This is a genomic window from Janibacter alkaliphilus (assembly GCF_013408565.1).
GTDB lineage: Bacteria > Actinomycetota > Actinomycetes > Actinomycetales > Dermatophilaceae > Janibacter > Janibacter alkaliphilus.
On the sequence record NZ_JACBZX010000001.1, the window covers coordinates 2,184,277 to 2,640,300 of the forward strand.

Sequence of the window (456,024 nt, forward strand, 5' to 3'; positions counted from 1 at the left end):
ATCCCCAGCCGGCTGGCCTACGACACCGGGGTGGCGATGGCCGAGTCGCTGCTGCAGCGCTACCGCGAGGAGGAGGGCGAGCTGCCGCGCAGCGTCGGCCTCTCCGCGTGGGGCACCTCGGCGATGCGCACCTCCGGCGACGACATCGGCGAGATCCTCGCGCTGCTCGGGGTCCGCCCGGTCTGGGACGAGCAGTCCCGCCGGGTCACCGGCCTGGAGCCGGTCGACCTCGCCGAGCTGGGTCGCCCGCGGATCGACGTCACGGTGCGCATCTCCGGCTTCTTCCGCGACGCCTTCCCGCACGTCATCGCGATGATCGACGACGCGGTGGCGCTGGTCGCCGGGCTGGACGAGCGCGACGAGGACAACTACGTGCGCGCCCACGCCCGGGCCGACGAGGCCGAGCACGGCGACGAGCGCCGCGCCCGCACCCGGATCTTCGGGTCCAAGCCGGGCAGCTACGGGGCCGGGCTTATCCAGCTCGTGGAGTCCGGCGGCTGGCGCGGCGACGAGGACCTGGCCGAGGTCTACACCGCCTGGGGCGGCTACGCCTACGGCCGCGACCTCGACGGCGCCCCCGCCCGGGAGGACATGGAGCGCTCCTACCGGCGCATCCAGGTCGCCGCGAAGAACATCGACAACCGCGAGAGCGACATCCTCGACGCCGACGACTACTACCAGTACCACGGCGGCATGGTGGCCACGGTGCGCTCGCTCACCGGGTCCGCGCCGAAGGCCTATGTCGGCGACTCCTCGACCCCGGACGAGGTGCGTACCCGCACCCTGCAGGAGGAGACCAACCGGGTCTTCCGCGCCCGCGTGGTCAACCCGCGGTGGATCGCGGCGATGCAGCGGCACGGTTACAAGGGAGCCTTCGAGCTGGCCGCGACCGTCGACTACGTCTTCGGCTTCGACGCCACCGCCGGGGTGGTGCCGGACTGGATGTACGAGACCCTGGCGAAGGAGTACGTGCTCGACCCGACCAACCAGGAGTTCCTGCGCCGGGCCAACCCGTGGGCGATGCACAGCATCATCGAGAAGCTGCACGAGGCCGCCGACCGTGGCCTGTGGGAGCAGCCCGACCCGGAGCTCATGGCGGCGATGCAGCAGGTGCACCTCGACGTCGAAGGGGAGCTCGAGGAGTGAGCGGGTCCGGCGCGGACGACGCCTCGCCCCGCTACGCCCGGCCGGTGCCGAGCGTCGGCGACGCCAGCAGCGCCGCCGAGCGTCGGGCCGACCCGGCCGGCTGGGCGATGGGCGCCGACGTCGTCGCCGCCCTGGACCAGGTCGTCGGCGGGCGCCGGGACATCCGCCGCTACCGTCCCGACCCGGTGCCCGAGGAGCTGCTGCGGCAGGTGCTCGAGGCCGGGCACGCCGCGCCCAGCGTCGGGCACTCCCAGCCGTGGCGCTTCGTCGTCGTCACCGACCCGCTCACCCGCGACCGGGCCGCGGCGATGGCCGACCGCTGCCGCCTCGACCAGGCGCACCTGCTCACCGACGACCGGGCAGCACGGATGCTCGACCTCAAGCTCGAGGGGCTGCGCGAGGCGCCGGTCGGGGTCGTCGTCGCCTGCGACCGGCGCACCCCGGCGAGCGGGGTGCTGGGCCGGGCCACCTTCCACGACGCCGACCTGTGGTCCTGCGCCGCCGCGGTGGAGAACATGTGGCTGGCCGCCCGCGCCCGTGGGCTCGGGATGGGCTGGGTCACCCTCTTCGAGCCGGCCGCGCTGGCCGATCTGCTCGGGCTGCCGGAGGGCGTCGAGACGCTGGGCTGGATGTGCCTGGGCTGGCCGGACGAGCGTCCGCCGGAGCCGGGTCTGCAGCGGGCGGCGTGGAGCCGGAAGGTGCCGCTGGACGAGGTGATCGTCCGCGAGCGGTGGAGCGAGGGCGCGGGCCCGGCGCCGGCGCGGTCCTACCTGGCCGCGCCCTCGGCGGACCAGCTGGTCTCGGCCACCGACGCGGCCGACGAGCTGCTCTCGCCGCCGGAGTCCCTCGGGGTGCTCGACCGGGCGATCTCCCGGGTGGTCGCCTGCGCCGGCGACGCGGTGGCGGGCGGGACGCTCGTGCTCGCCGCCGCCGACCAGCCGGTGACCGCGCACGGGGTGAGCGCCTACCCGGCCTCGACCACCCGCGACATCCTCGCCGCGAGCCTGGCCGGCACGTCGCTGGGTGCGACCACCGCCTCGGCCGGGGGGCTCGGCGTGGTCGTCGTCGACGCTGGCGTCGACGACGGCACCGACGGTGAAGTCGATACCGATGCCGACGACCCGGTCGAGGTGATCCACGCCGGGGAAGGGGGCGCGCATCACCTCGACCGCGAGGTGTCGTCGCTGCGGGACGCGCGGCCGCGGGACGCCCGGGGCGATCTCGTCGGCGCGGACGCGATGACCCGGGCCGACGTCGACCGGCTGCTGGCTCGTGGGAGGGAGATCGGCGCCGGGGCGGCATCCGACGGGCTGGTCTGTCTCGGCGAGGCGGGTGTCGGCAACACGACCACGGCGGCGGCGCTGGCGTGCGCGCTGCTCGGGCTGGAGCCGCAGGACGCGGTCGGTCTCGGTGCCGGCTCGGACGCGGAGATCGTCGCGCGCAAGCGCGAGGTCGTCGCCGCCGCGCTGGCCCGGACGGCGGGGCAGCGCGGACCGGGACACGGCGGTGCCCAGAGCGCGGAGACCGCGGGCGAGGACGCGCTGCAGGCGCTGGCCGCGGTGGGCGGGCCGGAGATGGCGGTGCTCACCGGTGTCGTGCTCGGTGCGGTGGAGCAGGGCGCGGCGGTCGTCCTCGACGGGCTCGCCGGCTCGCTGCCCGCGCTCGTCGCGGCACGGATCGAACCGGGCGTGCAGGCTCACCTCGTCGCCGGGCACGTCAGCCGGGAGCGCGCCCACGCGCTGGTGCTGCGCGAGCTCGGGCTGGAGCCGCTGCTCGCCCTTCGCCTGCGGGCCGGCGAAGGGGTCGGGGCCTGCCTGGCCGCCTCGATGCTGCTGCAGGGCCTGGCCGCGCGCCGGGCCACCGCCCGCACCCGCTGACGGTCGGGCCACCGCCCCACCCGCTGACCTCAGGAGAGGGTGTAGACGTCCATCACCCAGCCGTGCTGCGCGCGCAGCTCGGCACGCAGCGCGACGATCTCGTCGATGACGTCGGCCAGCCGCCCGGCGCGCAGCTCCTGCTGCGGCATCCCGACGTAGGCGCCCCACCGGATCGTCAGGTCCGGGTCCGAGCCCACCAGGTCCTGGCAGGCCAGGTGCCCGTCGAGCATGACGACCACGGTGCCGAGCGCGACCCCGGCCGCCCGTGCGGCGCGCCACTGCTCCACCAGTCGGCGCCCGGTGGTCACGTGCACCGGCTCACCGACCCGGTGCAGCACCACCTGGTGCTCGGCGGCCAGCGCCTGGAAGGCGCTGATCCCCGGCACCACGGTCACCTCGGTCGGCAGCCGCTCGCCGATCGCGTCGACGACGCGGATCGTGCTGTCGTAGAAGGCGGGATCGCCCCACACGAGGAAGCCGACGACGGCGTCCTCGGGCAGCTCCTCGATGACCCGCACGTAGGCGTCGGTGCGGGCCGCGTGCCAGTCCCGCACAGCCTGCGCGTAGCCGGTCGCGTCCCGCTCGGCGTCCGGGCCGCGACGGGGGTCGGGCACGGCGACGACCTCGGGCAGCCGCCCGTCCGCGCAGACCTCCCTGAGGATCGCCTCGCGCAGCGCCCGCAGCTCGTCCACCCGCTCGCCCTTGTCGGCGACGAGCACGACGTCGACCTCACGGATCGCGGCGGCTGCCTGCGCGGTGAGGTGCCCGGGAGACCCGGCGCCGATCCCGACGACGTGGATGCGCCGGCTCTGTTCCTGCGCAGCGCTCACCGCGCACCTCCGGCGGTGAGGGCGAGCAGGGCGTCGAGGTCGAGGTGGCCCTCGATCGCGTCGGCGAGGTCGTCGATCATCCGTTCCCTCCGGTCGGCGAAGGCGGGAGCGTCGACGCGGGCCCGCCACGTGGAGCCCGCGGCCGCGGCCGCGTCGGCGAGCAGCGCCCGCCGGAAGTCGTCGCTCTCCAGCGTGCCGTGCCAGATCGACCCGCGCACCGGCCCGACGCCGTGCCCCCCGGGGAAGTCCTCGCCGCCGTCAGGGGTGACGACGCCGTGGTGGATCTCGTAGCCCTCGACCGGGTTACCCCGCCAGGAGCCGTGCGGGCGGGCCAGCACCTTCTCCTCGTGGAAGTCCACCCGCCCGGGGAGCAGGCCGAGCCCGGGCACGGTGCCGGCGCCCCCTTCGTGCTCGTCGTGGATCTCCGCCAGCAGCATCTGGTAGCCGCCGCAGATCCCGAGCACCGGGGCGCCGCGGGCGGCGCGCTCGCGCACCACCGCGTCGAGACCCCGGGCCCGCAGCCAGGCGAGGTCCGAGGTGGTCGCGCGCGTGCCGGGCAGCACGAGCAGGTCCGCCTCGCGGGCGACGTCGGCGTCCCGGGTGACCCGCACCCGCACGCCGGGCTCGGCGGCCAGCGCGTCGACGTCGGTGGCGTTGGAGGTGCGCGGCAGCCGGATCACCGCGACCTCGAGCAGACCGCCCTCGGCGTCCTCGGTCGCGTCGTCGTGCCGCCAGGCGCCCACCGAGAGGGCGTCCTCGGAGTCGATCCACACGTCCTCGAGCCAGGGCAGCACGCCGAGGCCGGGCATCCCGGTGCGGGCGGTGATCTCGTCCAGGCCGGGGGCGAGCACCGCCGGGTCCCCCCGGAACTTGTTGATGACGAAGGCGCGCAGCAGCGCCCGGTCGTCCTCGTCGAGCAGCGCCCAGGTGCCGTAGAGCGCGGCCAGGACGCCGCCGCGGTCGATGTCGCCGACGAGCACGACCGGCAGCGAGAAGCGTTGCGCCAGGCCGAGGTTGACGTAGTCGCCGGCGCGAAGGTTGATCTCGGCGGGAGAGCCGGCGCCCTCGCAGACGACGAGGTCGACCTCGTCGGCCAGCTCGGCGTAGGCGGCGAAGGCGGCCTCGGCCAGGTGCCGTCGGCCGGTGGCGTACTCCCCGGCGGCGAGCTCCCCGGCGGGTCGGCCGCGGAGGACGACGTGGGCACGCCGGTCGCTGCCCGGCTTGAGCAGCACCGGGTTCATCGCCGACGTCGCGGTCACCCGCGCGGCCTGCGCCTGGAGATGCTGGGCGCGACCGATCTCGGCGCCGTCCTGGGTGACCATCGAGTGGTTGGACATGTTCTGCGCCTTGAAGGGGGCGACCCGCAGACCGCGGCGGGCCAGCGCCCGGCACAGGCCGGTGACGACGAGAGACTTCCCCGCGTCCGAGCTCGTCCCGGTCACCAGCAGGCCAGTCACGTCGGCGAGTCTACGGAGGCGGGCGTCGAGACCTGGCGGGGGCTGCGAGACCGGGGCTGGGGATAGCGTGCTGCCCGTGACCCAGGTGCATCTCGTCCGGCACGGTCGGACGACGTGGCAGGAGGCCGGTCGCGTCCAGGGCTCCTTCGCCGGGGAGGGAGAGCCGGTGCTCACAGACACCGGGCGGGAGCAGGTCCATGACGCGGCGGGTCACCTGCTGCGCTCCCTCGGCCGCGGTGAGGTACGCCTCGTCACCAGCGACCTGGCCCGTGCCGTGGAGAGCGCGACGATCATCGCCGAGGTGCTGGCGGAGGCGCGCACCGGGGATCGGGTGAACGAACCGCAGATCGAGCCCTGGGTCGATCGCCGATGGCGAGAGCAGCACCTCGGCACGATGGAGGGGCTCCGCCGCGACGAGCTGGCCCCGGAGCCGACACCCGAGGGTGCCGACGTGAGCGAGATCCGCTGGGCTGCAGGGGAGTCGCTGCGCGACGTCCACGACCGCCTTCGTCCGGCGCTCGTCGCGCTGGAGGCCACGCCTGCGGACGTCACCGATGTCGTCGTGGTCAGCCACGAGCACACGATCCGGGTCGCGCTCGCCGCGCTGCGGGGGCACCGGCACCCGTGGCGGAGGGTCGACTGGTCCGAGCCGCTGCCGCCTGGGTCGGTCCGCTCGCTGAGCCTCCCGGTGCTCGGCTGAGGGGGCCGCTCGGGGGTGCGCCGCCGCGGACGGTGACGCACCCCCAGACCTCCCCCCGGGGGCCAGTCGGAGCGCACGGCTCCGACGGGTCTCCACGCGATCCGTGCGTCGCGCTGAGGCCTGCCGCTGATCAGACCAACGCCGCTGATCCGGGTCAAACGGAGCGCAGAGCAGCAGCGCCAACTGTGAAATCGACAGGTGGTGAAGTTGAACGTCGACCGCCGTGACGCTCGTCGTGAGACGCCTTCTGCGGCCGTGGACACCCCCGATGGTGTCGGCTCCCATGGGGTATCTGTGAAAATTCCAACAATCACAGGGGAGGAGGGCCCGTGTCCGGAGACGTCGTGCGCGCTCGCGAGCTGAGCGAGCTGCTGCGCACCGGGCCCTTCCACCATGCCCTGCGCGCCGCGGTGGGCAACAGCGGGCTGACCCTGGAGCGTCTGCACCAGCGGCTGGCCCGGCGCGGCGTCCACGTGAGCATCACCAGCCTCAGCTACTGGCAGGCCGGGCGCAGCCGCCCCGAGCGCAGCGAGTCGCTGCGGGCGATCCGGGCGATCGAGAACATCACCGGGGTGCCGCCCCACTCGCTCACCGGTCTCCTCGGCCCGCCACGACCCCGCGGCGTGCGGGCGACGGTCAAGCCCGACCCGCGCAGCTACGACGGGCTGCTCGAGCCGGCCGACTCGGTCGCCGAGACCCTGACCGACCTCATCGGGCCGTGGGACGGGCAGCTGCGCCCCCAGGTCGTGGACGAGTCCCTCGTCCTGGACTCCGCCGGCGTGGTCAGCGAGCTGCGGGTCCGGGTGCTGGAGCGGGCGATCGCCCCGGCCCCCGACCGGCACCTGGCCGTCTTCGTCGGCGAGCCGGGCTCGGCGCCGGGGCAGATGCGGATCGAGCCGCTGGAGAACTGCCGCCTCGGGCGGGTCCGCCACCACCGCACGCAGCCGGTGATCGCCGCCGAGCTCCTCTTCGACCGGTCGCTGCAGGCCAGGGAGACCCACCTGCTGGAGTATCGGCTCATCGACGACAGCGCTGGGACCGCGAGCACCGAGTACCGGCGGGCCTTCCGCTACCCGGCCGACCTCTTCGTCCTCAGCGTCGCCTTCGACGACGGCCGGCTGCCCTCGCGCTGCCGGGGGATCGTGGAGGTACGTGACGACCCCGACGCCACCGTGGAGATGGAGCTGGGGCTGTCCGCCTCCCGGATCGCTCACCTCGCCCGGGAGGACGTCGACCCGGGCGCGGTGACCATCGCCTGGGAGTGGGAGTAGCCGGCAGCGCTCAGCCCGAGGCGGGCCCGAGCAGCCACAGCGCGGCGTGCGGCGGCAGCCACACCTGGTCGTCGCCGCCCCACGGCAGCGGCTCGCCGGTGAGCTCGTCGATCGACCCCTCGACGCCCAGGGCGCGGGCGCGATGGCCCGGCCAGGGACGCCAGCCGTCGGTGACGTTGTAGAGCTGGACCAGGGTGCCGAGGTGGTGGTGCCGGCTGAGCACGAGCACCCCGGGGTCGTCGACCGGCTCGACGAGGGTCTCCACCGAGCCGTGCATCGGCGCCAGCCGGGCACGGGTGCTCGTCAGCCGCTGCAGGTCGGTGAAGACCCGGCCGGCCACCGTGCCCGGGTCGTCGCGGTCGGCGGCCCGCTCCCAGTCCAGCCGCGGCCGGCCGGCCCACCGGTTGTCGTCGGCGTGGCCGGGCTCGTCCGCCCAGGTCGGGTCGTCCGGCTGACCGAGCTCGTCGCCGCTCCAGATCACCGGCACCCCGCCCCAGCCGACGACCAGCGCGTGCGCCAGCCGCAGCCGGTCGCAGGCCCGGGCGACCGCCGGGTCGCTGACCGGGGCGCCGCTCCCTTCGGCCGCCTGCAGACCGACCAGGGCCGCGGCGTTACCGCTGGTGCGCCGGTCGTTGGTGGCCGGGTTCTCCTGGAAGGTCAGCCCCCGCCCGTCCGAGCCGGGGAAGGCGCCGGTGTACCAGTCGGCGAGGAACGAGCGGTGCAGGCCGCCGGACAGCCCGACGGCGGCCGCGTCCGCGTCGCTGATCGCCCAGCCGACGTCGTCGTGCCCGCGCAGGTAGCTCACCCAGGTGGCGCTGGCCGGCTTCGGCGGCAGCTGGGCGAGCGCGTGCGCGGTCAGGCGCACGTCGCCGGTGGCCAGCAGCGACCAGGCCTGGACCATGAGCGAGTTGTGGTAGGCGAGGTCGCTGATCTTGCCTCTGTGCCGGCCGCGGCCGAGGTAGGCCACGAGCTCCTCGGGGGCGACGATCGCCTCGGCCTTGAAGGCCAGCGCCGGGCAGGCGATCCGGGCCAGCGCGCGCAGGATCTCGGTGAGCAGGTGCACCTCGGGCTCGCCCTGGCTGGTCGTGCCCAGCCGCTTCCAGATGAAGGCGATGGCGTCCAGCCGGAGCACCTCCACCCCGCGGTTGGCGAGGTCGAGGACGACCCTCGCCATCTCCAGCAGCACCTCGGGGTTGCTCCAGCGCAGGTCCCACTGGAAGGAGTTGAAGGTGGTCCACACCCAGGCGTCGGCCTCCTCGTCCCAGGTGAAGGAGCCGGGAGCGAAGTCGGGGAAGACCTCGGGCAGCGTCGCCTCGTAGGCGTCGGGCATCTCGCGGTCGGGGTAGAGGTGGAAGTAGTCGCGGTAGCGCTGGTCCCCGGCGCGGGCCGCCCGCGCCCAGGCGTGCTCGCGGGCCACATGGTTGAGCACGAGGTCGACCACCAGGCTGATCCCGCGCGAGCGCAGGTCGCCGGCCAGCGCCTCGAGGTCGTCCATCGTGCCGAGGTCGGAGCGCACCTCGGTGTAGTCGGCGACCGCGTAGCCACCGTCGTTGTCGCCGTCGCGCGGCTGCAGCAGCGGCATGAGGTGCAGGTAGCGCACGCCCAGGGCCTCGAGGTGGTCGATGCGCTCGCCCAGCCCGGTGAGGGTGCCGGCGAAGCGGTCGGTGTAGCAGGCGTAGCCGATCATGCTCGGGTCCTGCAGCCAGTCCGGGCGCAGCGTCCGGTCGAGGTCGAGCCGGTGCAGCTCGTCGCTGCGCTCCGCGTTGGCCTCGACGGCGAGGTCGAGCAGGCGCTGGACGACCCCCTCGGTGTCCTCGCCGTAGACCTCGCGGACGCCCTCGGCCAGGGTGGGCAGCCAGCGGCGCATCCGCGCGGCGACGATCTCGCGACGGTCGGCGGGCAGACGGTCCAGGTCCGGGGCGACGGAGGGCATGGCCGTCATCCTGCCAAGCCCGGGCTCAGCGCAGCGCCTCGGCCAGCGCCTCGGGGGTGGTCACCGGCGCCTCGCAGACGAAGCCTCGGCAGACGTAGGCGGTGGGCGCGCCGGCGACGGTGGGCCGGTCGGCCAGCAGCGGCTGCCCCAGGGCGTCCGTCCGGCCGTGGGCGAGGACCAGGCCGGGGGAGCCGCTGCGCCGGGCGACGTCGAGGAAGGGGGCGGCGCCCCCTTCGTCCTCGGTGTTGTCCTCGGTGACCACGGCGACCTGCAGCGGTCCGGCGACGGCGGCCTCGGCGACGGCCAGGGTCCAGCCGGCGAAGCGGGGCTCGGCCCGGGCGATCTGACCGGGCTGAGCCAGGGCGGTCAGCGCCGCCTCGCGCAGATCGGTGCGACCGGTGAGCGCGGCCGCGGTGAGCAGCGCGCCGGCGACGGCCGAGACCCCGGCGGGCTCGGCGTTGTCGGTCTCCGTGCGCGGGCGGGTCATCAGGGTCTCGGCGTCGTGCGCGGTGTCGTGCCAGGTGCCCGCCTCGTCACGGAAGCGGTCGAGGGCCTGCTCCAGCAGGTCCACCGCGGCCTCCAGCCAGCGCACGTCGCCGTCGGCCTGGTGCAGCGCGAGCAGACCCTCGGCGAGGTCGCCGTGGTCGTCGAGCTGCCCGTCGGCGCTGCTGGTCCGGCCGGCGATGCTCGTGCGGCGCAGCCGTCCGTCGACGAGGTGGGTGGCCAGCACGTGCTCGGCGCAGCGGGTGGCGGCCGCGAGCAGCTCGGGGCGCTGGAGCAGCGCGGCGGCCTCGGCGAGGGCGGCGATCGCCAGCCCGTTCCACGAGGTGACGACCTTGTCGTCGCGGGCCGGCTGCGGTCGTGCGGCGCGCGCGGCCAGCAGCCGCTGCCGGACGTCGTCCCACCACTGCTCGTCGGGATCGGCGAGCATCTGCAGGGTGGAGGTGCCGCGCTCGAAGGTGCCCGGCTCGCTCACGCCGAGCAGCTCGGCGGCCCGGGCGCCGTCGTCGGCGCCGAGCACGTCGGCGAGCTGCTGCGGGGTCCACACGTAGGTGGCGCCCTCTGTCGGCATCCAGGCCAGGTCGGTGCCGGCGACCGGGGTGTCCGCGTCGAGCGCGGAGGCGAAGGCGCCCTGGTCGGTGCCCAGGTCGCGCAGCAGGACGTCGGCGATCCCGTCGGCCACCCGGCGGGCGGTCGGTGCGCCGGTGGCGGCGTGCCAGCGGGCGTAGACCCGCAGCAGCTGGGCGTTGTCGTAGAGCATCTTCTCGAAGTGCGGGACCACCCAGGCGGCGTCGACGCTGTAGCGGGCGAGGCCCCCGGCCAGCTGGTCGTGCAGGCCGCCGCGAGCCATCGCCTCGCAGGTCTCCTCGACCATCGCCAGGGCGGACGTGGAGCCGGTGCGCGCGTGGTGGCGCAGCAGCCACTGCAGCACCATCGACGGCGGGAACTTCGGGGCGCCGCCGAAGCCGCCGTGGGCCGGGTCGCGGGCGGCGGTCAGCTGCTCGACGGCGCGCGCCAGGTCGTCCTCGCCGAGCGGCGAGGGGTTGCTCGTGGCGGTCATCTCGCGCAGCCGGGCGGCGATGGTGCCCGCCGAGGTGGTCAGCTCGTCGCGGCGGGTCCGCCAGGCGTCGCCAGCGGCGTCGAGCAGGCGCAGCAGGTCCCCCTTCGGCAGGTAGGTGCCGGCGAAGAAGGGGTCGCCCTCCGGGGTGAGCAGGACGGTCATCGGCCAGCCGCCGTGCCCGGTGAGGGCCTGGGTGGCCTGCATGTAGACCGCGTCGATGTCCGGGCGTTCCTCGCGGTCGACCTTGATGCTGATCCAGCCATCGTCGAGGGCGGCCGCGACCTGCTCGTCCTCGAAGGACTCGTGGGCCATGACGTGGCACCAGTGGCAGGCGGCGTAGCCCACGGAGAGGAAGATCGGCCGGTCCTGCGCCCGCGCGGTGGCGAGCGCCTCGGGGGACCATTCCCACCAGTCGACGGGGTTGTCCGCGTGCTGACGCAGGTAGGGGGAGAGGCTGTCGGCGAGCCGGTTGGCCATGCCCCCACCCTCGCACGCCCCCCTTCGCCCCGACCCACCGCTGCCCCTGATGCCGGCTACCACGCAGTACGTGCTGTGATCGCGACACTTACTGCGTGGTAGCCCGCGGGGTAGGGGGCGCGAAGGGGGGAAGGGGAGGGGAGAGGGGTCAGTCGCCGAGGGCCTTGACGATCGTCATCGCCAGCGACACCCGCGCGTCGTCGCCGTCGGCCAGCGCCCAGGAGGCGTTGACGACCTCCCGCACGACCGACCAGTCCCGGGCGTCGTCCCAGGCGAGCGCGCCAGCCTCGCAGAGCACCTCGACCCGGCGCCGCAGCAGGTAGCGGAAGGCGGGCCCGGTGCCCATCTCCTCGGTCCTGTTCCACAGCATCGACGCGACCTCGAAGGCGGGATGCCCGGCCATCGGCTTCGGGTCGATGGCCACCCACTCCGTCCCGTCGGAGAGCACGTTGGCGTAGTGCAGGTCGCCGTGCACCAGCGTCGCGTCGCACGCCGGGTCGGCGACCAGCCGGGCCGCCAGCGACCGGGCCCGGGTCGCCAGCGCCCGCGGCAGCCGCGGGTGCAGGTCGGCCACCTGCTGCTCGGTCCACGCCGACAGCCGGGGCAGCTGCGGCAGCGCCGGGAGGTGCAGCTCCCGGTAGAGCCCGCCGACCACCCGGCACGCCTCCTCGTCCCACATCTCGCCGAGGTCCTCGATGGTCAGCCGCTCCAGCAGCAGCACCCAGCGGCCCGGGTCGGCGCGCAGCAGGCGCACCGCGCCACGACCGTCCCAGGCACGCAGCGCGAGGTGCTCGGCACGGGCCTCCGGGTGCGGCCAGACCACCTTCAGCGCGGCCGGCCCGACGTCGCCGCGCACCGGCACCACGAGCGCGGTCTGCCCCCACGCGGGGCTGCCGTCGACGCTCAGGCCCCACTCGTCGAGGATCCCGGCGAGCAGCCGGGGCAGCTCGGCCAGCCAGTCCGCGCCCGAGGGGCCACCCTCCGGATCGTGCCGCGAGATCTGCTCGGCGAAGGGGGAGGGGACCAGCGCCGCGGCCTCCTCGGCGCGCACGCTCAGACCTGCATGCCGGGCAGCACCTGGTCGTCCACGCCCCAGGTCCGGGCCCGCCGCTGCACGGTGGCCACCCAGCCGACGACCGCCGACGCGGACTCGCGCTCGGCGCTGAGCCGGGGCAGCAGCCGGACGTACCGGTCGCCCAGCCGGGTCAGGGTCTGCTGGGCCAGGCGGGTGGCCTCGGCGCGCCCGTCGACCGGGTCGACGTCGTAGCCCAGCGCGGTCGAGGTGCCGTCGTCGTCGGCGGCCTCGGCCTGCACCAGGACGAGGTCGGCGAGCACCCGCCGGGTGCTGCGGGTGCGCTCGCCCAGCGCCTCGCCGCCGCGGGCCTCGACGAGGGTCATCGCGTAGTCGGCGGCCTCGGTCGCGGCCAGCGCCTCGGCCGCCACCGCCGTGGCCCCGAAGCTGCCATCCGCCGGCGCGCTCCAGCTGCTCACCGGGATGTCCCCGTCGAGCATGCGGCCAGCCATGAGCGAGCCCATCAGCGTCAGCATCGACGCCGGGCACCCGCCGACCGCCGCCTCGTAGGCGATGACCTGCTCGCCGCGGGCGACCGGGACCGCGGTCCGCGCGGCGTCGAGGTCCTCGGCCGGCACGTCGGCCGAGGCCAGGGCCTCCTGCAGGGCATCGGCGCGCACCGCGTCGTGCTCCTGGTCGCCGGTGGCCAGCGCGGTGAGCACGGTCAGCAGCGCGGACTCCGCGGGGATCGGCTCCCGGCGGGGCACCAGCGGCACCTCCGGCGCATCGTCCTCGAGGCGGATGCCGCACCCGGTCAGGGCGAGCACGCCGAGGGCGAGACCGCCGCCGAGCACGGCGCGACGAGGATGAGGAGCAGGCACCCGCCGATCATGACACGGCGCGCGCGACCCTCCGAGCGCTGCTGGCCGAGGCCGGGTCTGGGCCGCGGGCGGCTACACTCTTGCCGCCCGGTGACCTTCGCACCGACCCAGAGAACTCCACACTTCAAGGACGACCATGAGCCTCGAGCAGGACCTCCGCACGCTGCTGTCGGAGTCGCTCGGAGCGGGCGTCGACGTCGACTCGGTGGTGGTCACTCCCGCCGGCCGGCGACGTGTGGCCCGGGTCGTCGTCGAGCGGCCGCTGCCCGAGGAGACCGGCGACAGCCCCGTCGAGCCGCTCACCCTCGACGAGATCGGCGAGATCACCCGCCAGGTCAGCGAGACCCTCGACGAGACCGACCTCATGGGCGCCCAGCCGTACACCCTCGAGGTCACCACGCCGGGCACCGACCGTCCGCTGACGACGCCGGCCCACTTCCGCCGCAACGTCTCCCGGCTGGTCACCCTCACCACCGCCGACGGCGAGGTCACCGGGAGGATCGTGTCCGTCTCCGGTGACGGCGTGAGCATCGAGACCCCGGCCACGAAGAAGGCCCCGGCCCAGCGGCGGGAGATCCCCTTCGCCGACATCACGAAGGGGGCGGTGCAGGTCGAGTTCAACCGCCCCACCGACCCGACGACGCAGGAGAGCTGAGACGTGGACATCGACATCCAGGCCCTGAAGATGCTCGAGCGCGAGCGCGAGATCCCCTTCGACGTGCTCGTCGAGGCGATCGAGGCGGCCCTGCTCGGCGCCTACCACCGCACCGAGGGCGCCTACCGCAACGCCCATGTGGAGCTGGACCGCAAGCAGGGGCACGTCGTCGTCTGGGCCCGTGAGGAGAGCGTCGTCGAGGAGCCCGACCCGGAGGGCGCCACGGACGAGGACGGTGAGCCGGTGGTCCGTCGCCGCCGCGAGCTCGGCCCGGAGTTCGACGACACCCCCAGCGGCTTCGGCCGGGTCGCCGCCTCCACCGCCCGCCAGGTGATCCATCAGCGGATGCGCGACCTCGAGGACGAGGCGGTGCTCGGCGACTTCCGCGGCAAGGAGGGCGACATCGTCGCCGGGGTCATCCAGCAGAGCCCCAACCCGCGGCACGTCACCGTCGACTTCGGCACCGTCGAGGGCATCCTGCCGCTGGCCGAGCAGGTCCCCGGGGAGCGCTACCCGCACGGCGAGCGGCTGCGCTGCTACGTGGTCAGCGCCCGCCGCGGCATGCGTGGCCCGGAGATCACGCTCTCGCGCACCCACCCCAACCTCGTGCGCAAGCTCTTCGCCCTGGAGGTCCCGGAGATCGCCGACGGCAGCGTGGAGATCGCCGCGCTGGCCCGCGAGGCCGGGCACCGCACCAAGATCGCGGTCCGCTCCACCGTCCCCGGGCTGGGCGCGAAGGGGGCCTGCATCGGCCCGATGGGTCAGCGGGTGCGCGCGGTGATGGAGCACCTGCAGGGGGAGAAGATCGACATCGTCGACCACTCCGAGGTGCCGCAGGAGTTCATCGCGGCGGCGCTCTCGCCGTCCAAGGTGCAGTCGGTGACCGTCACCGACCCCAAGCTGCGGGCCGCCCGCGTCGTCGTGCCCGACTACCAGCTCTCGCTGGCGATCGGCAAGGAGGGGCAGAACGCCCGCCTGGCCGCCAAGCTCACCGGCTGGCGCATCGACATCCGGCCCGACACCCCCGGCGAGGCGCCGGCCGGGTCCGGCGACCCCGCTGACCAGACGGGGTGAGCGAACAGTCCCGGTCAGGCGGTAGACTGGTGCAGCACGACCGGTCTGGACTCCAGGCGGCTGCACCGCACGCAGGTCCGATCAGGACCTGCATCGGGTGCCGCAGCCGGGATAGCCGGTCGGACCTGCTGCGGATCGTCGCGGTGACGGACGACGGTGGCGCCACCACCGCCGTGCCCGACCCGGGCGCTCGCCTGCCGGGGCGTGGAGCCTGGCTCCATCCCGACATCGGCTGCTTCGAGCTCGCGGTACGGCGACGGGCCTTCCCGCGCGCGCTGCGGCGCGAGCTGAGGTCGCTCGAGGCCGTCCGGGAGTGGCTGGAGACGCTGCGCAGCACGCACGACTGACGACCACCGGTCGTCATGACCGTCCGAACCAACACCGAGAGCGGGTTTGACGCTGATGAGCACCCGATGAGTACTCAGCGATGAGCACCCACCTGCACTGACGACGGTCCGCGCCCTTCTCTCACGGCACGGACCAGAGAAGGAGAAACGTGGCCAAGGTCCGTGTCCACGAGCTCGCCAAGGAGCTCGGGGTTTCCAGCAAGTCCCTGCTCGCCCACCTGGGCGACATGGGGGAGTTCGTGAAGTCGGCGAGCTCGACGATCGAGGCGCCCGTGGTGCGCCGCGTCAAGGACAACCCCCCGACGCCCGAGAAGGCGACGAAGAAGGCGGCCGCCAAGAAGCCCGCCACCCCCACCTCTGAGGCTCCGGCCCAGGCGAGCCCGACCCCGGGTCCCGCATCGGCCGCGCCCACCCCCGGTCCGACCCCGGCGAAGCCGGCCCCCGGCCCCCGGCCGGGTCCGGCCGCCCCGTCGGCCCAGCCCGCCGCGGCACCGGAGCCTGCTCCGGCGTCGGAGGCTCCGGCGACGCCGGCACCGGCAGTTGAGGCCCCCCAGGCCCCGGCCCCGGAGCGTCCGGCTGCCGCCGCCCCGAGCCAGGACGGCCCGACCCCGTCGGCGCCCACCCCGGCCGAGGCGTCCGCGCCGCGTCCGGCGGCCCCCAGCCCCGGCCCGAAGCCGGGCGGTGCCCGCCCGGGCCCGCGTCCGGGGAACAACCCCTTCGCCTCGAACCAGGGCATGGGCACCCGCCGCGAGGGCGGCGGGGGCGCCGGCCCGCGTCCGGGCAACAACCCCTACGCCTCCAACCAGGGCATGCCGCGTCCGGCCCGCCCGGGCGGTCAGCAGCGCTCCGGCGCCCCGGCCGCCCGTCAGGGTGGCGCGGCCGGCACCGGCGGCCCGCGTCCCTCGCCCGGCATGATGCCGGCGAACAGCGCGGTGGCCCGTCCCGGTGAGCGTCCCGGCGGCCGTGGTGGCCCCGGCGGCGGTCGCGGTCGTGGCCCGGCCGGCGGTCGTGGCCCCGGCGGCGGACCCGGTGGGTACCGCGGCGGCCCCGGCGGCCGTGGCGGCACCCAGGGTGCCTTCGGTCGTGGCGGCGGCAAGCGAAAGCAGCGCAAGAGCAAGCGCGCGAAGCGGGCCGAGTTCGAGCAGATGCAGGCGCCGTCGATCGGCGGCGTCGTCGTCCCCCGCGGCGACGGCTCCACCCCGGTGCGGGTCCGCCAGGGCGCCTCGCTGACCGACTTCGCCGAGAAGATCGACGCCAACCCGGCGTCGCTGGTCACCGTGCTCTTCAACCTCGGTGAGATGGCCACGGCCACGCAGAGCCTGGACGAGGACACCTTCGCCCTGCTCGGCGCCGAGCTCGGCTACGACATCAGCATGGTCTCCCCGGAGGAGGAGGAGCGCGAGCTCTTCGACTCCTTCAACATCGACCTGGACATCGGTGTCGAGGACGAGGACGAGGACGACCTGCAGGCGCGCCCGCCGGTGGTCACCGTCATGGGTCACGTCGACCACGGCAAGACCCGTCTGCTGGACGCGATCCGGCAGGCGGACGTGGCCGAGGGCGAGGCCGGCGGCATCACCCAGCACATCGGTGCCTACCAGATCCACCGTGAGCACGAGGGCCAGGACCGGGCGCTGACCTTCATCGACACCCCGGGTCACGAGGCGTTCACCGCCATGCGTGCCCGTGGTGCCAAGGTCACCGACATCGCGATCCTCGTGGTCGCGGCCGACGACGGCGTCATGCCGCAGACCATCGAGGCGCTCAACCACGCCCAGGCTGCGGACGTCCCGATCGTCGTCGCGGTCAACAAGGTCGACGTCGAGGGCGCGGACCCGAACAAGGTGCGCGGCCAGCTGACCGAGTACAACCTCATCGCCGAGGAGTTCGGCGGCGACACGATGTTCGTCGACGTCTCGGCCAAGCAGGGTCTGCACATCGACGACCTGCTCGAGGCGGTGCTGCTCACCGCGGACGCCGCCCTCGACCTGCGGGCCAACCCCGACCGGGACGCCCGCGGCGTCGCGATCGAGGCCAACCTCGACAAGGGCCGTGGCGCCACCGCCACCGTGCTCGTCCAGTCCGGCACGCTGCAGGTCGGTGACTCGATCGTCACCGGCTCGGCCTTCGGCCGCGTGCGCGCCATGCTCGACGAGAACGGTGACAACGTCGAGGAGGCCGGTCCCTCGCGGCCGGTGCAGGTGCTCGGTCTGTCCAGCGTGCCGCGCGCCGGCGACACCTTCGTCGCCGCGCCGGACGACCGGACCGCCCGGCAGATCGCCGAGAAGCGGGAGGCGGCCGACCGGCAGGCGTCGCTGGCCAAGGCCCGCAAGCGGATCAGCCTCGAGGACCTGGACAAGGTCATCGCCGAGGGCAAGATCGACACCCTCAACCTCATCCTCAAGGGTGACGTCTCGGGTTCGGTCGAGGCCCTGGAGGACGCGCTGCTGCAGATCGACGTCGGCGACGACGTGGACCTGCGGATCATCGACCGTGGTGTCGGCGCGATCACGCTGAACAACATCAACCTGGCGATGGCCTCCGACGCGATCATCATCGGCTTCAACGTGCGGGCCGAGGGGCAGAACGCCGAGGTGGCCGAGCGCGAGGGCGTGGAGATCCGGTACTACTCGGTGATCTACCAGGCCATCGAGGAGATCGAGCAGGCGCTCAAGGGCATGCTCAAGCCGGAGTACGAAGAGGTCGAGCTCGGCACCGCCGAGATCCGCGAGGTCTTCCGCTCCAGCAAGTTCGGCAACATCGCCGGCTCGATCGTGCGCAGCGGCGAGATCCGCCGCGGGGCACGGTCGCGGATCACCCGCGACGGGGTCGTCATCTCCGAGAACGTCGAGGTCGCCGGCCTGCGACGCTTCAAGGACGACGTCACCGAGGTTCGTGAGGGCTACGAGTGCGGTATCAACCTCGGCAGCTTCAACGACCTGCGCGAGGGTGACCTCATCGCCACCTACGAGATGCGCGAGAAGCCCCGGGTCTGACCCGCGGCGCTGACGACGACGGGCGGTCTCCCCTCCGGGAGGCCGCCCGTCGGCGCTGACGACGACGGGCGGGTCTCCCCTCCGGGAGGCCGCCCGTCGCGCTGTCCGGGCTCCGGGGGCCGGCGAAGGGGGAGTGCTCCCCGCCCGTCGTGGCAGGTCGCGGCAGCCGCGGCGGTTAGGGTTGCCCGGACCACGCACCTTCGCGATCTCAGGGGAACCACACGTGACCACGCCTCCTCCTCCGCCCGGAAGCGGCTCCGGCAGCAACCAGCCGTACGACCCGACCGGGTCCAGCCCGTACCCGTCCGGCTCCGGCTCGACCGGCGGCGCCGGCGACGCCGCCGGCTCGAACGACGGCAGCTCCAGCGGTGGCGGGTCGAGCGCCTACTCGCCCTCCGGTGACAGCGGCTCCTTGGCCAGCGATCCGTCGCCCTACGGCGGGCAGGGGCAGCCGGCCCAGGACCCGTACGGTGCGCAGCCCGGGCAGAGCCCGTACGGCTCGCCGCAGGGGCAGGACCCCTACGGTGCCCAGGGGCAGAACCCCTACGGCAGCCAGCCCGGCCAGGACCCCTACGGCCAGCAGGCCGCGCAGAGCCCCTACGCGGCCCAGGGGCAGAACCCCTACGGCGCTGCGCCCGCGCCGCAGCCGGGCTACGGGCAGCCGCCGGCCAACCAGGGGCAGGGGCGCACCCTGAGCATCATCGCGCTGGTCACCGGGATCCTCTCGATCCCGCTGGCGTGCTGCTACGGCGGCGGTGCGCTCATCGGTATCGCCGCGATCGTCACCGGATACCTCGGCAAGAAGCAGTCCGACGAGATCGGGGACAACCAGAGCAGCCAGTTCGGGCTGGTCGGCCTCGTCCTGGGCATCGTCTCGCTCGTCGTCGCGGTCGCCCTGTGGGTGCTCCTCGCCATCGGGCTGAGCATGGACGACACGTACAACTACTGATCGACGTCGCGGCGCCTGCGTGTGCCCCGGTCCCACGTGGGACCGGGGCACACGCGTCTTCGGGCGAGTCGTCCCATCGCGCCGGGGATGCCCGCTAGGGTTCCGTCCGACAGCCGCACCACCTACCTCAGGGGAATCACATGACCACGCCTCCTCCCGCCAGCCCGCCGCCCGCTCCGGGTCCGCCCCCCGGCGGCGCCGGACCCGTCGACCACCCGGACGGCACCAAGATCCTCGTCCTGGGGATCCTCGGCCTGGTCTGCTGCAGCTTCCTCGGCCCCTTCGCCTGGGTGATGGGCAACCGCGTCATGGCCGAGATCGACGCCTCTCCGGGTCGCTACAGCAACCGCCAGACCGTCAACATCGGGCGCATCCTCGGGATCATCGCCACCGTGCTGCTGGTCATCGGTGTCATCTTCGGCATCATCACGGCCGTGACCGGCGGCTTCTCCGCCGAGGTCAGCACCTGATCGACGGCTGACGAAGGAGAGCATCGATGAGCAGCGTCCCGCCGCCCCCGCCCGACGGGGCCCGTGAGCCCTTCGACCCGACCGGGTCGAGCCCCTACCCCTCCGAGAGCTCCGGCCGGAGCGAAGAGCCGGTGACGGGTTCCGACGACAACCTCGGTCGTGACGCGACGGCGCCGGAGAGCTCGCCGGCCTCGGAGGTCTCAGCCTCGGAGTCCTCAGCCTCGGAGCCCCCGGCCACGGAGTCCACGGTCCCTGGATCCACGGACGGAGGCGACCAGTCTCCCGGCAGCACCGCCGCAGGCGACGCCACGCCGCCGCCTGCCGCGCCCTACCCGGGCTACGGCTCGGCGCCGACGATGTCTCCCGGGTACGCGACCGGGGCCCAGGCCGAGCACCCCCAGGGCACCACGGTGCTGGTCCTGGGCATCCTCGGGCTGGTCTGCTGCAGCCTCCTGGCACCGGTCGCCTGGTACATGGGGCAGAAGACCCTCAACGAGATCGACGCCTCGCCGACGACGTACACCAACCGGCAGACGGTGAACATCGGTCGGATCCTCGGCATCATCGGCACCGTCCTGGTGATCGCCGTGGCTGTGCTCTACCTCTTCATCGGCGTCCTGGCCGTGGGTGTCTCCAGCAGCACCTGAGCCTGACGCAGTCTCGGCAGTCATCGGCCGGGGACGGGCAGCCGCCCGTCCCCGGCCGATCTGTCTCTCCCGCCTCCCTGCCCGTCCACCCCTTCGCCCTCCCTGTCCCGCAACTGCCCGGGCAAATCACTGACGGAGGCGCAACTGCCCGGGCAAATCACCGACGGTGGCGCAACTGCCCGGGCAAATCACTGACGGTGGCGCAACTGCCCGGGCAAATCACTGACGGAGGCGTAACTGCCCGGGCAAATTCGGTGGGTCGTGCGCAACTGCCCGGGCAGATCACTGACGGTGGCGTAACTGCCCGGGCAGATCACTGACGGTGGCGCAACTGCCCGGGCAGATCACTGACGGTGGCGCAACTGCCCGGGCAGATCACTGACGGTGGCGCAACTGCCCGGGCAGATCACTGACGGTGGCGCAACTGCCCGGGCAGATCACCGACGGTGGCGCAACTGCCCGGGCAGCTGCGGAGCTTCCGGGCGTGCGTCGGTGGCCGAGCGTGACCGCTGGTCGTGACCTACGGTGTGCCGCAACGGGTTCCCGCCTGGGGGCGGAGGGACCGGACCGCGACGAAGGGGAGATCCATGACCGCAGCAGGACCAGGGCCGCACGACGAAGGCACCCCTGGCGGACCGGGCGAGGGCTGGGTCGGCGCCGCGCCGCAGCGCAGCGAGCGGATCCCCGGCCACCCGCGCGGCTGGGCGCCCGGCGATCCGCCGGTGGAGCACCCCGAGGGCACCTCCACGCTCGTGCTGGGCATCCTCGGCCTGGTCTGCTGCTCTGTGTTCGGACCGCTGGCCTGGGCCCAGGGACGGATGGCCCTGCGGGAGATCGACGCCCACCCCGGCGCGTACACCAACCGGCAGACGATCAACGTCGGCCGGATCATCGGCATGGTGGTCACCTGCCTGCTCGGTGCTGTGGTGGGCGGCTACGCGATCTTCTCCGTCGTCATGATCATCGTCACCGGCTGACGGGTCCGAGGTGCCGGGTCGCGGCGCCGACGGATACCGTGTGGTCCCCGTCGTCCCGCAGGAGGTGCGCCATGGCTGACCCGGCCCGGGCCCGCAAGATCGCCGACCGCATCAAGGAGCTCATCGCCGCCAACCTCACCCAGGTGGTCAAGGACCCCGACCTGGGCTTCGTGACCATCACCGACGTGCGGGTCACCGGCGACCTGCAGCACGCCTCGGTCTTCTACACCGTCTTCGGCGACGACGACCAGCGCGAGCGCAGCACCGAGGTGATGAGCGCGCACACCAAGAAGCTGCGGGCCTTCGTCGGGCAGCGCCTCGGCATCCGGCTCACCCCGACGCTGGAGCTCATCCCCGACGCGCTGCCGGAGTCGGCCTCGCACATCGACGACCTGCTGCGCGACGCGCGCGCCCGCGACGAGGAGCTCGCCCGCGGGGCCGCCGGTGCCCGGCCGGCCGGAGAGGCCGACCCCTACCGGGCCCCGCGCGACGAGGCCACCGACGACGTCGACGCCCGGTGAGCGGCCGCGTCGGCCTCGTCGTCGTCGACAAGCCCGCCGGCTGGACCAGCCACGACGTCGTCGGCCGCTGCCGGCGCCTCTACGGCACCCGCAAGGTCGGGCACGCCGGGACCCTCGACCCGATGGCCACCGGTGTCCTCGTGCTCGGCGTCGGGCGGGCCACCCGGCTGCTCACCTTCCTCGTCGGCTGCGACAAGGCCTACGACGCGACGATCCGGCTCGGGCAGACCAGCCTCACCGACGACGCCGAAGGGGAGATCACCGCCCGCACCGACCCCGCCGCCCTGGCCGCGGCCGACGAGGAGAGTCTCACCTCGGCGGTCGCCGGGCTCACCGGCGAGATCTCCCAGGTGCCCAGCGCGGTGAGCGCCATCAAGATCAAGGGGGAGCGCTCCTACGCCCGGGTCCGGGCCGGCGAGGACGTCGAGCTGGCGGCCCGACCGGTCAGCGTGCACCGCTTCGACGTCCACGACCAGCGCCGCGCCGAGGCCGACGACGGCACCCCGGTGCTCGACCTCGACGTCACCGTCGAGGTCTCCTCCGGCACCTACGTGCGCGCCGTGGCCCGCGACCTCGGCGCCGCCCTCGGGACCGGCGGCCACCTCACCGCGCTGCGGCGCACCCGGGTGGGTGGACTGACCCTCGACGTCGCGCAGCCGCTGACTCACCTGAGCGAGCTCGTCGAGCGCGGCGAGCAGCCGCCGCTGGTGCCCCTCGGCGAGGCCGCCGCGGCCGCCCTGACCACGCGGGAGATCACCGACGAGCAGGCCCGGGCGCTCGGCTACGGCCAGCGCATCGAGAGCGCCGAGCCGGGCCGCGAGGAGCCGGTGGCGGCGCTCACCGCGGACGGCACCCTGGTCGCCGTCCTCGACGAGACGCGCCGCCAGGCCCGTCCCCACGTCGTCTTCGCGCCGGCGAGTTCGTAGAGTGCTCCCCGTGCACCGTTGGAGCGACCCGGACGCGACCCCCGCGCAGCTACGTCCCTGCGTCGCCACCTTCGGCAACTTCGACGGGGTGCACCGCGGGCACCGGGCGATCCTCGCGGCGCTCGCCGAGACCGCCGAGCGGCACGCGCTGCCGCAGGTGGCGGTGACCTTCGACCCGCACCCGGTGCAGGTGCTGCACCCCGAGCGGGCGCCGCGGCTCATCTCCCCGGGCGAGCTGCGGGACGAGCTGCTCGCCGACGCCGGCCTCGACGGCCTGCTCGTGCTGCCCTTCACCACCGACTTCGCGCAGACCGAGGCCGACGACTTCGTCGTGGACACCTTCGTCACCGGCCTGGGGATCCGCGCCCTGGTCGTCGGCGCGGACACCAAGGGGTACGGCCGCGGCTACACCGGGGACGTCGCCCTGCTCCAGCAGCTGGGGGAGCGGCACGGCTTCGAGGTGGTCGTCGTCGCCGACCAGGGAGAGCAGGGCCGCTGGTCCTCCTCGCAGGTGCGCGAGCTGCTCGGGACGGGCGACGTGGCCGCCGCGGCCACCGTCCTCGGGCGCGATCACCGGGTCGTCGGCACCGTCGTGCACGGCCACCACCGCGGGCGCGAGCTGGGCTACCCGACCGCCAACCTCGGCCCGGACAGCCTCGGCCTCATCCCCGAGGACGGGGTCTACGCCGGCTGGCTGGTGCGCCTCGACCTGCCCGAGGGGGCCCCCGACCGGCGCCTGCCGGCGGCGGTCTCGGTGGGCACCAACCCCACCTTCGAGGGCAGCACCGCCCGGGTCGTCGAGGCCTACGTCCTGGACCGGACCGACCTCGACCTCTACCACGAACGGGTGGCCGTCGACTTCGTCGAGCACATCCGCCCCACCCTGCGCTTCGAGTCCGTCGACGAGCTGCTCGTCGCGATGGCCGATGACGTCCAGCGGACCCGGGCTGCGCTCGGCGCCCGCTGAGCGGGCCCTGCCCCGACCCCGACCGCGGCGTCGGGGCCTGGACTGGGCGACCCTGGCCCGGGCCGACCTCGTCCTCGTCGCCACCGCGCTCGCCGCCTCCGCGCTGGGCGCCGTGCTGGTGCACTCGGCCACCCGCGCCGAGGCCGGCGACGCCTACCTCGTGCGGCACCTGATCAACCTCGCCGTCGGCGTGCTCATCGCCCTGGTCGTGCTGCGCCTCGACCGGTCCGCGCTGCGCACCCTGGCGCCGCTGCTCTACGCGGCCGGGGTGGTCGGCCTCGTGCTCGTGCTCACCCCGGTGGGCTCGATGATCAACGGCTCCCGCTCCTGGATCCAGCTGCCCGGCGGCTTCTCGATCCAGCCCAGCGAGCTGGCGAAGGTGGCGCTGTGCGTCGCCCTGCCGATGCTGCTGGCCCCGGCCGCGGAGCGGCGCCAACGGCCCAGCCCCCGGGAGATCCTGCTGGCCGGGGTGCTCACCGCGATCCCGGTCGGCCTCGTCATGCTGCAGCCCGACCTCGGCTCCGCCCTGGTCCTGGTGGCCCTGGCCCTGGGCGTGCTCGTCGTCTCCGGGGCGGCCTGGCCGTGGCTGCTCGGCATCCTCGTCGCCGGCGCCGGGTGCGTGCTGGCCGCCTTCACCACCCCGCTGCTCAGCGGCTACCAGCGCGACCGGCTCACCGCCTTCCTCGACCCGGGCGCCGACCCGCTGGGGATCGGCTACCAGACTCAGCAGGTGCGCGCGGCGATCGCCTCGGGCGGCTGGTCCGGGCAGGGGCTGTACGCCGGCGAACGCACCCAGGCGGGGGTGATCCCCTTCCAGGAGACCGACTTCGTCTACTCGGTGGCCGGGGAGGAGCTGGGGTTCCTCGGGGCCGCCTTCGTCGTCGTCCTGCTCGGGCTGCTCGTCGCCCGGGTGGCCCTGGCCGGGATGCGCACCCCGGACGCCTTCGCCCGGCTGGTCTGCTGGGGGGTGGCGACGTGGTTCGCGGCCCAGGCCGTGGAGAACATCGGGATGAACCTCGGGGTGCTGCCGGTGACCGGGCTGCCGCTGCCCTTCGTCTCCTACGGCGGGTCCTCGATGTTCGCCTGCTGGATCGCCGTCGCGCTGGTCCTGGTGAGCACCACCGAGCCCTATCGCCGACGCCGGGCCGCGGCGGCAGGCAACAGCCCGATCACTGTGTGGGAGAGGGGCTGACATCGGGCGACGGACGTGTAAGGGTTCGCCCCAGCCGGTGTCGACGAGGACACCGCCCGATGCCAGGAGAGATCGTGACCGCGCCCACCCGCGTCAACCTTCCCGCCGACGAGCCCTACGACGAGCAGGTGCTGGCCGACCCGGCGCAGAGCGTCGCCCACCTGCTGCGTGACCGCGTCGCCGCCACCCCGGGCAACCGGGCCTTCAGCTATCCCGACCAGGGCGGCTGGACCGAGCTGACCTGGGCCCAGACGGGGGAGCGGGTCGCCCGCATCGCGGCCGGCCTGGTCGACCTCGGCGTGCAGCCCGAGGAGCGGGTGGCCATCGCCTCCAGCACGCGCATCGAGTGGGTGCTCGCCGACCTCGCGGTGATGGCCGCCGGCGCGGCGACGACGACGATCTACCCGACGACCATCGCCGGCGACGTCGCCTACATCCTCGACGACTCCGGGTCGGTCGCGGTCATCGCCGAGGACGCCGCTCAGGTCGCCAAGCTGCGCGAGGTCCGTGACGAGATCCCCGGGGTGCGCTCGGTGGTCGTCGTCGACCCGGCCGGCGCCGACCTCGACGACTGGGTGCTCAGCCTGGAGGACCTCGAGGCCCGCGGCAGCGCTTTGCTGGAGCGCGAGCCCGGCGCGGTCGACGAGCGCACCGACGCCATCACCCCCGACCAGCTGGCCACGATCATCTACACCTCGGGCACCACCGGCCGGCCGAAGGGGGTGCGCCTGCTGCACAGCACGTGGACCTACCAGGCGGCCTCGCAGATGTCGATGTCGATGCTCACCGTCGACGACGTGCAGTACCTGTGGCTGCCGCTGGCCCACGTCTTCGGCAAGCAGCTGGTCATTATCAGCGTGGCCAGCGGTATGACCACCGCCGTGGACGGCCGGGTGGACGCCATCGTGGAGAACCTCGGGGTGGTCCGCCCCACCTTCATGGCGGCGGCGCCGCGGATCTTCGAGAAGGTCTACGCCCGGGTCAGCCTCGGCATGGAGGCCGAGGGCGGGCTCAAGCTCAAGCTCTTCCGCTGGGCCAGCGCGCTGGGCCGGGAGAAGGCGGCCGCCGACGAGGAGGGCCGGGAGCTGCCACTGGCCAAGAAGCTGCAGATGGGCGTGGCCGACAAGCTCGTGCTCAGCAAGGTGCGGGAGCGCTTCGGCGGCCGGATCCGGTTCTTCATCTCAGGGTCGGCGGCGCTGAACACCGACGTCGCCCAGTGGTTCAACGGCGCCGGGCTGACCATCCTCGAGGGCTACGGCCTCACCGAGACCAGCGCGGCGACCACGGTCAACCGGCCCTACGCCAACCGCATCGGCGCCGTCGGCTGGCCGGTCAAGGGCACCGAGGTGAAGATCGCCGAGGACGGCGAGGTGCTGGTGCGCGGCCCGGGCGTCATGCAGGGCTACCACAACAAGCCCGAGGCGACCGCCGAGGTGCTCACCGAGGACGGCTGGTTCCACAGCGGCGACATCGGCGAGATCGACGACCGCGGGTTCGTGCGGATCACCGACCGCAAGAAGGACCTCTTCAAGACGAGCAACGGCAAGTACGTCGCGCCGAGCCTCATCGAGAGCACCTTCAAGGGGATGTGCCCCTACGTCGGGCAGCTGCTCGTGCACGGCGAGTCGCGCAGCTTCGTCACCGCGCTGGTCACCCTCGACCCGGAGGCGATCCAGCCGTGGGCCGAGGCGAACGGGCTGGAGGGCAAGAGCTACGAGGAGATCGTCGCCTCGCCGCAGGCCCGGGACATGGTCCAGTCCTACATCGACGAGCTCAACGCGGGCCTGAACCGGTGGGAGCAGATCAAGCGCTTCCACATCCTCGGGCGCGACCTCAGCGTCGAGGAGGGCGAGCTCACCCCGAGCCTGAAGCTGCGTCGCAAGGCGGTCGCGGAGAAGTTCGCCGGGGACATCGACGAGATGTACGTCGGCTGACCCTCCCGCTCCCTTCGCCCGCCCGCCCACCCCTTCCGAGCCCACTGACGCGAGCTACCACGCAGTAAGTGCTGTGATCACAGCACCTACTGCGTGGTAGCCGGGGGCGTAGGGCGAGGCGAAGGGGGTGGGTGCGGGGTCGTGGTGGGCTTGGGGCCCGGACGCGCGCTCGCCTACCCTGGGTGCCCATGCCCGGTGAGTCGATCTTCCCCGCGCTCGAGCCGCTGCTGGAGCAGGTGAGCAAGCCCATCCAGTACGTCGGCGGCGAGCTCAACTCGACGATCAAGGACTGGGACTGCGGCGGCCACGGCCCCGACGGCGAGGACCTCACCGTGCGCTGGGCGCTGATGTACCCGGACGCCTACGAGGTCGGCCTGCCCAACCAGGGCGTGATGATCCTCTACGAGGTGCTCAACGAGCGCGAGGACGCCCTCGCCGAGCGCACCTACGCGGTGTGGCCGGACATGGAGGAGCTGATGCGCGCCCAGGGCGTGCCGCAGTTCACCGTCGACAACCACCGCCCGGTCGGCGACTTCGACGTCCTCGGGGTCTCCTTCTCCACCGAGCTCGGCTACACCAACCTGCTCACCGCGCTCGACCTCGCCGGCATCCCGCTGCACGCCGCCGACCGCGACGAGAGCCACCCGGTGGTGCTCATCGGCGGGCACGCCGCCTTCAACCCTGAGCCGGTCGCCGACTTCATCGACGCCGCCGTCGTCGGTGACGGCGAGGAGGCGGTGCTCGCGGCCACCGACATCATCACCGCGTGGAAGGGCGCCGGCCGCCCCGGCGGTCGCGACGGCCTGCTACGCACCCTCGCCGAGACCGGCGGTGTCTACGTGCCCGGCCTCTTCGCCGTCGAGTACCTGCCCGACGGTCGGATCCGTCGGGTCGCGCCGAACGCCTCCGGCATCCCGTGGCGGGTCGACAAGCACACCGTCATGGACCTCGACGCCTGGCCGTACCCGAAGCAGCCGCTGGTGCCGCTGGCCGAGTCCGTGCACGAGCGGATGAGCGTCGAGATCTTCCGTGGCTGCACCCGCGGCTGCCGCTTCTGCCAGGCCGGGATGATCACCCGCCCGGTCCGTGAGCGCTCGATCACCGGGATCGGCGAGATGGTCGAGAAGGGGTTGGCCGCCACCGGCTTCGAGGAGGTCGGCCTGCTCTCGCTGAGCTCGGCGGACCACTCCGAGATCGGCGACGTGGCGAAGGGGTTGGCCGACCGCTACGAGGGCACCAACACCGGGCTGTCGCTGCCGAGCACCCGGGTGGACGCCTTCAACATCGACCTGGCCAACGAGCTGACCCGCAACGGCCGCCGGTCCGGGCTCACCTTCGCCCCCGAGGGCGGCAGCGAGCGGATCCGCAAGGTGATCAACAAGATGGTCACCGAGGAGGACCTCATCCGCACCGTCTCGGCCGCGTACGGCGCCGGCTGGCGGCAGGTGAAGCTCTACTTCATGTGCGGGCTGCCGACCGAGACCGACGAGGACGTGCTGCAGATCGCCGAGGTCGCCAAGCGGGTCATCGAGACCGGCCGGCAGGTGGCCGGGCACAACGACATCCGGTGCACCGTGAGCATCGGCGGCTTCGTGCCCAAGCCGCACACCCCCTTCCAGTGGGCCGCCCAGCTTGGCGCCGCGGAGACCGACGCCCGGCTGGGCAAGCTGCGCGAGGCGATCCGCTCGGACAAGCGCTACGGCCGCTCGATCGGCTTCCGGTACCACGACGGCAAGCCGGGCGTCGTCGAGGGGCTGCTCTCCCGCGGCGACCGCCGGGTCGGCCGGGTGATCGAGCAGGTCTGGCGCGACGGCGGCCGCTTCGACGGCTGGAGCGAGCACTTCTCCTACGAGCGGTGGATGGCTGCCGCGGAGCGCGGCTTCGAGGGCTCGGGCGTCGACGTCGGCTGGTACACCACCCGCGAGCGCGAGGAGAGCGAGGTCCTGCCCTGGGACCACATCGACTCCGGGCTCGACAAGGAGTGGCTCTGGCAGGACTGGCTCGACGCGCTCGACGAGACCGAGGTCGAGGACTGCCGGTGGACGCCGTGCTTCGACTGCGGGGTCTGCCCGCAGATGGGCACCGACATCGAGATCGGCCCGACCGGCAAGACGCTGCTGCCGCTGACCGTGCTGGGCGCGGGCAAGGAGTTGATGGTCCGGCGGGGGTGACGCGGGCGGCCCTCGAGGCGAGGGCAGCCCGACCCTGGTCAGCCAGCCCTATGGGGGCGTCCCGTCGCAGGTCTCGGCCGCGCGGAAGCTGATCGACGACGGTTCGCTGCGGTAGGTCGTGCCGGAGTCAGTCGTCCGATACACCACCTGCACGGCGTCGAAGGACGCCTCGCCCTGCGACCTCGTACGCAGATGGAGCGCCAGGGCGGGCTCATCAGCATCGTCCGAGACGGTCGAGGCCGGCTCGAGCGTCGCGCCAGGGATCGGGATCAGCGCACGCCGGGTCTGCGGGCTGACCCCCTCTCCGGGCCACCCGTCGAGGACGCCCATCTCCCCGCGGGCTGCCTCGGGAAGGACGAAGGCATCCGCCAGCCTCACGTGACGAGCGCCGAGGAGCCGGACCGAGACGACCTCGACCTCGTGGTTGCTGGTGTTGCTGATCGGCTCGATCGCGTAGCTGTGATCCGTCGATCCGGTCGGTACACACACCTCGCCACCCCCGGAGGAGGTGGACAGTCGGAGATGTTCGCCTGTCGGAGAGGCTTCGGGCTGAGGGGGAGAGGTAGTGGTGCAGCCAGCGACAGTCGCTGAACCTGCCACCGCCACCACGAGTAGAGCACGGAGGTGCACCATTCCTACGTCGTCCGTACGACGATGCGCTGCGGATAGTTGCCGGGATAGTTGTTGGTGCCACACAGTCTCACAGACCATCGATTGACATTGAAGTAGATCCGCGCCTTGGTTGTGTAGCCTGTTTCCGCGCTCAGGTTGACGCCAATTGGGCCACCCAGGTCAGCTCCGTAGTAGTTTCTCCAGGCGCGATTGCGGTTGAGTGTGAAACTAGAACCTTTTCTGTAGGGCTCGCACTTCCAGGCAGCAGGAGTTGCGGATGGCCTAATGTACGTCGCTCCGCCGCGGAAGGTCCCGGCCACGGCCCGATAAGTGCGACTGGCCAGCTGATGCTGGGTGCGGGTGCAGTCTCGACGGTACATGTTGTATTGCCAGTACGAGTAGTTGTGCTGATTCGACGTCCCAGAGGGGTACTTGGTCGTGGTGCTGCGGCTCCGGACAGCCTCCCCTGAGGTTCGGAAGGTACCGAACTTGCCCGTGGCCGAGACGCCAACGCCGAGGCGACTCGAGGCGCCAGTCTCCATGGTCGCAGTAGTTCGTGCTCCGGCACTCGTGGCGTAGTGCCCTGCGGTGAAGACTTTCCGCCGTCCCAGGGTTCGGATATACCGATCTCTGCAACTGGCTGCCGCAGTCGCGCTCCCTGAGGCGACGCGCTGGTCGTGGGACCTCGGCGCGGGGACGTGCATGAGGGGGACTTCTTCTGGCAGACCGTCCTGAGTGGCAGACGCCGAGGCGGATCGAGCAACGTTGTCTGCGCCGGGGGCCGTCACTTTCCTGGCGGCTCCGGCTGAGACCTGATCCATGATCAGGGTCCGACGCAGCGCGGGAGACTCCTTGGATCCGATGTCAACCACAACGTCGATAGGCTCAGCGTCCCCATTCTGTGTGGGGATGAGAACCACTGTGTTGACGAGGCCGTCGGGATTGGCATCCTTGGCAAGGTGCCCCAGGTCAGGGGAAGGAATCTTGTACGAACCGTTGCGGTCGATGGTGGCACTGGCAACACTGCTCCAAGTGCGTCCATCAGGTCCTGCGGCAAGAAGGTGTGCCGTGGCGCCTGGCTGCGCCTCGGCTGACCCTGTGACGATAACTGGTGTCGTGGGCGCAGCGGCAGGGGGGATGGCTCTTGCTGGAGTCGCTACCGACAAGGTGATCGCGGTGGCGGATGTAATAGCGAAAACTAGTTGTGACGCTGAATGGCGCATTCCCAATCCTTCCAATCTTCGGTTGTTGGCAGCAAAATAGCGCAACCGAGAGAGCATGTCGCGCCAGAACGATGTTCCGGGACCCGTCGATACGAGCCGCCGTGGGGATGCTCTCCAAACCGAGCGGCGGTGGTCGTGCAACTGCTGGCTCGTGAGTAGTGCCGGGGACTGCGCCAGAGCCGTACCCCCGGAACCGGGCGGGCAGCAGACGGGAGAGGATGGGGGCATGACCGCGCCCGCAGCCACGCCCGACGGGGAGGTCGGTGCCGCCGACCTCGTCGCGGCGCTGCGCCGAGCCGGCCTGGGCGACGTCCGCGACGACGACCTCAGCCGCGGTATCTACGCCGCCGACGCCTCGATCTACCGCGTCCCCCCGCGCGCGGTCGTCCTGCCCCGGGACACCGACGAGATCGCCGCGGCCCTCGCCGTCTGCCGCGACCTCGGGGTGCCCCTGACCGCTCGCGGCGCCGGCACCTCCTGCGCCGGCAACGCCATCGGCCCCGGCGTCGTCCTCGACACCTCCCGCTACCTCGACCAGGTGCTCGAGGTCGACCGGGAGAGCGGCACCGCCCTGGTCCAGCCGGGCACCGTGCACGCCACCCTGCAGCGCGCCGCGCAGGCCGAGGGGCTGCGGTTCGGACCCGACCCCTCCAGCCACACCCGCTGCGTCATCGGCGGGATGATCGGCAACAACGCCTGCGGCAACCGCGCCCTGGGCTACGGCCGCACCAGCGACAACGTCACCGCGATGAACCTGCTCACCGCCGACGGCGGCGCGCTGCAGGCGACCACCGGCGTGCCGGGCGTCCCCGGCGCCGCGGGAGCGCCGATCCTGGTCGGCGACGACGCGCTGGTGCAGCGGCTCACCGACCTCACCGACGCCCACCTGGCCGACATCCGCACCCACCTGGGCACCTTCGGCCGGCAGGTCTCCGGCTACGCCCTGGAGCACCTGCTGCCCGAGCGCGGCCGCGACGTCGGCCGGATGCTCGTCGGCTCCGAGGGCACCCTCGCGGTGGTGACGCAGGCCCGGGTCCGGCTGGTCACCGACCCGCCGGCCACCTGCCTGGTCGCGCTCGGCTTCGCCGACATCTACGCCGCCGGGGACGTCGCCGCCAGCCTCAAGGACCTCGGAGCCGTCGCCGCCGAGGGCATCGACTCCCGGATCGTCGGGGTCACCCGGCGCCGCCGCGGCCCGGCCCACGTCCCCGAGCTGCCCGGCGGCCAGGCCTGGCTCTTCGTCGAGGTCACCGGCGAGGACGCCGCCGCGGCCCGCGCCGCCGCCGAACGGGTCCGCCAGCAGGTCCCGGCGCTGGACGCCCGGGTGGTCACCGACCCGGTCGAGGCCCGGGCGCTGTGGCGGATCCGCGAGGACGGCGCCGGGCTCGCCGGGCGCAGCCCCCGGGACCGGCCGGCGCACGCCGGGTGGGAGGACGCCGCCGTGCCGCCGGCACGGATGGGCGACTACCTGCGCGACTTCGACGCCCTGCTGGCCGAGCACGACGTCACCGGGCTGCCCTACGGCCACTTCGCCGACGGCTGCCTGCACATCCGCCTCGACCTCGACCTGGACACCCCCGGCGCCGAAGGGCGCTACCGCGCCTTCGTCGAGGACGCCGCCGACCTCGTCGCCCGGCACGGCGGCTCCCTCTCCGGAGAGCACGGCGACGGCCGTGCCCGCAGCGCGCTGCTGCCGCGGATGTACCCGCAGCAGATCATCGACCTCTTCGCCCTGGTCAAGCGCGCCTTCGACCCCGACGGCCTGCTCAACCCCGGCGTGCTCGTCGACCCCGCCCCGGCCGAGGCCGACCTGCGCATCCCACGGGCGCGGCGGGTCACCACCAGCCTGCCGCTGGCCTTCTCCTACCCCGAGGACGACGGCAACCTCACCCAGGCGGTGCACCGCTGCACCGGCGTCGGCAAGTGCCGCGCCGCGGGTACCTCCAGCACCGTCATGTGCCCGAGCTACCTGGCGACGAAGGAGGAGAAGGACTCCACCCGCGGCCGGGCCCGGGCGCTGCAGGAGATGCTCGACGGCGGCACCGTCGGCGGCGGCTGGCGCGACCCGGCGGTGCACGAGGCGCTCGACCTGTGCCTGTCCTGCAAGGGCTGCGCCAGCGACTGCCCGACCGGCATCGACATGGCCACCTACAAGTCCGAGGTGCTGCACCAGAGCTACCGCGGGCGGCTGCGCCCGCGCAGCCACTACACCCTGGGCCGGCTGCCGCAGATGGCCCGGCTCGCCTCGCGGGCGCCTCGCCTGGTCAACGCCCTGACCTCGCTGCCCGGCGTCAAGCGGCTGACCCTGCCGCTCGGCGGCGTCGACCCGCGCCGCAGCATCCCCGCCTTCGCCCGGCAGACCTTCCGATCCTGGGCCACCGACGAGGGGCTGGTCCGCCCGGTCGCGCAGATGGCGCAGGTCGAGGGGGCGGTGGCGCTCTTCGTCGACTCCTTCACCGACAGCTTCTCGCCGCAGGTCGGCCACGCCGCCGTGTCCGTGCTGCGGCAGGCGGGGCTGACCCCCTTCGTCCCGCCGGAACGGCTCTGCTGCGGGCTCACCTTCATCTCCACCGGCCAGCTGGACGCCGCCGGGCGCACCCTCACCGAGGCGGCCGAGGTGCTGGCCCCGGTCGTCGACGCCGGCATCCCGGTCCTCGGGCTGGAGCCCAGCTGCACCGCGGCGCTGCGCCACGACCTGCCGCGCCTGGTGCCCGGCGAGGCCGCGCAGCGGGTGGCCTCCGGGGTGCGCACCCTCGCCGAGCTGCTCACCGCGCTGCCCGGCTGGACCCCGCCGGACCTGACCGGCACCACCGTCGTCGCGCAGCCGCACTGCCACCAGCACGCGGTGATGAGCTTCGCCGCCGACGAGCAGCTGCTGCGCGCCACCGGCGCCGAGGTCACCCGGATCGGCGGGTGCTGCGGGCTGGCCGGCAACTTCGGCGTCGAGCTCGGCCACTACGAGGTGAGCGTCGAGGTCGCCCGCCAGCAGCTGCTGCCGGCGATCGAGGCGATGCCGACGGGGGCGGTGCTGCTGGCCGACGGCTTCTCCTGCCAGACCCAGGTCGCCGATCTCACCGAGACCCGGGCGATCCACCTCGCCGAGCTGCTCGCCGACGCCTGATCCGACCCACGGACGACGCCGCCTACGCTGGTGCCCCATGGCCAGGCAGCGCACCCCCGACGGACCCCCACCGCCGCCACCGGTGCAGAAGCTGCGGGTGCAGTACGCGCGCCGCGGCCGGCTCCGCTTCTCCAGCACCCGCGACTTCGCCCGCGCCCTGGAGCGGGCGCTGCGCCGCTCCGGGGTGCCGATGGCCTTCTCCGCCGGCTTCCACCCGCACCCCAAGATCTCCTACGCCAACGGTGCCCCGACCGGCACCGCCAGCGAGGCCGAGTACTTCGAGATCTCGGTGACCGAGCAGGTCGACCCCGAGGCCGTGGCCAGGGCGCTGGACGCGGCGCTCCCGGACGGGATCGACGTGGTCACCGTCGTCGAGGCCCGCCCCGGGGCGCTGGCGGACCGTCTCGAGGCCAGCGCGTGGCGGCTGCGCTTCGACGGCGTCACGCCGGCCGAGCTGCAGACGGCCCTGGACGCCTTCCTCGCCGAGGAGACCGTCGAGGTCAGCCGCATGTTCAAGCGCGGGCCGCGCACCTTCGACGCCCGGCAGCCGGTGGCGCGGGCGGGTATCGCCCCGGCCGAGGACCCCTCGTGTGCGATACTCGAGATGGTCGTGCGGCACACCACACCTGCCGTACGCCCCGACGATGTCGTCAGCGCGATCACCGCTGTCAGCACGTTCGCACCGCCTCGGGCGCCGATGGTGACCCGGCTGGCGCAAGGGACGTGGCACAGCGACACCGCGACGATCGGCGACCCGCTCGCCGGCGACTGACCGACCTCGGCGGCCCGGAGGCTGACGCGCCCGGCGCGAACCCCTCACCGGGCAGCACGGACTTTGCTCGCGGCCCAGGAGGCCGCACAGCCGCACCGGCGGCCGGGCGACGCCCCCGAGAGGGCGTGGTGTGGGGTACCGGCGCGGTGCACGGAAGGTGCCAGATGGCTCCGAACGACGAGAACACCAGCAACGAACCGGGCACCGAGACCCCGCAGGCGGCAGCCGCCCCCGGTCTCGGCCTCCTCTTCCAGGCCCCGGAGCCGGTCGCCGCACCGCCGCGCCGCGCTCCCAAGGACGACGCTCCCGATCCGCAGGACCGGGACGACGAGCCCTCCTCGCGTGGCGAGCAGGACGACGACGGCGACGGGCAGGGCGGCGGACGCCGCCGCCGCCGCGGCGGGCGCGGCCGCAACAGGGGCGACGACGACGGTGGTCGCGACGACGGCGACCAGGACTCCGGCCAGGACCAGGGCGCTCGCGGCGGCTCGGCCAAGGGCGGTTCCGGCAAGGGCGCCTCGGGCAAGGGCGGTTCCGGCAAGGGCGGCTCTGCCCAGGACGCTGAGGAGGACAAGGGCGCGGACAGCTCGGGGTCCTCCAAGGGCGGTTCCGGCAAGGGCGGCAAGGGCAAGAAGAAGTCCGGTCAGGGATCCGGGGGCGGCGCGGCCGACCAGGGCTCCGCGGCGGACGACGCCGGCGACAGCGGCGACGACCAGCCCGCCGACGAGCAGGGCTCCGACTCCGGCGACGACGGGGACGGCGAGGGCGGCAGCCGCCGGCGTCGCCGGCGCCGCCGCGGCGGCGGTGGCGGTGGTGGCGGGCAGGACGACCCGCCCGGCACCGTGACCAAGGTCCGCGAGGGCCGCAAGGAGCGCGACGAGCCCAAGGCGATCAAGGGCAGCACCCGGCTGGAGGCGAAGAAGCAGCGTCGCCGCGAGGGTCGTGAGGCCGGGCGCCGGCGCACGATCATCACCGAGGCCGAGTTCCTCGCCCGGCGGGAGAGCGTCGAGCGGGTCATGGTGGTCCGCCAGCAGGAGGAGCGCACCCAGATCGGGGTGCTCGAGGACGACATCCTCGTCGAGCACTACGTCTCCCGGGAGACGACCTCGACCATGGTCGGCAACGTCTACCTCGGCCGGGTGCAGAACGTCCTGCCCAGCATGGAGGCCGCCTTCGTCGACATCGGCAAGGGCCGCAACGCGGTGCTCTACGCCGGTGAGGTGAACTGGGAGGCCCAGGGCGTCGGCAACGGCCAGGCCCGGCGCATCGAGAACGCGCTCAGCTCCGGCGACTCCGTCCTGGTCCAGGTGACCAAGGACCCGATCGGGCACAAGGGCGCCCGCCTGACCAGCCAGATCTCGCTGCCGGGCCGCTACCTCGTCTACGTGCCCGAGGGCAGCATGACCGGCATCTCCCGCAAGCTCCCGGACACCGAGCGGGCCCGGCTGAAGTCGATCCTCAAGGAGGTCGTCCCGGACAGCGCCGGGGTGATCGTGCGCACCGCCGCAGAGGGGGCCTCCGAGGAAGAGCTGCGCCGCGACGTCCAGCGCCTCACCAGCGCCTGGGACAAGCTCAGCGCGAAGGCGGAGCAGAAGAAGGAGAAGAAGGCCAGCGCCGGCGGGGCCCCGACCCTGCTGCACGCCGAGCCGGACATGACCGTCCGGGTCATCCGCGACATCTTCAACGAGGACTTCGCCTCCATGGTGGTCCAGGGCGAGACCGCCTGGCAGCAGATCAAGAGCTACGTCGGCGAGGTCGCGCCCGACCTGGCCGACCGGATCAGCCGGTTCACCGGCGAGGGCGACGTCTTCGCCGAGCACCGGATCGACGAGGCGATCGCCAAGGCGATGGACCGCAAGGTGTGGCTGCCCTCCGGCGGCTCCCTGGTCATCGACCGGACCGAGGCGATGACGGTCGTCGACGTCAACACCGGCAAGTTCACCGGCTCCGGGGGCAACCTCGAGGAGACGGTCACCAAGAACAACCTCGAGGCCGCCGAGGAGATCGTCCGCCAGCTGCGGCTGCGCGACATCGGCGGGATCATCGTCGTCGACTTCATCGACATGGTGCTGGAGTCCAACCGCGACCTCGTCGTGCGCCGTCTGCTGGAGTGCCTGGGCCGGGACCGGACCAAGCACCAGGTCGCCGAGGTCACCTCGCTCGGCCTGGTGCAGATGACCCGCAAGCGGGTCGGCTCCGGGCTCATCGAGGTCTTCTCCGAGCCGTGCGAGCACTGCGGCGGACGCGGCATCGTCGTGCACTCCGAGCCCGTCGAGCACCACCACTCCGGTGGTGGCAACGGCGGCAACGGTGGCGGCAGCAACAGCGGCGGCGGCCGGGGTCGAGGCGGCCGCAAGGGCGGCAGGAGCAAGGGCAACGACCAGGCCGAGGCGCCCGAGCCGAACGGCCCGAGCGCCGCCCAGATCGCCGCCGCGGCGCACGCCGCCGCGGTCAAGAGCATCGCCGGCGAGTCCAGCGAGGACGATGTCGCCGAGCTGCCCGCGGTGGCCGAGATCGACGGCGACGAGGACACCGCGGCGACCAGCGAGGTCGAGTCCCCGCAGGAGGAGACCGTCGCCGACGAGATCGCCTCGGACTCCGGCGAGGTCGACCTGGCGCCCGAGGACGCCGACGACGAGCCGGTGACCGCCGGCCAGGACGAGCAGCGGTCCGAGGAGCCGGCGGCGGCCGCGCAGCCCACCGCCGAGACGTCGCGGGCCCCCGAGCCCGCGTCGGCGCCGCGGCGTCGGGGAGGTCGCCGCGGCGCCTCCAGCTCGGGGACCGCGGTCTCGCTGCAGCCGGTCGACCTCACCGCCAGCACCTCCGGCGGTCAGACCCTGACCACCGTGGCCGCCGAGAGCGGCGACGCCGCCACGGCGCCCACCGCCGACCCCGAGCCGAGCGCGCCGGCCCGCCGCAAGCGCAAGCGGGTCACCGCCCAGGCCGGCCCGCCGAAGGCGGACGAGACCGACCAGGGCTGAGCACGACGATGCTGTCCTCGGTGCGCCTGTGACCCGGCGGCTGCTGCTGGCGCTGGCGCTGCTGACGATGCTGACCGCGGGATGCTCGGTCCAGGTCGGGGGAGAGGACGGGGCGACCAGCGGCAGCGGCGAGAACTCGTCCTTCACCGAGGCCGGGGTCGCCCGCATCGAGGACGAGGGCCGGGCGGTCCTCGACCTGCGCGAGGCCGGGCTGAGCGCGCAGGACCTCGGCGCCGCCGACGGGGAGCGCCTGCGGGACCTGGACGTGGAGGACGCCGCCGACCCCGTCACCCTCGTGGTCCGCGGCAGCCAGGGGGACCTCGAGGTCGAGGCCCGCAGCATCCGCTGCCTCGTCGGTCCGGAGGGCCAGATCGACTCGGTGGCGGTCTTCCACCGCGCGCCCGACCAGGAGGCCCTGCTGGCCGCGCTGGAGGAGATCGGCGGCACCGTCGGCGCCGACACCACCCGGGTCGACTCCTTCGCCGGGTCGGTGCGCTCGCAGCCCGAGCAGGAGCGGGACGTCTGGGGCAACGGCGCCGACGCGCTCGGCTTCGACGTCGGCCTGCACCCGGTCTACGCGCCGGACGCCGACGCCCAGGTGCTCGAGCTGCAGCTGACCCCGCCCCGGTGAGCGCGCCGCCCCGCGCGGCCGGCCGATCCCGGAGCACGCCGGTTTGGCCGGTCCCGCCGGGCCCGGTATCGTGGAGTGCTGGTGCGCCCACCGAGCGGATGCCCCGCGCCTCAGGACCCCGTCCTGAGCCGCAGGTCCTATCGGCCGGTCAGACAGAGCGAGCGCCCCAGGAACCGAAAGAGAGTCTCACCCGATGTACGCGATCGTTCGCGCCGGTGGCCGCCAGGAGAAGGTCTCCGTCGGCGACATCCTGCTCGTCAACAAGGTCAAGGGCGAGGCCGGTGACAGCCTCGAGCTGCAGCCGCTGCTCGTCGTCGACGGGTCCACCGTGACCAGCGACGCCGACAAGCTCGCCAAGGTCTCGGTCACCGCCGAGGTGGTCGGCCCCGCCAAGGGCCCGAAGATCACCATCATGAAGTACAAGAACAAGACCGGGTACAAGAAGCGCCAGGGCCACCGCCAGCCGCTCACCCAGATCAAGATCACCGCGATCGACGCCTGATCGCGACCGGACGAGAGACAAGGACGAACTGACATGGCATCCAAGAAGGGTGTGTCCTCGACCAAGAACGGTCGCGACTCCAACCCCCAGTACCTCGGCGTCAAGCGCTTCGGCGGCCAGGTCGTCGGCGCCGGCGAGATCCTCGTGCGCCAGCGCGGCACCCACTTCCACCCGGGCGAGAACGTCGGCCGGGGCGGCGACGACACCCTCTTCGCGCTCGCCGGCGGGTCCGTGGAGTTCGGCAGCAAGCGTGGCCGCAAGACGGTCAGCGTCGTCCCGTCGGACGTCGGCTGACCCCAGCACCCCACCGCGAAGGGGGCGGGTCAGCGTGTCGCTGACCCGCCCCCTTCGTCCGTCCCTCCCCGGCCCCGCGGGCCGGACGGGCACCGATCCCACCACCAGATCCGCCAGACAGGAGCGAGCATGACGACCTTCGTCGATCGTGTCGTGCTGCACGTCGAGGCCGGCAAGGGCGGCCACGGCGTGGCCTCCGTGCACCGCGAGAAGTTCAAGCCGCTCGGCGGCCCGGACGGCGGCAACGGGGGCAACGGCGGCGACGTCGTGCTCGTCGTCGACGACCAGAGCACCACCCTGCTGGACTACCACCGCAGCCCGCACCGCCGCGCCCAGAACGGCGCGCCCGGCGCCGGTGACGAGCGCGACGGGGCACGGGGCGACGACCTCGTCCTGGCGGTGCCCGAGGGCACCGTGGTGACGTCCCGCTCCGGACAGGTGCTCGCCGACCTCGTCGGCGCCGGCACCCGCTACGTCGCGGCCGAGGGCGGCCGCGGCGGCCTGGGCAACAAGGCGCTCTCCAGCCAGCGACGCAAGGCGCCCGGCTTCGCGCTGCTCGGCGAGCCGGGGGAGGCCCGGGACATCGTCCTGGAGCTGAAGTCGCTGGCCGACGTGGCCCTCATCGGCTTCCCCAGCGCCGGGAAGTCCTCGCTGGTCTCGGTGCTCTCCGCGGCGCGGCCGAAGATCGCCGACTACCCCTTCACCACCCTCGTGCCCAACCTCGGCGTGGTCACCGCCGGCGACCAGCGCTACACCGTCGCCGACGTGCCCGGCCTCATCCCCGGCGCCAGCGAGGGGCGCGGCCTGGGGCTGGAGTTCCTGCGGCACGTCGAGCGCTGCTCGGTGCTGGCGCACGTCGTCGACTGCGCCACCCTCGAGCCGGGACGGGACCCGCTGACCGACCTCGACGTCATCGAGGAGGAGCTGGCCGCCTACGTCGGCGACGACGCCCTCGGCGGGCGTCCGCTGGCCGAGCGCACCCGCGTGGTCGTGCTCAACAAGGCGGACGTGCCCGAGGCCGAGGAGCTGGCCGAGATGGTCCGGCCCGACCTGGAGGAGCGCGGCTACGAGGTGCACGTCGTCTCGGCGGTCGCCCGCACCGGGCTCAAGGAGCTCACCTTCGCCCTCGCCCGGCACGTCGCCGCCGCCCGCGCCGAGGCCGACGCCGAGGTCGTCCCGCAGCGGGTCGTGCTGCGGCCGAAGGGGGTCGACGACGCCGGCTTCGTCGTCCGTCGCGAGGGCAGCGGCGACGACGAGGCCTTCCGGGTGATCGGTCGGCGGGTCACCCGCTGGGTGCACCAGACCGACTTCGCCAACGACGAGGCGGTCGGCTACCTCGCCGACCGGCTGGCCCGCGCGGGCGTCGAGGAGGCGCTGGTGGAGGCAGGCGCCGTGGCCGGGTCGACCGTGCTCATCGGCGCCGAGGACGACGCGGTGGTCTTCGACTGGGAGCCGACCCTCGTCGGCGGCGCCGAGCTGCTCGGCGGGCGCGGCACCGACACCCGGCTCGACGAGCGCACCCGCCGCACCAGCGCCGAGCGCCGCGAGGAGTTCCACTCCCGCAAGGATGCCCAGACCGCTGCCCGCGAGGAGCTCGCCGCCGAGCGGGCCTCCGGCCGGTGGACCGACACCGACGAGGAGGGGTGAGCGCCGCGGTGGTGGCCTCCCCGCTGACCGACGAGCAGGCCCGCGGGCAGGTGGCCGCTTCCCGCCGGATCGTGGTGAAGGTGGGCTCGTCCTCGCTGACCTCTGCCGACGGCGGTCTGCTCGACCACGCCCGGCTGCACGCGCTGGTCAACGCGCTGGCCGCGCGCATCGCCGACGGCGTCCAGGTCGTGCTCGTCTCCTCCGGGGCCATCGCCGCCGGGATCGGGCCGCTGGGCCTGGCGCAGCGGCCGAACGACCTGGCCACCCAGCAGGCTGCCGCGAGCGTGGGGCAGGGCGCGCTGGTCGCCGCCTACGACGCCGGCTTCGGGCACCACGGGCTGACCGTCGGCCAGGTGCTGCTGACCGCCGACGACACCACCCGGCGCAGCCACTACACCAACGCCCGCCGCACCCTGGAGCGGCTGCTCGCGCTGGGCATCGTGCCGGTGATCAACGAGAACGACACGGTCGCCACCAGCGAGATCCGGTTCGGTGACAACGACCGGCTGGCGGCGCTGGTCGCGCACCTCATCGGCGCCGACACGCTGGTGCTGCTCACCGACGTCGACGCGCTGTACACCGACAAGCCGGACCGTCCGGGGGCGCGCCGGATCCCGGTGGTCCGCGGCGCCGACGAGCTGGCCGCGGTGGACGTCAGCGCCCGCGGCTCGCGGGTCGGCACCGGCGGGATGCAGACGAAGGTGGAGGCCGCCTCGATCGCCGGCGCCGCCGGGATCACCGCCGTGCTGGCCGCCGCCGGCGACGTCGCCGGGGTGCTCGCCGGTGAGGACGTCGGCACGGTCTTCCTGCCGTCCGGTCGTCGCCGGGCCTCGCGCACCTGGTGGCTGCAGCACGCCACCACCTCGCGCGGCGCGCTGGTCGTCGACGCCGGGGCGGTCACCGCGCTCACCGAGCGGGGCAAGTCGCTGCTCCCGGCGGGGATCACCGAGGTGCGCGGCACCTTCGCCGACGGAGACCCGGTCGACGTGATCGGGCCCGACGGGCAGGTGGTCGCGCGCGGGCTGACCAACTACTCCTCCGTGGAGCTGCCGCTCATGCTGGGCCGCTCCACCCGTGAGATCGCCGCCGACCTGGGCCCGGAGTACGAGCGCGAGGCCATCCACCGGGACCACCTGGCCGTCCACTGACACCCCCAACTGCGCAACTGCCCGGGCAGTTGCGGAGAGGGAGGGTGAATTGCCCGGGCAGTTGCGGGTGGCGGGGGTGATTTGCCCGGGCAGTTGCGGAGATTGGGTGAATTGCCCGGGCAGTTGCGGGTGGTGGGGCGAATTTGCCCGGGCAGTTGCGGGTGGTGGGGCGAATCTGCCCGGGTAGTTGCGGGTGGTGGGCCAGGGTCAGCGGACCTGGGTGACCTCGAACTGCATCCGCGGGCTGGCGTAGACCTCCTGGGACTGGACGAGCTGCAGCTCGCGCCGGCCAGAGTCGAGGGTGGTCTGCAGCAGGTCGAAGACGGCCGAGACCGTGCGCCCCAGGGCGTCGCCGAGCGAGCCGGTCTGCAGCCAGTGCGCGGTGAAGAGGGCCGCCGTCACGTCGCCGGAGCCGTTCGCCTTCAGCGGCAGGTGCGGGGTCTGCACGATCCACGCCTCGTCCTCGTGGCAGGCGAGCATCTCGATCGTGCCCTCCGGCCGGTCCGGGCGCAGCACCGAGGTCACCAGCACGGTGCTCGGCCCGATCTCACGGGCCGCGTCCACCGAGGCGAGGGTGTCCTCGAGCGTCTCCGGCTCGGTCCCGGTGAGGAAGCCCAGCTCGAACTGGTTCGGGGTGATGAGGTCCGCGGCGGGCACGACCTTGTCCCGCAGCAGCACAGGGATCGCCTCGTGCACGAAGCAGCCAGAGCTGGCGTTGCCCATCACCGGGTCGCAGGCGTAGATCGCAGCCGGGTTGGCCGCCTTCACCTGGGCCACCGCGTCGATGATGACGTCCCCGATGGCCTCCCCGCCCTGGTAGCCGGAGAGCACCGCGTCGACCTCGGCGAAGGCCTCCCGCTCACCGATGCCGGTGATGACGTCGCGCACGTCGGCGGGGTCCATCAGCGGTCCGCGCCAGGCGCCGTAGCCGGTGTGGTTGGAGAAGTTCACGGTGTTGACCGGCCACACCTCGACGCCGAGGCGCTGCATCGGGAAGACGCTGGCCGAGTTGCCGACGTGCCCGTAGGCGACCGCGGACTGGATCGAGAGGATCGTCGTCATCCCGTCAGTATCCCATCCGCACCCGTCCGACCGTCGGGTGCTGACGGATGGCGGCACACCCCCCGGGCGCACGGCCTGACCACGATCCGTCGGCGCGGGATGCACCGGCGCGGCGCCCCCTTCTACGCTGGTCTCATGACCGACACGCTCGAGACCACCGCCACCGCGGACGACGCTGCACCGACCGCCGCCGGGGACGAGCCGAGCGCCGCGGCCACCGTCCGCGACCTCGCCGGCCGGGCCCGGGTCGCCTCCCGCGACCTCGCGCTGCTCACCCGCGCGCAGAAGGACGCGGCCCTGCACGCCCTCGCCGACGCCGTGGTCGCCGCTACCGAGACCGTGGTCGCCGCCAACGCCGAGGACCTCGCCCGCGGGCGCGAGCAGGGGATGGCCGAGGGGCTGCAGGACCGGCTGCTCCTGGACGCCGACCGGGTCGCCGCGGTCGCCCAGGCGCTGCGCGACGTGGCCGGCCTGCCCGACCCGGTCGGCGAGGTGGTGCGCGGCTCCACCCTCGCCAACGGGCTGCAGATCCGCCAGGTGCGGGTGCCGATGGGCGTCGTCGGGATGATCTACGAGGCCCGGCCGAACGTCACCGTGGACGCCGCCGGCCTCGGCCTGAAGTCGGGCAACGCCGTGATCCTGCGCGGCGGCTCGGCCGCCGCCTCGACCAACCGGGCCCTCGTCGACGCCCTGCGCGAGGCCCTCGCCGCGCAGGGTCTGCCCGCCGACGCGGTACAGCTGCTCGAGGGCGGCCACGAGGCTGTCAAGGAGCTCATGCGCGCCCGCGGGCTGGTGGACCTGCTCATCCCGCGCGGCGGCGCCCAGCTCATCCAGACCGTGGTCACCGAGTCCACCGTGCCGGTCATCGAGACCGGCGTCGGCAACTGCCACGTCTACCTCGACGTCGGCGCCGACCCGCAGAAGGCGGTGGCGATCGCGGTCAACGCCAAGACCCACCGGCCGAGCGTGTGCAACGCCGCCGAGTCGCTGCTGGTGCACCGCGACGTCGCCGAGCAGCTGCTGCCGCGGCTGCTGCGCGAGCTGGCCGACGCCGGGGTCGACCTGCGGACCGACGAGCGGTCCGGCGCGGTCGCCGCGGCCGCCGGGGTGGCCAGCACGCCGGCCACCGAGGAGGACCACGCCACCGAGTTCCACGACCTGGCGATGTCGGTCGCGGTGGTCGACGACCTCGACGGGGCGCTGGAGCACGTGCGCCGGTACGGCACCGGGCACACCGAGGCGATCGTCACCGAGGACCGGGCGGCCGCCCGCCGCTGGGTGGCCGAGGTGGACGCCGCCGCGGTCATGGTCAACGCCAGCACCCGCTTCACCGACGGCGGGGAGTTCGGCTTCGGTGCCGAGATCGGCATCTCCACGCAGAAGCTGCACGCCCGCGGCCCGATGGCGCTGCCGGAGCTGACCAGCACCAAGTGGGTCGTCGAGGGCGACGGCCAGATCCGCTGACGGACGGCCAGTTCCGCTGACGGACGGTCAGATGTGCTGACCGTGCCTCAGGACGAGGCGTCCGCCAGCTGCTCCGGCGTCCACCAGGTCACCTCGCGGCCCCGGCTGTCCTTGAAGCCGGAGAGCACCTCGTCCGGGTCGACGACGACGACCTCGTAGCCCTCGTCGAGCAGCTTGGTCGTCATGTTCGAGGAGGTGCGCCGGGCCACGTCACGCACCTCGTCGACCCGGCTGAGGTCGAAGACGACCTGGCGGGTGCTCGGCGGGTCGCTGACCAGGCCGTCGACGATCATCTCGATGGTGCTCAGCTCCAGGTCGCCCTCGAGCACCAGCACCGTCGCGTCCTCCTCGCCGATCCTGCGGGTGTGTCGCGCCCGCACCGCCGTGCGCGCCGGGCGGCCGGGATCCATGAGGTGCAGGTCCATGTCCTCGGACAGCAGCTCCATCATCTTCACGCCCCGGGCGCTGTTGCCGTGCGCGTCCAGCCGCGGCGAGAAGACCGCCAGCCCCACCTGCCCGGGCAGGACGCCGATGATGCCCCCGGCCACGCCCGACTTCGCCGGGATCCCGACCGCGGTGAACCAGTCACCGGCCGCGTCGTACATCCCGCAGGAGGCCATGACGCTGAGCACCTGCCGGGTGGTGCGCCGCCCCAGCACCCGCTCCCCGGTGTTCGGCTGCACCCCGCCGTTGGCCAGGGTCGCCGCCATGAGCGCGAGGTCGCGGACGGTCACCGACGTCGAGCACTGCCGGATGTAGCCGGAGACGGCGTCCTGCGGCGGGCTGGCCAGCACCCCCTGGGCGTCGAGCAGGTAGGCCAGGCCGAGGTTGCGGCTGGCCTCGCTCTGCTCGGAGGCGGCGACCTTCTCGTCGACCTCCACGGGGCGCTCGACCATCGCGCCGATGAGCGTCAGCAGGCGATCGACCGGGTCGGTGGTGCACATCAGCGAGTGCGTGGTGATCGCCCCGGCGTTGATCATCGGGTTCAGCGGCCGCCCGTTCTCCGGGTCCAGGGACAGCTCGTTGAAGGCGTCACCGCTGGGCTCGACGCCGACGTGCTCGAGCACCTCGTCGAGGCCGCGCTGCTCGATCGCGAGGCCGTAGGCGAAGGGCTTGGACATCGACTGGATGGTGAAGAGGTCCTCGGCGTCGCCGACCGCGTAGACCGTCCCGGAGACGGTGCACATGGCGATCGCCACCCGGTCGGGATCGGCGGCCGCCAGCTCGGGGATGTAGTCGGCGGGGGCGCCGCCGGTGACCTCGGCGGTCTTCTCGATGATCTCGTCGAGGTAGTCGAGGATGGGGGAGCGCACGGGACCTGCCTTGTCGTCGTCCGCCGGTCTACGGCGACCGGCGCGTGGCCCGGCCAACCTAGCAACGTCCGCGGCCGTCCCGAGCTCTGCTGGGCCGTCTCGACGGCGGTCCTGACGCGGCGAGGGCCCCCCGGCGTACCCGGGGGGCCCTCGCGACGGGCGCGTCGCATGCCCTTCGGCCCCGCGGCGACAGCGGCACGAAGGGGGACCAGCCCCTCCAGGGCGACGCGTGGATCAGAAGGCCCCGCGCTCGCGTGGTCGCCGTGCCGCGGCGGCGCGTGGCCGATGCCGCAGCGGTGCGAGCGTCGTTATCCCTGTGATCCGGTTCGGCACGTGCCCGCCCCTGGCGTGGGCAGGCTCGCACCTCCTCTTGCGAGGACCGTTCTACGCTCCCGGCCGCCGGCTCTGCAACCGGTAGCCGCCCGCCCGCGGGGTGCTGTCGCTCAACGGCCCGTCAGCCACAGGTTCGTCCACAGCCGATGCCGGTCAGGACGGGCATCTGTCCGGATCCTGTGGACAGCACCGGTGGACAACCTGCCTCGATCCGGGCGGGTAGCATGCGGGTCATGCTGAGCATCCAGTCCCTGGTCGTCGCCGCGGCCGAGGCCGAGCACGTCGAGCTGCCGATCCCGGCCTTCGGCTTCGGCCTCATCGCCCTGGCCCTCTTCGCCGCCGGTCTGGTGGCGCTGTGGTCCTTCCGCAACACCGCCCACGGCGTGGAGCAGGCCCAGCAGCGGCGTGCCCAGGCCCAGGAGCTCGACGTCGCCCGCGGCCGGCACCGGGCGGAGGACCGGACCTGACCCGCCGCCGCGTGGGGGTCATGGGCGGCACCTTCGACCCCATCCACCACGGGCACCTGGTCGCGGCCAGCGAGGTCGGGGCCCGGCTGCAGCTCGACGAGGTCGTCTTCGTCCCCACCGGCCAGCCCTGGCAGAAGGTGGAGAAGCGGGTGAGTCCCGCCGAGCACCGCTACCTCATGACGGTGGTCGCCACCGCCTCCAACCCGCGCTTCACGGTCAGCCGGGTGGACATCGACCGGGACGGACCGACCTACACCATCGACACGCTGCGCGACCTGCGGCGGCAGCGCCCGGACGCCGAGCTGTTCTTCATCACCGGTGCCGACGCGCTGGCCCAGATCGTGTCCTGGAAGGACGTCGACGAGCTGTGGGAGCTGGCCCACTTCATCGGGGTCACCCGGCCCGGATACACGCTCAGCGAGTCCGGTCTGCCGCACGACGAGGTGACCCTGCAGGAGGTGCCCGCGATGGCCATCTCCTCGACCGACTGCCGCCAGCGGGTCGCCGACGGCGAACCGGTCTGGTACCTCGTGCCGGACGGCGTCGTGCAGTACATCAACAAGTACGCCCTCTACACGGAGGAGGAGAACCCCGCACCGTGACCGCCACCGACCAGGCCCTGGCCCTCGCCCGCACCGCGGCGACGGCAGCCGAGGACAAGATCGCCACCACCATCACCGGCCTCGACGTCTCCGGGCAGATGCCGCTGACCGACATCTTCGTCATCGTCTCCGCGGACAACGAGCGGCAGGTCGGCTCGCTCGTCGACGCCGTCGAGGACGCGCTGCGGGAGCAGCACGACGTCAAGCCGCTGCGCCGCGAGGGCGCCCGCGAGGGACGCTGGGTGCTGCTCGACTTCGGCGACATCGTCGTGCACGTCCAGCACGACGAGGAGAAGGACTTCTACGACCTCGAGCGGCTCTGGAAGGACTGCCCGCACCTCGACCTCGGTGCCGTCGGCACGCAGCAGCCGGGCGGCTCGCGCGGCACGGGCGACCTCCAGCCGTGAGCGATCAGCCGTGAGTGACGCAGAGACCGCTCGCCGCCGCCTCGTCGTGCTCCGGCACGGCGAGACCGACGCCAACGCCGCCGGGGTGTGGCAGGGCCAGCTGGACCACGAGCTCTCCGCCCGCGGGCACGCCCAGGCGAAGGCGGCCGCCCGGGTGCTCACCGCCCTCGCGCCCAGCCGGGTGGTCGCCTCCGACCTGCGGCGGGCGCACGTCACCGGCCAGGACGTGGCGCAGGCCTGCGGCGTGCCGATCAGCACCGACCCCCGGCTGCGCGAGATCCACGCCGGCGCCTGGCAGGGGCTGACCGGGGCCGAGGTGCGCGAGCAGTACCCCGAGGACATGGAGCGGCTGCTGCGCGGCGAGGACTTCGCCCGTGGCGGGGACGGCGAGTCGATCGCCGACGTCGCGACCCGGGTGCGTCCGCTGGTCGAGGAGACCGTCGCGGCGATGGCGCCGGGGGAGTGCGTGCTGCTGGCCACCCACGGGGTCACCGGCCGCACCCTGGCGGTCGACCTCGTCGGGCTCGACCAGCAGCTCTCCTGGCGCGCGCTGGGCGGGCTGCGAAACTGCCACTGGATCGTCCTCGAGGAGGGGCGCGCCGGCTGGCGGATCCTGGAGTGGAACGTCGGCGCGCTCGCCGACCCCGACCCGAGCGAGCTGGTCATCGCCTGAGCCGGACCCGATTTGGTGTCCGACCGGGGTACCTGGGTAAGATCGCCCGGTCCGCACGGACGCGGGGCTGTAGCGCAGTTGGTAGCGCACCTCCATGGCATGGAGGGGGTCAGGGGTTCGAATCCCCTCAGCTCCACCGCACCGCCAGCAGCGCCCCGAGCCACCACGGCTCGGGGCGCTGCGGCGTCCAGGGCCGAGCTCGGTCGAGGTGATCCACACCCGCTCCAGCGGCGCGGATCACCTCGACCGCGGCCAGCGGGCGGCTACCTTAGGGGGACCTCACCTCGACCGCGGAGGCACCCATTAACGCCGACCCGACGACCGGCGAGCAGCCGGGTCGCGACCTGACCTCGGTGGCCGACCTCGAGGAGGCGGTGGGCCGGCGGCCGGTCGGCTGGCACCTGAAGTCGATCGACGTGCTCGACGACCACTGCCTCGACTTCCTGGCGCGGGCGCCCTTCGCCGTCCTGTCCACCCGCGGCACCGACGGCCGGCAGAGCTGCCTCCCGCTGGGCGGGCCGCCCGGGGTGCTGCGGCCGCGCGGACGGGACCGGATCGCTCTGGAGACGGGCGGGAGCCTGGCCACGGCGCCGGTGGGCACCCCGGCAGGACTGGTGGCCCTGCTGCCGGGCTACCGCGAGACGTTGCGCGTCAACGGGCGCCTGCACGGCGACGAGCTGATCGTGCACGAGGCCTTCCTGCACTGCGCCAAGTGCATGATCCGCTCCCACCTGTGGGACGGCGAGGCGCCGGCCAGCACCGGTGACGAGGTGGTCGAGACCGACCTGGGCCACCCCGAGGTGGCCGACTTCCTCGCCCGGTCCCCCTTCGTCCTGGTCAGCAGCACCGACGCCGCCGGCGAGGCCGACGTCAGCCCGAAGGGCGACCCTCCTGGCTTCGTCCAGGTGGTGGGGCCGCAGACGCTGGCGATCCCGGACCGGCCCGGCAACCGCCGCACGGACACCTTCCACAACCTCATCGAGGACCCCGGCACCGCGGTCATGGCGCTGGTTCCGGGCGACGACCGGGCGCTGCACGCCCGCGGCCGCGCCCGGATCACCGACGACGCCGGGCTGCGCAGCCGCGCCGAGGTGAAGGGGCACCGCCCCGAGGTGATGATGGTCGTCGACATCGAGGAGGTCCGCCTGGAGCGCTGCCCGGAGCTGGCCGCCTCCCGGCTGTGGGACCCGGACGCGCGGGTCGCGACGGGGGAGATGCCCCGGGCCAGCCGGATCTGGACCGATCACGTCCACCAGAACACCGACCCCGGCGTCGCCGCCCGGGTCGCCCGGGCGGCCACCCCGGAGCGGCTGCTGCGCGCCGGCCTGGCCAAGGACTACCGGGACAACCTCTACTGACCCTGACGGCGCCGGCTCCTGCGTGTCCGGACCGCCACCGCGCGAGCTCGCCCACTGAGCCCCCTTCGGTCGAGGTGATCCACGCCGGCTTCGGCGGCGCGCGTCACCTCGACCCGTCGGGTCTGACGGGCGAAGGGGGTAGCGTCAGGAGCCAGCACGAGCTGTCACCGACGCGTCAGGAGAGCGGCATGAGCGGATGGACCGACGAGGAGCTGGAGCGGATCGGGCACGCCCGGGTGGTGCACGTCGCACCGCGCCGCCCCGACGGGGCGCTCGGCAACCGGGTCACCGTGCAGGCCGTGGCCGCCGACGGCGCGGTCTACATCCGCTCCGTGCACGGCCCGGGCGCCTCCTGGTTCCGCACCCTCCGCGAGGCGGGCGAGGGGCACATCCAGGCCGGTGGCGTGTCCCGGGACGTGGTCGTCGAGCCGGCCGTCGACCCGGGGCTGGACCTCGACTCGGCCTACCGCGAGACCTATGGCGGCGGGCGGCCGCTGCGCGCGATCACCGGCCCGCTGGCGGTGCGGGCCACCCTGAAGATCACCCCGTCCTGAGCCCGACCGGTCACGATCACCGTGCGCCGCCCGGCGTGGACCAACCGGCTGCTGCTGCCGCTGGCGGTCCTGCTCTTCTCCTTCCTCGTCCCCATCGGTGACGTCGACGCGCCGGTCGGTGTCCTCCTCGGTGTGGCCGTCGGTGTGGCCTGCGTCGCGGCGGTCGTCGCGGTGCTCGCCGACGAGGCCACCCGGCAGCCGCGTCGGCTCCGGCCGGTGCACCTGGTGCTGGCCCTGGAGATCGTCATCGTCGTCTTCTCCCTGGGCTACTACCTGCTCGCCACCCGGGACGCGGCCCAGTTCGAGGGCTGAGCACCCGGCTGGACGCGCTCTACTTCACGATGACGATGGTCTCCACGGTCGGCTTCGGCGACATCACCGCCACCGGCCAGCTGGCCCGGGTGCTGGTCACCCTGCAGATGGCCTTCAACCTCCTCTTCATCGCCGCGCTGGTCCGCCTCTTCCAGCAGACGCTGGAGGGCCGCCGGTCCCCGCGCCACGAGGACTGACCGGACCGGCGCCATGGCCTACCGCTTCCGGGAGTCGTCCTCGCCGCTGGTGTCGGTGCTGTGGTGGGTCGAGGTCGACCAGGACGCGAGCTACACCGACGCCGCCAACGAGTTCTGGGGTATCGCCTTCAACCGGCGGGCCGGGCGCGAGCAGGTCGGGGCCAGCCTCATCGGCCCAAGCACCACGCCGCGCACCCTGGAGATGCTCGCCGGCGACCTCGGCTGGGGCGTCGAGCTGCCGGCGCACGTCTTCCTGCGGCACGTGCCCAAGCTCTCCCGGCTCGGAGAGATGCGCGAGCTGCCGTGCGACGGCTCCTTCGTCGAGATCGGCGGGGTGCGTCTGCCGGTGCCGCCCTTCGGCGACGAGGCCGCGCTGGAGACGATGGTCCGCCGGCTGCACCAGCAGGGGGTGCTGGTCGCCGACGACGACCTGGCCGCGGCCCTGGCCGGCGAGGACCCCGCCTACTCGCAGCGGCAGCTGCGCCGGCGCTCCAGCTCGGCCGTCGGGCTCGGCCAGAAACAGCTGCAGCAGCTCACCCGCGCCCGCACCGCCTACCGGCTGCTGCACGAGGGGCGCAGCCTCGCCGAGGCCGCCGCCGAGGCCGGGTACAGCGACCAGGCCCACATGACCCGGTCGATGCGTGCCGTCGCCGGGATGAGCCCGGCGAAGATCCTCGCCGACGACGAGGACGCCTTCCGCAGCCGTCCCAGCTGACGCGGCGACCCGTCGACGCCCGCACCTCGCCGGCGACCCGTCGACGAGCCGACCGGTCGACGACGAGGCGCCTCGGGGACGGCCGATTTCTTCAATCCCGCACCAGGGGGTCTGCAGCAGGCTGGAGCCATCACCCGCACGGAGAGGACACCAGCGATGAGCACCACGACCCCGACCCCGACCAGCACCCCGACCATCCCCCAGGAGGTCCTCGACGACCTCGCCGAGCGCCTCGCCCGGACCCGCTACAGCGAGAACCCGCAAGCGGTGAAGGGGATGACCACCGGCCGCCTCCGTGAGCTCGTCGCGGCCTGGCAGGGCGCCGACTGGCGCTCGGTCGAGGCCTGGATGGACGAGCACGGCTCGACCACGACGACCACCCCGGACGGGCGGACCCTGCACCACCTGCACGTCCCCGGCTCGGACGCCGACGCCGTCCCGGTCGTGCTGCTGCACGGCTGGCCGGACTCGCCGCTGCTCTACCGGCGGATCATGCCCGCGATCATCGCCGCCGGTCACCCGGTCGTGGTCCCCTCGGCCGCCGGCTTCGGCTGGAGCCAGCAGCCCGACGGCGAGCTCAGCGCCGGTCTGGTCGCCGAGGACATGCACGCCCTGATGCGCTCGCTCGGCTACCCCCGCTACGTCGTGCACGGCACCGACTGGGGCGCCAGCGTCGGCACCGCGCTGGCCGAGGCGCACCCCGAGGCGGTCGCCGGGCTGCACCTGCTGCAGCCCCCGGTCGACCGGGTCTTCTCGATGGGCCGCGACGACCTCACCGAGGCCGAGACCGCCTTCTTCGTCGACGCCGACGCCTGGGCCGAGAACGCCGCCTACATCAGCGCGCACAGCCTCCAGGGCGACACCCTCGCCGCCGCCCTGGAGGACTCGCCGGCCGGGCTGCTCGCCTGGATCGGGGAGAAGTACGACGCCTGGTCCGGCCCGGACATCCAGGACGAGGACATCATCGACGCGGTCGCGATGCTGTGGCTCACCGGCACCTTCCGCTCCTCGATCCGCCTCTACTCCGAGCCCGAGGCCACCTGGCTGAGCGAGGAGGACGACGAGACCGGCGGCGCGGACGAGAGCGCCGGCTGGGGCGAGCAGGGTGATGGCGACAGCGACACCGGCGACGAGGACTGGGGCGGATGGGCGCCGGCCAGGATCGAGGTGCCCACCGCGATCGCCCTCTTCCCCCAGGACCTCATGCAGCCGCCGCGCGAGCTGTGCGAGCGCTTCTTCACCGTCGAGCGGTTCACCGTCCACGACCAGGGCGGTCACTGGGCGGCGCTGGAGGCGCCCGACGACGTCGCCGGCGACCTGCTCGCCTTCGCCGCCGACAAGGGCTGAGGCCCGACCTCCGGTCCGCGACGCGGCCCCGGGTAGGTGCCCCTACCCGGGGACCGGCCGGGGTCGTAGTCTCGCTCCATGACGGACGAGCAGACCCGCCGCGACGACCGCGCCCACGTCTTCCACTCCTGGTCGGCCCAGGCGCAGATCGACCCGCCGGTGATCGTGGAGGCCAGCGGCAGCCACGTCACCGACGACACCGGGCGGCGGTATCTCGACTTCTCCAGCCAGCTGGTGAACGTCAACATCGGGCACCAGCACCCGCGGATGATCGCCGCCATCCAGGAGCAGGCCGCGCGGCTGGCCACCATCGCCCCGGCCGCGGCGAACGACAAGCGCTCGCAGGCCGCCCGGATGATCGCCGAGCGCGCCCCCGGCGACCTGTCCAAGGTCTTCTTCACCAACGGCGGCGCCGAGGCCAACGAGAACGCGCTGCGGATGGCCCGGGTGCACACCGGCCGGCACAAGATCCTCGCCGCCTACCGCAGCTATCACGGGGCCACCGCCGGCGCGATCGCGCTCACCGGCGAGCCCCGCCGCTGGGCCTCCGAGCCGGGGATGCCCGGGGTGGTGCGCTTCTGGGGCCCCTACCTCTACCGCAGCTCCTTCCACGCCGAGACCGAGGAGCAGGAGTGCGAGCGCGCGCTGGCGCACCTGCGCGACACCGTCGCCGCCGAGGGCCCGGAGCACGTCGCCGCGATCGTCCTGGAGACCGTCGTCGGCACCAACGGGGTGATCCCGCCCCCGGACGGCTATCTCGCCGGCGTCCGCGAGATCTGCGACGAGCACGGCATCGTCATGATCGCCGACGAGGTCATGGCCGGCTTCGGCCGGTGCGGCGAGTGGTTCGCCATCGACCGCTGGGGTGTCGTCCCCGACCTCATCTCCTTCGCGAAGGGGGTCAACTCCGGCTACGTGCCCCTGGGCGGGGTGGTGATCTCCCCGGAGATCGCCGCCACCTTCGACGACCGTCCCTACCCCGGCGGGCTCACCTACTCCGGGCACCCGCTGGCCTGCGCCTCCGCGGTCGCCTCGATGGAGATCTTCGAGGACGAGGGCATCCTCGAGCACGTGCGCACCCTCGGCGCGGAGACGATCGAGCCCGCCCTGGAGAAGATCGCCGCCAAGCACCCCAGCGTCGGCGAGGTCCGCGGGCTCGGGGTCTTCTGGGCGATCGAGCTCGTCGCCGACCGGCAGACCCGGGAGCCGATCCCGGCGGCCGCGGTCGGCGCGGTCGCGGCCGCCTGCAAGGAGCGCGGGCTGTGGCCCTTCGTCGCCGCCAACCGGGTGCACGTCGTGCCGCCGTGCACGACCACCGCGGCCGAGGCGGAGGAGGGGCTGGCGATCCTCGACGAGGCGCTGGCCGCGGCCGACGCGCACGTCACCGCCTGACCCAGCCGGCCCGCGCACGACCGGCCGCACCAGCCGACCCGCGACACCCGATTTACAGCACACCTGCCGACCCGCCTGCCGACTCAGCGACGAGCACCAGGAGCACCCATGCAGCAGTACATCGACGGCCAGCGCACCGAGGCCACCTCCGGCCAGAGCCAGGACCTCACCGACCCCTCGACCGGCGAGGTGATCGGCACCGTCGACCTCGCCTCCACCGCCGACGTGGACGCGGCGGTCGCGGCCGCGGCGAGGGCCTTCCCGCAGTGGTCCCGGGCGCCGCACGTCGAGCGCGCCGAGGCGCTGACCAAGGCCGCGGCGATCCTCGACGGGATGGCCGAGGAGCTCGCCCAGGCGGAGAGCCGTCAGGGCGGCAAGCCGATCCGGCTGGCCCGCGAGTTCGACGTGCCCGGCTCGATCGACAACGTCTCCTTCTTCGCCGGCGCTGCCCGCAACCTCGAGGGGCGGGCCACCGCCGAGTACGACGGTGAGCACACCTCGAGCATCCGCCGCGAGCCGATCGGCGTCGTCGGCTCGATCTCGCCGTGGAACTACCCGCTGCAGATGGCCGCGTGGAAGGTGCTGCCGGCCATCGCCGCCGGCAACACCATCGTCCTCAAGCCCTCCGAGCTGACCCCGCTGACCTCGGTGATGTTCGCCGAGGCCTTCACCCGGGCCGGGGTGCCGGACGGCGTGGTCAACATCGTGACCGGCCGCGGCGACGAGGCCGGCGCGCACCTGCTGCGCCACCCCGACGTCGGCATGGTCTCCTTCACCGGCTCCACCCGGGTCGGTCGCACCGTGCTCGAGGCCGCCTCCGGGACGGCGAAGAGGGTGCATCTCGAGCTGGGCGGCAAGGCCCCCTTCGTCGTCTTCGACGACGCCGACCTCGAAGCGGCGATCCACGGCGCCGTCGCCGGCTCGCTGATCAACACCGGCCAGGACTGCACCGCGGCCACCCGGGCGATCGTGCACCGCTCGGTGCACGACGACTTCGTCGCCGGGGTCGCCGAGCTCTTCGAGAAGGTCGTGCTCGGCCCGGTCGCCGACGAGGCGACCGACCTCGGCTCGCTCATCTCCTTCGAGCACCGGGAACGGGTCGCCGGGATGGTCGAGCGGGCCCGCGGGTATGCCCGGATCGTCACCGGGGGAGCGGCACCCACCGACGGCGATCTGGCGAAGGGGGCCTACTACCGCCCGACGCTGGTGGCCGGCGCCCCGACCGACTCCGAGATCGTCCGCGACGAGGTCTTCGGCCCGGTGCTGGCGGTGGTCCCCTTCGACAGCGACGACGAGGCGATCGCGCTGGCCAACGACACCGTCTACGGGCTGGCCGCCTCGGCGTGGACCCGGGACGTCTTCCGCGCGCAGCGGGCCTCCCGCGAGATCGCCGCGGGGTGCGTGTGGATCAACGACCACATCCCGATCATCAGCGAGATGCCGCACGGCGGGTACAAGCAGTCCGGCTTCGGCAAGGACATGTCCGCCTACTCCTTCGACGACTACACCCAGGTCAAGCACGTGATGAGCGACATCACCGGGGTCGCTCGCAAGGAGTGGCACCGCACGATCTTCCGCACCCCCTGACCCCTTCGCCCCCACCCCCTCCCGACACACCCGCCCCCCTCGAGCCGCGCCCGCACCACCGCGACCTACCACGCAGTAAGTGCTGCGATCACAGCACTTACTGCGTGGTAGGTGGTGGCTTAGGGTGCGGGGCATGCCTGGATCTCCTCTGCGTCGCGGCGCGCTGTGGGCGCTGACCGCGGGTGCCTTCGTCGCCGACTGGGTGGCCGTGGCCACGAGCAACCGGCCGCTGGAGCTCGTCGCGAAGCCCGGGGCGATGGTGGCCCTCGGCGCGGCGAGCATCGGCTCCGGGCTGCTGCAGCGCCCGTGGGGCCGTGCGGTGACCACCGGGCTCGCGTTCGGCCTGATCGGTGACGTCTGCCTGCTCTGGGGCGAGCACGAGCCGGCCTTCCTCGCCGGGCTGAGCAGCTTCCTCGTCGGCCACCTCGCCTACGTCGTCGCCTTCCGCCAGATGGGCACCCACCGCACCTGGTGGGCGCTCGGCGGCGCCGCGGTCGTCGCCGGCTGCGCCTGGTGGAGCCGGGACGCCCTGCCGAACCTGCTCGCCGACGGCGGGGTCGCCGCGGCCGCGCCGGTGGCCGCCTACATGGGCGTCATCGCGGCGATGACCGTCAGCGCGTGGGCGACCAAGGATCCGCTGGTCGCGATCGGGTCGAGCATCTTCGTGCTCAGCGACACCGTCATCGCCGTCGACCAGTTCGTCGCCCCGGTGGAGCACTCCGGCCTGAAGATCATGGTCCCCTACCTGCTCGGGCAGGCCCTCGTGGCGATCGGTGCGGTGCGGCGAAGGGCGCCCGCGCTACCCTGATCCCGTGGCCCAGCACCGCCTCCGCCGACAGCCGCGCTGACCGCCCCCGGGCGGGCGCCGCGGCAGACCCCTCCTGGCCGAGGGGTCTTGTCATGTACCGAGGTCATGCACCCGACGGGTCGTGGCAGGTCAGGCAGGCACCGATGACGCAGGAAGAGACGACGAACCAGCGATGAGCGAGACCCCGCACCGCTACACCGCGGCGATGGCCGACACGATCGAGACCGCCTGGCAGGACCGCTGGGAGGAGCGCGGCGTCTTCCGCGCGCCCAACCCCGCCGGCCCGTGGGCCGACCCGGACGCGGTCGCCACCAAGAGCGCCGGCCACCTGCTCGTCCTCGACATGTTCCCCTACCCCTCCGGCGCCGGCCTGCACGTCGGCCACCCGCTGGGCTACATCGCCACCGACGTCTACTCCCGCTACCACCGGATGCTCGGGGTCAACGTGCTGCACGCCATGGGCTACGACGCCTTCGGGCTGCCGGCCGAGCAGTACGCGGTGCAGACCGGGCAGCACCCGCGGGTGACCACCGAGGAGAACATCGTCACCATGCGCCGCCAGCTGCGGCGCCTGGGCCTCGGCTTCGACGAGCGGCGCACCTTCGCCACCATCGACCCGGACTACTACCGGTGGACGCAGTGGATCTTCCTGCAGATCTACTCCGCCTGGTACGACGAGGACGCGGTCCGCGAGGACGGCGGCCGCGGCCGCGCCCGGCCGATCAGCGAGCTGGTGACCCTCTTCGAGACCGGCGAGCGGGCCACCCCGGACGGGCGCGCCTGGGCCGAGCTGAGCGACGCCGAGCAGGCCGAGGTGCTCTCCGGCTACCGCCTCGCCTACACCCACGAGGCCCCGGTGAACTGGGCCCCCGGCCTGGGCACCGTGCTGGCCAACGAGGAGGTCACCAACGAGGGACGCTCCGAGCGCGGCAACATGCCGGTCTTCACCAAGAACCTGCGGCAGTGGATGATGCGGATCACCGCCTACGCCGACCGGCTCGCCGAGGACCTGGACCGGGTGGACTGGCCGGAGAAGGTGAAGACCATGCAGCGCAACTGGATCGGGCGCAGCGAAGGGGCCCGGGTCCGCTTCGCCGTCACCGGCCGGGACAGCCAGATCGAGGTCTTCACCACCCGACCGGACACGATCTTCGGCACCACCTTCATGGTGCTCGCCCCCGAGCACCCGCTGGTCGCCGACCTCGTGCCCGACGCCTGGCCCGAGAGCACGAAGGGGGAGTGGACCGGCGGCGCCGCCACCCCCCGCGAGGCGGTCGACGCCTACGTCGCCGCGGCCGCCCGCAAGACCGACCTGGAGCGCCAGCAGGAGGGCAAGGACAAGACCGGCGTCTTCACCGGGTCCTTCGTCACCAACCCGGTCACCGGCGAGCAGGCCCCGGTCTTCGTCGCTGACTACGTGCTCATGGGATACGGCACCGGCGCGGTGATGGGCGTGCCCGGCGAGGACGAGCGCGACTGGGCCTTCGCCGAGCGCTTCGACCTGCCGGTGATCCGCACGGTGCAGCCGCCGGCGGACCACGACATGACGACGGCCTGGACCGGTCCTGGCCCGATCATCAACAGCAGCACCGAGGAGATCTCCCTCGACGGGATGGAGATCGACGAGGCCAAGGCGGCGATGACCCGGTGGCTCACCGAGCGGGGGATCGGTGAGGCCACGGTCACCTACAAGCTGCGCGACTGGCTCTTCTCCCGGCAGCGCTACTGGGGCGAGCCCTTCCCGATCGTCTTCGACGAGGACGGGGTCAGCCACGCCGTGCCGGAGTCGATGCTGCCGGTCGAGCTGCCGGACGTGCCGGACTACTCGCCCAAGACCTTCGACCCCGAGGACGACTCCTCCGAGCCGGAGCCGCCGCTGGGCCGGGTGCAGGACTGGGTCGAGGTCGAGCTGGACCTCGGCGACGGTCCGCGGCGCTACCGGCGCGAGACCAACACCATGCCGAACTGGGCCGGCTCCTGCTGGTACTACCTGCGCTACCTCGACCCGGCCAACGCCGAGGCGCTCGTCGACCCGGCCAACGAGGAGTACTGGGTCGGGCCCCGCCCCGAGACCGTCGCCGGTGCCCCGGCCGGGGCCGTCGACCCCGGCGGCGTCGACCTCTACATCGGCGGCGTCGAGCACGCGGTGCTGCACCTGCTCTACGCCCGCTTCTGGCACAAGGTGCTGCACGACCTCGGGCACGTCACCAGCGAGGAGCCCTTCCGCCGCTACTTCAGCCAGGGCTACATCCAGGCCCCGGCCTTCACCGACCGCCGCGGCCAGTACGTGCCGGCCGCCGAGGTCGAGGAGCACCTCGGCGACGACGGCGAGCTCTCCTTCAGCTGGCAGGGTCAGCCGGTGCAGCGCGAGTTCGGCAAGATCGGCAAGTCGCTGAAGAACATGGTCAGCCCCGACGACATGTACTCCCAGTACGGCGCGGACACCTTCCGGGTCTACGAGATGTCGCTCGGGCCGCTGGAGCAGAGCAAGCCCTGGGACACCCGCGCGGTCGTCGGCAGCCAGCGCTTCCTGCAGCGGGTCTGGCGCAACGTCGTCGACGAGGAGACCGGCGAGGTCACCGTCGCCGACGTCCCGGTGCCGGCGCAGGTGGAGCCGGTGCTGCACCGGACCATCGCCGCGGTCCGCGAGGACTACGCCACCCTGGGCTTCAACACCGCCATCGCCCGGCTCATCGAGCTGAACAACGCCCTCACCAAGCTCGACGAGGTGCCGCGCGAGGCCGCCGAGGCGCTGGTGCTGATGCTCGCGCCGGTGGCACCGCACCTCGCCGAGGAGCTGTGGTCGCGGCTGGGGCACGAGCAGTCGCTGGCCACCGCCGCCTTCCCCGAGGCGGACGCGAGCAAGCTCGTCGAGGACGCCGTCACCTGCGTCATCCAGATCAAGGGCAAGGTGCGCGACCGGGTCGAGGTGCCCTCGGACATCTCCGAGGCCGACCTCGAGGCGCTGGCGCTGGCCCGGGAGAAGGTGCAGGCGGCGACCGCGGACGGGGTGCGCACGGTGATCGTGCGCGCACCGAAGCTCGTCAACGTCGTGCCCGTGTAAGGATCGGGCATGCGCATCGCCGTCGTCACCGACTCCACGGCCTCGCTGCCGCCGGAGGACGTGGCGGCGGCCGGGCTGGTCGTCGTCCCGCTGCACGTGCACGTCGGCGGCCAGGACCACACCGAGGGCGAAGGGGTCGGCGGCATCTCGCCGGGCGAGGTCGCCGCCGCGCTGCGCGCCCGCGAGGAGGTCTCCACCTCCCGCCCGACGCCGGCCACCTTCGTCGAGGCCTACGAGCAGGCGGCAGCGAAGGGGGCCGAGGCGATCGTCTCGGTGCACCTGTCGGCGCAGCTGTCCGGCACCGCCTCCTCGGCCGAGTCGGCGGCCGGGGACAGCCCGGTCCCGGTGCACGTCGTGGACTCGGGGACCATCGGGATGGCGCTCGGCTTCGGCGCGCTCGGTGCCGCAGAGGACGCGGCCGCGGGACGGCCGGTCGAGGAGGTCGTGGAGCGGCTGCGGCGCCGGGTGGCGGCCTCCAGCATCCGCCTCTACGTGGACACCCTGGAGCACCTGCGCCGCGGCGGGCGGATCGGCGGCGCCCAGGCGCTGCTCGGCTCGGCCCTGGCGATCAAGCCGATCCTCGAGCTGCGCGACGGGGTGGTCGAGCCGCTGGAGCGGGTCCGCACCCGCGGCCGGGCGCTGGGCCGGCTGCGCGAGCTCGCCGAGGACGCCCTGGCCGACCTGCCCGGCTGGGCCGACGGGGCGGGCCTGGCCGTGCAGCACGTCGACGCCCGGGAGCGGGCCGACGCTCTGGCTGCCGACCTGCAGCCGCAGGTCGAGGAGGAGGTGCGGATCGTCGAGACCAGCGCGGTCATCGGCGCGCACGTCGGCCCGGGAACCGTCGGGGTCGTCGTCAGCCCACGCCCGCAGGACTGAGCCGGCGCTCCCTCAGGCGGCGTCCGGTCGGGTGTCGATGAGCCGCAGGGAGGCGGCGCCGCAGACCGGGCAGGGGTGCACCAGCGGCGCGTCCGCCTCCGGCCAGAGGATCCGGAAGATCTGGTCGCGCCGGCAGCGGTAGGCGACGAGGCGGCTGGGACGACGGCTGGGGCGGTGAGGTCTCATGCCGTGCAGGGTGCGCTGCGCGGGTTTCGCCGTCGTCGTCAGGAGGTTTCGACGACGTTGCGGCAGCGCGCGATCCGTCCACAGGGGCAGGCCGGGTCCGGGTGGTCTCCACCGGTCGGCCAGGGCCGCTGACCGGGTCGCCCGCCGGGCCTAGCGTCACCGGTCATGGACGGATCGGGACAGCACGACAGCGGCTCCGGGCGGCACGGCCAGGACCAGCGCGACCGGGTGCGGGCGCTGCTCGACGACGAGCGGGGCCCGCTGCTGCGCGCGCCCAGCTCGCTGCGCGAGGGTCGCTACGCCGTGGGTGGTCGCGCCGCCCGCGGGGTGGCGATCGTCGTCGTGCTCGCGCTGCTCGTCCTGGGCGGCCGCTATCTGCTCGCTGCTCACGCCTCGGAGTCGGCCGCCGCCCCCACGGATGGGGGCGAGGCGGTGGCGACGACCGGTGACCGGTCCGCCTTCGCCGACGCATCAGAGGGTGCCGCGGCGTCACCGGGCGGGGCGGCGTCACCGGGCGGGGCGGCGGCCTCGGGGCCGGCCTCGGCGGCACCGACCGCGGCGCCGACCGCGGGGGCCGTGCCCTCGGGTCAGGTGACGGTGCACGTCGTCGGCCAGGTGCGCTCGCCCGGCCTGGTCACCCTCGCCTCCGGTTCGCGGGTCGGCGACGCGCTGGAGGAGGCCGGCGGGGCGAGCAGCGGCGCTGACACCGGCGCGCTGAACCTCGCCCGCGTGCTCGTCGACGGAGAGCAGGTGCACGTGCCGAAGCCGGGGGAGACCCCGACCCCGGCCGCGGGGGCCCCGACGGCGGGTGCGGCACCGACGGGTGCGGCCACGCCTGGTGCGGGTGCGAGCGGTCCGGGTGCCGACGGAGCGATGGTGAACATCAACACCGCCGACCTGACCACCCTGGAGACGCTGCCGGGGATCGGGCCGGTGCTGGCCCAGGCGATCATCGACTGGCGTGAGGAGCACGGCGGCTTCACCGCGGTCGAGGAGCTCAACGAGGTCAGCGGCATCGGGGAGAAGACCTTCGCCGACCTCTCCGGGCAGGTCACGGTGTGAGCGGCGCGGCGGTCGCGGGCGCCGTGACCTCGGCCGCCGACCGGGAAGGGGACCGCCGCCAGCTCGACCTGCGACTGCTCGTGCCGGCGCTGCTCGCCTGGGCGATCGGTGCCTGGGCGCTGGGCTGGCCCATCCGGACCCGGCTGGTCGTCGCCGCCGTCGCCGCGCTCCTCGGGCTGCTGCTCGTCCTCGGCACCGTGCACCGGGCCCGGCACGCGGGTGGCGGCTGGCGGTCGCGGGCAAGTCGCGGGCGTCCGTTGCTCGCCCTGACCCTGCTCGCGCTCGCTCTGGTCCTCGGTGCCTCGTCCGGGCACGATGCCGCCCGTCGCGCCGGACCGGTGCCGGCGCTGGCCGACGAGCGGGCCAGCGTCACCGCAGAGGCGGTGGTGCTCACCGAGCCGGTCCGGGTCCGCTCCGGCTTCGGCGGGGAGCCCCGGGTGCGGCTGCGGGTACGGCTGGAGCAGGTCACCGCCCGCGGCGAGACCACCCCGGTCCGCGCACCGGTGCTGCTCATGGCGCCGGGGGAGTGGGCGCAGGTCGGCTGGCACGACCGGGTCCGGCTCAGCGGGCGGCTGGCCGCCGCCGAGCGCGGCGACGAGGTCGTCGCCCACCTGAGCCCGCGAGGGCCGCCCGAAGAGGTGGGCGACCGCTCGCCGGTGCGGGCGGTCGCCGAGCACATGCGCACCGAGCTGCGAGGCGCCGTCGAGCCGCTGCCCGCCGACGCCCAAGGACTGCTGCCGGCGCTGGTCATCGGGGACACCTCGCAGACCCCGGCGGAGCTCAGCGACGACATGCTGCTGGTCGGTATGAGCCACCTGTCCGCCGTCTCGGGCAGCAACGTCGCGGTGGTGCTGGCCGCGGTCATCGGTCTCACCCGGCTGGTCGCGCTGCCTCGGCGGTGGCGACCGTGGGCGGCCGGTGCGGCGCTCGCCTTCTTCGTCGTGCTCGCCCGGCCCGAGCCGAGCGTGCTGCGCGCGGCCACGATGGGCGCCATCGGGCTGCTCGGGCTGAGCGCCTCCCGCCGCGGCTCGGGCCCCGCGGCGCTGTGCGCGGCGATCCTGCTGCTGCTCAGCCTCGACCCCTGGCTGGCGCGCTCCTACGGCTTCGCCCTCTCCACGCTGGCCACCCTCGGGCTGCTGCTGCTCGCCGGGCCGTGGTCCCGGGCGATCAACGCCCACCTGCCGCGACGGCTGCACGTCATCGGCCCGGCGGTCGCCATCCCGCTGGCCGCACAGCTCGTCTGCGCGCCGGTCGTCGTGCTGCTGCAGGGCACCGTGAGCGTCGTCGCCGTGCTGGCCAACCTGCTGGCCGCCCCGCTCGTCGCGCCGGCGACCATCGCCGGGGTGCTCGCCGCGGTGGTGGCCGTCGTGCACACCGCGCCGGCGACGCTCATCGCCTGGTGCGGGGCTCCCTTCGCCCTCGGCATCGCCGCGATCGCCAGGCTCGCGGCCGACGCCCCTGGTGGTGGGGCGATCGGCTGGCCGGACGGGCCCCCCGGTGCGGTGCTGCTGGCGGCGCTGACCACGCTCGGGGTGCTCGGTGGGCCGTGGCTGCTCGCCCGTGCCCGAGCCAGCCCTGTCGTGGCCGGCTGCTGCGTCGCCGTCCTCGGGGTCGGGGTGCTGCCCGAGCGCACCTTCACCTGGCCGCCACCGGACTGGCGGCTCGTCGCCTGCGACGTCGGCCAGGGCGACGCGCTGGTGCTCGCCAGCGGGCCCGGTCGCGCGGTGCTCGTCGACGCCGGACCCGAGCCCGAGCTCGTCGACGGCTGCCTGGACCGGCTCGACGTCACCCGGCTCGACGCGATCGTGCTCACCCACCTGCACGCCGATCACGTCGACGGTCTCGCCGGGGCGCTCGACGGCCGCCGCGCCGACCGGCTCCTGCTCGGACCCGTGGACGACCCGCCCGAGCAGGCGCATGAGGTGCACCGCCTGGCCGATGCGGCCGGCGTACCGGTGACCCGGGTCGTCGCTGGTGACACGGTCGAGCTCGGCCAGGTGCGCGCCGAGGTGTGGTGGCCGGCGCGGAGGATCAGCGAGGGCTCCGCCTCCAACAACGGCAGCGTCGTGCTGCGCGCCGACGTCGGCGGCCTGGACACCCTGCTCCTCGGCGACGTCGAGCGGGAGGCGGGCCGGGCGATGCTGCTGGCCTCCCGCCGCCAGGCGTGGATGCAGCGCGACGGCCCGGACGTGCTGAAGATGCCGCACCACGGCTCGGCGAACCTCGACGAGGACTTCCTCGACAGCGTCGCCGCGCCCACCGCGATCATCAGCGTCGGCGCGGACAACACCTACGGCCACCCGTCGCCGAGCGCCCTGACCTGGCTCGCCGAGCACGGCACCCGCACCCTGCGCACCGACACCGACGGGGACGTCGCCGTGCGGGCAGACCGCTCGGTGCTCACCGCCCGGTGAGCGGCGAGCGGAGAGGAGGACGACGAGGGATGGGGGACGAGGCGCGAAGGGGGCGGCGCGGGCTCAGGCGGGGACGCCGGCCGCGGCCCGGGCGACCTCGCACAGCGCGTCCAGAGTCGCCGCCACCGTCGGTACTTTCGCCAGGTCCTCGGTGGTCACCACGTGGATGTGCCGGTGGCTCTGCGGGGCGAGCGGGCGGATGACGACGTCGTCGTTGCGGGTCGCCGCCCGGATGAGGTCCGGGATGAGGGCCACCCCGAGGCCGGCGGCGACGAAACCCTGCACCGCCACGTAGTCCTCGGTCTCGAAGGCGACCCGCGGCGCGAAGCCGGCGTCGTGGGCGAGCTGCAGCAGGTGGCCGCGGCAGCGCGGGCAGCCGGCGATCCAGTCCTCGTCGGTGAGGTCGGTCATCGAGACCACCTCCTGCTCGGCGAGCGGGTGGTCCACCGGCAGCGCCACCTGCACCTGCTCGTGCAGCAGCGGCCGCACCTCCAGCCCCTCGAGGTCTCCGGAGCGCTCCAGCGCGCCGCCCTCGTAGGAGAAGGCCACCGCCAGGTCGCACTCGCCGGCCCGCAGCGCCGCCAGCGACTCCGGGGGCTCGGCCTCGGTGAAGGTGACGGCGACGTCCGGGTAGCGCTCGCGCACCTTCGCCAGCGCGCGCGGCACGAGGGTCACCGACGAGGAGGGGAAGGCCATCAGCCGCACCCGGCCCGAGCGCAGCCCGGCGATCGCGGCGACCTCCTCCTCGGCGGCGTCGAGGGCCTGCAGCACCGGCTCGGCATGCCGGGCGAGCACGGCGCCGGCCTCGGTGAGCCGCACGCTGCGGCCCACCTTCTCCACGAGCACGGTCCCGGTGCGCTGCTCCAACCGCTTGACCATCTGCGAGACCGCGGGCTGGGAGTAGCCGAGCGCCAGCGCGGCCGCGGTGAAGCTGCCCTCCTCGGCGATGGCCCGCATCACGCGCAGCCCTGCGGCGTCGATCATGCCCCTCACGATATCCCGACGGGTCACCCGGCCCCCGGCGGCGCATAATGGTGGGCGATGTCCGCACTGCCCTCGACCGCCGCCGACGCCGTGCCGGATGCTGCGCTCGCCGACCAGCTCGACGCCGCGGCGGCGGTGCTGGCCGAGCGCCCCGCGCTGGTGCTCACCGGGGCGGGGATGAGCACCGACTCCGGGATCCCGGACTACCGCGGCCCGGACGGAACCCGCCGGGTGACGCCGATGCACCTGTCCGAGTTCGTCGCCAGCAGCCAGGCGCGGCAGCGCTACTGGGCGCGCAGCTACGTCGGCTGGCAGCGCTTCTCCGCGGCCCGGCCCAACGACGGGCACCGTCAGGTCACCGCGCTGCAGCGGCTCGGCGCGATCGGCTCGCTGATCACCCAGAACGTCGACGGCCTGCACCAGGCCGCCGGCACCACCGACGTCATCGACCTGCACGGCCGCCTGTCCCGGGTGGTGTGCATGAGCTGCGGCGACCTCAGCGCCCGCACGGACCTGGACGCCCGGATGCGGGCGCTCAACCCCGGCTACGAGGTGGACAGCGACGAGATCCGGCCGGACGGCGACATCCGCCTCGACGAGGTCGACGTCGAGCGCTTCGTGCCGCCGACCTGCCTGGTCTGCGGGTCGGACATGCTGCGCCCGGACGTCGTCTTCTTCGGCGGGGCGGTCCCCAAGCCGCTGGTGCAGGAGTGCTTCGCGCTCACCGACGCCGCACCGGCGCTGCTCGTGCTCGGGTCCTCGCTGCAGGTGATGTCCGGGCTGCGCTTCGTCCGCCGCGCCGCGGCCCGGGGGATCCCGGTGGTGATCCTCACCCGGGGGCCGACCCGCGGGGACGAGCTGGCCACGCTGCGGATCGACACGGAGCTGGCGCCGGCCCTGGCCGGGCTCGTCGAGCGCCTCGGCTGAGCCTGGTTACGGCCGGCTGATCCGGGCCGAGATCTCACCGACCGCGCGGGTCGGACCGCTCAGCGGGCGGGAGCACCGACCGCCGCGCGGACGATCTCGGGGTCCGGGTTGGTGTGCACCTGCCCGTCGATGACCACGGTCGGCACGACCTCGTCGCCGTCGTTGACCGAGCGGACGTAGGCGGCCGCGTCCGCGTCCGCCCAGATGCTCACCCAGGTGGCCTGCGAGCGGTACTTCCCCAGCGCCCCGCGCAGACGCAGGCAGTAGACGCACCCGGGCCGCCAGTAGACGACCACCCGGTGCGCCGCCGGGTCCGCGGTCACCGCCGCGTGCTTCGGGCCGAGCATGCCGTTGAGCGGGGAGACCCACCAGGCGAGCGCCAGACCGGCCAGGGCGAGCATGATGAAGCCGGGCTGGCCGTCGGCCACCGACCGGCCCACCAGCAGGCCGGTGCCGACGAGGATCGCCACCGGCGGGAGCCAACGCGTCATGACGGACAGCCTGCCAGGTCGCTCGAAGTCACTCAGACAGCAGGCCGCGTCACTCGGACAGGCCGCTCAGACCCGCCGCAGCACCGCCGTGACCTTGCCGAGGATGGTGGCGTGGTCGCCGTCGATCGGGTCGAAGGCGGGGTTGTGCGGCAGCAACCAGACGTGGCCGTCGGTGCGCTTGAAGGTCTTGACCGTCGCCTCGTTGTCGAGCATGGCGGCGACGATGTCGCCGTTGTCCGCCTGCGGCTGCTGGCGCACGACCACCCAGTCGCCGTCGCAGATCGCGGCGTCGACCATCGAGTCACCGACGACCTTGAGCAGGAAGAGCGAGCCCTCGCCGACGATCTGCTTCGGCAGCGGGAAGACGTCCTCGACGCTCTCCTCGGCCATGATCGGCACGCCGGCGGCGATCTGGCCGAGCACCGGCACGTAGCTGGCGTCCGGCCGGGCGTCGCCCTGGCCGGTCGGGTCGTGGTCATCGTCGTCCAGCGCAGCGCCGCCCCGAGGGCCGGCGATGTCGGCGGGCGGGGGAGCCGGGGCGCCGGCGTCGGGGTCGATGACCTCGATCGCGCGCGGCCGGTTCGGGTCGCGGCGCAGGTACCCCTTGCGCTCCAGCGAGGCCAGCTGGTGGGCCACCGAGCTGGGGGAGGTCAGGCCAACCGCCGTGCCGATCTCGCGCAGGCTCGGCGGGTACCCCTTCGCCGCGACCGCGCTGCGGATCACCTCCAGCACGCGCCGCTGGCGCACGGTAAGACCGTCACCGGTGTCCCGCTCCGGGAGGCGGTGGATGTTGTCGTCGCTCATCTCGACCCTTTCGCTGGTGGCTGCGCTCAAGCCTAGGCACCTCGAACACACATATCAAACATCTGTTCGAGCGTGTCGGGGCGTCTGACGCGGTCTCCGGGCCCCCGTGGCACGACGGTGCAGCGCTGGCAGACTCGGGCCCGACGCCGCCGACGCCCGGCGGCCCGGACCGTCCGAGGAGGCCGCCGATGAGCGCCACGCCCGAGACCACGCCCGAGTCCGACACCGGGATCCCGCGCAGCGAGTACGACCAGCGGCTGGCCCGGGTGCGGGCCAGGATGGCCGACCAGGGGCTGTCCGCGCTGCTGGTCACCGATCCGGCGAACCTCTACTACCTCACCGGCTACGACGCCTGGTCCTTCTACACCCCGCAGGTGCTCGTCGTCCCGGCCGAGGACGACATCGTCCTCTACGCGCGGCACATCGACGCCCAGGGCGCCCACCGCACCGCCTGGCTGCCGCTGGAGCAGATCGTCGGCTACCCGGAGAACCACATCCACCGGCCGCACTTCCACCCCTTCGACTGGGTCGCCTTCGACATGCGCCGGCGCGGCCTCGTCGGGCGGATCCACGGCGTGGTCGGGCTGGAGATGGACTCCCACTTCTTCTCGCCCAAGGCCTACCGGGCGCTGGTCGCGGCCATCCCGGAGTGGCGCTTCGTCGACTGCTTCGAGCTGGTGAACTGGGTGCGCGCGGTCAAGTCCGACCGGGAGATCCAGCTGATGCGCACCGCCGCCCGGGTGACGACGAAGGCGATGGAGGCCGCCCTGGGGAGCATCGGGGAGGGCGTCCCGCAGAACGTCGTGGCGGGCGAGATCATGCGTGCCCAGGCCCTCGGCGACGGCGACGCCTGGGGCGACTACCCCTCGATCGTGCCGCTGCTGCCGACCGGCGAGGCGGCCGACACCCCGCACCTGACCTGGACCGACCGCCGCTTCCGGGCCGGCGACGGTGTGCTGCTGGAGCTGGCCGGGGCGCACCGTCGCTACCACGTGCCGCTCACCCGGACCGTCGTGCTCGGCGAGCCCGCCCCTGAGGTGGTGGCGCTGGAGCAGGCCGTCGCCGACGGGCTGCAGCGGCTGCTGGACACCGCCCGCGCCGGGGTGCCGGCCTCGCGGCTGGCCGAGGCGTGGACCTTCGCCCTGGCCGAGCACGGCCTGACCAAGCCCTCGCGGCTGGGCTACTCCATCGGCATCGGCTACCCGCCGGACTGGGGGGAGCGGACGATGAGCATCCGCAGCGAGGAGTCCACGGTGCTCGAGCCGAACATGACCTTCCACGTCATCTGCAGCATGTGGATCTCCGGCGCTGGCTACGGCGTCTCTGAGTCGGTGCGGATCACCGAGACCGGCGTGGAGACCTTCACCAGCCTGCCGCGGGGGCTCATCCGGGTCTGAGGGCTCATCCTGCGGTCGCAGCTGCCCTGCGTCTGCGCAGGTCAGAGGGCTGTCGGTGGTCGATGGTCGACTTCAGGGCATGGACGCACCACGATCTCGGACCGGTCACGATCCGCACGTCTGTTCGACGTCGCGGTTGATCGGGTCGAACGTGCGTGCTACAACTCGTACACCTGTTCGCTCGAACGTCCGTTCGATGTCGGACGGTGCCGGACCACGCCACCTGGAGGAAGCCATGACCGCGACCGCGCTCAGCGCCAGCAGCCACAGCCTCGCCACCGCTCGCCCCGTGCCTGCCGGGCACCCCGCCGACCGGGCGGGGGTGCGGCGGCGCCACCTCGTCTCGCTGCCCACTGGGGAGCAGGTCACGCCCGCCGCGGCACCGACCGTGCGGGTGACCCGGCGCGGTCGCCTCGTCTTGACGTCGGCGGTGCTCGGCGTCGCCCTGGCCACCGGCGCCGTCGCCGCCTGGCCGGCCGGCGCGACCGCGACCCCGGAGGTCGTCACGGTGACGGAGGGGCAGACCCTCGGCGAGATCGCCCGCGCCGAGCTGCCGGACCTGCCGATGGCCGAGGCGGTCTCTGCCCTCGTCGTGGCTAACGACCTCGGCAGCGCCCACGTGCACGCCGGCCAGGAGCTCGTGATCCCGGCGGCCTGAGCCCGCGGCGCCGCCCTCGACCCGCGGCGCCGCGTCAGGTGCCCGGGTCCAGGCTGCCCGTGCGCCGCATGACAGGGGTCGGTCACCGGTCACGGTGACCGGCCCCTCGTCGTGCGTCGTGTCGTGCGTCACCGGCATCGGCGTGTCGCCCGGGATCCCGGGGGAGGCGCGCCTCCCCTTGCGCGAGGTGGGGTCGAAGGGTTCTAATGGTCCTACATCTTGTGGTTACACCGTTGTCATTCGTCCACATCTTGTGCACAACGCGGCAGCAGTTCTCCACAGTTCACACCGGGTCATCCCCAGACGTGTCCACCGATCGATCCACAGGAAGGGAGCTGGGAGGGTGCACTGCCCGTTCTGCCGCAACCCCGACTCCCGGGTCATCGACAGCCGCACCGCCGACGACGGCAGCACCATCCGCCGCCGTCGGGAGTGCCCGGTCTGCCAGCGCCGCTTCACCACGCTGGAGAGCGCCAGCCTCAACGTGACGAAGCGGTCCGGGGCGGCTGAGCCGTTCAGCCGGGCCAAGGTGCTCGTCGGGGTCCGCAAGGCCTGCCAGGGTCGACCGGTCTCCGAGGACGACCTGGCCCTGCTGGCCCAGCGCGTGGAGGAGTCCATCCGGGCGCGGGGCAGCGCCGAGATCGACGCCCACGAGGTCGGCATGGCCATCCTGGGGCCGCTGCGCGAGCTCGACGAGGTCGCCTACCTGCGCTTCGCCTCGGTGTACCAGTCGTTCGACTCCCTCGAGGACTTCCAGGCCGCGATCGCGGTGCTGCGGGCCGAGCGGGACGCGAGCGAGCACCCGACCACGGCCGAGGAGGCCGCCCCCTAGAGACCCCGGGCACCGGCGTGCGTCGGCTGTCGGTGCCCGGTGACAGGCTGTTCCTGGACGGGTCGCACCACCGCACGCGGCTACCAGGCGCCAGCAGCACCACGGACCAGCACCACGACCAGCACGAACCGAGACCGAGCAACCACCGAGATCAGCACATCGACATCGAGCAGATCGACACCGATGCCGAGTCAACGCCGAACGGCACGAGGAGAGGGACCATGACCGAGACCGCCGGTACGTCGCGCGCACGCCGCGGAGCCCGTCGCAAGGGCATCACCATCGAGCGGATCTTCACCACCGAGGGGGTCCACCCCTACGACGAGGTGACCTGGCAGAAGCGGGACGTCGTCCAGCAGAACTGGAAGACCGGCGAGACGATCTTCGAGCAGCGCGGGGTGGAGTTCCCCGACTTCTGGTCGATCAACGCGAGCACCATCGTCACGACCAAGTACTTCCGCGGCGCCGTGGGCACCCCGGCCCGCGAGACCGGTCTCAAGCAGCTCATCGACCGGGTCGTGCTCACCTACACCGCGGCCGGCAAGGAGCACGGCTACTTCGCCACCGACGCCGACGCCGAGATCTTCGAGCACGAGCTGACCTACGCGCTGCTGCACCAGATCTTCAGCTTCAACTCGCCGGTCTGGTTCAACGTCGGGACCCGCTCGCCGCAGCAGGTCAGCGCCTGCTTCATCCTCTCGGTCGACGACTCCATGGACTCGATCCTCAACTGGTACAAGGAGGAGGGCTTCATCTTCAAGGGCGGCTCTGGCGCCGGCCTGAACCTCTCCCGGATCCGCTCCTCCAAGGAGCTGCTCTCCTCCGGCGGCACCGCCTCCGGCCCGGTCTCCTTCATGCGCGGCGCCGACGCCTCCGCCGGCACCATCAAGTCCGGCGGGGCCACCCGGCGGGCCGCGAAGATGGTCGTCCTGGACGTCGACCACCCGGACATCGAGGAGTTCGTCGACACCAAGGCGCGCGAGGAGGACAAGATCCGCGCGCTGCGCGACGCCGGCTTCGACATGGACCTCGGCGGCTCGGACATCCACTCGGTGCAGTACCAGAACGCCAACAACTCGGTCCGGGTCAGCGACGACTTCATGCGCGCGGTCGAGGAGGGCTCCGAGTTCGGGCTCACCTCCCGCGAGGACGGCTCGGTCATCGACACCGTCGACGCCCAGCGGCTCTTCTCCAAGATCGCCAAGGCGGCCTGGGAGTGCGCCGACCCGGGCATCCAGTACGACGACACGATCAACGACTGGCACACCAACCCCGAGTCCGGCCGGATCACCGCGTCCAACCCGTGCAGCGAGTACATGTCCCTGGACAACTCCAGCTGCAACCTGGCCTCGCTGAACCTGCTGAAGTTCCTCCGCGACGACGACACCTTCGACGCGGCCACCTTCCAGAAGGTCGCCGAGCTGGTCATCACCGCGATGGACATCTCCATCTGCTTCGCCGACTTCCCGACGGACCCGATCGGGGAGACCACCCGCGACTACCGCCAGCTGGGCATCGGCTACGCCAACCTGGGCGCCCTGCTCATGGCCACCGGTCACGGCTACGACAGCGACGGCGGCCGCTCGCTGGCCGCCTCGATCACCTCGCTGCTCACCGGTGCCGCCTACAAGCGCTCGGCCGAGCTGGCCGGGGTCGTCGGCCCCTACGCCGGCTACGCCCGCAACAGCGACGCCCACGACCGGGTGATGCGCAAGCACCAGGCCGCCAACGACCAGATCCGGACCATGCACACCATGGACAAGGACATCCACGCCCACGCCACCAAGGCGTGGGAGGCCGTGGTCAAGACCGGTGAGAAGAACGGCTTCCGCAACGCCCAGGCGTCGGTGCTCGCCCCCACCGGGACGATCGGCTTCATGATGGACTGCGACACCACCGGGGTGGAGCCGGACTTCTCCCTGGTGAAGTTCAAGAAGCTCGTCGGCGGCGGCTCGATGCAGATCGTCAACCTGACGATCCCGCGCGCGCTGCACCGGCTCGGCTATGCCGAGGAGACCGTCGAGGCGATCGTCGAGTACATCGCTGACAAGGGTCACGTCATCGACGCCCCCGGCCTGAAGCCGGAGCACTACGAGGTCTTCGACACCGCCATGGGCGCCCGGGCGATCAGCCCGATGGGTCACGTGCGGATGATGGCCGCGGTCCAGCCCTTCCTCTCCGGCGCGATCAGCAAGACGGTCAACCTGCCGGAGTCGGCCACCGTCGAGGAGATCGAGGACGTCTACCTGCAGGGGTGGAAGCTGGGCCTGAAGGCGCTGGCGGTCTACCGCGACAACTGCAAGGTGGGCCAGCCGCTCTCCGACGGCGGGTCGAAGGGCGAGGAGGCCACCACCGAGGCCGCGCCGGAGAAGACGGTCGAGTACCGCCCGATGCGGCGCCGGCTGCCCAAGCGGCGCACCTCGCAGACGACGAGCTTCGCCGTCGGCGGGGCCGAGGGGTACCTCACCGCGGGCACCTACGACGACGGCGAGCTGGGCGAGATCTTCCTGAAGTTCGGCAAGCAGGGCTCGACCCTGGCCGGTCTCATGGACGCCTTCTCGATCGCCATCTCGATCGCGCTGCAGCACGGGGTGCCGCTGGACACCTACGTGGAGAAGTTCACCAACCTGCGCTTCGAGCCGGCCGGCATGACCGACGACCCGGACGTGCGGATGGCGCAGTCGATCATGGACTACGTCTTCCGTCGCCTGGCGCTGGATTACCTCGACTTCGACACCCGCTCGTTCATGGGCATCCACACCGCCGAGGAGCGGGCCCGTCAGCTCGAGACCGGCTCCTACGAGGCCAGCTCCTCCAGCGACGACTCCGACGACGACTACGAGGGCGAGCTGGAGTCCTTCAGCCAGTCGGCGGCCACCCGCGCCGAGCGCGCGGAGGCCAAGCAGGAAGAGCACGCCGACGAGGTGACCTCGGGCGCCGGCGCCGCCTCGGCCCGGGAGACCTCCACCGACGTGCACTCCTCGGCCGAGCTGCTGGAGAAGTTCCAGGGCAAGACCGCGGACGCGCCGATGTGCATGACCTGCGGGACGAAGATGCGCCCCGCCGGCTCCTGCTACGTCTGCGAGGGCTGCGGCTCCACCAGCGGCTGCAGCTGAGCTGAGCAGCGACGACGATGCCCGCCGCACCCCACGGGGTGCGGCGGGCATCGTCGTGCGTCGGGGAGGGGTCGGCGATGGTGTCGGAGCACCACCCGGCGGCGTGGCGCGATCGGTCCACGCCCTCGGTCCCTGTCCTCAGGACGGGCGCTCAGTCCACCAGGGGAGCGGCGTAGGCGATCGGTTCGACGACGACCGGTGAGCCCGGCCCGCCGTCCCACCGAGCGGGCAGCCCGGCCGCGACCAGCTGGTCGACGACGTCCCGCCCCAGGGTCGCCGCCTGAGCCTGGATCGGCCCGCCACCCAGGGCGGAGGCCAGCTGCGCCCCGACGGCGCTGTGCTCGTCCTCCTCGAGCGCGGCCACCCCGAGCTCGAGCCGCCCCAGCAGCACCATGTCCTCGACCGCGGCCCGTGAGGCGTAGACGCAGCCGGTGATGATCGCGCCACCTGCCCGGGCCGCGGCGGCGCGGCGCAGCGCCGCCTCGCGCGCCAGGGTCTCGTCCTCCTCGTCGCCGAGCGCCACGAGCAGCCCGATCGTGGTCAGCCCGCGGGCCGCCGACACCAGCGCCTGGGCATCCGCCGACGGTCCCGGTTGCTGCTCCCGGTACTGCGCCGCCACCCGGGCGACCAGCTCCTCGAGCTCCCCACGGCCCAGGAGCTCGTCACCAGCCTGTAGACCACTGGCCCGCTCGTCACCGGCTCGCTCGTCACCGCGTCGCTCGGCGCTCTCCCGGCCGGCGCTCTCCCAGTCGGCGTCGGGCAGCCGGTCCCCGGCCGCACCGGCGAGCAACGCCTCGACGATCTCGCCGCTGGAGCGCAACCCGCTGGCCATCTGCAGCCTGATCCACCCGGTGAGGTCAGCCTCCCCCCGGCGTCCCGCCGATCCGTCGGCGGTCTCGTCCTTCTCCATCCCTGCGTCCTCCCTGCGTGCGGCGCCGACCCCGCCGGTCGGCAGCACCAGCATGGTGCACCCGCAGGCGCCGGCCGAGCCCGGGCCGTCCGAGCCCGGGCCGCACGACCCGCCGCGCGACCTCACGTCCTGCGCGGCTGCGCCCGAGGCGCGGGTTAGGGTGCGTCTCGAGCGGCCACCCGTCGGCCGCGAGCGACGCGAGACCAGACGCAGGGGAGACGACACGATGGCCGACCAGTCGCCGTACCCACCGTCCGAGGGCCAACCGCCCTACCGGCCACCTGACCAGCCGCCGTACCCGTCGGCCGCGGGTCAGCCACCCCCCGGCCAGCCGCCGTACCCGCCGGCCGGGCAGCTCCCCCCGCCCTACCCGCCGCCGGGACGGCTGCCACCGCCGATGCCCCACCCGGTGCAGCCACGCAAGGAGCCGTTGCTCTCGCTGCTCATCTCCTTCCTCGTACCCGGGGTCGGGTCGATGATCAACGGGGACGTCAGCGCCGGCGTCGGGATCCTCGTCGGCTACGGCCTGAGCATCGTCTTCATGGTCTGCTTCTCCTGGTTCTTCTTCATCGGCTTCCTGGCCCTCCCGGTGATGCTCGGCTTCTGGGGATACGGCATGTACGACGCCTACCAGGGGGCGGTCCGGGCCAACCAGCGGGCCGGCTACCCCTTCTGAGCCCGGGGCACCCGCACCTCTGCTGACCTGGGGACTTCTCCCCATCGGCTCCTGGCGCGACGCCCGGTAGGGTTGCCCGACGCATGCACCGACTTCACCTTCGACGAGGGGGACCCTCAGATGAGCGACTGGGCGGCCGGCTGGTACCCGGACCCTGAGCAGGACGGACAGATCCGCTACTGGGACGGCGGCTCGTGGACCGAGCACCGTCAGCCGACCCCCGAGGGCTTCGGGGTCGAGCAGCCGGGGGCGGGCGCGTCCTCGGGTGACGCCGGTGACTCGGGCGTCGACGAGGCGACCCGGGTGCGCCCCAGCAGCGAGCGGGCTCCCGAGACCCAGGCCATGCCGGCGTCGGAGTCCTCGCCCGCCGAGGGCAGCCAGCCGCCGAGCTACGGCGGCGGCGAGACCGGGTCGTCGTCCTACGGCCAGTCCTCGTACGGTCAGCAGGACTCCGGCTACGGCCAGTCCTCCTACGGTCAGCAGGAGTCCGGCTACGGGCAGGGTGGCTACGGCCAGTCCTCCTACGATCAGCAGGAGTCCGGCTACGGGCAGGGTGGCTACGGCCAGTCCTCCTACGGTCAGCAGGACTCCGGCTACGGCCAGGGTGGCTACGGCCAGTCCTCCTACGGTCAGCAGGACTCCGGCTACGGCCAGGGCGGCTACGGCCAGTCCTCCTACGGCGCGGGTCAGCAGGGCCAGCCGGGGCAGGAGGCGCAGTCCGAGGACGGGAAGAAGCGCAACCTCACACTGCCGATCATCGCCGCGGTGGTGGTCCTGGTGCTCGCCATCGCGCTGTGCGTCGGCGGCATCTTCTTCTTCACCGGGGACGACGAGAGCGAGGGCACCGGCTCCTCCTCGAGCAGCAGCTCCAGCTCCACGAGCGAGAGCTCGAGCAGCTCCAGCTCGAGCGACCCGACCTCGTCGAGCTCGTCCTCCTCCAGCAGCAGCTCCGCGACGCCGACCGGCTCGAGCAGCACCGGCAGCGACGGGGTGCGTTCGGCGGAGTTCGACAAGACCTACAGCGGCAGCGGCGCCGAGGTGATCAAGGTGCCGCCGGGTGACGGTCCGGGGCTGGTCGAGGTCGAGTACACCGGCGAGAGCAACTTCGTCGTCAAGGGTCAGGACACCAACGGCTCGGACACCGGCGACCTGGTCTTCAACACCATCGGCGACACCACCGGGACGGGCGCCTACAACCTCACCAGCTACGGGGGCGGCACCAACCGCCTGGCGATCGAGGGCGACGGCGACTGGAAGATCACCTACAAGAAGATCGAGAGCGCCCCGACCTTCGGCTCCAGCGAGAGCGGCAGCGGGTCCAAGGTCTTCAAGTGGGAGGGCGGCAGCGCGGACATCGAGTCCACCTTCACCGCCCCGTCGGACAGCTTCCTCGGCGACTTCGTCGTCACCGCGGTCGGCGGCGACTCCCCGGACCGGCTGGTCAGCGAGTTCGAGGACTTCGAGGGCACGACGACGGTGCAGGACGGCACGGAGTACCTCGTCATCGAGGCCAGCGGCGACTGGGAGATCACCAAGAAGTGACCTGAGCAGGTCGTCGACGTCGGCGGGCGCACCCTCACCAGGGGGCGCCCGCCGACGCGCGTCAGCACTCGATGACTCAGCACTCGATGACGTTGACCGCCACGACATTCAGGGCCAGCCCGCCCCGGGCGGTCTCCTTGTACTTCACCTTCATGTCGCGCCCGGTGTCCCGCATCGTCGCGACGACCTTGTCCAGCGAGACCACGTGGCTGCCGTCCCCGCGCAGCGCGGTCCGGGCGGCGGTGATGGCCTTGACCGCGGCGACCGCGTTGCGCTCGATGCACGGGATCTGCACCAGACCGCCGACCGGGTCGCAGGTCAGCCCGAGGTTGTGCTCCATGCCGATCTCGGCGGCGTTCTCCACCTGGGCCGGGGTGCCGCCGAGCACCGCGGCCATCGCCCCGGCCGCCATCGAGCAGGCCGAGCCCACCTCTCCCTGGCAGCCCACCTCGGCCCCGCTGATCGACGCGTTCTCCTTGTAGATCACCCCGATCGCCCCGGCCGTCAGCAGGAAGCGCACGATCCCGTCCTCGTCGGCGCCGGGCACGTGCTCGACGTAGTAGCGCAGCACCGCCGGGATGATCCCGGCCGCGCCGTTGGTCGGGGCGGTCACCACCCGGCCCCCGGCGGCGTTCTCCTCGTTGACCGCCAGCGCGTAGAGGGTCAGCCAGTCCATCCCGCGAAGGGGGTCGGCGCCCGCCTCCTCGCGGCCCGCCTCCTCCACCAGCCGGCGATGCAGGTCGGGCGCGCGCCGGCGCACCCGCAGGCCCCCGGGCAGCACCCCTTCGGTGCTCAGCCCGTTGTCGATGCACTCGCGCATCACCGACCAGATGTGCAGCAGCCCGGAGCGCACCTGCTCCTCGTCGCGCCACGACCGCTCGTTCTCCAGCATCAGCCGGTCGATGGACAGCCCCGTGTCGGCGCAGCGCGCCAGCAGCGCGTCCCCGGTGGTGAAGGGGTGCGCCACCGGGGTGCGGTCCTCGACGATCCGGGTCGAGCCGGAGGCGTCCTCGCCGACGACGAACCCGCCGCCGACCGAGTAGTAGGTGTGCGTGGCCAGCGCGGCGCCGTCCTCGTCCAGCGCGGCGAACCGCATCCCGTTGGGGTGCAACGGCAGGCTGGCGCGGCGGTGCAGCACGACGTCGCGATCCGGGTCCAGCGCGATCTCGTGCCGACCCAGCAGGCTGATCCGCCCGGTCCGGCCGATCTCCTCGAGGCGGTCGGCGACCGCCCGGGGGTCGCAGGTCTCCGGTCGCTCGCCACCGAGCCCGAGCAGCACCGCGGAGTAGGAGCCGTGACCGTGGCCGGTGGCGCCGAGGGAGCCGAAGAGCTCGCACCGTACCCCGTCGACGGCGTCGAGCAGGCCGTCCTGCTCCAGCTGCTCGACGAAGAGGACGGCCGCCCGCATCGGACCGACCGTGTGCGAGCTGGAGGGGCCGATGCCCACCGAGAAGAGGTCGAAGACGCTCAGTGCCACGCCGGTCACCCTACTGCCGCTGTCTCAGCATGTGGTCACATCGACGTCACGGCGCGCCTCGTCCGGGGCTGTGGAGAACTCCGCGGCCGATCTGGCCGAAGCCGCCATGCTGCGGGCATGAGCTTCCACGACCTGCCGAAGGGCTGGCCCTCCCGGTCCCTGGAGGACCCGGTGCTGGCCGCCGACGTCGTCGACCTCGTCGTGCGCGACAGCGAGCGCGCGGTCGGCAGCCTCAGCCTGCTGCTCTGCGACGGCACCGGCCGGATGATCCAGCCGGTGACCATCGAGGACGTGCCGCACGGCTGCACCGAGGAGGAGCGCGAACGCGTCTTCGACGCCTTCGTCGGTCACCTCGGCGGAGCGCTCGGCGGACTGGTGCTGGCCCTCGGCCGGCCCCGCGGCAGAGTCCCGGAGGACCCGGAGCGGGCCTGGCACGAGACGGCGATCCGGGCCTGCGACGCCGGCGGGGTCCGGCTGCTCGGGTGCTACCTGGCCACCGAGGACGGCGTGGTGGCGATGCCGCGATGGACCGAGCCGCGGCTGGCCGGCTGACCCGTCGACCTGAGCAGGTCAGCCCTCGTCGAGCTGGAGCTGCACCTGCCGGGCGATCTCGGCGCCGACGGCGGCGGCGAAGCCCTCCGGGTCCTCGTGCGCCGCCGGCCGCTCCGGCACGACGACGTCGACCACCCCGTCGGCGAGCATCTGGGCCGAGCCGACCCGCTGCCGCGTGGCCAGCAGCGCGGCGTGCTCGGTGTCCTTGTAGACGATGGCGCTGGCCCCCTCCGGCGGCAGCGGGCTCAGCCAGCCGTGCTCGGCGGCGATCACCCGACGTGCCGGCAGCAGCGCCAGCGCGCCGCCCCCGGTGCCCTGGCCGAGCAGCACCGACACGCTGGGCACCCCCAGGGTGGTCATGTCCGCCAGCGACCGGGCGATCTCGCCGGCCAGCGCGCCCTCCTCGGCGTGCCGGGACAGGTCCGCCCCCGGGGTGTCGATGACCGTGACCAGCGGCAGGCCGAGCTGGTCGGCCATGGCCATGCCCCGGCGCGCCTCGCGCAGCGCCGCCGGGCCCATCGACTGCTCCACCTGGTAGCGGCGGTCCTGACCGGCCAGCACGCAGGGCCGCCCGCCGAAGGAGGCCAGCGCCAGCATGACGCCCTGGTCGGACTCGCCGTGCCCGGTGCCGTTGAGCGGGATCACGTCGTCGGCGGCGTGCCGCAGCAGCTCGCGCACCCCGGGCCGGTCCGCCCGGCGGGTGGTGGTCACCGAGGCCCACACCCGCGCGATCTCCTCGTCGGAGGGCTCGGGGTGGCTGGCGTACCCGCCCAGGGCCACACCCGCCGGGGGCGCGGCCTCGACCGGCGCGACCACGTCGGGTGCCGGCGTGCTGCGGGTGGAGAGCAGGCGCAGCGCCCGCGCGGCGACCGGTGCCAGCTCCTCGGTCGGCACAGCCGCGTCGATGATCCCGTTGGCCACGAGGTTCTCCGAGACCTGCACCCCGGCCGGGAAGGGCTCGCCGTGCAGCGTCTCGTAGACCACGGGGCCGAGGAAGCCGACCAGGGCGCCCGGCTCGGCGATCGTCATGTGCCCCAGCGACCCCCACGAGGCGAAGACCCCGCCGGTGGTCGGGTGCCGCAGGTAGACCAGGTAGGGCAGCCCGGCGGCCTTGTGCGCCACCACCGCCGCGGAGATGTCCACCATCGTGACGAAGGCGGGCGTGCCCTCCTGCATCCGGGTGCCGCCGCTGGCGGTGGCCGCGACCAGCGGCAGCCGCTCGGCGGTCGCCCGGCGCACGGCGGCGACGATCCGCCCGGCGGCGGCCCGGCCGATCGACCCACCGAGGAAGGCGAACTCGCCGACGACCAGGGCGACGTCGTGCCCCTCGATCCGGGCCCGGCCGGTGATCACCGACTCGTCGGTGCCGGCCCGCGCCGCGGCGGCGTCCAGGGCCTGCCGGTAGCCCTCGTCCAGCCCGTCCCGGGAGATCGGCTCGTCCCAGGAGACGAAGCTGGCCTCGTCGACGACCTGGTCGACGAGCTCGTGGGCACCGGGGCGTCGTGGCATGGCCCGCATCGTGCCAGCCGGCGCGCTGGGTACCCTGGCGCCGTGCTTGTGCCCTTGACCACGATCGTCATCGCGTCGGTGGTCGTGCTCGCGGCGCTCGCCGCGATCTACCTCGTCATCGACCGGATCGTCGACGACGCCCTGCTGCTGGTCACCGCGGTGGTCGAGCTGCTGCTGCTCGCGCTCGCGGTCGTCGTGGTGCTGGTGCACCGGGACGTCGGGGACTCCTCGGAGGGAGCGACGATGCTGGCCTACGCCCTCACCCTGCCGGTGGTGCCGCCGGCGGTCGTCTTCCTCGCGCTGAAGGAGAAGACCCGGTGGACCATGGGGGTGGTCATCGCCGGGGCGCTCACCGTCGCGGTGATGGCCTACCGCATCCTGCAGATCTGGTGGACCGGTGCCTGAGCGGCGGCCCGCGCCCGAGCGCGCCGGGCACGGGCCGTGGGTGCTCGTCGTCGCCGCCTACGGGGTGCTGGCGCTGGCGGCCACCGGCCGCTCGATCCTGCAGATCGTCGAGTACTTCGAGCGGGCCCCGCTGGCCTACGTCCTCTCCGCGGTCGCCGCGGTGCTCTACCTGCTGGCGACGATCGCCCTGGGCAAGGGGATGAGCCGGCTGGCCGCGGTCACGGTGAGCGTCGAGGCGGTCGGGGTCCTCGTCGTGGGCACGCTGTCGTACGCGGCGCCGGAGCTCTTCCCGGACCAGACGGTGTGGTCGCACTTCGGCTCGGGCTACGGCTACCTGCCGCTGGTGCTGCCCTTCGTCGGGCTGTGGTGGCTCAGCCGGCAGGCTCGAGCAGGAAGAGCGGGATGAGCCGCTCGGCCCGCTCCTGGTACTCCGCGTAGGGCGGGAAGGCGGCCACGCAGCGCTCCCACCAGGCGTCCCGCTCCGGCCCCGGGGCCAGCTCGCGCACCGTCACCTGCAGGCTCTCCCGGCCGTCCAGGAGCTCGATCTGCGGGTTGGCGCGCAGGTTGTGCACCCAGTGCGGGTCCTTCTCCTGGCCGCCAGCGCTGCCGACGGCGGCGTAGGCGCCGTCGTGCTCGACCCGCATCAGCGGGACGTGGCGCACCTGCCCCGAGCGCGCGCCGATGGTGTGCAGCAGCACCACCGAGCGGTCCATGATGTCGACCACCGCGGTGTCGCCGGCCTCGAGGATCTGGGCGGCCTGGTCGTGGGCCCAGGAGAACTTGTGGGTGCTCATGGACCCAGCCTCGCCCCGGCACCGACCCCCGTCAATCGGGGGTGGCCCGGGCCACGGCCGGGAGGGTTGTCAGCGGCGGGGGAGCGCGTCTAGGTTGAGCCCAGGTCTTGAGCGCCAGCGCGAAGCCCCGGCTCGCTGGCCGGCAACCCTCCACCCGCGGTGGGGTGCCCCGGGAGACGACCTGGACCGGCCGGCAATCCCGCCGACGGTCAAGCGCGAGCACGTCCCGCAGGCGCCCGGCGCCCAGGACCACGTCGCTCACCGAGCACGAGGAGCACCCATGTCCACCGATCCCGCCAGCTGGGCCTTCGAGACCCGTCAGGTGCACGCCGGCCAGCAGCCCGACCCGACCACCGGGGCCCGGGCGCTACCGATCTACCAGACGACGAGCTACCAGTTCGAGAGCACCGAGCAGGCCGCGAACCGGTTCGCGCTGAGTGAGCTCGGCCCGATCTACACCCGGATCACCAACCCGACGACGGACGCCGTGGAGCAGCGGATCGCCTCCCTCGAGGGCGGTGTCGGCGGGCTGCTGCTGGCCTCCGGGCAGGCAGCGACCACCTTCGCCATCCTCAACATCGCCGAGGCCGGCGACCACGTCGTCGCCTCGCCGGCGCTCTACGGGGGCACCTACAACCTGCTCGGCTCCACCCTCACCCGCTACGGCATCGAGGTCACCTTCGTCGAGGACAGCCGCGACCTGCAACAGTGGCGGGACGCGATCCGGCCGAGCACCAAGCTGCTCTTCGGAGAGAGCATCAGCAACCCGCGCTCGGAGATCCTCGACATCGCCGGGCTGGCCGAGGTCGCGCACACCGCCGGGATCCCGCTGGTCGTCGACAACACCGTGGCCACCCCCTACGTGCTGCGCCCGATCGAGCACGGCGCCGACGTCGTCGTGCACTCGGCGACGAAGTACCTCGGCGGGCACGGCACGGCCATCGCCGGCGCGCTCGTCGACGCCGGCACCTTCGACTTCGCCGCCGACCCGGAGCGCTTCCCCGCCTACAACCAGCCGGACGAGAGCTACCACGGGCTGCGCTACGGCCCCGACCTCGGCGTCGGCTCGCCGCTGGGCGCGAACCTCGCCTTCATCCTCAAGGCCCGGGTGCAGCTGCTGCGCGACCTCGGCTCGGCGGCCTCGCCGTTCAACGCCTTCCTCGTCGCCCAGGGCTTGGAGACGCTCAGCCTGCGGGTCGAGCGGCACCTGGAGAACGCCCGCGCCGTCGCCGAGCACCTGCACGGGCACGCCCAGGTGACCTCGGTGCGCTGGGCCTCGCTGCCGGACGACCCCTTCCACGACCTCGCCCAGAAGTACACGCCGAAGGGGGCCGGCGCCGTGCTCTCCTTCGAGATCGACGGCGGCGAGGAGGCCGGGCGACGCTTCGTCGAGGGGCTGAGCCTGCACAGCCACGTCGCCAACATCGGCGACGTGCGCTCGCTGGCCATCCACCCGTGGTCGACCACGCACAGCCAGGGCGCCGACGAGGGTCGTTACGCAGCCGGGGTCACCCCGGGCCTGGTGCGCCTGGCCGTGGGCATCGAGCACATCGACGACATCCTCGCCGACCTCGAGCAGGGCTTCGCCGCGGCCGCCGGCTGACCCGGCGGCGGTCGCGGCGGCAGCGCCACGGAGGAGCGCGGAGTGAGACCAGCGCCTCGTGGTGCACCGAAGGGAGCGGGGCGGCGCGCCACGTAAGGTGTTCCGGTGCGCGTCGCCCTGCTCTCCTACCGGTCCAAGCCGCACGGCGGCGGGCAGGGGATCTACGTGCGTCACCTCTCCCGGGCACTGGTCCGGCTCGGTCACGAGGTCACCGTCTTCTCCGGCCAGCCGTACCCCGAGCTCGACGACGGGGTCGCCCTGGTGAAGGTGCCCAGCCTCGACCTGTACCGCGAGCCGGACCCCTTCCGCACCCCGCGGCCCTCGGAGTTCCGGGACCGGATCGACGTGCTCGAGTACCTGGCCATGCTCACCGCGGCCTTCCCCGAGCCGCTGACCTTCACCCTGCGGATGGCCCGGCAGGTCGAGCGGCTGGCCGCCGACTTCGACGTCGTCCACGACAACCAGTCCCTGGGCTGGGGGCTGCTCGCGCTGCAGCGGCGGGTGCCGCTGGTGACGACCATCCACCACCCGATCTCGATGGACCGCCGGGTCGACCTGGCCGCCGCACCCTCCCCGTGGCGCCGGGTCACCCTGCGCCGCTGGTACGGCTTCGTGCGGATGCAGCAGGCGGTCGCCCGCCGGCTGCACCACGTGCTGACCGTCTCCACCTCCTCCGCGCTGGACATCGCCCGCGACTTCGGCGTCGACCCGGCCCGGATCACCGTCGTGCCGCTCGGGGTCCAGCCCGAGGTCTTCGCGCCGACCGGTGCCCGGGTGCCCGGCCGGATCGTCGCCACCGCCAGCGCCGACACCCCGCTGAAGGGGATCGACACCCTGCTGCACGCCGTGGCCTGGCTGCGCGAGCAGCGCCCGGTCGAGCTCGTGCTGGTCACCCGGCCGATCCCGGGCGGAGCCACCGAGCGGCTGGTCGCCTCCCTCGGGCTCACCGACGTCGTGAGCTTCCGCTCCGGGCTGAGCACCACCGAGCTCGCCGAGACGATGGCCTCGGCCGAGATCTGCTGCGTCCCCTCCCGGTACGAGGGCTTCTCGCTGCCCACCCTGGAGGCGATGTCCTGCGGCACCCCGCTGGTCGTCTCCGACGCCGGCGCGCTGCCGGAGGTCGTCGGCCCGCCCGGGGAGTGCGCCGACGTCGTCCCGCCCGGCGACCCCGCGGCGCTCGCCGACGCCCTCGGCAGCCTGCTGGACGACCCGCAGCGGCGGGAGCGGATGGGCGCCGCCGGCCGGGAGCGGGCCAGCACCGGCTACTCCTGGGAGGTCGTCGCCCGGGCCACCGCCGCCGCCTACCAGCGGGCCGCGGACGCCTACGCCCGCTCCCGCGGCGCCGACGCCCGCCCGCGCGGAGCCGAGGACGACCCGGCACCCCGCCCGACCCCTGGCAGCGACCCTGTCCTGCCCCGTTCCTGAGGAGACCTGCACCCGTGCTCACCGTCGACTTCGCGCGCCTCGGCCTCGCCCCTGGCGAGAGCGCCCTGGACATGGGCTGCGGCGCCGGCCGTCACTCCTTCGAGATGTACCGGCGCGGGGCCAGGGTCACCGCCTTCGACCTGGACCAGGACGAGCTGGCCCAGGTCGGCGGGATGCTGGAGGCGATGGCCGTCGAGGGTGAGGCGCCCGAGGGGGCCAGCGCCCGCACCGTGCACGGGGACGCGCTGCGGATGCCCTTCGCCGACGGGGAGTTCGACCGGGTCGTCGCCTCCGAGGTGCTCGAGCACATCCCCGACGCCCAGCCGGCGATCAGCGAGCTGGTCCGGGTGCTGCGCCCCGGTGGGACGATCGCCGTCACCGTGCCCCGGTGGGGCCCGGAGAAGGTGTGCTGGGCGCTGTCCGAGGAGTACCACGCCAACGAGGGCGGGCACGTGCGCATCTTCCGCGGCGACCGGCTCGTCGCCCGGCTGGAGGCGGCCGGTCTGGAGGCGCTGGGCACCGCGCACGCGCACGCCCTGCACGCGCCGTACTGGTGGCTGAAGTGCGCCGTCGGGGTGGATCGCGAGGACCACCCGCTGGTGCGCGCCTACCACCGGCTGCTGGTGTGGGACATGATGTCCCGCCCGGCGCTGACCCGGGTCGCGGAGCGGCTGCTCGACCCGCTCATCGGCAAGTCCTTCGTCGTCTACCTGCGCAAGCCGGCGTGAGCCTGCCGGCCGAGGCCGACTACCCGGGCCGCGGGCAGGGCTACCCCAGCTGGCCGCAGCTGGTGGCGACCGGCGGCTACCTCGCCGGGGTGCAGCAGCCGGACGGGTCGATCCCGTGGGAGCCGGGACGGCACACCGACGTGTGGGACCACGTGGAGTGCGCCATGGCGCTCACCGCGACCGGCCACCGGGAGGCGGCCGACGCCGCCTTCGCCTGGATGGCCGCGGCCCAGCGGCCTGACGGCACCTGGCCGATCGAGACCGTCGGCGCGCAGGTCACCGACGACGGCTACGACACCAACCACTGCGCCTATGTCGCGGTCGGCGTCTGGCACCACTGGCTGGTGACCGGGGACCGGGCCGCGGCGGGGGCGATGCTGCCGGTGGTCACCGCCGCCCTGGACACCGTGGTCGCCCAGCAGCTGCCCGGCGGCGGCTTCGCCTGGGCGGTGGATGCCCGCGGCGCCGCCTTCGACACCGGGCTGCTGGCCGGGACCAGCTCGATCTGGCACGCCCTCGACTGCGGGATCCGGCTGGCCCACCTGCTGGACCAGGACGCCGACCGCTGGGTCGTCGCCCGGGACCGGGCCGGGGCGGCGGTCCGCTCCGGGGAGGGGCTGGCGGCCAAGCGCCGCTGGAGCATGGACTGGTACTACCCGGTGCTCACCGGCGCGCTGCGCGGGCCGGCGGGGGAGCGCCGGATCGACGCCCGCTGGGAGGACTTCGTCGTGCCCGGCCTCGGCGCCCGCTGCGTCGACGACCGCCCGTGGGTGACCGGCGCCGAGACCTGCGAGCTGGCGCTCGCCCTGGACGCGCTCGGACGCACCGACGAGGCCCGCCGCCTGGTCAGCGCCGTGCAGCACCTGCGCGAGCGGGACGCCAGCTATCACACCGGGCTGGTCTACGCCGACGCCACCCGCTGGCCGATCGAGCGCTCCACGTGGACCGCCGCCGCGGTGGTGCTGGCCGTGGACGCCATCGACCGGGTCACCCCGGGCTCGGGGATCTTCCGGGACAGCGGGAGCCCGCTCAGCTGACCGGGTCCCCGGCCGTGCCGCCGACCCGGCGCAGCACCCGAATCGAGCCCCGCTCACCGACCTGCTCCCAGTCCCCGCCGGCCAGCGCCCGCCGGTAGCAGCGCCACGGGGCCTGGCCGCCGTCCTCGGGATCGGCGAAGACGTCGTGCAGGACCATCACCCCGCCGGGCACCACCCACCGGCCGAAGCCCTCGTAGTCGTTGGTGACGTGCTCGTCGGTGTGCCCGCCGTCGACGAAGAGCAGCGCCAGCGGCGTGCGCCAGTGCCGGGCCACGGTCGGCGCCCGGCCGATCACGGCGACCACCTCCTCCTCCAGGCCGGCCCGGGTCATCGCCGTCCGGAAGAAGGGGAGGGTGTCGATCCGCCCCGCGGCCGGGTCGACGAGGCTCGGGTCGTGGTACTCCCAGCCGGGCTGGTTCTCCTCCGAGCCGCGGTGGTGGTCGAGGGTGAAGACCACCGGGTCGCTGCCCGGCACCCGCTCCCGGGCCAGCCGCGCCGCGGCCCCGAGGTAGGTCGCGGTCTTGCCCTGCCAGGTGCCGATCTCCAGCACCGGCCCGGCGGTCAGCGCCGCGGCGGCGGTCTCGAAGAGCAGCATCCCCTCGTCGTCGGGCATGAAGCCCGCCTGGTCGCGGGCCAGGTCGAGCAGGCGGGAGACGTCGTCGGAGAAGGGGGCGCTCACCCGGCCACCGTAGGCGAGGGCCTGTGGAGAACTCGGCGGCGGTCGGCGCCGGTCTGGCTAGCGTGAGCGCCATGACACGGCTGCGGATCAGTGCCCAGGACATCGCGGCGCTGGGGGACCAGATCGCCCACGCCCAGGACTACATGCAGTCGCGGGCGGTGCGCGCCGCTGCCGCGCCCTTCCCCGACTACGGCTTCCTCGACGCCGGCGGCGAGGCCTACCGGCGGGTGCTCGGGGACTTCGAGGAGCAGCGGATCTCGGTGGGCAGCGAGATGCTCCGGCTGCGCGACCGCTCCCGCAGCGCCAGCGGCGCCTACCTCGACGTGGAGGCGCTGAACCGGGACACCCTGCGCCCATGAGCGGCGCCGATCCGATGGCCTGCGACCCCCAGGGGGTCTACGCCGGCGACCCGGACGCGCTGCTCGCCCAGGCCGACGAGCTGTCGCTGGTCGCCGAGAACCTGATGACCGTGCGCCGCTGCCTCTACGACCTGGCGGTGCACGCCGTGTGGGACTCTCCGGCCGGCTCGGCCTTCCAGGACCAGCTCGGTCGGGTGCCCGCCTTCCTCGAGACGGTGGCCGAGCGCTACCGGGAGAGCGCCGAGGTCATCGTGCCGTACGCCGACCGGCTGCGCACCGACCTGGACGACCTGCGCGAGCGGGAGGACACCCACACCGACCTGACCATCAGCTACGAGCGGGCACGCTCGCGGGTGCACGCCAGCGACCTCGGCAGCCCGGAGCGCGCGGAGCTGGTCCGTGAGCGCGACGAGCTCGCCGAGCGCCTGCAGGAGACGGCGCGCGGCTTCGCGACGCTCGTCGAGGACATCCAGCGCCGCGACCGCGACGTGGGCCGCGAGCTGGACGCGATCGCCGAGGTCGGCGACGACTCGTGGATCTACGACACCCTGGAGTGGTCCAGCCGCACCGGGGACGGGGCCCGGGAGAACATCGTCACCGACGTGATGAGCGTCCCGATCATCGGGGCGCCCGGCGACGTCGGTCGCAAGATCGCCTACGACGAGGGCGACTGGGGCGACCTGGGCTCCGACTACGGCTGGCAGGTGGCCGCGCTCGCGACGAAACCGCTGAGCGCCCCGGTCAAGGCGATCAGCAAGGTGCCCTGGCTGAACACGGGCCGCACCGCCTCGACCCGCCGGCGCCCGCGCGGGTCCGGGGCGATGGACTTCGGCACCACCCCGACGGTCAAGGACAACCCGCTGGCGCAGAGCTCGCTGGCCGACGCCGGCCGCGCCCTCGGCCGACGGGCCCGCAAGAAGACCAAGCAGCGCGCCATCGCCGGGCCGGTCGAGGACTCCGTCATGAGCTGGGCCTCCGTCGTCGGCACCAACAAGGTCGCCGAGGCGGCCTCGCGCAGCTACGCCGTCGCCCGGGCGACCACCGCCGGCGGTGCCTCGACGACCAGCCAGTGGAACCGGGTCGACGCCGTGGACCGCCGGCTCTCCGGTCGCTCCAGCGACGTCACCGAGGAACGCGCCCGGATGGCCGCCCGGGGCGCGCCCGTCACCCGTCCCCAGGCACCTGCGCCGCAGCGCCCGGACGCACTGGGGCACCCGGCGCGCCCGGTGGCGGTGGGGGAGCCGGCCCACCCGGACCCGGCGGGGACGCCGGCGCGCGAGGAGGCTCCGCGGGCGGACCGGGCTCCGGAAGGAGGTCGCGACCGACCTCGCTGATCGCCATCGGTGCCGACAGGTGCGCGAAGGTGGCCACCGCCAGCACCGCGACCGCACCGAGCACGGCCAGCACCACCGCGGCATCGAGGAAGCCGGCCCAGCCGCCACCGGGACGCACCCCGGCGGCCAGCAGCAGCGCCGAGGCGACGACCACGCCGAGCAGCGAGAAGAGTCGGTGCCGGGCCGGGCCGCTGCGCGGCACCCCGCCGCGCAGCACGCTCCAGCAGGCGATCACCAGGCAGCCCCAGGCCAGGCACACCAGCACCGCACCGAGGACGTCCGAGGGCCGGTGCCAGCTGGCCACCAGGGTGGCCCCACCGGTCACCGTGACCGCCGCCGTCCCGAGCAGCGAGACCGTGGCGCGCACCGCCTGCGGGGTCACCAGCAGCGCCGCCATGACAAGCGAGGTGACCACCGTGGCGTGGCCGCTGGGGAAGCTGGGTACGACGAGATAGCCGAAGTCCGGGCGCTCGGTGACCGCCTTGAGCAGCTGGGTCAGCAGGTTGGCGCCGCCGACGAGCACCACCGCGGCGACCGCTGCCGAGACCCGCCGGCGCAGCAGCGCCACGACGACCAGGCCGGCGACCACCACCCCGATGGAGACCACGGACACGGTGCCGAGCAGGCCCACCAGCCGCCGGGTGGTCGACTCGTCGCCGACCACCCGGTCCATCCCGACCTCGTCCAGGGCCTGGCCCAGCCAGGTCTGCTGGCTGCGGCTGCGCAGCCACAGCAGGGCCACCGTGGCGAGCGCCGAGACCGTCAGGCAGGCGATGGTGCTGACCCAGCGCTCCCACCAGCGGCGCAGGGTGACTACCCACGGGGTCGGCCCGGGGTGCGGCGGCCCGGAGCCGGGGGTCTGCGTCATGGCGCCATCGTCTCAGCCGCAGCGACCTCGGACCCGGCCGGACGGCGGGAGACCATCCGAGGCCCATCCTCTGGCCGCGCCGCGACCTGACCCTGCAGACCGTGCCCGGCACTGCTCTGCGACAGTGGGCCCCGATGTCGCTCTGGTACGCCTCCTACGGCTCCAACCTGGACCACGACCGCTTCGCCGTCTACCTGCGCGGCGGCCGGGCGGCCGGGGCGACGCGGGACTCGCCGGGGTGCCGCGACCGGACCCCGCCGGACCAGGAGCGGCTGCTGCACATGCCCGGGGGGCTGCGCTTCGCCTGGCGCTCGCAGACCTGGGGCGGCGGGGTCGCCTTCTACGACCCGGACGCCGACCGTGAGGTGCTGGCCCGGGCCTACCGGATCACCGTGGGTCAGCTCAGCGACCTCACCGCCCAGGAGATGTGGCGCCAGCCCGGCCGGGATCTCGACCTCGCCGAGGTGCTGCAGACCGGGCGGCAGAGCATCGGTCCCGGCCACTACGAGACGCTGCACCGGGTCGGGACGATCGACGGGTCGCCGGTGCCCACCTTCACCGCGCCGGAGCCGACCGACCTGTCGCTCAACGCCCCCGCCCCGGCCTACCTGCGCACCATGCTGCGCGGGCTGCTGCAGGGGCACGAGCTGGACGTCGCCGCGGCCGCCGACTACCTCACCTCCTGGCCCGGGGCCGAGGGGTGGGGCGCGGCCGAGGTGGGCGCCCTGCTCACCGGCACCGATAATCCGCTGGCGAACGGCCCCGCGCGCTGACAGGCTCGCCTCGATGAGCACCCCCGACGACGCCCCGGTGACGGATGCCCCGGTGACAGGCGACCCGGTGACCGTGCGACCGGCCCGCCCCGACGAGGCTCCCTCGCTGGTCGACCTCGACGACCTCGTCTGGGCGGAGAGCGAGCGGCTGCCCCGCGAGGTCCGGCTGCGTTCGGTCCCCACCCGCACCGTCCTCGTGGCGACCCGCGAGGGCGAGACCGCCGGGGTCACCGGCGCCTGGGACGTCGAGGTCGGCGTGCCCGACGGCCGGGGCCGCGCCCGGCTGGTGCCCGCCGACGGAGTGACCTGGGTCGGGGTGCACCCCGACCACACCCGGCGCGGGGTGCTCACCGCGCTGATCGGCAGCCAGCTGCCCGCGACCCGCGAAGCGGGGCGGGCGCTGTCTGTGCTCAAGGCCTCCGACAGCGGGATCTACGGCCGCTTCGGGTACGGCACGGCGAGCACGGTGCTGCGCGCCTCGTTCGCCGGCGGCACCACCTTCGCCGCGCCACCGGAGATCCAGGAGCTCGCCGACGCCACCCGCACCCGGCTGCAGACCGCCGGGCCAGATCTGGCGCCCCGGCTGCACGCCGCCTGGCGGCGCGCCGCCACCGACCGCGCCGGCGAGGTGGTGCGCACCGAGGCGGACCTGACGCGCAACCTCACCGACGTCCCCGAGCACCGGGGCGACCGCGAGCCGAACCGGGTGCTCGTCGCGACCCGCGACGACGAGGTCGTCGGCTTCGCGGTGGTGCGCCGCACGGTCACCGAGGAGGGCTCCGTCCTCGGCGGCCGCGCCGACGTCCCGATCGTCACCACCGCCGACGCAGCAGCCCGGCTGGCCCTGGCCCAGCGGCTGACCCGACTCGACCTGGTCACCCGCACCGACTGGTGGGTCCCGGCCGACGACCCGCTGGTGCTGTGGCAGCCGGGCTGGCCGCGCTCGCTCGCCGACGGGGTGGTCGACTCGCTGTGGCTGCGGCTGGTCGACCTGCCGGCGGCGGTCGCTCTGCGCGGCACCGCCGCCGACCTCGACGTCGTCGTCGAGGTCGCCGACCCGGTGCTCCCGGAGAACGCCGGCACCTGGCGATGGACCGCGCGCTCCGGCGAGGGCCGGCTCGAGCGCAGCGGCGAGCAGGCACAGCTGAGCGTGGATGTCGGCGACCTGGCCTCGGTCTGGCTCGGTGGGCGCAGCCTCGGCGCGCTCGCCGTCGCGGGGCGGGTGCGCGAGCACGCCCCCGGGGCGGTGGCCCGGCTCGACGCCGCGCTGCGCACCCCGGTCCTGCCCGCGCAGTCGGTGGACTTCTGAGGCGCGGCGCCCGGCACCACGCCCCGCACGACGCGAGCCCCGCAGCACGGGGGAGCGCCCGTGCCGGACGTGGCGCGGCGCGCCCGTATCCTGGCGGCCATGCCTGAGCCCGAGCCGACCCCGGCCACCTCGCCGGGTCGTCGCTCCCGCTCCCGGCGACGCGGGCGCGGGCGAGGGCGCGGCCAGGGCGGGACGAGCGGTCCGCCCGCGGCACCCGTGCCACCCCCCGTGACCCGCGACCCGGTGCCGCCCGAGCGGCTCGGCTACCCCGAGCAGCTGCCCGTCGTCGCCCGCAAGGACGACATCGCCGCGGCGCTGCGCGAGCACCAGGTGGTCGTCGTCGCCGGGGAGACCGGCTCCGGCAAGACCACCCAGCTGCCGAAGATCGCCCTCGAGATCGGTCGCGGCACCCACGGCCAGATCGGGCACACCCAGCCGCGACGGATCGCCGCCCGCAGCGTCGCCGAGCGGATCGCCCAGGAGATGGGCGTCGAGACCGGCGACCTCGTCGGCTACCAGGTGCGCTTCACCGACCGCAGCAGCACCGCCACCGCGGTGAAGGTGATGACCGACGGGATCCTGCTCAACGAGATGCAGCGGGACCGCGAGCTGCGCCGCTACGACACCCTGATCATCGACGAGGCCCACGAGCGCAGCCTCAACATCGACTTCATCCTCGGCTACCTCAAGCAGCTGCTGCCGCGCCGGCCCGACCTCAAGGTGATCATCACCTCGGCGACGATCGACCCGGAGCGCTTCGCCGCCCACTTCGCCGACGCCGACGGCCGGCCGGCGCCGATCATCGAGGTCTCCGGGCGCACCTACCCGGTCGAGGTCCGCTACCGCCCGCTGAGCCCCGACCCCCGCGACGGGCAGGACGAGGGAGACGACGGCGACGACGGCAGAGGCGCCAGCGGCGAGGACGCCGAGGAGGTCGACCAGACCACCGGCATCTGCCGCGCGGTCGAGGAGCTGTGGACCGAGCCGGAGAGCGGCGGCCCGCGAGACGTGCTCGTCTTCCTCTCCGGGGAGCGCGAGATCCGCGACGCCGCCGACGCCCTCACCGGGATGAACCTGCCGGGCACCGAGGTGCTGCCGCTCTACGCCCGGCTCTCCTCGGCCGAGCAGCACCGGGTCTTCACCAGCCATCCCGGACGCCGGATCGTGCTGGCCACCAACGTCGCCGAGACCTCGCTCACCGTCCCGGGCATCCGCTACGTCATCGACACCGGCACCGCCCGGATCTCCCGCTACAGCCAGCGCACCAAGGTGCAGCGGCTGCCGATCGAGCGGATCTCGCAGGCCTCCGCCGCCCAGCGCGCCGGCCGCTGCGGGCGCCTGGCCGACGGCGTGTGCATCCGCCTCTACAGCGAGCGCGACCACGACAGCCGACCCGAGTTCACCGACCCGGAGATCCTGCGCACCAGCCTGGCCAGCGTCATCCTGCAGATGACCTCGCTCGGCCTCGGCGACGTCTCCCGCTTCCCCTTCGTCGAGCCCCCGGACGCCCGCCAGGTGGCCGACGGGGTCCGCCTGCTCGAGGAGCTGCACGCCCTCGAGGACCGGCGGCTGACCCGCACCGGTCGATCGCTGGCGCGGCTGCCGATCGACCCCCGGCTGGGCCGGATGCTCATCGAGGCGGACCGGCTCGGCTGCACCGCCGAGGTGCTCGTCATCGTCGCCGGCCTGTCCATCCAGGACCCCCGCGAGCGGCCCGCCGAGAAGCAGGCCCAGGCCGACCAGCAGCACGCCCGCTTCCGCCGGCCCGGCTCCGACTTCGCCTCCTGGTGGAGCCTGTGGACCTATCTGCGGGAGCGGCAGGACGAGCTCTCCGGCAGCGCCTTCCGCCGGGCCTGCACCCGCGAGTTCCTGCACTACCTGCGGATCCGCGAGTGGCAGGACCTGCACGCCCAGCTGCGGCGGGCGGCCAAGGAGCAGGGCCTCGACCCCGGCCGCCGGACCAGCGCGACGGGGGCGGAGCCGGACTGGGACACGGTGCACCGGGCGCTGCTGACCGGGCTGCTCAGCCACGTCGGGGTGCGTGACGCCGATCGTCGCGACTACCTTGGCGCCCGCGGCGCCCGCTTCTCCATCCAGCCCGGCTCCGGCCTCTTCCGCAAGCAGCCCGACGTCGTCATGGCCGGCGAGCTCGTCGAGACCACCCGGCTGTGGGCCCGGACCAACGCCGCCATCGACCCCCGCTGGGCCGAGGAGGCCGGCGCCCACCTCGTGCGGCGCAGCTACTCCGAGCCGCGCTGGTCGAAGAAGGCGGCCGCCGCGCAGGCCACCGAGCGGGTCACCCTCTACGGGGTGCCCCTGGTCGCCGGGCGCACCGTCGCCTACGGCCGGATCGACCCGGAGGTCAGCCGGGACCTCTTCATCCGGGAGGCTCTCGTCGGCGGCGACTGGGACACCGACCACGAGGTGCTCGCCCGCAACCGGCGCCTGGTGCGGCGGCTGTCCGAGCTCGAGGAGCGGGCCCGGCGCCGCGACCTGCTCGTCGACGAGGAGGACATCGTCGCCTTCTACGACGCCCGGGTCCCCGCCGAGGTGGTCTCCGGGCGTCACTTCGACAGCTGGTGGAAGACGGCCCGCGTCGAGACCCCCGACCTGCTCACCCTCACCGAGGCCGACCTCACCCGGGACGACGCGACCGCGATCAGCAGCGAGGACTACCCGCGCCGCTGGCGCCAGGGCGACCTCGACCTCGCCGTGACGTACCAGTTCGAGCCCGGGGCCGCCGCCGACGGGGTCTCGGTGCACGTGCCCGTCGGGATCCTCAACCAGGTCGACCCGGCCGGTTTCGACTGGCAGGTGCCCGGCCTGCGCGCCGAGGTGGTCACCGCGATGGTGCGGGCGCTGCCCAAGGCGCTGCGCCGCCACCTCGTGCCGGCGCCGGACCACGCCGCGGCCGCGGTCGCCGAGCTCGCTGGCACCGCCGACGACCTGCCGGCGGGGACCCCGCTGGTGCAGGCCCTGGCGCCCGTGCTGGCCCGGCGCGCCGGGGTGCCGGTGGGCCCGGAGGACATCGACCTGGAGCGGGTGCCGGACCACCTGCGGATCACCTTTGTCGTCGAGGACCACAAGCGCCGGGTGCTCGGCCAGGGCAAGGATCTCGAGGTGCTGCGCGAGCAGCTGGCCGGGCACCTGCAGCAGCGGATGTCCCGGGCCGGCTCCGACCTCGAGCGCAGCGGCCTGACCGGCTGGGACCTCGGCACGCTGCCGGAGACGGTCACCCAGCGCAGCGGACGGCACACCGTCATCGGCTACCCGACCCTCGTCGACGAGGGCGACAGCGTCGCGCTGCGGGTGGTCGCCGACCCCGCCGAGGCCGAGGCGGCCCGACGCACCGGGGTGCGCCGGCTGCTGCTGCTGGGCACCACGCCGCCGTGGAAGCGGGTGCTGGCCCGGCTGACCAACGCCCAGAAGCTGGCGCTCGCGGACAACCCGCACGGCTCGGTGCCGGCGCTGCTGGAGGACTGCCTGGCCGCCGCGGTGGACGACATCGTCGCGGCGCACGTCCCCGGGACCGTCCGTGACGCCGAGAGCTTCGAGACCGCGCTGGCCGCGGTGCGCACCCACGTCGCCCAGCGGGTGCTCACCGTCGTCGGCGAGGTCGAGCCGGTGCTCGCCCGGCACGCCGAGGTGCAGCGGATGCTCACCCGGGTCGACGTGCCCGACCTGCGGATGACCGTCGCCGACGTGCGCGCCCAGGTCGGGGGACTGGTCCGCCCCGGCTTCGTCGCCGACGTCGGCCTGGCCCGGCTGCCGGACCTGCGGCGCTACCTGCGGGCGGTGCTGGTGCGCCTGGAGCGGGCCGCCGAGGACCCCCGCCGGGACGCCCGCCAGCAGGAGGGCATCGACCAGGTGGAGGCCGCCTACGCCGACCTGCTGGACGCGCTGCCGCCGTTGCGCCGCGGCGCCGACGACGTCACCGCCATCGGGTGGATGATCGAGGAGCTGCGGGTCTCGCTCTTCGCCCAGGCCCTGGGCACGCCCGGCCCGGTCTCCGCCAAGCGGGTGCGCACCGCCATCGCCGCCGTGCGGGACGGGTGACCGCAGGGAATGGCCCGGCCCACCCCTTCGTTGACCAGAGCAGATCACGACCCGACCGACAGGAGTGCCTCGTGACCGACCCCCGAGCCTTCCGCGACGACGCCGCGTCCAGCCTCTACCGCTTCGAGGTGGACGCCGATCTCGCCCGGCTGCAGCCCGGGCCGATGATCGTCGCCCTCGACGGCTTCATCGACGCCGGCCACACCCAGCGGCTGCTCGTCGACCACCTGCTGGACAGCGGTGAGCCCGAGGTGGTGGCCTCCTTCGACGTCGACTCCCTCATCGACTACCGCGGCCGCCGCCCGGCGATGGTCTTCGACGCCACCCGGTACAGCCCCTACGACGACCCGTCGCTGCTGCTCTACCGGCTGCACGACCGGGACGGCCAGACCTACTACGTGCTCAGCGGACCCGAGCCGGACTTCCGCTGGGAGGCGGTGATCGCCGCGGTGCAGCAGATCATGGACCGGCTCGGCATCACCCTGGCGGTCACCGCGCACGGCATCCCGATGGCGGTGCCGCACACCCGGCCGATCGGGATGACCGCGCACGCCACGGACGAGCGGCTCATCGACGAGCGCAAGCCGGTCTTCGGCACCGTGCAGGTGCCGGCCGGGCTGCTCTCGCTGCTCGAGCTCCGGCTGGGGGAGTCCGACCGCGACGCCGTCGGCTTCTCCATCCACGTGCCGCACTACCTGGCGCAGTCGCCCTTCCACGACGCGGCCCTGACCGGGCTCAACGCCATCGTCGACGTCACCGGGCTCAGCCTGCCCAACGACGCCCTGGCCGACGCCGCCGGCGAGAACCGGGCCGAGATCGCCCGGGAGGTCGGTGAGAACGCCGAGATCGGCGAGGCCGTCTCCGCCCTGGAGCGCCAGTACGACGTGCACCTGCGCGGTCTGGAGCGGCCCAGCCTGCTCGTCGGGGAGAGCAGCGAGCTGCCCTCGGCCGACGAGCTGGGCGCCGAGTTCGAGGACTTCCTGCGCACCGTCGATGACCCCGAGGCCTGACCGGGTCGGCCGGACGCGGCTCAGTCCACGTCCGACCAGCGCTGCACCACCTGGAGGTCGGCGACGAAGCGGACCGCGTCGTCGCCGACCCACCAGCGGGCCGCGTCCTGCAGCGAGCCCTCCACCACCGTCACCGCGGCCTGCGCGTGCTGCCGCGGGACGTGCACGATGAGCTCGTCGTGCAGGCACAGCACGATCCGGGCGTCCAGCGCGCGCAGGCCGACCCGTGCGGTGACCGCCCACACCTTGAAGAGCTCGGCCGCCGATCCCTGGATGATCGCGTTCCGCGCGAACCGGCCTCGGGCGGCGTCCCGCCAGCGCTCCTGGTCGGCGTCCGCCGCCGCTGACCGGCTGCCGGAGCCGTCCTCGACCTCGCGCGGCGCCTCGCCCGGTCCGAGCTGGGCGCGCAGCACCCGCTCGCCCAGGGAGAGGTCGGTGCGCACGGTCCGACCGCCGAAGGTGCGTACCGGCTCGCCCCGGGCGCCGGTCTCCGCCGCCGCCTGCAGCGCGCGCATCGCCACCGGGTAGGCACGCTCCAGCCCGCGCAGCGCCTCGCCCGCCGAGCCGCTGCGCTGGCCGTACATCGCGGCGAGCACCGCCACCTTCGCCACCGCCCGCTCCACGCCCAGCCGCTCGGCGACCGGGGCGTAGAGGTCGGGCTCGCGGGTGGCCGCGGCCAGGGCGCCGTCGCTGGCGACCGCCGCCAGCACCCGCGGCTCGATCTGGCCGAGGTCGGCCCGCACCAGCACGTGACCGGGCGCGGCCGCCACCGCCGGACGCAGCTCGGCGGGCAGGTTGTGCAGCCCGGCCTGGGCGGTCATCCGGCCGGCCGCCCCGTCGGCCGCGCTCCACGCGCCGCGCAACCGGTCGTCGGCGCCGACGTGCTCGCGCCGCCAGCGCCACCCGTAGGTGGTGGCCACCCGCTCGGCCTTGCGCCAGGCGAGGATCGCCGGCACCACCGGATGGGCCTCGCGGTGCGCCTCGAGCACCCACTTGCGGGTGCTGCTCACCTCCACCCCGGCCAGCGAGAGCAGCCGACGGACCCCGGCCGGGTTGCGCAGATCGATCCGCCCGGCACCGGGCACCGCCGCCAGCACCGGCGCGTCGCGGGCCTGCCGCGCGGACAGCTCGTCCTCCACCGACCGCGGCTCCGGTCCGGCCGCTGCGGTGAGCAGCCGGTCCAGCGCAGGCCGGTCGATCGGCAGCCCGGTGCGCTCCAGCTCGACGCACAGCACCGCGGCCGCCGACTCCGAGCAGGCCGTCAGCAGCGCCCGCCGGCCGCGCTCGGCGACCTGGGCGTGCTGCCACCGAGCGACCTGCAGGCCGGCCCGGGCCAGGGCCGCGCACCTCTCGTCGGTGTCCGCCCAGGCGAGGACGGACGGACGCAGGTGGCCGTCCGGGAGAACCAGCAGGTCCGCGTCCGGCTCCTCGGCGAGCAGGTCGAAGAGATCGCCGCTCGGGGCGACCGGCAGACCGGCCGTGTCGAGGTCGTGCGCCGCGGCCCAGACCCGGCCGGGCTCGGCCGCCGAGCCACCGTGCAGCAGCCGGTGCACCTCGGCGAGGTCCCAGGTGCGATCGAGCGCCGCCGTCGGTGCCGGCCCGTCGAGCAGCGCGGAGACCGAGCGCGCCGTCCACACCACCCAGCGGCCGCCGCGCCCCGCACCGGCGAGATGGCCGGCCACGTCCTCCCGCGCGGCCAGGAGCCCTCCCTCGGCGTCGACGAGCGCGGCCGCACCGTCCCGGCCGAGCACCAGCGCGCCGCCGAAGGTCACCGGCGGCGAGAGGCGCTGGCTCGTCGTCACGCCAGCGGACGCTACCGGGCGACGGTGACAGCGGCGCTGACCTGGTGCGTCACCACCCCCGGGAGGCCGAGCCGCATGGCAGGATGCCAGCGCAGCGGCGCACCGCGCCGCCACCAGACGGTGATGACGAAGGAGATGCTGTGGGTTTCATCAGCTCGATGCTGGGCCGCGACGACGAGCCGACCGGCGAGCCGGAGCCGCGCCGCAGCGCCCTGGAGCAGGCCGACGACCCCGAGCAGCAGAAGGGGCTCAACGGCGCCGCGATCAAGCTGGTCCGACAGCTGCTCGACACCGGCATCGACGGCCGTGGCCCCTTCGACCCCGCAGCCACCGTGGCCGACGCCGCGCTCGCCAAGCACTCCGGCGACGTCGAGAAGGCGGTCGACGAGGTGCTGCGCGACCACCTGCGGCTGGCCGCCGCCAACGGCTTCGTCACCAACCTCGGCGGGTTCGTCACCCTGCCCGTGGCGCTGCCGGCCAACGTGCTCGGCTTCTACGTGCTGGCCACCCGGATGGCCGCCTCGGTGGCCGCGCTGCGCGGCCACGACCTCGCCGACGACCGGATCCGCACCGCGATCCTGCTCAGCCTCGTCGGCGCCGACGCCCAGGAGGTCCTGGCCCGGGCCGGCATGGTCGCCCCGACCGGGCGGATGACGCACCTGGCCACGCAGCGGCTCCCCGGTCCCGCGCTGATGGTGATCAACAAGGGGGTCGGCTTCCGGCTGCTCGCCAGCGCCGGCCGCTCCACCTTCGCCCGCTTCGGGCGGGCCATCCCGGTGGTCGGCGGAGCCGTCGGCGCCGGTCTCGACACCTGGCTGATGAAGCAGCTCGCCGACCACGTCCGCGAGGAGTTCCCCGCGGCCGGGGAGCAGGTCGGGGCCCTCGCCCCGACTGACCGCGAGGCGCCCGGCATCGAGGGGTCCGCCGCCGGCCCGGAGCAGCCGGGGGAACACCCCTGACCTCGGGCACGTTGACCAGGGCGAGAACCTGACGGCGCCCGGGACGCGCCCAGACCTGCAGGAGGACCCATGGCCGCTCGTCGCCGTGCCCGTGCCGCCGCCACCTTCGCCCACGCCGTCGGCGAGGCGTCCGCGCCGGGCTCGCCGAGCCTGTGGCGCCGGCTGCGGGCCGTGCCGCGCCTGGTGCGCGCAGTGCGCTCGGGGGAGTACACCGGGGTGTCCTCGGCCCGGCTGATGCTGCTGCTCGCCGGGGTGGGCTACGTGGTCTCCCCGATCGACGTCGTGCCCGAGGGGCTGCTGCTCGTGCTCGGTCTGGCCGACGACGCCCTCGTCCTCGGCTGGGTCGCGCTGACCCTGGTGCAGGAGACCGAGGCCTTCCTCGCCTGGGAGCAGGCGGTGCCCTCGCACGTCGTGCGCTGAGGCGCCCTCGGTCGCCGAGCTCGCGTCGTGCACAGGCGACAGCGCGCTCCGACGCTCGTCCACAGCGGGACGGCACGCGCTGGCGCCCCGGCCGGGCCTGCTCGACGGTGGCTGCATGACCGCCATCGTTCGCGCCCGTACCCCCGCCGACCTGCTCGTGCTGCTGCCCTACCAGCTCGGCTACCACCCGCTGCGCTCCGTCGTGGTCGTCATGCTGCACGGCCGTCGGCTCGGCCTCGTGCAGCGCCTCGACCTCACCCGCGGCGAGGAGATCAGCCGGGCCGCCGCCGACGTCCTGCTCGACGTCGCCGAGCGGGAGCGGCCGGACTCGGTCGTCGTGGCCGGCTTCGAGGACCACGAGGGGGACTCCGACGACCTGCGCGCCGCGGTCGTGGGCGAGGCCCGACGACGCGGCGTCCGGGTCGCCGAGCACCTCGTCGTCCGCGACGGCCGGTGGTACGCCCCCGACTGCGACGAGGCCTGCTGCCCGACCGGTGGCGAGCCGCTGCCCGCCCCCGACGGGGTCCCGGGGGTGGCCGAGTACGTCCGTCGCGGGATCGCCCCGCTGCCCAGCCGCGACCACGTGCTCGAGAGCCTGGTCCCGATCCAGGAGGCGGAGTCCGCCGCAGCCACCGCCGCGGCCCTGGCCCGACGCCACGACCAGCCGGGCTGGCCGTCGACGGTCAGCACCACCCGGGTCTGGCGGACGATCCTCGACCTCGATCCGGCCGCGAGGCCGGTGACCGCGCTGCCGCCGGAGGCGGTGGCCGTCGCGCTGGCCTCGCTGCGCCAGATCGGCTGGCGGGACGCGCTGCTCGGCGTGCTCTGCCCCGGCGCGGTCCCCACCGAGGCCCTGGAGCAGGACGCGGTGTCTCGCGCCAGGGAGGCAGCCGCCGCCTGCCCGTGGGTCCAGGCCGAGCCGTCGCCGCCGGCGAGCGACCAGCCCGCCGACCGGGGGACGGGCCAGCCCGCCGACCGTGCGGCGGGCGACGACCTCGCCATGGTGCTGCGGCACCGGCTGGCCGACCTGCTCCGGCTGACCCCGGAGGCCGAGAGCGCGCCCCTGCTCACGGTGCTGGCGCACGTCGCCTGGTGGCAGGGAGACGGCACGGTGGCCGGTGCCTGCCTCGACGAGGCCCTCGCCGTGGAGCCGGAGCACCGGCTGGCCGGGCTCATGCTGCGGCTGCTGCAGCACGGGCTGCGACCACCGGGCTGGTCGAGCGGGTCGACCGGTCCCGACGAGGGCGGGTGAGCCTCGCGGGTCGGCCGGGAGCGGCTCGCCCACGCTCGTGCTGCCCGGGCGCACCCGCTACAGTGGCGGGCAGGTCATGAGTTCCAGCGACAAGCCCCGGCTGGCTGGACGGCAACCCTCCTCGCGATGGGGTGCCCCGGGTGATGACCGGGCCGTATCGCAGCGGTACGGCAAGGCGAGCCCGAGGGAGACCTCCCATGAGCATCACCCACCAGCCACCGGCCACCGGCGCCGCCTGCTGGCGTGACGGCGACGACCCCGGCGACCGGCTCTTCGCCCACCTGGGGGAGCTGACGCTGGAGTCCGGGGTGCGGCTGCCCGAGGTGACCCTGGCCTACGAGACCTGGGGCCGGCTCTCGCCCTCCGGCGACAACGCGGTGCTCGTCGAGCACGCCCTCACCGGGGACAGCCACGTCGCCGGCGGCGTCGGTCCTGGCCACCCGACGCCGGGATGGTGGACCGACCTCGTCGGCCCCGGGCTGCCGCTGGACACCGACCGCTGGTTCGTCGTCGCCCCGAACGTCCTCGGCGGGTGCCAGGGCAGCACCGGACCCAGCTCGCCGGCGCCGGACGGCCGACCGTGGGGCAGCCGCTTCCCGCAGGTGACCGTCCGTGACCAGGTCGCCGCCGAGGCCCGCCTCGCCGAGCAGCTCGGCCTGCGACGGTGGCGCGCCGTGCTCGGCGGATCGATGGGCGGGATGCGCTCGCTGGAGTGGGTCACCAGCCACCCCGACCGGGTCCAGGCCGCTCTCGTGCTGGCCAGCACGGGGTACGCCAGCGCCGAGCAGATCGGCTGGTCGCAGGCGCAGATCCTGGCGATCCGCAACGATCCCGACTTCGCCGACGGCGACTACTACGGCACCGGTCGGTCCCCGGAGGCCGGGCTGGCGATCGCCCGCCAGATCGCGCACGTGACCTACCGCAGCGAGCTGGAGCTGCACGAGCGCTTCGGGCGGGACGAGCAGCCCGGGGGAGCGGGGCGGCGGTTCGCCGTGGAGAGCTACCTGGACCACCACGGCGCCAAGCTCGCGGCCCGCTTCGACGCCAACTCCTACATCGCGCTCTCCGAGGCGATGAACTCCCACGACGTCGGCCGCGGGCGCGGCGGGCTGCAGGCCGCGCTGGCCCCCTTCGCCGGCCGTCTGGTCGTCGCGCCGATCGACTCCGACCGGCTCTACCCGCCGCGGCTGTCCGAGGAGATCGTCGCGGCCAGCCCGAGCGCCGAGCTGCGTCCGGTGCGCTCGCTGGTCGGGCACGACGCCTTCCTCACCGAGAGCGACCAGGTGGGTCGGATCATCCGCGACCTCCTGGGGTGAGCGCCTCGCCACGGGCAGGTGCGGACGCGGCTGCCGGGAGCAGCCGCGCAGGCTTGCGCCGGGTGTAGCGTCAGGCCTGCAACGACTGCCGCGGGAGCGAGGAGAGATCAGATGACCGTCGTGGTGGGCTACGTCTCGACCAACGAGGGCCGGGCGGCCCTGGACCGCGCGCTCGAGGAGTGCCGGCTGCGCGGTGACAACCTCGTCGTCATCCACTCCGACCGCGGCGGCCCCTCGCTGTCCCGCGAGTCGGCGCAGAAGAGCGACAGCCAGCTCGAGGAGCTGCGCGGCGAGCTCGCCGGCAGCGGCGTCGAGGTGGACGTGCGCGGCCTCGTCCGCGGCAACGAGCCGGCCGAAGACCTCATCGCGGTGGCCGAGGAGGTCGGCGCCGAGCTGATCGTCATCGGTCTGCGCCGCCGTACCCCGGTGGGCAAGCTCATCCTCGGCTCCAACGCGCAGCGGGTGCTGCTGGACGCGCCGTGCGCCGTCCTGGCGGTCAAGGCGACCGCCTGACCTGCAGCGACGCCCCTGTCACGGGGAGCGGGCATAACGCGTCGCGGTCCGTCGTTTTATAATGGTGTCCGAGCACTTCCGGACATCAGATCCGGGGACCGGGACGCAGGGGTCGGGGAGGCCCGACGCGGCCGGTTCACATCATCCGTGACGAAAGGTTGTCGGTGTCCGCTGCCCCCACGCGTCCGAACCAGGAGCAGGGCGCACTGCCCCGCGAGTTCAGCCATCCGGCCCTGCAGCAGCTGGTCCGGCAGGGCCGGACGACCGGGTCCATCACCGGCGACCAGCTGCAGTCCGCATTCACCGAGGCCGGCGTGACGCCGTCCCGCGGCAAGGCCGTCCTCCGCGCGCTGGACGACCAGGGAATCGAGGTACAGGTGACACCGACCAAGCGTTCCACCACCAAGAAGGCGTCCGCGAAGAAGACGCCCGCCAAGAAGGCGCCGGCCACGAAGAAGGCCGCCAGCTCCGGCACCAGGGCGTCGGCGACGAAGAAGTCTGCGACCGCCCCGGCCGAGGAGGAGACCAGCACCGGCAGCGCCCCGGCGAAGAAGACCGCCAAGGCCGCCACGACGAAGAAGGCGGCCGCCTCGGCCACCGCGAAGAAGGCCACGGCGAAGAAGACCACGGCGAAGAAGGCGGCCGCCAAGAAGGCGGCCGCGAAGGCCACCTCGGGTGCTGCGGAGGCCGGCGCGGACAGCGACGAGGTCACCGAGACCGAGGACGTCGACGGGGAGCCCACCGACGAGGACGTCAGCGCCGAGGCGGAGACGCCCGACACCGACGGTGACGCCGAGGCCAGCACCGACACCGACAGCGAGGACGACTCCGGGGACGGCGAGACCACCGACGCCGGGGCCGAGGTCGCCAAGACCGAAGAGGCCGTCGCGGCCGGAGGTCCGACCCGGGCCGCGCCCGAGGAGGCCGGTGGCTTCACCCTCTCCAACGACGATGACGAGGACGCCCCCGCCCAGCAGGTCGTCACCGCCGGTGCCACCGCGGACCCGGTCAAGGACTACCTCAAGCAGATCGGCAAGGTCGCCCTGCTCAACGCCGAGCAGGAGGTCGAGCTCGCCAAGCGGATCGAGGCCGGCCTCTTCGCCGAGGAGAAGCTCGCCGGCGACGACAAGATCGACATGAAGCTCAAGCGTGAGCTGTGGTGGATCTCCCAGGACGGCAAGAACGCCAAGAACCACCTGCTCGAGGCCAACCTGCGCCTCGTGGTGTCGCTGGCCAAGCGGTACACCGGTCGCGGGATGCTCTTCCTCGACCTCATCCAGGAGGGCAACCTCGGCCTGATCCGCGCGGTCGAGAAGTTCGACTACACCAAGGGCTACAAGTTCTCCACGTACGCCACCTGGTGGATCCGGCAGGCGATCACCCGGGCGATGGCCGACCAGGCCCGCACCATCCGCATCCCGGTGCACATGGTCGAGGTCATCAACAAGCTGGCCCGCGTGCAGCGCCAGATGCTCCAGGACCTGGGCCGCGAGCCCACCCCGGAGGAGCTGGCCAAGGAGCTCGACATGACCCCGGAGAAGGTCGTCGAGGTGCAGAAGTACGGCCGCGAGCCGATCTCCCTGCACACCCCGCTGGGTGAGGACGGCGACTCCGAGTTCGGCGACCTCATCGAGGACTCCGAGGCGGTCGTGCCCTCCGACGCGGTCAGCTTCACGCTGCTGCAGGAGCAGCTGCACTCGGTGCTGGACACCCTCTCCGAGCGCGAGGCCGGCGTCGTCTCGATGCGCTTCGGGCTGACCGACGGCCAGCCGAAGACGCTGGACGAGATCGGCAAGGTCTACGGGGTCACCCGTGAGCGGATCCGGCAGATCGAGTCCAAGACGATGAGCAAGCTGCGCCACCCCAGCCGCAGCCAGGTGCTGCGCGACTACCTCGACTGAGCGGCGTCGCCGACGACGACGGGGGCCGACCAGGAGATCCTGGGTCGGCCCCTTCGTCATGTCCGGTGGGTGGATCGCTCGGTGCGGCGCGGTGGAGGTATCCCGCCGGTGGAGGTATCTCGTCGAGCCGGGGCGCGTGGTATCACCTCCACCCGGCGGAAGGCGCGGAACTCGGGTGCCGCCGGCTATTCCACGGCTACGGTGGCGCCATGCGAGCACTGGCGGCGTGCCTTCCGATCCTGGTCCTGCTCATGTCGGCGTGCAGCGGGGAGCCCGAACCAGCTCCCACCGTGACCTCGACGTCGACCGCCACCACCACGGCGCCCCCCACGACCACGACCCGCACTGCCACGGAGACCGCGACCGAGACGGAGACCGCGACCGCGACCGAGACGGCCACGGTCACCGCGACCGTGACCGCGAGCGCCGCAGCCGAACCCTCGGCACCCACCGGCGAGGGGGAGGTGGTCCTGGACGCGGAGGGCAATCCGTGGGAGATCCCGCAGACCGACGAAGGTCTGGAGGGTTGGTGCAGCGACCAGTCCATCCCCCAAGAGGTCAAGAACATGCCGTGCTTCGGCTCCGCCACTCCACCGACGTACTGACCCACGACCCTTCGCCATGTCCGGTGGGTGGATGATCCAGTCGGCGTGGGTGGAGGTATCTCGTCGCGCTGGGGCGCGTTGGTTCACCTCCACCGGGCTGCTTCACCTCCACCCGTTCACCTCCACCCGAGAAGGGGGAGGGCGGGTCAGCGCCCGGCGAAGGGGAGCCGGTCGGTGAGCCGGCGCCAGCCGTCGCTCCAGGCGCGACGACCCTCGACCGGCCACAGCAGCGCCCGGGCTCGTCGCCCGGTGGTACGGGAGCGCCGGGCCCGCCCGAGGATCGCGTCGACGTCGTCGCCGATATCCGGCAGGACCGCCGGGTCCGGCGCGTAGCGGGCGCGTTCCAGGGTGGTCACGACCCGGTCGACCTGGTCCGTCGCGGCCGGATCGCCCGGCACCCGCCGCTGCACCCACGCCCCGGTCTGACGCGGGGTCGCTCCGTCCGGGGGCGACATGCCCAGATCGCCGAGCCGGACGACCAGCCCCTGCCACTCCTGCTCCACCCGGGCCGCGTCGTCCTCCGGGCGCCGACGCCGCACGAGGATCGCGGTGACCGGCAGCACCGCCAGCGCGAGCACCAGCCCGAGCAGCAGCACCAGCGGCCACCGCCACCACGGCGCCGTGTCGTCGGTCGGGGCTCCGTCGGTCGCCCCGGCCGCGATGTCCTCCTGCGCCGACGGGGCCGCCGAGCTGCTGGCGCTGGTGCTCGTGCTGCTGGTCTCCTCGCTGCTCCCAGAGCTCCCGTCCGCCTCGTCCACCCCCGGCAGCGAGTAGCCCGGCGTGGAGGCGGCGTCGGAGCCGGGGGTCGGCTCGAAGCGCACCCAGCCCACCCCGTCGAACCACAGCTCCGGCCAGGCGTGGGCGTCGGAGGCGCGGACGATCCGCTCGTCCCCTTCGCTCGTGCCCGGCAGGAAGCCGACCCCGACCCGGGCCGGGATCCCGCGGGCGCGCGCCATCAGGGCCATCGTCGTCGCGAACTGCTGGCAGTAGCCGGTCCGGGTGCGCAGGAAGTGCAGCACCGCGTCCTCGCCGTCCTCGGCCGGCTCGAGCTCGAGGTTGTAGGTGTACGCGCTGCTGCGCAGGTGGGCCTGGATCTGCCGGGCGGCCTGCAGTGGCCCGGCGCCCTCGGAGACGACCTGCCCGGTCAGCTCCCGGACCGCCTGCTGCGAGGCCGGGTCGAGGGCCAGCAGGTCCGCCCCGGACCGCGGTCCGGCACCCTCGAGGCTCGGCGGGAAGTCCTCCTCGGTCGGCTCGATCTCCTGGGTGACCGCGGTGTACTCATCGGGCGCCTCGGTGACCGTGACGGTGCCGGCGGCATCCACGGTGTAGCTGGTCCCGCCCAGGTCGAGCACGTCCAGGCCCGCCGGGACCGGCAGCTGGGGCGCGGCGACACCGTTCTCCAGCACGCTCATCTTGCGCTCGCGGCGGGGCACGTCCTGGTCGGCCTCGGGCCGCGGGTCGCCCTCCAGACCGCCGGGCGGCTGCGGGCCGGGCTCGCTCATCCGGACCCGGCCGTCGGCGATCTGGTCGACGACGGCCACCCTCAGCGGCTCGGGCGTCGGGTCGTCGGTGCGGTAGGTGAGCACCGGCTCGGTGCTGGGGGAGCGCAGGCTGCGTCGCAGGTCCAGCTCGGTGGACAGCCGGACGGTCTCGCCCGGACCGCCCCCGACCCCGCCGCGGCCCAGCCCGTCGAGCAGGTAGCGCTGGGGCAGGTGGGGGAGCAGAGCGGGCAGCACCACGGCGGCGGCCAGCGCGAGCACCCCGACCTGCATCGCCTGACGCCCCAGCATGCGGTGCGCGCTGTCGGCGTCCTGGCCGCCGCGCTCCCCGGCGACCACGGTGGTCCAGCGCTCCGTCGAGTCCCGCGCCTGGTAGCCGAGCATCGCCAGCCACAGCAGCGCCGCGGCGACGAACCAGCCCCAGTGCAGGCCGTCGTCGGAGTTGGCCGTGGAGACCAGGAAGAGCGAGAAGAGGGGGAGCCCGGCGATCGCCGGGCTGTCCGCGGTCGCCGCGGCGAGGTCCACGGCCAGGGCCACCAGCACGACGATCCCGCCGAGCATGGCCGCCACGCCCGGGGTCAGCGGGGCCGGCGCCGCGTACTCGGTGATGGTCTGCTGGGCGTCGGTCACCAGATCCCCGACGGCGCCGATCGTCGCCGCGGTGGGCAGGCCGAAGGTGGTGGTCTCCCCGACGTAGGTGTGCAGCAGGTAGCCCCCGGAGGCCAGCGCCTGGCCACCGACGACGAGCACGGCCCGCGAGGTGAGCCAGCGCAGGGCCAGGCCGCTGAGCAGCACGACGAGCACGCCGAGGACGGCGTCCGCCACCCAGGCGTCGTCCTCGAAGAGCGGGCGCACCGGCAGCGTCAGCAGCACCGTGGCCGCCGCGCCCAGCGTGGCCGGCACCGCCTGCAGCATCCTCACGTGGTCACCCCCGACGGGACGACCTGGGCCCAGGCGTCGGCCACCCGCACCCCGGGCCGGACCCGCACGGTGCGCCAGCCGGCGGCGCCGAGCCGGGCCAGGGTGCGCGCGGTCGCCTCGTCGGTCTCGCCGCCACGACCGCGGTAGCCGGCTCGGTCGAGCACCATCGCGACGCACGACCCGCCGCGCCCGCCGAGCTGGTCGCAGGCCTCGTCGGGCAGGGGCCCGAGCACGGCGACGACGAGTCCGCTGCCGCTGGCGTGGAAGTCGCCGACGGCTCCGACCAGACCGGTGGGCAGCGAGCTGCTCACCGGCTGCAGGTCGGCCAGCACGTCGAGGGCGTGGTCGATCGTCTCCATCGGGGCGGCCGCCCCGCTCGGGCCGGTGCTCGTGGCCAGGTGCACCTCGTGCTGCTCGGCGAAGAGCCGGTGGACCACCGAGGCCGTCGCCGAGACGGCCCACTCGAAGGACCCGCCGGACCCGGCGCCGGCGTGCGCGCCGGCCCGGTCGTCGATGACCACCAGGGCCCGGCGGTGACCGGGCTCCTCGTCCTGACGGACCATCATCTCGCCGGTCCGCGCCGTGGAGGGCCAGTGGATCCGGCGCAGGTCGTCCCCGACGCGGTACTCCCGCACCGAGGGATCCTCCTCACCGACCAGCGAGATCCGTCGCGAGAGGGTCGCCTCCCCGCCGGCCCCGGCGCGGCTGCTCGGCCCGCCGACCAGCGGCTCGATCCGTGGCAGGACGGTCAGCTCGGCGGCGCCGGGATGGACCGCCGAGCGCTCGGCGAGGCCGAAGGGGTCGGCCACCCGCACGGTCAGCGGCCCCAGCCGGTGGCGTCCCCGCACGTGCGAGCGCACCCGGTAGGTCAGCCCGGTGGCCTCGTGCGGGCGCAGCCGCGGCAGCACCATCCGGGGCCGGTCGCCGAGGGCGTAGGCCAGCTCCTCCTCGGCCCGGAGCACCGGGGTGCGTCGCTCACCGACGTTGCGCAGCTCGAGGGTCACGTCGGAGGGCTGGTCGACGGGCACGCGCCGCGGCAGCACGCTGCGGGTGATCTGCAGCTCGGGTCGTCGGGTCGCCAGCAGCAGCGCCGCCAGCGGCAGCACCACCAGCAGGGCGCCGACCGAGGTGAGGCTGCGCAGGCCGACCGTCATGCCGCCGCCGGCGACCACCAGCCCGGCGAGGACGAAGAGACGTCCGCGTGCGGTGAGCGTGCCCATGTCGTCAGCGTGCCCGTCTCGCCTGTGCGCCGCGGCCTCAGCGTGCCGTGCGCGGCGTCGCCGCCCCGGGCACCCGGGTGCGCTGCAGGATCTCCGAGACCAGCGTGCTCGGGGACTGCCGCGCCATCTGCGCCTCGGAGGTCAGCAGCAGACGGTGCGCCAGCACCGTCCCGGCGACCGCCTGGACGTCGTCGGGGAGCACGTGGTCGCGCCGGTTCAGCGCGGCCCGGGCGCGGGAGGCGCGCAGCAGGTGCAGCGTCGCCCGGGGCGAGGCGCCCAGCCGGATCTGCGGGTGCCGTCGGGTGGCGGTGGCGAGGTCGACGACGTACTGGCGGACCGCCTCGGCGGCGTGCACCCGGCGCACCGCCGCGATCACCCGGGCCATCCGGGCCGCGTCGGTGACCGGCTGCAGGTCCTCCAGCGGCGAGCTCGCGCCGTGCTGGTCGAGCATGGCCACCTCGCTGGCCGGCTCCGGGTAGCCGACGCTCACCCGAGCCATGAAGCGGTCGCGCTGCGCCTCCGGCAGCGGGTAGGTGCCCTCCATCTCCACCGGGTTCTGGGTGGCCATGATGATGAAGGGGTCCGGCAGCGGGTAGGTCTGCCCGTCGACGGTGACCTGCCGCTCCTCCATGGACTCCAGCAGCGCCGACTGCGCCTTCGGCGAGGCCCGGTTGATCTCGTCGCCGACGACGACGTTGGCGAAGATCGCCCCCGGGCGGAACTCGAACCGGCGCTGGTCCTGGTTGAAGATGCTCACGCCGGTGATGTCGCTGGGCAGCAGGTCCGGGGTGAACTGGATCCGGTGCACCGAGGCGTCGATGCTGCGGGCCAGCGCCTTGGCCAGCATCGTCTTGCCCACCCCGGGGACGTCCTCGATGAGCAGGTGCCCCTCGGCGAGCAGCACGATGATGCTGGTCCGCACCACCTCCGGCTTGCCCTGGAGGACCCCGTTCATCGCCGCCGCCAGCTGCCCGCCGGTGCGCACCACCTGCTCCAGGTCGTCCTCGACCTGACCGGCGGCCGGGGCCGTCCGGGTCGTCGCGTCCTGAGTCACGGTCTGCCGACCTCCTGATCGCCGGTGGCGGTCTCGCACCGTGCCACTTCGCTCCACGTCACTGCGCGCCAGCCTACGTGCTGGGCGCGCGCCGCCGCCGGGCTCGTCGTCGGTGCGCCCGTCCGGACGTCACCGCCGTCCTGCGGGAGTCATGGGCGCAGATCCTCCCCACTTCGCTCCACCCTTGATATGTCAGGGAAAAAGTAGGTATCTGACCGAGGAATCATGCGGCTAGAGGGTGCTTGAGCGAGCAAGGTGGAGTAAAGTGGGGGATGTAGGGAACGGGCGGAGCGCCGAGGGTCGAGCCGAAGGGGAGGTGGTGCCGCGATGTTCCTGGGCACCCACACCCCCCGGCTGGACGACAAGGGCCGGCTCTTCCTCCCCGCGAAGTTCCGGGAGAAGCTCGCCGGCGGGCTGGTGATGACCCGTGGGCAGGAGCGCTGCCTCTACGTCTTCCCGATGGACGAGTTCGTCCGGATCACCGAGCGCTTCCAGGAGGCCCCCACCTCCTCCAAGGCGGCCCGCGACTACATGCGCGTCTTCCTCAGCGGCGCCAGCGACGAGATCCCGGACAAGCAGGGGCGGGTCACCGTCCCGGCCACGCTGCGCCAGTACGCCGGTCTGGACCGCGACTGCACGGTCATCGGCGCCGGCAGCCGGGTCGAGGTGTGGGACTCCACCGCCTGGGCCGGCTACCTGGACAGCACCGAGCAGGCCTTCTCCGACCAGACGGAGGAGGTGATCCCGGGACTGATGTGACCCGGCAGCTGCCGCCCGGCCTCCAGCCGAGACGGCACCGACGCGACTTCCCCCGCGCCGGAACGTCCCGGATGGGGACCAGGTGGCAGCAGCCGGACCGCGCCAGCACGGGATCGAGCGACGATGATGACCACGCACCAGCCGCCCGCCGACGAGACCACCGGCCGGCACCTGCCGGTGATGCCGGCCGAGGTGGCCGAGCACCTCGCCCCGGCGCTGACCGCCGACGGGGCGGTGCACGTCGACGGCACCCTCGGCCTCGGCGGGCACGCCGAGGCGGTGCTCTCCGCGCACCCCGGCGTCCGCCTCGTCGGCATCGACCGCGACCCCCAGGCGCTCGCCCTGGCCGAGCAGCGGCTCGCCCCCTTCGCCGACCGGGTGGACCTGGTGCACGCGGTCAACGACGAGCTCGGCGAGGTGCTCGACGACCTGGGCCTGGCCACGGTCGACTCGATCTTCTTCGACCTCGGGGTCAGCTCGCTGCAGCTCGACGAGAGCGAGCGCGGCTTCGCCTACGCCCAGGACGCCCCCCTGGACATGCGGATGGACCCCACCGTCGGGATCACCGCGGCCGAGGTGCTCAACACCTACCCGCAGGACCGGCTGGCCCGGGTGCTCGCCGAGCTGGGCGAGGAGCGCTTCGCCCGGCGGATCGCCGCCGCGGTGGTGCGCGAGCGCGAGCGGGCCCCCTTCGAGCGCTCGGCCCGGCTCGTCGAGCTGCTCCGCGAGAGCATCCCGGCCGCCTCCCAGCGGGCCGGCGGGCACCCCGGCAAGCGGACCTTCCAGGCGCTGCGGATCGAGGTCAACGCCGAGCTGGTCACCTGGCAGCGCGCGCTGCCGGTCGCCCTGCAGCGGCTCGCCGTCGGCGGCCGGATCGCGGTGCTGTCCTTCCACTCGCTCGAGGACCGGATCACCAAGCGGGCGCTGACCGCGGCGGCCCGCAGCAGCGCCCCGGTGGACCTGCCGGTCGAGCTGCCCGAGCACGCCCCCGAGCTGCGTCTGCTCACCCGCGGGGCGCAGACCCCGACCGCGGCCGAGCTGGCCGAGAACCCCCGATCTGCCTCGGTGCGCCTGCGCGCGGCCGAGCGCATCCGTCCGCCCCGCCGACCGGAAGGCACCGCCCGATGAGCCAGATGATGACCAGCCTGCTGGCCCGCGACCCCGAGCGGGGGAGCCGACCCGCCGACCGTCGTCGCCTCGCGGTGGTCTCGCCGCAGGACACCTCCGGGTCGGTCCGCTTCCCGGTGCTCTGCCTCAGCCTGCTGCTGGCCGGTCTCGGCGCGGTCCTCGGGCTGAACACCGCGATGGCCCAGGACTCCTTCGAGGTGCAGCGGCTCGAGGGGCGCTCCGCCGCGCTCAGCGACACCCAGGAGTCGCTGACCCACGACATCGACGAGCGCTCCGCCCCGCAGGCGCTCGCCGACCGGGCCGACGAGCTCGGCATGGTGCCCGCCGACAGCGCCGCCTTCGTCGACCTGGAGAAGGGCGCCGTGCTCGGCGTGGCGGAGCCGGCCACCCGACCCGAGGGTCTTACCGTGGACGCGGCGACGGACGCGACCGCCTCCGAGGGCGCCAGCAGCGAGAAGGAGAGCGGCTCGGGCTCGTCGTCGGCCTCGTCCGAGAAGGGCGAGGAGAGCGAGAAGGAGTCGGCCTCGGCCAGCTCGACGCAGGAGGAGTCGTCCTCGTCCGCGCAGGAGTCCGCGGACGAGAGCAGCGACTGAGCAGACCCGCCGGCGCGACCGGCACGGACGAGGTGAAGGAGAGCCCGTTGACCCAGCGTCGACCCGCTCGCGGGCGAACGACCCCGCAGGGCGCGACGCGCGGATCCGCGGCCCGGCCCTCGTCCTCGGGGACGCCGGCACGGGCGACGTCTGCCCAGCCGAAGCGCCCGCAGCGCAAGCCCGCGAGACCGCAGCCCGGGCAGGCCAGGAAGCCCGCCGCCAAGCCCTCCGCGAACCGGGCCGCCTCGGTGCCGGCGAAGGGCACCCGGCCGGCCGGCCACTCCGGTCCCGCCCGCAGAGGCCCGGCCCGCTCCGGTCCCGGGAGCACGCCCCCGCGTCGGCCACGGCGAGGATCGGGCGGTCCCGGCGGTCCGGGCGGACGCGGCCCGCGCCGCCCCGGCGGCTCCGGGCGTCCCGCCCCCCGCCCGGGCAACCCGCGCACCCGGATGCTCGCCCTCACCATGGGCATGCTCATGGTGCTCAGCCTCTTCGCCGCCCAGCTGCTGCGGATCCAGGGCTTCGACAGCGACGCCGTGGCCGCCGAGGCGCTGGCCGCGCGCAGCCAGACCGAGGCCATCCCGGCCACCCGCGGCACGATCTACGACGCCGAGGGCACCGTGCTGGCGACCAGCCGCGAGCGCCGCACCGTCGTCATCGACCAGACCGCCGTCCCCTCGTACGAGAAGCGGGTCTCCGGCCAGACCACCACGGTCGGCGTCGAGGGGGCCGCGCAGGACCTGGCGCCGCTGCTGGGCACCACCGCGGACGAGCTCGCCCCGCAGCTCACCGGCGACCGGCGCTACCGGGTGATCGCCAAGAACGTCTCGCCACAGACCTGGCGGACCATCAACGACCTCGGTATCCCGGGCGTCTACTCCGAGCCGACCACCCAGCGCAGCTACCCGCAGTCGACCACCGTGGCCTCCCTCGTCGGCTTCGTCCAGGAGGACCAGTCGGCCGGCGGCGGGCTGGAGCTCATGCTCGACGACGAGCTGGCCGGCGACGCCGGCACGGCCACCTACGAGATCGCCCAGGACGGCTCGCGGCTGCCCAACGCCGACACCGAGATCAGCTCGGCCACCGACGGCACCGACGTGCGGCTGACCATCGACAACGACGTGCAGTGGTACGCCCAGAACGCGCTCGCCGCCAAGGTCAAGGAGACCAAGGCCGAGTCCGGGACGGTCGTGGTGCAGGAGGCCGACACCGGCCAGCTCGTCGCCCTGGCCAGCTACCCGACCTTCGACCCCAACGACATCGGCGACCAGGACAACGTCTTCGCCAACCTCGCCTTCAGCGACGTCTTCGAGCCGGGGTCCACCGCCAAGGTGATGACCGTGGCCGCCGCCCTGGAGGAGGACGCGGTCGAGCCGGACACCCCGATGGTCATCCCGGACAGCCTCACCCGCTACGACCGGACGATCACCGACTCGCACCCGCACCCCACCCAGTACCGCACGGTCTCCGGGGCGCTGGCCGAGTCCAGCAACACCGGGATGATGCTGATCAGCGAGCGGATGGAGCCGCAGACCCTCGAGGAGTACTTCCGCGCCTTCGGCCTGGGCAGCAAGACCGGCATCGGCTTCCCCGGCGAGTCCTCCGGGCTGCTCGCCCCGGCCGAGGACTGGGACCCGGTCCAGGCCTACACGGTCACCTACGGGCAGGGCGTGAGCACCACCGCGGTGCAGACCGCCAGCGTCTTCCAGACGATCGCCAACGGCGGCACCCGGCTCAGCCCGAGCCTGGTCGAGGAGACCAAGGCCGCCGACGCGGGGGAGGACGGCTGGGAGGCCTCCGCGGAGCCGGAGAGCTCCCGGGTGATCTCCGAGACCACCGCGGAGCAGATCAGCCTCATGCTCGAAGGGGTCGTCAGCGAGGACGGCACGGCGCCGCAGGCCCGCATCCCCGGCTACCGCGTCGCCGGCAAGACCGGTACCGCCGACCGGCCCGACCCGGACGGCAACGGCTACAAGGGCAAGACCGCCAGCTTCATCGGCTTCGCGCCCGCCGACGACCCCGAGCTGGTCGTCTCGGTGATCCTGCAGGACCCGACCAACGGCTACTACGGCGGCACCGTGGCGGCTCCGGTCTTCAAGGACGTCATGACCTACGCCCTGCAGGACCAGCAGGTCCCGCCCACGGCCAGCGGGGAGAAGAGCCCGAAGGTCGAGATCGAGATCGACGAGCCCGCCGACGACGCGCCCGGTGTCATCAGGGACCAGGGCCTGCCCGAGGGCCGGTAGGCTGCCCGCTCGTGCCTCTCCCACGCCCCGACGGCCTCCCGGCCGTGCCGCTCGGCGACCTCGCCGAGGTCGCCGGACCGGACGCGAACGTCACCGGGGACCGCGCCACCTCCGTCACCGGGATCTCCCTGGCCACCTCCACGGTGCGCCCCGGCGACCTCTGGGCGGCGCTGCAGGGCGCCAACGTGCACGGCGCCCGCTACGCCGAGCAGGCGGCTGCCGCCGGCGCGGTCGCGGTGCTCACCGACGAGGCGGGCGAGGCGCTGGTGCGCGAGAGCGGGGTCGACCTGCCGGTGGTGGTCTGCACCGACCCGCGCGGCCGGCTGGGCCGGGTGAGCGCCGCGCTCTACGGCACCACCGACCCCGGGCTGCGGCTCTTCGGGATCACCGGCACCAACGGCAAGACCACCACGGCCTACCTGCTGGACTCGGCGCTGCGAGCCCTCGGCCGGGCCACCGGGCTGATCGGCACCATCGAGACCCGGATCGGCGACGAGCGGGTGGCCTCGGCGCGCACCACCCCCGAGACCACCGACCTGCACGCGCTGCTGGCAGTGATGGCCCAGCGCGGCACCGACGACTGCGTCATGGAGGTCAGCAGCCACGCCCTGGAGCTGCACCGGGTGGACGCGGTCGTCTACGACGTCGCGATCTTCACCAACCTCTCCCAGGACCACCTCGACTTCCACGGCACGATGGAGGCCTACTTCGCCGCCAAGGCCCGGCTCTTCACCCCGGAGCGCTCCCGCGCCGGGGTGGTCTGCGTCGACGACGCCTGGGGCCGGCGGCTGGCCGAGCAGGCCGGCGTGCCGGTGACCACCGTCTCCAGCCACGAGGACGTGCCCGCCGACTGGCGGATCGGCGGCGACCCGGCCGGCCACGACCTCACCCTCACCTCCGCCGACGGGGCCAGCCTCGCGCTGCGCTCGGCGCTGCCCGGCGACTTCAACCGGGTCAACACCGCGCTGGCCGCGCTCGCCCTGATCGTCGCCGGGCACCCCCGGGACGAGGTGGTCGAGGCAGTGCTCGCGCCGCCGAGCGTCCCCGGCCGGATGGAGCTGGTCAGCACCGACGACCCCGACGCCCCGCAGGGCGTCGTCGACTACGCGCACACCCCGGACGCGGTGGCCGCCGCCCTGGCCGCGCTGCGCCCGCAGACCGCCGGCACCCTGGTCGCCGTGCTCGGCGCCGGAGGCGCCCGCGACCAGGGCAAGCGACCCGGCATGGGCCGTGCCGCGGCCACCCACGCCGACGTCGTCCTGGTCACCGACGACAACCCCCGCGACGAGGACCCGGCGCTCATCCGGGAGGCCGTGGCCTCCGGCGCCGACGGGGGGCCGGCCACCGTCGAGGTCGTCCCCGGCCGGGACGCGGCGATCGCCCGGGCGGTCGCCCTGGCCGCCGCGGGCGGCCCCGGCGGCACCGTCGCGCTGCTCGGCAAGGGCCACGAGCAGGGCCAGGAGATCGCCGGGCAGGTTCGCCCGCACGACGACCGCGACGCGCTGCGGCAGGCCCTCGCCGCGACCGTCGCCGGAGGCACCCGATGATCCCGCTGACCCTGGCCGAGATCCACCGGGTGACCGGTGGGCAGCTGCACGGCACCGACGCCGCCGCCGCGGCGCGGATCGTCGTGGACGGACCGGTGGTCACCGACTCCCGCGAGGCCGGCCCCGGCAGCCTCTACGTCGCCCGGATCGGGGAGCAGGCCGACGGTCACCGCTACCTGCCGGCCGCGGCCGACCTGGGCGCGGTCGCCGCGCTGACCACCCGCCCCACCGACGGCCTGGCGCAGATCGTCGTCCCCGACGAGCAGGCCGCCTTCGTCGCCCTGGCCCGGCACCTCGTCGACGCGCTTCCCCGGATGCTCGTCGTCGGGATCACCGGGTCCTCGGGCAAGACCAGCACCAAGGACCTGCTCGGCGCGGTGCTGGCCACGGCCGGGGAGACCGTCGCCCCGCAGGGCTCCTACAACTCCGAGGTCGGGGTGCCGCTGACCGTCTGCCGGGTGACCCCGCGCACCGAGCACCTCGTCGTCGAGATGGGCGCCCGCGGCCGCGGGCACATCGCCTACCTCACCGAGATCGCGCCGCCGCGGATCGGGGTGGTGCTCAACGTCGGGCACGCCCACGTCGGCGAGTTCGGCTCGCTGGACGCCGTCGCCGAGGCGAAGGGCGAGCTGCCCGAGGCGCTCCCGGCGGACGGGGTGGCCGTGCTCAACGCCGACGACCCGCGGGTGCTGGCGATGGCGGCCCGCACCCGCGCCGAGGTGGTCCTCGTCGGCGAGTCGCCGCAGGCCCAGGTGCGCGCCGAGCAGGTCGCCCTCGACGAGGGCGGCCGGGCCCGCTTCACCCTGGTCACCCCGCAGGGCAGCGCCCCGGTGGCGCTCGGGCTGGTCGGCCGGCACCACGTCGGCAACGCCCTGGCCGTGGTCGCCGTCGCCCTCGCCGCCGGCCTGCCCCTGGAGCAGGTGGTCGCCGCGCTGGCCGCCGCCCGCCCGGAGAGCCGCTGGCGGATGGAGGTCACCACCCGCGCCGACGGGGTGACGATCGTCAACGACGCCTACAACGCCAACCCGGACTCGATGGCCGCCGCCCTGCAGGGCGTGGCCGCGATGCACGCCACCGGCCGGCGCTGGGCGGTGCTCGGCGCGATGCTCGAGCTGGGCCCGGAGAGCCGCGCGCTGCACGAGCAGGTGGGGGCCCGGGCCGTGACCGAGGGCTTCGACGAGCTGCTCGCCGTCGGCGAGCTCGGCGAAGGCATCGCCGCCGGCGCCGAGGCCGCGCAGGCGGCTCCGGCCGCGCAGGCTGCTCCGGCCGCGCAGGCTGCGCAGAACGGCCAGCCCGCTGCAGGCCGGTCGACCCGGGTGCGGCACCTGCCCGACCCCGAGGCCGCCGAGGCGGTGCTGGCCGACGAGCTGGCACCCGGCGACGTGGTCGTCTTCAAGTCCAGCCGCGACGCCGGACTACGGTGGCTCGGAGACAGGTCGAGCCAGATGGAGGTCCCCTCGTGAAAGCGGTGCTGATCGCCGCCAGCGTGTCGCTCGTCGTGGCCCTCTTCGGGACCCCGATGTTCATCCGGCTGCTCGTCAAGCAGGGCTACGGGCAGTTCATCCGCGACGACGGCCCGACCTCGCACCACACCAAGCGCGGCACCCCGACGATGGGTGGCGCGGTGATCATCGGCGCCACCGTGCTGGCCTACCTGGTCGCCCACCTGGTGCTCTGGTACCCGCCCAGCTGGAGCGGCATCCTCGTCCTCTTCCTCATGGTCGGGCTCGGGCTGGTCGGCTTCGCCGACGACTACATCAAGATCAGCAAGCAGCGCAGCCTCGGCCTGCGGTCCTGGGAGAAGCTGCTCGGCCAGACCGCGGTGGCGGTCGCCTTCGCCGTGCTCGCCCTGCAGTTCCCCAACGACGCCGACCTCACCCCGGCCTCGACCCGGATCTCCTTCGTGCGGGACACCGCCTTCGACCTCGCCTTCGCCGGACCGCTGGTGGGCACCGCCCTCTTCATCGTCTGGGCGAACCTCATGATCGCCGGCACCTCGAACGGGGTGAACCTCACCGACGGCCTGGACGGCCTGGCCACCGGTGCCAGCGTGATGGTCTTCGCGGCCTACCTCGTCGTCGGGGTGTGGCAGTTCAACCAGGCCTGCGGGCTGGCGCCGAGCACCAAGTGCTACGAGGTGCGCGACCCGCTCGACCTCGCGGTGGTGGCCGCGGCCGGGATGGGGGCCTGCTTCGGCTTCCTGTGGTGGAACGGCTCGCCGGCGAAGATCTTCATGGGCGACACCGGCTCGCTGGCCCTCGGCGGCGCGCTGGCCGGCCTGGCGATCACCTCCCGCACCGAGCTGCTCATCGTCATCCTCGGCGGCCTCTTCGTCACCATCACCCTCTCGGTGATCATCCAGGTGGCCTCCTTCAAGGCCACCGGCAAACGGGTCTTCCGGATGGCGCCGCTGCAGCACCACTTCGAGCTGCTCGGCTGGCAAGAGGTGACGATCGTCATCCGCTTCTGGATCATCGCCGGGCTCTTCGTCGCCCTGGGGCTGGGCCTCTTCTACGCCGAGTGGGTCGTGGGCGCGCCGTGAGCGCCCCGCTGAGCGAGCTCACCCACCGCGAGGCGGACTGGAGCGGCCTGCGGGTCGTCGTCACCGGCCTCGGGGTCTCCGGCTTCGCCGCGGCGGACGCGCTGCTGGAGCGCGGCGCCGTGGTCACCGTCGTCGACGCCACGGCCCCGGAGGAGGGCGGCGCGCTGGCCGAGCGCTCCACGATCCTGGACATCCTCGGTGCCCGGCTGCTGCTCGGGCCCGGCCACGAGCAGCGGCTGCCCGACCCGGCCGAGGAGATCGACCTCGTCGTCACCTCGCCCGGGTGGTCGCCGACCCAGCCGCTGCTCGCCGCGGCCGCCGACGCCGGCGTCGAGATCTGGGGCGAGGTCGAGCTGGCCTGGCGGATGCGCCCGCGCGAGGGGGCCGCGCCGTGGCTGGTGCTCACCGGCACCAACGGCAAGACCACCACCGTGCAGATGCTCACCGAGATGCTCCGCGCCGCCGGGCTGCGGGCGGTCTCGGCCGGCAACGTCGGCACCCCGATCCTCGAGGCGGTCCAGGACCCGGAGCCCTACGACGTCATCGCCGTCGAGCTGAGCAGCTTCCAGCTGCACTGGAGCCGCACCCTGGCACCGCGGGCCTCGGCGGTGCTCAACCTCGCGCCGGACCACGTGGACTGGCACGGCTCCTACGAGGAGTACGTCGCGGCGAAGGGGAAGATCTACCAGGGGACCGAGATCGCCTGCGTCTACAACGTCGCCGACCCGGCCACCGAGCGGCTGGTGGAGCAGGCCGAGGTGCGCGAGGGCTGCCGGGCGATCGGCTTCACCACCGGCGTGCCCGGGCTGTCCATGGTCGGGGTCGTCGAGGACGTGCTCGCCGACCGTGCCTTCGTGCCGGACCGGGCGACCAGCGCGGCCGAGTTCGGCACCCTCGACGACCTGCGCGGCGACGCCCCCGAGGTGCCCGCGCACGTGCTCGCCAACGCGCTGGCGGCGGCCGCCCTGGCCCGCGCCCACGGGGTGCCCGCCGCGGCGGTGCGCGACGGTCTGCGGGCGTGGCGCCCCGAGCCGCACCGGATCGCCGAGGTGCCCACCGGCGGCGAGGTCCGCTGGATCGACGACTCCAAGGCGACCAACCCGCACGCCGCGGCGGCCTCGCTGCAGGCCTACGAGCACGTCGTCTGGGTGGCCGGCGGGCTGCTCAAGGGGGCCGACGTCGACGACCTCGTCGCCACGGCCGCGCCGCGGCTGCGCGGGGTGGTGCTCATCGGCCGCGACCGGGCCCGGATCGCCGAGGCCGTCGCGCGACACGCGCCCGATGTCCCGGTCATCGACATCGCCGAGACCGACACTGGAGCCATGGACCTCGTCGTCCGCCGGGCCCACGACCTCGCCCGGCCGGGGGACGTGGTGCTGCTGGCGCCCGCGGCGGCGTCGATGGACATGTTCACCAGCTACGCGGCCCGTGGTGACGCCTTCGTCGAGGCGGTGCAGCGGCACGCACGTCAGGAGTAGGCCATGAGCAGCACCACGGCCGGTGGCTCGGGCCGCACCGGGCTGCGCTGGCCGGCCAGGGTCCAGGCCTGGCGGGAGAGCCTGGAGTCGCCGCTGACGACCTACTACCTGCTGCTCGGCGTGGTCAGCCTGCTCGTCGGCTTCGGGCTGGTCATGGTGCTGTCCGCCTCGATGATCGTCTCGCTGCGCGAGAACGACAGCTCCTTCGCGATCTTCCTCAAGCAGGCCGGCTTCGCCGCCGTCGGCGCCCTGGCGATGTGGTGGGCCGCCCGTCGCTCGGTGACCTTCTGGCGCCGGGTGGCCGTGCCCGCCTTCGTCGTCTCGCTGGTGCTGCTGGCCCTCGTGCTCACCCCGCTGGGCTTCGGCTTCCAGGGCAACCGCAACTGGCTCGGCCTCGGCCCGGTGAGCATCCAGCCCAGCGAGATCGCCAAGATCGGCCTGGTGCTCGGCGGCGCCCTGTTCCTCGAGCGCAAGCGCGAGCTGCTCGGCTCGCTGATGCACGCCGTCGTCCCCTTCCTCGTGCCCGGGGTGGCGGTCGTGCTGCTGCTGGTCATGCTGGGCCACGACCTCGGCACCGCCATGGTGATCTGCGGGCTGGCGGTGGCCATGCTCTTCGCGGCCGGGGTGCGGCTGCGCTGGTTCGCCCTGGGCATCGGCGCCCTCGTCGGGCTCGGGCTGCTCGCTGCCCAGCTGAGCGCCAACCGGATGCAGCGCATCGGGATCTGGCTCAGCCCGGAGCAGTGCGCCCCCGGCAGCCAGCTCTACTACGACATCTGCCGCCAGCCGATGCACGGGCGGTACGCCCTGGCCGACGGCGGCTGGTTCGGGGTCAGCCTGGGCGGCAGCCGGGAGAAGTGGGGCTGGCTCTCCGAGCCGTACAACGACTTCATCTTCGCCATCATCGGCGAGGAGCTGGGCCTGCTGGGCACCTTCGCCATCCTCGGTCTGCTGGCCGGCTTCGCCCTGGCCGGGATGCGCCTGGTCAACCGGATCGACGACTTCTTCGTCCGGGTGGCCACCGCCGGCATCGTCGCCTGGATCCTGCTCCAGGCGACCATCAACATCGGCGCGGTCATCGGCATGCTGCCGGTCATCGGGGTGCCGCTGCCCTTCGTCTCGGCCGGCGGCAGCTCGCTGGTCACCACCATGGTGGCCGTCGGCATCCTGCTCAGCTTCGCCCGGCACGAGCCGGGGGCGGCCGAGCTCGCCGCGTCCCGTCCCTCCCGGCTGGCCGGCATGGCCCGCCGGCTGCCGCTGAGGAGGAGCTCCAGCTCATGACCCCCGACCGCCCGCGACGCGTGCTGCTGGCCGGAGGCGGGACGGCGGGTCACGTCTCGCCGCTGCTCGCCCTCGCCGACTGCCTGGTCCGACGCGACCCCGACACCCAGGTGCTCGCCCTGGGCACCAGCGAAGGGCTGGAGGCCCGGCTGGTGCCCGAGCGCGGCTACCCCCTCGCCACCGTCCCCAAGGTGCCCTTCCCCCGGAGGCCGAGCGCCGACCTGCTCCGGCTGCCGGGCAACCTCTCCCGGGCGGTCGCCGCCGCCGGCCGGGCGATCGACGAGCACGACGCCCAGGTGGTCGTCGGCTTCGGCGGCTACGTCTCCACCCCGGCCTACCTGGCCGCCCGCCGTCGCCGGGTGCCGATCGTCGTCCACGAGCAGAACGCCCGCCCCGGGCTGGCCAACCGCATCGGCGCCCGGCTCAGCCGGCATGTCGCCCTCACCTTCGGCCAGACCGAGCTCGCCCACGGGCAGGTGCTCGGCATGCCGCTGCGGCGCGAGATCAGCACCCTCGACCGGTCGGCCCGTCGGGCCGAGGCCCGGGCCGAGCTGGGGCTGCGCGAGGACCTGCCGGCGGTGCTCGTGACCGGCGGCTCGCTCGGGGCCAAGCGGCTCAACGAGGCCTTCGCCGGGGCTGTCGCCGGGCTGCGCGACGCCGGGGTCCAGGTGCTGCACGCGGCCGGCGCCGGCAAGGCCTTCGTGCCGGCCGGCGGCGACCTGCAGGTGCCCTACGTGGTCACCGAGTACCTCGACCGGATGGACCTGGCCTACGCCGCCGTGGACGCGGCGGTGTGCCGGGCCGGGGCGAGCACCGTGTGCGAGATGACCGCGGTCGGGCTGCCCGCCCTCTACGTGCCGCTGCCGATCGGCAACGGGGAGCAGCGCCTCAACGCCACCGAGGTCGTCGCGGCCGGTGGCGGGCTGCTCGTCGACGACGCCGTGGTCGACCCGGGCTGGGTCGAGCGCACCCTGGTCCCGCTGCTCACCGACCCGCAGCGGCTGGCCGAGATGTCGGCCGCGGCCGCGGCCATCGGCCACCCCGAGGCGGACGACGCCCTGGCCGACCTGGTCGACCGGGCGTGGCAGCAGGGCGGCGCCCGTGCCTGACCCGGACGCGCCGCTGCCCGAGGTGCCGCGCAACCCGCGCTTCGACGTGCGGGCCCCGCTGGTGCCGGTGACCGACCTGGGCCGGGTGCACGTGCTGGCCGCCGGCGGCGCCGGGATGTCCGCGGTGGTCCGGCTGCTGCTCGCCTCGGGCGTGCCGGTGCAGGGCAGCGACGCCAAGGACTCGCCGCTGCTGCACCGCCTGGAGCAGGCCGGGGCCCAGGTCTGGGTCGGTCACGACCCGGCGCACCTGGCGGGTGTGGACACCGTGGTGGTCTCCTCGGCCATCCGCGAGGACAACCCCGAGCTCGCCGCGGCCCGGGCCGGCGGCCTGCGGGTGCTGCACCGCAGTCAGGCGCTGGCGGCCACCATGGCGACCTCGCGGCGGGTCGCGGTGGCCGGCGCCAACGGCAAGACGACCACCTCCTCGATGCTCACGGTCGCCCTGCAGGAGGCGGGGGAGCGTCCCTCCTTCGCCCTCGGCGGCGAGCTGACCACCCAGGGGACCAACGCCGCCCTGGGCGAGGGCGACGCCTTCGTGGCCGAGGCCGACGAGTCCGACGGCTCCTTCGTCGCCTACCACCCGCACGTCGCGGTGGTGACCAACGTCCAGCCCGACCACCTCGACTTCTACGGCGACTACCCGACGGTGGAGGCGGCCTACCTGGAGTTCGCGCAGACCCTGACCGACGACGGTCTGCTCATCGTCTGCAGCGACGACCCCGGCGCGCGGCGGCTCGCTGCCCGCGCCCGCCGGGCCGGGCTGCGGGTGCTCGGCTACGGCTTCGACGAGGGCGCCGACCTGCGGCTGGCCGAGCCGGTGCTCGACGGCACCACCGCCTCGGCCGGGCTCTCCGGGCCCGGGGGAGGGCAGACGCTGCGGATCGCCGTGCCGGGGCGGCACAACCTGCTCAACGCGGCCGCCGCCTACCTCGCGGCCACGGCCGGCCTGGGTGTGCCGGCGGATGCGGTGCTGGCGGGGCTGGCCGCCTTCGGCGGGACCCGGCGCCGGTTCGAGACGAAGGGGGTCGTCGGCGGGGTGACCGTCGTCGACGACTACGCCCACAACCCCGGCAAGGTCGAGGCGGTGGTGCGCACCGCCCGGGAGATCGCCGGGGAGCACCGGCTGCTGGTGGTCTTCCAGCCGCACCTGTACTCCCGCACCCGGGACTTCGCCGCCGAGTTCGCCGCCGGTCTGGCCCCGGCCGACGAGGTGGTGCTGCTGGAGGTCTACGGCGCCCGTGAGGACCCGCTGCCGGGGGTGAGCTCCGCCCTCGTCGCCGATCCGCTGCGCGCCGCCGGGACCGCCTCCCAGGTGCTCGGCCGCGAGGCGGCGGTGCGTCACGTGGCCGCGCTGGCCGGCCCGGGCGACCTCGTGCTCACCGTCGGCGCCGGCGACGTCACCGAGCTCGGGCCGGACCTGCTGCGGGCACTGGCCCGATGAGCTCGCGCACCTCGGGCCGCGCCCGCGACCCCCGTGCCGGGGCCCCCGACGAGCGGGCCACCCGGGAGCGCTTCGCCCAGCGAGCCACCGACGCCCGCCGCCAGGTGCGCCGTCGCCGGCTGCTGGCGGCGCTGGCGGTCGTGATCGTCGGCGCCCTGGTCTGGCTGCTCGGGTTCTCCTCGCTGCTGGCCGTCGGCGACGTCGAGGTGACCGGCGCGGCCGACCCGGACGTCACGGCGGTGGAGGACGTCGCGCTCGAGGAGAGCGGGACACCGCTGGCGCGGGTGGACACCGACGAGCTGGCCGACCGGCTGCGCGAGCAGGTGCGCGGGGTGGCGCACGCCGACGTCAGCCGGGGCTGGCCGCAGACGCTGACGGTCGAGATCACGCCTCGCGAGCCGGCCCTCGCGGTGACCGGCGAGGACGGCGCCATCGGCCTCATGGATCTCGAGGGGGTCACCTTCCGCAGCGTCGACAGCGTGCCGGAGGGCGTCCCCGAGGTCACCGCCGAGGACGGCGCCGAGGTCACCTCGGACGGGGTGGCCGCGGCCCGCGAGATGCTGGCGGCCCTGCCCGACGGCCTGCGCGGGCGGGTGGCCGACATCCGGGTCGACGAGGCCGACCAGGTCTCCTTCGCGGTGGGGGAGACCCGCGTCGTGTGGGGCGACAAGTCTGAGTCTGAACGTAAGGTTGAGCTCGTGCAGGTGCTCCTCGAGGAGGATCCGGCGACGATCGACGTGTCCGCGCCGGACACCCCGGTCACCCGGGACGGCGAGAGCTCGGGCGAGCCGCAGGGCTGAGGTTGAGGTCGAGACCAGGCTGGTGCAGGTGTGGCTGCTGTGACTCGTGTGACGACGGGTTCCGAGCCGCCTGCGCCTCATCCGCGCGACACGCCCAGACAGGCCCGTTGAGGTTGCCCGAGGGGGCTCGCGGGGCATACCGTCTGCCCACATATCGCGGGAGCTCAGCCTGCACCTTGAGTTCACCTTGAGACATTCGCCCGCCGATCACCGCAGCACACCAGGAGAGAACCCCGTGGCTTCTGCCCAGAACTACTTGGCCGTCATCAAGGTCGTCGGCATCGGCGGTGGCGGCGTCAACGCCGTCAACCGGATGATCGAGGTCGGCCTCAAGGGCGTCGAGTTCATCGCCATCAACACCGACGCGCAGGCGCTGCTCATGTCGGACGCCGATGTCAAGCTCGACGTCGGGCGCGAGCTCACCCGGGGCCTGGGCGCCGGCGCCGACCCCGAGGTCGGGATGAAGGCGGCCGAGGACCACGCGCAGGAGATCGAGGAGGTCCTCAAGGGGGCCGACATGGTCTTCGTCACCGCCGGCGAGGGTGGCGGCACCGGCACCGGCGGCGCCCCGGTCGTCGCCAAGATCGCCAAGGGCCTGGGCGCGCTCACCGTCGGCGTGGTCACCCGCCCGTTCACCTTCGAGGGTCGTCGTCGGGCGAACCAGGCCGAGTCCGGCATCGGCGCGCTGCGCGACGAGGTCGACACCCTCATCGTCATCCCGAACGACCGGCTGCTGTCGATCAGCGACCGCGCGGTGAGCATGCTCGACGCCTTCCGCAGCGCCGACCAGGTGCTGCTCTCCGGTGTCCAGGGGATCACCGACCTCATCACCACCCCCGGCCTGATCAACCTCGACTTCGCCGACGTCAAGTCGGTCATGCAGGGGGCCGGGTCGGCGCTGATGGGCATCGGCTCGGCCCGCGGCGAGGACCGGGCCGTGCAGGCGGCCGAGCTGGCGATCTCCTCGCCGCTGCTCGAGGCGAGCATCGACGGCGCCCACGGGGTGCTGCTCTCCATCCAGGGCGGCAGCGACCTCGGCCTCTTCGAGATCAACGAGGCCGCGCGGCTGGTGCAGGAGGCCGCGCACCCGGAGGCCAACGTCATCTTCGGGACGGTCATCGACGACGCGCTCGGCGACGAGGTGCGGGTCACCGTCATCGCTGCAGGCTTCGACGGCGGCACCCCGCAGCACCGCCCCGACGAGCGGGCTCTGGGCACCGTCCAGGCCGGCGGCGCGGGCCAGGGCAACGGGCAGGGGGCCCAGCCCCAGGCCACCCCGGCCGCGCAGCCCGCCGGCACCCCGCCGCGGCAGCAGCCGGCCGCTCCCGCCGAGCAGCCGCCCGCGGGCCCCCAGCCGGTCGCGGCCGAGCCGGTCGAGGACGAGGGCCCGGCGGACGAGCCGGAGCCCCCGCAGCAGTCGCAGCCGGGCCAGCCGCGCGGCGGCCAGCCGACCCCGCCGCGGCAGGTCACCTTCGACGACGGCGACGACCTCGACGTCCCGGACTTCCTCAAGTAGTCCGCACGCAGGTCGAGGAGCAGCCCGCCCGTGCTCGCCTGGTCCGGCACCGAGGACGGCCTCGTCCGGGCCTTCACCGACCGCTCGGGCGGGGTGAGCCAGGGCGTCTACGACGGGCTGAACCTCGGCGGGCACGTCGGTGACGACCCGGAGCGGGTGCGGGCCAACCGCGAGCTGGTCGAGCAGGCCACCGGGCTGCGCCTCGTCCTGGCCGACCAGGTGCACGGCGCCGAGGTGCTGCACGTCACCGACGAGGTGCTACGGCGCGAGCCCAGCCCCACCGGCGGGGTGGGCACCGCCGACGCCATGGTCACCGACCTGCCCGGCCTCGGCCTCGGGGTGCTGGTCGCCGACTGCACCCCGGTGCTGCTGCACGACCTCGACGTGCCGCTGGTCGGGGTCGCGCACGCCGGTCGGCCCGGCATGCTCGCCGGCGTCGTCCCGGCCCTCGTCGCCGCGATGCGCGACCTGGGCGCCGGACGGCTCGAAGCCACCGTCGGACCCTCGGTCTGCGGGCGCTGCTACGAGGTGCCCGCCCAGATGCGCGACCAGGCGGCCGACGCGGCTCCGGCCGCGGTCGCGGTCAGCTGGACCGGCACCCCGGCCATCGACGTCGCCGCCGGCGTGGTCGCGCAGCTCACCGCGGCGCAGGTGCCGCTCACCTGGGTGCCCGGCTGCGCCCGCGAGGACCGCCGCTGGTACTCCCACCGCCGTGACGGGGTGACCGGCCGGTTCGCCGGGGTCGTCGGACGCGCCCCGACGGCCCGCGCGGTGGCCGCGAGCGACGTGTGACGACGACGAGCGACGACGACGAGCGACGACGATGAGTGACGACATGGACCCCGAGCGGCGACGGGCCGAGCTGGCCGAGCGGCTCGAGGAGGTGCGCGCACGGATCGCCGCCGCCACCGCGGACGCCGGCCGGGACGAGCCGCCGACCCTGGTGGTGATCACCAAGCACTTCCCCCGCGCCGACCTCGACCACCTCGTCGACCTCGGCGTCCGCGACGTCGGGGAGAACCGGGAGCAGGAGGCCTCGGCCAAGCTCGCCGAGGCCGGCGGACCGCCGCCCGGCGTGCGCACCCACTTCGTCGGCCAGCTGCAGTCGAAGAAGACCGGCGCGGTGGCCCGGTGGGCCGACGTGGTGCACTCGGTGGACCGCGGCAAGCTCGTCGGCGGGCTGGCCCGCGGCGCCGAGGCCGCGGGGCGCGAGCTGACCGTGCTGCTCCAGGTGAACCTCGACGAGCCGGGTCACCTCGGCGCCGCCGGCGCCGTCGAGGTGTCCGGTGCCTCCGGGGCGACGCGCGGGGGAGCCGCCCCCGAGGACCTGCCGGATCTCGCCGCCCAGGTGGCCCGCTCGCCGCTGCGCCTGGGCGGGCTCATGGCCGTCGCGCCCCGCGACGGCGACCCGGACGAGGCCTTCGCCCGGCTCGCCGAGCTGTCCGCCCGGCTGCAGCAGGAGCACCCGGAGGCCACGTGGATCTCCGCCGGGATGAGCGGCGACCTCGAGGCCGCGGTACGCCACGGGGCGACACACCTGCGTGTCGGCACGGCAATCCTCGGATCTCGTCCGCCCCAGCGGTAACTTCGGTCGCGACCGACGACGGCCCGCCGACCGGGGCAAAGGATGAGGAAGCGATGACGGCACTGCGCACTGCGATGGTCTACCTGGGGCTCGCCGAGGAGGACCGTCGCCAGTACGACCACGACGAGTACTACGCCGACGAGTACGACGAGGGCCACGACTACGTCGACGAGGACAGCCGCACCGCCGAGGTCACCCCGCTGCACCGGGTCCCCGCCTCGGCCGTGCGCGAGGTGGAGGTCACCGAGATGAACCGGATCACGACGATCCACCCCCGTACCTACAACGACGCCCGGTCGATCGGCGAGAGCTTCCGCAGCAGCACCCCGGTCATCATGAACCTCAGCGACATGGACGACGCCGACGCCAAGCGGCTCGTCGACTTCGCCGCCGGCCTCGTCTTCGGTCTGCACGGCTCGATCGAGCGGGTCACCAACAAGGTCTTCCTGCTCAGCCCGGAGCACATCGAGGTCGACGCCGAGGGCGCCGAGGGCGCGCAGCCGCGGGCGCTCTTCAACCAGAGCTGACCGCCCCGGTCAGCACCCCCGTCCCGCAGCCAGGAGGTACCCGTGGAGTCGGTGCGCGCCGTCATCTACCTGGTGCTCTACCTCTATTTCCTCGTCCTCATCGGTCGGCTGGTGCTGGAGTGGGTCCAGGTCTTCGCCCGGGAGTGGCGCCCGCGCGGCGCCGTGCTCGTCATCGCCGAGCTCATCTACACCCTCACCGACCCGCCGCTGAAGGCGCTGCGGCGGGTGATCCCGCCGCTGCGCCTGGGGTCGATCTCGCTGGACCTCGCCTTCCTCGTGCTCATCCTCGGTGTCTCCCTGCTGCTGAGCATCGTCTAGGCTGGGGCAGAGGTAGCCTGCGGGTGAGAACCCCCCGCGGCCAGGCCGAAGACCACCCCACCCAGGAGGAAAGATGGCGCTGACGCCCGAGGACGTCCTCAACAAGACCTTCACCCAGACGCAGTTCCGACGCGGCTACGACGAGCGCGAGGTGGACGACTTCCTCGACGAGGTCGTCGCCGAGATGCGTCGTCTGGTCAAGGACTCCGACGACCTGCGTGCGCAGGTCGAGGACGGTCCCACCAGCGGCGCCGCGTCCACCGGCTCCAGCAGCGCGGCGGCCGCGACCTCCATCCCCGGTGACGAGGACGGCGACAGCGCCGCGACCTCCGCCGAGCGCGACGAGCTCAGCGGACGGGTGGCCGAGCTGGAGGCCCGGCTGCAGGAGGAGACGACCGCCCGCGAGGAGGCCGAGCGTCGCCTCGCCGAGGCCGACGACGCCGCGGCCGGTGCGGACGCCGAGCGGGCCGAGGGCGACGAGACCGCCCGGGCCGCCGAGGTCGACGCCGACGAGCGCGTGGCCGCGGCGCAGGCACGGGCCGAGGAGGCCGAGCGCGCCGCCCAGGAGCGCATCGAGAAGGCCGCCGCCGACGCCGATCAGGCCGAGGCGGACGCCAGCGCCCGGGGCGAGGCCGCGGCTGCGACCTCCGGCAGCGACCAGATGACCGCGGCGGCGTCCGGCGAGGGCGCCTCGGCGAGCAGCCTCATCGCGCTCGCCCAGCGGCTGCACGACGAGCACGTGGCCGAGGGTCAGAGCCAGCACGACAAGCTGCTGGCCGAGGGCCAGAGCCAGCACGACGACCTGCTCGCGCAGGCCCAGACCCGCCACGACGAGCTCGTCGGCGAGGGCACCAGCGAGCGGGACCGGATGATCGGCGAGGCCGAGGAGCAGCGCTCCCGGGTGCTGGAGGACCTCAACAGCCAGAAGGCCTCGATCGAGCAGAGCATCGCCGAGCTCAACGCCTTCGAGAAGGACTACCGCAGCCGGCTCAAGGAGTACATCACCGGCCAGCTGAGCACCCTGGAGAGCACCGGGGTGGAGGTCGGCACCTCGCAGCAGGGCTGACCCACGACGACGGGCGGTCCCGGGGGCTCACCCCCGGGGCCGCCCTCGTCGTCCCCCGCCGCCCCGCGCGGCGCGCCGTGCAGGTACCCTGCGGTCAACCTCGGACCCGGGCGGTGCACGGGTCCCCCTTCCTGCGAGGACGGACACCTAGTGGCGACGAAGAAGAGCACGGCCAAGACGGCGGCGAAGGCTGCCTCGGGCGGCGCGGCGAAGAAGGCCACGACGAAGGCCGCGAAGGGCACCGGCACGAAGACCTCGAAGACCACGAAGGCCGCAGGCAAGAAGGCGTCGTCCACGGGGTCGGCGACGAAGGCCACCAAGGGCGCGACGACGACGGCGAAGAAGACCACGGCGACGAAGGCCACCACGAAGAAGTCCGCCACGAAGAAGTCCACCACGAAGACCGCCACGAAGAAGTCGACGACGACGAAGACCTCCGCGGCCAGCCTCGTCGTCCGCGAGGACGAGTCGCCGTGGACCGCGGCCGAGCTGGCCGAGGTGCGCGCCGAGCTCGAGGCCGACGTCACCCGGCTGCGCGAGGAGATCCAGCTCGCCGAGAGCGACCTCGTCGACCTCATGAGCGACCCGCTGGACGGGGCCGGGGACGACCAGGCCGACGCCGGGGCCAAGAGCTACGAGCGTGACCAGGAGATCACCCTGACCAACAACGCCCGCGCGGTGCTGCTGCAGAACCTGCACGCCCTGGAGCGCATCGACGACGGCAGCTACGGGGTGTGCGAGTCCTGCGGTAACCCGATCGGCAAGCTGCGGCTGCAGGCCTACCCGCGGGCCAGCCTGTGCGTCAGCTGTAAGAGCCAGCAGGAGCGTCGCTGATCACCGACCGGACCGAGCCCGACCCGACGGACCAGCACGAGCCGCCCGCCGCCCCCCGACGGCCGGTAATCGCCTGGTTCGTCGGCGCCGCCCTGCTCACCCTCGTGCTCGACCAGCTGACCAAGCTGTGGGCGCTGGCCACGCTGGACGACGGCCGCACGATCGAGCTGCTCGGCGACTGGCTCGGGCTGCGGCTGCTGCGCAACTCCGGAGCCGCCTTCTCCCTCGGTGGCTCGATGACCTGGGTGATGACCCTCGTCGCGGTGGTGGTGACCATCGGGATCGTCGTCGTCGCCCGCCGGCTCGGGTCCGCCCGCTGGGGTCTCGCGCTGGGCATGGTGCTCGGCGGCTCGCTGGGCAACCTCGTCGACCGGTTCTTCCGGGAGCCGGGCGGGGGCAGCGGGCACGTCATCGACTTCATCGACTACCTCGACCTCTTCGTCGGCAACGTCGCCGACATCGGCATCGTGCTGGGCGCCGGTCTGGCGCTGTGGCTCAGCCTGCGCGACGTCGCCCTCGACGGTCGCCCGGTGCGGCACGCGGCCGACCGGGGGGCCGAGCGAGAGGCCGAGCGGGGCGAGCACGATGGGTGACCGTCGCACGCTGCTCGTCCCGGACGGGCTGCAGGGGGAGCGGGTCGACGCCGCCGTGGCCCGCCTCTTCGGTCTCTCCCGCACCCGCGCCGCCGACCTCGCCGGCCAGGGCCGGATCGTCCTCGACGGGTCCCCGGCGGCGAAGTCGGCGCGGGTGAGCGGCGACCAGATGATCGAGGTCGACCTGCCCTCGGCCCAGGAGAGCCCCAGCCTGCAGGTGGTCGCCGAACCGGTCCCCGGGATGCGGATCGTCCACGACGACGACGACATCGTCGTGGTGGACAAGCCGGTCGGGGTGGCCGCGCACCCCAGCGTCGGCTGGACCGGGCCCACGGTGCTCGGCGGGCTCGCCGCGGCCGGGTACCGGATCAGCACCAGCGGCGCCAGCGAGCGTCAGGGGATCGTCTCCCGGCTGGACGTGGGGACCTCTGGCCTCATGGTCGTCTGCAAGAGCGAGTACGCCTACTCGGTGCTCAAGCGCGCCTTCAAGGAGCGTACCGTCGACAAGACGTACCACGCGCTCGTGCAGGGCCTGCCGGACCCGCTCGTGGGGACCGTGGACGCCCCCATCGGCCGCCACCCGGGGCACGAGTACAAGTTCGCCGTCATGGACTCCGGCAAGGCCGCGGTCACCCACTACGAGCTGCTCGAGGCCTTCCGGCACGCCTCGCTGCTCGAGGTGCACCTGGAGACCGGGCGCACCCACCAGATCCGGGTGCACATGGCCGCCCTGCGCCACCCCTGCGTCGGCGACCCGCTCTACGGCGCCGACCCGGGTCTGGCGGCGCGCCTGGGGCTGGAGCGGCAGTGGCTGCACGCCATGGGTCTCGGCTTCACCCACCCGGGCACGGGGGAGCAGGTGCACTACGAGAGCACCTACCCCGAGGACCTGCAGCAGGCGCTGCAGCGCCTGGGCGACCTCTCCTGAGGCGAAGAAGGCGACAGGCCAGGGCGGGGTCAGCGGCCGCGCACGGTGAAGAGCTCGCCGGGGGAGCACCCGAGCGCGTCGCAGAGGGCGGTGAGGGTGGAGAAGCGGACCGCCTTCCCGCGGTTGTTCTTCAGCGCCGAGAGGTTGGCGTGGGTGATCCCGATCGTCCGGCTCAGCTCGGTGAGGGTCATCCCGCGCTCGGCGAGCAGCGCGTCCAGGTGGCAGACGACGCGGTGGTCCTCCGGCGGCATCAGATGAGCCCTTCCTGGTCCTCGTGCATCCGCGCGCCGCGGTGCAGCACCAGCGCCAGGAAGGACAGCGTCATCATCCCGACGTAGAGGTACCAGAACTGCTCGCCGACGAGGTCCGCCCGCCAGCGGTCCGGGTCCGGCACGGTCTGCAGCGCCCAGTTCGTCGCGCCGAGGCGCAGCATGCTCGGGACGATCAGCAGGGACGCGGTGGCCCAGGCGGCGGCGCTGGCCCAGCGCGCGGTGGAGCGGGTGAAGACCTCGCCGCGGACCAGGCGCAGCACGCAGGTCGTGAGCAGGACCAGCACGAGCGCGGTGAGCGCCCACTCGGTCACCGCGGCGGCGCGCAGGCTCACCAGGGCACCGTCGGCCAGCTCACCGGCGTCGAGCACGAGGCTCTGGCGCAGCCCCTCCGGCCGCGAGGTGACCTCGAGCACCACCTCGCCCGAGGGCCAGCCGTCGAGGACGGCCGAGACGGCGTGGGCGACCAGCGCCAGGCCGGCCACGGCGTAGGCGAAGACGGTGGCCAGCGCGTCGCGGCGGGTCCTGGTGATCGTGGTGGTGCTCATGGCTCGTCCCCTCGCTCCTGGTGCCTGACCGGTGATGCATCGACTATCGGTACATCGAACAACAATGCATCGAAAAGCAATGTAGCACGGTGGGGGACGGGCGTCAGAGGTCAGGGGTCGGGGACAGGGAGCGGGCGGCGGGCCCGGCCGGCCGCGCGGAGCTCAGCCCACCTGGCGGTCCCGCCCCTCCCAGTAGGGGGCGCGCAGCTTGAACTTCTGCAGCTTGCCGGTGGCGGTGCGGGCCAGCTCGTCGCGCACCTCGACCGAGGTGGGCGCCTTGTAGCCGGCGACCTTCGACTTGCACCAGGCGATGAGGTCGGCCTCGGTGGCCTCGGCGCCCTCCTCGAGGACGACCAGCGCCTTGATCGTCTCGCCCCACTTCTCGTCGGGCACGCCGATGACCGCGACCTCGACGACGTCCGGGTGGCTGAAGAGGGTGTCCTCGACCTCGATCGAGGAGACGTTCTCCCCGCCGGTGATGATCACGTCCTTCTTGCGGTCGCTGATGCTCAGGTAGCCCTCGTCGTCGAGGGTCCCGCCGTCGCCGGTGTGGAACCAGCCGCCCTCGAGGGTCGCCGCGGTCTCCTCGGGCAGCTCCCAGTAGCCGCGCATGACGTGGTTGGCCCGGGCCAGCACCTCGCCCATGTCGGAGACGGTGAGGTCCACCCCGAGCGCCGGGGCGCCGGCCCGGACCAGCCGGGCGGCACGCTCCTCGGGCGAGAGGTCGTCCCACTCGGCGCGGGTGCGGTTGACGGTCAGCAGCGGCGAGGTCTCGGTGAGCCCGTAGATCTGGATGAACTCCCAGCCCAGCTCGGTCTCCACCCGGGCCACCGTCTGGGTCGGTGGCGGGGCGCCGGCGACGATGATCCGCACCCGGTCCCGGCCGGGGATCTCGCCCTCCCAGGTGGCCGCGGCCTCGAGCACCGCGTTGACCACGGCCGGGGCGGCGCACATCACGGTGACCCCGTGCTGCTGCACCCGGCGCAGGATCTCGGCGCCGTCGATCTTGCGGATCACCACGTGCTGGGCGCCGACGCCGGTGACCGCGAAGGGCATGCCCCACCCGTTGGCGTGGAACATCGGCAGCGTGTGCAGGTAGACGTCCCGGTCGCTGAGGGTGACGTGCAGCCCGAAGGTGGTGGCGTTGGTCCAGATGTTGCGGTGGGTGATCTCCACCCCCTTCGGCCGGGCGGTGGTGCCGGAGGTGTAGTTGATCGTCGCCAGCGCGTCCTCGTCCGGCTCCCAGGTCACCGGCTCCGCGGTGGCCGGGTCGACGTCGCCGAAGAGGTGCTCGTCCTCGCCGAGGACGAAGGTGTGCTCGGCCGAGACCTCGTCGATGATCGAGCGCAGCTCGGGGTCGACGTAGAGCACCCGGGCGCCGGAGTGCTCGACGATGAAGGTGATCTCCTCCGGGCTGAGCCGGAAGTTGACCGGGACCAGCACGCGACCGGAGCCGGCCACCCCGAAGAAGCTGGTCAGCAGGCGCGCCGAGTTGTGCGAGACCACCGCCACCCGGTCGCCGACGGCGATGCCGAGGGCGTCCAGGTGCGCCGCCTGGGCGCGGGCCAGCTGGCGCAGCCGGGTGTAGGTGACCCCCTCCAGGGGCGCGGCCGGCTGCTGCGGCTCGTCCACGACGGCGACCCGGTCGCCGTAGACGACGGCGGCCCGGTCGAGGAAGTGGTTCACGGTCATCGGGACGAACAAGGCGACCTCCTGCGGCTGACGACGATGTCGTCCCGAGGTTATCGACTCCGGGGCAGCGTTGAGTACCGGTACCCATGCCCCGTGGCCTGCGGCTGCATAGCGTCGGGCTCACGCCGCGACGCCGGACGGGCCCCCCGTCACCGGCCGCCCGCCAGGGACCGCGGCGAGGAGGGGCCGCCAGGCAGGGGGTGGCGGCCCCTCCGCCGAGCCCGGGCGCTCGGTAGGGCTGTCGGGGGAGCGGACGTAGGATTCATCCGATGCCTCAGCCCCTGCCCCGCGAGAAGAACTTCGTCCACCTGCACAACCACACCGAGTACTCGATGCTCGACGGTGCAGCCCGGATCGAAGACATGTTCGCCAGCGCCCAGGAGATGGGCATGCCGGCGATCGCGATGACCGACCACGGCTACCTCTTCGGGGCCCACGAGTTCTGGAAGGCGGCCCAGAGCTACGACGTCAAGCCGATCATCGGGCTGGAGGCCTACGTCGCGCCGGGCACCCACCGCAGCGACAAGACCCGGGTGCGCTGGGGCGACGAGCGCACCGCCCGCGGCGACGACGTCTCCGGCGGCGGCGCCTACACCCACATGACGCTGCTGGCGCGGAACAACACCGGCATGCACAACCTCTTCACGATGGGCTCGCGGGCCTCGCTGGACGCGGTCTACGCCAAGTGGCCGCGGATCGACCGGGAGCTGCTGGAGCGCTACGGCGAGGGCCTCATCGCCACCACAGGCTGCCCCTCGGGGGAGATCCAGACCCGGCTGCGGCTGGGCCAGTACGACCTGGCCGCCCAGGCCGCCTCGGACATGCGCGACATCGTCGGCCGCGAGCACTACTTCCTTGAGCTCATGGACCACGGCAACCAGATCGAGCGGCGGGTCCGCGAGGACCTCATGCGCCTGGCCAAGGACCTCGGGCTGCCGCTGCTGGCGACCAACGACCTGCACTACGTCAAGAAGGACGACGCGGTCGCCCAGGACGCGCTGCTGTGCATCAACTCCGGCTCCACCCTGCTGGACCCGGACCGGTTCTCCTTCGAGGGCGACGGCTACTACCTCAAGTCCCCGGCGGAGATGCGCGAGCTGTGGCGCGAGCTGCCCGAGGCCTGCGACAACACCCTGCTCGTCGCCGAGATGTGCGAGGTCTCCTTCACCGAGGGCGAGGGGCGCTACATGCCCCGCTTCGACGTGCCCGAGGGCGAGGACGAGCGCTCCTGGTTCGTCAAGGAGGTCCAGACCGGGCTGGGGCAGCGCTTCCCCGGCGGCATCCCGGAGTACGCCCAGCAGCAGGCCGACTACGAGATCGACGTCATCGTCGGCAAGGGCTACCCGGGCTACTTCCTCGTCGTCGCCGACTTCATCATGTGGGCCAAGCGCAACGGGATCCGGGTCGGCCCCGGCCGCGGCTCCGGTGCCGGGTCGATGTGCGCCTACGCGATGGGCATCACCGACCTCGACCCGATCCCGCACGGGCTGATCTTCGAGCGCTTCCTCAACCCCGAGCGGCAGTCGATGCCCGACTTCGACGTCGACTTCGACGAGCGTCGGCGCAGCGAGGTCATCCGCTACGTCTCGGACAAGTACGGCGACGAGCGGGTGGCGATGATCGCCACCTACGGCACGATCAAGGCCAAGCAGGCGGTCAAGGACGCCGCCCGGGTGATGGGCCACCCCTTCTCCGTCGGCGAGCAGCTGACCAAGGCGATGCCCGCCGACGTCATGGGCAAGGGCGTGCCGCTGGCCAAGATGTACGACCCGGAGCACGAGCGCTACGGCGAGGGCCAGGAGTTCCGCCAGCTCGTGGAGTCCGAGAAGCACCTGCAGGAGGTCGTCGACACCGCCCGCGGGCTGGAGGGCCTCAAGCGCCAGTGGGGGGTGCACGCGGCCGGGGTGATCATGTCCAGCGAGCCGCTCATGGACGTCATCCCGATCATGCGCCGGCTGCAGGACGGGCAGGTGCTCACCCAGTTCGACTACCCGACGTGCGAGACGCTCGGGCTGGTTAAGATGGACTTCCTCGGGCTGCGCAACCTCACCATCCTCGACGACGCGCTGGACAACGTGCGGATGAACCGGGACGAGGAGCTCGACCTCGACGCGCTGAGCAAGGACATGACCGACCCGGGCACCTACCGGCTGCTCAGCCGCGGCGACACCCTCGGGGTCTTCCAGCTCGACGGCGGCGGCATGCGCACCCTGCTGCGGCTGATGCAGCCGGACAACTTCGAGGACATCTCCGCGGCGCTGGCGCTCTACCGGCCCGGCCCGATGGGGGTGAACGCGCACACCAACTTCGCCCTGCGCAAGAACGGCCGGCAGGAGATCGTGCCGCTCGATCCGCAGCTGAAGGGCAAGCTGCAGCCGGAGATGGTCGAGGCGCTCGACCCGATCCTGTCGATGACCTACGGGCTGGTGATCTACCAGGAGCAGGTCATGGAGATCGCCCAGAAGCTCGCCGGCTACACCCTCGGCAACGCCGACCTGCTGCGCCGGGCGATGGGCAAGAAGAAGAAGGAGGTGCTGGACAAGGAGTTCGAGCCGTTCAGCGCCGGGATGATCGCCAACGGCTACAACGAGGCCTCGGTCAAGGCGCTCTGGGACGTGCTCGTCCCCTTCTCCGACTACGCCTTCAACAAGGCGCACACCGCCGCCTACGGGCTGGTCTCCTACTGGACCGCCTACCTCAAGGCGAACTACCCGGCCGAGTACATGGCGGCGCTGCTGACCAGCGTCGGCGACGACAAGGACAAGTCGGCGCTCTACCTCGGCGAGTGCCGCCGGATGGGCATCAAGGTGCTGCCGCCGTCGGTGAACGAGTCGATCGCCACCTTCGCCGCGGTCGGCGAGGACATCCGCTTCGGCCTCGCCGCGATCCGCAACGTCGGGCGCAACGTCGTCGAGGGGATCATCTCCGCCCGCGAGGAGAAGGGGGCCTTCACCTCCTTCGAGGACTTCCTCGCCAAGTGCCCCGCGGTGGTGTGCAACAAGCGGACCATCGAGTCGCTCATCCTCGCCGGGGCCTTCGACGACCTGGGCCACCCGCGCCAGGGGCTGGTCATGGTGCACGAGGAGTACGTCGACGCCTACGTCGGGGTCAAGCGCCAGGAGGCGGTCGGCCAGGACAGCCTGTGGGACATGTTCGGCGGTGACGGTGACGCCGCCGCCGCCGGTGGCGCCGTCGACGGGATGGGGCTGCGCCCGGTCCCCGAGGTGGAGTGGGACAAGCGGGCCAAGCTGAGCAACGAGCGGGAGATGCTCGGGCTCTACGTCAGCGACCACCCGCTCTTCGGCGTCGAGCACGTGCTGCAGCGGGCCGCGGACACCTCGATCACCTCGCTCACCCAGGAGGGCGGGGCGAAGGAGGGCGGCTTCGTCACCATCGCCGGGCTGGTCACCGGGCTCTCGGTCAAGCGGACCAAGAAGGGCGACCTGTGGGCGATCGCCACGGTCGAGGACCTCGCCGGCTCGATCGAGTGCCTGTTCTTCCCCAAGACGTACATGACCGTGCAGACCATGCTCACCCAGGACATCGTCGCCGTGGTCCGGGGCCGGATCAACGTGCGCGACGAGCAGGTCTCGATCTACGCGGAGGACCTGAAGATCCCGGAGCTGACCGACGGGCCGCGCGGGCCGGTGGTGCTCACCCTGGACTACGCCCGGGCGACCAACGGGCGGATCGAGGAGGTCAAGCAGGTGCTCTCCCGGCACCCGGGCAGCACCGACGTGCGGATCAAGCTCGTCCAGCCGGGCCGGTCGGTGACGATGGCGGTCGCCGCGGACTACCGGGTGGAGCCGACCGAAGCGCTCATCGGCGACCTCAAGGTCATCCTCGGGGCGCGGGCGGTCAGCGGATGAGCAGCCCGGCAGGACCGCCGGTCGCCGCCACCGGGGAGCACGTGCGCACCCACCACGGGGACCGCGTCGAGGACCCCTACGAGTGGCTGCGCGACCCGCAGGACCCGTCGGTGCTGGCCCACCTCGAGGCGGAGAACGCCTGGACCGCCGAGCGCACCGCCCACCTGGAGCCGGTGCGCGAGGCGATCTTCACCGAGATCCGCTCCCGCACCCGGGAGACCGACCTCACCGTGCCGGTGCCGGCCGGGCCGTGGTGGTACTACACCCGCACCCGCGAGGGGCAGCAGTACCCCACCTACTGCCGGGCCCCGCTGCACGACCGGGCCGCGGTGCCCGAGCTCGACCCGGAGCGCCCGCTGCCGGGGGAGAGCGTGCTGCTGGACGCGAACGCCGCCGCCGACGGCTCGGAGTTCTTCGCCCTCGGCGCCTACGAGATCAGCCCCGACCACGGGCGCCTCGCCTGGTCGGCGGACGTCACCGGCGACGAGCGCTTCGACCTGCGGGTGGTCGACCTGGGCACCGGCGAGGTGCTCGACGACAGCGTCCGGGGGGTCGGCTACGGCGCGGTCTTCTCCCGGGACGGGCGGCACCTGCTCTACGTCCGGGTGGACGAGGCCTGGCGCCCCTTCGAGGTGTGGTGCCACGAGATCGGCGCCGACGTGGCCAGCGACGTGCTCGTGCACCGCGAGGAGGACGAGCGCTTCTGGCTGGGCATCGACCGGAGCCGGGACGACCGCTGGATCATCCTCGGGCTGGGCAGCCGCACCACCAGCGAGGTGCACCTGCTCGACGCCGACGACCCGACCGGGCCGCTGCGCTGCGTCTCGCCCCGCGAGCCCGGGGTGGAGTACGACGTCGAGCCGGCCGGGGACCACCTGCTCGTGGTGCACAACGCCCGGCAGCGCGAGTGGGACCTCGCCTGGGCGCCGCTCGAGGCGACCAGCCGAGAGCAGTGGCAGCCGCTGCTGGATGCGGGCGAGGGGGAGCGCTTCCTCGGGGTGGACGCCTACGACGACGTCGCCGTGCTCACTCTGCGCCGGGGCGGTGTGCCGTCGGCCCGGCTGCTGCCCCGGGTCACGCGCTCCGGCACGCCGTCGCCGCAGGACTACGGCCCGGCCCGCGAGGTGGTCGTCGGCGACGACCCGATGGCCACGGTCAGCGTGCTCGGCGCAGCCGACCCGGACACCGACCGGCTGCGGGTGAGCCACGAGTCCTGGGTGAGCCCTCGGGCGATCTACGACCTCGTGCTGGGCATGGACGTGTCCTCCGACGGCGCAGCCACCGACGAGCTGGTGCTGCTGCGCCGGCACCCGGTGGAGAACGTCGACCTCGACGACTACGAGCAGCGCCGCGAGTGGGTCACCGCCCGCGACGGCACCCAGGTGCCGGTCTCGCTGATCACCCGGCGGGGGACGGTCCCGGACGGCACCAGCCCGGGCCTGATCTACGGCTACGGCAGCTACGAGATCAGCATGGACCCGTACTTCTCGGTGGCACGGCTCTCGCTGCTCGACCGCGGCGTCGTCTACGCGGTCGCGCACGTGCGCGGCGGCGGCGAGATGGGCCGCGGCTGGTACGAGGACGGGCGGCTGCTGGACAAGCCGCACACCTTCACCGACTTCGTCGACTGCGCCGCCTGGCTGCACGAGAGCGGCTGGGTGGCCCCCGACCGGCTGGCCGCCGAGGGCGGCTCGGCCGGCGGGCTGCTCATGGGGGCGGTGACCAACCTCGCCCCGGACCGCTTCCGGGCGGTGCTGGCCGAGGTCCCCTTCGTCGACACCCTGACGACGATCCTGCGGCCCGAGCTGCCGCTGACCGTGGGGGAGTGGGACGAGTGGGGCAACCCGCTGGCCGACCCCGAGGTGTACCAGGTGATGCGCGGCTACAGCCCCTACGAGAACGTCGCCGCCCGGCAGTACCCGGCGATCCTCGCGACCACCTCGCTGCACGACACCCGGGTCTCCTTCACCGAGCCGGCGAAGTGGGTGGCTCGGCTGCGCGGCACCGTGACCAACGACCCGCTGGCCCGTCCCGTGCTGCTGCGCACCGAGATGTCCGCCGGGCACGGCGGCCGCTCCGGGCGCTACGACGCGTGGCGGGAGACCGCCGCGGACTGGTCCTTCGTGCTCGACCAGATCGGCGCCACCGAGCCGCTGCCGCGCGGCTGATCCCCCTGCCAGGCCCGCGCCACCGCCTCGGTAGCCCGACAGTCCTAGGACTGTCGCGCTCGCCCGCCTGCGCGCGCGGTCCTGGCGGACATGCGCGGTCCTGGCACACGCGATTCGCGCCAGCCCCCGCAGCTGCCCGGGCAAATTCGCATCGGCCCCCGCAGCTGCCCGGGCAATTCGCATCGGCCCCCGCAGCTGCCCGGGCAAATTCGCATCGGCCCCCGCAAATGCCCGGGCAGATCGCGCCGGGTCAGACCAGGGCGTCCGCCAGCAGCTCGAGGACGTGCCGGTAGCTCTCACCTGTCGCCCGGGTCATGCCCATCTCGCAGGTGCGGTTGACCGAGGCGTGCGCCGCCGAGCCCAGCGCGGCTACCTCGCGGGCCTCCTGCGCCGTGGCGGCGTCGGTGAGCTCGGGGTGCAGCATGCCGCGGTCCCCGGCGAAGGCGCAGCACCCCCAGGAGTCCGGGACGACCACCTCCTCGGACACGGCCTCGGCGACCGTCCGCAGGTGCGCGTCCAGCCCGAGCCGGGTCGAGGAGCACGTCGGGTGCAGGGTCAGCGACGGCAGCGTGCGGGCGATACGCCCCTGCGCGAGCAGCGTCGGCAGGACGCGCTCGGCGACGAAGGCCACGGCGTCGACCACGACGAGGTCCGGGGCGCCGTCGCCCACCCCGAGCAGCTCACGCAACCCTTCGGTGCATGAGCTGGCGTCGCTGAGCACCGGCAGCGCCCCGCCGTCGGTGGCCTCCCTCAGGGCGCCCAGGACCCGCGCACGCATCGCCTCGTGCCCGGCCCGCTGCCCCTTCGACTTCCACGGCGTCCCGCAGCACAGCCCACCGATCCCGTCAGGGGTGCGGATCCTGACCCCCGCTGCTGCGCAGATCCGCTGGACCGCGTCGGCCACCCCGCGGCCACCGTCGACAGGAGCGAAGAGGGTCGAGGTGCAGCTGGGGAACCACACCGCCTCGGCGCCCGCGTCGGAGATCTCCGGGCGGGACCGACCGCCGGCTGGCAGGTCCGCCGAGTGCTGCGGCACCCGTTCGGCGCCCAGCACCCCACGGGCCAAGGTGCTCGCGCCGCCCGCCACGACCGACGGGAGCGCGGCGGCCGCGGTGAGCGCACCACCGCCGGCCCGGGTGACCAGACCCCAGTGCTGCGCTGCGCTGCGCCAGGCGCGCGACTCGGCACCGCCGGTCTCCTCGGCCCGCAGCCGGCGCACCAGGTCGCCGGTGTTGATGAGCACCGGGCACGAGGTCTGGCACATCCCGTCGACCGCACAGGTCTGCACACCGTCGTAGGCGTACTCCGCGCGCAGCGCCGCGGCCAGCGCGTCGTCGCCGTCGGCCTCGGCGCGGGTCAGCTCGCGCCGCAGCACGATCCGCTCGCGGGGGGTGAGGGTGAGGTCGCGGCTGGGGCAGACCGGCTCGCAGTAGCCGCACTCCACGCACCGGTCCACCTCGTCCTCGACCGGCGGCGCGGTCTTGAGGTGGCGCAGGTGGGCGTGCGGGTCGTCGGTGATGAGCACTCCCGGCCCGAGGACGCCTCCCGGGTCGACGAGGGCCTTGACCTGCTGCATCACCCGGTAGAGGTTGTCGCCGACCTGCCGGCGGACGAAGGGGGCCATGATCCGCCCGGTGCCGTGCTCGGCCTTGAGCGTGCCGCCGCGGCGCAGCACGAGCTCGGCCATCTCCTCGGTGAAGTCGGCGTAGCGGCGCAGGTGCTCCAGCCCGGGCGGCACCGGCGCAGTCATGGGAGCCGTCCCCGGCGCTGCCGCGGGAGCCGTCCCCGGCGCTGTCATGGGCGCCGCCCTGTCGCCCCCTTCAACCGACAGCCTCCCGTCACCCGGATCATCCTCGTCACCGAAGTCCTCGGTGATCATGAAGTGGATGTTGCCGTCCTTGGCGTGCCCGAAGATCACCGCGTCCGCGTAGCCGTACCGGTCGAAGAGGGCGGTGAGCTCGGTGCAGGTGGGGCCCAGCTCGGGCACCGGGACGGCGATGTCCTCCAGCAGCGCGGTGGTGCCCGAGCGGCGGTTGCCGGCCACCGTGGTGAAGAGACCCTTGCGGGCGTGCCACAGCGCCGCCCGGCGTGTCGGGTCGCTGGTGAAGGTGGCCGCGTGCACCAGCGGCAGGCCGGCCCACAGTCCGTCGGTCTCGGCCAACCGGGCCTGCAGCGCCCCGTCGTCCGCCTCCTGCAGCTCCACCAGCAGCGCACAGTGCGCGGCGACGTCGAGCCCGGCGATCTCCTCGGGGCAGGCCGGGTCGCGCTGGGCGACGAGCAGGCTGCGGGCGTCGAGCAGCTCGACCGTCGCCGGGCCCGCGGCGACGATCTCCGGCAGGGCGCCGGTGGCCGAGGCCAGGTCGTCGAAGACGAGCAGCGCGGTCGCGGCGTGCGGGCGCACCGGCACGGTGCGGAAGGTGGCCTCGGCGACGAAGGCCAGCGTGCCCTCGCTGCCGATGACCAGGTGCTCGAGGATGCGCACCGGCGCGTCGTGGTCGACGAAGGCGTTCACCCCGTAGCCCATGGTGTTCTTGATCGCGTAGAGCGCGGCGATCCGCTCGGTCGCCGCCGGGTCGGCCCGGATCTCGTCCCGCAGCCGGGCCAGGCCGGCGTGCAGCGCGGGCTCGGCGCGGCGCAGCACCTCGTCCGCGTCGGGGGCCCCGGTGTCGACGACCGTGCCGCTGGGCAGCACGAGCACCGCCGACTCCAGGGTGCGGTAGGTGTTCGCGCTGGTCCCGCAGGCCATGCCGGAGGAGTTGTTGGCGACGACGCCGCCGATGGTGCAGGCGATCTCGCTGGCCGGGTCCGGCCCCAGCGCCGTGCCGTGCCGGCGCAGCCGGGCGTTGACGCTGCGCAGCACCGCACCCGGACCGCAGCGCACCCGGGCGCCGTCGTCGAGCACCTCGACGTCCCGGAATCCCTGCCGGGTGTCGGCGAGCACCCCGTCGGTGACCGACTGCCCGGACAGGCTGGTGCCCCCGGAGCGGAAGGTCACCGAGAACCCGTGCCGGTGGGCCGCCCGCAGCAGCGCGGCCACCTCCTCGACGTCGCCGGGGGTGACCACCGCCGACGGGGTGAGCAGGTAGTGCGAGGCGTCGTGCGCCGCGGCCAGCCGGTCGGTGGCCCGCAGACCGACCTGGTCGAGCGCCCCGCGCAGGGCGTCGGCCAGGCCGGCGTCGGTCTCCGGCAGCGGCGGCACGCTAGAGCTGCCGGGTGCTCAGCAGGTCGGCGATGTGCTCGGCCTGCCGGATCGCCAGCGCGACGATCGTCAGGGTCGGGTTCGCGGCGGCGCCGGTGGTGAAGACCGAGCCGTCGGAGACGAAGAGGTTCGGCACGTCGTGCGCCCGGCCCCAGCCGTCGACCACCCCGTCCTCGGGCCGCGCGCTCATCCGCGCCGTGCCGAGGTTGTGCGTCGAGGGGTAGGGCGGGGTGCGGTGGGTGCTGGTCGCCCCGACCGCGCCTAAGACCGTCTCCCCGGAGGCGTACCCGTGGTCGCGCAGCGCCACGTCGTTCGGGTGGTCGTCGAAGTGCACGTTCGGCACCGGCAGCCCGTGCTCGTCCTTGACCGTGGTGTTCAGCGAGACCCGGTTGCTCTCCTGGGGCATGTCCTCGCCGACGATCCACATCCCGGCGGTGCGCTGGTAGCGGTCGAGGAGGGCGGCGAAGTCGGGACCCCACGACCCCGGGTCGACGAAGGCGGCCATGAAGGCCGGGCCGAGCGAGATCGTCTCCATGTAGTACCCGCCGACGAACCCGCGGTCGGGGTCGTGGACCGACTCGTCGGCGATGAGCCCGGCCATGGTCTCGCCCCGGTACATCCGCACCGGCTGCTCGAAGTGCCCCCAGACGGTGCCGGTGGTGTGCCGCATGTAGTTGCGCCCCACCTGGCCGGAGGAGTTCGCCAGCCCCTGCGGGAAGCGCGGGGTGCCGGACAGCAGCAGCAGGCGCGGGGTCTCGATGGAGTTGGCGGCGACGCAGACCAGCCGCGCCGCCTGGCGGTGCAGGTTGCCCTCGGCGTCGAGGTAGAGCACGGCGTCGGCGCGGCCCTGGTCGTCGTGGGTGATCTGCACGGCCTGCGACTCGGGCCGCAGGTCGAGCCGTCCGGTGGCCGCGGCCCGCGGGATCTCCCGGACCAGGGTGGACCACTTCGAGCCGTTCTTGTCGCCCTGGAAGTTGAAGCCGTCCTGGATGGACGCGGGGCGGCCGTCGTACTCCTCGGCGTTCGTCGCGTACGGACCGGTGGCGTAGAAGCGGTAGCCCGCCTTCTCGGCGCCGTTGGCGAAGACCTTGTAGTTGTTGTTCGCCGGCAGCGGCGGGCGCCCGTGCACGTGGGTGGAGCCCATCGCCTGCTCGGCGCGGTCGTAGTAGGGCGCCAGGTCGTCGTAGGAGATCGGCCAGTCGAGCAGGTTCGCCCCGTCGACCCGGCCGTAGACGCTGCGGGCGCGCAGCTCGTGCGGCTTGAAGCGCGGGGTGGCCCCCGACCAGTGGGTGGTCGTCCCGCCGACCGCCTTGACGATCCACGCCGGCAGGTTGGGGAAGTCGCGGGCGATCCGCCACGAGCCCGAGGTGGTCCGCGGGTCCAACCAGGCCATCTGGTTGAAGGCCTCCCACTCGTCGTTGGTGTAGTCCTCGTGGGTCAGGTAGGGCCCGGCCTCGAGCACGACGACGGGGACCCCCTTCGCGGTGAGCTCGTGGGCCAGGGTGCCGCCGCCGGCGCCGGAGCCGACGATGACCACCGCCGGTTCGTCCTCCGGGACGGAGAAGCCGGTGACGCTGGTGCCGGGGGCCGGGGTCTGCTCGCTCGTCGTCACTTGGTGACCTCTTCCATGTCGGATGCCGTCGGTCCGGGCTGGTTCACCGGGTCGGCACCGCCGGCGGCCCCGGGCTGCGGCGCGGCGTGCGGGGGCGCGTCGGCGCCAGGGGCCATCTCGGGCGGGGTCTCGCCCTCGGGGAAGACGATCCGCGGGTCCGGCAGCCAGTCGAGGTCGTCGAAGCCGCGGTGCAGGTAGCCGCCCTGGTCGAAGGAGGGGCCCTCGTAGCCCAGCGCCTCCCACACCTCGGCGTCGTCGTAGAGGTTGAGCACGGCGGTGCGCCGGATGAAGCCGAAGAACTCGGTGCCCTCGACCCGGCGCAGCGCGCGCAGGGCGGCGTCGTCGTCGAGGTCGCGGAAGTCGCCGCCGGCCATCTGGTTGAGCGAGAGCAGCCCCTGGGCGAGCGCCATCCGGAACCACGTCTCGTTGCGGGCCTCGGTGAGGATCGTCTCGGCGGTCCGCTCGTAGGGGCCGTCCGGCACGCACTCGTGCGGGAAGGAGACCCGCAGCACCCGCACCAGGGTGGTCCGCGCCTCCTCGGTCAGCTCCACCGCGTTGAGCGAGGGGTACTTGGCAGGGAACACCATGGCGGTCTCCTTCGCGGGATCATCGTCGATCGGTGGCGCGACCGGAGCTCGTCGTCAGGTCGTGCCCGCTGGTCGCGAGGCTAGGTGAGCGACGGGGGTCGCCTCCATCGTCCTTCTCGCCCCATGAGAAGCCGCGCTTTGCCAGACTGTGGAACGGCGGTCGGCGCGGACGTCGGCGGTGGTCCGGCACGATCCCGGTCGGCGTGGACGGAGGAACCATGGCGAGCATCGCGGTGGTGCGACGCACCTTCGCCGTGCTGGAGGCGGTCGCGGCGCACGGCAGCGCGTCTGCGACGCAGATCGCCGACCGGCTGGAGATCCCGCTGCCGACCATCTACCGGCTGCTGCACGAGCTCGTCGAGACCGGCTACCTGGTGCACCTGCGGGAGGAGCGCAGCTTCGAGCTCGGGCCGAAGTGCTTCGACCTGGGGCTCTCCTTCCGGCAGCGGGTGGTGGCGCCCACCGCGATCCGGGAGGCGACCGACCAGCTGCACCGCAGCCTCGGCACCGCCGCCTACTTCGCCGTCTACCGCGGCGAGGACATCGTGCTGACCTACCTCTCGGACTGCGAGCAGCACCCGCGGTTGCGCCCGCTGCGCTTCGGCTTCCACGAGGCGGCGCACGCCACCGCCTTCGGCAAGATCCTGCTCGCCGGGATGCCGTCCGAGCAGCGTCTGGCCTACCTGGAGGCGCGCGGCACCCCGCGGCTGACCGCGGCGACGATGACCGACCGGGGCGCGATCGTCGCGCACCTCGACGAGGTGGCCTCGCGCGGGATCGCCTGGGAGCACGAGGAGTTCCTCGCCGGGCAGACGTGCGCCGCGGTCCCGGTGCGCAACAGCACCGGGCTGGAGGTCGCCTCGATGGCGATGAGCATGCCGTCGGCCCGGGCGGCCGGTCGGCACCGGCAGATCGAGAGCGCGCTGCGTGAGCTGGCCGGGCGCTGCTCGCGCTACCTGCGGATGAGCTGAGGCAGATCACGCGCGGTGCGTTCTCGCCCCGCGAGAGGGGTGGTTCTCCCGGTGGGCACCGGCTCAGCAGACTCGGCGGCACTCATCGTCGAGCACAGGAGAAGCCCATGAGCCAGCCACGAGTCGCCGTCGTCACCGGAGCCGCCCGAGGCATCGGCCGCGGGATCGCCGAGCGTCTGGGTGCCGACGGCCTGCACGTCGTCGTCGCCGACCTGCCCGCGATGAGGGACAGCAGCCAGGAGGTCGTCGACGCGATCTCGTCCGCCGGAGGCCAGGCCACCGCCGCCGACGTGGACGTCACCGACGAGGCCTCGGTCGAGGCGCTGGTCCAGGCCGCGGTCGCCGCCGGCGGGTCGCTGGACGTCTTCGTCGCCAACGCCGGCATCGCCCAGGTGGAGTACCTCGTCGAGTACTCCAAGGCCGACTTCGAGAAGATCCTCGACGTCAACGTCACCGGCGTCTTCCTCTGCTACCAGGCCGCCGCCCGGCAGATGATCGCCCAGGGCGGCGGCGGCAAGATCATCGGCGCCGCCTCGATCGTCGCCTTCCGCCCCTTCGCGCTGCTCTCGCCCTACTCGGCGTCGAAGTGGGCGGTGCGCGGGCTGACCCAGGGCGCGGCGATGGAGTGGGCGCGGCACGGGATCACCGTCAACGCCTACGGGCCCGGGATCGTCGGCACCGCGATGTGGGACCTCATCGACGAGAAGCTGGCCGCCGACGAGGGGCTGCAGAAGGGCGAGGCCATCGACAAGTACTCCCAGGAGATCCTGCTGGGCCGCGTCTCGGTGCCCGAGGACGTGGCCAACCTCGTCTCCTTCCTCGCCGGCCCCGACTCCGACTACGTCACCGGTCAGACGATGCTCGTCGACGGCGGCATGCAGTTCTCCTGACCCGACCTCGACCGACCCGCCCGACCCCAGACCCGTACCGCAGCACCCACCGAAGGAGCCGCAGCATGATCTTCATCGTCGTGAAGTTCCCCGTGAAGCCCGAGGCCGCCGAGCAGTGGCCGGAGCTCGTCCGGGGCTACACCGAGGCCACCCGCGCCGAGCCGGGCAACAAGTGGTTCGAGTGGTCGCGCAGCCTCGAGGACCCGAACGAGTACGTGCTCGTCGAGGCGTTCGAGGACGACGCCGCGGAGGCGCACGTGACCTCCGAGCACTTCCGGTGGGCGACCTCCGCCGACGGGCCGATGGTCCAGGCGCTGGCCGCGACACCACGGATCGTCTCCCGCCAGGTGGAGGGCGACGGCTGGGACGAGATGGGGGAGATGCGGGTCGGCTGAGCGCCACGTCCCCACCTGCGCAACTGCCCGGGCAATTCACCCCTGACCTGCGCAACTGCTCGGGCAATTTCGCCCCTGACGTGCGCAACTGCCCGGGCAATTTCGCCCCTGACGTGCGCAACTGCCCGGGCAATTCACCCCTGACGTGCGCAACTGCCCGGGCAATTCACCCCTGACCTGCGCAACTGCCCGGGCAATTCACCCCTGACCTGCGCAACTGCCCGGGCAGTTGCGCCTCGGAAGGAGCCGGGTTGGTCGGTCGGGCGGGTCAGGGGGCGGCGGGCGTCAGCGGCCCAGGGCCGCGGCGAGCTGGGTCGACCAGGCCCGCACCACGTGCGTCCGTCGTCGCGAGTCGTCGGTGAGCAGATCGCCCAGGCCGAGGCCGCGAGCCAGGTCGAGGGTGGCCTGCACCAGCGCCCGCTGCTGCGGGTCGGTGTCGTCGACCCCGAGCGCGGCCACCGCCATCGCGTGCGCCGAGCGGGCGAAGTGCCGTTCCAGCGGCAGCACGGTCTCGCGCAGCGCCGGGTCGGCGGCGGCCGCCGACCACACCTGCAGCGCCGCCCGGAAGTGCTCGCCGGTGTAGATCTCCACGAGGCGGACCACCACCGCGTGCACCCCGTCGGCGTCGGGCCGGCCGGCGTCGGTCTCTGTGGTGTCGCTCTCTGCGGGGTGGGTCTCGTCGGCGCCGGTGTCGTTCGTGCCGCTGCTCGTGCCGGCGCCCACGGTCGCGGTGAGCCGGTCGAGGTCGAGGCGACGCTCCTCGAAGATGTGCTCCAGGCCGGCGACGACGAGCGCCTCCCGGGTGGGGAAGTGGTGCTGCAGCGCCCCCCGGCTGATCCCGGCCTCGGCCGCGATCACCGCCATCGTCGAGGCCGCCCAGCCGCGCTCGGCGACGCAGCGCACGGTCGCCTCGAGCAGCCGCTGCCGGGTGACGCGGCTGCGGTCCTGCTTCGGCTCAGCCGCCCCACCGGTCGTCGGGGGCACCGCGGGACCGCCTTGCGATGTCCCCTCATCTCCGGGGGCCTCTGGGGATCCGGCTGACCCGTCGGCTGTGCCGGCGCTGGTGCCCGTCGGGCTCACCGCGCCCACCGCGGCGGGCGGCGCTCGAGGAAGGCGGTCATCCCTTCGCGGGCCTCGTCGCTCGAGAAGAGTCGCGAGGACTGCTCGGCCACCCGGTCCCGGTGGGTGTCCAGGTGGTCCACCAGCTCGTGGTTGAGCATCGTCTTGGTCTCCCGCAGCCCCTGGGGGGACGCGCCGGCGAATGCCTCGGTCAGCGCGGCGACCTCGTCGGCGACCTGCTGCTCGCTCTCGGCGGCCACCGTGACCAGGCCGCAGTTCCGCGCCTGCGCCGGGTCGAGGCGTTCCGCGGTGAGCAGGTAGCGGGAGGCCTCACGGGAGCCGATCCGGGGCAGCACGGTCAGCGAGATCACCGACGCCGCCAGGCCGAGGCGCACCTCGGTGAGCGCGAAGCTCGACGACGGCCCCGCCACGACGAGGTCGCAGGCAGCGACCAGGCCCATCCCGCCGGCCACGACGTGACCGTCGATCCGGCCGACCACCGGCTTGGGGTGGACGACGATCGCCCGCAGCAGATCGACGAGCTGGTCCGCCCGGGCGCGCGCCGGGTCACCGCCCTCGCCGCCGGTGGCCTCGCTGAGGTCGGCGCCGGCGCAGAACGTGCCGCCGGTGTGGGTGAGCACGACGCAGCGCACCGCGTCGTCCTCGGCCGCGGCCTGCAGCCCGGCGTGCAGCTCGCGCACCAGCTGGTCGGACAGGGCGTTGCGGTTGTGCGGGCTGTCCAGGGTGAGCACCGCCACCTGGCCGTCGACCGCTGACCGCACCCGTGGGTCGCTGCTCATGCCGGCTCGTCCTCCTGCTGCTCGTCGGTCTGCTGGTCGGTCTGCTCGTCGATGACGACGAGGGTGGCTCCCTGGTCCACGGTCTCGCCCGCGGCCGCGGAGAGCGCCTCGACCCTACCGGCGACGGTCGCGCTGACCGTGTGCTCCATCTTCATCGCCTCCAGGGTGAGCAGCGGCTGCCCGGCCACGACGTCGTCGCCGAGGGCGACGTGCACGGCGGCGACCGTGCCCGGCATCGGGGCGACCAGGGCCCCGGCCGGCGCCAGCCGAGACGGGTCGACGAAGCGGGGCACCTCGGCCAGCGTGCACGAGCCCTCGGCGCCGGTGACCGCGACCCGGGCGTGCGTGCTGCCGTCGGCCGAGGTGGCCCCGGCCAGCGGGTGCACCTGCAGCCGTCGTTGCACCCCGTCGACCTCGAGCATGACGAGCCCCGGCTCGGCCCGGACCAGCCGGGGGAGCGCTGCCGAGGCGCCCGTGCCCAACGTGGCCTCGGCCGTCTGCGTGCCGTCGACACTCTCGGTGCCCTGGGCACCCTCGTCATCGACCCGTGGCACCAGCACCCAGTCGTCCCGCTCCTGCCGGTAGGTCACTTCCAGCTCGCGCTCACCGATCCGGTAGCGCCGCCGCTGCGGCAGCGCGACGACGTTGCGGAAGCCGGTGCGCACCCCCGGCACCGGGGTCCGTCCGGCCTGGGCGGTGCGGGCGGCGTCGGCGGCCGCGGCGACCGCCGCGAGCCACGGGTCCAGCCCGGTGCCCCGAGTCAGCTCCGCCGGCGGGTTCCGGTCGTAGAAGCCGGTGTCGGCGGTCCCGGCCACCACCTCGGGGTGGGTCAGCGTGGCCACGAGCAGGTCCTGGTTCGTCGTCACCCCGTGCACCCTCGCCCGGCGCACCGCGGCGGCCAGCTCACGGACCGCCTCGGCGCGGGTCGGGGCGCGGGAGACCACCTTCGCCAGCATCGCGTCGTAGCGGGTGCCGACCACCGACCCGGTCTCCACACCGGAGTCCAGCCGGATCCCGTGCTCGGGCGGGACGGTGAAGCGGGTGTCGACGCCGGGGATGTCGACGAGCTCCAACGTCCCGGTCTGCGGGCGCCAGTCGTCCAGCGGGTCCTCGGCGTAGATCCGGGCCTCGACCGACCACCCGGTGGCGACCGGCTCGGGACCGGTGAGCCGCTCGCCCTGAGCCATCGCCAGCTGCAGGGCGACGAGGTCGGTGCCGGTGACGCACTCGGTGACCGGGTGCTCCACCTGCAGCCGGGTGTTCATCTCGAGGAAGGAGAAGTCCCCGTCCTCGGTGGCCAGCAGCTCGACGGTCCCGGCGCCGACGTAACCGACCGCGGCGGCCGCGGTACGGGCCGCGGCAAGGATCCGCTCGCGCATGTCTCCGCCGACCCGGGTCACCAGGGGGGACGGCGCCTCCTCGACGACCTTCTGGTGGCGGCGCTGCAGCGAGCACTCCCGCTCGCCGAGCGCCCACACCGTGCCGTGCTGGTCGGCCATGACCTGCACCTCGACGTGGTGGCCGGTCTCCAGGTAGCGCTCGCAGAAGACGGCCAGGTCGCCGAAGGCGGAGGCGGCCTCGCGGGAGGCCGAGGCGATCGCCTCGGGCAGGTCGGCCAGGGCGCGCACGATCCGCATGCCGCGCCCGCCGCCACCGGCGGAGGCCTTGACGAGCACCGGCAGCTGGCTCTCCTCGACGTGCTCCGGGTCGAGCCGGTCGAGCACCGGCACCCCGGCGGCGCGCATCGCCTCCTTCGAGGCGATCTTGCTGCCCATCACCTCGATCGCCTCCGGCGGCGGGCCGATCCAGGTCAGCCCGGCGGCGACCACCTCGCGGGCGAAGCCGGCGTCCTCGGAGAGGAAGCCGTAGCCGGGGTGGATCGCGTCCGCCCCGGCCCGGCGGGCGGCGGCGACGATCAGGTCCCCGCGCAGGTAGGTCTCGGCCGGTGCCTCGCCGGGCAGCCGCACCGCGGCGTCGGCCTCGGCGACGTGCGGGTCGTCGGCGTCGGCGTCGGAGAAGACGGCCACGGTGCCGAGGCCGCGGCGGGCGCAGGTGGCGATGACCCGGCGGGCGATCTCGCCGCGGTTGGCGACGAGCACGGTGCGCACGGGCCGCCCTGGGCCGAGATCGCGGGCGGTGGTGGCGCCGGGGGTGCGCCCGGCGTCGTGAGCAGTGTCCGGGGTGCTGTCAAGGGAGTCGGTCACGATCGGCCTCACATGCGGAAGACGCCGAAGCTCGAGGTGCCCTCGACCGGCGCGGAGTGGATGGCGGACAGCGCCAGCCCGAGCACGTCCCGGGTGTCGCGGGGGTCGATGATCCCGTCGTCGTAGACCATCCCGGAGAGCACCATCGGCATGGCCTCGAGGCTGATCTGCTGCTCGACGGCGTCCCGGATCATCCGGGCGCCCTCGTCGTCGAACGCCTTGCCCTGGGCCAGCGCGGACGCCTTGGACACCGAGTAGGTGACCTCGGCCAGCTGCTGCGCGCCCATCACCGAGGAGCGGGCCGAGGGCCAGGCGAAGACGAACCGCGGGTCGAAGGCCCGGCCGCACATGCCGTAGTGCCCGGCGCCGTAGGAGTTGCCGAGCAGCACCGACAGGTGCGGCACGGTGGAGTTGGAGACGGCGTTGATCATCATCGAGCCGTGCTTGATGATGCCGCCCTGCTCGTACTCCGCGCCGACCATGTAGCCGGTGGTGTTGTGCAGGAAGATCAGCGGGGTCTCGCTGCGGTTGGCCAGCTCGATGAACTGGGTCGCCTTCTGCGCCTCCTCGCTGAAGAGCACCCCGCGGGCGTTGGCCAGGATCCCCACCGGGTAGCCGTGCAGCCGCGCCCAGCCGGTGACCAGCGAGCTGCCGTAGAGCGGCTTCATCTCGTCGAGGTCGCTGTCGTCGACCACCCGGGCGATGACCTCACGGGGGTCGAAGGGGGTCTTGAGGTCCGGCGGCACGATGGAGAGCAGCTCCTCGGCGGGCAGCCGCGGCGGCAGCACCGGGCCGGGGTCGCGCCCGCCGCGGCGCCAGGCGAGCCGGGCGACGATGCGGCGGCCGATCCGGATCGCGTCCTGCTCGTCGAGGGCGTAGTGGTCGGCCAGCCCGGACACCTTGGCGTGCATCTCGGCGCCGCCGAGGGACTCGTCGTCGGACTCCTCGCCGGTGGCCGCCTTCACCAGCGGCGGCCCGCCGAGGAAGACCTTCGAGCGCTGCTCGATCATCACCACGTGGTCGCTCATCCCGGGCAGGTAGGCCCCGCCCGCGGTGGAGTTGCCGAAGACCAGCGCGATCGTCGGGATCCCCTCGCGGGAGAGCTGGGTGAGGTTGCGGAAGGTCGCCCCGCCGGGGATGAAGACGTCCTTCTGGGTGGGCAGGTCGGCGCCGCCGGACTCGACGAGCGAGATCACCGGGAGCCGGTTCTGCCGGGCGATGTCGTGCATCCGCAGCGTCTTGCGCAGCGACCACGGGTTGCTCGCGCCGCCCTTGACCGTGGGGTCGTTGGCGACGAGCAGGCAGTCCACCCCGCTGACCTGGCCGATGCCGGCGACCACGCTGCCGCCGACGGCGAAGTCGGAGCCGTAGCCGGCGAGCGTGGCCAGCTCGAGGAAGGGGGCGTCGGCGTCCAGCAGCAGCTCGATCCGCTCGCGGGCGGTGAGCTTGCCGCGGCCGTGGTGGCGGGCGACCGCCTTCTCCCCGCCCCCGGCGACCGCCCTCGCGGTCTCGGTGGCGATGTCCGCCAGCGAGGCGAGCATCGCCTCGCGGGCGGCGCCGGCCTCGGCGCTGCCGATCTCCAGCGTGCTGGTCAGGGTCGTCATGGCACCAGTCCCATCCGGGCGGCGGCCAGCTGGTCGAGCACCTCGACGGCGCCGCCGCCGATGCCGAGGATGCGCACGTCGCGGTACTGCCGTTCGATCTCGCTGCCGCGCATGTAGCCCGCGCCGCCGAAGAGCTGCAGCGCCTCGTGGGCGACGTGCTCGGCGGCCGCGGTGGCGGTGTTCTTGGCGAAGCAGACCGCCGGGACGAGGTCCTCCAGCGGCTCGCCGCGCTCGTGCCGGTCGACGACCGCGCGGGTGTAGGTGCGGGCCACCTCGGTGCGGCGGGTCATCTCGACGAGGGTCGCCTGCACCCGCTGCCGGGCGATGAGCGGCTCGCCGAAGGTGGTCCGCTCCCGGCACCAGGCGATGGCCAGGTCCAGGCAGCGGCGGGCCTGCCCGCAGGCCTGGGCGGCCATGGCGATCCGCTCGGTGAGGAAGGCGCTGCCGATGAGCGCGAAGCCGGCGTGCTCCGGGCCGACGAGGTTCTCCGCCGGGACCCGCACCCCGGTGAAGGCGAGCTCGGCGGTGTCCGAGGCGTGCCAGCCGAGCTTGTCCAGGCGGCGGGTCACCGTCACGCCGGGGGAGGAGGTGTCGATGACCAGCAGCGAGATGCCGAGCGAGCGGGGCCGGTCCTCGCCGCCGGTGCGCACCGCGGTGGTGAGGAAGTCGGCCCGCACCCCGGAGGTGATGTAGGTCTTCGCGCCGTCGACGACGAGCTCGTCGCCCTCGCGGCGGGCGCGGGTGCGCAGCCGGCCGACGTCGGAGCCGCCGTCCGGCTCGGTGACCGCGAGCGCCCCGATCTGCTCGCCGGCCAGGGTGGGGGTCACCCAGCGGGCGATCTGGTCGGGGTCGCCGGCGGTGACGATGTGCGGGCAGGCGATCCCGGCGGTGAAGAGCGAGGCGTAGACGCCGCCGGCGCCGCCGGCCTCGTGGAAGGCCTCGGTGACGGTGACCAGGGCGCGGGCTCCGCCGCCGCCCCCGCCGGCGTGCTCGGGGAAGGAGGCCCCGATGAGCCCGGCCCGTCCAGCGGTGGCGTGCAGGGCCCGCGGGATGAGCCCGTCGCGCTCCCAGTCGTCCTGGTGCCCGAGCACCTCGCGCTCGACGAAGGTCGTGGTGCTCGCCCGCAGCGCGACGAGCTCCCCGCTCGCCCACGGGTCGTGCTCGGGTGCGGCGGTGCCGTCGTGGGGTGCCGGTCCGGTGGCGGGTGTCACGGGCTCTCCTCGCTCGTCCTCGTCGCATCGTCCGGCGGGAGCAGGTGGGTGGGGATGTCGACCACCCTCGAGCGCAGCCACTCGCCGAGGCCCTTGGCCTGCGGGTCGAAGCGGGACTGCGAGGCGACCCCGTCACCGAGCAGGTCCTGCACGACGATGTTCACCGCGCGCAGCCGCGGCAGGTGGGTGACGGTCACCGGCAGGTCCGCGGTCTCCGGCAGCAGCCGGCGCACGGTCTCCGGGGTGAGCAGGCCGGAGAGCCACGGCCAGGCCGCGTCCTCGCGCACCCACACGCCGATGTTGGCGTGGCCGCCCTTGTCGCCGGAGCGGGCGCCGGCGATGGTGCCCAGCGGCACCCGCCGGGTGGGGCCGCCGATGGTCTCGCCGTGCGCAGGCTCGCCCGGGTGCGGCTGCGGTGCAACGGTGCGCTCCGGCGGGGGCACGGTCACGACGCTGCCGTCGTCGTGGACCACCTCGTGGGTGACCGCGTCCTGCGGCACGAACCCGGGGCGGTAGCTGCCGTAGGGCGCGCCGGCGCCGGGCGGGGCGAGGGTGTGGAAGCCGGGGTAGGAGCCGAGCGCGATCTCCACCGCGGCCGAGGAGAAGGCACGCCCGACGACCGCCGGGTCCGGGTCGCGCACCACGACGCTCAGCAGCGCCGAGGCCTCCTGCTCGGTGGCCGCGTCCGGGTGGTCGGTGCGGGCCAGGGTCCAGGTGGTGCTGGCCGGCGTCGTGGTCATCGAGGCCTCGAGCTGGCGGCGGACCAGCGCCGCCTTCGCCTCGACGTCGAGACCGGTGAGCACCATCGTCATCTCGTTGCGGTGACCGCCGAGCGAGACGCAGGAGACCTTGAGGTCCGGCGGGGGCGGCTCGCCGACGACCCCGGAGATGGCCACCCGGTCCGGGCCGTCCTGGCGCAGCGTCACGGTGTCCAGCCGGGTGGTGACGTCCGGTCCGAGGTAGCGGGCGTCGCCGATCTCGTAGAGCAGCTGGCCGGTGACGGTGTCGACGTCGACGGCGCCGCCGGTGCCGGGGTGCTTGGTGATGACGCTGCTGCCGTCCCGGTGGATCTCGGCGATCGGGAAGCCGGGGCGGAGCAGGTCGTCGATCTCGGTGAAGAAGGGGTGGTTGCCGCCGGTCGCCTGGGTGCCGCACTCGATGACGTGCCCGGCTGCGGTGGCTCCGGCGAGGGCGTCGAGGTCGTCGCGGCCCCAGCCGAAGCGGGCGATCGCCGGGCCGATGACCACGGAGGCGTCGGTGACCCGGCCGGTGACGACGACGTCGGCGCCACCGGCGACCGCGTCGGCGATGCCGAAGGCGCCGAGGTAGGCGTGCGCCGCCAGCGGCTCACCGAGCCCGAGCTCGCCGGCCCGTGCGGTGAGGTCGTCGCCGCGCACGTGCGCCACCCGGGGGTGCAGCCCCTGCTCGGCGGCGAGCTCGCGGATGGCGGTGACCAGGCCCGGGGTGTTCGCGCCGCCGGCGTTGGCGACGATCGTCACCCGCCGGTCCAGGGCCAGGCCGAGGCAGTCCCGCAGCTGGCGCACGAAGGTCTTGGCGTACCCGGTGCTCGGGTCCTTGGCGCGGTCCCGGCCGAGGATGAGCATGGTCAGCTCGGCGAGCCAGTCGCCGGTGAGCACGTCCAGGGGGCCGTCCTGCAGCATCTCGCGCATGGCGTCGAGCCGGTCGCCGTAGAAGGCGGAGCAGCTCCCCACCCGCAGCACGTCGGACCCGGAGCCGGTCCCGGCCCTGGGGCTGGTCACGGTGCTCGTCACGGCGCTGGTCATGGCGCTCGTCATCGGGCCCCCTTCGGAGCCCCGGCGAAGGCCTGGGCGAAGGTCAGCCACGCGGCCGCCTCCCCGGTGGCCCGCAGCCCGGTCTCCTGGACCGGGCGGCGCTGGGTGACGACGAGGCAGAAGTCGAGGGCGCTGCCGCGCACCGTGCCGGCCACCTCGTCGGTGTCGTCGTGCCAGGTCCACGTGCCGCCGCCGGGGGAGTCGAGCTCGACGGCGAAGGGCGCGGTCGGCGGGGTCCGGCCGTGCAGCCCGTAGGCGTAGTCGCGGGTGCGCACGCCGAGGTGGGCGACGTCGCGCAGCCGGTCGGTAGGGGTGCGCTCCACGCCCAGGGCGTCGGCGACGTCCTGGCCGTGCGCCCAGGTCTCCATGAGCCGGGCGGTGGCCATCGACCGGGGGCTCATCGGTGGCCCGAACCACGGGATGCGGGTGTCCGCGGGCGCCCCGTCGAGCGCCGCGGCCAGGGCGGACCTGGCCTCGCGCCACCGGGCGAGCAGCGCGGCGGGCCCCGCGGAGACCCCTTCCTCGGCCATCCGGTCCACGTGGTGCTCCGGGTCGGCCAGGGCGGCCTCGATCTGCGCGGCGAAGCCGTCGGGGTCGGTGGCGGCCACCAGCGCCACCTCGTCGGTCCAGGCGAGGTGGGCGATCTGGTGGGCGATGCTCCAGCCCGCCGCTGGGGTGGGGCGGGCCCACTCCGGCTCGGGCAGGTCGCGGACGAGGGCATCCAGATCGGCGGACTCGGCGGTGAGTGCGGCCACGGTCGAGGGCATGCCCGGCAGGCTGGCACGCGCTGATGACAAAAGCAAGCATGCTTGCTTTTTTTGCGACGGCGGGACTAGCGTGCCGTCATGCGGTTCACCGACGAGCACGCGGCCTTCCGTTCGAGCGTGCGCTCCTTCGTCTCCAGCGAGATCGACCCCCATGCCGACGCCTGGGAGGAGGCCGGCGTCTTCCCGGCGCACGACCTCTTCCCGAAGGCGGCCGCGCTCGGCCTGCTCGGCCTGGAGTACGACCCGCAGGACGGTGGGGAGGGCGCCGACCACTCCTTCCAGATGATCGCCGCCGAGGAGCTCGGCCGCAGCGCGTCCGCCGGCGTGGCGATGGCGATCGGTGTGCAGTCGATGATGGCCACCCCCTCGTTGGCGCGCTACGGCAGCGCCGAGCTGCGCCGCGACTACCTGGCCCCGGCGATCGCCGGCACCGCGGTCGCCTCGATCGCGGTCACCGAGCCGGACACCGGCTCGGACGTCGCCCGGCTGCGCACCAGGGCCCGCCGGGACGGTGACGACTGGGTGATCACCGGGCGGAAGTTCTACATCACCAACGGCACCCAGGCCGACTGGATCTGCCTGCTGGCGCGCACCTCGGACGAGGGCGGCTACCGCGGGATGTCCCAGATCGTCGTGCCCACCGACAGCCCGGGCTTCTCGGTCGCCCGCAGCCTGCGCAAGCTCGGCAACCACAGCAGCGACACCGCCGAGCTGGTCCTCGACGACGTGCGGGTGCCGGTGAGCAGCACCATCGGCGAGATCGGCCGCGGCTTCCAGCAGCAGATGGAGCAGTTCGTCATCGAGCGGATGTACGCCGCCTACTCCACCGTCGGCGCCTGCGACCTCGCGCTGGAGCGCACCCGTCGCTACGCCCTGGAGCGGGAGGTCTTCGGCACCCCGCTGGCCAGCAAGCAGTACATCGCCTTCCGGCTCACCGAGCTGGCCGCCCAGGTGGACCTGCTGCGCAGCCACAACACCGCGGTCTGCGAGGCCTACCTCGCCGGCGAGGACATCACCCGCAGCGCCAGCGTCGCCAAGCTCACCGCCGGGCGGCTCTTCCGCGACGTCGCCGACACCTGCCTGCAGGTGCACGGCGGGGCCGGCTACCTCGAGGAGACCTGGACCGCCCGCCTCTTCCGGGACGCCCGGCTCGGCTCGATCGGTGGCGGCGCCGACGAGGTGATGCTGCAGGTGCTCGCCCGGATGGACGGGCTGCCCGCCTGAGCGAAGGGGGCCGGCCCCTTCGCACCACGAACCGCCGTACCGGAGCACCCAGGCGAGGAACACGGGACCGACGAGCACCGCACGAGGACCCACCGCACGACGACCACCGCAGCCAGGAACGCACAGGAGGACGCACAGCATGAGTACGCCGAGCACGAGCACCGACCGCACCCTGCAGGGCCGCACCATCCTCATGTCCGGCGGCAGCCGGGGGATCGGGCTGGCCATCGCCCTTCGCGCCGCCCGGGACGGGGCCAACGTGGCCCTGCTGGCCAAGACCGACCAGCCGCACCCACGGCTGGAGGGCACCATCCACACCGCCGCCGCAGCCATCGAGGAGGCCGGCGGCCAGGCGCTGCCGGTGCTCGGCGACGTCCGCTCCGAGGAGTCGGTGGCCGAGGCGGTCGAGCGCACCGTGGAGCGCTTCGGCGGGATCGACGTCGTCGTCAACAACGCCAGCGCCATCGACCTCTCCGCCACGCCCGAGCTGTCGATGAAGTCCTACGACCTCATGCAGGACATCAACTGCCGCGGCTCCTTCCTGCTCGCCCGGACCGCCTTTCCGCACCTGCAGGCATCGGCGGCCGCGCACGTGCTCACCCTCTCGCCGCCGATCAACCTCGCGCCGCGCTGGGCCGGCGCGCACCTGGGCTACACCATCGCCAAGTACGGGATGAGCCTGGTCACGCTCGGGCTGGCGGAGGAGTGGCGCGAGCACGGGATCGCCGCCAACTCGCTGTGGCCGCGCACGACGATCGCCACCGCCGCGGTGGCCAACCTGCTCGGCGGCGATGCCGCGATCGCCCGCACCCGCAGCCCGGAGATCATGGCCGACGCCGCGCACGCCGTGCTCATCCGCGACCCGCGCGAGGCCACCGGCGGCTTCCTCATCGACGACGAGGTGCTCGCCGAGGAGGGGGTCACCGACCTCTCCGGCTACGGCGGCGACCCCGAGCAGCTGGACATCGACCTCTTCCTCGACGAGCGCCCCTGACCCGCCCACCAGCCGCACCGGAAGGACCCGCCATGAAGCCCGATCTCTCCCAGGTCGACCCGCTGGGCTACAACCTGGCCACCCGCACCAACCTCGGTGATGTCGTCGTCCGGACGGCGGCGCTCTTCCCGGACCGGGTCGCGGTGGTCGACCGCGGCGAGGAGATCACCTACGCGCGACTCGCCGAGACCGTCGACCGGCTCGGGCACGGGCTGCGCAGCCTCGGCCTGGAGCCGGGCACGCCGGTGGCGCTGACGATGATGAACTCCTGGCAGATGCTGGCGACCTACTACGCCTGCGCCCGGGCCGGGCTGGTCTGTATGCCGACGAACTTCCTGCTCAGCGCCGACGACCAGCGCTGGATCCTCGACGACGCCCGGCCGGCTGCGCTGGTCACCGACGCCGCCTTCCGCCCGCTGCACGAGCAGCTGCTGCCCGGGCTGGAGAGCGTCACCGCGGTGGTGATCACCGACGAGAGCGACCCGGAGCCGGTCGCCGGGCGGGACACCCGCTCCTGGCGGGGGCTGGTGGACCAGGCGCCGGACGGCCCGGTGGAGGTGATCGTCGAGGACCGGGACACCGTGCAGTGCCTCTACACCTCCGGCACCACCTCGAGGCCGAAGGGGGTGCTGGTCAGCCACGCGGCGGTGCACACCGCGCTGCTGTCCAACGCGCTGGCGATCCGGATGTCCTGGGGGCCGAACCCGCCGGTGATGCTCGTCGTGCTGCCGATGTTCCACGTCACGGCGCTGAACACGCTCTCCATGCCGGTGATCCTCATGGGCGGGACGGTGGTGCTCGTCGGTGCCGCCTTCGACCCGGCGCTCAGCCTGGACGCCATGGAGCAGCAGCGGGCCACGCACACGATGATGCTGCCGATGATGCACCAGGCGTGCGTGGCCGAGCAGCAGCGGCGGCAGCGCGACCTCAGCTCGGTGACCACGGCGATCTACGCGATGGCGCCGATGCCGGAGGAGCTGCTCGAGGAGGTGGACCGGCTCTACCCGCAGGCCGAAGTCATCCTCGGCTCCGGGCAGACCGAGGTGGTGCCGGCGACGACGATGCAGTGGCCCGAGCACCGGCGCACCGCGGCCGCCTCGTGGGGACCGCAGGCGGTCTCGGTGCTGACGAAGACGATGGGTCCGGACGGTCGCGTGCTCGGCCCGGGGGAGACCGGTGAGATCGTCTACCGCGCCCCGAACGTGTGCTCCGGCTACTGGAACAACCCCGGTGCCAACGCCGAGGCCTTCGCCCACGGCTGGTTCCACTCCGGCGACATCGGGCACCTCGACGAGGACGCGGTGATCTGGTTCACCGACCGGCTCAAGGACATCATCAAGTCCGGCGGGGAGAACGTCTCCTCGGTGGCCGTCGAGGCGGTCGTGCTCGGCGCCGAAGGGGTGGCCGAGGCTTCGGTAGTCGGGGTGCCGCACGAGCGCTGGGGTGAGGCGGTGTGCGCGGTGGTCGTCGCTGACGGGAGCGTCCCGGAGGCGGAGCTGGAGGAGCGGGTGGTCGCGCACGCCAAGCAGCGGCTCGCCGGCTTCCAGGTGCCCAAGTCGGTGGTGGTGGTCGCCGAGCTGCCGAAGACCGCAACCGGCAAGATCCTCAAGCAGCAGGTGCGCGAGGTGGTCCGCTGACGCGCGGCGAGGCCCGTGTGGGTGATCGCGCGCCGCACGTGCGCGCGCCATCACAGCAGGCCTACCTGTTCGCACGCTGCACCTGAGCGCGCCATCGAACCGCGCGCCGCACCCGACAAGCGCTCGGTTCCCGGGGAAGCCTTCTCCGGGGACCGAGCCTTTATCGGGTTACCCGATAAAGGCATCGGGGGCGGGACAAAGGCGAGCATCGGGTAAGGACTTCACCAACGAGAGGTGACGTCGGCCCTGTCCGGGGCGCGCGTGTGGCTCAATGACCTCGGTTCCACCTGGAGCCACCCCTGCCGAGACGCCACCCGCCCCCACCGAGGAGCAGCTCCCCATGACCTATCCCGCCCGTATCGGCCTCGGCCTGGCCGCCGCGGTGGCCCTGGCCGCCGCCACCACCGGCCCCAGCGCCGCCCAGACGACCACCGCCACCGACACCGAGGCAGCAGAGGCCCAGAGCGTGGCAGCGGCCACGTCGGCTGCCACCACCGCCCTCTCCTCGGCCGCCGCTGCGGCCGGCACCGCGGCCGCCGCCGACACCCAGGTCGCCGCCGCGCCGACCGCCGCCGAGACCACCACCGCGCCGGGGGACTGGGGCGACCGCTGGGCGAACGTCAACATCCTCTCCTTCAGCGACTTCCACGGTCACCTCGAGCCGACCGACCCGCCGCTGGACGAGCAGGTCGACCCGAGCCAGACCCCGGTCGGTGGCGCGGAGCACCTGGCCGGTCACATCGACAAGCGTCGGACCGCCAACTCCGTCGTCGTCTCGGCCGGCGACAACATCGGCGGCTCCACCTTCCTCTCCGGGCTCTTCCACGACGAGCCGACCATGGAGATCCTCGACTCGATGGGGGTCGCCGCCTCGGCGGTCGGCAACCACGAGTTCGACGAGGGCACCAACGAGCTGCTGCGCATGCAGCACGGCGGCGCCCACTGGAAGGACGGCACCTACGTGCCGGGCGAGCCCTACGCCGGCGCGGACATGCAGTACCTGGCCGCGAACGTCTACAACACCAAGAACGGTCGGCGCATCCTTCCCGGCACCAGCGTGCAGGAGGTCAACGGCGTCAAGGTCGGCTTCATCGGCCTGGTCACCCCGGAGACCACGAGCCTGGTCTCGCCGGGCGGGATCTCCTCGATCCGCTTCGACGAGATGGCCAAGCGGGCCAACTACGCCGCCAGCTGGCTGCGCCACGCCAAGGGGGTCGAGACGATCGTCGTGCTGGTCCACGAGGGCGGCGACCAGGACGGCGGGCTCAACGACTGCGACAACCTCTCCGGGCCGATCACCGAGCTCAACGACGGGATGAGCAGCCTCATCGACGGGGTCGTCACCGGGCACACCCACGCCTCCTTCAGCTGCACCCTCAAGGACTGGCGCGGCGGCGAGCGCCCGGTCGTCGCCAGCGGGGACTGGGGCCGCGCCTTCAACCAGATGAAGTTCATCGTCGACCGCCGCACCGGTGACGTCGTCAAGCGCTACAGCTCGGCCCGCAACTACCTCACCACCCGCGACGTCAGCGACGACGAGGTGGCCGGGATCGTGCAGAAGTGGTCCGACCTCGCCGGCGAGCGCCGCGCCGAGGTGGTCGGCACGGTGGCCGAGGACGTCACCGGTGACGCCAGCGGCGACCGCGGCATCGAGACCCCGATGGCGAACCTCGTCGCCGACTCGATCCTCTGGGGCACCCGTGACCCGGAGGACGGCGGCGCCGACGTGGCCTTCATGAACGTCGGCGGCGTGCGTTCGTCGTTCCTGCGCAGCCAGGTCAGCAACGGCGAGGAGGTCGGCGAGATCACCTACGAGGAGGCCTACCGGGTCGCCCCCTTCGGCAACCTGCTGGTGACCGTCGACATGACCGGCGCGCAGATCAAGGAGGTGCTCGAGCAGCAGTACGACCCCGAGCGGGGCCGCCAGTACCTCGCCCTCGGGGTCTCCGACGGCTTCACCTACACCTGGGACGACAGCCAGCCGCAGGGCTCGAAGGTCTCCGGCATGGAGCTGGACGGCCAGCCGGTCGAGGACGGCACCACCTACCGGGTGGCCACGCTGAGCTTCCTGCAGCAGGGCGGTGACTCCTTCACCGCCTTCGAGCAGGGCACCAACCTGCTCGGCGGCCCGGAGGACCTGGAGAACCTCATCGGCTACCTCAGCACCCACGAGCGGCTCACCCCGCCGGCGGACCGGGTCAGCGGTCTCTGAGCCGTCCCGTCGCCACCTCGGCCCGGCCCCGTCCTGGGGCCGGGCCGTCGTGCGTCCTGGCCGAGGTGCGTCCTGCCCGAGGTGCGTCCGGGACCGGTGCGGTCAGTCGGTCGGCACCGCGACGAAGCGGGGCCGGTAGAGCGTCGGGTTGGCGACGAGCTCGCCGAAGTCGAAGGTGTTGACGTTGTAGGAGACGAGCAGCTCGCCGTCGTCGCTGAGCTGCGGATGGGCGTGCGCGTTGTAGCTCACGTGCCGGCCCCGGCCGGACTCGGGGGTCTCGTAGACCGTGCTCGGCTCGCCCCACGGACCGGTCGGCGAGCACGCGGTCCAGGCGCGGATCTCCGGGCTGAAGATGCCGTCGCCCTGCTGGCTGATCAGCACGTAGCCGTCCTCGACCGGGCTGACGCTCAGCTCGTTGGCCACGCCGGTGGTGATGGTGGCCGCGGCGCTCTCCTGATCGGCCCAGCCGGAGCCGTCCCAGTAGCGCCACCGGTCCCGGTCGGTCAGCGCCCCCGCGGGCACCCGGGCCAGGTGCAGGGAGCGTCCGGTGGCGCCGTCGTCCCGGACCCCGTAGACGAAGGTGGTGCCCTCCTCCTGCAGCAGACCGGCACCCCAGGCGATCCCCCGGTCCGCCGGGGTGGCGGCGATCTCGAGGAGCTCCAGGTCGGGCAGCGACACCCGGGCGATCGCGCTGCCCGTCCAGGCGAACCCCTGGTCGGGCAGCGCCTGGGTGCGGGCCAGGGTGACGACGAGCTCGTCGCCGTCGACCACGCCGTCCTGCACCCAGTAGTAGTCCTGGTCCGAGGGGTCGGGGAAGAAGGCGTGCGGCCGGCCGTCGCGGGTGCTGGTGCGGGTGTCCAGGGTGCCGTCGTCGCGCTCCAGGACGAGCGCGTTGTGCACCATCGCCGTGTCCTGGGCCGGGGCGTCCCAGCGGTCCACGGTGCCGACGAAGCTGTCGCTGAAGAGCCACAGCGTGCGGCCGTCCGGCAGGGCGACGGAGTAGGCGCTGTCACCGGCGATCCAGCCCGGTCCGCGGGTCTCGAAGCGGACGTTCTCCTCGGGGGCGGCAGACGCGGGCCGGATCGTCCGCTGGCCGACGTCGCAGGTGGCGCCACCGGCGCTGCCGTCCGCGCCGCTGTCGCCCCCGCACCCGGCGAGCAGCCCCAGGCCGAGGACGGTCGCCGCGGCCGCGGCTCCGGTGCGTCCGGGGGCGCGGCCGGTGGTGCGCCGAGTCGTCGTGCGCGGGGTCGTCGTGCGCGGGGTCGCCGTGCGCGGAGTCGTCGTGCGGGTCGTCCCGGTCACCGGCCCTCCTGCTCCCCTCACGACGCTGCCGACGGGTCGGAGGCTCACGGGCGCTGCGCCAGGTCGTGACGTCTCTCCGGCCCCGTTCGGGCCTTCCCGGGGTTACCGTGCGGTCACCCTGTTGCCCGTCACCGTAGCCGGAATCCCCTGGGAGGCGCTCGTGCGTGCTCGACCCCGACAGTCCCTCGCCGCGATCGGGCTGGCCGTCCTGGTCGGCGGCGCGTCCCCGGCGGTCTCGTCGGCCGTCGCCGACGCGAGCGCCGACGAGCCACAGATCGTCCAGCTCGGCGACTCCTACTCCGCCGGCAACGGCGCGGGGGAGTACAGCGACACGACGTGCTACCGCTCGCCGCTGAACTACGGCCAGCGCGTGGCGACCGCGCTGGAGGGCGACTACACCAACGTCGCGTGCAGCGGTGGCGTCGTCGCCGACCTCACGTCGCCGCGCAGCGTCGGCGGCGAGACCCTGCCCGCCCAGGTGGAGGCGGTGACCCCGGAGACCGACCTCGTCTTCGTCACCATCGGCGGCAACGACATCGGCTTCACCGACATCGTCGCCCAGTGCATGGTGCTGCGCTCGCCGACCGGGTGCGAGGACCGGATCGACACCGCCACCAGCCTCCTGGAGACGCTGGAGGACGACGCGCTGGCCGTGCTGCTCGAGGTGGACCGGCGCTCCGAGGGCAACGCGCAGGTCTACCTGCTCGCCTACCCCTACCTCATGAACACCGACAGCTACGGCATCCCCGAGGGCGCCCCGACCTACGACGCCGGCGCGGCCCTGACCGAGCTGCAGGACCAGGGAGACGCCACTCAGCAGGCGATCATCGACGCCGCCAACGCCCAGACCGGCAGCGACCGGTTCGTCTTCGTCGACGACGTCAAGCAGGCCTGGGGCGGGTACGCGCACGGGCTGGACCCGCGCGCGGTCCCGGACAACAGCGACGCCTGGCTGGTGCCGGTCCTCGCCCCGGGGCGCGTGCAGAGCGAGTGGGTGCACCCGACGGTCGAGGGTTGGCAGGCGAGCGCCGACGCGTTGCTCGCCGCGGTGCAGGCCACCGCACCCGAGGAGCCGGAGCAGCCCACCGAGCCGGAAGAGCCGACCGAGCCGGAAGAGCCCGCCGAGCCCGAGGAGCCGACCGAGCCGGAGGAGCCCACCGAGCCCGGGGAGCCCGCTGAGCCGGCGCAGCCGGAGACGCCGAGCACCACCCCCGGCGACGGTTCTGGCGCAGGCCCGGACGCGGGCTCCGACGGCGGCTCGGGCGGGGCCGCCGGGCCGGGCACCGGGGAGCCGGTGCGGCCGGCGATCGTGCAGACCGGCTGACCCCAGCCTCGTCCGTCGGCGCCCGAGAGCTGCGCCTGAGGTCCGGCCCGAGCTCAGGAGCGGCGCGGCGCTCCCGACCTCGGCCGGCGCACCGCCAGCGGCAGCGTGACCAGCGCGAGCGCGGCGGTCACGAGCAGCGCCCCGGGGAAGTCCAGCCGGACCGCCAGCGCCCCGACGAGCACCGACCCCAGCCCGGTGCCGAGGTCGAAGCCGACGTTCCACACCGCGCTCGCCAGGCCGTAGCGGGTCCGGTCCACGGCGGCGAAGGCGACGACGAGGGTGAGGTTCTGCAGGCCGCCGTAGGCGATGCCCAGCAGCGCCGCGGAGACGAGGAAGAGCGGCGTGCTGCCGCGATCCACGGCCAGGGCGAGCAGCACCATCGACGCCACGGTCACGAGCACCAGCGGCCACAGGAAGCGCTCGGCGCCGAGCCGGTCGGCGATCGCGCCCATCCGCCAGCGGGACACCGCGGCGGTGGCACCCATGAGCGCGAGCGCCAGGGCGACCGCCAGCTCGCCGGGGAGCATCTGCGGGGTGAAGGTGAGTACCGCGCCGCCGGCGATCGTCACCCCGAGCAGCAGGGTCATCGGCCGCAGCAGCACGATCGTCGTCGCGCGGGTGCTCGATCGTCCGGAGCGCCCCAACCCGCCCGTGGTCGGACCCGCGGCCGCTGCCTCGCCGGCCGACGACCCGGCAGCCGGGTCGGTCGCGGACCGGGCGTGCGCGACGCCCTCGGCATCCGTGTCGGCGCGGGTAGCCAGCACCCGGCCCAGCGCCAGCGCCGGCACGGTGCCCAGCAGCGGGAGCGCGCCCAGGGCGAAGACGACGGCGTAGGAGACGTGCTCGGCCACCCAGGGCCCGAGCGGCAGCAGCACCACCTGAGGACCGGCGATGGCCAGCCCGTAGGCCCCCACCGCGGCGCCTCGCCGGGCCGGGTCGACCAGCTCGGCGACCGCGGCGCTGCCGGTCACGGTGAGCACCCCGAAGCCGACGCCCCGGACCGCGGACAGCACCAGCGTCGGGGCCAGCGCGTCCGAGGCCAGGTGGGCCAGCGCCGGCAGGCCCATGAGCACCAGCCCGGTGGCCAGCACCGGACCCCAGCCGAAGCGGCGCAGCAGCCCCGGGACGAAGAGCTGGGTGAGCACCGTGAAGAGCAGCAGCACCCCGTTGACGAGACCGGAGCCGGCCTCGTCCGCGCCGCCGCGCACCGCCCACAGCGGGGCCACCGGCAGCAGCACGGCGAAGCCGGAGAAGCCGGCCACCGTGGTCGTCAGCAGGGCGGGCATGCCCCGCGCGCGCCACACGCTCACCGGTCCTCCTTGTCTGCAGCGTCCGTCCAGCCGACCATCATGCCCCCTCGTCCCTGGTGACCCTGGCGGCGGGGCCGGGGAGGGGGCATCATCGATGATCAGGGTTCTCCTCGAGCAGGGAGCGGTGAGGCAGCGATGGACGCAGCGGTCGAGATCACGGTCGAGGGCATCGACCCCGGTCATCTGGACGGGGCGCGGATCCTTCTCGGCGACACCGAGCTCGGCAGGTTCGAGGGGCGTACCTCGGTGCGCTTCACGGTGCCGGCCGGGCGGCACGTGCTGCTGGTCAAGGACGGCTACGGGATGTCCGCGGCGAGCAAGTTCCACGTGCAGAGCCGGCAGTGCGCCCGGCTGATCCTGCGGCACGGCGGCGAGCCGGAGGGGTGGGGGCTGGTCTTCGGTGGGTTCCACGCGCTGCGCCGGGCCGGGACGGGGCCGTTGGACGAGGGCTGAGCGGCAGACCGGTCGGCGCCCGCTGCCGACCGCTCGACCGGCTCACCCCCTTCGGGTGACGACGTCACACGCGTCACACCGGTACCGTCCAGGCGGAAGCCACGACAGCGCCGTCGACGCGGAGGTCCGGACCCATGAACTCGCTGCTGCTCGCCCTCATCGGGGTCGCGATGATCCTCGCCGGCTACGTGCTCTACTCGCGCTACCTGGCGACCCGCATCTACGCCCTCGACGACTCCCGGCCCACCCCGGCGCACGAGCTCGAGGACGGCGTCGACTACGTACCGACGAACAAGTACGTGCTGTGGGGCCACCACTTCACCTCGGTGGCCGGTGCGGCGCCCATCGTCGGGCCGGCGGTCGCGGTCATCTGGGGCTGGCTGCCGGCCTTCCTCTGGGTGACCATCGGCACCGTCTTCTTCGCCGGCATGCACGACCTCGGGGCGCTGTGGGCCTCGATCCGCAACCGCGGGCAGTCCATCGGCGCGCTGTCCGGGCGCTACATCGGGGCGCGCGGGCGCAACCTCTTCCTCGTCGTCATCTTCCTGCTGCTGCTCATGGTCAACGCCGCCTTCGCGGTGGTCATCTCCAACCTGCTCGTGGCCACCCCGACCGCGGTCATCCCGACCTGGGGTGCGCTGGCCGTGGCGCTGCTCGTCGGCCAGGCGATCTACCGGCTGCGATGGAGCCTGCCGGTGGTCTCGGTGGTCGGCGTGGTCGCGCTCTACACGCTCATCTGGATCGGCAACGAGGTGCCGCTGGAGCTGCCGGAGACCGTGCTCGGGCTGCCGGCCGGCTCCTTCTGGATCATCGTGCTCTTCGTCTACGCCGGCATCGCCTCGATGCTGCCGGTGTGGATGCTGCTGCAGCCGCGCGACTACATCAACGGGCTGCAGCTCTTCATCGCCCTGGGCATCCTGTACGGCTCGGTGCTGCTGGCCCGACCCGAGATCGTCGCTCCGGCCTACAACGAGCAGGTGCCCGAGGGCACCCCGTCGCTGGTGCCGCTGCTCTTCGTCACCATCGCCTGCGGCGCCATCTCCGGCTTCCACGGGATGGTCAGCTCCGGCACCACCTCCAAGCAGCTGGAGAAGGAGAGCGACGCCCGCTTCGTCGGCTACTTCGGCGCGGTCGGCGAGGGGCTGCTGGCGCTCGGCGCGATCATCGCCACCACCGCCGGCTTCGCCACCCTGGCGGACTGGCGGGAGGTCTACCAGGCCTTCAACGACGGCGGGGTGGCCGCCTTCGTCCAGGGCGGCGGAGCGATCATCGAGTCCGGGCTGGGGCTGCCGCAGTCGCTGGCCGCGACCGTCATGGCGACGACGGCGATCCTCTTCGCCGCGACGACGATGGACACCGGGGTGCGCCTGCAGCGCTTCGTGGTCCAGGAGATCGGCGAGATCGCCGGGGTGCGCCTGACGAAGGGGGTGGCCACCGTGGTGGCCGTCGGGATCGCCCTGGCGCTCACCTTCGGCGCCGGCGCGGACGGGTCCGGCGGGATGCTCATCTGGCCGCTCTTCGGTACCACCAACCAGCTCATGGCGGCGCTGACCCTGTCGATCGTGGCGATCATGCTGCTGCGTCGGGGCCGCACCCCGGTGCCCGCGCTGATCCCGCTCGTGGTCGTCGGTGCGATGACCGTCTACGCGCTCTTCATCCAGCTCGGCACCTTCTGGGACGAGCAGAACTGGCTGCTGCTGGTCCTCGACATCGTCATCCTCGTCGCCGCGCTGTGGGTGATCGTCGAGGCGTTCGTGGCGATGCGCGCGGCCAAGGAGTTCGACGGGGACGACGACGAGCCGGTCAGCGTCGCGGCGCCCGACGGGGCCGGGCGGAGCGGGGTCGGAGGCGACGGTGCCGGGCGGCGGTGAGCCGAGCGGCGTGGACCCGAGCCGCGTCGACGTGAATCGCCTCGACACGCGCCGCGAGGATCCGAGCCCCGTCGATCGGAGCCGTGAGGATCCGGGCCCCGTCGATCGGAGCCGCGAGGATCCGGGCCCCGTCGATCGGAGCCGCGAGGATCCGGGCCGCGGAGCAGACGGGGGCGGGGCGCCGCACGCGGGCGCTCATGGCGCGAGGCGCTCGTGGGGCGAACGGGCGCGGGAGATCGCCGGGCTGCTGCGCGAGGGCTACGCCACGCCGTACCGCCGGACGATGGCCCGGGCCCAACGGGACGAGGACGACCTCTTCATGGTGATCGTCCTGGCCGAGGCGCTGGGCGTGCCGAACCCGGTGAGCTATCACACCGTCGAGCTGCTGCCGGTGGTCTACGACGAGGTGCACGACTGGCACCGACGGATGGGGATGGACCGCAGCCCGCTGGAGCACGTCTCGTGCTGCTGAGCCCGCTCACCCGCCTGGCCGAGGGGCGCACGGTCCTCTTCGTCGGCGGCAAGGGCGGGGTCGGCAAGACCAGCGTGGCCGCCGCGCTGGGCCTGGCGCTGGCCCGGGCCGGCCGCCCGGTGCTGCTGGTCTCCACCGACCCGGCGCACAACCTCGGTCACCTGTGGCAGCGGCCTGTCGGGGACCGGCCGGTCGAGCTGGCGCCGCTGCTGCGCGGGGTGGAGATCGATCCGGCCGGGACGACCGAGGCGCACCTGGCGGCGGTCGAGGCGACGATGACCCGGCTCATGCCCGATCACCTGCAGGGGGAGGTGCGGCGGCATCTCGAGCTCGCCCGGGACGCGCCGGGCACCCACGAGTCGGCGGTGCTGGAGCGGCTGGCCGAGGTGGTCGAGGCCCGGCAGCCGGAGGAGCTGGTGATCGTCGATACCGCGCCGTCCGGGCACACCGCGCGGCTGGTCGCGCTGCCCGAGCTGATGCAGGCGTGGACCGACGGGCTGCTGCGCCGCCAGGACCGTTCGGCGCGCTTCGGGGCGGCGCTGCGCGGGCTCGGCGGCCGCCGCCACGCGGCGGACCCTGCCGACGGTGTGGGGGCGGACGGACCGGGGGGTGGGCGCGGTCGCCAGGGTCGGGGTCTCGACGCGGGGGAGCGGGCCGCCGCGGACATCGTCGGCTCGGTTCCCGGCGCGCGCGGGTCAGGGGACCGCCGAGCGGCCCGGGACGCCGAGATCCGGGAGATCCTGGACCGCCGTCAGGCCCGCTTCGCCCGCCTGCGCGGGGTGCTGCAGGACCCGGCCCGGTCGGCCTTCGTCATCGTGCTCGCCGCCGAACGGCTGCCGGTGCGCGAGAGCGTCGAGCTGCACGCCCAGCTGCGCCGGGCCGGGATGAGCGTGGGGGCGCTCGTGGTCAACAAGCGCTCGCCGGACGACGCCGGTCCGCTGCTCGCGGGTCGTCGCGAGGTCGAAGCGGGGTACCTGAGCTCCCTGGCCGAGGAGCTGCCCGGGCTGCCGGTGGTGCAGGTCCCGCTGCTGCCTGGTGAGGTGCTGGGGGCGGAGGGCCTCGATCGGCTGGCTGCGTACCTGACCTGAGCCGCCGCGGATCGGTCGACGCGCAGGCGCGCACGTCGCGCGTCGGTCGACGAGCAGCTGCGGGCAGCGCCTCAGCCGTCGAACGGCTGCATGATCCAGATCGGTCGACGAGCCCGTACGGGAAGCGCGTCGGCCGGCGAGAAGGTGGAGCGCTCGTCAGGGGACGAGTGTGTCGAGCATCCGCGTCAGTCGAGCAGCAGGTGCAGGATGCGGGTCAGCTCGGCGCGGTCGGAGTCGCTGAGGTCGGCGAAGACGGCGTCCGCGGCGGCGCGCCGGGCACGCTCCAGCCGGCGGGACATCGACCGCCCTTCAGCCGTCACGGTGATGACCGTGGCTCGCCGGTCGCCGGGGTCCGGGCTGCGGGTGAGCAGGCTCGCGTCCTGGAGGTGGTCGACCACGTCGGTGACCGACCGGGGGGCGATGCGCAGGGTGCCCGCCAGGTCGCGCAGCCGCATCGGGCCGTCGCGCTCGATGACGCTCAGCGCCCGAGCGTGGTGCGGGGTCATGCCCAAGGGTTCCAGCGCGCCACGCACCTCGCGCCGCAGGCGGCGCGAGACCGCGGGCAGCAGGTCGCCCGGGGTGTCCCGGTGCGCGCGTCCGTCGTCCATGCAGGGAATGCTAGCGACGAGACGCGTGTTGGGCTCATAGTGAGTCAACCTCAGCAAGCGTGCACCGCCACCATCGACCCCTGCACTCGCCCGGACATCGCACCTCCGCCTCCACCCGGGCAACGCGACTAGTCAACTGCATCTACCGGGGAAGCTCCGGCCCCCTTCCCGAATTTGCCCGGGCAGTTGCGGCCCCCTTTGTGATTTGCCGGGCAGTTGCGGCCCCCCTTTGTGATTTGCCCGGGCAGTTGCGGGCACTGTTGCGAATTCGCCCGGGCAGTTGCGGGCCCTGTTGCGAACTTGCCCGGGCAGTTGCGGCCTCCTTCGCGAAGTTGCCGGGTGACGCGAAGGGGTGGCTGGGGCGGGTGGCGCGATCGCCCTTGCGGCCCATGACCTGAACGACGTGTGCGAGCACATGGACGACCTGCGACACAGACCTTCACGACCTTCGACACCTCGACAAGGAGGGTGCCCATGACCGACACCCAGATCACCAGCGGGCGCGCGAGCGCCCGCGCCACCGGCAGCGGGTCGGCTCCCGGCCGTGCTGCCCGCCCCGGAGGGGGCCAGGGTCCGGGCGGGCCCGGTGCCCCGCGCCGGATCGACCCGGCCGACCGCGCACAGCTGGAGCGCGCCCCGGTGCCTTTCGCCCGGGTTGCCCGCCTCTTCGCGCCCTACCGGCGCCAGCTGGTCCTCGTGACCCTCATCATCGTGGCGATCTCGATCGTCTCGATGGCCTCGCCCTTCCTCGTCCGCGAGGCGGTGGACGTGGCGATCCCCGAGCAGGACGTCCAGCTGCTGCTGCTCGTCGTCGCCGGGATGGTCGGAGTCGCGGTGATCACCTCGCTGCTCGGCGTGGTGCAGACCTGGATGTCCGCCGAGGTGGGCCAGCGGGTGATGCACACGCTGCGCACCCGCCTCTTCGGCCACCTGCAGGGGCAGTCGCTGGGCTTCTTCACCCGCTCCCGCGCCGGCGAGGTGCAGTCACGGCTCATCAACGACGTCGGCGGCATGCAGGCGGTCGTGACCACCTCGGCCACCTCGGTGGCCAGCAACCTCACCACGGCGATCGCGACGGCGGTAGCCATGCTGGCGCTGTCCTGGCGGCTGTCGCTGATCTCCCTGATCGTCGTGCCGCCGGCGATCTGGGTGACCCGCCGGGTCGCCTTGATGCGGCGGGAGATCACCGCAGCCCAGCAGGCGCGGCTCGCCGACCTGCACGTGCGGATCGAGGAAGGCCTGTCGGTCAGCGGGATCCGCCTGGCGAAGACGATGGGCACCACCCGTCGGGACGCGGTCCGCTTCGACGAGGTCAGCCACGACCTCATCGACCTCGAGATGCGCAGCCAGCTGGCCGGCCGGTGGCGGATGGCGACGATGCAGATCGTCTTCGCCGCGATCCCGGCGGCGATCTACCTCGCGGCCGGTCTCCCGGCGACCTCGGGCGGGATGACGATCGGGACGCTCATCGCCTTCACCACCCTGCAGGCGGGCATCTTCCGGCCGTTGATGGGGCTGCTCAACGTCGGGGCCCAGTGGGTGAGCTCGATGGCGCTCTTCAGCCGGGTCTTCGAGTACCTGGACCTGGAGCCGGACCTGATGCCGCCGAGCGACCCCGTGGACCTCGACCCGGCGCGCGTGCGCGGTGAGGTGACCCTGGACGAGGTCTCGTACCGCTACGACGGCGCCGAGCGCGACGCGCTCAGCGAGGTCTCGCTCGCGGTGCCCGCGGGTGGGTCGCTGGCGCTGGTCGGGCACACCGGCTCGGGCAAGTCGACCCTGGCCGCGCTGGTGGCGCGGCTGCACGACCCGACCGGAGGGGCGGTGCGGATCGACGGCGTGGACGTGCGGGACCTCGACCCCGAGGTGCTGGCGCAGATCGTCGGCGTGGTGAGCCAGGAGACCTACCTGGTGCACGCCAGCGTGCGGGACAACCTGCTGCTGGCTGCGCCGGAAGCGGACGACGCCCGGTTGTGGCGGGCGTTGGCGTCGGCCCAGGTAGCCGACCTCGTGGCGGCCCTCCCCGAGGGGTTGGACACGCTGGTCGGCTCGCGCGGGTACCGCTTCAGCGGCGGTGAGCAGCAGCGCATCGCGATCGCCCGGACGCTGCTGCGCGACCCGAAGGTGCTCGTCCTCGACGAGGCGACCTCGGCCCTCGACAACGAGACCGAACGGGCGCTGCAGCTGGCGATCGACACCGTGGCGAAGGGTCGGACGACGATCACCATCGCCCACCGGCTCTCGACGGTGCAGCAGGCGGACCAGATCGTCGTGCTCGACGACGGGCGCGTGGTCGAGCGGGGCAGCCACGGCGATCTGATCGCGGCTGACGGGGCGTACGCAGGTCTGGCGCTCGCCGCGTAAGGACCCGTTGCCAGGCACCCGGTGCCCGGCCGGCACCTCGTCGGCCGGGCCGGCGTCGACGACCGGGCCAGCTGAGCGTGGACGACCGGACCGGCCCAGCGGGGACGGCCGGTGGGGATGACGTCGACGATCGAGACTCCCCGTGCCAGACCGCGAAGCCGGTCTCAGGCGCCTCGACGAGACTGGTGCACCGCCGCGGAACATCAGGACACCGAGCGCGTCAGCTAGGTGCGTCGGTGGAACCTGATCGAGACCCGGCGGCGACCAGACCCGGTGGGGGAGCCAGGTATCGATTCCGGATGCCGGCTGTGCTGCCAGTCGGGGTGGTGGATGAGCCGATGGTGATGGCCGCAGAGCGGTATCGCGTTGTCGAGGTCGGTGGGCCCGCCGCGCTGCCACGGGGTGAGGTGGTGGATCTCGGTCCAGGCGAAGGGTCGGTCGCAGCCGTCGGTGGCACAGGAGTCGTAGCGCGTGGTGAGGGCGAGACGCTGGGCGTCGGTGAAGAGTCGGCGGGTGGTGCCGAGGTCGACGGGCTGGCTGTCGCCGTCGAGGACCGCAGGGACGATGCCCGCGCCGCAGGCCAGCCGACGGGTCTGGCCGGCGCTGATGTCCTCGCCGGCATCGGTGCGTCCGACCTTGGTGAGCTCGCCGCGCAGGTCGTCCAGGCGGGTGGTGACGAGCAGGGTGGCCGCGACCTTGTTGTGCAGGTGGTCGGTCGGGAGCCGGTGCAGCAGGTCGGTGAGGGCCAGGCCGCGGCGGTGCTGCCAGTCGAGCGCGGCTGTCTTGCGTTCCGCCCCGGTGCGGGCCCCGGCGCCCATCGGGCGGGCCGCGCCTGAGTCGAGGCCGCCGGGTGCGCCAGCCGGGTCGCTGGTGCCTCGTGTCGTCAGGTCGAGCGCGTCCGTGCCAGCAGCTGCGTGTGTGCCTGCGTCGGCGCGTGTGCCAGCGGCTGCGCCCGTGCCGGTGGTCGTCTGGCCGGTGCCGTGGTGCTGGCGCCGCGGGGCGGTCATGGCGTCGATGATCTTGCGGAGAGTGGCTCCTGCCGCGTAGGGCACCGTGAAGCGGCCCGTCATGGTGCCGTCGTGGTTGTCGGCGATCCAGAAGCTGGCCTGCTCCTCGGCGCGGTGCTCGTCGGCGGTGAGGACAGCGTCCTCGTGGGCGTCGACGAGGTCCTGAGGAGGTGGGGGAGCGCACTCGGTGAGGATGCGGCGCGCCTGTCGGCGCAGTCGGGCAGGGCTGAGGGTCGTCGCCAGCTGCAGCAGCCGATCCTGGCAGGTGGTGCGCTGGGTGGCGGTGGCGTGGTCGGGCAGCTCGTCGAGGGTGCGGGTGATGACGCGGGCATGCTCGAGGCTGATCTGCCCCTGCCGGAGCGCTGCGGTGACCGCACCGACCTGTCGGGTCCCCCTCGCGCCGATCTGGCCGCCGTCGCCTGCCGGTCCTTCGCTGCTGCCGTGATCGCCGCTGGGTGGCTGGTCTTCGGGGCGCGCCTCCCCGCTGCCGCTGCCACCGTCGTCGCCCGAGGTGCCGCTGCTCGTGGGGTGCTCCTCCGCAGGCGGCTCGGCGTCCAGGGCGATCGCGAGGGCGACGTCGCGGGCCTGGGTGGGGCGGTCGGCGTGGGTGGTGCTCGCGGCCCACGAGCCGGTGTCGGTGTGCCCGGTCCTGGCCGCGACGTCGGCGCGCTCGGCGGCGGCGAGCACGGCGAGCCGGACCGCGTCGACCCGTCTCCCGAGGCGTTCGACCTCGCCCAGTCGCGCCCGCAGCGACGCGCCACCCGCCTGAGGCGACGTCCGGCCTGGGGCGCCCCTCCCCGTTCGTCCCACGCCGCCCTGATCCACTGACCCTGCCCGCGTCTCGGCGGCGGCGACCGCAGCGAGCATCCGGTCCAGCACCGCGTGCGCCTCGCGGGTCACCTCGTCCAGAGTCTCGACCGGCAGCGCGTCGTCAACGGGCGGTCCACCAGCGGCGCCGTTCGCCGCACACGTCCGCGGCGCCAGCTCACCACGTCGCGCCCGCAGCACAGCCCGGAAGCTGTGCCGCTGCACCGACGGAGTGGGGATCGCTGTCATGCACCTACTGTACTCGAACATATGTACGAACGCAAGAGATGGTGCGGGCGGTGGATCAAGGTTCCTGCCACGAGGCTAGAGCCGACCACCGACAGCCCGGCACACTGGCGTCATGCGCGACACCGACCTTCGCACCTACCCCGTGAAGTCCCTCGCCGGCCAGTCCGTCGAGACCGCGGTGGTACACCGGTGGGGACTGGCCGGTGACCGCCGCTGGGGGCTGGTCGACGAGGCGGGGGAGAAGCTCAACGGCATCCGTCACCCCGCGCTGCTCGGGCTCGGCGCGCAGAGCCACGACGACGGCTCGGTGACGATCCGCGCAGGGAGCCAGACCCGCACCGTCTCCCCACCTGCAGAGGGTGCGCTCGCCCCCGTCGTCGGCAGCCCCGGGGCCCAGGTGCGGCACCTCGCCCCGAGCGAGAGTCACGCCGACGCCTGGCTCAGCGAGCGGGCCGGTCGGCCGGTGCGCCTGGTCTGGCAGCCGGACCCGACCTCACGACCCATCCCCAGCGAGCACGGCGGCCAGGTCGGCGATGCGCTCAACCTCTCTTGGTCCGGTCCGCTGCTGATGTGCTCCCGGGCCTCGCTCGACCAGCTGCAGACCTGGGCCGACGCCGAGGCGGCTGAGCGGGGCGAGGCGCGGACCGGGCTGAGCATGTGGCGGTTCCGCCCGAACGTCGTCGTCGACGGCGGGACGCCCTTCGCCGAGGAGACCTGGCAGGAGGTGCGGATCGGTGGTCAGGCCTACCGGGTCACCGAGCGCTGCGACCGCTGCGTGGTCACGACGATCGACCCCACCAGCCTGGCGAAGGGGGTGGAGCCTGTCCGCAGCCTCGCCCGGCACCGTCGCCGCGAGGGGAAGGTGTGGTTCGGCGTCCGGCTGGCACCGACGGGCGAAGGGCGGATCAGCGTCGGTGACGAGGTCGTGGCCTCCTGACGCGGGGCGAGGGCCGCGTCCCGTGCTATCTCTCGGAGCATGAGCGAGCACCTGCACCTGTGCGCCGGCGTGACCTTCCGCTTCCAGGGCAAGCGGCACACGGTCCGCGACAGCGACCTGACGAAGCTGCGTGCGATCCTCACCGTGCTGCGCCGCTGCGCCGGGGCACGCACCACCATCACGTACCAGCAGCTGATCGACCAGGCGAGGTTGACTGACACGCCGATCGGGCTCGGCCGGCCGCTGCACCTCGTCTTCCTCGAGTGCACGCTGGCCGACGAGCCGCCTCTCGATGCTCTGGTCGTCAACACGGCGACGAGCGAGGTGGGGGAGTCCCACCGCGGCGATGCCGTGGAGCAGCGTGAGCGGGTCTTCGCGCACCACGCCGGGTAGCCGCTCGCCAGGTCGCCGCTTCCCAGGTCGCCGCTGAGACCTGTTCTCGTCGGGTCCTCGAGCCGCCGCACCGTCCATCCCTCACTGCACCAGCGGCAGCAGCCCCAGCCCCGCGAAGATCCCGATGACGACGAGCATCACGAGCAGCATCCCCACCCACGCGAACCGGTGCGGCCGCGCATAGCGGTAGTGCATTCGCGGCCCCAACGGTGGGAGGATCTCGTTCGCCGCCGACCGCATGGTGACCCGGTAGCCGATCTCGGTGGCGAAGGGGGTGGCCACGAGGATCGTGCCGAACCACAGGGCGTCGAGCACGTCGTCGTCGAGGTCGAGCAGGCGACGGCCGACCCCTTCGATCCCCGTGCCGATGACGCAGGTGGTGATCAGCGCCAGGACGAGCGCGGTGAAGGCCGCGCTCAGCTGCCGCTGCAACAGCTCGGCCCGGGTGAGCAGTGCCGGCGGCTGGGTCGAGACGCGGCTGTCGTCGACGATCACACCCGCCTCCCAGAGCACCCCGACGAGCTCGGGGACCGACGACGTCGGCACGTCCAGCCGCGGCGGGTCGCGCCGGACGTGCCACAGCCCGCCGAGCACCCCGACCAGCGCCGCACCGGTCATCACCGCGCTCGGCACGCGCTGGGCGTAGACCTCCAGGACGAACCAGGGCGCCAGCAGAGCGGCCAGCCCGCAGAGCAGCCAGGTGGTCGCCACCGGCGGATCCGGCTCGGTGGTCACGGTGTGCAGCGCCGGGCCGGCGACGATGCTGCCCGGCGCCCGCGGCAGCTCGTGCAGGCTGAGCCGCTGCCGGCTGCGGCGCAGCCCCAGGAGATGGAGCGCGGGGTGCTGCACCCTGCGATGACGTCCCGGCAGGCTCTCGTCCGGTCGTCCCTGCTCGTCCACCGCGACGACGTCGAGCGCCTCGGGGGCGACCCGGACCTCGACCCCTTCGCTGCGCTGCCAGTCGCGCTGCCGATAGAGGAGCACCCGGTTCGGGTAGGGGTCGGTCGCCAGCTCGGGCGGGTGCGCGCGACCGGGCAGCAGCGGGTCGATCCCCGACCGCGGTGTCGCCTCGGCCTCCTCCTGCAGCCGCTACCGCCACGCTCGGTCGGCCTCCGCGTCGACGCCCTCGGTCCGCTCGGCGCTCACGGTGCGGGAGGTGTCCACGGCCGCTCCCTCCTCGCGCACCCGCACCCCGCCCCGCCGGTAGACCGCCACCCCCATCGACACACCGTCGACGCGGGCAGGTCGACCGGGCCGCATCAGGACGATGAGGGCCAGCGCGCACAGCAGCCCGGCACCGCCGGCGACCAGCGAGACGGCGCGGTCCGACTCGTAGCTCGCCACCGCCACCAGAGCGACCAGGGCGAGCAGCGCACCCAGCGACCAGCGCAGCAGCCGGTGCGCGGGCGGCTCGTCGACGAGGACCCGTCGGATGTCGCCGGGGGAGCCGCGGGTGCTGGCCGGGCGCTCATCCAGGCGCAACCTGTCACCGAGCAGCCCGCCTCCTCGGATCCCGGTCACCTCGACCGGACGATCGCGCTCGACCCTGCCGTCCGCGCGGACGAGCTCGACCCCGTCGGCGACCGCGCGGACCCCGACCCGCTCGTGCTCGAACGACCCCAGCCGCAGGTAGACGGTGCTCGTCCCGCGCAGGTGCGCCGGACGCTCGACCCACCGATCCGGCGGTACCGCTCTTCCGTCCCCGGCGTCCGCCGAGCCGTGGGGCGACTGCTGCCCCATGTCCCCCTGCCGCCGGATGGTTCGCGGCCCGAGTCTAGGCAGCCCGAAGTCGTGACGGCTCAGTCGTCGAGCCGCGCGGCTGCCGGCAGCCCGTCCGGGCTGGCCGCAGGCGCCGAGAGCGGGTCCGCCGGCAGGGCCGCGACCTGCTCGCGGCACCAGGGCGAGATCCCCCGGGAGCCGTCGAGGACTGACTCGCGGAAGGTGGCCCACGGTTCCCACACCGCCTCGGCGACCTCCTCGGGGGCAGGCCGCAGCCGACCGGTCGGCCGGGCCACGAAGACCGGGCACATCTCGTGCTCGACCACCCCGTGCAGCACCGCCCGGTAGCGGAAGCCCGGCAGCAGCAGCCGCAGCCCCTCGATGTCGACGCCCAGCTCCTGACGCACCCGACGGTGCACCGCCGTGGTCAGCGGCTCGTCCGGGGCCGGGTGCCCGCAGCAGCTGTTCGTCCACACCCCGGGCCAGGTCCGCTTGTGCAGCGCCCGACGGGTGACGAGCACCCGTCCGTCGCCGTCGAAGAGGTAGCACGAGAAGGCCAGGTGCAGCGGCGTGGCGTCGTGGTGCACGGTGGCCTTGTCCTGGGTCCCGGTGCGGTGCCCGTCCTCGTCGAGCAGGACCACCTGCTCGACCGGGCCGTCAGCACGACCCGTCGCGGCCCGGTTCCCGTGCTCGTCGGTCATGTCCCTCATCTCCTCGCCCCGTGGTCTGCGGTCGCGTCGTCTGTGGTCATCGGGTCTGGCGTCGCGTGGTCCGTGGTCACCAGGTTTGCGGTCACCGGATCTGCGGTCACCGGGTCGGCGGTCACGATGGTCCGGACGAGCAGGCGCTCCAGCCTGGCCCGGTTGTAGCGCTGCACGAGGATGAAGGGGAGGTTGGCCCCGATCCCGTACGCCACGAGCAGCCCGCCGGCCAGCGGCGGGTTCCACAGCACGAAGACGGGCCCGCAGGCCATCGCCCACCAGTGCGCCAGCTCGGCGCGACGTGTCTCGCGCACGAAGGTCTCCAGTCCCGCCCGGTCCGTCGCCGGCAGCCGGCGCTTGCTCACCCCGCCGTCGAAGAGCGCCCCCGCCTCCGGCAGCAGGTCCTTCCAGCGGTGGATGCGCAGCCGCTCCCGGTACCACCGCCCGCTCGTCTCGACGCCGCGCAGGCGCAGCACCACACCGTCCCGCTCCAGCCGGTGCTCGGGCAGGCGGTGGGCCAGATAGCCGGTGGCCGCGTGCGCGACCCCCCACGCCAGGACGTCCCAGGTGATGATCGCCCGCTCCGACCGCGTCGGGCCTCTCATCCGGACGTCCTGCCGGCTCGCCCGCTGCGCGTCAGGTCGACCGTGCGGCCGCGCCAGTCGACCGACCCGTGGACCAGGGAGCGGCACATCGACCGGGCGAAGACGAGGTCGAAGGCGAGGAGCGGGACGGGGAAGGCGGCCCAGGTCCACCAGCGGAAGGAGCCGGCGTGCCGCAGCGCCTGCCGCTGCTGCCGGGCGAGGACCACCCAGCCCAGCGCCCACACCACGTCGGAGGCGGCCGAGCCACCGATCGTGCCGCGGCCCCTGGTCTGTCCGCCTCGCACGTGCCGTGCTGCCCGGGCGCCGGAGACCACGGCGCCGCCCGCCACCAGGTGCTGCACCGCCAGCCAGAGCACCGTCGCGGCCACGGACCACGAGGGCGCCGCGCCCGACCCTGCAGCGATGTTCTTCTCCCAGCCCGAGGACAGGGCGCGCCAGCCACGCGGGTAGCTGCGCATCCGCAGCGATCTCCCCCCGACGAGGCAGGTGACCGCCAGACCGGACGCCCGGTAGGCGGCGGCCAGGTCGATGTCGTCCAGGACCGAGCCACGCACCGATGCGTGCCCGCCGACCCGCCGATGGTCGTCCCGGGAGACGAGCAGGCACGGTCCGTAGGCGACGCGCGCCCGGCCCGGACCGCCCGTGAAGGCGCCGCCGGCCAGGAGAGCGACGAGGTTGAAGCAGGCCGAGAGGTTCTCGACGGTCCGCGGCACCTCGTGGTGGGGCTGCACCGAGACGAGCCCGCCGTGCTCCTGGTGCACCTCCACCAGACCCGCCAGCGCGCCCGGTGCCGCGAGCCTGGTGTCCGCGTCGAGGAAGAGCAGCAGGTCTCCGCGGGCACGGTCCGCGCCGACCGCGCACGCCCACGCCTTGCCGGTCCACCCCTGCGGTGGCTCTCCGGGGTCGATCACCTGGGCGCCGTGCCGACGCGACACGACCGCCGTGGCGTCGCGGGAGCCGTCGTCGACGACGATGACCTCGGCGGGTGGCTGGTGCTGGCCGCGCAACGCCTCCAGCAACGCGGGGAGCGCCGCCGCCTCGTCCCGGGCCGGCACGATCACCGAGACCTCAGGTGCCGGACCGCGAGGTGCCGGACCGCGAGGTGACCGACGGTGTGGTGCGGACGTGCTCGGCAGCGTCCGCGCGTCCCGCAGCAGCACCGCAGGGACCAGCGCTGCGACGGCGACCGCGAGCCCCAGCAGCCGGCTGCTCACGGGGCATCCCGCCGCGCGCCGACGATCAGCGGCATGCCGCCGCGAGGCTGCACGGTCAGCCGCGGCAGCGGTTCGGGGCGGCACCATCCCGGCGTCAGCCCGACCCGGTGCGTGCGCAGCAGCCGGGCCAGCACCACCGCCATCTCGCCGAGCGCGAAGTCGCGCCCGATGCACAGGCGGGCACCCAGGCCGAAGGGGAGGTACCCCCGTCGCCCGGCCCCCTCCTGCAGGAAGCGCTCCGGCCGGAAGGCCTCGGGGTCCGGCCACAGGTCGGCCCGGCGGTGGATGAGCCACGGGCTGACGATGGCCAGGGTCCCGGCCGGCACCGGGACACCAGCGACGACGTCGTCGTGCTGGGCGCGCCGGGAGAGCACCCAGCCCGGCGGGTAGAGGCGCAGCGCCTCGTCGAGCACGGCACGGGTCCACGGCGCCCGTGACCGCGGATCATGCAGCCGCACCGGCGTGGGCAGGTCGGCCAGCTCGGCGTACGTCCGATCCTGGTGCTCCTCGTGCTCCGCGAGCAGCATCAGGGTCCAGGACAGCGAGCCGGCCACCGTCTCGTGACCGGCCACGACCATGGTCACCAGCTCGTCGTGGATCTGCTGGTCAGGCATCCCGCTCGCCAGCAGCAGCCCGAGCAGATCGTCACCGTACGACCCCGCCGCGCCGCCGGGCGCCGCGCCGCCCGGCGCTGCCGCGCCGAGCGAGCGGCGCTCGGCGATCACCTCGGCGGTGATCCGCTCCAGCCGCCGTCGCGTGCTGCGCAGCCGCACCCGGGCGGGCGTCGGCGCCCAGACGATGGCCGGCAGCATCGACCGGCCCAGTCGCACGACGAGATCGGCGGACCGGCTCGTCGCCTGCAGCAGCTCGGTCGCGTGCCCGGTCAGGTCCGCCGAGAAGAGGGCCCGCCCGACGGCGTCGAGAGCGATCCGGCTCATCAGCGCGGCCACGTCGACCACCCGGTCCGGCTCGCCCGGAGCAGGCAGCTCCGCGCGCACGGCCTCGTCCACCGCGGCCGTCACCTGCTCGCTCACCGCCGCCAGTCCCTGGTGGTGGAAGGCGGGTGCCGCGGCCCGCCGGTGCGTCAGCCAGCTCGGCTCGGCCGAGGCCAGCAGCCCCGGGCCGGTCACCTGGCGCAGCGCCGCGTACTGCACGGTCTGCTTGGTCCAGCCGCGGCCGGCGGTCTGCAGGACGTGACGCGCTCCCTCGGCGTCGCCGACCAGCAGCGTCGGCAGACCAGGGACAGGGAAGGAGACGAGGTCGCCGTACCGGCGCGAGACGTCGGTGAGGAAGGTCAGCGGGTCGCCGCGGACCGCACCGGCGTCTCGCGCCATCTCGCGCAGGCTGGGCCCGGCAACACCCAGAGGCACCGGCCTGACGGACCGCACCCGGTCGGTGACGCTCATCGTGCCGCCCCCTCACGGGACGGGTCGCGGCGACCGAGCCAGGTCCAGGCGACGCAGGTGCCGAGCACCAGGGCGAAGCCGAAGAGCAGGTCCTCGACCGGCGCGTAGACCAGCCGGCCGTCGCCGAAGACCCGGGGTCGCGCGCCGCCGATGATGACGTCGGGGTCGTACTGCACGATCTCCCGACCGGTCAGCCAGCCGTTCGTCAGCAGCTGGAAGGTGATGATGATCGTGTAGCTGAGCCACCAGGCGAGGGTGCTGGTCAGCCGGGTGCGCACGATCCACCGGTCGAGCGCGAGCACCACGACGACGGCCAGCACGGCGAGCATCGTGTAGCTCATCAGCGCCCCGCCTGCCGCCGTGCGGTCAGCCGCGCGAGCACGGTCGAGACACCCTCGAGGGTGATCACCGAGACCAGCGGGATGACGACGAAGAAGGCGATCTCCTCCAGCGGCAGCCCAGCCACCCGCCACGGCATCGTCTGCTGCTCGTCGAACCACCAGTGCCCGAGCTCGGTGACGACGACGTCCCACAGCAGGAAGGGGGTCCCGGCGAGCAGGACCGCCAGCAGCAGCCGCCCCGGCCGGCGCAGCAGGTCGAGGCGGAGCAGCGGCACCAGCGGCAGGGTGCAGGCGAGGCAGAAGCCGAGCATGGCCGCGTACGCCCACGGCGCGTCGCTCCCGGCAGCGGTCACGTCGTCGTCAGCCCGGTCGCCAGCGGCTGGGTCGTGCGGTCGCCGGTGATCCGCTTGAGCACCAGCTCTGCGCTGATGAGGCACATCGGCAGGCCCACCCCGGGCACGGTGCTGGACCCGGCGTAGAGCAGGCCGTCCACCTTCGTCGAGGTGTTGCCGGGGCGGAAGAAGGCGCTCTGCCGCAGGGTGTGCTCGAGCCCGAGCGCACCGCCGCGCCAGGCGTTGTACCGGCTGGCGAAGTCCTGCGGACCCACGCTGTGCCGCACCCGGATCCGGGCGCGCAGGTCCGGGATGCCGGCCCACCCGGCGATCTGGTCGATCGCGCGGTCGACCGCCTGCTCCACCGGCGGGCTCCCGGCGCCGTCGTCCCCGCCGGAGCCGATGGCGGTGTCCGCGGGTACCGGGACGAGGACGAAGAGGTTCTCGCAGCCCGGGGGAGCGACGTCCGGGTCGGTGCCCGAGGGCTTGCACACGTAGATGGATGCCGGGTCCGGGACCTGCGGCGCGTTCCCGAAGATGTCGCCGAAGTTCTGGTCCCAGTCGTCGGTGAAGAAGAGGGAGTGGTGCGCCAGCTGGGGCAGCCGCCCCTCGACGCCGAGCATGGCCAGCACCGCGCCCGGCCCGGGGGAGCGGTCGCGCCAGGCGCGCTCGGGATGGGTCTGCAGCTGCCGGGGCAGCAGCGCGGTCTCGAGGTGGTGCAGGTCGGCGGCGCCGACGACGAGGTCGGCGGGCAGCACCTCACGCTCTCCGTCCCGGAGCACCTCGACCCCGCAGGTGCGTGCTCGTCGGCCGCGTCCGTCGGTCTCGGTGAGGATGCGGGTGGCCGTGCTGCCGCACCGCAGCTCGGCCCCGTGCTCCTCGGCGAGCCCGGCGACCACCTCGATGAGCCGCGCGAAGCCGCCTTGCGGGTAGAGCACCCGGTCGCCCAGGTCCAGCCGGCTCATGAGGTGGTAGAGGCTGGGTGCCCGGTCCGGGGACGAGCCGAGGAAGACCGCGGGGTAGCCGAGGATCTGCCGCAGCCGACGGTCGCTGAAGCGGCTCGCCGCGAAGGACCCCAACGACCGGGTGAGCAGTGCGCCCAGCCGGGCTCCGCGACGCAGCACCTCGCTGTTGGCCACCGCGGCGGGAGCGTCCGGGTTGCCGTAGAGGAAGCGCCGCATCGCCAGGTCGTAGGTCTCCTCGGCGGAGCGCAGGTACTCATCGAGGCGCTCGCCCGCGCCGGGCTCCAGCGACTCGAAGAGCTCCCGGTTGTGCGCCACGTCCGGGCGGACGTCGACCGCCTCCTCCTGCGCGAAGAAGACGCGGTAGCTGGGATCGAGCGCGGTGAGGTCGAGCGCCTCGTCCGCCGAGGTGCCGAGCAGCGCGAAGAAGTGCTCGAAGACCTCCGGCATGAGGTACCACGAGGCGCCGGTGTCGAAGCGGAAGCCGTCGCGCTCCAGGCTGCCCACCCGGCCGCCGAGCTGGTCCTGCTGCTCCACCAGCTGCACCTGGTGGCCGCGCGAGGCCAGCAGCCCGGCGGTGGCCAGCCCGGCGATGCCGCCGCCGATGATGACGACCCGGCGCGGGGTGACGCCCTCGTCACGGTCGTCGCGGGACGCTCGTCGCATGATCATCCTCGTCCTCCGGTGGCAGCGCGGGCGGCCAGGCGGAGCTTGACCGGGGTGGGTACCCGGACCCGGGTACGTCGGATCTCCCGAGCCGGGGTCCGGCGCAGCCGGTCGTTCAGCTCGGCGAAGAGGGCGTGCGCGACCGCCACGGCCCGGCGGCTGCTCACTGGCAGCCGGGCCAGGGCCGCCGCGGCCTCGGTGAGGTCGTCGTCGATGTCGGCGACCAGACGGTCACGATCGGCGTCGTCGAAGCGGTCGGGGTCGATGCCGGGGAAGTACGTACGCCCCAGCGCGTCGTGGTCCTCGGCGAGGTCGCGCAGGAAGTTCACCTTCTGGAAGGCCGCGCCGAGGCGCTGCGCGCCCGGCCGCAGCTCCTCGTAGGTCGCCTCCGGGTCGCCGTCGGCGTCCGGCGCGGCGACGAAGGCGCGCAGGCACATCAGCCCGACCACCTCGGCGGAGCCGTGCACGTAGCGCGCGAAGCTCTCCGGGGTGTGCGTGGAGGCCGAGAGGTCCATCCGCATCGAGGCGAAGAAGGGGTCGAGCAGGTCTGCCCCGATGCCCACGGTCCGGGCGGTGCGGGCGAAGGCGTGCACGACGAGGTTGGCGCTCGATCCGGTGTGCAGGCTGACCGCCACGTCCTCCTCGAGCCGCTGCAGCATCGCGGCGCGCTCTGTCGAGGAGAGCGACCGGTCGGGGTCGTCGACGATCTCGTCGGCGACCCGGACCAGGGCGTAGACGGTGCGCACCTGCGAGCGGATCGGCTCGCGCAGCAGGCGGGAGGCCAGGCCGAAGGAGCTGGAGTACTCCTGGATGACGAGGGCGGCGGAGGCGTCGGCCACCCGGTCGTAGATCGCGGTAGGGGTCGTGCTGCGCCGGCGGCTCACGCCACCGCCCCGGGGTCGTCCTGCGGGAGCGCCGCGTCCCAGCCGGTGAGCGGGCCGAGGCCGGAGAGCGAGATCCCCAGCGGGTCGGTCACCGCACGGGCCGCGGCGAGCTCCTGGCGTGCGCGGTTGCGGACCCAGTCACGGGCGCCGCACGCGGTGAGCAGATCGCGCGCTGCCGCGAGCTCGCACGCGTCCAGGTCGCGTCCGAGGTAGTGGTCGATCTGCTGCCCGTCGTGGGTGCCGCGGGCGTAGACCACGAGCGGGGTCTGCTTGGCGGTGCGCAGGTCGCCGGTGCTGCTCTTGCCCGAGGCCGCGACGTCGCCGAAGACGCCGACGAGGTCGTCGACCAGCTGGAAGGCGGTCCCGAGCCGTCGACCTGCCTCGCCGAGCTCCGCGACGACGTCCTCGTCGGCTCCGGCCAGCACGGCCCCGGCCTGCAGCGGCAGCGAGAAGGAGTAGGCAGCGGTCTTCTGCTCGGCGACGCGCAGGCTCTCCTGGAGGCTCGCCGTGGCCAGCCCCAGGCCGTGCCGCACGTCGGCCAGCTCGCCGGCGGCGCTGACGTGCAGCGCCGTGTCGAGCAGGTCCAGCAGCCGGTGGGTGGTGGCGGTGTCCGCGCCGCAGGTGGCCACGGCACGGACGGCGCCGGCCAGCGCGAGGTCCCCGGCCAGGATCGCCGCGGCCTGACCGTAGCCGTCCGCGGTCGCGCCGTCGGCACCGCTGACCTCTGCGAGGCCGCGGTAGGTACCGCTGACGTTGGGCCGGCCGCGCCGCACGTGGTCGTCGTCGATGACGTCGTCGTGCACGACCAGCGCGGTGTGCAGCAGCTCGACCGCGGCGCCGACCTGGGCGGCCGCCTGGTGCTGATCGCCGTCGAGCGCGTCATGGGTGTCGGTCAGCAGCCGCGGTCGGAACCGCTTGCCGCCCTGGCTCGCCTCCTGCAGGACCTCCCACAGCAGGCCGTGCTCGGAGGAGACGTCACCAGCGCGCCGGCCCCCCTCGGACATCAGCGCCTGCAGGCGCGCACCAGCCGTCGGCCTGCGTCGGGGGCCAGCCACCGCACTCACCTCTCATCACACCGGGTCGATCCGACGACGCCCTCGGTCAGCGGCAGCGGACCCGGTCGAGGGCATGCGTCAGCCTAGTCGTTCGGTAAGCACTTCGGATCACCGGACGGTGCCGGATGCGTGACGTGCGTCACAGCAGGAGCCTCAGCCCACCGGCAGCTGCGCCCACCCTCGCAGGATCCGGGTCTCCCGCCGCTCGGCCCCGGGCAGCACCCGCAGCTCGGGCAGCCGCTCGTGCAGGGTGCGCAGCGCCACCTCGCCCTCCATCCGGGCCAGCGCCGCCCCGAGGCAGTAGTGCCGGCCGGAGGAGAAGGAGATGTGGTCGGCGGCGTTGGCTCGGGTCACGTCGAAGTGGTTCGGCTCGGCGAAGACCTCCGGGTCCCGGTTCGCGCCGGCCAGCATCGCCACCATCGGGGATCCCTCCCGCACCCTCGTGCCGGCGATCTCCGTGTCCCGCACCGCGGTCCGCGCGGTCAGCAGCACCGGAGGGTCGAAGCGCAGCGCCTCGTCGACAGCCGCCAGCCAGGGCACCTCGCCGACGACCAGCGCCTTGCGCTGCTCCGGGTGCTCGGCCAGCAGCGACACCGCGTTGCTGATGAGGTTGACGGTCGTCTCGAAGCCGGCCGCCAGCACCAGCCCGGCGGTCGCCTTGAGCTCGAGGTCGTCGAGCTGTCCGCCGTCGTCGTCGCGGGCGGCCACCAGCTGGCTGAAGAGGTCCTCGCCCGGGTCCTGACGCACCCGCTCGACGTGCGCCTCGAGCCACCGCTCGAAGTCGCGCAGCGCCGCCTCCACCTCGCGGAAGCGCTGCAGCGACAGCCCCAGGTCCAGGCTGGGCGCGGCCATGTCGCCGAAGTGGCGCACCCGCTCCCGGTCCTCCTCGGGGACCCCCAGGACCTCGCAGATGACGGTCACCGGCAGCGGAGCGGCGAGCGCCTCGACGAGGTTGACCGGCTCGTCCTTCTCCACCCGGCGCGCCAGCGGCTCGACGAGCTCGGCCGCCACCTCCTCGGTGCGCTCCCTCAGCCGCTCCACGGCACGCACCGAGAAGACCCGGGTGACGAGCTTGCGCATCCGGGTGTGGTCCGGCGGCTCGATGGCCAGCAGCGACGGCGGGGTCAGCGGTCCGGTCGGGACGCGGCGGTCGGCCCAGGCCGCCGGCCGGGCCAGCACACCGTCGGTGGCGGCGATCCGCCCGGCGGCGACGTCCGGGCTGGCCAGCACCTCCCGGACGACGTCGTGCCGCGAGGTGGCCAGCGCGAGACCGCCCCGGTAGAAGGGCCCCGCCTCGCGGATCGCGTCGAAGAGGTCCGTGGGCAGGTCGCCACCGCTGTTCGTGGCCCCCACCACGCGGGCCTGGAGGTCGCCGCGCCGGGCGCGGGCGCGGAAGGCCAGGGCCGGGACGGCGTGCCCGAGGGACCACCGGGTGAGCTGCTGGACGGGCGCGGTGAGGACCGTCATGACCCCACTCTACGGATGTTGATACCCGCGGGTAGGTGTTCGGAGGTCCCGGTTCTGCACGGTCCGGCCGTGCACCGTGAGCGCGAACCCCTTCGCCTCCCCGGGGCGCACCCACCGAGATGCGCGCGCTACCACGCAGGAAGTGTCGCGATCACAGCACTTCCTGCGTGGTAGCCCGCGTCGTAGGTCGGTGCGGACGGGGTCTTGTTCCTGAATCCGGGTTCACCTAGCGTGAGCGGCACTCACCGGCCTCAAGGAGGGCATGACGATGGCGTCTGTGCAGACCGTGCGCGGATCGATCGACTCGAGCGAGCTGGGGAGGACGCTCTGCCACGAGCACGTCTTCGTCCTCGGCGAGGAGCACCGCCTCAACTACGAGCAGTGGGACGAGGAGGCCCAGATCGCCGACGCCGTCTCCCAGCTCAACGAGCTCAAGGGCCTGGGGATGGACACGATCATGGATCCCACGGTCCTCGGCCTGGGCCGCTACATCCCCCGGATCCAGCGGATCGCCGAGCAGAGCGAGCTGAACATCGTCGTCGCCACCGGGATCTACACGTACAACGACGTCCCCTTCCAGTTCCACTACACCGGCCCTGGGCTGCTCTTCGACATGCCGGAGCCGATGGTCGAGCTTTTCACCAAGGACCTCACCGAGGGCATCGCGGACACCGGCGTCCGCGCGGCCTTCCTTAAGTGCGCCATCGAGGAGCAGGGGCTCACCCCGGGCGTGGAGCGGGTGATGCGCGCGGTCGGCCAGACCAGCGTGCAGACCGGCGCGCCGATCACCGTGCACACCAACGTGCACAACCAGTCCGGCCTGGTCGCCCAGCAGGTGCTCCGGGAGGAAGGGGTCGACCTGACGAAGGTGGTCATCGGCCACTCCGGCGACAGCACCGATCTGGACTACCTCACCGAGCTCGCCGACGCCGGCAGCCTGCTGGGGATGGACCGCTTCGGGCTGGACGTGCTGCTGCCCTTCGAGGACCGGGTCGAGACCGTCGCCGAGCTGTGCCGCCGCGGCTACGCCGAGAAGGTCGTCCTGGCCCACGACGCCTCGTGCACCATCGACTGGTTCCCCGCCGACGCCAAGCGCCAGGTGGTGCCGCGGTGGAACTACCGGCACATCAGCGAAGACGTGCTGCCTGCGCTGCAGGAGCGCGGGGTCACCGATGCCGACATCGAGCTCATGCTGGTCACCAACCCGCGGCGCTACTTCGAGTGAGCGGCAGCGGGAGGCGCGCTGCGAGCCCGTGGAGGCCCTCCGCTCCCTAGGGTGGGTGTCACCCGGTCGGACCCGGTCGGGACGTCGACGTGAGGATCCTCATGACCGAGAACAGCAGCTCCGAGGACGCGGTGCGCGCCGCCACCGAGGTGATGTCCAGCATGGACATCGCCATGCTCACCACCGTGGACGCTGGCTCGTCCACCGGCCGGCTGACCAGCCGCCCGCTGAGCACCCAGGTGCACGAGGACGACGGTGACGTCCTCTTCCTCGTGCGCCGGGACAGCGGGGTCGTCACCGACATCCGGGCCAACCTGCAGGTCAACGTGGCCTACTCCTCGATGAAGGCGTGGGTCTCGCTCGCCGGCACCGCCGAGGTGATCGACGACCGGGACACGGTCGCGCGGCTGTGGAGCTCCGGCGCGGACCGCTTCATGGAGGGCGGCCCCGAGGACCCGGACAACGTCGTCCTCAAGGTGCACGGCGACAGCGTCACCTACTGGGGCGGGGACTCGCTCGTGGGCACCGCCGTCGAGACCGCGAAGATGGTCGCTGGCAAGGACGAGGACGGCGACCGGGGCCCGACGCAGGTCGACCTGCCCTGAGGCCGTGATGCCCGGCACGGGCCGACGACTGCTCCCGTGCGGCGACCCGGGTCAGCCGCTCGGGCGGACGACCTCCACCCAGAGGACACCGGTGATCGCGAGGGTGGCCAGCAGCATCCAGGCGCCGCCGCTCGGACGCCGGGCGCGGTAGCGCTCCCACAGCCACGGACCGAGCGGCGGCTCGAGGGTGCGCGCCACGCGCCGCATCATCACCCGCCACAGCAGCTCGGCGAGCCACGGGACGAGCAGCAGCAGGACCATCGTCCGGGCGTAGTCGGCCGCCCGGGCACCCAGCAGCGCGTCGGTGAGCAGGTCGACCGGGAGCACGACGACGACCGAGGCGACCACCGCGGCGACGCAGGCCGTCGGGATCAGCACCGCCCCGACGACCCGGACGGGGCCGGGGATCTGCGGCGCACCCGAGGCCGGGTCCCCATGGACGGTCACCGCGCTGTCGTGGGCGGCGGCCGTGGCACCCCGTGGCCAGAGGCCCGGCGGCTCGGTCACGGCTGCCCCCTCGCCGGCATAGACGTCGAGGGCGGAGGCCGCCTCGTGCTCGGGCGGGCGGTGAGCCCGCTGGTGCGCGAAGAGCGCGAGCATCCCGAGCCCTACGAGCGCGCAGCACGACCCGAGGACGGCGGCGGTCACGCTCAGGCCCTCGCTGTCGAGGACGACGTAGGTGGTCATGGCGAGCACGAAGAGCAGCCCGGACAGGGCGACCGCGGCGACCCGCTGCCAGCGCGGCTGGTGGCTGAGCACCTCGTGCGTCGCCTGACCGGCGCCGCCATCGGCGGTCCGCGGGGCCACGCTCAGGGTGGCGCCGGCGAAGCCGGGACGGGGTGTGACCACGAGCGTGCGCGCCTCGTGCCGGGCCAGCACCTCGTCCCCGTGGAGCAGCTCGACGTGGCCACCGCGGGCCCGCACCACGACCGGGGTGCTGCGCAGCCAGCCGGTGTCCCGGTGGGCGCGCGCGCTCGTCGGTGCCGACATCGCTCCTCCTGACCGTTCTGCCGCCGCCGCGCGGGTGGGTGGGCGGATAGTCTGCCGGAGCATGAGCCGGATCTTCAGCACCGCCGTCGCCGACGTCTATCCGCACTACGTGACGAAGGTGGAGAAGAAGGGGCGCAGCCGGGACGAGGTCGACGAGGTGACCCGGTGGCTCACCGGCTTCGACCAGACGACGCTGCAGCGGCACCTCGACGAGGGGACCACCTTCACCGACTTCTTCGCCGCGGCCGAGATCAACCCCGGCGTCGAGCTCATCACCGGCTCGGTCTGCGGGGTGAAGGTCCAGGAGGTCGAGGACCCGCTGATGCAGCAGATCCGCTACCTCGACAAGCTCGTCGACGAGCTCGCCAAGGGCCGCCCGATGGAGAAGGTGCTGCGGTCATGAACCAGCCCGCGGACCAGGACCGCGCTGCCGCGCAGGCCTCCGACCTGACGCTGGAGGAGAAGGTGGCGCTGAGCATGGGCGCCGACTTCTGGCACACGGCCGCGGTGCCCCGGCTCGGGGTGCCCGCGGTGATGCTCTCCGACGGGCCGCACGGGCTGCGCGCGCAGGACGAGAGCGCGGACAACCTCGGGATCGGCGACAGCATCCCGGCGACCTGCTTCCCCACGGCCTCGGCCCTGGCCTCCAGCTGGAACCCGGGTCTGGCCGAGCGGGTCGGCCAGGCGCTCGGCCGGGAGGCGCGGGCGCAGGGGGTGGCTGTCGTCCTCGGGCCCGGGGTGAACATCAAGCGCTCGCCGCTGTGCGGGCGCAACTTCGAGTACTTCTCCGAGGACCCGCTGCTCGCCGGGGCGCTCGGCGCCGCCTGGGTCAGCGGGCTGCAGACCGAAGGGGTCGGCGCCTCGCTGAAGCACCTCGCGGTGAACAACCAGGAGACCGAACGCCTGCGGGTCAGCGCCGAGGTCGACGAGCGCACCCTGCGCGAGATCTACCTGCCCGCCTTCGAGCACGTCGTCACCCGCGCGCACCCGTGGACGGTGATGTGCTCCTACAACAAGATCAACGGCACCTGGGCCTCGGAGAACCACCGGCTGCTCACCGAGATCCTCCGCCAGGAGTGGGGCTTCGACGGTCTCGTCGTCTCCGACTGGGGCGCGGTCGTCGACCGGGCCCGGGCGCTGCGGGCCGGCCTCGACCTGGAGATGCCGCCGAACCACGGGGTCGCTGACGTCCGCCTGCTCGAGGCGACCCGCTCCGGCGAGGTGGACGAGGCCGACCTCGACGCCAGCACCGCCCGGGTGCTCGCGCTGGCCGCCCGCGCCCCCGCCGAGCCGGGTCCCGCCGTCGACCACGAGGCGCAGCACGACATCGCGCTGCAGGCCGCCCGGGAGTCGCTGGTGCTGCTGAAGAACGAGGCGCAGGCGCTGCCGCTCGGGCCGGAGGACCCGCCCGCCCAGGTCGCGGTCATCGGCGCGCTCGCCGAGACGCCTCGCTACCAGGGCGCCGGCAGCTCGCAGGTCAACGCCACCCGGGTGGAGACCCCGCTGGCGGCGCTGCGCGAGCTGGCGCCGCAGGGCGTCTCCGTGGGGGACGCCGCCGGCTACCGACTCGACGAGGGTGCCGGCGACGCGGGTTCGGACGACACCGCCCTGACCGACGAGGCGGTGGCCGCCGCCCGTGCGGCCGGCGCGGTCGTCGTCGTCCTCGGGCTCACGGCCGCCGAGGAGTCCGAGGGCTTCGACCGCACCCACCTCGACCTGCCCGCCGACCAGCTCGCCGTGCTCCGTGCGGTGGCGGCGGTCTGCGACCGGGTGGTCGTCGTCCTGGCGAACGGGGGCGTGGTGACGCTGGGGGAGGTCGAGCCGCACGCGCAGGCCATCCTCGAGGGCTGGCTGCCCGGGCAGGCCGGCGGCCGTGCCGTCGCCGAGGTGCTGTGGGGGTGGGTGGCGCCCTCCGGCCGCCTCGCCGAGACCATCCCGCTGCGGCTGCAGGATTCTCCGGCCTATCTCGGCTTCCCCGGGGAGCTGGGCACGGTCCGGTACGGCGAAGGGGTCTTCGTCGGCTACCGCGGGTACGACGCCCGGGACCAGGCCGTGGGCTACCCGTTCGGTCACGGGCTCGGGTACACCACGTTCGCCTACGACGAGCTGGCGCTGGAGCAGTCGGGGCAGCGCCGCCGACGGCGACCTCGGGGTGCTCGTCTCCTGCCGGATCACCAACTCCGGCAGCCGGGCCGGTGCCGAGGTCGTGCAGGTCTACCTCGGCGGACCGTCGGCGAGCGTGCTGCAGCGGCCGCCGCGCGAGCTCGGCGGCTTCGCCAAGGTGCACCTGGCGCCGGGGGAGTCGACCCGGGTGAGCGTCCGCCTCGACCAGCGGCGCTTCGCCGCCTGGCGACCCGGCCACGGCTGGTGGGTCGAGGCCGGCGAGCGGACCGTCGAGGTCGGCTCGTCCTCCCGGGACATCCGGCTGGCCGGCACCGTCACCGTGGACGCCAGCCCGCTGGAGCTCGACCTCGATCTGGGCTCCAGCCTGCAGGAGTGGCTCGACGACCCGGAGCTCGCCGCCGGTCTGGCCGACCTCGTGGCCGCGGCGCAGACCCCGGACCGCGGGGGTGGCGGAGGGGACGCGGGCGAAGGCGCCGGGTCGGCCCTGTTGAGCGACCCGGGCACGATCGCCCTCGTCGGGAACTTCCCGATGGACCGGATGGTTGCCATCTCAGGAGGCCTGCTCGACCGCGCCGCGCTGGAGCGGCTGGTCGCCCAGCGCCGCGAGCGCCACGGCGGGTCGACGACGCCCCGCTGAGCGCACCTTCTCCCGGTGCACCGACCTGGTGCGCCGACGACCTGCCCCGCCCGACCGACGAAGGACGCACCACATGCCTCAGGACGCACCCACCAAGACCATCGTCATCACCGGCGCCAGCGACGGCGTCGGCGCCGCGGCGGCCCGCCAGCTCACCGAGCGCGGCCACCAGGTCGTCGTCGTCGGCCGCTCCCCGGAGAAGACCCGTGCGGTCGCCGAGCCGCTCGGGGTGCCGCACCACCTCGCCGACTTCGCCGACCTCGCCCAGGTGCGCGCGCTCGCCGCCGAGCTGGCCGAGGCCTACCCGCGGATCGACGTGCTGGCCAACAACGCCGGCGGCATCATGGGCGAGCGCGAGATCACCGTCGACGGCTTCGAGAAGACCTTCCAGGTCAACCACCTCGCCGGCTTCCTGCTCACCCGCGAGCTCATGCCGACGCTCACCGCGAGTGACGCCTCGGTCATCCAGACCGCCAGCCAGGCGGCCCGCTTCTTCGCCCGCTTCGACATCGACGACCTGCAGAACGCCCAGCGCTACTCGCCGCGGATCGCCTACGGCAACGGCAAGCTGGAGAACATCCTCTTCACCCGCGAGCTGCAGCGGCGGCACGGCGACGAGGGCATCTCGGCGGTCGCCTTCCACCCCGGGGTGGTGGCCTCCAACTTCGCCAGCGAGACCAACCACGTGCTGCGGCTGGCCTATCGCACCCCGATCCGGCGGCTGGTGATGATCACCCCCGAGGACAGCGCCCGCCGTCTCGTCGCGCTCGCCGAGGGCACCCCGGGGACCGACTGGCAGCCGGGGGAGTACTACGAGAAGACGAAGATCGCCCGCACCGCCGCCGCCGGCCACGACCCGGAGATGGCGCGTCGGCTGTGGGAGCGCTCGGAAGAGCTGCTCGGCTGAGCGCCTCGTCCGGGCGCCGCATCCGGCGCCCTGACATGAGCCGTGCCTGACATGATCGAGGGCGTACCCGAGCGGTCAGGAGGGACGATGGAGTCCTACGCACGTGGCGAGAGCACCCCGGCGCTGCTGGAGGAGACGATCGGCGCCAACCTGGAGCGCACGGTCGCCCAGGGCGGCGACCGGGAGGCGCTGGTCGAGGTGGCGACCGGACGCCGGTGGAGCTGGACCGAGCTGGACGCCGCCGTCGACGAGATCGCCCGCGGCCTGCTGGCGGCCGGGATCGCCGCCGGCGACCGGGTCGGGATCTGGGCGCCGAACTGTGCCGAGTGGACGATCACCCAGTACGCCACGGCGAAGGTGGGCGCGGTCCTGGTGAACGTCAACCCGGCCTACCGGACCCACGAGCTCACCTTCGCCGTCAACCAGTCGGGGATGCGGATGCTCATCGCCTCCTCGGGCTTCAAGGGCAGCGACTACCGCGGGATGATCGAGGAGACCGCCGACGAGTGCCCGGCACTGGAGCGGGTGGTCTACCTCGACACCGACGACTGGGCGGCGCTGGTCGAGCAGGGCCGCGACGTGCCCGAGGGGGCGCTGGCCGAGCGTCAGGCGGGGCTGAGCCCGGACGACCCGATCAACATCCAGTACACCTCCGGCACCACCGGGAGGCCGAAGGGGGCGACCCTCAGCCACCGGAACATCCTCAACAACGGCTACCTCACCACCGAGCTCATCGCGCTCGGGCCGCAGGACCGGCTCTGCATCCCGGTGCCCTTCTACCACTGCTTCGGGATGGTCATGGCCAACCTCGGCTGCACCACCCACGGGACGACGATGGTCATCCCGGCGCCCGCCTTCGACCCCGAGGTCACGCTGCGCACCATCGCCGCCGAGCGGTGCACCGGGGTCTACGGGGTGCCGACGATGTTCATCGCCATGCAGCACCACGAGAGCTTCGCCGAGCACGACCTCAGCAGCCTGCGCACCGGGATCATGGCCGGCTCGATCTGCCCGGTGGAGGTGATGCGTCGCTGCGTCGACGAGATGCACATGAGCGAGGTGGCCATCGCCTACGGGATGACCGAGACCAGCCCGGTCAGCTGCCAGACCCGTGGCGCCGACGACCTGGAGCGGCGCACCGAGACCATCGGCCGGGTGCACCCGCACGTCGAGATCAAGGTCGTCGACCCGGCGACCGGCGAGACCGTCCCGCGCGGAGAGACCGGCGAGTACTGCACCCGTGGCTACTCGGTGATGCTCGGCTACTGGGACGAGCCGGAGAAGACCGCCGAGGCGATCGACGAGGACGGCTGGATGCACACCGGCGACCTCGCCCAGATGCGCGAGGACGGCTACTGCACGATCGTCGGCCGGATCAAGGACATGGTCATCCGCGGCGGGGAGAACATCTACCCCCGCGAGATCGAGGAGTTCCTCTACACCCACCCGGACATCGAGGACGTCCAGGTCGTCGGTGTCCCGGACGAGCGATACGGGGAGGAGCTGTGCGCGTGGATCCGGATGCGCTCCGGTGCCGAGCCGCTGGACGCGAACGCGGTGCGGGACTTCGCCACCGGGCAGCTGGCCCACTTCAAGATCCCGCGGTACGTGGTCGTCGTCGACGAGTTCCCGATGACGGTGACCGGGAAGGTGCGCAAGGCGGCCATGCGGGAGGAGTCGGCGCAGCGGCTCGGGCTGGGCTGAGCTGGCCGGGCGACGCCCCGAGCAGGACGCGGCGATACGGGCCGGACGCGACACGGCGCCGTCCTTCCGTGCGGTGGGCTGGCACCCCATGATGGGGAGGGTGACGAACGCCAACGACGCCCTTCGTGCCGCCCGTGACCAGCTGCGCGAGCTGCGCACCGACCTCGACCAGGCCCGGTCCGCCTTCGCCTGGCCCGACGTCGGTCCCACCTTCAACTTCGCCCACGACTGGTTCGACCCGGTCGCCCGCGGCAACGAGGCGCTGGCGCTGGTCATCGTCGAGGAGGACGGGACGCGGGCCGAGCACTCCTTCGACACGATGGCGCGGCGCTCCGACGAGGTGGCCGGGATGCTCGCCGACCACGGGGTCGGTCGCGGCGACAGCGTCGTGGTCATGCTCGGCAACCAGGTCGAGCTGTGGGAGACGATGCTCGCGGTGGTCCGGCTGGGCGCGGTGCTCATGCCGACGACCACCGCCGTGGGGACGAGCGACCTGCTGGACCGGATGGAGCGGGCGCGGCCCGGGCGGTGGTGTGCAACGCGGCGAGCGCGGCGAAGTTCGACGAGGTGCCCGGCGACTACGCCCGGATCGTCGTCGCCAGCGACGGCGAGGTGCCGCCCGGCTGGACCGGCTACGCGGAGGCGAGCGCGGCCGTCCGAGAGCCGCTGCCGCACCCGGGCAACGCCAGCGACGACCGGCTGCTGCTCTACTTCACCAGCGGCACGACGAGCCGACCGAAGCTCGTCGAGCACACCCACACCACCCATCCGGTGGGGCACCTGAGCACGATGTACTGGCTGGGGCTGCAGCCCGGGGACGTGCACCTGAACATCTCCAGCCCGGGCTGGGCCAAGCACGCCTGGTCGAACTTCTTCGCGCCGTGGCTGGCCGAGGCGACCGTGCTCGTCTACAACTACGCGCGCTTCGACGCGGCGGCGCTGCTGGGTCAGCTGCGCGCCGAGCGGGTGAGCACCTTCTGCGCGCCGCCGACGGTGTGGCGGATGCTCATCAACGCCGACCTCGCCGAGGTGCCCGGCGACCTGCGCGAGGCGATCGGCGCCGGAGAGCCGCTCAACCCCGAGGTCATCAGCCAGGTGGAGCGGCGCTGGGGGCTGACCATCCGCGACGGGTTCGGTCAGACCGAGACGACCGCGAGCATCGCCAACACCCCGGGTCAGCCGGTGCGGGCCGGGTCGATGGGTCGTCCGCTGCCGGGTGTGCCGGCGGTGCTCGTCGACCCGGCGACGGGGGAGCGGGTCGAGGGTTCCGGCGAAGGGGAGATCTGCCTCGACCTGTCCGCGGAGCCGTACACCCTGATGACCGGCTACCAGGGCGACCCGGAGCGCAACGCGCAGGCGATGGAGGGCGGCTACTACCACACCGGCGACGTCGCGGCCCGGGACGAGGACGGCTACATCACCTACGTCGGCCGCACCGACGACGTCTTCAAGGCCAGCGACTACAAGGTCAGCCCCTTCGAGCTGGAGTCGGTGCTCATCGAGCACCCGGCGGTCGCCGAGGCCGCGGTCGTGCCGGCGCCGGACGCGGTGCGGCTGGCCGTGCCGAAGGCCTACGTCGCGCTCGTCGAGGGCCACGAGCCGACCGCGGATACGGCGCGGTCGATCCTCGCTCACGCCCGCGAGCACCTGGCGCCCTACCTGCGGGTGCGGCGGCTGGAGTTCTATGAGCTGCCCAAGACGATCTCCGGCAAGATCCGGCGGGTCGAGCTGCGCCAGCGTGAGGAAGGGGTCGTCGACGACCGGCCGGCGGGGGAGTTCCGGGACAGCGACTTTCCCGACCTGCGCGGGTGAACGGCTCGTCGACCAGCACGTCTGATGGGGCGACCGGCACGGCTGATGAAGCCCTCGACCTGAGCGGTGGAGATGGGTGTCGCCCGGCGTGAGAGGGTGCGAGACATGAGCCCCGAGGCCTTCTACCTCCCTGTCGGCGACGGCACCTTCGAGTCGACCCCCGCGACGTCGAGCCCGTGGGACACCTCGCTGCAGCACGGTGGCCCGCCGGCGGCGCTGCTGGCCCGCAGCATCGCCCAGGTGCGCTCGGACGCGTCGCTGGCGATCGCCCGCTTCACCGCGAACATGCTCGGCGGCATCCCGCAGGGGCGGATGCGGGTGGAGGCGAACGTGGTGCGACCCGGACGGCGGGTGGAGATGATCGAGGCCTCGCTGTGGGCCGGGGATCAGCTGGCGGTCACCGCCAGCGCCTGGCTCATCCGGGCAACCCCGGATGCCACCCGCGAGCACTGGCAGCCGACCGAGGACGTGCCGCCGGTGCCGGCGGAGGGTGAGGAAGGCGCTCCCGACGGGGCCGGTCCCGACTTCGGCTACGGCCGGGCGATCGACTGGCGGTTCGTCGCCGGTGGGCACCACCCCGGGCCGGCGACCGTGTGGACCCGGCTGCGGATCCCGCTCGTCGCGGGGGAGGAGACCGCGCCGGTCGAGCGGCTGCTGCTCGTCGCCGACTCGACCAACGGGCTGTCCGGGACGCTGCCGATGGACGAGTGGTTCCTCATCCCGCCGACGATGACCGCGACGATCGAGCGGGAGCCGGCGGACGAGTGGATGCTGCTGGATGCGCGCTCCACCATCGGCCCGAACGGCATCGGCACCGCGCACGGCGTGATGTCCGACGCGCAGGGGCCGGTCGCGACGATCACCCAGCCCCTGATGGTGGCGCCGCGCTGAGTCAGCGGCGCGAGCCCTTCGGGCACGGTGAGGTCAGCGGCGACGAGGACCGATCCATCGAGGGACGCGGCTGCGGTAGCGCTCGTACTCGGCGCCGAAGGCATGCAGCAGCGCACGCTCCTCGGCCGGGATCTGCCGCCGGTCGATCCAGGTGACGAACGCCATCGTCGGCAGCACCGCGAGGGGAGAGCGGTGGTGCAGGGGGTGGACGCTGAGCAGCCCGACCATCGCCACATACATCGGGTTGCGGCTCCAGGCGTTGAGGCCGGTGGTGACCAGGCGCGCGGGCTCGGCCCCATCACGGGGGTCCACGGTCGTGCCTCGTCGCGCGAACTGGGCGACAGGGGCGAGAAGGGTCGCGGCGCTGAGCGCCGCCAGCCCAGCGGCGGCGACCCGGCTCACGGGGGTGGCGCGGCGCCCGGGCAGGGCACGTTGGGCGACGGCCCCGGCGACGACGAGGGCCAGAGGCGGGGGAGGCTGGCGGTGCCTGCTCACGGCATGAGCCTAGCCCGGGCGGGGTAGGGCTGACGGGTGCCGCGCTCAGCTAGCCGGTGGTCACCATGTCGTGGATGTAGAAGGTCAGACCGACACCGGCCACGGCCATGCCGGCCGTCAGCACCAGGCCGGCGAGCTGCAGATAGCGCACCCGCGAGGTGCTGCCCCAGCGCAGCGAGGCGTAGGCGAGCATGGTGACAACGCTGCTCATGAGCACGGCGGCGGACGCGGACATGATGGCGACGCTGGCGCCGGCGAAGGGTGCCCCGGCAACGGTGTCGGAGTCGCTGGCGTAGATCCGGAACGACCAGTAGAAGGCGAAGAGCGGGACGACGACGAAGCACACGATGCCGAGCAGCGCCGGGACGAGGTGCACCAACCCTCTGTCGCGGTAGACCCGGCGCGGTGGGCGGGGCGGCTGCGGCTGGGGGTGCTGCGGCCACGGGTGGTGGGGCCACGGGTGCTGGGCGCCGGGCTGCGGCCAGGCGTGCGGCACAGGGTGCTGCGGCGGAGCGTTCTGCGGGTGGGGCTGCGGATGCTGGGCCAGCAGCGACTGACCATGCTGCTGCAGGGCCTGCTGCGGATCCATGGGGGTATGAGAGCACACGCGCCCTGAACCTCGTGCATCGCACGACCGACGACCCGGCCCCGCAGGTGCAGGACCGGGCCGTCGGTCATGCCAGGGCGGACCCTCGGCTCAGATGTCGTAGTACATCTCGAACTCGTGCGGGTGCGGCCGCAGCTGCAGCGGGGCGACCTCGTTCTCGCGCTTCCAGTCGATCCAGGTCTCGATGAGGTCGGCGGTGAAGACGTCACCCTCGAGCAGGAACTCGTGGTCCGCCTCGAGCGCGGCGAGCACGCCCGGCAGGGTCGTCGGGACCTGCTCGATGGCCTCGTGCTCCTCCGGGGGCAGCTCGTAGAGGTCCTTGTCGATCGGCTCCGGCGGCTCGATGCGGTTGCGGATGCCGTCCAGGCCGGCCATCAGCTGCGCGGCGAAGCACAGGTAGGGGTTGCTCGACGGGTCCGGCACGCGGAACTCGACGCGCTTCGCCTTCGGGTTGTTGCCGGTGATCGGGATGCGGATGCAGGCCGAGCGGTTCCGGGCCGAGTAGACCAGGTTGACCGGGGCCTCGAAGCCGGGCACCAGGCGGTGGTAGCTGTTCGCCGTCGGGTTGGTGAAGGCGAGCAGCGCCGGGGCGTGCTTGAGCAGGCCGCCGATGTACCAGCGAGCGGTGTCGGACAGGCCGCCGTAGCCCTGCTCGTCGTAGAAGAGCGGCTCGCCGTCCTTCCACAGGCTCTGGTGGGTGTGCATGCCCGAGCCGTTGTCGCCGAAGATCGGCTTCGGCATGAAGGTGACGCTCTTGCCGAGCTCCCAGGCGGTGTTCTTGATGACGTACTTGAACTTCATGACGTCATCGCCCGCGCGGAGCATGGTGTTGAACTTGTAGTTGATCTCCTGCTGGCCCGCGGTGCCGACCTCGTGGTGGGCGCGCTCGACCTCGATGTCCACCTTCGCCAGGTTGACGCACATCTTGTCGCGGATGTCGGCGAAGTGGTCGACCGGCGGGACGGGGAAGTAGCCACCCTTGAAGCGGGTCTTGTACCCCTTGTTGCCGCCCTCCTCCTCCTTGCCGGAGTTCCAGGCGGCCTCGATGGAGTCGATGTGGTAGTACGCGCCCTGGGCGTCGGTCTTGAACCGGACGTCGTCGAAGGCGTAGAACTCGGCCTCGGCGCCGAAGAAGGCGGTGTCGGCGATGCCGGTGCTCTTGAGGTAGGCCTCGGCCTTCGCCGCGATGTTGCGCGGGTCGCGGCTGTAGGGCTCACCGGTGAAGGGGTCGACGATGGAGAAGTTCATGACCAGCGTCGACTCCTCCCGGAACGGGTCCAGGTAGGCGGTCTTGACGTCCGGGATGAGCTTCATGTCGGACTCGTGGATGGCCTGGAAGCCGCGGATGGACGAGCCGTCGAACATCTGGCCGTTGACGAAGAAGTCCTCGTCGACGGTGTCGGCCGGCACGTTGAAGTGCTGCATGATGCCGGGCAGGTCGCAGAACCTGATGTCGACGAACTTCACGTCGTTGTCCTTGATGTAGCCAAGGACCTCGTCGGCGGAGCTGAACAAACCATCCTCCTGGGGTGGTGGGCGGTGAGCTCGGGCAGTGCTCACCCTGGGTATGCGACGAACCTAGGACGCGGCCGTTTCTCGACCATGACCCGTATGTTTCGCCGGTGTTACGTGAGACCGCCGTCTCACGAGGTGGGCTACACCCTAGCGATGACGGGTCTGGTGGCGGGCAGGCGCTCGGGTGGTGGGCTGTGCGGGTGGGGTCGTCTCAGGGTTCGGGCAGGGGCGTTCGAGTCGTGGCGCGCTCGCGTGGCGAGGTGTCGGGTCCGGCTCTACTGTCGACGGTGATCGGTCCATCGGGTCGAGAAGCGCTCACTCGGTTGGCGGTGCAGACCACCGGGTCACCGTGCGCTCGGCGATCCGGCAGCGACAGCAGGGGGTAGAAGCGTGACTGAGGGCAGTACGGCCAGGCGGGTGGCGGCGATCGGTGCGGTGACGGTCGTCGTGCTGGTGCTCGCCTGCGGCCTGGGATGGTTCCTCGGCCGAGGCAGCGACGATCAGGCTCCGACGCAGACGGCTGCGTCGGAGGACCCAGCGCAGACGGCGTCGTCGGAGGCCTCGGCGAGCACCACCTCCGATGTGGAGGACGAAGAGACTGACGGCCAGTGCGGTCTGCCTGTCGGCAGCCAGGCGATCCCGGCCGAGGGGCCCGACGCAACCTGGGAGATCCACCGGTCGCTCACGGTTCCGTCCTCGGAGGAGTTCGGACCGGCCGAGGTCACCGACGAGGGGGACCGGCGGTGCTTCGCGCATAACCCGACCGGCGCGCTCTTCTTCTTCATCAACGTGCAGGCGCTGGAGCCCGAGCTGCAGGCGCGGCACGTCCTTGAGGGCGGCGACGATCTCGCGGGCCAGTCGAGCACGTCTACGCCGTCAACGATGCTCTTCCGGGTGCAGGGCTATCAGTTGCAGTCTCAAGGACCCGACGAGGTGCAGGTCACCGTGGTGTACCGGGTGAACCAGGACGAGTTCGCGTTGCGTACCACCGTCGTGTGGCGCGAGGGTGACTGGATGGTCGAGCGAAGGGATGACGGCTCTGGTCGCCTTGAAGTCAGTGAGATCGGGGACTACGTCGCCTGGGGCCAGTCGTAACCTCGGCGCGCTCGGCATCTCACCGACTGACCGATGCGGAACACACAGATCCCTAACTACTTCGTGAGGCGGTTCTTGGCCTGGACGACGGTGAGCGGGATGGCTGGTTCGTCCTGGAGGTCGGCGGTGGCGGCGAGGTCTTGCCAGGCGCCTCCGTTGACGCGGTAGTCGCCGGTGAGTCGGGCGTCGATGCGCACGTCGACCGTGCCGGTGTCGCTGTACTGGTGGGTGACGTCGCCGGTGGGGTAGGGCCCGCCGGTGCTGGTGGTGGCTCCGGAGGTCTGGCCGTCGCCGTAGTCGTAGGTGTAGTCCTGAGCGGCGATCCGGTACTCGATGTCCCAGGAGAGCAGGGTCACGGTGTCGCTGACCTCGCCGGGGACGAGGCAGGAGCCGTCGGGCCAGCTGGCGGTGTAGTAGGTGTCGAAGTTGATGAGTGTCTTGCCGCCCGGTGGGCTGATCGTCGGCTCGGGCATGCAGAAGGGGAGCTCACGGAAGGCCTCCTGGATCTGACCCAGGCTCGGTGTGGGTGGCGCCTCGACCACCTCCGCGTCCTCGGGAAGGTCAGGTGGCGCTCCGGCCTCACCGCTGCAGTTGGGTATGGCTGGCCCCCACTCGTCGGTCCCCTCAGCCCGCCAGTAGGTCGCGGTGGGGGTCTGACCGGGCTCGATGCACTCAGACCGGACCGCCCCACAAGCTTCGTCGGCGTTCGAGGCCGCGCACGGCACTGTCCTGGACTCCCACACCGTTACCTCGCTGGGTGCACCTGCGTCTTGGACGCTCGTGATATCCCGGCCTGAGGAGACAGAAGCAGCGGCATCGACCACGGTTCGTGTCTCGACGTGGGCATCAACCTGACTGTCTCCGAGGGTGATCTCAGGCTCGTCTCGTGCTCCCGCTGCCGCGAACTCGAGCGGCGCCACCATCACCAGAGCAGCGGTTAGTAGCAGGACCGACGATCGAGATGGGATCGGCTCGCTGTGTGAGGTCATGTGACATCGCCCCGGACAAGTACTGATTCTTCGACCAGCCACCCGTCCGACACTTGGGGCGACAGGGTCAGCACATACCGCGCCTCGTCACCATCAACTCTCCCCTGCGACTCACCGTCCTTGAGTCGACGGTAGGTCGTCCATGAGACCTCCAACGTCACATACTGCTTCCCCGCCTCCTCTCGGCTGGAGTCGACGGCGACGCTGTACGGATTGGTCGGCGCTACTCCGTATTGCTCAGCATCGCTCTCCATCTGGTCAGCGGTCTCTAGGCAGGCTTGACAACTCTGATCGGCGTACTCGCGGAGCACACTCCCTTCGCCGGTAGTCACTGCTTCACCTACCTGCTGCTCATACCACTCGGCGAAGGCCTCGGCGCCCGCCTGGGTGTTCTCCTGCGCCTCGGCCGGCGGCTCTGTCGACACGTCACCAGACGAGGTGGCCGAGCCCGACGAGCTGGACGAGGACGCCGCGCTCGACGAACCGTTCGAGCTGGGCACCCGCGGCGAGACCGTCGACGAGCTCGTCTCCTCGGGCTCGTCGACACCCCCGCAACCAGCCAAGGCCAGCGCGGACACACTCACCAGAGCCACCATGCGTGCGCGCATCCGTGGACCTCCCCACCATCAGCGGTCGCCTCTCGGACGACCCGTACCGCGCACCCACGGTAGCCAGATCCCAGCAGACCGCATCTCGAACGATCCACAGGCACCGCCAGTCAACCGGCCAGGCCCGGCGCCCCGCGCACCCTCCAGATACCCCGGCTGGTGTGCTCGGCACGCGCAGCCTGGACCGGATCGGGGCGGTCTGACGCGTGCTGTCGCCTTGAGCCTGAGCTCCCATGCGTCCACTCACGCGGCAACTCACCCTCGGCAGGGTGCGCCTACCGCGGGATGTCGGGCACGTGTGGTTGCGGTGCCCCCGAGATGCAGCGCGGCGAGACGGTCGCTCCCGCCGCGGGCTGGTGCCACCCAGCGCAGGGGTGCCTGTGGGGGCGCCAGCAGCTTGGCCAGCCAGCCGGCGCCCACGAGCAGACACGCATGAGCGCGCGTTGTCTCACGAGGTGACGCAGCGACGTAGGGGCGAACCAGGGGACGGGTCGGAGATGGGGAGCGGTGCGGCACAACCGGCCGCCCAGCCACTCAGCCGCTCAGCCGCGGACGATCGTCGTCCCGGCCGCGCGGTCGTGCAGCCCGCGCCCGTCGCTGCCGACGACCACCGGGGGGATGAAGAGGCACAGCAGCCCGGCACGGACCACCGCCTGCAGCGGACTGATCCACGGGCGCGCCACCGGCACCACCCGCAGGCCGAGCAGCCGGTGACCCAGCGTGAGGCCCGCGGTCCCGACCAGCACGAGGTGCTCGACGAAGAGCACGATCAGCGGCCCGAAGCTCTGCCAGAGCGGTGTCACGTCGATGAGCGGCGCGACGACGGCGTTGAAGATGAGCAGCGAGGCGATCCAGTCGATGGCCAGACCACCCAGCCGCCGACCGAAGGGCGCCACCTCCGGCAGCTCACCGGCCTGCCTGCGGGCGTCAGGGCCCACGCCGCGCGAGGTCACGCGAGGCAGCGCGGCTCGACGCCCACGCAGCGCGGTTCGGCGCCCGCGCCCCGCGGCTCAGCGGCCACGCAGCGCCTTGCGGTCCATCCGCGCCTTCATCGGGTCGACCCCGGGCGGCACGTTCTGGCGGATGCCGGGCAACGACTTCAGCCGCTTGTTGACCACCGACATCTCCTCCTTCGTCAGGGAGGGGCGCAGCCGGGTGAGGGTCGTGCGGATCTTTCGCGGCTCGAGCTCGCCCTCGCCGGAGCCGACGACGTAGGTGTGCACCTGCACGCCCGGGGCGACCCGGGCCACCTTCTTCGTCTCCTTGGCGAGCAGCTTGTTGACCCGACCCTTCGGGCCCTCGCCGAGCAGCACGATGCCCGGTCGGCCGAGAGCGCGGAAGACGACGGCGGCGTTCTGCAGGTCGCCCTGGCGCTGGGCGTCCGCGGCCACCGGCTCCTGCTCGATGTACCACCCGCGGCGGATCGCCGACAGGCCACCGAGCGCGGCCCCGCGCTGGCCCTCCATCTGGGCGAAGGCCGCCCGCTCACCTCGCCGGGAGAGCGTGATCATCGCGGCCAGCAGCGCCACCGGCAGGGCCACCAGCAGCGAGGCCCACACGTGCCCCATGAGCAGACCGATGAGCAGGCCCACGAGCAGCACCACGGCCGCCGCACCGAGCATCCACAGCCCGATCTTCGGGTCGAGCTGCTTGACCGTCCGGTAGACCGAGGCGATCTGCTTGAAGGGGTTGCGGCGGGGCTTCTTCGTCCCGTCCGAGTCGTTGCGCGCCATAGGGGACGATCCTACTGCGTCACGCCGGGTGCGCCGATCACGCCGAGGCGCGCTCGGCGCTCTTCGCCAGCAGCGAGGAGGCCTCCTGCCGGGCCGGGTCCGACGCGGCGTCGGCCAGGTGCGACAGGTGCTCCGGGATGGGCCGGCCCCACCGGTTCATCGCCTGCACCCACAGCCGACCGGCGCGGTAGGAGCTGCGCACCAGCGGCCCGGCCATGACGCCCTTGAAGCCGATCTCCTCGGCCCGCTCGCTCCAGTGCACGAACTCCTCGGGCTTGACCCACCGGTCGATCGGGTGGTGCAGCTTGCTCGGCCGCAGGTACTGGGTGATCGTGAGGATGTCGCAGCCCGCGTCGTGCAGGTCCTGCAGCGCCTGGTCGATCTCCTGCTCCTCCTCACCCATACCGAGGATGAGGTTGGACTTGGTGACCAGCTCGGCCTCGCGGGCCATGGAGAGCACCTTGAGCGACTTCTCGTAGGTGAAGGCGGGACGGATCTTGCGGAAGATCCGCGGCACCGTCTCGAGGTTGTGCGCGAAGACCTCGGGCCGGGCGTCGAAGACCTGGGAGACCAGCTCGGGCTTGGCGCCGAAGTCCGGCGGCAGGATCTCGACGCCGGTGTTCGGGTTCAGCGCGTGGATCTGACGGATCGTCTCGGCGTAGAGGCCGGCGGCGCCGTCGGGCAGGTCGTCGCGGGCGACGCCGGTCACGGTCGAGTAGCGCAGGCCCATCTGCTGGACCGACTCGGCGACGCGGCGGGGCTCGTCGAGGTCGAGCGCGGCCGGCCGACCGGAGGCGATGTCGCAGAAGTCGCAGCGGCGGGTGCAGACGTCACCGCCGATGAGGAAGGTCGCCTCGCGGTCCTCCCAGCACTCGAAGATGTTGGGACAGCCGGCCTCCTGGCACACCGTGTGCAGGCCGCCGGTCTTGACCATCGAGTGCAGCTCGCTGTACTCGGGGCCCATCTTCGCGGTGGTGCGGATCCACTCGGGCTTGCGCTCGATCGGGGTCTCGCTGTTGCGGGCCTCGACGCGCAGCAGCCGACGTCCTTCGGGTGCGACGGTCACGCGCCCTCCTTCTCGTGGCTCGGCGGGGTTCTCCCTCGGCACGTTCCAGCGTACGCCCCGGCGGTGACATTCCCGCGGCCCGGGCACGCCCCTCGCCGACGCCTCTCGTCGGTGCGCATCGCCGACCGCGCTACTACACTCAGTAGTACGCACCGAGACGCCGCGACGCGCGCCGCACCCCACCGGAGGAACCATGTCCGAGCCCGACATCGTCACCACCCTCGACGCCGACGCGTGCTGGCAGCTGCTGCACGACCACGAGCTCGGCCGGCTCGCCTTCCATCTCGCCGGCGAGGTGCACATCACCCCGATCAACTACGCCGTCGACGGCCGGACGCTGCTCTTCCGCACGGCCGAGGGCAACAAGCTGCTCGGGGTCGTCATGCACTCCGACGTCGCCTTCGAGATCGACGGGATGGACGACACCGAGGCTTGGAGCGTCGTGCTCCGCGGCCGTGCCCGGCTGCTCGAAGGGGACGAGGAGCACCGCGCCGAGCGGGTCCCGCTGCGGCCGTGGACGAGCACCGCCAAGTACAACGTCGTCGAGATCGCCCCCACCGAGGTCACCGGCCGACGCTTCGGCCTGCACAAGCCCTGGGAGCACATCCAGCAGTGACCTCGGCCGTGCGGTCCCGCTAGAGGTCCATGGGATCCGGAAGGGCGAGCGGCACGTACTCCGCGGCCCACAGCTCGTCCACGGGCCGGCCCAGGTACCGGGTGACCAGCGCGAGGTGGGCATCCTCCGGGTCGTCGTGCCCGGCCATCACCGCCTCCTCGGGCAGCGGCACGCCCTCGTCCACCTCGATGGCACCGGCGGCCTGGACCCGCCGCCGGTCCGGTCCGCCCAGCGCCTCGATGGTGTAGACGTCCGCGGTACCGCCGAGCGCGACGACGACCCCGGGCACCCCGAGCTCGCGCAGCGTCGGTCCGGCGAGCTCGCCGTAGAGCGCGTCCACGACCACCACGTCGTCCCCGAGCGCCGCCGCGTGGGCGACGTCGGGCTGGACCATCGCGAGGTCGAGACTGGTCGCCGGGCCGCCGGCCAGCGGGAGGCGGGAGAGGTCGGCGCCACGCAGGAGGCAGAAGCCGATGTCGTAGGACATGGCCCGACCGTAGCCGAGAGAGCGGCCTGCGGCAGCCCCGCGAGGGCACCGTCTGCGGCGTCGGCGACGGCATCGCGTCGGCGTCGGCTTGTCGGCACGTGCGGCTAGGTTCGTGCCCATGGAGGCGGCGACGATGCTGAGCGAGGTGGTGGCGACCTCGCGGGAGGTGGCGGCCACCCGCAGCCGCCTGGCCAAGACCGCGCTCGTCGCCGAGCTGCTCGTCGTGACCGACCCCGCGCAGGTCCGCACCGTCGCCTCGTGGTTGGCCGGTCGGCTGCCGCAGGGCCGGGTCGGCGTGGGCTGGCGCAGCCTGGGTGACCTGCCGGTGCCCGTGGCCGACCGGCCGTCCGCGTCCGAGGTGTCGTCCGCGCCGGACCCGCCGCCGAGCGCGCCCGAACCGCTGACCGTCGCCGACGTCGACACGGCGATGAGCGCCCTCGCCGCCACCAGCGGCCGCACCGCTCGCCACGAGATCCTCGTCGATCTCTACGCCCGGGCCACCGCGGACGAGCAGGACTACCTCTCCCGGCTGCTGCTCGGCGAGGTCCGACAGGGGTCGCTCGACGGCATGCTGCTCGCCGCCGGTGCGCGCGCCGCCGACGTCGACGAGGCGCTGCTCCGCCGCGCCGCGATGCTCGCCGGCGACCTCCCGCTCGCGGTGCACATCGCGCTCACCGACGGCGAGGACGGGCTGGCCGCGGTGCGCCTGCAGCCCGGACGCCCGATCCAGCCGATGCTCGCCGGCTCCGCCGCCGAGGTTGAGGAGGTCATCGAGCGACTGGCCGGCGACAAGGTGGCCCTGGACACCAAGGTCGACGGCATCCGCGTGCAGGTGCACCGGGACGAGCAGCGAGAGGTAAGGGTCTTCACCCGCAGCCTCGACGACATCACCACGCGCGTGCCTGAGGTGGTCGAGGTGGCCGCCGCGCTGCCCGGTGGACCGCTCGTGCTCGACGGCGAGGCGGTGGCGCTCACTCCCGAGGGGCGGGCGCGCCCCTTCCAGGAGACCGGGGCCCGGACCGCCTCGCAGGGGTCGGTGGCCGAGCTGCGGGCGAGCACCCCGCTGACCACCTACCTCTTCGACGTGCTGCACGTCGACGGGCGTGATCTCATCGACGAGCCCTACCGGGAGCGGCTGCAGGTGCTCACCGACCTCGTCCCCGAGTCAGCCCGGGTCCCCGGCCTGGTCACCGCCGACCCGGGCGCGGCCCGGGCCTTCTTCGACGAGGCGGTCGCCGCCGGGCACGAAGGGGTGGTGGCCAAGACCCTGGACGCGCCCTACGCCGCCGGCCGGCGCGGCAGCGCCTGGACCAAGGTCAAGCCGCGGCACACCCTCGACCTCGTCGTCCTCGCCGTGGAGTGGGGGAGCGGGCGACGGCGGGGGTGGCTGTCCAACATCCACCTCGGCGCCCGAGGCGAGGACGGCTCCTTCGTCATGGTGGGCAAGACCTTCAAGGGGATGACCGACGAGATCCTCGCCTGGCAGACCGAGCGCTTCCTGGAGCTGGAGACCTCCCGCGAGGGACACGTCGTGCACGTCGAGCCGGTGGTCGTCGTGGAGATCGCCCTCGACGGGGTGCAGACCTCGCGGCGCTACCCGGGCGGGGTGGCGCTGCGCTTCGCCCGGGTGCTCCGCTACCGCGAGGACAAGCCCGCCGCCGAGGCGGACACGCTCGCGACGGTGCAGGAGTTGCGCGGCTGAGCACCGGGTGAGGGTGTGTGCGTCTCAGGCCCGCCGCAGCACCGCGCACCCGTCGGCCGCCACGACAAGCTCTGGCCCGTCGCCGCGCGCCGCGACCTGCGCGTCCCACCCGGCCAGCAGCTCGCGCCCGGACGCGCCGCCGCGCCACTCCTGCGCGCCGAGGTTGACCACCACCTCGCACCCGCCGCGCTCGACCCGGATCACGTCCCCGTCGCGGCTCACCCGACCGGTGCGCAGGTCGGGGTCACCGAGGTCGGTCACCTCGAGCCGCAGCCGGATCAGCGTGCGGTACCAGTCGAGCAGCCGCGCGTGCCCGGGCTCGTCGAGCTCCGCCCAGCGCAGCGTCGAGTCGGCGGCGGTCTGCGGCGACTGCGGGTCGGGCACCCCGTCGCCCCAGCCGTGCTCGGCGAACTCCGCGGCACGCCCGGCCGACACCGCGGCCGCCAGGTCGGGATCGGTGTGGTCGGTGAAGTACTGCCAGGGCGTCGAGGCACCCCACTCCTCACCCATGAAGAGCATCGGCGTCCACGGCCCGGTGAGCAGCAGCGCTGCGCCACAGGCGAGCCGGCCCGGGCTGACGAGCTGGCTGAGCCGGTCGCCGCGGGCCCGGTTCCCGACCTGGTCGTGGGTCTGCAGCGAGGCGACGAAGCGCCACCCCGGGGTGGACGGCTCGACCGGCCGACCGTGGGTGCGCCCGCGAAAGCTGGAGTACGTGCCGTCGTGGAAGAAGGGCGTCGCCACCAGGGTGCGCAGCGCCTCCGGGGCGGCGAAGTCGGCGTAGTAGCCCTGGGTCTCGCCGGTGAGCAGCACGTGCAGGGTGTGGTGCACGTCGTCGGCCCACTGCCCGGTCAGCCCGAGCCCCCCGCTACCACCCTCGGCGCGCGGGGTGACCGTGGCCGGGTCGTTCCGGTCGGACTCGGCGACGAGGTGCAGCGGCCGACCCAGCTCGGCGGCCAGGGCGTCGGTCTCGGCGGCCAGCTGCTCCAGCAGGTGCAGCGCGCTGTCGTCGACCAGGGCGTGCACGGCGTCCAGCCGCAGCGCGTCCACGTGCAGCTCGCGGAACCAGAAGAGCGCGTGGTCGACGAGGTAGCGGCGCACCTCGTCGGCACCCGGGGCGTCGAGGTTGACCGCCGGCCCCCACGGGGTGCTGTGCGTGTCGGTGAAGTACGGCCCGAAGGGGATGAGCGTGTTGCCGCTCGGACCGAGGTGGTTGTGCACGACGTCCAGGCACACCCCGAGCCCGCGGGCGTGGCAGGCGTCGACGAAGCGGGCGAAGCCGGCCACCCCGCCGAGCGCCGGGTGCACCGCCCAGATGTCCACCCCGTCGTAGCCCCAGCCACGCTCCCCGGGGTAGGTCGCCACCGGCATGACCTCGACCAGGGTGACCCCGAGGTCGACGAGGTGGTCCAGCCGCGCGACCGCCGCGTCGAAGGTGCCCTCCTCGGTGAAGGTGCCGATGTGCAGCTCGTAGATCACCGCGCCACGCAGCGGCACCCCCGCCCAGCCGTCGTCGCTCCAGGAGAGGTCCGCCGTGTCGACGACCTCGGACAGCCCGAAGGGCCCGTCCGGCTGGCTCAGCGAGCGCGGGTCGGGCAGCGGCTCGCCGCCGTCCAGGGCGAAGCCGTAGCGGGTCCCGGCGAACCGCGGGGTCTCGCTGCGCCACCAGCCGGCGTGCCCGGGCGGGGCGTCGGTGACCCGGGTCATCGGCTCGCCGGTGGGGCCCCCTTCGCCGTCGATGACGAGGTCCACCCGCTGCGCGTCGGGCGCCCACACCGTGTACGGACCGAGGCTCATCGGGTCTCCTCCTCGCGGACCAGCAGCGCGACCGGGGCCTCGGCGAGCACCTCGCAGCAGGCGCGCTCGCCGCCCTCGTGCACCTGCGCCGACAGCACGTCTCGCCACCGGCCAGGTGGCAGCGTGATCGTGTCGTCGGCGCCCCAGCCGCCGGACCGGCGCAGCCGTCCGGGCGCCCGGGTGACGACGGTGGCGACCCGCCCGGAGCGCACGAACCCGGTGACGTGCTCGGTGCTCGCCGTCAGCGGCGCGTATCCGGCGGACTCGCCGAAGACCTCCGGCATCTCGCGGCGCAGCCGCAGCGCGGTCGCCGAGAGGTGCAGCTTCTCCAGGTGCAGGCTGGCCGGCGGATGCTCCTCGGAGGCGTCGAGCGCGTCCAGGTCGGCGAAGCGCCCGGCGAAGTCCACCGGGCGCCGGTTGTCCGGGTCGACGAGGGAGAGGTCGACGCCGGCGCAGCCCTGGTAGGTGTCCGGGACCCCGACGATCGTCAGCTGCAGCAGCTTGGCGGCGAGGGTCACCGCGCGGACGTCCTCGTCCAGCACGGCCAGCGCCTCGTCCAGCGCATGGCGCAGCGGACCGCCGGCCGACGCCGCGGTGGCGAAGGCGACGACCCGCGCCTCGTAGTCGGGGTCGCCGTCGACCCAGGCGGTGCGCTGCTTGCCCTCGCGCAGCGCCTTGGTGAGGTAGTCGGTCAGGCGCTCGTCGCTGACCTCGCCGACCCCGGCGAGGGTCTGCCAGACCAGGTGCGCGGTGGGCCGGTCCACGCCGGCGGCGTCGGCCTGCTCGGCGGCGACCTGCGAGAGCTGCCGCCACCGCTCGGGGTCACCGGCGATCGCCAGCACCCGGGCGCGCACGTCCTCGCTGCGCTTGGTGTCGTGGGTGGACAGGGTCGTCATCGTCCGCGGCCACCGGGTCTGGGCGTGCGCCGCCCAGTCGTGCATGACGTCCGGCGAGCTCCCGGCGACCAGGCCGGCGTCGCTGCCGACCTCGTTGAGCGCGACCAGCCGGTGCCACCGGTAGAAGGTGGTGTCTTCGATCCCCTTCGCCATCACCGGACCCCACGTCTGCTGCAGCCGGACCGCGAAGTCGGTGGCCGCCGCGTCGTCGTCGGCGGCCACGGTGAGCGGGCGCAGCGCCTGCAGCGCCACGGTCAGGTCGGCACGGGCCTGCTTGGCGACGGCGAAGGCCTCGCTGATCCGGGCCCGGTCCTCGGCGCGCAGCCGCACCGGCTCCTCGTGCGGGCGCACGTAGGCGCGGTAGACCTCGCCGGCGACGAGCAGCTCGACGATCGCCTCGCGCAGCTGCTCCGGGTCGTGCTCGGGCAGCGCCTCGCGGGCCCGGCGGGTGAGCCGCTCGACCTCAGGGCCGAGGGAGACGGTGACCACGTGCCGCTTCGCCGTCTCGACGGTGCGCTCGTAGTCCGGGTCGGCGCCGGTGGCCGCCCAGGTCTCGTCCAGGGTCTCGGCCGACGCCGGGTCGAGCAGGGCCGCCTGGATCGCTCGGAGCGCGTCGTAGCCGGTCGTGCCGGCGCAGGCCCAGTCCTCGGGCAGTCGCTCCTCGCCCTCGAGGATCTTCTCCACCCAGACCGGGGTGCCCGGGCGGCAGGCGGCGCTCAGCCGGCTGAGGTAGCCGGTCGGGTCGGCGAGCCCGTCCGGGTGGTCGATCCGGAAGCCGTCGATCACCCCGTCGTGGTGCAGCTCGAGCAGCAGCCGGTGGGTGGCGTCGAAGACCTCGGGCAGCTCGACGCGGACGGCGATGAGCTCGTCCACCTCGAAGAACCGGCGGTAGTTGAGCCAGTCCTCCTTCTCCCGCCAGTACGCCAGCCGGTAGTGCTGCCGGGAGAGCAGCTCCTCGAGGTCCTCGGTGTCCTCGCTGCCCAGGGCCAGCGGGTAGACGTGGTCGCCGTAGCGGACCACCGGTGCGCCGTCGAGGGTGTCCCGGGTGATCTGCCCGTCGGCGACGATCTCCGGCAGCGGGGCGCCGAGCACCGGCAGCCCGAGGCGGCCGCCACCGGCCTTCCAGTCGATGTCGAACCAGTCGGCGGTGGGCGCGTCGCGGCCCTCGGCGAGCACCTGCCACAGCGGCGCGTTGAGGTGCTCGGGGGCGACGAGGGCCATGTGGTTGGGCACGAGGTCGGCGATGATGCCCAGGCCGTGCTCGTGCGCGGTCGCCGCCAGCGCCGCCAGGCCCTCGCGCCCGCCGAGCTCGACGCTGATCCGGGTGTGGTCGACGACGTCGTAGCCGTGGGTGCTGCCAGGAGCGGCCTGCAGCACGGGTGAGAGGTAGAGGTGGGAGACGCCGAGGTCGGCCAGCTGCGGGACGAGCGCGGCCGCGTCGGCGAAGGTGAAGCCGGCGTGCAGCTGGAGGCGGTAGGTGCCGGTCGGCTCGGGCGGGGTGCGCATCGGGCGCGCGGTCACCGGGCCGCCGCCACGGGCGCGCCGGGCAGGGAGGAGACGGCCATCTCGGTCTCCAGCACCTCGGTGAGGTGACGCTCGACGAGCGGGACGATCTCGGCGACGGTGACGTGCCGTCCGGCCTCGCGGCTGAGCGTCGTGACATCGGCGTCGTCGATGCCGCAGGGGATGATCGACTCGGCCCAGGAGAGGGCGCAGTCGCAGTTCAGCGCGAAGCCGTGCATCGCCACGTCCCGGCTGACCCGGATCCCGATCTGGCCGATCTTGCGGTCCCGGGTGCCCCCTTCGCCCGGTGCGATCTCGCCGTCTGCCCCGGCGGTCGCGCCGTCGCCCGGGACCCAGATGCCGCTGCGCCCGGCGACCCGGGTCGCGGTCACCCCGACGTCTGCGGCGACCCGGATCATCATCTCCTCCAGCCGGCGCACGTGCGCGATGACGTCGAGCCGGCCGGGCAGCCGCACGATCGGGTAGCCGACGATCTGCCCCGGACCGTGCCAGGTGATCTTCCCGCCGCGGTCGACGTCGATGACCGGGGTGCCGTCGGTGGGGCGCTCGCGGTCCTCGGTGCGCTTGCCCGCGGTGTAGACCGCGGTGTGCTCCAGCAGCAGCGTGGTGTCCGGCTGCTCACCGGCGACGACGGCGGCGTGGACCCGCTTCTGCTCGTCCCAGGCGTCCAGGTAGTCCACGGTCTCGGGGGCGTAGCCGAGGTGCTCGAAACGCATGGCTCAACTCTAGTTCGCTCGCCGGCCTCCGGGCACCGGGGAGGCTAGGGTCGGCGACCATGACGAGCGAGGTGTGGTCGATGGTCCACCGCGAGCGCCAGGCGCTCATCGCCGACCTCGCCGAGCTCCCGGCGCAGGCCTGGGAGACACCGTCGCTGTGCCCGGGCTGGAGCGTCCACGACGTCGCCGCGCACCTCGTCGACAACGCCCGGACGACGACGCCGCGTCTGGTGCTGGCGATGATCCGCGCGCGTGGCGACTTCGACCGGCAGAACGACGCCGGGGTGACTCGGGAGCGCGGAGCGACGCCGGCGGTCACCGTGCAGCGACTGCGGGAGGTCGCGGGTCGCACCTCGGGTCCTCCGGTCTCCACGGACAGCCGGCTCGTCGAGGAGGTGGTGCACGGGGAGGACATCCGGCGCCCGCTGGGGATCGCGCGACGCTACCCGGGCGACGCGGTGAAGCCGGCCCTGCGCTACCAGGTGCGGACCTCGGTCGCGATGGGCGGCGGCCGTGACCGGGTCCAGGGCCTGGCCCTCGTCGCGACCGACCGCGAGCTGCGTCTCGGGGACGGCCCGGAGGTCGTGGGCCCGGTGCTCGCGCTGCTGCTCGCCGTCTCCGGCCGGACCGCCTTCCTGGACAAGCTCACCGGCCCGGGCATGGAGGTGCTGCGCGACCGCCTCGCCGGCTGACCCGCGTGCGTTCCGCTCCCGAGCCGACTCAGCCCGCGGTGAGGGGGTGGTCAGCCCGCGGTGAGCAGCCGGGTCGGCAGGCGTCGCTCGACCACCTCGCCGTCCGCCCCGCGGGTCACCACGTGGCCGGCGGCGCCGTCGACCTCGGTGACCGCCTCGACCAGCTCGGTCCCGCGGTAGACCAGGCCGGCGCCGTCGTCGGTGCAGTGCGTCTCGCCGAGCACCCCGTCGCGCACCAGCCGGTGCACCGTCGGCCGTCGCGCCGGCTCGGAGTCCAGGTGCACCCCGTTGTCGAAGGGGAGCAGCGCGAGCCCGTCGGTGACCGCCCGCAGCTCCGGACCGAAGGAGTCGGTGGTGCCGCCGCGGTACCAGCAGATCGACCCGGCGCTCACCCCGCCGAGCACCACCCCGGCCTGCCACACCCGTCGGAAGATCTGGTCCAGCCCGTGCACCCGCCAGACCGCGAGCAGGTTGGCCACCGAGCCGCCACCGACCCACACGACGTCCTGGGCCATGAGGGCGCCTCGAGGTCGGCGACGGTGGGCTGCGGGAAGAGTTTGAGGTGCTCCAGGCGGTACCCGGCGCGGTCGGCCGCCTCGGAGATCATCGCGTTGTGCCAGCGCTGGTCGCCCATGGCGGTGCCGAGGTAGGCGATCCGTGGCCGCCCGGCCGGTCGGGCCAGGTCGACGGCGTGCTGGACCAGCGGGGCGAAGGCGAGGTCACCGCGGGCGGGGCGGGTGACGCCGCCGGAGGTGGCGACGATGGTCGGGTCGGTGGCGGTCATGCCCCCTTCCTACCCTCCGACGCCTCGCCGACGATCCCCTCCCTCCGCAACTGCCCGGGCAGTTGCGCAGGTGGGGGTGATTTGCCCGGGCAGTTGCGCAGGTGGGGGGTGATTTGCCCGGGCAGTTGCGCAGGTGGGGGGTGATTTGCCCGGGCAGTTGCGCAGGTGGGGGCGGGCTGTGGAGAAGTCTGCGGCGAGTTCTGGCGAAGGGGGCACAGTGACGTGCATGGCTCCTGCCGCCCCTGCCGCACCGCACGTCCCCGGCTACCGGCTCACCCGACTCCTGGGTGCAGGCGGAAGCTCCCGCGTGTGGCGCGGGCGGCGGGAGTCCGACGAGTCCCTGGTGGCCATCAAGGTCGTCGACAGCGTGGCCGACGACGCGACGATCCACGAGTGGAGCCTGCTGCAGCACGTCGCCAGCGAGCACGTCGTCACGCTGCACGAGGTCCTCGACATCGACACCGAGGACGGCCCGGCGCTGGCCCTGGTGCTCGACCTGCTCGCCGGCGGCAGCCTGGGCACCGCCGTGGCCCAGCGCGGCCACCTCAGCCCGGGGGAGTGCGTCACCGTCCTCTCCCCGGTCGCCACCGCGCTGGACCGGCTGCACGAGCTGGGGATCGTGCACGGCGACGTGAGCCCGGGCAACGTGCTGCTCGACTCCACCGGCCGACCCGTGCTCGCCGACCTCGGCGTGGCCCGGCTGACCGGGGTCTCCACCGGTGACGTGCACGGCACCGACGGGTTCGTCGCGCCCGAGGTGCTCCTCGGCGACGAACCGGGCCGGGCCAGCGACATCTACGCGCTCGGGGCGATCGCCTGGCTCTGCCTCACCGGGGATCCGCCGGGCCATGTCGCTGGTCGTGGCGAGCTCGCCGACGGCGCGCCCGAGGCGCCCGCACCGCTCGTCGAGCTCGTCGAGGAGTGCCTGGCCCCCGACCCGGACGACCGGCCCGACGCCCAGGACGCCGCGGTGCGCTTCTTCGACGCGGCGCCGGCACAGGCGTTGCGGCTGACCAGCCCCGGCGACGTCGCCACCGGGCTGACCCGCCGCATCCGGGAGGCCGCCCAGGAGGACCCGACCGAGGCCGACCTGCCCTGGCAGCGCAGCACCGTGCTGGAGCCCATCGGCTGGCGCGAGCGACGCCGTCATCGGCGTGACGAACGGCGGGATCGTCGGGCGCGGCGGCGCGAGGCGGCGACCGCGCTGACGGCGAGCGGACGACACCGGGCCGAGGGACGCGGCACCGGGCGCTGGTTCGCCACCCTCGTCGCCGCGGCGGTGGCCGGGATCGCGCTCGCCGTCGCCGGGCCGGCGCTGAGCGGTGGCGCGGACAGCGATGAAGGGCGTCGCCTCGCCGACCAGAGCGCGAGCAGGGCCGACCAGGCCGGTCCGACCACCCCGAGCGCCAGCACCACCAGCAGCAGCGCGAGCACCGCAGGCACCAGTACCTCGAGCCCGGACGAGACCCGCACGACGCCCACCTCCAGCGCAGGAGGCAGCCAGTCCGGGTCCGCCGCCGAGCTCCTCGGCTCACGCAGCGCGCCACGCACCGACCCCGTGGCCGTGGTGCGCGCGCTCGGCGAGGTGCGTGCCGACCTGCTCGCGGCCGGCGAGCCCGACGGGGTGCCACGGCTGGACGTGCCGGGTTCGCCGGCCGCCGACGCCGACCGCGAGCACCTGACCGCGATGCAGCAGCGGGGTGAGACCTACCGGGGGGTCGAGCTCACGGTGCGTCGGGCGAGCACCCGCAGCAGCAGCGACGGGATCGCGGTCGTCCGGGCCACCGTCGACGAGGGTGCCTACGCGGTGCGCTCGGCCGACGGCGACCTGGAGCAGCGGCCCGCCCGCTCGGGGGAGCCCGTGGACCTGGTGCTGCGCTGGCACGAAGGGAGGTGGCGGATCAGCGAGGTCCGGGCGACCTGAGCCCGCCGCGTCTCGACCGGTCCCACCTGAGCACGCTGCGAGCCGGACCGCGTGCCGAGCAGGGTCGAGCCGAGCGGAGTCGCGCCGGTCAGTCGTCGCTGCTGTCGACGACCCAGCGCAGCGCCTGCTCCAGGTCGTCGTGCTCCCAGGTGAAGCCGGCCTCCACGAGCCGCTGCGGCAGCACCCGGTCCGAGGAGAGGATGACGTCGGCCATCTCACCGAGCGCCAGCCGGATCGCCACCGTCGGCGCCGGCAGCACGGCGGGCCGACCGAGCACCCGACCGATGGCGGCGGCGATGTCCCGCTGCCGGGCCGGCTCCGGCCCGACCACGTTGACCGGGCCGGTGATCTCGGGCTGCTCGACGAGCAGGCGCACCGTACCTACCCAGTCGGGGCGGGTGATCCACGGCATCCACTGCTGGCCGCCACCGATGAGCCCGCCGCCCAGCGGCCCGCCGAGACCGAGCCGGCCGAGCAGCAGCATCGGGGCGATCGCCCCGCCCCCGGGCGCGAGCACGACGCCGGTGCGCGCGTGCGCGACCGAGACCCCGGCATCCTCGGCCGGACGGGTCGCCTCCTCCCAGGCGCGGACCACCTCGCTGAGGAAGCCGTCACCGACGTCGGAGTCCTCGGTGAGCAGCTCGTCGCCGCGGTCGCCGTAGAACCCGATCGCCGAGCCGCTGACCAGCCGGGTGGGGCCTGCCCCCGCGGCCAGCACCCGGGCGATCGTCGTCGTCGAGTCGACCCGCGAGCGCAGCACGAGCCGCTTGCGCTGCGGCGACCAGCGCTTGTCCGCGATCCCGGCGCCGCTGAGGTTGACGACGACGTCGACCCCCTCGAGGTCGGCCGGGTCCAGCTCGCCCTGTGCCGGGTCCCACGACCGCTGGTCGGGGCCGTCCGCTTCGCCGCGGACGAAGGTGAGCACCTCGTGACCGGCATCGGTCAGAGACGCGCGCAGCGCGCCGCCCAGGAAGCCGGAGGCTCCCGTCAGGGCGACGCGCTGCGGCGTCGTGCTGTCCTCGCTCACGCCTCGAAGGCGCCCTCCTCCAGGCGCGCCTTCACCGTCCCGAGGAAGCGGGCGGCGTCCGCACCGTCGACGATCCGGTGGTCGTAGGACAGCGCCAGGTACATCATCGAGCGCACCGCGATCGTCTCGCCACCCTCGGTGTCGGTGACCACGACCGGACGGCGCACGATCGCGCCGGTGCCGAGCATCGCCACCTGGGGCTGGTTGAGGATCGGGGTGTCGAAGAGCGCCCCGCGGCTGCCGGTGTTGGTGATCGTGAAGGTCCCGCCGGACAGGTCGTCCGGGGTGATCTTGTTGTCCCGGGTGCGCTGCGCGACGTCGTCGATCGCCCGGGCCAGCCCGGCGATGTTGAGGTCGCCGGCGTTCTTCACGACCGGGGTGAGCAGACCACGCTCGGTGTCCACGGCGATCGCCAGGTTCTCCTGGCCGTGGTAGACGATCTCCTCGTCCTCGACGCTGGCGTTGATGACCGGGTGGTCCTTGAGCGCCTCGGCCGCGGCCAGGGCGATGAAGGGGAGGAAGGTGAGCTTGGTCCCCTCACGCCGCTGGAAGCCGGCCTTCTCCGCGTCGCGGACGCGGGCCACCTTCGACATGTCGACCTCGACCACGGTGGTCAGCTGAGCCGAGACCTGCAGCGACTCGACCATCCGCTGGGCGATGACCTTGCGCAGCCGGGACATCTTCTCCCGGGTGCCGCGCTTCTCCTTCGAGACGCTGCTCTCCATGGCCGCGGGCGCCGCGGACGGCTTCGCGGACGAGGAGGCCGCCGGAGCGCTCCTCTCGGCCTCGGCCGGCTGCTGGGCGGCCTGCTTCCTCTCCTCGGCGGCGGCGAGCACGTCCTGCTTGCGGATGCGCCCACCGATCCCGGTGCCGGTGAGGCTGGAGAGGTCGATGTCGTTGTCCGCGGCGAGCTTGCGCACCAGCGGGGTGACGTAGGCCGCGGCGTCCGAGGCGCTGTTGGAGGTCGCCGAGGGAGCCGGGGCGGTCGCCGTGTCCGGCTTGTCCGCCTCGCTCGGCTCGGGGGCGGAGTCGGTGGGGGACTCGGGAGTCTCCTCCTTCTCCTCCTTCGCCGGCTTCTCCTCCTTGGCGGGAGCCTCCTTCTCGGCGGGAGCCTCGTCCTTCGCCGGAGCCTCCTTCGGAGCCTCCTCCTTCTTCGGCTCCTCGGCCGAGCCGGAGCCACCGCCGGACCCGCCGACGATCGCCAGCTCGCCGCCGACCTCGACGGTCTCGTCCTCCTGGACGAGGATCTTGGTCAGGGTGCCGGCCACGGGGGAGGGGATCTCGGTGTCGACCTTGTCGGTGGAGACCTCGAGCAGCGGCTCGTCGACCTCGACCTCGTCGCCCTCGGACTTCAGCCACCGGGAGACGGTGCCCTCGGTGACCGACTCGCCGAGCGCCGGCATCGTGACGGTCTCGCCGTCTCCGGAACCACCGCCGGAGCCGCCGGACCCGGACGAGCTCTCCGCGGCGCTGTCGTCGGCCGAGTCGTCGGAGTCCTGCTCCGCGGCGTCACCCTCGTCCTCCGCGCCGTCGTCATCCGAGTCGTCGGAGTCGGCGCTGTCCTCGGCGCTGTCGTCAGTGGCCTCGTCGGAGCCGCCGCCGGAGGAGTCGCCGGCCTCGCCGTCGCCGACGACGGCCAGGTCCGCGCCGACCTCGACGGTCTCGTCCTCCTCGACGAGGATCTCCTGCAGGGTCCCGGCGACCGGGGAGGGGATCTCGGTGTCGACCTTGTCGGTCGAGACCTCGAGCAGCGGCTCGTCGACCTCGACGGAGTCACCGACGCTCTTCAGCCATCGCGTCACCGTGCCCTCGGTCACCGACTCGCCGAGCGCGGGCATCGTCACCCGTTCAGACATGCGCCTCATACTCCTTGTCGATCCTGGTGGTTCATGTCACAGACTCTCACGTCCGCGGCCCCCGGTGGTCCCGGGGTCGTCAGCCTAGATCGCCGGTCAGCGCCGCCTCACGGCTGCGCACCCGCTCGACCTGACGACGCCAGATGTCCTGGTGGTGGACGTACCCCGCATCCCACGGCTTCTGGGTGCCGGCCCAGTGGATGATCGCCGGATCGGTGACCGTCTCCTGGCTGGGGCGGGCGTTCCACCGTGGCGCCAGAGAGACCCGGTCGCCACCGACGTAGACGTTGAGGATGTGCTGGTCGTGCATCCCGAAGCTCGAGGCGTAGGGCAGGAAGCGCTGGCAGAACCGGTCCGCCCGCATCCGGTCGAGGTCGAGCACCAGGATCCCGGCGTTGAGACCGACGAAGTCGAAGGGGTGCCGCGCGCACTCCCGCCGGATGAGCTCAGCGCCCATCCCGGGATCGAGACCGGGCAGCGACGCCGGGACGAAGATGTTGGTGTAGCCGCTGCGCATCGTGCTCGCCTCGGAATCCCGCGCCGCCAGCGGCAACCCCTGCAGGTCGGTGGCATAGAGCTCGGCGACGTCACCGACCGGCAGCGCGTCGATGTCGTGGTAGACCACCCGGTCGACGTCGGCGAGCAGCTCCGGCAGCAGCAGCCGGTCCATCGTCGAGACGGTGATGTGCGGGATCATCCCGAGCACCTCCCCGTGGTCCACGCCGTCGCAGGGCAACCAGGTGACCGACACCGTGGGGAAGAGCCGGGCCACCCGGGCGTGGTCGTCGGCGTCGTGGTCTCGGCTGAGCACGGTGAGGTGGATCGGCCGGGTGGCGTGCTCGACCATGCCGTCGACGACGACGAGCATCTGCTCCTTGAGGTTGCCGTCCAGGGCGACGACCACCTCGATCGGCTCACCGTCCGGGCCCGGCTCGCTGGCCGGTACGTCCACCCGGCCGGCCTGCACGGTCGCCACGGCGGCATCGATGTCGACGACCTCGCGCAGCGGCACCTCGGCGGCGGACCGTGCCTGGGCGGCCTGCACCAGCGGCTCGGTGCGCTCGCTCCAGAGTGCCCGGACCTCGTCCTCGGGCCGCTGCGCGAGGATCGCGGTCATCACCGGCTCCAGCAGGTCGGCGATGCCGTCGCCCATCGCCGCGACCTCGTCGTCGGTGAGCGGGCTCAGCCCGGCGAAGCGGACGTCGCTGGGGTTGGTCGGGGAGAAGTCGACCCGGCAGCCCAGCGCCCGGGCCGGCAGGTAGGCGTGCAGCCGACGGGTGACCACCTCGCCGACCTCTGCGGCGTAGGTGTCCAGCACCTCGACCGCCTCGCGCAGGTTGGCCAGCAGGCCGGCGGTGACGACGTCCGGGCGCTCGTTGTGCACCCGACGTGCCCCCCGCGGGGCGGGCGCGTCCACCCACAGCGTCGGGGCGTCGGCGGGCCGCTCGGGGGTGCCGTCCGGACGCAGCTGGGTGACCGTCGTCGTGAGGCAGCCGGAGAAGAAGGCGGGCACGCCGAGGCCGAGCAGCACGTCCACGGTGGACCAGTCCCGGCAGCCGATCGGCGCGTGCGCGCGCAGGTGCTCGACCATCTCGGTCGTCAGCAGGTCGCGCTTGCTCACGTGGAAGGAGACGTAGAGCGGTCGGAGCCGGTCCGGCCACGGCAGGTCGTGGGCGATGCCGCCCAGCTTGTGCGCGTACCACCCGAAGGCGAGCAGCCACGTGCCGTCCGGCACGGCCGAGTAGCTGGCCGCGTCGCGGTCCACCTGGTGCAGCGAGACCTGTCGCGGCGGACCCTCCACCCGCCGGGCGGCCGGGACGCGTTCGGCGAGCCCGGCGGCGAAGCGCCCGAGCTCGGTGTCGTCGAAGCGGGCCCCGGTGTGACGGACCAGGTGCCCGAGCGAGGCGACGGTCTGGACGTAGTCGCCGATGTTGGAGGAGGTGTTGCGGCGGTCCGGCTGGTCGTAGCCCATGACGGCGATCGGGACCACCCCTTCGCCGCCGGGCAACGGCTCGGGCTCGCCCGCGGCCACCCGCGGCGCCCAGCGGGCCACCCACTCCCGGTCAGCCTGCAGCGTGGTGCGCGACGCCTCGTCGAGGGTGACACCGTCGAGCTCGCGTGCGGCCGCGGCGTCGAAGCGGCCCGCGAGCTCCTCGCACACATGGCCCATGCGCAGGCCCATCGCCCGGCGCAGCAGGTCCAGCCAGGTCCGCGAGGTGTGCTCGTCCTCATGGTCCAGCGCCTCACGGATGCCGCGCTCGCAGGCCTCCGGGTCGAAGCGTCCCGCGGACATGACGTACTCGCTGGCCGCGTGCGGCAGCCACACCTCGACCGGCAGCTGGGAGAGCCGCTCCCAGGCCAGCTCGGGCAGCCCCATCCGGTGAGCCACCAGGCCGGTCCCCAGCGCACCGGCCCGCCGGGTGGGCTCGTGGTCGTACAGCCACTGCGAGACCCGACGTGCCTCGGTCCCAGCCTCGATGCCGGTGGCCGCACGAACGTAGCCGGCCACCGCCCCCTCGAGCCCCTCGCCATCCGCCAGCCCGGAGACCAGCAGCCCCCGGCGAGCCAGGGCCGCCACCTCGGCCTCGTGCGTCGCCCGGTCCTGCTCGCTCACCCGCCCCGGGGCCCCACCAAGGCTGCTCGGGCGCACGCCCAGCGCGGCCGCGCGCAGCCCCCGGTAGGCGTACCCCAGGCCGCGCGCCCGCTCGGTGGACCGGTCCGCCGAGCGCCGCAGCTCGTCCCGCTCCTCGGTGAGCAGCTCCTGCTCGGCCCGCAGCTCCTCGACCCGGGCGCGCAGCTCGTCCCGCTGCGCCCGCGCCTGGTCGCGCTGCCGCGTGGCCGCGTCCCGGTCGCGCTCCGCGCGGCGCAGCCGGTCGCGGAGCCGACGCACCGGCGGGAGCTTCGTCGCGGCCTGCACCACGGGCTTCCGGGCCCGGGCGCGGGTCGAGGCGGCGGCGTCGTCGAGCGCGCGGCGCAGGTCATCAGGCACGGAGGTAGCTCCCTCGTCGTCGGCGGTGGCACCAACCTACGGGTGCGGTGCGCAGGGCCGCACCGGGACGCGCCGAGCGACCACCGCCACCAGGCCACCGGCCCCTGTCAGGGTCACCCGACCTCGCCCGCGCGACCTCGCCCGCGCGTGGAGGGCACCTCAGGCGTGCGCGTGGAGGGCACCTCAGGCGTGCGCGTGCAGCGGCCGCCCGGCGGCGAGCATCGCCGCCTCGCCGAGCGCCTCGCCCTGGGTGGGGTGGGCGTGCACCAGCGGCGCCACGTCCTCGGGGTGGGCCTCCCAGCCGACGACCACCTGGGCCTCGGCGATGAGCTCGCTGACCCCCAGGCCGATCATGTGCACCCCGACGACCGGGCCCTCCTTCGCCCGCAGCACGATCACCTGGCCGGAGGTGCCGCGGATGACGCTGCGCCCGTTGCCGCCGAGCGGGTAGGTCACCTGCTCGACCTCGACCCCGGCGGCGGTGGCCTGCTCGGTGGTCAGCCCGACGGAGGCGACCTCGGGGTCGGAGTAGGTGACCCGGGGGACCTGGGAGTCCTGGACCGGCTGCGGCTGCAGGCCGCCGATCTCCTCGGCGGCGAAGATGCCCTGGGCGAAGCCGCGGTGGGCCAGCTGCAGGCCGGGGACGATGTCGCCGACGGCCAGCACACCCGGCACGCTGGTGGCGCAGCGCTCGTCGGTGACGACGAAGCCCCGGTCGGTCTCGACGCCGACCTCCTCCAGGCCGATGCCCTCGGTGCGCGGCCCGCGACCCACCGCGACGAGCAGCAGCTCGGCCTCCAGCGGGTCGCCGCCCTCGATCTCGACGACCACCCGGTCCTCGTGCTCGGTGACCCCGGCCACCGAGACCGAGGTGCGCACGTCGCTGCCGCGCTTGCGGTAGGCCCGCTGCAGCTGGGTCGACAGGGCGGGCTCCTCGGCCGGCACCAGCCGGTCCAGCGCCTCGACGACGGTGACCTGGCTGCCGAAGGAGGCGAGCATCGAGGCGAACTCGACCCCGATGACACCGCCGCCGAGGACAATCGTGCGCTCCGGGATGCTCTCGATGCTTATCGCCTGGTCGCTGGTCATCACCCGCGGGCCGAGCGTGATCCCCGGCAGGGTGCGGGCGTAAGAGCCGGTGGCGAGCACGACGTGACGCCCGGCGACCTCGCGGGTGGCGCCGTCCGGCGCGGTCACCTCGACCGTGCCCGGACCGGTGAGCCGCCCGCGGCCGGCGACCACCTCGACCCCGGCCTGGGAGACCAGCCCGCTGACCCCCTTGTAGAGCTGGCCGACGACCGTGTCCTTGCGGGCGTGCAGCGCCGCCGTGTCGATGCCCTCGAAGGTCGAGCGCACCCCGAGATCGGCCCCGTGCCGGGCGTGGTCGGCGACCTCGGCGGCGTGCAGCAGCGCCTTGGTCGGGATGCACCCGCGGTGCAGGCAGGTGCCGCCGATCTTGTCCTCCTCGACCAGGGCCACGGTCAGGCCGAGCTGGCGGGCGCGCAGCGCGCAGGCGTAGCCGCCGCTGCCGGCGCCGAGGACGACGAGGTCGAAGGGGGTGTCGGACGAGCGGTCTGGGGTGGCGACCACGGCGATGCTCCTTTGCATCCGTTCTTCTGGTGGTCGGTCGAGGTGATGCGCCGAGATCGTCGGCGTGGATCACCTCGACCGAGGCTGAGGGGTCAGCGCTTCGTCGTCGGCTCCTGGGTGGCCAGCAGCTCGACGAGGGTGGTGACGGCGACGCCGGTGCCGCCCTTGCTCAGGTGCCCGGTGGCGCCGCCCTCGTTGAAGGAGGGGCCGGCGATGTCCAGGTGCGCCCACGGGACGGTCTCGCCGTCGGCGGTGCGGGCGAACTCCTGCAGGAAGAGCCCGGCGGTCAGCGCCCCGCCCCAGCGGTCGCCCTTGTGCGCGATGTCGGCGACCGAGGAGTCCAGGCCGCTGCGCAGGTCGGCCGGTAGCGGCAGCGGCCAGCTCGGCTCGTCGACGCGGGCCGAGGCGACGGCGATCTGCTCGCGCAGGTCGTCGTCGTTGCCCATGACCCCGAAGATCTTGGGGCCGAGGGCGACGACGCAGGCGCCGGTGAGGGTGGCGACGTCGATGACCCGGGTGGCGCCCTGCTCGACGGCCAGGCTCATCCCGTCGGCGAGCACCATCCGCCCTTCGGCGTCGGTGTCGATGATCTCTACGGTGGTGCCGTTGTGCATCGTCACGACGTCCCCGGGGCGCTGGGCGTTGCCGCCGGGCATGTTCTCGGCGAGGCAGAGGTAGCCGGTGACCGGGACCGGCAGGCCGAGCTCGGCGGCGGCGACGACGGTGGCGGCCACGGTGGCGGCGCCGGCCATGTCCGACTTCATCGTCGTCATCGAGGCCGGGGGCTTCAGGCACACCCCGCCGGTGTCGAAGGTGATGCCCTTGCCGACGAGCGCGACCGGGGGAGTCTTGCCGGAGCGGGCCGGCCGGTAGGCGAGCCGGACGATCCGCGGGGGACGGGTGCTGCCCTGGCCGACGCCGAGGATGCCGCCGAAGCCGCCGTCGGCCAGCGCCTCCTCGTCGAGCACGGTGACCTCGAGACGCCGCGAGGCGTCGGAGGCAGCGGCCACCTGCTGGACCTGCTCGGTGAAGGTCTGCGGGTAGAGCAGGTTGGGCGCGGTGTTGACCAGGTCGCGGGCCCAGGCGACCGCGCGACCGACCACCGCGGCGCGGGCGAGCACGTCCTGGGGCGAGTCCTTGCGCCCGAGCGAGGAGTAGACGGTGATCTCGCGCTCGTCCCCGTCGCCGTGCGTGTCGCTGCCCTTGCCCTTGCCCTTGCGCTTGCTCGAGCCCGTGCCCGCGTCCGCGCCCCCGGCGCTCTTGTGCGCGGTGAAGGTGTAGGCGCCGCCCAGGGCCCCCTCGGCGATCGCCGCCAGGCCGGCCCCGTCGGCGTGCGGCAGGGCGAGCGCCACCGAGCCGTCGCCGGCGGCCCGGGTGGCCGAGCCGGCGGCCCGGCGCAGCACCTCGGTCACCGGACGGTCGTCCTCCTCGCCGCCGAGCCCGACGAGCACGACCCGGCGGGCGGCGACCCCGGGGACCGCGGCCACCGTGGTGGTGCTGCCCACGGCGGTGCTGGGCTCCAGCGCGGCCAGCAGGCTGCCCAGGTGGCTCAGCGCCTTCTTCGGCAGGTCGGCGCCGACCAGCGTGGCCGGGTCGTCGCCGGCGCCGGGCGCGATGCCGAGCACGAGGGCGTCGCCGGCGAAGGTGGCGGCGGAGCGGGATCCGAGGGAGAGGAGGGACACGGGGTGCCTTTCTGCTCGGGGACGGCCACCTCGGCGGCGGCGCTCGGGGTTGCCCGCAGGCTATCTCGGATCCCGAGACGGTAGCGTCACCGGTATGAGCGACGCCTCCTCCCTGCGAACCTCCCCGCTGCACCAACGGCACGTCGACCTCGGCGCGAAGATGGCCGACTTCGGCGGCTGGGAGATGCCGATCGAGTATCCCGGCGGCGGGGTGGTCGCCGAGCACACCGCGGTCCGGGAGCGGGTCGGCATCTTCGACGTCTCCCACCTCGGCAAGGCGAGCGTGCGCGGCCCGGGGGCGGCCGCCTTCGTCAACGCGTGCCTGACCAACGACCTCGCCCGGATCGGGCCCGGCCAGGCGCAGTACACGCTGTGCTGCGACGACTCCGGCGGGGTCGTCGACGACCTCATCCTCTACCTCAGGTCGAGCGACGACGTCTTCCTCGTGCCCAACGCCGCCAACACCGCCCGGGTGGTGGCGATGCTCCAGGCCGAGGCGCCCGACGGCGTCGAGATCACCGACAAGCACGAGGAGCACGCGGTGATCGCCGTGCAGGGGCCGCGCAGCGACGAGGTGCTCGACGCCCTCGGGCTGCCGGTCGACCACGACTACATGTCCTTCGACACCGCCCGTTGGCAGGAGCAGGAGATCATCGTCTGCCGCACCGGCTACACCGGCGAGCGCGGCTACGAGCTGGTCGCGCCGGCCGAGGTCGCCCCGGCGCTGTGGGACGCGCTCGTCGAGGCGATGGCCGCGCACGAGGGGCTGCCCTGCGGGCTCGGCGCCCGGGACACCCTGCGCACCGAGATGGGCTACCCGCTGCACGGCAACGACCTGGGCCCGCAGATCACCCCGGTGATGGCCCGCTCGGCGTGGGCGGTCGGCTGGGAGAAGGAGCGCTTCTGGGGCAAGGAGGCGCTCGTCGCCCAGCGGCTGGCCAAGGACTCCCGCCTGCTGCGCGGTCTGCGGGTCACCGGCCGCGGCATCCCGCGCCCGCATTGCCCGGTCCGGCTGCCCGACGACGCCGGCGGGGTCTCCGGGGGCGAGGTCGGCGAGGTCACCTCGGGCACCTTCAGCCCGACCCTCAAGGTCGGTGTCGCGCTCGCCCTGCTGGATCGCTCGGTGGCCCTCGGCGACGAGGTGGTGATCGACGTCCGCGGCCGGGCCGTCCCCGCCGAGGTCGTCAAGCCCCCCTTCGTCGAGGTGCAGGTGAGGTCGTCGTGAGCGAGCAGTACACCTGGCGCTTCGAGGGCGCCGACGGCGCCGCCCCGGCCACCGGTCCGGAGCGCTCGGTCCCCTTCCCCACCCAGGCGGACGCCGAGGCGTGGTTCACCGAGAGCTGGCAGGACCTGGCCGCGGCCGGGGTCGCCCAGGTGACCCTGCTGCGCGAGGGCGTCGAGGTCTACGGACCGATGCCGCTGGATCCGGCCTGAGCGGACCGGCTCACGATCGGCTCAGCATGAGCCGGATCGGCGCAGCGGGCTGCCCGGGTCAGCGGGGCTGCTCGCCGCGCTTGATCATCGCCTTCGGCAGCCGGGTGCGGCGCATCTGGAAGGAGCGCATGCCCTGGTACATCCCCAGGCCCTTGGTCTCGGTGTCCTCGCCGAAGCGGGCCCAGATGGCGGCCCGGGTGCGGCGCCACAGCAGCACCGCGTCGAGCACGGCGAGGATGATGATGACGTAGACGGCGAGGAAGGCGTACGAGGCCACCGCCGGGGAGAGGAAGCTCAGCACGAGCACCGCGAGCATCAGCGGCAGCAGGATCTCGCCGGGGTTGAAGCGGGCGTCGACGACGTCGCGGACGAAGCGGCGCACCGGCCCCTTGTCCCGGGCCGGCATGTTCCGCTCGTCCCCGGTGACCATCGCCTCCCGGGTGCGCTGCGCGGCGGCCCGTCGCGCCTGCCGGTCGGCGGCGCGCGCCGACTTGCGGTCGTCCTGCACCAGCGGACGCTTGCGGGCGGCCTCCTGGTCGCGCCGCTTGGGGGTCGGCCGGTTCTTGGCACCCTCGCGCTCCGGGTGGTCCACCTCGGCCTGGGTGATGCCACCCTCCGACTTGTCCTTCTTGCGTCCGAACACGAGACCCAACTCTAGGTGCACCGGCCGCCGCCGCCCTCAGCCGGTAGCGTCGGGACGGTGAGCCAGCAGCAGAGCGACGACGTGATCAGCCCCGACGAGATCGAGGCGGTGCGCGCCCGGGTCCGCGACCTCATGCCCGGGGTGCGCGCCGACCTCGAGGCGCTGACCCGGATCCCCAGCGTCAGCCTCGGCTCCTTCGACCAGGCCCAGGTGCAGCGCAGCGCGGAGGCGACCGCGGAGCTGCTGCGCACCGAGGGGCTGGACGTCGAGATCGTCGCCGAAGGGGGCCGCCCCGCGGTCATCGGGCACGTGGACGGCCCGCCCGGCAGCCCGACCGTGCTGCTCTACGCCCACCACGACGTGCAGCCGCCCGGCGACCGCGCGGACTGGGACTCCGATCCCTTCGAGCCGGTGGAGCGCGACGGGCGGCTCTACGGCCGCGGCGCCGCCGACGACAAGGCCGGGGTGATGGCGCACGTCGCCGCGCTGCGCGCCCACGCCGGCGACCTGCCGTGCGGGGTCACCGTCTTCGTCGAAGGGGAGGAGGAGATCGCCAGCGAGTCGCTGCCGCTGATCCTCGCCCGGCACGGCGACCGGCTCGCCTGCGACGCGATCGTGCTGGCCGACTCGCTGAACTGGGCGATCGGCACGCCGGCGCTGACCACCAGCCTGCGCGGCCAGGTCCGGGTCGTCGCCACCGTGCGCACCCTCGACCACGGGGTGCACTCCGGCATGTTCGGCGGCGCCTGCCCGGACGCGATCACCGCGCTGTGCCGGCTCATGGCGACGCTGCACGACGACGCCGGGGACGTCGCCGTCGCCGGGCTGCGTCGCTCGGCCGCGCCGGAGATCGACTACGACGAGGCGCGGCTGCGCGAGGAGTCCGGGCTGCTGCCGGGAACCGAGCTCATCGGCACCGGCTCCATCCCCTCGCGGCTGTGGACCGCGCCGGCGGCCACGGTCATCGGCATCACCTGCCCCAGCGTCGAGGAGGCCGGCAACGTCCTCAACGCCACCGCCAGCGCGAAGATCAGCCTGCGGATCCACCCCGAGGAGGCCCCGCAGGACGCGGTCGCCGCGCTGCGCCAGCACCTGCTCGACCACGCCCCGTGGGGCGCGCAGGTCGAGGTCACCGTCGACGACGAGGGGTGGGGCTTCGCCGCCGACGCCGAGGGGCCGATCTATGACCAGGCCCGGGCCGCCTTCGCCGACGCCTGGGGCACTGACCCGGTCGACGTCGGGATCGGCGGCTCCATCCCCTTCGTCCAGGCCTTCGCCGAGAGCTTCCCGGAGGCGGCCATCCTCGTCACCGGCGTCGAGGACCCGGACACCCGCGCGCACGGGGCGAACGAGTCGTTGCACCTCGGCGAGTTCGAGCGGGTGTGCACCGCCGAGGCGCTGCTGCTCGCCCGGCTGGGCGCCATGCCGCGCAGCGCTTGACCAGGTGACCCGGTGATCGGCGCTGCTGCTCGCCCGGCTGGGCGCCATGCCGCGCAGCGCTTGACCAGGTGACCCGGTGATCGGCCGACCTGATGACCGCCTGGTCGGGCGACCGAGGCGCGGCAGGTGCTTGAAATCGATATCATCGGGGCATGGCCGACGGGACGTACGTGGAGCAGGAGTTCGTGCGGGACACGAACTACATCGCCGACCGGATCCTCGCCGATCCGGACCCGAGCAAGGCGCCCGGCGGCGACGCGCCCGTCGGGGCCCAGGAGTGGCCGGTCGAGCCGGGCCGCTACCGGCTCGCCGTGGCCCGGGCCTGCCCGTGGGCGAACCGTGCGATCATCGTCCGCCGGCTGCTCGGTCTCGAGGACGTCATCTCGATGGGGGTGGCCGGACCGACGCACGACGCCGACAGCTGGACCTTCGACAAGGACCCCGACGGGGTCGACCCGGTGCTCGGCATCCCGCGGCTCAAGGACGCCTACGAGGCGCGGTGGCCCGGCTACCCCCGCGGGATCACCGTGCCGGCGATGGTCGACGTGCCGACCGGCGCGGTGGTCACCAACGACTTCCCGAGCATCACCGAGGACCTCAGCACCCAGTGGCGCCCGTACCACCGGGAGGGTGCGCCCGACCTGTGGCCTGCCGAGCACCTCGAGGAGATGGCCGAGGTCAACCGTCGCGTCTACACCGAGGTGAACAACGGGGTCTACCGCTGCGGCTTCGCCGGCACGCAGCAGGCCTACGACGAGGCCTACGACCGGCTCTTCACCGCGCTGGACTGGCTGGAGGAGCGGCTGGCCGACCGCCGCTACCTCGTCGGTGACCACCTCACCGAGGCGGACGTGCGGCTCTTCACCACGCTGGCCCGCTTCGACGCCGCCTACCACGGCCACTTCAAGTGCAACCGCAGCAAGCTCACCGAGATGCCGGTGCTGTGGGCCTACGCCCGCGACCTGTGGACCACCCCGGGCTTCGGGGACACCACCGACGTCGTCGACATCAAGCGGCACTACTACGAGGTGCACCGGGACATCAACCCGACCGGGGTCGTCCCGCAGGGGCCGGAGCTCATGGGCTGGCTGGAGCCGCACGGCCGCGAGGCGCTCGGCGGATCGCCCTTCGGCGACGGCACCCCGCCCGGGCCGCCGCCCGAGGGGGAACGGGTCCCGGTGGCGCACAACCCCACGCTCGGCGAGGACGGGATGGTCCGCACCCGCTGATCTGCACCGCCCGTCGGCCTGTGTCAACTGTGTGTTGACGCCAGGCGTTGCGTCAACCTATCGTTGACGCCATGGCGCGCACCCTCGACCCCGGACCACGCCTCGGGCTGCTCCTCGTGCTCCTCGGGTTCCTCACCTACGGCGCGAGCCGCCTGATCGACGGCGGCTTCGTCGGCGGCATGTTCCAGGGGATGACCGTCGCGCTGATGATCGGCGGCGCCTGGCTCATCGGATCGCTCTGGCGCGATCGCGACCGGGACGACGACGGCGGTGACCAGATGTGGCTGCCGAGCCGGGGCGCCGGGGGAGAGGCCGGGAACGGCCGGCCGACCGGTCGCGAGGCGGCCGCCGATGACGCGTGACACCGGGGCGCTCGACGAGCCGCTGCAGGACCGGATCGCGCAGGCGGTGCTGGCGGCAGACAGCCCGGACCCGGTCGGCACGGGCGCGGACGTCACGGACCCGGACGTCACGGACCCGGTCGGTACGGGCGCGACGCCAGACGGCGGGTCGGCGCCGCTCGACCCGGAGGACCCGGCGAGCCACCTGATCATCGTGCGCCGGGCGGCGGAGGCCGAACGGATCTCGCGCGACCTGCTCCTGCAGGCCGTCGGCGCGGCCCGGGCCAGCGGGCACAGCTGGGCCGCCATCGGACGCGAGCTGGGGATGAGCCGGCAGGCGGCCCAGCAGCGCTTCGGCGGAGCGGACGCCGTCGACGCGGTCACCACGAGCGGTGCCGACGCCCCGGCAGCCGCGCCCGAGACGCGGCGGCTGGGGCCGATCACCGCGCTCGACGAGATGGCTGAGCTGGCGATCGCCGGTCGGCAGGGCTGGCGCACGGTCGGCGCCGGCATGTTCTACCATCTCGTGGAGCGCACCGAGACCCGGTGGGAGCACCGCCGGGTGGTCTGGGCGGGCCCGGCGCAGCGGTTCGAGCGGGACGGGTGGCAGGTGGCGCTGCGCGCCTTCCCGTGGATCTACCTGGTGCGCGACCTCGGCCTGCCGCCCGAGCAGCCCTGAGGCACGCGGCACCGCTCGGTCACGGCCGGCACTAGCCTGCGGGGGTGCACGTGCTCCTCGCCCCGGACTGCTTCACCGGCACCCTGACCGCCACCCAGGCGGCCGAGGCGATGGCCGCCGGCTGGCGGAGCAGCGCCCCCGACGACCTGCTCACCCTCCGCCCCCTCTCCGACGGCGGACCCGGCTTCCTCGACGTCGTCGAAGGGGCCCGCGGCGGCCGCTCGGTGGCGGTCACCGTCTCCGGCCCGCTCGGCGTGCCCACCCCGGCCGCCGTGCTGCTCACCGAGGACGGGGTGCGCACCGCGTGGATCGAGTCCGCCCAGGCGATCGGGCTGCACCTGCTGGAGGCCAGCGAGCGCGACCCCGGGCGCACCAGCACCCGTGGCCTGGGCGAGCTGATCGCCGCCGCAGCCGACGAGGGCGCCGAGCGGATCGTCGTCGGGCTCGGCGGCTCCGGGACGAACGACGCCGGAGCCGGGATGCTCGCGGCGCTCGGCGCCGGTCCCGGAGAGGTGCTCGGCGGCGGGGGAGCCGGCCTGGTCGCCGCCCGCGAGGGCGACCTGGCCGAGCTGGCCGCCGTGCGGCAGCGGCTGGCCGCGATCGACCTCGTCGTGGCCACCGACGTCGACGCCCCGCTGCTGGGGCTGCAGGGCGCCAGCGCCGTCTACGCCGAGCAGAAGGGCGCCACCCCCGAGCAGGGGCAGCTGCTCGAGGCCAGCCTCGGCCACTTCGCCGACCTTGTCCGTCGGGTGCTGCCCCCGGGCGAGGACCTGCTCACCGGGCGGCCGCGCCGCCTGGACCGGGCCCCCGGCGCCGGGGCGGCCGGCGGGGCGGGCTACGCGCTGCTCGTGCTTGGGGCGCGCCGGGTGAGCGGCGTGGCGACGGTCATCGAGGCGGTCGGGCTGGACGAGCTGGTCGCCGCGGCCGACCTCGTGGTCACCGGCGAGGGGCAGCTCGACTGGCAGAGCCTGCAGGGCAAGGTCGTCGCCGGGGTGTGCCAGGTGGCGGCCCCGCACGCGGTGCCGGTGGTGGCGATCGCCGGGCGCGCGATGATCGGCCGCCGGGAGGCCATGGCGATGGGCGCCAGCGGGGTCTACGCGGTCGCCGAGCGCCCTGACCAGGTGGAGGCGGCGATGGCCGACCCGGTCGGCACGCTCACCGCCCGCACGGCCCGGGTGGCCGCCACCTGGTCGCCGCGCCGCTGACCACCCCGACCAGTCGCCGCACGCCGCCGCGCCGTTGACCACCGCGCCGCCGACCGCCGGCGCGGTGACGTATCGTGGGTGACGTCGGGAAGCGATCCGCCACCGCGGGCGTTGCACCCGGTGAGCGACGCGGCAGCGCCGCCCGAGAGACCTGACCCCGAGACGATCCGAGGACTACCGCGATGAGCGTCCAGGACACCCAGCCCAGCACGCCGGCCACCGCCGAGGACACGCACGGCGTCATCCTCACCGACCTCGCCGCCGGCAAGGTGAAGTCCCTGCTCGAGCAGGAGGGCCGCGACGACCTGCGGCTGCGCGTCGGCGTGCAGCCCGGCGGCTGCTCCGGCCTGATCTACCAGCTGTACTTCGACGAGCGCAGCCTCGACGGCGACCTGGTCCGTGACTTCGGCGGCGTCGAGGTCGTCGTCGACCGGATGAGCTCGCCGTACCTGTCCGGCGCCACCATCGACTTCGCCGACACCATCGAGAAGCAGGGCTTCACCATCGACAACCCGAACGCGGGCAGCTCCTGCGCCTGCGGCGACTCCTTCAGCTGAGCCCCCGGCGGGGCCCCCTCCGGGCGGGCCCGCCGACGCGACGCACCTCACGACGAGGCCGCGGTCTCCCTCCCGGGACCGCGGCCTCGCCGTCTGTAGGGTGACCGGGTGCCTATCGCCATCGCCGGATCCATCGCCACCGACAACCTGATGACCTTCTCCGGGAGGTTCGCCGACTCGCTCGTGCCGGACCAGCTGGACAAGATCTCGGTCTCCTTCCTCGCCCACTCGCTCGAGGTCCGCCGCGGCGGGGTGGCCGCGAACATCAGCTTCGGCATGGCCAACCTCGGCCAGCGCCCGGTGCTCGTCGGCGCCGTCGGCGAGGACTTCGCCGACTACCGCTCCTGGCTGGAGCGGCACGGCGTCGACTGCGGCTCGGTGCTCACCTCGCAGACCCAGCACACCGCCCGCTTCGTGTGCACCACCGACGACGACATGGCCCAGATCGCCACCTTCTACGCCGGCGCGATGAGCGAGGCCCGGGAGATCGAGCTGGCGCCCATCGCCGAGCGCGTCGGCGGCCTCGACCTCGTGCTCGTCGGCCCGGACGACCCCGAGGCGATGCGCCGGCACACCCGCGAGTGCCTCTCCCGCGGCATCCCCTTCGTCGCCGACCCCAGCCAGCAGCTCGCCTTCAGCGACGGCGAGTTCATCCGCGAGCTCATCGACGGGGCCGAGTACCTCATCACCAACGAGTACGAGTCGCACCTGACCGAGCAGAAGACCGGCTGGAGCCAGCAGGAGATCGACTCCCGGGTCACCTACCGGGTCACCACCCTCGGCAAGGACGGGGTCCGGATCACCGGGAAGGGGATCGAGGAGCCGATCGAGGTCGGGGTGGCCCGCGAGGTGCGCAAGGCCGACCCCACCGGGGTCGGCGACGCCTTCCGCGCCGGCTTCCTCACCGGCGTCTCCGAGGGGCTGCCGCTGCGCGAGTCGGCCGAGCTCGGCTCGATGCTGGCGACCTACGTCATCGAGACCGTCGGCACCCAGGAGTACGAGCTGGGCCAGGCCCGCTTCCTGGAGCGGCTCGCCGAGGCCTACGGGCAGGAGAGCGCCGACCGGATCGCCGGCCACGTGCGCTGCCCCCGCCCCTGACCCGCGCGCAGCAGGCCTGACCGAGGACCCGGGCCGGTGACCTCGCCGCCCGTGCGGCCGCCCCACCCGCCGACGGAGCCGCCGCCGACCCGCTGGCGGCTGCCCGACCCCGCCGGGGCCGGGGAGGACGACCTGCTCGCCCTCGGCGCCGACCTCGAGCCCGGGACGATGCTGGCCGCCTACCGCGGCGGGCTCTTCCCGATGGGGGTGGGCGAGGGCGGCGGGCCGCCGCTGGGCTGGTGGTCCCCGCTGCGCCGCGGCGTGCTCGAGCCCGGCTCGGTCCGGGTGAGCCGGTCGCTGCGGCGCTCGCTGCCCACCTTCACCACGACCGTGGACCGCGCCTTCGACGCGGTCGTCGCCGGCTGCGCGGACCCGAGCCGCTCGGGGGCGTGGATCACCCCGGCCGTGGCCGCCGCCTACGGTCGGCTGCACCGGCTCGGGTGGGCGCACAGCATCGAGGTGTGGCGGGCCGGCGAGCTCGTCGGCGGCCTCTACGGCCTCGGCGTGCGCGGGCTCTTCGCCGGGGAGTCGATGTTCCACCGGGCCACCGACGCCTCGAAGGCGGCGCTGGTGCGCCTGGACGGGATCGTCGCCGGGGACGGGGACCCGCGCCGGATCATCGACGTGCAGTGGCGCACCGACCACCTGGCCACGCTGGGTGTCACCGAGATGGCCCGGACGGACTACCTGCTCCGGCTGAGCGCTGCGGCGGCCTGCCCCGAGATCGACTGGCGCGCAGCGGCGGACGATGCTGCCGGTGACGGCGGTACGGCGCCGGGCTGAGGCCTCACCGCACGCTCGACGCCGGGCACCCCTTGCGGCGTCAGGACAGGCCTGTGCGGTAGCGTGGCATCCGTCGTTTGGAACCATCTGATGAGTGGGTGTCTTGTGCCTGTGACTCGCCGTCCGGCCCGGTCGCGTTCGCGCCGCCGTCTCGCCGTCCTCGGTCTTGCCCTGAGCCCGCTGGTGCTCACCGCCTGCGGCGCCGTCGGGGTGCACGCCGACCCGGCGAACGGGTACCTGCCGAACGGCATCACCGAGGAGTCCAAGCAGGTCGAGGAGCTGTGGATGGGCTCCTGGATCGCCGCGCTGGCGGTCGGCGTGCTCGTCTGGGGCCTGATCCTCTGGTGCGTCGCGGCCTACCGGAAGCGCAAGGACGACAACACCCTCCCGGTGCAGTTCCAGTACAACGTGCCGCTGGAGATCCTCTACACGGTCGTGCCCATGCTCATGGTGGGCGTCCTCTTCTACTACTCCGAGGTCGCCACCCAGGACCTGCACGACACCAGCGCGGAGCCGGACGAGACGATCAACGTCGTCGCCAAGCAGTGGACCTGGGACTTCAACTACGTCGACGCCGACGTGCACGAGTCCGGTCAGATGGCCGAGCTGACCGGTGAGGAGGGCGTCGAGGAGACCCTGCCGACGCTCTACGTCCCGGTGGGGGAGACCGTGGAGCTGCAGCTGACGTCGCGCGACGTCGTCCACTCCTTCTGGGTGCCGGCCTTCCTCGAGAAGATGGACCTCAACCCCGGCGTGGTGAACGTCCTGCAGGTCACCCCGACCGAGGAGGGCACCTTCCAGGGCAAGTGCGCCGAGCTCTGCGGCGCCTACCACAGCCAGATGCTCTTCAACCTCGAGGTGGTCAGCCGCGAGGAGTACGACGCGCACATGGCCGAGCTCGAGGAGCAGGGCAACACCGGCCTGCTGCCGAACGACCTCAACCGCGACGAGATCATCGAGCGGGACCAGCCGCTCCTGGACGAGGAGGAGTCGAACTGATGTCCACCGTCAGCGGCGCCCTGAACCGCACCTCCGACGACTCCGTGCGCAACGAGCGGGTGGCCGCGCGACGGGCCCGGGCCGGCACCCAGTTCTTCCGGTACATCACGACGACCGACCACAAGGTCATCGGCAACCTCTACCTCATCACCAGCTTCCTCTGGTTCCTCGTCGGCGGCGTCATGGCCGTCGTCATCCGGCTCGAGCTGTGGGCCCCCGGCCTGCAGGTGGTGGACAACCCCGAGCAGTTCAACCAGATGTTCACCATGCACGGCACGATCATGCTGCTGCTCTTCGCGACGCCCTCCTTCGCCGGCTTCGCGAACGCGCTCATGCCGCTGCAGATCGGTGCGCCGGACGTGGCCTTCCCACGGCTGAACATGTTCGCCTTCTGGCTCTTCCTCTTCGGCGGGATCATCGCCGCGCTGGGGCTCTTCACCCCCGGCGGCGCCGCCTCCTTCGGCTGGACCGCCTACGCGCCGCTGTCCGACTCCGCCTTCAGCCCGGGGATCGGCGCCGACCTGTGGATCTGGGGCCTGGGCCTGAGCGGCTTCGGCACGATCCTCGGTGGCGTCAACTTCATCACGACGATCATCTGCATGCGGGCGCCCGGCATGACGATGTTCCGGATGCCGATCTTCACCTGGACGGTGCTGATCACCTCGGTGCTCATCCTCATGGCCTTCCCGGTGCTGGCCGCGGCGCTCATCGGCCTCGGCTTCGACCGGCGCTTCGGCGGGCACATCTTCGACCCGAGCAACGGCGGGGTGATGCTCTGGCAGCACCTCTTCTGGTTCTTCGGGCACCCCGAGGTCTACGTCCTCGCGCTGCCGTTCTTCGGCGTGATCTCCGAGGTCATCCCGACCTTCTCGCGCAAGCCGATCTTCGGCTACAAGACGCTGGTCTTCGCGACCATCGCCATCGCCGCGCTGTCGGTCTCGGTGTGGGCCCACCACATGTACGTCACCGGCCAGATCTTCCTGCCGTTCTTCGCGATCATGACGATGGCGATCGCGGTGCCCACCGGGGTGAAGTTCTTCAACTGGATCGGCACGATGTGGGGCGGCAAGATCGTCATGAGCGCGGCCATGCTGTGGGCCGTCGGCTTCCTCGTGACCTTCCTCTTCGGTGGTCTGACCGGGGTCATCCTGGCCAGCCCGGCCCTGGACTTCCAGGTCAGCGACACCTACTTCGTCGTGGCCCACTTCCACTACGTGCTCTTCGGCACGATCGTCTTCAGCTTCTTCGCGGCGCTCTTCTACTGGTGGCCGAAGTTCACCGGGAAGATGCTCGACGAGCGGCTCGGCAAGATCCAGTTCTGGCTGCTCTTCGTCGGCTTCCACACGACCTTCCTCATCCAGCACTGGCTGGGCGCGAACAACATGCCCCGCCGCTACGCCGACTACCTGCCCGAGGACGGCCTGCAGCTGGGCAACCAGATCTCCACGGTCGGCTCGCTCATCCTCGCGGTGAGCTTCCTGCCCTTCTTCTACAACGTCTGGAAGACCCAGACGAAGGGGGAGAAGGTCGAGGTCGACGACCCGTGGGAGTACAGCTCCAGCCTGGAGTGGGCGACCTCCTGCCCGCCGCCGCGGCACAACTTCACGTCGATCCCGCGGATCCGCTCCGAGCGGCCCGCCTTCGACCTGCACCACCCGGAGTACGCGCCGAAGGCGATCCGCAGCGCGCTGGAGCGTGACCGCGAGCTCGCCGCGGGCCAGGCAGGCGCCGGCTCCGGCTCCGCGGGCGGCACCGGCTCGACCTCCGCCCCGACCACCCCGGGAGACGCCCGATGAAGGCCGAGACCAAGCTCTTCACCCTGCTCGGCGCCTTCTTCGCCGCCTGCGGGATCGCCTACGGGCTGGTCACCGGCTGGGACGAGCCGGTCGGTGTCGTCGCGCTGCTGCTCTCCGCCGGCCTCGGCGCGATGATCAGCTTCTTCCTCTGGAAGGCCGGCAAGGACCTGCCGCCGCGGCCGGACGACAGCCCGGACGGCGAGATCGCCGACCAGGCCGGCGACTACGGCGAGTTCGCCCCCTACTCATGGTGGCCCCTGTGGCTCGGCCTGTCCGGCGCGATCATCTTCCTCGGCGTGGCCGTCGGCTTCTGGGTCTTCTTCCTCGGTGCGGTCTTCGGGGTCTACGCCCTCGTCGGCTGGGTCTTCGAGTACTACCAGGGCGAGCACGCCAGCTGACGACCCCGCCGGGAGACCGGCGGGCCCGTGACGGGAGACCGCCTCCCGCTGCTCTGCCGACTCGTGACCCGCGCGTAACCGGCGCGTGACCGCGGCGGCCCCGGCCTCGCCGGCCCGGCCGCTAGCGTCGGTCGACATGGACGAGGGACACCCTGTACGGCAGGCGACGGCGGCGGACGCTCCCACCCTGGGGCGGCTGCTGTGGGCCTTCAACACCGAGTACGAGACCCCGACCGACCCGGCGCAGGTGCTCGCCGACCGGTTCGCCCGGATGCTCCAGGGGCGCGACGCCTTCGCGCTGCTGGCCGGCGAGGACGACGGCTTCGCGCTGGTGACGCTGCGCCCGGCGATCTGGTTCGACGGGCCGATCGCCCAGCTCGAGGAGCTCTACGTGGGGCCCGAGCGGCGCAGCCAGGGCATCGGCAGCGCGCTGCTGTCGGCGGCGCGGCACCTCGTCGAGGAGCGCGGGGCCCCGGAGATCAACATCATCGTCGACGAGAGCGACCGGGCCAGCCAGCGCTTCTACGAGCGGCACGGCTTCGCCACCAGCAGCGGCGGGGTGCGCGACCGGATGCTCTTCTACGCCGGCCCCAGCGAGGAGACCGCCGAGATCCCGGTGGTCCGCTGACCGACGCCCCCGGTCCGTCGACCGCGCGCGACCGGCGAGGATTCGGGCCTGACGACGCCCGCCGGTAGGCTGATGCGGAGCGGTCGCGGCAGGGGCGGCCGCCCGTCGGGCGGGTCACGTCCGACGCGACGTGGCCGGGCTCGGAGCAGGGTGGACTGACGTATGCGTGCGAGGACGACGACCGTCGCCGTGGGAGCGGCGCTGACGATGGGCCTGGCGGCCTGCTCGGGCAGCTCCGGTGGCAGCGGGTCCGCCAGCTCCAGCGGTGCGGCGGCCAGCTCGAGCAGCGCGACCCCCGAGCCGGCGACCGTCGAGGTCAGCCCCCGCGACGAGGCCAGCGAGATCATGCCCGACGACGAGGTCACCGTCATGGTGACCGAGGGACAGCTGCAGGAGGTCGTCGTCACCGACGCCGACGGCGACGAGCTGGCCGGCGCCGCGGAGGGCCAGACCTGGACCAGCTCGGCCCGGATGAGCCCGTCGGAGACCTATGAGGTGGCGGTCACCGCCACCGGACCGGACGGCACCGACAGCACCCAGACCTCCACCTTCACCACCCACGAGCCGGAGGTGACCGCCACCTACGGGGTCGTCTACGACGAGCAGACCGTCGGGGTGGGCATGCCGGTGAGCATCCAGTTCGACTCCGAGGTGACCGACGAGGTCTACCGCAAGGAGATCGAGGAGGCGGTGACCGTGAAGACCACCCCGAGCACCGAGGGCTCCTGGGGATGGCTGGACAACCGCCAGCTGATGTGGCGACCGAAGGAGTTCTGGGAGCCCGGGACGAAGGTGAGCGTGGACGCGCCGCTGACCGGCTTCCAGACCGGCGACGACAAGTGGGTGGCCGAGGACCTGTCCGGCTCGATGACCATCGGGCGGGAGCAGCTGAGCACCGTCGACATCGCCAACCACGAGATGACCGTCGAGCGCGGCGGCCGGACCGTCAAGACCTACCCGGTCAGCAGCGGCAAGCCCGGCCCGGAGACCGAGACCCGCTCCGGGATGAAGATCGTCATCGGCAAGGTCCGCGAGATGACCATGGACTCCAGCACCGTGGGCGTGCCCGAGGGCGACCCGGACTACTACAACGTCGACACCGAGTGGAACGTCCGGGTGACCTGGACGGGGGAGTTCCTGCACTCGGCGCCCTGGTCGGTGGGCTCCCAGGGCAGCACCAACGTCTCGCACGGCTGCGTCAACCTCGCCCCGGCGAACGCGCAGTGGGTCTACGAGAACAGCCTGCCGGGGGATCCGGTGGACTTCACCGGCAGCGACCGGGAGTTCCTGCCGACCGAGGGCATCGGGGTGTGGCAGTACTCCTGGGCGCAGTGGCAGGAGCAGAGCGCCGCGGCGTGACCCGCCAGGCGTGCACCGGCAGCTGCCGGCGGCGACCGTGACGCGCGATCAGCCCCAGCCGAGCTCGTGCAGCCGCTCCTCGTCGATCCCGACGTGGTGCGCCGCCTCGTGGACGATCGTCACGGTGATCTCCTCGCGCAGCTCCTCCAGGGAGTCGCACATCCGGGTCAGCGGACCCCGGAAGAGGAAGATGCGGTCCGGCAGCGCCCCGGCCCAGCCACCGTCGCGCTCCGGCAGCGGCACCCCCAGGTAGATCCCGAGCAGGTCGACCGCCTCGTTCGGCGGCATCTCCAGCTCGACCGGGTCCGGCTCGTCCTCGACGAGGAAGGCGACGTTGTCGAGCAGGTCGAGCATCTGCGCCGGCACCTCGTCCAGACCCTCCTGGACCAGCCGCTCGAAGTGGGCACGGTCGACGTCGATCATGTGGGCTCCATCGGTGGTAGCAGCGCCGGCGCTCGGTGGGCCATCGCGGCCAGGTGCGGCTCAGGGCCCCGGGAGCGTGCTCCCGGGGCCCTGCGTGCGGTGGGCGGCTCGGCCACTCAGCGGCTGCCGATGCCGGCCGGCTCCTTGGCGCCCTCCACGGCCTCGTGCTCGTCGTGCTCGTGGTGCGCGGCCTCGAGCTCCGCCGGGGTGACCGGTCGGATCTCGTCGTCGAAGAAGAAGCCGTGCAGCCGCGCCCGCAGCTTGCGCTTGGCGCCACCCTTGCGGGGCACCCCGTTGGCGTCCGTGTCGCCCTCGATCTGCAGCGGCTCGGCCGGGTCGTGCTGGACGTAGGTCCAGCGCTCGTAGGCGTCCAGCGGGGCGTGCACCTCGTGGAAGTCGCCGCCGGGCCCTCGGACGATCCGACCGGTCTCCCGGCCGTGCAGCACGACCTCCCGGTCGTGCCGCTGCAGGCTCAGGCAGATCCGCTTCGTCGCCCAGAAGGCGATGACCGGTCCGACGAAGGTCAGCACCCGCAGCAGCTGGGTGATGTCGTTGATCGACAGGTCGAACTTGATCGCCATGATGTCGTTGCTCGCGGCGAACATGAGCACGCCGTAGAGGGTGAGCGCGGCGACACCGAGGGCGGTCCGGGTGGGCCGGTTGCGCGGGCGGTCCAGCAGGTGGTGCTCACGCTTGTCACCGGTCACCCAGGCCTCGATGAAGGGGTAGGCGATCATCCCTCCGTAGAAGAGCGGGATGACCAGGAGGGCACCGATGATCACCGGCCAGGCCCAGGTGTAGCCGAAGGTGGTGAACTCCAACCACCCCGGCAGCAGCCGCAGCGCCCCGTCCGGGAAGCCCATGTACCAGTCCGGCTGGGCGCCGGCGGTCGTGGCGTTCGGCATGTAGGGCCCGTGCACCCAGACCGCGTTGATCTGCACCAGCGAGGAGATCAGCGCGATCCCGCCGAAGACGATGAAGAAGAAGCCGCCGGCCTTGGCCGCGTACACCGGCATCACCGGGAAGCCGACGACGTTGTCGTTGGTCCGGCCGGGCCCGGGGTACTGGGTGTGCTTCTGCACCGCCACCAGCACGATGTGCGCGGTGAAGAGCGCGATGAGCAGACCGGGCAGCAGCAGGATGTGCACCGAGTAGAGGCGCGGGATGATGTCCTCGCCCGGGAAGCCACCACCGAAGAGGGCGTAGCTGACGTAGCTGCCGATCACCGGGATCGCCAGGATGAAGCCCTGCGCGGCCCGCAGCCCGGTGCCGGAGAGCAGGTCGTCGGGGAGCGAGTACCCGGCGAAGCCCTCGACCAGCGCGAGCAGCGAGAGCACGCAGCCGATGATCCAGTTGATCTCGCGCGGCTTGCGGAAGGCGCCGGTGAAGAAGACGCGCAGCATGTGCACCGACAGGGCGACGATGAAGAGCAGCGCCGACCAGTGGTGGATCTGGCGGATCAGCAGACCGCCCTTGACGTCGAAGGAGATGTCCAGCGTCGAGGCGTAGGCCCGGGACATCTCCACGCCCTGCAGCGGGACGTAGGAGCCCTCGTAGACGACCTCGCCCTGGGTGGGGTCGAACCAGAAGGTCAGGAAGACCCCGGTGAGCATGCACACGATCATCGAGTACATGGCGATCTCGCCGAGCATGAAGGACCAGTGGTCGGGGAAGACCTTCTTCATGAGGTATCCGACGCCCTTGGCGGCGCCGGTGCGGTCGTCGATCCACCCGGCCACGCCGCCGGCGCGTCGGGCCCCCTTGCCCAGCGGCGGTCGGCTGGGCTGGTCGTCCGCCCGCAGGGCGTCCGCCGGTCGGCTCGTCGCGCTCATCAGGACTCACGCTCCCAGAAGCTCGGGCCGACAGGCTCCTGGAATTCCTGGTCGGCGATGAGGTAGCCCTCGCCATCCACAGTGATCTTCAGCTGCGGCAGCGGGCGCCCGGCGGGGCCGAAGATGACCTCGCAGTCGTTGGTGACGTCGAACGTCGACTGGTGGCAGGGGCAGAGCAGGTGGTGCGTGGTCTGCTCGTACAGCCCGACCGGGCAGCCGACATGGGTGCACACCTTGGAGTAGGCGACGATACCCTGGTAGCCCCACTCGCGGGCCTTCCGGCCCTTCTCGGTGTCCTGGAAGTCCTCGGGGTTCAGGCGCATCATCAGCACCGTCGCCTTGCCGATCTGGGTCAGCCGGTCCGGGCCGTGGATGTCCATGATCCCCTCGGGGAGGATGTGGAAGACGGACCCGATGGTGACGTCGCTCGCCTTCACCGGGCGGGCCTCCGGGTCGAGCATCAGCCGCTTGCCCTCGGTCCACATCGTCGTCGAGAGGTCCTTCTTCGGCAGCGGGCCGAGGCTGCCGACGAGCTGGACCAGCAGCGGCAGCGAGAAGAGACCCATGGCGCCGCCGAAGGTGGCCTTCAGCAGCGGGCGGCGGGTGAGCTGGGAGGACTCGGCGCCGTCCAGCATGGTGTCGACGAAGCCGTCCCGGGACTCCTTCGAGGAGCGCAGCGGGTGGCGCATCTCGACGACCTCGGTGTCCGGCATGAGGGTCTTGGCCCACTGCACCGCGCCCAGACCGATGCCCAGCAGGGAGAGCGCCAGACCGAGGCCGAGCAGCAGGTTGGCCAGGCTCATCTGGCCGGTGATCGGGACGTAGACCTCGGTCTCCACGTCGACCATGAAGTAGGCGACGATGAAGAGCACCGTGCCGAGCATGGAGAGCAGGAAGAGCCCGGCGACCTGACGCTCGGCCCGCTTGGCCGCCTTCGGGTCGTCGTCGGCCGCGCGGTGCTCGTGCGGCGGCATCCCCGGGTTCTGGAACTGCTCCGGCAGACCGCCGTCGCCCTGGACGTGCCCCTGGTCGAGGCGCACGGCCGCCGAGCCCGGTTCCGGGTCGCCCGGCCGGCTCTCGTCGGGGGTGTTCTCACTCATCGTTCGGCGTTCCTGTCGATCGTGGCGGTGGTCAAGGGGCGCTGTCTCGTGCGGGGGTGGTCAGGCCGACTTCTTGCCCAGCCAGATGGCGGCCACCACGAGCAGCCCCAGCCCGGCGGTCCAGGCGAAGAGCCCCTCGGTGACCGGGCCGAGCGAGCCGAGCGGGTTGCCGCCGGGGTTGCCGGCCTCCTGCTGCTGCTCGAGGTAGGCGATGACGTCCCGCTTCTCCTCCGGGGTGATGTTGGTGTCGTTGAAGACCGGCATGCTCTGCGGACCGGTGAGCATGGCCTCGTAGATGTGCGTGGAGTCGACGCCCTGCAGGGAGGGGGCGTACTTGCCGCGGGTCAGCGCGCCACCGGCGCCGGCGCTGTTGTGGCACATCGCGCAGTTGACCCGGTAGATCTCGCCGCCGCGGCCGGCGTCGCCCTTGGAGCCGTCGACCATCTCCTCGGACGGCACGCTCGGGCCGGGGCCGAGGGAGGCGACGTAGGCGGCCACGTCGTCGATCTCCTCCTCGGTGAAGTGCGTCTTCTCCACCCGCGGGGCCTGCTGGCTCGGGGCGAGCATCGGCATCCGGCCGGTACCCATCTGGAAGTCGACGGAGGCGGCGCCCACCCCGACCAGGCTGGGGCCGACGTCCTCGATGCCGGTGCCGTTGGCGTTGTGGCAGGTGGCGCAGTTGGCGGTGAAGAGCTTCTTGCCGTTCTCCAGGTCGTCGGCGCTGCTCGTCGCCGCCTCGGCGGTCCTGGGTGCCATGGCGCTGTAGGCGGTACCGGTCACCATCAGGGCGAGCAGCAGCAGCAGGCCGATCGCGGCGGGGTGGCGGCGGTTCAGGCGGGGCATGCGGCGTCCTGTCCTGCGGGGGCGGTTTCGGGATCGGTTCGTGTCAGTCATTCGGAGTCACCCGAGCAGGTAGATCGCGGCGAAGAGGGCGATCCACACGACGTCGACGAAGTGCCAGTAGTAGGAGGTCACCACGGCGCCGGTGGCCTGGGCGTGGCTGTAGTGCCGCGTGGTGAAGGTGCGGCCGATGATCAGCAGGAAGGCGATGAGGCCGCCGGTGACGTGGATGCCGTGCAGGCCGGTGGTGAGGTAGAAGACCGACGACCAGCCGTCGGCGCTCGGCGTGATGCCCTCGCTGACCAGGGTGGCGTACTCCATGACCTGCCCGGAGACGAAGACCGCGCCGAAGATGTAGGTGAGCACGTACCACTCGCGCATCCCCCAGCTGCCGACCTGCAGCAGGCTGCCGGTGCGCGCCTTCTGACCGTCCTCGGCCTTCATCACACCCAGCTGGCACCACACCGAGGAGACCACGAGGATCAGGGTGTTGGCGGCGGCGAAGGGGACGTTGAGCTCGGCGGCCCGCTCGGCGAACTCCTCGGGGTTGATCGCCCGGTGGGTGAAGAGCATGGCGAAGAGGCCGGCGAAGAACATCAGCTCGCTGGAGAGCCAGACGATCGTCCCGACCGAGACCATGTTCGGGCGGGACACCGGACCGAGCGAGGCGTGCGCGCCGACGGGCTCGGCCGAGGTCGAGGCAGGGGAGGATGCTGTGGCCACGAAGACAGTATGGACCACCAGGCCACGGCTGTGCGGCCACCCCCCGTCGTTGGCGTGGTCACGGTCTCGCACCATTCCCTGAGCACCCTGTGGGCGACCTTCGTCTCGCCTGGGACCGGCGGTGGCTACCATCGGGTGCCATGAGCGCAACCGGGTCCAGCCATGCCGCGACCACCCTCGGCGGATCGCCCGCCGACGGCCCTGCGGCGCCGCGCCTCGAGCTGCACGTGCTGCTCTACAGCGACAGCTATCTCACCCGGGACGCGGTCCGGGCCGGCGTCGGTCGCCGACCCGCCCGCGACGTCGAGGTCGTCCGCTGGACCGAGTGCGCCACCGCCCCGGCCGTCCTCGAGGCGGTCGACGAGGGCGGCATCGACCTGGTGATCCTCGACGGCGAGGCCGCCAAGACCGGCGGCATGGCCCTCTCCCGGCAGATCAAGGCCGAGGTCAGCGACGCCCCGCCGGTGCTGCTGCTCATCGGCCGGCCGCAGGACGGGTGGCTGGCCTCGTGGTCGATGTCCGACGCCGTGGTGCCGCACCCGCTGGACCCGATCGCGCTGGCCGACACGGTGGCGCGGATGGGCCGGGACGCCGCGGCCGGTGCGCCGGTGGCCGGCTTCGCCCCGGACCCGGGTCGTCCCGGGCCGGACGCCTGAGCCGGTGAGCGACGCGAGCCCGGTGGCGACGACCTGGCCGGACCTGCTCACCGCGTTGCTGCAGGGTCGCGACCTCGCGCGGGACGAGGCCGCCTGGGCGATGGCCCAGGTGATGTCCGGCGAGGCCTCCCCGGTGCAGCTGGCCGGCTTCCTCGTGGCGCTGCGGGCGAAGGGGGAGTCCACCGCCGAGCTGCGGGGGCTGGCCGACGTCATGCTGGACAGCGCCCGCCGGATCGAGGTGCCGGGGGAGACCCTGGACATCGTCGGCACCGGCGGCGACCGGCACAACACCGTGAACATCTCGACGATGAGCGCCCTGGCCATCGCCGCCGCAGGCGTGCGGGTGGTCAAGCACGGCAACCGGGCGGCCTCCTCGTCCTCCGGGACGGCGGACGTGCTCGAGGTGCTGGGCCTGCGCCTGGACCTGGAGCCGGAGCAGGTGGCCCGGGTGGCGACCGAGGCCGGCATCACCTTCTGCTTCGCCCGGACCTTCCACCCGTCCATGCGCTTCGCGGCCGAGGCCCGCAGCGGGCTGGCCGTCCCGACGGTCTTCAACGCGCTCGGGCCGCTGACCAACCCAGCCCAGCCGCGGTACTCCGCGGTCGGGGTGGCCGACCCGCGCTTCGCCCCGCTGATCGCCGGGGTCTTCGCCGACCGTGGCCGGGACGCGGTGGTCTTCCGCGGCGACGACGGGCTGGACGAGATGACCATCTCGACGACCTCGTCGATGTGGTGGGTGGCTCAGGGGCAGATCACCGAGGTCAGCCTGGCGCCCGAGGACGTCGGACTCTCCCGTGCGCCCCTGGAGTCGCTGCGCGGCGGGGTGGCCACCGAGAACGCCGACGTCGTGCGGCGGCTGCTGGCGGGAGAGCCGGGTCCGGTGCGCGACGCCGTGCTGCTCAACGCCGGGACCGCGCTGGCCCTGGCTGGGCAGGGCGGGGCGCCGGTGCCGGCCGACGAGGTGGCCGAGGTGGTCCGCGCCGGGGTGCAGCGCGCCGCGGCGGTCATCGACGACGGCTCGGCGGCCGCCCTGCTGGAGCGTTGGGTCGCGGTGAGCACCGATGACGCGCTGTTGACGTGAGGTTTAGCCCGCTGCTGACGTGAGGTTTAGCCCGCTGCCCGTCCCTGCAAGGCGTGGGCGCACCCGTAGCGGACGGATCGGATTCGAAAGTCCCTGGTGTGCTGCTCTTGAAAGTGCCGTCTCGGGCAAGCAGGTCTGGCATGCCTGAGGGCATATAGGGGTCGCGCTTCCGTTCGAGGCGTACCTGACCTGCAAGACTTGCAAACCCTGGGCAGTTTGACGCTCGATCGGACCATGTGGCGGCAGGACCAGGTGTTTGTGGCCTCAAGTGAATCTAAAGATCAAAGTGTGAGAGACCCCAGGGAGTCAAGTCCGTCAGGTCCTGATCACCGCGGACCTCCCGTACCCCTGGCGCCCACGCCGCGAAAACTTCACCTGACGGCACCACCATCTCGATGGTGTCGACAGGAGGGTCTCTGTCTGGGATGGCAGTAGCTGACTCGGCGGACATTTGCGAATGCCTGATGCAGGTCTCAGGGACTGGAAACTCGCTGTCTCCGATCTGGAGGTTGTGTGCTGGAGCTATGACTACCTTGGGAACTACGCCTGCTGGTGATTCGGCACGTAAAGGGCCGGTACCGAATGGAACGACCTCCCCCTCCCAGAGGAGGCGGGCACGTCGCAGAAGACCGCGATCGTGACTTCTGTAGCTGCCAGTAAGAGGTGCTAGTGCTCTATGTGTGATGTTCTCTATGACAACGAGGTCATATAGCGTGTCAATCGAGATGTCGGTGAACGCCGTCTCCTCCTCAGGAACCTGAGGTAGGTCCATTGAGAAGAATAATTGTCCATTGACGTAGAAACTCATCCTGTCGCTGGCTTCCATCTCGCGACCCAGGAGAGCCTCAGCGAGCTTAAGGCGGTTTGTGGTCGCGCCAGAGGTGATGCTCTCCAGCTTTGCGTCTTCAATCCTATCGGCTTGAACTCCGAATGACACCTGGATGGTGACGGCGCCTGCCACGAGACACTCCCAGAGTAGGCGCCCTTCCTGGCTCCCGCGACGAGTCACCGCTGCCTCGTACTCGCTCACTATTGACCCGTCTCCTGCAGTGAGCAATACCTGGACCTCGTTGGAGGAGTTCTGTCGCAGCAGTTCTGTCACCGAGAGCTGGTGGAACTCATCTGGAACAGTTCCATTCACTATGGTGTCAAGTTCAGGCATTGTTGAGCCAATGGGCCCTATGTAGGCCACGCCTTCATCGACCAACTCGAACTGACCCACGATCACGTCTGCCTCTAATGATTCGTGGCTGAGCTCGATCACGCCAAGTTCATGCAGAGCTAGTACGAGGTCCATAGTCAGGAGACTCAGCAAAGCCGCATGAGCGAAGTACGTGACAGCCGCGGAGTAGCGTTCCTTGACCGGGAAGAGCTGGCCTTCGCTCTTGTGTCCTCGTGTGTCAACGTGGACCACGTCGCCGTACAGCCAGGCGGCCGCCAACTGTGTATCGGACACCTGGGGGTGGCCCAGGTTTGATTGACCTGAGACGCCTGGACGGCGAAGCGCAGAACTTCCCTGCCATCAAGATTCAGTCGGGACCACTCGCTGCGCAGATCATCGAGACTTCTGGTCAACTCAGTAGGTACGTCCATGGTCGTCGCCTCGACACTGGACCGGACTGCATCAATGACTCGCGAGTAGTGGATTGACTCGGACTTCACTAGGAGGGGTCGAACACGTGCTGCCAGGGACTCGAACACCTCTTCATCGGGCAACGTTCGGCGCATCTCCATAGTGCCGTCGAGCCCGAGGTGGCCAGTTAGTGTCATGCGACTCAATGACTTGAGCCCATCCCGGTCACGGGCCAAGGAGTGTGACGCGATTCGCCGGGAACGCAGAACGAAGCGGTTAAGAAGTGGATCAGTGGTCACAGAAGAACTCTCCCTCAGTTCGGTCCGCGAATCCGAGGGGCTTGACCAGACTGCGGGACAAAGTCAGCGGCGCAGGATTGGCCGCCCATGACGCCGCCTCCGGCACTCACCCTAGACCTCTACTCGAGGCCGAGGCTGAAGGCCGCCTCGAGGTCGTGCCGGGAGTAGGTGCGGAAGGCGATGTGCGTCTGGGTGTCGCGCACACCGGGGACCTTGTTCAGCCGGTCGGCGATGACGTCGCTGAGCTGCTCGTGCTGACGCACCCGGACCATCGCGACGAGGTCGGCGTCCCCGGCGACCGAGTAGACCTCGCTGACACCGTCGATCTCGGCGATCTGCTCGGCGACCTCGGGGATCCGGTCGACGCTGGCGCTGACGAGGACGATGGCGGTGATCACGAGGCCCAGCCTAGAGCAGGGGCCAGCTCCTCGTGGGCGGCCGCGGCGCCGCCCACCGGGCACGTCCAGGCCCCGTCCACCTCGACCAGCCGGGTGCCCGGCTCCTCCAGCCAGCGCAGCACCATCTCGGTCTCGGCGGGCAGCGCGCTGCTGCCCGGTCCGGTCGGCGGCGCGACCACCTCGGCGCTGAGGCGCAGCGCCTCGACGTAGGGCATCGGGTCGGCGCCCCGGGGCGCGCTGGTGCTGCCGGCGAGCCGGCCGTGCCGGACGCAGACGAGGTCCCAGCCGCCACGGGCCGTGCGCCGTGCCGCGACCAGCTCGGGCATGGTGACCAGCGGGGTGGTCCGCTGGGTCCGGGACGCAGCCCGCACCAGCGCGCCCATCCGGTCGCGCACGGTGGCCGCCTCCTCGTAGCGGGCCTGGGTGGACAGCCGGCGCATCCGCTCCCGGAGCACCTCCAGGCCGGCGCGGGAGTCCCCGGCGAGCACGGCCGCGGCCTCGGCCACGGTGCGGGCGTAGTCCTCGACCGGCACCTGCCCGGTGCACGGCCCGGCGCAGCGCCCCATGTCCAGCAGCGCGCACGGGGTGCCGGGACGACGCGGCGAGAGCCGCTGCAGGCACTGGCGCAGCGGCACCGCCTCGACCAGCGCGGCCGCCGCCTCCTCGGCCTGGCCGCGGCTGCCGAAGGGACCGGCCCAGACGAGGTCGTCGGTGCCGACGGTGCGCACCAGCGAGATCCGGGGGAAGGCCTCGTCGGTCAGCTTGAGCCACCAGGCCCGCTCGGGGTGGCGCGAGCGGCGGTTGTAGCGCGGCTTGTGCTGGGCGATCAGCCGCAGCTCGCGCACCTGGGCCTCCAGCGTCGTGGCGCAGACGATCGGGGTGACCCCGGCGGCCAGGCGCACCATCTCGGACATCCGGCGCCGCTGCTCGGAGGCCGTGAAGTAGCTGCGCACCCGGGTGCGGATGTCCACCGAGGTGCCGACGTAGAGCGGCTCCCCGGCGTCGTCGGTGAAGACGTAGACGCCCGGGGCGTGCGGCAGCCCGTCGGCCAGGTGACGCTTGCGCCGCTGCTCGGGGGTGACCCGGCTGCTCAGCGCGGCCAGCTCCTCGAGGCTGGTGACGCCCTGGGAGCCGAGCCGCCCGATGAGCCCGTGCAGCACGTCCACGGTGGCCCGGGCGTCGTGCAGCGCCCGGTGGTCCGGGGTGGTCTCGGCGCCGAAGTGGGCGGCCAGCGTGGCCAGCTTGTGGTTGCGGGTCTCCTCGCGGCCGAGCACCTGGCGGGCAAGGTGGACGGTGTCGAGCACCTGGGGGCGCGGCCAGGTGAGGTCGTGCGCGGCGCAGGCCGCCTTGAGGAAGCCGATGTCGAAGCCGGCGTTGTGCGCCACCAGCACCGCGCCGTGCGCGAACTCCAGGAAGCTGGTCACCGCCGCCGCCGGCCGGGGCGCGCCGCGGACCATCGCGTCGGTGATCCCGGTGAGGGTCTGGATGAAGGGCGGGATCGGCTCGCCCGGGTCGACGAAGGTCTGCAGCTCGCCGATCACCTCGCCGCCACGCACCTTGACCGCGCCGATCTCGGTGATCCCGCAGTCCCGGGGCGAGCCGCCGGTGGTCTCCAGGTCGACGACGACGAAGGTGGTGCCGACCAGCGGGGTGCCCAGGTCGTCCAGGGTCTGCTGGACGGCGTGGGTGCTCATGTCCAGGCACGCTAGGCGTGGGGTCCGACAACGCCCTCCCGACACGCGGCCCGCCCCCTTCCCACAGGCCCTTCTGCCCCCTTCGTCACCCGGGGGGTCCACCCGCCGCGCCCCTAAGAACCCGGCTACCACGCAGTAAGTGTCGTGATCACAGCACTTACTGCGTGGTAGCCGGGTCGGTAGGTGGCGCTGCGCGGTGAGGGTCGAGGGGGCGAAGGGGGTGTCGAAGGGTGCCATCGTGGGTGGGTGCGCACGATGGACGACCTGGAGGACACCGCCGGCTTCTACCGGCACTTCGCCGTGCACGAGGCGACGGGGGAGTCGCCCACCTACGTCGCCTGGGCCCACGGGGTCGCTGCCGACGACGAGGTGCTGGCGCTGCTCGGCGAGCTGCCGGTGCCGCGCCGCCAGCCGAACCTGCTCTTCGCGGCGGCCCGCTGGCACGGGGCGCCGACGCCCTCCGGGTACGACGAGCTGCGCACGGTGCTGGTCGGCCGGTGGCCGCAGGTGCGCGCGACGATGCTGGCCCGCTCGACCCAGACCAACGAGATCGGTCGCTGCGCGACGATGCTGCCGGTGCTGGCCGGCCTGCCCGGCCCGTTGGCGCTGGTCGAGGTCGGCGCCAGCGCCGGGCTGTGCCTCTACCCGGACCGGTGCTCGTACCGCTACACCGACCGCAGCGGTCGGGAGCTCGCCCGGCTCGACCCCGCTGACGGTGCCTCGGCGGTGCTCCTGGAGTGCCGGGTCGACGGCGCGGCGCCGCTGCCGACGGTGCTGCCCGAGATCGTCTGGCGCGGCGGGCTCGACCTCAACCCGTTGGACATCGCCGACCCGAGCACCGTCCGCTGGCTCCAGATGCTCGTCTGGCCCGAGCACGAGGACCGGCGGGCGCGTCTCGACGCGGCGGCCGAGATGCTGAGCGGCCCTGCCGCCCGGGAGGCGCCGGTGACCCTGGTGCGCGACGACGCGCGCGCCGTGGGCGAGCTGGTCGCCCAGGCCCGTCGCGAGGCCCCGCAGGCCACGGTGGTGATCCTGCACAGCGCGGTGGCGGCGTACTTCCCGCCCGACCTACGGGCCGCGTGGCCGGGCCTGGTCGCGGGGCTGCCGGCACGCTGGATCAGCCAGGAGGGGGCCGGGGTGCTGCCGGAGGTGGCCGCGAGCGCCGGGTGCGCGGCGCCGGAGGAGGCGAGCTTCTGCCTCGGTCTCGACGGTCAGGCGCTGGGCTGGGTGCACGGGCACGGTCGCTCGCTCACCTGGTGCTGACCGGCCGCTCCCGACCGGCCGGTCAGCTCTGCCCTTCGCCGCCCTGCGCACTCGCTCGCGACTCCCCGGACGCAGGGTCTCGCGCGCTACCGACCGACCTACCACGCAGTAAGTGCTGTGATCACAGCACTTACTGCGTGGTAGCCGGGTGGTTGGGCGGCGATGCGGGGTGAAGGGGGGAGGGCGGAGGTGGGCTGTCGGTGGGGGTGCCTAGCGTCGGTCGTGCCGGGATGGACCCGGCGCGAGCGAGGAGGTGGTCCCCGTGCCCGGACGGACCGTGACGATCGACTGCGAGACCTGCCCGGTGCAGCACGTCGGCTGCGACGACTGCGTGGTGACCGCGCTGCACGGCCTGCAGGACGGCACCCTGAGCAGCGGGTCCGACCTGCCGCTCGACCCGCGCGAGCGGGAGGTGGTCACCGCCCTGGTCGCCGCCGGCCTGGTCGACCCGCAGACGGCGACCAGGGCCCGCGCGAGGCGCGAGCCCTGGTCGGAGTACCGCGAGGTGGCCGGGTGAGCCCGGCCGGGGAGAGGCTCAGCCGTAGAGGGCCTCGATCTCCTCCTCGTAGTCGCGCATGACGATGTTGCGCTTGAGCTTCAGCGACGGGGTGAGCGTCCCGTTCTCCTCGGTGAAGTCGTCGGCCAGCACCGAGAACTTGCGGATCGACTCGGCCTTGGAGACGGCCTTGTTCGCCTCGTCGACCGCCTGCTGGATCTCAGCGAGCACCCGCTCGTCGGTGCGGGCCTGCTCCAGGCTCATCGTGCCGAGGTCGTGGTTGGCGGCCCAGCCGGGCAGCATCTCCTCGTCCAGGGTGACCAGCGCGCCGATGAAGGGCTTGCCGTCGCCGACGACCATGCACTGGCTGATGATCGGGTGCGCCCGCAGCCGGTCCTCGAGCACCGCCGGGGCGACGTTCTTGCCGCCGGCGGTCACCAGGATCTCCTTCTTGCGGCCGGTGATCCGCAGGTAGCCGTCGGCGTCCAGCTCGCCCAGGTCACCGGTGCGGAACCAGCCGTCCTGGATCGACTCGGCGGTCGCCTCGGGGTTGCCGCGGTAGCCCCGCAGGATGTTGACGCCCTCGATGAGCACCTCGCCGTCGTCCGCGGTGCGCACCGACACCCCCGGCAGCGGGGTGCCCACGGTGCCGATCCGCACGGCGCCGGGCACGTTGACCGTCGCCGGGGCGGTGGTCTCGGTCAGCCCGTAGCCCTCGAGGATGACCACACCGATGCCGCGGAAGAAGTGCCCCAGCCGGGTGCCCAGCGGGGCGCCGCCGGAGACCGCGTACTCGACCTTGTCACCCATCCGGGCCCGCAGCTTGGCGTAGACGAGCTTGTCGAAGACCGCGTGCTTCGCCTTGAGCGTGAAGGGCACCTTGCCGGCGCCGAGCGCCTCCGAGTAGGCGATCGCCGTGTCCGCGGCGGCGGCGAAGATCTTGCCCTTGCCGTCGGCGGTCGCCGTCTCGTTGGCCTTGTTGTAGATCTTCTCGAAGACCCGCGGCACCGCGAGGATGAAGGTCGGACGGTACGCCTGGAAGTCGTCGAGGATGTTGGCGATGTCGGCGCTGTGCCCCATCCGGGCCTCGCCGACCACGCAGAGCACCTCGATGAACCGGGCGAAGACGTGCGCCAGCGGCAGGAAGAGCAGCGTCGAGGCGCCCTCGCGGCTGACCACGTCGCCCAGCCGGGCGACGGTGTTCTCGGCGAGACCGAGGAAGTTGTCGTGGGTGAGCTCGCACCCCTTCGGCCGCCCGGTCGTGCCGGAGGTGTAGATGATCGTGGCCAGCGAGTCCCGCCCGGCGCTGGCGATCCGCTCCTCGATCCGGGTGTCCTCGACGTCGGCCCCGTCGGTGGTCAGGGTGTCCAGGTCGCCGTTGTCGATCACCCACAGGTGGGTCAGGTCGGGTGCGTTGGTACGCGCCTCCTGGGCGACCCGCTCGTGGGCGGCGGTCTCCACGACCAGACCGGTGGCCCCGGAGTCGGCCAGGATCCACTCGACCTGCTCCGCAGAGCTCGTCTCGTAGATCGGCACGGGCACCAGACCGGCCACCCAGGCGGCGAAGTCGGTCAGCGTCCACTCGTAGCGGGTCCGGGCCATGATCCCCACCCGGTCCCCGGCCTCGAGCCCGGCCGCGACGAACCCCTTCGCCAGCGCCCGGACCTGCTGGTCGAACTCGGCCGCGGTCACGTCGCGCCAGCTGTCGGTCTCCTTGACCGAGAAGGCCACCCGCTGCGGGTCCTTCGCCGCGTTGCGCCCCGGCACCGCCGCCAGGGAGTCGTTCGGGTCGCCCTCGACGAGTCGAGGACTGGCGCTGTCGTTCACGGGATCTCCTTCGGTCCACCCTCCGCGCACCGTTGTCGCGGCTTGCTGGTCGGGAGCCTACCGACGCCGCCGACGCCCGCGCAGGCCCCTGTCGAAGGACGGTCAGCGTCCAGGTCCCGGCCGTGGCGGCTACCCTCGGTCGTCATGGCCGACAGCACCCGCTCCCGCATCGTCATCGACGCGCCTCCCGGCGACGTCATCGACGTCATCGCCGACCTCGAGGCGTACCCCGACTGGGCGAAGGAGATCACCGCCGTCACCGTCGACTCCGAGGACGGCGACGGCTGGCCCGACCACGCGACCTTCAGCCTCGACGCCGGCCCGATCAAGGACACCTACACCCTCGACTACACCTGGGACATCGACGAGTCCGGTCTCGGCGTCGCCTCCTGGACCCTCGTCGAGGCCAGCATGCTCAAGGCGATGGACGGCTCCTACACGCTCACCGCCGACGGGGAGAGCACCGAGGTGGTCTACGAGCTGAGCGTCGACGTCAAGGTGCCGATGCTCGGCATGCTCAAGCGCAAGGCGGAGAAGGTCATCACCGACACCGCGCTGAAGGACCTCAAGAAGCGGGTGGAGGCCTGATCCACCGGTGGCTCGGCATGTCGTGGTGGGGACCGGCGGTCAGCGGGACGCGGTCGCCGAGGCTCTCGCCCGCGACCTCGACGCGCCGCTGCGACGTCTCGGTGGCGCCGATGGCGCGCCCGTCGGCGACGACCCGGGGCTGACCCGGCTGCGCCGCACCGCCGAGGACCTGCTCGACCAGCTCGACCTGCCCGCACCGGTCATCGCCGACCTGGTCCAGGGGTGCCTCCCGGACCAGCTGGGGCAGCTGCTCGCCCTCGCCGACCTGGTCGCCGACGGGCCGGCCGGCCAGGTCGTCTCGCTGGTCCGCCCGGGGCCGGTGGCGGTGCTGGAGCAGCCTGCCCGGACGGCGCGGGCGCTGCACGCCCTCGTCCCGGTGATCGCCCGCTGGGACGTGCTCGTCGCACCCCGCGGCGCCGGCCGGCTGCTGCCGCCGGGGGGGCCGGTGCTGCACGCGGTGCGCGAGGTCGCCGGGAGGCTGGAGCGGCTCGACCACGCCCTGGCCGACCCGGCCACCGGGATCCACCTGGCCCCGCCGCACGGGCCGGTCGGGGCGGCGGAGTCCGCCGACGCGGTGATCGCCCTGGCCCTCATGGGCCGCACCGCCACCAGCACCACCGGCCCCGGGGGACCCGGCGCCCGCCCCACCGACCTCGACCGGTCGTCCCGCGATGAGTCGTCGCCCGAGCTGTCGTCGCCCGAGGAGCCGTCGCCCGAGCAGCCGCCGGCCGACGTCGGGCCCAGGGTGCGCCGGGAGGGCGACGGCTGGCTGCTCGAGCTCGACCTGCCGGGGCTGCGGGCCGACGATGTCGACCTCGTCCGGCACGACGACGACCTGGTGCTCGCCGCGGCCGGGCGCACCCGCGCCCTCACGCTGCCGTCGGTGCTGCGACGCTGCGAGGTCGAGCGGGCCGGGGTGCGGCAGGGGCGGCTGACCGTGCAGATGCGCCCCGACGAGGCGGTGTGGCCCCGTGGCTGAGGAGCAGGAGGCGCTCGCCGAGATCCTCGAGCTGGTGGGCCGGCTGGACGCCCGGGCGCTGCAGGAGCAGCTGCCGCCCGGCGTGGGCGACCAGCTGGTCGCCGGCCTCTCCCTGGTCGCCGAGGCGGTCACCCGGGCGGTGGCGCAGAGCGCGCTGGCCGACCCGCTCGACGTCGAGCTCGACGCGCCCGAGGGGCTGGACGCCTCGCGCCGACGCCGCCAGGGTGTGAGGATCACCGTGCACGACGACGACGCCAGCAGCGAGGACGTGACCGGGACATGAGTGCGAGCGCGCAGCCGGGAGCCCCGGCCATCGGGATCGACGTCGGCGGCACGAAGATCGCCGGGGCGCTGGTCGCCCCGGACGGCCAGATCATCCACCGGGAGCGGGTGGAGACACCCGCCGAGGCGACCGAGCAGATCGTCGCCGCGGTGGCCGACCTCGTGGCCCGTCTGCGGGAGCGCAGCGACGCCCCGGTCGAAGGGATCGGGCTGGCCGTCGCGGCGATGCTCGACCCCGCCGCCGGGCACATCTGGTTCGCACCCAACCTGCCGTGGCGGGACATCGACCTCGGGGCGATGGTCGCCGAGCGCGTCGGCGAGCCGGTGGTCATCGAGAACGACGCCAACGCCGCCGCCTGGGGCGAGTACCGGCACGGGGCCGGGGTCGACCACGACGACATGGTGCTCTTCACGGTCGGCACCGGCGTCGGCGGCGGCTGCATCGTCGACGACCGGCTGCTGCACGGCGCCTTCGGCATCGGCGGCGAGCTGGGCCACGTCATCCTCGACCCGGACGGGCCCCGCTGCGGCTGCGGCAACAAGGGCTGCCTGGAGGTCTTCGCCTCGGGCAGCGCGCTGGTGCGGGCCGCCCGTGACCTGGTCACCTCGGCCTCCCCGCTGGGCGAGGCGCTGCGCGAGCGCTGCGGGGGCGACCCGGACCGCCTCGAGGGTGCCGACGTCACCGAGCTCGCCCAGGGCGGCGACCTGGCCAGCACCGAGCTGCTCGAGGAGCTCGGGACCCGGCTCGGGCACGGGATCGCCAGCGTCTGCGCGGTGCTCGACCCGCGGATCGTCGTCGTCGGCGGCGGGGTGAGCGCGGCCGGGGAGCTGCTGCTGGGACCCGCCCGGCAGGCCTTCGCCCGGCACCTCATCGGCCGCGGCCACCGACCCACGCCGGACCTCGTGCTGGCCCGGCTGGGCAACGACGCCGGGGTGGTCGGCGCTGCCGCGCTGGCCCGGGAGCACCGGGCCGCCGGCAGGGGTGAGGGGTGACCCCGGCCCGCACCGGCAGCACCGCGATCGGCATCGACATCGGCGGGACCAAGGTCTCCGGCGGGGTGGTCGACGCCGGCGGTCGGATCCGGGTACGCACCCGACGGGACACCCCGGACCGCTCGCACACCCCCGCGGTGGTCGAGGACACCATCGTCGAGGTCGTCGACGACCTCCTCGGCCAGGCCGTCGACGCCGGGCTGCCGGCGCCGCAGAGCGTCGGGGTCGGCGCCGCCGGCTTCGTCGCCGCGGACCGCGCCACTGTCGTCTTCGCCCCGCACCTCTCCTGGCGCAACGAGCCGCTGCGGCAGTCGCTGGGGGAGCGGGTGGACCTGCCGATCACCATCGACAACGACGCCAACGCCGCGCTGTGGGCCGAGCACCGCTTCGGGGCCGCGCGCGACGTCACCCACGCGGTGATGATCACCCTGGGCACCGGCATCGGCGGGGCGGTGCTCATCGAGGGCCACCTGCTGCGCGGGCGCTACGGGATCGCCGGCGAGTTCGGGCACATGCAGGTCGTCCCCGGCGGCCAGCGCTGCGAGTGCGGCAACCGGGGCTGCTGGGAGCAGTACTCCTCGGGCAACGCGCTGGTCCGCGAGGCCCGCACCCTGGCGCTGGCGAACTCGCCGATGGCCACCGACCTGCTGGCCCGCGTCGGTGGCGACCTCGGGCAGCTCACCGGGCCGATGATCACCGACGCCGCGCGCTCCGGCGACCCCATCGCCCGCGAGCTGCTCGGCGAGATCGGGCACTGGCTCGGGGTCGGCATCGCCAACCTCGCCGCCGCCATCGACCCGGAGGTCTTCGTCATCGGCGGCGGCGTCAGCGCGGCCGGCGACATGCTCCTGGGCCCCGCACAGGACACCTTCGCCCGGCAGCTGACCGGCCGCGGCTACCGCCCGGCGGCCCGGATCGTCGAGGCGACGCTGGGCCCGGACGCCGGTCTCGTCGGGGCGGCCACCCTCGGCGCCGAGTCGGTCCGGGAGGTCGCCTCGTGAGCCTGCGGGTGGTCAGCTACAACGTGCGGGCCCTGCAGGACGACGTCTCCGCGCTGGCGCGCACCGTCCGGGCCCTCGACCCCGACGTGCTCTGCCTGCAGGAGGCCCCGTACGTCGGTCCGGTGGGGCACCGGATCGCCGCCTTCGCCGAGCGCTGCCACCTGGTGTGGTCCGGCCGGGAGCAGCGGGCCGGCCAGACGACGCTGCTGACCAGCCTGCGCACCCAGGTGCGCCAGGTGCGCCACCACCAGCTGCCCACGAGCAGCCTGCGCGACCGACGGGGGACGGCGATCGCGCAGGTCGCCCTCGTCGGCGGTCCGGAGATCACCGTCGCGAGCGTCCACCTGGGCCTGCAGCCGCAGCAGCGCACCGAGCACGCCCGGCGCATCCTCGAGCTGCTCGGCCCGGGGCCCGCGGTGGTCGCCGGAGACCTCAACGAGGAGAGCGACGGCCCCGCCTGGCAGCTGCTGGCGCAGCGGCTGGCCCCGGTGAGCCCGGTGCAGCCCACCTTCCCGGCCGCCACCCCGCGCCGCTCGCTGGACGTGGTGATGGCCACCGCCGACCTGCCGGCCGGTCCGCACGACGCGGTGCCGCTGGTCGAGGAGGACCTCGTCGCGGGCACCGACCACCTGCCGGTGTGGGCCGACCTGACCTGGTGAGGTGAGGTGCCGGGACGCCCCGCGGCTCAGACCCGGGCGCCCTGGTCGGGATCGTCGTCGCGGGTCGACGGCTGCCGCAGCACGAGGCAGACGAAGCCGCCGACCGCCAGGCCGATGCCGACCGCCGGCGCCCAGCCGCCCCAGCCCGGCTGCAGCACCGCCAGCACAAGCAGCAGCGCGGGTCCCAGCACCAGGCCCCCGAGCGCGCCCCAGAAGAGCCGGTCGGCGAAGGGGGGCAGCGGCTGGGTGGGCGGCGGCTCGAAGGGCACCTCGTCGTCGTCCGGCGGCTCCGCGGCGTCGTCGTGCAGCAGGTCGGTGACCGAGCCGCCGGTGCCGCCGCGCCACACCGGGATGACCGTCGGCTCGTCGCGCGGCGGGCTACCACCCGCCTCCCTCGGGTCACCCTCGGGAGGCGCGCTCCACGGGTCGGAAGCGCTGTCCGCGCTCGCACCTGCCGTCCCCTCGCCCGGCGGCCGGGTCGGGTCCTCGCGCACCTCGTCCGGCCCGGCAGGCCCCTGGTCCCACCCGGCGACGATCTCGGCGAAGGCGGCATCCACCTCGGCGTCGGAGCGCTCCCGTGGAGCCTCGCCCTCGGACCCCCGGTCCTCGGTGCCCGGCTCCTCCGGGCGCTCGCGGTCCTCGGCCATCTGATCCCTCGTGCTCGACCCCCGTGGGGGTGCTGGGTGCGGTGCTGGCAGCAATCCTCGCACGGGCAGCCGCGGCGGTGGTCGGTGTCGTAGAGTGCGAGCGACCGACAAGGAGGTGACGGGCCCGGTGCTCTACTGGTTCCTCAAGCGGGTGGTCCTGGGCCCGTTGCTGGGGGTCCTCTTCCGCCCGTGGGTGGAGGGCAAGGACCACGTGCCCGACGACGGTGCGGCCATCCTGGCCAGCAACCATCTCTCCTTCTCGGACTCGATCTTCCTGCCGTACGTGCTGGACCGCCGGGTGACCTTCCTCGCCAAGGCCGACTACTTCACCGGCACCGGGGTCAAGGGGCGGGCGACCGCCTTCTTCTTCCGGGCCGTCGGGCAGCTGCCGATCGACCGCTCCGGCGGCAAGGCCAGCGAGGCCGCGCTGCGCTCGGGGCTGCGGGTGCTCGACCGCGGCGAGCTGCTCGGGCTCTACCCGGAGGGCACCCGCTCCCCGGACTCGCGGCTCTACCGCGGCCGCACAGGGGTCGCCCGGATGGCGCTGGAGGCCGGCGTGCCGGTGATCCCGGTGGCCATGATCGACACCGACAAGGCCCAGCCGACCGGGCAGGTCATCCCGAACATCCGCCGGGTCGGGGTGAAGATCGGCCGCCCTCTCGACTTCTCCCGCTACGAGGGGATGGAGGGCGACCGCTTCGTGCTGCGCTCCATCACCGACGAGATCATGTACGAGCTCATGCAGCTCTCCGAGCAGGAGTACGTCGACATGTACGCCACCTCGATGAAGGATCGGCTCGTCGACCGTGCCCGCCGTCGGGCGAAGGGGTTGCAGGAGGCAGCCAAGCCGGGTCGGGCCGTCAGCGAGCTCGAGGAGGCTCTCGACGAGGCGGAGGGAGCCGGCCGTCGTCGCTCCGGCGCTGCGCCGTCGGCAGCGGCCGGCATGCCGGCCGAGACCGGTGCACCCGCCGAGACCGACGCCTGGGCCGAGGAGAAGGACGCCCTGTAGTCCGGGCACGGGATGGGGCGAGGATGAGCGCAGGGCCGGAGGTCACCGGGCGGCAGTACCACCCCTCGCCGCTCATCGACAGCGCCGGCGGCCGCGGGCTGGCCATCTACCGCCTGCTCGCCCTGGCCTACGCGCTGGCCCTGCTGGTCAGCCACGGCGAGCACGTGCAGCGCTGGTGGGTCGCGCTGGGCTACCTCGGGGTGCTGCTCGTGTGGTCGCTGGTCGCCCCGCTGCTGCCCCGGGCGACCGTGCTCGCGGTGGTCGCCGAGCTCGCCCTCGCGGTCACCGGCATCTTCCTCACCAACGTCGTCTACGAGCCGGCCCAGGTCAGCGCCGGCATCCAGACCGTGCCCGGGGTGTGGTCGGCCGCGCCGGTCTTCGCGGCGGCCCTGCTCGGCGGGGCCCGCGGCGGCATCGCCGGCGCGGCGGTCATCGCCACCGCCAACATCGTCCAGACGCAGAACCACTCGCCGCTGATGTGGCACAACATCGTGCTGCTCTTCATGCTCGGCGGGCTGGTCGGTCTGGCGGTGCAGCTGGCCCGGCAGAGCCAGGTGCGCCTGGAGGCGGCGCTGGCCGCCAGCGAGCGGCTGGCCGAGCGGGAGCGGATCGGCCGGGAGGTGCACGACGGGGTGCTGCAGGCCCTGGCCCTGATCAACCGGCGCGGACGCGACCTCGGTGGGGAGGCCGGCGACCTGGCCGACCTGGCCGCCGAGCAGGAGCGCAGCCTGCGGGCGCTGATCACCCGCTTCGAGCCCGCCTCGGGCGCCGCCGCCAGCCGGGACGGCAGCGGGCCGGGCCGCGCCGACCTCGCCGCGCTGCTGGTGCGCCACCGCAGCGCCCAGGTCGAGGTGGTGCTGCCGGCCGGCCCGCTGGTGCTGCCCACCCAGGTCGCCACCGAGCTGGACGCGGCCGTCGGTGCCGCCCTGGACAACGTGGAGCGGCACGCCGGCGCCGACGCCCACGCCTGGGTGCTGGTGGACGCCGACGACGAGCGGGTGGAGGTCGTCATCCGGGACGACGGCACCGGGATGGACGAGGGCCGCCTCGTCGAGGCCGCCGAGGAGGGGCGCCTGGGCGCCAGCAGCTCGATCCGCGGCCGGATGCACGACCTCGGCGGCGAGGCCGCCTGGCGGGCTCCCGCCACCGGCGGGTGCACCGTGACCCTCACCCTGCCGCGCCCCGAGGTGGCAGGCTCTGCCCCATGACCGACCCCAGCCTCACCGAGCCCGTGACCGCCGTCGAGGTGCTCGTCGCCGACGACCACCCGATGTGGCGCGACGCCCTGGTGCGCGACCTCGAGCAGGCCGGGCTGCGGGTGGTCGGGACCGCCGCCGACGGCCCGCAGGCGGTCGACCGGACCCGGGCCACCAGCCCGGACGTCCTCGTGCTCGACCTCAACCTGCCGCACCTGCGCGGCGACGAGGTGTGCCGGGCGATCGGTGACCTGCCCACCCGGGTGCTCATCCTCTCGGCCAGCGGCGAGGAGCAGGACGTCCTGGACGCGGTGAAGGCGGGCGCCAGCGGCTACCTCGTGAAGTCCGCCTCCGGCGAGGAGATCCGGGCCGCGGTGACCGCCACCGCGGCCGGCGAGGCCGTCTTCACCCCGGGCCTGGCCGGCCTGGTCCTCGGCGAGTTCCGGCAGATGCGCGCCCGCGCCGAGAGCGCCCCCGCCCCGGCCCAGGAGGAGCCGGTGCCCGAGCTGACCTCCCGGGAGACCGAGATCCTGCGGCTCGTGGCCACCGGGATGTCGGCGAAGGAGATCGCCGCCGACCTGGTCATCTCGCACCGCACCGTGCAGAACCACGTCCAGAACATCCTCGGCAAGCTGCACCTGCACAACCGGGTGGAGCTGACCCGCTTCGCCATCAGCCGAGGCCTGGACGGGAGCCAGGACCAGACCTGATCGCCGGGGGTCGCCGCCGTCGCTCTCTGCCGTCGTTCACCACCGTGGTGAGCCGCCCTCCGGACACCGGTTCGTCGCCCCGTCCGCCGGGCCCTATCCTTGTGCGGTGACCACCGCAGCACCCCTGGACACCCCGGAGACCCTCACCGGGCTCGACCCGGCCACCGTGGCCGAGCAGCTCGGCGCCGACCGGCCCGCCGCCCAGCAGCCCACCTGGCCCGACAGCGACGCGCTCGACAGCGCGGTGAGCACGCTGCGCGCGATGCCGCCGCTGGTCTTCGCCGGGGAGTGCGACGACCTGCGCGACCGGATGGCCGCCGCCTCGGTCGGCGAGGCCTTCGTCCTGCAGGGCGGGGACTGCGCCGAGACCTTCGTCGACGCCACCGCGGACAACATCCGCGACCGGGTCAAGACCGTCCTGCAGATGTCCGCCGTGCTCACCTACGGCGCCGGCATGCCGGTGGTGAAGATGGGCCGGATGGCCGGCCAGTTCGCCAAGCCGCGCTCCAAGGACACCGAGACCCGCGACGAGGTCACCCTGCCGGCCTACCGCGGCGACATGGTCAACGACTTCGCCTTCACCGAGCAGGCCCGGCGCCCGGACCCGCAGCGCCTGGTCAACGGCTACCACGCCAGCGCCGCCACGCTGAACCTCGTCCGCGCCTTCACCCAGGGCGGCTTCGCCGACCTGCGGCGGGTGCACGACTGGAACCGTGGCTTCGTCTCCAACGCGGCCAACCAGCGCTACGAGGGCCTGGCCCGGGACATCGACAAGGCGATGCGCTTCATGGCGGCCTGCGGCGTCGACTTCGAGGCGATGCGGGCGACCGAGTTCTGGTCGGCGCACGAGGCGCTGCTGCTGGACTACGAGCGCCCGATGACCCGGATCGACTCGCGCACCGGCGACCTCTACGACACCTCCGGCCACTTCCTGTGGGTGGGCGAGCGGACCCGGCAGCTGGACGGGGCGCACCTCGAGTTCGTCAGCCGGGTGCGCAACCCGATCGGGATGAAGGTCTCCGACAAGGCCGACCCCGACGAGCTGCTGCGGGTCATCGACAAGCTGGACCCGCACCGCGAGCCCGGCCGGCTGACCTTCATCACCCGGATGGGCGCGGGCACGATCCGCGAGGCGCTGCCGCCGATCATCGAGCGGGTGCGCGACTCCGGCGCGATCGTCACCTGGATCTGCGACCCGATGCACGGCAACACCTTCGAGTCGGCCTCCGGCTTCAAGACCCGGGCCTTCGACGACGTCGTCGACGAGGTGCGCGGCTTCTTCGAGGTGCACCGGCAGCTGGGCACCGTCCCCGGCGGGCTGCACGTCGAGCTCACCGGCACCGACGTCACCGAGTGCCTCGGCGGCGCGGAGCGGATCCTCGACGAGGACCTCAACAAGCGCTACGAGAGCGTCTGCGACCCGCGGCTGAACCACCGGCAGAGCCTCGAGCTCGCCTTCCTCACCGCGGAGATGCTCGCCGAGCGCTGAGCGTCCGCCTCGGCACCTCGTCTCGACACCGCGCGCCTGGGCACCTCGCCACATCGCGGGTGGAGGTGACCTGACGCGCTGGGCTCAGACCACGAGGATGGTTACCGTGCTGCCCTTCGGAGCCGAGGTCCCGGCCTGCGGGTCGGCCGCGCGCACCTCGTCGAGCACCCCGCCGAGGAAGGTCTGCACCTTGACCGTGAAGCCCGCCTTCTCCAGCTTGTCCGTGGCGGCCGCCTTGCTCAGCCCCTCGACCGAGGGCACGTCGACCATCTCGGGGCCCTTGGAGACGGTCAGCGTCACCGTGTCGCCGCGGTAGAGCTGGCCGGTGGCCGGGTCCTGGGTGGCCACGCTGCCCTTGGGCACCGAGGAGCTGAAGGCGTCGTCGGCGCGGGTGACCTCCAGCCCCAGGTCCTCCAGGGTCGCCGTGGCGTCGTCGAAGCCCTGGCCGGTGACGCTGGGCACGGTGATCGGCTCGGGACCCTTGCTGATGACGAGGTCGACCGCGTCGTCCCGGCGCAGCTCGACGCCGCTCTCCGGGTCGGAGGAGACGACCTGACCGGTCGGCACCTCCTCGTCCCAGGCCTCGGTGACCTCGCCTACGGCGAGGTTGAGCTCGTCCAGGGCGCTGCCCGCCTGGTCCCGGGTGCGGCCGCTGAGGTCGGGCACGGCGTAGCGCTCGGGGCCCTTGGAGAAGGTCACCGCGATGTCGCTGCCCTTGCCGACCTCGCTGCCGGTGCCCGGCCGCGAGCCGATCGCCTCGCCGGCCGGCACCTGCTCGTCGAAGGCCTGGGTGGCGTTGAGGTCGAGGTCGCTCTCGGCGAGCCGGTCCTCCACGGCCGCCTGGTCCAGACCGGCCACCTCCGGCACGGTCGTCCGTGAGCCGGGCCCGGCCAGGGCGTACCAGCCGCCGGCCGAGGCGAGCAGCAGCACGAGGGCGAGCAGCAAGGCCAGCAGGCGACGGCGTCGTACCCGGGCGCTGGTGCGTCCTGGCGGCTCCGACGGGCCGGTCGGCACCACCGCGGTCGACCCCTCGACGGTCGCCCCCTGAGCGGTCGAGCCGACGGCACCGGCCTCGGTGATCGCCCGGGTCGGGGTCGGTCGGGGGTGGGCCACGGTGGCCGCGCCCCGTGGTGCCGGGGCCGCCACCGCGGGCCGGCTGTCCAGCTCCTCGGGCGTGAGGTCGGCTCGCACCCGGCGCACCTGCTCCAGGTAGGCGCCGGCGTCCCGCGGGCGCTGGTCCGGGTCGATGGCGGTGGCCGCGGCGACCAGCTCGTCCAGCAGCGGGGAGAGCCCGGCGGAGCGGGAGGAGGGCGCCGGGACACCGCCGTGGACGTGCTGGAAGGCGACGTGGATCGGGGTCTCGCCGTCGATGGCCGTGGTGCCGGTGAGCAGCTCGAAGAGCAGCAGCCCGGCCGCGTAGACGTCGCTGCGCGGGTCGGCGACGCCGCGCTCCACCTGCTCGGGGGAGAGGTAAGAGACGGTGCCGAAGAGGACCCCCTCGTTGGCCGTCGTCGTCTGCGAGGTGACCGCCCGGGCCAGGCCGAAGTCGGCGACCTTCACCGGGCCGCGCTCGGGGATGAGGACGTTCTCGGGCTTGACGTCGCGGTGGATGTAGCCGGCCTCGTGGGCGGCGGCCAGCCCGGTGAGCACCGGCTCGAGGATGTCCAGGGCGGCGCGCGGGGTCAGCGCGCCCTCGTCGTCGACGACCTCGCGGGCGGTGCGCCCCTCGACGTGCTCCATGGCCAGGAAGACCAGGCCGTCGTGCTCGCCCTGGTCGTAGACCGGGACGACGTTGGGGTGGCTCAGCCGAGCCGCCGAGCGGGCCTCGCGGCGGAATCGGGCGACCAGCCGCTCGTCGCTGGTGAGGTCGGGGCGCATGACCTTGAGGGCGACCTCGCGCTCCAGGCGCAGGTCGGTGGCCAGCAGCACGCTGGCCATGCCGCCGTCGGCGATGTGCCGGAGCACGCGGTAGCGACCGTCGACGGTCTCGCCGACGAGCGGATGGGTCCCGGTCGCTGCCACGCCCAAAGTCTAGTTTCGCCCCCTTCGTCCCCGGCCCGGCGCCCGGCTCACAGCTGCCGCTGCAACGCCTGCACGTTGCGCACGTAGGAGCGGGTGTCGGTGTACATGCCGTTCTCCTCGACCGAGCCGAGGCCCTGGTAGTAGCCGGCGATCGCGTCGGCGGGGGAGTCGGCCATCTCGGTGAGCGTCTTCAGCAGCAGCACGCCGGCGGTGATGTTGTCGTCGGTGTCCAGCAGGTCGAGCTCGCGGCCGGCCATCTGCGAGGCCCACTCCCCGGAGCTCGGGATGACCTGCATGGTGCCGATGGCGTCGGCGACCGAGACCTTCTGCTGGTTCCAGCCGGACTCCTGGTAGGAGATCGCCAGGGCCAGGGAGGGGTCGACGCCGTGGCGGCGGGCGATCGCCGTGATCTTCTCCTTGGTCGCGGTGCGCGAGGGCACGGTCCGCGACTCCAGGATGCTGCGGTGCCGGTCCGCCGAGGCCACCACGTCGTCGGCGTAGGTGCGCCCGGCGAAGGTGTTGCCCCCCGAGGTGGACGAGCCGGAGGAGGAGCTGGTCGAGGACGAGGAGCTGGTCGAGGTGCTCGTGGACGAGCCGCCCGGGACCCGCAGGCGCTGCCCGGGCCGGATGAGCTCGTCGGTGCTCAGGTCGTTGACCCGGGCGAGCCGGGCGGTGGAGGTGCGGTAGCGCTGGGCGATGCCGTCCAGGGTCTCGCCGGTGCGCACGGTGTGCCGCGAGGCGCTGGTGCGCTGGTCGGCCTGGGTGCTGCGCTTGGCCGGTCGGGCGGCGGTGCCGGTGACCCGCAGCCGCTGCCCGGGCTGGATGAGCTCGCTGCTGCCGATGCCGTTGAGGCGGGCCAGCCGGGTGACGCTCATGTCGTGCCGCCGGGCGATCCCGTCGAGGGTGTCGCCGGTGCGCACGGTGTAGCCGCGGGTCGGGCCGCTGCGTCCGGTGCCTGCGGAGGAGCTGGTCTCGGTGGAGCCGCTCGAGGCGCTGGGGATCACCAGGCGCTGGCCCGGCCGGATCATCGAGGTGGCGTCGAGGTGGTTGCGCCGGGCGATCGCCCCGGGGGAGACGTCGTAGCGCTCTGCGATGTCGTAGACCGTCTCACCGGTACGGACCGTGTGCCGGCGCCCTTCGGCCTCCTCGGCGGTGGCCACCTGCTCGTGCGCGTCGAGGACGGGCAGGTCGGCGGCGACGGCGGGGGTCGGGACGACGAGGGGCAGGACCACGGGGCCTCCGGACGTGACGGGCGGGCCGGTGGCCGCCCGGGACGGGTGGGTCGGTCGTGGTGACGACCGACGATCGGGTACGCACCGAGCGGGCGCGACCGGTGCGGCGGTGTCAGTGTTGCGGTGTCAGATGATGTTGTTGTGACGTCTGGCGCAGCTGTGATGTGTGGTGCTGATGTGAGCTGTGATGCTGCTGAGACGTCTGATGCTGCTGTGCACGACCGTAGCGGAGGACGCGCGCCGGAGCCGGGTGCTCGCTCCCTCGGGGTGTCGCGGCTGCCAGACTGCCGCCGTGACCGACGCGAGCAGCACCGACGAGAGCAGCCCCGACGAGAGCAGCACCGACGACCGCAGGGTCGACCAGGGCGCGAGCAGCCAGGACCGGGCCCCGGCCGAGGCCGCAGCGCCTGGTAGCCCGGTGCCCGCCCCCGACCCGCTGGACGAGCTGGAGTGGCTGACGCTGCCCGACCTCGCCGAGCGCCTCGGCCTGCGGCTGACCCAGGTGCGTCGGCTGCTCGACGACCGGGTCCTCGTCGGGATCCGGCGCGGCGAGCGTCGGGTGCTCAGCGTCCCGGCCGACTTCCTCGACGATGAGGGCCCGCTGCCGGCGCTGGCCGGGACCTTCACCGTGCTGGCCGACAGCGGCCTCGACGACGCCGAGATCATCGCCTGGATGACCGCCCGTGACGAGACCCTGCCGGGCGGGCCGACGCCGCTGGCGGCGATCCGCGCCGGGCACAAGACCGAGGTGCGTCGCCGGGCCATGGAAGAAGCCCTCTGAGGGGCCGCCCCGGGAGGTGAGCCTCGGGGGCGCGGGCGGGTGGGGTCAGACGCTCGGTCGGTCCGGTCTGAGGCGGTCCCGGCTCAGGTGCTACGCGCGGTGGTGATCTCCACCAGCTCGGCCAGCACCGCGGCGGCTCCCGGCTCCAGCCCCGGCGCCGCGGCGAGCGCCTCGTGCGCCCGTGCCGCCCCGCGGGCGATCTCGTCCTCCACCGCCGCCACCGCACCGGTGTCGGTGAGCACCGCGCGGAAGGCGTCGACGTCGGCGGTGCTGAGGTCCGGGTCGCCCAGCCAGGTCTCGATCCGGCGGGCGTCCAGGTCGTCCGCCCCGGCCAGGGCCCGGGCGACGAGCACCGTGCGCTTGCCCTCGCGCAGGTCGTCGCCGGCCGGCTTGCCGGTGCTGGCCGGGTCGCCGAAGACGCCGAGGACGTCGTCGCGCAGCTGGAAGGCCCGGCCCAGCGCCAGGCCGTAGCGGGAGAGCGCGGCGCGGTCGTCCGGGTCGGCGCCGCCGGCGGTGGCGCCCAGCAGCAGCGGGTGCTCGACCGAGTACTTGGCGCTCTTGTAGGTGATGACGTGCCGGGCCCGCTCGATCCGCTCCTGCTGCGGCAGGTCGTGCCACGGGCGCACCGCGGTGACCACGTCGAGGTACTGGCCGGCCATGAGCTGGGTGCGCATCCGCTCGAAGACCTCGCGGCCGGCCATCAGCGCCGCCGGGGGCAGCCCGCTGCCGGTGTAGAGGTCCTCGCACCACTGCAGGCACAGGTTGCCGGCGAGGATGGCCCCGGAGAGCCCGAAGCGCTCGCCGTCGCCGAGCCAGCCGCGCTCGCGGTGGGCCGTGGAGAGCACCCGGTGCGCGGCCGGGCGCCCGCGGCGGGTGTCGCTGTCGTCCATGACGTCGTCGTGCAGCAGCGCGGCCGCCTGGAAGAGCTCCATCGCCGCGGCCACCCCCACGGCGCCGTCGTCGTCCGGCTGCCCGGCGGCCCGCCAGCCCCAGTAGGCGAAGGCGGCCCGCAGCCGCTTGCCCCCGGAGAGCAGCTCGCGCACCGGGGTGATCAGGTCGGCGACGTCCGGGCCGATCTCGGCCAGGGTGCGCTCGTGCCGGTCCAGCTCGGCGTCCAGGCGGTGCTGGACACGCCCGCGCAGGTCGTCGGCGAAGGGGTCGGTCACGCGGGCTCCTCGTCTGCGTCTGCGCGCCTGTCCTGGGGCGCGGTGGGTTCGGTGGCGTCCCTGCGGCGCTGGTCTCACCGTCGGGTCGGTGGCAGCCTACGACGCCGGGCCTCGGTTATCGTCGCCGCCATGAGCGAGCAGCCGCTGCGTCCCGAGTCCGGGGTGGGCACCATCCGGCGCCACCTGAGCGACACCCGACCCACGGTGAGCTTCGAGTTCTCCCCGCCGAAGGACGACACCGGCGAGGAGGCCCTCTGGGAGGCCCTGCGCCAGCTCGAGGCGGTCGGCCCCGACTTCGTCTCGGTGACCTACGGCGCCGGCGGCTCCAGCCAGGACCGCACGCTGCGGATCACCGAGGAGATGGCCCGGCGCACCTCGCTGACCGCGATGGCCCATCTCACCTGCGTCGCGCAGTCGGTGGACGACCTGCGCGAGGTGCTCGCCGGCTACGCCGCGGCCGGCATCGACCACGTCATGGCGCTGCGCGGCGACCCGCCCGGCGACCCGCGGGGCGAGTGGGTGGCTCATCCCGGCGGGCTGGACCACGCCGACCAGCTGGTCTCGCTGGTGCGCGGGTCCGGGGACTTCGAGGTCGGGGTGGCCGCCTTCCCGGACGTGCACCCGGACTCGGCCTCGCTGGAGGAGGACGTGCAGACCCTGGTGCGCAAGGCCGACGCCGGGGCCACCTTCGCGGTCACCCAGATGGTCTTCGACCCCGAGACCTACCTGCGCCTGCGGGACGCGGTCTCGGCGCGCCGGGAGATGCCGATCTCGGCCGGGATCATGCCGATCACGAGCATCCGGCAGATCACCCGGATGGCCGAGCTCATGGGGACCCCGCTGCCCGAGGCGGTGCTCTCCCGGCTGCGGGCCGTCGAGGACGACCCGGCAGCGGTGCGGGAGGTCGGCATGGACATCGCCACCGAGCACGCCGAGCGGATGCTGAGCGAAGGGGCGCCCGGGCTGCACTTCATCACGATGAACCGCTCCACCGCCACGATCGAGCTGCGCTCCCGGCTGGCGGGCCAGCTCGGCTGAGCGAGGGCCCGCCGCCGAGGTCGGGGCCGCCGAGGTCGGGGGATCGGTGAGGTCGGCGCCGCTGCGGGGTTGACCGGCTGTCGGTGACTCGGGGTAATCTTCGAACACACGTTCGAAGCACCCGAGGAGGAGCCGTGTCCCGCCGCGTCGAGGAAACCATCGAGGTCCGCCTGACCAGTCCCGAGGAGATCCCGTCCGGGGCCTCGTCCGGGACCCTGACGACCGGCGGTGAGCCGTCGCCGGACCAGTTCCTCTGGCGCGGGCGGCTGTACCGGGTGACCGGGGTGGTCGACCGGTGGCAGGAGCGTCGCTCGTGGTGGCGCGAGGCCACCCGTGAGCGTCCGCTGGGGGCCGTGCCGACCGGCCGTCAGGTCTGGCGGGTGGAGGCCAGCCCGGGCCGTTCCGGCGTGCCCGGGGTCTACGACCTCGCCGACGCCGAGGGGCCGGACGGCTCCTGGCGGCTGCTGCGGACCCAGGACTGAGCGGCATGATGCGCACCACCAGCACCCCCACGTCCGGCACCGCCACGACGGGCACCGCCACGACGGGCACCTCCACGCCCTCGCCGCTCACGCTGCCCTCGGTGACCACGGCCATGGACCTGCTCGCCGCGGCCGGGCAGAGCCTCGGCGAGGCGCACTGGGCGGCCACCCTGCACGCCCGCTACGCCAGCACCCGGGTGGCCGTGCTGCGCGCCGCCGCGGCCGTCCTGGCCGTCCGCGGCGGCCCGCACCGCGGCCGTGGCCCGACCCCGGTGTGGGAGCTGCTGCCCCGGCTGGCCCCCGAGCTGACCGAGTGGGCCGAGCACTTCGCCGCCGCCCTGCCCGAGGACCCCGCGGACGGGCGCGGGCCGGTCTGCGTGCGGGTGGTCGACGACCTGCTGCGCGACGGCGAGGAGTTCACCCGGATCGTCGCCCGGACGCTCGGCCTGCCTCCGGTCCCGGTCACCGCCGACCTGACCACCCTCACCGGATGAGACCGGGAGCGGGCGACGGCTTCGCCCATCTGCACGTCGCCTCCGGCTTCTCGCTGCGGCACGGCACGAGCACCCCCGAGGACCTCGTCGCCCGGGCCGTCGAGCTGGGGCAGCCGGCGCTGGCGCTGACCGACCGGGACGGTCTCTACGGCGCGGTGCGCTTCGTCCGGGCCGCCACCGCCGCCGGTGTCGCCCCGGTGCTCGGGGCGGACCTGGCGATGGGCACCACCGCGCTCGGCGGACCCACGGTGCCCCGCCCGGGCGGGCGCACCCCGGTGCGCGGCGGCGCCGAGGTCGACCCCCGGCTGCCCCGGGTGACCGTGCTGGCCCGGAGCGCGGCCGCGGGCGTGCCGCACGCCGCCGGCTGGGCGGCCCTGTGCCGGCTGGTCAGCGACACCCACCTCACCGGAGAGCGCGGCGACCCGGTGAGCACGCCGGAGATGATCGCCCGTCGGGCCGCCCCGGCCGGCTCCGCGTCCGCCACGGGGCCGGGGGAGCCCGGGCCGCTGCTGGTGCTGCTCGGTCCCGGCTCCGACGTCGGTCGGGCGCTGCTGGCCCGGCGTCCCGAGCAGGCCCGTGCCCTGCTCGCCGCCTGGCACCGGCTGCTGCCCGGCGCGGTCGCGGTCGAGGTGGTCCACCACGGGGGCCCGCCAGGCACCCCGGCCTCGCTGTCCCACGCCGCGGCGCTGCTCGGGCTGGCCGACGCCACCGGCACCCCGGCGGTGCTCAGCGCGAGCGTGCGCCACCTCGACCCGCAGGACGCGGTCGTCGCCGACGTGCTCGACGCCACCCGACGCCTCGTGGTGCTCGACGAGCGTCATCTCGACCGGGTCACCGACGCCGCCCACCTGGCCGGCACGGCGAGCATGGCGCGGGTCGCCCGCCAGGTGGCCGAGGCCGCCGGCGGCGCCGGCCGGTACGCCGGGGCCGGCCCGGGGGAGCGGGCCGCGGCGCTGCTGCAGGACACCGTGGCCACCGCCCTGGCCTGCGCCCAGGACGCCCGCCACGACCTCGGCATCGGCCGGGTGCACCTGCCGGAGGCCGGGGTGCTCGGCCTGCGCCCGGACCAGGACCCGCAGCGGGTGCTGGCCGAGCGCTGCCGGGCCGCCGTCGGCAGCCGCTACCCCGGAGCCTCCGCCCGGCTGCAGCGCCAGGTCACCGAGCGGCTCGAGGACGAGCTCGACGTCGTCGCCGCGCTCGGCTACCCCACCTACTTCCTCACCGTCGCCGCCGTCGTCGACCTCATCACCGAGGCCGGGGTGCGGGTGGCCGCCCGCGGCTCCGGGGCCGGCAGCCTGGTCAACCACCTGCTCGGGATCAGCGCCATCGACCCGGTCCGGCACGACCTGCTCATGGAGCGCTTCTGCTCGCCGCTGCGGGCCGAGCTGCCGGACATCGACATCGACGTCGAGTCCGCCCGGCGCACCGAGATCTACGAGCGGATCCTCACCCGCTTCGGCCGCGAGCGGGTCACCTGCGTCTCGATGATGGACACCTACAAGGCGCGGCACGCCATCCGCGACGTCGGCGCCGCCCTCGGGATGGCCCCGACCGAGATCGACGAGCTGGCCAAGTCCTTCCCGCACATCCGTGCCCGGGACGTGCGCCACGCCCTGACCGAGCTGCCCGAGCTGCGCGCCCGCGGCCTGGACGGGCCCGACGGGCACCGGCTGAGCACCCTCTTCGACCTCGTCGAGCGGCTCGACGGGCTGCCCCGGCACATCGCCCTGCACCCGTGCGGGGTGGTCCTCTCCGACGCCGGCCTGCTGGACCGCACCCCGGTGGAGTCGAGCTGGCTGGGCTTCCCGATGAGCCAGTTCGACAAGGACGACGTCGAGGCGCTCGGGCTGCTCAAGCTGGACGTCCTCGGGATCCGGATGCAGTCGGCGATGGCTCACGCCGTCGCCGAGGTGGAGCGGGTCGACCGGCGCCGGATCGACCTCGACGACCGCGACGACGTGCCGCTGGAGGACCCGGCCACCTTCGCCATGATCCGCACCACGCACACCCTCGGCTGCTTCCAGATCGAGAGCCCGGGCCAGCGCGAGCTCATCGGCAAGCTGGGCCCGACCGTCTTCGACGACCTCATCACCGACATCTCCCTCTTCCGGCCCGGGCCGGTGAAGTCGGACATGATCCGGCCCTTCCTCGAGGCCCGGCACGGCTGGAGCAGCCCGCAGTTCCTGCACGAGAGCCTCGTCGACGCGCTCGCCGAGACCGAGGGGGTGGTCGTCTTCCACGAGCAGGTGCTGCGGATCGTCGCCGAGACCACCGGGGTCACCCTGGCCCAGGCCGACGAGGTGCGCCGCACCATGGGCACCCCGGACGGGCAGCAGCGGATCGAGGCGTGGTGGCGGCCGGCGGCGCTGGCCCGCGGCTACCGCCCCGAGGACGTCGACCGGATCTGGCAGGTGCTGGCCGCCTTCGCCTCCTTCGGCTTCTGCAAGGCGCACGCGGCCGCCTTCGCCATGCCCACCTACCAGTCCGCCTGGCTCAAGACCCACCACCCGGCGGCCTTCCTCGCCGGGGTCCTCACCCATGATCCCGGGATGTACCCCAAGCGGCTGCTGCTGGAGGAGGCGCGGGCGCTCGGGGTGGCGATCCTGCCGGTGGACGTCAACGCCAGCGGCGCCGAGTACCGGGTGGAGCGGCTCGACCCCGGCGCGCGCACCCTGGGGGAGGCGCGGCCCCCGGCCGACCCGGACCTGCCGGACGGCACCGGCTACGGGATCCGGGTGGCCCTGGCCGACGTGAAGGGGATCAGCGAGGAGGAGGTCGCCCGGATCGTCGCCGGCGCCCCCTACGAGTCGCTGACCGACGTGTGGACCCGGGCCCGGCCCAGCCGACCGGTCCTGGAGCGGCTGGTCCTCGTCGGCGCCCTGGACGCGGTGCACGGCACCGGCACCACCGGTGGCGGCCTGGGGCACCGCGGTCGGCTCACCCGGCGCGACCTGCTGCTGCACGTCGCCGAGCTGGACCGGTGGTCCCGGGCGAGCGGCCGGGGCGCCCGGCCGCGACGATCCGGGAAGGGAGCGTCGGTGCCGGCGGCGGGATGGGTCGGTGACGGGATGCCGGGCGCCCAGCAGGTGCGCCGCCGCGGGGTCGCCCCGGTGGCCAGCCAGCTCACCCTCGACCTCGGCGACACCCCGGAGCTCGGCGAGGGGGCCGGGCTGCCGGAGATGAGCGTGCCGGACCAGGTCAGCGCCGAGCTGGACATCCTCGGCCTGGACGCCTCCCGGCACGTCATGGACTTCTACGCGCCGATGCTGCGCGCGCTGGGCACCACCCGCAGCGCCGACATCCTCGGCGCACGCAGCGGGTCCGAGGTGCTCACCGCGGGGGTGAAGGTGGCCACCCAGACCCCGCCGGTGCGCTCCGGGCGACGGGTGGTCTTCCTCACCGTCGACGACGCCAGCGGCCCGGTGGACGCCACCTTCTTCGAGGACGCGCAGGGGCCGTACGCGGCGACCGTCTTCCACTCCTGGCTGCTGCTGGTCCGGGGCACGGTGCGGCGCACCGGTGAGCGTGGGGTCTCGCTGCTGGCCTCCGGTGCCTGGGAGCTCTCCGGGCTGTGGGAGGCCTGGCAGACCGGGGGGATCGAGGCGGTGCACGCGGCGCTCGCGGCGGCCGACGCGCTGGCCCAGGAGCGGGCCGACGCGGGAGAGGGTCGGCGGTCCGGTGCGGCGGGGAGCCAGGACGGCGGGACCGAGCAGCCGGGCGGCGGGGAGGGGCCGCGCCGACGTCGGGTGCTGGTGCACGCCTCGGGCTACCGGCAGTCGCCCTACGCCGACACCCGGCCGGCGGGGGAGTCCCCCTCGACCGGTCGCAAGCTGTGGCACGCCTCGCCGGGCAGCTCGGGGTGGTGACGGGTCGCCGTCACCCCTGCCGTCTAGGGTGGTCGACGTGAGTGACGAGCGACGACGCCCCCGCCGCGGCGGCCTCGAGGGCAACCTGCGCACCGCCGCCGTGTGGACCCAGGTCCGCGACCTCGCCAAGGAGCGCCAGGCCGAGCTCTCCCGGCCGTTGCGGGTGCTCGACCTGGGCGGCGGCACCGGCGGCCTGGCCGTCGGTCTGGCTGAGCAGGGGCACTCGGTCACCGTCGTCGACCCCAGCGCCGACGCTCTTGCCTCGCTGCGCCGACGGGTCTCCGAGTCGCCCGCCGCCGGGCGGATCAGCGCGGTCCAGGGCGACGCGGACACCCTCGACGGCATCGTCGCCACCGGCTCGGTCGACCTGGTCTGCTGCCACGACACCCTCGAGGTCACCGACGACCCGGCCGCCACCACCGCCCGGATCGCCGAGGTGCTCGCCCCCGGCGGCCACCTCAGCCTGGTCACCGCCCAGCGGGTGGCCGCGGTGCTCTCCCGGGCCCTGGCCGGCCGCTTCGACCAGGCCCGGGCGGTGCTCACCGCGACCGACGGCCGCTGGGGACCCACCGACCCGGCTCCGCGCCGCTTCGACCGCGACCAGGTGCTCGACCTGCTCGGCCGCGCCGGCTTCACCATCCTCGACGTGCGCGGGGTCCGGCTCTTCAGCGATCTCGTGCCCAGCGCGCTGGTCGACTCCGAGGCCGATCGGCTCGCCCTGCTCGAGCTCGAGGAGCTGGCCGCGACGGACCGCGAGCACCCGGGGCTCAGCGAGCTGGGCACGAGCATGCACGTGCTCGCCCGGCGGTGACCGACCCGAGCCGATGAGCCGGCGTCAGTTCTCGCCCCCGCCGCGCACCGGCGACGGGCCGCCGGACGACACCGGCTGCACCGTGCTGCACGTCGACATGGACGCCTTCTACGCCTCGGCCTCCCTGCTCAGCCGGCCCGAGCTGGTCGGCACCCCGGTGATCATCGGCGGCGGCGGCCGCGGGGTGGTGCTCTCGGCGACCTACGAGGCCCGGGCCTTCGGGGTGACCTCGGCCATGCCGATGGGCCGGGCCCGACGGCTGTGCCCGCAGGCGACGGTGATCGCCCCCGACCACGACCTGTACTCGCGCATCTCCGCCGCGGTGATGGAGACCTTCGCCGACGTCACCCCCTCGGTCGAGCCGCTCAGCCTCGACGAGGCCTTCCTCGACGTCGCCGGGGCGGTGCGCCTCATGGGCAGCCCGGCCACCATCGCCGGCCGGATCCGGGACACCGTCGCCGACGAGCAGGGCATCACCTGCTCGGTCGGGGTCGCCGGGACGAAGTTCGTCGCCAAGCTCGCCTCCTCCCTGGCCAAGCCGGACGGGCTGCTCGTCGTCCCGGTCGCCGAGACCGTCACCTTCGTCCAGCAGCTGCCGGTGGGCGCCCTGTGGGGGGTCGGGGACAAGACCGAGGAGGCGCTCTCCCGGCTCGGCCTGCGCACCGTCGCCGACATCGCGCACACCCCGCGGGAGACCCTGGTGCGCGGGCTGGGCGAGGCCACCGGCGCGCACCTGCACGACCTCGCCTGGGGCCGCGACCCCCGGCGGGTCGAGCCGGTGCGGCGCGAGCGCAGCATCGGCCACGAGCAGACCTACGGTCACGACGTCGACGACCCCGTGGTGGTGCACCGCACCCTGCTGCGGCTCTCCGACCGGGCCGCCGCCCGGCTGCGCTCGCACGGCCTGGTCGGACGCACGGTGAGCATCAAGGTGCGGTTCGCCGACTTCACCACGATCACCCGGTCGCGGTCGCTCGGGGAGGCCACCGACATCAGCCGGGACATCCACGCGGTCGCCCGGGACCTCTACGACGCCCTCGGGCTGCAACGGGCGCGGGTGCGCCTGGTCGGGGTCCGGGTCGAGCAGCTCTCCGACGCCTCGAGCACCCCGGTCCAGGTCCGCCTGGACGAGCCCGACCACGGCTGGCGGGAGGCGGACCGGGCGATCGACCGGGCCAGCGCCCGCTTCGGCGCCGGCAGCGTGCGCCCGGCCAGCCTCATCGCCGAGCAGGACCGCCGCTCGCCGCCGCCGGGAGGCGGGCCCGGGACCGCCAGCAGGGGCCGACCTACCGAAGGTCGCGATCGCGACCTAGACTGAGCGGTAGACCACACCGCCGTGACCAGCGGCGGCGGTCCCGACAGCACACCAAGGAGGGGCAATGGCTCTGTCAGAGCGCGAGCAGCAGATGCTCGACCAGATGGAGCAGGCCCTGCGCGCAGAGGACCCGCGCTTCGCCTCGCAGATGAACGGCAGCTCACGGCTGCCGGAGGACCGTCGGCGGCTGCTCGTCGGCGGCCTGGGGGCGCTGGCCGGCCTGGGGCTGGTCATCCTCGGCATCAACACCACCATGTGGATCGGCGTCGCCGGCTTCGTCCTCATCGTCGCCGCGGTCGCCTTCGCGCTGGCCCCGCGCAAGGGCGGCGGCAGCGACGAGGGCCTCGCGGTCGTCGCCGAGGACGGCTCGGTGCAGCAGCCGCGGCGGGCGAAGAAGCCGCGCCGCCGCCCGCAGGGAGCCGCCCGGCCGCAGAACCGGGGAAGCTTCATGCAGCGGATGGAGCAGCGCTGGGACGAGCGGCGCCAGGGCGGCCAGGGCCGCTTCTGACCGTCGCGGGTCAGGCCATGTGGGAGGCGATGCCCGCCACCCACACGAAGCCGATCGCGGCCGCGGTGAGCAGTTCGATGCCCATGCTGTGCACCACGCCGCGCAGCGCCGCCCGGGTCGCGTCCCAGGCCTTCGACAGCTCGCGGTAGCGGGCCAGCTCGACGAGCATGATGCCGCCGACGAAGAAGAGCGGCAGCCCCACGACCGGCACGACGAAGAAGCCGACGATCCCGGCGACCGCCGCCAGCAGCAGCGTCGAGGTGGCCACCCCGTCGCGGCGCATGCGTCGCCCGGGGACGAGCACCTGCAGGGCGACGCCGCACAGGTAGACCAGCACCGCGACGCCGAAGGTCATCCAGGCGCGGGTGCCGCCGGTGTCGATGGCCCAGACCAGCACCGTCGCGGTGCACAGCAGCAGGCCCGGCAGCACCGGCAGCACGATGCCCACGACCCCGATCGCGAAGGCCAGGGCGAAGAGCCACATGGCCCACGTGACCGGGTCGGGGGCGTCGCTCAGGGGCAGGGCGCCGCCCAGCAGCGGAGCGACGGTGCTCACCGTCGCCGCTGCCGGGTCGTCGGCGCCGGGGTGCTCAGCGCTCCCCGTCCGGCGCCACGGCCGGGGTCTCGTCCAGGGAGGAGGACTGGTCGTCGATCTCGGCCAGGTCCTTCAGCGCGGGGATGTGCTCGCGGCCGTGGTGAGCGCAGAAGAGCAGCTCACCGCCCGCGTGCAGACGCGCCCGCACGTACGCCCGGGCTCCGCAGCGGTCGCAGCGGTCGGCCGCGGTCAGGGGGCTCACCAGGGTTGCGTTCACGTCTCGCCTTCTTTCGTGCTCGGTGGTCTCTCGACTACGAGTGGGAACAGTCAAGCACGCCGAACCCTTCCCGCGCCGCAGGGTTACGCCCGTGGCGTACGGCACAGCCCTGAGTGCCGCCCTGGGACGACACCTCGCGGCGCCTCCACGCCACGCCACCCGCAGGGCGACCTCACCGGGGTTGTCGGCGCCGCGGGATAGTCTGCCGAGCAGCCGGTCGCCCCCGGCGGGTCGCCCCCGGCGGCCCGGCACCGGGAGGCGGCGCCGGCCGAGGACCAGACCGAGCGACCGCAGAGGACCGACCAGGCCAGTGCCCGCCACGACCGCGACCACCGCCGCCAGCACCAAGAGCGCGAAGGACTACTCCGCCCACCACCTCCAGGTCCTCGAGGGCCTGGAGGCGGTCCGCAAGCGGCCGGGCATGTACATCGGCAGCACCGACAGCCGCGGCCTGATGCACTGCCTGTGGGAGATCCTCGACAACGCCGTCGACGAGGCCCTCGGCGGGCACGGCGACCGGATCGAGGTGCTGCTGCACGCCGACGGGTCGGTGGAGATCCGGGACAACGCCCGCGGCATCCCCGTCGACATCGAGCCGCGCACCGGCCTGACCGGCGTCGAGGTGGTCTACACCAAGCTGCACGCCGGCGGGAAGTTCGGCGGCGGCAGCTACACCGCCTCCGGTGGTCTGCACGGGGTCGGCGCGTCGGTGGTCAACGCGCTCTCCTCCCGGCTCGACGTCGAGGTCGACCGGGGCGGCAAGACGTACGCGATGAGCTTCCGCCGGGGTGAGCCCGGCCGGTTCGCCGACGACGCCGGGACCAGCGGCAGCAAGTCGCCGGAGAGCGACTTCGCCCCCTACGACAAGGGCAGCGAGCTCGAGGTCGTCGGCAAGGCCAAGCGGGGCGTGACCGGGACGCGGGTGCGCTTCTGGGCCGACCGGCAGATCTTCGTCCGGGACGCCCGGCTCGACCTGGAGGCGCTGACCCAGCGGGTGCGCCAGACCTCCTTCCTCGTCCCCGGACTGACCATCGTCGTGCGCGACGAGCGGGGGATCGACGGCGCCGAGCCGACCGAGGAGGTCTTCCACCACGAGGGCGGCATCAGCGAGTTCGCCGAGTTCCTCGCCCCCGACCCGGCGGTCACCGACGTCTGGCGCCTGCAGGGCGAGGGCACCTTCACCGAGACCGTCCCGGTGCTCGACGACAAGGGGCACATGACCCCCACCGAGGTCGAGCGCACCTGCGAGGTGGACGTCGCGGTGCGCTGGGGGACCGGGTACGACCCGCGGGTCTCCTCCTTCGTCAACATCATCGCCACGCCCAAGGGCGGCACCCACCTGGCCGGCTTCGAGCAGGCGCTGCTGAAGGTCTTCCGCAAGCAGCTGGCCGACAACGCCCGCAAGCTCAAGGTCGGCGGGGACAAGGCGGAGAAGGAGGACGTGCTCGCCGGGCTGACCGCGGTGGTCACCGTCCGGCTGGCCGAGCCCCAGTTCGAGGGCCAGACCAAGGAGGTGCTCGGCACCTCGGCGGTCCGCGCCATCGTCAGCAAGGTCGTCGACTCGGCGCTGACCGAGCGGCTGTCCTCGCCGCGGCGCGGCGAGAAGCAGATGGCCACCCAGCTGCTGGAGAAGGTCGTCGCCGAGATGAAGTCGCGGATCTCGGCCCGCCAGCACAAGGAGACCCAGCGCCGCAAGAACGCGCTGGAGACCTCCAGCCTGCCGCCGAAGCTGCGCGACTGCCGCAGCAACGACGTGGACTCCACCGAGCTCTTCCTCGTCGAGGGCGACTCGGCGATGGGCACCGCCAAGGAGGCTCGGGACAGCGAGTTCCAGGCGCTGCTGCCGCTGCGCGGCAAGATCCTCAACGTGCAGAAGGCGGCCATCGGCGACATGCTCAAGAACGCCGAGTGCGCCTCGATCATCCAGGTCATCGGGGCCGGGTCCGGCCGCAGCTTCGACCTGGAGGCCACCCGCTACGGCAAGGTCATCATCATGACCGACGCCGACGTCGACGGCGCGCACATCCGCAGCCTGCTGCTGACCCTCTTCTTCCGCTACATGCGCCCGCTGGTCGAGGCCGGCCGGGTCTTCGCCGCGGTGCCGCCGCTGCACCGGCTCGAGGTGATCAACCCGGGCTCGAAGAAGAACGAGCTGATCTACACCTACGCCGAGGCGGAGATGCGCAAGCAGGTGGCGGCGCTGACGAAGAAGGGCCGCAACCTCAAGCAGCCGATCCAGCGCTACAAGGGGCTGGGCGAGATGGACGCCGACCAGCTGGCCGAGACGACGATGGACCCGCGGCACCGGATGTTGCGCCGGGTGACGATGGCCGACGTCGAGGAGGCCGAGCGGATCTTCGAGCTGCTCATGGGCAAGGACGTCGACCCGCGCCGGGACTTCATCGTCTCCTCGGCCGACACCCTGGACCGCGAGCGCATCGACGCCTGAGCGGGGTAGCGACGGGGCTCAGCCTGCTGCCGGGTGCCGCACGCCGGTCTCGTGCCGGGATCGCGTCGTCGAGGGGAGAGGCAGACTGTGTCGTCGAGCGCGAGGATCGCACCCGAGACCGGGTCGCCGCGACGGGAGCGGGTGCAGCGGCGCACGCTGGCCACGGTGGCGCTGGCGCAGGTGCTCGGCGGTGCCGGGCTCGCGGCCGGCGCCACCGTGGGGGCGCTGCTGGCCGAGGAGATGCTCGGCAGCGAGGGGCTGGCCGGGATCCCGGTGGGGCTCTTCACCCTCGGGTCGGCCCTGGCGGCCTATCTCGTGGGGTGGTCCAGCCAGCGCTCCGGCCGGCGTCGCGGGCTGACCGCCGGGTTCGTCGCCGGTGCGCTGGGCGCGGTCGGTGTGGTCGTCGCGGCGACCACGGAGCAGCTGGTCCTGCTGCTGGTCGCGCTGCTCGTCTACGGGGCGGGCAGCGCGACGAGCCTGCAGGCCCGGTACGCCGGCACCGACCTGGCCACCCCGGCCCGACGAGGCCGGGCGGTGAGCATCGCCATGCTGGCCACCACCGGTGGGGCGGTCGCCGGTCCCAACCTCGTCGAGCCGCTCGGGACGCTGGCCGGGTCCCTCGGGCTGCCGGCGCTGACCGGCCCCTTCCTGCTGGCGGCCGCGGCCTACGCCGCGGCGGGCGCCGTGGTGTGGCTGCTGCTGCGCCCGGACCCGCTGCTGCTGGCCCGGGACCTGGAGCGGGGTGCCGAGCTCGGCACGAGCGAGCCGGAGCCGCCGGTCCCGCCGGACGCGACGGCCGCCGAGGTGGAGGCGGGCTCGGGGTCGGAACGCTCGGGGTCGGGTTCGGTAGGCAGGGGAGCCGCTGGCGCCGCGGTGGCGAGAGAGCTCCGCCCCGGCGCCTACGTGGGTGCCGCGACCATGGTGCTCACCCAGATCGCGATGGTCGCGATCATGACGATGACCCCGGTGCACATGCACCGGCACGGGCACGACCTCGGCGACGTCGGGCTGGTGATCAGCCTGCACATCGCCGCCATGTACCTGCCGTCACCGGTCACCGGGATGCTCGTCGACCGGGTCGGGCGCGGGGCGACGGCGCTGGCCTCCGGCGCCGTGCTGCTGCTGGCCGGGGTCACCGCGGCGCTGGCGCCCGGCGCCTCGCTGACCTGGACCGTGCTGGCGCTGATGCTGCTCGGTCTCGGCTGGAACCTCGGTCTGATCAGCGGGACCGCGCAGGTCGTCGACGCCACCGGTCCGGCGGACCGTCCCAGGGTGCAGGGGAGCATCGACGTCCTCGTCGCCCTCGCCGGTGCGGCCGACGGGGTGCTGTCCGGCGTGGTGGTCTCGGCGACGAGCTTCGCCGTGCTCGGCCTGGGCGGCGGGGCGCTGGCCCTGCTGCTCGTCCCCGTGCTGGCGCTGGGAGCCCGGCGCAGCGACCGGCTCAGGGCAGGTGGCCGCTGAGCCGGTCGTGCCGCTGCGCGCTGGCCGGGTTGAGCCCGACGATCTCGACCTCGGTGCCGCGGCGGGCGTACTTCGTCGTGATCGCGTCGAGCGCGGCCACGGTGGAGGCGTCCCAGACGTGCGAGGCGCTGAGGTCGATGACCACCCGCTCGGGGTCCCCGGCGTAGTCGAGCTGGGTGTAGAGGTCGTTGCTCGAGGCGAAGAAGAGCTCGCCGGTGACCCGGTAGACCGCGCTCACCCGCCCGTCCGCGTCCTCGACGAGCTCTCGCTCGACCGCCGTCAGGTGCGCCACCCGGCGGGCGAAGAGGGTCATCGCCACGAGCACGCCGACGACCACGCCGATCGCCAGGTTGTGCGTGACGACGGTGACGACGACGGTGGAGAGCATCACCGCGGTCTCCGAGCGCGGCATCCGACGCAGCGTGGCCGGGCTGATCGAGTGCCAGTCGAAGGTGGCCACGGCCACCATGATCATCACCGCGACCAGCGCCGCCATCGGGATCATCGCCACGAGGTCGCCGAGCACGACGACGAGCACGAGCAGGAAGACCCCGGCGAGTAAGGTCGAGATCCGGGTGCGGGCACCGGAGACCTTGACGTTGATCATCGTCTGGCCGATCATCGCGCAGCCGCCCATGCCACCGAAGGCGCCGGTGACGAGGTTGGCCGCACCCTGGCCGAGCGCCTCGTGGGTCTTGTCCGAGCCGGTGTCGGTGATGTCGTCGACGAGCTTGGCGGTCAGCAGCGACTCCAGCAGGCCGACGACCGCCATCGCCAGGGCGTAGGGGCCGATGATCTGCAGCGTCTCCAGCGTCAGCGGCACGTCCGGCACGAGCAGCGTCGGCAGGCTGTTCGGCAGCTCGCCCTGGTCGCCGACGTCCGGCACGCTGAGCGCCCCGAGCACGGTGACCGCGGTGAGCACGACGATGGCCACCAGCGGGCCTGGCACGAGGTCGGTCAGCCGCGGCATCCCGACGATGATGAGCAGGGCCACCGCGACCAGCGGGTAGACCAGCCAGGGCACGTCGACGAGGTGGGTGATCTGCGAGGTGAAGATGAGGATCGCCAGCGCGTTGACGAAGCCGACCATCACCGAGCGCGGCACGAAGCGCATCAGCCGAGCCACCCCGCCCAGGCCCAGCGCCAGCTGGACCAGCCCGCCGAGGAGCACCGTGGCGATGAGGTAGTCGTAGCCGTGGTCACGCATCACCGGGGCGATCACCAGCGCGATGGCCCCGGTGGCCGCCGAGATCATCGCCGGGCGGCCGCCGAGCACCGCGATCGTCACCGCCATGGTGAAGGAGGCGAAGAGGCCGACCCGCGGGTCCACCCCGGCGATGATCGAGAAGGAGATCGCCTCGGGGATGAGGGCCAGGGCGACGACCAGGCCGGCCAGCACCTCGGTGCGCAGCCGGCGGGGGGAGCGCAGCGCAGACCGCACGTCGTGCTCGGGCCGCGGGGCGCGGGCAGCCTCGGGGGAGGCGGCAGGGGTGCTCACGGCAGGCTCCGATCAGGGGTGGGTGGGGCCGGGGGCCCCGCGAGGTTACGTGCCCGGGCGCGCCGCAGCGAAAGTCGAGGTCGGCGCGACCCGCGGCGGTGCCGCGAAGATCCCGACCTGGTGCTGGTGGGCGTGCCATAGTTGCCCGATCGGGTGACCTCGGTCACGCACGGGCAGACGGACGGTCGCAGGGGCGACCACAGCCACGGGAGGTTCGCATGTCGCACGCCACGACGACCGGCGAGAAGGGCACGGGCGAGGAGCGCACCGAGCTCAAGCGGGTGATGGGCCCGCGGCTGCTGCTGCTCTTCGTCGTCGGGGACATCCTCGGCACCGGTGTCTACGCGCTCACCGGGGACGTCGCCGCCGAGGTGGGTGGTGCCGCCTGGGCGCCCTTCCTCGGGGCCTTCCTGGTGGCGACGATCACCGCCTTCTCCTACCTGGAGCTGGTGACGAAGTACCCGCAGGCCGGCGGTGCTGCCACCTTCGTGCACAAGGCCTTCGGCATCCACTTCCTCACCTTCATCGTGTGCTTCGCGGTGATGTGCTCCGGCATCACCTCGGCATCGACCGCGGCCAACGCCTTCGCCGGGTTCCTCCGCGACGGGCTGCAGCTGGACTGGGCCGACGGCGGCACGCCGCTGCTGCTGGTGGCGCTGGGCTTCATGACCCTGGTCGCGGCGATCAACTTCCGCGGGGTGGGCGAGAGCGTCAAGGCCAACGTCGTGCTGACCTGCGTCGAGCTCTCCGGTCTGCTGCTCATCATCTTCATCGGCCTCTACGCGGTCACCCAGGGCCAGGCCGACTTCAGCCGGGTGATCGTCTTCGAGAGCCCCAGCGACAAGGGCGTCTTCTTCGCGGTCACCGCCGCCACCTCGCTGGCCTTCTTCGCGATGGTCGGCTTCGAGGACTCGGTGAACATGGCCGAGGAGACCAAGGACCCGGTCAACACCTTCCCCAAGGTCATGCTCACCGGCCTGGGGATCACCGGCGTCATCTACGTGCTCGTCTCGATCACCGCGGTCGCCCTGGTGCCGGTCGGCGAGCTCACCTCCGGGGAGTCCTCGGCGCTGACCCAGGTGGTCGCGGCCGGGGCGCCGGACCTGCCCTTCGACAAGATCTTCCCCTTCATCGGGATGTTCGCGGTGGCCAACTCGGCGCTGATCAACATGCTCATGGCCAGCCGGCTGCTCTACGGGATGGCCCGCCAGGAGGTGCTGCCGCTGCCGCTGGGCAAGGTGCACCGCACCCGGCAGACCCCATGGGTGGCGATCCTCTTCACCACGGCGATCTCCTTCGGGCTGATCTCCTACGTCGTCCTGGACTCCGAGAGCGACGTGGTCTCGCTGCTCGGTGGCACCACCGCGCTGCTGCTGCTGTGCGTCTTCACCATCGTCAACATCGCGGTGCTCGTGCTGCGGCGGGACGACGTGGGGCGCAAACACTTCCACGCGCCGACCGCGCTGCCGATCGTCGGCGCGATCTGCTGCGCCTTCCTCGCCGGCCCGTGGGCACGCAGCGAGGAGCAGCAGGGGCAGTACCCGATCGCCGGGGTGCTGCTGCTCATCGGGGTGGCGCTGTGGGTGCTCACCTGGATCGTCAACCGGGCGATCTACGGCAAGCGCACCTTCATGCGGGACCCGGAGCACCTCGAGCACGACTGACCGCCCGGTCGCCGGCTCCTCGGCTGCCCGTCGCTCCTCCCGGGGCGGCGGGCAGCCTGCTGCGTACAGACGCTCACTGTCGTCTCAGGCGCTTGGCTTGCAACCTGAGGGGATGCAGCCGCCTAGGTGTACTCGGCCATCAGGTTGGTGGCAGTCGGTGGGTGGGTGGGTGTCCGCCGAGTGCGCTGTGGCGGCGTTGAGTGTTGTAGTGCTCGAGCCAGGGTGCAAGTGCTGCGGTGCGTTGGTCGTTGGTGGTGTAGGGCTGGTGGTAGGCCCACTCGGTGGCCAGGGTGCGGTTGAACCGTTCGACCTTGCCGTTCTGCCAGGGGCAGTGGGGGCGGATGAACAGGTGGCGCGCGTCGAGCGTGGCCAGGGCCTCGCGGACGTGGCGTGAGCGTCGGTAGGACCAGTGGTTGTCGGTGATGACGCGTTCGATGCGGGTGATGCCGTGCGCGGCGAAGTAGGCCGCGGCGCGCAGGATGAACCCGGCACAGGTGGGGCCTTGTTCGTCGGGCAGGGCTTCGCAGTAGGCCAGGCGGGTGTGGTCGTCGACCATGGCGTGGATGTAGTCGTAGCCGATGCGGGGCCGGCAGGTCTTGGCTGCTTCGGTCGCGGCTCTGCCGTGGACGCGCCATCCGCCGCCGTCGGGGATCTTGCCGATCTTCTTGACGTCGACGTGGACCAGCTCGCCGGGACGGTCGCGTTCGTAGCGTCGCGTGGTCTGTTTCGAGGAGCGGATGACCTGGCCGGTCATGGGGTCGCACTCGTGCAGGTAGGGCACCTGATGGCGGCGTAGGATCCGCGACACCGTCCGGGGCGCGACCCCCACCCTTGGGCCCAGGAGGTCGGGCCCCTCGCGGTACTCGTGCCGTGCCGCCAGGACACGTTGCTCGTCCTCGGCGCTGGTCTTGGTCGGGGTGGTCCGCGGCGTGGATGAGCGGGTGACCAGCCCGGCTTCGCCCTCGGCCTCGTAGCGCTCGATCCAGGTGTTCACGCACTTGCGTGAGACGCCCAGCGATGCCGCGATGTGGGCCTTGGCCCAGCCTTTCTGACGGCGTTCGACGATCAGCCGCCGACCGTAGACGGTCAGCCGCGCATTACCGTGGGACATGGAACCTCCGGGTGATGGAACGGGCCTTCGACAAGCCACACCTCACCCGGAGGTTCCACGTACGTCAACCGCCTCGTTCTGCTACCCACCTCCTGGCCGGGTACACCTAGGGAGTTGGGGAGGTCGAGCGGGCGGGGGAGGGCGGGTAGAGGGGCGTGGTCAGAGGAGGCCGATGCCGGCGACGGCCGGGCCGCCCGGGGTGCCCGAGCCGTCCCGGCGGCCGGTGGGCTCGGGCAGGTCCACGGCCACGCCGTTGGCGGCGCTGGCGCGGGCCCCGGCCGGTCCCACCCAGGCGAGCACGAGGGCGTCCTCGCCCTTGAGGAAGCGGTGCGCCCGCACGCCGCCGGTGGCCCGACCCTTGGCCGGGTACTCGCTGTAGGGCGCCACCTTCATCGCGCCGGCGTCGGTGCCCGGCAGCGCGTCGGAGCTCCCGCTGGCGGTGACCACGACGTTGTCGGCGGCGGGGTCCACGGCGCCGAAGAAGGCCACCGTCGCCCCGTCGGCCAGGCGCACCCCGGCGACCCCGCCGGCCGCCCGGCCCTGCGGGCGCACCGCCGAGGCGGAGAAGCGCAGCAGCTGGGCGTCGCTGGTGACGAAGACGAGGTCCTCCTCGCCGGTGGCCAGCTCCACCGCGCCGACCACCCGGTCGCCGTCCTTGAGGGCGATCACCTCGAAGGAGTGGCCCTTGGGCGGGTCGGTGGTGACCCGCTTGACCACGCCGTGCGCGGTGCCCAGGGCCAGTCCCGGACCCTCGGTGCCCAGCGCGGTCAGGGTCAGCGGCTGCTCGCCGGGCGGCAGGTCGACGAAGGCGGCCAGCGGCGCCCCGCCGGAGAGGGTGGGCGCCCCGGTGGTCGGCGGCAGCGTCGGCAGGTCCAGCGCGCTCATCCGCACCACCCGCCCCGCCGAGGTGACCACCCCGATCTCGCCGCGCGCGCTGCTGCGCACGGCGGCGACCACGGCGTCGTGCTTGGCCCGGCCGCCCTCGCGGGAGAGCGGGCCGTCGTCGCTGGTGCGGGCCATCAGCCCGGTCGAGGAGAGCAGCACCCAGCACGGGTCGTCGGCGACCTCCAGCGGCGCGTCGGCGGCCGCGGACCGGCTCGCCCCGTCCGACTCCAGCAGCACGGTGCGCCGCGGGGTGCCGTGCTGCTTGGCCACCTCGGCGAGCTCGGTGGAGACCAGCTTGGTCAGCACCTTCTCGTCGCCGAGGATCTCCTCGAGCTCGGCGATCTGCTCCAGCAGCTCGGCCTTCTCCTTGTCCAGCTCGATCTGGGAGAACTTCGTCAGCCGCCGCAGCTGCAGGTCGAGGATGTACGTCGCCTGCGGCTCGCTGAGGTCGAAGACCTCCATCAGCCGTCCGCGCGCGGTGCCCGCGTCGTCGGAGGTCCGGATGACCTGGATCACCTCGTCGATGTCGAGGATGGCCACCAGCAGGCCCTCGACCAGGTGCAGCCGCTCCCGCCGCCGGGCCAGCCGGTGCTCGCTGCGCCGGCGGACCACGTCGCGGCGGAAGTCGAGGTAGACGGTGAGCAGCTCCTTGAGGCCCATCGTCCGCGGCGTGCCGTCGACGAGGGCGACGTTGTTGATCGAGAAGCTCTCCTCCATCGGGGTGAGCTTGTAGAGCCGCTCCAGCACCGCCTCGGGGTTGAAGCCGTTCTTGATCTCGATGACCAGCCGCAGCCCCTGGGTGCGGTCGGTGAGGTCCTTGACGTCGGCGATGCCCTGCAGCTTCTTCGACTGCACCGCGTCCTTGATCTTCTCGATGACCTTCTCCGGGCCGACGAGGTAGGGCAGCTCGGTGACGACGATGCCCTGGCGCCGGGGGCTGGTCTTCTCGATCCGGGTGGTCGCCCGGGTGCGGAAGGAGCCCCGGCCGGTCAGGTAGGCGTCGCGGATCCCGTCCAGGCCGATGATCCGGCCGCCGCCGGGCAGGTCCGGGCCCGGCACGTGCTTCATCAGGGTGTCCAGGCTGGCCTCGGGGTGGGTCAGCAGGTGCCGGGCGGCGCCGATCACCTCGCCGAGGTTGTGCGGCGGCATCGAGGTGGCCATGCCCACGGCGATGCCGGTGGTGCCGTTGACCAGCAGGTTCGGGTAGGCCGCCGGCAGCACCTCCGGCTGCAGCAGCTGGTCGTCGTAGTTCGGCACCATCGGCACCGTGTCCTCGTCGAGGCCGGTGACCATGAGCAGCGCCGCGGGCGCCATCCGCGCCTCGGTGTAGCGCGAGGCGGCCGGGCCGTCGTCGAGGGAGCCGAAGTTGCCGTGCCCGTCGACCAGCGGCAGCCGCATCGAGAACGGCTGGGCCATCCGCACCAGCGCGTCGTAGATCGCGCTGTCGCCGTGCGGGTGGTACTTGCCCATGACCTCGCCGACGACCCGGGAGGACTTCACGTGACCGCGCTCGGGGCGCAGGCCCATCTCGCCCATCGCGAAGAGGATCCGGCGGTGCACCGGCTTCAGCCCGTCCCGCGCGTCCGGCAGCGCCCGGGCGTGGATCACCGAGTAGCTGTACTCGAGGAAGGCGTTGCGCATCTCCTCGGACACGTCGATGTCGACGATCCGCTCGGGGACGTCCTGGCGGTCGGGCGTGCTGGCGCGTCGGGCCATCGGGGGCGGCTCCTGGGTCTACGGGACCCAGGCATTGTCGCCGACGGCCTGGCGGGCGGGACGACGACACCCCGCGAAGGGAGCGTCCGGCGAGGTTCTGTGAGAATCCGCCCAACCGAACCGGCCGCTGCGGCGTCACCGGGACATGAGCACGATGACCGTCGCGCCCGCGCCGAGCCGGAGAGGGACCATGAGCCGCACCCGATCCAGCGACGTCGAGGCCGAGGTCCGCGAGGTCTACCGGGTCCACTACGGCCGCCTGGCCGGCTGGACCAACAAGCTGGTCGGCGACCCGGACATCGCCCACGACCTGGCCACCGAGGCCTTCGTGCGGCTCTACCAGGACTTCCGCTCGGTCGACGAGCCCCGCGCCTGGCTCTACACGGTCACCGGCAACCTCGTGCGCGACCACTGGCGCAAGCGCGGGCGGGAGGCAGCCGCCTACGCCCGGCACGAAGGGGGCGTCGACCCCGACGTCAGCCACGACCCCGACGTCGCCACCACCGTGACCGTCCGCACCGCCGTGCAGTCCCTGCCCGACCGGCTGCGGATGGCCGTCATGCTGTACTACTACGCCGACCTGCCGGTCGGCTCGATCGCCGGGCAGCTCGGCAAGTCCGACGGAGCGGTCAAGCGCGACCTCTTCGAGGCGCGCCGGCTGCTGGCGAGCACCCTGGAGGGAACCCGATGAGCGAGCGCCACGACCGCGGCGACCTGCCCGAGCGCGGGATCGTCGAGGACTTCTTCGCGCAGGAGCGGGCGACCATCGAGGAGCTCCCCGGGCACGATCTGCACTGGCAGGGCATCGTGCGCGCCCGCCGCACGCGCCGCACCCGGATGGTCGCTGCGCTCGCCGCCGGCGCCGCGGCCGTCGTCGTGGGGGCCGCCACCGTCGCCATCTGGCAGGGCGGCGGGCCCGACGCGGAGGTCGCCCCGGCCGGTCAGACCTCCAGCACGGTGCAGGTGCCCTCGCCGCAGGACACCACCGCGACCAGCCCGGACCCGACCTCGGCGGCGCCCACGGCACCCGACGGCTTCGTCGTGCGCTCGATGACCAGCGGCGACGCCACCACCCGCGCGGTGCTGGGCTCGGACTCCTGCGACGGCAGCGCCTGCCCGGTGATCCAGGTGACCACCGACGACGGCCAGCAGTGGCGCACCATGTCCGCCCTGACCGGGCTCTCTCCGGTGCCGCAGGGGGGCCGGCTCGCCGGGGCGGCCACCGGCCCGGACCAGGTGGGGATCGTGCGGATGGCCGACCCGCAGACCGCGTGGGTGGCCGGCTCGACGATCCAGCGGACGACCGACGGCGGTCAGACCTGGGCCAACTACCCCTACCCGGGCGGGACCGTGGTGGCCATGGAGGTCGACGGCGGCACCATCCGCTTCGTCACCGCCGACAGCTGCACCAGCGAGGGCTGCCGCGGACCCCTGACCGTCTACCAGGCCGACACCTCCGACCCGCTGGCCGAGACCGAGGTGCTCACGGTCGAGGCCGAGGTCGTCACCGACGTCGACCTCGTCACCAGCGGCGGGGTGGCCTTCCTCGCCGTCGACCACGACGGCGGCAGCACGGCGCACCGGCTCGGTGAGACCGCCACCGAGATGACGGTCTGCCGCGACGACGGCGGGCTCAGCCTCGGGGTGCCGGCGATCGCCGGCGACGGGGTCCTCACCGCCACCTGCGAGCGGCCGGTCGACGGCGGGACCGAGGTCAGCACCACCCGGTCCACCGACCAGGGCGAGACCTGGTCCCAGGAGACCCGGCCGACGCTGATCCGCGGGCGGGTGACCGCCCTGGCCCAGTCCTCGATCAACGACATGGTGCTGGTCACCGACGACGCCACGGCCGGCAGCGGCCTCTACCGCACCGGCGACAACGGGGTCAGCTGGGACGAGCTGGTGCTGCCCGACGACCGCCGCGGACCGTGGACCTGGGCGGGCGCGGGGGGCGACGACCGGGTCTACGCCATCCCCACCGGGAGCGGGGTCTACCTGGAGAGCACCGACGGCGGGAGCAGCTGGCGTGAGGTGGATCTCGGCTGACCCACCAGGTCCGCCATGGGAAGATGGAGCCATGAGCGAAGGGCTTCCGGAGGGCTATCCGAGGCTGGCCGAGGCCGACGTGGTGCTGCGTGACGGCACGGTCTGCCGGCTCCGGCCGATCAAGCCCTCGGACGCGGAGGCGATCCACCGCTTCCACGCCGGGCAGTCCGACGAGTCGATCTACCTGCGCTTCTTCGCGCCGATGCGCCAGCTCAGCGCCCGCGACGTGGAGCGCTTCACGCACGTCGACTACCGCGACCGGATGGCCCTGGTGGCCACGATCCGGGGCGAGATCATCGGCATCGGGCGCTACGACCGGGTCACCCCGGACAGCGCCGAGGTCGCCTTCAACATCAGCGACCACTACCACGGCAAGGGCATCGGCTCGGTGCTGCTGGAGCACCTGGCGGCGATCGCCCAGGAGCGGGGGATCACCCAGTTCGTCGCCGAGGTGCTCCCGCAGAACCGGAAGATGCTGTCGGTCTTCTCCGACGCCGGCTACGAGGTCTCCCGGCGCTACGAGGACGGCGTCGTCTCCCTCCACTTCGACATCGAGCCGACCGCCCAGTCGCTCTCGGTGCGCCTGGCCCGGGAGCACCGGGCCGAGGCGCAGAGCGTGCACTCGCTGCTGCACCCGGCGTCGGTGGCGGTCATCGGCGCCAGCCGTCGGGAGCGGGCGATCGGCCACCAGCTGCTCAAGCAGATCCTCGACGCCGGATTCACCGGCACGGTGCACGCGGTCAACCCCGAGGCCGGGGAGGTGCTCGGCGTCGACGCGGTCCGCTCGGTGCGCGACATCCCCGAGCACGTCGACCTCGCGGTCGTCGCGGTGCCGGCGCCGCAGGTGCCGGACGTGGTGCGCGAGTGCGCCGAGGTGGACGTGCGCAGCCTGCTGATCGTCTCCTCCGGCTTCGCCGAGGTGGACGAGGAGGGCGACCGGCTGCAGCGGGAGGTGCTGCGCCTGGCCCGGGACAACGGGATGCGGGTGGTCGGGCCGAACTCCTTCGGCATCATCAACAACGACCCCGCGGTGCGCCTCAACGCCACGCTCACCCCGACCATCCCCGGCGACGGGCACCTCGGCCTCTTCTCGCAGAGCGGTGCGCTGGCCATCGCCAACCTCGACTCGGCCGCCCGTCGGCGCCTCGGGGTCTCCGCCTTCGCCTCCGCCGGAAACCGGGTCGACGTCTCCGGCAACGACGTCATGCAGTACTGGATCGAGGACGAGCGCACCCACGCCGTCGGGCTCTACCTGGAGTCGATGGGCAACCCGCGCAAGTTCTCCCGGATCGCCCGGCACCTGGCCAGCACGAAGCCGGTGATCGTCGTCAAGCCCGAGAGCGGGGACTTCGGCTCGCCGCCCGGGCACGCGGTGCGCCGGCCGAAGGTCAAGCCGCACGCCTTCAGCGCCATGCTCAACCAGGCCGGGGTGATCCGCACCGAGAACGTGCACCAGATGTTCGACGTCGCGCAGCTGCTGCTGCACCAGCCGCTGCCCACCGGGCGCCGGGTGGCGGTGGTCGGCAACTCCAGTCAGCTGACCGCGTTGTCCGCGGACAACGCCGCCGCTCGCGGCCTGCAGGTGGTGCACGGGCCGACCTCGGTGCGCACCGAGGCGACCGCGCAGGAGTTCCGGCAGGCGCTGGACGCCGCCTTCGCCGACGAGCAGGTGGACAGCGTCATCGTCTGCTTCATCCCGCCGGTGGGGGCGCTGAGCAAGGACGTCGTCGGTGCGGTGCGGCACGCCTCGCGGCGCAGCGACAAGCCGTGCGTGGCGACCCTGCTGGGCATGCGCGGCGTCGACGTCGACCCGGGCGACCTGGTCACCCGCGAGGAGGACGAGGAGGGCGCCGGCCACCCGCAGCGGGCGGTGCCGATCTACCCGATGCCCGAGGAGGCGGTGCGGGCGCTGGCGCACGCCACCGACTACGGCCGGTGGCGGGACAAGGACCGAGGAGAACCGGTCACCCGCACCGGGATCGACCGCGCGGCGGCGCGGGCGGTGATCGAGCGGGTGCTCGCCGAGGACCCCGACGGGCGGGCGCTGACCACCGACGAGGCGCACGAGCTGCTCGCCGCCTACGGCATCGACCTGTGGCTGCGGGTGGAGGTGGAGACCGCGGACGAGGCGGTGGCCGCCGCCGAGACCGTCGGCTACCCGGCGGTGGTGAAGTCGCTCTCGCCGGTGGTGCGCGGGCAGTCCTACCTCGAGGGGATCCGGGTCGATCTCACCGACGCCGACGCGGTGCGCCGGGCCTTCGAGGGGCTGGACAAGCGGCTGGCGCCGATGGACGCCAACTACCTCGTGGTGCAGCGGATGGCCCAGCCCGGGGTGTCCTGCGTGCTCTCCACGATCGAGGACCCGCTCTTCGGGCCGGTGGTCTCCTTCAGCATCGCCGGGGCGCCGACCGACCTGCTCGAGGACATCGCCTACCGGATCCCGCCGATGACCGACGTCGACGTGCGCGAGCTGGTCGACGACATCAAGTCGGCGCCGCTGCTGCACGGGCACCGCGGGACCCGTCCGGTCGACCGCAGCGGTCTCGAGGACATCCTCGGGCGGCTGTCGCTGATGTCCGACGACCTCATGGAGCTCGCCTCGGTGGAGCTGAACCCGGTGATGGCCCACCCGGACGGGATCAGCGTCCTCGGCGCCGACATCCAGGTGGCCACGGCGCAGCGGCGGATCGACCCGGGGGCCCGGGCGCTCAGCTGACCCCCTTCGCTCTCGGGTGCCCCTTCGTTCGTCTGGCGGCCCCACTCATCCCCGGTCACCTCCCACGCGCTCTGGTCACCCGTGCTCCCGCGGGGTGCGGAGAACCTCTCGTTCCCCGGAGAAGCCTTCCCCGGCGAACGGCGCATTATCGGGTTACCCGATAAAGGGGAGGTGAGGGCGGGGCGGCGGTGGGGCACAATGGCGGCCATGCCCGCACCCGCCGACCTGACCGCGATCGACCTGCCGAGCGACCTCACCGCCGCGATCGAGCGGGCCGGCTACTACCCGGCCCTGGTCGCCGACGTCGTCAAGGCCGCGGTGGGGGAAGAAGAGGTCGTCTCGCACCTGGTGCACCAGGAGACCACCTTCGACCAGGAGAACATCCGCCGGCACATCACCGTGCTCGCCCGCACGGGCACCCGGCTGGTCATCGCGCACGCCGACGACCACGCCGACGAGGCCGCCAGCGACCAGGTGGCCACCGCCAGCACCGAGTGCATCCCGCTGTCCGCGGTGCGCGGGGTGATGCTCACCCACGTCGTCGCCGACCCGGCCCGCTACGTGCCCGGCTCGCTGGGCCGCGAGGTCACCCTGACCATCGGCTGGGGCACGATCAGCCGGGTCGACCTGCTCCCGGCGCAGTGCGCCGACCCGGCCTGCGAGGCCGACCACGGCTACGAGGGCACGATCACCTCCGACGACATCGCGCTGCGGGTCAGCGCGGACGCCGAGGGACGCGGCGCCCTGGACCGGGCCAGCGCCTTCGCCCGCGACCTCTCCGCCAGCATCGGCCGCTGAGCCCGCCGGTGCTTCCCCGACCCCCGCAGGCGACCGCGGTCGAGGACTCGCTCGCCCGGGTCCTGCCCGCCGTCGCCACCAGTCTCGGCGTGCCCGGCCTGTATCGGCCCGGTGACCGTGAGCTGCCGCCGGCCCGGGGCGCGGTGGTCGTCCTCGTCGACGGGCTCGGCGCCCACCTGCTCGCCCGTCGCGGCGGGCACGCCCCCTTCCTGCGCTCGTTGCTGGCCGACCCGGCGACGTCGCGCACCCTCGGCTGCGGCTTCCCCTCGACGACGGCCACCTCGATGGGCACCTTCGGCACCGGCACGCTGGCCGGGGAGCACGGGCTGGTCGGCTACGAGGCCTACGACCCGGCCGGGGAGGCCGTCTTCAACGAGCTGTCCTGGGAGGACGGGCCGGACCCGCTGCGCTGGCAGCCGCAGCCGACCGTCTTCGAGGCGGCGGCCGCCGCCGACGTGCCGGTGGTGCGGATCGGGCCCCGCCACTTCGACGGCTCCGGCCTGACCCGGGCGGCGCTGCGCGGCGGCCGGTTCGTCGCCGCCCGTGACCTGGCCGGCGGTGTCGACGCCACGCTGGCGGCGCTGCGCGCGGACCCGGCCAGCCTCGTCTACCTCTACTGGGGCGAGGTGGACAAGGTCGGCCACGTGCACGGGTGCACCTCGTGGCAGTGGGGCGAGGAGCTGGAGTCCGTGGATGCCGAGCTGGCCCGGCTGGCGCGGCTGCTGCCGCCGGACGTGGCGCTGCACGTCACCGCCGACCACGGCATGGTCGACGTGCCCGAGGAGACCCGCCTCGACCTCACCGTGGACACCGAGCTGGCCGCCGGGGTGCGGCACTACTCCGGAGAGCCTCGATGCGTGCAGCTGCACGTCGAGCCGGGGGCCGACGGGGACGTGCTGGCCACCTGGCGGGCCCGTCTCGGCGACGACGCGCTCGTGATGAGTCGCGATCAGGCGGTCGCCGACGGTTGGTTCGGAGCGGTGGCGGGCCGGGTGAGCCCGCGGGTGGGTGACGTCATCGCGGCGATGACCGGTCCGGTCGCGGTCAGCGACGCGCGCCGCCACCGACCCGAGCTGCGGGCGCTGGTGGGGCTGCACGGCTCGGTCACCGACGACGAGGTCGCCATCCCGTGGCTGAGCGTGCTCCCGGACGGGGGTCGGCGTGGCTGAGCTGGTCTTCTTCTCCGGGACGATGGACTGCGGGAAGTCGACCCTGGCGCTGCAGATGGACCACAACCACCGGGCGCGCGGCCGGCACGGGGTGGTCTTCACCCGGCTGGACCGGGCGGGGGAGTCGGTGCTGTCCTCGCGGCTCGGGCTGGCCACCGATGCCGTCGAGCTCGCCGGGGACATCGACGTCTTCGAGACGGTCGTGGCCCAGCTGACCGCGGGCGACCGGGTGGACTACCTCATCTGCGACGAGGCGCAGTTCTACCAGCCCGAGCAGATCGACCAGCTGGCGCGGGTCGTCGACGAGCTGGACATCGAGGTCTTCGCCTTCGGCATCACCGCCGACTTCCGCACCCGGCTCTTCCCCGGCAGCCAGCGCCTGCTCGAGCTGGCCGACCGGGTCGAGGTGCTGCAGGTCGCCGCGCTGTGCTGGTGCGGCCGCCGGGCGACGCACAACGCCCGGGTCGTCGACGGGCTCATGGTCGTCGAGGGGGAGCAGGTCGTCGTCGGTGACACCGCGACCTCGGCCAGCGAGGTGGAGTACGAGGTGCTCTGCCGCCGGCACCACATGCGCCGGATGAACGCGAGGGCGGCGCACGCCGCGGCCGCCTCGGCCGATGTCCTCCCCTTCGACCTCGACGCCTGCCCGCTGCCGCCCCGCCCCTGACCGTGCGCCCTAGACCCCCGGCTACCACGCAGTAAGTGCTGTGATCACAGCACTTACTGCGTGGTAGGTCGCGTCGTAGGGGGAGCGTCGCGTCGAAGGGTGGGCGTCCTGGGTGGGGACGAAGGGAGGGGGAAGGGGTGGTCAGTCCTTCTTCGCGCCGAACATCACGTCGTCCCAGCTGGGGACCCGCGCGCGACCCTTCTTCTTCGAGGGGGCCGGGCGTGGGGAGTCCTCGGACCCGGCCGCGTCCGTCTCGCCGGCTCCGCCGTCCGAGGCGTCGTCGGCGGTCGGTGCGTCGTCGTCCTGCTCCGGTCCGGACGTCGTGCCCTCGTCGGTGTCGCGCTGAGCGGTCTCGGGACCGGTGGGAGCCGCGTCGGCCTCGTCCGTCAGGGTCGGCTCGAGCGCCACCTCGGCGAGCCCGGGCTCCTCGGTGGGGGATGGGTCGACGGAGGGCTCATCGACGGGGGAGCCGGCCTGCTGGTCGCTCGGCGCCTCGACCGGGTCACCGGTCGGCTCCGGCTCGTCGGCCGGCGCGAGCAGCTCCGGCTCGTCCGCAGATCCGGGCGCCGCAGCGTCGGACGGTCCAGCCTCGCCCCCCGCAGGGTCCGGCGAGGCCACGACCGGCACCGCGACGGCCGGCTCGACCCGCTGCGCGTCCTGCTCCTCGGCAGCCCGAGCGAGATCCTCGGGGTGCGGACCCTTCGCCGAGGGCGGCAGCTCCTCCGCCTCGTCCAGCGGCAGCGACTCCGCGCCGGGACGGGCGGCTCCACGGCGCCGGCCCCCGCGTCGCCGCCGGTTGCGGGCCCCCGAGGACTCCCGCATCGAGGCGATGAGGTCGTCGGTGTCGGCCCGCTGCCCGGGCCGCTCGCTCGCCTCGACGTCGAAGACGTCGGTCGGGCGGTGCACCTGGGCCGGCACCGGGCCGGCCGGGGTGTCCGCCTCGGAGAGCCACTTGGCCTCGTCGTTGCGCGCCACCACGCTCATCCCGGCGGCGTCGAACCACCAGGTGGCCAGCCGGTCCCGGCCACCGGCGAGGAAGCCCGCCGAGACCGTCCACTGCCCGTCGCCGTCGCGGGCCGCGTCCCAGACGACGCTCGCCGCGTCCACGCCCCGCTCGGAGAGCCGGGCCGCCGCCCGCTGCCCCAGGGTCTCGGTGGCCCCGGCGGCGTTGCTGCCGCGCAGCCGCACGCTCTGCGCGCGGGTCGCCACATGGTCCCGCTCGGCCAGCACCGGACCCTCGAAGCGGGCCACCCGCTCCGGCGTCCAGCCGGTACGCGCGGCCACCTCCTCGGCGGTGGCGCCGGCCCGGATCATCGCCTGCACGTCCCGGGGCCGCACGTCGCCGTCGATCTCGATCTGCAGCTGCCCCAGCCGCGGCCGGTCGCGCCGGGCCGCCGCCCGCAGCGGGTCGTCGATGCGCAGCCGGAACCGCTCGCCCGCATCGTCGGCGACGACCAGGTGCTCCCCGTCGTCGTGCACGCCGATGAGTCGCAGGTCGCGCATGGTCCCTCCTGTGTCCGCGTGGTGGTGAGCCGCACTCTGCCACGACCGCCCCGCGAGCCTGCGCGTACACGCCGCTAGGGTCGGTCTCATGGTCGACCCGGAGACCCCCGCCGTCCCCGCCAGCGCCGCCGCCGAGCAGGCCGAGCACCCGCTGGCCCCCTACGACGCGGTGCTGCTGCAGTCCTTCGGCGGGCCCGAGGGGCCGGACGAGGTGCTGCCCTTCCTGCGCCGGGTCACCGCCGGGCGCGGCATCCCGGACGAGCGGCTCGTCGAGGTCGGCGCGCACTACCAGCTCTTCGACGGGGTCAGCCCGATCAACGGGCTGAACCGCCGTCTGCTCAGCGACCTCGCCACCGAGATGGAGCAGCGCGGCTGCTCCCTGCCGGTCGCCCTCGGCAACCGGCACACCGACCCCTTCGTCGGCGACACCCTCGCCGACCTGGCCGCCGGCGGCGCGCACCGGGTGCTCGCGGTGACCACGAGCGCCTGGCGGTGCTGGTCCTCCTGCCGGCAGTACCGCGAGGACCTGGCGAAGGGGGTCGACGCCGCCGGCGTCGACCTGCAGATCGACAAGGTCCGCCCCTACGGCGAGCACCCGGCGGTCGCCGGCACCTGGGCGCGGCTGCTCACCGACGCCGTCCGCCCGCTGGTGGAGCAGGGGATCCGCCCGCACCTGCTCTTCGTCACCCACTCGATCCCGGAGTCGATGGACGAGACCTCCGGGCCCGGGGACGGCGAGGGCCGCGCCTACTCCCGCGACCAGGTCGCCCTGGCCCGGGCGCTGGTCGCCGAGGTCTCCACCGCGCTGGGTGTCGAGCTCGACGGCGGGCTGTCCTTCTGCTCCCGCTCCGGCCCCCCGCACGTGCCGTGGCTGGAGCCGGACGTCGGCGACCGGATCACCGAGCTCGCCGCCGAGGGGGTCGAGCACGTCGTGGTCGCCCCCACCGGCTTCGTCTCCGACCACATGGAGGTCGTCTACGACCTCGACACCGAGGCCGCCGAGACGGCCGCCGAGGTCGGCATCGGCTTCACCCGGGTGGACACCCCGCAGCCGACCTCCTCCTTCGTCGCCGGGCTCGTCGACCTCATGCTGGAGCGGGCCGCCGAGGCGCGCGGGGAGGAGCCGGTGCGGGTCACCTGGCGCGACCTGGACTCCCACCCCTCGGTGTGCCCCCCCGGCTGCTGCCCCAACCTCAGCACCGCCGCCCCGGCGCTGTGCGGACAGGACTGATCGTGCGCCCCGACCCCGCCGCCCTGCCGGTGCCCGCCGACGAGCTGCCCGCGCTGGCCGACCTCGCCCTGGAGCTGGCCGAGGAGGCCGGCGAGCTCGTCCGCGACGAGCGCCCGGTCGAGCTGGGGGTGGCCGCCACCAAGAGCTCGGCCACCGACGTGGTCACGGTGATGGACCAGCGCAGCCAGGACCTGCTGCTGCGGCGGGTAGGTCAGCACCGCCCGGAGGACGCCTTCCACGGGGAGGAGTCCGGCGGGCGCAGCGGCAGCTCCGGTCTGACCTGGGTGGTCGACCCGATCGACGGCACCGTCAACTACCTCTACGGCATCGCCGCCTACGCGGTCTCGGTGGCGGTCGTCGTCGGCGACCCCGCCGTGCCCGGGGGCTGGCACCCGGTGGCCGGGGCCGTGGTCAACCCGGTCAGCGAGGAGCGCTACCAGGCCGCCCTGGGCCACGGCGCCACCCGCGCCGTCGGGTCGGACGCGCCGGCGCCGCTCGACGTGGGCGCCGGCCCGGACGCAGGCCTGCCGGTGGCCCTGCTCGGCACCGGCTTCGGCTACGAGGCCGGCCGCCGCGCCTGGCAGGGGCAGGTCGCCGCCCGGATGCTGCCCCGGGTGCGGGACATCCGCCGCCTCGGCAGCGCCGCGCTCGACCTGTGCCGGGTCGCCGACGGCAGCCTGGACGCCTACTACGAGCGCGGGCTCAACCCCTGGGACCTGGCCGCCGGCTGGCTGGTGGCCACCGAGGCCGGTGCGCGCGTCACCGACCTGTCCGGGGGCGACCCTCGGACGGCGATGACGGTGGCGGGTCCGCCGCGGCTGCACGAGGAGCTGCTCGGAGCCCTGACGGAGGTGCTCGCCGAGGTCGGCGAGGAGCCCGCCGAGGGCCGCTGAGCAGACCCGTCGGGGATACCTCTTGGCGCTGAGGTCGGTGGTAGGGCACAATCCGGCGCGCCGGGCACAAATCGGGCACTCTCCGCGTTGTCCACGGCGACCGGGGCCACCTGCGACAGCACTGAGAGAGACAGGGAGACATGGCGACTGACTACGACGCGCCACGGAAGACCGACGACGATGTGTCGGAGGACTCCATCGAGGAGCTGAAGTCCCGTCGCGGCGATGCGAGCTCGTCCAACGTCGACGTCGATGAGACCGAGATGGCGGAGGGCTTCGAGCTGCCCGGCGCCGACCTCTCCGGCGAGGAGATGTCGGTCCGGGTCGTGCCGCGACAGGCGGACGAGTTCACCTGCACGAGCTGCTTCCTCGTGCACCACCGCAGCCAGCTGGCGTCCGAGGGGGCGTCCGGGCCGGTGTGCCGGGAGTGCGCCGCCTGAGACCGTGACCGACGCGACCATCCCCGCGGTCCACGTCCGGAGGCTGCACCCGGACGCGGTCCTGCCGGCGTATGCGAAGGCGGGCGACGCCGGAGCCGACCTCACCGCGGTCGCCGAGGTCACCCTGGCCCCGGGGGAGCGGGCCCTGGTGCCCACCGGGATCGCCGTCGCGCTGCCCGAGGGCATCGTCGGGCTGGTCCACCCGCGCTCGGGCCTGGCCGCCCGGCACGGCCTGTCCGTGGTCAACGCCCCGGGCACCGTCGACGCCGGTTACCGCGGCGAGATCATGGTCAACCTCGTCAACCTCGACCCGCGCGAGAGCGTCACCGTGCGCCCGGGCGACCGGATCGCCCAGCTGCTCGTCCAGGAGGTGCTCCGGCCGGGCTTCGCGGAGACAGATTGGCTTCCGGGCAGCGAACGGGGAGAGACTGGGCACGGATCCAGCGGGGGCCTCGCCCCCGGCCCGACGACAGGAGGTCGATGATGTTCGGCCGGAAGAAGAAGGCCAGCCCCGCCGACGAGGCGGACGCCGGGACCACCGAGCGCGAGACGGCAGCCGCGGACGGGAGCACCGCCGAGGACACCGACGGCACGGGTGGCGCCGACAGCGCCGCCCAAGGGCCGCGTGACGTCGCCGACGCCGGTGAGCTCGGCGAGCGCATCGACCTCGGTGCGCTGCAGGTCGCCCCGGTCCCCGGGATGGAGCTGCGCCTCGAGCTGGACAAGCAGCAGCAGGTCACCGGCGCGGTCGTCGCGATCGGCGACTCGATCGTCCAGCTGCAGGCCTTCGCCGCGCCCCGCTCCGCCGGGATCTGGGGCGAGATCCGGGACGAGATCGAGCAGATGATCACCGGTCGCGGCGGCACCGTCGACGTCGGCCAGGGCTCCTTCGGCGCCGAGCTGCGCACCCGCCTGCCGCAGTCCGGCGCGCAGGGCCGCACCGTCTTCGCCCCGGCCGTCTTCGCCGGCGTCGACGGACCGCGCTGGCTGCTGCGGATGGTCTACTCCGGCCCGGCCGCGGTCGACCCCGAGCAGCGCGAGCGCCTCGACGAGGCCGTCCGCGGCATCGTCGTCGTGCGCGGCGACGAGCCGCGCGCGCCGCGGGAGATGCTGCCGCTGAGCATGCCCAGCCAGCCCGAGACCGCCGAGCCCGCGGACGAGGTCGAGGAGGAGGGGCAGGAGCAGTCGAAGGGCGGCGACCTGCGGCCCTTCGAGCGCGGCCCCGAGATCACCGAGGTCCGCTGATGGCTCCCGGGCTGCTGCAGCGGATCTCCGACCTGCGCCGCTCGGACGACGACCTCGCCGCCGACGAGCTGCGCGAGGCCGTCACCAAGCACGGCTGCACCTCGATCTCGCAGTGCAAGGACCGGGAGATCGTCACCGTGGGCGGCACCATCACCTGCGTGACGATCCGGCCCAAGGGCAACGTGCCCACCCTCGTCGCCGAGCTCTTCGACGGCAGCCGCAAGGTCGTCCTCGTCTGGCTCGGGCAGCGCCGCATCCGTGGCATCGAGCCCGGCGCCTACCTCAAGGCGACCGGCCGGCTGGCCCACCCCAAGGGGTGCCCGACGATCTTCAACCCCGCCTACGAGCTGCTGCCGGACGGGGACGCCCAACGTGGCTGAGCCGACGGTCGGCGGTCCCGGGCCGGCCGGCCCGGTCGGTCCGCTGCCGGTGACCACCGTCGAGGAGCTCATCCGGCGGCGGCTGTCCGACGCGCTCGGCGGGGTGCGCGGGTCGCTGGAGACCACCCTGCCGATGCTGGCCTTCGTCATCGTCTGGGCCAGCACCGCCGACGCCCGGCTCTCCCTCGGCGCGGCCGCGGGCCTGACCGTGCTGCTGCTGCTGGCCCGGCTGGCCCAGCGCCAGACCCCCCAGTTCGTGCTCACCTCGGTCGTCGCCACCGGGCTGGCCGCCTTCTTCGCGCTGCGCTCGGGCAACGCCGAGGACGCCTTCCTGCCGGGCATCCTCACCAGCATCGCCTGGGGGATCGGGGCGCTGCTCTCGGTGCTGCTGCGCTGGCCGGTGGTCGGCTTCATGATCGGCGCCGCCGACCCGGCGATCGCCGAGGGCGACCCCTTCCGGTGGCGGCGCAACCCGGCCGCGGTCCGGGTGTGCAGCCGGCTGACCCTCGTCCTCGTCGGGCTCTACGCGATCCGGGTGGCGATCATGGGCCCGCTCTACCTCGCTGGCAACATCGCCGCCCTGACCGTCGCGAAGGTGGTCCTCGGCTGGCCGCTGTGGGCCGGGGCGGTCGTCGTCATGGGGCTGCTGCTGGTGCGCGGTCGCACCCCGATCGACCCCGACGACGAGCTGGTCCGCGGGCACAGCCTCGCCGCCGACGCCCAGCGCGAGCACGGACCGGCCTGACCGGTCCGGTCACCCGGCCGCCGGTGCTCGACCGGGGCCGCCCTCGGCTCAGCCCCGCCCGGGGCGGGCCTGCGGGCGCATCATCGTGCTCAGCTCGGGCTCGTCGTCGACCGTGGTCAGGAAGAGCAGCTCGTCGTGCGCCTCGAGCGCGTCGTCGTCGGTGGGCGCGATCGGCCGGTCGTCCCGGATGATCCCGACGAGCAGGGTGTCCGGGGGGAAGACGATGTCGCCCACCCGGCGCCCGACATGCGGGTTGTCGGCCGGCAGGGTGATCTCGGTCATCGTCGTGCTGCCCTGCTGGAACTCGAAGATCCGCACCAGGTCACCGACGCTGACCGCCTCCTCGACCAGGGCGGTCATCAGCCGCGGCGTGCTCACCGCGACGTCCACGCCCCACGACTCGTCGAACATCCACTCGTTCTTCGGGTTGTTCACCCGGGCCACGGTGCGCGGCACCCCGAACTCGGTCTTGGCCAGCAGCGAGACCACGAGGTTGGCCTTGTCGTCGCCGGTGGCGGCGACGACGACGTCGCAGTCGTCCAGGCGGGCCTCCTGCAGCCGGCTGATCTCGCAGGCGTCACCGGCGAGCCAGTTGGCCTCGGGCAGCCGCTGCACCCGGACCTGGTCGGCCTCCTTGTCGATGAGCAGGATCTCGTGCCCGTTGTGCAGCAGCTCGCGGGCGATGGAGCGCCCGACGCTGCCGGCCCCGGCGATGACGACGCGCACGGCTCAGGCCTCCTGCCGGGCCGGGGGAGCGTCCAGGATCCGCTCGACCTGCTCGACCCGGTCGGTCGCGATGACGAGGTGCACCAGGTCACCGTCCTGGTAGGCGGTGCTCGGTCCGGGGACGATGCCCTCGCCGAGCCGGGTGACGTAGGCGACGCGCACCTGCGCGGCCGCCTCGAGACGGGACAGCGGCAGACCGACCCAGTCCTCGTGCACCGGGACGTCGACGATGACCAGCCGCCCGGAGGCGTCGGCCAGCTCGGGCACCTGGGCCTGCGGCAGCAGCCGCCGCAGCACCTGGTCGGCGGTCCAGCGCACGGTCGCCACCGTGGGGATGCCCAGGCGCTGGTAGACCTCGGCCCGGCCCGGGTCGTAGATCCGGGCGACGACGTGGTCGACGCCGAAGGTCTCCCGGGCCACCCGGGCGGCGAGGATGTTCGAGTTGTCGCCGCTGGAGACCGCGGCCAGCGCGTAGGCCTGCTCGATCCCGGCCTGCACCAGGGTGTCGCGGTCGAAGCCGACGCCGGTCACCCGGGTGCCGGCGAAGTCGGGGCCGAGCCGGCGGAAGGAGCCGGGGTCCTGGTCGACGACCGCGACGTCGTGCCCGGAGCGCTCCAGGTTGCGTGCCAGGGAGGCGCCCACGCGCCCGCAACCCATGATGACGAAGTGCACGAGAGCGACGGTACACGCCGCGCACCGCCCGGCCTGGCGGGTCTTACACTCGTCCTTCGTGTCCTCAGGACGTGTCCTCAAGCGGCTGCTCGTCGGCCGCGCGAAGCGTAGCGATCGGCTCAGGGAGACCCTGCTGCCGAAGAAGATCGCGCTCCCCGTCTTCGCCTCCGACGCCCTCAGCTCGGTGGCCTACGCCCCGGACGAGATCCTGCTGACCCTCGGCCTGGCCGGCGGCGCGCTGGTGCTCACCCACTCCTGGGAGGTGGCGCTGGCGGTCGTCGTCGTCATGGTCGTCATCGTGCTCAGCTACCGGCAGAACGTGCGCGCCTACCCCTCCGGCGGCGGCGACTACGAGGTGGCCAGCGTCAACCTCGGCCCGCGCGCCGGGCGGACCGTGGCCAGCGCGCTGCTCGTCGACTATGTGCTCACCGTGGCGGTGTCGGTCAGCTCGGGCGTGCAGAACGCGGCGGCCGCCTTCCCGGCGATCCGCGGCTACGAGGCGGCGGTGGCGATCGCCATCATCCTCGGGCTCACCGCGATGAACCTGCGGGGGGTGCGCGAGTCCGGGACCGCCTTCGCCATCCCCACCTACCTCTTCATGCTCACCGTGCTCGGCATGGCCGTGGTCGGGCTGGTGCGGCGCAGCACCGGTGACCTGCCGCTGGCCGAGAGCGCCGACCTGAGCATCGCGCCCGAGGCCGGCTACGAGCAGCTGAGCACCCTGGCGATGGCCTTCCTGCTGCTGCGCGCCTTCTCCTCCGGCTGCTCGGCGCTGACCGGGGTGGAGACGGTGAGCAACGGGGTGCCCGCCTTCCAGGAGCCGAAGAGCCGCAACGCCGCCACCACGCTGGCGCTCATGGGGCTGATCTCGATCACCATGCTGCTGGCGATGATGGCGCTGGCCTCGTGGACCCAGGTGCACTTCGCCGAGGACCCGCAGAGCCAGCTGGTCGGTCCGGACGGGCAGCTGGTCGGCCCGGACTACGTCCAGGACACCGTGATGACCCAGGTGGCCCAGTCGGTCTTCTCCGGCTTCGGCGCGGGGGTGGTGCTGGTCTCGGTGGTCACCGCGCTGATCCTCGTGCTGGCCGCGAACACCGCCTTCAACGGCTTCCCGGTGCTCGGCTCGATCCTCGCCCGGGACGGCTACCTGCCGCGTCAGCTGCACACCCGCGGCGACCGGCTCGCCTTCTCCAACGGCATCCTGCTGCTGGCCGGCGCGGCCGCGGTGCTCATCGCCATCTACGACGCCCAGGTCACCGCCCTCATCCAGCTCTACATCGTCGGGGTCTTCGTCTCCTTCACGCTCAGCCAGGTCGGGATGATCCGGCACTGGAACCGGCACCTGCGCGTCGAGCGCGACCCGCAGGCGCGCCGCACGATGCAGGTCAGCCGGGCGATCAACACCCTCGGCGCGGTGCTCTCCGGGACGGTGCTGGCGGTGGTGCTGGTCACCAAGTTCACCCACGGCGCCGGCTGGGCGGTGGCCGCGATGATCGCGCTCTACCTGCTCATGCGCAGCATCCGCCGGCACTACGACCGGGTGCGTGACGAGCTGGCGGTCAGCGAGGACGACACCCGGGCCCAGCTGCTCCCGTCGCGGGTGCACGCGGTGGTCCTGGTGAGCAAGATCCACAAGCCGACGCTGCGGGCGGTGGCCTACGCCAAGGCGACCCGCCCGGCGACGCTCGAGGCGCTGACCGTGGACGTCGACCAGGACGAGACCCGGGCGCTGCAGGACGACTGGGAGCGGCGCGGGATCCCCGTGCCGCTGAAGGTGCTCGGCTCGCCCTACCGCGAGGTGACCCACCCGGTCGTCGACTACGTGAAGTCGATCCGCTCCGGCAGCCCCCGCGACATGGTCGTCGTCTACATCCCGCAGTACGTGCTCGGGCACTGGTGGGAGAAGGCGCTGCACAACCAGAGCGCGCTGCGGCTGCGCACCCGGCTGCTCTTCACCCCCGGCGTCATGGTCGCCTCGGTGCCCTGGCAGCTGGCCAGCGCCGAGGGGGCCGAGCAGCGTCTCGACGGTCCGGTGGCCGGCGACGTGCGACGGGGTGACTGGTGAGCGGGCCGGGGCTGGGGCCCGGACGGGAGCCCGAGGCGGAGTCCGGTCCGGGTGCCGACGAGCTCGTGCCCGGTGTCGAGGTGGAGGTCGAGGTCGGGCCGGTGGCCCACGGCGGGCACTGCGTCGCCCGGCACGAGGGCCGGGTGCTCTTCGTCCGGCACGCGATCCCCGGCGAGCGGGTCCGCGCCCGGATCACCGAAGGGGGTCCCGGCGACCGCTTCGTCCGTGCCGACGCCATCAAGATCCTGCGCGCCGACAGCCACCGGGTGGCGCCGCCGTGCCGCTACGCCGGCCCCGGGGGCTGCGGCGGCTGCGACCTGCAGCACGTCGAGATCGGCCACCAGCGCACGCTCAAGGGGCAGGTCGTCGCCGAGCAGCTGAGCCGCCTGGCCGGGGTGGAGCGCGACGTCGTCGTCGAGGCGCTCGACGACGAGGGCGGGCTGGGCTACCGCACCCGGGTCGAGCTGGCGGTCGGGACGGCCGAGGCTCCCGAGGGGGCGGCGACACCGGTGCTCGGCCTGCGTCGGCACCGCAGCCACGAGATCGTGCCGGTGGCCACCTGCGCCATCGCCGACCCCCGGGTGGACGAGGGGGTGCGGGAGAGCCACCAGGACGCCGTGACCGAGCCCGAGGAGCTGGCCGGGCTGGCCGCGCTCGACGTCGTCGCCGCCGCCGGCGAGGCGGACACCGTCGTCGTCGAGGTGCCCGGCGACGCGGACGGGCGGCCGCTGCCGACCCCGCCGCTGCCGCTGACGGAGCTCGTCCCGGCGGGGGACGGGCGGCGCGAGGCCCGGGTGGACGCCCGCGGCTTCTGGCAGGTGCACCGGGACGCACCGCGGGCATTCGTCGAGGCGGTCCTTGAGGCGGCCGCGGTGGCGCCGGGGGAGCGGGTGCTCGACCTCTACGCCGGGGTGGGGCTGCTCTCCGGGCCGCTGGCCCAGGCCACCGGCGAGGGCGGTCAGCTGGTGGCCGTGGAGAGCGACCGGCGGGCCGGGGGGCACCTGCGGGAGAACCTCGCCGACCTGCCGCAGGCGCTCGCCGTGACCGCGCGGGTGGACGAGGCGCTCGGTGTCTCCGGGCGCCGGTCGGGTCGCGGTGGCGGCCGTGGCGGTGGTGGGCGCTCGGGCGGACGGGCGCGTCGGGGAGGAGCCTCCTCGCCGCTGCTGCCGCCCAGCGCCGACGTCGTCGTGCTCGACCCGCCGCGCAGCGGCGCCGGCCGCGAGGTCGTCGAGGCGCTGCTGCGCCTGCGCCCGCGACGGGTGGTCTACGTCGCGTGTGACCCGGCCGCGCTGGCCCGGGACACCCGCTACCTGCGCGAGCGGGGCGCCGAGCTCGTCGGGCTGCGGGCGCTGGACGCCTTCCCGATGACCCACCACGTCGAGTGCGTCGCCACCTTCGCCCCGTCCCCCTGATCCGCAACTGCCCGGGCAGTTGCCCAGACCAGGCGCGATTTGCCCGGGCAGTTGCGCAGACGAGGCGCGATTTGCCCGGGCAGTTGCGGGACCTAGGGGATTTGCCCGGGCAGTTGCGGAGGCCGGTGAGATTTGCCCGGGCAGTTGCGGGAGCGGGCGCGATTTGCCCGGGCAGTTGCGGTGCGTCAGTAATTTGCCCGGGCAGTTGCGGAGGCCAGGCGCAATTTGCCCGGGTAGCTGCGACGGAGGGGAGGGTGAGGGGGCGCACATCGGCCGGGCCCGCTGTGATAGATTTATCTTGATGTCAAGATAAGGCGCACCTAAGAAGCCAGGTGCCGCCGGGATGAGGGAGTCGACCGTGGCCAGTGTCAACACCTTCGACGCGAAGAGCGCGCTCACCGTCGGGGACCAGACGTACGAGATCTTCCGCCTCGCGGCGGTCGAGGGCTCGGGCGATCTGCCCTACAGCCTCAAGGTGCTGCTGGAGAACCTGCTGCGCACCGAGGACGGGGCCAACGTCACCGCCGAGCACATCCGCGCGCTCGGCGGCTGGGACCAGGACGCCCAGCCGGACACCGAGATCCAGTTCACCCCGGCGCGCGTGATCATGCAGGACTTCACCGGCGTGCCCTGCATCGTCGACCTCGCCACCATGCGCGAGGCGGTCGAGGAGCTCGGCGGCAACGCCTCCAAGATCAACCCGCTGGCCCCGGCCGAGCTGGTCATCGACCACTCCGTCGTCATCGACGTCTTCGGCCGCGAGGACGCCTTCCAGCGCAACGTCGACTTCGAGTACCAGCGCAACCAGGAGCGCTACCAGTTCCTGCGCTGGGGGCAGACCGCCTTCGACGACTTCAAGGTCGTCCCCCCGGGCACCGGCATCGTCCACCAGGTCAACATCGAGCACCTGGCCCGCTCGGTCATGGTCCGCGACACCGACGAGGGCACCCTCGCCTACCCGGACACCTGCGTCGGCACCGACAGCCACACCACCATGGAGAACGGCCTGGGCGTGCTCGGCTGGGGCGTCGGCGGCATCGAGGCCGAGGCGGCCATGCTCGGCCAGCCGATCTCGATGCTCATCCCGCGGGTCGTCGGCTTCAAGCTCACCGGCGAGATCCCGCCGGCGGCCACCGCCACCGACGTCGTGCTGACGATCACCGAGATGCTCCGCGAGCACGGTGTCGTCGGCAAGTTCGTCGAGTTCTACGGCGAGGGCGTGGCCTCGGTGCCGCTGGCCAACCGCGCCACCATCGGCAACATGAGCCCCGAGTTCGGCTCCACCTGCGCGATCTTCCCGATCGACGACGTCACCGTGGACTACCTGCGGATGACCGGCCGCGACGAGCAGCAGCTCGCCCTCGTCGAGGCCTACGCCAAGGAGCAGGGCCTGTGGCACGACCCGAGCACCGAGCCGCGCTTCTCCGAGCGCCTCGAGCTCGACCTGTCCACCGTCGTCCCCTCGATCGCCGGCCCGAAGCGCCCGCAGGACCGGATCGTCGTCTCCGAGGCGAAGGAGCAGTTCGCCTCCGACGTGAAGAACTACGGCGTGGACGGTGACCTGCGCGAGGTCGAGGTCAGCTACGCCGGCCAGACCTTCGGCCTCAAGGACGGCGCCGTGGTGATCGCCTCGATCACCTCGTGCACCAACACCTCCAACCCGTCGGTGATGATGGCCGCGGCCATGCTCGCCAAGAACGCGGTCGAGCGCGGCCTGGACGTCAAGCCCTGGGTGAAGACGTCGATGGCGCCCGGCTCGAAGGTGGTCACCAACTACTACGAGAAGGCCGGCATGTGGCCCTACCTCGAGAAGCTGGGCTACCACCTCGTCGGCTACGGCTGCACCACCTGCATCGGCAACTCCGGTCCGCTGCCGGAGGAGATCAGCCAGGCCGTGCAGGAGAACGACCTCACGGTCACCTCGGTGCTCTCCGGCAACCGCAACTTCGAGGGCCGGATCAACCCGGACGTCAAGATGAACTACCTGGCCTCCCCGCCGCTGGTCATCGCCTACGCCCTGGCCGGCACGATGGACGTCGACTTCGACTCCGAGCCGCTGGGCCAGGACGCCGACGGCACCGACGTCTTCCTCAAGGACATCTGGCCCAACCCCGCCGACGTGCAGCGCACCATCGACGAGGCGATCAGCCAGGAGATGTTCACCGACAAGTACGCCGACGTCTTCGCCGGCGACGACCGCTGGCGCTCGCTGCCGACGCCGGAGGGCGACACCTTCGCCTGGGACGAGGACTCGACCTACGTGCGCAAGGCCCCGTACTTCGACGGCATGCAGAGCGAGCCGGCCCCGGTCGAGGACATCTCCGGCGCCCGCGTGCTGGCCCTGCTGGGTGACTCGGTGACCACCGACCACATCAGCCCGGCCGGCGCCATCAAGGCGGACAGCCCGGCCGGCAAGTACCTGGCCGAGCACGGCGTGGAGCGCAAGGACTTCAACTCCTACGGCTCGCGGCGCGGCAACCACGAGGTGATGATCCGCGGCACCTTCGCCAACATCCGGCTGAAGAACCTGCTGCTGGACGGCGTCGAGGGCGGCTTCACCCGCAACTTCCTCGACGGCGGCGAGCAGACGACGATCTTCGAGGCCAGCCAGGCCTACCAGGAGGCCGGCGTGCCGCTGGTCGTCCTGGCCGGCAAGGAGTACGGCTCCGGCTCCTCGCGCGACTGGGCCGCCAAGGGCACCACCCTGCTGGGCGTCAAGGCCGTCCTCGCCGAGTCCTACGAGCGGATCCATCGCTCCAACCTCATCGGCATGGGCGTCGTCCCGCTGCAGTTCCCGGCCGGCGAGAACGCCGCCAGCTACGGGCTGGACGGCACCGAGACCTTCGACGTCACCGGCCTCACCGCGCTCAACGAGGGGACCACCCCGCGCACGGTCACGGTGACTGCGACGAAGGAGAGCGGCGAGACGGTGGAGATCGACGCCGTGGTCCGTATCGACACCCCCGGCGAGGCGGACTACTTCCGCAACGGCGGCATCCTGCAGTACGTGCTGCGTTCGCTGGTGAAGTGAGCCGGCGCGGGGGATGACCCCGCCACGCACCAGGGCCCGGACACCATGTGGTGTGCGGGCCCTGGCGCGTGCTGAGGGTGCGACGCGTGGGCCGCCAGCCGGCGGCGAGCGCGCCGGTCAGCTCATCTCGGCCAGGGCGGCGTCGATCTGCTCCGGTGACATCGTCAGCGGGCCGGAGACGAGCCACTGCTGACCGAAGGGGTCGATGAGCCGCCCCTGGCGCGCGCCGTAGGGCTGGTCGGTCAGCGGGAAGCGCACCGTGGCACCCGCGTCGACCGCCCGCTCCCACACGGCGTCCGGGTCGCCGACGGTCAGCTCCAGCAGGACACCCGGCGCACCCGCCGCCACCGGGTCGGCGTCGTCGGCGTCCTTGACCTGCACCTCGACGCCGAGGTCACCCAGTCTCAGCTGGGCGAAGACGACCGACCCGTCGATCGCGTGCCGCGCCTGGACCTGTGCGCCGAAAGCGTTGCCGTAGAAGGCGATCGCCGCGTCCGCGTCGGCCACGACGAGCTTCGGGCGCAGCGCCGCCGGACCGTGCGCCCCGGCGTAGGAGCCGAAGCTGAGGACGTTGCCCTCGGGGTCGGACACCGTGCAGCTGCGGCCGCCGTAGTCCTGGTCGGCGGGCGCGGCGAGCGAGCGCCCGCCGGCGTCCAGGGCGCGCTGGTGGGTCTCGTCCACCTCGGCGTCCCGGTCGAGGACGCAGTAGATCCGCCCGCGCCCGACCTGGTCGTCCTCGGCGTGGTCCGAGCCGCGGCGGGCGGAGCCGAGCATGAGACCGCCGGTGGCGCGCCAGGCGTACTCGCCGTGCGCGACGACCTGCCGGTCCTCGTCCTCGTGGTGCAGCGCCACCCGACGGAAGCCCACCGCCTCGAGGAAGGCGGTGCCGGTGGCGGCGTCGTCGTAGGTGAAGATCGCGTAGCTCTGGCTGCTCATGGGAGCAGTCTGGGCGTCGGCGGCCGCAGGTGTCTTGGACGAACGGGAACTCTCCCTTCGGCCCGGAGCCGAGCGTCCGGTGCGGTCAGTCCGGGACGAAGAAGGGGTGGTCCAGGCTCTGCCGGGGCGTCCGGCCCGACAGCGCCACCCAGTCCCGGGTGAGGTGCGACTGGTCGGTGTAGCCGGCCAGGGCCGCCGCCTCGGCGAGACCGACCTGGGGTGCCAGGCGCCGGGCCCGCTCCCGGCGCAGCAGCCGGGCAGCCTGCTTGACCGTCACGCCGAGCTCGGCGCCGACCTGGGCGCTCAGGTGTCGCCGGGACCAGCCGACCTCGTCGGCCAGCACGCCGACCGCGGTGCCGGGGCTCTGCGCCAGCCGCCGCCAGGTGGTCGCCACCTCGTCGCGGGCGGCCGGGGCCTGCTCGTCGAGGGTGGCCCGCAGCATCGTGTCGAGCAGCGCGAAGCGGGCCGGCCACGAGTCGATCGCCGCCAGCTGCTCGGCGATGCTCGACCACACCGCCCGTCGTCGATGGTCCCCGGCGGCCAGCACCTCGACAGGATCGACGAGGCTCTGGTGCACCGCCGACGGTGGCACCCCGAGGAGCCGGCGGACACCGGTGGGTGTGAGGGAGAGCTGGATGCCGTGCTGCACGCCGTCGGTGCGGATGACCGCGGGCCGGGTGTGCAGCCCGCAGAGCAGCACCTCGTGGCGCTGCGTGCCGGCACCGGCCCACCCCAGCCGGATCGGTGCGTCGAGGGTGATGATGACGGTCGCGGCGGGGGAGGGCTCACCGTGGTGGACCGCGTCCGGGTGCAGCCGTACCCGGTAGCCCTGGTAGCTGTCGAGGTAGGGGCGCAGCGCCGGGGAGGGCAGCCCGACGGCGGCCTCGGCGGAGCGCACCGCGCTCTCCTCGGTATCAGCCACCCTCGATGTCACCCACCCTCGTGTCACCCACTCGCGTTGTCACCCACCCCGACGATGCTAGGGCGACGGTGGCGGTGCTGACCGTCTGTACGTGCTCGCTACCGGTGACCTATCATCGAACGCATGTTCGACTCGTCGCCGCCGGTGCGGGTCGCCCGACCCGGGTCGCCGGGGGCGGCGACCGGGACGGCGGCCACCCGTGGCGGCCCTCCGGGCTGGCCGGAGCGGGTGCCGCCGCCGGGCGCGGCGGGCTGGCAGCCGGCCGTGGTCGGCTGGCTGCTCGACCTCTGTCCGCCGGACTACCGGGGCTACGGCGCGGTGCGGCGCCACCCCGAGGTGCTCGCCTGGTTGGCCGAGCAGCACGTGGGCGCCCAGCTCGCGGCGATGCGTGAGGCCTACCGCAGCGTGCGGGTGGAGATGGCCGACCAGCTGCCGGCCGGGGCGACCGACGCGGTGCTGGTCTGCCTGGAGCGTGAGGGGCTGCGGCTGCGGTCCGCGCAGCGCTCGGTGGCGCTGGTGCGGGAGGCCCTCGACGGGGCCACCTTCGTCCCCCGGCTGTGACCGGAGGCGGCGGGCGGGACCCCCTTCGCCCGCTCCCAGCACGCTCACAGCGTCGGGCACGTAGACTCGATCGGTCACCCCGACCCCGGAAGGACGCGCCAGCGTGGCCCTGCTCGAGACGATCTCCTCACCCGACGACCTCAAGCGGCTCCCGGCGGAGCAGCTGGACGCGCTCGCCGAGGAGATCCGCGAGTTCCTCGTCGCCGAGGTCTCCCGCAGCGGCGGCCATCTCGGCCCCAACCTCGGCGTGGTCGAGCTGACCATCGCCATGCACCGGGTCTTCGACAGCCCCAGCGACACCCTCGTCTTCGACACCGGCCACCAGAGCTATGTGCACAAGCTGCTCACCGGGCGGCAGGACTTCTCCGGGCTGCGCACCCGCGGCGGGATCTCCGGCTACCCCAGCCGCGGCGAGTCCGAGCACGACGTCGTCGAGAACAGTCACGCCTCCACCTCGCTCTCCTGGGCCGAGGGGATCGCCAAGGGCTACCGGCTGCGCGGCGAGGAGCGGCACGCGGTGGCGGTCATCGGCGACGGGGCGCTCACCGGCGGGATGGCCTGGGAGGCGCTGAACAACATCGCCGCCGACAAGGACCTGCCGCTGGTCATCGTCGTCAACGACAACGAGCGCTCCTACGCCCCGACCATCGGCGGGCTCGCCGACCACCTGGCGATGCTGCGCACCAACCGGCAGTACGAGCAGGTCCTCGACTGGGGCAAGGACAAGCTGACCCGCACCCCGGTCGTGGGCCGCACCGCCTACCAGGCCTTCCACTCGATGAAGAAGGGCGCCAAGGACTTCTGGGCGCCGCAGGGGATGTTCGAGGACCTCGGCATCAAGTACCTCGGCCCGGTCGACGGGCACGACGAGGAGGCCGTCGAGCAGGCGCTGCGCCGGGCCAAGGCCTTCGGCGGGCCGGTCATGGTGCACTGCATCACCCAGAAGGGCCGCGGCTACGAGCACGCGGTCAACGACCTCGCCGACCAGTTCCACGGGATCGGGAAGATCAACCCCGAGACCGGGCTGCCGCTGGAGATCGCCGGACGCAGCTGGACCGACGAGTTCTCCGACGAGATGGTCGCCCTCGGCGCCGCCCGTCAGGACGTCGTCGCGATCACCGCGGCGATGATGATGCCGGTCGGGCTGCAGCCCTTCGCCGACGCCTACCCGGAGCGGATCTTCGACGTCGGCATCGCCGAGCAGCACGCCACGACGATGGCCGCCGGCCTCGCCTTCGCCGGGATGCACCCGGTGGTGGCGATCTACGCGACCTTCCTCAACCGCGCCTTCGACCAGCTGCTCATGGACTGCGCCATGCACCGCGCCGGGGTCACCTTCGTCCTCGACCGCTCCGGCGTGACCGGACCGGACGGCGCCAGCCACCACGGCATGTGGGACCTGGCCCTGGCCACCCTCGTGCCCGGGGTGGCCGTCGCCGCCCCCCGCGACGGGGCCGGGATCCGCCGGGCGCTGCACGAGGCGGTGGACATCGACGACGGGCCGAGCATCGTGCGCTTCCCGAAGGGGAGCGTCGCCGAGCCGGTGCAGGCGGTCGCCGAGTACGAGGGCCTGGACGTCCTCGCCGGTGACGTCGCCGACGACGTCGACGTGCTGCTCGTCTCCGTCGGCGCGATGGCCGAGACGGCCCGGACCGCCGCCGAGAAGCTCTCTGCCGAGGGGCGGACCTGCCTGGTCATCGACCCGCGCTGGGTGCTGCCGGTGCCGGACGCGCTCGTCGCGCTGGCCGCCCGGGCCGGGACGGTCGCGGTGCTCGAGGACGGCAACGTCGCCGCCGGTGTCGGCGCCGAGGTCGCCCGGGTGTGCACCGAGGCCGGCGTTGCCACGCCGGTGCTGCGGATGGGGCTGCCCAAGGAGTTCATCCAGCACGCCTCCCGCGGGCAGGTGCTCGACGCCGCCGGGCTCACCCCGGACGCCGTCGTCGAGCGGATCCGCGAGCGCGGCTGACCCTCGCTGGCTCGTCTCCCGGCAGTCCTAGGACTGTCGCGCGGGACCTGCTGCGCGCACGGTCCGGGACGGCTCTCCTAGGTTTGTCGGACCTGGGGGCGCGGCAGGGTCAGGGGGCGCTCGTGATCAGCCGGCGCAGGTGCAGCGCGAGCTGCACCTGCAGCGCCCGGTCCGGCTGCTGCCAGCCCGGGCCGAGCACGGCGGCCACCCGGTCCAGGCGCTGGGTCACGGTGTTCGGGTGCACGTGCAGCGCGGCGGCCGCGTGCCGCGGGCTGGAGCCGGCCGCGAAGTAGGCGTCCAGCGTGGTCACGAGCTCGGTCCCGCGCGCCTCGTCGTAGTCGAGCACCGGCCCCAGCACCGACCGGACGAAGGGGGCCACCTGCGGCCCGGAGCCGACGACCAGACCGGCGAAGCCGAGGTCGTCAGCGCTGCCCCCTTCGCCCGAGCGGCCCAGCGCCTGCAGCGCGGCGACCGCCCTGACCGCCTCCGCGAAGGCCTCGGCCGGCTCCCGGCCAGGCCCGGCACCGCCGACGGTCAGCGGCTCGGGCACGACGCGGGCCAGCCGGCGCGCCAGGTCGGCGGCAGCGGCGGAGGCGTCCTGCGCGGACAGGAGGGCGACGATCCGCCCGTCGTGCTCCCCGACGACGCCGTCGGCGCCCACCAGGGCGCCCACCGACAGCAGCACCGAGCGGCGCCGGTCCGGCGGCACGTCCTCGACGACGAGCACGCACCCCGGGCGTCGGGGGTCGATGCCGGCCTCGCGGGCAGCGGTGGCCACGGCGTCGTCACCGCCGCGGCCGGCGACGATCGCGGTGACCAGGTCGGTGCGCCGCCGCTGCTGCTCGTCCTGGCGCCGCCGCTCGCCGAGCAGCACCAGGGCCGCGACGACGGCGGCCCGCTCCACGGTGCGGGTGTCGGCGAGGTCGAGCTCGTCGTTGCCGCCGACCACGAGATGACCGAGCACCTCGTCGCCCGCAGCGACCGCCACCACCCAGCGCTGCCCGTCCCGGGTGAGCCGGTCCGCGGCAGCCGCCCCGGGTCGTGGGGTCAGCCGCTCACCCGGACGGTGCCCCGGCGGCGGTGCCCCGGCGGCGCTGGTCACCGTGCCGGCGGCGTCGGTGAGCACAGCCCAGCCTCCGAGCAGGTCGACGACGGCCGCGGCGATCTCGTCGGTGCCGCCACCGCCGAGGACCACCTGGGCGAAGGTGTCGTGGGCCGCGGCGGCCCGCCGCACCCCGTCGCTCTGCCGGCGCACCGTCTCGTGGGCGCGGGAGAGCTCGGCGAGGGCGCGGGCGGTCTCCTCGTGCGCCTCGACCTGGGCGATGCTCACCGCGGCCAGCGCCGCCAGCGAGCCGAGCAGCGCCACCTCGTCCCGGCTGTACGGGCGCGGGGTGCGGTGCGAGGCGAAGAGCACCCCGACGAACTGCCCCTGCAGCAGCAGCGGGGTGCCGCAGATGGCGACGATGCCCTCGTCGCCGACGGCGCTGTCGATGGCACTGGTGTGCACGAACCGGTCGTCGGCGGCGTAGTCGGGGGTCCAGTAGGGGGTGTGCGTCTTGGCGACGAGCCCGCCCAGGCCGGCGCCGAGGTCGAGGCGCACCGCCTGGAAGGCGGCCGAGACCGAGCCGGCGGTGGCCCGCATGTAGGTGTCCCCGCGCTCGGCGTCGAAGAGGGTGAGGTAGGCGACGTCGGTAGCCATGAGGGTGCGGGCGCGGCGGACGATCGCGTCGAGGACCCCGGCGGGGTCGCGCAGCGCGGCGAGGTCCTGGGCGGTCTCGACGAGCGCGTGCAGCTCGTGCTCGCGCCGGACCAGGGCATCGGTGGCCCGGCGCACCGCCAGCGCCAGCTCGCGGTGGTGCGGGTCAGCACCGGCCGCGGCGATCTCGTCCGTGGTGGCGCCGGCGGCGAGCAGCTCCAGCAGCGCGGCGGCGTCGGCGGACATGCCCGGCATCCTAGGGCGCCGCTCGTTCATCGCTGCGGCCCTGCCGCAGCGGTGGCCCTCGGTGGGACGCGGTCCGGCACCGAGGACGGGAGCACCTGCCCGGGCGTGAGCAGGGGGATGGTCCGCCCGGGCAGGTGCGGTCTCAGTGGGCGGTCCAGCCGCCGTCGACGAGGTGCGACCCGCCGGTGATCGAGGCGGCGGCGTCGCTGCACAGGAAGAGCACCTGCGCGGCGACCTCCTCCGGCTCCACGAGCCGCTTGAGCGCGACCGGGGAGAGCATGATCTGGGTGAGCACCTCGTCCTCGGAGATGCCGTGGGCGCGGGCCTGGTCGGCGATCTGCTTCTCGACCAGCGGGGTGCGCACGTAGGCCGGGTTGACGCAGCTGCTGGTCACCCCGTGCTCGGCTCCCTCGAGGGCGACCACCTTGCTCAGCCCCTCCAGACCGTGCTTGGCGGTGACGTAGGCGGACTTGTACGGGCTGGCGCGCACGCCGTGCACCGAGGAGACGTTGATGACGCGCCCCCAGCCGCGCTGGTACATGTGCGGCAGCACCGACCGGATGAGCCTGAAGGGGGAGTGCAGCATCAACCTCAGGATGAGGTCGAACTTCTCCAGCGGGAACTCGTGCACCGGGCTGACCTGCTGGATCCCGGCGTTGTTGACGAGCACGTCGACGTCCTGCGGGAGGTCGGCCAGGCCGTCGAGGTCGGCCAGGTCGCACGGACGGGCGGCGATGAGCGGGCTCTGCGCCGCCAGCGCCCCCAGCCCCTCGGCGTCGAGGTCGACCGCGGTCACCCGCGCGCCGCTCTCGGCGAGGGCAAGCGCGCACGCCCGGCCGATGCCGCTCGCGGCGCCGGTGACCAGGGCGTGCCGGTCGTGCAGCTGCGGCCGGAGCAGGTCGGTGGCGGACCGGGGCGCGGGGGCGTCGTTGCTCGTCATGTCGGTGACCCTAGAGCGACTCCGTGGCTGACCGACTGTGACGCCCACCCATAGTCAGAGGTCGATCATGGTCCAGCAGCACATGAGAGCGCCGGGGTGACGGCTGCCACGATGGCCGACGTCCTCGTGCAGGGATGTCCTGCACCCGTCCGACTCGAAGGAGCCTGACACCGTGGTCGGCCTCATCGGCATCCTCCTCTCGCTGGGACTGCTCATGTTCCTGGCGTACCGGGGGATCAACGTCCTCGTCCTGGCGCCCATCATGGCGCTGCTCGCCGCCCTGCTCGGCGGCGCGCCGCTGCTGGCCACCTACACCCAGGTCTTCATGCCGGCGCTGGGCCAGTACGCCATCACCTACTTCCCGCTCTTCCTCCTCGGTGCCATCTTCGGCAAGGTCATGGACGACACCGGGGCGGCGAAGGCGATCGCCGACTTCATCGTCGAGAAGGTCGGCGGCGAGCGAGCCATCCTGGCCATCGTCCTGGCCTGCGGCATCCTCACCTACGGCGGCGTCTCCCTCTTCGTCGTCGCCTTCGCGGTCTTCCCGATCGCCGCGGCGCTCTTCCGCGAGGCCGGCCTGGCCAAGCGGCTCATCCCGGCGGCGATCGCCCTGGGGTCCTTCACCTTCACGATGACGGCGCTGCCGGGGACCCCGGCGATCCAGAACAACATCCCGAACTCGTACTTCGGGACCAACGCCTTCGCCGCCCCGGGCCTGGGCATCATCGGTGGCCTCATCATGTTCGTCGGCGGCATCGCCTGGCTGACCTGGCGCAGCCGCCGGCTGGCCGCGGCCGGCGAGGGCTACGACGACGGCGCGATCATGCTCTCCCGCAAGGAGCGCAAGGCGCTGCGGAAGGGTGACAGCTCGGGTGACGGGGGCACCGTCGCACGTGACGCCGACGGCGGCTCCCGCGACGGCGGGTCCGGCACGGGCGTGACCACCGGCGGGGGCGCCTCCGGCACGGCCACGGCCACGCTCGCCGACGAGACCCGGACCGACGAGGCCGCCGACCCGGTGCTGGACCGCCCGCACATGCCGGCCGGCCTGGCCTTCCTGCCGATCGTCCTCGTCATCGGGCTCAACTTCGCGCTGGTGGAGTGGATCTTCCCCAGCATGGACTTCGCCTACCTGGAGCAGGACGCCTACGGCAACGTCGGCGTGGACGACGTCGCCGGCATCTGGGGCATCATCGTCGCCCTCGTGGCGGCCATCGCCCTGGCGCTGGTGCTCGGTCTGCGGGGTCTGACCGACGCCAAGGAGACGGTCAACAAGGGCACCTTCGGTTCGCTGCTGCCGATCTTCAACACCGCCTCCGAGGTGGGGTACGGCGCGGTGATCGCCTCGCTGGCCGCCTTCGCCACGATCCGGGACGCGGTGCTGGGGATCTCCGGCAACCCGCTGATCACCACGGCGGTCTCGGTCAACGTGCTCGCCGGTGTCACCGGCTCCGCCTCCGGCGGGATGAGCATCGCCCTGGAGACCTTGGGGGAGGACCTGCGCCAGCTGGCCGTGGAGCAGGGGATCAGCCTGGAGATCATGCACCGGGTGACGGCGATGGCCTCCGGCGGCTTCGACGCGCTGCCGCACAACGGCGCGGTCATCACGCTGCTGGGCATCTGCGGGCTGACCCACCGCCAGTCCTACAAGGACATCGGCATGGTGGCCGTGCTCATCCCGGTGATCGCCCTCGGCGTGGTCATCCTGCTGGGGACGCTCTTCGGCAGCTTCTGACCCACCGCAGCTGCCCGGGCAGCTGCGCCCAGGCGGGTGCGTGCCGCGCAGAGAAACGCTCGTTCCCCCGAGGAGCCTCCTCGGGGGAACGAGCGTTTATCGGGTAACCCGATAAAGGGGAGGTGCGACGGTCAGATGTCGCGGTAGGGCTGGACGGAGGCGCCGAGGGCGTTGAGGCGCTCGGCGAGGTCCTCGTAGCCGCGGTTGATGACGTAGACGTTGCGCAGGTACGACGTGCCCGGCGCGGCCAGCATCGCCAGCAGCACGACGACGCCGGGGCGCAGCGCCGGCGGGCAGGTGACCTCGTTGGCGCGCCAGCGGGTCGGGCCGGTGACCTGCACCCGGTGCGGGTCGAGCAGGGTGGCCTTGCCGCCGATCTTGTTCAGCTCGGTGAGGTAGATCGCCCGGTTGTCGTAGACCCAGTCGTGGATCGTCGTCGTGCCGTCGGCGCAGGCGGCGATGAGCGCGAAGAACGGCAGGTTGTCGATGTTCAGCCCGGGGAAGGGCAGCGGGTGGATCTTGTCGATCGGCGCCCGCAGCGGCCCGGGGTGGGTGGTGATGTCGACCAGCCGGGTGCGCCCGTTGTCCGCGGTGTACTCGGCGGAGAGGTCGTAGCGCATGCCCATCCCCTCCAGCGTCGCCAGCTCGATCTCGAGGAACTCGATCGGGCAGCGCCGGATGGTGATCTCGGACTCGGTGACCACGGCCGCCGCGATGAGGCTCATCGCCTCGATCGGGTCCTCGCTGGGGGAGTACTCGACGTCGGTGTCGATCTCCTCGACCCCCTTCACGCGAAGGGTGGTGGTGCCGATCCCCTCGACGGTCACGCCGACCTTCTGCAGGAAGAAGCACAGGTCCTGGACCATGTAGTTGGAGGAGGCGTTGCGCAGCGTCGTCCAGCCGGTGTCCTTGGCGGCGGCCAGCAGCGCGTTCTCGGTGACGGTGTCGCCGCGCTCGGTGAGCACGATGGTCTTGTCCGTGCCGACCTCGTCGGTGACGACGGCCTCGTAGAAGCCGTGGGTGGCGTTGACGTCGAGGCCGAAGTGCTTCAGCGAGGCCAGGTGCGGCTCGACGGTGCGGGTGCCGAGGTCGCAGCCGCCGGCGTAGGGCAGCTGGAAGCTCTCGAACTCGTGCAGCAGCGGGCCGAGGAACATGATGACGGTGCGGGTGCGGCGGGCCGCCTCCTCGTCCATCGAGTCCAGGCGCAGGCGCTGCGGCGGGACGATCTCCAGGTCGCTGGTGCCGGGCAGCCAGCGGGTCTGCACGCCGATCGAGTTCAGCACCTCGAGGATCCGGTTGACCTCCTCGATCCGGGCGAGGTTGCGCAGCGTGGTGCGGCCCTTGTTGAGCAGGCTGGCGCACAGCAGCGCGACCGCGGCGTTCTTGCTCGTCTTGACGTCGATGGCGCCGGAGAGCTTCTTGCCGCCGTCGATGCGCAGGTGCACCGCGCCGTTGGTGGCGCCGCCGGAGCCGAGGGCGACGAGCTCGGAGTCGAGGGTCTCGCTGATCTTGGCGAGGGTCTCCAGGGTGAGGTTCTGCTTGCCGGACTCGATCCGGGTCACCGCGCCCTGGCTCGTCTCGAGCATCTGGGCGAGGTCCGCCTGGGACAGGCCGCGACGGGTCCGGGCGTCGCGGATTCGGGAACCGATGGACATCAGGTAGTCAGCAGTCACAGCACCAACGCTAACTCATATATGAGTTGATGCAAGTCGGGGGTGGTCCGGCGTGTCGGCCGGGCCACGGGACGACGATGCGAAGGGGGCGTCCGCACGACGAGAGCAGTGCGCCACGGCACTCCGTCGGCTCTGCCCCCGGGGGCGCCGCGAAGGGCGCGCCGAGGCCACGGCTAGCCTACGAGCCCGTGACCCCCACCGTCGAGGCCGTCGGGCCTGATCAGCCGCTGCGCGCCCTGTGGGTGCGCTACCGCGCCTACCGCGGCCGGTTCGTCGCCGCGCTGGCGATGTCGACGCTGAACAAGGTCGCCGACATCATGCCGGAGCTGCTCATCGGCGCCGCCGTGGACGTCGTCGTCCGCGGCGACGACTCCTTCGTCGGCGACCTGCTCGGCGTGGAGTCCCGCTACACCCAGCTCGTCTGGCTCGCGGTCATCAACGTCGTCGTATGGATCGTCGAGTCCGCCTCGGAGTACGCCGCGGCGGTGCTCTTCCGCGGGCTGGCCCAGTCGGTGCAGCACGACCTGCGGGTCGACGCCTACGACCACGCCCAGCGGCTCGACCTCGGCTGGCACGAGCGGCGACCGCAGGGCGCGACGCTGGCGGTGGTCAACGACGACATCAACCAGCTCGAGCGCTTCCTCGACGTCGGGGTGCCGGCCATCCTGCAGACCGCGCTCAACGTCGTGCTCGTCGGGGCCGTCTTCGCCATCGCCTCCTGGCAGCTCATGGTGCTCGCCTTCCTGCCGATCCCGGCGATCATCGCCGGCGCGCTGGTCTTCCAGCGGCGCCTCGAGCCGCTCTACGCCCGGGTGCGCGAAGGGGTCGCCGACCTCTCCGGGGCGCTCTCGGCGAACCTCGCCGGGCTGGCCACGATCAAGGCCTTCACCGCCGAGCCCCGCGAGCGGCGTCGGATCGCGGCGGTCTCCAACGCCTACCGGGAGGCGAACGTCGCCGCCATCCGGTCCTCGGCCGCCTTCGTCCCGCTGGTGCGCATGGCGATCCTCGTCGGCTTCACCGCCACCCTGCTGCTGGGCGGCTGGGCGGTGCTCGACGGCACCCTCGCGGTGGGGCTGTACTCGGTGCTCGTCTTCATGACCCAGCGGCTGCTGTGGCCGCTGACCGACGTCGCCGAGGTGCTCGACCTCTACCAGCGCGGGCGGGCCTCGGTGGTGCGGGTGCTGCGGCTGCTGCAGGAGGAGGTGCAGGTCACCCCGGGCGAGCGGGAGCTGGCCGAGGTCGGCGGAGCGATCGAGCTGCGCGGGGTGCGGGCCGGCTACGCCGACGGGCCGGACGTGCTGCACGCCGTGGACCTGGTCATCCCGGCCGGGGAGACGCACGCCATCGTCGGTGCCACCGGGTCGGGCAAGTCGACGCTGCTGCGGCACGTGCTGCGCTTCGACGACCCGCGCCACGGGCAGGTGCTGCTCGACGGGCACGACGTGCGCGACCTCGACTGGGACTCGCTGCGCGGGTCGATGGGCTACGTCGCCCAGGACGTCTACCTCTTCGCCGGCACGATCGGGGAGAACATCGCCTACGGCCGCCCGGACGCGACCCCGGCGCAGATCCGTGCCGCTGCCGAGGCAGCCGCCGCGCTCGACGTCATCGACGCGCTGCCCGAGGGGCTGGACACCTGGGTGGGGGAGCGTGGCGTCACGCTGTCTGGCGGTCAGCGGCAGCGGATCGCGCTGGCCCGGGCGCTGCTTCGCGAGCCGAGCGTGCTCGTCCTCGACGAGGCGACCAGCGCCGTCGACAACGAGACCGAGGCGGCGATCCAGCGCTCGCTGCGCACCGCCACCCGCGGGCGCACCGCCGTCGTCGTCGCCCACCGGCTCTCCACGGTCCGGCACGCGCACCGGATCTGGGTGCTCGACGCGGGGCGGGTCGTCGAGGCTGGCACCCACGACGAGCTCGTCGAGCGCGGCGGGGCCTACGCGGCCCTGTGGACCGTGCAGACCGGCGGCGCCGCGCTCTGACGCGTGTCAGCCCTGGCGCCGGGCCGCGGCGCGGGCGTCCTTGGTGTCCTGGAGGGTCTGCCAGGGATCGGCGAGAGGTCCGAGGTGACCGAGCTTGTCGGGGTTGAGCACCGCACGGATCGTCTGCACCCGGCCGTCGATGACGTCCAGCGCCCAGGTGCCGAGCACGTGACCGTCGGCGCTGTGAAGGATCGCGCCCGGGCCGCCGTTGATCCGCTCCGGGGTGAGCGTCACGCCGGCGGCGAGGGCGTCCGGTGCCATGCCGACGAGCAGCCTGATCAGCCGGTCGCCGACGAAGACACCGTCCCCGAAGAGCGGTGCCTTGCCGCCGGCGTCCGCGACGAGCACGGCGTCGGCGGCGAGCACCTCTCGCAGGCGGTCGACGTCCCCGGCCCTCAGGGCGGCGATGAAGGTGGCGGTGAGCCCGTCGGCCTCGGCGCGATCGACCGCGAAGCGGGGGCGCTCCTGCGCCATGTGCGCCCGGGCCCGGGCGCAGAGCTGGCGGCAGGCGTCCTCGGAACGCTCGACGGTGGCCGCGACCTCGGCGTAGGGGTAGCCGAAGACCTCGCGCAGGACGAAGACCGCGCGCTCCAGGGGGCTGAGCCGCTCCAGGAGCAGCAGCGCCGCCATCGACACCGAGTCCGCGAGCTCGGCGCTGCGCTCCGGGTCGGTGTAGGGGTCGCTGACCAGCGGCTCGGGGAACCACGGTCCGGGGTAGGTCTCCCGACGCGCTCGCGCCGAGCGCAGCACGTCGACGGCGAGCCGGGTCGTGATCGTCGCGAGGAACGCCCGGGTGGAGCGCGGTCGCGTCGCGCTTGCCTCCCAGCGCAGCCAGGTCTCCTGCACGACGTCCTCGGCGTCCGCGACGCTGCCTAGGATGCGGTAGGCGATGGCGAGCAGCCGGGCGCGGTGCTCCTCGAACTCCTCGGCCCTGCTCGGGGCGTCTGCTGACGGGCGGTCGGTCATCGCACCCGCCCGTCGACCTCGGCCCCGACCTCGGCCCCGGGATCGGACGCGATCCTCGCCTCGTCCTCGGCCTCGCTCCTGGTCGGCCGCGCGGCGCGACCCGGGTCCCGCGGCCAGCGGAAGCTGCCAGGGCGGCGCGCCTCGGTGACGAGGCCGCGCACGACGGCCCGGCAGGTCACCTCCTTCGCCCACGCTGCCGGCCGGCCGCGCAGATGCACCGCGCGCGGGGTGTCGTCGGGGTGGGCGAGCTGGAGCACCCCGCTGCGACGGCCGAGGCTCAGGCACTGCCCGGCGAAGCCGTTCGTCAAATCCGCCGGGGGATCTCCCGCGATCCGGCTCAGGATGGTCTCGGCGGCCTGGGCACCGAGCGGCATGGCTGCCTGGCAGCTCATCCGCTGGGCGCCTCCGGAGGGGGCGGCCACGTCACCGGCCGCGACGATGCGCGGGTCGTCGACGCAGGTGAGGGTCTCGTCCGTGACGAGCCGGCCGGTGGCGTCGCTGGCCAGACCGCTGGAGTGGGCGAGGTCAGGCACCGAGAAGCCGGTCGCCCAGACCGTGACCTCGCTGGCTCGTGCTCGGCCGTCGGCGAGGGTGACCTCGGTGGCGGAGGCCGCGACGACGCGACCGGCGGTCCCCTCGAGGACATCGACATCGAGGCCGTGGAGGATGGCTGCGGCCGAACGCCGCCCTCGCTCGTGCAGCGACGGGCCGAGCTGTCCGCCGCAGGCGAGGGTGACGCGCCAGCCGGTGGTCGCGAGCTCGGCGGCCGTCTCGATACCGGTGGAGCCACCGCCGACGACCGTCACGGTGGCGCCGGGAGCGGTCCGTGCGAGCACGCGACGCAGCTGCTGCGCCGCCCCGATCGTGGCCACCCCCTGCACGTGCTCGGCCCCGGCGATGTCGGGGGAGGTCCCGGCGCTGCCGACCGCGAGGAGGAGGTGGTCGTAGCGGAGGCGCGCACCGGAGGCCAGCAGCACCGACCGGTTGCCACGGTCGATGCGCTCGGCCCGGTCGTGCACCCGTCGCACCTGCGGGCTGAGCACCCGGCGGTAGTCCTGGCGCCCGGAGTGGGTGCCGGTGACCATCTGGTGCAGGCGGATCCGGTCGACGAAGTCCGGGGTCGGGCTGACCAGGGTGACCTCGATGCCGCCCCGTCGCTGCAGACGGTTGGCGGCCATCACCCCCGCGTAGCCGCCGCCGAGCACGCTCACCTGGGTCGTCATCCTCGCTCCTGACGTCGGGGCGGGCCCGGTGCCCGCCTTCGTCTGGAGGACGAGACAGCGATCCCGCACGTGACATCCTGCCGCGACGAGCTCGCCCCGTGCCGGCGCGAGGGTCACGAGGGCGGACCGGGGGTCGCCTGCACCGCTCGAGTCGTCCGTGCCGGTCATCGGTCCAGAACCGCTCGTTCCCCCGAGAAGCCTTCTCGGGGGAACGAGCGTTTATCGGGTAACCCGATAAAGGGGGGTCAGGCGGGGACGGAGGCGACGCCCTTCGGCAGGAAGCGCTGGCCGGTGACCCGCTCGGAGACGCCCTCGCGGTCCAGCAGCGGGGTGATCCCGCCGTTCCAGAACTGGAAGCCGGCGCCGGTGATCATCGCCAGGTCGATGTCCATCGGGGCCTGGGCGACACCGTCGTCGAGCATGGTGCGGATCTCCTCGGCGAGCACGCCGAGCACCCGCTCGCGGACCTGCGCCGAGGTCAGCTCGACCGGCTGCTCCGGGGTGGTCAGCAGCTCCTCGACGCCGTCGTCGTCGTAGCTGCGCTTGCCCGCCTCGACCAGCGCCCGCAGGTTCGGCGAGACGTAGAAGCGCTCGCCCAGCTCGCGGTGCAGGGTCTCGCTGTTGTGCAGCGCGATCGCCGGGCCGACGAGCCCGACGAGGACCAGCGGCGGCATCGGCGCCAGGCCGAGCAGGCCCTGGTTGGCCGCGTCCACCGGGGTGCCCTCGTCGACGATCTTGCTGAACTCGCCCATGAAGCGGCCGAGCAGCCGGTTGGCGATGAAGGAGGGGCTGTCCTTGACGAGGATGCACGTCTTCTTCAGCGTCTTGCCGGTGGCGAAGGCGGTGGCCAGCGCCGCGTCGTCGGTCCGCTCCCCGGGGATGATCTCCAGCAGCGGCATGACCGCGACCGGGTTGAAGAAGTGGAAGCCGACGACCCGCTCGGGGTGGGCCAGCTCGGAGGCCATCTCGGTGATCGACAGCGACGAGGTGTTCGAGGCGAGCACGCAAGTCTCGGAGACGATGGCCTCGACCTCGGCCCACACCGTCTTCTTGACCGACATCTCCTCGAAGACCGCCTCGATGACGAAGTCGGCGTCGGCGAAGCCGTCCTTGCTCGTCGACCCGGAGACCAGGCCGGTGAGCTGGTTGGCCTTGTCCTGGCTGATCTTGCCCTTGGCCAGGGACTTGGCGATCTCGTCGTGGACGTAGGCCACGCCCTTGTCCACCCGCTCCTGGTCGAGGTCGGTGAGGATCACCGGCACCTTGAGCGCACGGACGAAGAGCATCGCCAGCTGGCTGGCCATGAGCCCGGCGCCGACGATGCCCACCTTCGTCACCGGACGGGCCAGGCTCTTGTCCGGGGCGCCGGCGGGGCGCTTGGCCCGCTTCTGCACCAGGTCGAAGGCGTACAGCCCGGCGCGCAGCTCGTCACCCATGATGAGGTCGGCCAGCGCCTCGTCCTCGGCGGCGAAGGCGGCGTCGCGCTCGGCGGTGCGGGCCTCGCGGACCAGCTGGATCGCCCGGTAGGGGGCCGGCGACTGGCCGCCGGTCTTCTGGTCGGCCAGACCGGTCGCCGCGGTGAGCGCCTGCTCCCAGGCCTGCTCGTCCGTCGTGACCTCGGGCCGCTGCACGGTGGTCTCGCCGCGCAGCACCGCGGCCGCCCACTCCAGGGAGTCCTTGAGGAAGGTCACCGGCGCGAAGATCGCGTCGGCCATGCCCAGCTCGCGCGCCTGCGCGCCGCCGATCATCCGGTTCTGGTTGAGCGGGTTCTCGATGATGACCTTGAGGGCCTTCTCCGGGCCGACGAGGCGCGGCAGCAGGTAGCAGCCGCCCCAGCCGGGCACCAGGCCGAGGAAGGTCTCCGGCAGCGCGACCGCCGGGACCCCGGAGGAGATCGTCCGGTAGTCGCAGGCGAGGCCGATCTCGACGCCGCCGCCCATGGCCGCGCCGTTGACGAAGGCGAAGGTGGGCACCGGCAGGTCCATGATCGCGGCGAAGGCGGCGTGCCCGGCGCGGGCGATGTCCAGCGCCTGCTCGCGGTCGGTGACGTGCGGGACCCCGGAGAGGTCGGCGCCGACGGCGAAGACGAACGGCTTGCCGGTGATGCCGACGGCCTGGATCTCACCGGCCGCGGCCCGCTGGGCGAGGGTGTCGACGGTCTCCCGGAGGCCGGCGACGGTGGCCGGGCCGAAGGTGTTCGGCTTGGTGTGGTCGAAGCCGTTGTCCAGGGTGATCAGGGCGAGCGTGCCGGCGCCGCCGGGCAGGTCGATGTCCTGGACCGGGGTGCGGGTGATGACCTCGTCCGGGAAGGCCGCGGTCGGGGCCTGCTGCGGGGTGTCGGTGGTGGTGGCGGTCATCGTTCAGCTCTCCTTGCCGTAGTCGGCGTGGTGCGGGTTCTCCCAGATGACGGCGCCGCCCATGCCGATGCCGATGCACATGGCGGTCATGCCGTAGCGGACCTCGGGGTGCTCCTCGAACTGGCGGGCCAGCTGGTTCATCAGCCGCACGCCGGAGGAGGCCAGCGGGTGACCGGTGGCGATGGCGCCGCCGTACTGGTTGACGCTGTCCGAGTCGTCGGGGATGCCGAAGTGCTCGAGGAAGGCGATCACCTGGACGGCGAAGGCCTCGTTGAGCTCGAAGAGACCGATGTCCTCGATGCTCAGGCCGGCCTTGGCCAGCGCCTTCTCCGCGGCCGGGACCGGGCCGTAGCCCATGACCTCCGGCTCGACGCCGACGAAGGCGTACTCGACCAGGCGCATCTTGACCGGCAGGCCGAGCTCGGTGGCGGTGTCCTCGGCCGCGAGCAGGCAGGCGGTGGCGCCGTCGTTGAGACCAGCCGCGTTGCCGGCGGTCACCCCGCCGTGCGGACGGAAGGGGGTCTTCAGCGACTGCAGGTCGGCCATCGTCGTCTGCGGACGGGGCGGCTCGTCGGTGGTGGCCAGCCCCCACCCCTTCTCCTCGTGGCGGGTGGCCACGGGCACGAGGTCGGGCTGGATCTTGCCAGCCTCGTAGGCCTCGGCGAGCTTGCGCTGGCTGTTCAGCGCGTAGGCGTCGCTGCGCTCCTTGGTGAGGCTGGGGTAGCGGTCGTGCAGGTTCTCGGCGGTCTTGCCCATGACCAGGGCGCTGGGGTCGACGAGCTTCTCGGCGACGACGCGCGGGTTGGGGTCGACGCCCTCGCCCATCGGGTGCCGGCCCATGTGCTCGACGCCGCCGGCGACGGCCAGGTCGACCGCGCCGAAGGAGATCGCGCCGGCGACGTTGGTGACCGCGGTCATCGCGCCGGCGCACATCCGGTCGACGCTGTAGCCGGGGGTGGTCTTGGGCAGACCGGAGAGCAGCGCGGCCATCCGGCCCAGGGTCAGGCCCTGGTCGCCGATCTGCGTGGTGGCGGCGATGGCCACCTCCTCGACCTTCTCCGGGGCCAGGTCGGGGTTGCGCTCCAGGAGCTCGCGGATGCAGGCGATGACCAGGTCGTCGGCGCGGGTCTGGGCGTACATGCCCTTCTCGCCGGCCTTGCCGAAGGGCGTCCTCACGCCGTCGACGAAGACGACCTCTCGCAGAGTACGGGGCACGTCTGAGCCTCTCTCTCGATCAGATGGGTGCGGCGACGGCACGGTGGCGGCGTCGCCACCGCTCACGCTACTAAGCAAGCGCTCACCCACCTAGCCCGCCAAGGGTGAGCCGCCCCACACCCTCCGGGACGGGGCGCAACTGCCCGGGCAGTTGCGGGGGAGGTGTGAATTGCCCGGGCAGTTGCGAGGGAGGGGCGCAATTTGCCCGGGCAGTTGCGCAGGAGACGTGAACTGCCCGGGCAGTTGCGGGGGGAGAGAGGGGTCAGGCGGGGTGGGCGGCGAAGGCGTCGGCGAGCATCGGCGCGACGATCTGCTGCTGCCAGCGGCGGCAGCCGTGCTCGGCCAGGGCCGCCTCGAAGGCGGGCACGCTCGGCTCCTCCGGCGGGGTCCAGACGACCCGGCGCAGCGGGTCGGGGGAGCAGACGTTCTCCACCGGGATGGTGTGCTCCTCGGCGAAGGTGGTCAGCGCCTCCCGGGTGGCGGCCAGCCGTTCGGCGGCCAGCGGGTCCCGGTTGGCCCAGGCACGTGGCGGCGGCGGACCGTCCCCCTTCACGGTCGACGGCGGCAGCTCGTCGTCGCTCAGCCGCCGGGCTCGAGCCAGCGCGTCCAGCCAGGTGCTCTGGTAGCGGGCGATCGAGCGGTGCCCGCGGGGGAGGTCGCCGCTCGACCGCGGGTCGGCGACGGCCACCTCGACCATGGCGGCGTCGGGGATGACCCGGCCGGGCGCGGTGTCCCGGTTCCGGGCGATCTGGTCGCGGGCGTACCAGAGCTCGCGGACCGCGGCGAGCACCCGCGGCTTGCGGATCTTGTGCAGCCCGGAGGTACGCCGCCACGGGTCCTCGCGCACGGCGGGCTCCCAGGTCAGCAGCGCCTCGAACTCCTCGCGCGCCCAGCCCGCCTTGCCCTGCTCGGCGAGGTCGATGCCCATGAGGTTGCGCAGCTCGACGAGCACCTCGACGTCCAGCGCCGCGTAGCGCAGCCACGACTCCGGCAGCGGGCGGGTGGACCAGTCCACCGCGGAGTGCTCCTTGGCCAGGCTGATCCCCAGGTAGTGCTCGATGACCGCGGCCAGCCCGACCCGGGGCAGCCCGAGCAGCCGGGCGGCCAGCTCGGTGTCGAAGAGCTGTCGCGGCGCCAGGCCGACCTCGCGCAGGCAGGGCAGGTCCTGGGTGGCCGCGTGCAGGATCCACTCGGCCGAGCCGATCCCGGCGTCCAACGGCCCGAGGTCGGGCAGCGCGGCGGGATCGATGAGCCAGGTGCCGCTGCCGTCGCGGCGCAGCTGGACGAGGTAGGCGCTCTGCCCGTACCGGTAGCCCGACGCGCGCTCGGCGTCCATCGCGACCGGACCGACCCCCGCCGCGACGGCGGCGGCGGCCTCGTCGAGCCCGCTCTCGGTGGTGACCACCGGCGGGACCCCGTCGGCGGGCTCGTGCAGCACCGGCAGCTCCGGTGCCTCCTGCGTCTCGTCGTCGCTCACCGGCGGCGCCCCGGCAGGGCCACCACGCCCTCGGGCAGCGGCGGCAGCCCGCCGATGGTGCACAGCATGTCGGTCCAGGCCAGCAGGTGCGCGCCGACGGCGCCGTCCTGCGGGGTCCACGAGGCGCGGATCTCCATCTCCACGCTCGGGTCCCGGTCGGCCAGGTCGGCGAAGGACTCCGAGACCACCCGGGTCACCGTGCCGGCCTCGTGGTCGACCTCGAGGCCGTGCGCGGCCAGCGCGTCGGTCAGCCAGGACCAGCCCACCTCGCCGAGCATCGGGTCGCTGGCCAGCTCCGCCTCGAGCTCGGCCCGGGCGAAGGTGACCACCCGCCACGTCCCGCCCCACGGCTCGGGGGCGGCCGGGTCGTGCAGCAGCACGAAGCGGCCGGTGGCCAGCTCCTCGGCGTCCTCGTCGTCGCGGTCGCCGGCGGTCTCGAGCACGTCGACGGTCATCGCCACCGCGTGCGGGGCGATCCTCGTCGGTGCGGGCACCTCGGTGAGGCGCAGCTCCGGGCGCAGCCGGGCTGCGTGCAGGTCGCGGAGGGCGCGGTCGAAGTCACCCTCGCCCTGCCCGGAGATCGATCGTGAGGCCACGGGCCGAGCCTAGGCGCGCGTCCAGCCGACACCCAGGAGGCCACGCCGGGCGCGCCGCGGTGTCCGGTCCGTGGGCAGGGTGCTCCGGCGGCCCCGGGTCGTCACGCCCCGGCGGGTGAGAGGATCGCCGCGTGACCAGCGCCGCCCCTGACCAGAGCCCGCTCGTCCGCGCCGCCCACGGCGAGCCGCAGGACCCGCCCCCGGTGTGGTTCATGCGCCAGGCCGGCCGGTCGCTGCCGGAGTACCGCGAGATCCGCGAGGGCACGCAGATGCTGCAGGCCTGCCGCACCCCGGACCTGGTCACCGAGATCACCCTGCAGCCGGTGCGCCGGCACGGGGTGGACGCGGCGATCTTCTTCTCGGACATCGTCGTCCCGCTGCAGGCGGTCGGGGTGGACCTCGACATCGTGCCCGGCACCGGCCCGGTGGTCGCCGACCCGATCCGCACCCGAGCCGACCTCGACCGGCTGCCCGAGCTCACCCCCGACCAGGTCCCGGACATCGCCGAGTCGGTGCGTCGGCTGGTCGCCGAGCTCGGGCCCCGCCCGCTCATCGGTTTCGCCGGGGCCCCCTTCACCCTCGCCTCCTACCTCGTCGAAGGGGGGCCCAGCCGCAACCACGAGCGCACCAAGGCGCTGATGCACGGCGACCCGCAGCTGTGGCACGACCTGTGCGCGCGGCTGGCCCAGATCTCCGGGGAGTTCCTGCGGGTGCAGGTCGAGGCCGGGGCGAGCGCGGTGCAGCTCTTCGACTCCTGGGCCGGGGCGCTGTCGCGGGCGGACTACCGCGAGCACGTGCTGGCCCACTCGCGCACGGCGCTGTCCGCGCTGGACCACCGGCGTGAGGTGCCGCGGATCCACTTCGGCGTCGGCACCGGCGAGCTGCTCACCGACATGGCCGAGGCCGGGGTGGACGTCGTCGGGGTGGACTACCGGGTGGCCCTGCCGGACGCCATCGACCGGCTGGCGGCCGCCGGGCACCGGGTCGCGGTGCAGGGCAACCTCGACCCGGCGCTGCTCTTCGCGCCGTGGGCGCCGCTGGAGCAGGCGGTGCGTCGGATCGTCGCGGAGGGCCGCGCCGCCCACGGGCACATCGTCAACCTCGGCCACGGGGTGCTGCCGAGCACCGACCCGGACGTCATCACCCGGGTGGTCGAGCTGATCCACTCGCTGCACGACTGACCTGCGCGACCGACCAGCACGACCGACCGGCGCCGGTCACTCGGCGGGAGCGGTCGGTGCCGGGGCGGTCGTGGCCGGCCGCGGCCGACGACGCCACCACCACAGCACCGGGGCGAGCACCAGCCCGCCGGCCAGGGCGAAGGGGGTCAGCGCGCCGAGCACCGTCGCCCCGACCTGCAGCGCCCCGGTGAAGGCGCCCCATCCGTCGGACAGACCGGCGACGAAGCCGGTCTCCTCCGCCTCGTCCTCGGTGCTGACGTCCGCGCCCTCCTCGGCGATGGAGACGGTGATCGGGGAGGTCGCGGTGCGCTCCTCGAGCGTGTCGAGCTGCCGGGTCATCGACTCCAGCTCGCCCTCCCGGGTGGTCAGCTCGCTCTCCAGGCTGACGATCTGCTCCAGGTCGTCGCTGTCCTCGATGAGCTCGCGCAGCCGCTCGGTGGAGCGGGTCAGGGTCTCGACCCGGGTCTTCGCGTCGGTGTGCGCGGCGGTGACGTCCTCGGTCTCGGTGGTGCGGTGGGTGACCGTGCCGAGCTCGGCGAGGTCGTCCATGCTCTTCTCCAGCGCGGAGGCTGGCACCTGGACGGTGATCTCGCTCCACGCGCCCGGGACGTCCTCGCTCGGATAGGCATCGACGCCGTCGGGGACGTCGTCGCCGTCCTCCGCGTCGTCTGCCCGGCTGGAGGAGTCCTCCTGGCTGACCCACCCGCCGGCGCGGTCGGCCACCGAGCGCACCCGGGCGCTGGTCCGGGTCACGTCCTCGACCTCGAGGTCGAGCGAGCCGCTGCGGGCGAGCTTGCGCGCGCTCTGCGCGGCGACGGTGGCCGCGTCCTGCCCGGCGGCGTCGCTGCCGGAGCCCGCCGAGTCGTCCGCACCCGAGCCGTCCGCCGTCGAGTCCTCCGCCGCGGAGCCCTGAGCGGACGAAGCATCGCCGGCCCCCTCCTCGGTGCCGGCCTCGCTCTCGGCGGAGGGGGCGGCCTGAGTGGTGGAGTAGGCCTCGCTGGAGTCGTCGCTGCCGCCGGCGCACCCGGCGGCGACGAGTCCGGCGGCGGCGAGTCCGGCGAGCAGCGCGCCCACGCGGCGCGCCCGCGCCGCTCGGGTCGCCGGGCGTCCACGGCGTCGTTTGCCGTCTGCTCGTGCGGCGGTCTTCGTGCTGGTGTCTCGCCTGGTGCTGCTCATGCTGATCCCCCTACGGATCGGTGCGGCGCCCGGGCTCTCCGAGCACGTCCAGGGATGGGACGCGAACGGGCGGCGTGCGGTTCCGTGCCGGTGTCACGACCTGGTCACGCCTCTGCGAGAGTGGGACTCATGGGTGCACGGGTGGTCGTCGTCGGCGGGGGGATGGCCGGTCTGGCCGCCGCGCACGACCTGCTGAGGACCCGTCCCGACCTCGACCTCGTGCTGCTCGACGGCAGCGACCGCCCCGGCGGCAAGGCCCGCCGCGTCGAGGTCGGCGGCATCGGCATCGACGTCGGCGCCGAGTCGGTGCTGACGAGCAGCACGCACGCCGCCCGCCTCGCCGACGAGCTCGGGCTGCGCGAGCGCCTGGTGCACCCCGAACCGGTGGCGGCGGCGCTGTGGACCCGCGGCGCGCTGCACCCGATGCCCGCCGGGACCTTCATGGGCGTGCCGGGCTCGAGTGCCGCGCTCGCCGGTCCGCTCACCGACGACGAGGTCGCCCGGACCGCAGCACCTCGGGTCCCAGCAGCCTCCGAGGACGACCGCTCGATCGCCGACGCCGTCGGCGCCACCTTCGGGCCGGCCGTGGTCGACCGGGTCGTCGAACCGATCCTCGGCGGCGTCTACGCCGGGCGGGTCGAGCAGCTGTCCGTGCAGGCGGCGATGCCGGCGCTGTGGCCCGCGGTCCGCGACGGCGCGCCGCTCAGCACGGCGGTCGACGCCCTGCTGCCGGACCCGAGCGACCCGCCGCGGCCGCCACGGCTCATCGGCCTGGACGGCGGCATCACCACCCTCGCCGAGCACCTGACGGCCGCGATCACCGCCGCCGGCGGGCGCATCCTCACCGGCACCCTCGCCCGCGAGCTGCACCGCACCCCGACCGGGTGGCGGGTGGTCAGCGGACCGACCACCGACCCGGTCGCCCACGACGCGGACGCCGTCGTGCTGGCCACCCCGGCGGCACCGACCGCGTGGCTGCTCACCGAGCACTCGCCCGACGCGAGCCGGGCGCTCGCCGCCATCGAGCACGCCTCGATGGCCGTCGTCGCGCTGGCGCTGCCGCGCACGGCGGCCACCACCGCGCTGCCCGGCAGCGGCTTCCTCGTGCCGGCCGTGGACGGGCGGGCGATCAAGGCGGCCACCTTCATCACCGCGAAGTGGGCGTGGGCCGAGCGCGAGGCGGCCCGCCAGGACGTCATCCTCGTGCGTGCCTCGATGGGCCGGGCCGGTGACGTGACCACCCTGCAGCGCGACGACGGCGACCTCGTGCGGGACGCCGTCGCCGACATCGGCGCCGCCCTCGGCCGCGATCTGCCCGACCCGGTGGACGCGCACGTCCAGCGCTGGGGCGGTGGCCTGCCGCAGTACACCGTCGGCCACCGCGACCGGATCGACCGGGTGCGTGCCGCCGTCGCCGACCTGCCCGGCCTCGAGGTGGCCGGCGCCGCCTACGACGGGGTCGGCATCGCCGCGGTGCTCGGCACCGCCGACCAGGCGGTGCGCGGCGTGCTCGACGCCCTGCCCGCCACCAGCGACCGCACCACCGCGACACCCACCACGACCGCCACCGCCACGACCGCCATCACCACGACCGAGGAGACCCGATGACCGAGCGACCCGCTCCCGCCAAGCCCGACCGCGCGACGCTGGAGGCGATCAACTCCTCGGTGCACTACGCGATGTTCTCCGTCTTCGCGGTCACCACCCCGCTCGGCGACGACGACCGGGCGGCGCTGGCCGCCGAGGTGGACGCCCTCTTCGCCGAGCTCACCGAGGGCGGGGTCCGCATCCGCGGGGTCTACGACGTCGCCGGGCTGCGGGCCGACGCCGACCTCATGGTGTGGTGGCACGCCGACACCATCGAGCAGCTGCAGGACGCCTACCACCGGCTGCTGCGCACCGAGCTGGGCGCGCACCTGGAGCCGGTGTGGTCGGTCGCCGCCATCCATCGGCAGGCCGAGTTCAACCGCAGCCATGTGCCGGCCTTCATGGCGGGGGAGGAGCCGAGGGACTACGTCTGCGTCTACCCCTTCGTCCGCTCCTACGACTGGTACGTCATCGACGACAAGGAGCGCCGGGCGATGCTCGCCGAGCACGGCCAGATGGCTCGCGGCTACGCGGACGTGCGGGCGAACACGATCAGCGCCTTCGCGCTCGGCGACTACGAGTGGATCCTCGCCTTCGAGGCCGACGAGCTGCACCGGATCGTCGACCTCATGCGCGAGCTGCGGGCCTCCCAGGCGCGGCTGCACGTGCGCGAGGAGATCCCCTTCTACACCGGCCCCCGGGTGGAGGTCGCCGACCTGGTCACCCGGCTGCGCTGAGCCCTGCTCGCCGCCTCACCGGGCCGCGGTCAGGTCGCCGGCCCGGGTGAGGTGACCGGCGACGGCGACGGCCGTGACCACCGCCAGGGCGGCGAGCGCGAGCAGGATCGTGGTGAGGTCGACCCACCTCGCGAGCACGGTGATCGGCAGCGGCGCCATGTACCCCAGGTAGGTCAGCGACTGGTAGAAGGCGGTGTTGCGGCCCAGCCGCTGCGGCGGCGAGAGCCGGGCCACCTCGGACAGCCCCGCGGCCTGGCACATCCCGTAGGAGAAGCCGAGGATGATCGCGGCGACGAAGGCGGTTGCCAGCGAGGTCGCGGCGATCGCCCAGGCGCCGACCGCCAGGCCGAGCGTGGCCAGCGCCAGGCCACCGACGATCTCGTCCCGCAGGCCGCGCAGGTGCCGGGCGAAGGACTGCGCGCTGATCCCGGCCAGCGCCGGGATCGACGTGATCAGCGCGGCGAAGGTGAGGTCACGCTCGGCACCCGGGCCGCTCGCCGCACCCGGCAGGACGGCGAGGGCGACCGAGGCGGTGAGGAAGACCCACGGGGCCAGCGGCACGATCACCCGGCGGGCCTGCGGCAGGGTCCACATACCGGGGTCGAGGGCGGAGGCGACCGGGGTCTCGAGCGTGTTCACCGGCGGGGTGCGGGGACGGGAGAGCACCAGCCCGAGGGCCAGCAGGGTGATCGCCAGGTGCGGCAGGTAGGTGACCACCTGCGGGTGCTCCGCCGAGGCGGCGACGAGACCGGCGACCAGCGGCCCGAGGCCGAAGCCCGCGGTCATCGCGATCACCGCCGTGCGCGGTCCGCGGCCGGCGGGGGACGCCTCCTTCACCCACGCGGTCCCGGCGCTGAAGCCGGCGCCGCTGGCCAGCCCGGCGAGCAGCCGCCCGGCGTAGAGCCACCCGGCGCCGACTGCGCCGGCGACGAGCAGTGAGGTGGCCGCCAGCGACGCCGCCAGCGCGACGAGGACGACGACCCGTCGACCGAAGCGGTCCGAGAGCGGGCCGCCGAGGAAGAGGCCCGGCACCAGGCCCACCGCGTAGAGGACGAACATCGTCTGCGCCGCGGTCTCGCCGACCCCGGCGACCTCCTGGTACATGACCACGAGGGGGGCGAACTGGTTGGCGCCCCACCCGATCGCCACCATCGCGGCGGCAGCGGCCAGCGCGTCGCCGCGCCGGGCCCCTGCGCTCACGCGGAGGGGCGCAGCGTCATCGCGATGGAGTTGATGCAGTACCGCTGGTCGGTGGGGGTCTCGTAGCCCTCACCCTCGAAGACGTGCCCGAGGTGGCTGCCGCAGCTGGCGCAGCGCACCTCGACGCGCGGCCGGCCGGGCAGCGAGTCGTCCTGCAGGTACTCCACGCTGTCCCCGGCCAGCGGGGTGTAGAAGCTCGGCCACCCGCAGTGGCTCTCGAACTTCGTCTGCGAGGTGAAGAGCTCGGCGCCGCAGGCGCGGCAGGCGTAGACCCCTTCGGTCGTGGTGTCGGTGTACTCCCCGACGAAGGGGCGCTCGGTGCCGGCCTCGCGCAGCACCGCGTACTCGTCGGCGGAGAGCTCCTCGCGCCACTGCTCGTCGGTCTTGCTCACGGTGTAGTCGCGGCCGGTGGGCTCCATGTCGCGCTCCTTCTCTCGTGGGAGTCTCGTGGGACTGCTCGGGGTTCGAGGGGTGCAACACCGGTGGGGTCGCCGGTCATCCACCGTCACGACGGGGGCGAAGAGGTGGCGGCGGCGCCATCAGCATGCGTCGCTGCGGACACTACGCCCGTGCGTCACGAGGTGAGCCAGCCGGTAGGGGTGACCTCTGCAGGGCCCACCTGCACCGTCGCTCGGGGGTCCTCACACGCTGATGACCGACTCGGGCCACCGTGCCGGACGCAGCTGGCTCATGAGGTGGGGCACCGGCGTAGGGCCGAGACGGGCATCACGTGACGCCAACAGGCGCACGGACTGGAGGCGGGGGCCGGGACCGGGGCGGCGACGGGCAGCCTGCCGAGCCTTGCGCTGGAGTGCACTCCAAGACCTAGCGTGCTGCGCATGAGCACGAGCATCACCGCACCGGACGCCCTCGGCATCGCCGAGGTCGCCGCCACCACCGGCCTGAGCCAGGACACCCTGCGCTGGTACGAGAAGGAGGGGCTGGTCCCGCCGGTCGCGCGCGACCACGCCGGCCGTCGCCGCTACGACGAGGCCACCCTGCGGATCATCCAGCTCATCGTCCGGCTGCGCCGGACCGGGATGCCGCTGGCGGAGATCCGCAGCTTCGGCGAGATGTACCTCGAGGGCGCCGCCTCGCACTCGCGGCGGATGGCGTTGCTCACCGAGCACCGGACCAGGGTGCTCGAGCAGCTCGACCAGCTGCGCGGGGACCTGGCCGCCGTCGAGGACAAGATCGGCCACTACGCCCACCTCGTCGACGCCGGCCTGGACTGCGACGAGTGCCTCATCACCGACCCCACGATCCTGACCCAGCAGAGGAGCACGACATGAGCAGCACCCAGGACACGAGCACCACCCAGACCGTCGCCCGCGCTTCGCTCGCCGAGGGCCTCGACGTCAGCCGGCTCGGCTTCGGCGGAATGGCCCTCAGCCACGTCTACGGCGGCACCGACGACGACAGCGCGCTGGCCACGCTGCACCACGCGGTCGACCTCGGCATCACCTTCGTCGACACCGCCGACGTCTACGGCGAGCCGCGCCCGGGCACGACCGGCCCCGCGGGCACCAACGAGGAGCTCGTCGGCCGGCTGCTCGCCGAGCGCCGCGACGAGGTGCAGGTGGCCACGAAGTTCGGGATCACCGGCGCGGTCGGCGGCGGCGCGCCGAACGCCACCCGCGGCGACCGGGAGTACGTCCGGGAGGCGGTCGAGGCCAGCCTGCGCCGGCTCGGCGTCGAGCGCATCGACCTCTACTACATGCACCGGCGCGAGCTGGACCGGCCGATCGAGGAGACGGTGGCGGCGATGGCCGAGCTCGTCGCCGAGGGCAAGGTCGCCCACCTCGGGCTCTCCGAGGTCACCGCCGACGAGCTGCGGGCGGCGGCCGCGGTGCACCCGATCGCCGCGGTGCAGAGCGAGTGGAGCATCTGGTCGCGCGACGTCGAGCAGCAGGTCGTCCCGGCGGCCCGTGAGGTCGGCGCCGGCTTCGTGCCGTACTCGCCGCTCGGGCGCGGCTTCCTCACCGGCACGATGACGAAGGAGTCGGTCGCCGAGACCTTCCTCGCGGGGGAGGAGCGCTACACCGCCCACTTCGACGCCAACCAGCAGGTCGTCTCCGTGGTCCGGGAGGTCGGCGACGAGGTCGGTGCCACCCCGGCCCAGGTGGCGCTCGCCTGGCTCTGGGCGAAGGGGGAGCAGCTCGGCCTGCCGGTGGTGCCGATCCCGGGCACCCGTAGGGCCGCGCGGCTGGAGGAGAACGCGGCCGCCGCCGGGGTGAGCCTGACCGCCGAGCAGGTCGCCCGGCTGGACGCCGCCGGCGACCTGGTCGTCGGCACCCGCAACCTCTCCTTCAACGGCCCGGAGTGGATCTCCTCGGGGCGCGAGGCCTGAGCCGGCCTGTCAGGTGAAGGCCCCGACGCCGGTGATCGCCCGCCCGACGATGAGCGTCTGGATGGTCTCGGTGCCCTCGTAGGTGTGCAGCGCCTCCATGTCGGCCATGTGCCGCATGACGTGGTTCTCCAGCAGGATCCCGTTGCCGCCCAGGAGATCTCGCGCCTCGGAGAGGACCTCCCGGGCCTTGCTCGTGTTGTTCATCTTGGCGATCGCGGCGATGGTGTCGGTGAGCTGGTCCTCGTCCATGAGGCGACCCAGGCGCAGGCAGTACAGCTGCATCGCGCACACCTCGGCGAGCATCTTCACCAGCCGGTGCTGGACGATCTGGAAGCTCACCAGCGGCTTGCCGAACTGCTCGCGCCGCGAGCAGTACTCGACGGCGATCTCGTAGCCGGCCGTGGCGTGCCCCAGCGCCGCCCAGGCCACCGCGTTGCGCGTCCCGGCGAGCACCTGACCGGCGTCGCCGAAGGAGCGCGCCTCGGGCAGCCGCGAGGACTCGGGCACCCTGGCGCCGTCGAGGGTGATGTGCGCCTGCCAGACGGAGCGCAGCGAGCCCTTGCCGTCGATCCGCTCGGCCCGGTACCCGGGGGTCTGCGCCGGCTCGACGAGGAAGCCCTTGACCTTCTCGTCCTCGGTGTCCCGGGCCCAGACCACGACGACGTCGGCGATCGTGCCGTTGCCGATCCACTTCTTCTCGCCGTCGAGCACCCACGTGTCGCCGTCGCGGCGGGCCGAGGTCTCCAGCGCCACCGAGTCCGAGCCGTGGTCGGGCTCGGTGAGCGCGAAGGCGCCGATCGCCTCCACCCGGGCCATCGCCGGCAGCCAGCGCTGCTTCTGCTCCTCGCTGCCGAGCATCGAGATCGAGCGCATCGCCAGCCCGGACTGCACCCCGAGAAAGGTGCCCAGGCTGCCGTCGCCCCGGTTGAGCTCGAGGTGGATCAGTCCGTTGGCGATCGGGCTCAGCGGCGGGCAGCCGTAGCCCTCGATGCCGTCGCCGACGAGACCGAGCTCGCCGAGGCGCAGCGCCAGATCCCGTGGGAAGTCGGCCCGCTCCCAGTGCTCGTTGATGACCGGCAGCACCTCGTCGTCGACGAAGCGGCGGGTCCGTTGCCAGATCTCGCGCTCCTCGTCGTCGAGCTGCTCGGCGATCCGGAAGAAGTCGGTCCCGCGGGCCCGTCCGATCGGTCGCTCGGCGTCGTCGTGGATGGACATGAGGCCTCCTCGGTCCTCACGCTACCGTCAGCCGCGCGGCAGTGTGAGCCTCACCACCTGGGGATCGTGGTCGCTGTCCTGGTCGTGGAAGGCCGCGTTGGTGTGCACGATGTCGTAGCGGTAGCTGCTGCGCTGCCACGGCGGCCGCCAGCCGCCGCGCGGGCCGGCAGCGCTGCGCTCCGGACGGGTCAGGGCGGGGCTGATGAGGATGTGGTCGAGCACCTGGCTGTTGCCGTCGTAGACGTAGGTCCAGCGCTCGCTGGCCGGCAGGGTGCGCGGCAGGTCGGTCATCGCGGTGCGCCCGGAGCCGACGAGGATGTCGGTGGTCTCGGAGAACTCGAAGTCGTTGACGTCGCCGGCCACGACGACGTTCGCCTCCGGGTCGGCGGCGAGCAGGTCGTCGACGAAGCCGCGCACCTCCCGGGCCTGCGCGTGCCGGTCCTCCTCGCTGCTGCGCACCGGCTGCTGCCAGCGTCCGAAGAGCGGGTCGTCGCCGCCCTTGCTGGACAGGTGCACGGCGACGACGAAGACGGTCTCGCCGCGGTAGCGCAGCTCGGTGACCAGCGGCTTGCGGGAGCCGGCGAAGGCGGCGGCGTCCGGGGCGATCCGGCCCGGCGAGGTGGTCAGGGCCGGTCGTCCGGAGGCGGTCGTGGTCACCTCGGCGGCACGGCCCGGGTCGCCGCCGTCGCGCTCGACGACGTCCAGGCCACGCCCTTCGCGCACCAGCATGACGTTGCGGATGTTGCCGCCGGGCTGACCGCCGTCGGCCTTGTCCGCGGGGTTGACCCAGTGCGCGGTGTAGGTCGGGCCGCCCTGCGCCTCGATGGCGGCGATCAGCCGGTCGGTGGTGGCTGTGGAGTCGACGGTGCCGTCGTCGGTGGGGCCGCTGGCGTCCTGGACCTCTTCGACGGCGATGACGTCGGGGGAGCGCAGGTTGGTGACGACCTGGCCGGCGAGCCGGTCGAACTTCTCCTGGGGGTTGCTCGGTGCGAGGTTCTCGACGTTGAAGGCGGCGACGCTCAGCTCCTGCGCGCGCTCCGGGGTGGTCACCTCGCGCTCGGCCGGGCCGGTGCTGATCGTCGGTTCCGCCAGCACGTGCAGCTTGAAGTTGGCGAAGTCGTGGTCGAGGACGCCCGTGGTCAGGCCGGGCAGGGTGTCGCCCTGGTTCGCGTCCGGCAGCGATCCGGTGAGGTGGTCGTCGAGGATGACCCGCATCGCGTTGGGTCGGTCGTAGCCGCCGTAGACCACGCCGTCCCACGCGGTGCGGGTGGCCTCGACCTCGCCGCCGGGGACGACCGGCAGCTCCCCGTAGCTGTTGGTCGGGCCGACGGCGGTGGCGTCGCGGACGCCCAGGTGCATCCCCTCGAGGGACTCGTAGAGGTCGATGGCGTCGCGCTCGGGGCGGAAGGCGGACTCGGCGTACTCGACGCTGCCGACCTCCTCGGCCTCGATGGTCTGCGGCGGGGCGCTGCGGTCCTCACCGAGCACCACCGGGTCCGGGACGTCGGCGGTGCCGGTCACGGTGACCTGGGGCCCGACGATCTCGGTGGTGGTGAGGTTGTCCCAGCCGCTGGAGCCGCCGGGGCGGTACTCGTCGACGGCGCCGTCGACGCTGACCCGGTCGCCGACAGCGACGTCGGGCGCGGTGCGGGTGTAGACGAGCAGGCCCTCGCTGGTGGCCTCGTCGTCGTCCGGGGCGAGCGACTGCATCCAGAAGCCGGTGCGGCTCACCGCGGTGACCACACCGTCGACGTCGTTGACCCGCTGACCGTCCAGCGGGGAGAGGTGGTGGGCGCCCTGGATGTCGGCGACGGTCTCCGGCTCGTCGGGCTCGGGGTCGCCGCCGTCCTCGCAGGTGGTCGGCGCGGTGGTGCCGTTCTGCGGGGTGGGCGCGCCGACGACGAAGTCCCCGGCGTTGTTGTCGGTGTCGACGCAGACGTCGCGGCGGGCCACCGAGGTGGTGCTGCTCGTCGACCCGGCGGGAGACCCCTCGAAGGTGGAGGCGCCGCCCCAGCCCAGCAGGTCGACCTCGCCGCCGTCGGGGTCGTGCAGCACGACCCGGGCGCCGGAGGAGGACATGCGCACGTCGTCGGTGGCGTCGGGCGTGGGCAGCGCCGGCGCGGAGGTGTTGCTGCCGTCGGCCTGCTTGACGAGGTAGCGCCCGCCGGCGTCGATCGTCCCGCTCAGCGGCGTGGCCTGGGCGCTGGTGCCGTTGGCGGAGTAGTAGGCCAGGCTCCAGCCGGTGAGGTCGACGTCCTCGCCGGAGCGGTTGGCGAGCTCGACGAAGTCGCTGCGCAGCGGGGCACCGGAGTTGCCTCCGCCGCCGTAGACCTCGGCGATGAGCACGTCGTCGGAGGCGGCGCTGGCGGCCGGGGCGATGGCGAGGGCGGCGGTCAGGGCGAGCGGGGCGGCGGCGATCGCCGCGAGGGCGCGGGTGCGTCGAGGCACAGGGGGCTCCGGAGGGCGAGGGTGGAGGACGTGGCGTGCTCGCACCGTAGGCAGCGAAGGGGGCGCTGAGGCGGCACGGACGGTGAACGGACCGCCAAGGTTTGGTCAAGGCTCCCCGCAACTGCCCGGGCAATTCGCACTACCCCTCGCAATTACCCGGGCAGTTGCGCGTCCCCCCTCGCATTTACCCGGGCAAACTCGCACGCCTCTTGGCATTTGCCCGGGCAGTTGCGCGTCCTCTTTGGCATTTGCCCGGGCAGTTGCGCATCACGGACGGCGCGCGCCGCTCAGAGCGCGGCGAGGTGCTCCTCCAGCAGCGGACCGGCCGTCCCCGCGCCACCGTCGCCGTCCTCGACGAAGACGGCGTAGGCGACCTCGTCCTGCACGGCGATCATCCAGGCGTGCGTCCGAGGGGGGTCGTCGTCGCCGTACTCGGCGGTGCCGGTCTTGGCGATGACGTCGCCACCCTCGTCGGCGAGGAAGCTCGCGGTCCCCTCGGTGACGACACCCCGCATGAGGCTGCGCAGCTGCCCGACCTCGGTCGATGTGAGCTCCTGGATACCCGAGGGCTCCTCGCTCGCCGCCTCGCTCGGCACGAGGCGCGGCCGGACCAGCGCACCTCGCTCGACGCTCGCGGCGACGGTCGCCATCCCGAGCGGCGAGCTGAGTACCTCGCCCTGACCGATGACCGACGCCGCGAGATCGACGTCCGCCGCGGCCTCGGGCACCTGCGCCTGGGCCGCCGGGACACCCAGCGACGGGGTTGCCGTCAGACCCAGGGAGCCCGCCGCGTCCTGCAGACCCCCGTCGGTGATCTGGTCACGCGCGCCGATGAGCGCGGTGTTGCAGGAGGTCGCGATGGCCTCGGCCAGGGTGGTGCTGCCCAGGCCCGCGTCGGGGAAGTCGCTGTAGTTGCGGAAGGAGCGCCCGCCGGCCGTGATCGTCTCCGGGCAGGCCAGCGACGTCTCCGGGGTCGCGCCGCCCCGCAGCAGGGCCAGCGCGCTGACGACCTTGAAGGTGGACCCGGGCGCGTACCGCCCTTCGGTCGCCGTGGCGAAGCCGTCGCTGCCAGGGCCGTTGGCCGCGGCGAGCACGTCGCCCGTGGTGACGTCGAGGGCGACGATCGCGCTGGCCGGCTCGACGTCGGCCAGTACGTCCTCGGCGGCATTCTGCTGCTCGCTGGCGAGGGTCGTCTCGAGATCCTGGCCGTCGACGACGGGTGCGCTGGTCAGCTCTCGTGTCTCGTCCTCGCTGTCGACGGCCTCGACGCGGTAGCCGTCCTGGCCGCCGAGGGTGTCCTCGTGGGTGCGCTGCAGGCCGCTCAGGCCCACCTCGTCGCCGGCGGCGACCGCCCCGTCGGACTCCTCGACGATCTCGGCGGTGGCCGGACCGACCCGACCGAGGATCTCGGCGGCGAAGGTGCGGGTCGGGGCGAGCGGCAGCTCGTCGTCGACGAGGAGGGCCCCGGTGATGTCGTCGGCCGCCTCCCGCACCTCGGCCAGATCCTCGTCGTCCTCGCGCAGCACGACGGCTTCGACGAAGGCGGAGTCGCCGGCCGCCTCGACGGCGTCGGCGAAGGGGCCGGGCTCGACCCCGGCTGCCTTGGCGAGGTCGCGTGCGGAGCGCACGTCGTCGCCGGGCTCGACCTTCGTCTTGTCGATACCCACCCGGACGACCGGGCGCTCCTGGACGAGCACCTCGCCACCGCGCCCGAGGATGCGGCCACGCGCGGCCGGATCACGGGTGAGCCGGACGCGCTCGCCCTGACGCAGCGCTGGGACGAGCACCTGCGGCGTGACGGTCGCGCGCCAGGTGTCGTCGTCGCGCTGCAGCGGCAGCTCGCTGGTGTACGTCCAGTCGGAGCCGTCGCCGCCGAGGCTCCAGGCCACGTCGAGCCGTGCTGTCGCGCTGTCCCCGTCGACGTCGACGTCGGTGACGTCCACCGTCGGTCGCAGGCCGCCCATCCCGTCGAGCTGCTCGTCCAGGCCCCGCTGCGCGGTCGCGGTGTCGGCAGCAGCGGCCGGCAGCGTGCCATCGGTGATCCCGGCGGCGACCTCGTCCGCCGCGGCCCGAGCCTCGTCGTCACCGACGAGCCAGTCCTGGGCGACCCAGAGCCCGGCGGTCAGCGCGAGAACGAGCACGGCAGCGAGCGCGACGGTCCGACCGCGGCGCGGCCCGGCGTGAGTGGTCATGCCGGCCATGACAGTCGTCGTGTCGCACATATGCAAAGTGCATGAATACATCTTTGACATAGCCAACAGATATGGCCTCCTCGCTACCCTGCTGCCGTGGATCTCGTGAGGCACCTGCGCTACTTCGTGACCGTGGCCGAGGAGCGGCACTTCGGCCATGCCGCCGACGAGCTCGGGATGACCCAGCCTCCGCTCTCTCAAGGCATCCAGCGGCTCGAGCGGCAGTGGGGTGTGCGGCTCTTCGACCGTGGCCCTCGCGGTGTCCGGCTCACGCCGGCCGGAGCAGCGCTGCTGCCGGCCGCGCGGCACGTCCTCGCCGGGGTGCGCGACCTCGGTGACGACGTCTCCCGGGTCGCCGCCGAGGTCCAGCCGGTACGGGTCGCGCTGGCCCGCGACGTCGCGCACGCCGTGCCGGACCTGCTCACCGCCGCCGCGCAGGCCGTGGCGCCGATCCCGCTCGTGCCCCTCGTCGTCGGGACCGTCGACGCCGTCGACCACCTCGGCAGCCAGGCGGTCGACCTCGCCGTAGTCGTCCACCCCGCGGTGCTCGACGGTGTCGAGCCCGGGCCGGTCCGCACCCTGCCGCGGACCATGGCCGTCGCGGCGCACGTGCCCGGTGGCGTCGGTGAGCCGGGACTCCCCGTGGCGATGACCCCTCGCGCGGACAACCCACCGGCCCACGACCAGACGGTGGACGCCCTGCGCCGGGCCGGCCACGACGGACGGGTCCGCGAGGTCCGCGATCTCGCCGAGCAGCGGACGCTGGCCGCTGCCGGGGCGACCTGCGTCCTCGTCCCGACCACCGCGGTGCCGGCGGGTCTGCGCCCGCTCCCCGGCGTCGACGTCGACCTCCGCCTGCGGCTGCTCCGACCACGGCTCGCCGCCGCCGACGAGCGTCGTGAGGCGGCCGGGGCGGCGCTGCAGGAGCAGCTCGATGCGCTCGACTGACCTGGCCGAGCTGGGAGGCTACTTCCGCGACGCCGGCTGCCGGGGCTGGGTGCACGCCTGCCCGGTGCAGGCGGCGGCGAGCGAAGGGGGTGGAGCCGGACGGGGCAGCGCCTCCGAGGTCGCCCTCGACGCCGACGACCGGTTGCCGGTGGCCTCGGTCTACAAGCTCGGCGTGGCGGCGGTCTGGGCGGACCTCGTCGACCGCGGCGCGCTCGACCCCGTCGCGCGCCTCCGGCTGGACCCCGCCGACCGGACGCCGGGACCGACCGGAGTCGCCGCGCTCGACGACCCCGTCGAGATGAGCGCCCGCGACGTCGTCCGCCTCATGCTGACCCTCTCCGACAACGCGGCCGCCGATCACGTCCTCGATCTGCTCGGTGGGCCGGCCCGGGTCACCGAGGTGCTCGCCGGCTGGGGCGTCGACCTAGTCGTCCGGCACGGCAGCCGCGGGACCCAGGAAGCCGCGCAGGCGGACACCGGCACCGAGGACCACGACGCGGTCATGCGCGCGCTGGCGGACATCCACCGCGACGTCCGCACGAGCCAGTACGACGCCGCGCTGGCGAGCTCGGCCAGCCCGCGCGGGCTGACCACGCTGCTGAGCATGCTGTGGCGCGGCGAGATCGCCCCGGGGGAGGGCGGGGCACACGTCCGGGCCTCCCTGGCCCGCCAGGTGTGGCCCCACCGGCTGCGCGCGGGCTTCCCGCACGACGACGTCGAGGTCGCCGGCAAGACCGGCACGCTCGGCGTGCTGCGGCACGAGGTCGGGGTGGTGACCTTCCCCGGGGAGGTGCCCGTCGCGGTGGCGGTGCTCACCCGTTCCGCCCGGCCGGAGGCGCACCTGCCGGTCGTCGACGCCGCGATCGGGCGCGCCGCGGCAGCCGCGGTGCGCCCCCTTCGCCGCCAAGACGCTCGTCGCGATCAGTCGCCCGGGGCGGAGCGGGGCACGGGCTAGGCTCGCTGCTCGTGAGCGCAGCCGAGATGCTCGAGATCCCCGGCCCGGACGGGCAGACCCGCACCGTGCGTCTGTCCAGCCCCGACAAGGTCATGTGGCCCGCGGGGGAGCACGGCCCGGCGATCACCAAGCGCGATCTCGCCGACTACGTGATCGCCGTCGGCGACCGGCTCGTCGGCGACGCCCTGGCCGACCGGCCGGTGACCCTGCAGCGCTTCCGGGACGGGATCGAGGGCGGCGAGTTCTACTCGAAGAACCCCCCGAAGGGTGCGCCGGGGTGGGCCCGCACGACGATGTGCACCTACCCCAGCGGCCGCAGCCACCCCCAGCTCGTCGTCGACGAGACCGCCACTGCGGTCTGGTGCGTGCAGATGTCGACGATCACCTGGCACCCGTGGCCGGTGCGCACCGGCGACAACGACGACCCGGACGAGGTGCGGATCGACCTCGACCCGCAGCCGGGGCGCGGCTTCGCCGACGTCGTCGAGGCGGCCCGGGGGCTGCGCGAGGTGATGACCGGGATCGGGCTCACCCCCTTCGTCAAGACCTCGGGCAACCGCGGGGTGCACGTCTACGCCCGGATCGCCCCGACCCACGAGTTCCTCGACGTCCGGCACGGGGTCATCGGCATCGCCCGCGAGCTGGAGCGCCGGATGCCCGACCTCGTGACCACCGCGTGGTGGAAGGAGGAGCGCGGCGAGCGGATCTTCGTCGACTACAACCAGGCGAACCGGGACCGGACCATCGCCTCGGCCTGGAGCCCGCGCCCGTTGCCCGGGGCGCCGGTCTCCACCCCGGTCGCCTGGGACGAGCTCGACGGGCTCGACCCGAGCACCCTCACCCTGCGCAGCGTGCCCGAGCGCGCCGCGAGCAGCGACCCGTGGGCCGGGATGGACGAGGCCGTCGGCGACGTCGCCGCGGCGGTCGCGCTGTGGGACGAGGACGTCAGCGAGCGTGGTCTGGGCGAGCTGAACTTCCCGCCGGACCACCCGAAGATGCCTGGCGAGCCGCCGCGGGTGCAGCCCAGCAAGAAGGTCGCCGCGCACTGGGACGAGGACGGCAACCGCGTCGAGGACTGACGCGACCGCGGGCGCGGCTGCGCCGTCAGCCGGCGGCGAAGGCGGCCGGGGTCGTCCCGACGAGCCGGCGGAAGTGGCGGGTCAGGTGCGGCTGGTCGTGGAAGCCGGTAACGGTCGCGACCTCGGCGGTCGGCGTCCCGGCAAGCAGCAACGACCGGGCGCGATCGATCCGCCGGCCGGTGACGTAGCGGTGCGGCGGGATCCCGTAGGCGCGGGTGAAGCACCGCGACAGGTGGCGCGGGGTGGCGCCGAGCACGGTGCTCGCCTCGTCGAGCGTGACCGTCTCGGCGAGCCGGTCGTCGAGCAGGGCGCGCAGCAGGGCCGCCAGCGGGGCGTCGTCGGCCTCGGTCGGACGGGCGCCGTGCAGGTGCTCGGTCACCGCCTCCTGCACGTCGAGCAGGAGTCCCTCCGCCGCCAGGTGCTCGCCGGGCTCGGCCAGCGCCTGGTGCAGCTGGTCGACCGTCGTCGCGAGGTCGGGGCGCAGCAGCGTCGGTGCGTCGACCGCCGCCGCGATGGACGGCGGCGGCAGCCAGCCCTCGTCGAGGTAGAGCACCCGCTTGCGGAAGGCGTCGCCCTCCCGTGCCGAGCGGCCGTCGTGCGGCACGTGCGGCGGCAGGATCGTGACCCGCGACGGAGCGGCGTGGTGGCCCCAGCGGTCGAGGTCGTAGCTCACCGCCCCCTGGTCGACGACGAGCAGGGTCCAGCGGTCGTGGGTGTGGGCCGGGTAGGCGTGCCGGTCGAAGGTGGCATGGAAGACCTCCGCGACCCCAGGCACACCGGGGTCCCATGCCCGGACCTGCTCCATGTCCGCAACGTACAAGACCACCCGCGGTCGGTCGGCCGATGCTGCAGCCATGCCTGATCTCACCGATCCTGACGGTCCTTCCTTCGCGACGAAGATCGCCGTCCTCGTCTCCGACGACCTCGAGCCGTGGCAGGAGCTCAACGTCACCTCCTTCCTCGTCAGCGGCATCGCCACCAGCCAGGAGGGGCTCGTCGGGGAGCCCTACGAGGATGCCGACGGGCAGCGCTACCTGCCGATGCTGCGTCAGCCGGTGCTCGTCTTCGTCGCCGAGGCCGAGACGATGCGGCGGGCGCACGGCAGGGCCCTCGGCCGCGGCATGCCGATGGCGATCTACACCCGCGAGCTCTTCGCCACCGGCCACGACGAGGCCAACCGGGCGGCGGTCCGGGCGGTGCCGACCGCCGAGCTCGACCTCGTCGGCATCGCCGTCCGCGGCCCGAAGAACGCGGTCGACAAGACGATCAAGGGTGCCCGGCTGCACCCCTGAGCGGGGAGGAGGAGGGACAGCCGCTCAGCCCTGCAGCACGTCCCCGAGGTCGTAGGCGGGGGCGCGGTCGATCTGGTCGAGCGTGCACGAGGTCGGGTCGCGGTCCGGGCGCCAGCGCACCAGCTGCACGGTGTGCCGGAAGCGCCAGCCCTCGAGCTGGTCGAAGGCGACCTCGACGACCCGCTCCGGCCGCAGCGGCACGTAGGAGACGTCCTTGCTCGAGGAGAAGCGGGAGCGGTCGGTCTCGGCGTGCGCGACCTGGCCGTCCTCGTCATGCACCACCAGCGGCGCCAGCTCCTCGACGAGCTCGCGGCGCCGGGCCATGGTGAAGGCGGCGATGCCGCCGACGTTGACGAGATGCCCGTCGTGGTAGAGCCCGAGCAGCAGCGAGCCGACCCCTTCGCCGGACTTGTGCACCCGGTAGCCGGTGACGACCGCCTCGGCGGTGCGCTTGTGCTTGATCTTCAGCATCGTCCGCTTGCCGGGGGAGTAGGGCGCGTCCAGCGCCTTGGCGACGATCCCGTCGAGCCCGGCGCCCTCGAAGCGGGTGAACCACTCCTGCGCCTCGGCCGGGTCGTCGGTGACCCGGGTCAGGTGCAGCGGCGCCGCGTCGTCGATCCCGGCGAAGACCTCCACCAGCCGTGCCCGGCGCTCGGCGAAGGGGAGGTCGAGCAGGCTGTCGTCACCGACGGCCAGCAGGTCGAAGGCGATGACCTCCGCCGGGGTCTCCTCGGACAGCCGGGTCACCCGTGACTCGGCCGGGTGGATGCGCTGGCCGAGGTGCTCGAAGTGCAGCCGCTGCGCGCCCGGCTCGCCCGCCCGGACGACGATCTCGCCGTCGAGGGCGATCCGCTCGGGCAGGTGCTCGCGGCAGGCGGCGACCACCTCGGGGAAGTAGCGGGTCAGCGGCTTCTTGCCGCGGCTGGCCAGCTCGACCTCGTCGCCGTCCTTGAGGACGATGCAGCGGAAGCCGTCCCACTTCGGCTCGTAGCTGTATCCGGTGCCGGACGTGCCGGCCTCCGGGACCGTGGCGACGGCCTTGGCGAGCATCGGGTCCACCGGCAGCGGGAAGGGTTGTCTCACAGCACCATGATGACCTGAGACGATGGTGCCGTGAGCCCGAGCCGCACCAGCCGGCGCGCCGCGACCATCGGCGGCGCCGCGATCGGTGGTGCCCTGGCCGGGGCCGGGTCGGCCTGGTTCGGTGCCGCGACCTACTTCGCCCGCCGGGTGCTCACCCCCGACCCGTACCGCCCGGACGACGTCGTCGTGCGGGTGCTGCACACCGACTCGATCACCCTCGACGCCACGCCGGACACGGTGGTGCCCGGGCGCTACGGCTTGTGGCAGGGCGGTGAGGAGGTGCACCTGCGCTTCGGGGACGTGCTCGAGCTGGACCGCGAGCTCGGTCGGGTGCGCCGCCGCCTGCTCGGCGTGGATCGCGGTGTGCCGCGGGTGGGCCCGGGCCGGCTGGACAGCTACTACTACGGCCAGGACCCCGGCGCCGACCTCGGGCTGCCCTACGAGGACGTGCTCGTCGACGGCGACCTCGGCGCGATGCCGGCGTGGATCGTGCCGGGCGCGGCCGGGGTCGGCTCGCGGTGGGCGGTGCTCGTGCACGGGCGCGGGGCCCGGCGCTTCGAGGGGCTGCGCGCGGTGCCGGCGCTGCACCGCGCCGGGCTGACCAGCCTGCTGCCGAGCTATCGCAACGACACCGAGGCCCCGCCTGGTCACGACGGCCGCTACAACCTCGGCCTCTCCGAGTGGCGGGACATCGAGGCGGCGATGCGGATGGCGATCTCCCGCGGCGCGCAGGAGATCGTCCTGGTCGGCTGGTCGATGGGCGGCGCGATCGTGCTGCAGCTGCTCGACCGCTCGGTGCTCGCGCCGATGGTCAGCCGCGCGGTCCTCGACGGTCCGGTGATCGACTGGGCCGACGTGCTCGCCCACCAGGCCCGGCTGCACTCGGTCCCGGCGCCGGTCAGCGACCTCAGCCGCACCCTCATGGCGCAGCGCTGGGCGCGCGGGCTCATCGGCCTCGACGAGCGCCTGGACGTGGCCCGCACCGACTGGGTGCGCCGGGCCGACGAGCTGAGCCACCCGATGCTGCTCATCCACTCCCGGGACGACGAGTTCGTGCCGGTGGCTCCCTCGGAGGCGCTGGCCGCGGCCCGCCCCGACCTCATCACCTTCGAGCCGTGGTCGCTGGCCCGGCACTGCAAGGAGTGGAACGTCGACCCGGCCCGCTGGGACCGGGTGGTCACCGACTTCGTCCTCTGACCGGTGGCTCAGGAGCCGGCGCGCACCTGCCACAGCCCGAGGAGCGTGCCGTCCTCCTCGAGCAGGTGGACCGGGTCGGCGCCGAGGTCCAGCGACGGTCCCTGCAGCATCCGAGGGTGCTCGCCCTGGGCGCCGCCGACCAGGCGCGGCACCCAGGAGAGGGCCACCTGGTCGACGAGACCCGCGGCCAGCAGGTCGGTGGCCAGGCTGGGGCCCCCTTCGCAGAGCACGTGCGGCCCGACCCGGCCCTGGCAGCGGCGCACGATCTCGGCGAGATCGACGTCCTCGTCGCCGCACACCCAGGTGGAGTCGCCGTCGTCGTGCCCCGAGCTCGCGCAGGTCGCCAGCACCACCCGGTCGCTGCCGGCCAGCAGCTCCGGCAGCTCCCCGCGCCGGCTCACCACGACCATCGGCGGCCCGTCGTCCCGGTAACCCTCCGCCCGGGCCGTGCCCGCACCGACGAGCAGCACGTCGGCGGCGCGTCGCATCGCGGCGAAGCCACGGTGGTCGGCGTCGGTGTTGATCGACCCGGAGACCCCGTCGGCGCCCGTGGCCGATCCGTCCAGGGTGGTGGCGAAGTTGGTCCGCAGCAGCGGCCCGTCGTGGTCGTAGAGCCGGTTCAGGTCCTCGTCGGTGAGGGCGTCGGGTGCCGCGGGCGCGGCTTCGGGGTCGGCCGGCGCGGGGGGAGCGATGAGCAGGCGCATGGCGCCATCCTGCCAAGTGGTCCGCCGATCTCGGCGTCGCGGCGTCGGGCGTCCTGACATGATGCGGGGATGGCCAAGACGAGCAAGCAGCCGAAGGGCGCGACGCCGAAGGACACCAAGGGCAAGGACTCCAAGCCCAAGGGCAACAAGCCCAAGGACGCCACGGCCAGGACCGCGAAGCCGAAGGACGCCAAGAGCAAGAAGGCCAAGGCCGGGGACGCCAAGGGCAAGAGCGCGAAGGTGAAGGACACCAAGGGCAAGAGCGCCACGAGCAAGGACTCGAGGAGCAAGGACGCCAAGGCCGCGATGCCGAAGAGCGCCCGCAAGGGCGCGGTCGACGCCGAGCAGCGCCCGCTGCGCACGAGCTGGACCGAGGCGCTGCGCGTCGAGCCGGGCACCGACCTGGCATCGATCGACCCGCGCAGCACCCCCGCCTTCGACGGGGACAAGAAGGACGGCAAGGAGCTCCTCGACGAGCTCGCCGACCCGGTGAGCGACCTGCAGGAGCAGCTCTACGCCGAGGCCAGCGCCGGCGGCAACCGGTCGCTGCTGCTCGTCATCCAGGGCATGGACACCGCCGGCAAGGGCGGCATCATGCGTCATGTCGTCGGCACGATGGATCCGCAGGGCGTGGCGCTGACCTCCTTCAAGGCGCCGACCGAGGAGGAGAAGCAGCACCCCTTCCTCTGGCGGATCCGCAACGCCGTGCCGGAGCCCGGCGAGATCGGCGTCTTCGACCGCAGCCACTACGAGGACGTGCTCATCGTGCGCGTCCACGACCTCGTCCCGAAGGTGCAGTGGGCCCGCCGCTACGGCCAGATCACGAACTTCGAGAAGCGGCTCGTCGAGCAGGGCACCACCGTCGTGAAGGTCATGCTGCACATCAGCAAGGAGGAGCAGGGCGAGCGCCTCGCCGAGCGCCTCGACCGGTCCGACAAGCACTGGAAGTACAACCCGGCGGACGTCGACGAGCGCGGCTACTGGGAGGACTACCAGGAGGCCTACCAGGCGGTCATCGACAAGACGAGCACGGACACCGCGCCGTGGTTCGTCGTGCCCGCGGACCGGAAGTGGTACGCCCGCCTGGCGGTGATGAACCTCGTCCGCGAGCACCTGCAGGCGATGGAGCCGCAGTGGCCCGAGGTGGACTTCGACGTCGAGGCGGAGAAGCAGCGGCTCGCGGAGAGCTGAGCACCGCGCCGAGCGCCGAGAGCTGGGCGCCGCGCCGCACCGTCAGGCGACGGCGGCGCGCTCGATCGCCAGGTCTCCGGCGAGGGTGACCAGCCCCGGCTCGAGGGTGCCCACGCCGTGCCCGTGGGCGTCCCCGAGCCGGGAGCGGACGAAGGCCTCGGCCACCGGCGCGGGGGAGTGCTGCACCATGAGCGCGCCCTGCAAGGTCAGGCACAGCCGCTCGACGAGCCCGCGCGCGCCCATCGCCGCCTCGGCCTCGGAGAGCCCGGCCAGGCCGGCCACCTCGGCCTCCAGGGCGTCGAGAGCGGCGTCGAGGTCGGTCAGCTGGCCGCGGGCGGTCGAGGCCTCCTTGAGCAGCGCCATGAGCGAGGCGGGCTGGCGGCCGATGGCGCGGAGCACGTCGAGCGCGTTGACGTTGCCCGAGCCCTCCCAGATGGAGTTCAGCGGCGCCTGCCGGTAGTGCCGGGCCATGCCGTTCTCCTCGACGAACCCGTTGCCGCCCAGGCACTCCAGCGCCTCGGCGACGAGCGTCGGGGTGCGCTTGCACACCCAGTACTTGCCGACGGCGACGCCCAGGCGGGCCAGGTCGGTGTCGCCGGCGTCGATGGCGTGCGCCAGGCGCATCCCGAGCAGCGTGGCCGCCTCGGACTCCAGCGAGAGGTCGGTGAGCACGGCCCGCATCAGTGGCTGGTCGATCAGGGTGGCGCCGAAGGCCTGCCGGTGCCGGGCGTGGTGCACCGCCCGGGTGAGCGCGGCGCGGGTGGTGGCCGCCGAGCCGAGCACGCAGTCCAGCCGGGTCATGGCGACCATGTCGATGATCGTGCGCACGCCCCGCCCTTCGTCCCCGACGAGGGCGCCCCAGGTGCCGTCCAGCTCGACCTCGGAGGAGGCGTTGGCGCGGTCGCCGAGCTTGTCCTTGAGGCGCTGCAGGGCGAAGGTGTTGCGGCTGCCGTCCTCGAGGACGCGCGGCACGAGGAAGCAGCTCGGGCTGCCGTCGGCGCCGTCGGTCTGCGCCAGGACGAGGAAGACGTCGCTCATCGGGGCCGAGCAGAACCACTTGTGCCCGGTGAGCCGGTAGGTGCGCCCGGTCAGCGGTCCGCCGTCGGTGGCGACCGCGCGGGTGCGGTTGGCGCGCACGTCGGAGCCGCCCTGCTTCTCGGTCATGCCCATGCCGGCGATGGCTCCGGCCTTCTCGGCGACCGGCCGCAGCCCGAAATCGTAGGCCCGCGCGGTGAGCTTGGGCTCCCACATCGCGGCCAGCTCGGGGGAGTGGCGCAGCGCCGGGACGGCGGCGTTGGTCATGGTGATCGGGCAGATGTGCCCGGCCTCGACCTGGCTCCAGGTGACGAAGCCGGCCGCCCGGCGCACGTGCGCGCCGCTGTCCTCGGGCTCGCTCCACGGCACCCCGGTCAGCCCCGCCTCGGTGGCGACGCGCATGAGGTCGTGCCAGGCGGGGTCGAACTCGACCTCGTCGACCCGGTGCCCCCAGCGGTCGTGGGTGACCAGGCGGGGGGTGTTGCGGTTGGCCCGCTGGGAGAGCTCGTCGGCCTCGGCGCTGCCGGCGCGGCGCCCCAGCACGGTGAGGTCCGCCCCCGCCGAGGGGGGCGAACCGCCCCACCGGCCCACCGCCTCGGTCAGCACCGGGTCGCTGCCGTAGACGTCGTGACCGACGAAGGGGGGGACCTGGTTGGTGACCTCGTGGGTGGCTGCCATGGCCCGAGGATAGGCGGGCCGCGCAGGCGTCCCGAAGGGTTCACCCTGGGTTTGGAGTTGGCCGCGCCGATGGGCTAATGTCGCTCCGCACGCACCGCGAGAGCGGGGCGGGAGTGCGGATGTAGCTCAGTTGGTAGAGCGCAACCTTGCCAAGGTTGAGGTCGCCGGTTCGAGGCCGGTCATCCGCTCGGAAGGTTCACCGCCTTCATGGTGGAGTGGCCGAGAGGCGAGGCAACGGCCTGCAAAGCCGTCTACACGGGTTCAAATCCCGTCTCCACCTCGACCATGCAGAACCTTGCATGTCTCGGGCGATTGGCGCAGTGGTAGCGCGCTTCCTTGACACGGAAGAGGTCACTGGTTCAAACCCAGTATCGCCCACCAGCACCACGACGGCCCCCGACCATCACGGTCGGGGGCCGTCGTCGTTGGTTCTTGCTGACCAGGGAGAGCGATCGTGGCGATGCGGCTCTCCGGTCGGTCGGCGAGGAGCGCGAAATGGTCGCGTGCTCGAGGCTCGATCCCGCCGCCGAAGGATCAGGCCCCGTCAGAAGGTGCGGCGCGGAAAGACGGCACGGCGCCAGACATCGAAGCGCGGCCTGTCGGTACCTTGCCGTAGACAAGGGCCCCCGATCGACCGAGGGCGCATTGATCGCCGGCGCTCACCTGCCACCCGTGCTCGGCGAGCCACAGCGCGTCGGCGCCCTCGCCGGCCCCGACGTCGAGCGCCCGCCCGGGCGTCATCCCGTCGAGCTCGGCGACGAGCGTCCCGTTGGGGTTGCCGCTCCACGTGTGGTCCTCGTCGGCGTACCGGCGGTCCCAGTCGGCCTCGTTGCCGCCACGTCGCTCCGGCGCGCGCAGGTCCTCCTCGGCCAGGCTGAAGGCGATCGCCACCGCCACCTGACTGCCCTGCGCCGCAGCGGTCAGCACCTGCAGCATCGGGTCGGTGACATTGCCTGCGGCGAAGACGCCCGGCGCCGCCGTCTGCCCGCGCGGGTCGACCTCGAGCACCTCGCCGGCCCCGCTGACGTGGGCGGTGGCGCTCAGCCCGAGACCGCTCAGCGCGTCGACCCGCGCCCGGAAGCGCGGTCCGACGACGACGACATCGGCCGCCAGCTCACGACCGTCGCCGAGCACCACGGCGGCGAGCTCACCCCCTTCGCCGGAAACCACCCGGCTCACCTCCGCCCGCTCGACCGAGACCCCCGCCCGGGCAAGCGCGCCCAGCGCGTCCTCGTCGACCTCGACACCTCCGTGCAGCACGACGGTGAGCTGGTCGGTGAGGTGCGCGAGCACCGGCGCGGGGTGCAGGCCCATCGGATGGGTCACAACCTGGACCACCCGCTGGTCACGGATCTCGAAGCCGTGGCAGAACGGGCAGTGGATCACCCCGCGCCCCCAGTGCTCGGCCAGCCCGTCGATGTCGGGCAGCTCGTCGGTCAGCCCGGTGGCGACGAGCACCCGGCGGGCGCGCAGGGTGTTGCCGCCGGTCAGGCTGACCTTGAAGCCGTCCTCGCCGAGGTCACGGACCTCGAGATGAGCACCTCACCGCAGCGCGGCGGCCAGACCGGCGGCGGATCCGCCGATGATGGCGACGTCGCAGCGGCGCTCCAGCGCGGGCATCCCGTCGTGGTCGTGGCGGTCGTGCGACGCGCCGTGGTCGTGGGTCCCGTCGTGATCGGGCGAAGGGAGGGTGTGCGAGGTCATCACGGGTGACGTGTGCGTCACGAGTCCCCGATCCAGCAGCCAAGGGACGAATGAGAATGGATCGCATTTACGGTGTCAGTCACCGTACCCCCAGCCCGATGGGCTGAGCCGCGGGGCCGCGGACGGCCCGCCGGTCAGTCGACCGTCCACACCACCGGGTCGTCGTAGTACGGGTTGTCCGAGGCGCTGCCACCGCCGTCGGCGTAGTCGTCGCCGCGCCAGCCGACGGCCGCGACCTGCTGCCCGTCAGGGACGGCGAAGACGTGACAGTTGGTGGCCTTCTCACCGACGCCCTTCTCGTCGGGCATCGAGATGTCGCAGCCGTCGATGCCCCCGCTCCAGGTGGAGTTCATCACCGGGCTCACCTCGCCCCCTTCGCTGTTGAAGGCGACAAGGTTGGGGATCATGTTCCCGTTCGGCTCGCCCTCGTAGGTCAGCCACTCGTGCTCGGCCTTGACGAACCACGGGGTCATGCCCGCGAAGTCGCCGGAGTTCTCCGCCTCCTCGAAGAGGGCAGGATCGCCCTGCTCCGCCGAGGTGACCGTGGTGGAGAGCGTCGCGTACCCGAAGTACTCGTCCGACTTCTCCCCGCTGGTCTGGACGTGGGTGACCACCGAGTCACCGACGGAGACCTCGGTCCCGGGCTCGGCGACGTCTCCGGAGGCGGGCGCGGCCGCCGAGGAGCTCTGCCCGGACTCCTCCGAGGTTTCGCTGGTCGTGCTGGTCTCGGTCGGGGTCTCGCTGGGGGTCTCGCTGGGCGTCTCGGTGGACTCGGTCTGGGTCTCGGTGGGGGACTGCTCCTCCTCGTCGGAGGAACCCATCGAGCAGCCGGTGAGGGCGAGGGCTGCGAGTGAGGCGGTGGCGGTGGCGCGCAGCGTGGTGCGGCGAAGGGGAGAGTGCTGGGTGCTCAGTGGTGGGGTCATCGTCGTCCTGTTGGGTTCGGGAGCAGTGCCCGCTCTTTGATCACCACGCTAGGCCATCGACGCACCCCCAGCATCAATGATTTGTGCACCAACTAATGGTGTGCAAACCTGAGGAGGTCGCTGCATCCGCAACCCCGGAGGGGTTCCCATGAGCACCGCCCGCACCGTGGCTCGCCTCGCCCTCGGCGCCTTCCTCGTCCGCGCCGGCGTCGGCCACCTCACGACCGAGCGGCAGGAGTTCCAGGCGCAGGTGCCCGACTGGGTGCCCGGGTCCAAGGACGCCGTCGTCCTCGCCTCCGGTGTCGTGGAGATCGCGCAGGGAGCGGCGCTCATCGCGCTGCCCAAGCACCAGCGTCTCGTCGGTGACGTCGTCGCCGCGTTCTTCGCCGCGGTCACCCCGGGCAACATCCACCAGTACCGGGCCGGCCTCGACGCCTTCGGCCTGGACAGCGACCGCAAGCGGGCCGTCCGGCTCGCCTTCCAGCCCGCCCTCGTCGCCTGGGCCCTCGGCTCGACCCGGGACTGACCGGTGGCGACCTCGATGGCGGGCACGACCGCACCTGCGCCGACGGAGGACGCAGCGCCCTCCTCGCCCCCTTCGCTCTCCGCAGCCGTGGCTGGCGAGGAGATGCCGCACATGCGCGAGCAGCTGTGCTTCATCCTCTACGCGGCCTCCCGCTCGGTGACCAACGCCTACCGGCCCGGGCTGACCCGGCTCGGGCTGACCTACCCGCAGTTCGCGACCCTGCTGCTGCTCAAGGACGAGGACGGCCTCGGCGTCGCCGACCTGGCCCAGCAGCTGCACCTCGACGCCAGCACGATCTCGCCGCTGCTCAAGCGGATGGAGACGATGGGCCTGGTCCGGCGCACCCGCTCGGCGGCGGACGAGCGTCGGGTCAGCGTCTCGCTCACCGACGCCGGCCGCGAGCTGACCGGCCCGGCCACACAGGTGCGCCACGAGGTCGGCAACCGGCTCGACCTGACCCCCGAGGAGGCCGACCTGCTGCGCTCGCTCGGGCAGCGGCTCATCGACAGCTACGACACCGTCGACCTGGACTGACCAGACCGGGCCGGGTCACCCCCTTCGCCCGGCACCCCCTTCGCACACACCGACCGAACACACCTCACGAAAGGCATCTCATGTCCCGCATCCTCATGATCCTCACCTCCCACGACGAGCTCGGCGACACCGGCAACAAGACCGGCTTCTGGCTCGAGGAGCTCGCCGCGCCGTACTACGTCTTCGTCGACGCCGGCCACGAGGTCACCCTCGCCTCGCCGAAGGGCGGGCAGTCGCCGGTCGACCCGAACAGCGCCAGCCCGCAGGCGCAGACCGACGCGACCCGCCGCTTCGAGCAGGACGAGCAGGCGCAGGCCGCGCTGGGGAGCACCACCGTGCTGTCCGAGATCGACCCGGCCGACTTCGACGCCGTCTTCTACCCCGGTGGGCACGGCCCGCTGTGGGACCTCGTCGGTGACGCCGACAGCCAGCGGGTGCTGCGCGAGACCATGGCCGCCGAGCGGCCGCTCGGCCTGGTCTGCCACGCCCCGGGGATCCTGCGCGAGGCCACCGACGAAGGGGGGAGCCTCCTCGTCACCGGTCGCCGGGTCACCGGGTTCACCAACGGTGAGGAGCAGGCCGCGGGCCTGACCGAGGTCGTCCCCTTCCTCGTCGAGGACGCGCTGATCGCGGCAGGCGCCGACTACCGCAAGGGCACTGACGGGCAGGAGCACGTCGTCGAGGACGGTCGGCTCGTCACCGGGCAGAACCCGGCGTCCTCCGCCGGCGCGGCGCAGGCGCTGCTGCGGCTGCTCGAGCGCTGAGCCGGCCCGTCCCGGCAGCCGTTCGCCCGCCGACAACCATCACCGCAAACCCGACAGCTCGTACCCGCTGCACCGTCCACGAGGACCTCTCGTGAGCACCCCAGACCAGAGCATCCCGACGACCACCCGCGAGGTGCACCTCGCCTCGCGGCCGCAGGGCGCGCCGACGCCGGAGAACTTCCGGATCGTCGAGACCGCGATCCCCGAGCTCGCCGACGGCGAGGTGCTCGTGGCGAACTCGGTGATGTCGGTCGACCCGTACATGCGCGGCCGGATGAACGACGTGAAGTCCTACGTCCCTCCCTTCGCCATCGACGCTCCGCTCGACGGCGGCGCGGTCGGCACGGTCATCGCCTCGCGTAGCGACGACCTGGCCGTCGGGACCTCGGTGCTGCACCGGCTGGGCTGGCGCGAGCACGCGGTGCTCGAGGCGAGCTCGGTGACGGCGGTCGACACCTCCGCGGCCGCGGACAGCGCCTACTCGGTGTGCTCGGGATGCCGGGGATCACCGCGTATGCCGGGTTGCTCGTCGCGGGTGAGATGCGCGAAGGGGACACCGTCTTCGTCTCCGGGGCGGCCGGCGCGGTCGGCTCGCTCGTCGGGCAGATCGCCCGGCTGAGCGGCGCGGCCAGGGTGATCGGGTCGGCCGGGTCGGCGGAGAAGGTCGCCCGGCTCGGTGAGCTGGGATTCGACGCGGCCTTCGACTACCACGACGGGTCGGTGACCGAGCAGCTCGGGGCGGCCGCGCCGGACGGGATCGACGTCTACTTCGACAACGTGGGCGGTGACCACCTCGAGGCCGCGATCGCCAGCCTCAACACCGACGGCCGGGTCGCGATGTGCGGGGCGATCGCGCAGTACAACTCGACCGAGCCGCCGTGCGCCCCGCGCAACCTCGCTCTGGCGATCGGCAAGCGGCTCACCCTGCGCGGCTTCATCGTCGGCAAGTACGCCGACCAGGTGCGTGAGGAGTTCCAGCAGCGGATGACCGGCTGGATCGCCGCCGACGAGATCCGCTGGGACGAGACGGTGCGCGAGGGTCTGGACGCCGCGTCCCAGGCCTTCATGGACATGCTCACCGGCGCCAACACCGGCAAGATGCTCGTGCGGTTGTAGGCACTGGGGGGAGCGCCCGGTCAGTCCTCGGGCGGGGCGTGCGGTGGCTCGCACAAGGGTTGTTTGTCGACAAGGCAATCCGCCCGGATCAGCCGGTTCGCCGGGCGCGCAGCACGACGTTGTCGACGTGGTGGGTGCTCACCGCGCCGGCCGGCCGAGGACGGGTCTGCTCGACCTCGATCTGTCAGGTCTGCGGGTCGGTGCGCAGTGCCGCGGCGATCGCGTCGACCCCGACGTAGGCGTCCGGGTCGTACAAGCGGGTGGTCGTGGTGACGTCGACGGGTTCGCGCATGGCGGCCAGGTCGTGGTGCACCGCGAGCAGGGTTCCGCCGGGGGCGACGGCGTCGAGGAGGTTGCGCAGGCCGCGGTCGTCGGGGGTGCGGGTGAAGGAGCCGTACTGCAGCGAGACGAGGTCGTAGGTCTGGGCGGCGAAGGGGGAGGGCTCGTTGATGTCGCTGCGGACCACCTGGATCGGCAGGTGCCTGCGGGCGGCTTCGTTGGCGAGCTGGGCGAGGGCGTTGCCCGAGATGTCGTTGGCGGTGACCTCCCAGCCGTGCTCGGCGAGCCAGATCGCGTCGGCGCCCTCGCCGGCGCCGACGTCGAGGGCCCGGCCGGGGGTGAGGCCGTGGAGCTCGGTGGCGAGGGTGCCGTTGGGTTGCCGCTCCAGGTGTGCTCGTCGTCGGCGTAGCGGCGGTCCCAGTCGGCTTCGGTGCCGCCGGGGCGGTCGGGGGTGTGCAGGTCCTCATCGGCGAGGCTGGCGGCGATCTCGGCTGCCAGCTCGCGGCCGTCTGCCGTGGCGGGGAGGGTATGGGCGAAGGGGGTGATGTCGGCGTCTGCGGCGACGCTGGGCAGGTTGTCGGTCGGGTTGGTCGCGACGATCACCCGGCCGGTTACGAGGGTGTTGTCGCCGGTGAGACCTACCTCGAAGCCTCCGCTCTCTCGTGCGCGGACCGAGAGGACGCATCCGGTCAGAACTTCGACCCCATGGGCGCGGAGGTCCTCTCGGCTGGTTTGGTCGGACGGTCGCGGGACTTTCATCCCTGGGTGGTGGTCCTCGGGGTTGTCGTCGATGACGATCACCTGACGGCGCTGGCGAGTGAGCTCCAGCGCCGTGGCCAGTGCCGCGGACGAGCCACCGATCACCGCCACGTCGCAGTGGCGCTCGAGTGCGGGCATGCCGTCGTGGTTGTGGTCGGGACTGCTGAAGGTCTGGTTGACACTTCCGGTGTGGTGTTTCAGGCCGCGTGAGCGGCTCGGTTGATGGTCTCAAACTCGATCGGGGTGAGCTTGCCGAGGGCGCGTTGCCGGCGCCGGCGGTGGTAGGTGCGTTCGGTCCAGGTGACGATCGCCAGGCGGAGCTGGTCGCGGGTGTCCCAGCGACGGACGTTGAGGACGTTCTTCTGGAGCAGGGAGAAGAAGGACTCCATCGCGGCACTGTCCGCCGAGGAGGCGACCCGGCCCATCGACCCGCGCAGGCCGTGCCGGTGCAGGGCGGCGACGTAGGGACGGGAGCGGAACTGGCTGCCTCGATCCGCGTGGACCACGCACCCGGCCACCTGCTCGCGGCCGCGGCGGGCGATGGCCATCTCCAAGGCGTCGACCGCGAGGTGGCTGGTCATCCTCGAGTCGATCGAGTACCCGACGATCCGGCGGGACCACACGTCCTTGACCGCGCACAGGTACAACTTCCCCTCACCGGTGGGGTGCTCGGTGATGTCAGTCAGCCACAGCCGGTTCGGCTCGGCCGCGGTGAAGTCCCGCTCGACGAGGTCGTCGTGCACCGGCGGCCCCGGCTTCTTGGAACGACCCCGCTTCCTCGCGTGCGCCGAGACGATCCCGGCCTGCGAGCACACCTTCCACACCCGCCGCTCCGACATCTCGTGCCCGGCCTCGGCCAGCTCGTTGGCGATGAACCGGTACCCAAACCCGGGGTCGTCGCGGTGGACCTCGAAGGCGGCGTTGGTGGCGTACGCGTCGACCAGGTCCCGCTCACCGACCGGGTGAGCTCTCCAGGAGTAGAAGGCCTGCCGGGAGACCCCGAGCAGCCCGCAGGTCACCGCAACGGGGATCCCGTCAGCGGCAAGGTCCAGGACCAGCGGGTACGTCATTTTGGGGACTGACCCAGCCTCAGGTTCGCCTGCGACAGGTACGCCGCTGCGCGGCGCAGCACCTCGTTTTCCTGCTCCAGGGCCCGGTTGCGTCGCTTGAGGTCCTTCAGCTCCTCGGAGTCAGCCCTCGTCACGCCCGGACGGATCCCGTCCTCCACGTCAGCGGCCTTGAGCCAATTCCTCAGACACGACTCCGAGATCCCGAAGTCCTTCGCCAGTTGCGCGATCGGAGTCTCGCCCTTGCCGGCGACAGCGACCACGTCGTCACGGAACTCTTTGGGATGGGGTGCAGGCATGCCGACATCCTTCAGCGGGACCTCACGGCCCCACAGAACTGGTGTCAATCGAACCTTCAGCAGTCCCGTCGTCAACTCTGTTGTGCTCAGAATCTGGGTGATCGTGCGAGCCGTGGTGGTCGGTCATGACGATTCGAAGCTCTCGCGCACTGGCCAAGTAGGTCAGGACCCCCTGATACGCGAGGCCTCGTCCGATCTCGTCATTTCCATGACCCGCTCAAGCTCTTCGTCGGCCCTCACGAACCCCTCGTAATCAGAGGGGTCGTCCGCCTGCTCACGCCGCCACTCGGCGGGGTCGATGCCGTACTTCTCCGAGAGGAACCGCAGCCGATATACCGCTTCTGCCTGCTTGAATGTCTGGTTGACCAAACCAGCATTTACGCTTGCGTTCAGCAGGACACCCGCGACTGGGACTGCCTGGGCGAGCTTCCTTCGGGTTAGCTTGAACCCGAGGGCTTTGTATGTGCTGTCGATGGCTTTCACCAGGACGTTCCGCCGCATCTGCTGCCACGTGGCCTGGCGCGTCATTTGCTGAGTTAGCCGAGAGAGGGACGCCATGGCGGAGGTTTTGCCCGTGAGTGTCCCCGCCGATGCCAGGGACATGACGCCGAGGGCAAACAACTCTTCGTCAGGGTCGCGGACGTCGTAGCCGTATGTGGAAGCGACGGTCCCGATCGCTCGCCCCATCGCAGCCATGGTCGCCGTCGTGTCGGCAGCTATAGCAGCGAACGCCACGGCTGCCGTTGTTCCGCCCGACACCGTTGTGGCGATCTCGGCGCCCGTGACGGCCAAGGAACTGCCTCCACCCTCCGCCGCAGTGGCAACCGTCAAGCCGGCGCGCGATCGTCGAAGCTTGTCGCAATCGACCAGCGACAGAGAGCGCGGGTCGCTGAGCTCACCGATCTCGGGGTGTCGCTCCTGCGCACGGTTGATCATGGCCGTAGGCCTCACCGAGCGAAGCGCCGGACGGAATGTGACCGCCATCGCACCGTCGAATGCCTTCTCCATCACCCATTCCGCTTGGTCGCGCATAGGCATTGCGTCGTAACCGGACGATGCTGCTTGACTCACTCTTTCTGCGAACTCCCGTGCTTGAGCGGGAACACGACGCTTAGTGCGTGACTTGTAGACGGCATCCATGCTCGCCTGCCAGGCGGCCTGGTCGTACGCACTCATCTCCTGGATGCCCATGAGGAGATGCTTAACACAGGGATCTCAGAGCGGAAGCGAAGAGGCAACGCACGCTTCGACACAGGCGCACATAGATTGATGGCGGACACGTCGCGCCGGCGAGCGGTGGTTGCGCGCGAGACCGCAACGTCCCTGCGGCAGCGCGCCAGCATGGGATGCTGTCCCTGAAGTTGGACAGACCTGGATTGGAGCGAAGGACATGCCTGTCGAGACCGGGATCTGGCGGGTTGACGGTGGAAAGACCCGCCGGCTCGTGACCACGGGCACTCCGACGGAGGTCCTGCTGGAGGAGTTCCTCGAGCGTGACTCCAATCTTCTCGGCGAGCCGTTGTTGATCATCGGACGACAGGTACGCACCCCTTACGGCAAGTACATCGATCTGCTGGCCATCGATACGGATGCAAATCTGGTCGTGCTTGAGCTCAAGCGTGACCGATCACCGCGGGACGTCGTGGCGCAGACTCTTGACTACGCCTCCTGGGTGAAGACGCTCGAATCCGACGACGTCGTCGAGATGGCAACCGAGTTCTTGAAGCGCCCCCTTGCTGAGGCGTTCGCAGACACCTTCGGCATCGCATTCCCCGACGAGGTCAACGTTGACCTCCGGATGACTGTGGTAGCCACGGAACTAGACGACAGCTCAGAACGCATCGTCGAGTACTTGCGCGAGTTCGGAGTACCAATCAACGCCGTCTTCTTCTCCTTCTACGAGGATGAGGGTCGTCAGTACCTCACCCGCTCATGGCTCGTTCACTCGGACACAACGCCCGGTGGCGCGTCGACGACGTCCCGGAAGCAGCAACCCTGGAACGGCATCGACTGGTATGTGAGCTTCGGTGACGACGAATCACGTGCCTGGGAGGACGGCCGCAGGCTGGGGTTCATATCTGCTGGTGGTGGCAACTGGTACTCGCGAACCCTGCGCAATCTCCCGGTCGGCGCGCGGGTCAATGTGTATCTGCCGCAGCGGGGATACGTCGCGGTGGGTGTCACCTTGGCGGAGGCGCAGCGTTTCGACGCGGCCAAGGTAGAGAGTGACGGAGGCTGGGTCCGGTTGGCGAACCAGTCACTGATAGGTCGGTACCGCCATGGGCCAGAGGGGGAGCCCGACTCGGATGAGCTCGCCGAGTACGCCGTTCCGGTGCGATGGCACCACACCGTTTCGGCAGAGGAAGCTCTCCGTGAACCGGGCCTCTTTGCCAGTCAGCACAGCGCCTGCAAGCTGCGGCAACAGCACACGTTAAACCGAATCGCCGAACATTTCGGTTTGGATGAAGAGGAGGGCGTGGCAGCGGCCGCAGGGGAGAAGCGGCGGTAGTCGCCATGATCCCGGCGCTTGAGCGCGCCACGACCCTGGATGTACAGCGACTGATAGATCGCCTCGTGGCTGATGCGCATGGACTCATCATCGGGGGAGTCGAGCTTGATCCGGTTGGCGATCTGCTCCGGGCTCCACGCCAGCGACCACGGCCTGTCCTTGCGGTGCGGCGTGTTACGCCCGGTAAACCGTGGTGGCCTCGGCCCCAGGACCGCGATCCCGTCCGGCAGGCTGACCTGCCCGGCCAGGCGCTCCTGCACGTACTCGTGCAGCCGCGGGTTGGCCACGAGCTTGGCGATCTTGGGTCGCTTGGCGGCCATGTCAGCCTTCCACTGCGCCACCGACGCCCGGTACTCACGCGTATCGCCGCGGGTCGCCGCATTGCGACGCAGCTCCCGCGACACCGTCCCGGGATCACCACCGATACGGCGGGCGTTCTCACGCACTCCCTCGCCCTGCGCGCGAAGCAGCGCGATCTCCTCACGCTCAGCGAATGACAGATACCGGCCGAAGGCTGAAACTTCAGATCGAACGGCGCCATCCCGCCAGCGTTGCGGAACCACCGAGCGCCCACCGCTGGCGCCACGCCGATCACGCCGCACGCCTTCTCAGGCAACAGCCCCGCAGCGATCTGCTCCCAGAACGCCACCTCGACATGCCGCTGAAACTTCGGATGACCCGGCGACCTCAACTTCGGACGAACCGCCCGATCCGCTGCCTGCTGATGACGAACCACTGAACACCTCCACGACGAGGTGTTGCGACGACCAGTTGAATCCGCCTTGGCAGCCGCGGTCGGCGTGGAAGACCACGTCCTCGGTGGACCCGGTGGAGGTGTCGCGGAACTGGACCGCGCGGCTCAACGCCTCTTCGACGAGGTCGGTGTGCAAGGAGTCGCTGAACGCGTATCCGATGACCCGGCGTGAGCACCCGTCACGCACGGCGCACAGGTACAACCAGCCCTGGCCGGTGGCCAGGTAGGTGATGTCGGAGGTCCAGACCTGGTTCAGCCCCTCACGGTCCAAACGGCGCTCGACCAGGTCCGGGATCGCGTGCGGCGCCGGATGGACGATCGTGGTCACCGGGCGCCACGCGCGCGGGCTGACCCCGGCGATCCCGTTGCGGCGCATCACCTTCGCGACGGTCTTGACCGACACCACCTCACCCGCGGCGCGCAGCTCGGCGGTGATCCGCGGCGCCCCGTACACCCCGTCGGAGTCCTCGTGCGCGGCGCAGACCTTCACCGCCAGGTTGAGCAGGCGCCGGGCCCGTGGCCCCGGCCCGCCCTGCTGACGGACCGCCCAGTCGTAGTAGCCCGAACGGGACACCTCGAGCAGCTCACACATCCGCTCCACACTCGCGCGGGGCTCCTGCACGCTGTTCTCCTGCACGGTGGCCCTCTCCGCGTGGATCACTGCGAACGCGGCGTCTGGTTCGACGCGTTCTCCGCCACGAAGAAGGCCGCCGCTTTTTTCAGGAACTCCCGATCCATCCGCAGCTGAGCGTTCTCCGCCCGCAGCCGCTCCAACTCGGCCCGCTCATCGATGTCGACCGCCGGCGGCGGGTCATCCATCCGCGCCCGCTCCGCGGCCACCCACCGACCCAGCAGCTGCTCACCAACACCGATCTCGTCGGCCACCGCACGGATCGTGCGTCCCGAGTCGATGACCAGACGTGCAGCATCACGCCGGTACTGCGGGGTGAACTTCCTCCTCGATGCACCCATAAGGGCATCCTCTCCCGCCAGGCTCACCTGGCCAGTCAGGATGTCCGTCGAACGAGGTCAAGCCTAGTAGGGTGCTTCCCGAGCGAGGGAGGTGCTGGCAGGGCCTCTTGCTCACTGACCAGGAGGACGCAATGAGCTCGGAGCCGGTGCGGGCTACGGATCATTCACGCGCGCCCTACGGAGCTGTCCGATGAAGAATGGCTTCACCGAGTACCAGGCCAAGTACTACGCCCACGAACTGCAGCGCAGCTACGCAAGTGACCACGTCGGCAAGCTCGCCGGCCTCCTCTTCGACGCTCAGGTCGAGCCAAAGCCGCACCAGATTGACGCGGCCCTCTTCGCGCTCCAGACCCCGTTCCTCAAAGGCGTCATCCTCGCCGACGAGGTCGGCCTTGGTAAGACGATCGAGGCGGGCATCGTCATCAGCCAGTACTGGGCTGAGCGGAAGCGCAGCATCCTGATCATCGCGCCCTCCAGCCTTCGGCAGCAGTGGCAGCAGGAGCTCTACGAGAAGTTCCTTATCCCCAGCTCGCTGCTAGACGCGAAGACCAAGGACCGCCTCCTCGGTGCTGGCCGCTCGCCCGAGGTGCTCATCTGCTCGTACGAGTTCGCCCAGCGCCACGAGCCCGCACTCCTTCGTGCTTGGGACGTGGTTGTGGCCGACGAAGCGCACCGGTTGCGGAATTTCTGGAACGGCAAGGCAAAGGTCGCCAACGCTGTCGCTCACATCGTTGAGGGCTCGCAGAAGACCGTCCTGCTGACCGCCACGCCGCTGCAGAACAAGCTCGAAGAGCTGTACGGCTTGGTCTCAGTCTTCGAACCTGACTACTTCTACTCACTGGATGCCTTCCGCGAGCGCTACATCAAGAACCGGGAATCGGCAGCCTTCGATGACCTTGGCGACCGCGTTGCTCAGGTCAGCAAGCGCACCCTTCGCCGCGACGCCGACAAGTACATCCGCTTCACCGAGCGACTCCCGCTCACGGTTGGTTTTGAGCCGTCGCCGGACGAGCAACGCCTCTACGAGCTGGTCAACGAGTACCTCCAGCGCGAGCAGGTCTACGCCTTCTCCAAGTCTACGCGCCACCTCAGCGCGCTCATCATCCGCAAGCGCCTCGGATCCTCCACTTACGCCATCGCAAGCACGCTCGAGCGCATCGCTGGCCGACTGGAGCGAGAGATCGAGGAGGGCAAGCGCTGGACGAACTCCGGAAGCTTCATCGTTGATGCCGACCTCACCGATGAGGAGGAAGAGGAACTCGACGAGGAACCCAGGGCTGGCTTCACCGCCATCGACCCTCGGGATATCGAGCCGATGAAGGACGAAGTCAGGGAGTTGCGCGAGTACGCGGCTCTGGCTCGATCGATCACGGTCAACGAGAAGGCCGTCCAGCTCAACCACGCCCTGGACCTCGGCTTCGAGCGCCTGCGGGAGCTCGGAGCCCCGCAGAAGGCGATCATCTTCACCGACTCGACGGTGACCCAGGACTACATCGCACGCTCGCTCACGGAGGCCGGACGGGGGGAGGGGTTGCTGCTCTTCAACGGTCAGAACGACTCCCCGCAGGCCACCGCGATCTATCAGAGGTGGCTCGAGCGCAACAAGGGCAGCGATGTCATCACCGGCGTCCCGGCGGCCGATCGCCGCAAGGCCCTTGTGGACTACTTCCGCGAAGAGGGCACGATCATGATCGCGACCGAAGCAGCCTCGGAGGGCATCAACCTGCAGTTCTGCTCAATGGTCGTGAACTACGACTTGCCCTGGAACCCGCAGCGCGTCGAGCAGCGCATTGGCCGCGCGCACCGGTTCGGCCAGCAGCACAACGTCGTCGTCGTGAACTTCTCCAACAAGGGCAACCTCGCCGAGCAACGCATCCTTGAGCTACTGGAGGACAAGTTCCACCTGTTCAAGGGCGTTTTCGGCGCGAGCGACGAAGTGCTCGGCTCCATCGAGGACGGGCTCGACTTCGAGAAGACGATCAGCGACATCCTCAATCGCTGCAAGACCGCGGGCGACATCGAGGTGGCCTTCAACCAGCTGGAGAAGCAGTTCGAGGGCGAGATCTCCAAGGAGATGGCGAGCGCCAAGGCCAAGGTCTTCGACAACCTCGACCCCAACGTCCAGGACCGCCTGAAGTCCTATGACGCGCAATCCGGCGAGGTGCTCAACCGCTTCGAACAGCTCCTCCTGGCCGTTACTAAGTACCAGCTCGACAGCGTCGCGACCTTCGAGGGCGACGGCCGCCAGTTCGAACTCCACGCGGCACCGATCGCAGGAGCCAAGACTGGCCGCTACTTCTTCAAGTCGCAGCCGCAGGAGAACGCCCACCAGTACCGCTTCGCCAGCCCGTTGGCCGAACACGTGGTGGCGAGCTCGAAGGACGCGGACACACCTGCCCGTGAGCTGACGTTCAGCCTCGGCAAGTCGCAGCGCGCAAGCACTGCGATTAAGGCGCTGCAGGGCAAGAGCGGTCAGCTCGTCAGCAAGGTCGTCACCTTCCGCATGAAGGCCGGCAACGAGGACATCTCCGAGTCCTACGCGCTCGCGGGGCTGCTCACCGACGATGGCGAGTGGCTCGACCACGAGTACGTCGCCGACCTGATGGACCTGGCCTGCACCGAAGTGTCGGACCCGATTGACATGATCGACGAGTCGGCCTTTGAGAAGCATCTGGAAGTCCAGCGAGAGGCGTTCGAGAAGGAAGTGCAGGCACGCAACGCTCGCTACTACGATCAGCAGGAGGAGCTGCTCTACCGCAACACCCTTGATCGCAAGGCCGAGTCTGAGGGGCTGATCCGGGAGTACCGCCAGAAGGAGAAGGCGAGCCGGAAGGCGGCGCGACAGACCGACGACCCGATGGAGCAACTGCGACACAAGAAGGAAGCCAGGCGCTGGGCGCAGAAGGCCGAAGACGAGGACGACCGCGCACGCAGCGAGCGGATCAAGCTCCGGGAAGAGATCGACAAGTACCTCGACCTGATCGAGCAGTCCCTCAAGGGCAAGCGCGAGACCGAAGACCTGTTCAACATCCGATGGAGAATCACGGCATGAACGACGAGATCCACGAGATCCCCAGCACCACCCCCCACCTGCGGACCGAGCTGGCGCGCCAGCTGCAGGAGCTGGTGCCCGAGGCGATCACGGACGGCAAGGTCGACGTCACCAAGCTGACCGAGCTCCTCGCCGACGACGTCGCCGACAGCAGCGAGCGGTTCGGCCTGTTCTGGCCGGGCAAGAAGCGCGCGCTCCGCGCCGCCCAGGAGCCCACCACAGCGACCCTGCGCCCGATGAAGGACCAGAGCAAGGACTGGGACACTACCAAGAATGTCTTCATCGAGGGCGACAACCTCGAAGTGCTCAAGATCCTGCAGAAGCACTACCACGGCAAGATCAAGATGATCTACATCGATCCTCCGTACAACACCGGCAAGGACTTCGTGTACCCCGACAACTACAAGGAGGGGCTGGAGACCTACCTCGAGTGGACCAAGCAAGTCAACGAAGAGGGCAAGAAGGTCTCAACCAACAACGAGTCCGAGGGGCGCTACCACTCGAACTGGCTCAACATGATGTATCCGCGGCTCAAGCTTGCACGAAACCTGTTGACCGACGATGGAGTCATCTTCATCTCGATTGACGATAGCGAGTACGACAATCTGAAGAAGTTGCTCAGCGAGGTCTTTGGAGAGTCCAATGTAATAGCGACTCTGATCTGGAAAAATAAGAAGGGTGGCGGAAACGATGCAAAGCATGTTGCTGTTGAACATGAATACGTGTTGATGGTATCGCGGGCATCGTCAAAACTTCCGAAACTGTTCGTGGCTCACTCAGATGAGTATCTGCAGCGCTATAAAGAGAGTGACGAGTTCGGAAGGTACTTTTGGGACACCTTCAAGCGCAAAAGTGGGAAACAGTACTACCCAATTGAGGCGCCTGACGGGACCGTTCTTGAGTTTGACGAGCACGGGAATCGTCTTAGCTGGCTCAGGTCGCAAGATCGGTTCAAGAGTGACCTCGAGTCCGGCGACGCCCGGTTCGTTCAGATTGGTAGTCGTTGGTCAGTTCAGTTCAAACAGAGGGAGCCGGAGGGAAAGAAACCGCGGAGCATACTTGTCGACGAGGGCACCACTAGCACTGGGAGTGCTGAAGTTCTCGACCTCTTTACCAAAAACGTGTTTGATAACCCAAAGCCGCGAACGCTTATTTGTCATTTGGCGAGTATTGTGACGCACGGCGACGACTTGATTCTCGATTTCTTTGCTGGTTCGGGGACCACAGCCCATGCAGTGATGGCGCTTAATGCGCAAGATGGTGGCAGACGACGCCATATCCAGGTGCAGTTGCCGGAGCCGACCCCAGTGGGTTCGGTCGCTCGAGTAGCGGGCTTCCCCACAATCGCCTCGGTAGCACGAACGCGAATCGACCTTGCCGGCGACAGGATCAAGGATGAGTTGAAGGGCGACGTCAACAATCAAGGGGAAACGCTTGACGTCGGATACCGCACCTTTACGCTTGTGGACACGAATTTCTCGAAATGGCGCGCCACCAGCGAGATAGATTCCACGCGTCTTGAGCAGCACCTGCTCGAACTGCGCGAGAGCGCGGACGGCGTAGCGACCCCTGACTCGCTGCTCTACGAGTTGCTGCTGAAGCAGGGCTATTCATTAACAGAGGAGTCGAGGGAGGTGGTCATCGCAGGCCTGACTGTTCATGCGGTTGGTGGCGGCCTGCTGCTCGCGTACCTCGACGAGCACACGAAGCCGTCGCTCGACCAGCTCCGTGCGGTCGTGGATGAGGAGCCTGCGCGGCTCGTGATTCTTGAGGATGCCTTCCACGGCGACGACGAACTGAAGACCAACCTCGCTCAGCTTTGCAAGAGCAAGGGCGTGGAGCTCTGGACTGCCTGATGGAGTTCAAGTTTGACGCAAAGCAGCAGTATCAGCTCGACGCGATCGGGTCGCTGGTACAGCTCTTCGATGGCCAGCCCAAGGACGCGGAAGCGGTCCTGACCACATTGCGTGGCGAGGGGAAGCTGAACGGAGCCCAGGATCAGACCAGCCTCGATCTCGATCTCTCGCAGGAGGTCGGAGCGGTGGGCAACCACCTCGTCCTCGACGAGGCGACCATCTTGCAGAACCTGCAGGCTGTCCAGGACAAGAACGGCTTGGAGGTTCTCGGGACTCTCGCGGGAGATGCCCTCGATTTCGACATTGAGATGGAGACTGGCACCGGCAAGACGTACGTCTACCTGCGGACGATCTTCGAGCTGGCCAAGACGTACAACTTCACCAAGTTCGTGATCCTGGTGCCGAGCGTCGCGATCAAGGAAGGCGTCACCACCAGCATCAAGCTGATGCACCAGCACTTCCGTGACCTGTATCCCGCGCAGCCATTCGATTACTCGGTTTATTCGGGAAAGTTCGCAGATGAGGTTCAAGGTTTCGCGACCAGCACGAACGTTCAGATCATGGTTATGACAATTGACGCGATCCGCGGAAATGCCAATACGCGCATTATCCATCAGGCCCGAAACCAATTGGGAGGATTCCGCGCGATTGACTACCTTAAGGCGACTCGTCCGGTCGTCATCATGGATGAGCCGCAGAACATGGAGTCGCAGCTCTCGCAGTCGTCCATCGGGGAACTTGACCCGCTTGCCACACTGAGGTTCTCGGCCACGCACCGCAAGCAGCGCAACGTCGTCTACCGGCTTGACCCGGTCGATGCCCACGACCACGGTCTCGTCAAGCAGATCGTTGTCGCGGAGGTCGCTCAGCAGGGGTCGGACGCGACCCCGTACATCAAGGTCGTCGAGGTCAAGCGCGACCCGTGGGAGGCCAAGCTCGAGCTGGCCGTTCGCGGCGCCGCCGGCTCCCTGACTCGCCGGGTCGTGAAGGCCAAGCAAGACCAGGAGCTGTCCAACCTCACCAACAATCCCGCCTACGAGGGTTGGTGGATCACCGAGCTGTCGATCGAGCCTCAGTTCGTGGAGCTCAACAAGCACGGCATGCTTCAGCAGGGCGAGGAGATTGGCGGCAACTCTGACTCGATCTACCGCGAGATGATCCGGGAGACGATCAAGGAGCACTTCCGCAAGCAGACGATACTGGCGTCGAAGGGCATCAAGGTGCTCAGCCTGTTCTTCATCGACAAGGTGGAGAACTTCCTCGGTGACGGCTTCAACAACACCGACGCCAACGGCCAGTTCGTGCAGTGGTTCGACGAGCTGTTCCGCGAGGAGCGAGCCAAGTCGCCGCAGTGGCAGGAACTCTTCCCGCAGGATCCCGCCGAGCTTCGACGCGGCTACTTCTCCGTTCTCAAGGCCAAGCGCGGCGGCACCGACACCTTCCAGGACACGTCAGGTAGCACCAAGGCCGACGACGACGCTTACGACCTGATCATGCGCGACAAGGCCCGCCTGCTCGACCAGGCGGAGCCCGTCCGTTTCATCTTCAGCCACTCCGCGCTGCGCGAGGGGTGGGACAACCCCAACGTCTTCCAGATCTGCACCCTGCGCGAGATGGGAGCCGAGGTGGAGCGACGCCAAACCATCGGTCGTGGCCTTCGTCTCCCGGTTGATGAGACAGGGGAGCGGGTGGCGGATCGCAGCATTGCCCAGCTCACCGTGATCGCGAACGAGTCGTACACCGCGTTCGCCAAATCACTCCAGACCGAATACGAGAAGTCCGGTGTAGAGATCGGTCGCGTGCGCCTCCAGGAGTTCTCCAAGATCGCCCTCTACGAAGAGCACATCGAGCCGGACGGACCGGAGTACTTCGGCTACGAGCGCTCCAAGACCCTCTACGAGGCACTGGAGTCCTCGGGGATGATTAAGGATGGCAAGGTCACCGCTGCCTACCAGCCGACCCAGCTCGGGTTCGACCTCAAGCAGTACATCCCTGACTTCTTCTGGCCGTACGAAGACACGATCATCGAGTACATCGGCCGTTCCAGCATCGAGCGGTACGTGAAGCCGCAGTCCAAGCGGAAGGCACGCAAGCTCAACAAGGAGCTCTTCGCGAACCCCGAGTTCGAGGAGTTCTGGCGCGCCATCTCGGCTCGCACGACATACCGGGTTTCGGTCGAGCGTGACCGCCTGATCGAGGCGACCGTTAAGGCGATCAAGGACGCGCCTGCCATCCAGCCGCTCCGCATCCAAGTGACCCGAGCCGGAGTCAAGATCCTTCGCGGCGGCACCAAGGCAACCGAGACCGGTCAGCGATCCGCGTCTCTCCAGGGCGCCTACGACCTGCCGGACATCATCACCGAACTTCAGGAAGCCACTTCGCTTACGCGCAAGACCATCATCGACATCCTCCTGGACAGCGGGCGCCTGCCCGAGTTCATCGGGAACCCCAACGACTTCATCCAGACGGTCAAGGGTCGCCTACAGGGCGTGCTCGCCGAGATCGTCACTGAGGGCGTCCAGTACGAGAAGATCGGCGGCTACGTCTACGAGCTCCGCGAGCTGCAGAAGGACGGTCAAGAGGAGAAGGACCGCTTCCTCGACCAGATGTACAAGCTGCAGAACCCGGAGAAGTCCGACTTCGACTACGTCGTCTACGACTCCGAGCCGGAGCGCCAGTTTGCCGAGCTGCTCGACGGGCGCAGCGACATCAAGCTCTTCATGAAGCTCCCGGGCAAGTTCAAGATCGACACTCCCGTCGGCCCGTACAACCCGGACTGGGCGATCATCAAGCACGAGGACGGCGCCGACCGGATCTACATGATCCGCGAGACCAAGAGCACCGACGACGAGGTCAAGCGCCGGCCGACCGAGAACGCCAAGATCAAGGCGGCGACGAAGCACTTCGCTGCGATCGGCGTCGGCGACTACGCGGTCGCCACACCCGCCAACTGGAGGGTGTGAGCGCTCGGTCATGGCAGATGACGTCGACAACCTGGCGGGCCGTGATGGCGATGGTTCTCAGCCAGTCGATGCGCGGGCCATGCTCGCTGAGTGGGCCAACGAACAGGACGACTGGGTCCGAGAAGCTGCGGCGCAGGTGTTGTCGTCGAACCGAGAGCTGTCGGACGCGCAACAGGACCAGATCGTCGAACGGTTCCTCATTGAGAAGGGGTTCGAGGAGAGGTCCGAAGGACTTCAGGCCTCGCCGAAGTTGGCGAGGGTGCAGCAGTCCCGGCTCTTGAGCCGCTTTGCCTTGCTGATCGTCAGCAGCAAGGGGTTGGGGTGGTGCCGGACCTGCCCGCCCGGCGTGATCTGGCGCCAGCTCTGCTGGTTGCCAGCAAGCGTGCCGTGCCACCCCTGTGCTCAACGACGAAGAAGCCTCGCTTGGTGAGCAGAAGGACGTCGACCTCCGCGGCGCGGCCGTCGAGGTCGAGGAAGGTGAGGTCGACCCAGGCGCGGGTAGTCCGTCCTCGGGCCGCGGCTCGCAGAAGGCGTCGAGGGCTGCCTGCTCCGCCGGTGACGCCGGCTCACCCATGACGATCCAGTTCGGAGAACCTGACTTCATCAGTGGGCGGTTCCTCTGTTGGTCACGGGCCGGCGCCAACCCTATCCCGGCATCAGGTCCTCATCCGTGAGGTCGTTGCTAGCCATGCGGCCTAGCTTTCGTCCTCCTCGGAGTCGATCTCGTCCTCGAGGTCTTCGACGGCCACGATGACATCGGGAGCCGCGGGCGGAACGTGCCAACGCTCAAGGGCGAACTCGACGAGCTTCTTCTGGCGCTGGCTGATGGTGCTTGGGGTCCAGTCCGCAAACACCGCCACCTCTCGCTCCTGAGCCAGAGGCGCCCTGGCGTAGCAAGGAGATTGTGTCTCGGTTGGACTACCGCGCTTGGCCGCGAATGCCTTGCGTCCGTACGACGAGTTGTCGTACGTAAGGACAAGGTTGCCCAGCGAATGACGGAGCGCTGCGTGCTCCTCCTCGGTGAACTGCCTCCAGTCGCTGCTCTCCCAGTCCGGATGCTGTGGGAGGATGTGCTCGGTCGTCTTGGCCTCGTTGCCTTTCCCGGTGAAGGTTTCGAACGCCGGCACGGCGCTCCTGCCCTTCGTCAGCTTGAGCTCGTACTCGTACAGGAAGTACTTGTGCCCGGCCCGGGGGTACCACCTCTCCTCCACCGCAAGTCCCGCACGTACCTGATCGTCGTTGGCGTATGTCCTTGTCAACGCAGCGACCTGATTGAGAATCTCGGTCGGCGTCGATACGCCAGTCCAGAGATTGAAGGCCATGCGGTGCAACTGGGTACGCCCGGCGTCGGCCCTCCGCTGAGCGATGATAAAAACCCGTGCGGCGTAAGCCTCGCATGCCCGGACCAGGTTCTCCAGGAACTCCCCGTCGTGAGGTCGCGCCATCAGTGCAGCGACGATGAGTGGCCTGAAGTTGGCGGGGTACCCGGCGCGCCGGAAGGCCGCGAGGGCATTTGAAACCTCCGAAGAGTGACTTGTCAGGTCCGGCAGCGTCGGATGAGCGTCCTGGATCTCGCCCAGGTAGCCAGCCGCAAGACCCAAGGTCTTGACGTACTTCTCAACCCCTTCGGCCAGTTCGTCGTGGAGTTCTGCCATCGCGACAGATGTGGCGTCGACCGAGTTGGCTAGCCGCGCGGAAGACGGGACGAACTTCGAGCGCGAGAAGAGGGTCTTGACAGAGCTCGACCCGTGCCAGCTCCGGGAGTCCGGGTTCTGCGTGATCAACCAGTGGATACGCGCAAGGTCGTCCCCAGCAATCCGCGAGCCGGACAAGTTCGAGAATACGCGGCCCCATGTCGTGTTGATGAGGCTTGCCAACGCTTCCTGTCGTCCGTCCTTGACGTGTCGGATCAGGAAAAGAAGGTAGTTCTTGATCTTCTCCAGCTCGCTCAACGGACGTCCACGTGCGTTCAGCGTCTCGAAGATCACTCCGATCTCGCTGCTTGAGGCGACCTCGTACACAAGGAATCGAAGTCCGCTGCGTACGCGCCCCAAGAGGTCCTCTAGCCTCGCCAGGTTGGGCTGACCGTCCCCGTCCAGCAGCTCGTCGAGGCGGGCGTCGAAGAACTGCGCAGCATGGAGAAGGCGATACTCCGCGTCTGTGTACTCCCCGGTGCTGATCTTGTCGTCCATCAGGATCTGACTGGCCCAGAGGTCGTTCAGTCCAGACCCAAGCGATAGCCGTGGCCGGGACTGCTTGCGGACTTTGAGAAGTCCGAATGTGTGGCGCAGATCGGCCGCCTTGTCTACAGCGTCCTCATCCAGATCGCTCAGCATCTCGAACCGTCGCCGTATCCGATCGAGCAGGATGAAGCACGTCGTGAGGCGCTGTTGCCCGTCGACGACGTCGAAGGGTTCCAGGAGCTCACCCCGCGAGGTCGTTGAGGCGTCTTCGGGCCGACGCATCAGGACGAGGGTTCCTGCGTAGTGATGCTGAGCAGGGCCCATGAGATCCAGGTCCTCCCAGAGCTCCGCGAGCTGCTGCCCCTCCCAGGCGTATGGACGCTGGTAGTCGGGGATGAAGAAGAGCTTGCCCGCTAGGACCTTGTTCAGACTCTGCTCGTTCTGATTGCTCACAGCTCCCACACCTGGTCGGGGTCGTCCAGAGCGGCTCGCACTTGACTTAGATCCCCGATGTCGGCCAGGGGAGAGGTCTTCGCGACGTTGACGATTCCGAGGACCACGTGGCTCAGCGCCTCGTTGTCTCCCGCCTCGAGTGCGGCATCCATGCGCGAGAAGAGCTCTTGATAGACCTCCCCCCGCTCCGCGAACACCTGGTTGAAGTACTCCCGAAGGACCGTCTCGCCAGCTCGAATGCGCTCGATCTCGGTCGCGCGGTAGACCTCGAGCCGCGCTCTCTTGCCCCTCTCTACCTCGTGGATGGCGATGCACTCACGGGTGGCGCTCACCACCTCTTGCAAGGCATTCCATCCCTGGAATGCCGAGACCGCCTCGCCCGCCTTCTTGGCCTTGGTGATAACCCTGCCGGTGTGGACCTTGTTCTCCGTCACTCGCTCTCCTCAGTCATGTGCCGGTATTTCATGACGAGGTCGGCCGTATGGTCGTCGACCTCCCCGTCTGCGTTCACGACGGGGGCCGCCGCCACCTCACGAACCGACATGGCGAGAGCCATCGCCTTCTGAAACCGAGACGCGTGCGTCACGGGGTCGAAGGGTTCCGACTCGAGGACGTCAAGAGCCTCAACGCCTCGCTTTGTCAACGTCTGCAGGACACTCCCCAGTTCCTTCAAACGGCCGTTCGTGGCCTCTAGCAATGTCTCCACGCGATCGAGCTCAGCCACGGCGACAGCCAACTTCGTCTCGATCTCGGTGGCCTGAGTGAGGGCTTTCGTTCCTTGGCTCTTGACCACGAGCCCGCCAACGAGCAGGGCAGGTCCGATCGTGACGAAGTTCAATGCGGTTGTACCTAGCGCGATGCCACCGCCGCCTTGGGCCAACGCGCCCCCACCGAGATAGGCCAGCGTGGCGCTCTGTGCAGCCGCCCCGCTAAGCCCGGAGATCGCGGCCCCGGTGCTGGCAGTGCCAAATGCTCCCGCAGCAGCGGCAACGCCCGCAGCCGTCCCTGAACCGGCTACCGCGCTCCCGATTGCCCCTCGGATCCAAGAGGCAGTGTCAGCGTCCAGTCGTGTGAGGCCAGGGATCCGCTGTTGCTGGACGTCGACACCGTCGACGAGAAGTCGCTCACTCTCTCGCACCTGTCGCTCGTGCTCCCTCAAGAAGTCGGCCATCCGGACCACCACGGCGATGAGCGACTCCTCCTGCTGTGCGCCATACCGCAGGATCTTCTCGTTGGTCCGAGCCGCCCGAGTCTCCGTCACCCCGCGGTGGCGGTCATACTCGGTGGCCGCGTCGCGGACACGGTCCTTGGCCTTCTTGATGTCGTAGGCACCCTTCCCCCCGAGGACGATGCCACCGCCACCGGTCGCTGAACCAGTCGCGATAAGCGCGACGGCGATTATGGGCAAGGGCATGGTGAGACTCCTCTGTCTGTCTCAATCATGCCTCATGTGCGTGCGCGGTCGGCTGCTTCCACGGAAGGCATACCTCCCTGACTCGGCGGGCGGACGTGCGAGGTGCGCTGTCACTCGGTTACGCCTTCTGGAGGACGCGCTCGGGCGATCCGAGCGATCGGCTGTCTGAGCCAGGGCGCGACGGGACGGCGCCTTCGTGATCCGGCATGGCCCTGTCGTCGCGTGGGTGCGGTGCGCGCGCGGTGAGCCGATGATCCACCTCATCACCAGCTCGCTCTCGACGTCAGCGGCCTCAAGAGGGCACAGGCCGAGGTGGGCACGTCTCGACAGGCACACGCCTCTGCTGAAGTTCGTCCTCGTCGAGGACGTCATCTACGTCCTCGTGGACCTGCCAGCATCCCCTTCGCCCCCGACCACCTGGGAACCGCCCTCCACCAGCTCCTCAGCGTCACAGCCGATGAGATGGACGATGTCGCGGCGAACGTCGGCGGCCGCACCTTCGGCACCCCTCCCACCGCGGCGCAGGAGCAGCCCACCCCCGACCACCACCAGAACGCAAAGAGCGATGGCCTCCATCCGGTCATAGCGCGGTTCCTCCAGCTCGACGCCCTGCGCGAGGGGTCGGTCGACGCCCACGCCATGGCGAAGCTCTGGGGGTACGACGACGACCTCATCCTCGAGCTCATCCGCTGGAACGAGGAGCAGGAGATCGCGTGGATGGAGTTCCGGCGACGACGCCCTCGACCGAGCTGAGCAGCCGGAGGCTGGGGCCTGCGAGCGAGAGCGCGCCCACGCCGAGCGCACCATTACCCTCCTCCGTCACACCCTCCACCTCGTCCTTCTCAGGGAGAGCGCATGACAACTTCAGACGACACCGCGACCGCGGTCTGCCATGCCTGCGGATCGCCGAACATGAGCCGACGCTTGTACGGCATGCCGGGCGCGAAGGTCCTCTAGGAGCTCGAGCGCGACCCCGACCTCGAGCTCGGCAGTTGCGTGCTCATCCCTACCTTCTGGGTGACGAAGTGCAAGGACTGCGGGCACGAGGTCACCCTCGGCGAGACAACGCCCACCTTCCGACCATCGTCCGCCGACGAATGAGCACCGACGTGCCAAGGTGACCACGTGAGCATCGCCGACCGCCTCCGCACCGTCCCGACCCTCACCGGAACTCCGCCGCACCTCGACCTGGACGACCTCCCTTCGGACCCGCAAGACCTCGCCCTCGCCTGGCTCGACGCGGCCATCGACGGCGACGTCCCCGAGCCGATCGCTGTCACCCTCGCCACGGTCGACGCCGAGGGTGTCCCGGACGCGCGCACCCTGCTGCTCAAGGACGTCGACGAGCGCGGCTGGGCGTTCGCAGGGACCGGCTCCTCCCGCAAGGCCGACCACCTCGCCGACAACCCGGCCGCCGCGCTCAACCTCTGGTGGCAGCCCCAGATGCGCGCCGTCCGCGTCCGCAGACCCGTCGTCGAGGCCAGCCCGCAGGAGTGCGAGGCCGACCTCGCCGCCCGCAGCCCCCAGGCCCGCGCCGCCGTCCCGCCGGGGGAGTGGCGGGTCTGGCGCGTCCAACCGCCGTGGTCTCGATAGCCCAGCCCTTCCTCGTGCGCGAGGCCGTCGACGTCGCCATCCCGCAGCAGGACGTGCGGCTGCTGCTGCTCGTCGTCGCCGGCATGATCGGCGTCGCCGTCGTCACCTCGCTGCTCGGCGTCGTGCAGACGTGGATGTCTGCGCGGGTCGGCCAGGAGGTGATGCACGGGCTGCGGACGCGGCTCTTCACTCACCTGCAGGGGCAGTCGCTCGGCTTCTTCACCCGCTCGCGGGCCGGCGAGGTCCAGTCGCGCCTCATCAACGACATCGGCGGCATGCAGGGAGTCGTCACGACGACCGCGACCTCGATCGCGAGCAACCTCACGACCGCGATCGCGACCGCCGCGGCGATGATCGCCCTGTCGTGGCGACTCTCGCTCATCTCCCTCGTCGTCGTGCCCCGGCCGTCTGGCTGACCCACCGGGGGGCCTGCTGCGGCGTGAGATCACCGCCCGTCAGCAGGCCCCGCTCGCCGACCTCCACGTCCGCATCGAGGAGGGGCTGTCGGTCTCCGGCATCCGCCTCGCGAAGACGATGGGCACGACCCGCCGCGACGCCGCCCGGTTCACGGAGGTGAGCCATGACCTCATAGACCTCGAGATGCGCAGCCAGCTCGCCGGCCGCTGGCGGATGGCGACGATGCAGATCGTCTTCGCCGCCGTGCCCGCCGCCATCTACCTCGCTGCCGGCCTCCCGGCCACCTCGGGCGGGATGACCATCGGAACGCTCATCGCCTTCACGACCCTGCAGGCCGGGATCTTCCGTCCGCTCATAGGGCTGCTCAACGTCGGCGCGCAGTGGGTGAGCTCGATGGCCCTCTTCAGCCGGGTCTTCGAGTACCTCGACCTGCAGCCGGAGATCCTCCCGCCCACCGACCCGGTCGACCTCGACCGGCGACGGTCCGCGGCGAGGTGCGGCTCGACGGGGTGTCCTTCCGTTACGCGGGTGCCGACCGGGACGCGCTGGCCGGGGTGTCGGTCGACGTCCCCGCGGGCAGCTCGCTCGCCCTCGTCGGGCACACCGGCTCGGGCAAGTCGACGCTCGCCGCGCTCGTCGCGCGGCTGCACGACCCGACTGCCGGGCGCGTGACGATCGACGGTGTCGACGTCCGCGACCTCGACCCGGAGGTGCTCGCCTCGATCGTCGGGGTCGTTAGCCAGGAGACCTACCTCGTCCACGCGAGCATCCGGGAGAACCTCCTGCTCGCCGCGCCCGAGGCCACCGACGCCGACCTGTGGCAGGCGCTGGCCGCGGCGCAGGTCGCCGACCTCGCGTCGCTGCCGGATGGGCTCGACACGATCGTCGGCTCGCGCGGCTACCGCTTCTCCGGTGGTGAGCAGCAGCGGATCGCGATCGCCCGGACCATCCTGCGCGGCCCGCGCGTCCTCATCCTCGACGAGGCGACGAGCGCGCTGGACAACGAGACCGAGCGGGCGCTGCAGGTCGCCCTCGACCGGCTCGTCGAGGGGCGGACGACGATCACCATCGCCCACCGGCTCTCCACGGTCGAGGGTGCCGACCAGATCGTCGTGCTCGACGATGGGCGGGTCGTGGAGCAGGGGAGACACGGTGAGCTGCTCGCCGCCGAGGGCGCGTACGCGGGGCTCGCGCTCGCGGCGTGACCTCGGCTGACGAAGGGGGATGAGCTGCTGCCCGGGTGTGGCCGTAGTAGCACTTGCGGCTGGATGTGGCAGCGTGGTCGTTTGTCGCACAGACCACACCCGCATCTGGATGCCCGCAATGTCCACGAGTACAGCTGATCGGCCGGTTCCGACGACCACCCGCGAGGTGCACCTCGCCTCGCGCCCGCAGGGCGCGCCGACGCCGGGGAACTTCCGGATCGTCGAGACCGCGATCCCCGAGCTCGCTGACGGCGAGGTGCTCGTGGCGAACTCGGTGATGTCGGTCGACCCGTACATGCGTGGCCGGATGAACGACGTGAAGTCCTACGTCCCTCCCTTCGCCATCGACGCTCCGCTCGACGGCGGCGCGGTCGGCACGGTCATCGCCTCGCGTAGCGACGACCTGGCCGTTGGGACCTCGGTGCTGCACCGGCTGGGCTGGCGCGAGCACGCGGTGCTCGAGGCGACCTCGGCGACGGCGGTCGCATCATCGAGCGGCTCGTCGTCTGGGAGAACGTCCGCGACGAGCGTCTCCTGGCCGAAGCACGCGCGGAGATCATGGCGAGCACGGACAACAATCCGCCGCCGATCCTCGACCCCTTCGCCGGTGGCGGCACGATCCCGCTCGAGGCGCAGCGCCTCGGTCTCGAGGCGCATGCGAGCGACCTCAACCCCGTCGCCGTGCTCATCAACAAGGCGCTCATCGAGATCCCGCCGAAGTTCCGCGGGCAGGCGCCAGTGCACGCGGACCTGCGCGACGGGCTCGTGTCGTACCAGGGCGGCGAAGGGCTCGCCGCCGACGTCAAGGCCTACGGCCAGTGGATGCGGGACGAGGCCGAGCGCCGCATCGGCCACCTCTACCCCAAGGTGACCCTGCCCGACGGCTCGCTAACCACCGTCATCGCGTGGATCTGGGCGCGGACCGTCACCCGCCCGAACCCGGCGTGCGGCATCGAGATGCCGCTCGTCCGGTGCTGGTGGCTCGGCAAGAAGAAGGGCAAGGAGGCCTACGTCGTCCCGGCTGTCGTGCCGGACCCGACGCATCCGTCGGGGCAGCGCGTCGCCATCGAGATCGGGCACGACGCGTCGGGTCCGAAGGGGGTGGACGGCACGATGTCGGGTCGGCAGGGTGCCACGTGCCTCGCGTGCGACGCGGCCGTCACCACGACCAACCCTGACCTGCTCCTGCTTGACGGGCAGCAACGGCTGACCTCCCTCACCCAGGCGCTCACCGGTGACGGGGTTGTCGTGTGTCACGAGAACAAGAAGATCGTGCGCAGACGCTTCTTCGTCGACATCAACGAGGCAGTGGGTGAGGAGATCGACCTGGACCAGGCGGTCAAGGTCCTGCCTGAGGACGGCAAGCTCAAGGAGAACTTCGACCGGGACCTCACGCTCGACGTGTCGACCGTGAGCTGCAGCTGTCCAAGGGCTACTTCCCGATGTCGTTGTGCTTCACAGACCAGGGCACAGACTGGCTCTTCGACTACCCCGACCATGACGTGGCACGCGCGTTCCTCAACACCACCCTGGCGACGATCAAGGCCTATGGCGTGCCGTCGATCGAGCTCGATCGAGGTCCAGGTCGCAGACACGGTGGGCAACGCTGCCCGTACTGCCTGGACGCGTGTCTCACGTTGGGCGAGTACGCAGCCGCGGTTGTCGACGAGGGCTACGACGGAGGCTTTGACCACTACCTGCGACAGTCGGGTTGCTCGACACGTCTGTCGCCCGGGAGGCATGCCGTGGGGGAGACGAAGGCGACGCTCGAGCAGTTCGGCCACCAACGGGACTTCCCGGATGGGCCGGGACCAGCAACCGGTCAAGGCACGGGTGATACTGCTGCCACGTCGTTCGACACCCCCGACCCGAGGAGACCCAGCCATGGTGAGCATCACCGCCGACGGACCGATCTGGACGCTGGACCTCGGGGAGGACGAGAACCGCTTCTCGCCCGACCGGCTGACCGAGATCGAGTCGGCCCTCGACGAGCTGGAGGCGTCGGGGGAGCCGGCCGCCCTGCTCACCACCGGCACCGGCAAGTTCTTCTCCAACGGCCTCGACCTGGACTGGGTGAGCGCGCACCCGGACGAGTTCGAGGCCTACGCCGCTCGCGTGCAGGTCGTGCTCGCGCGCGTCCTGACCCTGCCGGTCCCGACGGTCGCGGCCGTCAACGGGCACGCCTTTGGCGCCTGCGCGATGCTCGCCATCGCCCACGACTACCGGGTGATGCGCGAGGACCGCGGCTTCTTCTGCTTCCCCGAGGTGGACATCCAGATCCCCTTCACCCCGGGCATGGACGCCCTCATCACGACCAAGCTCACGCCGCGCCAGGCCCGCGACGCCATGCTCACCGGTCGCCGCTTCGGTGGGGCGGACGCTGTGCCTGCCGGTCTCGTCGACGCCGCCACGAGCCAGGATGCGCTGATCGCGGCTGCCGCCGACCTGGTGCGCGACCTGGCCGGCAAGGACCGGGCGACGCTCGGCACGATCAAGGCGACCCTCTACGCCGACGCGGCCGCCGCCCTGCGCGGCGACGCGCGCGCCTGAGGAGCGCCCTCCTCAGTCGTCCACCGGTACCCGGCGCTCGCTCGGCACCTCGACCCCGAGATCGGTCCAGACCTCGGTGAGCTCACCGATGAGCCCGTCGCGCACCGTGACGAAGCTGGCGACGGCGAAGCGCTCGACCGTGCCGTCGAGGCGCCCGGTCACGTGGCAGCGGGCCACCCCGCGCTCGCCAGCGGCCACGAGATCCTCGACCCTCAACGACTCGAAGCCGGGATACTCGGCGTTCAGCCGCACCCAACCGACCTTGTCGAGCTCTTCGCCCGTATGCACCAGGCGACACACGAAGTCCTCGTGCAAGAGGTGAGGCAGGTCGTCCCAACGGTGCTCGTCGATGGTGGTGCAGAGGGTGGTCAGCAGCTGGCGGGCGTCCATGCCGAGGACAGTAGGTCGTGGGACCGACAGGGCTGGGCGGCGACCGCTCACACTCGATGGCCGGCCCTGGACGACATTCTGGTGGCCTGGATCTAGTGGATCAGGGCGATCCCTCTACCGATGGCCACCGGGTCGCTTCTGCAACCCAAGTCATCGCGGCACGCCGCGTTCAGACACCTGCCTCGCTACGCTTGGCTCATGAGTGAACCGACGGTCCACGCGGTGCGGCTTCGCGCTGCGCTGGACCGGCAGCGCGGCGGACTGACCAAGGTGCTGGCCCGGTTCGGTGCCGCGAACCCGAGGGTGTTCGGGTCGGTGGCTCGGGGTGACTCCCGGGAGGACAGCGATCTGGACCTCCTCGTCGACCTGGCACCGGGCGCCGGCAACGAGCTGCTCCGCCTGGCAGGGCTGAGCGAGGAGCTGAGCGAGCTGCTCGGCATCCATGTCGACGTCGTGGCCGCACCGCTCCTGCGCGATGAGGTCTCTGCGACTGCCCTCGACGACGCGGTGGCCGTGTGAGTCGCGCGGAGGCGGAACGCCTGTCGGACGTCCGCGGTGCGATCACACGCTGCATCGCCTACCGCAACTATCTCGATTCGCCCGAGCTCGGGCCGATGGCGTATGACGCGGTGCTCCGCAATCTTGCGGTGATCGGCGAGGCCGTGAAGGCGCTCCCAGACGACTTCAAGGACCAGCACCCCGACGTCCCCTGGACTTCGATCGCCGGTCTGCGCAACCTCGTCGTCCACGAGTACTTCCGGGTCAACCCGGACCAGATCAGGGGCATCGTCGACAACCAGCTGTCGCACTTGCTGACGGAACTGGGCTGATCCTCTACCGGGAGCGGGCTTGCCCAGCGGGCGCTCGACCCGCTCAGCCCGGCACGGGCAGGTAGCCACACGGCGGGACACCGCCCTTGTCCGAGCTGTCCTGGACGTACATGAGCTGGTTCCAGCCGTCGACGATGCTCTGCCCGTCGGGGGTGATGTCCAGTGCCTGGATGTCGCCGCCGGTGAGCATGACCGGGGCATCATCGGCGGGCCACGGGCGCGGGCCGTCGTCGCCGAGGTCGGAGCCGGGGAAGTTCAGTCCCTGCCCCTCGACGTAGGGACACTGCAGGGCGCTGATCGTCGGGCTGGTCTGCCAGGCGTAGCGGCCGTCGACCGCCACCGTGACCTGCTCGCTGCTCGTGGGCGTCTGCGAGCACGCCTCGCCCTCGCGCACCAGCCGGCTGATCCCGACGACGCCCGGCTCGACGACCGAGATCTCCTCGGTGACGTCGCCGCAGCGCAGGTCGGTGGCCAGCGCCGGCAGCACCTGCCGGGCGTCCTGCGCCGCCGGGTCCCAGAGCCACACGTAGAGCGAGCGTTCGGTGCCGTTGCCCTCGTCGAAGGTGAGCGTGATCAGCGCGTCGTCGTGGCCGTCGCCGTCCACGTCGGTGTACGTGGTGTCGGCGTTGTCCAGGTGGACCCGTCCTCCGAAGTCGCCGTAGGTCGTCTCGCCGTCGACGAGGTCGAAGGTGCCGCGGAAGCTCACCCCGTCCTCCCACGCGCGGTTGCCGAGGTCGACCTGCGCGATCTCACCGCCGGAGCCGCCACCGTCGTCCGGGCTGCCGCCGGATCCAGCGCCGCCCGAGCCGTCGCTGGTCTCGCCGGCGGTGACCGTGCTGGTGCTGGTCGAGGCGTCGCTGCCGTCGCTCGATGAGCCGGAGGCGCTCGGCGTGACTGTGGTGGTGCTCGTGCTGTCGGTCGAGCCAGAGTCGTCGCCACTCGAACCACCGCTGCCCGAGCCGCACGCGGCGAGCGTCAGCGCGGCCGCCATCACGACGCCGGTCCCTGCGATCCTGCGCACGACTCACCCCCGACGTCTCGTGGGTCTCGAACGCTACTCCCGTCCGGTGGCAGCGGTTGTGACGACGGCGTGACGATCTGTGCCGGGCGCTCCGGCTCGCGCAGCGATCTCCCCAGGCAGCTCGGCGCCTAGGCTGAAGCGGTGGCGACGATCCTGATCTGCCTGCAGCCCTTCGCCGGGCACGTCAACCCGGCGATGCCGCTGGTCCGCGGCCTCGTCGAGGCCGGTCACCGCGTGGTCGTCATGACCGGACGGGACCACGCCGACGCCGTCCGCCGGGCCGGAGGTGACCCCGTGGGGCTACCTCCGGGGACGGACACGGCCGACCCCGAGGTCGTGCGTCGGTTGGCCCGACGGAGCGAGCTCGGTCTGCTCGCCCGCATGCGCGATGACCTGGCGGGCTTCGTCGAGCCCATGGCCGAGCAGTCGCGGGTGATCGACGCGGTCGTCGCCGAGAGGGGCGTCGATGTCGTGGTCGCCGATCCGATGTTCTTCGGCGCACTGCCCCAGGCTCTGCGTGCCGAGGGGCCGCCCGTGCTGGTGCTGGGGCTGCTCCCGCTGATGCGGCCCGGCGGTGGGAGCATGCAAGGGCGTGCCGAGCGGTGGATCATGACCCGGCTGCTGCGTCCGGTGCAGCGCCTCGCCCAGGAGCAGGCAGCTCATCGTGGCGTCGTGCTCGACCGGTTCTTCATGTGGTGGACCACGGCCAGCGACGGTGTGCTGCAGCTGAGCGGTCCCAGCTTCGAGCCCGCCGCTCGAGAGGACGGCGGAGGCGCCCCCATCCACTTCGTCGGGCCGCTGACCCGCAGCGACGGTGCCTTGCCGCCGTGGTGGACCGAGCTGCGCGCGGACCGGCCGACCGTGCTCGTGACCCAGGGGACGCTGGCGAACGCGGACGCCGCAGAGCTCATCGACCCGGCGCTGGCAGCGCTCGCCGACGCCCCGGCGAACGTCGTGGTCACCACCGGCGGAGGAGCGACGCCGTCGGTGGTGCCGAGCAACACGTGGGTCGCCGATCACCTGCCGCTGGACTCGGTGCTGCCTCGCTGCGCGCTGCTGCTGACCAACGGTGGGTACGGAGGGGTGCAGCTGGCCCTGCGCCACGGGGTGCCCGTCGCGCTCGTGGGTGCGACCGAGGACAAGGCCGAGGTGCTGGCGCGGCTGCGCAGCAGCGGTGCGGGAGAGGGGATCCGGACCGTTCGCCCGCGTCCCCGCCAGGTACGTCGGCTCGTGGAGCAGATCCTCGGAGACGAGCGCTACCGACGCCGAGCCACGGCGCTCTCCGAGGAGATCGAGCGCTGCGGAGGCGTTGCCGCGGCCGTCGAGATCATCACGGGTGCTGCACGCTCATCGTCGGTGCGCGTGCAGAGGCCTCGCGCGGAGTGCGGCCGGGTCCAGGGAGACACATGCTGGGTGGTCTACATCGGACCTGCAGACCATGGTGCAGGCTGGTCCTCAGGGCTGGAGCCCGTCGCCGCGGCCTCCACCGAGGAGCAGGCTCACCAGCTGCTCGAGCGGCTCCTCAGCGTCACCCCCGGCCGCGCGAACCTCATCGAGGACTATCCCTACCGCGCCGACGACGAGCGACACGGGGGAGGTGCCGGCTCCGGGCGGACGGTGCACCTGGTGGTGACCCTCGACGACGGCCCTTCGGTCAGCACCGTCTTCGACTCCATCGACGAGGCCGGCAGGCACGCCGACGATCTGCGCCGACTCGGGGAGGCCGGCGTGACGATCATCGACATGGTGATGGACGTCCTTCCGTCGTGACCGGTCGGCTCGACGTCGGCACGCATCCACGCGGCCAATGGAAGGCGAGCCGCTAGCGTTCCCTCATGGCGCACCCGCTGATGGTGGACGAGGATGACCCGCTGCTGGGGCGAGTCCGCGAAATCGCGCTGGCCCTGCCCGGCGCCGACGAGAAGATCAGCCACGGGCACCCCGCCTTCTTCACCCGCAAGGTCTTCGCCTATTTCGGTGGCTCGCTGAAGGTCGATGGCGAGTGGGAGCAGCGGGCGCGCTCGGTCGTCGTCAAGCCGGACGAGGACGAGGCCCGGGCGCTGCTGGAGGACCCGCGCTGCTACCGGCCCGCCTACCTCGGACCCAGCGGCTGGGTCGGTCTCGACCTCGACGCGTGCACCCACTGGGACGAGGTGGCCGAGCTGGTCGAGGCGTCGTTCCGGGAGACCGCAGGCGTGCGCCTCGTCGCCGAGCTCGACGCCCGCGGCTGACCGATCCTGCCTGAAGGGGTTGACAGGGGAGAGGTCTGGCGAGACAGTGAAGTCACTGCTTATATAAGGAAGTAGCGATGAAACAGGCGACCGACCCGTTGAGCCGGGTCTTCAGCGCGCTGGCCGACCCCACCCGACGCGGCATCCTCGACCGGCTGTCGCAGGGGGAGTCCACCGTCGGCGAGCTGACGACCCCCTTCGGCATGAGCCAGCCGGCGATCAGCCAGCACCTGCGCGTGCTCGAGGACGCCGGCCTCATCACGCGCACCCGCCAGGCCCAGTACCGGATCTGCGCGGCGCGGCCGGAGGGGCTGAGCGAGGCCGACGACTGGGTCAGCCGCCACCGCGAGATCTGGACCGGTCGCCTCGACCGGCTCGAGGAGACCATCACCGGCCTGACCACCGACTGAGCGAAGGGCGGCCGGCACCGGCCGCCACGAGAGGAGCCCGCATGAGCACCGAGACCGACTCGATCACCCTGACCCGCACCCTGGACGCCCCCCGCGAGACGCTGTGGCGCGCCTGGACCGACCCGGAGATCGCCGCCCGCTGGTGGCACCCGCACGACGTCACCGTGGCCGAGGGCAGCACCCATATCGACCTGCGCGTCGGCGGCGAGTACGGCTACCTCATGGTCGACCGTGACGGCGGCGAGTACCCGACCGGCGGCACCTACCTCGAGCTGGACCCGCCCGGGCGCCTGGTCTGCACCTGGCGCGAGCCGGGGGATGAGGACGGCATCGCGCCGGTGCTCACCCTCGACCTGGCCGACCTCGGCGACGGGCGCACCGAGATGACCTTCCACCTGGCGAAGGTGCCTGGCGAGAGCCACGAGGGCATCGACAGCGGCTGGCGCGAGGCGTTCGAGGAGCTCGAGACCACCCTGGCGCGAGGCGATGTCGGACCCGCCGCCGACGGGCGCGAGCGGATGATCCGCAGCCGCGTGGTGCCGCTGCCGGCCGAGGCGATCTTCGCCGTGCTCGCCGACCCGGCTCGCCATCACGAGACCGAGCCCGGGGACTGGGTGCGCAGCGCGGTCGACCCGCAGCCGATCACGCAGGTCGGGCAGGTCTTCAGCGTCAACATGTTCGTCGAGGGTCAGGGCGACTACGTCATGGACAACCGTGTGGTCGCGCTGGAGCCGGATCGCGTGATCGCCTGGGCGCCAGGGCAGTACGACGATAGGGGCGAGCTCGGCCCGACCTGGTGGACGTGGCGCTACGACCTCGCGCCGAGCGGGGACGGCACCGAGGTGACGATCACCTACGACTGGACCGACACCCCGGACTTCTTCCGCCGCGAGGTGCCGATGCCGCCCTTCCCGGCCGAGTTCCTCGACGAATCGCTGGCGAGCCTGGAGCAGGCTGCGGGGTCGTCGCGATGAAGATCGTCATCACCCAGAACATCACGCTCGACGGCCGGATCGAGATGCTCGACGACTGGTTCGACCCGGCCACCGAGACCCCGGACCTGACGGAGGAGACGCGCAGGCAGACCGAAGGCGAGGAGCTGCTGCTGCTCGGCCGGCAGACCTTCACCGACTTCCGCGGGTACTGGCCGCACCAGAGCGGCGAGACCGCCGACATGGTCAACGGGGCGGCGAAGGGGGTCATCACGAGCACCCTCACCGACCCGGAGTGGGACACCGCGACCATCCTCGGCGACGACCCGGTCGCGGTCGCCCGTGAGCTGCGCGAGCAGCCGGGCGGCCACGCCTGCGTCACCGGCAGCATCCAGGTCAGCCACGCTCTGACCCGGGCGGATCTCGTCGACGAGTACCGGCTCTTCGTCTACCCGGCCTGGCAGGGACGCGGGCGTTCGCTCTTCCCCGAGGGCGAGGCGCCGCCACAGCTGGAGCAGGTGCGCCACGTCGCCTTCAGCGGCGGGGTGACCTTCCTCGCCCTTCGTCCCTCGTCTCGGCCGTGAGCGACGCACGGCAGACCGCTCTGGCGTTCCTGAGCGCCTGGGCCGAGGGTGACACGGAGGTCGCCGGTCGGTACCTGGCGCAGGACGTCACCTTCGAGAGCCCGCGGGCGAGTCTGACCGGACGAGCGCCGGTGCTGGCGGCGATGGCCGAGTTCGCGGTGGCGGTGACCTCCATCGACGTCCTCGCAGTCACCGCCGAGAAGGACACGGCGATCGTCATGTACGACATGCACACCGAACCCGTCGGGACCATCCGCGCGGCCGAGTGCTGCACCGTGATCGAAGGCCTCATCACCAGCGACCGGCTCGTCTTCGACACGGCTCTGCTCGGCCGAGGCTAGCCCCGGCAGCCGGGGTGGGAGCGGAGATATCCTCGCGCGGTGGATCACGCGCGCTTCGGATCGAGGGTGCTCACCGAGCCCGTCGCGCTCACCCACGACCCGGCCGACCTCGACGCCGGGGGAGACTGGGCGGTCGTCGTCACCTTCGAGGGCGAGCTCACCGCGGTCCGTTTCGCCCGAACCGATCAGCCTGTCCCGCAACCGGACCCGTGGACGCCGGTGACAGCGGCGTGGAGATCCTCGATGGACGAAGGGGAGTACCGCCGCGGCGTCGCCACGATCCGCGAGCACATCGCCGCCGGCACCGTCTACCAGGTCAACCTCTGCCGGATGCTCAGCGCGCCGCTGCCCGAGCACGCCCATCTCCCGGCCCTGGCGCACGTGCTCGCGGCCGGCAACCCTGCCCCCTTCGCCGGTCTCGTGCACGTCCCCTCGGCCGGGCTGGACGTCGTCAGCGCCTCGCCCGAGGCCTACCTGATCCGCGACGGCGACCGGCTGGTCTCCCGACCGATCAAGGGCACCGGGGCGTCCGCCGCCGACCTCGGCGCCAAGGACCACGCCGAGAACGTCATGATCACCGACCTCGTCCGCAACGACCTCAGCCCGGTGAGCGAGCCCGGCACCGTGGCCGTCGAGGAGCTGTGCGCCGTCGAGCAGCACCCCGGGCTGGTGCACCTGACGAGCAGCGTCGCCGGTCGGCTGCGGCCCGGCGTCACCTGGCCCGACATCCTCGCGGCTACCTTCCCGCCCGGCTCGGTCAGCGGGGCGCCGAAGTCCTCGGCGCTGCGGATCATCGACGAGCTGGAGTCGAGCCCGCGGGGTGCCTACTGCGGGGCGGTCGGTTGGATCGACGCCGACGCCGGCCGCGCGGAACTCGCCGTGGGCATCCGCACGTTCGTCGCAGAGACAGCGCGGAACGAGACGCAGGGTGAAGAGACTCAGGATCATGCCCGGGTGCTGCGCTTCGGCACCGGCGCCGGCATCACGTGGGGCTCGGACCCGGCCGCGGAGTGGCGGGAGACCGAGCTCAAGGCAGCACGCCTCATCGGTCTGGCATCTGGGAAGGTAGGCGCATGAGCGGCACGACGGTCTGGGTCAACGGTTCGCTGGTCGACGAGGACGAGCGCAGCCTCTCCGCCCTCGACCACGGCCTGACGGTGGGGGACGGCGCGTTCGAGACGTGCAAGGTCATCGATGGGGAGATCTTCGGCCGCACCCGTCACCTGCGCCGGCTGGAGCGCACCCTCGCCGGCCTCGGCCTCACCGGCTTCGACGCCGACCGCCTCGACGAAGGGATCGACGCCGCCCTCGCCGCGGCCGGACCGATGCCGCTGGGGCGCATCCGCTGGACCGTCACCGGCGGGGTCGGGCCGCTCGGCTCCGACCGCACCAGCGGCGAGCTCACCTACGTCATCGGCCTCGTGCCGGCCAAGCCCCTGCCCAGCCACGCCCGCGTCGCGACCGTGCCGTGGACGCGCAACGAGCAGGCCGCGACCGCCGGGCTGAAGACCACCTCGTACGCCGACAACGTCATCGCCCTCGCCCGGGCGCGCGAGCACGGCGCCGACGAGGCGGTGCTGCGCAACACCCGCGGCGAGCTCTGCGAGGGGACCGGCTCCAACGTCTTCGTCGTCCAGGACGGGGTCATCCTCACCCCGCCGCTGGAGTCCGGCTGCCTGGCCGGGATCACCCGCGCGGTGACCATCGAGTGGTGCCGCGAGGCCGGGCTCGAGGTGCGCGAGCAGACCCTGCCCGGTGAGGCGCTCGTCACCAGCGACGAGGCGTTCCTGACGAACACCATGCGCGACGTGCAGCCCATCGCTACCGTCGACGGGGACAGCCTGGCCGAGGAGATGCCGGTGACCGCTCAGGCGGCGGCGATCTTCGCCGAGCGGGTCGCGGAGAGGATGGACCCGTGAGCGTCACGGTCGACAAGCACGAGCGGCGGCGGCGCGCCTACGACGACGGCGGCAACCGGCGCGGCTACCTCGACGTGCGCCGCGACCAGCACGAGATCGCCCAGCGCGAGCTGCAGGAGCAGTTCGGCGACGACAAGCGGATCGACGTCGAGGACGACCCGATCGCCTGGCGCCGCAAGATCCGGCAGAACCCGGCGGGTGCGCTGGCCTGGCGGATCGGGATCTTCGTCGTGGGGCTGGTGCTCATCGTCGCCGGCATCCCGATGGTCCCGCTCGTCGGACCGGGCTGGGCGGTGATCTTCGTCGGCCTCTTCCTGTGGAGCACCGAGTTCATCTGGGCGCGGCGGGTCACCCAGTTCATCAAGGCCGAGGTGCGCACCTTCAACATCTGGTACCCCTCGCTGCCGTGGAAGGCGAAGGTGCCCATCGGGGTGCTCACCGTCGTCTTCTGCTGGCTGTGCTTCTACGTCGTGCTGCTGCTGCTCGGGGTGCCGGACTGGAGCCCGGACCCGGTCAAGGGCTGGCTGGAGTCGCTGCCCGGCCTCGGCTGAGCCTGGTCGTCGGGTCTCACTCTTGCCTGGGGCGCGGCCGGTGCACTGCCGCCGAGGGACGGGCGCGGCGCCGATGCGGGACCGGTGCGGGGCCGATGTGACGAAGGGGGAGCCCGCCGGGTACTCTGCTCCGGCACCACCCGCCACGGCAGGTGGAGCCCACGGACGTGTAGCTCAGCTGGTTAGAGCGTTCGCTTCACACGCGAAAGGTCAGGGGTTCGAGTCCCTTCACGTCCACCACGCACGAGGCTCGAATCCTTGCCGACAGAACCGTTGGCTGGGGGTTCGGGCCTTCGGCGTTCTCCAGCCAATCCCTGTGCCCACGGTCCGCTCGCCCACGCTCACTTCTGCGACCGGCTGCCGTCGTCCGTGGACGCCTGCTCACCAGACCTGACGAGCAGTGACCTTCGGATGGGTGGTGCGGGACCGTTCCAGCCCGCACACGACTGCGGCCACGGCCGCGACAGGTACCCACGCCATGCTCGCGATCAGGGCCCCGGCGGTCGCGGTGCCTGCAGAGCCCGCGGCGATCTTCAGGGCTCCGACCCAGAGGAACACCTGCCCGCGCGCCTCCGCGGGTGCGTACTCGCTCCGGGCGGCGAGCGTTGCGGCGAAGAAGAAGGCGTTCGCCGCCCCCGTCCCCTCGCCCGCGTCCGACCTGCTCGATCAGTCCTCGGCGGCCGCGACGGTGATGTGCCGGTCCGCGCCTGGCTGCTCCAGCTCGTCGACCACCGCGACCGCGAGGTCTTCGGCGCTGATCCATGACTTCCCGTCCTGCGCGGTGAGCAGGGTGGTCGTGCCTCGGCGGTAGCGCCCGGTGCGCGTCCCCGGCTCCAGCAGGGCAGGAGGGCTGAGGTAGGCCCATGCCGCGTCGGGTGCGCCTGGCACACCTCGAGCTGGCGCACGCTGACCCCGGCGACCTGCCGCCACGCCGGCGGCACGTAGCGAGGATCGTCGACGACCAGGGTGCCTGGCCGGTCGGGGGAGCGGAGCGGGCCCGCCCCACCGACGACGAGCACCCGAGCGTCGAGCCGCTGCGCGCTGTGTAGCACCACCTCGGTGGCTGCGGCCACCAGCTCCAGATCGCCGGGCGCGGCGCGCACCGCGAGGACCAAGGCGTCCGCCCACGTCAGGGCCTCGTCGACCTGCCGCGGGTCGGTGGCATCCACCCGACGCGAGTCGACGGCGGGGGACGGGCGGGGCGCCGGGGTGCGGGCCGCCGCGGCGACGTCGTGGCCACGCGTGACGGACTCGGTGACGACACGGCTGCCGACCATGCCCGTGGCGCCGATGACGGTGATCTTCACGAGGGAAGCCCTTCGGTCCGGGGCGGGTGGATGTGCGGCGGGGCGTGAGCTGGCCGCAGACCATCGCCGTCAGCGCGACGACGAAGCCGACGACCTGCGTCGAGGTCAGCACCTCGCCGGCGCCGAGCGTCGCGGCGACCCCGCCCGGCAGCCGCTGCGCCGCGACGAAGAGCAGCGGGAAGAAGGCGCCCATGTTGAGCACCCCGAGCACCGTGCTGCGCCACCACCACGCCCCGTGCGGCAGCCGGCGGCCCAGCGCGAGCGCGATGATCCCGGCGGGCAGGCACCGCAGGAGCGCGGCGAAGAGCGGGTGCCCCTCCGGCAGCAGGTGCGTCGTGACGATGTAGGTGGTGCCCCACACCGCCGGCGCCAGCGCGGTGAGGGCGATCCACCCCACCCGAGGGTCGGTGCCGCTGGCGGGTCGAAGGGGTACGGTCCGGGTCGTCGTCGTGCTCACCCCTCGATCCTCGGGCGAGACATAGGCATGAGTCCAAGACATGCTTGTCATCGCAACGATCGACAGACACGATGCATGCATGGAGCTGCAGCAGCTGCGCTACGTGCTCGCCGTCGAGGAGGAGCGCAGCTTCACCCGGCTGCGGCGCGCTGCCACGTCGTCCAGTCCGCGCTGAGCCATCAGATCAAGGCCCTGGAGCGGGAGATCGGGGTGCAGCTCTTCGCCCGCAGCAGCCGTCGGGTCGAGCTGACCGCCGCGGGGGCCGCCTTCCTGCCGGAAGCCCGAGCCAGCGTCGCCGCAGCCGATCGCGCCCGGGCCGAGGCTGCGGCGGCGACCGGCGAGCTGCGCGGCACCCTGGCCATCGGCCTCATCCCGACCGTCACCGCGGTCGACATCCCGGACCTGCTCGGCACCTTCCGGCAGGCGCACCGCGAGGTGAGCGTCTCCCTGCGGGTGGGGGCCAGCGACGAGCTGGTCGCCGCAGTCATCGCAGGGGCCCTGGACGTCGCCTTCCTCGGGCTCGCCGAGGACGCACCGGTGACCGGCGTCTCCTCACGCGACCTGGCGCACCACCGCCTCGTCGCGGTGGTCGGCGATGACCACCTGCTGGGGCAGCGACGTAGGCTTCGGCTCGCCGACCTCGGCGAGCACCCCTTCGTCGACTTCCCGGCCGGCAGCCCCGGTAGGGCGCAGTCCGACCGCGCCTTCGAGCGCGCCGGCCTCACGCGTGAGGTGCCCTACGAGGTCACCAGCACCGACCTGGCGCTCGGCCTCGTCCGCGCCGGGCTGGCCGTCGCCCTGCTCGCCCCGCAGATGGTGCCCGAGCAGGACGGCGTGCGGTCGATCCCGGTGCAGGGCGGCCCGACCCGCGTCGAGCACCTCGCGTGGAGCGGCTTCAACCCCAGCCCGGCGGCGACCGCCTTCGTCGACCTTGTCCAGCGCGAGCAGTGACGCCGCTCTGGGACCGTGCCGGCTCTACGCGTGCTCGTCCTCCTGGTCGAGAACGTTCGCGTGGTGCTGCTGGGAGAGCAGCACGAGAGCGTCGAGCAAGGGGCGTCGGAGGATGCTGCCGAGGACGACCCCGCGGATGGTCGCATCGAGGCTGTCGGCGCCAGCGACGGCCTGGACATCGATCCGCCCGACGGCATCTGCTGCTCGCGCGTAGTCGTCGAGACGGTCGACGAGCATGGTGAGGTCCTCGGCCTGCAGCTCGGCCACGGCTCGGATCGCTGCCGAGTGGGCGGGTGACCCGGGCTGGTACCGCCACCCGCGTGCCTCGATCACGTGGGCCAGCGTCTCGGCGGCCGCTGGCTCCACGTCCTCGCTGTCCTCGTCGCCCCTTTCGCCCACGAGCGCATCCTGCGTGACGGCCATCGCGTCGAGGATGGAGGACTGCCCGCTGACGACCTGGACGACCTCGCGGATCGTGTCCAACGGAAGCCCAGCGACCTTCGCCAGTGCGCGGATGAGCCGGAGCCGTTCGAGGTGCGACGCGTCGTACACGGCCTGGTTCACGCTGGTGCGGCGGCCAGGTTGGAGCAACCCCTCACGAAGGTAGAACTTGATCGTCGCGACGGTCAGCCCGGAACGCGCGGCCAACTCAGCCATTCGCATCTCCGTCACCGCATCTCCCTCGTCGTCGCCGCGGCTAGCGATCCGTCCTGCCTTGTGCCCACCTTGCGGATACTACTACTATCCATAAATAGATAGGTGCACTAGCCAATAGGAGGCGAGATGGCACGGATCGCGGTCCTGGGCGCGACCGGGTACCTGGGTGGCCACGCGGTGACCCGCTTGCAGGCCGACGGGCACGAGGTGCGCGCGGTCGTTCGCGCCCCGGAGCGGGCACGGCTTCCCGAGGGCGTCGTGGTCGTGCAGGGCGATGTCACCGAGCCGGCGACGCTGCCGGCCGCGCTTGCCGGCACGGACGGCGTGCTGCTCGCCCTCAACGGTGGCGGCGATGTCGAGCTAGCCGTGCAGGTGGAGCAGCAGGGCGTCGCGAACGTCGCAGCTGCTGCTGAGGCCGCGGGCATCGGTCGAGTCCTGCTCATCTCAGGCATGTTCGCGCAACCGGCGTACGCGGCGTACCCGTGGGAGCAGGCCAAGGCGCGCGGTGAGCGGATGCTCATGGACAGCTCCGTCGCCTCCACCGTCTTCCGGGTCGGCTTCATCAACGAGACGCTCGCCAGCTTCGTGCGCGGCGGACGTCCGGTCCTCATCGGACGTCAACGTCACCCGGTCCGACCGGTCGCCGTGGGTGACGTCATGGCCGCGGCGTCGACGGCGTTCGGACGTCCGGACACGGCCAACCAGGTCTACGACGTGGCAGGAGGGCAGGAGATGACGTTGCGAGAGGCGGCCGCCGCGTACGCCAGCGCCATCACCGGTAGGAGCATCGCCCCGTCCGCGGTGCGGGTGCTGCCGCTCTGGTTCATGCGGGCGGTCAACCGTCTCTTCCTCAGGGGGCGGATGACCCGGCCCCTCGGCATCCTCACGAGCATGGATCGCCACGGCGACGTCACTGACACCACCGCCTGGTTCCGCGACTTCGGCGCACCGCCGACCCCCTTCACCCAATGGGTCGCCCAGCAGCGGGACAGCGTCGAAGGGAGGTCGTGAGCGTGAGCTGGCTCGAGATCGCTGCCATCCTCGTCGTCGGATTCGTGGGGTCTGCCGAGTTCGGATCCGCCGTGCTCGTGCACCCGGTCATCCGCACCCTCGACCCCGACCATCAGCTCGTGGTCGAGCAGGGCCTGCTGAAGACGTTCGGTCGGGTCATGCCCATCGGCATGACCCTCACCACCGTCCTCGGCGTCAGCCTGGCCGTGTCCATGCCCTCGGCGTGGCTCGTCGCGGCCGCCGTCAGCCTCGGTATCGCGCTCGTGGTCACGATCATCGGGAACGTGCCGATCAATCTGCGCACCGGACGCATCCACGCGGAGCGTGCGCCGGAGGGCTTCATCGCCATGCGGCGCCGTTGGGACGTCTTCCAGCTCATCCGCGGATCGCTCCAACTCGTCGGCTTCGTCCTCGTCACCGTGGGCGTCGTCAGCGGGTGACGCCCGCCGCCAGCACCCGCCGGCTGACCGTGACCTGCTCACCGAGCGAGCCCAGTGCCGACGCCAGCTCGTCGACCGCCGCGGTGAGCGCGTCGTCGCTCATCGGCCCCAGCGCGTCGAGGATGAAGAAGGCGCGGGTGGTGCCCGTGCTCAGGGCGGTGCGCGGCCCCTGCCGCCAGTTCCACCGCCGACAGGTCACCCCGTCGTCATCGCACCACACGACCTCACCCGGTGCCGGGTGCTCCACCGCCGGCTCCCCGCTGACGACGGTGGCGAAGGGCTCGTCCCCGGTCGCCCGGACCAGCCGAGCCGCCCCGACATAGGCATCGAGGTCCTCGCCGCCGATCGGCACCTGGTGGCGCACCGAGACCGCGTTGTAGATGTCGGTCAGCGGGTTGATCCGGGGCAGCCCGTCGTCCACCCGGCGGGTCAGCGCCTCCAGGCTGTTGCGGGTGCGCTGCGGCTTGGCGCCGAAGGCGCGGTACGCCTCCCGCCAGGCGGCGATGTGCGCCAGCTCCTCGACCGGGCTGTCCGCGAGCAGGCCGCGCGCGTGCTGCTCGGCCTCGACGAGCATCACCTCGGCGCGCTCCGAGCCGGCGTCGCTGGCCGGGTCCAGGCCCTCGACGACGAGCAGCGCCGCGCGGTAGTCGGGCCGCAGCTCGCTCACCGCGGGCTCGATCGTGCAGGCGGCGAGGAAGGTGTCGGGGTCGTGCGGCACGGGAGTCTCCATTCGATCAGGGTGCGGGGTCATGCGTCGTCCAGGTCATCGTCCAGATGCTCGAGCAGGCGGCGCACGATGTCCGGCACCCGGACGGTGACGGCCGCCCAGAAGAGGTCGTCGTTCATCCCGCGGTAGCCAGCGTGCGCGGCGATGTTCCGGGTCGTGCGGATCGCGACGACCTCGTCCTCGCTCAGCGGCCCGTGAGCCATGTTGAGCTCGGGCCGCTCCAGGAGCGAGGCGAGTCGGAGGATCACCATGCTCGCGACGTCGTAGGCCGGGTGCCCGTCGGCGAAGTGGTCCCGCCCTGCGTCGCGGACGATCTCGGTCCGCCGCACGATGGCGCGCAGCTCGGTGAGGGCGTTCTCGGTGTCGCGCCGGCCGGCCTCGGGCGCCGTGCGCCGGGGGCGAGGGCTGAAGCGGGGCTCCTCCGACGGCCCGTCCGTCACGGCTGCACCGCCATGACCGTCGTGCACCCACCAGAGTCATGCACCGCCATCACAGCGCTACCGCCTCTGGCTGGGCCAGGTCCGCGGCGGCGTCGCCCCGGTCAGACACCACGTCCACCGGGAAGCCGGTGAGGCGGCGCACCTCGTCGCTGAAGAGCGCCACGTCGAAGAGGTCGGTACCTGGGGCGATGGTGACCAGCAGGTCGATGTCGCTGTCGAAGCCGTCCTCGCCCCGCAGGGTCGAGCCGAAGACGCGGAGGTTGCTCAGGCCGTGACGAGCAGCGGCCTCGGTGATCTCGCGCGCATGCTCGGCGAGGGGGAGCGAGGGGCGGTAGTCGGCCGCACGCAACAGGCGCTCCAGCATCTCGTCCGAGACCCGCCGCGAGCCGGCCTCGATCTGCGCCAGGCTCGGCTGCCGCACGCCGGCCCGCTCGGCGAGCTCCGTCTGTGTCAGCCCAGCGTCGAACCGGGCGCGACGGACGAGCTCAGCGGCTCGGTCCAGGGCGAAGCGACTCACCTCCGCACTATAGCAACGTGCTATACGCGTCAGGCAGCCTCGCACGACCCGGTCGGCACCGGCGCGGTCAGCGACGCCGCCTGCGCGGCGACCGGCTCGACCACCGAGATCGGCACCGCGTAGCCGACGTCCTCCACGGCCGCGCTGCTGGCGAAGATGATCCCGGCGACGTCGCCGTCGGTGTCCAGCACCGGGCCGCCGGAGTTGCCGTGATCGACCTCGGTGGCCAGCGTGAGCACCGACCGGTTGCCGGTGCCGCCGTCGGTGGTGACCACCGTTCGGCGCTCGGAGACCATCTCGGCCGGCTCCAGGGTCAGCGGACCGCCGCGGGGGTAGCCGGCCACGACTGCCTCGTCGCCCGTCTCGACGGCGCGGCTGATCCTCAGCGCGGGCGCGTCGAGACCGCTGGTTGCGATGACCGCGAGGTCGTTGTGCTCGTCGACGTAGACCACCTCGCCGCCGACCGGCAGCTCGCCGGGGGCGCGGACGCTCGGGTCGTCGATCCCGGCGATCACGTGCGCGTTGGTGATCACCCGGTCCGGGGCGACGACGACGCCGCTGCCGCTGACCCCGGTCTGGCACTCCTGCGCGGTGCCGCTGACCTTGACCACCGACCCGATGGACTCCTGCACCGCCGCGGTGTCGACATCGACGTCGGGGATGCTCGGGCGGGTCGTCGGGCCGCCGACCACCTCGGCCAGCCAGGGCTCGCCCCCTTCGAGCAGGCGGGTGAGCAGCACCCCGTCCTGCAGGCTCGTCGGGGTCGCCTCGGCCAGCGCGTGCATCGCCCGGGAGCGCTGCACCGCCTCGGTGACCGTCGGGTTGCCGACCGAGGCCACCGTCGACCCCACGAGCATCCACGCCAGGACCGCGACCCCCACGCTGGCGACCGCGCCGCCGATGGTGTCCACCCAGCGCAGCTTCATCTTGATCAGCCCGGCCCGCAGGTGCTGACCCAGCGTCGCGCCGACCCCGGCCAGCACCCCTACGAGGACCACGGCCGCCCCGACGATCACCGGGACGCGCCAGGCGCTGTCAGCCAGCCACTCGGCGATCCACGGCGCCGCGACGACCGCCGCGGCGAGACCGGCGACCGCGCCGGCGAGGCCGCCGATGGTGCGTCCGAAGCCCCGCGAGGCTCCGGCGACCAGGGCCCAGAGCAGGGTGAGTCCGACGATGATGTCGAGCAGCACGTAGGTCTCCATGGGGGCCTCCTCAGGTCCTCGGGGAACCGTCGAAGGTAGCCACGTCCGCTGTGCGCGACCCGTGGGCGGCTGTGCTGAGGCTGTCAGCCAGGGCGGCGGCAGGGCGCGCCGCGGCTCCCCGGGCCACCCGGACGACCCGGCTCACGGCAGGTCCTTCGCCAGCCAGGCGACGACCTCGGCCGCCGACCCCTCCGGGGCCTGCCGGTAGCCGGTGCCGGCCCACAGGTGCAGCACGTCGGCGTCACCAGCCGCGCCGGCCGCCTTCCGCAGACCGCGGGTGAGGTGGTGCACGGCCGGGTAGGCGACCGGGGCGGTGCCGGTCCACGTGTCGGCGAAGCGGTTGAGCAGGGCCCTGGCAGGGCGGCCGGTGAAGGCGCAGGTGAGCAGCGTCTCGTCGAACCCGTTGTCTGCCAGCGCCGCCCGGTGGGTGGCCGAGGTACCGGCCTCGTCGGTGCGCAGCAGCAGGGTGCCGACGACGACCGCCTCGGCGCCGGCCGCCAGCAGCTCGGCAACCGCGGCCGGGCCGTCGACGCCGCCGGCGGCGACCAGGGGGAGCTCGACGGCCGCCCGGACTGCGGTCAGCACCTCGACGGTGCGCGCCGGCTCGGGGGTGCGGGCGGGGTCGTGGGTGCCGCTGTGCCCGCCGGCGTCGGGGCCCTGGACGACCAGCCCGTCGACCCCGAGGTCCGCCGCGGCGCGGGCCTCGTCCGGCGTGGTCACCGTGGCCAGGACCCGGGTGCCGACCCATTGCAGGGCGGCCACGTCCTCGGCCGGCGGAAGCCCGAAGGTCAGCGAGACCACCGGTACCGGGTCCTGGAGCAGCAGCGCGAGCTTGGCGGGCCAGTGGTCGTCGTCGCTCACCGGCGCCGGGTCCAGGCGCAGGTCGTAGCGGTCGGCCTCGGGCTGGATCGCGGCCGCGTAGGCGGCCACCTGCGCGGCGACGTCACCGACCGGTCCCGGGACGAAGAGGTTGACCCCGAAGGGCGAACCCAGCTCGCGCGCCTGCGCGATGTCCTCGGCCAGCCGCTCCGGGGTGAGGTATCCCGCCGGCAGGACGGGGAAGGCCCCGGCCCGGGCGACCGCGGCCGCGAGGGCGGGCGTCGTCGGGCCGCCGGCCATCGGCGCCGCGACGATCGGCAGCCGGGACTCCAGCAGAGGGGTGCTCACCCCTCCACGGTAGGGCCGGATCCATCGTGCCGCTGCAGCGGTGCCGCGAAGAAGTCCCGCTCCAGGACCGCCGAGGCGCGGAAGGCGGCGAACATCCGCTCCCGCACCTGCGGGGTGGAGCCCGCGGCGAGCGTGCTGACGAGGTCGACCGCGCGGGCGGTCGCCTCGGCGAAATCCTCGTCGGCGTAGGTGGTCAGCCAGGCCGCGTAGGGGTGGTCGTCGGTGCGGTGCTCGGCCAGCCGCGCACCGACGTCGGCGTAGATCCAGAAGCACGGCAGGGCGGCCGCCACCACCTCGGCGTACCCGCCGCGGGCGGTGGTCGCCAGCAGGTGGTCGACGTAGGCGGTCGTCACCGGCCCGGGCAGCGTCTCGGGCTCGTCGCTGCCGCCGAGCCAGCCGCGGTGCAGCTCGAGCTCGGTGACCAGCGCCTGCTGGGCGCACCCGGCCCAGAAGGTCTGCTCGGAGACCGTCGGGGCCCGGCGGCTCGCCTCGGCGAGCACCCGTGCGTAGTCGCCCAGGTAGAGCGCGTCCTGCGCCAGGTACCAGGAGAAGTCGTCGTCACCCAGGCTGCCGTCGGCCAGCGCGCGGACGAAGGGGAGCGCGTCGATCTCGGCGCGCACGTCCGCGATCTGGGCCCACCAGTGCTCGGCCAGCCGGGCCGGCGTGAGCCGGGTCCCGGCCCGTGCCCAGGTCTCCGCCAGGTGGGAGACGGGGCCGTGGCCCTGCCCGACGTGCAGCTCCTCGCCGGCCCGAAGGGCGGTGGTCAGCCACCGCTTCGCCTCGGTCACCGCGGGCTGCCAGGCACCGTGGGTGACCCGGAGCGTGGCGACCGCCGAGGACAGCGAGCACCCGGTGCCGTGGGTGGCGCGGGTCTCGACCCTCGGGGTCGACAGCTCGGTCACGGCGCCGGAGGCGTCGACCAGCGCGTCCCAGATCTCGTCGCCGTCGAGGTGACCGCCCTTCGCCAGCACCGTGACCCCGGTGCTGCGGGACAGCCGTCGGGCCTGGTCCAGCAGCCCGTCCCAGGTGACCGCGGCCGGCTCGGACACCAGCGCGGCGAGCTCGGGGACGTTGGGGGTGATCAGGTCGACCAGAGGCAGCAGGTCACGCAGCGCGTCCTCGGCCTCCGGCTGCAGCAGGTGGTCGCCGCTGGTGGCCACCATCACCGGGTCGAGCACGACGACCGGCGGCCGATGCTCGGCGAGCCACGCGCGGACCACCGCGATGATCTCGGCGTCGAAGAGCATCCCGATCTTCACCGCGTCGATCTGCACGTCGTCGCTGACCGCGACGAGCTGCTCTCGCAGGAAGTCCGGGGGAGGGCGGTGCACCGAGCGCACCCCGCAGGTGTTCTGCGCGACGAGCGCGGTCACCGCCGCCATCCCGTAGCCACCGCTGGCGGCGACGCTCTTGAGGTCGGCCTGCACCCCGGCGCCACCGGTGGGGTCGGTGCCGGCGATGCTCAGCACGCGGGGGACCGGCGCCAGGCCGGGCTCCGTGGCAGACACGGCGTCGCTCATGCCGCGCCCTGATCCCAGGCGGACCGCAGCTCCTGGGCCGCCTGCCGCGGGTCGGCCGCCTGGCACACCCAGGAGAGCACCGCGGCACCGACCAGGCCGGCGCCGCGCAGCCCGGGCAGGTCGTCGGGGACGATCCCGCCGATCGCCACCGCGGGCAGCGGGCTGCCGGCGGCGAGCCGTCCGAGGCCCGCGATCCCGAGTCCTGGCGGGGCGTCCCCCTTCGACCCGGTGGCGCGGACCGTGCCGATCCCCACGTAGTCCACGCGCCCGGGGTGGTCCCGGGCCGCGGCGAGCTGAGCCTCGGTGGCGGCGCTGAGTCCGACGAGCGCCTCGGCACCGAGGAAGCGGCGCACGTGCTCCACGGCGAGGTCGCCCTGGCCGACGTGCACGCCGCTGACCTGCGCACCACGCTCCCGCGCCTCGACGGCGACGTCGACCCGGTCGTTGATGATCAGCGGGACGTGCCCGGGCAGGACGCGGCCCACGGCGAGGGCGAGCGCGATGAACTCCTCCGTGCCGGCCTCCTTGGCGCGCAGCTGCACGGCACTCACCCCGCCCTCGACCGCGGCCGCGACCGTCTCAGGCACGCTGCGGCCTGCGTCGGCGCACTGCCCGGCGTCGGCGACGAGGTAGACGGACAGGTCCGGGGCGGGCGTCGCGCCGGTCACGAGACCCGCCCGCGGGCGGCGAGGATGTCGGCGTCGATCGCATCGAGCGCGTCGATCAGCGCGACGGCGTAGGAGCCGGGCCGCGCGGCCCGCTCCGCCGCGAGCTCGCCGGCCACGGCGTAGGTGCAGCAGGCGGCGACCGTGGCCTCGAGCGGGTCGACATCCCCGGCGACGAAGGCGGCGACGATCGCGCCCAGCGCGCAGCCGGCGCCGGTGATGCGAGCCATCAGCGGGTGGCCTCCCTCGACGCGGACCACCCGCTCGCCGTCGGTGACGAGGTCGGTGGCGCCGGAGACGGCGACGACGCTGCCGGTGCGCCCTGCCAGGTCCTGTGCCGCGGGTAGCGCCTCCTCGGTGCCGATGGTCGCGTCGACGCCGCGACCGCCGGCGCCGCCGGCCAGCGCGCCGATCTCGGAGGCGTTGCCGCGGATCACGGTCGGCCCGCGCTCCAGCAGCTGCTGGGCCAGGGCGGTCCGCACCGGCAGGGTCCCGACGGCCACCGGGTCCAGCACCCAGCGGGGCCGATCCGGTCCAGGCTCGGTCGCCTCGAGCATGGCCGTGCGCTGGTCGTGCTGCGGGGTCCCGAGGTTGACCAGCACCGCCGAGGCGGCGCCACGCGCGAAGAGCCCGGCCTCCTCGGGGATGTCGACCATCGCCGGGGTAGCCCCGCAGGCGAGCAGGGCGTTGGCGACGAGGTTGACCGTCACCGGGTTGGTCAGGCACTGGACGAGCGGATGGTCCTGGCGCACCCGGTCCAGATGGGCGGCGGCAGAGGTGTCGGCTGTCGGCATCATGCGCGACGATCCCTTCGCTAGCGTGAACTAGAGCAGGTTCGACGGGTGTCATCTCAGCCCACGATCGCCGTGGGCACCCCGTGTCACGAGTACGTCGTCGAACGTAGCACGCAGCCACCGCGAGGGGGCCGGGCCGGCGTCAGTGGGGAGGGCGCGCGTGATCAGCGGTCCGCGACCCGCTCCGGGGAGAGGTCCAGCCGCCGCAGCAGCTGCGCGTTGAGCGCGACGATCACCGTGGACGCCGACATGAGGATGGCGCCAACGCTCATCGGCAGGACGAAGCCGATCGGCGCCAGCACGCCCGCCGCCAGCGGCACCGCGACGAGGTTGTAGCCGGCCGCCCACCACAGGTTCTGCTGCATCTTGGCGTAGGCCGCGCGGGACAGCTCGATCACCGAGAGCACCGCCCGCGGGTCGGAGCCGGCGAGCACCACGCCGGCCGAGCCGATCGCCACGTCGGTGCCGGCCCCGATGGCGAGCCCGACGTCGGCCTGGGCCAGCGCGGGTGCGTCGTTGACCCCGTCGCCGACCATGGCGACCCTGCGCCCTTCGCGCTGCAGCTCGGCCACCGTGGCCGCCTTGTCCTCGGGGCGGACCCCGGCGAAGACCCGGTCGATGCCTAGCTCGGCGGCGACCGTCTCGGCGACCGCCTGCGCGTCACCGGTGATCATCACGACCTGGATCCCCTTCGCGTGCAGCGCATCCACGGCCTGCCGGGACTCCGGGCGGATCCCGTCGGCCAGGCGAAGGGCGGCGACCGTCACGCCGTCGCGGAGCACGTGCAGGATGATCGCGCCCTGCTCGCGCCAGTCCTGCGCCACCGACAGCTCGTCGGCGCCGGCCTGCTCCAGCAGGTACGGTCCGCCCACCTGGACGGTGGACCCGGCCACCTGCGCCTGCACGCCCACCGCTGGGGCGGAGGAGAAGTCGGTGGCGCCAGGGACCTCGAGGTCGCGCTCGGCGGCGGCCGCGACGATGGCCCGGGCCAGCGGGTGCTCGCTGCCCGACTCGGCGGCGGCGGCCAGCGCCAGCGCCTCGTCCGCGTCGATCCCGTCGACGGTCTCGACCGCGGTGACGGTGGGCTCGCCCTTCGTCAGGGTGCCGGTCTTGTCGAAGAGGACGGTGTCGACGGTGCGCATCGACTCCAGGGCCAGCCGGTCGGTGACCAGCACCCCGGCGCGCGCCGCGCGCTCGGTGGCGATGGAGACGACCAGCGGGATGGCCAGGCCGAGGGCGTGCGGGCAGGCGATGACGAGCACGGTGATCGTGCGGACGACGGCCTCGTCCGGCATCCCCAGCACGGACCACACGACCGCGGTGATCAGCGCGGCCGCGAGCGCGTACCAGAAGAGCCAGCCCGCGGCCCGGTCGGCGAGGCGCTGAGCCCGCGAGCTGGACGCCTGCGCGTCGGCGACGAGCCGCTGGATGCCGGCCAGCGCGGTGTCGTCCCCGGTCGCGGTGATCTCCACGCGCAGACCGGAGTCGGTGGCGATGGTCCCGGCCACCACCGGGTCGCCGATCTCGCGGCGCACCGGCGTCGACTCGCCGGTGACCATCGACTCGTCCATGCTCGCGCTGCCGTCGACGATGGTGCCGTCGGCGGGCACCGACGCGCCCGGGCGCACCAGGACGAGGTCGCCCCGGATGAGGTCCGCGGGGGAGACGGTGACCACCTGCTCGCCCTCGACCCGCTCGGCCTCGTCCGGCAGGAGCGCCGCGAGCGAGTCCAGCGCGGAGGTGGTCTGGGCCAGCGAGCGCATCTCGATCCAGTGGCCGAGGAGCATGATGACGACCAGCAGCGCCAGCTCCCACCAGAAGCCCAGCTCGTCGCTGAGCAGTCCGAGGCTCGAGCCCCACGAGGAGACGAAGGCCACGGTCAGGGCCAGCGCGATGAGCAGCATCATCCCCGGCTGGCGCGAGCGGATCTCGGAGACGCCGCCGGTGAGGAAAGGGCGCCCGCCCCAGAGGTACATCACCGTGCCGAGCAGCGGGGAGACCCAGGTCAGCCAGCTGTCCTCGGGCAGGTGGTAGCCGACGAGGTCGGCGAACATGTGGTCCGCGGCGACGACCGGGACCGCGATCACGAGCATGATCCAGAAGAGGCGACGGAACTGGGCGACGTGGTCGCCGTGGCCTCCGTGCCCGGCATGTCCCTCGTGCCCTCCATGGGCTGGGTGAGCGTCGTGCCCTTCGTGCTCGGCGTGGGCGTCGAGCCCGTCGTGCGGGTCGTGCCCTGCGTGCTCGCGCAGGTCGTCGGTGGGGTGCTGGCTCATGTGTCGTCTCCCGTCGGGAGCAGGAAGGTCGTCGGCGGGGCGGTGCTGCTCGCCCATCGTCCCGTCATACCCATCAGGGGTACCCTCCACATATACCCATATGGGGTATCTGCGTCAAGTCGTCGGACCACGGCAGAGCGTCGGTCGTAGGCTGGAGGGCATGCCCACCGTCGTGACCGACCGTCAGAACCGTCCCGTCAGCTCCGTGGTCGCCATCCTCGTGGCGATCCTCAGCGCGGGCTACATGCTGCCGTGGGCGATCGCGGCCGTGCGGGGCAACCGCAACGCCTGGTCCGTCTTCTGGGTGAACCTGCTGCTCGGCTGGACCGTCGTCGGCTGGATCATCGCCCTCGTCATGTCGATCCGCGAGCACCGCATCGTCGGCATCCGCTGACGCGCCCTCCGCCGACCCCCTTCTCGCAACTGCCCGGGCAGTTGCGCTCGGTGGGTGAAATTTGCCCGGGCAGTTGCGCAGGGGTGGGGTGATTTGCCCGGGCAGTTGCGCGGGGTGGGGTGATTTGCCCGGGCAGCTGCGCATGCAGGGGTGATTTGCCCGGGCAGTTGCGCAGGGTGGGGTGATTTGCCCGGGCAGCTGCGCGTATCAGGTGTCGCCGAGGAACTCCAGGAGCTCGGTCTCGCGCCAGGCCATCGGGATGGCGAAGGCGTCGATGAGGGTCTGCACGTGCGGGCGCAGCTCGGCGCACCGCTCGTCGACGAGTCCGACCACCGACTTCGCCTGCGACTGGCTGAGCCGGCCGTGCTCGATGAACCACGCCCGGTCCGCCTCGATGGTGCTCAGCACGAAGAGGTCGCAGACCTGCTCCAGCAGGTCGCGGGCCTCACCCTCGGGCGCCTCGTCGATCGCGGCGACGAAGGCCTCGAGCAGCACCCGGTCGATGTGCGCCCGCGCGGTGAGCAGCAGGTGCGGCTGGGCGTCGTTGAAGATCGCGAAGCTGTCCGCGTCGTCGTCCTGGGCCCGCCGCAGCCGCAGCGCCAGGGTCTCCAGCAGGTGCTTCTCCCGGTCCTCGAAGAGGTCGAGCTGGCCGCCGCGGTCGGAGAGGGCGTCGTCGCCGTCCCTCCCGGGCGCCCCGGAGATCAGCCGCTGGATGAGCGAGCCGCCGATGGTCCGCTCGATGACCGCCTCGGTGACCTGCCGCGCGCCGAAGAAGAACGCGCCTCGGCTGTCCATGTCGTGGAAGGCGTCGCTGTAGCTGGTGAGCATGCCCTTGGCCACGAGCTGCAGCAGCACCGTGTTGTCGCCCTCGAAGGTGGTGAAGACGTCGGTGTCCGCCTTGAGGTCGGCGAACCGGTTCACCGACAGGTAGCCGGCGCCGCCGCACGCCTCGCGGCACGCCTGGATGGTGCTCGTCGCGTGCTCGGTGCCGATCGCCTTGAGCCCGGCCGCGCGCGCCTCCAGCTCGCGCTGGGCGTCCTCGCTGGTCTCCTCGCCGGCGGCGATCCGGTGCATCTGCTCCACCAGCGCGTTCTGCGCGAGCATCAGCGCGTAGCTGCGGGCCAGCCGAGGCAGCAGCTTCCGCTGGTGACCCAGGTAGTCGAGGATGACGACCTCGCCGCCCTCGGGGTCCTCGAACTGACGCCGGTGCTGGCCGTAGGTCAGCGCGAGCGTCAGCGCGGTCCGGGTGGCCGAGCCGGCGGCACCGGCCACCGTGATCCGTCCGCGCACCAGCGTGCCGAGCATGGTGAAGAAGCGGCGCCCGCGGCTCTCGATGGGCGAGTGGTAGCGCCCGTCGTCGTCGATGGTGCCGAAGCGGTTGAGCAGGTTGTGCCGCGGCACCCGGACGTGGTCGAAGGTGAGCCGCCCGTTGTCCACCCCGCGCAGACCCATCTTCGCGCCGCAGTCGCCGATGGTGACCCCGGGCATCGTCGCCCCGGACTCGTCGCGGATCGGCACGAGCACGCAGTGCACCCCGTGGTCCTCGCCGTCGACGACGAGCTGGGCGAAGACGGCGGCCAGCGAGGCGTCGCGGGCGGCGTTGCCGATGTAGTCCTTGCGGGCGGCGATCGAGGGGGTGTGGATCTCGATCTCGTCGCTCTCGGGCAGGTAGGTCGCGGTGGTCAGCAGCGACTGCACGTCCGAGCCGTGCCCGGTCTCGGTCATCGCGAAGGACCCCAGCAGGGTGCCGTCGAGCATGCCCGGCAGGTAGGCGTCCCAGTGCCGCTGGGTGCCGAGGTTGGCGATCGCCCCGCCGAAGAGCCCGAACTGCACCCCGGCCTTGACGAAGACGGAGAGGTCGGCGTGGCCGAGCATCTCGATGGCGGTGACCGCGGCGCCGTGCTCGTTGGTGCCGCCCTGCTCGGTGGTGAACCCGTTGCGCCCGAAGTCGGTCTTGGTCAGCTCGAGCACCGCCTGCAGCGTCCGCTCCCGGTGCTGCTCCATGCTCAGCAGCTCCTCGGGCGGACCGAAGACCTCCGGGTCGAGGGTGCTGCGGACCTCTTGGCGCACCTCCGCCCACCGACCGTCGAGGATGGTGCGGATCGCCTCTGCCGTGGTCATGCTCGGCATCGTCGCAGATCAGGCCAGCGTCGCGGGCGACGTTGTGAGGTTGTGCTCATCCCGCGGGAGCCGGGCCAGCGCCAGCGCGGCCAGCAGCGCGGAGCCGGCGCAGATCGACCACACGGTCAGGTAGCCGGAGAGGGGAGCGTGACCGGCGCCGGGGTCGGAGATGCTGCCGGTCGCCGCGAGCGCCACGGCGAAGAGGGCAGAGGCGACGCACCCGCCGATGGTCTTCGTCGCGTTGGTCAGCCCGGCCGCCTCGGCGGTGGCCCCGACCCGTGCGGCCTGCGCCGCAGCGGCGGGCAGGGCGGCGACCAGCGCCCCGGACCCGATGCCGGCGATGCCCATGGCGAGCATCGCGTGCGCCAGGGTGGCGTGCAGCGGCAGGAAGGTGGCGTAGCCCAGCGCGACGAGCACCGCGGCCCCGACGAGCATGCCGCGCACCCCGAGCCGCCGGGCGGCCAGCGGGCTGAGCATCGCCCCGACCGCCATGCACACGACGTAGAGGCCGATGACGTTGGCGATGGCCGCCGCGCTCACCCCCAGCCCGTAGCCCGCCTCGGCCGGGTCGGTCCGGGCGAAGGTGGACAGCGGGATCTGCGCGCCGAGCACGCTCATCCCGAAGAGCGCCGCGGCCAGCTGGACCGGCCACATCCGTGGCGCCGCCAGCGCGTCGACGTCGATGAGCGGCGAGGTGCTGCGCCGCTCGACCCGGACGAAGGCGGCGAGCACGGCCAGCCCCAGCACCAGGAGCAGCCACGCCCACGGGCTGCCCGGTCCGTCCAGCCGGACGACGACGAGCCCGCCGAGCACGCCGGCCAGGGCGAGGGCCAGCAGGCCGGTTCCCGGCAGGTCGAGCCGTCCCCGGGCCACCGGCGCGGCGGTGTCCCGGACGCCGAACCAGATCGCCACGAAGGCGATGGTGGTCGCCGCGGCGGGCACCATGAGCACCGCCTCCATGCCCCAGAGCGGCTGCAGCGCACCGGCGCTCAGCGCTCCGGCGATGACCCCGACCTCAAGGGCGAGCACGAGCAGCGCCGCGCCGCGGCGGACCAGCGCCGGCTGGTCGGGCGCGTCGGCGCTGCGGTCGTGCAGGATGGCGATCTCCATCGGCAGCCACACGGTGTAGACGCCTTGGATCGCCCAGGCGACGAGGAAGGCCCAGAAGCTCCCGGCGAGGGCGACCCCCCAGCCGGCGAGCGCGGTGACCAGGGTGGCCCACAGCAGCACCTGACGGTGGCCGAGCAGGTCGCCGAGGCGAGAGAGCACCGGCACGGCCAGGGCCGCGGTCATGAGCTGCGCGGCCTCGAACCAGTTGACGTCCCCGTCGGCGATGCTCAGGTGCTCGGCGATGTCGCTGAAGAGCGGCGTGTAGTAGCCCTGCAGCACCCCGGAGGCGATCTCGACCGCCGCGAGGAAGCCGACCAGCCGCCAGATCGCCGCGCTCATGCCGGTGCCGGTCCGTCCGCAGCGTCCGTGACCCCGAGCCCGTCCCCGTCAGCGATCCCGACCAGCCCGTCGTCGAGCCCGTCGAGCAGCGCCCGGTACCAGCGCACGCCGTCGTGCAGGTCGGCCACGTGCAGGTGCTCGTCGTAGGAGTGGATCGACTGCCGCTGCTCGGTGCTCATCCGGAAGGGCGCGAAGCGGTAGACCCTGGGACAGATCTCGGTGAAGTGCCGGGAGTCGGTGGCCGCATACATGACGTACGGCACCGGGACCGCCTCGGGGAAGACGTCGGTGACGGTGCGCTCCAGCAGGGCGAAGGCGGGGTCGTCGGTGGGCGAGAGCGGGCTGGGCTCCTGGGACTGGATGACCTCGACGTCGAGGTCGCGCCCGACCACCCGTTGGATGCGTCGCAGCGCCGACCCGGTGCTCTCCCCGACGGCGATCCGCAGGTTGAGCCCGGCCCGGGCGCTGGTCGGGATGACGTTGATCGCCGGCGAGGCGGCCAACGTGGTCACCGCGACGGTCGTCCGGGCCAGCGCCGCCGCCTCTGGGCCGGCGGCGGTCATCACCCGGGCCAGCGCCGGAGCGGCCCGCTCCGCCCGTGCCGCCAGCGGGCGCAGCGCCCGCGGCAGATAGGGCGCCAGCCGTCGCAGCATCTCGATCGCCGCGGGGGAGAGGTGCGCGGGGAAGGGGCGCCGCTCGAGCCGACCCAGGGCCGCGGACAGCCGGGCCACCGGGCCCCCCTTCGCCGGGGTCGAGGCGTGCCCGCCGCGGCCGGAGGCGGTGACGATCACCGAGAGCAGGCCCTTCTCGGAGACGCCGAGCACCCCGAGCGGCTGGGTGACCCCGGGGAAGGCGTCGTCGGCGACGGCGCCGCCCTCGTCGAGGACGAACCACGGCGTCACCCCGAGCTCGCGCAGCCGTCGCACCGCGGCCGGGGCGCCGTCGCCCATGACCTCCTCGGTGCTGCCGAAGGAGAGCCACACGTCCCGGGCCGGGCCGGGACGCTCGGCGAGCAGGAGCTCGACCGCGGTGATCGCGGCGACGAGCTGCCCCTTGTCGTCGAGGGTGCCGCGGCCCCAGATGGTGCCGTCGACGACCTCTCCGGCCAGCGGCGGATGGGTCCACAGGCTCTCGTCACCGACCGGCACGATGTCCAGGTGCGCCATGAGCACCACCGGGTCGGCGTCGGCGGTCGGGGAGGCCGGGTCGGCCGGGATGCGGACCAGCAGGCCGTGCGGCGCGACGGTCTCGACCTCGCCGCGCGCGTGCACCAGCGGGAAGCGTTCGCGCAGCAGGCGGTGGGCCTCCTCGAAGGGGGCCGGGTCGGTGCCGGCCGGGTCGGCGGTGGCCACCGTGGGGAGGCGGAGCAGCTCCTGGAGCGCACCGAGCGGGTCCGGCGGCGACGTCGTCGTCATGGGCGACAACCTAACCCGGTGAGGTACCCCGCCTGCGTGACCAGGCAGGCGAGACGCCGCGCCAGGCGAGGTCGCTGAGCTGCTCGGTGAGCTGGTCGCGCGCGAGGTCGCCGAGCGTGCCGGCCAGCCAGGCGTCAGCCCCGGCCCGGACCATCCCGACCAGGGCGGTGCCCCACACCTTCGCCGGAGCGGGGTCGTGCCCGCGGGCGACGAGGGCCTCGGCGATGAGCTCGCCCATCTGCGCGGCGATCCGTCCGGTGGCGTCGGCGGCCACCTCTGCGGCGCCGCCGGAGCGCTCGGTGCCGACGATCGGGGCGGCGACGATGAAGCGGTAGAGCTCCGGGTCCTGCTCGACGAGCGCCAGGTAGCCGCCGATCGCCGCCGCGATGACCCGCTGCGGCTCGCCGTCGACGGCCGCCAGGTCGGTCTCGGTGGCGGCGGTGAGGGTCTGCCCGAGCACCTCGCCGACCTCGCGCAGGATGAGCTCGTCGACCCGCTGCGCGACCGCCAGGTAGAGGCCGTGCCGGTCGGTGAAGTGCCGGTAGAAGACGGTCTTGCTCGTGCCCGCTCCGGCGGCGATGTCGTCCATGCCGACACCGGCGCCCTGGCTGCGGATGGTGCGCATCGCCGACTCGACGAGCTCCTTGCGGCGCTCCTGGCGATGCTCCTCCCAGCGGGCGCTGCGGCCGTCGGTGGTGGTGCTCACAGTCCCAGGACGGTAGCAGGTACTGGTGGTACCTGCTACCGTCCGTATCGCATAACACGTCGAGGGGTCGGGCTGCTCGCCCTGCACCTCGACGACACGCTGACAACGAGACCTCACCAGGAGACCAGTGGTGGCCACCAACCAGTCCCAGCCGCGCCGCGCCGCCGTCCTCGGCGGCAACCGGATCCCCTTCGCCCGCCAGTTCGGCCCCTACGCCGAGGCCAGCAACCAGGACATGTTCACTGCGGCCCTGGACGGGCTGGTGGCCCGCTACAACCTCGGCGGCCAGCGCCTGGGCGAGGTCGTCGGCGGCGCCGTCATCAAGCACAGCCGGGACTTCAACCTCACCCGCGAGTCGGTGCTCGGCACCACCCTCGACCCGCAGACCCCCGCCTACGACGTGCAGCAGGCCTGCGCCACCGGCCTCGAGGCGGCGCTGCTGGTCACCAACAAGATCAAGCTCGGCCAGATCGAGTCCGGCGTCGCCGGCGGCGTCGACACCGCCTCGGACGCCCCGATCATGATCACCGAGAAGCTCCGCAAGAAGCTCCTCAAGGTCAACCGGGCGAAGGGCGCCAAGAACCAGGCGCTGACCTTCGCCTCGATCCGCCCGACCGACCTCGGCATCGAGACCCCGGGCAACGCCGAGCCGCGCACCGGCCTGTCGATGGGCGAGCACATGGCGATCACCGCCAAGCGCTGGGAGATCACCCGCGAGGCCCAGGACGAGCTGGCGATGACCAGCCACCACAACCTCGCCCGCGCCTACGACGAGGGCTTCCAGGACGACCTCATGACCAGCTTCCTCGGGGTCTCGCGCGACCAGAACCTGCGCGCCGACTCCTCGATGGAGAAGCTCGCCAAGCTCAAGCCGGTCTTCGGCAAGGGCGACGGCGCGACGATGACCGCCGGCAACTCCACCCCGCTGACCGACGGCGCCTCGACCGTGCTGCTCGGCTCCGAGGAGTGGGCGGCCGAGCACGGCCTGACCCCGCTGGCCTACTTCGTCGACGGCGAGAGCGCCGCGGTCGACTACGTCACCGGCGACGAGGGGCTGCTCATGGCCCCGGCCTACGCGGTCCCGCGGATGCTGGCCCGCAACGGCCTGACCCTGCAGGACTTCGACTTCTACGAGATCCACGAGGCCTTCGCCGCGACCGTGCTCTCCACCCTCGCCGCGTGGGAGGACGAGACCTTCTGCCGCGAGCGGCTCGGGCTGGACGCCCCGCTGGGCTCGATCGACCGCGCCAAGCTCAACGTCAACGGCTCCTCGCTGGCCGCCGGGCACCCCTTCGCCGCCACCGGCGGACGGATCGTGGCCTCGCTGTCGAAGATGCTGCACGCCAAGGGAACCGGCAGCCGCGGCCTCGTCTCGGTCTGCGCCGCCGGCGGCCAGGGCGTCGTGGCCATCCTCGAGGGCGCCTGAGCCGGCACCGGCGGCCCGCGCCAGACCCCCAGCACGCACGTCACCAGCACAGACGTCACGCAGCACGCACAGACCTCAGGAGAGACATGGCATTCGACTACGGCAAGTTCGTCAGCTCCGGCTTCGGCAAGCAGCTGGCCACCAGCCTCGGCCTGCCCCGGCCCACGAAGCTGCGGCGGCAAAGCCCCGGCGACCCGCTGATCGGGGGTGCGGTGCTCGTCGACGGGCACGGTGACACCCCGGTCTCCGAGCGTGTGCGGGTGCTGCTGGAGAGCGAAGGGGTCCAGGTCGCCACCTCGCCGTCCACCTCGGTGGCCGGCGTGGTCATCGACATGACCCAGATCGAGACCCCGGCCGACCTGGAGACGCTGCGGGCGATCGCCGGCCCGGCGCTGAAGACGCTCGCCCCCACGGGTCGGGTCATCGTCGTCGGTCGCCCGGTCGAGGAGGCCCGTGACGTCGCCCAGGCCGCGGCCCGCCGTGCGCTGGAGGGCATCGTGCGCTCCATCGGCAAGGAGATGCGCGGCGGCGGCACCGCCAACACCGTCTACGTCGCCGAGGGCGCCGAGTCCGGGATCGACGCGACCATCCGCTTCTTCCTCTCCGGCCGCTCGGCCTACGTCGACGCCCAGGTGGTGCACGTCGGCGAGCCGGTCGGCGAGCTCACCCAGCCGAGCGACTGGGACCAGCCGCTGGCCGACAAGGTGGCCGTCGTCACCGGCGCCGCCCGCGGCATCGGCGCGGCCATCGCCGAGGTGCTCGCCCGCGACGGGGCCACCGTCGTGTGCGTCGACATCCCGGCGGCCGGCGGTCCGCTGGCCGAGGTCGCCAACCGGCTCGGCGGCAGCGCCCTGCAGCTCGATGTCACCGCCGAGGACGCTGGCGCCAAGATCGTCGACCACGCGACCTCGCTGCACGGCGGCTTCGACATCGTCGTGCACAACGCCGGGATCACCCGCGACAAGCTGCTCGTCAACACCGACGCCGACCGCTGGCACAGCGTGCTCGACGTCAACCTGCTCTCCATCCTGCGGATGAACGAGGCCCTCGTGTCGGCGATCAACGCCGGCGGGCACATCGTCAACGTCGCCTCGATCGCCGGGATCGCGGGCAACCGCGGCCAGACCAACTACGGCGCCTCCAAGGCCGGGGTCATCGGGATGACCAGCAGCCTCGCCGAGGAGCTGCGGTCGAAGGGGGTCACCGTCAACGCGGTCGCGCCCGGCTTCATCGAGACCGAGATGACCGCGAAGATCCCGCTGGCCACCCGCGAGGTCGGTCGTCTGACCAACAGCCTCTCCCAGGGCGGTCTGCCGGTGGACGTCGCCGAGACCATCGGCTGGTTCGCCTGGGACGCCAACCGCGCGGTGACCGGCAACACCGTCCGGGTGTGCGGCCAGATGCTGCTGGGCGCCTGATGGCGGTCGAGACGCTCACCTCGGTCCCGAGCCTCGGGCCGGTGCTGGCCCGCGGCGCCCTCGCCGGTTCGAGCTCCGGCTCGACGCTGCCGGACGTGGCGCTGCGGGTCACCCCGGCCATCGACCGCGCGGACCTGCTGGAGTACCAGCGGTTGTGCGGCTTCGAGGGTGGCGACGTGCTGCCGCACACCTACCCGCACATCGTCAGCTTCCCGCTGCAGATGACGCTCATGGCCCGCCGGGACTTCCCGCTGTCGATGGCCGGCCTGGTGCACGTGGAGAACGAGATCGAGGTGCTGCGCCGGCTCACCGCCGACGACGCGCTGGAGATCACCGTGAGCGCCGACCGGCTCGTCGGGCACCCGCGCGGCCGGGTCGTGGAGATGGTCACGCAGGCCCGGGTCGACGGCGAGCTCGTCTGGCAGGGGCGCTCGAGCTACCTCAGCCGCGGGAAGGGCGACCCGGAGGCCGAGCGGTCCCAGCCCCCGGCCACGCCGAAGGGTCTGCCCGCCCAGCAGTGGCGGCTGCCGTCCGGCTTCGGTCGGCGGTACGCGGCGGTCACCGGAGACGTCAACCCGATCCACATGAGCAACGTGACGGCGAAGGCGATGGGCTTCCCGCGGGCCATCGCGCACGGCATGTGGACCTACGCCCGCACCCTCGCGGCGCTGGGTCCGCAGACGTCGGAGCCGGGGACGAGCCACGTGTGGTTCAAGAAGCCGCTGCTCCTGCCGGGCGTCGTCGACCTCGTCGTGCAGCAGCCGGAGACCGAGGGCGGCCAGGTGCTGGCCGGTCTGCGGGGCGCGCGGAAGAAGGACACCGAGCACCTGGTGCTGACCTTCGACCCCGCCTGACCCGCAGCTGCCCCGGGCAGTTGCCACCCTCCCTGCGCAACTGCCCGGGCAATTCACGACCCCCATGCGCAACTGCCCGGGCAAATCACAACCCCCGTGCGCAACTGCCCGGGCAATTGACAGCCCCCGTGCGCAACTGCCCGGGCAAAATCACAACCCCCGTGCGCAACTGCCCGGGCAATTGACGGCCCCCGTGCGCAACTGCCCGGGCAATTGACAGTCCCGTGCGCAACTGCCCGGGCAAATTGCGCTCCTCTGCGATTTGCCCGGGCAGCTGCGTAGAAGGGGGTCCGGGGGCCTGCGGGTCAGGTGGCCCATCGGGCGGCTCTCGGCCAGGTGCCCCGGCGGCATCATGGGGTCATGCCCGCACCGCTGCTCGCCCCGGCCCTGACCGCACCCGGCATCAACGTCCAGGACGAGAGCCCGCTGTCGTTGCTGTGGCGGGAGGTCGGGCTGCCGTCGTGGCACGCCGCCTTCGCCGTCGTGGTGAGCACGGTGGCGATCTATGCCTTCTTCGTGCTGCTGGTCCGGGTGCTCGGCCAGCGGGTGCTCTCCAGGGCCTCGGGCTTCGACGTCGCCGCGGTGATCGCGCTCGGGGCGATCACCGGCCGGGTCACCCTGGGCTACACCCCGACCCTGGTCGCCGGGGCGCTGGCGCTGCTCACCCTCTTCGCCGCCGAGGCGGTCGTCGGCGAGCTGCGCCGGGTGCGGCGGATGGACTCCCTCTTCGACAACCGAGCCGTGGTGCTCGTCGCCGGCGGGCAGATCCAGGAGGACCTGCTGCGGCGCAGCCACTTCGTCGAGGACGAGCTGCGCGCGTCATTGCGACGCCACGGGGTGCACCGGCTCGAGGACGCAGAGCTGGTCGTGCTGGAGCGCACCGGAGAGATCAGCGTGCTGCACACCGGACGCACCATCGACCCCTTCGTCGTGCACAACGTCATCGGTGCTGACCGGCTGCCGGACGAGGTGCTGCGGCATGACGACGACTGACCGGGGGCCGGGCGGCGAAACGCGCTGCGAGCCCACCGACCCGGCCGGATAGCATCGCGGTCGGGCCGACCCGACCGGCGCCGGCCCGAGCGCACCAGCACCCACCCGAAGGAGTCACCCGTGGCCGCCCAGATCTCCGTCACCGTCGCCGACGAGCAGCGAACGGTCGACGAGGGCACCACCGCCGCCGACCTCTTCGGCGACGACCGCGCGGTGCTCGTGGCCCGGGTCGACGGCGAGCTGCGCGACCTCGCCCACGTGCTCGCCGACGGCGACGTCGTCGAGCCGGTGACCGCCGCCGAGCAGGACGGCCTCGACGTGCTGCGCCACTCCACGGCGCACGTGCTCGCCCAGGCCGTGCAGCAGGCCCACGCCGACGCCAAGCTCGGCATCGGCCCGCCGGTCCGGGACGGCTTCTACTACGACTTCGACGTCGCCGACCCCTTCACCCCCGAGGACCTCAAGGCCCTCGAGAAGGCGATGCAGAAGATCATCAACGAGGGTCAGACCTTCGTGCGCCGCGAGGTCTCCGACGACGAGGCGCTGGCCGAGCTCGCCGACGAGCCGTACAAGTGCGAGCTGATCGGCCTCAAGGGCGGCTCCGGCGGCGACGTCGAGGACGCGGCCGAGGGCGCCGCCGTCGAGGTCGGCGGCGCCGGCCTGACGATCTACGACAACGTCCGCAAGGACGGCTCGGTGGCATGGGGCGACCTGTGCCGTGGCCCGCACGTGCCGAGCACCAAGGTCATCGGCAACGCCTTCAAGGTGATGCGCAGCGCCGCCGCCTACTGGCGCGGCAGCGAGAAGAACCCGCAGCTGCAGCGGATCTACGGCACCGCCTGGCCGAGCAAGGACGAGCTCAAGGCCTACCTGGAGCGCCTCGCCGAGGCCGAGCGCCGCGACCACCGCAAGCTCGGCGCAGAGCTCGACCTCTTCTCCTTCCCCGACGAGCTCGGCTCCGGGATGGTCGTCTTCCACCCGAAGGGCGGGGTCATCAAGCGGGAGATGGAGGACTACGTCCGCCGGCGGCACATCGAGGAGGGCTTCGAGTACGTCAGCACCCCGCACATCTCCAAGGACGGGCTCTTCCACACCTCCGGGCACCTGCCGTACTACGCGGACACGATGTTCCCGCCGATGGAGCTCGAGCACAGCGAGTACCGCCTCAAGGCGATGAACTGCCCGATGCACAACCTCATCTTCCGCAGCCGCGGGCGCTCCTACCGCGAGCTGCCGCTGCGCTTCTTCGAGTTCGGGTCGGTCTACCGCTACGAGAAGTCCGGAGTGGTGCACGGCCTGACCCGGGTGCGCGCGATGACCCAGGACGACAGCCACTCCTACGTCACCGCCGAGCAGGCCCCGGAGGAGATCGCCCACCTGCTGCGCTTCGTCACCGGGCTGCTGGCCGACTTCGGGCTCGACGACTACTACTTCGAGATCTCCACCCGCGCCGAGGAGGGGGAGAAGAAGGAGAAGTTCATCGGCTCGGACGAGCAGTGGCAGGAGGCCACACAGGTGCTGCGTGACGCCGCCGGCGCCTACGGCGTCGACCTCGTCGAGGACCCCGGCGGCGCCGCCTTCTACGGCCCGAAGATCTCGGTGCAGGCGCGCGACGCCATCGGCCGGACCTGGCAGATGAGCACCATCCAGTATGACTTCAACCAGCCGCACCGCTTCGGGCTGGAGTACCAGGCCGCCGACGGCTCCAGGCAGGAGCCGGTGATGATCCACTCGGCGAAGTTCGGCTCGATCGAGCGGTTCTTCGGGGTGCTCGTCGAGCACTACGCCGGCGCCTTCCCGGTGTGGCTCAGCCCGGTCCAGGCGCTCGGGATCCCGGTCGCCGAGGACTTCGAGCCCTACCTGCAGGGCGTCCTCGACCAGCTCGCCGCGGCCGGGGTGCGGGTCGAGATGGACCGCAGCGACGACCGCTTCCCGAAGAAGATCCGCAACGCCAGCAAGGCGAAGGTCCCCTTCACCCTCATCGCCGGCGGCGAGGACCAGGAGAAGGGGGCGGTCTCCTTCCGCTACCGGGACGGCTCGCAGGAGAACGGGGTGCCGGTCGCCGACGCCATCACCAAGATCTGCGAGGCGATCGACACCCGCGCCCAGGTCTGAGCCGCTGCCCGGGCCTCGACGAGCTGCAGCCAGCACCAGCTCGTCGAGCCAGCAGCAGCTCGAGCTGGTGCTGGCTCGCGAAACTGCTGCCAGCAGCAGTTTCGGCGGTCGGGCGGTCGGGCTGGCGGTGGGCGTCCTGAGCCCTCACCGGTATCCGGGCGCGGGGCGTCCGGCCAGTCATGCCTAGGATCGGGCGCATGACCGACGCCCCGGAGCCGCGACCGACCGAGGACGAGCGCGCCTTCGCCGGGGTGCCGGACGGCTTCGACCGGCTGTGGACCCCGCACCGGATGGCCTACGTCACCGGAGAGCGGCCCAGCGACGAGGCGGGGGAGGGCTGCCCCTTCTGCGCGGCGCCCGGCAAGGACGACGCCGAGGGGCTGATCGTGCACCGCGGCGAGCACTGCTACGTCGTGATGAACCTCTTCCCCTACAACGCCGGCCACGTCCTCGTCTGCCCCTACCGGCACATCTCGCTCTACGTCGACCTCACCGACGACGAGACGGCCGAGTTCACCGCCTTCACCAAGACCGTCATCCGGGTGATGGAGGCGACCTCGAGCCCGCACGGCTTCAACATCGGGATGAACCAGGGCGCGGTCGCCGGCGCCGGGGTCGCCGCGCACCTGCACCAGCACGTCATCCCGCGGTGGGGCGGCGACATGAACTTCCTGCCGATCATCGCCCAGACCAAGGCGCTGCCGATCCTGCTCGAGGACGCCCGGCAGGCCCTCGCCGACGCCTGGCCGGTCTAGGCGGAAGTCGCGCTGCCCGGCTGCCGGTGCTGCCGCTGGTCCCGCGCGGCGCGTCCGCGGCGCCGCTGCCACCACGGCCACAGCCGCTCCAGCGGCAGGAAGGCGAAGAGGCAGATCACCAGCGGGGCGAAGTGGATGCTCAGCAGGTAGGCGGTGATCGCGTGGAAGCCGAAGCACAGCCCGATGCCGATCGCCAGGCCGCGGCCGCGCAGCCACAGCAGCACCGGTGAGACGAGCTCGAGCACCAGCAGCGCCCACTGGCTGGCATGGACGAGCAGCGGGTAGCCGGCCATCCACTGCGCCAGGTCGTTGCCGCGCCGGCTGAAGGCCCAGATGAAGGTCGACCCGCTGGCCCACCCCCAGCCGCCGAAGCGGATCTTGGCCAGCGCCGAGAGGAAGTAGATCGCCACCGCCCCGACCTGGATCATCCGCACCGCCCAGCCGGCCGCCGCGCTGCGGGTGCTGGTGTCCCGGACGCTGGCGGCGCCGACCGTGGGCAGCACCAGCAGGGCCACCATGAGGGCGAAGTGGTCGTGGTCGATCTTGCTGTAGGAGAAGGCGTTCGAGACCCAGTCGAGCATCCCGAGGGCGCACACCGCGCCGGCCAGCCGGGGGAGACGACCGGAGGCGGCCAGCACCGCGGAGACGAGCACGACGACCCGCAGCACCTGCACGTAGACCGGGGTCGGGGCCGGCAGGTGCAGCAGCTCGCGGACGAGGAGCGGCTTGTAGAGGTCCTCGGGCACGTCGCCGTGCGGGATCGGGTCGGTGACGTTGACGAGCACGTCCACGACGACGAAGCCGTAGACGAGCATCCGCAGCCAGGCGATCCGGGCCAGCGGGATCTCCGGCGCGAGGAAGGTCCAGATGCGGGTCACAGGCCGCGCTCCGGGTCGTGCGGGTGGCGCACCTGCCAGCGGGCGAGCAGCTCGTCGGTGCGCGAACCGTCCTCACCGAGCACGATCCGGGTGGTGCGCACCTCGACCACCCGCCAGCGTGCCTGCTCCGGCTGGCGGCGCGCGTGCAGCACGGCCACCGACTGGAGCTTCGAGGGGTCGGCGACGATCGAGGGCAGCTGGCCCTCGATCTCGCTGCGCTCCATGCCGAGCGCCTCGCGGGAGAGGTCGACCCGCACCCGGTCGCCGTCGACGGTCTCGGCGGCCATGTAGGGCGAGCTGATGACGCCGCCGTCGTTCTCCACCGAGAAGGCGTACTGGGCCATCGGCGCGAAGGGCCACCACCGGTCGTCGCCGACCAGCGTGCCGGCCACGACCGTCCCGATGACGGCAGCGCCGAGCACCAGTCGCCAGGCGCGGCCGGATCGGGTGAGGCTCACCGGGGCAGTCAACCGGCCCGCCCGCGCCCAGGCCAGCCCCGACACGCGCCCTTCGCCGACCTCCCCCCATCGCGCTGCTCGTCGGCGCCACCACCACCGACCGCGCGACCTACCCCGCCGGCTACCACGCAGTAAGTGTCGTGATCACAACACTTACTGCGTGGTAGCCCGTGCTGCGGCGAGGTGGAAGGGGGGCGCGGCTACCCTGGGAGGGCCATGCTCAACCGATACGCCCGCGCCTTCTTCACCAACGTCTTCACGCCCATCGCCCGGATGCTGCTGCGGATGGGGATCAGCCCCGACGTCGTCACCCTCGTCGGGACGCTCGGCGTGTGCGCGGGCGCGCTGATCTTCTTCCCGATGGGCGAGCTCTTCATCGGCGTCATGGTCATCACCGCGTTCGTCTTCTCGGACACCATCGACGGGATCATGGCCCGGATGCGCGGCGGCTCCTCCTCGTGGGGCGCCTTCCTCGACTCCACCCTGGACCGCGCCGGCGACGGCGCGGTCTTCGCCGGTCTGGCCATCTGGTACTTCCAGGGCGGCGACGACCGGCTCACCGCCTGGCTGGCCCTGCTCTGCCTCGTCCTGGGCAGCCTCGTCTCCTACGCCCGGGCCCGCGCCGAAGGGCTGGGCATGCGTGCTGACGTCGGCATCGCCGAGCGCGCCGACCGGCTCGTCTCGACGCTGGTCACCGCCGGGCTCGTCGGCCTCGGGCTGCCGCAGGTCTTCCTCACCGTCGTCCTCGGCCTGCTCGCCGCGGCCAGCCTGGTCACCGTCATCCAGCGCATCCTCCTGGTCCGCCGCCAGGCCCTGGCCGCCGAGGGCGCACCCCCGCCCATCACCCCCGTGGCCGCCCCGGCCGCGACCTCCACCGCCCGGCGCCCCCGCCCGCAGCGCCCCCGGCCCGGTCGGGACAGCGCCCGCCGCGGACCCCGCCGCCGCGCCGCCAGCGACGCCGGACGACGGTGACCGCCCCCCTCCTCGCCCGGGCCCGGGACCGGGCCACGGTGCCCGCCTTCCGCCTCGGCTGGCTGCTGCTGCGCCTGCTGCCCGAGCGACTCGCCTACCGCCTCTTCGAGGTCGTCGCCGACGTCGTCACCCGCCGCGACGGCACCGGAGTGCAGCGGCTGCGCCGCAACTACGCCCGGGTCCGGCCCGACCTCGACGGCGCCGCGCTCGAGGACGTCGTGGCGAAGGGGGTCCGCGCCACCCTGCGCTACTACCTCGAGGCCTTCCGCCTGCCGGCCACCAGCGGCGCCCGGGTGGACGCCGCGGTGACCCACGAGGGTGCCCCCTTCGACCGGCTGGAGGCCGAGCTGCGCGCCGGCCGCCCGGTGCTCGTCTTCCTCGGGCACACCGGCAACTGGGACCTCGCCGGCGCCTGGTGCGCCCGGCACCTCGGCCACGTCGTCACCGTCGCCGAGCGGCTGCAGCCGGAGGAGATGTTCCAGGCCTTCCTCGACTTCCGCGAGGGCGAGCTGGGCATGACGATCCACCCGGCCGAGCACGGCACCCTCGACCGGCTGCGCGACCAGCTGGCCACCGGCGAACCCGTGGTCATGCCGCTGCTGGCCGACCGCGACCTCAGCGCCAGCGGCATCGAGGTCGACCTGCGCGGCCACCGCGCCCGGATGGCCGCCGGGCCCGCGCTGCTCGCCGCCGAGACCGGGCTGCCGCTCTTCCCGGTGACCTTCCGGCACGAGCGCGGCGCCGACGGCCGGTGGGGGATGGTCATGACCTTCCACGAGGAGATCCAGGTGGACCCGCCCGGGGCCGCCGAGCGCGCCCGGGTGATCACCGAGATCACCCAGCACTGCGCGGACGCCCTCGGCGAGGCGATCGCCGCGCACCCGCAGGACTGGCACATGATGCAGAAGGTCTTCCTCGCCGACCTCGACCCGGCCCGCGACGCCGCCCGACGGGCCGGCGACGGCGCCGCCGACCCGCACGGCCAGGCGACGGGCACGCCCGGGACGAGCGCCGCATGAGGGTCGGCATCGTCTGCCCGTACAGCTTCGACGTGCCCGGCGGGGTGCAGTTCCACATCCGCGACCTCGCCGGCTACCTCGACACCCACGGCCACCACGTCTCGGTGCTCGCGCCGGCCGACGAGGGCACCGTGCTGCCCCCCTTCGTCCAGCCGGCCGGCAGGGCGCTGCCGATCCGCTACAACGGCTCGGTGGCCCGGCTGATGTTCGGCCCGGTGGCCGCGACCAAGGTCTCCCGCTGGCTGGAGCAGGGCGACTTCGACGTCGTGCACATCCACGAGCCGCTCGCCCCGAGCCTGTCCCTGCTCGCGCTGTGGGCCGCCGAGACCCCGGTGGTGGCCACCTTCCACACCTCCAACCTGCGCTCCCGGGTGCTGCAGGCCAGCTACCCGCTGCTGCGCCCGTCGCTGGAGAAGATCCACGGCCGGATCGCCGTCTCCGAGGACGCCCGCCGCACCGTCACCACGCACATCGGCGGCGACGCCGTCGTCATCCCGAACGGCGTCGACACGGCCGCCTTCGCCCAGGCGCCGGTCCGACCGGAGTGGACCGGCACCCCCGAGGCCCCGACCATCGCCTTCCTCGGGCGGATCGACGAGCCCCGCAAGGGCCTGCCGGTCCTGCTGGACGCGCTCCCGGCCATCCTCGAGCGCATCCCCGGGCTGCGGGTGCTGGTCATCGGTCCCGGCCACGGCGACGCGGTCCGCGCCCGGCTCGAGCCGCGGGTGGCCGAGGCGATCACCTTCCTCGGGGCGCTGTCGGACGAGGACAAGGCCGCGGTGCTCGCCTCCGCCGACCTCTACCTGGCCCCGCACACCGGCGGCGAGAGCTTCGGCATCGTCCTCGTCGAGGCGATGGCCGCCGGCGCCCCGGTCCTGGCCAGCGACCTGCCTGCCTTCGTCCGGGTCCTCGACGCCGGCAGCGCCGGCAGCGCCGGGGCCACCTTCACCGCCGGCGACCCCGGTGCGCTCGCCGAGCGGGCGGTCGAGCTGCTCACCGACCCGCCGCGACGGCAGGCGCTGTCTGCGGTGGGGCGGCGCCGCGCCACCGACTTCGACTGGTCGGTGGTGGCAAAGGAGATCGTCGCCGTCTACGAGACCGTGCTGGACGCGACCACCGGGCAGCCCGGGATCGCCCGGCTGCGAGCGGCACCCGAGCCGCCGCACCGACGCGAAGGGGGAGCCCGATGAGCTACCTGACCTGGGTGGTCGTCGGGGTCGCCGTCCTCGTGCTGCTCGCCTGGTACCTCTCCTACAGCGCCGCCCGGCTGGACCGGCTGCACGCCAAGGTCGAGGGCGCCCTGTCCGCCCTGGACGCCCACCTCGTGCGTCGGGCCGAGGCGGCCCTGGAGCTGGCCAACTCCGGCTCGCTCGACCCGGCCAGCGGCATCCTGCTGGCGGGTGCGGCCACCCAGTCGCTGGAGCACGTCAACGGGCGCACCTTCGAGTCGGACCTGCTCGAGGGGCAGCACTTCGCCGGCCGGGAGCCGGTCGAGAGCGAGCTCACCGAGGTGATCGGCGCCGCGCTGCCGGCCGAGGTGGTCTGCGGGCTGCGCGCCGACGGAGGACCGGGCGAGTCGGCCCTGGACCGGCTGGAGGCAGCCGGGCTGAAGGTGCAGCTGGCCCGGCGCTTCCACAACGAGGCGGTCAAGGAGGTCCAGCGGGTGCGCGGCAAGCGGGTGGTGACCCTCTTCCGGCTGGCCGGTCACGCGGACCTGCCCGAGACCGTCGAGTTCGACGACACCGTCCCCACCGGGTAGGTGCGGCATGGGCAGCGCCCTCCTGTGGCTCACCCTGCTCGTGGCGACGATCCTGCTCGTGGCCAGCGCGGTCGTCGCCGTGGCGACCACCCGACGCACCTTCCGGCTCAAGGAGGAGCGCACCCTCGCGCAGCGGGCCACCGACCTCGCCCGGGGCGCCGGGGTGCCCTCGGGCCGGTTGCGTCGGCAGTGGCCGGTGCTGCTCACCGTCATCGGAGGGGAGCCGCTCGCCGGGACCCTGGTCATGGACGACGGCTGGCTCACCTTCACCGCGACCGGCCGGGACACCGCGACCTGGCGGGCGCCGGTCGCCGAGGTCCGGCTCAGCCGGCTGCCGCAGACCCACGTCGCGGCCCCGTTGCGGCTGGACGGCCCCGGGCTGCGCGAGGCGCGGCTCGACCTCGTCGCCGGCGGCCGTGGGACGGTCCCGGACCCCGGCGCCGTGCCTGGGCCGCCGCCGGTGTCCCGTGAGCTGGGCGAGCTGCTGGCCCGGGCCGGGGCACGGGTGGACCCGGTCCTGCGGGACCCGGTCGAGGGATCGGAGACGTCGGGTACCGACGGTGCCCCCGGGTCGACGCGGCGCGGACCGGCGGTGCCCGGGCGGCGGCCCGCCGCTCCAGGGACGTGGGTGCCGGCCGACGCCGAGCCGTCACGCGAGTCCGGATGGGAAGACGTCAGCGGAGGCGGATCCGGAGGTCAGCGCTACCGCTTCGACCCTGAGGGCGGCGGACCCGCCGGGCCCGAGGCGACCGGTCCGGACGTGCCCGAGGTGACGGACACGGACGGGCCCGACCCTGAGGGCGGGGTCAGGGGCTGACCAGCGGGTTCGACCAGCCCAGCACGAGCTCGGCCCCCGAGCGCTCCAGGAGTCGGCGATCCACGGGGTCGGCGAGGTCGAGCCGTCGGCCGTCCTTCATGCTCCAGAAGCGGTAGGTGCTGTAGCCCAGCCCCTTGGACAGGCCCACCCGGATCCCGCGGTCGGTGAGCGTGCGGCTGCTCAGCGAGGTGGTCGACAGCACCGCCGAGCTGCCGACGACGTCGCGGCGCACGGTGAGGTCCCCGTCCGGCTCGATCCAGGCCGACGAGACCCCCGTGCACAGCCGGCCCCCGCCGTGGCTGAGCACCGGGACCGGCGAGCCGGCCCGCAGCCGGATCGTGCAGCCCTGCACGACGACCTCGTCGGGGGTGCTGGAGCCGTACATGTAGGCGCCGTAGGCGTGCGGCGCCGTGCTCGTCGACGCGTGCCGGCTGCCCGGTCGGCTGATGGTCTTGGTCCAGCTGAGCCACAGGTTGCTGTAGGCGCCGGCAGCCCGTCGCCGGTCGGCCTCGCGGCGCAGGTCGAGCCCGCGGTCGATCCGGGCGTCGTAGAGGTCGATGATGAGCCGTGACCCGGCGACGGACACCCCGGCGCTGATCCCCTTCGTCGTCATCGTCTCGTCGGCGTCCGCCTGCACGTTGAGCACGGCCGCGTCCTGCTCCGAGGTCATCTCCACCAGCACCCGCCCGGTGGTCGTGATCCGCACCGAGCGCACCCCGATGCAGCGGTGCGAGGGGTTGGCGTGGACCCACGGGCCGTCCTGGTCGAAGCGGACGACGCAGCCGCCGCGGACGGTCGACAGCGGCGGGGCGGCCAGGTCTCGATGGCGCCCGAGCGCGTCGTAGCCCGGGTCCACGGTCTGCGGGTCGGGGTGCGCGCCGTGCCCGCCGGCCTTGGTCCAGCCGACGTGCAGGTTGGTCCCGGCCACCCGAGCGCGCCCGGCCGCGGTGCGCAGGTTGACCCGGCGCTGCTGCTGGTCGTCGTAGAGGCGGACCAAGACGACCGACCCGCCGCCGCTGACCCCGGTGACGATCCCGCGCCGCACCAGGCTCGATCCGGCGGTGGCCTGCAGCGTCAGCGCCGGCGCCGACTCCTCGGCGGTCAGGTGCACGGTGAGGTCGCCGTAGCGGTCGACGCCGACGTCGGCGACGCCGACGCACGGGGTCTGGCTGGTGGCGCGCACGGCCGGGGTCCCGTCGGCGGCGAAGACGACGAGGCAGCCGCCGACCAGCCAGCGGGAGGGCGGCACGCTGGGCTCGAGGTCGGCGGTGGCGGCGCCGGAGGTGACGGGACTGGCGGCGTCGGCGGCTGGCGCGCTCGCCACGAGCAGGGCGCCCACCAGTGCGGCGACCAACGACGAGAGGGGACGGTTACGGGTCCGCATGGATGGATGCTCCTGACCAGGGCCCCGTCGCCAGGGTGGGGCGGGGTCGGGTGGAGCGTACTGGCTGGTCAGCCGCCCGGGCCGACGATCCGCTCCGGGTGGGAGTAGACGGTGAGCCGGTCCTCGCGGACGAAGGCGAGCAGGGTGACCCCGAGCTCCTCGGCCGCCTCGACCGCCAGCGAGCTCGGCGCCGAGACGCAGGCGAGGACCGCCACCCCGCTCATCGCCGCCTTCGCGACGATCTCGAAGCTGGCGCGGGACGAGACCAGCAGCAGCGGTGGCGGGGGTGCCGCCTGCATGAGGAGGTGCCCGAGCACCTTGTCGACGGCGTTGTGCCGGCCGATGTCCTCGCGCACCACGAGGAGCGTGCCGTCGACGTCGGCGGCGGCCGCACCGTGCACCCCACCGGTGCTGGCGAAGACGCGTTGGTCCCGGCGGAGCTGCTCGGCGGCCCGGGTGACCACCTCGGGATCCAGCCGGCTCCGCGCGGGCGGCGGAGCCTGCGGGCGCGGGCGGTCGGCGACCGTGGCGACGGTGCTGGAGCCGCACAGCCCGCAGCCGCCGTAGGCGGCCAGGCTGCGGGTCGCGCTCACCGGGGGAGCGGTCACCCCGGGGCGCAGGTGCACCTCGAGCACGTTGAGGTCGGTCTCGGTGCAGAAGCGGGCGACCGCCACGTCGTCGGCGGAGGCGATCACCCCTTCGGCCCGGAGCAGGCCGTGCGCCAGCTCGACGTCGTGGCCCGGGCTGCGCATGGTCAGGGTGAAGGGCGCCTCGCCGAGGCGGATCTCCAGCGGTTCCTCGACGGCGAGGGTCTCCACCCGGGTCGAGGCGCTGCCGTCGACGATCCGGGTGGCCCGGCGACGACGGGTCAGCCGGCCCATGCGCGGACCGGTGCGACAGGGGAGACGGGCGACGGACTCACCCGGCCAGCATGTCAGGCGCCCGTGCCCACGCCCGCGCGAACCCGCACCTGGATCCGCAACTGCCCGGGCAAATTTCGGGGGATGCGCAACTGCCCGGGCAAGTTCGGCGAGGGGTGCGCAACTGCCCGGGCGAATTCGGTGAGGGTGCGCAGCTGCCCGGGTAACTGTGGCGGGGGTGCGCAGCTGCCCGGGCCACCGGTGAGCACTACCCCGTCTACTGGTGGTGAGGCGCCGCTCACCGTCGGCTCGTGGCCGCCGCGCCCCGGCCGTCGGCCCGCCACCGAAGAGGGCCACTAGGATCGATGGTCGGACCGAGGCAGCAGACGTGAGGAAGGGGAGCGACGTGAGCGGTCACTCCAAGTGGGCGACGACCAAGCACAAGAAGGCGGCGATCGACGCCAAGCGCGGCAAGCTCTTCGCCAAGCTCATCAAGAACATCGAGGTGGCCGCCCGCACCGGCGGCGGGGACCCGGCGGGCAACCCCACCCTCTTCGACGCCATCCAGAAGGCGAAGAAGTCCTCGGTGCCCAACGACAACATCGACCGCGCGGTCAAGCGCGGCAGCGGGGCCGAGGCCGGCGGCGCGGACTGGGAGAACATCACCTACGAGGGGTACGCCCCCGGCGGCGTCGCGGTGCTCATCGAGTGCCTCACCGACAACCGCAACCGGGCGGCCACCGAGGTGCGCACCGCCCTCTCCCGCAACGGCGGCAGCCTCGCCGACCCGAACTCGGTGGCCTACCTCTTCAACCGCAAGGGCGTCGTCGTCGTGCCGAAGCCGGCCGAGGGCCCGGGCAGCGACGAGGACAGCCTGCTCGAGGTGGTCCTCGAGGCCGGCGCCGAGGAGATCAACGACAACGGCGAGAGCTGGGAGATCGTCTCCGAGGCCACCGACGTCGTCGCGGTGCGCACCGCGCTGCAGCAGGCGGACATCGACTACGACTCGGCCGAGGCCTCGTGGGTGCCCTCGATGCAGGTGCCCCTGGACCTCGACGCTGCGAAGAAGATGATCCGGGTCGTCGAGGCGCTCGAGGACTCCGACGACGTCCAGGACGTCTACGCCAACGGCGACATCCCCGACGACGTCCTCGCCCAGCTGGACAGCGAGGACTGAACCGGCCGCGTGTCGCAGCCGCCCCTCCGGGGCCGACCTGCGTAGGTTGGCAGGCGAACACCTGTTCGGATCTGGTCGGCGAAGGGAGCGGCGCGTGCGTGTCCTCGGGGTGGATCCCGGGCTGACCCGGTGCGGCCTGGGCGTCGTCGACGGCGCCGGACGGTCGCTGCGGATGGTCGCGGTGGGTGTCGTGCGCACCTCCGCCCAGCGCTCCACCGGTGACCGGCTGGCCTACCTGCAGGACGAGCTGGACACCTGGCTGGACCGCTTCGACCCCGAGGTGATCGCCCTGGAGCGGGTCTACGCCGCCGACCACGTGCCGACCGTGATGACCACCGCTCAGGCCAGCGGGCTGGTGCTGCTGGCCGGCGCCCGGCGCGGCATCCCGGTCGCGCTGCACACCCCGACCGAGGTCAAGGCCGCCGTCACCGGCAGCGGCCGCGCCGAGAAGGCTCAGGTGACGACGATGGTGACCCGCCTGCTCGGTCTGGACACCCCGCCCAGCCCGGCCGACGCCGCCGACGCCCTCGCCCTGGCCGTCTGCCACCAGTGGCGCGGCCCGGGTCAGGCGCTGCGTGAGCAGGGCGCCGCCAGCGAGCGGGCCCGGCTGAAGTCGGTGCAGGCCCGGTGATCGCCCAGCTGCGCGGACCGGTCAGCCACGTCGGTCTGGACCGGCTCGTCGTCGACGTCGGCGGGGTCGGCGTGCTCGTGCACACCCCGCCCTCGGTCGCCGCCGGCGCCCGCATCGGCCAGGAGACCACCCTGGCCACCAGCCTGGTCGTCCGCGAGGACTCGCTGACCCTGTACGGCTTCGCGACGCCGGGGGAGCGGGACACCTTCGAGCTGGCCCAGACGGTCTCCGGGGTCGGTCCACGGGTGGCGCTGGCCATCCTCTCCGTGCTCAGCCCGGAGGAGCTGTCCGCGGCGGTCGCCGCCGAGGACACCCGGACCCTGACCAAGGTCCCCGGGATCGGGACGAAGGGGGCCCAGCGGATCGCCCTCGAGCTGCGCGACAAGATGCCCGCCCTGGCATCTTCGGGTGGCGGCGAGGCCCCGGCCGCGGCACCCGCTGCCGGTGCCTGGCGCGAGCAGGTCGTCGAGGCGCTCGTGGGGCTCGGCTACTCGGCCAAGCAGGCCGGTGACGCCACCGAGAAGGTCGACGGCGGAGACGACGGCACCCCGGTCGACGTCTCCCAGGCGCTGCGCGCAGCGCTGCGGGTGCTTGCCCGATGAGCGGGTTCAGCAGCGAGATCCGCCTCGGCGACGAGGGAGCGGAACGCGCCGGTGACGGCTCCTACGAGGCCACCGCACGGATCGTCGACGCAGCGGCGGGCGAGGACGACGCGGCCGTCGAGGCCGCGCTGCGCCCGCGACGCCTGGCCGACTTCCCCGGGCAGACCAAGGTCCGCGAGCAGCTCGGCCTGGTCCTCGAGGCCGCCCGGCGCCGGGGTGCGGCACCGGACCACGTGCTGCTCTCGGGCCCGCCCGGGCTGGGCAAGACCACCCTGGCGATGATCGTCGCCGCCGAGCTGGAGCAGCCGATCCGGGTCACCTCCGGCCCGGCGATCCAGCATGCTGGCGACCTGGCCTCGGTGCTCTCCTCGCTGGCCGAGGGCGAGGTGCTCTTCCTCGACGAGATCCACCGGATGTCCCGGGCCGCCGAGGAGATGCTCTACCTCGCCATGGAGGACTTCCGCGTCGACGTCGTCGTCGGCAAGGGGCCGGGCGCCACCGCCATCCCGCTGGAGCTGCCCCCCTTCACCGTCGTCGGGGCCACCACCCGGGCCGGGCTGCTGCCGGCGCCGCTGCGCGACCGGTTCGGCTTCACCGGCCACCTGGACTTCTACGAGGACGCCGACCTCGAGGTAATCCTCGCCCGCAGCGCCCGGCTGCTGCAGGTGCCCGCGCACGAGGAGGGGATCGCCGAGATCGCCCGCCGCTCGCGCGGCACCCCGAGGATCGCCAACCGGCTGCTGCGGCGGGTGCGGGACTGGGCCGAGGTGCATGGCGCCGGCCGGGTCGACCTGGACGCCGCCGGGCGGGCGCTCGCCCTCTTCGACGTCGACGAGGTCGGCCTGGACCGGCTCGACCGGGCGGTCCTCGACGCACTGTGCCGCCGCTTCGCCGGCGGGCCGGTCGGGTTGTCCACCCTCGCGGTCGCCGTGGGGGAGGAGACCGAGACCGTGGAGACGGTCGCCGAGCCGTACCTCGTGCGGCAGGGCTACGTCTCGCGCACCCCGCGCGGGCGGGTGGCGACGACCGCCGCGTGGGAGCACCTGGGTCTGGCGGTGCCCGAAGGCGGCCAGCCCGAGCTGCCATGGTCCGACCCCGGCCGCCTGGGCGACTGAGACCGAGCCTGCCCGTCGCCCCCTTCCGCATTTGCCCGGGCAGTTGCGTCCCACTAGGTGATTTGTCCGGGCAGTTGCGGACGACCTGGTGATTTGCCCGGGCAGTTGCGGAGAGCCAGGTGAACTGCCCGGGCAGTTGCGCCCCTCTAGGTGAATTGCCCGGGCAGTTGCGGGGGTCTTGGTGAATTGCCCGGGCAGCTGCGGATGTTGGGGGAGGGAACCCGGTGGCGCGTGGCGTCGTTGGTCACCCTCGGCGGGCTCGCCTAGACTCGATCCCCGGCCCGGGCTGCTCCCGGGTGCACCCCTGCGGCCGCGAACCCGGTCGCGCGCCCCGACCAGGAAGTCCCACGATGAACGACGGCTCCTCCCTCGGCAGCCTGTTCCTGCTCCTGCTCCCGCTGCTGCTGATCGGCTTCCTGCTGTGGTCGACCCGGCGCCGCCAGCGTGCGATGGAGGAGTTCAGCGCCGGCCTCGAGGCCGGCGAGCGGGTGGTGCTCACCTCCGGCATCTACGGCACCGTCCTGGAGCTGGGCGAGACCACGGTGCAGCTCGAGGTGGCCCCGGGGACCGTGCTCACCGTCGACCGCCGGGCCGTCGGCGTGCGCGCCGGCGACCTGCCGGCCGCCGGGACCACGCCGCGTGACGAGCGTGACGAGCCGAGCGGCGAGGACGACGAGGGCCGCACCGGCACCGACGAGCGTGGCGACGGCCCGGAGCGCGGCTGATGGCCAGGACGAAGGTGGCCACGCCCAAGCGCCGTGACGCCGCCCGCCGCACCCTGCTGCTGTTCTTCGCCGCGGTGCTCGTCCTCGTCGGGATCCTCGGGTTCGGTACGACCCGCAGCGACGCCGCCTGGACGCCGCGCCTGGGCCTCGACCTCGCCGGCGGCACCCAGATCGTCCTTGAGCCCCGGGTGGGCGACGGCGAGACGGTGAATGCCGACCAGCTCGAGCAGGCCCGCGACATCATCACCCAGCGTGTCGACGCCCAGGGCACCACCGGCGCCGAGGTCACCACCCAGGGCGACTCGAACATCGTCGTCTCGGTGCCCGGCACCCTCAGCGCCGAGCAGGAGGAGGCGATCAGCGCCTCCTCGCAGATGCAGTTCCGCCCCGTGCTGGCCACCGGCGTCGGCGATCCCGAGGCCCTCGCCGAGATGATGGCCACCCCCAGCGGGTCGGCCACCAGCGGCTCCGGGTCCGGGTCGTCCTCCGGATCCGGGTCCGGCTCGTCGACCTCCGGCTCGGGCAGCGCGACCTCCGGGTCGGGCTCGGCCCCCACCGGCAGCGAGCAGCCCTCGGTCAGCGACGGCGCCACCAGCGAGACCTCCGCGGACGGCGGCGCGCAGTCGATGGCGGCGACCACCTCGCCCACCACCGGGAGCGGCAGCAGCAGCGGCAGCGCCGACGACCCCACCGGCTCGGGCTCCGGCAGCGAGACCGGCTCGGGCTCCGGCAGCGAGACCGGCTCGGGCTCCGGCAGCGGCACCGGAACCGGCAGCGGCGCCGCCGACCCGGCCGCCCAGGAGTGGACCCCGAGCGGGGAGCCCACCGGCCCGACCGACCCGAACAACATCTCGGCCGAGCTGTGGCAGCAGTTCCAGGACCTCGACTGCTCCCAGGACCCCGGCGAGCAGCCGGTCGGCACCGACGAGCCGATCGTCGCCTGCGACCAGGAGGGCCCGCTGAAGTACGTGCTCGGCCCGGTGGTCGTGCCCGGCAGCGAGATCGCCGACGCCACCGCCGGCTACGAGGTCACCGCCCAGGGCCAGCAGACCAACCAGCCGGAGATCCAGCTGTCCTTCCAGGACTCCGGCCGGGACGCCTACGCCGACATCTCCGCCGAGATGGTCCAGCTGCCTCAGCTGGCGCAGACCGGCACGAACCCGCCCGGCAGCTACAACGCCCTGGCGACCGTGCTCGACTCGCAGGTGATCCTGGCCCCCGGCTTCAACGAGGCCATCCCGACCGGTCAGGCGAGCATCTCGATGACCGACATCGACGAGGCCCGCAGCATCGCCCAGACCCTGAAGTTCGGCGCGCTGCCGCTGTCCTTCGAGCCGCAGACCCGCCAGGAGATCAGCCCGACCCTGGGCTCGGACCAGCTTCGCTACGGGATCATCGCCGGCATCATCGGCCTGCTGCTCGTGCTGCTCTACTCGCTGGCCCAGTACCGCGCCCTGGCGGTGGTGACGATCGGCTCGATGGTGGCCGCCTTCGGGCTGACCTACCTGGCCATCGTGCTGCTGGCCTGGCAGTACGACTACCGGTTGGACATGGCCGGGGTGACCGGTCTGATCATCGCCATCGGGGTGACCGCGGACAGCTTCATCGTCTACTTCGAACGCGTCCGGGACGAGCTGCGCGACGGCCGCAACCTGCGCGCCGCCGTCGAGGCCGGCTGGCACCGCGCCAAGCGGACCATCCTCGTGGCCGACGGCGTCAACATCATCGCAGCGGTCGTGCTCTACGTGCTGGCCAGCTCCGGGGTGCGCGGCTTCGCCTTCACCCTCGGGCTGACCACGCTGATCGACCTGGCGGTCTTCTGGTTCTTCACCCACCCGATGCTCACCCTGCTCGCCCGCAACCGGTTCTTCGCCTCCGGCCACCCGTGGTCCGGCTTCGACGTCGACCGGCTGCGCGCCGGCGGGATGCGCTACACCGGCCGCGGCCGGATCGAGGCCCAGGAGCCGGTGGAGCCGGAGAGCTCCCGCCGCGCCAACCCGGGTGTCCGCAGCGACGAAGGAGCGGTGCTGTGAGCCGCATGGCCGAGCTCGGCAACGACCTCTACACCGGTCGCCGGTCCGTCGACTTCGTCGGTCGGGCCCGCACCTGGTACGCCGTCTCGGCGGTGCTCATTCTCATCGCGGTGCTCGCCCTCGGCGTGCGCGGGCTGAACTTCGGCCTGGAGTTCACCGGTGGCTCGGAGTTCCGGGTGGCCACCTCGAGCGCGCCGGCCGACTACGAGGACGTCGCCACCGACGCCGTCCGCGAGGTCGCCGGCTCCGGCTCCTCGGCGCGGGTCTCGACGATCGGCGGCGACACCGTGCGGGTGCAGACCGAGGAGCTCGGCGTCGCCGAGACCCGGGAGGTCTCCGACGAGCTCGCCACCGCCTTCGACGTCGGCGAGGGGCAGGTCAGCTCCAACCTCATCGGGCCCTCCTGGGGGCAGTCGGTGAGCGAGCAGGCGCTGCGCGCGCTGGTCGTCTTCATCGCCTTCACCGCCGTGCTCATGGCGCTGTACTTCCGCACCTGGAAGATGGCCGCCGCCGCGATGGTGGCCCTGGTGCACGACATGATCATCACCGTCGGGGTCTTCGTGCTCTCCGGCTTCGAGGTCTCCCCGGCGACGATGATCGGCTTCCTCACCGTGCTCGGGTACTCCCTCTACGACACGGTGGTGGTCTTCGACAAGGTCCGGGAGAACGCGACCGAGGCCTTCACCTACAAACGCAGCACCTACGCCGAGGCGGCCAACCGGGCGGTCAACCAGACCCTGGTGCGCTCGATCAACACCACCGTCATCGCGCTGCTGCCGATCCTCGCGGTGCTCGTCATCGGCTTCGCCCGGCTCGGCCCGGGCACCCTGCTCGACCTCAGCCTGGTGCTCTTCGTCGGGCTGGTCGCCGGTGCCTTCTCCTCGATCTTCATCGCCACCCCGCTGCTGGTGCAGTTGCGGCGCAAGGACGACGACGTGCAGCAGCTGACCCAGGACGTCGCCGAGCTGAAGGAGAAGGACGCGAAGGCGGCCGCCCGCGGCTCCGGGCGACGCCGGTCCGCCGCCGGTGGCCGCGGCGCCTCTCGCGCCGGCTCCTCCGACCGGGCGTCGGCGACCTCGACGGGCACCTCGGGTGGCGGTGGCGCGGCCACCGCGACCGCCGAGCGCGACCCGCGTCGCCGCACCGGTCGTGACACCGGTCGGGATGCCACTCGTGACACCCAGGTCTCGGGCAGCTCGTCCGCGGACCAGCGGGACGCGGAGGACGGCGACGCGCGCGACGACGTCGCCGAGGACGCTCCGCAGACGGTCACCGGGCGCACCGTGCACCGCTACGCCCAGTCCTCCGGCCCGCGCAACCAGCCGAAGAAGCAGCCCAAGGCCAAGCGGGGGCGGCGCTCGTGAGCGAGCCCGACGAGGAGCTCGCCGCGCGGATCACCGCCTCGCTGCGCGACATCCCGGACTTCCCCGAGCCGGGCGTGCTCTTCAAGGACATCACCCCGCTCATCGGCGACGGCGCCCTGCTCACGCAGACGGTGACCGGGCTGGCCCGCCCCTGGCACGGCCGGGTGGACGCGGTCGCCGGCCTGGAGGCGCGCGGCTTCGTCTTCGGCGCGGCGGTGGCGGTCGCCCTCGGTGTCGGCTTCGTGCCGGTGCGCAAGGCGGGCAAGCTGCCGGCCGACGCGGTCGGGGTCGACTACGCGCTCGAGTACGGCACCGCCCGGATCGAGGCGCACGCCGACGCGGTCCCGGCCGGGGCCCGGGTGCTCGTCGTCGACGACGTGCTCGCCACCGGCGGCACGGCCGCCGCGGCCTGCCGTCTCTTCGAGCAGCTGCAGGCCGAGGTGGTCGGGGTGGACGTCGTCATCGAGCTGGCCGCGCTGGGCGGCCGGGAGCGGCTGCCGGAGCGAGCGGTGCGCGCGCTGCTGACGGTGTAGCCGCAGCGATCCCGGGACGGTCTAGCATCTGCTCATGAGCGAGCCGCGCACCGGGAGTAGCAGCAGCGGAGGATTCTCCCCGCGCTCGATCGCCCGCGCCTCGCTGGCCCGGCTGGGCAGCACCCGGACCACGGCGCCGGCGGTGCTCGAGCCGCTGCTGCAGTCGGTGCGGCAGAGCCACCCCCGCGCCGACCTCTCGATCATCGAGCGCGCCTACGCCGTCGCCGAGCGGGCGCACGAGGGGCAGTCCCGCAAGAGCGGCGACCCCTACATCACCCACCCGCTGGCGGTGGCGACGATCCTCGCCGAGCTGGGGATGACCCCGGTGACCATCGCCGCGGCGCTGCTGCACGACACCGTCGAGGACACCACCTACAGCCTGGACGCCCTCGAGGAGGACTTCGGCGCCGAGGTGGCCAAGCTCGTCGACGGGGTCACCAAGCTCGACAAGGTCAGCTACGGCGACGCCGCCCAGGCCGAGACCGTGCGCAAGATGATCGTCGCCATGGCCCGGGACATCCGGGTGCTGGTGATCAAGCTCGCCGACCGGCTGCACAACGCCCGCACCTGGCGCTACGTCTCCCAGGCCTCGGCCCAGCGCAAGGCGCAGGAGACCCTGGAGATCTACGCGCCGCTGGCCCACCGGCTGGGGATGAACACCATCAAGTGGGAGCTGGAGGACCTCTCCTTCGCCACCCTCTACCCCAAGGTCTACGAGGAGATCGTCAAGCTCGTCGCCGAGCGGGCCCCGGCCCGCGAGGAGTACCTCGCGCAGGTCCGGGCCCAGGTGGTGCTCGACCTCAAGGAGTCCCGGATCGCGGCGACGGTCACCGGGCGGCCGAAGCACTACTACTCCGTCTACCAGAAGATGATCGTCGGGGGCCGCGAGTTCGGCGAGATCTACGACCTCGTGGCGATCCGGGTGCTCGTGGACACGGTGCGCGACTGCTACGCCGCGCTCGGTGCGCTGCACGCCCGGTGGAACCCGCTGCCCGGGCGCTTCAAGGACTACATCTCGCTGCCGAAGTTCAACATGTACCAGTCCCTGCACACCACCGTCATCGGTCCGCAGGGCAAGCCGGTCGAGATCCAGATCCGCACCCACCAGATGCACCGCCGTGCCGAGTACGGCGTCGCCGCGCACTGGAAGTACAAGGACGAGAAGGGGGACGCGGCCAAGGGAGACACCGGGCAGATCAACGAGATGGCTTGGCTGCGCCAGCTGCTCGACTGGCAGAAGGAGACCGCCGACCCCAGCGAGTTCCTCGACGGGCTGCGCTACGAGATCAACACCCGCGAGGTGTACGCCTTCACCCCCAAGGGGCAGGTGATCGCGCTGCCGATGGGCTCGACGTCCGTCGACTTCGCCTACGCGGTGCACACCGAGGTCGGCCACCACTGCATCGGCGGCCGGGTCAACGGGCGGCTGGTGCCGCTGGACTCCCCGCTGGAGAACGGTGACGTCGTCGAGATCCTCACCTCCAAGGCGGAGAACGCCGGACCGTCCCGGGACTGGCTGACCTTCGTGCGCTCACCGCGGGCCCGGAACAAGATCCGGCAGTGGTTCTCCAAGGAGCGGAAGGAGGAGATGGTCGAGTCCGGCAAGGAGGCCATCGCCAAGACCGTCCGTAAGCAGAACCTGCCGCTGCAGCGGCTGCTGACCGTGGAGAACCTCACCAGCGTCGCCAGCGACCTGCGGGTCAACGACATCGAGGGCCTCTACGCCGCGGTCGGCGAGGGGCACGTCTCGGCCCAGCACGTCGTCTCCCGGATCGTCGGGGTCGTCGGCGGCCAGGACGGCGCCACCGAGGACCTGGCCGAGGCGACCATGCCGGGCCCGGAGGCGCGGCGCCGGCAGCAGAGCAACGACCCGGGCGTCGTCGTCAAGGGCATGGACGACGTGTGGGTCAAGCTCGCCCGGTGCTGCACGCCGGTGCCCGGAGACTCGATCATGGGCTTCATCACCCGCGGCAACGGGGTCTCGGTGCACCGCACCGACTGCCCCAACGCCGGCTCGCTGCGCAAGGAGTCCGAGCGGCTCATCGAGGTGGCCTGGGCGCCCAGCGGGTCCAGCCTCTTCCTCGTCCAGGTGCAGGTGGAGGCGCTGGACCGCTCCGGGCTGCTCTCCGACGTCACCCGGGTGCTCAGCGAGAGCGGGGTGAACATCCTCTCGGCGTCGGTGCACACCTCGCGCGACCGGGTGGCCAAGCTGCGGTTCACCTTCGAGATGGGCGACACCGGGCACCTCAGCCACGTCATGGACCAGGTGCGCAGCACCGACTCGGTCTTCGACATCTACCGGATCACGGGCGGGCACGCCGACCACGACTGAGCCGGCCGGCGTCAGCCGAACTCAGAGAGCCCCTGCCGGGCCTGGTCCAGCCACTGCTGCTGCGCGGCGATCTGCTCGTCCAGCTCGGCCACCCGACGCTCGTCGCCGGCGTCGGCCGCCTTCGCCCGGCGGGCCTGCAGCTCACCGACCCGCTCCTGCAGCTGGTCGACCATCGACTGGGCGCGCGCCGACAGCTCGGGGTTCTTCTGCTTCCACCGGCTGTCCTCGGCCTCGCGGACCGCCTGCTCGACCCGGCGCATCCCCTTCTCCATGCGGTCGATGTCCTGACGCGGCACCTTGCCGGCGGCCTCCCAGCGCTCCTGGATGCCGCGCAGCGCGCTCTTGGTGCGCTCCAGGTCCTGCACCGGCAGCAGCGCCTGCGCCTCGGCGAGCAGGCCCTCCTTGACCTCGAGGTTGCCCTGGTGCGCCTCGTCCTCCTTGGCCGCCTCAGCATCCTTGGCGGTGAAGAAGGCGTCCTGGGCGCTGCGGAAGCGCTCCCACAGGGCGTCGTCGTCGGCCCGGCCGGCCCGCCCGGCGCGACGCCAGCGGTCCATGAGCCGCTTGTAGGCGCCCGCGGTGGCGCCCCAGTCGGTGCTGGTGGCCAGCCGCTCGGCCTCGACCACGAGCTGCTCCTTCTCCACCTTCGCCTCGCCGCGGGTCTGCTCCAGCTGGGCGAAGTGGGCCTTGCGCCCCTTGTCGAAGCCGTTGCGGGCCTTGGAGAAGCGCTGCCACAGCTCCGCCTCGACCGGCTTGTCCAGGCGGGGGCCGGAGCGCTGGTGCTGCTTCCAGGTGTCCAGCAGCTCGCGCATCCGCGCCGAGGACTGCTTCCACTGGATCTTCTCCTCGGGCTGGGCGGCGATCTGCTCCGCCTCCGCGACGATCTGCTCGCGCTCGGCGGCCGCAGCCGCCTTGGCCTCGGCCCGGGCGGCGCTCTCGCTCTCCCGCTTGGCGCTCAGCCCGGTCTCGATCTCGGCGACCAGGGCGCGCAGCGCCGGCAGGTCGCCGACGACGTTCGCCTCACCGATGTGCTCGCGCAGCGACGTCAGCCCGTCGGCGACCTCCTTGGCGGCGACGTCCGGGCTGTCCAGGCGCTGGCGCAGCAGGGTCGCCGAGGCGTGCAGCTCGTCGTACTTGCGGGCGAAGTACTGCAGCGCCTCGTCCGCGCTGGCCCCGGGGTAGGAGCCGACCTCGCGCTCGGTCTCGCCGTCGCGGACCAGCACCCGCCCGTCCTCCTCGACCCGGCCGAAGGCGGCCGAGGCGCTGGGTCCCTGGGCAGGGGCCGGCGCGGCGGGCGCGGCCGGCGTCGGTGCCCCGGCGGGACGGCGCGGGGCCATCTTGGCCAGGGCGGCCGGGGAGGGAGCGCTGGGGCGCGGGGTGTCGCTCTGCTCGTTCACCCGCCCGAGGGTACCCACTTCGCCTGCACCGGCGCTGGTGCTCGCCGGGTCGGTCGGGTGCGGCGGGGGAGATCAGTAGGGTTGGGGGGTGCTGACGATCACCTTCCCCGCGCAGGCGTTCGCCACCAACTGCTACGTCATGGCCACCGGGCCGGGCGAGGAGTGCCTCGTCGTCGACCCCGGAATCGGCGTCGAGGAGACGCTGCGGGAGGTGCTGACCACCCACCGTCTCAAGCCGGCGGCGGTGCTGCTCACCCACGGCCACGTCGACCACGTCTACTCGGTGACCCCGGTGTGCGGCGGCGAGCTGGCCGCCTACATCCACACCGACGACCGCTACCGGCTGCGCGACCCGCTGGCCGACTCCTCGCTGGGCCCGGCGCTGGCCGGGATGCTCGAGCAGCAGTTCGGCAAGGTCGCGACCTGGCGGGAGCCGGAGACGGTCGTCGAGGTGAGGGACAGCGAACGGGTCAGCGTCGCCGGGATCGACCTCGACGTCATCCACGCGCCCGGGCACACCGAGGGGTCGGTGATGTTCGCCCTCGACCCGGTGCCGGACGGGGTGCCCGACGAGGCCGGTGTGGATCGGACGCTGATCACCGGCGACGTGCTCTTCGCCGGGTCGATCGGGCGGACCGACCTGCCCGGCGGGTCGTCGGAGGCGATGGAGCGCTCGCTGCGCGAGGTGGTCCATCCGCGGCCCGACTCCAGCCTCGTGCTGCCCGGCCACGGCCCGGCGACGACGCTGGGCCGGGAGAAGGCCAGCAACCCCTACCTGCAGCGGCTCTGAGCCGCCGAGACCGAAGGACACGACGGACCCCCCGATGGCCAAGATCACCCCGCTCTCCGGCTTCCCCGAGTACCTGCCCGAGCAGCGGATCGTCGAGCAGCACTTCCTCGACGTCATCCGCTCCACCTTCGAGCTGCACGGCTTCCCCTCGATCGAGACCCGCGCGGTGGAGCCGGTCGAGCGGCTGCTCGGCAAGGGCGGCGACGCCGACAAGGAGATCTACGGGGTGCACCGGCTCGCCGGGGAGACCAGCGGCGGCAGAGACGGTGGCGGCGGTGACGGCGGCGCTGGCCGGCGAGAGGGCGCCGAGCTGGGGCTGCACTTCGACCTCACCGTCCCCTTCGCCCGGTACGTGCTGGAGCACGCGGGGCGGCTGAGCTTCCCCTTCCGCAGGCACCAGATCCAGAAGGTGTGGCGTGGCGAGCGGCCGCAGGAGGGGCGCTACCGCGAGTTCACCCAGTGCGACATCGACGTCGTCGACGTCGGCGAGCTGGCGCCGCACTTCGAGGCGGAGATGGCCCTGGTGGTCGCCGAGATCTTCGCGGCGCTGCCGCTGCCGCGGATGACGATCATGGTGAACAACCGCAAGATCCCCGAGGGCTTCTACCGCGGGATCGGGCTGGACGACGTCGCCGGGACGCTGCAGATCGTCGACAAGCTCGACAAGGTCGGGCCGGAGCGGGTCGTCGAGCTGCTCGTCGAGAGCGGCGCCAGCCCGGAGCAGGCGCAGCAGTGCCTGGCGCTGGCACAGATCCGTAGCAGCGACACCTCCTTCGTGGAGCGGGTGCGCGAGCTCGGCGTGGAGCACCCGGTGCTGGAGGAGGGCCTGGCGGCGCTGGCCGCGGTCATCGAGGCCGGCAGCGCGGCGGCGCCGGGGGCGATGGTCGCCGATCTCAAGATCGCCCGCGGGCTGGACTACTACACCGGCACGGTCTACGAGACGGCGATGGAGGGCTACGAGTCGTGGGGCTCGTTCTGCTCCGGCGGGCGCTACGACGAGCTGGCCAGCGACGGACGGACGACCTACCCGGGCGTGGGCATCTCGATCGGCCTCTCCCGGCTGCTCGGGCTGGTCTTCACCGAAGGTCTGGTCGAGGCCAGCCGGAAGACGCCGGCGGCGGTCCTGGTCGCGGTGACCGACGAGGAGTCGCGGGCGGCGTCGGTGGCGGTCGCGCGGTCGCTGCGCGGCTCGGGGGTGCCCTGCGAGGTCGCGCCGGCGGCGGCCCGCTTCGGCAAGCAGATCCGCTACGCCGAGCGGCGCGGCATCCCGTACGTGTGGTTCGTCGGGGCGGGCGAGGACGGCGGGGACCAGATCAAGGACATCCGCTCCGGCGAGCAGGTCGATGCCGTCGCGGAGGAGTGGCGCTGCCCGGTCGCGGACCTGCGGCCGCAGGTGGTGGCCGCGGGTCAGGCGCCGGGCCACGGCTGAGGGCGCTGCCAGCGCCACAGCTGGTGCCGGTCCCAGTGGCCGCCGGGGCTGACCTGCTCGTCGGGCCCCAGGGTCTCCAGGTCGCCGAAGGGTGGGAAGCGTCGTCCCGCGTTGTCCCGGGCCACCAGCTCGTCAACACCCCACGTGAGCGGGTCCGGCTCATGGTCGTCGCCGTCGGGGCGGACCTCGAGCCGCCAGCCGAGAGCGCCGAGGAGCTGCTCGGCGCGGCCGAGCGGGACGCCGGAGGGGTCGGTCTCCAGCCGGGAGATCGTGGATCGGCTGACGCACATCCGCGCGGCCAGCGCGCGCTGGCTCAGGTGATGCTCGCGGCGGTAGGAGCGCACCGCCAGGCCGATCCGGTCGAGCGCGCCGAGCTCGTCGCGAGCCGTGGCGAGGGACGCGGCGAAGGAGGGCGCGACGCGATCGCTGCGCACGTGCCGCTGCGGACGGGCCGGCGGGTCGACGTAGGCCTCGGGCCAGAACAGGCAGTCGAGGCAGTCCTCGCAGTCGCCCGGCTCGAGGCAGGTCTCGCACGGGAACGGGCAGGCGTCGAGTCCGGCCTCCCCGGGTGAGTCAGCGCCGGATTCGTCATCACCTGGCTGGTTGTCGTCGTGCCTGCAGTGGTCGTGCATGTCGTCGTTCATGCGGCCAGCGTGCGCCGCAGATCGGATGGAGCGGCAGGCCACCGCCGATGCTGTGGATCGCGAGCCTGGGTCCCCTCGGCCTGTGGGTGTCGGCGAGCTACGTCGGTGCCTCATGTCATGAGCAGGGGTGTGGCACGGGCAGGGGCGGCAAGCGTCGTGCCGGGTCGCTGCGGGCTGTAGAGGTGGGTGTCGGCGGGCTACGTCGCTGCGTCACGTCGTGAGCAGCTTGCGGTGATCGCCCCGGCGACGGACAGCGGCCCGGGACACCTACGCACGGAGGTGCCCACCCCTCGGTGCCTCGGCGCGTGGTTCGCGACGTGGGGCAGCGACGTACTGCCGAGGCAGCAAGGTCACGCCCTTCGGTATCCCACCGCCAGGGTTCGCGAGGTGGGGCACCGACGTAGCGCGGGAGAGGGCGCGTGGTCGAGCGGCGCCGGCTGGGGTCTTCGGGCGGCTCACCTGGTGAGGCAGCGACGTAGCGTGCGGGAAGGGATGCGGGACGGGATTGGGAAGGGATGCTGGGCGGGTCGGTTGTGAGCAGGGGGTTCGTGGCGCAGGTCACGCTGCCACTAGGATCGCGGGTGGCCCTACGGCCCGCCCGCGGCAACGGCGCCGCGGGCGCACACCGGGGCGTCCTGGCGCCCGCAGCACGATCGAGGAGCGCGGCAATGAAGGTCGGCATCCCCCGCGAGGTCAAGAACAACGAGTACCGCGTGGGCATCACCCCCGTCGGCGTCAACGAGCTGGTGCGCGCCGGGCACGAGGTGCTCATCGAGAAGGACGCTGGCGTCGGCTCGGCCATCCCGGACGAGGACTTCGTCGCCCAGGGAGCCCGGATCATCGACACCGCCGACGAGCTCTGGGCCTCCTCGGACATGGTCGTCAAGGTCAAGGAGCCGGTCGCCGAGGAGTACCACCGCCTCCGCGAGGGCCTGATCCTCTTCACCTACCTGCACCTCGCCGCCGACGAGGCGCTCACCCGCGAGCTGCAGCGCAGCGGCACCACCGCCATCGCCTACGAGACCGTCCGTCTCGACTCCGGCCTCCTCCCGCTGCTCTACCCGATGTCCGAGGTGGCCGGCTGCCTCGCCCCGCAGGTCGGCGCGCACGCGCTGCTCAAGGCCTCCGGCGGCCGCGGCGTCCTCATGGGCGGCATCGGCGGCGTCGCCAACGCCAAGGTGGTCATCCTCGGCGCCGGGGTCGCCGGGCAGAACGCCGCGAACATCGCCCTCGGCCAGGGCGCCGACGTCACCCTCCTCGACACCGACCTCGACAAGCTCCGGATGAGCTTCTGGCGCTACGACAACCGCGTCCACCAGCTCGCCTCCAACGAGCTGACCATCCGCGAGCAGGTCACCAGCGCCGACCTCGTCATCGGCACCGTCCTCGTCGCCGGCGCCCGCGCCCCCAAGCTCGTCACCGACGACATGGTCGCCCAGATGAAGCCCGGCGCCGTCCTCGTCGACGTGGCCATCGACCAGGGCGGCTGCTTCGAGGGCAGCCGCCCGACGACGCACGCCGACCCCACCTTCCCGGTGCACGACACCCTCTTCTACTGCGTCGCCAACATGCCCGGCGCGGTTCCGAGCACCTCCACCTGGGCGCTGACCAACGCGACCCTGCCCTACACCGTCCGGCTGGCGAACGCCGGCTGGCAGGAGGCGCTGCGCGCCGACCCCGCCTTCGCCCTCGGGCTCAACGTCCACGGCGGCGACATCACCCACCCCGGCGTCGCCGAGGCCTTCGACGAGCCGCTGGTCACCGTCCAGGAGAAGCTGGCCTGAGCGAGCACCAGGGCGCGACGCCCGACGCACCGCCCGCACCACCGACCGCGATGGCCCGGGCGGTGCGCACCTGGCTGACCCACCTCGACGTCGAGCGCGGCGTCTCGCCGAACACCCTGTCCGCCTACCGGCGCGACGCCGCCCGCTACCTCGAGCACCTGGACCGCGAAGGGGTGACCAGCCCCGCCGAGGTCACCCAGGCGCACGTCAGCGGCTTCCTCTCCGGGCTGCGCACAGGAGCCGGCGGGCACCCGCCGCTGGCCGCCTCCTCGGCCGGCCGCTCGCTCGTCGCGGTGCGCAGCCTGCACCGCTTCCTCGCCCTGGAGGGGGAGACCACCGACGACCCCGCCGCCCGGGTCGCCCCGCCCGCACCGCCCTCCCGGTTGCCCAAGGCCATCGCCGTCGACCAGGTGGAGCGCCTGCTCGAGGCCGCCTCGCTCGGCGACGGCGCCGTCCCGCTGCGCGACCGGGCGCTGCTCGAGGTGCTCTACGGCACCGGCGCCCGGATCTCCGAGGCCGTCGGGCTCGACATCGACGACGTCGACACCACCGCCGGCGCGGTCCGGCTGCACGGCAAGGGCGGCAAGGAGCGGATCGTGCCGCTGGGCAGCTACGCCCGGGAGGCGGTCGACGCCTGGCTGGTCCGGGGCCGCCCCGAGCTGGCGGCGAAGGGGACCGCCGGCCCTGCCCTCTTCGTCAACCTCCGCGGCCGGCGGCTCTCCCGGCAGAGCGCCTGGGCGGTCATCACCACCGCCGCCGAGCGCGCCGGGATCAGCGGCGACGTCTCGCCGCACACCCTGCGGCACTCCTTCGCCACCCACCTGCTCGACGGCGGCGCCGACGTGCGGGTCGTCCAGGAGCTGCTCGGGCACGCGTCCGTCACGACGACGCAGATCTACACGATGGTCACCGTGCAGCAGCTGCGCGAGGTCTACGCCCAGACCCATCCACGGGCCCGGTGACCACCGCCGGTGCTTGATAGTCTCGCCTGGATCAGCGAGAGGCTGACCGACGACGAGACCCGGGAGTGATCCGCACGTGGCATCCGAGCTGACGCCGCCGCTCGACCTCGAGCACGGCCAGGGCCCGACCGGCCCGACCGGACGGCAGATGCCGGACTTCCCGGACCCGCAGCCGCTGGCCAGCCACGGCCCGGCCCGGATCATCGCCATGTGCAACCAGAAGGGCGGGGTCGGCAAGACGACCACCACGATCAACCTCGGCGCCGCCCTCGCCGAGTACGGCCGCCGGGTGCTGCTCGTCGACTTCGACCCGCAGGGTGCCCTCTCCGTCGGGCTCGGGGTGCCCACCCACCAGCTCGACACCACCATCTACAACCTGCTCGTCGAGCGCGGCCACGACGTCCGCGAGATCATCCAGCGCACCTCGGTCGACGGCCTCGACGTCGTCCCGGCCAACATCGACCTCTCCGCCGCCGAGGTCCAGCTCGTCGGCGAGGTCGCCCGCGAGCAGATCCTCAGCCGCATCCTGCGCCCGGTCCTCGACGACTACGACGTCGTGCTCATCGACTGCCAGCCCAGCCTCGGCCTGCTCACCGTCAACGCGCTCACCGCTGCGCACGGCGTGATCATCCCGCTGGAGACCGAGTACTTCGCCATGCGCGGGGTCGCCCTGCTCGTCGAGACCATCGAGAAGATCACCGACCGGCTCAACCCGGCGCTGCAGATCGACGGGATCCTCGCGACGATGTTCGACGGGCGCACCCTGCACAGCCGCGAGGTCGTCGGCAGCGTCGTCGACCACTTCGACGAGCGGGTCTTCCACACGGTCATCTCACGCACCGTGAAGTTCCCCGACGCCACCCTGGCCGCCGAGCCGATCACCTCGTACGCGACCGGGCACAGCGGCGCCAACGCCTACCGCCAGCTGGCCCGCGAGCTCGTCGCCCGCGGCGGCGCTCCCTGACGGTCATGGACGAGCCCACCGCGACCGAGGCCGCCGCCGAGGCCCCTCCCGCGGTCCCGGGCGGGGTGCTCACGAAGAAGGCGAGCGGCCAGGCCTTCACCGTCCACCTGGACAACTTCGAGGGCCCCTTCGACCTGCTGCTGGGTCTGATCAGCAAGCACCAGCTGGACATCACCGAGATCGCGCTGGCCCGGGTGACGGACGAGTTCATGGCCTACCTGCGCGCGCTGCAGCAGGCCGACCCCGGCTGGGACCTGGGCCAGACCAGCGAGTTCCTGCTCGTCGCGGCCACCCTGCTCGACCTCAAGGCGGCCCGGCTGCTGCCGACCACCGGCGAGGTCGACGAGGAGGACCTCGAGCTGATCGAGGCCCGCGACCTGCTCTTCGCCCGGCTCATGCAGTACCGCGCCTTCAAGCAGGTCGCCGCCCGTTTCGGCGAGGAGATGGCCGTCAACGGCCGGATGACCGCTCGCCAGGCCGGGCTGGAGCCTCGCTTCGCCAGCCTGCTGCCAGAGCTGGTCATGCACGTCACCCCCGAGCAGCTGGTGTTCGTCGCCGCCCGCGCGCTCACCCCGAAGGAGGAGCCGACGGTCGGGCTGACCCACCTGCACGCCCCGGCGGTGAGCGTGCGCGAGCAGGCCGGGATCATCGGGGAGCGGCTGCGCCGCGAGGGGCGGTGCAGCTTCCGCAGCCTGGTGGCCGACGCCGGCACGACGCTGGTCATCGTGGCCCGCTTCCTCGCCCTGCTCGAGCTCTTCCGCGACCAGCAGGTCGGGCTCGAGCAGCCCGAGGCGCTGGAGGAGATCAGCGTCCGCTGGGTCGGGGCCGCCGACGGCGCCATCGAGGTCAGCGATGAGTTCGACGAGGGTGACGAGCCCTCGGACGCAGCAGACGATGCCGACGGGGAGCCGTCCCCGGCGGCGCCGGATCAGCACGCACAGGATCAGGAGGATCTGGATGAGTGAGCCGCGGCCGGCAGAGGCCGAGGAGCAGCAGATCGCCTTCGACGTGGGCGACCTGCCCGGTGGTGCGGTCGGCGCCATCGAGGCGGTGCTCATGGTCGTCGAGGAGCCGGTCACCGAGCTGGCCCTGGCGACCGCGCTGGAGCGCCCGGTCGAGGAGGTGCGCACCCACCTGGGCACCATCCAGCAGCGCTACGCCGACGGCCAGCACGGCTTCACCGTGCGCGAGGTCGGCGGCGGGTGGCGCTTCTACAGCCACGCCGCCTACGCGCCGGTGGTCGAGCGATTCGTCCTCGACGGCCAGCAGGCCCGGCTCACCGCGGCCTCGCTGGAGACGCTCGCGGTGATCGCCTACCGGCAGCCGATCTCCCGCGCCCGGATCGGTGCGGTGCGCGGGGTCAACGTCGACGGCGTGGTGCGCACGCTGCTCACCCGCGGCCTCATCGAGGAGGTCAGCACCGAGGACGGCGACGGCCACGGCGCGACCCTCTACGGCACCACCGGCTACTTCCTCGAGCGGATGGGGCTGGCCAGCCTGGACGACCTGCCGGCGATCGCCCCCTTCCTCCCGGAGGCCGACGCGATCGACGAGCTCGCCGAGAGCGGGCAGGCATGACCCCGCCGCGCCGACGCCAGGGAGACCAGCCCGGCCCCCGGAAGGGCGGCAAGGGCAGCCGTCCGGGCCAGGGCCCGCGCGGCCAGGGTCAGCGTGGTGAGGGCCCGCGTGGTCAGGGCGGGGGTCCGAAGGGCGCCCGCGGCCAGGGTGGTCCCAAGGGAGGCCCCCGCGGCCCGAAGGGCGCCCCTCGCCGGGGCCGCCAGCCGGACCGCGGCACCAGCGGCCGCTCGCGTGGCGGCCAGCCCGACCTGGCGCCGCCCGAGCCGTGGCTGCCGCAGCGCGACGTGCACGACCCGGACGGGGTGCGTCTGCAGAAGCTGCTCGCCGGGGCCGGGGTCGGATCGCGCCGCGCCTGCGAGCAGCTCATCGCCGACGGCCGGGTCGAGGTCGACGGCCAGGTGGTCACCGAGCTCGGCGTGCGGGTCGACCCGCTGCGCCAGACCGTGCACGTCGACGGCGAACGGGTCCAGCTCGACGACTCCCGCGTCTACCTCGCCTTCAACAAGCCGACCGGGGTCGTCACGACGATGTCCGACGAGCTCGGTCGGCCCTCGGTCGGCGACTACGTGCACAGCCGGCCGGAGCGGCTCTTCCACGTCGGCCGGCTCGACGCCGACACCGAGGGTCTGCTGCTGCTGACCAACGACGGCGAGCTCGCGCACCGGCTGCAGCACCCCGCCTACGAGGTGCTCAAGACCTACGTCGCCGAGGTGCCCGGCCCGCTGCCGAAGGACCTCGGCAAGCGGCTGCGCGAGGGCATCGAGCTCGACGACGGGCCGGTGGCCGTCGACTCCTTCCGGGTGATCGACTCCCGACCGGGCAAGGCGATCGTCGAGGTGGTGCTGCACGAGGGGCGCAAGCACATCGTCCGCCGGATGCTCGAGACCTCCGGGCACCCGGTGATCTCCTTGGTGCGCACCCAGATCGGCAACATCCGGCTCGGCGACACCAGGACCGGGCGGTGGCGGGCGCTGACCCGTGACGAGATCGGCGGGCTCTACAAGCAGGTCGGGCTGTGACCGGAACCCCCGAGGCGACCCGGGCCGCCGCCGCGCTGCCGCCGGTGCACGTCGTCGGCACCGGGCTGATCGGGACGAGCATCGGTCTCGCGCTGACCAGCGCCGGGGCACGGGTCACCCTGGCCGACCAGTCCGAGACCTCGGCGGCGCTGGCCCGCGACCTCGGCGCCGGCAGCCTGGACGCCCCGGCTGAGCCCGGGCTCGTCGTCGTGGCGACCCCGCCGGACGTGGCGCCGCGGCAGGTGCTCGCCGCGCTGCACCAGCACCCAGGCGCGGTGGTCACCGACGTCGCCTCGGTCAAGCAGGCGATCCTGCGCGACCTGGTGCGCTCGGGGGAGGACATCGGCCGCTACCTCGGCAGCCACCCGATGGCCGGCCGCGAGCGCAGCGGGGCGATCAGCGCCCGCGCCGACCTCTTCGAGGGCCGCGCCTGGGTGCTCTGCCCGCACGAGGCCACCACCGACGCGGCGGTCGCGGCCGTGGCCGAGCTGGCCCGGGCCACCGGCGCCGCGGTGAGCACCCTCAGCCCGGCCGAGCACGACGCCGCGGTCGCCGCGGTCTCGCACGTGCCGCAGGTGGCCGCCTCGCTCGTCGCGGCCCGGCTGGAGCCGCTGGCCGACGAGGCGCTCGGGCTGGCCGGCCAGGGGCTGCGCGACGTCACCCGGATCGCCGCCAGCGACCCCGGCCTGTGGACCCAGATCCTCGCCGGCAACGCGCCGGCCGTGGCCCGGCTGCTGCGCGAGGTGGCCGTCGACCTCACCGGGCTCGTCGAGGCGCTGGAGGCCCTCGGTGCCGATGCCGACGACGTCGCCGACGCGCCGGGCGCCCGCGCGGTGCTGGCCCGCGCGGTGGCCGCCGGCAACGCCGGGCACGCCCGCATCCCCGGCAAGCACGGCGCCGCCCCGACGAGCTACGAGATCGTCCGGGTGGTCGTCGACGACCAGCCGGGTCAGCTCGCCCGGCTGCTCGCCGACATCGGCGAGGCCGGGATCAACCTCGAGGAGCTGCGCCTCGACCACGGCCTCGGGCTGCCCTTCGGCGTCGCCGAGGTCTCGGTGCTGCCGGCCGCGGCCGGGCCGCTGGGCGAGGCGCTCACCGCCCTGGGCTGGCAGCTGCACGGGTGAGCCGAGCACGCCCGGCGGGCACGTAGGCTTGCCGGTCAT

Annotated in this window: 396 protein-coding genes, 5 tRNA genes, 11 pseudogenes and 3 riboswitches (2 of these 415 cut by a window edge); of the genes and pseudogenes, 261 read left to right on the top strand and 151 right to left on the bottom strand. The window is 72.9% G+C overall.

What is annotated here, in order from left to right:
• Both cobN and bluB read left to right on the top strand, forming a co-directional pair.
• A protein-coding gene (gene cobN, locus BJY28_RS10560) for a cobaltochelatase subunit CobN (RefSeq protein ID WP_179462979.1) crosses the window boundary here: on the top strand, positions 1-1,146 show its end. The gene continues 2,583 nt to the left of window position 1, outside the view; the window shows 1,146 of its 3,729 coding nt (coding positions 2,584-3,729); its start codon lies beyond the left edge, outside the window; the stop codon is at positions 1,144-1,146.
• Positions 1,143-3,023: a 5,6-dimethylbenzimidazole synthase gene (gene bluB, locus BJY28_RS10565; protein ID WP_343037059.1), complete on the top strand. Its 1,881-nt coding sequence runs from the start codon at positions 1,143-1,145 to the stop codon at positions 3,021-3,023. The genes cobN and bluB overlap by 4 nt, the downstream gene beginning before the upstream one ends.
• Positions 3,024-3,052: 29 nt before the next feature.
• Here the strand turns inward: bluB and cobF are convergent, their stop codons facing one another.
• Both cobF and BJY28_RS10575 read right to left on the bottom strand, forming a co-directional pair.
• Positions 3,053-3,853 carry a precorrin-6A synthase (deacetylating) gene (gene cobF / locus BJY28_RS10570; RefSeq protein ID WP_179462980.1) on the bottom strand — a complete coding sequence of 267 codons (801 nt, stop codon included), beginning with the start codon at positions 3,851-3,853 and terminating at the stop codon, positions 3,053-3,055.
• Positions 3,850-5,310 carry a cobyric acid synthase gene (locus tag BJY28_RS10575; protein ID WP_179462981.1) on the bottom strand — a complete coding sequence of 487 codons (1,461 nt, stop codon included), beginning with the start codon at positions 5,308-5,310 and terminating at the stop codon, positions 3,850-3,852. Before BJY28_RS10575 ends, cobF begins: the two co-directional genes overlap by 4 nt.
• Before the next feature lie 76 nt (positions 5,311-5,386).
• Between BJY28_RS10575 and BJY28_RS10580 the strand changes: the two genes are divergently transcribed.
• Together BJY28_RS10580 and BJY28_RS10585 are read left to right on the top strand one after the other, a co-directional pair.
• The gene (locus BJY28_RS10580; RefSeq protein ID WP_179462982.1) at positions 5,387-6,010 is read left to right on the top strand and encodes a histidine phosphatase family protein; all 624 of its coding nucleotides are present in this window, start codon (positions 5,387-5,389) and stop codon (positions 6,008-6,010) included.
• A 329-nt stretch (positions 6,011-6,339) separates the two neighbouring features.
• A complete protein-coding gene (locus BJY28_RS10585; protein ID WP_179462983.1) occupies positions 6,340-7,281 on the top strand; it encodes a hypothetical protein in 942 nt (313 codons plus the stop codon).
• Between the two features lie 10 nt (positions 7,282-7,291).
• On the opposite strand, the gene BJY28_RS10590 is transcribed toward BJY28_RS10585, so the two are convergent.
• The 4 genes from BJY28_RS10590 to BJY28_RS10605 all read right to left on the bottom strand — a co-directional run bounded on the left by BJY28_RS10590 (position 7,292) and on the right by BJY28_RS10605 (position 13,145).
• Positions 7,292-9,214, bottom strand: coding sequence for an alpha-amylase family protein (locus tag BJY28_RS10590; protein ID WP_246313389.1), 1,923 nt, complete (start codon positions 9,212-9,214; stop codon positions 7,292-7,294).
• A 25-nt stretch (positions 9,215-9,239) separates the two neighbouring features.
• The gene (locus BJY28_RS10595; RefSeq protein WP_179462985.1) at positions 9,240-11,252 is read right to left on the bottom strand and encodes a thioredoxin domain-containing protein; all 2,013 of its coding nucleotides are present in this window, start codon (positions 11,250-11,252) and stop codon (positions 9,240-9,242) included.
• A 148-nt stretch (positions 11,253-11,400) separates the two neighbouring features.
• Positions 11,401-12,303, bottom strand: a complete 903-nt coding sequence (locus tag BJY28_RS10600) for an aminoglycoside phosphotransferase family protein (protein ID WP_343037060.1) — start codon at positions 12,301-12,303, stop codon at positions 11,401-11,403.
• A 2-nt stretch (positions 12,304-12,305) separates the two neighbouring features.
• A complete protein-coding gene (locus tag BJY28_RS10605) occupies positions 12,306-13,145 on the bottom strand; it encodes a hypothetical protein (RefSeq protein WP_179462986.1) in 840 nt (279 codons plus the stop codon).
• 136 nt (positions 13,146-13,281) lie between these two features.
• Here BJY28_RS10605 and rimP point away from each other — a divergent pair, with 136 nt between their 5' ends.
• The 14 genes from rimP (at position 13,282) to BJY28_RS10675 (ending at position 28,971) form a co-directional block, all read left to right on the top strand.
• Positions 13,282-13,800 carry a ribosome maturation factor RimP gene (gene rimP, locus BJY28_RS10610; protein ID WP_179462987.1) on the top strand — a complete coding sequence of 173 codons (519 nt, stop codon included), beginning with the start codon at positions 13,282-13,284 and terminating at the stop codon, positions 13,798-13,800.
• 3 nt (positions 13,801-13,803) lie between these two features.
• Positions 13,804-14,874 carry a transcription termination factor NusA gene (gene nusA / locus BJY28_RS10615; protein ID WP_179462988.1) on the top strand — a complete coding sequence of 357 codons (1,071 nt, stop codon included), beginning with the start codon at positions 13,804-13,806 and terminating at the stop codon, positions 14,872-14,874.
• A gap of 29 nt (positions 14,875-14,903) precedes the next feature.
• Entirely contained in the window at positions 14,904-15,221 is a 318-nt protein-coding gene (locus BJY28_RS10620; RefSeq protein ID WP_343037061.1) for a YlxR family protein, read from the top strand.
• 149 nt (positions 15,222-15,370) lie between these two features.
• Positions 15,371-18,217 (top strand): translation initiation factor IF-2, encoded by a 2,847-nt coding sequence (gene infB / locus BJY28_RS10625; protein ID WP_179462989.1) that lies wholly within the window; start codon positions 15,371-15,373, stop codon positions 18,215-18,217.
• Between the two features lie 223 nt (positions 18,218-18,440).
• On the top strand, positions 18,441-19,166 hold the full coding sequence (locus BJY28_RS10630; RefSeq protein ID WP_179462990.1) for a DUF4190 domain-containing protein: 726 nt from the start codon (positions 18,441-18,443) through the stop codon (positions 19,164-19,166).
• 140 nt (positions 19,167-19,306) lie between these two features.
• Positions 19,307-19,636, top strand: coding sequence for a DUF4190 domain-containing protein (locus tag BJY28_RS10635; protein ID WP_179462991.1), 330 nt, complete (start codon positions 19,307-19,309; stop codon positions 19,634-19,636).
• Positions 19,637-19,662: 26 nt separating this feature from the next.
• Positions 19,663-20,283, top strand: coding sequence for a DUF4190 domain-containing protein (locus BJY28_RS15870; protein WP_218875294.1), 621 nt, complete (start codon positions 19,663-19,665; stop codon positions 20,281-20,283).
• A 587-nt stretch (positions 20,284-20,870) separates the two neighbouring features.
• The gene (locus BJY28_RS10645) at positions 20,871-21,260 is read left to right on the top strand and encodes a hypothetical protein (protein WP_179462992.1); all 390 of its coding nucleotides are present in this window, start codon (positions 20,871-20,873) and stop codon (positions 21,258-21,260) included.
• A 71-nt stretch (positions 21,261-21,331) separates the two neighbouring features.
• Positions 21,332-21,781, top strand: a complete 450-nt coding sequence (gene rbfA / locus BJY28_RS10650) for a 30S ribosome-binding factor RbfA (protein WP_179462993.1) — start codon at positions 21,332-21,334, stop codon at positions 21,779-21,781.
• The gene (gene truB / locus BJY28_RS10655) at positions 21,778-22,707 is read left to right on the top strand and encodes a tRNA pseudouridine(55) synthase TruB (RefSeq protein ID WP_179462994.1); all 930 of its coding nucleotides are present in this window, start codon (positions 21,778-21,780) and stop codon (positions 22,705-22,707) included. Before rbfA ends, truB begins: the two co-directional genes overlap by 4 nt.
• A gap of 10 nt (positions 22,708-22,717) precedes the next feature.
• Positions 22,718-23,674 carry a bifunctional riboflavin kinase/FAD synthetase gene (locus BJY28_RS10660; protein ID WP_179462995.1) on the top strand — a complete coding sequence of 319 codons (957 nt, stop codon included), beginning with the start codon at positions 22,718-22,720 and terminating at the stop codon, positions 23,672-23,674.
• Positions 23,634-24,866 (top strand): FtsW/RodA/SpoVE family cell cycle protein, encoded by a 1,233-nt coding sequence (locus BJY28_RS10665; RefSeq protein WP_179462996.1) that lies wholly within the window; start codon positions 23,634-23,636, stop codon positions 24,864-24,866. Before BJY28_RS10660 ends, BJY28_RS10665 begins: the two co-directional genes overlap by 41 nt.
• Before the next feature lie 74 nt (positions 24,867-24,940).
• A complete protein-coding gene (locus BJY28_RS10670) occupies positions 24,941-26,800 on the top strand; it encodes an AMP-dependent synthetase/ligase (protein ID WP_343037062.1) in 1,860 nt (619 codons plus the stop codon).
• 188 nt (positions 26,801-26,988) lie between these two features.
• Positions 26,989-28,971, top strand: a complete 1,983-nt coding sequence (locus BJY28_RS10675; RefSeq protein ID WP_179462998.1) for a TIGR03960 family B12-binding radical SAM protein — start codon at positions 26,989-26,991, stop codon at positions 28,969-28,971.
• Positions 28,972-29,019: 48 nt separating this feature from the next.
• On the opposite strand, the gene BJY28_RS10680 is transcribed toward BJY28_RS10675, so the two are convergent.
• On the bottom strand, positions 29,020-29,460 hold the full coding sequence (locus BJY28_RS10680) for a hypothetical protein (protein ID WP_179462999.1): 441 nt from the start codon (positions 29,458-29,460) through the stop codon (positions 29,020-29,022).
• 1,572 nt (positions 29,461-31,032) lie between these two features.
• On the opposite strand from BJY28_RS10680, the gene BJY28_RS10685 reads away from it, so the two are divergent.
• The 8 genes from BJY28_RS10685 to proB all read left to right on the top strand — a co-directional run bounded on the left by BJY28_RS10685 (position 31,033) and on the right by proB (position 41,902).
• A complete protein-coding gene (locus BJY28_RS10685; RefSeq protein WP_179463000.1) occupies positions 31,033-33,927 on the top strand; it encodes an FAD-binding and (Fe-S)-binding domain-containing protein in 2,895 nt (964 codons plus the stop codon).
• 37 nt (positions 33,928-33,964) lie between these two features.
• The gene (locus tag BJY28_RS10690) at positions 33,965-34,699 is read left to right on the top strand and encodes a TIGR03936 family radical SAM-associated protein (RefSeq protein WP_179463001.1); all 735 of its coding nucleotides are present in this window, start codon (positions 33,965-33,967) and stop codon (positions 34,697-34,699) included.
• 164 nt (positions 34,700-34,863) lie between these two features.
• Entirely contained in the window at positions 34,864-37,680 is a 2,817-nt protein-coding gene (locus tag BJY28_RS10695) for an Rne/Rng family ribonuclease (RefSeq protein ID WP_179463002.1), read from the top strand.
• Positions 37,681-37,708: 28 nt separating this feature from the next.
• A complete protein-coding gene (locus tag BJY28_RS10700; protein ID WP_179463003.1) occupies positions 37,709-38,311 on the top strand; it encodes a hypothetical protein in 603 nt (200 codons plus the stop codon).
• A 193-nt stretch (positions 38,312-38,504) separates the two neighbouring features.
• A complete protein-coding gene (rplU, locus tag BJY28_RS10705; protein WP_179463004.1) occupies positions 38,505-38,813 on the top strand; it encodes a 50S ribosomal protein L21 in 309 nt (102 codons plus the stop codon).
• 33 nt (positions 38,814-38,846) lie between these two features.
• Entirely contained in the window at positions 38,847-39,107 is a 261-nt protein-coding gene (gene rpmA, locus BJY28_RS10710; RefSeq protein WP_179463005.1) for a 50S ribosomal protein L27, read from the top strand.
• Between the two features lie 129 nt (positions 39,108-39,236).
• Complete coding sequence (gene obgE / locus BJY28_RS10715) at positions 39,237-40,754, top strand: GTPase ObgE (RefSeq protein ID WP_179463006.1); 1,518 nt, start codon at positions 39,237-39,239, stop codon at positions 40,752-40,754.
• Complete coding sequence (proB, locus tag BJY28_RS10720; protein WP_343037063.1) at positions 40,751-41,902, top strand: glutamate 5-kinase; 1,152 nt, start codon at positions 40,751-40,753, stop codon at positions 41,900-41,902. The genes obgE and proB overlap by 4 nt, the downstream gene beginning before the upstream one ends.
• Positions 41,903-42,109: 207 nt before the next feature.
• Here proB and pdxY read toward each other — a convergent pair whose 3' ends face one another.
• On the bottom strand, positions 42,110-42,964 hold the full coding sequence (pdxY, locus tag BJY28_RS10725; RefSeq protein ID WP_179463007.1) for a pyridoxal kinase PdxY: 855 nt from the start codon (positions 42,962-42,964) through the stop codon (positions 42,110-42,112).
• Positions 42,965-43,099: 135 nt separating this feature from the next.
• Here pdxY and BJY28_RS10730 point away from each other — a divergent pair, with 135 nt between their 5' ends.
• The gene (locus BJY28_RS10730) at positions 43,100-44,428 is read left to right on the top strand and encodes a glutamate-5-semialdehyde dehydrogenase (protein ID WP_179463008.1); all 1,329 of its coding nucleotides are present in this window, start codon (positions 43,100-43,102) and stop codon (positions 44,426-44,428) included.
• Positions 44,429-44,475: 47 nt separating this feature from the next.
• On the opposite strand, the gene BJY28_RS10735 is transcribed toward BJY28_RS10730, so the two are convergent.
• Entirely contained in the window at positions 44,476-45,741 is a 1,266-nt protein-coding gene (locus BJY28_RS10735) for a glutaminase (protein WP_179463009.1), read from the bottom strand.
• 566 nt (positions 45,742-46,307) lie between these two features.
• Here BJY28_RS10735 and BJY28_RS10740 point away from each other — a divergent pair.
• From BJY28_RS10740 to BJY28_RS10815, 16 genes are all read left to right on the top strand, one after another.
• Positions 46,308-46,541, top strand: a complete 234-nt coding sequence (locus BJY28_RS10740; RefSeq protein ID WP_179463010.1) for a hypothetical protein — start codon at positions 46,308-46,310, stop codon at positions 46,539-46,541.
• Complete coding sequence (gene nadD / locus BJY28_RS10745) at positions 46,538-47,143, top strand: nicotinate-nucleotide adenylyltransferase (protein WP_281367033.1); 606 nt, start codon at positions 46,538-46,540, stop codon at positions 47,141-47,143. Before BJY28_RS10740 ends, nadD begins: the two co-directional genes overlap by 4 nt.
• Complete coding sequence (gene rsfS / locus BJY28_RS10750) at positions 47,140-47,550, top strand: ribosome silencing factor (RefSeq protein WP_179463012.1); 411 nt, start codon at positions 47,140-47,142, stop codon at positions 47,548-47,550. Before nadD ends, rsfS begins: the two co-directional genes overlap by 4 nt.
• 10 nt (positions 47,551-47,560) lie before the next feature.
• Positions 47,561-48,223: a histidine phosphatase family protein gene (locus tag BJY28_RS10755; protein ID WP_179463013.1), complete on the top strand. Its 663-nt coding sequence runs from the start codon at positions 47,561-47,563 to the stop codon at positions 48,221-48,223.
• Positions 48,224-48,286: 63 nt separating this feature from the next.
• A tRNA-Ala gene (locus BJY28_RS10760) sits at positions 48,287-48,359 on the top strand.
• A gap of 217 nt (positions 48,360-48,576) precedes the next feature.
• Positions 48,577-49,581: a pyridoxamine 5'-phosphate oxidase family protein gene (locus tag BJY28_RS16885; protein ID WP_218875299.1), complete on the top strand. Its 1,005-nt coding sequence runs from the start codon at positions 48,577-48,579 to the stop codon at positions 49,579-49,581.
• Between the two features lie 188 nt (positions 49,582-49,769).
• A complete protein-coding gene (locus BJY28_RS10770; RefSeq protein ID WP_179463014.1) occupies positions 49,770-50,135 on the top strand; it encodes a DUF2255 family protein in 366 nt (121 codons plus the stop codon).
• Between the two features lie 21 nt (positions 50,136-50,156).
• Positions 50,157-50,447, top strand: a complete 291-nt coding sequence (locus tag BJY28_RS10775) for a hypothetical protein (protein WP_179463015.1) — start codon at positions 50,157-50,159, stop codon at positions 50,445-50,447.
• A gap of 8 nt (positions 50,448-50,455) precedes the next feature.
• Positions 50,456-50,644: a potassium channel family protein gene (locus tag BJY28_RS10780; RefSeq protein ID WP_281367034.1), complete on the top strand. Its 189-nt coding sequence runs from the start codon at positions 50,456-50,458 to the stop codon at positions 50,642-50,644.
• 13 nt (positions 50,645-50,657) lie between these two features.
• Entirely contained in the window at positions 50,658-51,359 is a 702-nt protein-coding gene (locus BJY28_RS10785; RefSeq protein ID WP_179463017.1) for a helix-turn-helix domain-containing protein, read from the top strand.
• Positions 51,360-51,515: 156 nt separating this feature from the next.
• Complete coding sequence (locus BJY28_RS10790) at positions 51,516-52,706, top strand: epoxide hydrolase family protein (RefSeq protein WP_179463018.1); 1,191 nt, start codon at positions 51,516-51,518, stop codon at positions 52,704-52,706.
• A 78-nt stretch (positions 52,707-52,784) separates the two neighbouring features.
• The gene (locus BJY28_RS10795) at positions 52,785-54,098 is read left to right on the top strand and encodes an aspartate aminotransferase family protein (RefSeq protein ID WP_179463019.1); all 1,314 of its coding nucleotides are present in this window, start codon (positions 52,785-52,787) and stop codon (positions 54,096-54,098) included.
• Between the two features lie 108 nt (positions 54,099-54,206).
• Positions 54,207-55,685, top strand: a complete 1,479-nt coding sequence (locus tag BJY28_RS10800; RefSeq protein ID WP_179463020.1) for a gamma-aminobutyraldehyde dehydrogenase — start codon at positions 54,207-54,209, stop codon at positions 55,683-55,685.
• Positions 55,686-55,818: 133 nt separating this feature from the next.
• The gene (locus BJY28_RS10805; RefSeq protein ID WP_179463021.1) at positions 55,819-56,493 is read left to right on the top strand and encodes a lysoplasmalogenase; all 675 of its coding nucleotides are present in this window, start codon (positions 55,819-55,821) and stop codon (positions 56,491-56,493) included.
• Between the two features lie 172 nt (positions 56,494-56,665).
• Positions 56,666-59,557: a leucine--tRNA ligase gene (gene leuS / locus BJY28_RS10810; protein ID WP_179463022.1), complete on the top strand. Its 2,892-nt coding sequence runs from the start codon at positions 56,666-56,668 to the stop codon at positions 59,555-59,557.
• 9 nt (positions 59,558-59,566) lie between these two features.
• The gene (locus BJY28_RS10815; RefSeq protein WP_179463023.1) at positions 59,567-60,433 is read left to right on the top strand and encodes a DegV family protein; all 867 of its coding nucleotides are present in this window, start codon (positions 59,567-59,569) and stop codon (positions 60,431-60,433) included.
• Between the two features lie 12 nt (positions 60,434-60,445).
• On the opposite strand, the gene BJY28_RS10820 is transcribed toward BJY28_RS10815, so the two are convergent.
• Positions 60,446-60,619: an FmdB family zinc ribbon protein gene (locus BJY28_RS10820; protein WP_179463024.1), complete on the bottom strand. Its 174-nt coding sequence runs from the start codon at positions 60,617-60,619 to the stop codon at positions 60,446-60,448.
• 165 nt (positions 60,620-60,784) lie between these two features.
• Between BJY28_RS10820 and BJY28_RS10825 the strand changes: the two genes are divergently transcribed.
• Both BJY28_RS10825 and BJY28_RS10830 read left to right on the top strand, forming a co-directional pair.
• On the top strand, positions 60,785-61,681 hold the full coding sequence (locus tag BJY28_RS10825; RefSeq protein ID WP_179463025.1) for a ComEA family DNA-binding protein: 897 nt from the start codon (positions 60,785-60,787) through the stop codon (positions 61,679-61,681).
• Complete coding sequence (locus BJY28_RS10830; RefSeq protein WP_343037065.1) at positions 61,678-64,095, top strand: DNA internalization-related competence protein ComEC/Rec2; 2,418 nt, start codon at positions 61,678-61,680, stop codon at positions 64,093-64,095. Before BJY28_RS10825 ends, BJY28_RS10830 begins: the two co-directional genes overlap by 4 nt.
• Before the next feature lie 63 nt (positions 64,096-64,158).
• Here BJY28_RS10830 and BJY28_RS10835 read toward each other — a convergent pair whose 3' ends face one another.
• Complete coding sequence (locus tag BJY28_RS10835) at positions 64,159-65,079, bottom strand: LysR family transcriptional regulator (protein WP_179463026.1); 921 nt, start codon at positions 65,077-65,079, stop codon at positions 64,159-64,161.
• Between the two features lie 57 nt (positions 65,080-65,136).
• Here BJY28_RS10835 and BJY28_RS10840 point away from each other — a divergent pair, with 57 nt between their 5' ends.
• A complete protein-coding gene (locus BJY28_RS10840) occupies positions 65,137-66,006 on the top strand; it encodes an NAD-dependent protein deacetylase (protein WP_179463027.1) in 870 nt (289 codons plus the stop codon).
• Between the two features lie 59 nt (positions 66,007-66,065).
• Here BJY28_RS10840 and BJY28_RS10845 read toward each other — a convergent pair whose 3' ends face one another.
• Positions 66,066-66,497 carry a glutaredoxin family protein gene (locus tag BJY28_RS10845; RefSeq protein WP_179463028.1) on the bottom strand — a complete coding sequence of 144 codons (432 nt, stop codon included), beginning with the start codon at positions 66,495-66,497 and terminating at the stop codon, positions 66,066-66,068.
• A 66-nt stretch (positions 66,498-66,563) separates the two neighbouring features.
• Complete coding sequence (gene lexA, locus BJY28_RS10850) at positions 66,564-67,301, bottom strand: transcriptional repressor LexA (protein ID WP_179463029.1); 738 nt, start codon at positions 67,299-67,301, stop codon at positions 66,564-66,566.
• Positions 67,302-67,489: 188 nt separating this feature from the next.
• Between lexA and BJY28_RS10855 the strand changes: the two genes are divergently transcribed.
• The 4 genes from BJY28_RS10855 to BJY28_RS10870 all read left to right on the top strand — a co-directional run bounded on the left by BJY28_RS10855 (position 67,490) and on the right by BJY28_RS10870 (position 73,304).
• Positions 67,490-68,698 (top strand): M24 family metallopeptidase, encoded by a 1,209-nt coding sequence (locus BJY28_RS10855; RefSeq protein ID WP_179463030.1) that lies wholly within the window; start codon positions 67,490-67,492, stop codon positions 68,696-68,698.
• A 235-nt stretch (positions 68,699-68,933) separates the two neighbouring features.
• Positions 68,934-69,356, top strand: a complete 423-nt coding sequence (locus BJY28_RS10860) for a LysM peptidoglycan-binding domain-containing protein (RefSeq protein ID WP_179463031.1) — start codon at positions 68,934-68,936, stop codon at positions 69,354-69,356.
• Between the two features lie 343 nt (positions 69,357-69,699).
• The gene (gene nrdR, locus BJY28_RS10865; RefSeq protein ID WP_179463032.1) at positions 69,700-70,188 is read left to right on the top strand and encodes a transcriptional regulator NrdR; all 489 of its coding nucleotides are present in this window, start codon (positions 69,700-69,702) and stop codon (positions 70,186-70,188) included.
• Positions 70,189-70,409: 221 nt separating this feature from the next.
• Positions 70,410-73,304, top strand: coding sequence for a vitamin B12-dependent ribonucleotide reductase (locus BJY28_RS10870; RefSeq protein WP_179463033.1), 2,895 nt, complete (start codon positions 70,410-70,412; stop codon positions 73,302-73,304).
• A gap of 151 nt (positions 73,305-73,455) precedes the next feature.
• Here the strand turns inward: BJY28_RS10870 and BJY28_RS10875 are convergent, their stop codons facing one another.
• Positions 73,456-74,214, bottom strand: a complete 759-nt coding sequence (locus BJY28_RS10875; protein ID WP_179463034.1) for a DUF6891 domain-containing protein — start codon at positions 74,212-74,214, stop codon at positions 73,456-73,458.
• A 409-nt stretch (positions 74,215-74,623) separates the two neighbouring features.
• Between BJY28_RS10875 and BJY28_RS10880 the strand changes: the two genes are divergently transcribed.
• Together BJY28_RS10880 and BJY28_RS10885 are read left to right on the top strand one after the other, a co-directional pair.
• On the top strand, positions 74,624-74,890 hold the full coding sequence (locus BJY28_RS10880) for a hypothetical protein (protein ID WP_179463035.1): 267 nt from the start codon (positions 74,624-74,626) through the stop codon (positions 74,888-74,890).
• Positions 74,891-75,010: 120 nt separating this feature from the next.
• Positions 75,011-76,432 carry a DUF2510 domain-containing protein gene (locus tag BJY28_RS10885; protein WP_179463036.1) on the top strand — a complete coding sequence of 474 codons (1,422 nt, stop codon included), beginning with the start codon at positions 75,011-75,013 and terminating at the stop codon, positions 76,430-76,432.
• Between the two features lie 76 nt (positions 76,433-76,508).
• Here the strand turns inward: BJY28_RS10885 and BJY28_RS10890 are convergent, their stop codons facing one another.
• Entirely contained in the window at positions 76,509-77,909 is a 1,401-nt protein-coding gene (locus BJY28_RS10890; RefSeq protein ID WP_179463037.1) for an L-serine ammonia-lyase, read from the bottom strand.
• Between the two features lie 117 nt (positions 77,910-78,026).
• On the opposite strand from BJY28_RS10890, the gene BJY28_RS10895 reads away from it, so the two are divergent.
• Positions 78,027-78,461: a hypothetical protein gene (locus BJY28_RS10895; RefSeq protein ID WP_179463038.1), complete on the top strand. Its 435-nt coding sequence runs from the start codon at positions 78,027-78,029 to the stop codon at positions 78,459-78,461.
• An 18-nt stretch (positions 78,462-78,479) separates the two neighbouring features.
• On the opposite strand, the gene BJY28_RS10900 is transcribed toward BJY28_RS10895, so the two are convergent.
• Positions 78,480-79,970: a carboxyl transferase domain-containing protein gene (locus tag BJY28_RS10900; protein WP_179463039.1), complete on the bottom strand. Its 1,491-nt coding sequence runs from the start codon at positions 79,968-79,970 to the stop codon at positions 78,480-78,482.
• 42 nt (positions 79,971-80,012) lie between these two features.
• On the opposite strand from BJY28_RS10900, the gene BJY28_RS10905 reads away from it, so the two are divergent.
• Together BJY28_RS10905 and BJY28_RS10910 are read left to right on the top strand one after the other, a co-directional pair.
• Positions 80,013-80,375: a hypothetical protein gene (locus BJY28_RS10905; protein ID WP_179463040.1), complete on the top strand. Its 363-nt coding sequence runs from the start codon at positions 80,013-80,015 to the stop codon at positions 80,373-80,375.
• Complete coding sequence (locus BJY28_RS10910) at positions 80,368-80,781, top strand: hypothetical protein (RefSeq protein ID WP_179463041.1); 414 nt, start codon at positions 80,368-80,370, stop codon at positions 80,779-80,781. The genes BJY28_RS10905 and BJY28_RS10910 overlap by 8 nt, the downstream gene beginning before the upstream one ends.
• Here BJY28_RS10910 and BJY28_RS10915 read toward each other — a convergent pair.
• A complete protein-coding gene (locus tag BJY28_RS10915; RefSeq protein ID WP_179463042.1) occupies positions 80,747-81,169 on the bottom strand; it encodes a nitroreductase/quinone reductase family protein in 423 nt (140 codons plus the stop codon). The two genes, BJY28_RS10910 and BJY28_RS10915, sit on opposite strands and share 35 nt — an antisense overlap.
• A 103-nt stretch (positions 81,170-81,272) precedes the next feature.
• Positions 81,273-81,391, top strand: a riboswitch (SAM riboswitch).
• 58 nt (positions 81,392-81,449) lie between these two features.
• Between BJY28_RS10915 and BJY28_RS10920 the strand changes: the two genes are divergently transcribed.
• The 4 genes from BJY28_RS10920 (at position 81,450) to BJY28_RS10935 (ending at position 85,962) form a co-directional block, all read left to right on the top strand.
• Positions 81,450-82,772, top strand: a complete 1,323-nt coding sequence (locus BJY28_RS10920; RefSeq protein ID WP_179463043.1) for a bifunctional o-acetylhomoserine/o-acetylserine sulfhydrylase — start codon at positions 81,450-81,452, stop codon at positions 82,770-82,772.
• Positions 82,773-82,877: 105 nt separating this feature from the next.
• Positions 82,878-84,197 carry a glycosyltransferase gene (locus tag BJY28_RS10925; protein WP_179463044.1) on the top strand — a complete coding sequence of 440 codons (1,320 nt, stop codon included), beginning with the start codon at positions 82,878-82,880 and terminating at the stop codon, positions 84,195-84,197.
• A gap of 14 nt (positions 84,198-84,211) precedes the next feature.
• The gene (locus BJY28_RS10930) at positions 84,212-84,925 is read left to right on the top strand and encodes a methyltransferase domain-containing protein (RefSeq protein WP_179463045.1); all 714 of its coding nucleotides are present in this window, start codon (positions 84,212-84,214) and stop codon (positions 84,923-84,925) included.
• Positions 84,922-85,962, top strand: a complete 1,041-nt coding sequence (locus BJY28_RS10935) for a prenyltransferase (protein ID WP_343037067.1) — start codon at positions 84,922-84,924, stop codon at positions 85,960-85,962. The genes BJY28_RS10930 and BJY28_RS10935 overlap by 4 nt, the downstream gene beginning before the upstream one ends.
• Here the strand turns inward: BJY28_RS10935 and BJY28_RS10940 are convergent.
• Positions 85,955-86,641, bottom strand: coding sequence for a class I SAM-dependent methyltransferase (locus tag BJY28_RS10940; RefSeq protein WP_343037068.1), 687 nt, complete (start codon positions 86,639-86,641; stop codon positions 85,955-85,957). The genes BJY28_RS10935 and BJY28_RS10940 overlap by 8 nt on opposite strands.
• 71 nt (positions 86,642-86,712) lie before the next feature.
• On the opposite strand from BJY28_RS10940, the gene BJY28_RS10945 reads away from it, so the two are divergent.
• On the top strand, positions 86,713-87,000 hold the full coding sequence (locus BJY28_RS10945) for a hypothetical protein (protein WP_179463046.1): 288 nt from the start codon (positions 86,713-86,715) through the stop codon (positions 86,998-87,000).
• A 1,164-nt stretch (positions 87,001-88,164) separates the two neighbouring features.
• Here the strand turns inward: BJY28_RS10945 and BJY28_RS10950 are convergent.
• Positions 88,165-89,202 (bottom strand): phosphatase PAP2 family protein, encoded by a 1,038-nt coding sequence (locus BJY28_RS10950; protein ID WP_179463047.1) that lies wholly within the window; start codon positions 89,200-89,202, stop codon positions 88,165-88,167.
• 101 nt (positions 89,203-89,303) lie between these two features.
• On the opposite strand from BJY28_RS10950, the gene BJY28_RS10955 reads away from it, so the two are divergent.
• From BJY28_RS10955 to BJY28_RS10970, 4 genes are all read left to right on the top strand, one after another.
• Positions 89,304-89,975, top strand: coding sequence for a histone deacetylase (locus BJY28_RS10955; protein ID WP_218875301.1), 672 nt, complete (start codon positions 89,304-89,306; stop codon positions 89,973-89,975).
• A gap of 13 nt (positions 89,976-89,988) precedes the next feature.
• On the top strand, positions 89,989-91,284 hold the full coding sequence (locus BJY28_RS10960) for a GNAT family N-acetyltransferase (RefSeq protein WP_179463048.1): 1,296 nt from the start codon (positions 89,989-89,991) through the stop codon (positions 91,282-91,284).
• Between the two features lie 99 nt (positions 91,285-91,383).
• Positions 91,384-95,340 carry an ATP-dependent RNA helicase HrpA gene (gene hrpA, locus BJY28_RS10965; protein ID WP_179463049.1) on the top strand — a complete coding sequence of 1,319 codons (3,957 nt, stop codon included), beginning with the start codon at positions 91,384-91,386 and terminating at the stop codon, positions 95,338-95,340.
• Positions 95,341-95,411: 71 nt separating this feature from the next.
• Positions 95,412-96,350, top strand: coding sequence for a PAC2 family protein (locus BJY28_RS10970; protein ID WP_343037069.1), 939 nt, complete (start codon positions 95,412-95,414; stop codon positions 96,348-96,350).
• Positions 96,351-96,370: 20 nt separating this feature from the next.
• Here the strand turns inward: BJY28_RS10970 and BJY28_RS10975 are convergent, their stop codons facing one another.
• A complete protein-coding gene (locus tag BJY28_RS10975; RefSeq protein WP_343037070.1) occupies positions 96,371-98,152 on the bottom strand; it encodes a DNA polymerase in 1,782 nt (593 codons plus the stop codon).
• 140 nt (positions 98,153-98,292) lie between these two features.
• On the opposite strand from BJY28_RS10975, the gene BJY28_RS10980 reads away from it, so the two are divergent.
• The 7 genes from BJY28_RS10980 to BJY28_RS11010 all read left to right on the top strand — a co-directional run bounded on the left by BJY28_RS10980 (position 98,293) and on the right by BJY28_RS11010 (position 105,118).
• Positions 98,293-99,111 carry an EcsC family protein gene (locus tag BJY28_RS10980; protein ID WP_343037071.1) on the top strand — a complete coding sequence of 273 codons (819 nt, stop codon included), beginning with the start codon at positions 98,293-98,295 and terminating at the stop codon, positions 99,109-99,111.
• Positions 99,112-99,180: 69 nt separating this feature from the next.
• On the top strand, positions 99,181-99,531 hold the full coding sequence (locus tag BJY28_RS10985) for a YkvA family protein (protein WP_179463050.1): 351 nt from the start codon (positions 99,181-99,183) through the stop codon (positions 99,529-99,531).
• 115 nt (positions 99,532-99,646) lie between these two features.
• Positions 99,647-100,783 carry a DUF4192 domain-containing protein gene (locus BJY28_RS10990; protein ID WP_179463051.1) on the top strand — a complete coding sequence of 379 codons (1,137 nt, stop codon included), beginning with the start codon at positions 99,647-99,649 and terminating at the stop codon, positions 100,781-100,783.
• A 72-nt stretch (positions 100,784-100,855) separates the two neighbouring features.
• A riboswitch (SAM riboswitch) is annotated at positions 100,856-100,965 on the top strand.
• Positions 100,966-100,980: 15 nt separating this feature from the next.
• Positions 100,981-102,099, top strand: coding sequence for a homoserine O-acetyltransferase MetX (metX, locus tag BJY28_RS10995; RefSeq protein WP_179463052.1), 1,119 nt, complete (start codon positions 100,981-100,983; stop codon positions 102,097-102,099).
• A 111-nt stretch (positions 102,100-102,210) separates the two neighbouring features.
• Positions 102,211-102,612 carry a universal stress protein gene (locus BJY28_RS11000; protein ID WP_179463053.1) on the top strand — a complete coding sequence of 134 codons (402 nt, stop codon included), beginning with the start codon at positions 102,211-102,213 and terminating at the stop codon, positions 102,610-102,612.
• A 164-nt stretch (positions 102,613-102,776) separates the two neighbouring features.
• Entirely contained in the window at positions 102,777-104,513 is a 1,737-nt protein-coding gene (locus BJY28_RS11005) for an RNA polymerase sigma factor (protein ID WP_179463054.1), read from the top strand.
• 290 nt (positions 104,514-104,803) lie between these two features.
• Complete coding sequence (locus BJY28_RS11010; RefSeq protein ID WP_179463055.1) at positions 104,804-105,118, top strand: hypothetical protein; 315 nt, start codon at positions 104,804-104,806, stop codon at positions 105,116-105,118.
• A 146-nt stretch (positions 105,119-105,264) separates the two neighbouring features.
• Here BJY28_RS11010 and BJY28_RS11015 read toward each other — a convergent pair whose 3' ends face one another.
• Genes BJY28_RS11015 through BJY28_RS11025 form a run of 3 tightly spaced genes read right to left on the bottom strand, consistent with a single transcriptional unit; the run spans position 105,265 to position 109,812 of the window.
• Positions 105,265-107,532, bottom strand: a complete 2,268-nt coding sequence (locus tag BJY28_RS11015) for a transglutaminaseTgpA domain-containing protein (protein WP_246313780.1) — start codon at positions 107,530-107,532, stop codon at positions 105,265-105,267.
• A gap of 2 nt (positions 107,533-107,534) precedes the next feature.
• Positions 107,535-108,758: a DUF58 domain-containing protein gene (locus BJY28_RS11020; protein WP_179463057.1), complete on the bottom strand. Its 1,224-nt coding sequence runs from the start codon at positions 108,756-108,758 to the stop codon at positions 107,535-107,537.
• Positions 108,759-108,795: 37 nt separating this feature from the next.
• Positions 108,796-109,812 carry an AAA family ATPase gene (locus BJY28_RS11025; protein ID WP_343037072.1) on the bottom strand — a complete coding sequence of 339 codons (1,017 nt, stop codon included), beginning with the start codon at positions 109,810-109,812 and terminating at the stop codon, positions 108,796-108,798.
• A 327-nt stretch (positions 109,813-110,139) separates the two neighbouring features.
• Here BJY28_RS11025 and mraZ point away from each other — a divergent pair, with 327 nt between their 5' ends.
• The 21 genes from mraZ to BJY28_RS11130 all read left to right on the top strand — a co-directional run bounded on the left by mraZ (position 110,140) and on the right by BJY28_RS11130 (position 132,097).
• Positions 110,140-110,571, top strand: coding sequence for a division/cell wall cluster transcriptional repressor MraZ (mraZ, locus tag BJY28_RS11030; RefSeq protein ID WP_179463058.1), 432 nt, complete (start codon positions 110,140-110,142; stop codon positions 110,569-110,571).
• Between the two features lie 123 nt (positions 110,572-110,694).
• Complete coding sequence (gene rsmH / locus BJY28_RS11035; protein WP_179463059.1) at positions 110,695-111,699, top strand: 16S rRNA (cytosine(1402)-N(4))-methyltransferase RsmH; 1,005 nt, start codon at positions 110,695-110,697, stop codon at positions 111,697-111,699.
• Positions 111,696-112,292 (top strand): cell division protein FtsL, encoded by a 597-nt coding sequence (ftsL, locus tag BJY28_RS11040; protein WP_179463060.1) that lies wholly within the window; start codon positions 111,696-111,698, stop codon positions 112,290-112,292. The genes rsmH and ftsL overlap by 4 nt, the downstream gene beginning before the upstream one ends.
• A 446-nt stretch (positions 112,293-112,738) precedes the next feature.
• Positions 112,739-114,535: a peptidoglycan D,D-transpeptidase FtsI family protein gene (locus BJY28_RS11045; RefSeq protein WP_179463061.1), complete on the top strand. Its 1,797-nt coding sequence runs from the start codon at positions 112,739-112,741 to the stop codon at positions 114,533-114,535.
• Positions 114,536-114,546: 11 nt separating this feature from the next.
• The gene (locus BJY28_RS11050; RefSeq protein WP_179463062.1) at positions 114,547-116,082 is read left to right on the top strand and encodes a UDP-N-acetylmuramoyl-L-alanyl-D-glutamate--2,6-diaminopimelate ligase; all 1,536 of its coding nucleotides are present in this window, start codon (positions 114,547-114,549) and stop codon (positions 116,080-116,082) included.
• Positions 116,079-117,545 (top strand): UDP-N-acetylmuramoyl-tripeptide--D-alanyl-D-alanine ligase, encoded by a 1,467-nt coding sequence (locus BJY28_RS11055; RefSeq protein ID WP_179463063.1) that lies wholly within the window; start codon positions 116,079-116,081, stop codon positions 117,543-117,545. Before BJY28_RS11050 ends, BJY28_RS11055 begins: the two co-directional genes overlap by 4 nt.
• Positions 117,542-118,624 carry a phospho-N-acetylmuramoyl-pentapeptide-transferase gene (gene mraY / locus BJY28_RS11060; protein ID WP_179463064.1) on the top strand — a complete coding sequence of 361 codons (1,083 nt, stop codon included), beginning with the start codon at positions 117,542-117,544 and terminating at the stop codon, positions 118,622-118,624. Before BJY28_RS11055 ends, mraY begins: the two co-directional genes overlap by 4 nt.
• A complete protein-coding gene (murD, locus tag BJY28_RS11065; protein WP_343037073.1) occupies positions 118,621-120,102 on the top strand; it encodes a UDP-N-acetylmuramoyl-L-alanine--D-glutamate ligase in 1,482 nt (493 codons plus the stop codon). The genes mraY and murD overlap by 4 nt, the downstream gene beginning before the upstream one ends.
• A gap of 3 nt (positions 120,103-120,105) precedes the next feature.
• A complete protein-coding gene (gene ftsW / locus BJY28_RS11070; RefSeq protein ID WP_179463066.1) occupies positions 120,106-121,380 on the top strand; it encodes a putative lipid II flippase FtsW in 1,275 nt (424 codons plus the stop codon).
• Complete coding sequence (gene murG, locus BJY28_RS11075; protein WP_179463067.1) at positions 121,377-122,489, top strand: undecaprenyldiphospho-muramoylpentapeptide beta-N-acetylglucosaminyltransferase; 1,113 nt, start codon at positions 121,377-121,379, stop codon at positions 122,487-122,489. The genes ftsW and murG overlap by 4 nt, the downstream gene beginning before the upstream one ends.
• A complete protein-coding gene (gene murC / locus BJY28_RS11080; protein ID WP_343037074.1) occupies positions 122,482-123,930 on the top strand; it encodes a UDP-N-acetylmuramate--L-alanine ligase in 1,449 nt (482 codons plus the stop codon). Before murG ends, murC begins: the two co-directional genes overlap by 8 nt.
• A complete protein-coding gene (locus BJY28_RS11085) occupies positions 123,927-124,730 on the top strand; it encodes a cell division protein FtsQ/DivIB (protein ID WP_179463068.1) in 804 nt (267 codons plus the stop codon). The genes murC and BJY28_RS11085 overlap by 4 nt, the downstream gene beginning before the upstream one ends.
• Before the next feature lie 235 nt (positions 124,731-124,965).
• Positions 124,966-126,246 carry a cell division protein FtsZ gene (ftsZ, locus tag BJY28_RS11090; protein ID WP_179463069.1) on the top strand — a complete coding sequence of 427 codons (1,281 nt, stop codon included), beginning with the start codon at positions 124,966-124,968 and terminating at the stop codon, positions 126,244-126,246.
• 30 nt (positions 126,247-126,276) lie between these two features.
• Complete coding sequence (locus tag BJY28_RS11095) at positions 126,277-127,038, top strand: laccase domain-containing protein (RefSeq protein WP_179463070.1); 762 nt, start codon at positions 126,277-126,279, stop codon at positions 127,036-127,038.
• A gap of 31 nt (positions 127,039-127,069) precedes the next feature.
• Positions 127,070-127,831, top strand: coding sequence for a YggS family pyridoxal phosphate-dependent enzyme (locus BJY28_RS11100; protein WP_218875305.1), 762 nt, complete (start codon positions 127,070-127,072; stop codon positions 127,829-127,831).
• Between the two features lie 53 nt (positions 127,832-127,884).
• Positions 127,885-128,358 (top strand): cell division protein SepF, encoded by a 474-nt coding sequence (locus BJY28_RS11105; RefSeq protein ID WP_179463071.1) that lies wholly within the window; start codon positions 127,885-127,887, stop codon positions 128,356-128,358.
• A gap of 42 nt (positions 128,359-128,400) precedes the next feature.
• Positions 128,401-128,676, top strand: a complete 276-nt coding sequence (locus tag BJY28_RS11110; RefSeq protein ID WP_179463072.1) for a YggT family protein — start codon at positions 128,401-128,403, stop codon at positions 128,674-128,676.
• A gap of 73 nt (positions 128,677-128,749) precedes the next feature.
• The gene (locus BJY28_RS16650; protein WP_179463073.1) at positions 128,750-129,742 is read left to right on the top strand and encodes a DivIVA domain-containing protein; all 993 of its coding nucleotides are present in this window, start codon (positions 128,750-128,752) and stop codon (positions 129,740-129,742) included.
• Between the two features lie 150 nt (positions 129,743-129,892).
• On the top strand, positions 129,893-130,576 hold the full coding sequence (locus tag BJY28_RS16890; protein ID WP_179463074.1) for a TraR/DksA C4-type zinc finger protein: 684 nt from the start codon (positions 129,893-129,895) through the stop codon (positions 130,574-130,576).
• A gap of 104 nt (positions 130,577-130,680) precedes the next feature.
• Positions 130,681-131,169 (top strand): signal peptidase II, encoded by a 489-nt coding sequence (gene lspA / locus BJY28_RS11125; protein WP_425485707.1) that lies wholly within the window; start codon positions 130,681-130,683, stop codon positions 131,167-131,169.
• Positions 131,162-132,097 carry an RluA family pseudouridine synthase gene (locus BJY28_RS11130; protein ID WP_179463075.1) on the top strand — a complete coding sequence of 312 codons (936 nt, stop codon included), beginning with the start codon at positions 131,162-131,164 and terminating at the stop codon, positions 132,095-132,097. Before lspA ends, BJY28_RS11130 begins: the two co-directional genes overlap by 8 nt.
• A 29-nt stretch (positions 132,098-132,126) precedes the next feature.
• On the opposite strand, the gene BJY28_RS11135 is transcribed toward BJY28_RS11130, so the two are convergent.
• The 3 genes from BJY28_RS11135 to BJY28_RS11145 all read right to left on the bottom strand — a co-directional run bounded on the left by BJY28_RS11135 (position 132,127) and on the right by BJY28_RS11145 (position 134,618).
• Positions 132,127-132,348 carry a helix-turn-helix domain-containing protein gene (locus BJY28_RS11135; protein ID WP_179463076.1) on the bottom strand — a complete coding sequence of 74 codons (222 nt, stop codon included), beginning with the start codon at positions 132,346-132,348 and terminating at the stop codon, positions 132,127-132,129.
• Positions 132,348-132,914, bottom strand: a complete 567-nt coding sequence (locus BJY28_RS11140; protein ID WP_179463077.1) for a hypothetical protein — start codon at positions 132,912-132,914, stop codon at positions 132,348-132,350. Before BJY28_RS11140 ends, BJY28_RS11135 begins: the two co-directional genes overlap by 1 nt.
• A gap of 162 nt (positions 132,915-133,076) precedes the next feature.
• The gene (locus BJY28_RS11145) at positions 133,077-134,618 is read right to left on the bottom strand and encodes an AMP-binding protein (RefSeq protein WP_179463078.1); all 1,542 of its coding nucleotides are present in this window, start codon (positions 134,616-134,618) and stop codon (positions 133,077-133,079) included.
• Positions 134,619-134,875: 257 nt separating this feature from the next.
• On the opposite strand from BJY28_RS11145, the gene dnaE reads away from it, so the two are divergent.
• Together dnaE and BJY28_RS11155 are read left to right on the top strand one after the other, a co-directional pair.
• Positions 134,876-138,475 (top strand): DNA polymerase III subunit alpha, encoded by a 3,600-nt coding sequence (gene dnaE, locus BJY28_RS11150; protein ID WP_179463079.1) that lies wholly within the window; start codon positions 134,876-134,878, stop codon positions 138,473-138,475.
• Positions 138,472-140,643 carry a S9 family peptidase gene (locus BJY28_RS11155; protein ID WP_179463080.1) on the top strand — a complete coding sequence of 724 codons (2,172 nt, stop codon included), beginning with the start codon at positions 138,472-138,474 and terminating at the stop codon, positions 140,641-140,643. The genes dnaE and BJY28_RS11155 overlap by 4 nt, the downstream gene beginning before the upstream one ends.
• 250 nt (positions 140,644-140,893) lie before the next feature.
• Here the strand turns inward: BJY28_RS11155 and BJY28_RS11160 are convergent, their stop codons facing one another.
• The 3 genes from BJY28_RS11160 to BJY28_RS11170 all read right to left on the bottom strand — a co-directional run bounded on the left by BJY28_RS11160 (position 140,894) and on the right by BJY28_RS11170 (position 146,041).
• The gene (locus BJY28_RS11160) at positions 140,894-143,842 is read right to left on the bottom strand and encodes an FAD-binding and (Fe-S)-binding domain-containing protein (protein ID WP_343037075.1); all 2,949 of its coding nucleotides are present in this window, start codon (positions 143,840-143,842) and stop codon (positions 140,894-140,896) included.
• Position 143,843: 1 nt separating this feature from the next.
• Positions 143,844-145,379 (bottom strand): GMC family oxidoreductase, encoded by a 1,536-nt coding sequence (locus BJY28_RS11165; protein WP_343037171.1) that lies wholly within the window; start codon positions 145,377-145,379, stop codon positions 143,844-143,846.
• A gap of 71 nt (positions 145,380-145,450) precedes the next feature.
• Entirely contained in the window at positions 145,451-146,041 is a 591-nt protein-coding gene (locus tag BJY28_RS11170) for a hypothetical protein (protein ID WP_179463082.1), read from the bottom strand.
• Between the two features lie 218 nt (positions 146,042-146,259).
• Here BJY28_RS11170 and BJY28_RS11175 point away from each other — a divergent pair, with 218 nt between their 5' ends.
• From BJY28_RS11175 to BJY28_RS11185, 3 genes are all read left to right on the top strand, one after another.
• Positions 146,260-147,012 carry an IclR family transcriptional regulator gene (locus tag BJY28_RS11175; protein ID WP_179463083.1) on the top strand — a complete coding sequence of 251 codons (753 nt, stop codon included), beginning with the start codon at positions 146,260-146,262 and terminating at the stop codon, positions 147,010-147,012.
• A gap of 107 nt (positions 147,013-147,119) precedes the next feature.
• Positions 147,120-147,902 carry an SDR family oxidoreductase gene (locus BJY28_RS11180; protein ID WP_179463084.1) on the top strand — a complete coding sequence of 261 codons (783 nt, stop codon included), beginning with the start codon at positions 147,120-147,122 and terminating at the stop codon, positions 147,900-147,902.
• 65 nt (positions 147,903-147,967) lie between these two features.
• Positions 147,968-148,297, top strand: coding sequence for a putative quinol monooxygenase (locus BJY28_RS11185; protein WP_179463085.1), 330 nt, complete (start codon positions 147,968-147,970; stop codon positions 148,295-148,297).
• Between the two features lie 285 nt (positions 148,298-148,582).
• On the opposite strand, the gene BJY28_RS11190 is transcribed toward BJY28_RS11185, so the two are convergent.
• From BJY28_RS11190 to BJY28_RS11220, 7 genes are all read right to left on the bottom strand, one after another.
• Complete coding sequence (locus tag BJY28_RS11190) at positions 148,583-149,281, bottom strand: TetR family transcriptional regulator (protein WP_179463086.1); 699 nt, start codon at positions 149,279-149,281, stop codon at positions 148,583-148,585.
• A 92-nt stretch (positions 149,282-149,373) separates the two neighbouring features.
• Entirely contained in the window at positions 149,374-150,156 is a 783-nt protein-coding gene (locus BJY28_RS11195; RefSeq protein WP_179463087.1) for an enoyl-CoA hydratase family protein, read from the bottom strand.
• Positions 150,153-152,360, bottom strand: coding sequence for an ATP-binding protein (locus tag BJY28_RS11200; RefSeq protein WP_218875308.1), 2,208 nt, complete (start codon positions 152,358-152,360; stop codon positions 150,153-150,155). The genes BJY28_RS11195 and BJY28_RS11200 overlap by 4 nt, the downstream gene beginning before the upstream one ends.
• Before the next feature lie 8 nt (positions 152,361-152,368).
• A complete protein-coding gene (locus tag BJY28_RS11205) occupies positions 152,369-153,964 on the bottom strand; it encodes an acyl-CoA carboxylase subunit beta (RefSeq protein WP_179463088.1) in 1,596 nt (531 codons plus the stop codon).
• A complete protein-coding gene (locus BJY28_RS11210) occupies positions 153,961-155,175 on the bottom strand; it encodes an acyl-CoA dehydrogenase family protein (RefSeq protein ID WP_179463089.1) in 1,215 nt (404 codons plus the stop codon). Before BJY28_RS11210 ends, BJY28_RS11205 begins: the two co-directional genes overlap by 4 nt.
• Positions 155,172-156,971, bottom strand: a complete 1,800-nt coding sequence (locus BJY28_RS11215) for an acyclic terpene utilization AtuA family protein (RefSeq protein ID WP_246313391.1) — start codon at positions 156,969-156,971, stop codon at positions 155,172-155,174. The genes BJY28_RS11210 and BJY28_RS11215 overlap by 4 nt, the downstream gene beginning before the upstream one ends.
• Positions 156,968-157,735, bottom strand: coding sequence for a TIGR03084 family metal-binding protein (locus tag BJY28_RS11220; RefSeq protein ID WP_179463090.1), 768 nt, complete (start codon positions 157,733-157,735; stop codon positions 156,968-156,970). Before BJY28_RS11220 ends, BJY28_RS11215 begins: the two co-directional genes overlap by 4 nt.
• Before the next feature lie 78 nt (positions 157,736-157,813).
• On the opposite strand from BJY28_RS11220, the gene BJY28_RS11225 reads away from it, so the two are divergent.
• The 4 genes from BJY28_RS11225 (at position 157,814) to BJY28_RS11240 (ending at position 163,802) form a co-directional block, all read left to right on the top strand.
• Complete coding sequence (locus tag BJY28_RS11225; protein ID WP_179463091.1) at positions 157,814-158,959, top strand: acyl-CoA dehydrogenase family protein; 1,146 nt, start codon at positions 157,814-157,816, stop codon at positions 158,957-158,959.
• 139 nt (positions 158,960-159,098) lie between these two features.
• Entirely contained in the window at positions 159,099-159,953 is an 855-nt protein-coding gene (locus BJY28_RS11230; protein ID WP_179463092.1) for an SDR family oxidoreductase, read from the top strand.
• A gap of 32 nt (positions 159,954-159,985) precedes the next feature.
• Positions 159,986-161,590 (top strand): class I adenylate-forming enzyme family protein, encoded by a 1,605-nt coding sequence (locus BJY28_RS11235; protein WP_179463093.1) that lies wholly within the window; start codon positions 159,986-159,988, stop codon positions 161,588-161,590.
• A 340-nt stretch (positions 161,591-161,930) separates the two neighbouring features.
• Entirely contained in the window at positions 161,931-163,802 is a 1,872-nt protein-coding gene (locus BJY28_RS11240; protein ID WP_179463094.1) for a bifunctional metallophosphatase/5'-nucleotidase, read from the top strand.
• 102 nt (positions 163,803-163,904) lie between these two features.
• On the opposite strand, the gene BJY28_RS11245 is transcribed toward BJY28_RS11240, so the two are convergent.
• A complete protein-coding gene (locus BJY28_RS11245; protein WP_179463095.1) occupies positions 163,905-165,104 on the bottom strand; it encodes a DUF4185 domain-containing protein in 1,200 nt (399 codons plus the stop codon).
• A 160-nt stretch (positions 165,105-165,264) separates the two neighbouring features.
• On the opposite strand from BJY28_RS11245, the gene BJY28_RS11250 reads away from it, so the two are divergent.
• Positions 165,265-166,428, top strand: coding sequence for an SGNH/GDSL hydrolase family protein (locus BJY28_RS11250; RefSeq protein WP_343037078.1), 1,164 nt, complete (start codon positions 165,265-165,267; stop codon positions 166,426-166,428).
• A gap of 53 nt (positions 166,429-166,481) precedes the next feature.
• Here BJY28_RS11250 and BJY28_RS11260 read toward each other — a convergent pair whose 3' ends face one another.
• Positions 166,482-167,738: an MFS transporter gene (locus BJY28_RS11260; RefSeq protein WP_343037079.1), complete on the bottom strand. Its 1,257-nt coding sequence runs from the start codon at positions 167,736-167,738 to the stop codon at positions 166,482-166,484.
• A 135-nt stretch (positions 167,739-167,873) separates the two neighbouring features.
• Here BJY28_RS11260 and BJY28_RS11265 point away from each other — a divergent pair, with 135 nt between their 5' ends.
• The 4 genes from BJY28_RS11265 (at position 167,874) to BJY28_RS11280 (ending at position 171,622) form a co-directional block, all read left to right on the top strand.
• The gene (locus BJY28_RS11265; protein ID WP_179463096.1) at positions 167,874-168,191 is read left to right on the top strand and encodes a hypothetical protein; all 318 of its coding nucleotides are present in this window, start codon (positions 167,874-167,876) and stop codon (positions 168,189-168,191) included.
• A gap of 134 nt (positions 168,192-168,325) precedes the next feature.
• Positions 168,326-170,062, top strand: a complete 1,737-nt coding sequence (locus BJY28_RS11270; RefSeq protein ID WP_179463097.1) for a carbon starvation CstA family protein — start codon at positions 168,326-168,328, stop codon at positions 170,060-170,062.
• 31 nt (positions 170,063-170,093) lie between these two features.
• The gene (locus tag BJY28_RS17075) at positions 170,094-170,534 is read left to right on the top strand and encodes a cory-CC-star protein (RefSeq protein WP_484496830.1); all 441 of its coding nucleotides are present in this window, start codon (positions 170,094-170,096) and stop codon (positions 170,532-170,534) included.
• Complete coding sequence (locus tag BJY28_RS11280; protein ID WP_179464093.1) at positions 170,531-171,622, top strand: ArsA family ATPase; 1,092 nt, start codon at positions 170,531-170,533, stop codon at positions 171,620-171,622. The genes BJY28_RS17075 and BJY28_RS11280 overlap by 4 nt, the downstream gene beginning before the upstream one ends.
• A 185-nt stretch (positions 171,623-171,807) precedes the next feature.
• On the opposite strand, the gene BJY28_RS11285 is transcribed toward BJY28_RS11280, so the two are convergent.
• Positions 171,808-172,230, bottom strand: a complete 423-nt coding sequence (locus BJY28_RS11285; RefSeq protein ID WP_179463098.1) for a MarR family winged helix-turn-helix transcriptional regulator — start codon at positions 172,228-172,230, stop codon at positions 171,808-171,810.
• A gap of 474 nt (positions 172,231-172,704) precedes the next feature.
• On the opposite strand from BJY28_RS11285, the gene BJY28_RS11290 reads away from it, so the two are divergent.
• Positions 172,705-174,594, top strand: coding sequence for an ABC transporter ATP-binding protein (locus BJY28_RS11290; protein WP_179463099.1), 1,890 nt, complete (start codon positions 172,705-172,707; stop codon positions 174,592-174,594).
• 224 nt (positions 174,595-174,818) lie between these two features.
• On the opposite strand, the gene BJY28_RS11295 is transcribed toward BJY28_RS11290, so the two are convergent.
• Complete coding sequence (locus tag BJY28_RS11295; protein ID WP_179463100.1) at positions 174,819-176,657, bottom strand: HNH endonuclease signature motif containing protein; 1,839 nt, start codon at positions 176,655-176,657, stop codon at positions 174,819-174,821.
• A 112-nt stretch (positions 176,658-176,769) separates the two neighbouring features.
• Here BJY28_RS11295 and BJY28_RS11300 point away from each other — a divergent pair, with 112 nt between their 5' ends.
• Both BJY28_RS11300 and BJY28_RS11305 read left to right on the top strand, forming a co-directional pair.
• Positions 176,770-177,594 carry an MOSC domain-containing protein gene (locus BJY28_RS11300; RefSeq protein WP_179463101.1) on the top strand — a complete coding sequence of 275 codons (825 nt, stop codon included), beginning with the start codon at positions 176,770-176,772 and terminating at the stop codon, positions 177,592-177,594.
• A 39-nt stretch (positions 177,595-177,633) separates the two neighbouring features.
• Complete coding sequence (locus BJY28_RS11305) at positions 177,634-177,987, top strand: hypothetical protein (RefSeq protein WP_179463102.1); 354 nt, start codon at positions 177,634-177,636, stop codon at positions 177,985-177,987.
• A gap of 81 nt (positions 177,988-178,068) precedes the next feature.
• Here BJY28_RS11305 and BJY28_RS11310 read toward each other — a convergent pair whose 3' ends face one another.
• From BJY28_RS11310 to BJY28_RS11365, 12 genes are all read right to left on the bottom strand, one after another.
• On the bottom strand, positions 178,069-178,971 hold the full coding sequence (locus BJY28_RS11310; RefSeq protein ID WP_179463103.1) for a hypothetical protein: 903 nt from the start codon (positions 178,969-178,971) through the stop codon (positions 178,069-178,071).
• A 105-nt stretch (positions 178,972-179,076) separates the two neighbouring features.
• Positions 179,077-179,727: a hypothetical protein gene (locus BJY28_RS11315; protein WP_179463104.1), complete on the bottom strand. Its 651-nt coding sequence runs from the start codon at positions 179,725-179,727 to the stop codon at positions 179,077-179,079.
• A gap of 59 nt (positions 179,728-179,786) precedes the next feature.
• The gene (idi, locus tag BJY28_RS11320) at positions 179,787-180,407 is read right to left on the bottom strand and encodes an isopentenyl-diphosphate Delta-isomerase (protein WP_179463105.1); all 621 of its coding nucleotides are present in this window, start codon (positions 180,405-180,407) and stop codon (positions 179,787-179,789) included.
• A 5-nt stretch (positions 180,408-180,412) separates the two neighbouring features.
• Entirely contained in the window at positions 180,413-181,012 is a 600-nt protein-coding gene (locus BJY28_RS11325; RefSeq protein WP_179463106.1) for a glycosyl-4,4'-diaponeurosporenoate acyltransferase CrtO family protein, read from the bottom strand.
• Positions 181,009-182,073, bottom strand: a complete 1,065-nt coding sequence (locus BJY28_RS11330; RefSeq protein ID WP_179463107.1) for a glycosyltransferase — start codon at positions 182,071-182,073, stop codon at positions 181,009-181,011. Before BJY28_RS11330 ends, BJY28_RS11325 begins: the two co-directional genes overlap by 4 nt.
• A 149-nt stretch (positions 182,074-182,222) precedes the next feature.
• Positions 182,223-183,560: a cytochrome P450 gene (locus BJY28_RS11335; RefSeq protein WP_179463108.1), complete on the bottom strand. Its 1,338-nt coding sequence runs from the start codon at positions 183,558-183,560 to the stop codon at positions 182,223-182,225.
• Positions 183,561-183,628: 68 nt separating this feature from the next.
• On the bottom strand, positions 183,629-183,973 hold the full coding sequence (locus tag BJY28_RS11340; RefSeq protein ID WP_179463109.1) for a lycopene cyclase domain-containing protein: 345 nt from the start codon (positions 183,971-183,973) through the stop codon (positions 183,629-183,631).
• The gene (locus BJY28_RS11345) at positions 183,973-184,326 is read right to left on the bottom strand and encodes a lycopene cyclase domain-containing protein (RefSeq protein ID WP_179463110.1); all 354 of its coding nucleotides are present in this window, start codon (positions 184,324-184,326) and stop codon (positions 183,973-183,975) included. The genes BJY28_RS11340 and BJY28_RS11345 overlap by 1 nt, the downstream gene beginning before the upstream one ends.
• Positions 184,323-185,933 carry a phytoene desaturase family protein gene (gene crtI / locus BJY28_RS11350; protein ID WP_179463111.1) on the bottom strand — a complete coding sequence of 537 codons (1,611 nt, stop codon included), beginning with the start codon at positions 185,931-185,933 and terminating at the stop codon, positions 184,323-184,325. Before crtI ends, BJY28_RS11345 begins: the two co-directional genes overlap by 4 nt.
• A 2-nt stretch (positions 185,934-185,935) precedes the next feature.
• On the bottom strand, positions 185,936-186,817 hold the full coding sequence (locus BJY28_RS11355; RefSeq protein ID WP_179463112.1) for a squalene/phytoene synthase family protein: 882 nt from the start codon (positions 186,815-186,817) through the stop codon (positions 185,936-185,938).
• Complete coding sequence (locus BJY28_RS11360) at positions 186,814-187,821, bottom strand: polyprenyl synthetase family protein (protein WP_179463113.1); 1,008 nt, start codon at positions 187,819-187,821, stop codon at positions 186,814-186,816. Before BJY28_RS11360 ends, BJY28_RS11355 begins: the two co-directional genes overlap by 4 nt.
• Positions 187,822-188,025: 204 nt before the next feature.
• Positions 188,026-189,339: a cytochrome P450 gene (locus BJY28_RS11365; RefSeq protein ID WP_179463114.1), complete on the bottom strand. Its 1,314-nt coding sequence runs from the start codon at positions 189,337-189,339 to the stop codon at positions 188,026-188,028.
• A gap of 268 nt (positions 189,340-189,607) precedes the next feature.
• Between BJY28_RS11365 and BJY28_RS11370 the strand changes: the two genes are divergently transcribed.
• Entirely contained in the window at positions 189,608-190,564 is a 957-nt protein-coding gene (locus tag BJY28_RS11370; RefSeq protein ID WP_179464094.1) for a phosphotriesterase family protein, read from the top strand.
• A 101-nt stretch (positions 190,565-190,665) separates the two neighbouring features.
• Positions 190,666-191,169: a pyridoxamine 5'-phosphate oxidase family protein gene (locus tag BJY28_RS11375; protein ID WP_179463115.1), complete on the top strand. Its 504-nt coding sequence runs from the start codon at positions 190,666-190,668 to the stop codon at positions 191,167-191,169.
• A gap of 51 nt (positions 191,170-191,220) precedes the next feature.
• Here the strand turns inward: BJY28_RS11375 and BJY28_RS11380 are convergent, their stop codons facing one another.
• Positions 191,221-192,159 (bottom strand): hypothetical protein, encoded by a 939-nt coding sequence (locus BJY28_RS11380; protein WP_179463116.1) that lies wholly within the window; start codon positions 192,157-192,159, stop codon positions 191,221-191,223.
• 61 nt (positions 192,160-192,220) lie between these two features.
• On the opposite strand from BJY28_RS11380, the gene BJY28_RS11385 reads away from it, so the two are divergent.
• The 7 genes and pseudogenes from BJY28_RS11385 (at position 192,221) to BJY28_RS11410 (ending at position 200,234) form a co-directional block, all read left to right on the top strand.
• The gene (locus BJY28_RS11385; protein WP_179463117.1) at positions 192,221-192,562 is read left to right on the top strand and encodes a DUF2200 domain-containing protein; all 342 of its coding nucleotides are present in this window, start codon (positions 192,221-192,223) and stop codon (positions 192,560-192,562) included.
• Positions 192,563-192,693: 131 nt separating this feature from the next.
• A pseudogene (locus tag BJY28_RS16330) lies at positions 192,694-194,184 on the top strand (glycoside hydrolase family 3 C-terminal domain-containing protein); the annotation flags it as partial.
• A gap of 127 nt (positions 194,185-194,311) precedes the next feature.
• Positions 194,312-194,920 carry a fibronectin type III-like domain-contianing protein gene (locus BJY28_RS16335; protein ID WP_343037080.1) on the top strand — a complete coding sequence of 203 codons (609 nt, stop codon included), beginning with the start codon at positions 194,312-194,314 and terminating at the stop codon, positions 194,918-194,920.
• A 73-nt stretch (positions 194,921-194,993) separates the two neighbouring features.
• Positions 194,994-195,827 (top strand): SDR family NAD(P)-dependent oxidoreductase, encoded by an 834-nt coding sequence (locus BJY28_RS11395; protein ID WP_179463118.1) that lies wholly within the window; start codon positions 194,994-194,996, stop codon positions 195,825-195,827.
• An 87-nt stretch (positions 195,828-195,914) separates the two neighbouring features.
• Positions 195,915-197,531 carry an AMP-binding protein gene (locus BJY28_RS11400; RefSeq protein WP_179463119.1) on the top strand — a complete coding sequence of 539 codons (1,617 nt, stop codon included), beginning with the start codon at positions 195,915-195,917 and terminating at the stop codon, positions 197,529-197,531.
• 91 nt (positions 197,532-197,622) lie between these two features.
• Positions 197,623-199,343: pseudogene (locus BJY28_RS11405) on the top strand (AMP-binding protein).
• Between the two features lie 105 nt (positions 199,344-199,448).
• Positions 199,449-200,234, top strand: coding sequence for a thioesterase family protein (locus BJY28_RS11410; RefSeq protein ID WP_179463120.1), 786 nt, complete (start codon positions 199,449-199,451; stop codon positions 200,232-200,234).
• Positions 200,235-200,267: 33 nt separating this feature from the next.
• On the opposite strand, the gene BJY28_RS11415 is transcribed toward BJY28_RS11410, so the two are convergent.
• The 3 genes from BJY28_RS11415 to glnA all read right to left on the bottom strand — a co-directional run bounded on the left by BJY28_RS11415 (position 200,268) and on the right by glnA (position 202,851).
• A complete protein-coding gene (locus BJY28_RS11415) occupies positions 200,268-200,729 on the bottom strand; it encodes an isoprenylcysteine carboxylmethyltransferase family protein (protein WP_179463121.1) in 462 nt (153 codons plus the stop codon).
• A 49-nt stretch (positions 200,730-200,778) separates the two neighbouring features.
• On the bottom strand, positions 200,779-201,318 hold the full coding sequence (locus tag BJY28_RS11420) for a hypothetical protein (protein ID WP_179463122.1): 540 nt from the start codon (positions 201,316-201,318) through the stop codon (positions 200,779-200,781).
• A 108-nt stretch (positions 201,319-201,426) separates the two neighbouring features.
• Positions 201,427-202,851, bottom strand: a complete 1,425-nt coding sequence (gene glnA / locus BJY28_RS11425) for a type I glutamate--ammonia ligase (RefSeq protein ID WP_179463123.1) — start codon at positions 202,849-202,851, stop codon at positions 201,427-201,429.
• Positions 202,852-203,268: 417 nt separating this feature from the next.
• Here glnA and BJY28_RS11430 point away from each other — a divergent pair, with 417 nt between their 5' ends.
• On the top strand, positions 203,269-203,946 hold the full coding sequence (locus tag BJY28_RS11430; protein WP_179463124.1) for a DUF8175 domain-containg protein: 678 nt from the start codon (positions 203,269-203,271) through the stop codon (positions 203,944-203,946).
• 56 nt (positions 203,947-204,002) lie between these two features.
• Here BJY28_RS11430 and BJY28_RS11435 read toward each other — a convergent pair whose 3' ends face one another.
• The 5 genes from BJY28_RS11435 to lipA form a co-directional block, all read right to left on the bottom strand.
• On the bottom strand, positions 204,003-204,488 hold the full coding sequence (locus tag BJY28_RS11435) for a hypothetical protein (RefSeq protein WP_179463125.1): 486 nt from the start codon (positions 204,486-204,488) through the stop codon (positions 204,003-204,005).
• A gap of 443 nt (positions 204,489-204,931) precedes the next feature.
• Positions 204,932-205,543, bottom strand: coding sequence for a DUF6318 family protein (locus tag BJY28_RS11440; RefSeq protein ID WP_179463126.1), 612 nt, complete (start codon positions 205,541-205,543; stop codon positions 204,932-204,934).
• A 542-nt stretch (positions 205,544-206,085) separates the two neighbouring features.
• A complete protein-coding gene (locus tag BJY28_RS11445) occupies positions 206,086-206,481 on the bottom strand; it encodes an RDD family protein (RefSeq protein ID WP_179463127.1) in 396 nt (131 codons plus the stop codon).
• Between the two features lie 72 nt (positions 206,482-206,553).
• Positions 206,554-207,276, bottom strand: a complete 723-nt coding sequence (locus BJY28_RS11450) for a DUF4191 family protein (RefSeq protein ID WP_179463128.1) — start codon at positions 207,274-207,276, stop codon at positions 206,554-206,556.
• Positions 207,277-207,313: 37 nt separating this feature from the next.
• Positions 207,314-208,342: a lipoyl synthase gene (lipA, locus tag BJY28_RS11455; RefSeq protein WP_179463129.1), complete on the bottom strand. Its 1,029-nt coding sequence runs from the start codon at positions 208,340-208,342 to the stop codon at positions 207,314-207,316.
• A gap of 193 nt (positions 208,343-208,535) precedes the next feature.
• On the opposite strand from lipA, the gene BJY28_RS11460 reads away from it, so the two are divergent.
• Positions 208,536-208,958 (top strand): pyridoxamine 5'-phosphate oxidase family protein, encoded by a 423-nt coding sequence (locus BJY28_RS11460; RefSeq protein ID WP_179463130.1) that lies wholly within the window; start codon positions 208,536-208,538, stop codon positions 208,956-208,958.
• A 19-nt stretch (positions 208,959-208,977) separates the two neighbouring features.
• Here BJY28_RS11460 and BJY28_RS11465 read toward each other — a convergent pair whose 3' ends face one another.
• Positions 208,978-209,445, bottom strand: coding sequence for a hypothetical protein (locus tag BJY28_RS11465; protein WP_179463131.1), 468 nt, complete (start codon positions 209,443-209,445; stop codon positions 208,978-208,980).
• Between the two features lie 118 nt (positions 209,446-209,563).
• Between BJY28_RS11465 and BJY28_RS11470 the strand changes: the two genes are divergently transcribed.
• The gene (locus tag BJY28_RS11470; RefSeq protein WP_179463132.1) at positions 209,564-211,147 is read left to right on the top strand and encodes an ATP-dependent DNA ligase; all 1,584 of its coding nucleotides are present in this window, start codon (positions 209,564-209,566) and stop codon (positions 211,145-211,147) included.
• A 24-nt stretch (positions 211,148-211,171) separates the two neighbouring features.
• On the opposite strand, the gene treZ is transcribed toward BJY28_RS11470, so the two are convergent.
• Genes treZ through lipB form a run of 3 tightly spaced genes read right to left on the bottom strand, consistent with a single transcriptional unit; the run spans position 211,172 to position 216,077 of the window.
• Positions 211,172-212,941, bottom strand: coding sequence for a malto-oligosyltrehalose trehalohydrolase (gene treZ, locus BJY28_RS11475; protein ID WP_179463133.1), 1,770 nt, complete (start codon positions 212,939-212,941; stop codon positions 211,172-211,174).
• Complete coding sequence (gene treY / locus BJY28_RS11480; RefSeq protein ID WP_179463134.1) at positions 212,938-215,343, bottom strand: malto-oligosyltrehalose synthase; 2,406 nt, start codon at positions 215,341-215,343, stop codon at positions 212,938-212,940. Before treY ends, treZ begins: the two co-directional genes overlap by 4 nt.
• Before the next feature lie 11 nt (positions 215,344-215,354).
• The gene (gene lipB / locus BJY28_RS11485) at positions 215,355-216,077 is read right to left on the bottom strand and encodes a lipoyl(octanoyl) transferase LipB (RefSeq protein ID WP_179463135.1); all 723 of its coding nucleotides are present in this window, start codon (positions 216,075-216,077) and stop codon (positions 215,355-215,357) included.
• Between the two features lie 59 nt (positions 216,078-216,136).
• On the opposite strand from lipB, the gene BJY28_RS11490 reads away from it, so the two are divergent.
• Positions 216,137-216,769, top strand: a complete 633-nt coding sequence (locus tag BJY28_RS11490; RefSeq protein WP_179463136.1) for a maleylpyruvate isomerase family mycothiol-dependent enzyme — start codon at positions 216,137-216,139, stop codon at positions 216,767-216,769.
• A 50-nt stretch (positions 216,770-216,819) separates the two neighbouring features.
• On the opposite strand, the pseudogene BJY28_RS11495 reads toward BJY28_RS11490, so the two are convergent.
• A pseudogene (locus tag BJY28_RS11495) lies at positions 216,820-217,553 on the bottom strand (Type 1 glutamine amidotransferase-like domain-containing protein).
• Between the two features lie 226 nt (positions 217,554-217,779).
• Between BJY28_RS11495 and BJY28_RS11500 the strand changes: the two are divergent.
• Positions 217,780-219,477 carry a serine/threonine-protein kinase gene (locus BJY28_RS11500; RefSeq protein ID WP_179463137.1) on the top strand — a complete coding sequence of 566 codons (1,698 nt, stop codon included), beginning with the start codon at positions 217,780-217,782 and terminating at the stop codon, positions 219,475-219,477.
• Positions 219,478-219,565: 88 nt separating this feature from the next.
• Here BJY28_RS11500 and BJY28_RS11505 read toward each other — a convergent pair whose 3' ends face one another.
• The 5 genes from BJY28_RS11505 to BJY28_RS11525 form a co-directional block, all read right to left on the bottom strand.
• The gene (locus BJY28_RS11505; protein WP_179463138.1) at positions 219,566-220,504 is read right to left on the bottom strand and encodes a TIGR01777 family oxidoreductase; all 939 of its coding nucleotides are present in this window, start codon (positions 220,502-220,504) and stop codon (positions 219,566-219,568) included.
• A complete protein-coding gene (gene sucB / locus BJY28_RS11510) occupies positions 220,501-222,360 on the bottom strand; it encodes a 2-oxoglutarate dehydrogenase, E2 component, dihydrolipoamide succinyltransferase (protein ID WP_179463139.1) in 1,860 nt (619 codons plus the stop codon). Before sucB ends, BJY28_RS11505 begins: the two co-directional genes overlap by 4 nt.
• Positions 222,361-222,439: 79 nt before the next feature.
• Positions 222,440-225,349 (bottom strand): glycosyltransferase, encoded by a 2,910-nt coding sequence (locus BJY28_RS16895; RefSeq protein ID WP_179463140.1) that lies wholly within the window; start codon positions 225,347-225,349, stop codon positions 222,440-222,442.
• Between the two features lie 183 nt (positions 225,350-225,532).
• Entirely contained in the window at positions 225,533-226,939 is a 1,407-nt protein-coding gene (lpdA, locus tag BJY28_RS11520) for a dihydrolipoyl dehydrogenase (RefSeq protein ID WP_343037081.1), read from the bottom strand.
• A gap of 92 nt (positions 226,940-227,031) precedes the next feature.
• Entirely contained in the window at positions 227,032-228,621 is a 1,590-nt protein-coding gene (locus BJY28_RS11525) for a leucyl aminopeptidase (RefSeq protein ID WP_179463142.1), read from the bottom strand.
• A 94-nt stretch (positions 228,622-228,715) separates the two neighbouring features.
• Here BJY28_RS11525 and gcvT point away from each other — a divergent pair, with 94 nt between their 5' ends.
• Together gcvT and BJY28_RS11535 are read left to right on the top strand one after the other, a co-directional pair.
• Entirely contained in the window at positions 228,716-229,846 is a 1,131-nt protein-coding gene (gcvT, locus tag BJY28_RS11530; protein ID WP_179463143.1) for a glycine cleavage system aminomethyltransferase GcvT, read from the top strand.
• A complete protein-coding gene (locus BJY28_RS11535) occupies positions 229,843-230,055 on the top strand; it encodes a hypothetical protein (RefSeq protein ID WP_179463144.1) in 213 nt (70 codons plus the stop codon). The genes gcvT and BJY28_RS11535 overlap by 4 nt, the downstream gene beginning before the upstream one ends.
• A 58-nt stretch (positions 230,056-230,113) precedes the next feature.
• Here the strand turns inward: BJY28_RS11535 and BJY28_RS11540 are convergent, their stop codons facing one another.
• Complete coding sequence (locus BJY28_RS11540) at positions 230,114-230,698, bottom strand: DUF3043 domain-containing protein (protein WP_179463145.1); 585 nt, start codon at positions 230,696-230,698, stop codon at positions 230,114-230,116.
• Between the two features lie 57 nt (positions 230,699-230,755).
• Between BJY28_RS11540 and BJY28_RS11545 the strand changes: the two genes are divergently transcribed.
• The 13 genes from BJY28_RS11545 (at position 230,756) to BJY28_RS11605 (ending at position 243,210) form a co-directional block, all read left to right on the top strand.
• Complete coding sequence (locus BJY28_RS11545) at positions 230,756-232,138, top strand: M20/M25/M40 family metallo-hydrolase (RefSeq protein WP_179463146.1); 1,383 nt, start codon at positions 230,756-230,758, stop codon at positions 232,136-232,138.
• 152 nt (positions 232,139-232,290) lie between these two features.
• Positions 232,291-233,367 carry a glutathione S-transferase family protein gene (locus BJY28_RS11550; RefSeq protein WP_179463147.1) on the top strand — a complete coding sequence of 359 codons (1,077 nt, stop codon included), beginning with the start codon at positions 232,291-232,293 and terminating at the stop codon, positions 233,365-233,367.
• A gap of 71 nt (positions 233,368-233,438) precedes the next feature.
• The gene (locus tag BJY28_RS11555) at positions 233,439-233,729 is read left to right on the top strand and encodes a hypothetical protein (RefSeq protein WP_179463148.1); all 291 of its coding nucleotides are present in this window, start codon (positions 233,439-233,441) and stop codon (positions 233,727-233,729) included.
• Positions 233,719-234,387 (top strand): hypothetical protein, encoded by a 669-nt coding sequence (locus BJY28_RS11560; RefSeq protein ID WP_246313394.1) that lies wholly within the window; start codon positions 233,719-233,721, stop codon positions 234,385-234,387. The genes BJY28_RS11555 and BJY28_RS11560 overlap by 11 nt, the downstream gene beginning before the upstream one ends.
• 44 nt (positions 234,388-234,431) lie before the next feature.
• The gene (locus BJY28_RS11565; protein ID WP_179463149.1) at positions 234,432-235,592 is read left to right on the top strand and encodes a glycerate kinase; all 1,161 of its coding nucleotides are present in this window, start codon (positions 234,432-234,434) and stop codon (positions 235,590-235,592) included.
• A gap of 182 nt (positions 235,593-235,774) precedes the next feature.
• A complete protein-coding gene (locus BJY28_RS11570) occupies positions 235,775-236,149 on the top strand; it encodes a HesB/IscA family protein (RefSeq protein WP_179463150.1) in 375 nt (124 codons plus the stop codon).
• Between the two features lie 108 nt (positions 236,150-236,257).
• Positions 236,258-237,247, top strand: coding sequence for a PfkB family carbohydrate kinase (locus BJY28_RS11575; RefSeq protein ID WP_179463151.1), 990 nt, complete (start codon positions 236,258-236,260; stop codon positions 237,245-237,247).
• A 36-nt stretch (positions 237,248-237,283) separates the two neighbouring features.
• On the top strand, positions 237,284-238,030 hold the full coding sequence (aat, locus tag BJY28_RS11580; protein ID WP_425485710.1) for a leucyl/phenylalanyl-tRNA--protein transferase: 747 nt from the start codon (positions 237,284-237,286) through the stop codon (positions 238,028-238,030).
• A 111-nt stretch (positions 238,031-238,141) separates the two neighbouring features.
• A complete protein-coding gene (gene ctaC, locus BJY28_RS11585) occupies positions 238,142-239,029 on the top strand; it encodes an aa3-type cytochrome oxidase subunit II (protein ID WP_343037082.1) in 888 nt (295 codons plus the stop codon).
• On the top strand, positions 239,029-240,825 hold the full coding sequence (gene ctaD / locus BJY28_RS11590) for an aa3-type cytochrome oxidase subunit I (RefSeq protein WP_179463153.1): 1,797 nt from the start codon (positions 239,029-239,031) through the stop codon (positions 240,823-240,825). The genes ctaC and ctaD overlap by 1 nt, the downstream gene beginning before the upstream one ends.
• Positions 240,822-241,223, top strand: a complete 402-nt coding sequence (locus BJY28_RS11595; protein WP_179463154.1) for a cytochrome c oxidase subunit 4 — start codon at positions 240,822-240,824, stop codon at positions 241,221-241,223. Before ctaD ends, BJY28_RS11595 begins: the two co-directional genes overlap by 4 nt.
• 136 nt (positions 241,224-241,359) lie before the next feature.
• Complete coding sequence (locus BJY28_RS11600; protein WP_179463155.1) at positions 241,360-241,851, top strand: GNAT family N-acetyltransferase; 492 nt, start codon at positions 241,360-241,362, stop codon at positions 241,849-241,851.
• 162 nt (positions 241,852-242,013) lie between these two features.
• The gene (locus BJY28_RS11605; protein ID WP_179463156.1) at positions 242,014-243,210 is read left to right on the top strand and encodes a L,D-transpeptidase; all 1,197 of its coding nucleotides are present in this window, start codon (positions 242,014-242,016) and stop codon (positions 243,208-243,210) included.
• 48 nt (positions 243,211-243,258) lie between these two features.
• Here BJY28_RS11605 and BJY28_RS11610 read toward each other — a convergent pair whose 3' ends face one another.
• From BJY28_RS11610 to ctaE, 5 genes are all read right to left on the bottom strand, one after another.
• Positions 243,259-243,633, bottom strand: a complete 375-nt coding sequence (locus tag BJY28_RS11610; RefSeq protein WP_179463157.1) for a metallopeptidase family protein — start codon at positions 243,631-243,633, stop codon at positions 243,259-243,261.
• A gap of 116 nt (positions 243,634-243,749) precedes the next feature.
• Positions 243,750-245,465 (bottom strand): cytochrome bc1 complex cytochrome b subunit, encoded by a 1,716-nt coding sequence (gene qcrB, locus BJY28_RS11615; protein ID WP_179463158.1) that lies wholly within the window; start codon positions 245,463-245,465, stop codon positions 243,750-243,752.
• On the bottom strand, positions 245,465-246,565 hold the full coding sequence (gene qcrA, locus BJY28_RS11620) for a cytochrome bc1 complex Rieske iron-sulfur subunit (RefSeq protein WP_179463159.1): 1,101 nt from the start codon (positions 246,563-246,565) through the stop codon (positions 245,465-245,467). Before qcrA ends, qcrB begins: the two co-directional genes overlap by 1 nt.
• A 60-nt stretch (positions 246,566-246,625) precedes the next feature.
• Complete coding sequence (qcrC, locus tag BJY28_RS11625; protein ID WP_179463160.1) at positions 246,626-247,408, bottom strand: cytochrome bc1 complex diheme cytochrome c subunit; 783 nt, start codon at positions 247,406-247,408, stop codon at positions 246,626-246,628.
• 57 nt (positions 247,409-247,465) lie between these two features.
• Positions 247,466-248,128, bottom strand: coding sequence for an aa3-type cytochrome oxidase subunit III (ctaE, locus tag BJY28_RS11630; RefSeq protein WP_460630425.1), 663 nt, complete (start codon positions 248,126-248,128; stop codon positions 247,466-247,468).
• A gap of 140 nt (positions 248,129-248,268) precedes the next feature.
• Between ctaE and BJY28_RS11635 the strand changes: the two genes are divergently transcribed.
• Positions 248,269-248,784 carry a response regulator gene (locus BJY28_RS11635; protein WP_246313395.1) on the top strand — a complete coding sequence of 172 codons (516 nt, stop codon included), beginning with the start codon at positions 248,269-248,271 and terminating at the stop codon, positions 248,782-248,784.
• A 4-nt stretch (positions 248,785-248,788) separates the two neighbouring features.
• On the top strand, positions 248,789-249,865 hold the full coding sequence (gene trpD, locus BJY28_RS11640) for an anthranilate phosphoribosyltransferase (protein ID WP_179463161.1): 1,077 nt from the start codon (positions 248,789-248,791) through the stop codon (positions 249,863-249,865).
• 274 nt (positions 249,866-250,139) lie between these two features.
• On the opposite strand, the gene BJY28_RS11645 is transcribed toward trpD, so the two are convergent.
• From BJY28_RS11645 to BJY28_RS11655, 3 genes are all read right to left on the bottom strand, one after another.
• Positions 250,140-251,321: a hypothetical protein gene (locus BJY28_RS11645; protein ID WP_179463162.1), complete on the bottom strand. Its 1,182-nt coding sequence runs from the start codon at positions 251,319-251,321 to the stop codon at positions 250,140-250,142.
• 535 nt (positions 251,322-251,856) lie between these two features.
• Entirely contained in the window at positions 251,857-252,135 is a 279-nt protein-coding gene (locus BJY28_RS11650; protein ID WP_179463163.1) for an Lrp/AsnC ligand binding domain-containing protein, read from the bottom strand.
• Positions 252,132-253,829, bottom strand: a complete 1,698-nt coding sequence (locus BJY28_RS11655) for a DEDD exonuclease domain-containing protein (protein ID WP_179463164.1) — start codon at positions 253,827-253,829, stop codon at positions 252,132-252,134. The genes BJY28_RS11650 and BJY28_RS11655 overlap by 4 nt, the downstream gene beginning before the upstream one ends.
• Before the next feature lie 255 nt (positions 253,830-254,084).
• Between BJY28_RS11655 and BJY28_RS11660 the strand changes: the two genes are divergently transcribed.
• Positions 254,085-255,092 carry a DUF2332 domain-containing protein gene (locus BJY28_RS11660; protein WP_179464099.1) on the top strand — a complete coding sequence of 336 codons (1,008 nt, stop codon included), beginning with the start codon at positions 254,085-254,087 and terminating at the stop codon, positions 255,090-255,092.
• A 262-nt stretch (positions 255,093-255,354) separates the two neighbouring features.
• Positions 255,355-255,609: a hypothetical protein gene (locus BJY28_RS11665; protein WP_218875312.1), complete on the top strand. Its 255-nt coding sequence runs from the start codon at positions 255,355-255,357 to the stop codon at positions 255,607-255,609.
• Positions 255,610-255,627: 18 nt separating this feature from the next.
• On the opposite strand, the gene BJY28_RS11670 is transcribed toward BJY28_RS11665, so the two are convergent.
• Positions 255,628-257,415, bottom strand: a complete 1,788-nt coding sequence (locus BJY28_RS11670; RefSeq protein WP_179463166.1) for an AMP-binding protein — start codon at positions 257,413-257,415, stop codon at positions 255,628-255,630.
• A 144-nt stretch (positions 257,416-257,559) separates the two neighbouring features.
• Here BJY28_RS11670 and BJY28_RS11675 point away from each other — a divergent pair, with 144 nt between their 5' ends.
• The 6 genes from BJY28_RS11675 to BJY28_RS11700 are packed head-to-tail and all read left to right on the top strand — an operon-like array spanning position 257,560 to position 261,917.
• Positions 257,560-258,003, top strand: coding sequence for an SRPBCC family protein (locus BJY28_RS11675; RefSeq protein WP_179463167.1), 444 nt, complete (start codon positions 257,560-257,562; stop codon positions 258,001-258,003).
• 7 nt (positions 258,004-258,010) lie between these two features.
• Positions 258,011-258,982 (top strand): hypothetical protein, encoded by a 972-nt coding sequence (locus tag BJY28_RS16900; RefSeq protein ID WP_179463168.1) that lies wholly within the window; start codon positions 258,011-258,013, stop codon positions 258,980-258,982.
• Positions 258,975-259,265: a hypothetical protein gene (locus BJY28_RS11685; protein WP_179463169.1), complete on the top strand. Its 291-nt coding sequence runs from the start codon at positions 258,975-258,977 to the stop codon at positions 259,263-259,265. The genes BJY28_RS16900 and BJY28_RS11685 overlap by 8 nt, the downstream gene beginning before the upstream one ends.
• Complete coding sequence (locus tag BJY28_RS11690) at positions 259,262-260,257, top strand: ROK family protein (protein WP_179463170.1); 996 nt, start codon at positions 259,262-259,264, stop codon at positions 260,255-260,257. Before BJY28_RS11685 ends, BJY28_RS11690 begins: the two co-directional genes overlap by 4 nt.
• Positions 260,254-261,258, top strand: a complete 1,005-nt coding sequence (locus BJY28_RS11695; RefSeq protein WP_179463171.1) for an ROK family glucokinase — start codon at positions 260,254-260,256, stop codon at positions 261,256-261,258. Before BJY28_RS11690 ends, BJY28_RS11695 begins: the two co-directional genes overlap by 4 nt.
• The gene (locus tag BJY28_RS11700; RefSeq protein WP_179463172.1) at positions 261,255-261,917 is read left to right on the top strand and encodes an endonuclease/exonuclease/phosphatase family protein; all 663 of its coding nucleotides are present in this window, start codon (positions 261,255-261,257) and stop codon (positions 261,915-261,917) included. Before BJY28_RS11695 ends, BJY28_RS11700 begins: the two co-directional genes overlap by 4 nt.
• Positions 261,918-261,943: 26 nt before the next feature.
• Here BJY28_RS11700 and BJY28_RS11705 read toward each other — a convergent pair whose 3' ends face one another.
• Complete coding sequence (locus BJY28_RS11705; protein ID WP_179463173.1) at positions 261,944-262,564, bottom strand: hypothetical protein; 621 nt, start codon at positions 262,562-262,564, stop codon at positions 261,944-261,946.
• A 127-nt stretch (positions 262,565-262,691) separates the two neighbouring features.
• On the opposite strand from BJY28_RS11705, the gene BJY28_RS11710 reads away from it, so the two are divergent.
• From BJY28_RS11710 to BJY28_RS11725, 4 genes are all read left to right on the top strand, one after another.
• Positions 262,692-263,573: a 1-acyl-sn-glycerol-3-phosphate acyltransferase gene (locus BJY28_RS11710; RefSeq protein WP_179464100.1), complete on the top strand. Its 882-nt coding sequence runs from the start codon at positions 262,692-262,694 to the stop codon at positions 263,571-263,573.
• A 23-nt stretch (positions 263,574-263,596) separates the two neighbouring features.
• On the top strand, positions 263,597-264,781 hold the full coding sequence (gene macS, locus BJY28_RS11715; protein WP_179463174.1) for a MacS family sensor histidine kinase: 1,185 nt from the start codon (positions 263,597-263,599) through the stop codon (positions 264,779-264,781).
• Entirely contained in the window at positions 264,778-265,479 is a 702-nt protein-coding gene (locus tag BJY28_RS11720) for a response regulator (RefSeq protein WP_179463175.1), read from the top strand. The genes macS and BJY28_RS11720 overlap by 4 nt, the downstream gene beginning before the upstream one ends.
• A 166-nt stretch (positions 265,480-265,645) precedes the next feature.
• Positions 265,646-266,968: a class II 3-deoxy-7-phosphoheptulonate synthase gene (locus BJY28_RS11725; protein WP_343037172.1), complete on the top strand. Its 1,323-nt coding sequence runs from the start codon at positions 265,646-265,648 to the stop codon at positions 266,966-266,968.
• An 84-nt stretch (positions 266,969-267,052) separates the two neighbouring features.
• Here the strand turns inward: BJY28_RS11725 and pknB are convergent, their stop codons facing one another.
• A complete protein-coding gene (pknB, locus tag BJY28_RS11730; protein WP_343037083.1) occupies positions 267,053-268,990 on the bottom strand; it encodes a Stk1 family PASTA domain-containing Ser/Thr kinase in 1,938 nt (645 codons plus the stop codon).
• Between the two features lie 47 nt (positions 268,991-269,037).
• Positions 269,038-270,222 (bottom strand): LysM peptidoglycan-binding domain-containing protein, encoded by a 1,185-nt coding sequence (locus tag BJY28_RS11735; RefSeq protein ID WP_179463176.1) that lies wholly within the window; start codon positions 270,220-270,222, stop codon positions 269,038-269,040.
• Between the two features lie 292 nt (positions 270,223-270,514).
• Between BJY28_RS11735 and BJY28_RS16350 the strand changes: the two genes are divergently transcribed.
• Complete coding sequence (locus tag BJY28_RS16350; protein ID WP_343037084.1) at positions 270,515-271,003, top strand: Rv2175c family DNA-binding protein; 489 nt, start codon at positions 270,515-270,517, stop codon at positions 271,001-271,003.
• An 83-nt stretch (positions 271,004-271,086) separates the two neighbouring features.
• Here the strand turns inward: BJY28_RS16350 and BJY28_RS11745 are convergent, their stop codons facing one another.
• On the bottom strand, positions 271,087-272,169 hold the full coding sequence (locus tag BJY28_RS11745; protein WP_179463177.1) for a polyprenyl synthetase family protein: 1,083 nt from the start codon (positions 272,167-272,169) through the stop codon (positions 271,087-271,089).
• Between the two features lie 129 nt (positions 272,170-272,298).
• Between BJY28_RS11745 and metF the strand changes: the two genes are divergently transcribed.
• The 7 genes from metF to BJY28_RS11780 all read left to right on the top strand — a co-directional run bounded on the left by metF (position 272,299) and on the right by BJY28_RS11780 (position 280,683).
• Positions 272,299-273,207 (top strand): methylenetetrahydrofolate reductase [NAD(P)H], encoded by a 909-nt coding sequence (metF, locus tag BJY28_RS11750; protein ID WP_179463178.1) that lies wholly within the window; start codon positions 272,299-272,301, stop codon positions 273,205-273,207.
• Between the two features lie 134 nt (positions 273,208-273,341).
• Positions 273,342-273,689, top strand: a complete 348-nt coding sequence (locus BJY28_RS11755; protein ID WP_343037085.1) for a DUF6504 family protein — start codon at positions 273,342-273,344, stop codon at positions 273,687-273,689.
• 5 nt (positions 273,690-273,694) lie between these two features.
• Positions 273,695-274,183 carry an SAV_6107 family HEPN domain-containing protein gene (locus BJY28_RS11760; protein ID WP_218875314.1) on the top strand — a complete coding sequence of 163 codons (489 nt, stop codon included), beginning with the start codon at positions 273,695-273,697 and terminating at the stop codon, positions 274,181-274,183.
• Positions 274,180-278,049, top strand: a complete 3,870-nt coding sequence (locus BJY28_RS11765) for a DNA polymerase III subunit alpha (protein ID WP_179463179.1) — start codon at positions 274,180-274,182, stop codon at positions 278,047-278,049. The genes BJY28_RS11760 and BJY28_RS11765 overlap by 4 nt, the downstream gene beginning before the upstream one ends.
• A 37-nt stretch (positions 278,050-278,086) precedes the next feature.
• Positions 278,087-278,860, top strand: coding sequence for a methyltransferase domain-containing protein (locus BJY28_RS11770; protein ID WP_179463180.1), 774 nt, complete (start codon positions 278,087-278,089; stop codon positions 278,858-278,860).
• A 13-nt stretch (positions 278,861-278,873) separates the two neighbouring features.
• Complete coding sequence (gene dinB, locus BJY28_RS11775) at positions 278,874-280,178, top strand: DNA polymerase IV (RefSeq protein ID WP_179463181.1); 1,305 nt, start codon at positions 278,874-278,876, stop codon at positions 280,176-280,178.
• Between the two features lie 61 nt (positions 280,179-280,239).
• Complete coding sequence (locus BJY28_RS11780; RefSeq protein ID WP_179463182.1) at positions 280,240-280,683, top strand: DUF3040 domain-containing protein; 444 nt, start codon at positions 280,240-280,242, stop codon at positions 280,681-280,683.
• Between the two features lie 10 nt (positions 280,684-280,693).
• Here the strand turns inward: BJY28_RS11780 and BJY28_RS11785 are convergent, their stop codons facing one another.
• The gene (locus BJY28_RS11785; protein WP_343037086.1) at positions 280,694-281,239 is read right to left on the bottom strand and encodes a DUF456 domain-containing protein; all 546 of its coding nucleotides are present in this window, start codon (positions 281,237-281,239) and stop codon (positions 280,694-280,696) included.
• A gap of 34 nt (positions 281,240-281,273) precedes the next feature.
• Positions 281,274-281,495, bottom strand: a complete 222-nt coding sequence (locus tag BJY28_RS11790) for a DUF7455 domain-containing protein (RefSeq protein WP_179463183.1) — start codon at positions 281,493-281,495, stop codon at positions 281,274-281,276.
• Between the two features lie 310 nt (positions 281,496-281,805).
• Here BJY28_RS11790 and BJY28_RS11795 point away from each other — a divergent pair, with 310 nt between their 5' ends.
• Positions 281,806-283,944: a DNA gyrase subunit B gene (locus BJY28_RS11795; RefSeq protein WP_179463184.1), complete on the top strand. Its 2,139-nt coding sequence runs from the start codon at positions 281,806-281,808 to the stop codon at positions 283,942-283,944.
• Between the two features lie 141 nt (positions 283,945-284,085).
• Positions 284,086-285,405: an MFS transporter gene (locus tag BJY28_RS11800; protein WP_343037087.1), complete on the top strand. Its 1,320-nt coding sequence runs from the start codon at positions 284,086-284,088 to the stop codon at positions 285,403-285,405.
• Here BJY28_RS11800 and BJY28_RS11805 read toward each other — a convergent pair.
• Positions 285,386-286,903, bottom strand: a complete 1,518-nt coding sequence (locus BJY28_RS11805; RefSeq protein WP_425485711.1) for a SulP family inorganic anion transporter — start codon at positions 286,901-286,903, stop codon at positions 285,386-285,388. The genes BJY28_RS11800 and BJY28_RS11805 overlap by 20 nt on opposite strands.
• Before the next feature lie 218 nt (positions 286,904-287,121).
• Between BJY28_RS11805 and BJY28_RS11810 the strand changes: the two genes are divergently transcribed.
• Positions 287,122-288,567 carry an APC family permease gene (locus BJY28_RS11810; protein WP_179463186.1) on the top strand — a complete coding sequence of 482 codons (1,446 nt, stop codon included), beginning with the start codon at positions 287,122-287,124 and terminating at the stop codon, positions 288,565-288,567.
• A 139-nt stretch (positions 288,568-288,706) separates the two neighbouring features.
• On the opposite strand, the gene BJY28_RS11815 is transcribed toward BJY28_RS11810, so the two are convergent.
• Both BJY28_RS11815 and BJY28_RS11820 read right to left on the bottom strand, forming a co-directional pair.
• On the bottom strand, positions 288,707-289,678 hold the full coding sequence (locus BJY28_RS11815) for an IS481 family transposase (protein ID WP_179463187.1): 972 nt from the start codon (positions 289,676-289,678) through the stop codon (positions 288,707-288,709).
• A 159-nt stretch (positions 289,679-289,837) separates the two neighbouring features.
• On the bottom strand, positions 289,838-292,279 hold the full coding sequence (locus BJY28_RS11820; protein ID WP_179463188.1) for a DNA gyrase/topoisomerase IV subunit A: 2,442 nt from the start codon (positions 292,277-292,279) through the stop codon (positions 289,838-289,840).
• A 190-nt stretch (positions 292,280-292,469) separates the two neighbouring features.
• Here BJY28_RS11820 and BJY28_RS11825 point away from each other — a divergent pair, with 190 nt between their 5' ends.
• The 6 genes from BJY28_RS11825 to BJY28_RS11850 all read left to right on the top strand — a co-directional run bounded on the left by BJY28_RS11825 (position 292,470) and on the right by BJY28_RS11850 (position 299,675).
• Positions 292,470-292,970 (top strand): RNA polymerase sigma factor, encoded by a 501-nt coding sequence (locus BJY28_RS11825; protein WP_179463189.1) that lies wholly within the window; start codon positions 292,470-292,472, stop codon positions 292,968-292,970.
• Positions 292,967-294,325, top strand: a complete 1,359-nt coding sequence (locus BJY28_RS11830; RefSeq protein ID WP_179463190.1) for a sialidase family protein — start codon at positions 292,967-292,969, stop codon at positions 294,323-294,325. Before BJY28_RS11825 ends, BJY28_RS11830 begins: the two co-directional genes overlap by 4 nt.
• Positions 294,326-294,356: 31 nt before the next feature.
• A complete protein-coding gene (locus tag BJY28_RS11835; RefSeq protein ID WP_179463191.1) occupies positions 294,357-297,041 on the top strand; it encodes a bifunctional acetate--CoA ligase family protein/GNAT family N-acetyltransferase in 2,685 nt (894 codons plus the stop codon).
• 198 nt (positions 297,042-297,239) lie between these two features.
• A complete protein-coding gene (locus tag BJY28_RS11840; protein ID WP_179463192.1) occupies positions 297,240-297,839 on the top strand; it encodes a DUF5998 family protein in 600 nt (199 codons plus the stop codon).
• 8 nt (positions 297,840-297,847) lie between these two features.
• Positions 297,848-299,008 carry an alkaline phosphatase family protein gene (locus BJY28_RS11845; RefSeq protein ID WP_179463193.1) on the top strand — a complete coding sequence of 387 codons (1,161 nt, stop codon included), beginning with the start codon at positions 297,848-297,850 and terminating at the stop codon, positions 299,006-299,008.
• Positions 299,001-299,675, top strand: coding sequence for a thymidine kinase (locus BJY28_RS11850; RefSeq protein WP_179463194.1), 675 nt, complete (start codon positions 299,001-299,003; stop codon positions 299,673-299,675). Before BJY28_RS11845 ends, BJY28_RS11850 begins: the two co-directional genes overlap by 8 nt.
• A gap of 141 nt (positions 299,676-299,816) precedes the next feature.
• Here BJY28_RS11850 and sepH read toward each other — a convergent pair whose 3' ends face one another.
• Positions 299,817-301,178 carry a septation protein SepH gene (gene sepH / locus BJY28_RS11855; protein ID WP_179463195.1) on the bottom strand — a complete coding sequence of 454 codons (1,362 nt, stop codon included), beginning with the start codon at positions 301,176-301,178 and terminating at the stop codon, positions 299,817-299,819.
• A gap of 88 nt (positions 301,179-301,266) precedes the next feature.
• Between sepH and BJY28_RS11860 the strand changes: the two genes are divergently transcribed.
• From BJY28_RS11860 to BJY28_RS11890, 7 genes are all read left to right on the top strand, one after another.
• Positions 301,267-302,409 (top strand): ferrochelatase, encoded by a 1,143-nt coding sequence (locus BJY28_RS11860; protein WP_179463196.1) that lies wholly within the window; start codon positions 301,267-301,269, stop codon positions 302,407-302,409.
• A gap of 2 nt (positions 302,410-302,411) precedes the next feature.
• On the top strand, positions 302,412-303,302 hold the full coding sequence (locus BJY28_RS11865) for an inositol monophosphatase family protein (RefSeq protein ID WP_179463197.1): 891 nt from the start codon (positions 302,412-302,414) through the stop codon (positions 303,300-303,302).
• 140 nt (positions 303,303-303,442) lie between these two features.
• The gene (locus BJY28_RS11870) at positions 303,443-303,742 is read left to right on the top strand and encodes a DUF4193 domain-containing protein (RefSeq protein WP_179463198.1); all 300 of its coding nucleotides are present in this window, start codon (positions 303,443-303,445) and stop codon (positions 303,740-303,742) included.
• A 4-nt stretch (positions 303,743-303,746) separates the two neighbouring features.
• Positions 303,747-304,226 carry a dUTP diphosphatase gene (gene dut / locus BJY28_RS11875; protein WP_179463199.1) on the top strand — a complete coding sequence of 160 codons (480 nt, stop codon included), beginning with the start codon at positions 303,747-303,749 and terminating at the stop codon, positions 304,224-304,226.
• Positions 304,223-304,987, top strand: coding sequence for a DUF3710 domain-containing protein (locus BJY28_RS11880; protein WP_179463200.1), 765 nt, complete (start codon positions 304,223-304,225; stop codon positions 304,985-304,987). Before dut ends, BJY28_RS11880 begins: the two co-directional genes overlap by 4 nt.
• Positions 304,987-305,367 (top strand): OB-fold nucleic acid binding domain-containing protein, encoded by a 381-nt coding sequence (locus BJY28_RS11885; RefSeq protein WP_179463201.1) that lies wholly within the window; start codon positions 304,987-304,989, stop codon positions 305,365-305,367. The genes BJY28_RS11880 and BJY28_RS11885 overlap by 1 nt, the downstream gene beginning before the upstream one ends.
• Complete coding sequence (locus tag BJY28_RS11890) at positions 305,360-306,112, top strand: DUF3159 domain-containing protein (protein ID WP_179463202.1); 753 nt, start codon at positions 305,360-305,362, stop codon at positions 306,110-306,112. Before BJY28_RS11885 ends, BJY28_RS11890 begins: the two co-directional genes overlap by 8 nt.
• Before the next feature lie 48 nt (positions 306,113-306,160).
• Here the strand turns inward: BJY28_RS11890 and BJY28_RS11895 are convergent, their stop codons facing one another.
• Both BJY28_RS11895 and BJY28_RS11900 read right to left on the bottom strand, forming a co-directional pair.
• Positions 306,161-306,838, bottom strand: a complete 678-nt coding sequence (locus BJY28_RS11895; protein WP_179463203.1) for an NAD-binding protein — start codon at positions 306,836-306,838, stop codon at positions 306,161-306,163.
• A gap of 3 nt (positions 306,839-306,841) precedes the next feature.
• A complete protein-coding gene (locus tag BJY28_RS11900) occupies positions 306,842-307,510 on the bottom strand; it encodes an NAD-binding protein (RefSeq protein WP_179463204.1) in 669 nt (222 codons plus the stop codon).
• Between BJY28_RS11900 and BJY28_RS11905 the strand changes: the two genes are divergently transcribed.
• The 3 genes from BJY28_RS11905 (at position 307,497) to acnA (ending at position 314,021) form a co-directional block, all read left to right on the top strand.
• Complete coding sequence (locus tag BJY28_RS11905) at positions 307,497-309,578, top strand: APC family permease (RefSeq protein WP_179464107.1); 2,082 nt, start codon at positions 307,497-307,499, stop codon at positions 309,576-309,578. The two genes, BJY28_RS11900 and BJY28_RS11905, sit on opposite strands and share 14 nt — an antisense overlap.
• Positions 309,575-310,990, top strand: coding sequence for a class I SAM-dependent RNA methyltransferase (locus BJY28_RS11910; protein WP_343037088.1), 1,416 nt, complete (start codon positions 309,575-309,577; stop codon positions 310,988-310,990). The genes BJY28_RS11905 and BJY28_RS11910 overlap by 4 nt, the downstream gene beginning before the upstream one ends.
• Positions 310,991-311,333: 343 nt before the next feature.
• Positions 311,334-314,021 carry an aconitate hydratase AcnA gene (gene acnA / locus BJY28_RS11915; protein ID WP_179463205.1) on the top strand — a complete coding sequence of 896 codons (2,688 nt, stop codon included), beginning with the start codon at positions 311,334-311,336 and terminating at the stop codon, positions 314,019-314,021.
• 117 nt (positions 314,022-314,138) lie between these two features.
• On the opposite strand, the gene BJY28_RS15880 is transcribed toward acnA, so the two are convergent.
• Positions 314,139-314,957, bottom strand: coding sequence for a VOC family protein (locus BJY28_RS15880; RefSeq protein ID WP_218875316.1), 819 nt, complete (start codon positions 314,955-314,957; stop codon positions 314,139-314,141).
• 85 nt (positions 314,958-315,042) lie between these two features.
• Entirely contained in the window at positions 315,043-315,879 is an 837-nt protein-coding gene (locus tag BJY28_RS16905) for a helix-turn-helix domain-containing protein (RefSeq protein ID WP_179463206.1), read from the bottom strand.
• 123 nt (positions 315,880-316,002) lie between these two features.
• On the opposite strand from BJY28_RS16905, the gene BJY28_RS11930 reads away from it, so the two are divergent.
• Together BJY28_RS11930 and dxs are read left to right on the top strand one after the other, a co-directional pair.
• Positions 316,003-316,440 (top strand): hypothetical protein, encoded by a 438-nt coding sequence (locus BJY28_RS11930; RefSeq protein WP_246313397.1) that lies wholly within the window; start codon positions 316,003-316,005, stop codon positions 316,438-316,440.
• 103 nt (positions 316,441-316,543) lie between these two features.
• Positions 316,544-318,406, top strand: coding sequence for a 1-deoxy-D-xylulose-5-phosphate synthase (gene dxs, locus BJY28_RS11935; protein WP_179463207.1), 1,863 nt, complete (start codon positions 316,544-316,546; stop codon positions 318,404-318,406).
• A 109-nt stretch (positions 318,407-318,515) separates the two neighbouring features.
• Here dxs and BJY28_RS11940 read toward each other — a convergent pair whose 3' ends face one another.
• Positions 318,516-320,348, bottom strand: coding sequence for a helix-turn-helix domain-containing protein (locus BJY28_RS11940; protein ID WP_246313398.1), 1,833 nt, complete (start codon positions 320,346-320,348; stop codon positions 318,516-318,518).
• A 142-nt stretch (positions 320,349-320,490) separates the two neighbouring features.
• Complete coding sequence (locus tag BJY28_RS11945; RefSeq protein ID WP_179463208.1) at positions 320,491-321,288, bottom strand: 3-hydroxybutyrate dehydrogenase; 798 nt, start codon at positions 321,286-321,288, stop codon at positions 320,491-320,493.
• A 172-nt stretch (positions 321,289-321,460) separates the two neighbouring features.
• On the opposite strand from BJY28_RS11945, the gene BJY28_RS11950 reads away from it, so the two are divergent.
• Complete coding sequence (locus tag BJY28_RS11950; protein WP_179463209.1) at positions 321,461-323,023, top strand: GntP family permease; 1,563 nt, start codon at positions 321,461-321,463, stop codon at positions 323,021-323,023.
• Positions 323,024-323,154: 131 nt separating this feature from the next.
• Here BJY28_RS11950 and BJY28_RS11955 read toward each other — a convergent pair whose 3' ends face one another.
• A complete protein-coding gene (locus BJY28_RS11955) occupies positions 323,155-324,696 on the bottom strand; it encodes a UDP-N-acetylglucosamine 1-carboxyvinyltransferase (protein WP_179463210.1) in 1,542 nt (513 codons plus the stop codon).
• Positions 324,697-324,884: 188 nt separating this feature from the next.
• On the opposite strand from BJY28_RS11955, the gene BJY28_RS11960 reads away from it, so the two are divergent.
• Complete coding sequence (locus BJY28_RS11960; RefSeq protein ID WP_343037089.1) at positions 324,885-326,675, top strand: ABC transporter ATP-binding protein; 1,791 nt, start codon at positions 324,885-324,887, stop codon at positions 326,673-326,675.
• Positions 326,676-326,681: 6 nt separating this feature from the next.
• On the opposite strand, the gene BJY28_RS11965 is transcribed toward BJY28_RS11960, so the two are convergent.
• The 6 genes from BJY28_RS11965 to BJY28_RS11990 form a co-directional block, all read right to left on the bottom strand.
• Positions 326,682-327,641: an RNA polymerase sigma-70 factor gene (locus BJY28_RS11965; protein ID WP_179463212.1), complete on the bottom strand. Its 960-nt coding sequence runs from the start codon at positions 327,639-327,641 to the stop codon at positions 326,682-326,684.
• A complete protein-coding gene (locus BJY28_RS11970) occupies positions 327,638-328,864 on the bottom strand; it encodes an NAD(P)/FAD-dependent oxidoreductase (protein WP_179463213.1) in 1,227 nt (408 codons plus the stop codon). The genes BJY28_RS11965 and BJY28_RS11970 overlap by 4 nt, the downstream gene beginning before the upstream one ends.
• A gap of 245 nt (positions 328,865-329,109) precedes the next feature.
• Positions 329,110-331,221 (bottom strand): 3-hydroxyacyl-CoA dehydrogenase NAD-binding domain-containing protein, encoded by a 2,112-nt coding sequence (locus tag BJY28_RS11975; protein WP_179463214.1) that lies wholly within the window; start codon positions 331,219-331,221, stop codon positions 329,110-329,112.
• A gap of 3 nt (positions 331,222-331,224) precedes the next feature.
• Positions 331,225-332,436 carry an acetyl-CoA C-acyltransferase gene (locus BJY28_RS11980; protein WP_179463215.1) on the bottom strand — a complete coding sequence of 404 codons (1,212 nt, stop codon included), beginning with the start codon at positions 332,434-332,436 and terminating at the stop codon, positions 331,225-331,227.
• A gap of 262 nt (positions 332,437-332,698) precedes the next feature.
• The gene (locus tag BJY28_RS11985) at positions 332,699-333,913 is read right to left on the bottom strand and encodes an HRDC domain-containing protein (protein ID WP_343037090.1); all 1,215 of its coding nucleotides are present in this window, start codon (positions 333,911-333,913) and stop codon (positions 332,699-332,701) included.
• Positions 333,910-334,509: a DUF3000 family protein gene (locus BJY28_RS11990; RefSeq protein WP_179463217.1), complete on the bottom strand. Its 600-nt coding sequence runs from the start codon at positions 334,507-334,509 to the stop codon at positions 333,910-333,912. The genes BJY28_RS11985 and BJY28_RS11990 overlap by 4 nt, the downstream gene beginning before the upstream one ends.
• Before the next feature lie 131 nt (positions 334,510-334,640).
• On the opposite strand from BJY28_RS11990, the gene hemE reads away from it, so the two are divergent.
• Positions 334,641-335,690 carry a uroporphyrinogen decarboxylase gene (gene hemE / locus BJY28_RS11995; protein WP_179463218.1) on the top strand — a complete coding sequence of 350 codons (1,050 nt, stop codon included), beginning with the start codon at positions 334,641-334,643 and terminating at the stop codon, positions 335,688-335,690.
• Between the two features lie 36 nt (positions 335,691-335,726).
• Here the strand turns inward: hemE and BJY28_RS12000 are convergent, their stop codons facing one another.
• Positions 335,727-336,866, bottom strand: a complete 1,140-nt coding sequence (locus tag BJY28_RS12000) for a DUF4349 domain-containing protein (protein ID WP_179463219.1) — start codon at positions 336,864-336,866, stop codon at positions 335,727-335,729.
• A 129-nt stretch (positions 336,867-336,995) separates the two neighbouring features.
• Here BJY28_RS12000 and hemG point away from each other — a divergent pair, with 129 nt between their 5' ends.
• Positions 336,996-338,474 carry a protoporphyrinogen oxidase gene (gene hemG / locus BJY28_RS12005; protein ID WP_179463220.1) on the top strand — a complete coding sequence of 493 codons (1,479 nt, stop codon included), beginning with the start codon at positions 336,996-336,998 and terminating at the stop codon, positions 338,472-338,474.
• A complete protein-coding gene (gene hemQ / locus BJY28_RS12010) occupies positions 338,471-339,190 on the top strand; it encodes a hydrogen peroxide-dependent heme synthase (RefSeq protein WP_179463221.1) in 720 nt (239 codons plus the stop codon). Before hemG ends, hemQ begins: the two co-directional genes overlap by 4 nt.
• Before the next feature lie 15 nt (positions 339,191-339,205).
• On the opposite strand, the gene BJY28_RS12015 is transcribed toward hemQ, so the two are convergent.
• Both BJY28_RS12015 and msrB read right to left on the bottom strand, forming a co-directional pair.
• Positions 339,206-340,390, bottom strand: coding sequence for an MFS transporter (locus BJY28_RS12015; protein WP_179463222.1), 1,185 nt, complete (start codon positions 340,388-340,390; stop codon positions 339,206-339,208).
• Entirely contained in the window at positions 340,387-340,809 is a 423-nt protein-coding gene (gene msrB, locus BJY28_RS12020; protein WP_179463223.1) for a peptide-methionine (R)-S-oxide reductase MsrB, read from the bottom strand. The genes BJY28_RS12015 and msrB overlap by 4 nt, the downstream gene beginning before the upstream one ends.
• A gap of 420 nt (positions 340,810-341,229) precedes the next feature.
• On the opposite strand from msrB, the gene BJY28_RS12025 reads away from it, so the two are divergent.
• Positions 341,230-341,682 (top strand): MerR family transcriptional regulator, encoded by a 453-nt coding sequence (locus tag BJY28_RS12025; RefSeq protein WP_179463224.1) that lies wholly within the window; start codon positions 341,230-341,232, stop codon positions 341,680-341,682.
• A complete protein-coding gene (locus tag BJY28_RS12030) occupies positions 341,679-342,740 on the top strand; it encodes an aldo/keto reductase (RefSeq protein ID WP_179463225.1) in 1,062 nt (353 codons plus the stop codon). The genes BJY28_RS12025 and BJY28_RS12030 overlap by 4 nt, the downstream gene beginning before the upstream one ends.
• Before the next feature lie 9 nt (positions 342,741-342,749).
• Here the strand turns inward: BJY28_RS12030 and BJY28_RS12035 are convergent, their stop codons facing one another.
• The 3 genes from BJY28_RS12035 to BJY28_RS12045 form a co-directional block, all read right to left on the bottom strand.
• Positions 342,750-343,955 (bottom strand): acyl-CoA dehydrogenase family protein, encoded by a 1,206-nt coding sequence (locus tag BJY28_RS12035; protein ID WP_179463226.1) that lies wholly within the window; start codon positions 343,953-343,955, stop codon positions 342,750-342,752.
• A gap of 27 nt (positions 343,956-343,982) precedes the next feature.
• Positions 343,983-346,403, bottom strand: coding sequence for a lamin tail domain-containing protein (locus tag BJY28_RS16655; RefSeq protein ID WP_179463227.1), 2,421 nt, complete (start codon positions 346,401-346,403; stop codon positions 343,983-343,985).
• A gap of 287 nt (positions 346,404-346,690) precedes the next feature.
• On the bottom strand, positions 346,691-348,595 hold the full coding sequence (locus BJY28_RS12045; protein ID WP_246313400.1) for a penicillin-binding transpeptidase domain-containing protein: 1,905 nt from the start codon (positions 348,593-348,595) through the stop codon (positions 346,691-346,693).
• A gap of 96 nt (positions 348,596-348,691) precedes the next feature.
• Here BJY28_RS12045 and BJY28_RS16660 point away from each other — a divergent pair, with 96 nt between their 5' ends.
• The 3 genes from BJY28_RS16660 to ligD are packed head-to-tail and all read left to right on the top strand — an operon-like array spanning position 348,692 to position 351,577.
• The gene (locus BJY28_RS16660; protein ID WP_343037092.1) at positions 348,692-349,543 is read left to right on the top strand and encodes a LysR family transcriptional regulator; all 852 of its coding nucleotides are present in this window, start codon (positions 348,692-348,694) and stop codon (positions 349,541-349,543) included.
• Positions 349,530-350,498 (top strand): serine hydrolase, encoded by a 969-nt coding sequence (locus BJY28_RS12055; protein ID WP_179463229.1) that lies wholly within the window; start codon positions 349,530-349,532, stop codon positions 350,496-350,498. Before BJY28_RS16660 ends, BJY28_RS12055 begins: the two co-directional genes overlap by 14 nt.
• Before the next feature lie 11 nt (positions 350,499-350,509).
• Positions 350,510-351,577: a non-homologous end-joining DNA ligase gene (ligD, locus tag BJY28_RS12060; protein ID WP_343037093.1), complete on the top strand. Its 1,068-nt coding sequence runs from the start codon at positions 350,510-350,512 to the stop codon at positions 351,575-351,577.
• 25 nt (positions 351,578-351,602) lie between these two features.
• On the opposite strand, the gene BJY28_RS12065 is transcribed toward ligD, so the two are convergent.
• The gene (locus BJY28_RS12065) at positions 351,603-352,382 is read right to left on the bottom strand and encodes an AraC family transcriptional regulator (RefSeq protein ID WP_179463230.1); all 780 of its coding nucleotides are present in this window, start codon (positions 352,380-352,382) and stop codon (positions 351,603-351,605) included.
• A 49-nt stretch (positions 352,383-352,431) separates the two neighbouring features.
• Between BJY28_RS12065 and BJY28_RS12070 the strand changes: the two genes are divergently transcribed.
• On the top strand, positions 352,432-352,869 hold the full coding sequence (locus tag BJY28_RS12070; RefSeq protein WP_218875320.1) for a DUF2000 domain-containing protein: 438 nt from the start codon (positions 352,432-352,434) through the stop codon (positions 352,867-352,869).
• Positions 352,870-352,893: 24 nt separating this feature from the next.
• Here BJY28_RS12070 and BJY28_RS12075 read toward each other — a convergent pair whose 3' ends face one another.
• Positions 352,894-353,952, bottom strand: a complete 1,059-nt coding sequence (locus BJY28_RS12075) for an ATP-dependent DNA ligase (RefSeq protein ID WP_179463232.1) — start codon at positions 353,950-353,952, stop codon at positions 352,894-352,896.
• 30 nt (positions 353,953-353,982) lie between these two features.
• Between BJY28_RS12075 and BJY28_RS12080 the strand changes: the two genes are divergently transcribed.
• Entirely contained in the window at positions 353,983-355,149 is a 1,167-nt protein-coding gene (locus BJY28_RS12080; protein WP_179463233.1) for an alpha/beta fold hydrolase, read from the top strand.
• Positions 355,150-355,157: 8 nt separating this feature from the next.
• Here the strand turns inward: BJY28_RS12080 and BJY28_RS12085 are convergent, their stop codons facing one another.
• Entirely contained in the window at positions 355,158-355,853 is a 696-nt protein-coding gene (locus BJY28_RS12085) for a dihydrofolate reductase family protein (protein WP_179463234.1), read from the bottom strand.
• 69 nt (positions 355,854-355,922) lie between these two features.
• Here BJY28_RS12085 and BJY28_RS12090 point away from each other — a divergent pair, with 69 nt between their 5' ends.
• Entirely contained in the window at positions 355,923-357,044 is a 1,122-nt protein-coding gene (locus tag BJY28_RS12090) for a PPK2 family polyphosphate kinase (RefSeq protein ID WP_179463235.1), read from the top strand.
• Positions 357,045-357,086: 42 nt separating this feature from the next.
• Here the strand turns inward: BJY28_RS12090 and BJY28_RS12095 are convergent, their stop codons facing one another.
• Positions 357,087-358,757 carry an acyl-CoA dehydrogenase family protein gene (locus tag BJY28_RS12095; protein WP_179463236.1) on the bottom strand — a complete coding sequence of 557 codons (1,671 nt, stop codon included), beginning with the start codon at positions 358,755-358,757 and terminating at the stop codon, positions 357,087-357,089.
• Positions 358,758-358,872: 115 nt separating this feature from the next.
• Here BJY28_RS12095 and BJY28_RS12100 point away from each other — a divergent pair.
• The 3 genes from BJY28_RS12100 (at position 358,873) to BJY28_RS12110 (ending at position 359,138) form a co-directional block, all read left to right on the top strand.
• A tRNA-Gly gene (locus BJY28_RS12100) sits at positions 358,873-358,945 on the top strand.
• Between the two features lie 21 nt (positions 358,946-358,966).
• A tRNA-Cys gene (locus BJY28_RS12105) sits at positions 358,967-359,037 on the top strand.
• Positions 359,038-359,063: 26 nt separating this feature from the next.
• Positions 359,064-359,138: transfer RNA gene (locus BJY28_RS12110), tRNA-Val, on the top strand.
• Between the two features lie 153 nt (positions 359,139-359,291).
• On the opposite strand, the gene BJY28_RS12115 is transcribed toward BJY28_RS12110, so the two are convergent.
• The 3 genes from BJY28_RS12115 to BJY28_RS12120 all read right to left on the bottom strand — a co-directional run bounded on the left by BJY28_RS12115 (position 359,292) and on the right by BJY28_RS12120 (position 361,384).
• Positions 359,292-360,248: an FAD-dependent oxidoreductase gene (locus tag BJY28_RS12115; RefSeq protein WP_281367046.1), complete on the bottom strand. Its 957-nt coding sequence runs from the start codon at positions 360,246-360,248 to the stop codon at positions 359,292-359,294.
• Between the two features lie 51 nt (positions 360,249-360,299).
• Positions 360,300-360,461: a hypothetical protein gene (locus tag BJY28_RS15890; protein ID WP_218875325.1), complete on the bottom strand. Its 162-nt coding sequence runs from the start codon at positions 360,459-360,461 to the stop codon at positions 360,300-360,302.
• A 134-nt stretch (positions 360,462-360,595) separates the two neighbouring features.
• A complete protein-coding gene (locus BJY28_RS12120) occupies positions 360,596-361,384 on the bottom strand; it encodes a hypothetical protein (RefSeq protein ID WP_179463237.1) in 789 nt (262 codons plus the stop codon).
• 148 nt (positions 361,385-361,532) lie between these two features.
• Here BJY28_RS12120 and BJY28_RS12125 point away from each other — a divergent pair, with 148 nt between their 5' ends.
• From BJY28_RS12125 to BJY28_RS12140, 4 genes and pseudogenes are all read left to right on the top strand, one after another.
• Complete coding sequence (locus tag BJY28_RS12125; RefSeq protein ID WP_179463238.1) at positions 361,533-361,910, top strand: DoxX family protein; 378 nt, start codon at positions 361,533-361,535, stop codon at positions 361,908-361,910.
• 111 nt (positions 361,911-362,021) lie between these two features.
• A complete protein-coding gene (locus BJY28_RS12130) occupies positions 362,022-362,444 on the top strand; it encodes a MarR family winged helix-turn-helix transcriptional regulator (RefSeq protein WP_246313401.1) in 423 nt (140 codons plus the stop codon).
• A gap of 80 nt (positions 362,445-362,524) precedes the next feature.
• Positions 362,525-363,208: a type 1 glutamine amidotransferase domain-containing protein gene (locus BJY28_RS12135; RefSeq protein ID WP_179463239.1), complete on the top strand. Its 684-nt coding sequence runs from the start codon at positions 362,525-362,527 to the stop codon at positions 363,206-363,208.
• 91 nt (positions 363,209-363,299) lie between these two features.
• Positions 363,300-364,324: pseudogene (locus tag BJY28_RS12140) on the top strand (NADP-dependent oxidoreductase).
• 184 nt (positions 364,325-364,508) lie between these two features.
• On the opposite strand, the gene BJY28_RS15895 reads toward BJY28_RS12140, so the two are convergent.
• The gene (locus BJY28_RS15895; RefSeq protein ID WP_218913215.1) at positions 364,509-365,024 is read right to left on the bottom strand and encodes a class I SAM-dependent methyltransferase; all 516 of its coding nucleotides are present in this window, start codon (positions 365,022-365,024) and stop codon (positions 364,509-364,511) included.
• Here BJY28_RS15895 and BJY28_RS15900 point away from each other — a divergent pair.
• Positions 364,994-365,572, top strand: a complete 579-nt coding sequence (locus BJY28_RS15900) for a hypothetical protein (RefSeq protein ID WP_218875327.1) — start codon at positions 364,994-364,996, stop codon at positions 365,570-365,572. The genes BJY28_RS15895 and BJY28_RS15900 overlap by 31 nt on opposite strands.
• Here BJY28_RS15900 and BJY28_RS12150 read toward each other — a convergent pair.
• Both BJY28_RS12150 and BJY28_RS12155 read right to left on the bottom strand, forming a co-directional pair.
• A protein-coding gene (locus tag BJY28_RS12150; RefSeq protein ID WP_425485712.1) for an IS3 family transposase occupies positions 365,560-366,728 on the bottom strand; the annotation gives its coding sequence in 2 pieces (ribosomal slippage) (positions 365,560-366,465 and positions 366,468-366,728; 1,167 coding nt in all). The genes BJY28_RS15900 and BJY28_RS12150 overlap by 13 nt on opposite strands.
• Positions 366,729-366,890: 162 nt before the next feature.
• Positions 366,891-367,919 (bottom strand): EcsC family protein, encoded by a 1,029-nt coding sequence (locus BJY28_RS12155; RefSeq protein ID WP_179463240.1) that lies wholly within the window; start codon positions 367,917-367,919, stop codon positions 366,891-366,893.
• A 199-nt stretch (positions 367,920-368,118) separates the two neighbouring features.
• Between BJY28_RS12155 and BJY28_RS12160 the strand changes: the two genes are divergently transcribed.
• Positions 368,119-369,237 (top strand): endonuclease NucS domain-containing protein, encoded by a 1,119-nt coding sequence (locus tag BJY28_RS12160; protein ID WP_179463241.1) that lies wholly within the window; start codon positions 368,119-368,121, stop codon positions 369,235-369,237.
• A 14-nt stretch (positions 369,238-369,251) separates the two neighbouring features.
• On the opposite strand, the pseudogene BJY28_RS12165 reads toward BJY28_RS12160, so the two are convergent.
• The 3 genes and pseudogenes from BJY28_RS12165 to BJY28_RS12170 form a co-directional block, all read right to left on the bottom strand.
• A pseudogene (locus tag BJY28_RS12165) lies at positions 369,252-369,928 on the bottom strand (transposase); the annotation flags it as partial.
• Positions 369,846-370,628 (bottom strand): IS3 family transposase, encoded by a 783-nt coding sequence (locus tag BJY28_RS15905; protein ID WP_218875329.1) that lies wholly within the window; start codon positions 370,626-370,628, stop codon positions 369,846-369,848. The gene BJY28_RS15905 and the pseudogene BJY28_RS12165, both read right to left, overlap by 83 nt.
• A 20-nt stretch (positions 370,629-370,648) precedes the next feature.
• Complete coding sequence (locus BJY28_RS12170) at positions 370,649-370,963, bottom strand: transposase (RefSeq protein WP_179463242.1); 315 nt, start codon at positions 370,961-370,963, stop codon at positions 370,649-370,651.
• A gap of 190 nt (positions 370,964-371,153) precedes the next feature.
• Here BJY28_RS12170 and BJY28_RS12175 point away from each other — a divergent pair, with 190 nt between their 5' ends.
• From BJY28_RS12175 to BJY28_RS12190, 4 genes are read left to right on the top strand one after another with little or no spacing between them, the layout of a single operon-like run.
• Positions 371,154-374,015 carry an SNF2-related protein gene (locus BJY28_RS12175; RefSeq protein WP_179463243.1) on the top strand — a complete coding sequence of 954 codons (2,862 nt, stop codon included), beginning with the start codon at positions 371,154-371,156 and terminating at the stop codon, positions 374,013-374,015.
• Entirely contained in the window at positions 374,012-375,871 is a 1,860-nt protein-coding gene (locus tag BJY28_RS12180) for a site-specific DNA-methyltransferase (RefSeq protein ID WP_179463244.1), read from the top strand. The genes BJY28_RS12175 and BJY28_RS12180 overlap by 4 nt, the downstream gene beginning before the upstream one ends.
• Positions 375,871-378,834, top strand: a complete 2,964-nt coding sequence (locus BJY28_RS12185) for a restriction endonuclease (RefSeq protein WP_179463245.1) — start codon at positions 375,871-375,873, stop codon at positions 378,832-378,834. The genes BJY28_RS12180 and BJY28_RS12185 overlap by 1 nt, the downstream gene beginning before the upstream one ends.
• Before the next feature lie 10 nt (positions 378,835-378,844).
• Positions 378,845-379,264 (top strand): hypothetical protein, encoded by a 420-nt coding sequence (locus BJY28_RS12190; RefSeq protein WP_179463246.1) that lies wholly within the window; start codon positions 378,845-378,847, stop codon positions 379,262-379,264.
• 265 nt (positions 379,265-379,529) lie between these two features.
• Here the strand turns inward: BJY28_RS12190 and BJY28_RS12195 are convergent, their stop codons facing one another.
• Genes BJY28_RS12195 through BJY28_RS12205 form a run of 3 tightly spaced genes read right to left on the bottom strand, consistent with a single transcriptional unit; the run spans position 379,530 to position 382,884 of the window.
• Complete coding sequence (locus tag BJY28_RS12195) at positions 379,530-381,470, bottom strand: GmrSD restriction endonuclease domain-containing protein (protein WP_179463247.1); 1,941 nt, start codon at positions 381,468-381,470, stop codon at positions 379,530-379,532.
• Positions 381,467-381,904 (bottom strand): hypothetical protein, encoded by a 438-nt coding sequence (locus tag BJY28_RS12200; RefSeq protein WP_218875330.1) that lies wholly within the window; start codon positions 381,902-381,904, stop codon positions 381,467-381,469. The genes BJY28_RS12195 and BJY28_RS12200 overlap by 4 nt, the downstream gene beginning before the upstream one ends.
• Positions 381,901-382,884: a hypothetical protein gene (locus BJY28_RS12205; protein ID WP_179463248.1), complete on the bottom strand. Its 984-nt coding sequence runs from the start codon at positions 382,882-382,884 to the stop codon at positions 381,901-381,903. Before BJY28_RS12205 ends, BJY28_RS12200 begins: the two co-directional genes overlap by 4 nt.
• A gap of 193 nt (positions 382,885-383,077) precedes the next feature.
• Between BJY28_RS12205 and BJY28_RS17060 the strand changes: the two are divergent.
• From BJY28_RS17060 to BJY28_RS16390, 8 genes and pseudogenes are all read left to right on the top strand, one after another.
• Positions 383,078-383,275: pseudogene (locus tag BJY28_RS17060) on the top strand (hypothetical protein); the annotation flags it as partial.
• 71 nt (positions 383,276-383,346) lie between these two features.
• Positions 383,347-383,637 (top strand): hypothetical protein, encoded by a 291-nt coding sequence (locus tag BJY28_RS12210; RefSeq protein ID WP_179463249.1) that lies wholly within the window; start codon positions 383,347-383,349, stop codon positions 383,635-383,637.
• A gap of 372 nt (positions 383,638-384,009) precedes the next feature.
• Entirely contained in the window at positions 384,010-384,477 is a 468-nt protein-coding gene (locus BJY28_RS12215) for a pyridoxamine 5'-phosphate oxidase family protein (RefSeq protein ID WP_343037094.1), read from the top strand.
• A 14-nt stretch (positions 384,478-384,491) separates the two neighbouring features.
• Positions 384,492-384,893 carry an ABC transporter transmembrane domain-containing protein gene (locus BJY28_RS16910; protein WP_343037095.1) on the top strand — a complete coding sequence of 134 codons (402 nt, stop codon included), beginning with the start codon at positions 384,492-384,494 and terminating at the stop codon, positions 384,891-384,893.
• An 85-nt stretch (positions 384,894-384,978) separates the two neighbouring features.
• Positions 384,979-385,188 (top strand): annotated as a pseudogene (locus tag BJY28_RS16915) (ABC transporter ATP-binding protein); the annotation flags it as partial.
• A 215-nt stretch (positions 385,189-385,403) separates the two neighbouring features.
• Positions 385,404-386,099 (top strand): ABC transporter ATP-binding protein, encoded by a 696-nt coding sequence (locus tag BJY28_RS16920; protein WP_343037096.1) that lies wholly within the window; start codon positions 385,404-385,406, stop codon positions 386,097-386,099.
• 118 nt (positions 386,100-386,217) lie between these two features.
• A pseudogene (locus BJY28_RS16385) lies at positions 386,218-386,592 on the top strand (NADP-dependent oxidoreductase); the annotation flags it as partial.
• Between the two features lie 65 nt (positions 386,593-386,657).
• Positions 386,658-388,649 carry an enoyl-CoA hydratase-related protein gene (locus BJY28_RS16390; protein WP_246313402.1) on the top strand — a complete coding sequence of 664 codons (1,992 nt, stop codon included), beginning with the start codon at positions 386,658-386,660 and terminating at the stop codon, positions 388,647-388,649.
• A 12-nt stretch (positions 388,650-388,661) separates the two neighbouring features.
• On the opposite strand, the gene BJY28_RS12235 is transcribed toward BJY28_RS16390, so the two are convergent.
• Positions 388,662-389,039 (bottom strand): nuclear transport factor 2 family protein, encoded by a 378-nt coding sequence (locus BJY28_RS12235; protein ID WP_179463251.1) that lies wholly within the window; start codon positions 389,037-389,039, stop codon positions 388,662-388,664.
• Positions 389,040-389,237: 198 nt separating this feature from the next.
• Here BJY28_RS12235 and BJY28_RS12240 point away from each other — a divergent pair, with 198 nt between their 5' ends.
• Positions 389,238-389,558: a nucleotidyltransferase domain-containing protein gene (locus tag BJY28_RS12240; protein WP_179463252.1), complete on the top strand. Its 321-nt coding sequence runs from the start codon at positions 389,238-389,240 to the stop codon at positions 389,556-389,558.
• On the top strand, positions 389,555-389,869 hold the full coding sequence (locus BJY28_RS12245) for a HepT-like ribonuclease domain-containing protein (RefSeq protein WP_218875331.1): 315 nt from the start codon (positions 389,555-389,557) through the stop codon (positions 389,867-389,869). The genes BJY28_RS12240 and BJY28_RS12245 overlap by 4 nt, the downstream gene beginning before the upstream one ends.
• Before the next feature lie 43 nt (positions 389,870-389,912).
• Here BJY28_RS12245 and BJY28_RS12250 read toward each other — a convergent pair whose 3' ends face one another.
• A complete protein-coding gene (locus tag BJY28_RS12250; protein ID WP_179463253.1) occupies positions 389,913-390,890 on the bottom strand; it encodes a hypothetical protein in 978 nt (325 codons plus the stop codon).
• 141 nt (positions 390,891-391,031) lie between these two features.
• Here BJY28_RS12250 and BJY28_RS12255 point away from each other — a divergent pair, with 141 nt between their 5' ends.
• From BJY28_RS12255 to BJY28_RS12305, 10 genes are all read left to right on the top strand, one after another.
• Entirely contained in the window at positions 391,032-392,660 is a 1,629-nt protein-coding gene (locus BJY28_RS12255; RefSeq protein ID WP_179463254.1) for a nucleotide disphospho-sugar-binding domain-containing protein, read from the top strand.
• 65 nt (positions 392,661-392,725) lie between these two features.
• Entirely contained in the window at positions 392,726-393,121 is a 396-nt protein-coding gene (locus BJY28_RS12260) for an MmcQ/YjbR family DNA-binding protein (protein WP_179463255.1), read from the top strand.
• Between the two features lie 77 nt (positions 393,122-393,198).
• Positions 393,199-393,531 (top strand): ArsR/SmtB family transcription factor, encoded by a 333-nt coding sequence (locus BJY28_RS12265; RefSeq protein WP_179463256.1) that lies wholly within the window; start codon positions 393,199-393,201, stop codon positions 393,529-393,531.
• Between the two features lie 41 nt (positions 393,532-393,572).
• Entirely contained in the window at positions 393,573-394,505 is a 933-nt protein-coding gene (locus BJY28_RS16395) for an SRPBCC family protein (RefSeq protein ID WP_246313403.1), read from the top strand.
• Positions 394,502-395,047, top strand: coding sequence for a dihydrofolate reductase family protein (locus BJY28_RS12280; RefSeq protein ID WP_179463257.1), 546 nt, complete (start codon positions 394,502-394,504; stop codon positions 395,045-395,047). The genes BJY28_RS16395 and BJY28_RS12280 overlap by 4 nt, the downstream gene beginning before the upstream one ends.
• Positions 395,044-395,388, top strand: coding sequence for a nuclear transport factor 2 family protein (locus tag BJY28_RS12285; protein ID WP_179463258.1), 345 nt, complete (start codon positions 395,044-395,046; stop codon positions 395,386-395,388). The genes BJY28_RS12280 and BJY28_RS12285 overlap by 4 nt, the downstream gene beginning before the upstream one ends.
• Before the next feature lie 39 nt (positions 395,389-395,427).
• Positions 395,428-396,465, top strand: coding sequence for a chorismate-binding protein (locus BJY28_RS12290; protein ID WP_179463259.1), 1,038 nt, complete (start codon positions 395,428-395,430; stop codon positions 396,463-396,465).
• A complete protein-coding gene (locus BJY28_RS12295; RefSeq protein WP_179463260.1) occupies positions 396,462-397,307 on the top strand; it encodes an aminotransferase class IV in 846 nt (281 codons plus the stop codon). Before BJY28_RS12290 ends, BJY28_RS12295 begins: the two co-directional genes overlap by 4 nt.
• Entirely contained in the window at positions 397,304-397,858 is a 555-nt protein-coding gene (locus BJY28_RS16925) for a PGPGW domain-containing protein (RefSeq protein ID WP_179463261.1), read from the top strand. Before BJY28_RS12295 ends, BJY28_RS16925 begins: the two co-directional genes overlap by 4 nt.
• A gap of 163 nt (positions 397,859-398,021) precedes the next feature.
• Positions 398,022-398,098: transfer RNA gene (locus BJY28_RS12305), tRNA-Val, on the top strand.
• A gap of 426 nt (positions 398,099-398,524) precedes the next feature.
• Here BJY28_RS12305 and BJY28_RS16930 read toward each other — a convergent pair.
• From BJY28_RS16930 to BJY28_RS16940, 3 genes and pseudogenes are all read right to left on the bottom strand, one after another.
• Positions 398,525-398,746 carry an NAD(P)-dependent oxidoreductase gene (locus BJY28_RS16930; RefSeq protein WP_343037178.1) on the bottom strand — a complete coding sequence of 74 codons (222 nt, stop codon included), beginning with the start codon at positions 398,744-398,746 and terminating at the stop codon, positions 398,525-398,527.
• Positions 398,747-398,913: 167 nt separating this feature from the next.
• Positions 398,914-399,135 (bottom strand): annotated as a pseudogene (locus BJY28_RS16935) (NAD(P)H-binding protein); the annotation flags it as partial.
• Between the two features lie 205 nt (positions 399,136-399,340).
• A pseudogene (locus BJY28_RS16940) lies at positions 399,341-399,703 on the bottom strand (EamA family transporter); the annotation flags it as partial.
• Between the two features lie 111 nt (positions 399,704-399,814).
• Here BJY28_RS16940 and BJY28_RS12320 point away from each other — a divergent pair.
• Positions 399,815-400,573: a LysR family transcriptional regulator gene (locus BJY28_RS12320; protein ID WP_281367049.1), complete on the top strand. Its 759-nt coding sequence runs from the start codon at positions 399,815-399,817 to the stop codon at positions 400,571-400,573.
• Between the two features lie 24 nt (positions 400,574-400,597).
• Here the strand turns inward: BJY28_RS12320 and BJY28_RS12325 are convergent, their stop codons facing one another.
• Positions 400,598-401,230: a MerR family transcriptional regulator gene (locus BJY28_RS12325; RefSeq protein ID WP_246313404.1), complete on the bottom strand. Its 633-nt coding sequence runs from the start codon at positions 401,228-401,230 to the stop codon at positions 400,598-400,600.
• A 126-nt stretch (positions 401,231-401,356) separates the two neighbouring features.
• Between BJY28_RS12325 and BJY28_RS12330 the strand changes: the two genes are divergently transcribed.
• Positions 401,357-402,241 (top strand): SDR family oxidoreductase, encoded by an 885-nt coding sequence (locus tag BJY28_RS12330; RefSeq protein WP_179463263.1) that lies wholly within the window; start codon positions 401,357-401,359, stop codon positions 402,239-402,241.
• 2 nt (positions 402,242-402,243) lie between these two features.
• Positions 402,244-402,681: an anthrone oxygenase family protein gene (locus BJY28_RS12335; protein ID WP_179463264.1), complete on the top strand. Its 438-nt coding sequence runs from the start codon at positions 402,244-402,246 to the stop codon at positions 402,679-402,681.
• Here BJY28_RS12335 and BJY28_RS12340 read toward each other — a convergent pair.
• The 9 genes from BJY28_RS12340 to BJY28_RS12380 all read right to left on the bottom strand — a co-directional run bounded on the left by BJY28_RS12340 (position 402,671) and on the right by BJY28_RS12380 (position 411,992).
• Entirely contained in the window at positions 402,671-403,411 is a 741-nt protein-coding gene (locus BJY28_RS12340; RefSeq protein ID WP_179463265.1) for a B3/B4 domain-containing protein, read from the bottom strand. The genes BJY28_RS12335 and BJY28_RS12340 overlap by 11 nt on opposite strands.
• Before the next feature lie 17 nt (positions 403,412-403,428).
• Complete coding sequence (locus BJY28_RS15910) at positions 403,429-403,848, bottom strand: antitoxin (protein ID WP_218875337.1); 420 nt, start codon at positions 403,846-403,848, stop codon at positions 403,429-403,431.
• Between the two features lie 49 nt (positions 403,849-403,897).
• On the bottom strand, positions 403,898-404,365 hold the full coding sequence (locus tag BJY28_RS12350; protein WP_179463266.1) for a helix-turn-helix domain-containing protein: 468 nt from the start codon (positions 404,363-404,365) through the stop codon (positions 403,898-403,900).
• Positions 404,366-404,394: 29 nt separating this feature from the next.
• The gene (locus BJY28_RS12355) at positions 404,395-405,570 is read right to left on the bottom strand and encodes a MarP family serine protease (RefSeq protein ID WP_179463267.1); all 1,176 of its coding nucleotides are present in this window, start codon (positions 405,568-405,570) and stop codon (positions 404,395-404,397) included.
• Positions 405,571-405,711: 141 nt separating this feature from the next.
• The gene (locus BJY28_RS12360; protein ID WP_179463268.1) at positions 405,712-406,737 is read right to left on the bottom strand and encodes a nitronate monooxygenase; all 1,026 of its coding nucleotides are present in this window, start codon (positions 406,735-406,737) and stop codon (positions 405,712-405,714) included.
• Positions 406,734-408,245: a bifunctional hydroxymethylpyrimidine kinase/phosphomethylpyrimidine kinase gene (locus tag BJY28_RS12365; protein WP_343037098.1), complete on the bottom strand. Its 1,512-nt coding sequence runs from the start codon at positions 408,243-408,245 to the stop codon at positions 406,734-406,736. Before BJY28_RS12365 ends, BJY28_RS12360 begins: the two co-directional genes overlap by 4 nt.
• A gap of 8 nt (positions 408,246-408,253) precedes the next feature.
• Positions 408,254-408,925, bottom strand: a complete 672-nt coding sequence (gene thiE / locus BJY28_RS12370; protein WP_179463270.1) for a thiamine phosphate synthase — start codon at positions 408,923-408,925, stop codon at positions 408,254-408,256.
• Entirely contained in the window at positions 408,922-409,719 is a 798-nt protein-coding gene (thiM, locus tag BJY28_RS12375; RefSeq protein ID WP_179463271.1) for a hydroxyethylthiazole kinase, read from the bottom strand. Before thiM ends, thiE begins: the two co-directional genes overlap by 4 nt.
• A riboswitch (TPP riboswitch) is annotated at positions 409,711-409,810 on the bottom strand. (Overlaps the previous gene by 9 nt.)
• 70 nt (positions 409,811-409,880) lie before the next feature.
• A complete protein-coding gene (locus BJY28_RS12380) occupies positions 409,881-411,992 on the bottom strand; it encodes a heavy metal translocating P-type ATPase (RefSeq protein WP_218875339.1) in 2,112 nt (703 codons plus the stop codon).
• 160 nt (positions 411,993-412,152) lie between these two features.
• Between BJY28_RS12380 and BJY28_RS12385 the strand changes: the two genes are divergently transcribed.
• Complete coding sequence (locus BJY28_RS12385; RefSeq protein WP_179463273.1) at positions 412,153-412,386, top strand: superinfection immunity protein; 234 nt, start codon at positions 412,153-412,155, stop codon at positions 412,384-412,386.
• Between the two features lie 207 nt (positions 412,387-412,593).
• Here the strand turns inward: BJY28_RS12385 and BJY28_RS12390 are convergent, their stop codons facing one another.
• The 4 genes from BJY28_RS12390 to BJY28_RS12405 are packed head-to-tail and all read right to left on the bottom strand — an operon-like array spanning position 412,594 to position 418,077.
• Positions 412,594-414,507: an acyl-CoA dehydrogenase family protein gene (locus BJY28_RS12390; protein ID WP_246313405.1), complete on the bottom strand. Its 1,914-nt coding sequence runs from the start codon at positions 414,505-414,507 to the stop codon at positions 412,594-412,596.
• Between the two features lie 18 nt (positions 414,508-414,525).
• Positions 414,526-415,956 carry an MFS transporter gene (locus tag BJY28_RS12395; protein WP_179463275.1) on the bottom strand — a complete coding sequence of 477 codons (1,431 nt, stop codon included), beginning with the start codon at positions 415,954-415,956 and terminating at the stop codon, positions 414,526-414,528.
• The gene (locus tag BJY28_RS12400) at positions 415,953-417,371 is read right to left on the bottom strand and encodes a M20/M25/M40 family metallo-hydrolase (protein WP_179463276.1); all 1,419 of its coding nucleotides are present in this window, start codon (positions 417,369-417,371) and stop codon (positions 415,953-415,955) included. The genes BJY28_RS12395 and BJY28_RS12400 overlap by 4 nt, the downstream gene beginning before the upstream one ends.
• 10 nt (positions 417,372-417,381) lie before the next feature.
• Entirely contained in the window at positions 417,382-418,077 is a 696-nt protein-coding gene (locus BJY28_RS12405; RefSeq protein ID WP_343037099.1) for a TetR/AcrR family transcriptional regulator, read from the bottom strand.
• Between the two features lie 130 nt (positions 418,078-418,207).
• On the opposite strand from BJY28_RS12405, the gene BJY28_RS12410 reads away from it, so the two are divergent.
• From BJY28_RS12410 to BJY28_RS12435, 6 genes are all read left to right on the top strand, one after another.
• A complete protein-coding gene (locus BJY28_RS12410; protein WP_179463277.1) occupies positions 418,208-419,503 on the top strand; it encodes an acetyl-CoA C-acetyltransferase in 1,296 nt (431 codons plus the stop codon).
• Between the two features lie 86 nt (positions 419,504-419,589).
• A complete protein-coding gene (locus BJY28_RS12415; RefSeq protein WP_179463278.1) occupies positions 419,590-420,921 on the top strand; it encodes a 3-oxoacyl-ACP reductase in 1,332 nt (443 codons plus the stop codon).
• Entirely contained in the window at positions 420,921-421,775 is an 855-nt protein-coding gene (locus tag BJY28_RS12420) for a MaoC family dehydratase (protein WP_179463279.1), read from the top strand. The genes BJY28_RS12415 and BJY28_RS12420 overlap by 1 nt, the downstream gene beginning before the upstream one ends.
• Positions 421,776-422,135: 360 nt before the next feature.
• Positions 422,136-422,768 (top strand): DUF421 domain-containing protein, encoded by a 633-nt coding sequence (locus tag BJY28_RS12425; protein ID WP_179463280.1) that lies wholly within the window; start codon positions 422,136-422,138, stop codon positions 422,766-422,768.
• A 120-nt stretch (positions 422,769-422,888) separates the two neighbouring features.
• A complete protein-coding gene (thrS, locus tag BJY28_RS12430) occupies positions 422,889-424,883 on the top strand; it encodes a threonine--tRNA ligase (protein ID WP_179463281.1) in 1,995 nt (664 codons plus the stop codon).
• 197 nt (positions 424,884-425,080) lie between these two features.
• Entirely contained in the window at positions 425,081-425,638 is a 558-nt protein-coding gene (locus tag BJY28_RS12435) for an HIT family protein (protein WP_179463282.1), read from the top strand.
• Here BJY28_RS12435 and BJY28_RS12440 read toward each other — a convergent pair.
• Both BJY28_RS12440 and BJY28_RS12445 read right to left on the bottom strand, forming a co-directional pair.
• Positions 425,635-426,516 (bottom strand): HTTM domain-containing protein, encoded by an 882-nt coding sequence (locus BJY28_RS12440; RefSeq protein WP_179463283.1) that lies wholly within the window; start codon positions 426,514-426,516, stop codon positions 425,635-425,637. The genes BJY28_RS12435 and BJY28_RS12440 overlap by 4 nt on opposite strands.
• Positions 426,513-426,974, bottom strand: a complete 462-nt coding sequence (locus tag BJY28_RS12445; RefSeq protein WP_179463284.1) for a hypothetical protein — start codon at positions 426,972-426,974, stop codon at positions 426,513-426,515. Before BJY28_RS12445 ends, BJY28_RS12440 begins: the two co-directional genes overlap by 4 nt.
• A gap of 216 nt (positions 426,975-427,190) precedes the next feature.
• On the opposite strand from BJY28_RS12445, the pseudogene pgsA reads away from it, so the two are divergent.
• The 5 genes and pseudogenes from pgsA to BJY28_RS12470 all read left to right on the top strand — a co-directional run.
• Positions 427,191-427,793 (top strand): annotated as a pseudogene (gene pgsA / locus BJY28_RS12450) (phosphatidylinositol phosphate synthase); the annotation flags it as partial.
• A gap of 149 nt (positions 427,794-427,942) precedes the next feature.
• Positions 427,943-428,965, top strand: coding sequence for a phosphatidylinositol mannoside acyltransferase (locus tag BJY28_RS12455; RefSeq protein ID WP_179463286.1), 1,023 nt, complete (start codon positions 427,943-427,945; stop codon positions 428,963-428,965).
• A complete protein-coding gene (locus tag BJY28_RS12460) occupies positions 428,962-430,155 on the top strand; it encodes a glycosyltransferase family 4 protein (protein ID WP_179463287.1) in 1,194 nt (397 codons plus the stop codon). The genes BJY28_RS12455 and BJY28_RS12460 overlap by 4 nt, the downstream gene beginning before the upstream one ends.
• Positions 430,152-430,724 carry a hypothetical protein gene (locus tag BJY28_RS12465; RefSeq protein ID WP_179463288.1) on the top strand — a complete coding sequence of 191 codons (573 nt, stop codon included), beginning with the start codon at positions 430,152-430,154 and terminating at the stop codon, positions 430,722-430,724. The genes BJY28_RS12460 and BJY28_RS12465 overlap by 4 nt, the downstream gene beginning before the upstream one ends.
• A 7-nt stretch (positions 430,725-430,731) precedes the next feature.
• Positions 430,732-431,541: a hypothetical protein gene (locus tag BJY28_RS12470; protein WP_179463289.1), complete on the top strand. Its 810-nt coding sequence runs from the start codon at positions 430,732-430,734 to the stop codon at positions 431,539-431,541.
• Here BJY28_RS12470 and BJY28_RS12475 read toward each other — a convergent pair.
• Complete coding sequence (locus tag BJY28_RS12475; protein WP_179463290.1) at positions 431,531-432,925, bottom strand: hypothetical protein; 1,395 nt, start codon at positions 432,923-432,925, stop codon at positions 431,531-431,533. The genes BJY28_RS12470 and BJY28_RS12475 overlap by 11 nt on opposite strands.
• Positions 432,926-432,993: 68 nt before the next feature.
• Positions 432,994-433,806, bottom strand: coding sequence for a formate dehydrogenase accessory sulfurtransferase FdhD (gene fdhD / locus BJY28_RS12480; RefSeq protein WP_179463291.1), 813 nt, complete (start codon positions 433,804-433,806; stop codon positions 432,994-432,996).
• 385 nt (positions 433,807-434,191) lie between these two features.
• On the opposite strand from fdhD, the gene BJY28_RS12485 reads away from it, so the two are divergent.
• The 9 genes from BJY28_RS12485 to BJY28_RS12525 all read left to right on the top strand — a co-directional run bounded on the left by BJY28_RS12485 (position 434,192) and on the right by BJY28_RS12525 (position 444,297).
• The gene (locus BJY28_RS12485; RefSeq protein ID WP_179463292.1) at positions 434,192-434,962 is read left to right on the top strand and encodes a YebC/PmpR family DNA-binding transcriptional regulator; all 771 of its coding nucleotides are present in this window, start codon (positions 434,192-434,194) and stop codon (positions 434,960-434,962) included.
• Positions 434,963-435,056: 94 nt separating this feature from the next.
• Positions 435,057-435,593 (top strand): crossover junction endodeoxyribonuclease RuvC, encoded by a 537-nt coding sequence (gene ruvC, locus BJY28_RS12490; RefSeq protein WP_179463293.1) that lies wholly within the window; start codon positions 435,057-435,059, stop codon positions 435,591-435,593.
• Positions 435,590-436,195: a Holliday junction branch migration protein RuvA gene (gene ruvA, locus BJY28_RS12495; RefSeq protein WP_179463294.1), complete on the top strand. Its 606-nt coding sequence runs from the start codon at positions 435,590-435,592 to the stop codon at positions 436,193-436,195. Before ruvC ends, ruvA begins: the two co-directional genes overlap by 4 nt.
• Complete coding sequence (gene ruvB, locus BJY28_RS12500; RefSeq protein ID WP_179463295.1) at positions 436,192-437,310, top strand: Holliday junction branch migration DNA helicase RuvB; 1,119 nt, start codon at positions 436,192-436,194, stop codon at positions 437,308-437,310. Before ruvA ends, ruvB begins: the two co-directional genes overlap by 4 nt.
• A gap of 350 nt (positions 437,311-437,660) precedes the next feature.
• Entirely contained in the window at positions 437,661-438,035 is a 375-nt protein-coding gene (gene yajC / locus BJY28_RS12505) for a preprotein translocase subunit YajC (protein WP_179463296.1), read from the top strand.
• On the top strand, positions 438,035-440,068 hold the full coding sequence (gene secD, locus BJY28_RS12510) for a protein translocase subunit SecD (RefSeq protein ID WP_179463297.1): 2,034 nt from the start codon (positions 438,035-438,037) through the stop codon (positions 440,066-440,068). Before yajC ends, secD begins: the two co-directional genes overlap by 1 nt.
• Positions 440,069-440,073: 5 nt before the next feature.
• Complete coding sequence (gene secF, locus BJY28_RS12515) at positions 440,074-441,432, top strand: protein translocase subunit SecF (protein ID WP_179464120.1); 1,359 nt, start codon at positions 440,074-440,076, stop codon at positions 441,430-441,432.
• Positions 441,429-441,965 (top strand): adenine phosphoribosyltransferase, encoded by a 537-nt coding sequence (locus BJY28_RS12520; RefSeq protein ID WP_179463298.1) that lies wholly within the window; start codon positions 441,429-441,431, stop codon positions 441,963-441,965. Before secF ends, BJY28_RS12520 begins: the two co-directional genes overlap by 4 nt.
• Positions 441,966-441,999: 34 nt before the next feature.
• Positions 442,000-444,297: a RelA/SpoT family protein gene (locus tag BJY28_RS12525; protein ID WP_179463299.1), complete on the top strand. Its 2,298-nt coding sequence runs from the start codon at positions 442,000-442,002 to the stop codon at positions 444,295-444,297.
• A gap of 11 nt (positions 444,298-444,308) precedes the next feature.
• On the opposite strand, the gene BJY28_RS12530 is transcribed toward BJY28_RS12525, so the two are convergent.
• Positions 444,309-445,691 carry a DUF349 domain-containing protein gene (locus BJY28_RS12530; protein ID WP_343037100.1) on the bottom strand — a complete coding sequence of 461 codons (1,383 nt, stop codon included), beginning with the start codon at positions 445,689-445,691 and terminating at the stop codon, positions 444,309-444,311.
• A gap of 88 nt (positions 445,692-445,779) precedes the next feature.
• Between BJY28_RS12530 and BJY28_RS12535 the strand changes: the two genes are divergently transcribed.
• Positions 445,780-446,481, top strand: coding sequence for an MBL fold metallo-hydrolase (locus BJY28_RS12535; protein ID WP_179463300.1), 702 nt, complete (start codon positions 445,780-445,782; stop codon positions 446,479-446,481).
• 34 nt (positions 446,482-446,515) lie between these two features.
• Positions 446,516-447,910 (top strand): histidine--tRNA ligase, encoded by a 1,395-nt coding sequence (gene hisS / locus BJY28_RS12540; RefSeq protein ID WP_179463301.1) that lies wholly within the window; start codon positions 446,516-446,518, stop codon positions 447,908-447,910.
• On the opposite strand, the gene BJY28_RS12545 is transcribed toward hisS, so the two are convergent.
• Complete coding sequence (locus tag BJY28_RS12545; RefSeq protein ID WP_179463302.1) at positions 447,889-448,554, bottom strand: helix-turn-helix domain-containing protein; 666 nt, start codon at positions 448,552-448,554, stop codon at positions 447,889-447,891. The genes hisS and BJY28_RS12545 overlap by 22 nt on opposite strands.
• A gap of 668 nt (positions 448,555-449,222) precedes the next feature.
• Here BJY28_RS12545 and ald point away from each other — a divergent pair.
• The 8 genes from ald to der all read left to right on the top strand — a co-directional run.
• On the top strand, positions 449,223-450,338 hold the full coding sequence (gene ald, locus BJY28_RS12550) for an alanine dehydrogenase (RefSeq protein ID WP_179463303.1): 1,116 nt from the start codon (positions 449,223-449,225) through the stop codon (positions 450,336-450,338).
• Between the two features lie 50 nt (positions 450,339-450,388).
• Positions 450,389-451,300 carry a site-specific tyrosine recombinase XerD gene (gene xerD / locus BJY28_RS12555; protein ID WP_179463304.1) on the top strand — a complete coding sequence of 304 codons (912 nt, stop codon included), beginning with the start codon at positions 450,389-450,391 and terminating at the stop codon, positions 451,298-451,300.
• Positions 451,301-451,388: 88 nt separating this feature from the next.
• Entirely contained in the window at positions 451,389-452,264 is an 876-nt protein-coding gene (locus tag BJY28_RS12560) for a ParA family protein (RefSeq protein WP_246313836.1), read from the top strand.
• A 5-nt stretch (positions 452,265-452,269) separates the two neighbouring features.
• A complete protein-coding gene (locus BJY28_RS12565; RefSeq protein WP_179463305.1) occupies positions 452,270-453,229 on the top strand; it encodes a segregation and condensation protein A in 960 nt (319 codons plus the stop codon).
• On the top strand, positions 453,222-453,842 hold the full coding sequence (gene scpB / locus BJY28_RS12570; protein ID WP_179463306.1) for an SMC-Scp complex subunit ScpB: 621 nt from the start codon (positions 453,222-453,224) through the stop codon (positions 453,840-453,842). The genes BJY28_RS12565 and scpB overlap by 8 nt, the downstream gene beginning before the upstream one ends.
• Entirely contained in the window at positions 453,839-454,861 is a 1,023-nt protein-coding gene (locus BJY28_RS12575; protein WP_179463307.1) for a pseudouridine synthase, read from the top strand. Before scpB ends, BJY28_RS12575 begins: the two co-directional genes overlap by 4 nt.
• Complete coding sequence (locus BJY28_RS12580; RefSeq protein ID WP_343037102.1) at positions 454,858-455,985, top strand: prephenate dehydrogenase; 1,128 nt, start codon at positions 454,858-454,860, stop codon at positions 455,983-455,985. Before BJY28_RS12575 ends, BJY28_RS12580 begins: the two co-directional genes overlap by 4 nt.
• Positions 455,986-456,022: 37 nt before the next feature.
• Positions 456,023-456,024: a 2-nt sliver of a bifunctional cytidylate kinase/GTPase Der gene (gene der / locus BJY28_RS12585; RefSeq protein ID WP_179463308.1), read on the top strand. The gene runs 2,179 nt beyond the window's last position; a 2-nt sliver of its 2,181-nt coding sequence is all that appears in the window; only part of the start codon is in view: it crosses the right edge, with 2 bases visible at positions 456,023-456,024; its stop codon lies off the right edge, out of view.

What these genes read in the sequence shown, in the direction of transcription:
- BJY28_RS10590 (WP_246313389.1), bottom strand. Translation starts at nt 9,214, where the DNA reads ATGCCCTCCGTCGCCCCGGACCTGGACCGTCTGCCCGCCGACCGTCGC.
- BJY28_RS10595 (WP_179462985.1), bottom strand. Translation starts at nt 11,252, where the DNA reads ATGGCCAACCGGCTCGCCGACAGCCTCTCCCCCTACCTGCGTCAGCAC.
- rimP (WP_179462987.1), top strand. Translation starts at nt 13,282, where the DNA reads ATGAGCCTCGAGCAGGACCTCCGCACGCTGCTGTCGGAGTCGCTCGGA.
- BJY28_RS10635 (WP_179462991.1), top strand. Translation starts at nt 19,307, where the DNA reads ATGACCACGCCTCCTCCCGCCAGCCCGCCGCCCGCTCCGGGTCCGCCC.
- BJY28_RS15870 (WP_218875294.1), top strand. Translation starts at nt 19,663, where the DNA reads ATGAGCAGCGTCCCGCCGCCCCCGCCCGACGGGGCCCGTGAGCCCTTC.
- BJY28_RS10645 (WP_179462992.1), top strand. Translation starts at nt 20,871, where the DNA reads ATGACCGCAGCAGGACCAGGGCCGCACGACGAAGGCACCCCTGGCGGA.
- rbfA (WP_179462993.1), top strand. Translation starts at nt 21,332, where the DNA reads ATGGCTGACCCGGCCCGGGCCCGCAAGATCGCCGACCGCATCAAGGAG.
- BJY28_RS10665 (WP_179462996.1), top strand. Translation starts at nt 23,634, where the DNA reads ATGACGTCCAGCGGACCCGGGCTGCGCTCGGCGCCCGCTGAGCGGGCC.
- BJY28_RS10675 (WP_179462998.1), top strand. Translation starts at nt 26,989, where the DNA reads ATGCCCGGTGAGTCGATCTTCCCCGCGCTCGAGCCGCTGCTGGAGCAG.
- BJY28_RS10685 (WP_179463000.1), top strand. Translation starts at nt 31,033, where the DNA reads ATGACCGCGCCCGCAGCCACGCCCGACGGGGAGGTCGGTGCCGCCGAC.
- BJY28_RS10690 (WP_179463001.1), top strand. Translation starts at nt 33,965, where the DNA reads ATGGCCAGGCAGCGCACCCCCGACGGACCCCCACCGCCGCCACCGGTG.
- BJY28_RS10695 (WP_179463002.1), top strand. Translation starts at nt 34,864, where the DNA reads ATGGCTCCGAACGACGAGAACACCAGCAACGAACCGGGCACCGAGACC.
- rplU (WP_179463004.1), top strand. Translation starts at nt 38,505, where the DNA reads ATGTACGCGATCGTTCGCGCCGGTGGCCGCCAGGAGAAGGTCTCCGTC.
- rpmA (WP_179463005.1), top strand. Translation starts at nt 38,847, where the DNA reads ATGGCATCCAAGAAGGGTGTGTCCTCGACCAAGAACGGTCGCGACTCC.
- obgE (WP_179463006.1), top strand. Translation starts at nt 39,237, where the DNA reads ATGACGACCTTCGTCGATCGTGTCGTGCTGCACGTCGAGGCCGGCAAG.
- pdxY (WP_179463007.1), bottom strand. Translation starts at nt 42,964, where the DNA reads ATGACGACGATCCTCTCGATCCAGTCCGCGGTCGCCTACGGGCACGTC.
- BJY28_RS10730 (WP_179463008.1), top strand. Translation starts at nt 43,100, where the DNA reads ATGACCGACACGCTCGAGACCACCGCCACCGCGGACGACGCTGCACCG.
- BJY28_RS10740 (WP_179463010.1), top strand. Translation starts at nt 46,308, where the DNA reads ATGCTGAGCATCCAGTCCCTGGTCGTCGCCGCGGCCGAGGCCGAGCAC.
- BJY28_RS10770 (WP_179463014.1), top strand. Translation starts at nt 49,770, where the DNA reads ATGAGCGGATGGACCGACGAGGAGCTGGAGCGGATCGGGCACGCCCGG.
- BJY28_RS10785 (WP_179463017.1), top strand. Translation starts at nt 50,658, where the DNA reads ATGGCCTACCGCTTCCGGGAGTCGTCCTCGCCGCTGGTGTCGGTGCTG.
- BJY28_RS10790 (WP_179463018.1), top strand. Translation starts at nt 51,516, where the DNA reads ATGAGCACCACGACCCCGACCCCGACCAGCACCCCGACCATCCCCCAG.
- BJY28_RS10795 (WP_179463019.1), top strand. Translation starts at nt 52,785, where the DNA reads ATGACGGACGAGCAGACCCGCCGCGACGACCGCGCCCACGTCTTCCAC.
- BJY28_RS10800 (WP_179463020.1), top strand. Translation starts at nt 54,207, where the DNA reads ATGCAGCAGTACATCGACGGCCAGCGCACCGAGGCCACCTCCGGCCAG.
- BJY28_RS10805 (WP_179463021.1), top strand. Translation starts at nt 55,819, where the DNA reads ATGCCTGGATCTCCTCTGCGTCGCGGCGCGCTGTGGGCGCTGACCGCG.
- leuS (WP_179463022.1), top strand. Translation starts at nt 56,666, where the DNA reads ATGAGCGAGACCCCGCACCGCTACACCGCGGCGATGGCCGACACGATC.
- BJY28_RS10815 (WP_179463023.1), top strand. Translation starts at nt 59,567, where the DNA reads ATGCGCATCGCCGTCGTCACCGACTCCACGGCCTCGCTGCCGCCGGAG.
- BJY28_RS10820 (WP_179463024.1), bottom strand. Translation starts at nt 60,619, where the DNA reads ATGAGACCTCACCGCCCCAGCCGTCGTCCCAGCCGCCTCGTCGCCTAC.
- BJY28_RS10825 (WP_179463025.1), top strand. Translation starts at nt 60,785, where the DNA reads ATGGACGGATCGGGACAGCACGACAGCGGCTCCGGGCGGCACGGCCAG.
- BJY28_RS10835 (WP_179463026.1), bottom strand. Translation starts at nt 65,079, where the DNA reads ATGATCGACGCCGCAGGGCTGCGCGTGATGCGGGCCATCGCCGAGGAG.
- BJY28_RS10840 (WP_179463027.1), top strand. Translation starts at nt 65,137, where the DNA reads ATGTCCGCACTGCCCTCGACCGCCGCCGACGCCGTGCCGGATGCTGCG.
- BJY28_RS10845 (WP_179463028.1), bottom strand. Translation starts at nt 66,497, where the DNA reads ATGACGCGTTGGCTCCCGCCGGTGGCGATCCTCGTCGGCACCGGCCTG.
- lexA (WP_179463029.1), bottom strand. Translation starts at nt 67,301, where the DNA reads ATGAGCGACGACAACATCCACCGCCTCCCGGAGCGGGACACCGGTGAC.
- BJY28_RS10855 (WP_179463030.1), top strand. Translation starts at nt 67,490, where the DNA reads ATGAGCGCCACGCCCGAGACCACGCCCGAGTCCGACACCGGGATCCCG.
- BJY28_RS10860 (WP_179463031.1), top strand. Translation starts at nt 68,934, where the DNA reads ATGACCGCGACCGCGCTCAGCGCCAGCAGCCACAGCCTCGCCACCGCT.
- BJY28_RS10870 (WP_179463033.1), top strand. Translation starts at nt 70,410, where the DNA reads ATGACCGAGACCGCCGGTACGTCGCGCGCACGCCGCGGAGCCCGTCGC.
- BJY28_RS10875 (WP_179463034.1), bottom strand. Translation starts at nt 74,214, where the DNA reads ATGGAGAAGGACGAGACCGCCGACGGATCGGCGGGACGCCGGGGGGAG.
- BJY28_RS10885 (WP_179463036.1), top strand. Translation starts at nt 75,011, where the DNA reads ATGAGCGACTGGGCGGCCGGCTGGTACCCGGACCCTGAGCAGGACGGA.
- BJY28_RS10895 (WP_179463038.1), top strand. Translation starts at nt 78,027, where the DNA reads ATGAGCTTCCACGACCTGCCGAAGGGCTGGCCCTCCCGGTCCCTGGAG.
- BJY28_RS10900 (WP_179463039.1), bottom strand. Translation starts at nt 79,970, where the DNA reads ATGCCACGACGCCCCGGTGCCCACGAGCTCGTCGACCAGGTCGTCGAC.
- BJY28_RS10915 (WP_179463042.1), bottom strand. Translation starts at nt 81,169, where the DNA reads ATGAGCACCCACAAGTTCTCCTGGGCCCACGACCAGGCCGCCCAGATC.
- BJY28_RS10920 (WP_179463043.1), top strand. Translation starts at nt 81,450, where the DNA reads ATGTCCACCGATCCCGCCAGCTGGGCCTTCGAGACCCGTCAGGTGCAC.
- BJY28_RS10945 (WP_179463046.1), top strand. Translation starts at nt 86,713, where the DNA reads ATGACACGGCTGCGGATCAGTGCCCAGGACATCGCGGCGCTGGGGGAC.
- BJY28_RS10950 (WP_179463047.1), bottom strand. Translation starts at nt 89,202, where the DNA reads ATGACGCAGACCCCCGGCTCCGGGCCGCCGCACCCCGGGCCGACCCCG.
- BJY28_RS10960 (WP_179463048.1), top strand. Translation starts at nt 89,989, where the DNA reads ATGAGCACCCCCGACGACGCCCCGGTGACGGATGCCCCGGTGACAGGC.
- hrpA (WP_179463049.1), top strand. Translation starts at nt 91,384, where the DNA reads ATGCCTGAGCCCGAGCCGACCCCGGCCACCTCGCCGGGTCGTCGCTCC.
- BJY28_RS10985 (WP_179463050.1), top strand. Translation starts at nt 99,181, where the DNA reads ATGGCCGCTCGTCGCCGTGCCCGTGCCGCCGCCACCTTCGCCCACGCC.
- BJY28_RS10990 (WP_179463051.1), top strand. Translation starts at nt 99,647, where the DNA reads ATGACCGCCATCGTTCGCGCCCGTACCCCCGCCGACCTGCTCGTGCTG.
- metX (WP_179463052.1), top strand. Translation starts at nt 100,981, where the DNA reads ATGAGCATCACCCACCAGCCACCGGCCACCGGCGCCGCCTGCTGGCGT.
- BJY28_RS11000 (WP_179463053.1), top strand. Translation starts at nt 102,211, where the DNA reads ATGACCGTCGTGGTGGGCTACGTCTCGACCAACGAGGGCCGGGCGGCC.
- BJY28_RS11015 (WP_246313780.1), bottom strand. Translation starts at nt 107,532, where the DNA reads ATGCTGCAGGCGGTGCCGGCCACGCTGGGCGCGGCGGCCACGGTGCTG.
- BJY28_RS11020 (WP_179463057.1), bottom strand. Translation starts at nt 108,758, where the DNA reads ATGGGCACGCTCACCGCACGCGGACGTCTCTTCGTCCTCGCCGGGCTG.
- mraZ (WP_179463058.1), top strand. Translation starts at nt 110,140, where the DNA reads ATGTTCCTGGGCACCCACACCCCCCGGCTGGACGACAAGGGCCGGCTC.
- rsmH (WP_179463059.1), top strand. Translation starts at nt 110,695, where the DNA reads ATGATGACCACGCACCAGCCGCCCGCCGACGAGACCACCGGCCGGCAC.
- ftsL (WP_179463060.1), top strand. Translation starts at nt 111,696, where the DNA reads ATGAGCCAGATGATGACCAGCCTGCTGGCCCGCGACCCCGAGCGGGGG.
- BJY28_RS11045 (WP_179463061.1), top strand. Translation starts at nt 112,739, where the DNA reads ATGCTCGCCCTCACCATGGGCATGCTCATGGTGCTCAGCCTCTTCGCC.
- BJY28_RS11055 (WP_179463063.1), top strand. Translation starts at nt 116,079, where the DNA reads ATGATCCCGCTGACCCTGGCCGAGATCCACCGGGTGACCGGTGGGCAG.
- ftsW (WP_179463066.1), top strand. Translation starts at nt 120,106, where the DNA reads ATGAGCAGCACCACGGCCGGTGGCTCGGGCCGCACCGGGCTGCGCTGG.
- murG (WP_179463067.1), top strand. Translation starts at nt 121,377, where the DNA reads ATGACCCCCGACCGCCCGCGACGCGTGCTGCTGGCCGGAGGCGGGACG.
- BJY28_RS11085 (WP_179463068.1), top strand. Translation starts at nt 123,927, where the DNA reads ATGAGCTCGCGCACCTCGGGCCGCGCCCGCGACCCCCGTGCCGGGGCC.
- BJY28_RS11100 (WP_218875305.1), top strand. Translation starts at nt 127,070, where the DNA reads ATGAGTGACGACATGGACCCCGAGCGGCGACGGGCCGAGCTGGCCGAG.
- BJY28_RS11105 (WP_179463071.1), top strand. Translation starts at nt 127,885, where the DNA reads ATGACGGCACTGCGCACTGCGATGGTCTACCTGGGGCTCGCCGAGGAG.
- BJY28_RS16650 (WP_179463073.1), top strand. Translation starts at nt 128,750, where the DNA reads ATGGCGCTGACGCCCGAGGACGTCCTCAACAAGACCTTCACCCAGACG.
- BJY28_RS11130 (WP_179463075.1), top strand. Translation starts at nt 131,162, where the DNA reads ATGGGTGACCGTCGCACGCTGCTCGTCCCGGACGGGCTGCAGGGGGAG.
- BJY28_RS11135 (WP_179463076.1), bottom strand. Translation starts at nt 132,348, where the DNA reads ATGCCGCCGGAGGACCACCGCGTCGTCTGCCACCTGGACGCGCTGCTC.
- BJY28_RS11140 (WP_179463077.1), bottom strand. Translation starts at nt 132,914, where the DNA reads ATGAGCACCACCACGATCACCAGGACCCGCCGCGACGCGCTGGCCACC.
- dnaE (WP_179463079.1), top strand. Translation starts at nt 134,876, where the DNA reads ATGCCTCAGCCCCTGCCCCGCGAGAAGAACTTCGTCCACCTGCACAAC.
- BJY28_RS11155 (WP_179463080.1), top strand. Translation starts at nt 138,472, where the DNA reads ATGAGCAGCCCGGCAGGACCGCCGGTCGCCGCCACCGGGGAGCACGTG.
- BJY28_RS11170 (WP_179463082.1), bottom strand. Translation starts at nt 146,041, where the DNA reads ATGGTGTTCCCTGCCAAGTACCCCTCGCTCAACGCGGTGGAGCTGACC.
- BJY28_RS11175 (WP_179463083.1), top strand. Translation starts at nt 146,260, where the DNA reads ATGGCGAGCATCGCGGTGGTGCGACGCACCTTCGCCGTGCTGGAGGCG.
- BJY28_RS11180 (WP_179463084.1), top strand. Translation starts at nt 147,120, where the DNA reads ATGAGCCAGCCACGAGTCGCCGTCGTCACCGGAGCCGCCCGAGGCATC.
- BJY28_RS11185 (WP_179463085.1), top strand. Translation starts at nt 147,968, where the DNA reads ATGATCTTCATCGTCGTGAAGTTCCCCGTGAAGCCCGAGGCCGCCGAG.
- BJY28_RS11195 (WP_179463087.1), bottom strand. Translation starts at nt 150,156, where the DNA reads ATGAGCAGCGACCCACGGGTGCGGTCAGCGGTCGACGGCCAGGTGGCG.
- BJY28_RS11205 (WP_179463088.1), bottom strand. Translation starts at nt 153,964, where the DNA reads ATGACGACCCTGACCAGCACGCTGGAGATCGGCAGCGCCGAGGCCGGC.
- BJY28_RS11215 (WP_246313391.1), bottom strand. Translation starts at nt 156,971, where the DNA reads ATGACGAGCGCCATGACCAGCGCCGTGACGAGCACCGTGACCAGCCCC.
- BJY28_RS11220 (WP_179463090.1), bottom strand. Translation starts at nt 157,735, where the DNA reads ATGCCCTCGACCGTGGCCGCACTCACCGCCGAGTCCGCCGATCTGGAT.
- BJY28_RS11225 (WP_179463091.1), top strand. Translation starts at nt 157,814, where the DNA reads ATGCGGTTCACCGACGAGCACGCGGCCTTCCGTTCGAGCGTGCGCTCC.
- BJY28_RS11230 (WP_179463092.1), top strand. Translation starts at nt 159,099, where the DNA reads ATGAGTACGCCGAGCACGAGCACCGACCGCACCCTGCAGGGCCGCACC.
- BJY28_RS11235 (WP_179463093.1), top strand. Translation starts at nt 159,986, where the DNA reads ATGAAGCCCGATCTCTCCCAGGTCGACCCGCTGGGCTACAACCTGGCC.
- BJY28_RS11240 (WP_179463094.1), top strand. Translation starts at nt 161,931, where the DNA reads ATGACCTATCCCGCCCGTATCGGCCTCGGCCTGGCCGCCGCGGTGGCC.
- BJY28_RS11265 (WP_179463096.1), top strand. Translation starts at nt 167,874, where the DNA reads ATGGACGCAGCGGTCGAGATCACGGTCGAGGGCATCGACCCCGGTCAT.
- BJY28_RS11270 (WP_179463097.1), top strand. Translation starts at nt 168,326, where the DNA reads ATGAACTCGCTGCTGCTCGCCCTCATCGGGGTCGCGATGATCCTCGCC.
- BJY28_RS11285 (WP_179463098.1), bottom strand. Translation starts at nt 172,230, where the DNA reads ATGGACGACGGACGCGCGCACCGGGACACCCCGGGCGACCTGCTGCCC.
- BJY28_RS11290 (WP_179463099.1), top strand. Translation starts at nt 172,705, where the DNA reads ATGACCGACACCCAGATCACCAGCGGGCGCGCGAGCGCCCGCGCCACC.
- BJY28_RS11295 (WP_179463100.1), bottom strand. Translation starts at nt 176,657, where the DNA reads ATGACAGCGATCCCCACTCCGTCGGTGCAGCGGCACAGCTTCCGGGCT.
- BJY28_RS11300 (WP_179463101.1), top strand. Translation starts at nt 176,770, where the DNA reads ATGCGCGACACCGACCTTCGCACCTACCCCGTGAAGTCCCTCGCCGGC.
- BJY28_RS11305 (WP_179463102.1), top strand. Translation starts at nt 177,634, where the DNA reads ATGAGCGAGCACCTGCACCTGTGCGCCGGCGTGACCTTCCGCTTCCAG.
- BJY28_RS11315 (WP_179463104.1), bottom strand. Translation starts at nt 179,727, where the DNA reads ATGGGGCAGCAGTCGCCCCACGGCTCGGCGGACGCCGGGGACGGAAGA.
- idi (WP_179463105.1), bottom strand. Translation starts at nt 180,407, where the DNA reads ATGACCGACGAGCACGGGAACCGGGCCGCGACGGGTCGTGCTGACGGC.
- BJY28_RS11325 (WP_179463106.1), bottom strand. Translation starts at nt 181,012, where the DNA reads ATGAGAGGCCCGACGCGGTCGGAGCGGGCGATCATCACCTGGGACGTC.
- BJY28_RS11335 (WP_179463108.1), bottom strand. Translation starts at nt 183,560, where the DNA reads ATGGCGCGAGACGCCGGTGCGGTCCGCGGCGACCCGCTGACCTTCCTC.
- BJY28_RS11340 (WP_179463109.1), bottom strand. Translation starts at nt 183,973, where the DNA reads ATGAGCTACACGATGCTCGCCGTGCTGGCCGTCGTCGTGGTGCTCGCG.
- crtI (WP_179463111.1), bottom strand. Translation starts at nt 185,933, where the DNA reads ATGCGACGAGCGTCCCGCGACGACCGTGACGAGGGCGTCACCCCGCGC.
- BJY28_RS11360 (WP_179463113.1), bottom strand. Translation starts at nt 187,821, where the DNA reads ATGTCCGAGGGGGGCCGGCGCGCTGGTGACGTCTCCTCCGAGCACGGC.
- BJY28_RS11365 (WP_179463114.1), bottom strand. Translation starts at nt 189,339, where the DNA reads ATGACGGTCCTCACCGCGCCCGTCCAGCAGCTCACCCGGTGGTCCCTC.
- BJY28_RS11370 (WP_179464094.1), top strand. Translation starts at nt 189,608, where the DNA reads ATGGCGTCTGTGCAGACCGTGCGCGGATCGATCGACTCGAGCGAGCTG.
- BJY28_RS11375 (WP_179463115.1), top strand. Translation starts at nt 190,666, where the DNA reads ATGACCGAGAACAGCAGCTCCGAGGACGCGGTGCGCGCCGCCACCGAG.
- BJY28_RS11380 (WP_179463116.1), bottom strand. Translation starts at nt 192,159, where the DNA reads ATGTCGGCACCGACGAGCGCGCGCGCCCACCGGGACACCGGCTGGCTG.
- BJY28_RS11385 (WP_179463117.1), top strand. Translation starts at nt 192,221, where the DNA reads ATGAGCCGGATCTTCAGCACCGCCGTCGCCGACGTCTATCCGCACTAC.
- BJY28_RS11395 (WP_179463118.1), top strand. Translation starts at nt 194,994, where the DNA reads ATGCCTCAGGACGCACCCACCAAGACCATCGTCATCACCGGCGCCAGC.
- BJY28_RS11400 (WP_179463119.1), top strand. Translation starts at nt 195,915, where the DNA reads ATGGAGTCCTACGCACGTGGCGAGAGCACCCCGGCGCTGCTGGAGGAG.
- BJY28_RS11410 (WP_179463120.1), top strand. Translation starts at nt 199,449, where the DNA reads ATGAGCCCCGAGGCCTTCTACCTCCCTGTCGGCGACGGCACCTTCGAG.
- BJY28_RS11420 (WP_179463122.1), bottom strand. Translation starts at nt 201,318, where the DNA reads ATGGATCCGCAGCAGGCCCTGCAGCAGCATGGTCAGTCGCTGCTGGCC.
- BJY28_RS11440 (WP_179463126.1), bottom strand. Translation starts at nt 205,543, where the DNA reads ATGCGCGCACGCATGGTGGCTCTGGTGAGTGTGTCCGCGCTGGCCTTG.
- BJY28_RS11450 (WP_179463128.1), bottom strand. Translation starts at nt 207,276, where the DNA reads ATGGCGCGCAACGACTCGGACGGGACGAAGAAGCCCCGCCGCAACCCC.
- BJY28_RS11460 (WP_179463130.1), top strand. Translation starts at nt 208,536, where the DNA reads ATGTCCGAGCCCGACATCGTCACCACCCTCGACGCCGACGCGTGCTGG.
- BJY28_RS11465 (WP_179463131.1), bottom strand. Translation starts at nt 209,445, where the DNA reads ATGTCCTACGACATCGGCTTCTGCCTCCTGCGTGGCGCCGACCTCTCC.
- BJY28_RS11470 (WP_179463132.1), top strand. Translation starts at nt 209,564, where the DNA reads ATGGAGGCGGCGACGATGCTGAGCGAGGTGGTGGCGACCTCGCGGGAG.
- treZ (WP_179463133.1), bottom strand. Translation starts at nt 212,941, where the DNA reads ATGAGCCTCGGTCCGTACACGGTGTGGGCGCCCGACGCGCAGCGGGTG.
- treY (WP_179463134.1), bottom strand. Translation starts at nt 215,343, where the DNA reads ATGCGCACCCCGCCCGAGCCGACCGGCACCTACCGCCTCCAGCTGCAC.
- lipB (WP_179463135.1), bottom strand. Translation starts at nt 216,077, where the DNA reads ATGCGTTTCGAGCACCTCGGCTACGCCCCCGAGACCGTGGACTACCTG.
- BJY28_RS11490 (WP_179463136.1), top strand. Translation starts at nt 216,137, where the DNA reads ATGACGAGCGAGGTGTGGTCGATGGTCCACCGCGAGCGCCAGGCGCTC.
- BJY28_RS11500 (WP_179463137.1), top strand. Translation starts at nt 217,780, where the DNA reads ATGGCTCCTGCCGCCCCTGCCGCACCGCACGTCCCCGGCTACCGGCTC.
- sucB (WP_179463139.1), bottom strand. Translation starts at nt 222,360, where the DNA reads ATGTCTGAACGGGTGACGATGCCCGCGCTCGGCGAGTCGGTGACCGAG.
- gcvT (WP_179463143.1), top strand. Translation starts at nt 228,716, where the DNA reads ATGAGCGACGCCTCCTCCCTGCGAACCTCCCCGCTGCACCAACGGCAC.
- BJY28_RS11550 (WP_179463147.1), top strand. Translation starts at nt 232,291, where the DNA reads ATGGCCGACGGGACGTACGTGGAGCAGGAGTTCGTGCGGGACACGAAC.
- BJY28_RS11555 (WP_179463148.1), top strand. Translation starts at nt 233,439, where the DNA reads ATGGCGCGCACCCTCGACCCCGGACCACGCCTCGGGCTGCTCCTCGTG.
- BJY28_RS11560 (WP_246313394.1), top strand. Translation starts at nt 233,719, where the DNA reads ATGACGCGTGACACCGGGGCGCTCGACGAGCCGCTGCAGGACCGGATC.
- BJY28_RS11570 (WP_179463150.1), top strand. Translation starts at nt 235,775, where the DNA reads ATGAGCGTCCAGGACACCCAGCCCAGCACGCCGGCCACCGCCGAGGAC.
- ctaD (WP_179463153.1), top strand. Translation starts at nt 239,029, where the DNA reads ATGTCCACCGTCAGCGGCGCCCTGAACCGCACCTCCGACGACTCCGTG.
- BJY28_RS11595 (WP_179463154.1), top strand. Translation starts at nt 240,822, where the DNA reads ATGAAGGCCGAGACCAAGCTCTTCACCCTGCTCGGCGCCTTCTTCGCC.
- BJY28_RS11600 (WP_179463155.1), top strand. Translation starts at nt 241,360, where the DNA reads ATGGACGAGGGACACCCTGTACGGCAGGCGACGGCGGCGGACGCTCCC.
- BJY28_RS11605 (WP_179463156.1), top strand. Translation starts at nt 242,014, where the DNA reads ATGCGTGCGAGGACGACGACCGTCGCCGTGGGAGCGGCGCTGACGATG.
- BJY28_RS11610 (WP_179463157.1), bottom strand. Translation starts at nt 243,633, where the DNA reads ATGATCGACGTCGACCGTGCCCACTTCGAGCGGCTGGTCCAGGAGGGT.
- qcrB (WP_179463158.1), bottom strand. Translation starts at nt 245,465, where the DNA reads ATGAGCGCGACGAGCCGACCGGCGGACGCCCTGCGGGCGGACGACCAG.
- qcrA (WP_179463159.1), bottom strand. Translation starts at nt 246,565, where the DNA reads ATGAGTGAGAACACCCCCGACGAGAGCCGGCCGGGCGACCCGGAACCG.
- qcrC (WP_179463160.1), bottom strand. Translation starts at nt 247,408, where the DNA reads ATGCCCCGCCTGAACCGCCGCCACCCCGCCGCGATCGGCCTGCTGCTG.
- BJY28_RS11635 (WP_246313395.1), top strand. Translation starts at nt 248,269, where the DNA reads ATGAGCGCAACCGGGTCCAGCCATGCCGCGACCACCCTCGGCGGATCG.
- BJY28_RS11655 (WP_179463164.1), bottom strand. Translation starts at nt 253,829, where the DNA reads ATGAGCACCCACGCCGTCCAGCAGACCCTGGACGACCTGGGCACCCCG.
- BJY28_RS11660 (WP_179464099.1), top strand. Translation starts at nt 254,085, where the DNA reads ATGGACGACCTGGAGGACACCGCCGGCTTCTACCGGCACTTCGCCGTG.
- BJY28_RS11675 (WP_179463167.1), top strand. Translation starts at nt 257,560, where the DNA reads ATGGCCGACAGCACCCGCTCCCGCATCGTCATCGACGCGCCTCCCGGC.
- BJY28_RS11690 (WP_179463170.1), top strand. Translation starts at nt 259,262, where the DNA reads ATGAGTGCGAGCGCGCAGCCGGGAGCCCCGGCCATCGGGATCGACGTC.
- BJY28_RS11705 (WP_179463173.1), bottom strand. Translation starts at nt 262,564, where the DNA reads ATGGCCGAGGACCGCGAGCGCCCGGAGGAGCCGGGCACCGAGGACCGG.
- macS (WP_179463174.1), top strand. Translation starts at nt 263,597, where the DNA reads ATGAGCGCAGGGCCGGAGGTCACCGGGCGGCAGTACCACCCCTCGCCG.
- BJY28_RS11720 (WP_179463175.1), top strand. Translation starts at nt 264,778, where the DNA reads ATGACCGACCCCAGCCTCACCGAGCCCGTGACCGCCGTCGAGGTGCTC.
- metF (WP_179463178.1), top strand. Translation starts at nt 272,299, where the DNA reads ATGAGCGAGCAGCCGCTGCGTCCCGAGTCCGGGGTGGGCACCATCCGG.
- BJY28_RS11760 (WP_218875314.1), top strand. Translation starts at nt 273,695, where the DNA reads ATGATGCGCACCACCAGCACCCCCACGTCCGGCACCGCCACGACGGGC.
- BJY28_RS11765 (WP_179463179.1), top strand. Translation starts at nt 274,180, where the DNA reads ATGAGACCGGGAGCGGGCGACGGCTTCGCCCATCTGCACGTCGCCTCC.
- dinB (WP_179463181.1), top strand. Translation starts at nt 278,874, where the DNA reads ATGAGCCGGCGTCAGTTCTCGCCCCCGCCGCGCACCGGCGACGGGCCG.
- BJY28_RS11780 (WP_179463182.1), top strand. Translation starts at nt 280,240, where the DNA reads ATGGCTCTGTCAGAGCGCGAGCAGCAGATGCTCGACCAGATGGAGCAG.
- BJY28_RS11810 (WP_179463186.1), top strand. Translation starts at nt 287,122, where the DNA reads ATGTCGCACGCCACGACGACCGGCGAGAAGGGCACGGGCGAGGAGCGC.
- BJY28_RS11815 (WP_179463187.1), bottom strand. Translation starts at nt 289,678, where the DNA reads ATGTCCCACGGTAATGCGCGGCTGACCGTCTACGGTCGGCGGCTGATC.
- BJY28_RS11820 (WP_179463188.1), bottom strand. Translation starts at nt 292,279, where the DNA reads ATGGCCCGACGCGCCAGCACGCCCGACCGCCAGGACGTCCCCGAGCGG.
- BJY28_RS11825 (WP_179463189.1), top strand. Translation starts at nt 292,470, where the DNA reads ATGAGCCGCACCCGATCCAGCGACGTCGAGGCCGAGGTCCGCGAGGTC.
- BJY28_RS11830 (WP_179463190.1), top strand. Translation starts at nt 292,967, where the DNA reads ATGAGCGAGCGCCACGACCGCGGCGACCTGCCCGAGCGCGGGATCGTC.
- BJY28_RS11835 (WP_179463191.1), top strand. Translation starts at nt 294,357, where the DNA reads ATGAGCGAAGGGCTTCCGGAGGGCTATCCGAGGCTGGCCGAGGCCGAC.
- BJY28_RS11840 (WP_179463192.1), top strand. Translation starts at nt 297,240, where the DNA reads ATGGCGGCCATGCCCGCACCCGCCGACCTGACCGCGATCGACCTGCCG.
- sepH (WP_179463195.1), bottom strand. Translation starts at nt 301,178, where the DNA reads ATGCGCGACCTGCGACTCATCGGCGTGCACGACGACGGGGAGCACCTG.
- BJY28_RS11860 (WP_179463196.1), top strand. Translation starts at nt 301,267, where the DNA reads ATGGTCGACCCGGAGACCCCCGCCGTCCCCGCCAGCGCCGCCGCCGAG.
- BJY28_RS11870 (WP_179463198.1), top strand. Translation starts at nt 303,443, where the DNA reads ATGGCGACTGACTACGACGCGCCACGGAAGACCGACGACGATGTGTCG.
- BJY28_RS11880 (WP_179463200.1), top strand. Translation starts at nt 304,223, where the DNA reads ATGATGTTCGGCCGGAAGAAGAAGGCCAGCCCCGCCGACGAGGCGGAC.
- BJY28_RS11885 (WP_179463201.1), top strand. Translation starts at nt 304,987, where the DNA reads ATGGCTCCCGGGCTGCTGCAGCGGATCTCCGACCTGCGCCGCTCGGAC.
- BJY28_RS11905 (WP_179464107.1), top strand. Translation starts at nt 307,497, where the DNA reads ATGACGAAGTGCACGAGAGCGACGGTACACGCCGCGCACCGCCCGGCC.
- acnA (WP_179463205.1), top strand. Translation starts at nt 311,334, where the DNA reads ATGAGGGAGTCGACCGTGGCCAGTGTCAACACCTTCGACGCGAAGAGC.
- BJY28_RS15880 (WP_218875316.1), bottom strand. Translation starts at nt 314,957, where the DNA reads ATGAGCAGCCAGAGCTACGCGATCTTCACCTACGACGACGCCGCCACC.
- BJY28_RS11930 (WP_246313397.1), top strand. Translation starts at nt 316,003, where the DNA reads ATGTTCGACTCGTCGCCGCCGGTGCGGGTCGCCCGACCCGGGTCGCCG.
- BJY28_RS11940 (WP_246313398.1), bottom strand. Translation starts at nt 320,348, where the DNA reads ATGTCCGCCGACGCCGCCGCGCTGCTGGAGCTGCTCGCCGCCGGCGCC.
- BJY28_RS11945 (WP_179463208.1), bottom strand. Translation starts at nt 321,288, where the DNA reads ATGACGAGCAACGACGCCCCCGCGCCCCGGTCCGCCACCGACCTGCTC.
- BJY28_RS11965 (WP_179463212.1), bottom strand. Translation starts at nt 327,641, where the DNA reads ATGACCGACCGCCCGTCAGCAGACGCCCCGAGCAGGGCCGAGGAGTTC.
- BJY28_RS11970 (WP_179463213.1), bottom strand. Translation starts at nt 328,864, where the DNA reads ATGACGACCCAGGTGAGCGTGCTCGGCGGCGGCTACGCGGGGGTGATG.
- BJY28_RS11975 (WP_179463214.1), bottom strand. Translation starts at nt 331,221, where the DNA reads ATGACCGCCACCACCACCGACACCCCGCAGCAGGCCCCGACCGCGGCC.
- BJY28_RS12000 (WP_179463219.1), bottom strand. Translation starts at nt 336,866, where the DNA reads ATGAGCAGCACCAGGCGAGACACCAGCACGAAGACCGCCGCACGAGCA.
- hemG (WP_179463220.1), top strand. Translation starts at nt 336,996, where the DNA reads ATGGGTGCACGGGTGGTCGTCGTCGGCGGGGGGATGGCCGGTCTGGCC.
- hemQ (WP_179463221.1), top strand. Translation starts at nt 338,471, where the DNA reads ATGACCGAGCGACCCGCTCCCGCCAAGCCCGACCGCGCGACGCTGGAG.
- msrB (WP_179463223.1), bottom strand. Translation starts at nt 340,809, where the DNA reads ATGGAGCCCACCGGCCGCGACTACACCGTGAGCAAGACCGACGAGCAG.
- BJY28_RS12025 (WP_179463224.1), top strand. Translation starts at nt 341,230, where the DNA reads ATGAGCACGAGCATCACCGCACCGGACGCCCTCGGCATCGCCGAGGTC.
- BJY28_RS12030 (WP_179463225.1), top strand. Translation starts at nt 341,679, where the DNA reads ATGAGCAGCACCCAGGACACGAGCACCACCCAGACCGTCGCCCGCGCT.
- BJY28_RS12035 (WP_179463226.1), bottom strand. Translation starts at nt 343,955, where the DNA reads ATGTCCATCCACGACGACGCCGAGCGACCGATCGGACGGGCCCGCGGG.
- BJY28_RS12045 (WP_246313400.1), bottom strand. Translation starts at nt 348,595, where the DNA reads ATGACCACTCACGCCGGGCCGCGCCGCGGTCGGACCGTCGCGCTCGCT.
- BJY28_RS12055 (WP_179463229.1), top strand. Translation starts at nt 349,530, where the DNA reads ATGCGCTCGACTGACCTGGCCGAGCTGGGAGGCTACTTCCGCGACGCC.
- BJY28_RS12065 (WP_179463230.1), bottom strand. Translation starts at nt 352,382, where the DNA reads ATGGAGCAGGTCCGGGCATGGGACCCCGGTGTGCCTGGGGTCGCGGAG.
- BJY28_RS12070 (WP_218875320.1), top strand. Translation starts at nt 352,432, where the DNA reads ATGCCTGATCTCACCGATCCTGACGGTCCTTCCTTCGCGACGAAGATC.
- BJY28_RS12085 (WP_179463234.1), bottom strand. Translation starts at nt 355,853, where the DNA reads ATGCGCCTGCTCATCGCTCCCCCCGCGCCGGCCGACCCCGAAGCCGCG.
- BJY28_RS12090 (WP_179463235.1), top strand. Translation starts at nt 355,923, where the DNA reads ATGGCCAAGACGAGCAAGCAGCCGAAGGGCGCGACGCCGAAGGACACC.
- BJY28_RS12095 (WP_179463236.1), bottom strand. Translation starts at nt 358,757, where the DNA reads ATGGCAGCCACCCACGAGGTCACCAACCAGGTCCCCCCCTTCGTCGGT.
- BJY28_RS15890 (WP_218875325.1), bottom strand. Translation starts at nt 360,461, where the DNA reads ATGACCTCGCACACCCTCCCTTCGCCCGATCACGACGGGACCCACGAC.
- BJY28_RS12120 (WP_179463237.1), bottom strand. Translation starts at nt 361,384, where the DNA reads ATGACCCCACCACTGAGCACCCAGCACTCTCCCCTTCGCCGCACCACG.
- BJY28_RS12125 (WP_179463238.1), top strand. Translation starts at nt 361,533, where the DNA reads ATGAGCACCGCCCGCACCGTGGCTCGCCTCGCCCTCGGCGCCTTCCTC.
- BJY28_RS12130 (WP_246313401.1), top strand. Translation starts at nt 362,022, where the DNA reads ATGCGCGAGCAGCTGTGCTTCATCCTCTACGCGGCCTCCCGCTCGGTG.
- BJY28_RS12135 (WP_179463239.1), top strand. Translation starts at nt 362,525, where the DNA reads ATGTCCCGCATCCTCATGATCCTCACCTCCCACGACGAGCTCGGCGAC.
- BJY28_RS12155 (WP_179463240.1), bottom strand. Translation starts at nt 367,919, where the DNA reads ATGGGCATCCAGGAGATGAGTGCGTACGACCAGGCCGCCTGGCAGGCG.
- BJY28_RS12160 (WP_179463241.1), top strand. Translation starts at nt 368,119, where the DNA reads ATGCCTGTCGAGACCGGGATCTGGCGGGTTGACGGTGGAAAGACCCGC.
- BJY28_RS12170 (WP_179463242.1), bottom strand. Translation starts at nt 370,963, where the DNA reads ATGGGTGCATCGAGGAGGAAGTTCACCCCGCAGTACCGGCGTGATGCT.
- BJY28_RS12175 (WP_179463243.1), top strand. Translation starts at nt 371,154, where the DNA reads ATGAAGAATGGCTTCACCGAGTACCAGGCCAAGTACTACGCCCACGAA.
- BJY28_RS12180 (WP_179463244.1), top strand. Translation starts at nt 374,012, where the DNA reads ATGAACGACGAGATCCACGAGATCCCCAGCACCACCCCCCACCTGCGG.
- BJY28_RS12185 (WP_179463245.1), top strand. Translation starts at nt 375,871, where the DNA reads ATGGAGTTCAAGTTTGACGCAAAGCAGCAGTATCAGCTCGACGCGATC.
- BJY28_RS12190 (WP_179463246.1), top strand. Translation starts at nt 378,845, where the DNA reads ATGGCAGATGACGTCGACAACCTGGCGGGCCGTGATGGCGATGGTTCT.
- BJY28_RS12205 (WP_179463248.1), bottom strand. Translation starts at nt 382,884, where the DNA reads ATGCCCTTGCCCATAATCGCCGTCGCGCTTATCGCGACTGGTTCAGCG.
- BJY28_RS12210 (WP_179463249.1), top strand. Translation starts at nt 383,347, where the DNA reads ATGGACGATGTCGCGGCGAACGTCGGCGGCCGCACCTTCGGCACCCCT.
- BJY28_RS16390 (WP_246313402.1), top strand. Translation starts at nt 386,658, where the DNA reads ATGGCGAGCACGGACAACAATCCGCCGCCGATCCTCGACCCCTTCGCC.
- BJY28_RS12235 (WP_179463251.1), bottom strand. Translation starts at nt 389,039, where the DNA reads ATGGACGCCCGCCAGCTGCTGACCACCCTCTGCACCACCATCGACGAG.
- BJY28_RS12240 (WP_179463252.1), top strand. Translation starts at nt 389,238, where the DNA reads ATGAGTGAACCGACGGTCCACGCGGTGCGGCTTCGCGCTGCGCTGGAC.
- BJY28_RS12260 (WP_179463255.1), top strand. Translation starts at nt 392,726, where the DNA reads ATGGCGCACCCGCTGATGGTGGACGAGGATGACCCGCTGCTGGGGCGA.
- BJY28_RS12265 (WP_179463256.1), top strand. Translation starts at nt 393,199, where the DNA reads ATGAAACAGGCGACCGACCCGTTGAGCCGGGTCTTCAGCGCGCTGGCC.
- BJY28_RS16395 (WP_246313403.1), top strand. Translation starts at nt 393,573, where the DNA reads ATGAGCACCGAGACCGACTCGATCACCCTGACCCGCACCCTGGACGCC.
- BJY28_RS12280 (WP_179463257.1), top strand. Translation starts at nt 394,502, where the DNA reads ATGAAGATCGTCATCACCCAGAACATCACGCTCGACGGCCGGATCGAG.
- BJY28_RS12295 (WP_179463260.1), top strand. Translation starts at nt 396,462, where the DNA reads ATGAGCGGCACGACGGTCTGGGTCAACGGTTCGCTGGTCGACGAGGAC.
- BJY28_RS12325 (WP_246313404.1), bottom strand. Translation starts at nt 401,230, where the DNA reads ATGGCTGAGTTGGCCGCGCGTTCCGGGCTGACCGTCGCGACGATCAAG.
- BJY28_RS12330 (WP_179463263.1), top strand. Translation starts at nt 401,357, where the DNA reads ATGGCACGGATCGCGGTCCTGGGCGCGACCGGGTACCTGGGTGGCCAC.
- BJY28_RS12340 (WP_179463265.1), bottom strand. Translation starts at nt 403,411, where the DNA reads ATGGAGACTCCCGTGCCGCACGACCCCGACACCTTCCTCGCCGCCTGC.
- BJY28_RS12355 (WP_179463267.1), bottom strand. Translation starts at nt 405,570, where the DNA reads ATGGAGACCTACGTGCTGCTCGACATCATCGTCGGACTCACCCTGCTC.
- thiM (WP_179463271.1), bottom strand. Translation starts at nt 409,719, where the DNA reads ATGATGCCGACAGCCGACACCTCTGCCGCCGCCCATCTGGACCGGGTG.
- BJY28_RS12380 (WP_218875339.1), bottom strand. Translation starts at nt 411,992, where the DNA reads ATGAGCCAGCACCCCACCGACGACCTGCGCGAGCACGCAGGGCACGAC.
- BJY28_RS12385 (WP_179463273.1), top strand. Translation starts at nt 412,153, where the DNA reads ATGCCCACCGTCGTGACCGACCGTCAGAACCGTCCCGTCAGCTCCGTG.
- BJY28_RS12390 (WP_246313405.1), bottom strand. Translation starts at nt 414,507, where the DNA reads ATGACCACGGCAGAGGCGATCCGCACCATCCTCGACGGTCGGTGGGCG.
- BJY28_RS12395 (WP_179463275.1), bottom strand. Translation starts at nt 415,956, where the DNA reads ATGAGCGCGGCGATCTGGCGGCTGGTCGGCTTCCTCGCGGCGGTCGAG.
- BJY28_RS12400 (WP_179463276.1), bottom strand. Translation starts at nt 417,371, where the DNA reads ATGACGACGACGTCGCCGCCGGACCCGCTCGGTGCGCTCCAGGAGCTG.
- BJY28_RS12415 (WP_179463278.1), top strand. Translation starts at nt 419,590, where the DNA reads ATGGCATTCGACTACGGCAAGTTCGTCAGCTCCGGCTTCGGCAAGCAG.
- BJY28_RS12420 (WP_179463279.1), top strand. Translation starts at nt 420,921, where the DNA reads ATGGCGGTCGAGACGCTCACCTCGGTCCCGAGCCTCGGGCCGGTGCTG.
- BJY28_RS12425 (WP_179463280.1), top strand. Translation starts at nt 422,136, where the DNA reads ATGCCCGCACCGCTGCTCGCCCCGGCCCTGACCGCACCCGGCATCAAC.
- BJY28_RS12435 (WP_179463282.1), top strand. Translation starts at nt 425,081, where the DNA reads ATGACCGACGCCCCGGAGCCGCGACCGACCGAGGACGAGCGCGCCTTC.
- BJY28_RS12460 (WP_179463287.1), top strand. Translation starts at nt 428,962, where the DNA reads ATGAGGGTCGGCATCGTCTGCCCGTACAGCTTCGACGTGCCCGGCGGG.
- BJY28_RS12465 (WP_179463288.1), top strand. Translation starts at nt 430,152, where the DNA reads ATGAGCTACCTGACCTGGGTGGTCGTCGGGGTCGCCGTCCTCGTGCTG.
- BJY28_RS12470 (WP_179463289.1), top strand. Translation starts at nt 430,732, where the DNA reads ATGGGCAGCGCCCTCCTGTGGCTCACCCTGCTCGTGGCGACGATCCTG.
- BJY28_RS12475 (WP_179463290.1), bottom strand. Translation starts at nt 432,925, where the DNA reads ATGCGGACCCGTAACCGTCCCCTCTCGTCGTTGGTCGCCGCACTGGTG.
- fdhD (WP_179463291.1), bottom strand. Translation starts at nt 433,806, where the DNA reads ATGGGCCGGCTGACCCGTCGTCGCCGGGCCACCCGGATCGTCGACGGC.
- ruvB (WP_179463295.1), top strand. Translation starts at nt 436,192, where the DNA reads ATGAGCGGGTTCAGCAGCGAGATCCGCCTCGGCGACGAGGGAGCGGAA.
- yajC (WP_179463296.1), top strand. Translation starts at nt 437,661, where the DNA reads ATGAACGACGGCTCCTCCCTCGGCAGCCTGTTCCTGCTCCTGCTCCCG.
- secD (WP_179463297.1), top strand. Translation starts at nt 438,035, where the DNA reads ATGGCCAGGACGAAGGTGGCCACGCCCAAGCGCCGTGACGCCGCCCGC.
- secF (WP_179464120.1), top strand. Translation starts at nt 440,074, where the DNA reads ATGGCCGAGCTCGGCAACGACCTCTACACCGGTCGCCGGTCCGTCGAC.
- BJY28_RS12525 (WP_179463299.1), top strand. Translation starts at nt 442,000, where the DNA reads ATGAGCGAGCCGCGCACCGGGAGTAGCAGCAGCGGAGGATTCTCCCCG.
- hisS (WP_179463301.1), top strand. Translation starts at nt 446,516, where the DNA reads ATGGCCAAGATCACCCCGCTCTCCGGCTTCCCCGAGTACCTGCCCGAG.
- BJY28_RS12545 (WP_179463302.1), bottom strand. Translation starts at nt 448,554, where the DNA reads ATGAACGACGACATGCACGACCACTGCAGGCACGACGACAACCAGCCA.
- ald (WP_179463303.1), top strand. Translation starts at nt 449,223, where the DNA reads ATGAAGGTCGGCATCCCCCGCGAGGTCAAGAACAACGAGTACCGCGTG.
- xerD (WP_179463304.1), top strand. Translation starts at nt 450,389, where the DNA reads ATGGCCCGGGCGGTGCGCACCTGGCTGACCCACCTCGACGTCGAGCGC.
- BJY28_RS12565 (WP_179463305.1), top strand. Translation starts at nt 452,270, where the DNA reads ATGGACGAGCCCACCGCGACCGAGGCCGCCGCCGAGGCCCCTCCCGCG.
- scpB (WP_179463306.1), top strand. Translation starts at nt 453,222, where the DNA reads ATGAGTGAGCCGCGGCCGGCAGAGGCCGAGGAGCAGCAGATCGCCTTC.
- BJY28_RS12575 (WP_179463307.1), top strand. Translation starts at nt 453,839, where the DNA reads ATGACCCCGCCGCGCCGACGCCAGGGAGACCAGCCCGGCCCCCGGAAG.